The following is a 444,475-nucleotide window of genomic DNA, read 5'->3' on the forward strand; positions in this document are numbered from 1 at the left end:
GATGCGCAGGTGGCGGGCCTGTGCCAGGCCCAGGTCGCTGGCGTTGTCGCCGGCACCATGCACGCTCAGGCGGCCCGTGGTGGTCAGCCCCAGGCGCTTGGCGGCGGTCGGTGTCAGCAGATTGATGGCGCCCGTATCCACCAGGAATCGCGCCGGCTGTCCGTCCACTTCGGCCTCGATGTAGACATGGTTGTTGATCAGGTCGAACGGAATGCGGGTGGTGCCGCTGGCATCCTCGATATAGCTGTCATGGGCCATCATTGGCGGTGCATACACGGTGTCTGTTACCGGGCCATCCACCTGGTAGCGCTGCACCTGTACATCGCTGCGCAGTCGCGGATCAGCACGGCCCCGGGCATCGAGGGTGTCGGTGATGATGCGATGGGGCAGCAACAGGCCTTCGACCGCCCGGTAGTCCTCCAGTGCGGTGGCGGTGGGTGTGCGAGCGGATGCAATGACCACGCGGCCGAGCAGGCCGCTGCCCGTATCGAACCAGAGCTCGATCGGGTCGGCGCCCCTCGGCTTCGTGGCCAGGACGGTATAGCGCCGGCCATCCAGAGCCTCGGTGCGGGGCGCGGCAAAGTGCGTGGTCGGATAGGCGTTGGACCAATAGGCACGGGTCGCCAGCCACGACTGCGTGCGCGCGGTCCGACGTGGCACGGTGCCATCCAGCAGGCCGACCTCGCCGCCATAGTCGCGCCGCCAGGACAGTTGCCCATCAAAGCCCTGCGCGACGGTGAAGTCTCCCAGTTGCGCCTGTTCGGCATAGCGCCCGGCACGCAGGTCCTGGTTGAGCTGCCAGCGCCCGTGCAGGCCGCCCACCGACTGCTCGCCCACCGCCTGCAGACGCTGTACCGACAGCCACTGCTCGCCACCACTGGCTACGCGGGCCTTGGCCAGCACATCGGCAGCATCCACCCCCGCGGCGTGTGCCGGAACCGCCAGCACCCACAGCAGGCCACCTAGCATCCATCGCAAACGCATCGCCTCACCTCCTTCGTTGGGTCAGGAGGTGATGGCAGCGCCCGGACCGGGGATATTCGACCGGGCGTGAAGGATTGGACGTTCAGTTGGACGCGGTGAGGCGGCGGTACTCGCTCGGCGTCTGTCCGGTGGCGCGCTTGAACGCGCTGTTGAAGGTCGACTTGCTGCCGAAGCCGGCGGCAAGGCCGATGTCCAGCACGCTGCGGAGGTCGGACGGATCGGACAGGCACGCCCTCGCGGCAGCGACGCGGAAGCTGTTCACGAACTCGGAGAAGCTCTGGCCCACCCCTTGGTTGAGCGCCTGCGAGACCTGGTTGGGTGACCAGCCGCTGCGCTGGCTGAGGGTCTGAAGATCCAGCCCGGGCGCTTCATGCAGGCGTTCGTCCTGCATCAATGCGGTCAGCGCGCTGGCGATGGCCGCGCATTGTGCTGCGTCGATGCCCGAGCGTTCGTAGCGTGCGTGGGTCGTATCCTCGGCGGACGCGGTCATGTCCACCATGATGGGTGCCGCAGTGCTCGCACGTACGCGCAGCTGCTGGCGTACGACCCGGCACGCCAGCAGGTACATGCCCATGGTGGTCAGCAGGCTGAGCCCGATGCTGGCCAGCAGTGGAGCAGCGTCCGGCGGCCACCGGTTCATTGCGCTGGCAAGCCAGCATCCCGCCATCACGATCGCCAGCCCGCGCAGTCCGCTGCGTTGGATGGCGGCTCCGGGCGGGGCGGGCGGCGCACGCAGCGAGAGCCACAGCGCGGCCAGCAGGTAGGGAGCACCCTGCAGCAGCCAGCCGTGGAAACTGAGCTGGAACAGCACATCGCCCAGCGGTGAGGCCTCGAAAGGCGCGAGTGCGTTCAACAGGGAAATGGCGAACGCGAGGCCAGCCGGCAGCAGATGCGCGAGCGGCAAGGGTGTTGCAGCGGCCTGCGCGGGTGTCAGCAGCGCACGCGCATGGCCATACAGCAGTGGACCGAGCAGATAGACCAGAGGCACTTCGATGACCCGCAGCCAGCGCACGGCGTCGGGCGAGAGCCAGGCCTGGCCACCCAGCAGCACCAATCCGAACAGATTGGCGGCGGCGAAACAGGCGAGGAATGCGGTGAGCAGCGGGTTCCCACGCGATGTGCGACCGACGCTCACGCCGGTGGACAAGGTGGCCAGGCCGAGAATCGCAGCACCCGCGGCCAGCTTCAGCAGATCCGGTGGCGTCATGCGCGCAGTGTTGATGAAGCACGTGGCAACGTCCAGCGCGGGCTGGCGGCGTGCAGGCAACACAGGGGAAGATGGCGCGCCCGGAGGGATTCGAACCCCCGACCAATGGCTTCGGAAGCCACTACTCTATCCGGCTGAGCTACGGGCGCGTTGTAGAACCGCCGCGCCGTCGGCCAGTGCCGGGGCGGGCATCGCAGCGTCATGAGGCGGTGCGGGACGGGCATTCTATCCAGTTTCGCCGAACAAATCTCCCCCCACGGGCAAAGCCGTGCCGGAGGGGCAGGAGTATCCTATCGCCATGGCTGATACCCCCCTCACTTCGCCGCAGTCGCCGGCGACGCCGCGTTGGCGGCATTACTGGAGTCTGATGCGCGCTGATCGCCCGATCGGCACGCTGCTGCTGCTGTGGCCCACCTCGTGGGCGTTGTGGCTGGCCGCGGGCGGCCTGCCGCCGCTGTGGACGCTGTTCGTGTTCACCGCCGGCGTGTGGCTGACCCGCTCGGCCGGTTGCGTCATCAACGACTACGCCGACCGCTGGCTCGACCCGCATGTGGAGCGCACCAAGGCGCGCCCGCTGGCCACCGGTGCGATCAGCGGCCGCGCCGCGCTGGCGCTGTTCGCCGTACTGATGCTGGTGGCGTTCGGCCTGGTGCTGACCCTGAACGGGCTGACCATCGGCCTGAGCTTCATCGGCGTGTTCCTGGCTGCCAGCTATCCGTACCTGAAGCGCTACACCCATCTGCCGCAGGTCTACCTGGGCATGTCGTTCGGCTGGGGCATCCCGATGGCGTTCGCCGCCGTGCAGGGCGAGGTGCCGATGCTGGGCTGGCTGCTGTATGCCGGCAACATCCTGTGGTCCACCGCCTACGACACCTGGTACGCCATGGTCGACCGCGAGGACGACCTGAAGATGGGCTCGCACTCCACCGCGATCCTGTTCGGTGATCTCGACCTGGTCATCCAGGGCGTGCTGTACGCACTGTTCCTGGCCACGATGGCGCTGGTCGGCGTGCGCGGCGGGCTGGGCGGGTACTACCTGGCCGGCGTGGCCGTGGCCACCGCGCTGGTGGTGTACGAGTTCTGGATCTGCCGCAACCGCGAACGCGGCCCGTGCTTCAAGGCGTTCCTGCACAACAACTGGGTGGGTGCCGCGCTGTTTGCCGGCATCGCCGCGGACCTGGCGCTGCGTTGATTGCCCGGGGTCGGATCCCTTTTCCTGTGGGAAAGGGCTCTGACCCTTCTGCCGCGCCGATACCCGGCTCGGGGTCAGAGCCCTCTCCTGTGGAGAGGGATCCGACCCCGCCACCTACGACCAATAGGTGGCTGACAGCCTGCACCCCACCGCCCAGAATCGATCCATCGAACCTGGGAGGGTAGGCGATGGCCTCGACGGCAGCAGTACAGGACGGCTGGATGGCGCGCGCAGCGCTGCGCTCGGCCGCCTGGGCGGAAAAGTGGTTCCCCGACGCGTATGTGTTCGCGGTGCTGGGCGTGGTCATCGTCGCGCTGGCCGCGATGGGTTTCGGCTCGACCCCGCAGGCCACTGCCAGCGCCTTCGGTGACGGCTTCTGGAGCCTGATTCCCTTCACCATGCAGATGGCCTTCGTGGTCATCGGTGGCTACGCCGTGGCGACGGCGCCGGTGGTCGCACGCTTCATCGATTTCCTCGCCCGGGTGCCGCGTACCGGCCGCGGTGCGGTGGTGTACGTGGGCCTGGTCAGCATGCTCGCCTCGCTGCTCAGCTGGGGGTTCTCGCTGGTGTTCGGTGGCCTGCTGGTGCGTGCGCTGGCCCGTCGTACCGAACTGCGCATGGACTACCGCGCCGCCGGTGCTTCGGCGTACCTCGGCCTGGGTGCGGTGTGGGCAATGGGGCTCAGTTCCTCGGCCGCACAGCTGCAGGCCAACCCGGCCAGCATGCCGCCGGGGCTGGTGGAGATCACCGGCGTGCTGCCGTTCACCGAAACCATCTTCCTGTGGCAGTCGATCGCGCTGACCTCGGTGCTGATCCTGGTCTCGCTGCTGATCGCCTGGCTGACGGCACCCGCGGCGGGTAGTGCGCGTACCGCCGAGGAGTTCCCCGGTGCTGCACAGGCCGAGCCGGAACCGCTGCAGCGACGCACGCGCCCGGGCGAATGGCTGGAATACAGCCCGCTGCTGACCGTGCTGCTCTCGCTGCTGGCGTTCGGCTGGCTGTTCAACGAGTTCGCCAACAAGCCGGTGATCACCGCCATCGCCAACCTCAATACCTACAACTTCCTGTTCATCTCGTTGGGCCTGCTGCTGCACTGGCGCCCGCGCAGCTTCCTCAACGCGGTGGCCAAGGCGGTGCCGAGTACCACCGGCGTGCTGATCCAGTTCCCGCTGTACGGCGGCATCGCGATGATCCTCACCCACGCCGCTGGCGGTGACGGGCAGACCCTGGCGCACCGGCTGTCGAGCCTGTTCGTGCACGTGGCCAGCACCGATTCGTTCGCGCTGGTGATGGGCGTCTATTCGGCCGTGCTGGGCTTCTTCGTGCCGTCCGGTGGCGGCAAGTGGATCATCGAGGCGCCGTACGTGATGCAGGCCGCCAACGAACTGAAGGCGCACCTGGGCTGGGCGGTGCAGGTCTACAACGCGGCCGAAGCCCTGCCCAACCTGATCAACCCGTTCTGGATGCTGCCGCTGCTGGGCGTGCTGGGCCTGAAGGCACGCGACATCGTGGGCTTCACCTTCATCCAGCTGCTGGTGCACATCCCGCTGGTGCTGGGCCTGTTGTGGCTGCTGGGCATGACCCTGGCATATGTGCCACCGGTGATGCCGTAGTCCAGTATCCCCGGATCATGCGGCTTCCTACTTTGAAAGCCGCATGGCCAGAACGCGCGCTGCTCAGATTTCATTGGGCTTGTTGCCCAGTGCGGCATCCGCTTCGAACCAGCTTCGCGCAGTATTGCCAACATACTTGGTCAACGCATAGTTGGCCCCTGAGCCGATGACGACTCCGATGCCGAACGGAATGGCTTTTTCCAGCGCCTTGCGGGTAAAGGTGATGCCGATCTTCTTGAAGAGTTCCTTGAGAGCTTGCAACACGGCGCCCTTCAAGTACTGACGGACCATCTTTACGCCAGCATTTGAGGCGATCCGAGTCGACGCTTCGACGCCGAGCTTCTCCAGAGAACCTCCTGCGGCGATGAGAAAAGCCAGGTGCCTGGCGTCTTCGCCATTCACGTCCCATCCATAGGCCTCAGCCAAGCACATGGTCATGTCGACCTGCAGTTTCATGCTGATGCTTGCATCGGCGAGACCACCGCCAACCATTGCCAGGGCCGTACCAATTCCCGGGATGACCCCGGTCAGAGCAGTCGCTCCCCCCGTGGTGGCTGACATCCGGCAATAACGGCTGATGATCTTGTCGGCCACCAACCCTGCAACCTCGTGCTGGCCGCGTGTTGGATCCCGGGAGAGAATCTGGCGCCTGTACTGGGCGACGAGGGCCTTCGCGTCTGCGGGACTGATCGCGATGCTCTCGACCGCTTTGAGGAGGCGAGAGTCACTTGCTTCTGCAACCACGGCGTTCATTTAGACGTTCCTTGTTGATGCTTGGAAAGATGGGCCGTCCATAGCAGCCCGTCCGCAGCCTATCGGCTTCGGGTAGCCATTCTTGAGCGAACGCTCGCGCATTCCGGTGCGCCCTACAGCACTGAATACGTGCTCCTGTCATTACCACATAAGGACATGCCGAACCCGCATGAATCCTTCAGCGGCTTGTGCTGCAAGGGCTTTCGCGCGTTCATTCACGCGCGTACACACAGGTGTAGCCGTCCGCCAACGCGCGATTAACTCTTCGCTGCAGACGATGGCCCCGTCCACCGCATTCCGCGCGTGGCTTTGGAGATCGGACATGGCACAGCAGAACCAGAACCCGAACCAGAAGCAGCAGGGCCAGCAGAACCAGCAGGATCAGCAGCAGGGCCGTGGCCGCGACCAGCAGCAGCAACAGCAGCAGGAACAGCAGCAGCGCAACCAGCGCAATCAGCAGCAAGGTGGGCAGGACGAGGAAGAGTGACGTCGGTACCCACCCTGGGCAACCCCCGAAGCCCCGCCGCGCGCGGGGCTTCGCTTATTCCAGCACGCCGATGCGTTGCAGCACCGGCGCGGCCGACATGTCATTGGGATTGGTGCCGGGCTGATCCTGCGGCACCTCCATGCCCATGCCGCGGTACAGATCGACCCAATGCTGTGCGATCTGCCCGGTCTGCGGATTGCGGAAGTTCATCGGCTGCAGCGCGAACACATGGTGCGCACGGAACGCACGCTCGATGAAGTCGGAACAGTAGTAGCTGTCCTCGTTCAACACATACGACGTGTTGTACGGCTTGCCCAGCATCATGCGCGCGGTGGCGACCGCATCCTTGATCGCCGCCTGCTGCGGTGCCCGCAGGCGATAGACCACGATCTGCCGCTGCTTGGCCCGGGCGTCCTGGCGGAACTCGACCAGCGATTGCCGACGCGATCCCTTCTCGTCCGCATGCAGTACCTCCCAGCCGTTTGGCGCCACAGCGACCAGGGCCACATGATCGAAGCTGGGCGCGCCCTGCTTGCCGGTGGCATCGTCGATGGCCGCACTGAGGCCGCTGCGGCCGGCGGTGACGAACAGCAGATCGCCTTCGTGGACATCGACGGCCATCGCCAGCGCTGGCCACAGGGCGGGCAACAGCAGGCCGATCATGAGCAGGGGGCGACGCATGGAGAGTCTCGGACAGGCGGAGTGCCGGAATTGTAGGGCGCGCGGTAGCATGGGACGACCCAACCGGATTCAGGATGAGCCCATGCGTCGAAACCGTTCCGCTGCCGTGCTGATGCTTGCCTGTGGCGTGGCCCTGGTTGCCTGCACGCCCGAGCCCCAGGTGACGCCCACGGAAGTGGCGCCTGCACATCCCGCGCCGTCGTCCACGGCGGCAGCGGTCCAGCCCGCACCGGTGCCTGCCAGCGGTGAATGCCCCTACTCGCAGTTCGATGCGTTCCTGAAGCACTTCGGCAACGAGATCGCGCTGCAGGAAAAGGCCACCGCCGATCCGCTGCTGGACAGCTACATCGATGCCGAGGCCGAGCCGGAACCGCGCAAGGTGGAAAGCCGCCTGGCGCTGGCCGATGTCGAGTGGCCGGTGATGCCCGATCCCGCCGCGTTGGCCGGGCAGGGCCGCGAGATGCAGGTCAGCACGCTGGCCGATGGGCAACGACAGGTACAGATCCGCACGCCGGACAGCAGCGACCAGCAGACCTACACCTTCGCGCAGTCGCCCTGCTGGACGCTGGTCAAGCGCGAGGATGAGTCGATCTGATGCCTGTCCCGGCACAGGCGCGGCCGGGCGGGGGCTGCTAGGCTCGGAGCCTGATCCAGGCAGGGAGACGCCGATGCAGGCTCGCAGGATGTGCACCATCACCGCCACCATGACTGTCATGCTGGCGATGGCACCCTTCACCGGCGTCCAGGCGCAGTCGCTGCCGGCCGACGATAGCGCCTACTTCGCCAGTGCGGCAGCCGAACAGGCCGCGCGCGGCGAGCTGGGCAAGCGTGTCGAGGCCCTGCAGCAGGCTTCCGCGCTTGCACCTGCGCAACGCTTCCATCAGGCCGAGGCACTGCAGGCGCAGTGCCTGCGCCATCACAGCTATCTGCATCTGCAGGCCGCACGCAACGCCCGTGACCATCGCCCGACGCAGGCGCTGGACCAGGTGATGGGGCTGTGCAGCCGCATCGCCCACACCGGCCGCGCGGCGCTGCGCGAAGCGCCCGCAGACGCGGCGTGGGCAGCACCGTATGCCTTCCTGCGCGCGCGTGCGCTGAAGGACGTCGCAGCACCGGCCAGTACCGCACTGGATGAGGCCGTGGAGGCCCTGGCCGATCCGGCGCTGGACAGTTTCGCACGGCTGCGTGGGCAGATCCTGCGCAGTGCCGAGTACCCGCAGATCGAGCGTGATGGTCGGCACTGGGACACCGGGCACGACAAGCAGGCACTGGCCCAGCAGCGGGACCGCGCGTTGCGGGAAGCGGGCTGGAAGGGTTACTGGCAGGGCCTGCACTCGCGCCGCGAGCCGATGGCCTCGGTGCTTCTGGGCCTGGTGCAGGTGAACGATGCCGCCGCGCGCCTGCAGGGCGATGGTTCTGCACCGGCGCGGGGCTACCAGCGCATGGGCCTGGATGCATCGGCGGTGGATGCTACGCTGCAGGCGATCGAACGCCATGCACGGGACCGTCGCGCCTACCAGGACATGCTGCTGCGCCACGCCGCGCGTTCAGGCATCGATGCGCCGCAGCTCTGGGATACCACGTTGCCCGATGCCGGCTATATGCCGCCGGTACTGACGCTGGCGCAGCTGCGCGACAATGCCGCCGATGCCATGCAGCACCTGGGGCCGGCATACGTCAGTGAGCTGCGTGCGCTGCTCGATCCGGCCAACCGGCGCATGGATCTGGCCACCGAACGTGGTGACCGCAGCCAGGACGCGTTCTCGGTAAGCGCTCCCGGCGTGCCGGCAATGCTGTTCGTTGGCGTGCGCCGTGGTGATCTGGAAAGCGATGTCGAGATCGCCCATGAAGCCGGTCATGCCATGCACGGTGAGTGGATGCAGCGCGGCCATGCCTCGCCGCTGCAGCGCAATGGCAGCCAGTGGCTGACCGAGGCCTTTGCCATCTACAACGAACTGCGCTTCCGCGACCAGCTGTACCAGCAGGCAGAGGACCCGCGGGCCAAGGCCTATTACCTGAAGTCACTGCTGGACGATATGGTGCTGCAGCTGTTCACGTCTTCCGAAGAGGCGCAGCTGGAGCAGTCGATCTACGAGGGCGTGGCGGACAACACGCTGGGTACCGCCGATGACCTGGACGCGTTGACCGGCCGGGTGCTGGCGCGCTTCGGTCAGGACCCGGAGCGCTATCCGCAGCTGTGCAACGGCTGGATCGGCAAGCGCCTGATGTATGACGACCCCAACTATCTGGTGAACTACCTCTATGCAGGGCTGCTGGCCGTGCAGCTGTTCGTGCAGGATCAACGCGACCCGGCAGGGTTCCGTGAACGCTATCTCGCGGTGCTGGGTGAAGGCTTTGATCGTGCGCCGACCGAGCAGGTGGCGCAGTTGCTGGGGCACGCGCCCGACTGGCCGGCGCTGGTTGATGCTGATCTGCAGGTGTTCAACCAGGCGGTCGCGCAGCTGCAGGCGCTGCATGCGCGGATCGAGGCAGGGCAGGGCACGTGAAGATGCTGCGCAGGACGACGTGCACCCGGGTCACGGCATGGCTGTTGATGCTGTTGTGCCTGTTGCCGATGAGGGTGATGGCCGGTGCTGCGGTCCCTGCGCTGGATGACCCGGTGGTGGACGCCGCCAACGCACTTTCGGCGGATACCCGCGACATACTGCGCACGCAGGCCTTCAAGTTGCAGGCGCGCACCGGCGCGCAGCTGCAGGTGCTGGTGGTCGACCATGCTGGCGAAGAGGGCATCGAGGCCTACGCACAGCGGGTGTTCGACCAGTGGCAGCTGGGCCGGGAAGGCGTTGACGATGGCGTGCTGCTGCTCGTGGCCGTGCAGGACCGCCGTGTACGCATCCAGACCGGTTACGGTCTGGAGGGCGCGATTCCAGATGCCTATGCCGCCCGTATCATCGACAAGGCGATCGTGCCGCGTTTCCGCGATGGCGACCTTGACCAGGGCCTGCTGGATGGAACGAAGGTCGTGGTCGCGCTGATCGATGGCGAGGACCTGCCGGCCTGGGAAGCGCCATCGATGCGCAACGTGTTGCCGGCCGATTGGCGCAGCGCGGATTCCGTGGTTGCAATGACGCTGCTGGCCGGCTTCCTTGCGGGTCTGTGGCGCTCACCGCCCTCGGCGCCCGCGGCCAGGATGCCGGACGACCTCGCACGCAGGCATCGCGAGCGCCAGCGTGGAGCGCCACGCGAGGTCACCACGCCGCAGGCGCGCCCGAAGCGATTGCCGGCCTGGGGTCGCCCGCTGCTGGTGACGGCTGTGGTAGCCGCGGGTCTGCTGTCGGCGGCTATGTGGGCGCCACGCCAGGCATTGGCAGCGGTCTGCATCGTATTGGCGTTGTGCGTACCGGTGGCGAGCCTGCTTGGCTGGTGCTGGCGCCGCAGCCGAGGTGTGCGCGTGGTGCTGCTCGGCATGCTCGGGGTCAGTTCGGGGTTCTTGGTGGTGATGATGCTGCGTGGCCAGTTGCCGCCCAGTCTGGCCCTGCACACGTTGCTGGACCTGGCGGCAGGCATCGTAGCCATGCTGCTGTTCTTCCTCGTGCAGGCGTGCCGCGCGCGCTGGCACAAGGACCGCAGCAGCTTCGGGGTGAGGTTCGCAGTGCTCTTGCTGCTGACCGCTGGCTACGTGCTCTTCGCACTGCTGGCCATTGATCGCGCCGACCCGGTGGCACGCCTTGCCGCGACGATCGGGTGGAGTGCCGGCACGGTCGTGCTGTACTTCGCCTGGATTTTCACCATGCTGCCCGGTGAGAAGGCACGCGGCAGCCGCAGATCATCCGTCGGCCACCGCAGTGCGTCCAGCTCCCCGTCATCAAGTTCGTCTGCGAGCAGCTCCAGCAGCTGGTCCGGAGGCGGCGGCCGCAGCGGCGGAGGTGGTGCGTCGGGCAGCTGGTAGTTCAGGCTGCCTGTACCCGCCAGCCGAGCACAACGTCCTCCACGACACCGGGGCCAGCCACGTCGCCCACCTGCAGCAACAGCCCCTGCGCATTGGGCAGGTCCTTCTGCTCGGGAAACCACCGTCGATCGGCCGCGACCACGATCAGCAGGCCCTCGTCGTCGCCCATCGGTGCGAACTGCGGCGAAGCCGGGCTGATCGGCTGCAGGCCGAAACGTTGGTTGGACAGTTCGCGTACGGCCTCGACATCGCGGCTGGGCAGGCCGACTTCGCTCAGGCAGGTCAGCTCGCTGCCATGGAACACGCCTTCGCGAGCGCTGGCCGGCAGGCGGCGGCGGCCGATCAGTTCAAGGATCAGGCCGTCCGGGCCGGTGAAGTACACCGACTGCGACTGCCAGCTGCTCTCCAGCGCGAAGTAGTCCAGCCCCGCCGGATTGCGCTGCAGCGGCGTGCGCTCACGCAACCACGTCATTGCCTCGCTGAAGCGGTTGTCCGGCACGTTGAAGGCCAGATGCACGCCACCCACCGGACGCCCCGCCGCAGGCTGAAGTTCGAGGGTGCTCCAGCCGATGTGCACATGGTTGCCGACCACGCGCTGCTGCAGCACATCGTGGAAATATGTGGCCACGGAAGCGACGTCGGATACCGGCAGAGTGAGGTGCAGCAGGCGCATGATCGATTCTCCGTGGACGCGCCCACTGTAGCGCCGGGCCATGCCCGGCGGCCACTAGCGCAGCGAATGGTTGAAGAACCGTATTGCCGCGTCCGCTGCCTGCGCGTGGGTCTGCGCCTTCGGCACCGATGTGCTGCACAGGTCCTGCAGCCGCTGTTGTCCGGCCGGGGTGCATGCGGCGAGGAAATCGTAATGGCCGACACCGGGCAGCACCTGCAGTGCAGCGCCCGCAATCACCGCACGCGCAGCCTCGCCATTGGTCTGTGGTGGCGCGACCGTGTCCGCCTGGCCCAGCACGATCGACACCGGCTGTTTCAGTGAGGAGAGCTGCTCGGGCGCAAAGGCCTGCACGATTGCCGGCGCCAGCAGGAACACCGCGCGCACGCCGGGAATGGCGCGTGCGTCGTTGGCGTGGGACATCCATGGCGACAGCTCGGGCGACGCCGCAGCGGCAACGCGCGCCTCCATCGTGTGCGTTGCCGCCTCCTGTTGGGGCCGGCAGACGCCGTCATCCGGATGTGCGGTGCAGAAGTCCCGCAATCGCTGCAGGTCCGGTCGCGCACCGGCTGCCAGCAGCGCGGTGTAGCCACCGGCCGAGAAGCCGGCGACCCCCAGGCGCTCAGGATCGACATGCGGGCCCAGCACCGGATCAGCTTGCACGGCCGCCAGTGCGGCACGCAGGTCATCGGCGCGCAACCAGGTCAGAAGGCTGCCGGGCAGGGTCATGGTGTCAACGCCGTTGTTGCCTGGATGATCCACCGCAATCACCAGATACCCGGCCCGCGCCAGTGCCGTGCCCAGCCAACCCATCATGCGCGCGCTGCCGCCGTTGCCATGCGAGAGCAGCAGGGTCGGCAGGCGATCACCCGCGACCGGCGCATCCTTGGCCGACCGGCCGGCGTCGAACAGCGGCGCGTCGGGAGGACCGATGGTCAGCGCGTTTTCGCGGCTGCCGGCCTGTGCCGGATACCAGGCCGTGTAGCGCAGCGCGTCGCGGTGCCCTGCGTCGCGCACGGCGGCGCTGGCCAGCGTCGTCGTGCCGTGGCGCTCGCCGGCGACGCCGCTTTCGCGGGCGGCGCCGACGCTCGCGAACGCCAGCAGCATTCCTCCCAGCACAGCAGCGGTCATGCGCATCTTCAACTCCTTGTCAGTGGGGACGTTCTTCCACCGGCAGCCAGATCTCCACGCCGCCGTTGCCGCTATGCTCATCGAAACGCAGGTCGTAGCGTTCCAGATCGGGTGCATCGGCCAGGCTGAGGCCGGAGCCGGGCAGGTAGTGATCCAGCAACCAGAACCAGGTAGAGCGGATGGCCGAGATGTGTCCGCCGTGCCAAGCCACCAGGTAGCGGCGCGCCGGGATGTCCACGCGTCGCCAGTGCGCAGGCACGCTCGGCACCGCGCTTGCCGGTAGTGCCGCAATGTAGTCGAAGCCACCATCGTCATCACTGTTGCAGCACACGCCGAAGCTGACCGGTGCCGGCGTCGGCCACTCGCGGTTGAGCTGGGCCCATTGGCCCGGAATCGCGCCGCTGCTGTCGCGGGTATGCCGCATGCCGACGCCTGCCACCTGGAACGCGGGCGTATCGAGCAGCCGGGGGGCTTCAATGCAGGCTGACGGGGCCTCGTCCAGGCGGATCGCCTGCACCAGCGTCAGCCCATCGGTGCCCTGTTCGCGTACCCGTTCCGGTGTCTGCCCGAACTGTTCGCTGAAGGCACGGGTAAAGGCAGCATGGGTGGTGTAGCCGGCCCCCAGCGCCACCTGCAGGATGTCGCCCGCGCCGTTGGCCAACCGCTGCGCGGCAGCGGTCAGGCGGCGCCCGCGCAGGTAGCGCACCACCGAGGTGCCGGTGCGGGCCTGGAACAGGCGTGACAGATGAAACGGCGACAGGCCGGCCGCAGCGGCGATGTCGGCCAGCGCCAATGGCTGGTCCGCATGGGTTTCGATGTACCACAACGCCTTGCCTGCCGCGCTCATCCTGCCGTTCCCCGCATCCAATGCCGGCACAGTAGCGGATCGGCAGGCACGGCGTTTAGCAGTTCTTGCGCTGCCGGGGCTTTGCGTCTGCCTGCGTACCGGCAACAATGCGCGCTTCATGGACGTGATGGGGGGCAGGGAGATGCGATCGACGACGGGGGATGCCAGGCCAGCGGAGCCCGGCCGATGATCGAGATGATCGAAATGCTGCTTGCCCTCTGGGTACTTCCCAGTCTGTTGACCCTGGCGCTGATGCTGCTGATGTTGTTCGGCGCGCCACGGTGGCGCGGCAACCCCTGGGTGTACCGTGTCGGCTTCGCGTTGCTGGGCGGGTTTCTGACACCGACGTTGTTGGGGGCCGGTCACGGTGGGTTGCCGTGCGCGACTATCGGCGGGCTGGTGATGATACTGACGCAGCTGCAATGGATCGGCGATCTGCAGGTCGACTTCATGGGGATCGGGATTCGCAACAGGGGCATCTGGATCATGTCCACCCCCGCCTTGGTGGTGTTCGCTGCCATGATGTTCGTTCCGCTGCGAACGGCACGGCCGGCCCGTTTCGGCTTTGGCGACGACGCCAACGGCTAGCCGCTGTGTGCGGAGATGGGGCGTGGGTCTGCATTGCCACCCATGCATGGTGTGGATCTACGGATGAGCCCTGGCAGGGGCCAACCTTGGTTGGCGCATCAAGCTGTCGTACTGACGTCATGCCTCCTTCACACATCGCGCCGAGACTGCGCGCCTTGTCCAGGCCTGTTGTGTGCGCACAGGTGCTGGCCCTGTCGCGTCCTCCCGGAGCCCTGCCGTGCATCGTTCGAAGCTTTCGCGTTCCATCCTCCTTGCCCTTTCCATGGCCAGCGCAGGAGGCGCGATCGCAACGGAGGCCGATGCGGTCGATGCCGCCGGCGGCAGCCGCGCCGCGCCCACCCAGCTCGACGCGATGCTGGTCACCGGTACCCGCGCGTCCAACCGCACCCAGTTCGAAACGCTGGCGCCGGTGGATGTGTTCAGCAAGGAAGACATCAGGTCCGTCGAATCCACCGACCTGAAGGACGTGCTGGCCCAGCTGGTGCCGTCGTTCGTGGTGCAGCGCCTGCCGATGGCGGACGGCCAGGTGTTCGTGCGTCCGGCGACGCTGCGTGGCCTGTCGCCGGACCAGACCCTGGTGCTGGTCAACGGTCGCCGCTTCCACCGCAGCGCGCTGCTCGGCAACCGTGGTGCACAGGCCGCTGATCTGGCACAGATTCCAACCAGCGCGATCAAGCGCATCGAGGTGCTGCGTGATGGCGCGTCGGCGCAGTACGGCTCGGACGCCATCGCCGGCGTCATCAACATCATCCTGGAGGATGGGCCGGGTAGCGAGATCACCGCCGGCTACTCGCAGTACGCGCAGGGCGACGGTGCTTCGCGCGATTTCAGTGCGCGCACCGGCTGGTCGCTGGGCGACTATGGCAGCCTGGTGCTGTTCGCCGAATCGTCCACCTCCGACGCCACCTCGCGCACCCGCCAGCGCCCCGATGCCATCGCCTTCCAGGCCGCGCATCCGGAGCTGGAGGTGCCCAACCCGGTGCAGCGCTGGGGCCAGCCGGAACTGGAAAGCCGCCGCGTCGGCTTCAACGTAAAGGCCAACGCCAGCGATACGCTGGAGCTCTATGCCTTTGGCCTGTACAGCCACAGCGATGGCGTCAGCGATTTCAACTGGCGCAACCCGGACACCACCACCGGCGCGTACCGCACCACCGCCATCTTCCCGGGCTGGAACCTGCGCTCGCTGTATCCGGTCGGCTTCAGCCCGCAGTACGGCAACGTGCAGAACGACCTGCAGCTGGTCGGTGGCCTGCGCGGCGAGATCACGCCGAAGCTGCGCTGGGATGTCAGCGCCTCGTATGGCCGCAACGCCATCGACTATCGCCTGAAGAACTCGATCAATGCCTCGCTCGGCCCGGCCAGCCCGACCGACTTCGATCTCGGCCGCCTGACCCAGACCGAGAAGAACGCCAACGCCGACTTCAACTACGAATGGGACGTGGCTGCGCTGTCCAAGCCGATCAACGTCGCCTTCGGTGGCGAGTTCCGCCAGGAAACCTACCAGGTGCGCGCCGGTGATCCGGCCTCGTACGCGGTGGGTCCGGGCGCGGCCGGGGGCCTGGAGGCCAACTCCAATGGCGCGCCGGGCTTCTCGGCCAGCCAGGCCGGGCAGTGGAGCCAGCGCAGCAAGGCCGCCTACGTGGACATGGAAGTGCCGCTGGGCGAGCGCTGGAGCATCGGTGCAGCCAGCCGCTATGAGGACTTCTCCAGCTTCGGCAGCACACTGGACGGCAAACTGTCGGCGCGCTTCGCGATCACCCCGGACGTCGCCCTGCGCGGCACCGTGTCCACCGGCTTCCGCGCGCCGACGCCGGCGCAGCTCAACACCACCAGCACCACCCAGGGGTTGGATACGCGCACGCTGCAGATCTTCACCAGCGGCCGCCTGTCGCCGAACGATCCGCTGGCGCAGCTGCTCGGTGCCAGGCCGTTGAAGCCGGAAGAATCGCGTACCGCATCGCTGGGCCTGACCTGGCGCACCGACCTGGGCCTGTCCGGCTCGGTGGATGTCTACCAGATCAAGCTCACCGACCGCTTCAGCCAGTCGGCCAGTTTCGCCATTCCGGCCGGTACGCCCAATCCGCTGGGCTATACCTCGGTGAACTACTTCACCAACGACTTCGACACCACCACCACCGGCGTGGACGTGGTCGGCAATTACCTGCGCGACCTCGGCGCGGGCCGCATGACGCTGACCCTGGCCTACAACTACAACCGCACCCGCGTGGACAACGGCAGCACCTCGGTGGCAACCAACGAGACCCAGCGCGTGCTGTTCGAAGATCGCCTGCCCGAGCACAAGGGCAGCCTGACCGGCAGCTGGGACATCGGTGCCTGGTCGCTGATGGCGCGCATGCGCTACTACGGTGCCTGGACCGATTCCAGCGGCAATGCGGTGGGCGATATCTACCAGCGTTTTGGTGCGATGAGCTTCCTCGACCTGGCCGTCGGCTATCGCATCAACGAACATCACAGCCTGCGCGTGGGTGCCGACAACGTGTTCGACCGCTATCCGAACGAAGCCACCTTCCAGGCCAGTCGCGGCCTGGTCTACTCGCGCAATGCGCCGTACGACACCGACGGTGCCAACCTGTACGCACAGTACCGGCTGAGCTTCTGATGGACCGCAACCGCCGCGTCCTGTTGCGTGCCGGTGCACTGCTGCCGGCTGCAGCTGCGCTGTCTTCACTGCCCGCCATGGCTGCCGCGGGTTACGCTGCGTCCATGCAGATTCCCGCAACGACCGTAGCGCCGGACGCGCTGGCCCGCGATGAAGGCTACTGGGCCGCCGTGGCCAGCCACTTCGACATCACCGATGAAGTGAACCACCTGGAGAACGGCTACTGGGGCGCGATGGGCCGCGAGACGCTGGCCAGCTACCAGCGCCACACCGCCGAGGTGAACCGTGGTAACGCCTGGTACGGCCGTCATGAGTTCCCGGTGCAGTACATGGCGGTGCAGCGGCAGGTGGCCGAACTGCTGGGCGTGGGCGCCGACGAGATCGCACTGACCCGTGGCGCCACCGAAGCGATGCTGGCGCTGATCGGTGGCTACAACCGCCTGCGGCCCGGCGACCAGGTGCTGTACGCCGACATCGACTACGACAGCATGATCGGTGCGATGCGTTGGCTGCAGCAGCGCCGTGGCGTGCAGGTCGAGCGCATCGCGCTGCCGGTGGTGCCCGACCATGCGCAGATCCTGCAGGCCTACGAGGCCGCGTTCGCGCGGCTGCCACGCCTGAAGCTGGTGCTGCTGACCCAGGTCAGCCATCGCCATGGGCTGGTGCTGCCGGTGGCCGAGATCGCCGAGCGTGCACGCGCACGCGGTATCGACGTGATCGTCGATGCGGCGCACGGGTTCGGCCAGATCGACTACGCGGTGCCGCAGCTCAAGGCCGATTTCGTCGGCATCAACCTGCACAAGTGGATCGGCGCACCGGTCGGTGTCGGCGCGATGTACGTGCGCAGGGGCCGCGTTGCGGACCTCGACCCGTACATGGGCGAGACCGACGACGGCCGCGTGGGCAGCCGCGTACACACCGGCACGGTCAACTTCGCCGCTTACCTGGCACTTCCGGAGGCGATTGCCCTGCACCAGCGCATCGGTGCGGACAACAAGCAGGCGCGCCTGCGTTACCTGCGCGAGCGCTGGACGCTGCCGGCGCGGCAGATGGCGCACATCGAAGTGCTGTCTTCGCCGGATCCGGCGTTGGCGAGTGCATTGGCCAGCTTCCGCCTGCGCGGGCGCACCAGCGTGGCTGACAACATCGCGCTGCAGAAGCGCCTGCTGGACGAACATCGCGTGTTCACCACCCATCGCGACGGCTTGGACTCCGGCGCCTGCGTGCGGGTGACGCCGTCGGTGTTCACCCGGCCGCAGCAGATGGATGCGCTGGTGAAGGCGCTCTCCGCCTTGGCCTGACCCTGCTTTGGTGGGTGCCAACCTTGGTTGGCACATTCCAACCGTGCCGGGGAATCTTCCGCCGGCCAGCGGCCGGCGCTACCGATCGGGTGGGTGCCAACCTTGGTTGGCACATTCCAACCGTGCCGGGGAATCTTCCGCCGGCCAGCGGCTGGCACTACCGGTCGGGTGGGTGCCAACTGTTGGTTGGCACATTCCAACCGTGCTGAGGAATCTTCCGCCGGCCAGCGGCCGGCACTATCGGTCGGGTGGGTGCCGACCGTTGGTCGGCACATTCCAACCGTGCTGAGGAATCTTCCGCCGGCCAGCGGCCGGCACTACCGGTCGGGTGGGTGCCGACCGTTGGTCGGCACATCCCATTCCAGGGCTACCGCTCGATCGCCGGCAACGCGTCCGACAACAACAACCGGTCAATCCGTCGCAGCGCACTTTCCAGCTGCCGGCGATCGGCCGCCAGCCCCAGCGACAGCCGCACGCCGTTCTGATGCTGCACCCCCGGCGGGCAGAACGCCGATGAGGGCGCGATCGCCAGCCCCTGCAGCTGTGCGGTACGCACCAGGGTGGCGTCAGTCCATGGCGCTGGTACCCGGCACCAGGCATGCAGGCCTTCGGCGCGCAGCAGCAGCGAAGGCGCCAGCAGGTAGCGCGCCATGCGCATGCGCTCGTGCGCTTCGCTGCGCACCTGCGCCAGCAGCGATTGCGCCGAACCATCCAGCAGCAGCTGGCTGGCCAGCGCCGCCACCAGCGGATGCCCCATCAACCGGGTGGCGCGCAAGGCCGAAGCCATCGCCTCGGCGTGCGCAGCGCTTGGGCACTGCACGAACGCAGTGCGCAGGCCGGGGCTGATCACCTTCGACAGCGTCGCCACGTAGAACACATGGCGCGGTGCCAGCGCCGCCAGCGGTGTCTGTGCATCCTCGGCGAGGTGCCAGTAAGGATCGTCTTCGATCGCCAGCAGGCCTTCCCTCTCCAGAACACGCGCCAGCGCTTCGCGCCGCTGCAGCGGCAGGCTCAGCGCGGTCGGGTTCTGGCAGGTGGGGTTGAGATAGACCAACCGCGCGCCGCTTTCGCGTGCCAGCCGGGCCAGCGCATCGGGGCACATGCCGTGTTCGTCGCTGTCCACCGGCAGCAGCCGCCGGCCCAGTGCGGCGGCGGCCTGCAGCAGGCCCGGATAGACCAGCGCATCGCAGAGGATCGCATCATCGTCGCGGCCCTGGCTGACCAGGATCGCGGCAAGCGCCACCTGCGCGCCTTCGGTCAGCAACAGGCTGGCATCCTCCACCGCGCCCAGCATCGGTTGCAGCCAGCGCGCTGCCGCGTGGCGGTCGGTGGGATTGCCGCCGCCCAGGTGGTAGGTCATCAGGTTCGGCGCGTTGCTGCGCGCAAGCACGGCGGCGGCACCGCGGCGCAGGGTCTCGGCCAGCGCATCGGCATCGGGCACCGGCGGCACGTTCATGCTCAGGTCCACCACCTGGTCGAAGCCGGCCTTGGGTGGTGCGATGAAACTGCCTTGTGGCCCGCGCGCCTCGATCAGGCCGCGCTTGCGCGCTTCGTCGAATGCCCGCGTTACCGTGGTCAGGTCGACGCCGAGCTGCTGCGCCAACGCGCGCTGCGAGGGCAGGCGTTGTCCTGGTGCAAGACCACCGCGACGTACCGTGCGCTCCAGCGAATTGACGATGCGCAGGTAGATCGGCCCGTTGTGCGCGAGCACGTCCTGCACCCATTCGCGGGCTGCGACATCCGGTCGCGGCATGTACGGAGCATGTCGGGGCGTATCGTTGCTTCCAACGGCGGGAGCCTGTCCATAACCATCGGTCGGTTCGGACAGGTGACCGCCGTTATTGCTTGTGGCGGCCACAGCGGCCAGCGTCAGTGGTGTCATTGCGCGTCCTCAGCGCTTGGCCTGCCAGGGGCAGTAGCAGCCCACGGCAAGCAGTCCTTTCGGGCGCACGGTTTCGCCGCGCACCAGTCTGTCCAGCAGTGGTTCGACGAAGCTGTTGGCCGAGTTGCAGACCATGCCGATGCTGTACGGGCCGGCATAGGCGAGGTGGCCCTGCCGGTCCCAGATCGCCACGGCAGGGCTGGCCGGGATGTGTTCGATGCCGTCGATGGTCGGCAGGTTGATCACCTTGTTGCGCAGCGGCTCAGGCAGTTCGCCGTGGGTACCGGGGCGGCGGATCGCATAGAAGTCGATGCCGGCGCGGCGGTACATGCTGATCAGGTAGCTCAGGTGTGCGCCGGTTTCGCGGTTGCAGACGGCACACGCCGGGTCCCAGAAGTGCACCACGCGGATGCGGCCGGTATCGCCGGCCAGATCGGACGGCAGGCGCAGCTGCGAGTCGTCGAAGACGATGGCCTGTTCGGTGAACGTCGACTGCGCGCTGTAGCCGAAGTACTGCCACAGCGCAGCCGCCACGCCGGCCATGAACAGGCAGGCGAGGGCGATCATCGTCGGCAGCAGCCAGCGGCGGCGAGGCGCGGCTGCGCCCATCAGGACGCGTCCCCGCCGAACTTGTGCACGTACTGCTTGCGCATCTCTCGGCAGGAGTCGGCCTGCGCGCGACGCTGGATCTCGCTACGCGACGGATCCTCGCTGCGCTGCACGCATTGCTCGATGGCGTGGCGCTCGGCGGCCTGCACATCCACGGTCTGCGGCTGCAGGCAGACCCAGGCCAGCGCGGCCAGCATCAACACCACAAAGCCACCACAGCCGGCCATTACCAGGTGGAACTTCAGTCTCTCGGCGCGCATCGACGCACGTCCCTTCATCCATACATTGCATACAAAATATCATCTTGTATGGATGAGGCGCCATGCGCCCGGTTCAGACGATGGCGTTGTGCCGGGCCCCGGGGGCCTCAGACAGGATCTCGTTCAGTTTGGCCAGCGCCCCGGCCAGCGCATCCTGGTCAACTGCGCCGCCCAGCGACAGGCGGATGGCGTTGCCCGGTGGCGGTTCCTCCACGCTGAAGGCGTCCGAGCTGGCGATGCCCAGCCCCTGTTCCTGTGCGGCCTGGATCAGCCGGTACTGGTCCAGCCGCGGCGGTAGCGGCAGCCATACGTGCAGGCCGGCCGGGTGCGCCCGCGCGCGGGACGGCAGGTACTGCGCGGCAATCGCCTGGCGCTCGCGCAGCTCCTGCTGGAAGCGCTGCACCATGTCCTGGGCCTGGCCGCTGCGGATCCACTGCGACGCCACCGCCACCATTGACTGGGTCGGCATCAGCGCGATCGCACGCAGGGCGTCCAGCACCGGTTCCATCGGTTCGCCGCCCGGCACCACCAGGTAGGCGGTGCGCAGGCCCGGTGCCAGGCACTTGGACAGGGTGGAGATGTAATACACCGGGCAGCCGGCGTCGCGGTGGGCGGCCAGCGGCGGTGCGGCGTCCCCGGCCAGCAACCAGTAGGGATCGTCTTCGATCACGGTCAGATCGTGGTGCTTGGCAACCGCCAGCAGGGCCTGCCGGCGGTGTGCCGACATCGTCGCCGTGGTCGGGTTCTGGATGGTCGGTACCAGGTACAGCAGGCGCGGGCGGCGTAGCTGGCAGGCCTCTTCCAGCGCGTCGGGCAGCATGCCTTCGGCGTCCATCGCCACTGGCACCACACCCCGCTGCAGCACGCGCGCGGCGGCCAGCAGGCCCGGGTAGGTCAGCTGCTCGGCGGCGATCAGCTCGCCCGGCTGGGTGCGGGCCAGGATCAGTGCGCACAGTGCGGTCTGCGCGCCGGGGCAGATCACCACCTGGTCGGCACCCACCGTGCCCAGCACCGGTGACAGCCACTGCACGGCGGCGGCGCGGTCCTCGCGGGTGCCGGCGCCGACGTGGTAGCTCATCAGTTCGCCCTGGCCCAGCTGCTGGCCCACGTGCTGGAAACCGGCCTCCATGCCCTGTGCGAACGGCGCGCTGCCCAGCAGCGGCGGGATGTTCATGCTCAGGTCCACCGAGGTGCTGCGGTTGCCGGCCGACAGCGCGATGAAGGTGCCGCCGGCGCCCTGCGCATCCAGCAGGCCAGCCTGGCGCAGCTCGGCAAAGGCCCGGGTGACCGTGGTCAGGTCCACGCCCACCTGCTGGGCCAGGTCGCGCTGCGGCGGCAGCCGGTCGCCCGGACGCAGCACGCCGTCATCCACTGCCTCGCGCACCTGCTGGGCGATCTGCAGGTACAGCGGGCCAGCGCCCTCGCGGAAGGGGCGAACCCAGGTGCGATTGGGGTGTTTCAGGCGGCGGCCGGCGGCAGGTGGCGTCATCGGTCAGTTTTCCATACGTGCAGATGCACAAGTCCATACAATCATGTATCTTGTATGGGCTTGATTGGAGTGGATCGCTCTCTTGTAGGCGACCTCGTACCCACAGTGTAGCCGCTCCACGCCCGGGCGCTGCGCGCAGGCGAGCCGGTCAAGCGCGCTTCTTCAACAGGGTTGACCTCCAATGAATATCTGCTGGAACCGCATCCGCCTGGCGCTGGTCGCCCTGGCCTGCGTCGGCCTGTCGGGCTGTGACTGGGTGCTGCTGGATTCGAAGGGCATGGTCGGGCTCGCCCAGCGCGACCTGATCCTGATCTGCATCGGCCTGATGCTGATCGTGGTGATACCGGCCATCGTGCTGACCTTCGTATTCGCCTGGCGCTTCCGCGCCGGCAACACCAAGGCGAAATACACGCCGGACTGGTCGCATTCCACCAAGGTGGAGATCGTGGTCTGGGGCGTGCCGCTGCTGATCATTGCCGGCCTGGCCGTGATCGTGTGGAAGTCGACCCACGAACTGGACCCGTACAAGCCGCTGGACGTGGCCGGTGAGCCGCTGCACGTGGACGTGATCGCCACCGACTGGAAATGGGTGTTCGTATACCCGGACCTGGGCATCGCCACGGTCAACCAGCTCAACTTCCCGGCCAACCGCCCGCTGGCGTTCAACATCACCTCCAACTCGACGATGAATACCTTCTTCATCCCGCAGCTGGGTGGGCAGATCTACGCGATGGCCGGCATGCGCACGCAGCTGCACCTGATCGCCAACGAGCCCGGCCAGTTCCGTGGCATGTCCGGCAACTACAGCGGGCATGGCTTCTCGAACATGAAGTTCATTGCCACCGCCAGCAGCAACGAGGAGTTCGAGCGCTGGGTGGCCGAGGTACGCAGCGCACCACAGGCGCTGGACTTCAACCAGTTCAAGGCGCTGGCCGCACCGTCGAAGAACGCGCCGGTGCAGCACTTCTCCAGCGTCGAACCGCTGCTGTTCAAGAAGGTCATCGACCAGTTCATCGGCGTCGGTGAGAACACCGCTGCTGCGTCCCCGGCGGGTGCTGCCGGTGGTGCCCAGGTTTCCCAGGAGTAACGAACATGTTGGGTAAATTGACGTGGGAGGCCGTGCCGCTGCACGAGCCGATCGTCGTGGTCACGCTGGCGGCCATGGTGCTGGGTGGCCTCGCGCTGCTTGGCGCGGTGACGTACTTCAAGCTATGGGGCGTGCTCTGGCGCGACTGGTTCACCACCGTGGACCACAAGAAGATCGGCATCATGTACGTGGTAGTGGCGCTGGTCATGCTGGTGCGTGGCTTCGCCGACGCGCTGATGATGCGCGCGCAGTTGGCCGCGGCCGGGCCAGGCAGTGATGGCTTCCTGCCACCGGAGCACTACGACCAGATCTTCACCGCGCATGGCGTGATCATGATCTTCTTCGTGGCCACCCCGTTCGTGGTCGGCCTGATGAACATCATCGTGCCGCTGCAGATCGGCGCACGCGACATGGCGTTCCCGTTCCTCAACGCCTTCAGCTTCTGGATCTTCGTGGTTGGCGCTGCGCTGATGATGATCTCGCTGGGCGTTGGCGAATTCGCCATGACCGGCTGGGTCGCCTATCCGCCGCTGTCGGGCATCGAGTTCAGTCCGGGCGTAGGCGTGGACTACTACATCTGGGCGTTGCAGGCCTCGGGCATCGGCACATTGCTGACCGGCGTCAACCTGTTCATCACCATCCTGCGCATGCGTGCGCCGGGCATGACCCTGATGAAGATGCCGGTGTTCACCTGGACGGTGCTGGTCACCAGCGTGATCATCATCGCCGCCTTCCCGATCCTGACCGTGGCGCTGGGTGCGCTCACCCTGGACCGCTACCTGGACTTCAACTTCTACACCAACACGTTGGGTGGCAACCCGATGATGTACGTGAACCTGGTGTGGGCCTGGGGCCACCCGGAGGTGTACATCCTGGTGCTGCCGGCGTTCGGCATCTTCTCTGAAGTCACCGCCACGTTCGCGCGCAAGAAGCTGTTCGGCTACAAGTCGATGGTGGGCGCCACGCTGGCGATCGGCATCCTGTCGTTCATCGTCTGGCTGCACCACTTCTTCACCATGGGCTCGGGTGCCAGCGTCAATGCCTTCTTCGGCATCATGACGATGATCATCGCCATCCCCACCGGCGTGAAGATCTTTACCTGGCTGTTCACCATGTACGGCGGCCGCGTCGAGTTCAGCGTACCGATGCTGTGGACCATCGCCTTCCTGGTCACCTTCACCATCGGTGGCATGACCGGCGTGCTGCTGGCCATCCCGGGCGCGGACTTCCTGCTGCACAACAGCCTGTTCCTGGTCGCCCACTTCCATAACACCATCATCGGCGGCGCGCTGTTCGGCTACCTGGCCGGCTTCGCCTACTGGTTCCCGAAGGTGTTCGGCTTCACCCTCAACGAGCGCCTGGGCAAGTGGTCGTTCGCCTGCTGGGTGATCGGCTTCTACCTGGCCTTCATGCCGCTGTACATGCTGGGCTTCATGGGCATGACCCGCCGCATGAACCAGTACGACAACCCGGCGTGGACGCCGTACCTGATCGCCGCCTTCATCGGTGCACTGTTCGTGTTCGCGGGCATCATCCTGATGCTGGTGCAGATCTACGTGAGCGTGCGCGACCGCAAGCGCAACCTGGACCTGACCGGCGACCCGTGGAACGCACGCACGCTGGAATGGGCCACGCCGTCGCCGCCGCCGTTCTACAACTTCGCCGTGGTGCCCAAGGCCGATGAGCTGGATGCCTTCCACGAAGCGAAGAAGCGCGGCCTGCCGCCGCCGCCGAAGACGTACGCCCCGATCCACATGCCGAAGAACACCGGCGTGCCGCTGATCCTCAACATCTGGATCCTGGTGCTGTGCTTCGCCCTGGTCTGGCACATCTGGTGGATGGCCGCAGCCAGCTTCATCGCGATGATCGTGACCCTGATCGTGCGGTCCTACGACGAGGACGTGGATTACTACGTCAGTTCCGAAGAGGTGGCGCGCACCGAAGCGGCCAACCTTGCCAAGCTGAAGGAGGTACGCGCATGAACCTGTTGACCCGCCCGGAGCTGGCCAGCGACACGCAGGCGCACGAGGACCACCGCGAGCACGACCATGGCCACGAACAGGGCGGCATGAAGGTGTTCGGCATGTGGGTGTACCTCATGTCCGACCTGGTGCTGTTCGGTTCCCTGTTCGCCTCGTACGCGGTGCTCAGCACCGCCTACGCCGGCGGCCCCACCGGCAAGGAGCTGTTCTCGCTGCCGTTCGTGATGGCCGAGACCTTCCTGCTGCTGGTCTCCAGCATCACCTACGGCCAGGCCGTGCTGGCCATGCATCGCCACGATGCCTCGGCGGTGCTGCGCTGGCTGGGCGTGACTTTCGTGCTCGGTGCCTCGTTCATCGGCATGGAGATCTACGAGTTCTCGCACCTGATCCACGAAGGCGCGGGCCCGAGCACCAGTGCCTACCTGTCGGCGTTCTTCGCGCTGGTCGCCACCCACGGCCTGCACGTGGCCAGCGGCCTGATCTGGATGGCGGTGGTCATGCACCAGGTCTACCGCCGTGGCCTGACCCCGACCAACATCACCCGCGTGTCGTGCCTGAGCCTGTTCTGGCACTTCCTGGACCTGGTGTGGATCTGCGTCTTCACCTTCGTCTACCTGATCGGAGCCTTCTGACATGGCCCACGTCGAAACCTCGCGCGCCGGCAATGCGCACGGCTCCACCAAGTCCTACCTGATCGGCTTCGTGCTGTGCGCGCTGCTGACCGTGGTGCCGTTCGCACTGGTGATGAATCCGGTGCTGTCGCGGCCGCTCACGCTGTTCCTGCTGGTCGGCTTCGCAGTGGCGCAGATCCTGGTGCAGCTGGTCTATTTCCTGCACATGGACCGCAAGTCCGAAGGTGGCTGGAACCTGGCCAGCTTCGTGTTCACCCTGGTGATCCTGTTCATCGTCGTCGCGTTGTCGGTCTGGATCATCTGGAGCATGCACTACCACATGATGATCAACTGAGCTGGCGAACCGTGAAAGGCATTGCGTTCCCCCATCGTGGCCTGCGCCTGGCCGCAGGCCTGCTGCTCGGCCTGCTGGCCGGCTGCAGCGCGCAGTCGCGCATGGACTTCTATGCGAAGGACATCGCCTGCGAAGAACTTGGCCAGCAGTGGTCGATGCCCGACAGCCGCGGCACCGTGCGCGGCCCGAAGGACCTGCAGGGGCAGGTGACCTACCTGTTCTTCGGTTTCACCAGCTGCCCGGACGTGTGCCCGACCACGATGGTCGAGCTGAGCCAAGTCAAGCACCTGATGGGCAAGGATGCCGATCAGCTGCAGGTCGTGTTCGTCAGCGTCGACCCGGCCCGCGACACGCCCGAGGTCGCGCGCACCTATGTGGAAGCGTTCGATCCCAAGGCAATCGCGCTGGTTGGCAACGATGCGCAGCTGGCCGCGATGGCCAGCGATTTCAAGGCGTTCTACCAGAAAGAGCCCGGCCAGGTACCGGATACCTACACCATGAGCCACATTGCCGGTGGCTACGTGTTCGACCGCCAGGGCCGCCTGCGCCTGTTCGCGCCGTACGGCATGCCGGTGGAAAAGCTGTTCTCGGACGTGCAGCGCCTGCTGCTCGAGCCCGGCCATCCGGCCGCCGGCAACGACGCACTGGCCAGCTGCCACCTCAAGCACAGCGGCACACTGGCCGCGCGGTAACGCCGGTGGGTGCCAACCTTGGTTGGCACGTCCGAATCTGCTCCTGGTAGATGCCAACCTTGGTTGGCACAGCTGTAGAGCCGAGCCCATGCTCGGCGCCGCGCGCACCGCGCCTGCGGTACCCCATAGACAGCAGCCGAGCATCGGCTCGGCTCTACACGCGCGCGGCCCCGGTGGGTGCCGACCGTTGGTCGGCACACCCCCACACCAATCCCCGGCCGGCCAGGAGAGCCAGCCGGCCGGGGCACCGCTCAACGCCTTACTTGGTCTCTTCCCACTGCACCACGTCCGGCTCGGTGGCGCGGATACCGGCGGTGGACAGCAGCCTGGTGGTCGCATCCAGTGCCGCGTTCACCGACGGGTACTCCACGATGGCCTGGCCCGAAGCCTTCGACACCTTCACCACGGTGCCACCGGTGGCCGTAGCCGCGCGCTGGGCCGATGCTGCATCGGTGAAGAACACCTTGACCCGCGAGGTCGCCACCACCGGCGCTCCGTCACGGGAGACCGCCGCCGCGAACTTGCCGGCACCGGCATCAGCAGGCGCCGCCGCGGCGCCATCCAGCGAACGCTTGGTACGCGAGCTGGTGGTCGCCGCCGCCTGCGGGGTGATCGTGAACTGGCCGCCGCTGGCCTGCTTTACCGTTGCCGAGGGCGACAGCTGGAAACGCGTGCCGCCCACATCGAACGAGCGGCCGGTAGCGGACGCCTTCAGTTCCTGCGCATCCACGGTCGACAGGGTCCTGGCCGGAGGGGTCTGCCCCGAGCTCTGTGCCCAGGCAGGGAAGGTCATCGCCGCGAAGGCGAGCGTGCTCAACAGAATGGTGGTCTTCATCATCAGTGCCCCAGAACGCGGATCTTGAAGAATTCGAGGTTGCCACGCGATGCAGCGGTCGCGGCCTGCCCCATGTCGGTCACTTCCAGCGTCCAGGTGCCCGTGGCGTTCTCATCCAGGAAGGCATTGCTGGACAGCAGGTCCCAGCTGGTGAAGTTGCTCTGCGCGCCACCCGTGCCCGAACCGATCGCGGTGAACGCCGGTTGCACCACGCTGCGGGTACCGCTGGGTGACACCAGCACGAACTGCAGCTGGCGCGTGTTGCGGTGGTTGACCCGGAAGCCCAGCTGCACGCTTTCGATGTTGCGCGCGCCGTTGGCCAACTGGAAGGTCAGGCGTGCAGCGGCGGCCGAGGTGTTGCCGATGGCCACGGTACGCGTGGTGTTGCGCCAGCCGCTGTCGACCAGCGCACCGAGCGACTGGAAGTTCTCGGCCACCTGCACCGCGCGTGCAGCGTTGACCACGCCGAAGCCATACCAGTTGCTGTAGGCACGGCCGGCAGCATTCACCGTCCAGCCTGGCACCAGCGTGCGCCCGTCGGCCAGCGTCACCGCCGGCTGGTTCGGGTGGTTGCGGGTGGCGGTGGTGGCCAGGATGTACTTCACATCGCGATAGGACAGGTTCGGATTGGCTTCCAGCACCAGTGCCGCCACGCCCGAGACCATCGGCGCTGACGCCGAGGTGCCGTTCATCTTGGCGGTGTAGTTGCAGGTGCTGTCGATGGCCGACAGGTTGCTGTCCAGCGTGTTCTGGCGGTTGGTGTTCTTGTTGCTGCCCTGCGCGCACCCGGTCACGTCGGTGGTGACGATGGCCGGGTCGTAGGCGCGTGCCACCAGGCCGGGGGCGTACTGGGCCTGCAGGCCGTATTCGCCGCCGAAGGCCGACACCCACAGCGCCGAGCCGGTGGAGGAATACGACGAGCGCACGCCATCGGCACGCACCGCGCCTACCGTGATCACGTTGAAAAGGTTGTTGCGCGGATCACGGCCAGCCGGCACGCAGCCGGTGTTGCGGTTCTTGGTGTCGGTGGTGCAGACATCCTGGGTCTGGCTGATCGAGGCATTGTTGAAGTTGTTGCCCGCCGACTTCACGTAGATGCCGCCGCGGCCACCGCGCGTACCCGACAGTGCCTGCTCATACGAACGAATCGTGTTTTCGCTGTACGCCAGCGGCAGGTTCGGATTGCCCGGGCCGGCGCCCCAGCTGTTGTTGAAGACCTGCACGTCGGCCGATTCCGCGCCGTCCCACCAGGCGTACTCGATGTTGCTCTGCTGGTTGCCCAGGGCTGAGCGCGAAATCGGATTGAAGCCCTTCAGCGTCGCCGCCGGCGCCACACCACGTACGCCCAGGTTGTTGGCGCCCACCGCGCCAGCAATGCCGCCGACCATGGTGCCGTGGTTGTCGACATCCGGGTTGGTCGGGGTGGGGTTGTTCGAGCCGTTGATGAAGTTCTTGCCGGCCACCGCGGCCACGTTGGCGGCCAGGTCCGGGTGCGCGATCTGCAGGCCATCGTCGACGATGGCGATGGTGACGCCCTGGCCGCGGATGCCGTTGCGGAACAGGCCATCCACGTTCAGGTCGTTGCCGGCCACCGGCAGGGTGTCAGCCGGGACCGTCTGCCCGGTGTTGAGCAGGTGCCACTGGATACCCGCCAGCGGATCGGCCTGTTGGGCCTGGGCGGTGACGGCCAGGCTGCCCAGCACCAGGGCAGTGGCAAGGGCCAGGCGCGCAGAGCGCGGTGGCGCGGAGCGTTGCGTGTGTCGCTTCATACACGAATCCTTCTGTTGTGAATCGGCATGGCAGGACGGCGGGGCGGAACTGCCCCATCGCAACGAGCCAAACGCGACACAACGGAGAACCCCCTACCTCTTCACATCCGCAATGTACGAATATGCAAATTGCGTCACAAACACTTAGTACGTCAGGTTATGACAGGGCGCGCGAATGCCTTCACGCCATCTTCGCGCGCTTGCTTCGGGTGCGGGAAACTCGGGTAACCACATGCAGGTGAAGACACATGAAGAAGGAACGCCAGCGTGCACGTGCGCGCGCAGACCAGACCCCGCTCTCGGTTGCCGCCATCCGCAAGGTGGTGCTGTCGATGTACCACCGTCGCCATGATTACTGGACCGATGCGGATATCGCCGAGCTGCTGCCGGCGCTCGCCACATTCAATATCACCACGATCAAACAGTTGCGCTTGATGATGAAGCGGCACCGACGCGCGCTGCTGCAGGAGGAAAGAGTGAAGATGCGTAGGGCGCAGACACTGCACCTGCTGGCTGAGGATGGTCCCTGTGGCATCGATGTACACGCCAATACCAGCTACTACGCCATCGGCGGCCTGGTCCGCACCAGCATGGAACACGAATTCGGCTTCGAGACGATGCTGCCCTTCCACGCGGTGCGCGAGGACGAACCCGCGTAGTGCGGTGCCTGCCCGGTGGGTGTGGCAGCGCCGCCGGGGCGTCATCGCGCGCCCTCACATCGCGCTGTGCTACTACAGCCCGTGCACCCTTCCGCACGGAGCACGATGATGGTCAATCCGCTCGCCCAGGCCCATCGCGGCCTCGGCACCACGCTGTTCAGCCTGTTGAACCCGATACCCTTCGGCTTCTTCGTCGGTGCACTGATCTTCGACGCGATCTATCTCAACAGCGCCGAGGTGATGTGGGGCAAGGCCGCCGCTTGGCTGATCACGTTCGGCCTGCTGATCGCCATCGTGCCGCGCCTGATCAACCTGTTCGCGGTCTGGCGCCGCAACGGCACGGCCACCCGCATCGACCGCATCGACTTCTTCCTCAACCTGGTCGCGGTGGTGCTGGCCATCTGGAACGCCTTCGTGCACAGCCGCGATGCGTATGCCGTTGCTGTGCCGGGCACGATCCTGTCGGCGCTGACCGTGGCCCTGATCGCCCTGGGCCTGATCCTGTTGTCATTGCAGCCGCCGGTGCTGCAGGGAGGTCGTCATGGCTAAGCACATCCTGCCCACCGTGGCCGCGCTGGCACTGGCCGTCACCGTGTCGGCCTGCGCCGGCAAGGCCGAATACCATCCGGCCGACCAGTCGGGACCGCAGCCGCCACTGCCCAAGCCGGCCAACTTCCTGATGCCGCCGATGCAGGTGCCCAAGGGTGTGGGCTGGGCCGACGGCCAGGCCCCCACGGTGGCCGAAGGCCTGAAGATCGAGCGCATCGCCGCCAACCTGCAGCACCCGCGCCGGCTGCTGACCCTGCCCAACGGCGATGTACTGGTGGTGGAAGGCAATGGCCCCGGCGAAGAGCCGGTCACCACACCCAAGCAGTGGATCGCCGGCAAGGTGAAGGCGCGCTCGGGCAAGGCCGGCAAGGGCGGCAATCGCGTCACGCTGCTGCGCCGCTCGCCGGGCACCAACACCTGGACCCAGCACGTCTACATCGAGGGCCTGCATTCGCCATTCGGCATCCAGCTGATCGGTGACACGCTGTATGTGGCCAACACCGGCAACATCATGCAGTACCACTACGTGCCCGGCGAAACCCGCATGTCCGACAAGGGCCGCGAGTTCACCGACCTGCCCAGCACCATCAACCACCACTGGACCAAGGAACTGCTGGCCAGCCGCGATGGCAGCAAGCTGTACGTGGGCGTCGGCTCCAACAGCAACATTACTGAAAATGGCCTGGCCGTCGAATACCGCCGCGCGGTCGTGCTGGAGGTGGACGTAGCCACCCGTGGCAGCCGCATCTTCGCGTCGGGCATCCGCAACCCGACCGGGCTGGACTGGGAGCCGAGCACTGGCCAGCTGTGGGCCGTGGCCAACGAGCGTGATGAGATCGGTGCCGACCTGGTGCCGGATTACCTCACCTCGGTGAAGGAAGATGGCTTCTACGGCTGGCCCTACAGCTACTACGGCCAGCACGTGGACGAGCGCGTGCAGCCGCAGCGGCCGGACCTGGTGGCCAAGGCGATCGTGCCGGACTACGCCATCGGCTCGCACGTGGCACCGCTGGGCCTGCTGTTCTACACCGGCCAGGCACTGCCGGCGCAGTACCACGGCGGCGCCTTCATCGGCGAGCACGGCAGCTGGGACCGCTCGCCACTGAGTGGCTACGAAGTGGTCTACGTACCGTTCAAGGACGGCAAGCCGACCGGGCGGCCGCAGACCGTGGTCAGCGGCTTCACCTCGAAGGACGAGAAGACCCTGATGGGTGCGCCGGTGGGCATGGCGATGGACGCCGAGGGTGCGCTGCTGGTGGCCGACGACGTGGGCGACGTGGTGTGGCGGGTGTCGGCGAAATAGCTGTGTAGCGTCGAGCCACGCTCGACTGCTGTGGATCCGGCCTTTGTAGAGCCGAGCCCATGCTCGGCTTACGCGCGCAGCGCGCGGGTTTCCGTGCACCGAGCGAACAGCAGCCGAGCATGGGCTCGGCTCTACAGTTCGGCGGTACTGCTGCGGAACCCGCTGAACACCGATTCGGCGGCAAATCCCACGCCGCCCAGCAGCACGCCGAAGTACACCACCGTGGCCACCACGAAGCCGTAGCCGGCTGCCACCGCCGCACCATCGCGCTGGATGAAGCCAATCGCAAACGACATCAGCGCCAGCGCCGGCAGCGTGTTGCTGAAGGGAATCGGCCCGGCCGGCGCCATCAGCAGCAGGGTCGCGAACACCAGCATCAGGTTGTTCAGGCGCATCATCTTCTTCGAGCGCACCATCACCGCCAGCCGCATCGGCCGCGACAGCCGCTCCATGCGGTGCACCCATTTCAGCGCACGGCCCAGGTTGGCCTTCAGCTTTTCGGTGGCGATCCCGCGGCGCGCCAGCTTCTGCGGCACCCACAGCGGGCGGTTGCGCACCCGGCTCAGGCCGATCAGCAGGATCGAGGCGCCAAACACCGTGCTCAGCCCGGGAATCGACACCGGAATGATGAAGATGGCCGAGAGCAGGATCACGACCAGCAGCAGGCCCTCATCGCCCAGCGCGCTGAGCAGGGTGCCGACGCTCACCTGGTCGCCGGGCAGCTCGTCGATCATCTGCTCGATCTGCTGGGCCAGGGGGGCGCTGTCGTTGGTTTCGGGGGCACGGTAGGTCATGCGTCGCAAGGTTCTCCAGGGAAGGGCGGTCAGCGGGCCGTCCTGCGGTGGGGGACGCACAGGCTCCTGCAGTATCCCGGCCAACGTGGGCAAAGAGGTGAACCGGGCATGAGGGGGTAAACTGGCGTGCCCCGCACGAGTTGAACGCAATGGACATGGGCCGCAGGCAATCGACCATCGAACTGGTCGCCATCGACATGGATGGCACGCTGCTGGACCCGTCGCACCAGCTCACCCCCCGCGCCAGGAAGGCCATCGCGCAGGCGCGGGCGCTGGGCGTGCACATCGTGCTGACCAGTGGCCGCCCGGTTCCGGGCCTGGCGCCGTACCTGCACGAGCTCGGCATCACCGGCAACGACGACTACTGCATCGCCTGCAATGGCGGCCTGGTGCAGCGCATCGGCACGCGCGAAACCGTGGTCGAGTACCCGCTCAGCTTCGACGACTTCCTGTTCTGCGAGCAGGTCGCCCGCGACCTGGGCGTGCACTTCCAGGCGCTGGACAGCCAGCGCATGTACACGCCCAACCAGGACATCAGCTACTACACCGTGGCCGACTCGCATCTTTCGCGGATGCCGCTGTCGTATCGCCGCGTGGAAGACATGGACCCGTCGATGTCCTTCATCAAGCTGATGATGATCGACGAACCCGAGGTGCTGGACGCTGCCATCGCGCGCCTGCCCAGCGCGCTGACCGAGCGCTTCGCGGTATTGAAGAGCGCGCCGTTCTTCCTGGAAGTGTTCGACCACCGCGCCGGCAAGGGGCCGAGCCTGCAGAAGTTGGCCGAGCACCTGGGCATCGACCGCGCCAACGTGATGGCCATCGGCGACCAGGAGAACGACCTCACCATGCTGCAGTACGCCGGTACCAGCGTGGCCATGGGCAATGCCATCGATGCGGTGAAGGCGGTGGCGCGGTTTGAGACCAGCAGCAATGCCGATGAAGGCGTGGCGCGCGCGATCGAGCGTTTCGTCCTGCAGTAACCGCGCGTCTCTATGCTCTGGTAGCTGCCAACCTTGGTTGGCACACACAATCGGCAAGCGCCGACCAAGGTCGGCCTCTACCAGGCCCCATTCGCCCCGGTAGGTGCCAACCTTGGTTGGCACACGCAGGCGGCCAGCGCCGACCTGGGTCTATACCCACGTATAGCCCACCCATCCCCACCGCCATCGGCGCTGTACCACCGCGCAATGGCGTATGCGGCAGCGCGATGCAAGAATTTCGCACGTCGAAATCACGCCATCGAATCCTGCGGCAGATGATCGTCTTCCTCTGCTGACCGGCGCGCACCGCGCCGTCGCTCTCTCAACGCAATCGCACCGCCAGCCAGGGCGCCGACACCGGCGCTGCAACGCGCTGGGCGTGCGCCTGCGCGGCTCTCTCCCTGCACCCTGGATCTACTGCCATGAACACCCCACCCACGACGCGCCTCGCCCTGGCCATCATCGCGGCCATCACCGCACCTGCGTACGCTGCAGAAACGCAGGACGCCGCGCTCGACACGCCCACCACGCTCAACGCCCTGCAGGTCATCGCCACGCCGCGCGGCGCGGCCGTGGCACCGACCCAGGTGGTCGGTCCCAACCGCTACATCATCAAGGCCGAGGACCTCGACGCGATGGTCACCGGCAACAATGGCCTGGCCATGCTGAAGCAGGTGCCGGGCGCGAGCTATACCGCCACCGATGGGCTGGGCCTGGATATCTCCGCCACCAGCCTGTTCGTGCGCGGCTTCCGCATGAACGAAATGGGCATCACCTTCGAAGGCGTGCCGCTGAATGACAACGGCTTCCTCTCGCTTACCGGCACCAGCGTGGTGAACGTGGGCGTGCCCGATGGCATCGGCGCGATCACGGTCAGCCCCGGTGGCGCACCGGTCAGCGTGTTCTCCAGCAGCGTCAACGGCGGCAGCTTGGAATACCGCCTGCGCGACCTGCAGGACACGCCCAGCCTGCGCGTGAAGCAGGGCGTGGGCAGCAACAGCACGCTGGTCACCACCGTATCCGGGCAGAGCGGCCAGCTCGGCGAGCATGGCCCGAAAGTGCTGGTCGACCTGCAGCGCGTGTCCGCCGACAAGTACCAGGGCGAGGGCACGCAGAACTTCCTGCGCGGCGACCTGAAGCTGCAGCAGGACGTCGCCTGGGGCGATGTCACCGTGTTCCTGTCCGACAGCAAGGCCAAGGTCTGGGGTTACAACAACATTTCCTTCGACATGATCCGCAAGCTGGGCTGGAAGGCCGACATCTTCTACCCGGACTACGCCTGGGCGTATTACGTGGCCTCGCCGGAGAACGCAGACAAATCCTGCGGCGCCTATACCTGTGGTGAACTGTCCGGGCTTATTCCCTACGACACCGGCCAGAGCACGCGTGACCGCGTGTCCTCGATCAACCACCGCTTCCAGATCAGTCCGGCGCTGAGCGGCAACGTGCAGCTGTACAACGCCAACAGCCACACCCAGGCCACGCTGACCGACCCGAACGTGCCGTCGCCCAACGGCGCGCCGTTCTCCGAACAGGTGCAGACCCCGCGCCTCAACCGGCTGGGCGGCATGCTCAACCTGCAGTTCGAGACCGGCGCGCACACCGTCACCGCCGGCTTCTGGCAGGAGAAGAGCAAGGCCGCCGCCAAGACCGAGTGGTACCAGCAGCCGCTGCTGGGCGAGGGTCCGCCGCTGAAGGCCACCGGCCCGTTCGATGTGTACGGCCCCGCGTTCAAGACCGACAACGCATCGAGCTGGGTGACCCGCTCGCGCCAGTTCTACCTGCAGGACGACATCGTGCTGAACGACACGCTGAAGCTGGGTGTCGGCTTCAAGGCCGTGGACTTCCGCACCCGCGGTGGCGGCCTCGGTGATGCCAAGGACCGGCCGGTGAACGGCACGCTGCGCGCGAAGAGCAACTTCCTGCCGCATTTCTCGCTGTTCTGGAGCCCGACCGAATCCACCGATGCCTTCATCGACCTGGCCAATACCATGAACGGCTACCGCGTGGCCCAGCGCGGCAACATCGGCTACACCGCCTCGGCGTGGACCATCACCGGCCAGGAGGAGTTCGATCGCGTGGCCGGCACGCTGCGCCCGGAGAAGAACTGGAACCTCACCGTGGGCGCATCGCATCGCTTCGACCGGCTGACGATCACCGGCGACGTGTTCTACAACGACATCCGCAACCGACTGCTGTCGGCCGCCATCGGCACCCAGTTCGCACAGATCAACACCGTGCGGCTGATGCCGAAGATGCACGTGATCGGCGCCGACCTCGGCATCACCGCCGACCTGACTGACCACCTGCAGTTCTATCAGGGCGTGGCCGTGGCCCGTTCGTACTACGACAGCGATTTCGTGGTGGGCGACACGGTGTACCCGATCAAGGGCAACGCGCAGCCGGGCTACCCCCAGATCTCGCTGGTCAGCGACCTGTCCGCCCACTTCGGTGACTGGCGCTTCGGTGCCACCAGCACCTCTTACCTGCGCCAACCTTTCACCTACGAGAACGACATCCGCGTGCCGACGTTCTGGCAGGTCAACACCTATGCCGCCTACCGCTTCGGTGCCGACAGCGCCGTGCCCGGCTTGGAGCTGCGGCTGGACGTGAGCAACCTGTTCAACCGCCACAACATCGGCACCGCCACCATTGCCGGCTCGTCGTTCTCGGGGGATTACCAGACCCTGCAGCGCAGCGCGCCACGGCAGCTGATGTTCAGTACCTCGATGGCGTTCTGAGGCGATGAGGGTGGGGTCAGAGCCCTCTGCTGCGCAAAGGGATCCGACCCCGCAGCCACCCCGTGATCGGCGTCAGACCCCTTTGCGCAGCAAAGGGCTCTGATCCCCAAAACCCGCCTAGAAACCCGCCTTGCGCAAACAACAGGGGTTTTCTGGCGGCGACGCAAGGTTCCCACAATGTTGCTGGGTCATCCTGTTGGCATGGCACAGCACAACCCGCGAACCCCGTTGTTCGGCATCCGGGGCCCAGGACGGCCCCGGCAGGCTCTGTCCGTGGCGCCGGCGATCGATCTGCAGGGCGAGTACCAGTTCTGGCAGGTCTACGAACGCGTGGTCCGCCCGCTGCCCGGCGGTGGGCTGCGCCGGGCCTGGCTGGTGTGCCAGAAGGTGTACCGGGACCGCCTGCGGTTCCCGCATGACACCCGTGAAGCCGCGCTGGCGCGTGTGCTTTTCGGCAGCAACAGCACGCCCGAGCGCGCAGCCGAACTGCAGGACCTCTTCGGCCTTGTCAGCCGCCGCATGGCGTCCGTTGCCGTCCGGCGACAGGCGCCCATCCTGGGAAAGTGAATCACTGGCCAGGAATCGACACGCGTTGATGGCTTTCTCTTGGTCCGCCTGCTTTTGGCCTATTCTGGGGCGGGCTGGTAAGGACGGGAAACGATGGAAATCAGACGATCTGCACGCCTTGTGATCGTTGCTGAGGATGCGGTGTTGCTGTTCCGGTATCACGATGAACACCACGCTCCCTTCTGGGCTACACCGGGCGGGGAGCTTCTGCCCGGGGAGGGATATGCGGACGCCGCACGGCGTGAGCTCAGGGAGGAGACCGGATTGGATCTGCCGATAGGCGTGCGGCTGGAAAAGCGCGATGCCATCTACGCGGTCGCCCGATCAACGCCCGCGCGATGGCTGGAAGAATATTTTCTGGTCCGCAGCCCCAACCAGCCCGACATCCAGCGTGACGGGTGGACGGAGGAGGAAAATGCCACGATCAGGGCGTGGAAATGGTGGCGCGTAGAAGAGATGAGAGAACAGCCTGCTTCCCTGTTCAAGCCGGAATGGCTGCCGGATCTTTTTGAACGTGTGCCCGCATGACGCGGCCTGATTCTGCCCGCTGCGATTACGTGCTCGCCTTCCCCCGGTCCAGCTGCCGGTAGCCAATGGCCTCGGCCAGATGCGCCGTCTGGATCGTTTCGCAACCCGCCAGATCGGCAATCGTGCGCGCCACCCGCAGAATCCGGTGCATCGCCCGCGCCGACAGCTGCAGGCGCTCGATGGCCTGTTCCAGCATGTCCTGATCTGCCTCGCTCAGTCGGGTACAGGCCCGCAGTGCCGCCGGCGGCAGATGCGCGTTGAGCCCGCCACGCACCTGCTGCTTGGCATGGGCGGCTTCCACCCGTGCACGTACCGCCGCACTGGGCTCCCCCAGCGGCGTGCTCTCCCGCAACTCCACTGCGTCCATACGGGCCACACTGATATGCAGGTCGATACGGTCCAGCAACGGGCCGGACACGCGCGCACGGTAGCGGTTGATGCGCTCATCACTGCACAGGCAGCGGTTGCTGCGGTCGCCAGCCCAGCCGCAGGGGCAGGGATTCATCGCCGCCACCAGCTGGAATCGCGCTGGATACTGCACGCTGCGTGCCGCGCGGGCGATGCGGATGTGGCCGGATTCCAGCGGCTCTCGCAGGGTCTCCAACGCACTGCGGTTCCACTCCGGAAGCTCATCCAGGAACAGCACGCCGTGATGGGCCAGCGAGATTTCGCCAGGGCAGGGCGGATTGCCGCCACCCACCAGCGCCGCCGCGCTCGCACTGTGGTGCGGTGCCCGGAAGGGCCGCTGCCGCCATCGTCTTGGGTCCAGCCCTTCGCCACTCACCGAGGCAATCGCGGCCATCTGCAACGCCTCGGCTTCCTCGGTATCCGGCAACAGGCTGGGCAGGCGCGAAGCCAAGAGCGTCTTGCCGCAGCCAGGGCTGCCGATCAGCAGAAGGTGATGACCCCCCGCTGCGGCAACCTCCAACGCGCGCCGTGCATGCGCCTGCCCCCGCACGTCGGCCAGATCGGGCAGGGGCAACGGTGTCGTGTCCACGCGCTCCACGGGCGGCAGCAGGCGCGGATTGCCCAGACCGGCACAGCACTCCAGTAGCGTGCGCGCCACGCGCACATCCGCGTGCTCGGCCAGCGCCGCCTCGGCGGCATTGCCGGGCGGCACCACCAGGATGCGGCCGGCATCAGCCGCCGCAATCGCAGCAGGCAGCGCTCCGGCCACCGGCCGCAGTTCGCCGGTCAGCCCCAGCTCGCCCAGGAACTCGTATTGCAGCAGCGACTGCGGATCGACCTGGCCACTCGCGGCAAGAATGCCCAGCGCGATGGCCAGGTCGTAGCGCCCACCTTCCTTGGGCAGGTCGGCAGGCGCGAGGTTGAGCGTGATGCGCCGCTGCGGAAAGTCGAAGCGTGCACAGAGCAGCGCGGCACGCACGCGCTCGCGCGATTCGCGCACGCTGGTCTCGGCCAGGCCGACAATCTGGGTGGCAGGCAGGCCGCCAGAGAGGTGCACTTCCACCCGCACCAGCGGGGCATCGACCCCGGCGCGGGCACGGCTGTGGACCAGCGCCAGGCTCATGTGTGGATTCCTGCAGAAAGACGCCTGATGGTGCGGCAGGTAATCTGCGTGGGACTATCGGGGTTTGCCGGCAATGCGTCTCGGGGTATTTCTGCCTGCAAAGGGCGCAGCGTGCGCATCGAGGGCAAATGATCTGTGCAGCGCGGCTCTGGGATGGCGGTCTCGCAGGTCTTGCGTCAGACAAGGGGTACTACAGGGCAGTGAAGGAAAGGAGCGAGCTGAAATGCAGTGCATTCGAGTACTGATGGCCCTCTCGCTCGCCATGGGCCTGCCGGGGTGCCGGGATGAGGTGGAGAGTTCAACGTATCCCATTGGCCAGACGGGAGAGACGTGCACCGCCTACAAGGGCTTCGAGCGCCAGCCGCCTGAAGTAGTTGTGGCCGAGCTTGCCAAGCGAGGGTTGGATAGCAGCCGTTTGGTGCATAGGACAGTCTGCGGCCCGATCACAAGTTGGGACATTCTCCCCGCAGGGGCGTCGATCGATCGGATACCTCCGCCAGACGCATATGTAAGCGTCCACCTGCTGGAAGACGGCTCGGTTTCCGTCAGTACAGACCGCCCCTGACGTTGGCGCCGCCCTTGATGACCGAGCGGCGGGGGAACAGACAAAAGTACGGATGGGCTCGCAGGCGGGGCGAGTGGCACCCAGGTGGGCTGGAAGGGTGACAACGATACGACCCTGCGTGCTGAGAGCGGCACCAGGACAGCGGCGGAGTAGACATTGAGTTTTCCACATGTCAGGAGTACCCGGGAAATGTACAGATTCAAGGCCGAAGTCGTTTCCATAGAGGAAGATGACTACTGCATCGTAGTTGGCTTGGCCGACAGCTCGACGAATCCGTCTCGTTACGTGGTATTGCAGAACGCGAAGGCGTATGACGACCAGGACGAAGAGTTGGGCATGGCGCACGCCCATATCGAGGTCGGTGGAGGTCTTGAGCCTTGCTATGGCGGTCTGGTGCATATCTCTCTGCGGCGCATGGAGCTTGAGCTGTCTCTCTCCGAAAGTGCACAGAGGAAGCTTGGGATCACTGGTGGGATTGCAGTGACACTGAAAACGTTGGAAAACGGCAGCAAGCTGGAGGCCGCGTTGCGGAAAATCTGTGTTGCGGAGGGTATTCCGCTTGATCTGAACTCGTCTGGACGGGATTGAGTTCATGCTGTGCCGCACTGCCTGCGAGAGGCGGGCTGAGCGGGGACAAGAGGCAGCAGGTCCGGACAGGCGAATGTGTTCTGGCTCATTTTCAAAGCCGGGGGAGTGGCATGAAAGCTGACGAATTTGTATCCGCTATCCAGCGCTATGTGCTTGAATCATCCGTGGGTAGTACGATCTCGAACCTGGCGTATCCACCGGGCCGTCGGGTGGCCCCAGACCTGTTGGCACGGTCCGAATGGTTCAACAGCTTGTCCGCTGTAGAAGCCGACATGTTGCGAGCCGTTGCCGGTGAAGCTGCCCGTTCGGCGGTCTTCGGGTTTCTGGCGGTGCTTGATGGCACCCGTGTCATCGATTCAGAGAAAGGCACCTTCGAGCTTCACCATGTGGGTCGCGAGAAGCGCCTGGTGAATCCGTCTGGCATCGATCTACACGACCTGCTCGAATAGGTGCGGGATGCGCGCGCAGCACTGACATGGAGCGTGGGACTGATGAAACTGAACTTCGTGGCGGACTGCGACTGGGAGTCGCATGTTGGCAGGATAAAAAGTCATTACGTAGAGCGCTCCGCCACATTCGAGTCCAGGAGCTACGGGAACGAAGTGGCTTCTGTGGCATTGCTTTTCGTGTGTCGAGATCCCGAGCTGGATTTCAAGCGAAGAGTGCAGTTTCGACGAAAGAAGGCGGAGTTCTATACCGATGTGATGCTTGACCTGCCGACCATCGTTCCGCTCTCGATGAAGGAGAAAATGCGGTATGTCTCCCGCGAATTGCTTGAGCAGTTGGCGGAGCAACTGGGCAGGGTGAAGTTCAAGGACTTCGACCATGCAAGGTTTCTGATGGATCTGAAGGTATGGCTGGAGGACATCGATAGCCGTTACAACGGCCAATCGTCGGGTGCATGGCACTATGCCTCGGGCGAGGCGTCCTAGTCGCTCCGGAAGTCACCGATGCTCACTTGCTGGTCAATTTTCTCAACGGAATGAGGGATCCATTGCAGCGCTATCTTTGTGATCTGGATGTAACAGGCAATCTTTCGGCGGGCCGCGATGTCGAGCAGCTGCTCTCCGATCGATATGAGTTGGATCAGCGTGTGATTCGCTTTGTCTCCATTGAGCAGGCCAATCTGAACGCCTGGAGGGTTCGTCTTTGCGAAGTATTTGACAATGGAGCGCCTGGCTTCATCGATGTGTACGAGTTCGAGGCGGTGGATCCTGATCATCCCTTTGGTACCGAGTGGACGTTTGATTCGGTTGACGGCGCCTTGAGGTTCGCGCGGGACGTGCTGAGGACCAATCAGGGGCGCTATGTGAACCAAGGACTGATTCAAGACGAGTACAAGGACCGCTATCGTCCGGAATGGTGATACGCCTCTGGAACGAGTGGGCTATCCGAGTCAAGAATGCTCTGTGATCATTCTTTCAGATGGATGGACGAAGTTGTCATGAAGACACGCAGACTCATCTTGATTGCGCTGGGTATGTTGCCTGCAGCAGCAGGCTTCCCCGCAGGGAATCCACGCGTGGACTTTGTATCGAAAGCCTTCCGCGATGGAAGTTTCATCCCGCATGTCTACAGCGAGAGGGATTTCCTGCGCCGCTATGGTGATGGCGAGTTGGTCGTGGATGCCACAGGACTGATGCGGCGTAGATACCTGGATCCCACTACCCGATTGGAGGTGCTGATCACCTCCAACCCTGACGTGGCTCCGCAGTTCCGAACCATTGATGAGATCCGCGTTTCATCGATCAGCGCGGCGCAACCCACTGCAGGTAGAACCGAGAGCCTGCGCGGCGTGAAGCTGAAAGGCGTTGCGATGGGTGATCCGGCGTCCGAGGCCATCGGCACAGCACGCAGATATGGCCAGCGGAAGACAGAGCAGGCAACGCTGGGGGGCTTCGATGTCGAGCGCACCTGTGGGTTCTCGGAAGGTGGATCGAGCATTTGCTTCTACGTTCGGGATGGGAAAGTGGTTGCGATGGCGCTGGGGTTTGGTCCCTGACCAGTTGCTGTGCCGCATGCGGTGCAGGCACAGCGCAACCGTGAGCGTCAGCCTACGAGGGCACTTCAGCGCTGAGGTAATTGGTGGGAGCGGCCTGGCGGTCGGCTGGCGCCCCAAGCAGACACCGCTGCTCATCCAGCACCAACCCATTGAAGCACCCAAACCGTGCCTCAACCCACGAAGGCCCCGCGCTTTCCACCAGCAACCGCCCCTGGCTCTGGTGCAGATCCAGCCAACGCTCGAAGCTGATACGCAGACGCTCGATGTCCGGCGCGCGCCACCGTGCATCGGCAGGCATGCGGATCAGCACGCGCGAGGGCGCGTTCTCCACGTCCATCACCAGCACGCCCTTGCAGCGGATCTCGAAGGATGTCGCCCCGGCATGGCGCGCGTGCAGTTCAAAGCCCTCGTGGGCCTTCGCGGTCACGAAGCCGCGCGCATCACTGTGCAGCAGGCGGTAATCGGCCGGCTGCAGCTTTTGGTAGGCCCACACCTGATCGCCCGCAGGCTCGGGCCAATCCACCCACATCGCGCCGATCACCGCGATGCACATCACCGCAGCGGCCAGGCCGAGCTTCTTCATTCGTCACCCCACACACAGGCAGAAAGGTCCGCGCGATAAGCGCGCTCAGTCCTTGGGTCGCATCCGCTCGTGAATGAAGGCGGTCAGCGCCAGATCGGCCATCACCAGCCCCTCCATCACCCGGTCGCCCACGTACTGCTCTGGCCCGCCGTTCTGGCGCGTGCGCTCGGCCGCCAGCAGGATCTCCTGCACGATGCGCTGGCCGGTGAGTGCGCAGTCGGCGTCGGACAACGCCATCTGCCGGCCACGCAGGTGATGGCGCTCAGGCCACGGCTGGCCATCGGCCGCAGCGCCCGCGCCGATGGCGCGCAGGATGGCGATGAGGCTGTTGGGGTCCGGGGCCGGAGCGGCCGAGGGCGCTTGCTGGATCGGGCGCGGGGGAGGGGAGTGCGGCGTGGTCATGGCGGGCTCCGTGCATGCAGGCGGACGCCGCCACCGATAAAGGTGGCGGGCAGAGCGTGGCTCGAAAACCGGATGTTGGGAACCGGCGGGTACAAGACCCCCACGCCCCGCCCGCCATAGCCGGCAGACGGATTGCCAGCCGGCACCACGCGCGGTGGTGCCGGCTGGCAAGCGCAAACTACTTCCCAACAAAACGGGCTTTCGAGTCCCGACCACCGATGCACGGTGGCGCAGTAACGATTACCTGCTGTTGTTCGGAATGCCAACGGGTGGGGGGCAATGCCGCCAAAACCCGAGACGCTTTTGGCATTGTCGCATAGCACCGGAAGCGGCGAGAGCCTTGGCGTGCTTGGCGCAGCGGGACTTCTGGAACGGAGTCGTCAGAACCTTCCGTCAGAGATGTAGGGCGCGGCAAATGCGACAGCATTGGTCCGACGGTCGCTGATGGATGCCGCGTATTTCGCCTCCATGCGTGAGTGACTTTCTGCCTATTGACCCCGTGGGGCGTCACGCAGAATCTGACTACTGCTGTAGTCACCAGGAACTGTCCTGCCCGCAGCAGGAAGGTTCTGCGGCGTTTGAACGGACTCCACCCACTGGCGCAGGCCGCTACAAGGATCACTGTACGTGTTACGCCGCAATCGACTTCTTCTGTCTGCGGGTCTGCTCCCGCTTCCGTGGTTCCTGTTCTGGACCAGCGTTGCTGCCCTGTTCGCGCCGGGCTACAACCCGCTTGCGCAGCACGCCAGCGAGCTGCTGCAGGCGCCCACGCTTGCAAGCATCTGCGGCAGGATCGCCGCCCTCGGCTCCGGCGTGGGCTTCGTGGCGTTTGCCATCGGGATATGGCGGGAGTCCGGCCGGCGGATTGCCGTAGGCGCAATCTGCTGGGCGATCTTTGGCATCTCCATGCTGACCAACGGGCTCTGGCCCATGGGCCATCCGATGCACGGCTTCTACACCATCGGTATCGCCAACATCATTGCACCGGCGATGTCGCACATCGAACTGAGCGCGTGGTCGGCCAACCGAAGGGCGTACGCCGTGACCGCTGTGGTGAGCATCGCGGGGATTGTCTATCTCTGGTTGAACGTGGTGGGGGCGGATCCGGAGGGATTCAGGGGGCTGACACAGCGCCTGTTCTCGTCGATCAACTCGCTGTGGCCGTTCCTGGTTGCGCTGTACCTGCTGCGCAGGGATTCAAGCGCGCTGAAGGCGCAGGCTGCGCATTGATGGGGGCGCGCGACAGGAACATAGAGGGCCGAACAAGGACTTCTCGATTCTCCGGCCCCAGCTCAAGGTGATCTTCTCGGGATTCATGCCAGTGTGCTCGCTGTTCAAGCCGTGGGTGCTCTTCAACCATCTGTTCCTTGATGCTGGCACCACGGGTGGCAAGAGGGGAAAGGTCGTGCGCGCCTTCTGCTATAAGTAGCGCAACCGCGCCCAGAGAAGGCTCTTGCGATTGATGCCCGCTCTTCGCTGAATGCAAACGTGCCGGCGCCAGACAACGCGACCCGGAATGCTAGAGGCCGCTCTCGATCCGAAGCGGACGTTCGTCCCCTTCAGCCCTACGCGACACCTGCCAGTCCAGTGATTCGTCTACCTGAGGTTCTTGGTTCTCAATGATCGATCTGCCTTGTCCATCGTGTGGCTTCCTGACCCTGGAAGACGTCTACGGGTCCCATGCCATATGTCCGATCTGCAACTGGGAGGATGACGGAGTGCAACTTGCCAACCCCACATCCACCGGCGGAGCCAACGGCGAGTCTCTGGCGCAAGCGCAGCAGAATGCTCTTTCCAGTTTCCCCCTTGGCGTCGAGGTCGCAAGCGGCTTTCGCCGCGGATCTGGCTGGCGCCCTTTGTCCAGCACGGAGATCGGGCACTACGAAGCTCTAAGGGGCGGCAATCACTGGCACAGCAAGAGTGTCTCGTACGAGAAGGAGGCTTACTGGTCGATGCTGGGCGTTCTTTCGATCTGAAGCACTTCGCGGCTCAACTCATGGCGTTCGCGAATGTCCACCACTGGCCGAGAGCGGACATTGGCTCGCGCAGGGTATTTCCTGTGGATCACTGACCAGCCAGCGACCCGTAGCGGACATGGCCCAAATGTCTTGAACGTGGATTTGGCGGGGCGTCTGATCCTATGCCTGGATCTGGCCATGCGCCGGCTTGATGGCCGAACCCAGCCACCCTAGGATCGCGCTGTATCAGGGGAAAGTACGCCACATGGTGCTTTGTGGGCAGGTCGTATGACCGGATCCAAGGGTCCATCCATCAGGGAGTCAGGTCCCATGAGAAACATGACAGTGCTCCTACTCGTGCTTGCGATTGCCAGCGCAGCTGCAGTCGCGGCGGATCGCCCTTCGGCACAGGCCGTGCTCAATCGCGTTGCCAACGAAGGGGGGCGCAAGGTGCTTTGGGACCTGTGGCAGCACGAGCGGGAGTTTGGGCAGGTCACCGCTGGCATCGAGTCAGGCGATCCTGCATGGCTTGAGGTTGCGGCTGCGCTAAAGCCGTTTTCAGATGCGGGCGCCTCGCTATCCATCAATTACGCGGTAGCCCGTGCATTGCCCAAAACGCCAGAGCGGGTCTTGGCATTGACCACCGAGGGATTCAAGGTCGAGGACATCTGCACATCGCCGTTCATCGAGCCAGATCCGGGAGTCGCGGAGGCGTATGAACGACGTACGCTTGCGGCACTTTCACGACTGAAGGGCACATCGGTTGCGTCCGTTGCGGCAGAATGCGCGGCGCAGGTCCGCCTTCCGGATGGGGCTTGATGATTTTTACGGCTGGGCTTTTTGGACATGTTCAAGTAGGGACCGGCCAGCCCTCCGTTTGAGCCCAAGCCGATTCCCCCGGTTCGGCCTATTCCGAAGCTGCTGTCGTCCGGTTCCGGCCGGAATCTGGCATCAACGAGGCCTACGCATTGGAATACGTTCCGAAAAGGACAGCTGGATTCCCATGGCAGCATTCGATCATTCCCTGGTAACCCTCCGATTCTTCGGGGATGACCTCCTACCCGAAGAAGTCAGTGCCTTGCTCGGGGCGACCCCGACCGCATCGCATCACAAGGGCCAGGAACTCAGAGGCAGCCGATCAGGCACCGTGCGTATCGCCAGGACTGGAAGCTGGCAACTTGATGCGGAGCGTCGTGAGCCTGAAGATCTGGACGCTCAGATCTTCGAGATCCTCGATCAACTCACCGGCGATCTCGCCGTATGGCAGGCTCTGGCACGCTTCCGGCCTGATCTGTTCTGTGGCCTTTTCATGTGCAGCAGCAACGGTGGTGTCTCGCTTTCGCCTCGCGCGCTGCTCGCCTTGGGTGAGCGCGGCATTGAGCTCGGGCTGGACATCTATGAAGCCGATGAAGAAGTGCGCAACGCCCAGCGCCAGCAGGCCATCAGTTGATGATCTCCCCACTCCCCGAAGCAACAAACGCCTTCAACTGCCGAACGAACTCCGCGTCGTAGGCTTCCCACTCCGTAACCTCCCCAACCACCCGCAACGGCTGCGCACTCCGATACGATCGCGTCGGGTTGCCGGGAAACTTCTTGTTGGTCACGTTCGGATCGTCCTCGAACGGCCCGGTCGGCTCCACCACATACACGCGCGGTCGCCCTTCACCGCGAGCCATCTCCGCAGCCAACCCGGCGCCCTTGGCAATCGTGGTGAAGTAGATGTGGTTCATCACCACGCTGTCGCGATAGTTGGAGCGGAAGCCCGCGCTCAGCAAGTCGCCCACGGCCAGGTCAGCGCGGGTGCCGTGATAGAACGGCCCAGCCACCTGGTCGCAGGTGTCATGCGAAACGGGTGTCCAGTCGGTGTCCTGTGCCATTGCTGCTGCCCCTCTCTGTGCTGCCGGATCGACAGGCCGGCGAGTCTAGGGCGCCCGGTGGGCCTTGCTGCAAGGCCCCATCCGGGAAATAATCTGTAAACGGGAGGCGCAGTGCGCCTCCTTTTTTCATTCTGCGGCGCCGCGCCCTTCCAGCTCGCGCACGGCGGTTTCCAGCGCGTCCAGCTTCTGGCGGGTCTTCAGCAGCACGGCGCGCTGCACTTCGAACTCCTCGCGGGTGACCAGGTCGAGCTTGGCCAAGCCGGCCTGCAGCGCGCTCCTGAAGGTGGCCTGCAGTTCCTCTCGCGATTCGCGCAGGCCCGGCGGCACCAGGTCGCTGAGGCGACGGGCGAGGTCATCGATTTGATTCAGGTCGATCATGGGGTGCTCCGTGGGGTGGGCCCGTGCATCCGGCGCGGGCAGGCCATTCGGGCACAAGGATACTGCCGGCACCCACTGCCCGGACAGGCCGCAGCGGCTTCGCACGGGCCGCGTTCAGGCGCTATCCTCCACGCCGGAAGACAGGAGATAGACGATGAAGATGGTCATGGCGGTGATCAAGCCGTTCAAGCTCGACGACGTGCGCGAAGCGCTGGCCGAGCGTGGGGTCACCGGGATCACGGTGACGGAAGTGAAGGGCTTTGGTCGCCAGAAGGGCCACACCGAGCTGTACCGTGGCGCGGAGTATGTGGTCGATTTCCTGCCGAAGGTGAAGCTGGAAGTGGCGGTGACCGATGACCAGGTGGAGGCGGTGGTTGAGGCCATCGTGAAGGCCGCCGGCACCGGCAAGATTGGGGACGGCAAGGTGTTCGTGTACGACCTGGGCAGCGTGGTGCGTATCCGTACCGGCGAGTTGGACGCGGACGCGTTGTAACCCGCTCGGCGGGATGTTGTAGGAGCCGAGCCCATGCTCGGCTGCATTTCGCGCGATGCAGGAACAGCAGCCGAGCGCGGGCTCGGCTCTACAAAGAGCGGTAAAGCGGTCGAGCGAGCTCGACCCCTACCGCCGCTTGGCCCACTTGTAGAACCGCTTCCAGCCCTGGCGCACGGCGGCGACCCAGCCCGGGTCGGCCACCAGTGCGGCCTGCGCGGCGCTCGGCGCCTGGCCGGTCACGCGCTGGCGGATCTTCAGCAGGTTCTTCATGTCGCTGCGGCGCATCTGCCGGCTCAGCGGGCCGCGGCGCAGCCAGCGGGGTACGCGCCAGGCGGAGGTGAAATCCAGCAGGACCGGCACGCCGCCACTGACCACCACGTTGGTGCCATGCAGGTCGTTGTGGGTGATGCCGGCGGCGTGCAGGCGGCTGAGCGCGTGCTGCAGCTGCTCGAACACTTCATTGCCCACGGCCTGCGCGGTGCTCAAGGTCTGGCCGGGAATGAACTCCATGCCGAGTGCCAGGCCGCCCAGGGTGCCGAGCAGCGCGGGGGCATGCTTCCAGCCGCCGAGGCGCTGCAGCATGCGTGCTTCACGGCGCACCATCAGCCGCGCGATCAGCGAAACGGGAGTGCCGCGGTAGCGGGAGTAGTCCTTGATGACCGCCTCGCGCCCGTCCAGGCAGGTGCGGTAGACGTCGGGGGCCAGGAAACGTTCGCCGCGCTTGAGCAGCAGCGGGGAGGCGGCATCATTGCCGCAGGAGGAGGGGGGAAGAGCAGGAAGATGCATGTCGGGGTCTCGGACGACCCGGTGGGTGGCGCAAAGCGTCAAGCGAACCGGTGTTACAGGGAGTTACTAAGTTTTCGTTAATTTTAGTACTCGCCAGTTCGCTATTCCACGATTTGTCGGAGAAATGTCGGGGTCGTGGCTGGAACAGTTCGTCACGCAGAATCGGACAATTCCGTCTCACTTATAAGGATTGCCCCGCTGGATCAATGAGTTGGGCGCGCTTCCAGCCCATTCATCGGCGGCGCGCTGAACGCCACGCACGTCCAGCTTGACCCCGGCGCGCGCCCTGCCGACCATAAGCTGTTAACCCGCGACATCGGCGGCCGCCCCCGTCCGGCACGTCCCCGTCCCCTGCCGCGTTCCGAACCGGTGCTGGCCGCCTGGCCGTGCATCGCCCCGTTTCCCGTTCCGGCCGCGGCTGGAGGAAAGTGCTTTGATCATCAAAATCGTCATTGCAGCGCTGTTCGTGGCCTGCGTGCTGTACATCCACTTCCGTGGCAAGGTCCGCGCGCGCTGGTCGCGCCAGCTGCTGGACCACTCCAGTTTCATGGCCCCGATCAACGTGGTCATGTACATGTTCTCGAAGGTGCCGACCACGCCGTTCCTGGACCCGGGCAAAGAGTTCCCGCAGCTGGAGCCGCTGCGCCAGAACTGGCAGATGATCCGCGACGAGGCGCTGGCGCTGCGCGACGCGCAGAAGATCGCTGCCTCCAGCACGTTCAACGATGCCGGCTTCAATTCGTTCTTCCGTCGTGGCTGGAAGCGCTTCTACCTGAAGTGGTACGGCCCGTCGCACCCGTCGGCGAAGACGCTGTGCCCGAAGACCACGGCGCTGATCGAGTCGATCCCGGACGTGCGTGCGGCGATGTTCGCGCAGCTGCCACCGGGCAGTGAGCTGCGCCCGCACCGCGACCCGTTCGCTGGCTCGCTGCGCCTGCACCTGGGCCTGAGCACGCCCAACGACGATGCCTGCTACATCGAAGTGGACGGCATCAAGAAGAGCTGGCGCGACGGCGAGTGGATGATGTTCGACGAGACCTACATCCACCATGCGCACAACGAGACGCAGCAGGACCGGGTGATCCTGTTCTGCGACATCGCCCGCCCGCTGCGCTTCGGCCTGCCGGGCCTGTTCAACCGCGCGGTGGCGGCCACGCTGCTGGCCGGTGGTGCATCGCCGAACCTGCCGGGTGACCCGACCGGTGGCGTCAACAAGGCGTTCGGCAGTGTCTACAAGGTGCGCCTGAAGGCCAAGGCGCTGCGCGAGCGCAGCGTGGTGGCCTACCAGCTGATCAAGTGGGGCCTGGTGGTGGCGGTGATTGCGGGCATCTGGGCGCTTTGACTGTAGAGCCGAGCCCATGCTCGGCTGGGTTTACCGCAACCTGTCCGAAGAGCAGCCGAGCGTGGGCTCGGCTCTACAGAAAGCAGAAAACCCGCGCTGTCGCCAGCGCGGGTTTTTGTTTGGATCAACCCTTCAATGCCGCCTGCACGAACGGCGGGGTCACCAGCACGCCGGTGTGCAGCGCGGCGGTGTAGTACAGGGTGTTGAAGGTCTTGGCGGCCGAGTCGGCCTGGCGGAAGTCGAAGCTGCTGTCGCCCTTGCGCGCCATGGTCACGCTCCACCAGCCGGTGGGGTAGCACGGCTGCGGGAACGGCAGGGTCTTGAACGAACCGAAGCCGGCCTTGCCCATCTCGGTGCGCATTTCGTTGATCAGGTCCAGCTGCATCAGCGGCGATTCGGACTGCTGCACCAGGATGCCGTCGTCCTTCAGGGCCTTGAAGCAGCTCTCGTAGAAGGCCTTGTTGAACAGGCCTTCGCCGGGGCCGACCGGGTCGGTCGAATCGACGATCACCACGTCCACGCTGCCGGCCGGGCAGTTGGCCATGTAGGCCACGCCGTCGTCGAACAGCAGCTCGGCGCGGGCGTCGTCGTTGGAGTCGCACAGTTCCGGGAAGTGCTTGCGCGCCATCACGGTGACCTGCTCGTCGATGTCGCACTGGGTCACGCTCTCCACGCCCTTGTGCTTGAGCACTTCGCGCAGGGTGCCGCAGTCGCCGCCACCGATGATCACCACGCGCTTGGGTGCGGCATGGGTGAACAGCACCGGGTGGCTGATCATCTCGTGGTAGAAGAAGTTGTCCTTGCTGGTCAGCATGATGGCCCCGTCGATGGTCATCAGGTTGCCCCAGTCGGTGGTCTGGAAGATCTCGATCTTCTGGAACGGCGACTGCACCTCGTCCAGCTTGCCGGTGATGCGGTAGCCGATGGCCGAGCCGGTGCGCTCGAAGTGTTCGATGTACCAGTTGTTGCTGTCAGTCATTGGAAAACAGTCCTGTTCGGAGGGGTGGAGCCGGGCTGGCGGGCGGGGCCGCGTGGCACAGATGCCACATCCGGACGGATCGGCCCGTTCAGGTTGGAACCTGTCACGGGCGCGGGCGCGCATGATAACGAACCTGTGGGCATATAGGCGTTATCATGCCCCCCCTTTTATTGCCAACAAGGCCGACTGAAATGACCGATTGGTCCCTCGACCAAGCCCGCAAGACCTACTCGATCCCGCATTGGGCGGACGGTTACTTCGACGTGGATCAGGCCGGGCACATGGTGGTGAGACCGACCGGGGCGGACGGCCCGGTGGTATCGCTGCCCAAGGTGGTGGACGCTGCGCGCGCGGCCGGTGCCAAGCTGCCGCTGCTGGTGCGCTTCCCGGACATCCTCGGCCAGCGCCTGGGCAAGCTGCAGGCGGCCTTCGCCCAGGCCCAGCAGGACTGGGAGTACAGCGGCGGTTACACCGCCGTGTACCCGATCAAGGTCAACCAGACCCGCGGCGTGGCCGGCACCCTGGCCAGCCACCACGGCGAAGGCTTCGGCCTGGAAGCGGGCAGCAAGCCCGAGCTGATGGCCGTGCTGGCGCTGTCCCGCCCGGGTGGCCTGATCGTCTGCAACGGGTACAAGGACCGCGAGTACATCCGCCTGGCCCTGATCGGCCGCAAGCTGGGCCTGCAGACCTTCATCGTCATCGAGAAGCCGTCCGAGCTGAAGCTGGTGCTGGAAGAGTCCAGAGCGCTGGACGTGAAGCCGGGCCTGGGCGTGCGCATGCGCCTGGCCTCGCTGGGCGCCGGCAAGTGGCAGAACAGCGGTGGCGACAAGGCCAAGTTCGGCCTGTCGCCGCGCCAGCTGCTGGACCTGTGGAAGTCGCTGCGTGACACCGAGTACGCCGACTGCCTGAACCTGCTGCACTTCCACATGGGCTCGCAGATCTCCAACGTGCGCGACATCGCCAACGGCATGCGCGAAGCCACCCGCTACTTCGTGGAGCTGTCGCGCCTGGGCGCGAAGATCACCCACGTCGACGTGGGTGGTGGCCTGGGCGTGGATTACGAAGGTACCCGTTCGCGCAGCTTCTGCTCGATCAACTACGGCCTGCATTCCTACGCCAGCAACATCGTGCAGCCGCTGGCCAATGCCTGCGAAGAGTTCGGCCTGACCCCGCCGCGCATCGTCACCGAGTGCGGCCGCGCAATGACCGCGCACCACGCGGTGCTGATCGCCAACGTGTCGGAAGTGGAAGAGGCACAGGAAGGCCGCGTGCCGGACCAGCACGACGACGAGCCGGCAGCGATCCGCCACCTGCGCGAGATCCACGACGAACTGGACGTGCGCCCGGCGGTGGAACTGTTCCAGGAAGCGCAGCATTTCCATGCCGAAGGCCTGGCCAGCTACGCGCTGGGCCAGATCGATCTGCCGCAGCGTGCGCGCATCGACGACCTGTTCTACGCCATCGCCCACGGCGTGCGCGCGCGCCTGAGCTACGACGAGAAGAGCCATCGCCCGGTGCTGGACGAACTGAACGAGCGCCTGGTCGACAAGTACTTCGTCAACTTCAGCGTGTTCGAATCGATCCCGGACGTGTGGGCGATCGACCAGGTGTTCCCGATCGTGCCGATCGAGCGCCTGGATGAAACCCCGGACCGCCGCGGCATCATCGCCGACATGACCTGCGACTCGGACGGCATGGTGGAAACCTATGTCGAGAACGAGAGCCTGGACAGCTCGCTGCCGCTGCACAAGATGAGGCCGGGCGAGAGCTATCGCATCGGCTTCTTCATGGTCGGCGCCTACCAGGAAATCCTGGGCGACATCCACAACCTGTTCGGCGATACCGACGCGGTGGAAGTGCTGGCCGATGCCGATGGCTATGCCATCACCCAGCAGCGCCGCGGCGACACCACCGACGTGATGCTGGACTACGTGGGTTACCGCCTGGACGAACTGCGTGCGACCTATGCGCAGCGCGTGGCTGCAGCGCAGCTGTCGCCGGAACGCGCACAGGAACTGTCGGACGCGCTGGAAGCCGGCCTGACCGGTTACACCTACCTGTCCGACGAACCGCTGGTGTGATGGACGGCGCCGGGTTTGCCCGGCGCCACCGTTGCCGATGAGCGCGCGCGCGATCTTCCACCTGTTCCTGCATGCCGCCGTGCCAGCGTTGCTGGCATGGCTGTTCTGGCGCAAGCGCTTTGCCTCGGCGTGGCTGCTGATGCTGCTGGGCTGGATCATCGACCTGGACCATCTGCTGGCCGACCCGATCTATGCACCGAACCGCTGCAGCATCGGGTTCCACCCGCTGCACACCGCACCGGCCATCGCAGTCTATGCCGGGCTGTGCGTGCCGAAGAAAACGCGGTTGTTCGGTATCGGTCTGATCATCCACATCGTGCTGGACGCGATTGATTGCTGGTGGATGCATCATCGTTGATTTGCAGCGAACACCTGCTCTGGTAGATGCCGACCTTGGTCGGCGCTCTTCGCGCTGCCTGTAGAGCCGAGCCCACGCTCGGCTGCGTTTCGCACTGCCCCGAGCCGAGCATGGGCTCGGCTCTACAACGGCGCATCCAGGTCGATCTATTGCTTGACGATGCCTGGCAACCACAACGTCGCGCGCAGGCCCGGCTGCGCATTTTCCAACGCCACGCGCCCGCCATAACTGGCGGCGATATCGCCGACAATCGCCAACCCCAGCCCGCTGCTGCCTTCGCGCTCGTCCAGCCGCACACCACGCTGGGTGACCCGTTCCAGCGCGTCTGCGGCCAGGCCGGGGCCATCGTCGCGCACTTCGATGCGTAGCTGCCCTTCGCTGGTTTCCGCTTCGACAGTGACCTGCTGTTGCGCCCAGCGCCCGGCGTTGTCCAGCAGGTTGCCCAGCATCTCCTCCAGATCCGCACTGGCGCCGGCGAACTGCAGCGCCGGATCGATGCCTGCCGCCGTGAACGTGATGCCACGTTCGCCATGCACGCGTGCCATCAGCCGGCACATCGCCTGTGCGACGGCCGCCACGTCGGTGCGCTGGCGATGGTCGGCAGCCAGTCCTGCAGCCAGGTAACGGTCGACACTGGCCTGCATGCGCGCACTCTGCTCGCGCACGGTGGCACGCCAATGCGTGCCGTCGCTGTCAGCTTCGGTGGCCAATACGCTCAGTGGAGTCTTCAGCGCGTGCGCCAGATCCTGTGCACTGGTGCGCGCACGCGCGACCATGCGTTGCTGGTGGTCCAGCAGCGCGTTGAGTTCCTCACCCAGCGGTGCGACCTCCGCGCCCAGTCCCTGTGTGTCGATGCGCTGCGCATCGCCGCGACGTACCCGTTCCAGCTGCGCACCGAGGCGATGCAGCGGGCGCAGGCCGAAGTGCACCTGGCTGGCCAGCACCGCCAGCCACGCCGCGACCAGCACGCCCAGTGCGATGGCGGTGCGCTTGCGGAACGCGGCAACATCGGCATCCAGCGCGCTGCGGTCGGTGGCGACCACGGCCACGAACGGTTCGCTGGCGCGTGGCAGGCGCACCTGCTGCACGCGTGCACGCAGGAATTGTTGCAGCGGCCCGGGCAGATTGCGCGTGGCCGGCCCGGCGGCCTTCGCCGGCAGGGTTTCATCCCACAGCGAGCGCGACTGCAGCAGCACGCGGCCATCGGCACCGGCGATCTGCCAATAGGCACCGGAAAACACGCGCTGGAAGCGCGCATCATTGGGTTCCTGGCGCAGGCGCAACTGCCCGTCCGGGTCCACTTCGGCCTGTGACAGCAGGGTCAGCATGTCCTGCTGCAGTTCGTGGTCGAGGCGGTCGCGCGCGCTGCGCTTGAACAGCTCGCCCAGCAGAGCGCTGGCCAGCAGCGAGACCAGCAGCAGCCCGACGCCGCCGGCCAGCAGCAGGCGCCGCCGCAGCGACGGTTGCCGGTTCATGGCTCGGCCAGCCGCCAGCCCTGGCCGCGCACGGTCTGGATCAGGTCGATGCCGAGCTTGCGGCGCACGCGTCCGAGCAGCACGTCCAGTGCGTTGGAGTCCGGGTCGTGGCCGCCGTCGAACACCTGTTCGCCCAGCCGGTCGCGGCTGATCACCTGTCCGCTGTGGTGGATGAAGTAGCTGAGCAGGCGGAATTCCTGCGGACTCAGTGGCAGCGCCTGTCCATCCAGCTCGAAGCGGCCGGCATTGACGTCCAGCTGCAGCGGGCCGCAGTGCAGGCGCGGGCTGGCGTGGCCATGGCTGCGGCGGATCAGGGCGCGCAGGCGCAGCACCAGCTCATCGGCCTGGAAGGGTTTGGTGAGGTAATCGTCGGCACCGGCATCGAAGCCGGCCAGCTTGTCGTGCCAGCGCCCGCGCGCGGTCAGCACCAGCACCGGAAAGCTGCGGCCGTTGCCGCGCCAGCGCTCGATCACGCTCAGCCCGTCCAGCCCGGGCAGGCCGAGGTCGACGATGGCGGCCTGGAGGTCTTCGATCTGCCCGATTTCTTCGGCCTCGCGACCGTCGGCGACCACCGCCACCACATAGCCGGCCTGTTCCAGCAGGGGCACCAGGCGCTGTGCCAGTGCGGCATCGTCTTCGGCCAACAGGATGCGCATCAGTCGTCGAGCTCCGTCTTCAGCAGCTTTCCGCTGCGCGCATCATAGTCCAGCTCCACCACCACGCCGTCGCCGCGCAGGATCTCCACTTCGTAGACGCCGTCGTCCAGCTCCACTTCCAGCAGCTGGCCGGGGTAGCGCTTGAGCGCATCGCGCACCACGCTCTCCAGCGGCACGTAGCGGCCCTGCTGCACGGCGCGACGCGCGACCTGCTGCGCCGGGTCCTGCAGGGGCGCGGCGGCGGTCGGGGCGTTGGCCAGGGCCAGCAGCAGGGGCAGGGTGGCGAGCATGCGGGTAACGAAAGAGAGAGGGGTACAGGCGCGAGTGTGGCGGGGATGACTAACAGCCGGCTAACAGCCACGGCTAAGGCGCTGTTAACCGGGCCATGCATCGTGGCGTTGCCGGGATGGTCCGGCCACGAACAGGAGAACCCCCATGTTGAAGTCGCTCACCCTCGCCACTGTTGCCCTGCTTGCCGTCGCGCCGGCCGTACAGGCCGCGCCGCTGGGCATGGCCCAGGTTGAACAGACCCTGCGCAAGGCCGGCTACACCCAGATCCACGAGATCGAACGCGATGATGGCCTGTGGGAGGCTGACGTGAGCCGCGCCGATGGCCGCTTCAGCGAGGTCTACGTGGACCCGAAGACCGGCGAGATCTTCGATGAGCACAGCGGCCGCGCGCTGCTGACTACCGAGCAGGTGCTGGCACGGGCGCAGTCGCATGGCCTGCGCGAGATCCATTCGCTGGAACGCGATGGTGCTACCTGGTCGCTGGAAGCCCGCAATGCCCGCAACCAGAAGGTAGAGGTGCGCCTGAGCGGCTATGACGGCCGCATCCTGCACAGCGAGCGCGATGGCTGGCTGGATTGACGTTGGCCTCTGTAGAGCCGAGCCCATGCTCGGCTTTGCGGCCAACCGTAGCCGAGCATGGGCTCGACTCTACAGGGGCTGGCTTACCAGCCGTACGGCGGCGGGTAATCCCAGCCCGGCCCGCGGCCGTAGTAGCCGCCATACGGGCCGAAGAAGCCCGGGCCCTTGCCCTCACTCACGTGGATGTTGAGGTTGACCCCGTGGGTCTTGCCTTCATCGGTGGTGTAGTTCTTGCTCAGGTTCAGCGTGGCCGCGTTGTAGTGGCTGTTGCCGCCGTTCTTCGAATAGCCGATGCCGGTGGTGAAGCTGCCGGACACCTTGACCTTGTCGTCGGTCACGTCGGCGATCTTCGCATCGTCGTGCACGCGCGGGCCGCTCTTGTCACCGTAATAGGTGCCGGGCGGGTCCTGCTGCAGGGCCGGGTCGTTGAGGTAGCGCATCGGCGCCTGCGGCAGCGTCAAGTCCAGGCCGGCAGCCTGCGGCGCAGTGGCGCCAGCGGCGGACTGGGCCAGCACGGTTCCCGGCAGGGCCAGGCACAGCAGCAGGGTCAGGGGGCGGATCATGACGGCGCTCCAGCGGACAGGTGGCCACGCAACACGCGGCGGTACAGGCCGACGCTAGCAGGGGTTGCTTGAATGATGCCTGTCGGCGCCCGCTTGCGGTAGAGCCAGGTCATGCCTGGCTGCACGCTACAACCGTTCGAACCCGAACAGCGATTCCAGCGCATGCCTGCGCCGCTCGATCCGGGCCCGCAGCAGCTGGGCGCCGATCATCGAATAAGTGATGCCGTTGCCGCCGTAGGCCATGGCGAAATGGACCCGCGGTCCCCACTGCGCGTGCGGGCCGAAGAAGGGCAGGCCGTCGGCGGTTTCGGCGAAGGTGCCGGCCCAGGAAAAGGCGGGTATCGGATCCAGTCGCGGGAACCAGTGCCGCAGCTGCTTCATCAGCTTGCCGGCCTTGCCATCAACGCGCCGGTCGCGCCGGGCGGGGATATCGATGGCGTCGTCCAGCCCACCCACCAGCAGGCGGCGGTCGCCGGTGGCGCGCAGGTACAGGTACGGGCGGGCGCTTTCCCACACCATCGTGTTGCGCAGCCTGCCGAGCACGTCCGCTTCGATGGGATCGGTGATGAAGGCATAGCTGCTGCGGTTGCGCGCAACCCGCTGTTCCAGCCACGTCTGGTTGGCATAGCCCATGGCCAGGACCACGTGGCGGGCACGGACCGTGGCGCCGGCCTCGGTCATCGCGGTTACGCCCTGCGCGCCAGGCTTGAGCGTGTGCAGCACGGTGCGGTCGTGCACATGGCCGCCGCGGCGGCGCACTCGTTTGAGCAGGCCGTAGGTGAGACAGTAGGGATCGACCCGCGCCGCCTGGCGGGTCAGCAGGGCGCCGCCGGCATCCACGTCGAAACGCTCGCGAAGCGCTTCGCGGTCCAGCCAGCGGGCATCCAGGCCGATGCTGCGCCGCGCCTCACCTTCGGCCATCAGGCGCGGCACGTCGCGATGGCGGCTGGCCAGGTACAGGCTGTCCATGCGCTGGAAATCCACGTCCTTCAACCCGCGTGCCACTTCGCCCAGTGCCGGGATTGCCTCCGCGCAGGCCCGGTACGCCCGTGCTGCGGCGTCTTGCCCGTAGCGTTCGGCCAGTTCGAGCAGATGGGTATCGATCTCGTACTGCAGCAGCGCGGTGCTGGCCGCCGTGCTGCCCCAGCCGATGTCACGCTGCTCGATCACGGCCACGTCATGGCCATGGTGGGACAGCTCGTCGGCAATCAGCGCGCCGGTGATGCCGCCACCGACCACCAGCACATCGCAGCGCAGATCCTTCTCCAGCGGGGGGAACGCCTGGATCAGTCCGTTGCGTACGGCCCACCACGGGTAACCGCTTTTCAGGTCCATGCGTGCGTGGGGCTCAGGCTGTGGGTTTGCCGGTATGTGGCGTCTGGATCAGTTCGGACAGATCGAAGCCCTGCAGGCGGGCCGCCGCCAGATAATGGTCCTGCACGGTCGCGTCCAGGCGCGGCTCGCGCGCCAGCAGCCACAGGTACTTGCGATCCGGGCTGCCGACCAGCGACACGCTGTAGTCCGGGGCGATCTGGATCACCCAGTAGTCGCCCTTGGCGAACGGCAGCCAGCGCAGGCCCTTGGGCAGGAAGCTGACCTCCAGCCGCGCGCTGTCGTTGTCGACAGCGCAGGCCTCGCCGGTGGCCTCTTCGATCTCGCCGTCCATGCGGCAGCGGTTGGTGACGCCGACGTTGCCGTTGTCGAGCAGGGTGTAGTGCGCCGATACGTCGGTGCAGCCTTCCGGCTCGTGGCGCATCGGCAGGCGTGCGATCTCGTACCAGGTGCCCAGGTAGCGCGGCAGCTTGAGGTCGGCGACGGTTTTCAGCGGCGGGTGCTCGGTCATCGGCGGTCGTGGCAGGGGTGGGCCTCCACGATGCCGATGGCCTTGCCATGGGCGGGTGAAGCCGGGGCGATGGCCGTGTCCAGAACGTTCCGTCGCCCCGGCGGAGCGCCCGTTGTCACCGGCCTGGGGGTATCCTGCCGCCAGCGCCGTGTTTTCCTGATCCAACCGAGGTGGAGGTGCCGATGTACCAGGTGATCCTGTTGAAGAGTGAATCCGCGTTCGCGCGCGAACAGTGGCCGCAGGTCGACGAACTGGTCGACTACGAAGGTGTGAGTTACAGCCTGCGCGCCGGCCCGCGCCAGCCGCTGCCGACCGACCACGACTGGCACCCGGTGGCGGTGTACGCGCCCGATGAGATCACCGAGGAAGAGTTCCAGGACTGGTATGCGCTGCAGCAGCCGACGGTGGAAGAGCTTCGGCTGAAGTACTGATGCGCGACGCTGGCGGGGCCGCCCATCCGGCCTTGACCGGCTCTGCCGTATAGTCGCGCGCAGGCGCGGTGGTCCGCGCGAACCGGTGTGGCTGCGTGTCTTCTTTCCTGCGATCGATCCGTGCACGGGGGCCCTGGTGGGTCCTGCTGCTGTGCACCGCCTTCCTGCTGTCCGCGCCGGTGCTGGCGCAGGATGAGGACCCCACGCCGAAGCAGCAGCTGGCGGATATCGATTCCAGCCTGAAGGATGTGGAGCGCAAGCGTGGCGATGCAGAAGCCACCGAGACGCTGGCGATGCTGTCCGAGAATGCCTCGCAGGCACGGCGCGATGCCGAGGCGCTGGAAAAGGCGCTGCAGCCGCAGCTGGACCGACTCAACGAACAGCTGGCGCAGCTGGGAACGCCGGCAGAAGGGGCCGCTGAGCCGCCGGAGCTGGCGGCGCAACGGCGCACCCTCACCAAGCAGCGTGACGGCCTGGCCGCTTCGGTGGTGCAGGCCAAGGCCAGTGCCGTGCGTGCGCAGCAGCTGGCGGCGGACATCGAGCAGCAGCGAACCGCGCAACGCACGGAAGAACTGGGCCAGAAGGTGGCCTCGCCGTTGTCGCCCGCGCTGTGGAGCAAGGTGGCCGAGCGTCTGCCGATCGATATCGCGCGGGTTGTGCCATTGGCCGGGCAGGGCCGCGATGCGCTGGTCGCCGGTATCCGCGCCCATGGCTGGGGCACGCCGTTGCTGGGCCTGCTGGCCGCGCTGGTGATGATGTTCCCGTTGCGGCTGTGGCTGCGCAGGCTGGGACGCCGCTTTGCTGCGTCCGAGCGTGCGCCCGATGGTCGCCTGCGCCGGTCCGGCCTGGCCATGTGGCTGCTGCTGGTGGGCACGCTGCTGCCCGGTTACGCCGTGGTGGTGCTGATGGCGGCGCTGGATGCCATCGATGCGATCGCGCCGCGCCTGCAGGTGGTGGCCGACGGCCTGGAGACCGCAACGTTCCGCGCGGCCTTCATCGCCGCACTCAGCGCCTGCCTGCTGGTGCCCAAGCGCCCGTCATGGCGGCTGTTGAACCTGGACGACACCGCCGCGCTGAAGCTGCGCAAATACGCCTGGGGCGCGGCGGCGCTGGCCTGGCTGAGCACGGTGCTGGTGGCCCTGGACCAGGCCACGCGCACCAGCGACGTCACCACGGTGGCGCTGGACGGACTGATTGCGCTGACTTACCTCGGCCTGATCATGGCCATGCTGGTGACCCTGGCGCGCCTGCATCGCCGGCAGACCGCCGAGGCCGAGGCCAAGCTGGAAGCGCAGGCCGATGGCGTGGGTGCAGCCACGCCGGTGCGCCGCAGCAGCTGGCTGGTACTGGCCCGGGTAGCGGGCAACATCGCGGTGGTGGCCGCCATCATTGCCACATTGCTGGGCTACCTGAATTTCGCCAAGTTCGTGAACCAGCAATTGATCGGCGGCAGCATCGTGGTGTTGGCCGCGACGTTGCTGTTCAAGTTCGTCGATGACCTGAGCACGTGGATGCTCAACGCCGACAGCAAGGTCGGCCAGACCATCCTGCTCAGCACCGGCCTGAGCGTATCGCGGCTGGAACAGGCGGGCGTGCTGCTGTCGGCAGCGCTGCGTACCATCGTCGTACTGATCGCGCTGCTGGCGCTGGTGGCACCGTTCGGCAACATCGGCGCGGTGGTGGAGCGCTTCACTTCACTGTTCACGACCGGATTCGATATCGGTGGCACCAAGCTGGCACCGGCGGGGATCGTGTTGGCGGTACTGGCGCTGCTGGCCGGCCTGGCGATCACCCAGCTGGTGCAGCGCTGGCTGACCGACACCTACCTGCCCAAGACCGAGCTGGACCTGGGCGCGCGCAATTCAGTGAGTACCGTTGCCCGATACGTGGGCATCATCATCGCGGTGATCTGGGCGCTGTCGGCGATGGGGCTGCAGCTGAGCAAGCTGGCCCTGCTGGTCAGCGCACTGTCGGTGGGTATTGGCTTCGGCCTGCAGGTGATCACCCAGAACTTCGTCTCCGGCCTGATCCTGCTTGCCGAGCGCCCGGTGAAGATCGGCGACTGGGTGAAGCTGGGTGACCAGGAGGGCGACATCCGCCGCATCAGCCTGCGATCGACCGAGATCCAGGTGGGCGACAAGTCGACGCTGATCGTGCCCAACTCCGAGCTGGTCACCAAGACCGTGCGCAACATGACGATGGGCAACAACCAGGGCCGCATCCAGATCCAGTTCGCGGTGCCGCCCAGCACTGATGTCGGCAACCTGCGGCAGGCGCTGCTGGATGCGTACACCGCGCACACCAACGTGCTGAAGCAGCCGGCGCCGACGGTCTACATCGACAGCATTGCCGGTGGCCAGATCACCATCAACAGTTTCGCGTACGTGGCCAGCCCGCGACAGGTGTATGCAACCCGCAGCGATCTGTACTTCAGCCTGCTGCAGATCCTGGCCGAGCGGAACATTCCGCTGTCGACCCCGACCGACATCCACATCATCCGCGACCCGCAGGAGTAGGGGTTGTTTTGCAGGGCTGCGCCCTGCACCCCCAGTAGTGCCGGCCGCTGGCCGGCAACTTCAACAGCAACAGCTGATTTCCTGCGGGATGGCGGGGTGGGTCCGGTTGCGGGAGACGCCGTAAACCCCCAGGCCGGCCCAGCCGCTGGCGGCTGTGCGTTCGGGCGCTTGCGAAGCAGTGCTTCGCAAGCAAAGCGCCCTCACCCATGGGGGCTTGGCCGCGGCATCCATGCCGCGGACACTCCTGCGACCGGACCCACCCCGCCTTCGACAGTTTCCCGCGATCTGTCGGAAATGCTCTTGGGGTCAGATCCGCTTTCCGGAGGAAAACGGATCTGACCCCATCTTGATTTTCGATATCTGACAGAGTGTGTCGACCAAGGTCGACACCGCCCCGCCAAACCACGGATTGCACGCTGTTGCCGTTGCTTCTGAGGTTGCCGGCCAGCGGCCGGCACTACCACGGGTGCAGGGCGCAGCCCTGCAAAGAACCCTATCCCCGTGGTCGGCTGCGCGAGGGCACCAGTGCGAACGTATCCACCGCCAGCTTCTCGGCATGGTTCAACCACGCGCGGATCTCCAGATCATCCACTTCGTGGTCCAGCCCGAACGACACGTTGATCTTGCCGTCGGCATCGGGCTGCACCCACTGCTGGGCCAGCACCACCTTGCGCTGCGAGGACACCGCCTCGATCCAGAAACCGCGATCCGGGCGCGTGCTCGCCACCAGCTGCAGCATGTACTGGCCGGCACGGGTGCGGCGGCCCTTCTGGGTGATCATGTGCGCCTGGCGCACGCTCGGGCGCGGGCCCTGGAATGCGTCCAGCGGTGCATCGACCGCGATGCCGCCGCGCAGGTCATTGTCGCGGTACAGCTTGATGCCGTTGTCGCGGTTGACGAGCAGGGCACACCAGTCGCCGTCGGCCGAGCCGTCCTCGAACGCGGTGCAGCGATCAACATAGGCCAGCGTGTTGTCCGTATCCGCGTCATCGAACTGGCGCGAGGTGTTCTCCAGGTAGACCGACTTCAGCCCCCAGTCCTTGTCGTACTCCAGCAGCACCGGTGGCTGCACGTGCTGCAGGCCGACCACCACTTGGTCATCGCCATCGATCTTCAGTTCGCGGGTCGGTTCGCCCAGCCACAGTGAGCGGGCGAAGGCCAGGTACTGCGGGTAGTCGCGGCCACCATCGCGCCGGGCCGCCACGCTGGCGCTGGGTGCGCGTTGGCTGTCGATCAACGAGCGGCCAAAGCCCATCGTCTTCAGGTTCGGGTCCAGCAGGCTGAGCAGGGTCGCACCCGAATCCAGGGTGGTGCCGGCGTCGGCGCTGAGCTGCTGCGGGGCAATGCCATCGCCCAGGAACAGCAGCAGGTTCTCGCGCTTCTGCCGGGTCAGGATGTGGGTCAGATCGTTGGGCATCGCCAGGTGGTCGGAGGCGATCACGATCAGCGTGTCCTTGCCGTACGGGCTGGCCTGGATGCGCTGCACCAGCTGCGAGATCAGCCGGTCGCTGCACTTGAGCGCGTTGAGCATGTTGATGTTGCCGTACTGGCTCTGGTAGCGCTCGCCCTTGCACGATACCGGCAGGTGGCCCGCCGGGTGGTGGGTGTCCATGGTCAACGTGGTCAGCATGAACGGTGAACCGGCACGCGAGAGCTGCTCGAAGCGCTGGTAGGCGGTATCCAGCAGCACGTCGTCGTGCACGCCCCAGGCCGAGTAGTGGATGCGGCCGATCTTCTTCTGCTGCTTGAACCACGCCAGGTCATGCACTTCGTCGAAGCCATGGCTGGCCAGGAACTGGCCCTTGCCGGCGAACTGGCCGTTGGCACCGCCCAGGTAATGGTTGGTGTAGCCCTGCTGCTTCAGGTAGTCGCCCAGGCACACCGCCTTGGGCAGGAAGCTGCCCATGCGGTCCATGCTGTTTTCATCGCCCTGCGAGGTGGTCAGCGGCACGCCGCACATCGACGACACCAGGCCGGCGATGGTCCAGCCGCTGCCTTCGGCCGAGGCCAGCCCACGCACGTCCAGCGACTCGGACGCCAGGCGGTTGAGGTTGGGCATCAGGCCGGGAAACACGGCCTCGTCCAGATAGGTGCGTTCCAGGCTTTCGCCGTAGATCCAGACGATGTTGCGCGGGCGCTGCAGCGGCTGCGTCGGCACCTGGTACTCAGGGGCGATGCGGGCGAAGTCGACCGGGCGCAGCTGCTGGTACAGGCGCTGGCCGTCACGGGCCAGCGGGCTGATCATGATCGTGGCCACCCACACGGCCGCGAAACCGGCGAACAACGCGCCACCGTGGCCGGGCCGGCGCCAGCGCTTCACCCGTGTGGCGAACAGTGGCAGCAGCGAGACCAGCGCCAACACGATGAAGCCGGCGATGTAGCCCTTGAAGTCGGAGACACCGGCACCTTCCATGTCGGCGCCGAGGTGGTACAGGGTGGCGGCATTGAGCCCATCACCGGACAGCTTGTCGATCAGCCACCACGCGCTGAGCATGAGCAGCAGCAGCGAGAACGCGCCGGCCTTCCACCACACCCACTTGTCGGACGCGAGGAACAACCAGCACAACAGCAACAACGACAGCAGCAGTATCCAGAGCATAGGCAGCTTCGGCAGTGACGGGGTGGTGGTGATGGACGTCGTACCGACGCGTGTCCATCCGACCGACGCTGCCGCAAGCACATGCATGTGACAGGCCGATGACCCGATAGTGCATGCACGAACCTGACTGAAATGTTTGTTGAAATGACGCGCGCGTAATCGCGCTCAGAAGGTAAAACGAGCGTGAAAGGGGTAGCTGGATTGCATTAAAAACTGCATGAATACGGGCGTTTTCGTCGATGCGCTAGCGATGCCCGCGTTCTTCGCGTGCCCGCGCACGACGGTCGAACAGCAATGCACTGGTTACGATGCCCAGGCCGAGCACCACGCCGATGAACAACAGGATCAGGGCGATGAGCGGGTAACCGAACAGGTGCCAGCCGGTGTCGATCCTCATCATCATCGCGGCGGCCATGATCAATGCGGCGCTGATGATGCCGGCCGCCACGCGGTTGGCGATCTTCTGCAGGTTCTCCATCAGCCGCGATTCTTCCAGGCCGGTGACCTTCATCTGCAGGCGGTTCTCGGCCAGCAGCGCCATGATGTCCGACAGCTTGCGCGGCCCATCACGCAGCAGCTGCTGCAGCTCCATCGCCTCGCTGGCGATGTTGGCTGCAGACAGCGACTTCTTCAGGCGCGCACGCATCACGTGCTGCAGCTGGCGCTCGACGATGCGGCGCGTGTCCAGCTCTGGCGCCAGCAGCCGGCACACGGTTTCCAGGTTGAGCAGGGCCTTGCCGAGCAGGCTCAGTTCCGGCGGCGTGCGCAGGCCGCAGGCGGTGGCGATGCGCACCATGTCCAGCACCACGCGGCCTTCGGAGAAGCTGCCACTGGCCGCATAGCGCGCGATCAGCTGACCGGTTTCGCGCAGGTAGCGCTCTTCGTCGAAGGCCTCCAGCCGCGTGCTGATACTGATCAGGTCATCGGCCACTTCCTCGCCACGGCCGTCGACCGCCGCGAACAGGATCTTCAGCAGACGCTCGCGCAGGCGCGGCGGCATGTGCGCGACCATGCCCAGGTCGAAGATCGCCAGCCGGCCGTCGGGCATCACCCGCAGGTTGCCCGGGTGCGGGTCTGCATGGATCTCGCCATGCACGAAGATCTGGTCCAGGTAGCCGCGGATCAGCGCCGCCGCCAATGGGTCCATGTCCTGCTCGGTGCGGCGTACGCCGGAGATCGCATCCACGCGCACGCCGGTGGCAAGCTCCATCGTCAGCACGCGCTGGCTGCTGTAGTCCCAGATCGGCTGCGGCACCCACAACCGGCGGAACGGCCGCAGGTGCCGTCCGAAGCGCGCCAGGTTCTCGGCCTCGGCGTGGTAATCCAGCTCCTGCATCAGGGTCTTGGCGAACTCGTTGAGCCAGTCGCGCAGGCGCACGCGGCGTCCGACCTGGGTCAGGTGATCGGCGGCCAGCGCGAAGCTGCGCAGTGCCTCCAGGTCCGAGCGCAGCTGTGCGGCCACTTCGGGCTTCTGCACTTTCACCGCCACCTGGCGGCCATCGTGCAGCACCGCGCGATGTACCTGCGCGATCGAAGCACAGCCCAACGGCTCGGGATCGAACGAGGCAAACAGCTTGTTCACCCCTACGCCCAGTTCCTGCTCGATGATCGCGTGGATGCGCTCGACCGGGATCGGCGCCACCTTCTCCTGCATGCGCTCCAGCGCCGTGGCGAACTCCACCGGCACCATGTCCGGCCGCGTGGACAGCATCTGGCCCAGCTTGACGAAGGTCGGCCCCAACGCTTCCAGGTCGCTGACGAACTGTTCCGGATTGCCGTCGGCGGGCACGTCGGCCTGGTTGCTTGCCGCATCCAGGTTCATGCCCGAGAACACGCCCGAATGGCGGTAGCGCATCAGCAGGCGCAGGATCTGGCTGCGCCGGCTCATGCCTTTGACCAGCGGGGGATTGCCATTGGCGGCGGACGGATTGCTCAAGCGGGACTCCCATGCGACGAAGACAGGTAGCGCCGGCTGCGGGCCGGCAATGTCCGGATTCCGCAGTGTCGCCGGGGGGCGGTGGGCATGCGGTGAACCCGGTGTCTTCCGCAGTCCACACCGGATCGGTCAGAATCCGCCTATTCCCTTTCTTGGACGCCCCATGGCCGGTGCCAGCCTGTTCGCCCTGCTCGACGATATCGCCACCCTGCTCGACGATGTCTCGGTGCTGACCAAGGTCGCCGCGAAGAAGACCGCCGGCGTGCTCGGTGACGATCTGGCGCTGAACGCGCAGCAGGTCACCGGGGTCAACGCCAACCGCGAACTGCCGGTGGTGTGGGCGGTGGCCAAGGGCTCGCTGGTCAACAAGGTGATCCTGGTGCCGGCGGCCCTGGCGATCAGTGCGCTGGAAGCCTGGCTGCACAGCCGCGGCTGGAACGTGCCCCTGATCGTGCCGCTGATGATGATCGGTGGTGCCTTCCTGTGCTTCGAGGGCGTGGAGAAGCTGGCGCACCGCTTCCTGCATTCGGCCGACGACGATGCCGAGCGCCAGACCGAACGCCGCAAGGCGCTGGCCGACGCGCAGGTGGACATGGTCGCGTGGGAGAAGGACAAGGTGAAGGGTGCGATCCGCACCGACTTCATCCTTTCGGCCGAGATCATCGTACTGACCCTGGGCGTGGTCGCCACCGCATCGTTCACCAACCAGCTGGTCACGCTGGCCGTGGTTGCACTGGCGATGACGGTCTTCGTCTATGGGCTGGTGGCGGGCATCGTCAAGCTGGATGACGTGGGCCTGTACCTGTCGCGCAAGGGTGGGGCTGTTGCCGCCTTCGGTCGCGGCCTGGTCGCGTCGGCACCGTGGCTGATGAAGTTCCTGTCGGTGGCCGGCACCATTGCCATGTTCCTGGTCGGCGGCGGCATCCTGGTGCACAACGTGCCGGCGCTGCACCACGCAGTACAGGCGCTGGGCGGCGAGGGCCAGTGGGGCTGGCTGGTCAGCGCGGCGGGCAACATGGTGGTGGGCATCATCGCCGGCGCCATCGTGCTGGCGGCGGTGACCGGGTTCCAGAAGCTGCGCGGCAAGTAAGCACGTAGACCCTCGGGGTCAGATCCCTTTTCCCAACGGAAAAGGGATCTGACCCCCATCCACGGTCAGCCTGCCTGCACGCGGTTCTTGCCCTGCCGCTTGGCGGCATACAGCGCGTCGTCCGCGCGCCGCAGCAGGGTTTCGGTGTCGTCGCCGGGTTGCCATTGCGCCAGCCCGGCACTGAAATGCACCGGTACGCGCCGGTCCTGCACGGTCAGCACGCGATGCGCCAGTGAACGCTGAAGGCGCTGCACCGTGGCCATGCTGTCGGCGCCCTGGGTTTCCGGCAGCACCAGTACGAACTCGTCGCCGCCCAGCCGCGCGATGCCATCGGTGGCGCGCAGCAGCAGCTTGCAGACGGCCACCAGGTGCTGCAGCAGTGCATCGCCACCGGCATGACCATGTGCATCGTTGGTCTGGTGGAAATCATCCAGATCGATCACCGCCACGCCCAGCGGCGAGTTGTTGCGTGCGGCACGGGCCAGCTCGCGTTGCAGCAGTTCGTCCAGGCCGCGGCGGTTCAGCGCCTGGGTCAGTGGATCGATGCGTGCCAGGTCACCGGCCGCGCGCAGTTCCTGCTCCAGCTCGGCGATGCGCTGCTCGGCACGCTCCACTTCCTGCCGTGCGTTGGCCAGGTGATCGCGCGCCTGCGCGGCCTGCTGCTGCACCTTGCCGGTGTCGCGCATCACGTCCTGTAGCAGCTGGTTGAGGTCGGCGATGCTGCGCGCCTCGCGCAGCTGCAGTGCGTAGCTGCCGATGCGATCGTGGTACTCGCCGGTGCTGGTGGCCATGCCATCCATGCGCTCGATGAACTCGCCCATCAGCCCGCGCATCGCCGCCTTCGAATCGTCGATGCCCTGGCGCAGCAGGCCCTGCTTGTAGATCACTTCGCGCAGTTCGGCGCGGGTGCGCTCGACCGCCTCAGCTTCCAACGGCCCGTCCAGCAGCTGGCGCACCGCGGCGATCTGGCCCTGCAGCCAGCTGCGGTCATCCAGCAGCTCGCTCACGTTCTCCAGCAGCAGCGCGAACAGCTCCAGCAGCAGCGCCTGCTGCTCCTGCCAGCTCTCGGCACGCACGCCGACCTGGTGGCCAAGTTCGCGCACGCCCTGCTCGATCGGTTCCAGCGCCGTGCCTGGCTGCCACTGGCGCAGGTGCATGGCCAGTGCCTGCGCCTGTTCGCGCAGGTCCGGGTCGTGCTGCAGCAGCGCCACCACCGCGCCGCCCAGCAGCAGCCGCAGCTGCTCGGACAGGCGCAGGCTTTCGGGTTGCCCATCCGGCGAATGCTGTTCGATGGTGCGGATGTACTTGTCGATCAACTGCCGCATCGCGCGCCCGTAGCGCGGCCAATCGGCGCTGGCCTGCGCCGACTGCAGGCGGTCGCCCATGTCGCCCAGCTCGCCGGGCAGGGTGGCCATGCCGTTGGCGAACGCGGCCAGCAGCGGTTCCGGCGCGTCGGCGCCTGCGAACAGCTGCTGCAGCGCCACGCCACCGCCGCCCTGCAGCACCACGCGGTCGCCCAGCCCATCGTCCACCACCGCGCGCACGCGTGCCGGCGGCCCAAGGGCGGTACCGGGGGCAGGGCGGTGGTCGGGCTGGTCCGTCATGGAGCGAATCCTGGGGGCTGGCAGGGACTGGTTCCAGCATATCGGCGCGGCCGCCGACGGCTTGAACGGCTAGGATGGGCGACAGGATGCCGCAGTGGAGGTGGTGATGCGCGTGATGTTGCTGGGGGCGACCGGCCTGGTCGGTGGGCTGACCCTGCCCCGGCTGCTGGACGACCCGCGCTGCAGCGCCGTGATCGCCCCGACCCGTCGCCCGTTGGGCGCAGCCCACGGGAAGCTGGAGAACCCGGTACTGGCCTTCGATGCGCTGCCCGCCGCCGCCGGGTGGGCGGGCGTGGACGCGGTCATCTGCGCGCTCGGCAGCACCATTGCCCAGGCTGGCAGCCGCGAGGCCTTCCATCGCATCGACCATGATTACCCGCTGGCGTTCGCCCGTCTGGCGCAGGCGAAGGGTGCGCAGACCTATGTGCTGAATTCCGCAGCCGGTGCCGATCCGCGGTCGTCGATCTTCTACAGCCGGGTGAAGGGTGAATTGGAGCGCGATCTGCGCGCGCTGGGCTTCACCTCGTTGACCCTGGTCCGCCCAGGGTTGATCGGCGGCGAGCGCAACGAGGTGCGGCGCGGTGAGCGTCTCGCGCTGAAGGTGCTGGGCGTGCTGGGGCCGGTACTGCCGCGGGCGTGGCGGATCAACCCGGCGAGCGAGATCGCCAAGGCGCTGGTCGAGGCCGCGCTGGCCCCGCAACCGGGTGAGCACGTGGTGGCATCGAGCGCACTGGCCGGCTGATGTCGCGTGCGCTGCGCCTGACCCAGCTCCAACAGCTGCTGCGCCGCCATCGGCGGCCGGTGGCCGGCCAGGTGCTGGCCGACGCGCTGGGAGTGAGCCTGCGCACGCTGTACCGCGATATCGAAACCCTGCGCGAGCAGGGCGCCGACCTGCGCGGCGAGGCCGGCGTCGGCTACCAGCTGACGCCGAGCGATACCCTGCCGCCGATGACCCTGCCACCGGCCGAGATCGACGCGCTGGTGCTGGGCCTGCGCTGGGTTGCGGCCCGTACCGAACCCGCGTTGGCCGAAGCCGCACGCGATGCCCTGGCGCGCATCGCCCATGTGTTGCCCGCAGCGCGGCGCGAGGCCCTGCGTGACAGTGGCCTGCGGGTGGGCCCTTCGCGTGCGGCGGCCAAGGTTCCCCCAGCTCGTCTGCAGGCCGTGCGAGAGGCTGTCGGTTCACAGCAGCGCCTGAAGTTCGGCTACGAGGACGCGCACGGCCAGCGCAGCGAGCGCATCGTCTGGCCGTTCGCGCTGGGCTACTTCGATGAGGTGCCGATGCTGGCGGCGTGGTGTGAGCGCCGCGAGGATTTTCGCCATTTCCGCCTGGATCGCATCCGCCAGGTGCGCGTGCTGGAGGAGCACTACCTCGTACCACGCGCCACGCTGCTGCGGCGCTGGCAGAAGGCGCAGGGCATCGCGCCGGACTGGCTGGACCGTTCGTAGCGTCGGGCCTGCTCGACTGCTGCTGCGTTCTGCTTCCTGCCTCTGGGGGAGGGCGGCCTTCGCACTTTGCTCCTGGTAGGGGGCGAGCTTGCTCGACCGCCTTTGATCTTCGCGAACAGCAGTCGAGCAAGCTCGACCTCTACCAGGGCAGTGGCAACGGCATCGAGCAAGCTCGGCCTCTACCAGGGCAGGAGCGACGGCAGTAGAGCACGCTCGCCGCTACTGACAGAATCTGTCAGCAGGGCCGTACCACCATGATCGCTCCCAACAACGGAGCTTCCCCATGTTCACGCCCAGCACCCTGCTGCAGTACGTGCGCGACGTCGCCACCAGCGCCACCTTCTACAGCGGCATCCTCGGCAAACCGCCGGTCGAGCAGTCGCCTGGCTTCGCCCTGTTCCTGCTCGGCGATGGCGCCGCACTCGGCCTGTGGCAACGCGATGACGTGCAACCGCCGGTGTCTGCGCAGGCAGGCGCCGCCGAACTGGCGATGGTGGTCGCAAACCCCGAGGCCGTGCAGCAGATGCACGATGCGTGGCGTGGGCTCGGCGTGCAGATCCTGCAGTCGCCGGTGACGCTGGAGTTCGGCCACACCTTCGTCGGTGCCGACCCTGATGGCCACCGGCTGCGTGTGTACAGCCGCGCCGAAGGCATGGTCGCGCGCGATTGATCGCCCGCATTGTGTAGATCCACGCCATGCGTGGATGCCGGAAAAAAAACGCCGGGCAATGCCCGGCGTTCTCTCCAAGTCATGTGCCAACCAACGGTTGGCACCTACCTGTCAGGTGGCCGATCAGCTGGCCAGTGCCAGGTCGTCCATCATCGCGCGCAGGAAGCGGGCGGCTTCACCGCCCGTGGCTGCGCGGTGGTCGAAGGTGACCGACAGCGGGATCACCTTGTGCGCTTCCACGCCGCCCATCACCGGGGTCATCTGGTGGCGGGCTCGGCCGGCACCGACGATGGCCACGCACGGCGGCACCACGACCGGGGTCGCGTAGCGGCCGGCGAACATGCCGAAGTTGGACAGCGAGATGGTGTAGCCACTCAGTTCCGACGCCGCGATCGAACGCGATTCCACCTGCTCGCGCAGGCGGTTGACGCCTTCGCGGATGCCGCGTGCGTCGAGCATGTCGGCGTTGCGCAGGGCCGGCACGAACAGGCCGTCGTCGGTGTCCACGGCGATGCCGATGTCCACCTGCGCGTGCAGGGTACGGGTCAGCGCTTCACCGTCGAACCAGGCGTTCATCGCCGGCACCTTCTGCGCGGCGACCACGATCGAACGCACCAGGCGGGCGGTGACGTCGTTGCCCGGCAGCCAGGCATGGATGTCGGCGTCGTCGTTCAGCGTGGTCGGCACGACCTTGCTGTGCGCATCGGCCATCACGCGGGCCATGTTGCGGCGCACGCCCTTCAGCGGTTCCGGCTGGCCCTTGGCGACCACGCCCGGCGGCTGGGTACGCATCGGCTTGCCGGCGGCGGACAGCGGGGTGCGGGCTTCGCTCTGCACCGGGGCAGACACCTGCGCCGGGGCCGGCGCGGCATAGGCAGCAGCGGCAACCGGTGCCGGAGCAGCGCCGAGCTTGGCGCTGCCGTTGGCGGCAGCCTGCTTGACGTCGGCCATGGTCACCGCGCCATCGGTGCCGGTAGCGGCCACGCGGCTCAGGTCCACGCCCAGCTTGCGCGCCATCGCACGCACGGCCGGCACGGCCTTGACGCCACCGACGGCCAGCGCCTGTTCGGCATGCACGGCATTGGAGCTCTGCATCGCGCCGACCACGGTACCGGCGTCATCGCGCTCGGCCGCGGCGGGCTTGGCCTCCTCGGCGGCAACTGGAGCGGCCGCAGCCGGCAGCGGCGGCGGGGTCGGTGCGGCCGCCGGTGCAGCGTGGCCATGGCTGTGGCCGGTGTCCTGGCCATCGGCTCGCTGCGGCAGGTTCGGGTCCAGTTCGAAGCTGGCCAGCACCGAGCCGGTCGGGATGATGTCGCCGGCGCCGCCGGACAGCTTCAACACCTTGCCGGAGAACGGCGAGGGCACTTCCACCACGGCCTTGGCGGTCTCCATCGACACCAGCGGCTCGTCCAGCTTGATCACATCGCCTTCCTTGACGAACCACTCGACGATGGTCGCGTCCGGCAGGCCTTCGCCCAGGTCGGGCAGGTTGAAGTTCTTGGTCTGGCTCATTTGCAGTTCTCTTCCAGCAGTTCCAGTTCGCGGGCCGGCAGCCAGCCCGTCGCGCCATTGGCGCGCTCGGACCACCACCACCCGCCGTGTTCGTGATGAAGCTTCACCATCTCGCCGCTTTCCACATCCAGCTCGCGGGCGTCGTAGTCGCACAGCGCTTCGGCGCGACCCTCGTCCAGCAGCTGCAACCAGGCGATGGGCGCCCATCCAGCGCGCCCATCGTTGGTGCGTACCCAGGCAAACGCCGGCCATTCCTCGTCACGGACACCTACTTCGACGATCTGGCCGGTGCGGAACCGGAGCGGGTTGGGATACTGGCTGCGGTAAGCCCCCAGAAGGCGGGCCCGCATGTCAGCCGGCCGCCACCGCGCGCTTGGCCGCAGCCACGATCCGCTCAACGCTCGGCAGGTACTTCATTTCCAGGCGGAACAGCGGAATGTGGGTGTCGTAGCCAGTGACGCGCTCGACCGGTGCCAGCAGGTCGTAGATCGATTCCTCGGCCAGGCGCGCGGCGATCTCGGCGCCGAAGCCCGCGGTCTTCGGGGCCTCCTGCACGATCACGCAGCGGCCGGTCTTGGCCACCGATTCGGCGATGGTGGCGAAGTCCAGCGGACGCAGCGTGGCCACGTCGATGACTTCGGCACTGATGCCTTCGCCGGCCAGCTTGTCCGCCGCTTCCAGCGCTTCCTTCACCTGCGCGCCCCAGGTCACCAGGGTCACGTCGGTGCCGTCGCGCAGCACGAAGCAGACGTCCAGCGGCAAGGCTTCGCCGTCGTTGACGACCACTTCCTTGTACTGGCGGTAGATGCGCTTGGGCTCCATGTAGATCACCGGATCCGGCTCGCGGATCGCGGCCAGCAGCAGGCCATAGGCACGCTGCGGCGACGACGGCAGCACCACGCGCAGGCCCGGCACGTTGGTGAAGATCGCCTCGTTGGCTTCGCTGTGGTGTTCCGGCGCGCGGATGCCACCGCCCCACGGCACGCGCAGCACCATCGGGCAGTGCAGGCGGCCACGCGTGCGGTAACGCAGGCGTGCCGCGTGGCAGACGATATGGTCGACCATCGGGTACATGAAGCCGTCGAACTGGGCTTCGGCCACCGGCTTCATGCCCTGTGCGGCCAGGCCGATGGTCAGGCCGGCGATGGTGGTTTCGTCCAGCGGGGTATCGAGGATGCGGTCCGAGCCGAAGCGCTGCTGCAGCCCGGCGGTGGCGCGGAACACGCCGCCGTTGACGCCCACGTCCTCGCCCAGCACCAGCACCGACGGGTCGTGTTCCAGCTCCCAGGCCAGCGCCTGGGTGATGGCTTCGATGAGGGTGATCGGGGTGGTGGTCATGCTCTCTTCTCCGCGCGCGACCGCAGCGCTGTCGGCGGCGTTGGTGTGCGCGCCGGGCGCGCCGTTCTTGATCTCATCCATGGCGCTTCTCCAGGGCGATCGCCTGGGCACGCTGGGCCAGCAGGTCCGGCGGCGGATCGGCATACAGGAAGTCGAACATCGCCTCGACCGGCTGCACCGGCGTGTTGAGGTACAGGTTCACTTCCTCGTCCACGCGCTTGCCGCACTCGGCGACCCAGGCGCTTTCCTCATCCTCGCTCCACACACCGGCGTTGATCAGGTACTTGCGCAGGCGCAGCATCGGTTCGCGCTGCCAGGCGTCCTTCACTTCAGCATCGTCGCGGTAGCGGCGCGCGTCATCGGCGGTGGTGTGGTCGGACAGGCGGTAAGTCATCAGTTCCAGCACGGTGCCACCGTCGCCGGCCAGCGCACGTTCGCGCGCCTGCTCCATGGCAGCCAGCACCGCGATCAGGTCGTTGCCGTCCACCTGCAGGCAGTGCAGGCCGCCAGCCAGGCCCTTCTGCGCCAGCGTTTCGGCACCGGTCTGGGCCGAACGCGGGACCGAGATGGCCCAGCCGTTGTTGACGATGCACAGGATCAGCGGGAGCTTGTAGGCGCCGGCCGAATTCAGTGCCGCGTAGAAGTCGGTCTTGGAGCTGCCGCCGTCGCCGCACACCGCCACGGCGATCTGCGGTTCCTTGTTGAGCTTGAACTTCAGCGCGGCGCCTGCGGCATGCAGGCACTGGGTGGAGATCGGCACGCAGAACGGGAAGTCCTTGGCCGCGTTGCCGCCGTAATCGTTGCCGCGTTCGTCGCCGCCCCAGTACATCAGCACGTCGTGCGGGCGCACGCCACGCATGAACATCGCGCCATACTCGCGGTACGAAGGCGCGAACACGTCGTCCTTCTGCATCGCCGCGCCGATACCCACGTGCGCGGCTTCGTGGCCCAGGCAGGCGGCATAGGTGCCCAGCTTGCCGGTGCGCTGCAGTGCAATGGATTTGCTGTCGAACGTACGTACGAACAGCATCTGCTTGAACAGCGGTACCAGGACCTTGGGGTCGCGCAGCGACGCGGGCAGGTCATCGCGGACGAGTTTGCCGTCCGTATCCAGGTACTGCAGGTATTCGATCTTGAATTCAGCGGCAACCGTCATTGCGTACTGCACCTTCGACAGAGAAGTTACAAATGATATGAATCGCCATGTTAAGGAACGCGTACGGAATAGCCTTCCTGCGCCGCAACACGGCAACGCCCTGTTTTACCCCTGCCGGCGGGTGGGGGGCCAATAACAACAACGTATTCAGTCGTTGCTGCAAAGCATCAGAATACGCCTCTGGCTGACTGCTGGCGCAACGACCCGATCGGTTCCACGCGCAGGCCCCGCATCGGCCAATGCTCCACGGGGCACCGCACGCCCCGGTATGGACCCGGCGGCTGCCAGCGCGGCGGCAACGCGCTACCCTTGCCGCCCCCGATCTGGTCCCGCCCATGTCCGTCGACAACAACCAACGCGATCTCGAAGCCGGCATCCACACCGACCTGCAGGGACGCCTGACCTACGGCGGCTACCTGCGGCTGGACCAGCTGCTCAGCGCGCAGCAGCCGCTGTCCAACCCGCCGCACCACGATGAGATGCTCTTCATCATCCAGCACCAGACCTCGGAGCTGTGGCTGAAGCTGCTCGGCCACGAACTGCGTGCGGCGATCGGCTTCCTGCAGCGCGATGAAGTCTGGCAGTGCCGCAAGGTGCTGGCGCGCAGCAAGCAGGTGCTGCGCCAGCTCACCGAGCAGTGGTCGGTGCTGGAAACGCTGACCCCGTCCGAATACATGGGTTTCCGCGACGTGCTGGGCCCGTCTTCGGGCTTCCAGTCGCTGCAGTACCGCTACATCGAGTTCCTGCTGGGCAACAAGAACGCGCAGATGCTGCAGGTGTTCGAGCACGACCCGGCCGGGCAGGCGCAGCTGCGCATCGTGCTGGAGGCGCCGAGCCTGTACGAGGAATTCCTGAAGTACCTGGCCCGCTTCGGCCATGCCGTGCCGGCGGTGTACGAATCCCACGACTGGACCCAGCCGCACGTGGCTGACGACGCGCTGCAGCCGGTCTTCGAGCGCATCTACCAGGACACCGACCGCTACTGGCGCGAGTACGCGCTGTGCGAGGACCTGGTGGACCTGGAGACCGCCTTCCAGCTGTGGCGATTCCGACACATGCGCACGGTGATGCGCGTGATCGGCTTCAAGCGCGGCACCGGCGGCTCGTCCGGCGTGGGCTTCCTGGCCAAGGCGCTGGAGCTGACCTTCTTCCCCGAACTGTTCCAGGTGCGCACCAGCCTGCAGGCGGCACCCCCGGCAGAACTGGGCTGACCCCCATTCAGCTTGGACCCCGGCCATTGGCTGGATCGTTTCAGATGCAAGTTCAGCGAGCAGGCTGGCACCTGCCTCAAACGGCGTGTATTTGACGTGAACGGCAGAAGTCGGTGATCCTCGCGCGTTGCTCCAACTGCACAGCGGACGTGCTCGTCATCCACCGAACCAGGAAATCCGCATGAGCGTAAACGCCACTGCGAACACCCCAGAGCCGGCGCTGCCGGACTTCAAGACCACGCTGGGCCACCCGCGCCCGTTGTGGATGCTGTTCATGACCGAGTTCTGGGAGCGCTTTGCGTTCTACGGCATCCGCTGGGCGTTGGTGCTGTACATCGTCGCCCAGTTCTACAACGGCAGCGCTGCCGGTGAAGGCGACGCCAGCCGCATCTATGGCGCCTACCTGGCCCTGGTATACGCCGCGGCGATCTTCGGTGGCTACGTGGCCGACCGGGTACTGGGCTACCAGCGCTCGATCCTGACCGGCGCGATCATCATGGCCGCCGGCCTGTTCATGATCTCGCTGCCGCAGGAGCACATCTTCAAGCTTGGCCTGGCCACGATCATCGTAGGCAACGGCCTGTTCAAGCCCAACATCTCGACCATGGTCGGCAAGCTGTACGGCCTGAAGGACGAGCGCCGCGACTCCGGCTTCACCATCTTCTACATGGGCATCAACATCGGCGCGATGATCGCCCCGGTGCTGACCGAGTACCTGGCCCGCAAGGTGTTCGGTACCGACGCGATGCCGTCCTACAAGGTCGTGTTCATTGCCTCGGGCGTGGGCATGCTGATCTCGCTGGTGTGGTTCTACATCGGTCGCGCCGGCCTGAAGGGCATCGGTGCACCGCCGGCCGGCGCTGAAGGCTTTGGCCGCATCATCATGGTGCTTGCCGGTGCCGTGGTCGCCATCCCGGTGGCGTACTTCCTGCTGGCTACCGGTGCCACCGCGCTGGCCTGGATCCTGGGCGCGATGTTCACCGCGCTGGCCATCCTGCTGCTGGTCGAGGGCGTCCGCGAAGGCAAGGTGCAGCGCGACCGCGTGATCGCCATGCTGATCATCTTCGCCTTCAACGTGATGTTCTGGATGTTCTTCGAACAGGCCGGCAGCTCGTTCACCTTCCTGGCCGAGAACATCGTCAACCGCCAGTTCGGTGACTGGACCTTCCCGACCGCGTGGTTCCAGTCGGTCAACTCGGTGGCGATCATCACCCTGGCACCGGTCATCGCCTGGATCTGGGTGGCCATGGGCCGCGCCAATCCGTCCATCCCGCGCAAGTTCGGCCTGGGCCTGCTGTTCAACGGCGCCGCCTTCGCGCTGCTGATGTTCGCCCTGTCGCAGATGGTCGTTGACGGCAAGATCCCGTTCTGGACCCTGTTCATGGTCTACGTCATCCAGTCGGTGGGTGAGCTGTGCCTGTCGCCGATCGGCCTGTCGATGGTGACCAAGCTGGCCCCGGTGCGCCTGGTCGGCTTCGGCATGGGTGGCTGGTTCCTGTCCACCGGCATCGGCAACAACCTGTCGGGCATCTTCGCCGGCGTGGTCAGTGGTGAAGGCGGCATGACGGTCGAGTCGGCCCTGAAGGGGTATACCTTCGGGTTCTGGGCCCTGATCGGCTCCGGCGTGGTGCTGTTCCTGATCGCCCCGCTGATCAACAAGCTGATGCACGGCGTCAAGTAATGATGAGAGGGTAGAAGGCATGCGAAGCAAGCTCGGTGGTGCAATGGTGGTGGTCTGTGCGGCGCTGATCGGCGCCTGTTCGCAACCGCAACCGCCTGCCGCCGCCGAGCCCACGCAGCCCCTGGATACCCGACCCACCGAGCCACCGGTTGCTGACCCCAGCGAACCGGTGGCCTCGGGCAACACCCCGGTGGCGGCGGACATCGCCGCCATCGCCGGGCTCGGCGCGCAGTTCGACCCGGCCCGCAACCCCGCCGACGACCTGGCCACCGCCAAGGTGGAAGCCCAGCGTGGCAAGAAGCGGATCCTGCTGGAGGTCGGCAACGCCGCCTGTGAGCGCTGCCGGGCGCTGGACGACGTGGTGGAAGGCAACGGCGACCTGCGTCGCTTCCGCGATGCCCACTACGTGTGGGTGAAGGTCAACGCCAGCGACGAGCAGCCCAACACCGCCTTCTTCGCCCAGTACCCGGTGATGGCGCGCGACTACCCGTACCTGCTCGTGCTCGATGCAGATGGCGGCCTGCTGGTATCGCAGGCCACCGGCGAGCTGCGCAGGGGCGAGGCGTTCCAGCCTGCGCGGGTGAGTGCCTTCCTCAAGCAGTGGGCGCCTGACAAACCGGAATAGGGTAGTGCCGGCCGCTGGCCGGCATGCTCTGGTGGGTGCCGACCGCTGACCGCCCACCCCGGTGGGTGCCGACCGTTGGTCGGCACTGAGGCGCATCCACGCCTGGCGCGGATCTACTGCGCGCACCGTCACACTCTCTGAATCGGCGTCTCAACTTCACCGTGAGCACGCCGTTACCGGCAAGGACCTCAGTCGACATCCCGTCGATGCAACCTTCCGGAACGCCCATGCACAGCGACCACGCCGAACGATTGCCCGAACCCGCCAGCGACCTGGCCGAGGGTGGGGCAGGCGAGGGCGTGACCCTGCCGCCGCAGGAAGCGCTGCTGGATGACGCCGGTACCGGCGAGGACAGCGTCGACCTGGCGCCGCCACGCCATCGCCTGCCGCAGATCGCGCTGCCGGACAACGTGGTGCTGAAGGGGGCGGTGCAGAAGCTGGTCGAGCAGAAGTCCCGGCTTGATGCGCTGGCCGCCGAAGGCCAGCTGGCCGGGCTGCTGCCGCCCGAATGGCAGGGCCACGGCGCGCGCGCGATCGAGCTGTCCACCTTCATCCAGGGCGTGCTGCCCTTCCTGCAGACTGGCGAGCGTGGCGAGACCGCCCCCGCGCGACTGCCGGTGCGCCATGTGTTGGGTGACGACAGCCGCTGGGGCCTGGACGATGTGGCCGAACCGAAATCACTGGCGTGGTATCTGGCCAGTGACGAGCGCGCCACGGCCGGCAGCAAGGACGTCGCCGAGGCATATCTGGTGGGCGCACTGGGCCTGGCGTGGATGCAGGAAGGTCGCAGCCGCCCCGGCTTCCTGCGCGCGATGGGCCAGGACAGCCTGGCCGCGCGGGTGACCATGCTCGGCTATCCGCCGGCCAACGAACTGGCGCTGTACAGCGTCACTGCGCACGGCCAGCCGCAGATCTGGTGCGTGCACGGGCGCCGCCGCATGCGCCCGCTGGTGGCGCCGTGGTTGAGCGTGCCGCTGCTGACCGCCTACGGCGTGCCGGCGCCGGTTGCGTGGCCGTCCAGCTTCCCGCCGGTGGAAGCGGTGGCCGAGCTGCTGGCGACCGCCCGCCTGGGGCGCGCGCTGCCGGAAGTGGACCTGGCCAAGGCCGTGGCGAAGATCGCCGAGGACGCTGCCTCGGACGCCTGGCAGCCGGTCAGCCTGCTGCAGCTCAACACCTGGTCACCGCGCTGGCACTTCTTCCTGGGCACCTTCGTCGGCCTGCCGTCGTTGCTGCTGGTGGCGGCGGCGCTGGCGCTTCCGGGGGCGGTCGAAGCAGCGACGGTGGCCGCCTCGCTGGGCTTCGCCGGCGGCGCCATCGCAGCACTGGCCGTGCCGTGGATCCACGCACGCCGCAAGCACCTCAGCTGAAAAAAGGGGACGGAGGGGATTAAGCCGCAATCAGCACAGGCGTGCCTGATGCGACTTAATCCCCTCCGTCCCCTTTTCTTTCAGACGCCTTCGCCCATCCGCTCCAGGCCTTCGCCGGCCAGGCGAAGGATCAGCTTCTCCAGCACCTGCTCTTCTTCTTCGCTCAGCACCGACATCAGCTTGCGGGTGATCTCGATCACCATCGGCGCGATGGTCTCGTACACCTCGAAACCGGCGGCCGACAGCGCCAGCACCGAGCGGCGGCGATCGTCGCCGTGGGTCTCGCGCTTGATGAAGCCGCGCTCCAGCAGGCGGGCCACGGCGCGGCTGACCGCCACCTTGTCCATCGCCGTGCGGTCGGAGACCTCGCTGGCCGAGGAGCCCGGGTACAGCGCCAGGATGGTGATCACCCGCCACTCGGGGATCGCCAGACCGTAACGATCGCCGTACAGCTTGGCGATGTTGCCGCTGACCCGGTTGGACAGCACGCTCAGCCGGTACGGCAGGAACTGTTCCAGGTCGAGCAGGACGTGCGAGGCACGCAGGCGGGTCGAAACGGGATCGGCGGGGCTCATGTTGCGGTGCACCTTGCTGGTGGTTTCAAGTGTAACTATAAGGGGTGGGTCCAGACCCTGCATTCTCGCCGGGTCCCTACCTGCCCGCACCTGGTTTGTACCGATGCGGTACCGATTCGGAGCCACGCCATGAATACCGCAGTCCCGACCGCCTCGCATCCCAACCCCGGCATGCAGGTCACCACCTTCGAGAACCCGATGGGCATCGACGGCTTCGAGTTCGTCGAATTCGCCGCCCCGGCCGGCCGTGGCCAGGAGCTGCACGAGTACTTCCGGAAGATGGGCTTCAGCGCGGTGCTCAAGCACAAGCAGCGTCCGATTACCGTCTATCGCCAGGGCGACGTCAACTTCCTGGTCAACGAAGACCCCGATTCGTTCGCCGCCGACTTCGCCGAAAAGCATGGCCCCTGCGCCTGTGGCTTTGCCATCCGCTTCAAGAAGCCGGGCCAGGAGGTCTACCAGACCGCGCTGGGCAACGGCGCCGAAGCCATCGCCTTCAAGCCGGACAGCAAGGCGGTCAGCGCGCCGGTCATCAAGGGCATCGGCGACTGCATGCTGTACCTGGTCGACCGCTATGGCAGCGCCGGCAGCATCTACGACGGCGACTACGAGCCGATCGCAGGGGCCGACCTGCACCCGTTCGGCTTCGGCCTGACCTTCATCGACCACCTGACCCACAACCTGTACTTCGGCAACATGCAGCAGTGGTCGGACTACTACGAGCGCCTGTTCAACTTCCGCGAGATCCGCTACTTCGACATCAAGGGCCTGAAGACCGGCCTGGTGTCCAAGGCGATGACCGCACCGGACGGCATCGTGCGCATCCCGCTGAACGAATCGTCCGACCCGAAGAGCCAGATCAACGAGTACCTGGACGCGTACAAGGGCGAGGGCATCCAGCACATCGCCTGCTTCACCGAGAACATCTACGAGACCGTCGAAGCGATGCGCGCGCAGGGCGTGGATTTCCTCGACACGCCGGAAACCTATTTCGACGTGATCGACCAGCGCGTGCCGAACCACGGTGAAGACGTGGCGCGCCTGGCCAGGAACAAGATCCTGATCGACGCCGATCCGGAAACCCACCAGCGCAAGCTGCTGCAGATCTTCACCCAGAACTGCATTGGCCCGATCTTCTTCGAGATCATCCAGCGCAAGGGCAACGAAGGCTTCGGCGAAGGCAACTTCACCGCGCTGTTTGAAAGCATCGAGCGCGACCAGATCCGCCGCGGCGTGCTGTAAGGTCCGCAGGCAATGTCGGCGTCCCGCCGGCATTGCCTGTCCGAATGGTAGTGCCGGCCGCTGGCCGGCAATCTCTGGAGTTCCCATGTCCCCCGCCATCACCGCCCGCGGCTACCAGTCCGGCTTCGGCAACGAATTCGCCACCGAGGCCGTCGCCGGCGCGCTGCCGGTCGGGCAGAACTCACCGCAGAAGGTGGCCCACGGCCTGTACGCCGAACAGCTGACCGGCACCGCCTTCACCGCGCCGCGCGGCAGCAATCGCCGCAGCTGGCTGTACCGGATCCGCCCGGCGGTGACCCATGGCGAGTTCACTCCGTTCGCGCAGTCGCAGCTGCAGTGTGATTTCGGCGCACAGCCGGCTTCACCGAACCAGCTGCGCTGGAGCCCGCTGCCGTTGCCGGAGCTGCCGACCGACTTTGTCGAAGGCCTGTACACGATGGGTGGCAACGGCTCGCCCGACGCGCATGCCGGCGTGGGCATCCACCTTTACGCTGCCAACCGCGACATGGTCGGCCGCTACTTCTACGACGCCGACGGTGAACTGCTGATCGTGCCTCAGCTGGGCGCACTGCGCCTGCTGACCGAGCTGGGCGTGATCGAGATCGAGCCGCAGCAGATCGCGGTGATCCCGCGCGGCGTGCGGTTCCGCGTGGAACTTCCCGATGGCCCGAGCCGCGGCTACATCTGCGAGAACTACGGCGCGCTGCTGAAGCTGCCCGACCTTGGCCCGATCGGTTCCAACGGCCTGGCCAACCCGCGTGACTTCGAGACCCCGCACGCGGCGTTCGAGGATGTCGATGGCGATTTCGAACTGATCGCCAAGTTCGAGGGCCGCCTGTGGCGCGCGCCGATCGACCATTCGCCGCTGGACGTGGTGGCCTGGCACGGCAATTACGCGCCGTACCGCTACGACCTGCGTCGCTTCAACGCCATCGGTTCGATCAGCTACGACCATCCGGACCCGTCGATCTTCCTGGTGCTGCATTCGCCCAGCGACACGCCCGGCACCAGCAACATGGACTTCGCGATCTTCCCGCCGCGCTGGCTGGTGGCGCAGAACACGTTCCGCCCGCCGTGGTTCCACCGCAACATCGCCAGCGAGTTCATGGGCCTGGTGCATGGCGCCTACGACGCCAAGGCCGAAGGCTTCGTGCCGGGTGGCGCATCGCTGCACAACTGCATGAGCGGTCATGGCCCGGATGCGCCGACCTTCGACAAGGCCTCCAATGCCGATCTGTCCAAGGCCGATGTGATCAAGGACACGATGGCCTTCATGTTCGAGACCCGCGCGGTGATCCGCCCGACCGCGCAGGCGCTGGCCGCCGGCCATCGCCAGGGCGATTACCAGCAGTGCTGGAACGGCCTGCGCAACAACTACCGCTGACCCGAAAAAGGGGACGGAGGGGATTAAGCCGCAATCAGCACACGTGTGCCTGAAACGACTTAATCCCCTCCGTCCCCTTTTTCTTCAGGCGGCCTCGGTGAACGCGTCGCAATGCTCCAGCGGCAGCGCTTCCAGCAGGCGTTGCCGCACACGCTGGCAATAACCCTCCGAGGTCAGCCCGGGCAGCATCTGCATCGCCGAGTGCAGCACCTGCAGTACTTCACTTTCGGCGCGCGCCTGCTGCAGGTCGCGGAACAGCGCCGCCGCCTGCGGGTGGCGCTGCATTTCCAGGATGCCCAGTACATAGATGCGCGCGGCCACCAGCGAGCGGCGGCGCTCGCTGCCGGTTGCGGGTGCAGCCGGTGCCGCAGCCGGCGTGGCGGGTGCCGGTGCTGCCGCGTCTGCGGGTGGTGGCGGTGCGGCTGTGGCGCCGGTACCGGTGCTCAGGTAGCCGGCCTGCACCAGCTGGATGACCATGTCGGGCGCGTCCTGGCCGAGCAGGCCGGTCAGGTCGGCGATGCTGCGCTGGCCGTCGCACAGGATCAGCAGCCGGCGCTGGCGCATGTCCAGCGGCGCGCGATGGGCCTGCAGCGCGGTTCGGGCGAGTTCGGTCTTGCGCGGTTGCATGGAAGGGACAGCCAAGTCGGTGCACGCCGAGCCTGAACGAAGGCGATGAAACCGCGATGACAATGCAGCGCCTGCACACGGGATGGGCTAGCGTGCAGCCATCTTCGTGCCAGGGAACCGCACCGATGAAGCACCTTCCGCTTGCTGGTCTGTTGCTCCTTTCGCTCACCGCCTGCAGTGCTGGCCCCGACAAGCAGGGGGCGGCCGGCAGTGGCAGCGACACCCCGGCCGAAACCGCCTCGGCGACCGGGCCCGCGCAGTCGGCGGATCCCGACCTGGCCGCCCGCCCGGCCAACGACCTCCGCAAGGACAGTCCAGCGCGCCTGGACGGCTTCGGCGGCGTCACGCTGGGCGCCGGCATCGCCGAGGTCCGCAGCGGCTTCGGCACGCCGCTGCAAGGACTGGGCACCGACGCCAATGGCAAGCCCCTGCCGGCCGACGACAGCAACGACGGCTGCTACTTCCTGCGTCCGCAGGGCGCCGAAGACCCTCGCCTGATGATCGAGGCACGCAAGCTGGTGCGCTATGACGTGCGCAGTGCGGCGATCGTCGCTCCGGGCGGCGGCAAGGTCGGCATGACCCTGGGCGAGCTGCAGGTGCTGTACCCAGAGCGCGCGGACGTCGGTCCTGACAAGTACGACGAGAAAGCGCAGCACCTGCGCGTGCGGCCGGCGCAGGAAGGCGGGGCGGTCATCGACTTCGCGCTCGGCGCCGATGGTCGGGTCAGCGCCTGGCGCGTCGGCCAGACCCCGCAGGTCGATTACGCCGAAGGCTGTGGCTGATCCTTGATCCACCGCCCAGCCATGCGCTCGGGCCAAGCGTAGAATCGCGCCACCACTGCTGGGGAGTGCTCGATGATCGCCATTGCCATTGCCTGGTTCCTGCTCGGCCTGCTGTTGCTGGCGCTGGGCGGGGATTCCATCGTCAAGGCCGTGTCCGGCCTGGCCCAGCGCTTCGGGGCCAGCCCGTTCACTGCCGGGCTGCTGCTGCTCGGGGTGACCACCTCGTTGCCGGAACTGGCGGTCAATGCGCGCGCGCTGGCGGTCGGCCAACCGGAGCTGGCACTGGGCAATGCCGTGGGCAGCAGCATCGTCAACCTGGGCTTCACCTTGGCGGTGGCAGCCATCGCCGCGCCCCTGTTGCTGCGCGCGCGCCTGCAGACGGTGCTGTGGTGGTCGCTGCTGGTGGCCGGCGTGCTGCTGGTCCTGTTCGGGCTGGATGGTCGCCTGGCGCGCTGGGAAGGCGGCGTGCTGGTGGCAGGCTTCATCGTCATGCAGGTGCTGCTGCTGCGCCGCGGCCGCGTTGAGCGTGCCGAGGTGCAGGCGGCCATCGCCGAGTCCGCCCTGAGCCGCACCAGCCTGCCGTTGAACGTGCTGCGGGTGCTGATCGCAGCGCTGACGCTGTACTGGGGCGCGCGCCTGGTCGTGGGCGCCGCCGCTGACTTCGGTGCCGCGCTGGGCTGGACACCGCTGCTGGTCGGCCTGCTGCCGGTGGCGATCGGCACCGCACTGCCGGAGGTGGCAACCGCAATTGCTGCCGCGCGTCGCGGCCACGGCGACATGGTGCTTGGCCACGTGCTGGGCTCCAGCGTGGTCAACCTGCTGCTGGTGATCGGGGCGATGGCGGTATTGCAGCCGTTGGCGTTGCCGGCCTCGTTCGTGCGCCTGGAACTGCCGGCACTGCTGGCGTTCGCCCTGGTGCTGTACCCGATGCTGCGTGGCGATCTGAAGATCAGCCGCAGTGAAGGCGGAATCCTGCTGGTCGCGTTCGCCGGCTGGTTCGTGCTGGAGCTGCTGCTGGTCGGCGCGGCATGAGGTAGTTCCGGCCGCTGGCCGGCAACCTCACTGCCTCTGACGGAACCCTTGCCACTGCCGGCCAGCGGCCGGCTCTACCGGTTCTGCGTGGCTTCCTCTTCCCGCGCCGGTTCCGGCGGCGGAAGCTGTTCCTCGGCAGCCGGCTCGTTGCCCGGCAGGCTGGGACGGGTTTCCATCAGCAGCGACAGCGCCGCCTTGGCCATCATGTGGGCGCTGATCGGCGCGGTGATGAACAGGAATACGGTGATCAGCAGCTCGCGCGGCTGCGGGTCCTGGCCCAGGAAGATGTGGTAGCAGACCGAGCACACCAGCACGCAGCCCACGCCCAGCGTGCTGGCCTTGGTCGGCGCGTGCAGGCGCTTGAAGAACGTGGACAGCTTCACCAGCCCCAGTGCGCCGACCAGGATGAAGAAGCAGCCGAACAGCAGCAGGATCGACAGGCCGATCTGGATCGCGGTGATCATTCGACGATGTCCCGGCGCAGCACGAACTTGCTCAGCACCACGGTGCTGCCGAAGCCGAGCATGGCGATGACCAGTGCGGCTTCGAAGTAGATCGCGGAGTTGAGGTACATGCCGAACAGCATCAGCTCGGCAATGGCGGTCACCGACAACGTGTCCAGTGCGAGGATGCGGTCGGGCACGGTCGGTCCGCGCAGCAGGCGCCAGGTGGCCAGCAGCATGGCCAGGCCGACCACGTGCATGCACACCACCAGCGTGGTCTGGATGATCTGGAATCCAGTCATGGGAAGATCTCCATCAACGGCGCCTCGTAGCGGCGCTTGATCGTATCGATCAGGTCCTGTGGGTCCTCCAGGTGCAGCACGTGCACCAGCAGGAACTTGCGGTCGTCGCTGAGCGCGGCCGAGACCGTGCCCGGGGTCAGCGTGATCATGCTGGTCAGCGCCGCGATGCCGTGGATGTTGGCGATGTCCAGCGGCAGCCAGATGAAACCGGGGTGAATCTTCTTCTCCGGGCCCAGCACCTGCAGGGCCACGCGGATGTTGGACATCAGGATGTCCCACAGGGTCACGCATACCAGCTTGGGCAGCGGCCGCAACGTGCCGATGCGCGCGAACTCGCGGTCCAGGCGTGCGGCGAACAGCGGCACCACCACGCCCAGCACCAGCCCCAGCACGATCTGGCCGAGGGTGAAGCTGTCGGACATCAGCAGCCAGAATGCCACCACCATGATGCTGAGCATCGGCGAGGGAATCAGGCGACGGAACAGGGAGCGCTGGGCGGTCATGGCTGGCGGATCTCCGGTGCGGTCGCGCGCAGCTGCTGCACGTACTCGCTGGGTTGCAGCAGCTGTGCGGCGGTGGCGTCGGTGTAGCGCATCAACGGTGCAGCGGCCAGCGTCATCCCGATGCCGTAGGCCAGCAACAGGCAGGCGGCGTAGAGCTCCACCCGGCGCAGAGGAGCCTTGCGCGGCTTCGGCGCCTCGGGATCGACAGGCGGCACGCGCCAGAACAGGCGGATGCCGCCGCGGGTCAGGCCCATGATCACCAGCAGGCTGCTGACCAGCACCGCGGTCCAGACCGGAGCGGTGTACTGCGCCGGCATGCCGGCCAGCAGTGCGGCCTTGGCCAGGAAACCGGACAGCGGCGGCAGGCCGGCCACCGACACCGCGCCGATCAGGAACAGCACGGCGGGTGTCTCCTTGCCCGGCATCGGCGCGACCACTTCCTTGCGGTCGCTGGCACCGCCGCGACGACGGCGGATCAGGTCGGCGATCAGGAACAGCGCGGCGGCGACGAAGCTGCTGTGCGGCAGGTAGTACAGGCCGGCCGACAGCACCTGCGGTGTGCCGACCGAGAAGGCGATGAACAGCGTGGCTGCCGACACGATCACCAGGTAGGAGATCAGCACGCGCAGGCGGGTCGCGGCGAGGGCGCCCAGGCCGCCCAGCACCAGCGTCGCCACACCGGCCCACAGCAGCCAGTCACGGCCGTAGCCGGCCATCGCGCCGGCATCGTCGCCGAACCACAGCATCTGGATGCGCAGCACCGAGTACAGGCCGACCTTGGTCATGATCGCGAACAGCGCAGCCACCGCCGCCGGTGCGCGTGAATAGGCTTCCGGCAGCCACAGGTACAGCGGCATCAGGGCGGCCTTGGCGCAGAACACCAGCAGCAACAGGCCCATCGTCGCCTTCACCAGGGTCAGCTGCGCCGGCGGTACCTCGGCGATGCGCTGCGACAGCTCGGCCATGTTCAGCGAACCCAGCGTGGCGTACAGCAGGCCCAGCGCGATCAGGAACAGGGTCGAGGCGGTGACGTTGAACACCACGTAGTGCAGGCCGATGCGCATGCGCAGGCCACGGCCACCACTGAGCAGCAGGCCGTAGGAGGCGATCAGCATCACCTCGAAGAACACGAACAGGTTGAAGATGTCGCCGGTCAGGAACGCACCGTTGAGGCCGACCAGCTGGAACTGGAACAGCGCATGGAAGTGCGGTGCGCGGCGGTCCCAGCCCGAGCAGGCGTGCAGCAGGCAGGGAATGGCCAGCAGCAGGGTGGTCAGCAGCATCCACGCCGAAAGCCGGTCGGCCACCAGCGCGATGCCCAGCCGCGACGGCCAGTCGCCCAGCAGGTAGACGCTGATCTCACCACTGGCGGTGGTGGCAAACAGCAGGCCCACCGCCAGTGCCAGCGCCGACAGCGCGGTCCAGGCCACCGCGCGCTGCACCCTGGGGCCATAGCGGCGGTGTTCGACGAACAGCGACAGTGCCGCACCCAGCAGCGGAATCAGGATCGGCAGGATCACCAGGTGGTTCATGCGCGGTCCCCGCCCTGCCGTGGTGGTACGCGCTCATCCTGCAGGTCGTCATCCGGCTCGTGGGCGTCCACATGGTCGCTGTGGTTGTCGCTGCGGCTGCGCATGGCCAGCACGATGCTCACCGCGGTCATCGCGAAGGCGATCACGATCGCGGTCAACACCAGCGCCTGCGGCAGCGGGTCGGTGTAGTTGCCCAGGTGGCTGTCCACGCCGTCCTGCAGTACCGGCGCCTTGCCCAGCACCACGCGGCCACCGGCGAAGATCAGCAGGTTGGTCGCATAGGACAGGAAGGTCATGCCGAGGATCACATCGAAGCTGCGCGCACGCAGCAGCAGGTAGATGCCGATGGCGGTCAGCACGCCGATCGCGGTAGCCAGGGCCAGTTCCATCAATGCATCTCCCCGGTGCGTGCCGAGCGGCGTTGCAGGTCGATCTCACCCTTGCGGGCGGTACGGGTACGCGATGGCTTGATCGTGCCCATCATCGACAGCATCAGCATGGCACCGCCGAACACCACCAGATAGACGCCGATGTCAAAACCAATCGCACTGGCCAGCGGCACGTCGCCGATCAGCGGCAGGTGCAGGTCGAGGTGGCCGCTGGTCAGGAACGGCACGCCGAACAGCATCGACGCGCTGCCGCTGAGCAGGGCGATCAGCAGGCCCATGCCGATGCAGCGGATGTAGTCGAAGCCGAAGCGCGACTCCACCGACGCGGTGCCCTGGATCACGTACTGGATCAGCAGCGGCACCGCCAGCACCAGGCCGGCGATGAAGCCGCCACCCGGCGCGTTGTGGCCGCGCAGGAACAGGAAGATCGACACGGTCAGGGTCAGCGGGAACATGATCTGGGCCAGGTCGGCCGGCACCGGCAGCTTGATCGGCGGGCCGGGCATGATCTGCTCCGGCGCCATCCGCGTGCGCCGCAGCAGGGCATGCACCACCAGCGCGGCGATGCCGAACACGGTGATCTCGCCGAAGGTATCGAAGCCGCGGAAGTCGACCAGGATCACGTTGACCACGTTCTGGCCATAGGCCTCGGGCAGGGCACGGGCGAGCAGCTCGCCGGCCATGGTGTTCGGCGGCAGGGTCATCGCGGAATAGGCCAAGGCGCCAAGTCCGGCACCGGCGATGATCGCGATCACCGCGTCACGGCGCTTGCGCCAGCGCGGCCGCTCCGGCCCGGACTGCGCAGGCAGGTAGTTCATGCCCAGCAGCATCAGCACCAGGGTCACCATCTCCACCAGCAGCTGGGTCAGGGCCAGGTCCGGCGCGGACAGGAACACGAAGGTCAGCGCCACCATCAGGCCGACGCCGCCGACCAGCAGCACCGCCAGCAGGCGCTGCTTGTAGATACGCAGGGTAGCCACCGCGCAGGCCATCATCACCAGCCACAGCGCCCAGCCCAGCAGCGGGATCGGCTGTGGCCTGGTCCAGTTCGGCGAGGCGGGGTTGGCCACGAACGGCGCGGCGGCGGCCACGATCGCCACCAGCACCAGGCCCAGCAGCATGCGCTGAAGGCTGCCGTTGGCGATGCCGTTGGTCAGGCGCATGGCCAGTGCGGAGATCGCGTCCAGCTGCGCATGGAACACATTGCGGCCAGTGCTGACGTTGGTCACGGCGTGCAGGTTGATCAGCTTGCGCAGGCCGAAGTACAGCGCCACGCCGCCGATCACGCCGATCGCGCTCATCGCCAGCGGCAGGTTGAAGCCGTGCCATACCGCCAGGCTGTACTCGGGCATGGCGTCGCCGAGGATCGAGGCGGCAGCGGCGTGCAGCACCGGCGCTACGGTCAGTGCCGGTGCCACGCCCACCGCCACGCAGATCACCACCAGCAGTTCCACCGGCACCTTCATCCAGCGCGGCGGTTCGTGGGGCACGCGGTCCAGGTCGTGCGGGCCGGGGCCGAAGAAGGTGTCGTGCACGAAGCGCAGGCTGTACGCCACCCCGAATACGCCCGCCAGCAACGCTGCGATCGACACCGCCGTGCGCATGATTCCCGGGCCGCCGGCCGTGATCGCTTCGGCGAACAGCATTTCCTTGGACAGGAAGCCATTGAGCAGGGGGATGCCAGCCATCGCCAGCGAGGCGATGATCGCCAGCGCGCTGGTGAACGGCATCAGCCTGCGCAGGCCTCCCAGCTTGCGCATGTCTCGGGTACCGGTCTCGTGGTCGATGATGCCGGCGGCCATGAACAGCGAGGCCTTGAAGGTGGCGTGGTTGAGGATGTGGAACACGCCGGCCACCACCGCCATCGGCGTGGACAGGCCGAACAGCAGGGTGATCAGGCCCAGGTGGGAAATGGTCGAGTACGCCAGCAGGCCCTTCAGGTCATGCTGGAAGATCGCATTCCAGGCGCCGATCAGCAGGGTCAGTGCGCCGATGCCGCTGACCGTGTAGAAGAACAGGTCGCTGCCGGCCAGTGCCGGATGCAGGCGCGCCAGCAGGAACACGCCGGCCTTCACCATGGTGGCCGAGTGCAGGTAGGCCGAGACCGGGGTCGGCGCCGCCATCGCGTGCGGCAGCCAGAAGTGGAACGGGAACTGCGCGCTCTTGGTGAAGATGCCGGCCAGTACCAGGAACAGGGCGTAGGGGTACAGCGCGCTGGCGCGGATCTGCTCGCCAGCGGCCAGCACCACGTCCAGGTCGAAGCTGCCGACGATGCGGCCGATCAGCAGCACGCCACCGAGCAGGGCCAGGCCACCGCCACCGGTGATCACCAGCGCCATGCGTGCGCCTTCGCGGGCGTCCTGGCGGTGCGACCAGAAGCCGATCAGCAGGAACGAACTGATGCTGGTCATTTCCCAGAAGATCATCAGCAACAGCAGGTTGCCCGACAGCACCATGCCCAGCATGGCGCCCATGAACAGCAGCAGGTAGCAGTAGAAGCGGTGCGCGTTGTCCTGCTGGCTCAGGTAGTAGCGCGCATACAGCACCACCAGCGCGCCGATGCCGAGCACCAGCCCGGCGAACATCCAGGCCAGCCCGTCCAGTCGCAGGGTGAAGTCCAGCCCGAGCTGCGGCAGCCAGGGCACCAGGGTGCGGACCACCTGGCCATCGAGCACCGACGGGGTCAGCCAGCCGAGGATGGCCAGCCCGCCCAACGGCGCCAGCGCCGCCAGCCAGGCAGCAGTCGAGCGCGAACTACGGGGGAAGGCCGCAACAGCCGCTGCCATCAGGAACGGCAGGGCCAGCAGCAGGGGCAGGCTGGGGAGCATGCAGGGAATCCATGATTCACGAGCAGGTCAGGGAGGATAACAGGCTGCGAAATGTCGCCGAAACCCATCGAACAGCGATCAATTGCATGTAACGTTCGCTGATTCATTTTTTCTGCGATGCAACATCACATTCCTGCATCCCTTCCCTGGCTGCCCTCGGGGGACACCCTACGCCCACGCAGGGAGACCGCAGGCCCTGTCGCACAGGGGCTGCCGTCGACGGGCGGGCAATGGGGAGCGGATCACCGGCGCAGGCTGGCAGGGCTCCCGTGGACTACGGGTGACGGAATCCGCCCGTTCAGGAAACGACGGCCGCTGTCGGCCGCCGCCAGGTCAGTAGCGCCAGTCCAGCTTGCGGTAGAACTTGGCCATCACCCAGGCCGGGCCGATCAGCAGGTAGGTCAGGTCGGTCAGGAAGCTGGGCTTGCGGCCCTCGAATTTGTGGCCGACGAACTGCGCGATCCAGGCCACCACGAACACGCCCACCGCCAGCCAGCGCAGGGCCTGCAGGCCGATCTCGGCCTCCAGCAGCCGGCACAGGCAGCCGAACACGAAGAACTGGATGAGCATGCCGATGCCCAGCGGGCGCGACAGCTTGTTGTAGAAGCACCACGCGCTGAACATCGCCAACGCCGACCAGATGCCGTACTGGAACCAGGTGATCAGCGGCGGCAGGCACCACAGCAGGGCCACCACCGACCACAGGATCGCCGGGACCGCCACCACGTGGATGCGCTGGTTGATCACATTGCGGTGGTCGTCGGAGTAGCTGGCGAAATAGCGGTCGATCGGCCGCGCAAGCTGGGTGGATGTCTGCATGCTGCGTCGCTTCCTCGGGCAACGGTAGTGCCGGCCGCTGGCCGGCACTCCAGAGCATAGCCGAGTTCGCGAGGTTGCCGGCCAGCGGCCGGCACTACCGCGATCAGAGCGCCCCCCGCCTTTCCGGCCGGGGGGACGCGGGGGGATCAGTCGACGCTGATCCCGGCCAGGCGCTGCAGCGCCTCGGCGTACTTGGCGCGGGTGCGCTCGATGATCTCGGCCGGGATGCTCGGGCCCGGGGCGGTCTTGCCCCAGTCCAGCGTCTCCAGGTAATCGCGCACGAACTGCTTGTCGTAGCTCGGCGGGCTGGTGCCCACTTCGTATTCGTCGGCCGGCCAGTAACGGGAGGAATCCGGCGTCAGCATCTCGTCCATGATGTACAGGCGGCCATCGGCGTCGGTACCGAACTCGAACTTGGTATCGGCCAGGATGATGCCGCGCTCGCGGGCGTAATCGGCCGCGAACTTGTAGATGCGCAGGGTGGCGTCGCGCACGCGCTCGGCCAGTTCCGCACCGACCTGCTTCACCATCGCATCGAAATCGATGTTCTCGTCATGGTCGCCGACGGCGGCCTTGGTCGAGGGGGTGAAGATCGGCTCCGGCAGCTGCTCGGCCTGGCGCAGGCCGTCGGGCAGGTCGATGCCGCTGACCTTGCCGGTGCGCTGGTAGTCCTTCCAGCCGCTGCCGATCAGGTAGCCGCGGGCGATCGCTTCCACCGGCACCGGCTTCAGCTTGCGGGTGACCACCGCACGCTTGGCGTACAGGGCTGGGTCCACGCCTTCGGGCAGCACGCTGGCCACGTCGATGCCGGTCAGGTGGTTGGGCATCAGGTGCGCGGTCTTGGCGAACCAGAAGTTGGAGACCTGGCAGAGCATCTCGCCCTTGCCCGGAATCGGGTCAGGCAGGACCACGTCGAACGCCGACAGGCGATCGGTGGCGACCATCAGCAGGTACTCGCCCGGCGGGGTTCCGGCTGGCAGCCGCTCGCGCGGGATATCGAACACATCACGCACCTTGCCGCGATGGCGCAAGGGCAGGCCGGGGAGATCGGATTGCAACAGCGTGGTTGGCACGGGCACTCCTGGGGCGTTGTCGATACGGCTGCTGCCCAACGGACCCGGCGGGCCCGCTGACCAGCGGGCGGCCTAGTGTAAAGCGGTCCGGGCCCGCTGTGACGTAAAATGAGCGTCCATTTCGTCGGTCGACCCCGGAGCGCCATGCGCTGGTACGGAAAACTGCTCGGATTCATCGCCGGCGCCCTGCTGTTCCGGCCCAATCCGCTGTTCGGCGCGGTGGTCGGCCTGTTGATCGGCCACGCCTTCGATTCGGACTGGTTCCGCCTGAACAAGGAGAACCCGTACCGGGAGCTGGGGCTGACCTCCGAGGCCACCGATGCCGAGGTCGAGCGCGCCTACCGCAAGCTGATCTCGCAGTACCACCCCGACAAGCTGGGCGGTGCCGCCCCCGAGCTGCAGCAGCAGGCCGAGCAGAAGTCGCGGCGGATCAATGCCGCCTACGACCGCATCAAGACCCTGCGCAAGCGCTGATTCCAGAGTCCCGCCTGCGGGCGGGAGAACCTTTTCCCCGTTCCGAAGGCCCCGGCCATGTCCAACTGCCTCATCGCCCCCTCCATCCTGTCCGCCAACTTCGCCCGCCTCGGCGAGGAAGTCGACAACGTCCTCGCCGCTGGCGCGGACTGGGTCCACTTCGACGTGATGGACAACCACTACGTGCCGAACCTGACCATCGGCCCGATGGTCTGCCAGGCGCTGCGCAAGCATGGCGTCACCGCGCCGATCGACGTGCACCTGATGGTCGAGCCGGTGGATCGCATCATCCCGGACTTCGCCGAGGCCGGTGCCACCTACATCAGCTTCCACCCGGAGGCGAGCCGCCACGTGCACCGCACCCTCCAGCTGATCCGCTCGCTGGGCTGCAAGCCGGGCATCGTGCTCAATCCGGCCACTCCGGTGGACATCCTCGACTGGGTGCTGGATGACCTGGACCTGGTGCTGCTGATGTCGGTCAACCCGGGCTTCGGCGGCCAGGCCTTCATCCCCTCGGCGCTGGACAAGCTGCGCGTGGTGCGCAAGATGATCGATGCCAGCGGCAAGGACATCCGCCTGGAGATCGATGGCGGCGTGAAGGCCGACAACATCGGCGAGATCGCCGCTGCCGGCGCCGACACCTTCGTCGCCGGTTCGGCCATCTTCAACGCCAGGACCAGCTACCAGGATGTGATCGCGCAGATGCGCGCCAACGTCGCTGCGGCACGCTGACAAAAAGGGGACGGAGGCGATTAAGCTCGCCTGATCCCCTCCGTCCCCTTTTCCGCCCATGGCACTGTTGAACATCCGCCCGGCCACCGTCGCCGATGCGGGACTGATCCTGCATTTCATCCGCGAGCTGGCCATCTACGAGAAGGCCGAGCATTCGGTGCAGACCGATGAGATCGGCATCGCCGAGAGCCTGTTTGGTCCCGATGCCACGGCACGCGCACTGATCTGCGAAGCCGACGGCGAGGCCATCGGCTATGCGGTGTATTTCTACAACTATTCCACCTGGCTGGGCCGCAAGGGCATCTACCTGGAAGACCTCTACGTCAGCCAGGAAAAGCGCGGTGCGGGCGCCGGCAAGGCACTGCTGAAGTACATCGCGCGCCAGGCCGTGGCCGAGGGCTGCGGCCGTTTCGAATGGTCGGTGCTGGACTGGAACACCCCGGCCATCGAGTTCTACACCGCTGCCGGTGCCAAACCGCAGGACGAGTGGACCGTGTACCGGTTGCAGGGCCAGGCGCTGCACGATTTCGCCAACGGGTGAGATGACGTGCATCCACGCTTGGCGTGGATCTACTGCTGGGCAAATAAAAAAAGCCACGCCAATCACTGGCGTGGCCTCGCTGCATGCGTGGGAGGCTGATCCTGCCTCCATCCATCGTCCCTGCTATGGCCTTCCATTCTCCAGCAACTGAATGACACCTGCGTGACATTCACCGCGGGCAAACAGCGCATTGCTAGCCTGTGCCACCCCCTCCTGGAAGTACCGCATGACCACCCCGCGCTGGCGCCTGATCCTCAATGGCAAATCCGCAGGCAACGAGGAACTGCGCGAGGCTGTCGGCCATTGGCGCGGGCAGGGCGTGCAGCTGGACGTGCGGGTGACCTGGGAGGACGGTGACGCCGAACGCTACGTGGCCGAGGCCATCGATCATGGCGTGGACGTGATCGTTGCCGCCGGTGGCGATGGCACGCTCAGCGCGGTGGCCGAAACCCTGGCGCATCGTGAGGAAGCGGCGGATGCGCTGCCCTCGCTGGCGCTGATCCCGATGGGGACCGCCAACGATTTCGCCACGGCTGCGGGTATTCCGACCGAGCCTGAGGGCGCGTTTGCGTTGATCGGACAAACCACGCCGCGTGCCATCGATCTGCTGCGCGTGGATGCCGATGGCACGCCCTGGTGGTGCGCCAACCTCGCCAGCGGTGGCTTCGGCACGCAGGTGACGGTGGAGACCGATGCCGGCCTGAAGAAGATGCTGGGCGGGCTGGCCTATGTGATCACCGGCATCGCCAAGCTGGGCCGCATCGAGCCGATCACCGCGCGGCTGTCCGGCCCGGATTTCGCGTGGGAAGGCGACTTCATCGCCCTGGGCATCGGCAATGGCCGGCAGGCCGGCGGTGGCCAGCAGTTGTGCCCGCAGGCCGTGATCGACGATGGGCTGCTGGATGTCACCGTGCTTCCGGAACTGGAAGGTGAGGTCACCGCCACGCTCGGCCAGATGCTGAAGTCGGGCACCCAGGCGGCGCTCGAACAGCTGGCCACGCGCGCGCGGCTGCCGTGGCTGCAGGTGGAGTCCGAGCGCCCGTTGACCCTCAACCTGGACGGCGAACCGGTGCAGGCCCGCCAGTTCCGCATCGCGTGCGTGCCGGGCAGGGTGCGGATGCACCTGCCGACCGGATGCCCGTTGCTGGCTGGGTAGGGGGTAGAGTCGACTGTTGGCCGACTGCTTTTCGTTCCGACGGCGTAAAACCCCGCGCTACGCGCGCAAGTCGACCAACAGTCGACTCTACCGGTCCGCGCCACCGGTCCCCGCGGCCGGCTCGGCCGTCCGGTGGTTCAGTTTCACAGGGTTCCCCTCCCGCCCCGGCTGCGATACAGTCAGGGGGTGTCCAGCCTGACGACCCCGCATACCCTTTCTTCCGCACGCCGTTGGTGGCGATGGTGGCCCGTTGCCGTCGTCCGCCCCCATAACGCTGTGTCCCGGAAGGAAAGTCGTCTTGAACTCGCACGCTCAGTTTCAGCAGCAGGCCGCTGAAGGCCACACCCATATTCCCGTCGTCCGTGAAGTGCTGTCCGACCTGGACACGCCGCTTTCGGTCTATCTGAAGCTCGCCGACGGCCCCAATACCTACCTGTTTGAATCCGTCGAAGGCGGCGAGCGCTTTGGTCGTTACTCGATCATCGGCCTGCCGGCGCGTCGCGTGTACGCCTTCCATGGCCACACGCTGACCGTGCGCGAAGACGGCCAGGTGGTGGACACCCGCGAAGTGGCCGACCCGTTCGCCGAGGTCGAGGCGCTGCGCAGCGCCCACTCGGTGCCGAAGCTGGAAGGCCTGCCGGGCTTCACCGGTGGCCTGGTCGGCTGGTTCGGTTTCGAGTGCATCGGCTACATCGAGCCGCGCCTGGCCCCGCCGGCCGGCCGCGATGAGCTGGGCACGCCGGACATCCTGCTGCTGGACTCCAACGAGCTGGCGGTGTTCGACAATCTCAAGGGCCGGCTGTACCTGATCGTGCACGCCGACCCGCGCGTCGAGGGCGCCTTCGAGCAGGCCCAGGCGCGCCTGGATGCACTGACTGCCAAGCTGCGTGCACCGGGCGCCGGCTATCCGGCGCCGCTCAACAGCGACGTGCTGGACGAGTCCGACTTCGTCTCCGGTTTCACCCGCGAAGGGTTCGTCGATGCGGTCCAGCGCAGCAAGGAATACATCCGCGCCGGTGACATCTTCCAGGTGGTGCTCAGCCAGCGCCTGAGCGTGCCGTTCAAGGCGCGCCCGGTGGATGTGTACCGCGCGCTGCGTGCACTGAACCCGTCGCCGTACATGTACTTCCTGGATGTCGGCGACCTGCAGGTGGTCGGTTCATCGCCGGAAATCCTGGTACGCCTTCAGGATGGCGAAGTCACCGTGCGCCCGATCGCCGGCACCCGCCCGCGTGGCGCCACGCCCGAGCTGGACCTGGCGCTGGAAGCCGAGCTGCTGGCAGATCCGAAGGAACGCGCCGAGCATCTGATGCTGATCGACCTCGGCCGCAACGATGCCGGCCGCGTCTCGAAGGCAGGTACCGTGGAGGTGGGCGAGCAGTTCGTGATCGAACGCTACAGCCACGTGATGCACATCGTCAGCGAAGTGACCGGGCAGCTGCAGCCGGGCCTGAGCTATGCCGACGTGCTGCGTGCCACCTTCCCGGCTGGCACGGTCAGCGGCGCGCCGAAGATCCGCGCGCTGGAAGTGATCCGCGAGCTGGAACCGATCAAGCGCAATGTCTACGCCGGCAGCATCGGCTACATCGGCTGGCATGGCGATGCCGATACCGCGATCGCGATCCGCACCGCGGTGATCAAGGATGGCCGCCTGTACGTGCAGGCCGGTGCCGGCATCGTCTACGACTCGGACCCGGACAAGGAATGGGACGAGACGATGAACAAGGGCCGCGCGCTGTTCCGCGCCGTCGCCCAGGCCGCCAAGGGCCTGTGATCCTCCCCGTGCCGTGGCCTGCGCCGCGGCACCTTCCGCTGTTCCCATTCAAGACAAGGAGTACCGCATGAAGCTGCTGAGCGCATTGCTGTGGTCGTCACTGCTGGCCACGATGGCCCCGTCTGCGTGGGCGCAGGCCAACACGATTCCCTCGCAGCCGCACCTGCTGGTGAAGGGGCAGGGCAGCCGCACGGTGATGCCGGACCGGTTCGGCCTGCAGTTGAACATCGAAGAGACCGACATGGACGCCGACGCCGCGCGCCGCCGCGTGCAGGACAACGTTGCCCGCGTGCTGGCACTGTTCAAGCAGCACAAGGCGGTGGAGGGCAGCGTGCGTGCGGACAACCTGCGGATCGGCCCGGCCACGCGCTATGAGCAGAACCGGCAGGTCTTCATCGGTACCCGCGTATCGCGCCAGCTGCGTGCCAGCTTCGCCAGCGTGAAGGCGATGCAGGATGTGCTGGGGGCGTTGAAGGCCAACGAGAACGTACAGGTGAGCAGCCTGGCGCCGACCTATTCGGGCGAAGTGGCGCTGCGCCGCGAACTCAAGGGCGAGGCAGCGGCCCAGACCCGCGAGTCCGCGCTGGGCCTGGCCAAGGCCTATGGAACAAGAGTGCGTGGCCTGTACAGCATCTCCGATGTGGCGCCGGACTTCGCCTACGGCATCCGGGCCGGGCAATGGCCGCAGCAGGGCGAGGACGGCGGGGACCTCGACAGGATCTCGGTGACCGGCAGCTACGCGCCCGCCTCCGCGCCCGCGCCCGCGCCCGCTGAGCCCGAATCCATTGAAGCCGGCCCCATCACCTACACCGAAAACGTGTACGCCATTTTCCTCATAAGCGACGGAACCTGACCATGTTGTGGATGATCGACAACTACGACAGCTTCACCTACAACCTCGTGCAGTACCTGCAGACGCTGGGCGCCGAGGTGAAGGTGGTGCGCAACGATGCGATGAGCGTGGACGAGATCGCCGCGCAGAAGCCCGAGCGCATCGTCATCTCGCCCGGCCCGTGCACGCCCAACGAAGCAGGCGTGTCGCTGGAGCTGATCCAGCGCCTGGGCCCGACCACGCCGATCCTCGGCGTCTGCCTGGGCCACCAGGGCATCGGCCAGGTCTACGGCGGCACGGTCATCCGTGCCGGCAACATCATGCACGGCAAGACCTCGCCGATCCGCCATGAAGGCAAGGGCGTGTTCGCCGGCCTGCCGGACCGCTACCAGGCCACCCGCTACCACTCGCTGGTGGTGGACAAGAACAGCCTGCCCGATGTGCTGGAAGTGACCGCCTGGACCGAGAACGACGACGGCTCGATCGAAGAAATCATGGGCCTGCGCCACCGCCAGTTCCCGGTGGAAGGCGTGCAGTTCCATCCCGAATCCATCCTCACCGAACACGGCCACGCCCTGCTGCGCAATTTCCTGCAGCGTCCGGCGGCCTGATCCAAGGAGCATTCCCATGAGCTTCTCCCCCCAGGAAGCCCTGCATCGCACCATCGAACACCGCGAAATCTTTTTCGACGAAATGGTCGACCTGATGCGGCAGATCATGCGCGGCGACGTCTCGCCGATGATGACCGCGGCGATCCTGACCGGGCTGCGCGTGAAGAAGGAGACCGTGGACGAAATCGCCGCGGCGGCCGCCGTGATGCGTGAATTCGCCCGGCCAGTGCCGGTGGCCGATACCTCCAACCTGGTTGATATCGTCGGTACCGGTGGCGATGGCTCGCACACCTTCAACATCTCCACCTGCTCGATGTTCGTCGCGGCCGCCGCCGGCGCGCGCGTGGCCAAGCATGGCAACCGCAGCGTGTCTTCCAAGTCCGGCAGTGCCGACGCGCTGGAAGCGCTGGGCGCGGTGATCGAACTGCAGCCGGATCAGGTGGCCGCCGCCATCGAGCAGACCGGCATCGGTTTCATGTTCGCGCCGATCCACCATCCTTCGATGAAGGTCGTTGCGCCGGTACGCCGCGAGATGGGCGTGCGCACCATCTTCAACATCCTCGGCCCGCTGACCAATCCGGCCAGCGCGCCGTCGGTGCTGATGGGCGTGTTCCATCCCGATCTGGTGGGCATCCAGGCCCGCGTGCTGCGCGAGCTGGGCACCGAGCGCGCCATGGTGGTCTGGGGCCGCGACAACATGGACGAGATCTCGCTGGGTGCCGGCACGCTGGTGGGCGAACTGCGCGACGGCAAGGTGCGCGAGTACGAGATCCACCCGGAGGACTTCGGCATCGCCATGTCGGCCAGCCGCAACCTGCGCGTGGACAGCCCGGAGCAGTCCATCCAGATGCTGCGCGCGGTACTGGACAATGAGCCCGGCCCGGCGCTGGACATCGTTGCGTTGAATGCCGGCGCCGCGCTGTACGTTGCCGGCGTGGCCAGCGACATCGGCGACGGCCTGGCCCGCGCCCGTGCCGCCATCGCCAACGGCAGTGCCCGCCAGCGCCTGCAGCAGTATGTTGAGACCACCCGTGCGCTGGTTGCCTGAGCGCGCGGTTCAGCCTGACCCCGTCGATGGCCGATAATGGCCGTCCTCACCGCCCCCGCACCGAACCGAAGACGATGAGCGACATCCTGCAGACGATCCTGGCCCGCAAGGCCGAAGAAGTGGCCCAGCGCCGCGCCCAGCGCCCGCTCGAGGCGCTGCAGGCCGCCGTGGCCGGCGCCCCGCCGGTACGTGGCTTTGTGCGCGCCTTGCAGGCGGCGGTGGCCAACGGCGATCCAGCGGTGATCGCCGAGGTGAAGAAGGCCAGCCCGTCCAAGGGCGTCATCCGCCCGGACTTCCGCCCGGCCGACATCGCCGTCAGCTACGAGTTCGGCGGCGCCAGCTGCCTGTCGGTGCTGACCGACGTGGACTTCTTCCAGGGCGCCGACGCCTACCTGCAGCAGGCGCGCGAGGCGTGCACGCTGCCGGTGCTGCGCAAGGACTTCGTCATCGACGCCTACCAGGTGTACGAGGCACGCGTGCTGGGCGCCGACTGCATCCTGCTGATCGTCGCCGCGCTGGACGACACCCAGCTGGCCACGCTGTCCGAACTGGCGCTGTCGCTGGGCATGGACGTGCTGGTGGAAGTGCACGACATCGACGAGCTGGAGCGTGCGCTGCAGGTGCCGGCGCCGATGATCGGCATCAACAACCGCAACCTGCGCACGTTCGAAGTGTCGCTGCAGACCACGCTGGACATGCAGAACGCGGTGCCGCGTGACCGCCTGCTGGTCACCGAGAGCGGCATCCTTGGCCCGCAGGACGTGGCGCTGATGCGTGACGCCGGCATCCATGCCTTCCTCGTCGGCGAAGCCTTCATGCGCGTGGAAGAGCCGGGCGAGGGCCTGCGTCAGCTATTCTTCGCGGCATGACAACGCACTATCCAACGCCGCGCGAGGATGCGCCGCTGGTGGTCTTCGACTTCGACCACACCCTGTACGACGGCGATTCGGGCACCCACCTGTTCGCCTCGCTGATCAAGCGCAACCCGCTGCGCATGCTGGCGGCGCTGCTGGTCACGCCGATCGCCGGGCCGATGGTGGCGATGCTGCCGACCCGTCGCGCGGGCATCTCGGTCTATGTGTGGATCGGCAGCTTCGGCCTGCACCGTGCGCGTGACTTCAACAAGGTGATCGACGCCTATGTGCTGCGCAACCAGGCGCAGATGCGCGCCAAGCTGCTGCCGCAGGCGCTGGAGGTGTTCGCCGCGCACCGCGCCAAGGGTGACCGCGTGGTGGTTGCCACAGGTGCGCCGCCGGAGCTGGCGCGCGCGATCCTGGCTTTCGTGGCCCACCAGGACGTACCGGTGATCGGCACCGAGGTCGGCCCACGGCTGGGCGGCGTCGGCCCGACCCGCCACTGCCACAATGAAGAGAAGATGCGCATGCTGCGCGAGCGCGGCTACGGCGACATCGATATCGCCTATTCCGACAGCACCGCCGACCTGCCGCTGCTGCTGGCAGCCAAGGCGCCGGTAGTGGTGAACCCGAAGCCGGGCCGGGTGGCGTTCTTCCGCCGCGTGCTGCCGGCGGGCACCCGCATCCTCAACTGGGGTTGCGTGGACCGGGGCGGCGACAAGGCCTGATCCCGCCGCACGGTGATGGATCTGCCGGCCAGCGGCCGGCACTACCCCTCTCCGTCGCGGTTGTGCCGGCGCTTCTCTGTCCCGGTAGTGCCGGCCGCTGGCCGGCAAACGCTCAGCGGTACAGGTGCCCGTACACCGCGTGGCCAATCTGGAACAGGCTGATCCCCAGCACCAGCACGCCGACGGCCACCAGCACCCAGCGCTCCTTCACCCGCTTGACCAGGATGGCGGCTACCGGCGCGGCCATCATGCCGCCGATCAGCAGGCCGGCGACGATCTGCAGGTGCTGCACCCCCATCGACAGCAGGAAGGTCGCCGACACCGTCAGCGTGACCACGAACTCCGCCGCATTGACCGTGCCGATCGTGGTGCGCGCCTGGCCACCCCGGGCGAGCAGGGTGGACGTGGCGATCGGCCCCCAGCCGCCGCCACCGCTGGCGTCGAGCAGGCCCGCGAAGAAGCCCAGCACCGGTACCCGGCGGATCTCGCCCTTGGGCATCCAGCGTCCGGCCGCGCGGGCGAGGATGATGATCGCCAGCACCAGCAGGTACAGGTAGATCAGTGGCCGGATGATCTCGCCCGGGATCTGCGTGAGCACGTACGCGCCCACGGCACCGCCCACCGCGCCAGGCAGGGCCAGGCGCAGGAACAGGCGCTTATCGACATTTCCGGCTGCGAGGTGCGACACACCCGAGGCGCCAGTGGTGAACACTTCAGCGGTGTGGATGCTGGCGCTGACCTGCGCCGGGGGCAGGCCCATGCTCAGCATCACCGACGAAGACACCAGGCCGAACGCCATGCCCAGCGCGCCGTCGACCAGCTGTGCGCCCAGGCCGATGAGGATGAACCACCAGAATTCGCTGCTCAGTTCCATGCCCCGAGCCTAGCGCGCGAAGGAGTGCGGACCAAGGTCCGCACCCACCGGGTGCTCAACGGTCAACGGGTGCCGTACAGCACCACGGTCTTGCCACGGGCATGCAGCAGGCCGTCGGTCTGCAGCTTCTTCAGCACGCGGCCGGCCATTTCCCGCGAGCAGCCGACCAGGCGTGCCAGCTCCTGGCGGGAGACGCGCAGCTGGCTGCCCTGCGGATGGCTCATCGCCTCCGGTTCCTGCGCCAGGTCGTGCAGGGTGCGCACGATCCGGTCGGTAACGTCCAGGAATGCCAGGCGGCTGGCCTTGCGGCTGGTGTCGAGCAGGCGCTTGGAGATCTGCTGGCCCAGCGCGTACAGCAGGCGCGGGGCGTCGGCCGACAGCGGGCCGAGGAACAGCTGATGCAGGCGCTCGTAGCTGATTTCAGCCAGCTCGCAGGCGGTACGGGTCCGCAGGATCACCTCGCGGCGGTCCGATTCGACGAACAGGCCCATCTCGCCGACGAACTCGCCGGCACCGAAGTAGCCCAGCACAAGCTCGCGATCGTCATCTTCCTCGGCCATGATCGAAACCGAGCCGCTGATGACGTAATACAGGGTTCCCGCCGGGTCACCGGGTCGGAAGACGTCGGTACGGGTGGGATATCGCCGCCTGTGGCTGTGCGCCAGGAAACGATCGATTGTGGCGATATCCAGGGCCAGTGGACTGCTAGCTAGGCGCACGGTTGACACGATAGGGGCGCTCCCTCTGCGCATGAACGGATTCACGGGGTCGATAGCGGAGCTTAACCAGCGCAATTGTTAAGGGCAAACAGTGTGCCAGAACTCTTGCGTCTTCACGTTCCCCCCGGGGGCAGTTTGCCCCATAATTCCCCCTTTCCCTTCTTACACAGGAATCGACCGCCGTGGTCAAGCCGTTGCCTCGCCTGAGGCTGCAGGGTTTCAACAACCTCACCAAGGCGCTGAGCTTCAACATCTATGACGTGTGTTACGCGCGCACCGAAGAGGAGCGTCAGCGTTACATTGAATACATCGATGAAGAGTACAACGCCGACAGGCTGACTCAAATCTTGACCGATGTCGCCGAGATCATCGGCGCCAACATCCTGAACGTGGCCCGCCAGGACTACGACCCGCAGGGTGCCTCGGTGACCATCCTGATCTCCGAAGAGCCGGTGATCGACAAGAAGCAGGCCGGCAAGGAACTGATTCCCGACGCCGTGGTCGCGCACATGGACAAGAGCCACATCACTGTCCATACCTACCCGGAAACCCATCCGCAGGAAGGCATCGCGACGTTCCGCGCGGACATCGACGTGGCCACCTGTGGCGTCATTTCGCCGCTGAAGGCCCTGAACTACCTGATCGAGAGCCTGGAATCGGACATCGTGATCATGGACTACCGTGTCCGTGGCTTCACCCGCGATGTGAAGGGCAAGAAGCATTACATCGATCACAAGATCAACTCGATCCAGAACTTCCTGGCCAAGAACATCAAGTCGCGTTACGAGATGTTCGACGTCAACGTCTACCAGGAAAACATCTTCCACACGAAGATGCACCTGAAGGACTTCGACCTGGACCAGTACCTGTTCGAGGAAAAGGCCAAGAACCTGTCGTTCAAGGAACGCATGAAGATCGAAGCGCTGCTCAAGCGCGAGATCGAAGAGCTGTTCCACGGCCGGAACCTGTCCGAGTAAGCCCCATGTGCGATGCCCGCAGGCATCGCCGCCCAGGCGGGACGACCCGCCCCGTGGAACCAGTGCCTCGCACGCGTTACGGTTCCACGGTGATGTACCGACCCACGGCCCGGTGTGAAAACACCGGGCCGTTTTGTTTTTCCCAAAAAGGTAAGGAGCCCCCACCCATGCCCTGGATCTATCTGCTGCTGGCCGGCCTGTTCGAGATCGGTTTCGCCCTCGGAATGAAGTACTCCGAAGGCTTCAGCAAACCCCTGCCCACCGTTGCCACGGTGGTGTCCGCCCTGATCAGCCTGTACCTGATGAGCCAGGCGATGAAGAGCATCCCGGTCGGCACCGCCTACGCGATCTGGACCGGCATCGGCGCCATGGGCGTGGCGGTGCTGGGCATCTATCTGTTCAACGACAGTGCGTCGCCGGCCCGCTTGGCCTGCGTGGGCCTGATCGTAGCCGGTGTGATCGGCCTGAAGCTGGTCTCGCCCAACTGATTGATGGCCCGACCAACGGTCGGGCCCCACCGTCGCCCCCGCACCTCCTGGTAGGCCCGCACCGTTGGTGCGGGCGACCCTTCAAATGCGGTAGGCGATGGTCTTCATCACCCTGGAAGCCAGCGCCATCGCGCCCGGGATCGGGAACGGCAGGCGGCGTGCGCCGGCCTGTTCGGCGTGCTCCGCATGGCGGGCCTCGTCTTCCTTCATCACCTGGATGACCGCGCGGCTGCGCAGATCGCCGGCCGGCAGGTCGACCAGGTGCTCGTCCAGATGGGCTTCCACCTGGCGCTCGGTTTCAACCACGAAGCCCAGGTTCCAGCCGTCGCCGCGCAGACCCGCCAGGGTGCCGATGGTGTAGCTGCCGGCGTACCACAGCGGATTGAACAGGCTCGGGCGGCTGTCCAGTTCATCCAGCCGGGTCGCGCACCAGGCCAGGTGATCGGTCTCTTCCTGGGCCGCTTCCAGCAGGTGTTCACGGGTGGCCGGGTCGCGGGCCACGGCCGCCTGGCCGAAGTACAGGCCCTGTGCGCAGACCTCGCCGACATGGTTGATCCGCATCAGCCCCGCGGCGTGGCGGCGCTCGGCGCGGCCCATGCCCGGCTCGCCGGTGCCTGCGGCCGGGTAGGGGCGGGCCGCCGGAGGGTTGCCGAACACCGTGTCCAGGGCGCGCTGCGCCTCGGTCAGCAGGTGGTCCAGCGGGGTGGTCTGGCGGAGCACGGTCATGGCGGCACGCGGTGGGGCGGGAGACCCGCCGATTCTCGCCCGCCCCCGCTCCCCTGCCAACCCGGGGCAGGGCCAGCTTGCACCGAGGGCGTGACCTGCGTACAATCCCGCCTCTTGCGCTTCACCTTTCACAACGCGTGGCAGAGTTCCGGCGAGTCCTTCGCCGCAATGAGCCCGACCTAACCTAGAGTTCTTCATGAGCACTTTCACTGCCAAGAACGAGACCGTCCAGCGCGACTGGTACCTCGTCGACGCCGAGGGCAAGACCCTGGGCCGTCTCGCCACCGAGCTGGCCCGCCGTCTGCGCGGCAAGCACAAGCCGGTCTACACCCCCCACGTTGATACCGGCGACTACCTGGTCGTCATCAATGCAGAAAAGATTGCCGTCACCGGCAAGAAGCTGCAGGACAAGATGTATCACCGTTTCACCGGCTACATCGGCAACCTGAAGACCGAATCCCTGGCCCAGGCGCTGGAGCGCCACCCGGAGCGCGTGATCGAGATCGCCGTGAAGGGCATGCTGCCGAAGGGCCCGCTGGGTCGCCAGATGTACCGCAAGCTCAAGGTCTACGCCGGCACTGAGCATCCGCACGCCGCACAGCAGCCGCAGGTTCTGGATATCTAATCATGGCTATCACTCAAAACTACGGCACTGGCCGCCGCAAGTCCTCCACCGCTCGCGTGTTCCTGCGCAAGGGTTCGGGCAACATCACCGTCAATGGTCGTCCGCTGGACGAGTTCTTCGGTCGTGAGACCGCGCGCATGATCGTGCGCCAGCCGCTCGAGCTGACCAAGAACACCGAAAGCTTCGACATCCTGGTCACCGCCGCTGGCGGCGGCACCACCGGCCAGGCCGGTGCGATCCGCCTGGGCATCGCCCGTGCGCTGGTCGAGTACGACGAAACCCTGAAGTCCGAGCTGCGCAAGGCCGGCTTCATGACCCGTGACGCCCGTGAAGTCGAGCGTAAGAAGGTCGGTCTGCACAAGGCCCGCCGCGCCACCCAGTTCTCCAAGCGCTGATTTACCGCGCCTGGTTGGGCTCCTGCGGGAGCCCGCTGGTTGGAAAAGCAAAAGCCCGGCTTCGGCCGGGCTTTTGTTGTTTTGGAGTCAGGCATTTCGTGGTTGCCGGCCAGCGGCCGGCACTACCCGGGGTTTCGCATCTCGGAAGGGGTGGGGTCAGAGCCTTTTCCTTTGGAAAAGGATCCGACCCCGGGCCTCTCTCTGGAGAAGAGCCCCCTTGATGTTCAAGGGGGCGCGCCGACAGGCGCGGGGATAAGGTGGGATGCGCGACCAAATTAAAAACAAAAGGCCAGATCTTTCGATCTGGCCTTTTGTTTTTAATTTGGCTGCCCCGGATGGATTCGAACCACCGAATGCCTGAGTCAGAGTCAGGTGCCTTACCGCTTGGCGACGGGGCAAAACGTGCAACTATTTTCTCACTTTTCACACTGAAAAACAACTTGATTTTCAGTGTGGTGGCTATGGGTGGACTCGAACCACCGACCCCAGCATTATGAGTGCTGTGCTCTAACCGGCTGAGCTACATAGCCTTGGTGAGCCCGCTATTCTGCGGATGTGTATCGACCCTGTCAACACTTTTGTGTCGTGCTTGTGGGCCGACAGAGGGCATGGGATAGTCCCGACCAGTAGATTTTCTTAGGAGTCCGCATCGTGATCGATCCGGACGGCTATCGACCGAACGTCGGCATCGTGCTGATGCGGCAGGACGGCCAGGTGTTCTGGGCACGACGCGTGCGCCGGGATGGCTGGCAGTTCCCGCAGGGTGGCATGAACACCGACGAGACGCCTGTCGAGGCCATGTATCGTGAACTGCAGGAAGAGACCGGCCTGCTGCCTGAGCATGTGGAAGTGCTCGGGGCCACGCCCGGCTGGCTGCGCTACAAGCTGCCGGCGCGGGCCATCCGCCGCAACGAGCGGCAGGTCTGCATCGGCCAGAAACAGGTCTGGTTCCTGCTGCGCCTGACCGGCGACGAATCCCACGTGACGCTGGACCACACCGACTCGCCCGAGTTCGACCACTGGCGCTGGGTCGACTTCTGGTACCCGGTAGAGCACGTGGTGATGTTCAAACGCGGCGTCTATGCGCGTGCCCTGCGACACCTGGCGCCACTGGCGCGTGGCGTGGCCGGGCAGGGCGTCACCGCCATGCCCAAGAGCGCCGCCGAGGCCTGGATGCCGGGCCACACCGCCGGGCACGATCGCCCGCGCAAGCGCCCGCGGACCCGAGGGTACTGGCCGAAGAAGGTCACGGGCGACGGCCCGGCCAGCTGACCGGCTGAACGGTATCGAGAATGGTTCAGGTCTCTGATTGACAACCATTCTCGTTTCCATTGGAATAGCCACCAGGCCGCTTGTGGCCTGTCAGCCCGGTTCCCGCCTGTGTACGTCTGCATCTGCAACGGAGTCACCGACCACCAGATCCGCGAAGCCGCCAGCCATGGCGTCAGCACGGTGGCCGAACTGACCATGCGTACCGGTTGTGGTGCCACCTGCGGTTCCTGCCTGGACATGGCCGGCGACCTGCTGGCCAAGGCACGTGCGACCCACGATCTGCCGCTGCCGGTATTGGGCCTGGCGCAGGTCGCCTGATCGCCTGATCGCCTGATCGCCTTTTCGCGGCGCGTTGACGCCGCGCTTTCGCATCCTTCACCTTCGGCCGCGCAGGCCAATGCGCACGATTCGCGTTCCTTCACGAGCGCACGCGAGGCGTTAAAGTGCCTGCGTTTTCAGCGTGCAGGAGCACCCCCATGAAGGGCGACACCAAGGTCATCGAATTCCTCAACAAGGTCCTCTACAACGAGCTGACCGCGATCAACCAGTACTTCCTGCACGCCAAGATGCTGAAGAACTGGGGCATCAAGGAACTGGCCGAACACGAGTACAAGGAATCGATCGACGAGATGAAGCATGCCGACATGCTCGCCGACCGCATCCTGTTCCTTGAAGGCCTGCCGAATTTCCAGGCGTTGGGCAAGCTGCGCATCGGCGAGAACCCGACCGAGATCCTGCAGTGCGACCTGTCGCTGGAACGCGATGGCGTGGTCACCCTGCGCGAGGCCGTGGCCTATTCCGATTCGGTTGGCGACTACGTCAGCCGCCAGCTGTTCGTGAAGATCCTCGATTCGGAAGAGGAGCACATCGACTGGCTGGAAACCCAGCTGGACCTGATCGAGCGTATCGGCGAGCCGAAGTACCTGCTGAGCAAGCTGGAAGAGTGAGTCAGCCGCCCTGGCCGGCGCGGTGCTGTGCCAGGTAGCCCGTCAGTGCAACACGCGCCCGGGCGAATTCCGCAACCAGCAGCGCCACCGCCACCGCGGGGCGCTGCAGGCTGCCACTACGGGCTTCGTGCTCGATCCGCTGCGCGATCGCCGACAGCGACAATGCGCCGACGTTTGCACTCGATGACTTCAGGCTGTGCGCTGTGGCCTGCAAGCGCAGCTCATCGCCGTTCTGCGCGGCCAGCTGCAACTGCTGCACCATCACCGGCGCATCTTCAAGAAAGACCATGACGATCTGGGTGGCAGCGTCGCCGATCACGGTGTGCAGTTCATCCAGCACGTCGCGGTCGATCACCGGTTTCGGCGCGGCTTGGCTTGTCGTCTCCTGTAGAGCCGAGCCATGCTCGGCTGATGGTGTGGGAGTGCCACTGGCCGTCAGCCGAGCATGGCTCGGCTCTACAGACGGCTCCACAGAAAGTTGTCCAGGTGATGCAGCTTTGCCGCCACCCCAACGCAGCAGCAGCGCATGCAGCGTGGCGCGCGCGATCGGCTTGGACAGGTAATCGTCCATGCCCGCCTGCAGGCAGCGCTCGCGGTCACCGGCCATGGCGTTGGCGGTCATGGCGATGATCGGCAGGCGGGCGCGCCCGGTCTCCACTTCTTCGGCGCGCCAGCGGCGCGTGGCGGCGTAGCCGTCCAGCACCGGCATCTGGCAATCCATCAACACGATGTCCACGCCGCCTTCGCGGAGGGCGGCCAGCGCCTGCTCGCCATCGGCGGCGTTGCGCACTTCGCACTGGAACACGCGCAGCAGTTGTTCGGCGACCATCCGGTTGACCGTATTGTCCTCCACCAGCAGCACACGCAGATGCAACGGCGGCAGCGTGGCAGCCGGTTGCTCGTTGTCCGCGCTGGCCAGCAGCGCAGCGGGGCGGGCGGGGGCGACCGGTGCAGCCAGCAGTGCATGCAGGGCCGCATCGTCGAAGTGCGGGGGCAGCTGGCGCTGGCGCTGGCGTTGTGGAAGTGCGCCCTCCTGCAGCCACAGCACCTGCAGCGCATCGTCGTCACCACGTTCACTCAGCGCCAGCTGCAGCGTGGCCTCACCGTTGCGGCGTGCGCGGGCATCGACCAGCAGCCATGCCGGTGCCGGTTGTCCGGGCCGCGCGGGAGCGCGCAGGCGCTCGACCACGGCATCCAGCTGTGCCAGCACCTGCACCTGCAGCCCATGGTGGGCGGCGATGCGCTCGATACGTGCCTGCAGCGTTGCATCGGCACTGAACAGCAGCAGCGGTGCCGGTGCGCGCGCCATCGCCGGCAGGTCGCCAGCGACCTTCAGCAGCGGGATCTCGAACCAGAAGGTTGCGCCCTGGCCCGGCGTGGAGTGCACGCCGATGTGCCCGTGCATCAGGTCGATGATGCGCTTGCAGATGGCCAGGCCCAGGCCGGTGCCGCCATAGATGCGGGTGGTGGATGCGTCGGCCTGGCTGAAGGACTGGAACAGGCGTGCCTGCAGCGCGTCGTCGATGCCGATGCCGGTATCGATGATCTCGAAGCGCAGCTGGTGCTGCGCGGCACTTTCACCCAGACGCAGCACGCGCAGCTGCACCTGGCCGCGGGCGGTGAACTTGATGGCGTTGGCCAGCAGGTTGCTCAGCACCTGGCGCAGGCGCACCGGGTCGCCGCGCACCGGCAGGCGCACCGATGGATCCAGTTGCAGGCCCAGGGCCAGGCCCTTGGCGTCGGCGGCCCGCTGCATCAGCTGTACCACGCCATCGAGCAGGTCGCGCAGGTTGAAGCTGGTGATCTCCAGTTCCAGCGCCTGCGCTTCCAGCCGGGAGTAGTCGAGGATGTCGTCGACGATGCGCAGCAGCTGTTGCGAACTGGCCGAGGCGGTGGCCAGCATCTGCCGCTGGTCTTCGCCCAGCGGCCCGCGTGCGATCAGCTCCAGCATCGGCAGGATGCCGTTGAGCGGGGTGCGGATCTCGTGGCTCATCGTGGCCAGGAACTCGCCCTTGGCCAGCACGGCCGCCTCGGCGGCCTGCTTGGCCTGCAGCAGCTGTTGCTCCAGCTGGCCCTGGCGTTCGGTGGTATGGCGAAGCTGGTCGCGTTCGGCGGCCAGCGCACTGTGCGTGCGCTGCAGCTGGGCCAGCGCATGGTTGCGCGCGCGCAGGCGCAGGCCCAACAGCAGCAGCGCGATGGCGGCCGCAGCAAGGGCAACCAGCAGCACGCCCCACAGCGGCACGTCAGAGCACCGCGTTGTGGAAGTCGAAGTTCAGGTCGCTGCCGGCCGACTGCACCATGTTGCCCTGGATGTAGTCGACGCCGCCTACCCACATCGCCGCTGCAGCCTGCGGATCCTCGATCTGCTGGCCGATGATCTGCAGTCCGGCGGCATGGGCCTGTTCGATCGTCTTGCGCAGCGCCTCGCGCGTGGCCGGATTGGAATGGCTGCTGGAGAAGCGCGCAGCCATGCGCACGAACGACAGCGGCAGCTGGGTCAGCAGTGCATCGGCCTCGCCGCTGGGTTCGAACTGGCTCAGGCAGAAGCGCACCCCTGCGCTGGCCATGCGCTGGCAGAACTGCTGCAGCGGCACGGTGTGGATCAGTGCGTCGGGCAGGCGCACGTCGATCACCAGCGCACTGCCAGGCAGGTCACGCTGCTGCAGTGATTCCAGCAGCCAGTCGGCGAAGGCATCGCGCTGCAGGGTGCGCAGCGACTGCGAGACGAACAGGCTCAGCGGCTGCGTTGCGTGCCGGTACAGATCCAGCAGGCCCAGTGCGTGGTCCATCACCTGCTGGTCGAGGTCGGCGATGCGCCCGGCGGCTTCCGCGGCGGGGATCACCTGGCCGGCCGCCAGCACCGTGCCATCGGCCTGGCGCAGGCGCAGCAGCAACTGGTATTGCGCGGTGTTGCCGCCTGCCACGGCGACGATCGGCTGGTAGGCCAGTTCCAGCTGGCCCTCCAGCAGCGCCAGGTGTTCCTGTTCGGTGACCGCCTGGCGATGCACATGGCCTGCCACGCCGGCGCTGAGCAGGCGCGCCTGCAGGGTGGTGCGCTCAACCGCTTCCAGCGCACTGCTGGCATCCTCGAAGCCCGGCGACAGCGGCGCATAACCGACCACGCCGCGCAGATGCACGGATTCGTCGTCGCGGATCACGAAGGCGCGGGCCGACAGCTGCTCGCGCAGGCTCGCGGCGATGCCTTCGAGGGCGTCCTCGTCGGCGTTGCGGGCCAGCAGCAGGAAGCTGTTGTCGTTCAGCCGCGCCAGCAGGTGCGGATGGCCGGCTTCGGCCAGGCGCTGCCCGGCCTGCACCATCAGCCGTTCAAACGCGGCATAGCCATAGCGTTCGCGCAGGCCCAGCGCACTGGCCACTTCGATGAAGAACACGCCGCCCCGGTCGCGGTGGGCGAGTGCGGTGTTGAGCTGCTGCAGCACATGGTGGCGCGTCGGCAGGCCGGTTTCCGGATTGCTGGTGGCCGGTGCGCCGGTGGCGCCCGGCAGGGTCGCGGCCTGGGCACGCGCGCGGCGGATGCGGTTGGCCACCGCTGCGATCAGGTGGCGCGGCCGGATCGGCTTGCTCAGGTAGTCGTCGGCGCCGCTGTCGAGCACTTCGAACTGGCGCTCTGGATCCGGATCGCCGCTGAGGAACACGATCGGCAGCAGCTGCAGGCCGGGCTGCTGGCGGATCAGCGCGGTCAGGCGCATGCCGTCCAGCCCGGGCAGGTGCAGATCCATCAGGATCAGGTCGGGGCGGTGCTCCTTGATCGCCTGCAGCGCGGCATCGGCATCGCTGTGCACGATCGCCTGCATGCCGGCGCCGTGCAGCACGCTCTGCGCGAACAGCGCCTGGGCGCGATCGTCTTCAACGATCAGCACGCGGTAGGGCGAGTCCGAGGGCGGCGGGGCCAGATCGTTGTTGCCGGCTTCGGCCAGTGCGATCGGGCCGGGCAGCGGCGGCGGTGCGCTGTTGACCGGCGCCGGGGCATCGGTCGCGATGGGCGGCGGGGTCGCAGCCGTCGGTGCGGCCACAGCGGGGCCTGCCGCCTCGGGCGCCCAGCGCTGCCAATGATCGGCCGGAGGGGTTTCAGCGCGTCCCGGGCGGGCGCCCGCGGGGGATTCGTTTGCGGCCATCGGTGCTCCTGGTGTTCGCGTCCATTATGCGACAAGCCGGGTGCTCAACCGGTACTGCTGTGCCCCGGCGGTGCTGCCGATGCACCGCGCGCCAGCCAGCGCACGCCCTTCCACAGCGCGCGCCAGACCAGCCACACCAGCAGCGCGCCGGCCAGGCTGCAGGCCAGCACCACCACCAGCGCGATCCACGGGTGTGCCAGGGCCAGCGCCAGGCCACCGACTACCACGGTGTCCTCGGCGGCGGAGGCGACCCAGTTGCTGGCCGGTTCCGGCGAGGTATTGAGCAGCGCGCGGGTACCGGCCTTCAGGCCGTGGCTGGCGAGGGCGACGCCGGCACCGGCGGCGAGTGCGCCGGCGCCGAGCTGACCGTCCGGCGACAGGGTAGCCGCTGCGAGGAACGCGCCGGCCGGCACGCGTGCGAGCGTCTGCACCAGGTCCCAGACCGAGTCCACGCCGGGAATCTTGTCGGCGAAGAACTCGGCGATGGCCAGCGCCGCCGACGTGCCCAGCACCCACCAGGATTCGGTGGCCTGCAGAGCGGGCGGCAGGTCGACCCAGCCGAGCAGGCCGGCAAGGCCGACGCCGAACACGGTGAGGTAGACGCGGATGCCGGCCAGCCAGGCCAGCAGGATGCCGATCACGAACAGGTGGGCTTCGGTCATGGCGATGCTCCGGCGACGGAACTGTGCAGGGGACCACACTATCGACGATGGCATGCCTGAACGCCACAGACCGTGGCCGGCCACGGCGCAGGAAACCCACCCGTCCTGTCATACACTAGCCCGTCGTTTGCCACAGGGGCCGTACCGGTGTCGCCCTCGCGATACCCCGGAAACCACCCATGACCAACCGTCCTCCCATGCGCGTGCAGGTACGCCTGCCCGGCGCGCCGCAACCGCCGGCCGACCGTCGCCGCCTGCTGGTGATCGGCGGCATCTGGCTGCTCAGCCTGGTGCTGGCGGTGCTGGGTGGCTGCTGGATGGCCACGCCACGCGATGCCCAGGGCCAGCGCCTGCAGGCTGCCGAGAAGCGCGCCGAGACGCTGCAGGCGCAGCTGACCGAGCTGCGCCAGAAGCAGGCCACGCTGGAAGCCTCCGACCGCATCAGCCGCGCCGCCAATAACGAGGTGCAGTCCTCGCTGGCCGAGCGCGATGAGGAAATCGCCGGCCTGCGCGCCGACGTTGCCTTCTATGAGCGCCTGGTGGGTTCGACCAGCCAGCGCAAGGGCCTGAACACCCATTCGATCGAGTTCAGCCCGGAAGCGGCCGGCACTTGGCAGTACACCGCCGTGCTGACCCAGAACCTCAACCGCGGCGCCATCAGCCAGGGGCAGATGCGCTTCACCGTGGAAGGCGTGAAGAACGGCAAGCTGGCCACGATCAGCTGGGATGATCTGCACCAGCGCAGCAAGGTGCCGGGACAGGATTACTCGTTCCGGTACTTCCAGCAGCTCACCGGCAGCGTGATGCTGCCGGCTGACTTCACCCCGCAACGCGTGCGGGTGACATTGGGGAGTGGTACGGGGGGTACCACCCAGGTATTCGACTGGAAACAAGCCGGTGCGCCGGCCAGCAAAGGGGAGTAGGCAGATGTTCGGAAGCAGCAAATCCAACCGTGAAGGCCAGCTGGTGGTGGATGCCCTGATCGGCAACCAGGTGGTGATCCGCGGTGATGTGGAATTCAGTGGTGGCCTGTATGTGGAAGGTCGCATCCACGGCAAGGTGATCGCCACCGAAGGCGCCAGCGGCGCGACCCTGACGGTCGCCGAGCATGGCGTGATCGAGGGTGAGATCCGGGCCCAGGTGGTGGTCATCAGCGGCCGTCTGGACGGCGATGTACACGCCACCGAGAAGGTCGAGCTGACCCCCAGCGCACGGGTCAATGGCAACGTCCATTACCAGGTGGTGGAGATGAATGCGGGCGCCCAGCTGAACGGCCGCCTGATCCATGCCAGCGCCCCGATGGCGGCCCTGCCGGCGCCGGAAGGCGATGAGGCCAATGGCGGCAAGGGCGACACCGCCGCACGCCGCAAGCTGGCCGAGGCGATGGCTTGAAAGCCATCCCCGGCACCCCCATGCTGGCACCATGAGCACGCTAGTCTCCCTGCCCGGCGCCACCCCGGTTGCCGCGCCCGATTACCAATCGCTGGAGCGCCCGCTGAACTTCACCGAGTCGGCGGCCGCCAAGGTCAAATCCCTGATCCAGGAAGAGGGCAACCCCGACCTGGCCCTGCGTGTGTACATCGAGGGCGGCGGCTGTTCGGGCTTCCAGTATGGGTTCGAGTTCGACGAGAACCGTGCCGAGGATGACCTGGCGGTACAGACCAGCGGGGTGACCCTGCTGGTCGACCCGCTGAGCCTGCAGTACCTGATGGGCGCCGAGGTGGACTACACCGAGAGCCTGACCGGTGCCCAGTTCGTGATCCGCAACCCGAACGCAAAGACCACCTGCGGCTGCGGCAGCAGCTTCAGCATGTAAAAGGCCTGTGGCCGGAATGTGCCAACCAGGGTTGGCACCTGCCAGAGCGGGTAGATCCACGCCATGCGTGGATGATCCTTCCTGCATCCACAACGGCAGATTGCGCACAGCGCCGACCTTGCCACCCGCATCGATTGGCGGCACGCTTGCAGGATGCCCAATACTCCTTCGCCGCTTTCCGGTTTCGCCTTCGTGGGTGAACCGCTGGAGCGCGCCGATGCCCTGCGCGAAGATGCCGATGCACTGGCGCGCCTGTGGCCGGGCGCGCGCATTCTCGTGCTCGATCAGGACGGCAGCGCCTTCACCGGCGATGACGATCAGCCACTGGCGCTGACCGGCGCCGACATCGGCGGCGGCCCGGGTGCCGCGATCTTCCTCGGCCTGCGCGGAGAGCAGGCGTGGTTCTCGGTTGAAGCCACCAACGTCACCATCAGCGCACCACGCCGGCTTGATCTGCGCCAGGCCGCGCTGCTGTGGTCGATGGCCGATGCGACCGCCTTCAGCTATGCCCGCGGCATGTCGTACTGGCACTCGCGCACCCGCTTCTGCGGCGTGTGCGGCGGCGCCGTGGCGTTTGCCCGTGGTGGCTTCGTCGGCCGCTGCGGGCAGTGTTCCACCGAACACTACCCGCGTGTCGACCCGGCGGTGATCGTCGCCGTGGAAAACCAGGGCCGGCTGCTGCTGGGCCGGCAGTCGAACTGGGCCCCGCGTCGCTACTCGGTGCTGGCCGGCTTCGTCGAACCCGGCGAGACCTTCGAGCAGACCGTGGTGCGCGAAGTCCATGAAGAGAGCAAGGTGCGGGTGACGGCCTGCCAGTACCTCGGTTCGCAGCCCTGGCCGTTCCCGGGTGCGCTGATGGTTGGCTTCCGCGCACAGGCGCAGGATGACCTGCCGACCGTGGACGGTGAGCTGGAAGACGCGCGCTGGTTCAGTGCCGACGAGGTCGGCGCGGCACTGGCGCGCGACGTGGAGGACGATGGCCAGGGTATCCGCCTGTCGCCGCCGATCTCGATTTCGCGCGGCCTGATCGAGCATTGGTACCGGCAGCAGAAGGGCTGAGCCGGGCCGGCTGGGGCGATTGCATTGCCGCCACCTGAACACGGCCCGGGTTACAGTGCGGGTCATCGCGGAGGGCGCCGCTGCGACAGGTAAGGTAGCGGCGCCGAGCGTTCTGTTTCGTAGGGAGACCTGCCATGTTCACCACTCTGGCCGCCGTGCTGGTGGCACTGGCCCTGGGCCATGTTGCTCCGGCCGCTGCTGCCTCGCTGCGCCGTTTCGACGGTTTCCGGCGTTGGCTGGGCTGGCTGGATGCGCGTGGTGGCAAGGCCTGGCAGGGACCGGCCGGCGTTGCCTTGGCACTGCTGCCGCCGCTGTTGCTGATGGTGCTGCTGGCGTGGCTGTTGCGCGGGGTGCTGTTCGGCCTGCCGTCGCTGCTGCTGGGCGTGGCGGTGCTGGCCTGGTGCTGGGGCCCGCGTGACCTGGACCGCGATATCGAGGCCATTATCGATGCCGATGATGCGGCGACGCGGCAGGCTGCAGTGCGCAACCTGCAGTCGGCCGGCGGCAGCCTGCGCGAGGACATTCCGTCACTGGTCGAGGCGACGGTGCTCAACGCACTGCGGCGCTGGTTCGCGGTGCTGTTCTGGTTCCTGTTGCTGGGCCCGGCTGGCGCGCTCGGGTACCGGCTGCTGGCGCTGATGGCGGAGAGCCCGATGCGCGCACGCGTGCCGGTGGAGCCGCTGGCGCTGGCGCAGCGCCTGCTGGGCTGGATCGAGTGGCCGGTGGCGCAGCTGATGGCCTTCTCGATGGCGCTGGTGGGCAATTTCGATACGGCGTGGAAGGCCTGGCGCCAGGCCCATGGCGAACGCCTGGCCGGCAACATCGGGTTCCTTGGCGCGGTGGCGCGGGCCAGCGTCAACGCCGAGCTGCGTGAGGATGCGCACGATTACACCGAGGCAGGGTTGCTGCCGGTGTGGCAGCGGTTGCCGGACCTGCGTGATGCGATGAGCTTGGTGTGGCGGATGCTGCTGCTGTGGCTGGCGGTCCTGGCATTGCTGGTGATTGCAGGCTGGGTGACGTAGTTGTTTTGCAGGGCTTGCAGCCCTGCACCTGCAGAGGCCAAAGCCAATGCCAGAGCCAAAGCGGCTCTGGATTGCTGAGGGTTGGGCGGGGCGGTGTGGGGCTGCAGGACACGCCGTAAACCCGTCCCTGGGGGCTCGATGGCGCCATCCATGGCGCCAACGGTCCTGCTGCCCCACACCGCCCCACCCCCGACAGTTTCCCGGTGACGGTGGGTCAACCGCGACTGCCGGTGGGTGTCGACCTTGGTCGACATGGTCGATCCACGCCATGCGTGGATACAGAGCGAAGCGATCCGCTTCCGCTTTTGATCTTCTCTTTCTTTTCCGTGGTGGACGCACACGGAAACTGTCCGTGGTCGGGCGGGATGGGTTTGCGGGGGTGTCCGCGGCATGGATGCCGCGGCCAAGCCTCCACGGACGGATTCACGGCGTCCCCCGCAAACCCATCCTGCCCGGCCAACCCCAAGGCTTCTGCCTTCAAACGCCGCCCACCACGAGGGGCTGCGGCCGTTGGCTGGAAACCTAGATCGGTGCCAGTGCGGTGAACGGCGCCCACGGCAGGTTGCGCAGCAGCGCATACCCGGGCAGCACCCAGAGCCAGAACGTTGGATTGGCCAGTACCCGCATGAGCGGGTCGAGCACGCGCGGCCGGATGCCGGCGACGTTCAGCAGCATCAGCAGCAGGAACGGCAGGCTGATGACCAGCAGCGGGTTCATCGCCATCGCGCCGGGCAGGTCGAAATGTACCAGTGAATACAGGCAGCGGGTGCTGCCACAGCCCGGGCAGTACAGGCCGGTCAGCGCGTACAGCGGGCAGCTCGGCAAAGGATTGCCGGAGACATACGGATTGACATTGCGCAGCACCACCGCGGCACCGGCGGCCAGGCCGGTGGCGGCCAGCAGCGGTGCCCAGCGGGCGAATCGGGAGCGGGCGGGAAGTGCGGACATTGCAGCAACGGATCCGGCGCGGGCGCCGGATCCGTCCACGCGGATCAGTAGCCGCTGTTGTTCATCGCACCCATGCCGCCGACAGCGACGATCAGGATGCCGTACAGCACGCCGACCACGACGGCGGCGATGGCCGACCAGATCGCCCACTTCTTGGCCTTGGCGGCGGAGTCCTGGGCACCGGCGATGTCGCCAGCGGCCAGCTTGCCGTTGACCTGCGCGGCGTAGACGATCGACACGATGCCGGCCGGCAGGCAGCAGAACAGGGTGCTCAGGATGGCCCAGACCAGATTGTTCGGGACCTGCGGAGTGGCGGTGTTCATGGGTTCAAGCTCCTTGATGGGTGGTGGTGGTGAATCATTGGTCGGAAAGAGCGCCCAGTACGGCCAAGCCGCCGAACAGCCCGAACCACAACAGCAACAGGACCGGCAGGGCCACGGCCGAAGCCACCGCCCACCAGCCCGCCTTGCGCGACGCACTGTAGGCCCCCGGCAGGTCGCCGGCGGCGCGGCGGCCATCGACCTGGGAGGCATAGACGATCGACACCACGCCCAACGGCAGGCAGCAGAACAGCGTCGTCAGGATCGCCCAGACCAGATGGTTGGGGATGTAGACCGGACGGCTGAGCGGTGGCGGTTGATTCAAAGCAAGACTCCATTCCTTGGTGGCCGGCCATGATGAAACGGCCGAACCTCCCCCCTGTGGGTGCGTAATCTACCTCAACCCGCGCTGCATGTATGCGGTTACAGTCAGATACTGGCCGGTATGGCCCTTGATCTGACGCATCTGACGGACCTCTGCGATGCATCGGAGGGCGAGGATGGGGGGCTTGTCGCTGGGACGGTCTACCCGTGTCCGTGCGGTCGATCAGGCGTGATCACCACGCAGGGCCCGCACCTGGGCCTCCAGCACCGGGGCGCTGGTGGCGTGGCCATCCACGGCCGGTGCCGCCACCACCTCGACCGTGGCGCGGAAACGACGCGGCACCCGCATGCGGCCAAGGCGGCTGTCGCGGCGGCTCCACATGCTCGACCACATGCCGCGCAGCGCCATCGGCACCACCGGCACCGGCCGCCGCTCGAGGATCTTCTCGACGCCGGACTTGAACGGCGCCATCTGCCCGTCGCGGGTCAGCGCGCCCTCGGGGAAGATGCAGACCAGTTCGCCTTCGGCCAGCGCCGCGTCGATCTCATCGAACGCACGCTGCATCAGCGCCGGGTCTTCGCGCGCCCCGGCAATCGGGATCGCCTTGGCGGTCCGGAAGATCCAGCGCATCACCGGGATGTTGAAGATCCTGTAGTACATGACGAAGCGCACCGGGCGCGGGATGGTCGCCGACAGGATCAGCGCGTCCATGTAGCTGACGTGGTTGCAGACCAGCAGTGCGGCGCCTTCGTCCGGCACGTTGGCCTCGATGCCGTGCGGGCGCAGCCGGTACAGGGTGCGCACCATCAGCCAGCTGAGGAAGCGCATCAGGAATTCGGGGACGATGGTGAAGATGTAGATCGCCACCAGCGCGTTGGCGATGGCCAGCGCCAGGAACTGCTGCGGAATGGTCCAGTGCAGCAGCTTGTGGGCGGCCAGCGACAGCAGCGCCGCAGCGACGATGAAGCCCGAGTTCTGGATGTTCAGTGCGGCGAACACGCGCGACATCTGCGCCTTCGGCGTGCGGCTCTGGATCAGTGCGAACAGCGGCACCACGAAGATGCCGGTGAACAGGCCGATGCCGATCAGGTCGATGACGATGCGGATGCTGCCGGGCTGCTGCAGGAACGGCCCGATGGTCAGCCCGTGCACTGTCGCTTCGCCGCTGCGGGCGAAGTACAGGTCGAGCAGGAACGCGGTCATGCCGAACGCGCCCAGCGGTACCAGGCCGATTTCCACCGTACGTGCTGACAGCTTCTCGCACAGCAGCGAGCCGACGCCGGTGCCCACCGAGAACAGGGCCAGCGCGAAGATGTACAGGGTCGGCTGGCCGCCCAGGTTGGTCACCGCATAGGCCGGCAACTGCGAGGTCAGCACGGTGCCGACGAACCAGAACCAGGACACGCCCAGGATCGAGTTGCGTACGGCTTTCTGCTGGCGCGCCATGCGCAGCACCGCCAGCGATTCCGGCAACGGGTTCCAGTTGATCTTCAGATTCGGGTCGCCGGCATCGACCTTGGGAATCAGGCGGGCGGCGATGTTGCCGCAGATCGCCAGGGCGATGATCGCGCACGCGGCCACCACCGTGCCGTGACTGCCAGCCACGGTGAACACCAGGCCGCCGACGATCATGCCGGAGAGGATCGACATCGAGGTGCCCATCTCGACCAGGCCGTTGCCGCCGGTCAGCTCTTCTGGCCTGAGCACCGACGGCAGCACTGAGTACTTCACCGGGCCGAACAGGGTGGACTGCATGCCGGTGCAGAACAGCGCGACCAGCAGCACCGGCAGGCTCTGGGTGAGGAAGCCGGTGGCCGCCAGCGACATGATCACGATCTCCATGGTGGTGGTGATCACGATCAGTCGCGATTTTTCCAGTTTGTCGGCGATCTGCCCGGCCAGCGCCGAGAACAGGAAATATGGCAGGATGAAGATGGCCGGTGCCAGGGTGGCGTACAACCCCAGTTCTTCCTCCGGCACAGCCATGAACAGCAACATGCTGATGATCGCCTGCCGGTACACGTTGTCGTTGAACGCACCGAGCGCCTGGACCACGAAGAACGGCAGGAAACGGCGCTGGCGCAGCAGGGCGAACTGGTTGTGACCGGACATGGAACCTCCTTGACCGGCGCAGCCTAGCATTCCTTCCCCTCTGCTGTGGGTGCGGACCTGTGGGTGCGGACCGTTGGTCCGCACACCTGCCAGCACTCTCAGACGATATCGTCGACCACGCCGCCATCCACGCGCAGCGCCGCACCCGAGGTTGCCGATGCCTGCGGCGAGGCCAGGTACACCACCATGTTGGCCACTTCCTCGACCGTGGCGGTGCGCTGGATCACCGAGGACGGCCGGTGCGCCATCACGAACTCACGGCCGATCTGCTCCAGCGGCTTGCCGCTGCGCTGGCGTTCATCCTCGAACATCGCCGCAAAACCATCGGAGAGGGTCGGGCCGGGCAGCACCGCGTTGACGGTGACGCCACTGCCGGCCACGCGCTTGGCCAAGCCGCGCGACAACGACAGCTGCGCGGTCTTGCTGACCCCGTAATGGATCATGTCGGCGGGAATGTTGCGCGCTGATTCGGAGGAAATGAACAGCACGCGGCCCCAGCCGGCATCGACCATTGCCGGTAGCAGCGCACGCGACAGGCGCACGCCGGACATCACGTTGGTCTGCCAGTAGCGCTCCCAGGTCGCGTCATCGGTCTCGAAGAAGTCCTGTGGGCCGAAGATGCCGGCGTTGTTGACCAGGATGTCGACCTTGGGCAGGCCGGCCAACAGTGTTTCGACACCGGCTGCATCAGAGAGATCGGCGGCGAGGCCGAGCACGTCGGCTCCCGGTACGGTGGCGAGCAGGTGCCGGCGGGCGCGCTCGACGCTGTCGGTGCTGCGGCCATTGAGAATGACACGCGCACCAGCGCTGGCCAGTCCTTGGGCGATGGCCCGGCCGATGCCGGCGGTGGAGGCGGTGACCAGCGCGGTGCGGCCACTGAGCTCGATTTTCATGGCGATAGTCCGGAGCGGGGGGAATTGCCCAGTATCCGCGCGGCCGCGTGATCGAACCGCAGCGCCACGCGCAACGCGCCGTTGCACACGGCGCAATTGACCCATGCCACGCGTGGGTGGGATCTCCGATCAGCGATGAGGAGTCAGGTCAGGCTGGTCACCGCTTCATTGGCCGCTGCCCGCACCTTCGGCAGCATTCGCAGTACCAGCGCCATCTGCGTGCGGATCAGCTGCAGTTTCGGCGGCATCGCCTCGTCGATCTGCTCCAGCTCGGCGGCCACCGCGCGGTCGGCGTCGTTGTCATCGTCGGCGACCGGTTGCCGTGCGGTCAGCGCCGAGGCCAGTTGCTGCAGTGCCTTGCGCACGCGCTCGCCGGCCGCCAATGCAAGCGGGTCGCCCGCATAGCTGTCCACCTGGTCGCGATGCGCGCCCAGCGCCGACAGGTGTCCCAGCAGTGTGTTGGACAGCGCCAAGAAGTGGAAGCCGGCATCCAGATTGCGGCGCACATGGCCGGGCTCACGCAGCATGTTCGACAGTGCGGTGGACAGCGCGGCATCGGCGTTGTGCATGTCGCGCCGCGCGATGCGGTAGGCCAGGTCGTCGCGCATGCCGCTGCGGTACTGGCCCAGCACCGAATCCAGGTAGCGAGCCGCAGTGTCCAGCACGCGTGCCAGGACGAGATGCAGCTGCCGGCCCTGCCAGTCGGGCAGGACCAGGAACGCGGCCGCCGCTGCGATCGCGCAACCCAGCACCGTATCGACCATGCGCGGCACGATCAGCACGAAGCCGTCGCCGATCAGGTTGAAGCAGGTCAGCGCCATCACCGTGATCGCCGCCGACGCCACCAGGTAGCGGTCGGTGCGGGTGAAGAAGAACAGAAGTGCAGAGAGCAAGGCGATCAGCAGCTGCACGTGCAGCTGCGGGAACAGCTGCAGCAGCGCCCAGGTCAGCACCAGTCCGGCCAGGGTGCCGACGATGCGCTGGGCCAGGCGTTGGCGGGTGGCGCCGAAGTTGGGCCGGCACACGAACACGATGGTCAGCAGTACCCACGAACCGTTCTGCGCATTGAACAGGCGGATCGCTGCAAAGCCGGCAATCAGCGCCAGCGCCATGCGCAGCCCATGCCGGAACAGCACCGAGCCGGGCGTAAGCTGCTGGCGGATGCGCACACCCATCTCGCGCAGGGTGTGTGGGTTGCTGTCGCGCAGGCGGGTATCGACGTTGTCCAGGCTGGCTTCAGAGCGCTCGGCATCCAGCAGGCGCCGTTCGATGCTGCGCAGGTTGTGCACCAGCAGGTCCAGCGAGCCCAGCAGGCGCTGCCATTGCGGCCGCTGCTGGTCGCGCAGGTAGGCCAGCGCATCGGCCAGGTCGCGCCCGGCCTGCTGGTTGCCTTCGCCGTACACGAACGGACGGCGCAGCCGGATTGCCTCGCCCAGGCGGGCACAGGCCTGTCCCTGCAGGTCAAGCAGGCGCTGGCAGCGGTACAGCACGTCGCTGTGGAAGAACGCGTCCACCAGCGCGCCGTACGGGTAATGCGAGGAACTGGCGCGCTCGTGGAAATCCTGCGCCATGTAGTACAGGCGCAGGTAAAGGCCGGAGTTCACGCCGGGTCGGCCGGAGCGGCCGAAGCGGGCCAGGATCGCGGTCTTGGCCTCGTTCAGCGCGCCGACCACGCGGCGGTTCTGTTCGGCCAGGTCGAGCTGGCGACGTTGCAGGTCGGCTTCGCGCACCGGCTCGAACAGCGCGGCCTTCAGCTGCAGGTAGCGGCCCAGCTCAACGTACAGTCGCGCCACCCGCTCGCGGACCGGCCGGTTGGCGAACAGCGCGGTCCACAGGATCGACAGCAGGCCGTACCAGACCGCACCGGCCAGCAGGTGGCTGACCGCTTCCAGCGCACTGTGCAGGTCGCTGGCACCGTGCTGTTCCAGGCCGATCATGGTGTAGATCGCCAGCGTCACCGTGGCCTGGGCAATGGACGCATAGCGCTCGCCGAGCGCGCCGAGCAGGGTCAGGCCGAAGGTGGACAGCGCCAGCGCGCCGATGAAGATCCACGGCCACGGGAACAGCCAGATCACCGATGCTGCGGCAATGCAGAAGCACAGCAGCGACAGCGCCACCGCCTTGGTCCGGCCCCACCAGTTGTCATCGGTTTCGGCGATGGCACTGGCGATGATGCCGAGGAACACGCCGGGCAAGGCGGTCAGCGCATCCAGCTGCCAGCACACCGCCAGCGCCGCGGTCAGGGCGATGAACACCCGCAGGCCGTAACTGGCCTTCTCGTGGGCCCACAGGCGGCTGAGGCGGGATTGTCGGGCGGACATGCAGGCTCGGTGGAAGGGTCTCCGACCATTATTGCGGGTGTGGGGTGAAATATGGAGTGCGGACCAACGGTCCGCACCCACGGTAGTGGTAGTGCCGGCCGCTGGCCGGCAGATTTGCGGTACGGAGAAAGCCGGCCAGCGGCCGGCTCTACCCATAGATCCACGCCGCGCGTGGATGGGCCCTTCTACGCCCGCTGCGCGCGCTTGAGCAGCTTGGCTTCGCGCCTGCGTGCGCGGCGTGCGCGCCAACGCTCGGCCAGGCACGAGAAGATCACGTACAGCGCCGGCGTGCTGAGAAGGGTCAGGCTCTGCGAGAACAGCAGGCCGCCGATCATCGCGATGCCCAGCGGGCGGCGCAGCTCGGACCCTTCACCCAGGCCGATCGCCAGCGGCACGGCGGCCAGGATCGCGACCATCGTGGTCATCATGATCGGGCGGAAGCGCACGATGCTGGCCTCGCGTGCGGCATCGCGCGGCGCCAGCCCATGCTCGCGCTGCGCCACCAGGGCGAAGTCGATCATCATGATCGCGTTCTTCTTGACGATGCCGATCAGCAGAACCAGCGCGATCATCGAGATCACCGACAGTTCGGTGTTGGTGCCGAACAACGCCAGCAGCGCACCGACGCCCGCCGCCGGCAGCGTGGACAGGATGGTGACCGGGTGGATCAGGCTCTCGTAGAGCATGCCCAGCACCAGGTAGACGGTCAGGATCGCGGCAAACACCAGGATCAGCATGTCGCTGGGATCTGAATTGAAGCCGAAGCCCGCATCGTCGGCCAGGCGGATGTCGCCAGGCATGCGCATGCCGGCGACGGTGGCATCGATGATCGCCTTGGCCTCACCCATGCTCACGTTCGGAGCCAGGTTGTAGCTGAGGTCCATCGTCGTGTACTGGTTCTCGTGGGTGATCTGCGAGGGGGCCAGGCCGGGCATCTGCGTGGCCACCGCGGTGATCGGCACCATGTCGCCGTTGCGCGCACGCACGTACACCTCATCCAGCGCCGCCGGGGTGGCGGTCTGCGAGGGCAGGGCGTTGACCACCACGCTGTACTGGTTGATGTCCGAATAGATGGTGGAGATCTGGCGCTGGCCGAACGCACCGTACAGCGCGCCGTCGATGGCGCCGACCGTGATGCCCAGGCGCGCGGCCTTGGCGCGGTCGATCTGGATGTTCTGGCGCAGTCCGGCATTGTCCACGTCGGTGCCGACGTCACGCAGCTTCGGGTTCTTCTTCAGTTCCGCCTGCAGCTTGGGCAGCCATTCCTGCAAAGCAGCCAGGTCGTTGCCCTGCAGGGAAATGCGGTACTGCGCGCCCTGGCTGGAACCGCCGCCATCGTTGCTGGGCAGGTCCTGGATCGCGCGCAGGCGCAACTGCAGGTCGGGGTAGCGATCGGCCTTGGCACTGAGTCGCGCCAACGCATGTGCGGTGGTTTCGCGGCGACCGTCGCTGCGTGACTTCAGCTCGATGTTGAACTGTGCACTGGAGCCCTGACGGCCGCTGCCGAGGCGCACACCCACGGTTTTCACTGCCGGGTCGGCCATCAGCATGTCGGTGATGCGACGCTGGCGGGCGACCATGTCCTCGAAGGAAACGGTGGCGCTGGAATTGGCGCGGCCCCAGATCAGGCCGGTGTCCTGCGGCGGGAACGCGCCCTTCTTCACCGCCCCGAACAGGAAGATGGTGGCGCCGATCAGGATCAGCGGCGTCAGCGACAGCAGCAGCGCGTGGCGCAGCGAGAAGTCCAGGAACACGGTGTAGATGCGCAGCATGCGCTCGTGGCCGGCATCCAGCCAGCGTCCGAAGCGCGACGGCGGCGCGCTGTGGTCATGGGCGCTGAGGAAGCGGCTGCACAGCGCCGGGGTCAACGTCAGCGAAACGATCATCGAGACCACGATGGCCGCCACCAGGGTGACGGTGAACTCGCGGAAGAACGCGCCCATCATGCCGCTGGCGAACAGCAGCGGGATGAACACCGCGACCAGCGAGGCGGTGATCGAGACGATGGTGAAGCCGATCTCGCGCGCACCGGTCAGCGCCGCCTGCATGCGCGGCATGCCCTCATCGAGGTGGCGCATGATGTTCTCGATCACCACGATCGCATCGTCCACGACGAAGCCGATCGCGATCACCAGCGCCAGCAGGCTCAGGTTGTTCAGGGTGAAGCCCATCACGTACATCACCAACGCGGCACCGGCCAGCGACAGCGGTACGGTCACTGCGGCGATCAGCGTCGGTGCCAGCCGGCGCAGGAACAGCGCCATGGTCAGCACCACCATCGCCAGGCTGATCAGCAACGTGATCTGCACTTCATGCAGCGACGAGCGGATGGTCGGCGTACGGTCGAAGTACGGCGTCATCGTGGTGCCTGGCTGCAGGTAGTCGCGCAGGGTCGGGATCTGCGCCTTGACCCGGTCCACGGTCTCCACGATGTTGGCGCCGGCACGGGTGAACACGTACATCACCACCGCCGGTTTGTGGTCGAACCACGCGGCCTGGTAGGCATCCTGCTGGCCGTCGTAGACGTTGGCGATGTCCTTCAGGCGGATCACCCGGCCATCGCCCTGGGTCTTGACCACCAGATCGGCGAAGTCGGCCGCACGCGCCACCGAATCGTTGGCGATGATCGCGGTGGTGGTGTTGCCGTCGCTGAGGAAGCCGGTGGGCGAGGTCACGTTGGCCGCGCGCACCGCATTGCGCAGGTCATCGGCGGTCAGGCCCAGCGCGTTCATCAGGCGCAGGTTGACGTCCACGCGCACCGCTGGCGTCGACGCGCCGGCGATGTCGACCGAGGCGACGCCACTGATCTGGCGGATGCGCTGCGCCAGCAGCGAATCGGCGACGTTGTACAGCTCATCGGCCGACTGCGTCTGCGAGGTCAACGCGATGGCGATCACCGGGTCATCGTTCGGGTTCGCCTTCTGGTACATCGGCGAGCCCATGCCCGAGGGCAGGTCGGCCTGCGCCGAGTTGATCGCGGTCTGTACGTCCAGCGCGGCCGAATCGATGTTGTGGCCGCTCTGGAAGATCATGAACACCAGCGAGCTGCCTTCCGAGCTCGACGAGCGCATGCGGTCGATGCCCGGCAGCTGGCCGAGATGGCGTTCCAGCGGCGCGGTAACCGTGGAGGCCATGGTCGCCGCATCGGCGCCGGACTGGCTGGCATGCACGAAGATCACCGGGATCTCGATGTTCGGCAGTGCCGATACGCCCAGGCGCAGGTAGCAGATCAGGCCGACCATGAACAGGCCGATGGCCAGCAGCGCGGTGCCGATCGGGCGGCGGATGAAGGGGCCGGACAGGTTCATCGCGCGGCCCCCCGCAGCAGCGGGGCGTGGATCATGCCTGCGGCTCCTGCAGCGACCCGTCGCGCAACGCACGCTGCTCGCGGCGGCGGGCAAGCCACTCGGAGAAGCGCTCCATGTACAGGTAGATCACCGGCGTGGTGTACAGCGTGACCAGCTGCGACAGCAGCAGGCCGCCGACGATGGCGATGCCCAGCGGGCGGCGCAGCTCCGAGCCGATCCCGGTGCCCAGGGCCAGCGGCAGCGCGCCCAGCATGGCCGCGGCGGTGGTCATCATGATCGGGCGGAAGCGCAGCAGGCAGGCACGGCGGATTGCTTCGTGCGCGTTGGCACCGGCGCGGCGGGCCTCGATCGCGAAGTCCACCATCATGATGCCGTTCTTCTTGACGATGCCGATCAGCAGCACGATGCCGACGATGCCATCCACCGACAGGCTCAGGCCGCACAGCATCAGCGCCAGCAGCGCGCCGACACCGGCCGGCGGCAGCGTGGAGATGATCGTGATCGGGTGGATGTAGCTCTCGTACAGCACGCCCAGCACGATGTAGATCACCACCAGCGAGGCCAGCAGCAGCCACACCACGTCCGTCTGGCTGCCAGTGAACTCGGCGGCCTTGCCGATGAACTCGGCATGCAGGTGGGTGGGCATGTCCAGGCTGTCCTTGGTCTCCTGGATTGCACGCACCGCTTCGGACAGCGAATAGCCCGGCGCCACGTTGAACGAGACCGTCACCGCCGGCAGCTGCTGCTGGTGGCTGACCACCAGTGGCGCGCTGCTCACCTTGCCTTCGGCCAGCGCCGACAGCGGGATGATGTTGCCGGCGCCGACGGTGATGCCGGTGTTCTGCGCGCCGATGCCGGTGGCGGTCGACGAGTTGGACGAGGTGACCTGGCCGAAGCTGGTGGCGTTGGTGCCGGTCAGCGCGCCGGCGCCATTGGAGGCCACCGCCAGCTGCTCCATCAACGCGGTGCTGGTGCGGAACTCCGGCGCCACTTCCAGCACCACGCGATACTGGTTGAGCTCGGTGAAGATGGTGGAGATCTGGCGCTGGCCGAACGCATCGTAGAGCGTGTCGTCGATGGTCTGCATCGGCACGCCCAGCACGCTGGCCTTGTCGCGGTCGATGTTCAGCTCCAGGGCGCGGCCCTGGTTGGACAGGTTGTTGTCCACGTCAGCCAGTTCCGGGCGCTTGCGCAGCGCTTCGGTCAGGCGCGTGGCCTGGGTCGCCACCGTTGCCGAATCGACGTCCGACAGCGAGTACTGGTACTCGGTGGCGGCCACGCGGGTATCCAGGGTCACGTCCTGCACCGGCTTCAGGTACAGCGCCACGCCCGGGATTCCGGCCACCGCCTTCTGCAGGCGCGGCAGGATCTGCTCCAGGCCATCGCGCTGGCTGCGCTCCTTCAGCACGATCGACAGCTGGCCCTGGTTGAGCGTGGGGTTCATGCTGCCGGCACCGATGAACGCCGACACGCCGGTCACATCCGGGTCGTGGCGCAGTGCTTCGGCGACCTGCTTGGTGCGCTGTTCCATCTGCGGGAAGGCGATGTTCTGGTCGGCCTGCACCACGCCGGTGATCAGGCCGGTGTCCTGTTCGGGCAGCAGGCCCTTGGGAATCAGCACATACAGCAGCACGGTCAGCACCAGTGCACCACCGGCCACGGCCAGGGTCAGGCGCTGGTGGCCCAGCACCCAGTCCAGGCTGTGCTCGTACAGGCCGACGGTGCGTGTCCACAGGTTCTGCTTGCCGGCCGCTGCCGCGCGCTCATGCGCGTCTTCGCCCTCGGGCAGGGCGTCGGGCTTGAGCAGGTAGGCACACATCATCGGGGTGAGCGTCAGCGAGATCAGCATCGACAGCACCACCGCGATGCTCAGCACCCACGCGAACTCGTGGAACAGGCGTCCGGTGACGCCGGGCATCAGCAGCAGCGGCAGGAACACCGCCACCAGCGAGACGGTCAGCGACAGCACGGTGAAGCCGATCTGGCGCGCGCCGATCTCGGCCGCTTCCTTGCCACTCTTGCCCTGCTCGATGTAGCGCACGATGTTCTCGATCATCACGATCGCATCGTCGACCACGAAGCCGGTGGCCACCACCAGCGCCATCAGCGAGAGGTTGTCCAGCGACATGCCGGCGAACGCCATCACCGCGAAGGTGCCGGCCAGCGACAACGGCACTGCCACCGACGGGATGATCGTGGCCCACAACCGGCGCAGGAACACGAAGATCACCGCCACCACCAGGCCGATGGTGAGGATCAGGGTGAACTGCACTTCATGCACCGAGGCGCGGATGGTCTCGGTACGGTCGTTGAAGATCTCCAGGTGCACGTCGGCCGGCAGCACGCCCTGCAGCTGCGGCAGGATCGCGCGGATGCGCTCGACGGTCTGCACGATGTTGGCACCAGGCTGGCGCCGGACTTCCAGCAGCACCGCCGGCTTTCCATCGGCCCAGGCGGCCAGCTGGTCGTTCTCCACGCCATCGATCACCTCGGCCACGTCCGACAGCCGCACCGGGCGGCCGTTCTTGTAGCTGATGATGGTGTCGCGGTACTCGGCGGCGCTGGCCAGCTGGTCGTTGGTGCCGATGCTGTAGGACTGCGTCTTGCCGTTCAACGAGCCCTTGGGCGCATTGACGTTGGCCTGGGTCAGTGCGCTGCGCAGCTGCTCCAGGGTCAGGCCCATGTTCGACAACTGCGCCGGATTGACCTGGATGCGCACGGCAGGGCGCACGTTGCCGGCGATCGACACCAGTCCCACGCCCTGCACCTGCGACAGGCGCTGGGCCAGGATCGAGTCGGCGTAATTGTTGACGTCGCGCAGCGGGCGCGTGTCGGAGGTCAGCTTCAGGGTGACGATGGCCGCGTCGGCCGGATTCACCCGGTTGTAGACCGGCTGGTAGGGAAGCGACGAGGGCAGGGTGGCCTGGCGGATCGCCGCCTGCACGTCCTGCGCGGCGATGTCGATGTCGCGGTCCATCGAGAACTGCAGGATGATCGTCGACAACCCGGCCGACGAGTCGGAGGTCATCAGCTCCAACCCGGAAATCTGCCCGAACTGGCGCTCCAGCGGGGTAGTGACCAGCGAAGCCATGGTGGTGGCGTTGGCACCGGGGTACTGGGTGGTGACCACCAGGCTGGGCGCATCGATTTCCGGCAGCGCCGACACCGGCAGCTTGCGGTAACCGAGGATGCCCAGCAGCAACAGGCCCGCCATCAACAGCGAGGTGGCGATCGGGCGGCGGATGAAGATCGTCGAAAAGCCCACGGACTGATCCTTGCTGGCACTTCAATGTCGGCGCCGGCGGGTATGCCGGCGCGAGGGAGATCAGTGGCCTGCGCTCAGCGCGGGCCACCACCGCGACGGCCACCGCCGCCTGCGTTCTTCTGCTCGGCCGCCTTCAGTTCGGCCTCGGTCGGTGCGGCCGGGGTCTCGCCCGGCTTCAGCGCGGTGACCTTGCTGCCCGGCTTCAGGCGGAACTGGCCTTCACTGACCACCCGCTCGCCGCCCTTCAGGCCTTCGGCGATCTGCACCTGGCTGTCGCCCACTTCCACGCCGCTGCGCACCGTCTGCATCTTTACCGTGTTGTCGCCCTGCACGATGTAGACGTACTCGCCATCCGGGCCACGCAGCACCGCCTGGGTGGGGATGACCACACCACCGGCGATCGTGCGCAGCTGCATGCGCACGTTGACGAACTGGCCCGGCCACAGGCCGTTGTCGGTGTTGTCGAAAATCGCACGCGCCTTGAACGTGCCGCTGTCGGCACTGATCAGGTTGTCGACCACGTCGAGCTTGCCGTCGCCGGACAACACATGCGAATCGGCACGGTCCAGCGCGGCCACCGGCACCGTGCCGGCGGCCTGCGCCTGGCGCACGTCGCCGAGCTGGCGCTCGGGCAGGTTGAACAGCACGTGGATCGGATGGATCTGGGTCAGCGTGACCAGCGCGGTGCCGGCGTTGACCACGTTGCCCGCGTCGACCGCGCGGATGCCGGCGATGCCGGAGATCGGTGCGGTGACCTTGGTGTACTGCAGCTGCACCTGCGCCGAACGCATGCTGGCCTCGTTGGCGGCCACGGCGCTTTCGTACTGTGCCACTTGGTTACGCTGTGTATCCAGATCGGTCTTGGCGACGTACTGGCGATACTCAGGCGCGTTCGAGCGCTGGAAGTTGGAGCGCGCAGTGGCCAACAGGGCTTCGTTCTGGCGCTTGGCTGCGGCGGCCTGGTCATAGCTGGCCTGGGCCGTGCGCGGATCGATCACCGCCAGCACGTCACCCTGCTTCACTTCCTGGCCTTCGCGGAAATTCAGGCTCATCAGCTGGCCGCCGACCTGCGGGCTGACGGTAACGGTGTTCATCGCAGTCACCGTGCCCAGCGCGCTGGCATACACCGGCACGTCCTGGCGCGTGGCCTCCACCACGGTCACCGGTACTGGACCGGCATTCGGATCCTCGCCGCCCTGGCGCGCCCCCGCAGCTGCACCACCGGCCTTGTCCTTGCCCCCGCCCATGACGCGCAGGCCGACCACGGCCAGCACCAGCACTGCCACGACCAGCAGCACGATCTTCCAAACACGTGACATTACGAGGACTCCGAGAGGGCTGGACCAGGCGGGACGCCGGGGCAATGCGCAAAGCATACCTGTGCCACATCACGTTTCCTGCATGACGGATGGGACGGGCGCTAAGACCGGATCGAGCGCCGGAGGTTCCCGTGGCGGCGGTGTTGCCCTACATTCAGCTGGAACCCTTCTGCTGTGGAGATTGCGATGCGCCGTTCGCTGCTGCTGTCCGCCCTGCTGCTGGCCCTGCCGGCCCTTGCCCACGCCCAGGACGGGCAGCGCCCGGAAGTGACCGCCGCCGCGCAGCGGCTGCAGGCCAAGGTGGTCGAATGGCGCCGCGATTTCCACCAGCATCCGGAGTTGTCCAACCGCGAGGCGCGCACCTCGGCCGAGGTCGCCAAGCGCCTGCGTGCGATGGGCCTGAAGCCGAAGACCGGCATCGCCCACCACGGCGTGGTTGCGATCATCGAGGGCGGCAAGCCGGGGCCGAAGATCGCCCTGCGCGCCGACATGGACGCGCTGCCGGTGACCGAGCAGACCGGCCTGCCGTTCGCCTCCAAGGCCACTGACCAGTACCGCGGGCAGACCGTGGGCGTGATGCATGCCTGTGGCCATGACGCGCACACCGCGACCCTGCTCGGCGTGGCCGAAGCACTGGTGTCGATGAAGAAGGACCTGCCGGGCCAGGTGATGCTGATCTTCCAGCCGGCCGAGGAGGGCGCACCGCCGCCGGAAGAGGGTGGTGCGGCACTCATGCTGAAGGAAGGCCTGTTCGCCGATTTCAAGCCGGAAGCGGTGTTCGGCCTGCATGTGTTCTCCAGCGTGCAGGTGGGTCAGATCGCGGTGCGCGGTGGCCCGTTGATGGCGGCCTCGGACCGGTTCGGGATCAAGGTGATCGGCCGCCAGACGCATGGTTCGGCGCCGTGGAACGGGGTTGATCCGATCGTCGCCACCGCCGACCTGGTGGGCACCGCGCAGACCATCGTCAGCCGCCGCGCCAACCTGTCCAAGCAGCCGGCAGTGCTGACCTTCGGCGCGATCAACGGCGGCATCCGCTACAACATCATTCCCGATGAAGTGGAGATGGTCGGCACCATCCGCACCTTCGACGAAGGCATGCGCCAGCAGATCTTCGCCGACCTGCGCAACGTGGCCGAGCACACCGCCGCCGCGCATGGTGCCAAGGCGGTGACCGAGATCTACGAAGCCGATGGCAACCCGGCCACGGTGAACAACCCGGCACTGACCGCGAAGATGCTGCCGAGCCTGCAGGCGGTGGTGGGCAAGGACAACGTATACGAGCCACCGCTGCAGATGGGTGCGGAAGATTTCTCGCTGTACGCGAAGGAAGTGCCGGGCATGTTCTTCTTCGTCGGCTCCACCAGCGCGGGCATCGACCCGGCAACGGCGCCGGCCAACCATTCGCCGAAGTTCCTGCTGGATGAGAAGGCGCTGGATGTCGGGTTCCGCGCGCTGCTGCAGGTGAGCCTGGATTACCTGCACGGTGCCGGCACCCCGGCGGAGTGAGGGTTTCCGCAGGGCTTGCAGCCCTGCACCCGCTTGGATCAACGGCAACGTCAACGTCAACAGCGGGCATTCCGTGGGATGGCGGGGTGGGTCCGGTTGAGGGGGACGCCGTAAACCCGTCCCTGGGGGCTTGGCCGCGGCATCCATGCCGCGGACACCCCCTCAACCGGACCCACCCCGCCTTCGACAGTTTCCCGCGGCTGTTGGTGCCCGCTGCTGTTGGTGGGTGCCGACCGTTGGTCGGCACGGCGGACGTCATGAACGTCTGAAGGATCGGATTCTGATTTTGATTTTCCTGATCTTTCCCGTGGTGGCGCGGGAAATTGTCCGTGGCCGGGAGGGTGGGTTGGCTGGGGGCGTGAGCCGCATGGATGCGGCGACCGAGCCTCCATGGATGGATTCACGGCGTCCCCCGGCCAACCCACCCTCCCGGCCAGCTCCTGTATCCGGCAACACAACCACCACGGAGGGGCTCCGCCGTTGGCCAGCCCGGCCGAAGGCCCGCCGTCCGCGCGATACAATGGCGCCCATGAACACCCCACAGGATTCCAGCCTCGGTCGCGAGGTCAGTTACCCGTCGCAGTACGATCCCGGCCTGCTGTTCCCCATCCCCCGCATCGGCGCCCGCGCCGAGATCGGCCTCGATGACGCCGCGCTGCCGTTCGTTGGCCACGACCGCTGGCATGCCTTCGAGCTGAGCTGGCTCGACGCGCGTGGCAAGCCGCAGGTCGCCGTCGCCACCGTGCAGGTGCCGTGCACCTCACCGCGGTTGATCGAATCGAAGTCGTTCAAGCTGTACCTGAACTCCCTCAACAGCACCCGTATCGACAGCGCCGAGGCACTTCGTGGGCGCCTGGTGGCTGACCTGTCGGCCTGCGCCGGTGCGCCGGTGGAGGTCGAGTTCGGCCTGCCGGGCCTGCGCGAGACGCCACTCGGTGAATCCATCGACGGCCTGGATGTGGAGATCGACTGCTACGGCCCGCCGCAGGCAGACTTCCTCGCCGCTGATACCGGCGAGGTGGTGGAGGAAACCCTGGTCTCGGCGCTGCTGAAGTCCAACTGCCCGGTTACCGGCCAGCCGGACTGGGCCACGGTCAGCCTGCGCTACCGCGGGCCGAAGATCGACCGCGCCGGCCTGCTGCGTTACCTGGTCAGCTACCGCGAGCACGCCGAGTTCCACGAGCAGTGTGTTGAACGGATCTTCAGCGAGGTGTCTGCGCGCTGCCAGCCGCAGTGGCTGGAAGTGGAGGCCCGCTACACCCGTCGTGGCGGCCTGGATATCAACCCCTGGCGTGCCAGCCCGGGCATCGCCGCCCCGGCTGCGACCTACCGCGAACTGCGGCAGTAACCGCCACAGGCGGTTGCCCGTTGCGCCGGGCCATGCCCGGCGAGCGCCGGCCAGCGGCCGGCACTACCATGATTCGCAGGTGGTTACGGGTAGAGCCGGCCGCTGGCCGGCAATCGGCCAAGGCCGGATCCCCCTGGCACAGCCGGCCAGCGGCCGGCACTACCGGGCGTCCATTCCCCCGATTGTTCAGCCGCCCCGGGGGGCGGCTTCACATCTGCACCATCCCCATTTAACAACCTCCATGGCACCGTGCGAATCACGTAGTCATGCAGACGGGAGTTGTGGATGAGTACCGAGAAGAAAGCCGATTTCTCCGGCGTCAGTGGCAGTGTCGACAGTACCGCCGAGCAGGTGCCGAAGGCGGACTTCTCCGGCGTCAGCGCTTCGGTGGACAGCACCGCAGACGTTGTCAGCGGCGGCACCTATACCGTGCAGAAGGGTGACTCGCTGTCGAAGATCGCCAAGCAGCATCTGGGCGACGCCAATGCCTGGAAAAAGATCTTCGAAGCCAACCGCGATGTGCTTGATGACCCGGACAAGATCTTCCCGGGCCAGACCCTGAAACTGCCGCCGAAGTAAGCCGGCCATCGAACGCCGTCCGACAATCCCTGGGAGGAACCCCGAATGATCAAGACCACCCCGCTACAGACCGCCCTGATCGCCGCCCTGCTGGGCAGCGTTGCCCTGGTCGGTTGCAAGAAGAAGGAAGAGTCGACCGACAGCAACGCCGCTCCGGCAGCGACCGCCCCGGCCGAACCCGCAGCTCCCGCGCCGATGACCGGCGCACCGCCGCCGATGGCCGAAGCCGCTGCGGTCAACGTCTCGTCGGTCACCGTCGGCAAGACCGCCGCCGCCGACAAGTCGGTTGCGACGACGGCTTTGTTCGCACCGAAGGATGACATCATCGTCTCGGTCAAGACCGACGGCGCTGCCAACAACGTCACCGTTGGCGCCAAGCTGACCTATCAGGACGGCCAGGTAGCCGGCGAACAGAACGCCACCCTGAACACCAGTGGTGCGGAAACCACCAACGTCACGTTCAAGAATGCAAAGGGCTGGCCGGCCGGCAAGTACCGCGCCGAGGTCACCGTCGATGGCAAGGCGGCCGGAACGCCGCAGGAGTTCGAGGTCAAGTAAGTCCTGCCGACTCTCTCCCGGCAGGGCTCACGATGGACGCAGCCGCGAGGCTGCGTCCTTTTTTGTTGGGCGATGGCTGGCTTCATCCACGCATGGCGTGGATCTGCTGATGCTGTGGGGGGCTTCATCCTGGCGCGGATGGATCACAGCGTTGCCGCCGTGCAGTACCGCCGCGTATGGCACAGCTTTGCCCCGCGCGGCTGAAAACGCGACAATGCAGGGGTTTCCCCGCCGCGCGCCCACCCTGACGGCGACGGGGGAAAGCGTGGGGCCCGGCCCCGCGCGCGACACGGTTGCACGTGGCCCGGCGCTGGCGCCGGCCTTCCCCTGAGCACTGCTACAGAGTCCAAGTCCCCCATGTCCAAGATCCTCTACACGCTGACCGACGAAGCACCGTTCCTGGCCACCCAGTCGCTGCTGCCGATCGTCGGCGCCTACACCGCCACCGCAGGCATCGTGGTGGAAACCCGTGACATCTCGCTGTCCGGCCGCATCCTGTCGCTGTTCCCTGAACTGCTCAGCGACGCGCAGAAGGTCAGCGACGACCTGGCCGAGCTGGGCCAGCTGGCGACCACCCCGGACGCCAACATCATCAAGCTGCCGAACATCTCCGCCTCGGTGCCGCAGCTGAAGGCGGCCATCAAGGAACTGCAGGACCAGGGCTATCCGCTGCCGGATTACCCGGAAACCCCGGCCGACGACCAGCAGCGCGACTACAAGGCGCGCTACGACAAGGTCAAGGGCAGTGCGGTGAACCCGGTGCTGCGCGAAGGCAACTCCGACCGCCGTGCACCGCTGTCGGTGAAGAACTACGCGCGCAAGCATCCGCACCGCATGGGCGCCTGGGCGTCGGATTCGAAGTCGCACGTCGCGCACATGGCCGCCGGTGACTTCTACGGCAGCGAGAAGTCGGCCACCCTGGCCAACGCCGGTTCGCTGAAGATCACCTTCCACGGCAAGGACGGCAGCGCCGTCGTGCTGAAGGAAAAGACCGCAGTGAAGGCGGGCGAGATCGTCGATGCCGCCGTCATGAGCCGCAAGGCACTGGCCGCGTTCATCGGCGAGCAGATTGCCGATGCCAAGGCCCAGGGCGTGCTGTTCTCGCTGCACCTGAAGGCGACCATGATGAAGGTCTCCGACCCGATCATGTTCGGCGTGGCGGTGAACGAGTTCTACAAGGACGTACTGACCAAGCACGCCGACGTGCTGAAGCAGGCCGGTTTCGATGCCAACAACGGCATTGGTGACCTGGCTGCGCGCCTGCCGTCGCTGCCTGAAGCCACCCGCGCCGCGATCGAGGCCGACCTGGCCGCCGAGTACGCGCAGCGCCCGGGCGTGGCCATGGTCAATTCGGACAAGGGCATCACCAACCTGCACGTGCCGAGCGACGTGATCGTCGACGCCTCGATGCCGGCGATGATCCGCGACTCGGGCAAGATGTGGAATGCCGAAGGCAAGCTGCAGGACACCAAGGCGGTCATTCCGGACCGCTGCTACGCCGGCGTGTACCAGGCCGTCATCGACGACTGCAAGGCGCACGGTGCCTTCGACCCGGCCACCATGGGCTCGGTGCCGAACGTCGGCCTGATGGCGCAGAAGGCCGAGGAGTACGGCTCGCACGACAAGACCTTCCAGATCGCCGCCGATGGCGTGGTCAAGGTCACCGATGATGCCGGCGCCGTGGTGTTCGAGCACGCCGTGGAAGCTGGTGACATCTGGCGCATGTGCCAGACCAAGGACGCGCCGATCCAGGACTGGGTCAAGCTGGCCGTCGAGCGCGCCCGCCTGAGCAGCACCCCGGCCGTGTTCTGGCTGGACGCCGCCCGCGCCCACGACGCGCAGGTCATCGCCAAGGTCGAGCAGTACCTGAAGGACCACGACACCACCGGCCTGGATATCCGCATCCTGCCGCCGGTGGAAGCCACCGCGTTCTCGCTGGACCGCATCCGCAAGGGCGAGGACACCATCTCGGTGACCGGCAACGTGCTGCGTGACTACCTGACCGACCTGTTCCCGATCATGGAACTGGGCACCAGCGCCAAGATGCTGTCGATCGTGCCGCTGATGGCCGGTGGCGGCCTGTTCGAGACCGGTGCCGGTGGTTCGGCCCCGAAGCACGTGCAGCAGTTCGTTGAAGAGGACTACCTGCGTTGGGATTCGCTGGGTGAGTTCCTGGCCTTGGCCGCGTCGCTGGAACACCTGGGCAACCGCTACGACAACGCCGCTGCCCGTGTGCTGGCCAAGGCGCTGGACGAAGCCAACGGCCAGTTCCTGGACAACGACAAGTCGCCATCGCGCAAGCTGGGTGGCATCGACAACCGTGGCAGCCACTTCTACATCGCGCTGTACTGGGCCCAGGCCCTGGCCGCGCAGGACGAGGACGCCGCCCTGAAGGCGCGCTTCGCCCCGCTGGCCAAGACGCTGACCGACAACGAGCAGAAGATCGTCGAAGAGCTGATCGCAGTGCAGGGCAAGGCCGTGGACATCGGCGGCTACTACCGCCCGGACGTGGCCAAGGCCAGCAAGGCGATGCGCCCGAGCGCGACCTTCAACGCCGCGCTGGAACAGCTGCGCGGCTGATCCACTGCCGTTCGGCCGTGACACCGGAACCCGCGCTTCGGCGCGGGTTTCTTTTTATGGCGCTGGGGTCAGATTCCTTTTGCAAGCAAAAGGGATCTGACCCCATTCGACCCGTGTCCAGAACCGTGACATCCGTCGGTCGTCGGAATGCCGTCAACGGGGCATGAAACTTGCCCGCGATGGCGGTCGCAGAATGGATCGGCGCGGTTTCGCAGTCGCCTTGAATCTGAGCAATCGATCACGACGGCCGCCGCTGGCGATGCCCTAGCCTTGGCGACGCGAGGCCACCGGGGAGGTGGCCGCACGGGGAACACGGATGGCACGCGTGCTGGTAGTGGGAACCGATATCCAGGGCGAGCAGGCCCTGCTGCAACGGCTGCGCCTGGCCTCGGCGCTGCCGGATGGCCAGGTCCGCCGCAGCCAGGATCTGGACGATTGTGATCTGCTGGTCATCCGCGATACCCCGGCGCTGCGCAACGCCGCCCAGCGCATGCGACAGCAACGTCCGCGCCTGCAGTGCTGGATCGAGGACATCGGCGGCCAGCTGCGTGATGGCGACGGGCATCAGGACGTGCTTGATGACGGTGCCATCGGTCGCGCGTTGCGTCGCATGCAGTTGGCACCGGAGCCCCTGGTCATGCAGACACCTGCGCCGATCCGCCTGGCAGATGGCGCGCACGCCATCACCCGTCTGCTGCGCGAGCGGCTGCCGCTGCGACAGGGCCAGGCACTGCTGGGTGATGCAGGCGAGCCTCTGCTGCTGATGGATCTGGAGCACGATCAGGCCGTGCTGTTGCAGGAGCCGGCTGCGGCGCTGGTGGAGCGGCTGGCCGATGCCTTTGAGCGCCTGCAGCTGGACGCGCTGACACCGGCGCGCCTGCAGGCCCTGGCCGGCGAGCGGCCACGCCAGCCGCTGCGGCCACTGCTGTGGCAATGGGCGCAACGCAGCCGCCATTGGCAGGCGCTGGACGAGCGCCTGCGCGGCGCCTCGGTGAAGCTGCTGCGCTGGCCGGACTTCCGCGTACTGGGCCATGACCACGATGGCTTCCGCCTGTGCTCGCTGCTGCTCAAGCGTGCGTGTACGGTTGAGGAATGCACGATGCTGCTCGAACTGCCGGCGGCGGCCGTTCGCGATTTCATCCATGCCGCCTATCTGTGTGGCTACGCGCAGCTGCAGGCCGCCCCGGCGACGCTGATGATGGCGGCAGGTGGCACCCGCACCGACAACGGACTGCTCGCCCGCCTGTGGCGGCACCTGCGCGGGAGCGAGCGCAATGCGTGAGCACAAGGTGGTCGTGCTGGGCGGCATGGGCAGCGGCAAGTCGACGCTGGTACGCAGCATCGCGGCTGGCGCGGTGGTCGACACGGATGTGGCCAACAGTGATCGCCTCGGCGCCGACAAGGCCTCCACCACCGTGGCGCTGGACTATGCAGACATCGACCTGCCCAACGGCGAACGCCTGCGTCTCTACGGCACACCCGGCCAGCAGCGTTTCGATTTCCTGTGGCCGATCCTGCTGCAGGGCGCGCGTGGCGCGGTGCTGCTGCTGGATGCGCGCCGCGCCGGCCTGGCCAGCGAGCTGGAAGGCTATCTGCAGGTGCTGCAGCCGTTCGCATCATCCTTGGCACTGGTCGTGGCGGTCACCCACCTGGACCAGGCACCGCAGGCCGCACTGGATGACTGGGCCATCCGTGCCTGCCTTGACGACCAGCCGCTGCCGCTGCTGGCCGTGGATGCCCGTGACCGAGGACAGGGACTGCTGCTGATGGATGTACTGATGAGCGAAATGGAAGCGCACGCACTGGTGGCTGCACATGGCTGACGGGCAGCTGGCGGTACTGCCCGACGCCGGTCAGCGTGAGCGCCTGCAGCCCCTGCTGCAGGACCTGCAGCAGCGGGTCGAAGGCGTGCGCACGGTCGTGCTGGCCAGCGTCGATGGCTTTGCCCTGGTCAGCGCCGGCGCCGAAGGGCGCGGCGAACGGCTGGCGGCGATGACCAGCGCGATGCTGGCGCTGGCTGCGGCGGTCGGGCGCGAACTGGTGCTGGGCGATCTGCAGACACTGATGCTGGAAGCGGCGGGCGGAAAGGTGCTGATGCTGGCGATCCAGGCCGAAGGGCGCGCACCGTTGCTGCTGATGGCGGCCTGCGACCAGCGCAGCGTGATCGGCCAGGTGCTGTGGCAGAGCAGGGAATGTGGCCAGGCGATCCTGGCCGAACTCGGCGGATCGTGAGCCCGGCCGCAGGGGAACAAGGGGCTCGGACCAACATCGACAAGGGGTGCGACGTGGCTGGATTGAATGATTCGTTGAACGCACTGATGGGCATCGACGGCGCGCAGGCAGTGGCGCTGGTCGATTACGAAAGTGGCATGCTGCTGGGCGAAGCCGGTGCCGGCATGGACATGGAAGTGGCCGCCGCCGGCAATACCGAAGTGATCCGCGCGAAGATGAAGACCGCCGCATCGCTGAACCTCAACGACAGCATCGAGGACATCCTGATCTCGCTGGGCAAGGCGTACCACATCATGCGCCCGGTGGCGAAGAAGAAGGGCCTGTTCTTCTACATCGTGCTGGACCGTACCAAGTCCAACCTGGCATTGGCCCGGCGCAAGGTGCAGGACGTGGAGGCCGAACTGGCGATCTGAGCGGCCGCCTCCGTAGCGCCGGACCATGCTCGGCTGCTTCCAGCCGAAGCAGCCGAGCACGTTCGGCGCTGCCTTCAGGCTGCTGGAAGCAGCAGTGCAGAGACGAACGAGAGAGCCTTGCTGTCGCGTGCGGCGAAGTACCTGGGCGCATGATCTGGCAGCCACACTTCGTTGAAGTGGCGGCGGAAGTCCTCGTAGAACTCGTTGGGATACAGCTTGGCCTGCACCGTGCGGCCGTCCGGGTAGGCGTGGTCATACGTGGGCAGCGCATCGGTGTCGACGCCACGATGATCCCTCAGCCATTTGCAGAACAGTCGGCCTTCGGAGATGTCCGGCACCAGCGCCTGCGGGAGCGTATAGCCCGCCTGCTCCAGCGGTGCGATCAGGTTCAACGTCAGCTCGTTGAGCATCGAGAAATGGGTGTACGGCACCTTGGCACGGTTCTGCATGTAGCGGTCGATGTGCACGGGCAGCAACGCATTGGCGCGACCCTGCTGCCATTCCACCACCCACTGCGAGACCTTCACTGCGAACCTGCGCGACAGCCACTGGCCGAGGTGGATGGCGAGGTACGGGTGGATCCAGGTGCCCTGCATGGCCGGGTTCCCACCGGATACCACGTGGATCAGCTCATTCTCGGACAGCTTCGTCTGCGCCATGAGCTCCTGCAGGAACTCCTCCGTCGATTTCAGTGCCCGGTAGTCGGACCAGCGCTTGCCGACGGACTGGCACAGGGCGGTCGCGCTGATGTAGCCGTCGCGGGCGCGCTGCGGGATGACGTTGCCTTCCTCCACGCGCGGAATAAAGGTCATTTGCTGCATGCGTCACCTCGTGCCGTTGTTGGGCCTGAAAGGGTAGGCAGCAGGGAGGCATCAGGTCTGTAGGAATCGTTGCGTTTGTCGCGGCATGCAGTGGCCCTACACAAGCCACCCCACGCCAGCGTATGGTGAGGCAGGTCCTCCCGGGTGAGCCCTGCATGTCCGAGCCTGACACCGTTGCCGACTTGGCGTCGCGCATCGCCGGCGCCATTCACGCCGGCTTCGAGCAGTATCACGCCCGCTTTGCGGCGATCACCGCCCGTGCGCGGCAGCGTTTCGAGCAGCGCGACTGGGTGGGCGCGCGCCGGGATGCAGTCGAGCGCATCGCGTTGTACGACCTGTGCATTGCCGAACAGATGGATGCGCTGCGGCGTCTCGCCGGCGAAGCGATCGGGGAACGCGCGCTGTGGCTGCAGGTGCATGCGCGCTATAGCGCACTGCTGCGGGGGCTGATCGACGCCGAGCTGTACAAGACCTTCTACAACACGCTGTCGCGGCGCTTGTTCTCCACCCGTGGCGTGGACCCGGCGCTGGAGTTCATCGCCTTCGATGTCGAGCCGTCCGATGCGATCACCCACCCGGTCGCACGGCATACCTATGCGGTCTCGCCGACGCGGCCGGTGGAGGCTCTCCAGCGCGTGCTGGCCGATTACCGCTTCGACATTCCGTATGCGCACCAGCTGCGCTGCGCGGCGGCCATCGCTGTGCGCCTGCAGGATGATCTGGCCCACTGGGGTGATACGCCGGTGCGCAGCATCGAGCTGCTCGACACCGTGTTCTACCGGGAACGCCGCGCCTACCTGGTGGGTCGCGTGTTCGGCGAACACCGCTTCTCACCGTGCGTGATCGCCCTGGTCAACGATGGGCAGGGCCTGCGTGCAGATGCGGTGCTGACCCGGCGTCGCGATGTCGCCCATCTGTTCGGCGTGTCGCGCAGCTATTTCCAGGCCGACCTTGCCACGGTGGGCGATGCGGTGGTGTTCCTGCGCAGCCTGTTGCCGGGCAAGCCCATCGATGAGATCTATACGGTGCTGGGCCGCGCCAAGCAGGGCAAGACCGAGCGCTACCGCACCTTCTTCCGCCACTTCAACGAACATCCGCAGGAGCGGCTGGTGCATGCCGAAGGCACGCCGGGCATGGTCATGGCGGTGTTCACCCTGCCCAGCTATCCGCTGGTGTTCAAGCTGATCCGCGACCGCTTCGCGTGGCCGAAGTCGATGTCGCGGCAGCAGGTGGAAGAGAAGTATGCGCTGGTGTTCAACCTCGACCGTGTCGGTCGCCTGCTTGATGCGCAGCCGTACCGCCATCTGCGTTTCCCGCGCGACCGCTTCGCACCGGCCTTGCTGCAGGAGCTGCTTGCGCAGTGCGCGCAGAGCGTGCGCGTCGATGGCGATCAGGTGGAAGTCGCACTGTGCTACGTGCAGCGTCGCTTCCGTCCATTGAACCTGTACCTGCGCGAGCAGGGCGGCGATGCGGTGCGTGCGGCGGTACTCGACTACGCGCAGGCGATCACCGACATGGCGCGCAACAACATCTTCCCCGGCGACATGCTGCCGAAGAACTTCGGCGTATCGCGGCATGGCCGGGCAGTCTTCTACGACTATGACGAGCTGTGCCTGGTCAGCGACTGCGTCTTCCGCGCCTGGCCGCAGCCGCGCACGCCGGAGGAAGCCATGGCCGACGAACCCTGGTTCCACGTCGGGCCACGCGACGTGTTTCCAGAGCGCTTCGGCCCGTTCATGGGCCTGCCGGCGGGCGAGCTGGCGGCGGTGCGCGAACATTACCGGCACCTGTTTGATCCCGCGTGGTGGCAGGGCCTGCAGGCGCGCTTCGCCAGCGGTGATTATCCGGATACCCCGCCCTATGCGGCGGTCCATCGCCTGGCCTGAACGGCGTGGCGTGGACTGCCTGCCGGTCCCGCTCGGACTGCGGTACGCTCGGGGTTCACCTCATCACCATGGATCCGGCAATGATGCGTTCCCCCCTGTTCCTTGCGCTGGCCCTGGCGTTCGCCGCCGGTGCTCCCCTGCTGCCGGCCGATGCCGTGGCCCAGAACGCGCGCGCCGTGCGCGCCACTGCCGAGATGAGCATGGTGCTGTCGGGCAGTATCGACGTGGCGGCCGATGGTTCGGTCAGCACGCTGGTCCTGGACCAGCGTGCCATGCTCGCACCCGGCATCGTGTCGTTCGTGGAAGGCGCCATCCGCGGTTGGCAGTTCGAACCGACGCTGCGTGATGGCACGCCGGTGGCCGTCCACGCGCCGCTGCGCGTACGCCTGCGTGGCAAGCAGCAGGAAGACGGCAACTACCAGATCAGCATGACCAGCGTCGACTTCAGTGAATATGATCCGAAGGCTACCGATTCGATCACCCAGAAGCGCATGCCGCCGCCGCGCTACCCCGAAGAGGCCTTCCGCAATGGCGGGCAGGGTGACGTACTGCTGCTGGTCAAGGTCGCACGCGACGGCACCGTGGCCGATGTCATTGCCGAGCAGGTGAACATGACCGTGGTCGCACCGGAACGGACCATGGCCAGGATGCGCGACATCTTCGCCAAGGCCAGTATCAGTGCGGCCCGCAAGTGGACCTTCTCGCCGCCGACCACCGGCGAGGACAGCACGCGGGATTCATGGACCGTGCGCGTGCCGGTCACTTTCGCCCTGAACAACAGCGACAACGGCCAGCCGGAACGCTACGGCCGCTGGCGTGCCTTCATCCCCGGCCCGCGCCAGGCCGCACCCTGGCGCACGCCGGATGGCGCCGGACAGGCGGGAAGTGATCTGCTGCCGGCCGGCGGCGTGTACATGGTCGATGGCACCCAGCGCGGCCTGCGCCTGCTGACGCCGCTGGCGCAGCGCTGAGCCCGGTGCGATGGAGCGGTCGGCCAGGCCGGCCGCTTTTCAGTCCGCGTACGGGTAGACCACCACGCGGTTGCGGCCCTGTTCCTTGGCCATGTACAGGGCCTTGTCGGCCAGCCGCAGCGCCTGCTCGGCATCGACATGGAAGCTGGGGAAGTGGGCCACGCCCAGCGACACGGTGATGGTGCCGACCGGCTCGAACGGATGATCGGCGATGTGCTGGCGCAGGCGCTCGCCGGCCTGGCGCGCCGAGTCGGTACTGATGCCCGGCAGCAGCAGCAGGAATTCCTCGCCACCGGCACGGCAGAGGATGTCGCTGTCGCGCGAGTAGCGGCGCATCTGGTCGGCGATATGGACGATGGCGGCGTCACCGACGTCATGGCCGTGGCTGTCGTTGATCGATTTGAAGCGATCGATGTCCAGCGCCAGGATCGCGAACGGAATGCCCTGCACCTGCAGCGCATCCAGCGCCTGCTGCAGGCCGCGGCGATTGAGCAGGCCGGTCAGCGGATCGGTACGGTTGGCGCGGTTGAGTGTGCCAATGCGGTCCTGCAGGGCGTTGAAGCTGTGCAGGACCGCCTGCTTGAGCTGGGCAACCTCGAAGTACCATGCGCGGATGCCGCTGACGTGGTTGATCGCGCTGCCGGTGTCCTCGCCACCCTGCACGTTGCGCGCCAGCTGCCACAGCGGCATCGAGATGCGCCGGGCGAACCACCAGGTGATCAGCAGTGACAGCAGGCCGAGCGGGATCGCGTTCCAGATCACCGCGGTCATCAACCGTGACAACGGCTGCAATGTGGCCTCGGTCGGCCGCTGGGCGATGATGCCCCAACCAGTGGCCGGTACCGGCGCGTAACCGGCCAGCATCGACACGCCCAGGTTGTTACGGACCTGCTGCGCGCCGCGCTCACCGCGCACCACCGCCTTCACCGCCGGGTTGCCGACCACGTAGTCGCCGACCCGCTTGCCGTCGGCGTGGTACAGCAGGCGGCCATGGCGGTCGACCACGTACAGGTAGGAGCCGTCGCGGTAGTAGTGCTTGCCCAGCAGCGTATGCAGCGCGCTGCGCTGGCGCAGGTACAGGGTGCCGCTGACGTAGCCGCGATAGTGGCCCTGGCGGTCGAAGATCGGGTGCGACAGCGAGACCAGCAGCTTGCCTGTGGTCGACTGGTACGGGTCGCTGATCATCGGCTGGCGTGCAGCCAATGCGGCATTGTTGCCGACGCTGTGCAGGACCTCGCCCTGCAGCTGCAGGGTCTGCGGCGAGGTGGCGATCACCAGGCCGTCGGCGTCCACCACCAGCGAGGAATTGAAGCTGTTGGTCTGCAGCTGCAGGCGGCTGGCCTCGTCCTGCGCCTGTGCCGGATCGAGGTCACTCTGGCCGAGCCGGGTGGCGGCGTAGGCCAGCTCCTGCTGCGCGGCCAACAGGAAGTTCTGGGTGGTCTCGGCCAGCTTGGTGGCATAGACGCGGTTGGCTTCCAGGGTATTGCCGACAAGCTGGTCGCGCTGCACGCGGTAGCTGGCCAGCAGGGTATTGGCCAGGGCGATGATGGCGCTGAGCAGGGCCAGGGCGAGGATCAGCTTGCCCAGGTTGAGGCGGGGAGACAGCGTTCGCATGCGTCGACGGATCCGGCAGGAGGCTGGACCCGACCGGTTCTCCGGAAGGGGCGACAGCGGAATCGGTGGCCACGCCCGCAGGGCCGGGCAGGGTATCGGGCGGATTATCGCCAAAAGTCGGCGGCGGCAAAGTGAAGTGGGTCGCCCTGCAGGCAAAAAAAAACCTGCCGCAGCGAGCTCGGTGCCAGGACGCGTGGGCGCAGGGTCAGTCTGGCTGGTCAAGGAAATCTACAACTATTCGCATGGTACCTGCCCCCGGGAACTGAAAGCATGGTGCGTTTGGAGGATGCACGTTCATGCGATTTCTGCTGCAGAGCTTGAGGGTTCTTCCTTGCGCAACCCATCGAGGCCACTTTGTCGAATCCCATCTTTCGCGGGTTCGCATGCACCTGAATGCCGGTGACCATGCTTCGGCCGAGGCCGTGATGGCGGGGGTGCCGGCTGAGACCCATGAGCACCTTGTCTGGCGCTTGTCGGTGGAACGTCGGGTTGGTCGATGGATCAAGATGTGGACGCAGGCGTTGCCACAGTCCTCTCACCCTCTACTGGTTTCTGCATATGCGGAAATCAACAAGGCATGGTCAGTCCGCGGTGAGAGCTACGCAGCGGATATCCCGATGTTGCGGCGACGCAGATACCCCGGGATCATGATGCAGGCATATCGGAAGCTCTCGGACATCGTGGCCCAGGAGCCTGGCAATGCAATGGCGTTGGCTGGCCTGATTCACTGTGACGTCGTGGTCGGCACCGGTGACGGAAACAGGGATGACTGGCTCAATGCGGCGATGGCGGCCGAGCCGTTCCATTGCCCTTCGATCGTGCAGTATGCGAGAGGGACATGGCAGCGCTGGGGAGGCGAGCCGGATGATCACTTTCGATTTGCCGATTGGGTGGTTGAGAACGCGCCCGCTGGCAGCTGCTCGCACATCGTGGCTGCACAAGCGCTGCTGGATGATGCCCTGACCGTGGCGGACGGCTTCAGCTCAATGCGAGGAATCTCCCGCCATCTCGGAAACGAGACAACCGCTGCGTGGCTACGCCGCGCAATACTGAAATGGGCCGGTGCCACGCCGGAAACCCTGGAGTGTCGTCTGCGGGACATTGCATCCCTTCATGGCGACAGCTATCACGGGATCTGCATGGAGACATTTGCATTTGCGGCGTATCTCGCGGGTGCCAAAGATGAGGCCCGCCAGCTGCTGATCGCATTGAGGGGGCGATTGCAGGCTGATGTATGGGAGATGCTGTTGCCGTCCATTCCCGGCTGGCTGGCTGCCGTTGGCCTCAGGCATCGGGCGGCGCACCTGGCGCATGATCGCATCTGTCGTGATCTGGAGTTGGACCCGCGGCAGATCTGCCGATAGCTCCATGGTGCCCACGGACGGGGACGCTGGTTCCAATGAAGAGGCCCCGCATCGCGGGGCCTCTTCTGGTTCCATCTATGCCGTGGATCAGCGCTTCATCGAACCGAAGAACTCGTCGTTGGACTTGGTGTTCTTCATCTTGTCCAGCAGGAACTCCATCGCGGCCATTTCATCCATCGGATGCAGCAGCTTGCGCAGGATCCAGATCTTCTGCAGCAGTTCCGGCTCGATCAGCAGGTCCTCGCGGCGGGTGCCGGAGCGGTTGATGTCGATGGCCGGGAACACGCGCTTTTCAGCGATACGGCGGCTCAGGTGCACTTCGCTGTTGCCGGTGCCCTTGAACTCTTCGTAGATCACCTCGTCCATCTTCGAGCCGGTGTCGACCAGCGCGGTGGCGATGATGGTCAGGCTGCCGCCTTCCTCCACGTTGCGCGCGGCACCGAAGAAGCGCTTCGGGCGGTGCAGGGCGTTGGCGTCCACACCACCGGTCAGCACCTTGCCCGAGCTCGGCACCACGTTGTTGTAGGCGCGGGCCAGACGGGTGATCGAGTCGAGCAGGATCACCACGTCCTTCTTGTGCTCGACCAGGCGCTTGGCGCGCTCGATGACCATTTCGGCCACCTGCACGTGGCGCGCGGCCGGCTCGTCGAAGGTCGAGCTGATGACCTCGCCGCGCACGGTGCGCTGCATTTCGGTCACTTCTTCCGGGCGTTCGTCGATCAGCAGCACGATCAGGTGCACGTCCGGATGGTTGGTGGTGATGGCAGTGGCGACCTGCTGCATCATCATCGTCTTGCCGGCCTTCGGCTGGGACACGATGAGCGAGCGCTGGCCCTTGCCCTGCGGCGCCATCAGATCGAGGATGCGGCCGGTAATGTCTTCCGACGAACCGTTGCCACGCTCCAGGGTGAAGCGGCGGCGCGGGAACAGCGCGGTCAGGTTCTCGAACAGCACCTTGTTCTTCGACGCTTCGATCGGCTCACCGTTGATGGTGTCGACGATGTTCAGCGCGAAGTAGCGCTCGCCGTCCTTCGGGAAGCGGATGCGGCCGGAGATGTGGTCGCCGGTGCGCAGGTTGAAGCGGCGGATCTGGCTGGGCGAGATGTAGGTGTCGTCCGGGCCGGCCAGGTAGCTGGCTTCGGCCGCGCGCAGGAAGCCGAAGCCGTCCGGCAGGATTTCCAGCACGCCATCGGCGGCAACGCCGTCGCCGTGGCGGGTCAGCACCTTCAGCAGGGCGAAGATCACGTCCTGCTTGCGGGCACGGGCCACGCCTTCGGAGATCTGCAGCTGCTCGGCGATCTCCAGCAGCTTCTGTGCCGGCATGCGCTTGAGGTCGCTCAGCGAGTAGACCGGGAAGCCCTCGGGCACGTTGGCGTGCGGGCGCGGCACGAAGGGCTGCTGCTCGCCGCCGTCCTGCGGCATGCCGTCATCGCGGCCACCGCGGTTGCGGTCGCGGTCGCGACGGTTGCGGAAACGGTCGCGGCGATTGCCCTGGCCCTGCTGGCCGTTCTGGTTGTAGGGGTTGTTGTTCTGACCCTGGCCCTGGTGCTGCCCACCGCCCTGGTGGTTCTGCTGGCGCTGTCCGGATTCGCGGCCTTCGCCACCCTCACCGCCGCCGGAGGCGGGGGCTTCAGTGGCAGGCGCGCTCGGCGCGGGGGCGGCTGCAGCCGGTGCCGGCGCTTCGGGCGCGGCTGCCAGCGGCAGGGTCGGTTGCGCCGGAGCGGCGCTGGTTTCGGCGGCTGCCGGGGCGGCGGCCTTGCTCACGCGGGGCTTGCGCACGCGCTTTTCGGCGGGCGCATCGGCGCTGCCGGTTTCGGAAGTGTTATCGGACAAGAGCGTTATTCCTCGCTTGAAGGTGCGAGCGCCCGGCTGGGGCGGCGAACGTTGGGAATGGGTCTGGAAGAAACTGCGTCCAGAGGGTGCGGCACGCGAGCGCGGCCGGATATGCCGACACTATCATCGGCCTGCGGCGGCATGCAAGGGTCGCCGGGAACAGCATTCATAATGGACGCGGGGCGCCCGCCGGCAGCCGCGGGCAGCGGCTGCCGGGAACAGCAGGATCAGGCCAGGGCCTTGTCCAGCAGGCCGGCCAGCTGAGCCTTGCCCACCGCACCGATCTGCTCGCCGACCTTCTCGCCGTCCTTGAACACGACCAGGTACGGAATCGAACGCACGTGGTACTTGGCGGCCAGTGCGCGGTTGTGGTCGACGTTGACCTTGGCGATCTTGGCGCGGCCCTGGTAGGCATCGGCCAGTTCGTCCAGCGCCGGGGCGATCATCTTGCAGGGGCCACACCACTCGGCCCAGAAATCGACCAGCACCGGTTCCTTGGAATTCAGCACTGCGCTATCGAAGTCGGCGTCGCCGACATGTACAACCTTGTCGCTCATCTTGGTTTCTCGTCTTGGATTGCACCCGGCCATGCCGGAGGTGGGTGAACTGGGCCATGCCCGGTGGCGCGACCCTCGTCGTTGCCTCGCGGCGCACTGCCGCGGTGCGTTCGGCGGGATGCCTGGACGCTCACGGCCGGCAGTGTACCCCTATCGCAGGGCAGGGACAGGCGCCGGTTGGAACCCAGCGTATCGTGATCGCTTCGATGGCCGGTATGTGTCGGATTTCACTGTCTTCCTGTACATGGGGCTGGCAGTGGGCGACACCAGCGAACCCGGGCAGGCCGTTCAAGTCCGGTGTGGCTGGGTGAAGGTGGCGTCTCTGGACGCCATGAGACGCCGCATTCCGGTTTGCCTGCCCGAGTGCGGTAAACTGGGGCATTGTGCGGCGCGCGGACCGGTGGTCCCAGCCTGCCAACCCGCCGCAGGGGCCGCAGTTTGCGACGGTGCCCCTAGACGATGAAGTGCCAGCCGCCCCACGGGCCGGCGGCCATACCAAGACGGACTCATGAGCGACAAACCGCTGACCGATTTGACCTTCTCCTCCTTCGAGCTGCATCCGGCCCTGCAGGCCGGCCTTGAAGGAGCCGGATTCACCCGCTGCACCCCGATCCAGGCGCTGACCCTGCCGGTCGCGCTGCCCGGCGGTGATGTTGCCGGCCAGGCCCAGACCGGCACCGGCAAGACCCTGGCCTTCCTGGTCGCTGTCGTGAACCGCCTGCTGACCCGCCCGGCGCTGGCCGACCGCAAGCCGGAGGATCCGCGTGCGCTGATCCTTGCCCCGACCCGCGAACTGGCCATCCAGATCCACAAGGATGCGGTGAAGTTCGGTTCCGACCTGGGCCTGCGTTTCGCGCTGGTCTACGGTGGCGTGGATTACGACAAGCAGCGTGAGCTGCTGCAGCAGGGCGTGGACGTGATCATCGCCACCCCGGGCCGCCTGATCGACTACGTCAAGCAGCACAAGGTGGTTTCGCTGCATGCCTGCGAGATCTGCGTGCTGGACGAAGCCGATCGCATGTTCGATCTGGGCTTCATCAAGGACATCCGCTTCCTGCTGCGCCGCATGCCGGAACGCACCATCCGCCAGACCCTGCTGTTCAGTGCCACCCTCAGCCATCGCGTGCTGGAGCTGGCCTACGAGCACATGAACGAGCCGCAGAAGCTGGTGGTCGAAGCCGAGACCATCACCGCTGCGCGCGTGCGCCAGCGCATCTATTTCCCGGCCGACGACGAGAAGATCCCGCTGCTGCTGGGCCTGCTGTCGCGCAGTGAAGGCGCGCGCACCATGGTGTTCGTCAATACCAAGGTGTTCGTCGAGCGCGTCGCCCGCTCGCTGGAAAAGGCCGGCTACCGCGTCGGCGTGCTGTCCGGCGACGTGCCGCAGAAGAAGCGTGAGAGCCTGCTCAACCGCTTCCAGAAGGGCCAGCTGGAAATCCTGGTGGCCACCGACGTGGCCGCGCGTGGCCTGCACATCGACGGCATCAAGTACGTCTACAACTACGACCTGCCGTTCGACGCCGAAGACTACGTGCACCGCATCGGTCGTACCGCGCGCCTGGGCGAAGAGGGTGATGCGATCAGCTTCGCCTGCGAACGCTACGCGATGGGCCTGCCGGACATCGAGGCCTACATCGAGCAGAAGATCCCGTCCGAGCCGGTCACCAAGGAACTGTTGACGCCGCTGCCGCGCCCGGAACGCCCGGCCCCGGCTGCTGGCGAGGAAGGTGAGGAGAACGAGAGCGTCGGCCAGATCTTCCGTGAAGCGCGCGAAGCCCGCGCCGCTGAAGAAGAGCGCCGTGGTGGTGGTCGCAGTGGGGGCCGCTCCGGCGGTGGCCGTGGCGAGCGTCGCGACGGTGAGCGCAGCGGCGAGCGCCGTTCGCGTGGCCCGCGCAAGCCGCGCGTGGAAGGCGAGCAGGTTGCAGCTGCCCCGGCCGAAGGTGCTGAAGCCGCTGTCGCCCAGGCTCCGCGTCCGCCGCGCCCGCCCCGCGCCGAGGGCGCGCCGGAAGGTGCCGTGGATGGCGAGCGCAAGCCGCGCAAGCGCCGTCGTCGTCGCCACGGCCGTCCGGTCGAGGGTGGCGAGGGCGTGCAGGCCAACGCCGGCAACGGCGCCAGCCCGGTGACCCCGGTGCAGGTGGTGGCCAAGCCGGTGCGCACGGCGGCCGACAGCGGCGATTCGTTCCTGACCCGCATCGGCCGCAAGATCCGCCGGATGCTGTCGGGCAGCTGATCGGCGCTGCCGATCAGCGGGTAGCCCCCGACCGCTGGTCGGGTGGCTTTGAACGGTAGTGCCGGCCGCTGGCCGGCAACCCACATGGCTGCCGGCCAGCGGCCGGCACTACCGATCGGCGCCACCGTCTCCACGAGGTCGCGCCGCTCCTGCATAATCGGGGCATGAGTGTCCTGCGCTTCGACAATGTCAGCAAACAGTACGCCGGTGGCCACGAGGCGCTGATCGATGTCAGCTTCGAGGTCGCGCCGGGCGAGATGCTGTTCGTCACCGGCCATTCCGGTGCGGGCAAGAGCACTTTGCTCAAGTTGATCCACCTCGACGAGCGGCCCAGCCGCGGCGCGGTGGTGTTCGACGAGCGCAACCTGCTGAAGGTGCGCGGCGGCGACGTGCCCCGCCACCGACGCGCGGTGGGCGCGGTCTACCAGGACCACCGGCTGCTGATGGACCGCTCGATCGCCGAGAACGTGGCGCTGCCGCTGATCCTGCGCGGCACCCGCCGTGGCGACATCAGTAAGCGCGTGCGCTCGGTGCTGGAGCGGATGGGCCTGGGCCATCGCGAGAAGGCGCTGCCCTCGCAGCTGTCGGCCGGCGAGCAGCAGCGCGTGGGCATCGCCCGCGCCATCGTCGGCGAGCCCAAGCTGCTGGTGGCCGATGAGCCGACCGGCAACCTCGACCCGACCCTGGCGGCAGAGATCATGGCCCTGTTCGCCGAGCTGCCCTCGCGCGGCACCAGCGTGCTGGTGGTCAGCCACGACCTGCCGCTGCTGCGCCGCATGCGCAAGCGCGTGCTGATCCTGGACCATGGCCGGCTGGTGGATGACATCTCGCCGCAGGACCTGGCGGAGTAACCGATGGCGAAGAACGAAAACAGCGAAGTCGCCGCCCCCTCGCGCGTGGGCGTCTGGTTCCAGCACCACGTGCACAGCGTGGTGTTCAGCCTGGGCCGCGCCTGCCGCAAGCCATGGGCGACCCTGCTGACGGTGATGGTCATGGCGCTGGCGCTGGCGCTGCCGCTGGGCCTGTCGATCGCGCTGGACAACCTCAAGCAGTTCGCCGGCAGCGTGCAGCAGTCGCGCGACATCAACGTGTTCCTGAAGGGCAACGTCGATGCACCCGGCGCGCTGCGCCTGGCCGGCCAGCTGCGCGACCGCGACGACGTGGCCGAAGTGAACGTGCGCACGCCCGAGCAGGGCCTGCAGGAACTGCGCGATGCCGGCCTGGGTGAGGCGATCGACGCACTCAACGACAATCCGCTGCCTTCGCTGCTGGTGATCACTCCCGGCCAGGGCAAGGACGACGCACGCCTGGCGCGCGCGCTGGAAAGCCTGCCCGAGGCCGATCTGGTGCAGCACGATGCGCTGTGGCGCCAGCGCCTGGATGCCTGGCTTGCCTTCGGTGCGCGGCTGGTGCAGGTGCTGTCGGTCCTGCTCGGCGCAGGTGCCGCGCTGGTGGTCGGCAACACGGTGCGCCTGGACATCCAGGCCCGCCGCGAAGAGATCGGCGTGCTGCAGCTGCTCGGCGCCAGCGATGGCTTCATCCGCCGCCCGTTCCTGTACCTGGGCGCGTGGTACGGCCTGGGCGCCGGCGCGGTGGCGCTGGCCCTGATCGGCGCTGCGGGTGCCGCCCTGCGCATGCCGCTGGCCGAACTCTCGCGCAGCTACGGCAGCCCGTTCGTACTGCACGGCCTGGACCTGCTGCACGGCGGCCTGGTCCTGCTCGGCACGCTGCTGCTGGGTTGGCTGGGCGCCTGGCTGGTCACCGGCCACTTCCTCCGCCAGACCCGCCCGACCGACACCTGAGACCGGCATGCAACCGCAAGCGCTGAAACACCTTGAAGGGCCCGCGACGCGGGTGATGGTGGTCGATGGCTCGAAGCTGGTGCGCAAGCTGATCGCCGACGTCCTGCAGCGTGACCTGCCGGGCGTGGAGGTGATCGGCTGCGACAGCATCGAGGACGCACAGCAGGCGCTGGCACAGGGGCCGGTGGACCTGGTGACGACCTCGCTGACCCTGCGCGATGGCGACGGCTTGGCGCTGGCGCGGATGGTGCGCGAAGCGGCCGGCCAGGCCTATGTGCCGGTGATCGTGGTCTCCGGCGATGCCCAGCAGCACCTGGAGCAGCGCCGCTTCACCGAGTACGTCACCGACTATTTCGACAAATCGCTCGGCCATGAAGCACTGGCGACCTTCATCCGCGGCTACGTGCAGCCCCAGACCATCCCCGGTGCCACCATCCTCTATATCGAGGACAGCCGCGTGGTGGCCGAGGCCACCAAGCGCATGCTGGAACGCCAGCAGTTGAACGTGCTGCACGTGGTCAGCGCCGAAGAAGCGTTCACCCTGCTCACCGCCGAGTCGCTGGGCCGCAGTCGCCACCGCATCGACCTGGTGCTGACCGACGTCACCCTGAAGGGCGAACTGAGCGGTCGCGACGTGGTGCAGCGCGTGCGCGTGGATTTCGGCTACGGCAAGCGCCGCCTGCCGGTGCTGGTGATGACCGGCGATGGCAACCCGCACAACCAGACCGGGCTGCTGCAGTCCGGTGCCAACGACCTGGTGCTCAAGCCGATCGAAGAACGGCTGCTGGTCACCAAGGTGCTGTTCCAGCTGAGGCTGGCCCGATTGAACGATGGACCTCTGTTGCGATGATGGATGAAGTAGCCGACACCCCGACGATCCAGCTGGAACCGAGCTGGAAGCAGCATGTCGGCGATTACCTGTTGCAGCCGCAGATGCGCGAGCTGTCCAGCTTCCTGCGCCAGCGCAAGGCCAGTGGCGCGGCGGTGTTCCCGCCCGGCCCGCAGATCTTCGCCGCGTTCGACGCCACGCCGTTCGAGCAGGTGAAGGTGGTGATCCTCGGGCAGGACCCGTACCACGGTCGCGGCCAGGCACATGGCCTGAGTTTCTCGGTGCCGCCGGGCGTGCCGGTGCCGCCGTCGCTGCTGAACATCTACAAGGAGATCGAGGGCGATCTCGGTATCCCGCGTCCGGACCACGGCTGCCTGATTCCGTGGGCGCAGCGTGGCGTGCTGCTGCTCAATGCGGTACTGACGGTGGAAGAGGGCAAGGCCGGTGCGCACCAGGGTCGTGGCTGGGAAGGCTTCACCGACCACGTGGTGGATGTGCTCAACCGCGAGCGCGAAGGGCTGGTGTTCATGCTCTGGGGCGCCTATGCGCAGCAGAAGGGCAAGGTGATCGACACCCGCCGCCATCGCGTGCTGAAGTCGCCGCATCCATCGCCGCTTTCGGCCCATCGGGGCTTCCTCGGCTGTCGTCATTTCTCGATGGCCAACGAGTACCTGCAGCGCCGCGGCCAGGCCCCGATCGACTGGTCGCTGCCGCCGCGCTCGGCACTCTGAGGGCCGGCGGGCCGCTGGGCCTGAACACCGGGCAACGTTCCCGGGCCTGAATGGGCCTTCAGAACGGCCCGTTCAGCTCCGCTTGACCGGAATCGGCCGCTTTACGGCAGGTAATTGCTTGAATTCCAAGGGATTGTGAATCCCGAAAAGCATGCTCGCCACTGTCATCAAATCGCGCTACGGTAGGGCTCTGTTTGGGACCAGTGTTGCATCAATGGGATGCTGGAACTTTTTCCTCCTTTAGCAGTCCAAATCCCGGACTGCTAAGATGGGTGCCTATGAGCCAGAACACCTCTACTGCCCTTGTGGCAAACAATCTCCCGATTCCCAGTGCGCTCGGTTCGCTGGACGCCTACATCGGTGCCGTGCACCAGATCCCGGTGCTGTCGGTCGATGACGAACAGGACCTGGCCCGTCGCTTCCGCGACGGCAACGATCTGGACGCTGCCCGCGAGCTGGTGCATTCGCACCTGCGCTTCGTGGTGCACGTGGCCCGCGGCTACAACGGCTACGGCCTCGCCCTGGGCGACCTGATCCAGGAAGGCAACATCGGCCTGATGAAGGCGGTCAAGCGCTTCGACCCAGACATGGGCGTGCGCCTGGTCTCCTTCGCGGTGCACTGGATCCGTGCCGAGATGCACGAGTTCATCCTGAAGAACTGGCGCATCGTGAAGGTCGCCACCACCAAGGCGCAGCGCAAGCTGTTCTTCAACCTGCGCAAGTCGAAGACGCGCCTGGGCTGGATGAACGCGGCGGAAGTGAGCGCGGTGGCCAAGGACCTGAACGTGTCCGAGCGCGAGGTCATGGAAATGGAGTCGCGCCTGTCGGGTCGCGATATCGGGTTCGATGCGCCGACCGACGAGGACAACGAGCACGCGCCGCCGTCGCCGGCCGCGTTCCTGGTCGCCGACGACGAAGACCCGTCGATGGCCTACGAACGTGCCGACAGCGAAGACAACCAGATGCAGTTGCTGCGCGAAGGCCTGGCGGAACTGGATGCGCGTTCGCGCGACATCATCCGCCGCCGCTGGCTGGACGCGGACAGCAAGGTGACGCTGCAGGAACTGGCCGACGAGTACGGCGTGTCGGCCGAGCGCATCCGCCAGGTTGAAGCGAACGCGCTGAAGAAGATGAAGGCGCTGTTCACCGCGTAAGCGGGGCGGCGTTGGAATGAAGAAAGGCCCGGCATTGCCGGGCCTTTTTGTTTTTTGCGGCGTTCTCATCCACGCCACGCGTGGATGCCCTGATGCCGCACCCGCCTCACCCCTCGCGTGCGATCGCGCGCCAGCCAATGTCGTTGCGGTGGAACGCGTTGGCCCAGCTCACCTTGGCCACGCCGGCGTAGGCATTGGCCTGCGCGTCGCGCACGCTGTCGCCCAGTGCGGCCACGCACAGCACGCGACCGCCCGCACTGACCACGTGGCCCTGAGCATCCAATGCCGTACCGGCATGGAACACCTTGGCACTGGCCGGCACGTCGTCCAGGCCGGAAATCACGTCGCCGGTGATCGGCGCTTCCGGGTACGGCCTGGCCGCCAGCACCACGCCCAGCGACGGGCGCGCGTCCCACTGCGCTTCGACCTCATCCAGGCGGCCATCGATGGCCGCTTCCACCAGCTCGACCAGGTCCGACTGCAGGCGCAGCATCACTGGCTGGGTTTCCGGGTCGCCAAAGCGCACGTTGAATTCGATCACCTTCGGTGCGCCGCTGGCATCGATCATCAGGCCGGCGTAGAGGAAACCGGTGAACGGGATGCCGTCGGCGATCATGCCCTGCACGGTGGGGTTCACCACCTCGCGCATCACCCGTGCATGCACCTCCGGCGTCACCACCGGGGCCGGCGAATAGGCGCCCATGCCGCCGGTATTCGGGCCGGTGTCGCCGTCGCCGACGCGCTTGTGGTCCTGCGAGGTGGCCATCGGCAGCGCATGCACGCCGTCCACCATCGAAATGAAGCTGGCTTCCTCACCGTCGAGGAATTCCTCGATGACCACGCGCGCACCGGCATCGCCAAACGCGTTGCCGGACAGCATGTCACGCACCGCGTCCTCGGCCTCGGTCAGGCTCATCGCCACGATCACGCCCTTGCCGGCGGCCAGGCCATCGGCCTTGACCACGATCGGTGCGCCCTTCTCGCGCACATACGCCAGCGCGGCGTCCACGTCGCTGTGCACGGCGTAGTACGCGGTGGGGATGTTGTGGCGCGCCAGGAAGTCCTTGGCGTAGGCCTTGCTGCCTTCCAGCTGCGCGGCGGCGGCGGTTGGCCCGAAGATGCGCAGGCCGGCGGCGCGGAAGCGGTCGACCACGCCGGCCACCAGCGGTACTTCCGGGCCGACCACGGTCAGCGCTACGCCTTCGGCCTGGGCCAACGCCAGCAGGCCGTCGATATCGGTCACCTTGACTGCCACGTTGCGGCACGTGTCTTCGCTGGCGGTACCGGCGTTGCCGGGCGCCACGATCACTTCGGTGACACGGGAGGACTGGGCCAGCTTCCATGCCAGGGCGTGTTCGCGGCCGCCAGAGCCGATGACGAGGATCTTCATGGGACAGGGTTCTCGGGTACGGAAGAGAAAAGCCGGGCAGGGCCCGGCTTGGTGATGCGGATCAGTGGCGGAAGTGGCGCACGCCGGTGAACACCATGGCCAGGCCATGTTCGTCGGCGGCGGCGATCACTTCGGCATCGCGCATCGAACCGCCCGGCTGGATGACCGCCTTGATGCCGGCGGCTGCAGCGGCATCGATGCCATCGCGGAACGGGAAGAAAGCGTCGGAGGCCATCACCGAGCCCTCGACCACCAGGTTCGCATCGGCGGCCTTGATGCCGGCGATGCGGGCCGAGTACACGCGGCTCATCTGGCCGGCACCGACACCGATGGTGCGGTTGTCCTTGGCATAGACGATCGCGTTGGACTTCACGAACTTGGCGACCTTCCAGGCAAACAGCAGGTCGGTGAACTGCTTGTCGGTCGGCGCCAGCCTGCTGACCACCTTCAGTTCGTCGCGGGTCATGCCGCGGTTGTCCGAGGACTGCAGCAGCAGGCCCGAGCCGACGCGCTTGCTGTCGAAGTTGTTCAGGCCGTCGCCGTGCGGGATGCGCAGTACGCGCACGTTGGCCTTCTTCTGCGCGTACTCCAGCGCGGCCGGCTCGTAGTCCGGGGCGATCAGCACTTCGACGAACTGGCGGTCGAGGATCACCTTGGCGGTGGCGGCATCCAGCGGCTTGTTGAAGGCGATGATGCCGCCGAAGGCGCTGGTCGGGTCGGTGGCGTAGGCCAGCTCGTAGGCATCGCCGTTGCCGGCACCGACGGCCACGCCGCACGGGTTGGCGTGCTTGACGATGACGCAGGCCGGCGCATCGAACTGGCGCACGCATTCCCACGCCGCATCGGCGTCGGCCAGGTTGTTGTAGCTCAGCTCCTTGCCCTGCAGCTGCTGGAAGGTGGCCAGCGTGCCCGGCACCGGGTACAGGTCGCGGTAGAACGCGCCGCTCTGGTGCGGGTTCTCGCCATAGCGCAGGTCCATCACCTTCACGAAGGTGGAGTTCATCTGCGCCGGGTACTCGGCACGGGCCGGCACGGCGGCGTCAGTGGCGGTGACCGCCGACAGGTAGTTGCTGATCGCCGCATCGTACTGGGCGACGCGGTTGAACGCGGCCACCGAGAATGCGAAGCGGGTGGCCGCCGTCAGCTGGCCGTTGTTGGCCTCCAGCGAGGCCAGCAGCTCGGCGTACTGCGACGGATCGGTGGCCACCGCCACGCGGGCGAAGTTCTTGGCCGCCGAGCGCAGCATGGCCGGGCCGCCGATGTCGATGTTCTCGACCGCGTCGGCCAGGGTGCAGTCGGCCTGGGCGGTGACCGATTCGAACGGGTACAGGTTCAGCACCAGCAGGTCGATGGCACCGATACCGTGCTCGGCCATCACTGCGTCATCTAGGCCGGAGCGGCCCAGCAGGCCGCCGTGCACCATCGGGTGCAGGGTCTTGACCCGGCCGTCCATCATTTCCGGGAAGCCGGTGACCTCGGCCACGTCCTTCACGGCCAGGCCCGCATCGCGGATCGCCTTGGCGGTGCCGCCGGTGGACAACAGCTCCACGCCGCGTGCCGCCAGCGCAGTGGCCAGCTCGACCAGGCCGGTCTTGTCGGAAACGGAGAGGAGGGCCCGGCGGACGGGCAACAGATCAGCAGTCATGGGACAGAATCGGCAGCGGAGCGGGGCCGATATTGTAGGCGGTGGGGGCCGGTGGCGGGCGCCGGCGGGGAAAATCGACCCGCACCCACGGCCTGTGGCCGCCTTCAGCACAGCCTGGCCGGGGGCGGTCCGCAAGCAATTCGATGGGGCGCGCTGCTCCAATCGGGTAGGCTGTGCCGGAACTGCCAAGGATCAGCGGGTTCGGATCGTGTCGATCTATGCATTGAAAGGACGTTTTCAGGACCTGTTGCGTCCGGCCGTACGCGGTCTGTACCGCATGGGGATCACCGCCAATGCGGTGACCGTGACCGCGGCCGCGGTCTCGCTGCTGGTCGCTGCCGCCGTCTGGTGCTGCGCGCCGGCCCAGCCCCTGCTGTACCTGCTGCTGCCGCTGTGGATGCTGCTGCGCATGGCGCTCAACGCCGTGGACGGCATGTTGGCCCGCGAGTTCGGCCAGCAGTCGCGGCTGGGCGCCTATCTGAACGAGCTGTGCGATGTGATCGCCGACGCGGCGCTGTACCTGAGCCTGCTCAGCGTGCCGGGCGTGCGCCCGGAAGTGCTGTGGCTGCTGGCCTGGACGGCGGCGCTGAGCGAGTACGCCGGGGTGCTGGGGCTGATGGTCGGTGCCAGCCGCCGCTATGACGGCCCGATGGGCAAGAGTGACCGCGCCTTCGTCGTCGGCGTGCTGGGTCTGCTGCTGGCGTCTGAGTGGGTTGGCGCGATGACGGTCACTGGCGTGGCTGCGGCCATGGCGGTGCTGTGCATGCTGACCATGATCAACCGCGTCCGTCGCGGACTGCGGGAAACGGCGGTTTCGTCGAATTAATCAAGCAGATACAAAAAGACAATCAGGAGATTGCATGCGTCAGGCGCAGGAACGGGAATTCCACAGCTTCGACCAGGTACCGCTGTTCTACCGGTACTGGGCGGGCACCACCGCAACCCCGGCCACCCGGGCCATCGTGCTGCTGCACCGCGGCCACGAGCACTCCGGGCGCGTCACCCACCTGGTCGATGAGCTGGACCTGCCCGACACCGCCTTCTTCGCCTGGGATGCGCGCGGCAATGGCCGTTCGCCGGGTGCGCGTGGCGATGCACCGGGCTTCCCGGCGCTGGTGCGCGACCTGGACAGCTTCATCGCCCACATCGGCGCCGAGCACGGCATTGCGGTGGAAGACATCGTGGTGATCGCGCAGAGCGTAGGGGCGGTGGTCGCCGCGACCTGGGTGCACGATTACGCGCCACGCCTGCGTGCGCTGGTGATGGCTTCACCGGCGTTCAAGGTGAAGCTGTACGTGCCGTTCGCGCGGCCGGGCCTGGCCTTGATGCAGAAGCTGCGCGGCAACTTCTTCGTCAACAGCTACGTCAAGCCGCAGTGGCTGACCCATGACCCGGCGCGGGTGGAAAGCTACCGTACCGATCCGCTGATCACCCGGCCGATCTCGGTGCGCGTGCTGCTGGGCCTGTACGAAGCGGCCGACCGCATCGTGGCCGATGCGCAGGCGATCAGCGTGCCGGTGCAGCTGCTGGTGTCCGGCTCGGATTTCGTGGTGCACCGTGGCCCGCAGGATCGCTTCTATGAGCGCCTGTCCAGCCCGATCAAGGAGCGGGTGCACCTGCCGGGCTTCTTCCACGACACGCTGGGCGAGCGCGATCGGGCACCGGCACTGGCGCGCATCCGCAGCTTCATCCAGGCGCGTTTCGCCGAACCGTTGCGCGAGCTGTCACGGCGCGACGCGCACCGCCATGGGCCGACCTTCGAAGAGTCGGAGATCCTGGCCTGGCCACCGGAACGCAACAGCCTGGCCGACCTGCGCTGGCGCGTTGTACGTGGCGGCCTGCGCTTCGGCGGCACGCTGTCCGAAGGCATCGCGCTGGGCCTGCAGACCGGTTTCGATTCCGGTAGCACGCTGGACTACATCTACCGGAATGAGGCGCGCGGCAAGGGCCCATTGGGGCGGATGGTCGACCGCAACTACCTGGATGCGATCGGCTGGCGTGGCATCCGCGTGCGTGGCCAGCACCTGCAGGAACTGCTGCGCGACGCCGCACAGCGCCTGCGCGGGCAGGGCACGCCGGTGCGGGTGCTGGACGTGGCCGCCGGCCATGGCCGCTATGTGCTGGAAGCACTGGGCCAGGGCGAGCAGCGCGCCGACCGCATCGTGCTGCGCGACTTCAGCGATCTGAACGTGACCCAGGGCCAGGCGTTGATCCAGCGCCTGGGCGCGGCCGACATCGCGCGCTTCGAGCAGGGTGATGCGTTCGACCCGGCACAGCTGGCCAAGGTCGATCCAGCGCCGACGCTGGCGGTAGTCTCGGGCCTGTACGAACTGTTCCCCGACAACGACGCCGTGCTGCGCTCGCTGCAGGGCATTGCCGCAGCGGTGCCAGTGGGTGGCTACCTGGCCTATACCGGCCAGCCCTGGCACCCGCAGCTGGAATTCATTGCCCGTGCCTTGACCAGCCACCGCGGTGGCGCGGCGTGGGTGATGCGCCGCCGTACCCAGCAGGAGATGGACGAACTGGTGCGCCTGGCCGGGTTCGAGAAGGTGGCGCAGCGTATCGACGACTTCGGCATCTTCACCGTATCGCTGGCGCGCCGGACCGCGTGATGGCGACGCTCGCCGCATCCCCACTGGCCGCAGAGGGGCGCCCCTGGCGGCGCGCCCTGTTGTGGCTGGCCCTGCTGGGTCCGTTCTTCTTCGCCAGTTATGGCTTCGCCAACTGGATGGCCGGCCGCCACGCCACCCTGCCGGTGATGGCGTTCGGCTGGGAGACCCGCATCCCGTTCGTGCCATGGACGATCGTGCCGTACTGGTCGATCGACCTGTTCTACGCGGTCTCGTTCTTCCTGTGCCGGCAACGGCTGGAGCTGGACCGGCACGCATTGCGGCTGTTGAGCGCACAGCTGATCGCCGTGAGCTGCTTCCTGCTGTGGCCGCTGCGCTTCAGCTTCGAGCGTCCGCAGATCGGCGGTGTGTTCGGCTGGCTGTTCGATGTGCTGCTGGGCTTCGACAAGCCGTTCAACCAGGCACCGTCGCTGCACATCGTGTTGCTGATCGTGCTGTGGGTGAAGTTCGCACAGTACCTGCACGGGGTGTGGCGCTGGGTGCTGCATGTGTGGGCGCTGCTGATCGGCGTCTCGGTGCTGACCACGTTCCAGCATCACTTCATCGATATCCCGACCGGCCTGCTGGCCGGCTGGTTGTGCGTGTGGCTGTGGCCGGAGCAGGGCACGCCCCCGCTGCGTGCATGGCGCACGGCACGTGATGCCAAGCGCTGGCGCCTGGCAGGGGTGTACCTGCTGGGGGCCGCTGTACTGCTGGTGCCGGTGGTGCTTCTGCGTGGCGCCGCGTTGTGGCTGCTGTGGCCGGTGGTGTCGCTGCTGCTGGTGGCGCTGGCCTATGCCGGGCTGGGTACCGCGGTGTTCCAGAAGCGCGCCGATGGTCGCCTGACAATGGCGGCACGCTGGCTGCTGGCGCCGTACCTGGGCGCAGCCTGGGTCAATTCGCGGCTGTGGACGCGGCGTGCGCCGCATCCGGTGCCGGTGATGGATGACGTGTGGCTGGGACGCATTCCCTGTGCTGCGTTGCCAACACCGCTGGTCGGCGTGGTCGATGCCTGTGCTGAACTGTCCTGCCGCGCGCCGGGCGCGGCGTATGCCAGCGTGCCGATGCTGGACCTGGTGGTGCCCACGCCGGAACAGCTGCGCGAGGCGGCCGATGCCATCGAGCGTCTGCGCGTGCAGGGGCCGCTGCTGGTGTGCTGCGCGCTGGGCTATTCGCGCAGCGCCGCCAGCGTCGCCACCTGGCTGCTGCGCAGTGGTCGTGCCGCCGATGCGAACGCGGCAGTGGCGATCGTTCGGGCTGCACGCCCCGGCATCGTGCTGCACGCGGCGCATCTGCATGCCATCACTGCTGCGGCAGGAGCGCGCGCATGAGCACGGTTCCTGATCTGGTGACCATGCAGCTGCTGCTGCGCCAGGGGCGTTGGCCGGCGCTGCTGTCGCTGGGGATGTTGCTGGTGGCACTGCTGCTGCTCGGCACCGAGCCGGGGCTGGCGATGATCGCTGCCGGCCTGTTGCTGCTCAGTGTTGCCGCGGGCATCGCACAGGCCTACCACGCGTGGCGGGTGGGGCTGGATGCCAGCCTGCTGCAGCTGCTGCGCGATGAAGGACTGGAGGGCGAAGCCGCCGCACGCCGCATCGATCAGCTGCTGGACGACAGTGGCCTGCGCCGCGCGTCGCCCGATGCGCCACTGCGTGGCTGGGATGCGCGCTGGTCCGGCATGCGCCGCCTGCTGCTGCGCCAGTACCTGCTGACCGCAGTGCAGTTCGCACTGCTGGTGCTGGCCGTGGTGTGGCCGCAGACGTGAATGGGAGTGACCGATGTTTGCCGAACTGATTGCCCGCGCCTGCAGTGGCGCGATCCATGTGGTGACCGGCGCACGCGCGCTGTGGATCGGTTGCGCGCCGTCCAGCGAGCGCCGCGTGTACTACGGCAACCACGCCAGCCATGGTGACTTCGTGCTGATCTGGTCATCGATGCCACCGGCACTGCGGCGCCAGGTGCGCCCGGTGGCCGCGGCCGAGTACTGGCAGCGTGATGGCCTGCGTCGCTACCTGATCGATGCGGTGTTCAACGGTGTTCTGGTCGAGCGCGAGGCCGGCCATCGCCAGCAGGACCCGTTGCAGGTACTGCGCGATGCGGTGGACGAAGACTGCTCGCTGATCCTGTTCCCGGAAGGCACGCGCAATATCGGCGATGAACCGCTGTTGCCGTTCAAGAGCGGCATCTACCACCTGGCGCGGCAACGGCCGGAGCTGGAGTTCGTGCCGGTATGGATCGACAACCTGAAGCGGGTGATGCCGAAGGGGCGGTTCCTGCCGTTGCCGCTGCTGTGCACGGCCACCTTCGGCACGCCGCTGCGGCTGCAGGCCGACGAGGACAAGGCCGCATTCCTGGCCCGCAGCCGGCAGGCGCTGCTGGACCTGGCGCCGAATGGAGGTCGTGCATGAGTTTCGTGCTGGATGTATCTGGCGATCTGGCAACGCAGAGTGTCGGCCAGCAGACCGGCCTGCTGTTTGCCGGCGTCGGCGCGGTGCTGGTGCTGGCCACGCTGGTGGCCGAGACCCTGCGCTGGCGCCAGCGCGGTCAGCCCAGCGCGGTGATCGCCAACCTGGTGTCGCGTATCCGTGCATGGTGGGTGATGGCGATCGTGGTCGGGCTGGCGCTGTTCTTCGGCCGCGCCGGGGTGATCGTGCTGTTCGCGATCATTTCGTTGTTCGCGCTGCGCGAGTTCATCACCCTGGCGCCGACCCGTTCAGGCGACTACTACGCGCTGCTGGCTGCGTTCTACATCGTGCTGCCGTGGCAGTACTACCTGGTGTGGATCGACTGGTACGGCATGTACACGCTGCTGATCCCGGTCTATGCGTTCCTGTTCCTGCCGATCCTGTCGACCATCGGTGGCGATACCACGCACTACCTGGAGCGCACCGCGAAGGTGCAGTGGGGGTTGATGATCTGCGTGTTCTGCATCTCGCACGTGCCGCTGCTGCTGAACCTGCACGTGCCCGGTCACGACCCCTCGCGCAACGTGCTGCTGTTCGCCTTCCTGGTGATCGTGGTGCAGTCCTCGGACGTGTTGCAGTACATCTGGGGCAAGCTGCTGGGCCGGCACCTGATCGCGCCGAAGCTGTCGCCGTCGAAGACGGTGGAGGGCTTCGTGGGTGGCGTGCTGAGCGCCAGCGCGCTTGGGGCGGCGCTGTGGTGGATCACCCCGTTCACGCCGCTGCAGGCGTTCGGCCTGTCGCTGCTGATCAACCTGATGGGATTCTGGGGCGGCCTGGTGATGTCGGCGATCAAGCGCGACCGTGGGATCAAGGACTGGGGCCACATGATCGAGGGCCATGGCGGCATGCTCGACCGGCTCGATTCGGTGTGCTTCGCCGCGCCGGTGTTCTTCCATGTGGTGCGGTACTACTGGAAGGCGGGCGGCGGCGGGTGATCCCGCCGGGGCTGCATCCACGCATGGCGTGGATCTACCGGTAGTGCCGGCCGCTGGCCGGCAACTGCGACATCCTGCCATCGTTCATGGGGTTGCCGGCGAGCGGCCGGCACTACCCGCGCGCGCTCAGGCGCTGATGCCGTATTCCTTCAGTTTCTTGCGCAGGGTGGCGCGGTGGATGCCCAGCATCGCGGCGGCGCGGCTCTGGTTGCCTTCGCAGTGGTTGAGCACTTCCACGAACAGCGGGATTTCCATCTCGCGCAGCACGATCTCGTAGACATCGTCCGCGTCGCAGCCATCAAGATCACGCAGGTAGCGGCGCACGGACTGGGCGACGTGTTCACGCAGCGGTGGCCGGGGAGCGCCACGACTGTTGTCAGGACGAGAGAGGACAGCGTTCAAGGGGGTTCCCGATTCGGTTGGCCCGTGCGCGCGGAGCGCGCGGCCGGACGAGGTGGTGGCGGCCAGTCTAGCGCGAGCGTGCCCGACCTGCCACGGCTGGTCGCCTCTACCCTGGTCAGAGGAAGTCGAAGGTGAATGCGACGGTGGACGCGGCGGGCTCCTGCACGCGGAACGCGATGCGCGCACTCTGGCCCGGTTCCAGCACGGTCGTGGCCGGGCTTTCGCCAAGGTATTGCGCGGGCGTGAACACGCCGCTGCCGATCACCCGGCCATCGGCATCGGACAGTGACAGGCGCAGGTCCGGCCAGGCCTGTGCCCAGCGCGCATCGTTGCGGATGCTGGCCTGCACCTGCAGCACACCGGCCTGGCCGGGCAGGGGGCGGATCTCGCGGCTGGTCATGGTGAACGCGGTCGGCTCGTGCCAGGCCGGCAGGCTGCAGCGCAGCACGCCGCACAGTGCGCCCAGCCAGGTGCGGTTGCCGGCGTCGGCGGCCAGTCGCGCACGATCGGCCAGCACGCTCTGCAGTACCAGCAGCAGTGCCAGCCCGGCGACCAGCACCCAGTGCCAGCGCGGCGTCGGCAGCGCGCGCGGCCGCGAAGTGCCCAGGAAGCTCGGCGCATCGCCGGCCACCGCCTGCGCGGCCGGGACGGCAAGGACGGGTTCGATCACGGGCGCTTCGTCGAGGATGACGGTGTCATCGAGCTGTCGCGTCTCCGCCATCGGCGGCAGCGCCGCGTCGACCGGGTCCCCGGACTTCGCGGCAGGGATGTCATGCGCCGACGGGTCGGGCGTGCGCGCGTCGGTCGCAGGTGCGGCCTCGCCTTCCGACGCGGGGCGCAGGAAGGTGGCCAAAGGGCGGCGCGGCGGGTTCGGCTCGGACATGCTCAGGGCGCGGGCTCGGATCCAGCGGTCATTCAATCACGATCAGGCGCGGCGCGTGCCGGTGATGCGCATCCAGTCGCCATCCTGGGTGGCCTGCAGATCGTCGAACCACGCGGCATAACGCTGCAGCAGTTCGCCTTCCTGGCCCTGCAGGATGCCCGACAGGGCGATGCGACCGCCGGCGGCGACGCGTGCGGCCAGCAGCTCGGCCAGCGCATCCAGCGCCGAGGCAAGGATGTTGGCGACCACGATCGGGTAGGTGGCGACCGGTTCGTCCTGCGGCAGGTACACCTGCATGCGGGCCTGCTCGCCATTGCGCTCGGCATTGTCGGCGGTGGCGACCAGCGCCTGCGGGTCGTTGTCCACGCCGATCGCTTCGGCGGCGCCCAGCTTCAGCGCGGCCAGCGCGAGGATGCCCGAGCCGCAGCCGAAGTCGAGCACGCGCTGGCCCTGCAGCTGGCCGTCCACGGCCAGCTGGTCCAGCCAGCGCAGGCACAGGGCGGTGGTCGGATGGGTGCCCGAGCCGAAGGCCAGGCCCGGGTCCAGCCGCACCACGGCGGCATCGGCGGCCTGTGCAGCGTCCGGCAGTTCATGGTTCCACGGCACGATCCAGGTGCGGCTGCCGAAATCCATCGGCTGGAACTGGTCCAGCCATGCGCGCTCCCAGTCTTCGTCTTCGACGGCGCGGAAGCTGCCATTGCTCCAGTCCAGTTCCGGGTCGAAGGATTCCAGGGCGGCCAGCAGCAGCAGCGCATTGCTGTCGGCGGGGAACAGCGCGCTCAGCACCAGGGTGTCCCACAGCGGCGTTTCCCCCACGCCGGGTTCGAGGATGGCCTGTTCGTTGCTGGTGTCGGCTTCGGCATCAAGCAGGGTCACGGCCAGTGCGCCGACGTCCTCCAGCGCATTTTCATAGCGGGGCTGGGTGGCTTCGGTGCAGCGCAGGGTCAGTTCCAGGAACGGCATGGCGGTGGGGACAGTCGCGGGAAAGGGGGCAATGCTAGACCATCGGGGCGTCTCCGTATTGCCTGAGATGCCGCTTTGAGATGAATGGGGGCAGTTCAGACAGGCCTGCCGGGCCTTGCTAAACTCGGCGCTTTCCTGTGTGCCGTGAACGCTCACCACCGCCGATGGCCTTCGCTCCGACCCTGAAAACCTGGTTGCTCGTGCTGCCGGCGGTGGCCGTGCTGGGCGTGGCCGGGTATCGGGCCAGCGGCCATGCCGCGGGCGTGGCGTCGACGTCGGCGTCGCCGGACCTGCCGCTGGTCATGGCCAGCCGTGACGGCGGAGCGCCGCTGCCGGTGGTGCCGGAAGCATTGGCGCGGCGGCTGGCGGCTTTCGAGCGCGGCAACACGCTGCCGTCGGGCCTGCCGCTGGACCTGCGCGCCGACATCGAAGACGCCAGCGACCTGTATGCCTACGCCCAGCGCCTGCGCGCACAGGCCGACAACGGCAATCACGAGGCGCGCTGGATGCTCAGCCGCGTCTATGACTATTGCGCGCAGTACGCACTGGATCCGGGTGGCTACCGCCTGGACAACAACGTACTGAGCGGGTTGGGCCTGACTGCGGCGCCGGCGATGATCGAGGCACGCGAGCGGGTGGCACAGCGGTGTGGCGGTTTCGTGCCGGGCGACAAGCTGGGCGCGGCGCTGGTGCTGGCCGAACGCCGCAAGGCGGCCGCGCAGGGCAACCTGGCCGCGGAAGCGTCGCTGTTCGCCGAGGGCGAGCCCTTGCATGACAGTGCCGAGTACCGCCGCGACCTGGTCGAGCGCGTGCGCACCTCGCGCGACCCCGAGGCCTACATGGCCATCGCGCCAGCCATGGGCGTGCGTGCGGCCGGTGACCGCGCGCTTGACGGGCTGGTGGCGGGCGAGCAGCTCAGTGAACTTGCATGGCGGCTTGCGGCCTGTGAACTCGGCCTGGCCTGTGGAGCGGACAGCGTGCTGGTCAACAATTTTTGTGCGAACGGAGGGATCTGTTCGCAGGATGGAGCGCAGGATTTCCGGGATTTCGTGTATGACGCTGCGGTATCGCGGCAAGGTGCTGGGAAAATGAAGGAATGGATCAAGCGATTGGTTGGAAAGAGGGACGGGCGATGAATTACCGTCGATTCCTGCATGGGGCCAAGTTCTGGTTCTGGGTGGCGCTGTTCGTGGCCTACTCGGCTGGGGCGGTTGGCCTGCTGATGATCGATACCTACGAGGACCGCTACCGGCATCTGTCGAAGGTGGAGCTGACCACGGTGAAGGCGCAGGAAGACGTGCGCCGCGCCGGTGCCAGCCAGGTCGCTGCGGTCTACCGCGCGCAGAGTGGCATGCCATTCGCTTCACTGCCGGCCGGCAGCACCTTCCAGGTGGTGTGGCCCGATGGTTCCACCGAAACCATGGTGATCGTCGATCCGACCTCGCCCAATGGCGTGCGGCCGCTGGCCCATTCGCAGATTCCGGCCGACGTGGCCGACAAGCGCTGACGTGCTCGCTGTGGAGCCGAGCCCATGCTCGGCTGTGCTTGGCGGCAAGCCGAGCATGGGCCCGGCTCTACAGGAACAGAAAAGGGCGGGGAGATCCCCGCCCTTTTCATGTCCAGCACCTGGCGCCGATCAGGTCAATGCAATCGGCTTGTTCTTGCGCTCGGCCAGGCGCTTTTCCAGGTAGTGGATGTTCTGGCCACCGGCCTGGAAGCCCTTGTCACGCATGATCCGCTGCTGCAGGGCGATGTTGGTCTTGATGCCATCGACCACCATTTCGCTCAGTGCCACCCGCATGCGGGCAATGGCGGTTTCGCGGTCCGGGCCGTGCACGATCAGCTTGCCGATCATCGAGTCGTAGTTCGACGGCACGCGGTAGCCACTGTAGATGTGGGTGTCCACGCGCACGCCGGGGCCACCCGGCGGATGGAAGCCGGTGATGGTGCCCGGGCTCGGCACGAAGGTTTCGGCGTCTTCGGCGTTGATGCGGCACTCGATGGCATGGCCGGTCAGCACCACGTCGCTCTGCTTGATCGACAGCTTCTGGCCGGCGGCGATCTTCAGCTGCTCGGCCACCAGGTCGATGCCGGTGACCATTTCGGTGACCGGATGCTCCACCTGGATGCGGGTGTTCATCTCGATGAAGTAGAAGCGGCCGTCCTCGTACAGGAACTCGAACGTGCCCGCGCCGCGGTAGCCGATGCGGATGCAGGCTTCCACGCAGACCTTGCCGATCTGCTCGCGCTGCTCGGCGGTGATGCCCGGCGCCGGTGCCTCTTCCACCACCTTCTGGTGGCGGCGCTGCATCGAGCAGTCGCGCTCACCGAGGTGGATGGCATTGCCCTGTCCATCGGCCAGCACCTGGATTTCCACGTGGCGCGGATTCTCCAGGAACTTCTCCATGTAGACCTCGCCATTGCCGAACGCGGCCTTGGCCTCGCTCTTGGTGGTTTCGATCGAGGTCTTCAGCGACGCTTCGGCGTGCACCACGCGCATGCCGCGACCACCGCCACCGCCGGCCGCCTTGATGATGACCGGATAACCGATCTCGCGGGCGATCTTGGTGTTGGCGACGATGTCCTCGCCGAGCGGGCCGCCCGAGCCGGGCACGCACGGTACGCCCGCGGCCTTCATCGCGCGGATGGCTTCGACCTTGTCACCCATCATGCGGATGGTGTCGGCCTTGGGGCCGATGAAGATGAAGCCGGATTCTTCCACGCGTTCGGCGAAGTCGGCGTTCTCCGACAGGAAGCCGTAGCCCGGGTGGATGGCCTGGGCATCGGTGACTTCCGCCGCCGCGATCAGGGCCGGGATGTTGAGGTAGCTCTGCGGCGACGGCGCCGGACCGATGCAGACCGACTCGTCGGCCATGGCCACGTGCTTGAGGTTGCGGTCGACCGTGGAGTGCACGGCCACCGTGCGGATGCCGAGGGTATGGCACGCGCGCAGGATGCGCAGCGCGATCTCCCCTCGGTTGGCGATGACGACTTTGTCGAGCATGGCGCGCCCCTCAGCCGATCACGAACAGCGGCTGGTCGAATTCCACCGGCTGGCCGTTCTCGCCGAGGATGGCAACGATGGTGCCGGAGGTGTCGGCTTCGATCGGGTTGAACATCTTCATCGCTTCGATGATGGCCAGGGTTTCGCCTTCCTTGACCTGCTGGCCCACGGTGACGAAGGCCGGCTTGTCCGGGGCGGACGAGGCGTAGAAGGTGCCGACCATCGGCGAGCGCAGCACGTGGCCTTCCGGCAGTGCCGGGCCCGGCTTGGCGCTGCCGCCGGTGGAGGCTTCGGTCGGCGACTGCATCGGCATCGCCTGCGGCGCCGGGGCGGCCGGAGCGGCATACACCGGCGCGGCGACCGGGGCGGCATAGCCGGCCACCGGGGCGCGCGACAGGCGCACCGACTCTTCGCCTTCCTTGATTTCGATTTCAGCCAGGTTCGACTCTTCCAGCAGGTCGATCAGCTTCTTGATTTTGCGGAGATCCATGGTGGCCTCTTTGCTCGTGATGTCAGTGTGGTGGAGAGTGCGGTTGCACTCGGTTCAAAGCAGTTCGTAGAACTCGCGCAGCTGCCGCGTACGGTCGCGCGTCTGGGTGATCAGGCATTGCATCTTCGCGGGGTTGCGCGAGGTGCCGTCTGCATTGAAGGCATACACCGCCTCGCAATCTGCATCGCGCAAGGTGATCCAGATGCGCTGGGCCTTCACCAGCTGCTGTTCGGCCGCCGCGCAGCGGCTGCAGCTGCCATCGGTTGCCTGCGCCTTCAGTTCGCCACGCGCCTGCGCGTAGACGGCGTTCAATGCGCTGTCGGCATCATCCAGGCGATCGGAATCGCACATGTCGCGCTCGTAGCCGCCGCTTGCCTGTGCGCAGTCGATGCCCGCGGCCGCGCGCTCGGCAGCGACACTGGCGCCGCACAGACCGGCCCACAGCAGGATGCCGGCAAGCACACGCGGCGGCATCTTCACGCGCTGGCCGCCTGCACGCGCAGCAGCGCCGCGTCCATCGCGTAGCGGTAGCTGTCTGCACCGAAACCGCATACCACGCCCACTGCCTTGTCACTGAAGTAGCTGTGCTGGCGGAACGGCTCACGGGTATGCGGGTTGGACAGGTGGATCTCGATGAACGGCACCGCCACCGCCGCCAGCGCATCGCGCAGGGCGACCGAGGTGTGGGTGAAGGCGGCGGGGTTGATCAGGATGAAAGCGGTTCCGTCGCTGCGCGCAGCCTGCACGCGGTCCACCAGCACATGCTCGGCGTTGGACTGCAGGCGTTCCACGGTGTGTCCGGCGGCCGATGCCTGGGCAGCCAGGGCCTGGTCGATGTCGGCCAGCGTGGTGTGGCCGTAGACCTCCGGCTCGCGGGTGCCGAGCAGGTTGAGGTTGGGGCCGTGCAGGACCAGCAGCTTCGCCATGGGATCCGGAAGACGGGAAAGGGCGGCAGTCTGGCGGAACCGGCGGATGCTGTCCAGTTCGGCGAAGTTTGCAGCGTTTCAATCGTATGTTTGAAATCTGCCGGAGCGCTTGCGGCCGTATGGCGGGCGCTGGATCAAGGCGCGCTGAACGTGGTGCTGGACGGGGATGCGCGCACGTAGGCCGACGATGCCGGCATCCACGCCATGCGGGGAGACGGGGTCCGGTGGGCAGCACACTGCGCCTCCACATGGAGCTGTCCGGCACCCGGCCGCTCAGATCTCCAGCGGCACCGTCGGCACCACGTTCGGGAACACCTCTTCCAGCGGTTCCGGCTGCCCGGGCTTCGGCGCCGGCCAGTTGTAGGCATTGACCGGCTGCGCGCGGTTCACCCACAACGCGTAATGCAGATGGTCAGCGCGGCCATCGCCGGTATTGGGGTGGATCAGGATGGTCAGGCCCAGGCTGTTGAGCTGCAGCCAGGGCACCAGCACCGGCAGCAGGTCGTTGGTGAAGCCGAAATAGAACGACGGGGTGACGTGCGGCCCGCGTGGCTCAAGGTTCCAGTTGCCCAGCTCCACAGGGAAGCGCTCGGCGGCCCAGCGCCGCAGCAGCGCGGCCTTCTCGAAGCTGTCCTCGTCGAAGTAGATGTGGGCGTGGTAGCTCTTGATGGCGGTGTAGGCACGTGGCCGGGTGGGCAGCGTGGCCTCGCCGGGGCGCACGCTGGCCGGCCGCGGGGTAGGCTCGCTGGCCGTGGCCTGGCCCCATGGGCTGCGGCCCTCGGGCGCCGGCGGAACGATGGCGCGGAAGCCGGGTCGCCCGGGTTCGGTGGTGTTCACGGCGTTGTCGCTGCGCGCGGCTGCGGTGGCAGCCGACGCGCTGGCCAGGCCGCCAGCGGCCAGCCCGGCCGACGCGATCAGGCGACGGCGCGCGGGTGAAAGCAGGTCGGCCCAATGGGCGTCATCGTCGCCGGCGTCGATCAGGGTCTGCGGGTCCGGGTGCATCTGGGGCTCCGTGGGGCACTGTGTGGCAGGCAAGCACGCTCGGGCAGCGTGCACGGTGGTGTCCAATAAGCAGCCGGCATCACCTCATGCACGCTGGTCCACGCCGTGATTGAGTGCCGCCGCAGCGTGGGCTAGGGTGCAGGTCCGCCGCCCGGGAACCCGCCATGACCCCGCTTGATGCCGACACCCAGCGCAAGCGCGCGCGTTTCCGCCAGCTGCATGCGCGAGGTTGTTTCGTGCTGCCCAATCCGTGGGACGTGGGCAGCGCCCGCTACCTGCAGCGGCAGGGCTTCCAGGCACTGGCCACGACCAGTGCCGGCTGCGCCTGGAGTGAAGGGCGGCCGGATGGGGCGGTTTCGCTGCAGGCCACACTGGAACATCTGCGGCTGATGGCGGCCGCGACACCGCTGCCGTTGAACGCCGATTTCGGTGATGGCTTCGGCGCCACGCCACAGGCAGTGGGCGAGGCGGTGGCGGCGGCCATCGACACCGGTATCGCGGCGCTGTCGATTGAGGACGCCAGCGGCGTGGCCGATGCGCCGCTGCGGCCGATCGGGCAGGCGGTCGAGCGACTGTGTGCGGCACGTGCGGCCATCGACCGCGCGGGGGGCGATGTGCTGCTGGTCGCGCGGGCCGAGAATTTCTTCGTTGGCGTGCCGGATCTGCAGGACACCCTGCAGCGCCTGCGCGCCTATGCCGAGGCCGGCGCCGATGTGCTGTATGCACCGGGCATCAGCACGCCCGAACAGATCAGCGCGGTGGTTGCCGCTGCAGGGGCGAAGCCGGTGAACCTGCTGGTCGGTGGACCGACACCGCTGAGCCTGCAGGACATCGCGGCACTCGGCGTGCGACGGGTCAGCCTGGGCGGTGCGCTGGCGCGAGCTGCGTGGGGTGGGCTGATGCAGGCCATCGAGCCGATCTTGCAGGACGGCCGCTTCGATGGCCTGCAGCAGGCGGCTTCGGGCGCGGCGTTGAACGCGCTGTTCCGCTGACACACGCCCAGGCCTGCAATGGATCCAGCCCGGGCGTGGATGGACGCGCGCCTGCGACTACAGCGCTTCCATCCCGCCCCTGGGCAGCGTCACGCCCGGCTCCAGCGCCGGCAGCAGTTGCCGCAGCAGTGCCGGGTTGTCCAGCATCGCCGCGCCGTCCAGATAGCGCCATTGCGTTGTACCGACGCGTCGCACGGCAACCATGAATGACGTGCTGCGCATCGGCGCTTCGCGCACGCGCAGCAGTGACTGGCGCGGTACGAAGCAGACTTCCTCGTCACCGGCCGCATAGGTGCGGCCCGGCACGCCTGCCTCGTCGCTGATGATGCTGACGCCGGCCCTGCGCAGCGCCTTCACGGTGTCGCGGGTCGCCCGCGCATAGGCCTCGTCGCCACCGGCCAGCTGCTTCAGGCTGGGATGGGTACGCGCGATGATCAGCTCGGTATCGCCACGGGCGAAGGCGCCCATCATCGCCTGCACCTCATTGCGCAATGCGGCCGAGTCTTCCGGACTGAGTTCACCGGCCAGCGCGGGCGTAACGTCCATTGCCATCGGCAGGGCCAGCAGAAGGGCAAGCAGATACCGGTGCATCGTCGGGCAGCTCAGTGGGAACCGCCGCACTATACGGTGGATGCGGAAACAGCGTCCCACGCATGGCGCTGGTATCCCGGGCGACACTACTTACTATTGGTAGTTAGTGAACTCCGGACATGCCCCATGCACACCCTCATCGTTACCGCCCACCCTGAACCCGGCGCGTTGACCCATGCCATCGCCAGGCGCATCGGCGAAGCCATCACCGCGTCGGATGCCGCCAACAGCGTGACCCACGCCGATCTGATGGCTGAAGGCTTCGATCCGCGCTTCAACATGCAGGACCAGGCGCTGTTCCGTGGCACCGGCGCGACTCCGGCTGACGTCGCCGCCGAGCAGGCGCGGCTGCAGGCTGCCGACACGCTGGTACTGGTCTATCCCCTGTACTGGTGGTCCTTCCCCGCGCTGCTGAAGGGCTGGATCGATCGTGTGTTCACCCAGGGCTGGGCCTACCAGGACGGCGCCGATGGCAAGGTGCAGAAAAAGCTGCAGCGGTTGGGCGTGCATCTGGTCGGCATCGGCGGGGCTGGCGCGGACATGATCGAACGGCGCGGCTACGGTGCGGCGATGAAGACCCAGATCGACATGGGCATCTTCGACTACTGCGGCGCGCGCGTGCTGTCGTCCGACCTGCTGCTGGACGCCGATTCCGGTGCAGCCGAAGCGCATCTGCAGACCGCGCTGGCGATCGGCCGTAAAATCGGTGCTCCGATGCGCTGACCGCCGTGCTCCACCGATGCCTGCCAACGCCGCTCCCACGCGCCGCCGATTGACCCGCGAGCAACGCGCCCGCCAGTTGCTGGACGTGGCCTGGGCGCTGGTCGGCGACGAAGGCACCGACGCATTGACGCTGGGGCGGCTGGCCGAGGCGGCCGGTGTGACCAAACCGGTGGCCTATGATCACTTCGTGACCCGCAACGGGCTGCTGGCCGCGCTCTACGATGACTATGACGGGCGGCAGACGGTGGTCTTCCACGAGCGTATCGGCCGTGCCAGGGCGCAGCTGGCCGATCGTGCAGCGGCCATCGCCTCCGGCTACATCGACTGCGTCCTCAGCCAGGGCAGTGAAGTGCAGGGCATCCTCGCTGCGCTGGTGGGCGCGCCGGAACTCCATGAAGTGCGTCGGCGCTACCAGCAGGACTTCATCGACAACTGCGACACCTGGCTGGGCCCGTTTGCGGCCGATGGCACGGTCCCCCTGGCCGGACGCTGGGCGATTCTCGGTGCGGCCGAAGCCCTGTCCGAAGCCGTGGCGGCAGGCGCGCTGGACAAGGTCGGCGCCGAGGCCGAGCTGCAGCGCTTGATCGTGGCGACGGTCAAGCGACGCTGATCCGCTCAGGCGTCGGCGGTGGTGTCGTCCAGCGCCGCAAACCCGGCGGCCAGCCGCTCGCGCACAAGGGCATCGCGTGCGTCGCGGATTTCAGCGCCCAGCACCACGGTGATCAGGCGTACCGGCAGGTTCCGCCCGGGCACAGCCCGGCAGGCAGTGGCGGCCAGGCAGAAGCCTGCGGCCTGGGTGTAGCCGGTCTTCAATCCATCCACGCCGTCTTCGCCAAGCAGTGCGTTCTGGTTGCTGCGGCTGAAGCGGCCATGCGCGAACGTGCGCTGCGCGGTGATTGCCAGGATCTGCGGATGGTCATTCAGCAGGCAGGCGGCGAGTACCGCCATGTCGCGCGCGCTGGAGGCATGGTGCGGGGTGGTGATGCCGGACACGCTGGCGAACCGCGTGCTGCGCAGGCCAAGCTGGCGCGCGTGCCAGTTCATGCGGCCCAGGAACGCAGGCTGTGATCCGTCCAGATGGCGTGCGATGGCCAGCGCCGCATCATTGCCGGAGACGATCATCAACCCTTCCAGCAGGCGCGCCAGCGTGACCGTTTCGCCGGGCACCAGGCCCATGCGTGTTTCATCATCGGCTACGGCAAGCACATCCTCGGCGGCGATGGTGACCGCCTGGTCCCACGTGCCACCGTTCTCTTCGACGCATCCGTAAGCGGCGTAGGCGGTCATCAGCTTGGTCAGCGAGGCCGGTTGCCGCGCGATGTCCGCGTTGTGCTGGTGGACCACCGCGAAGGTTGCCGCGTCCAGGGTGATGGACGAGACTGGCAGGTGGGCAGGCGCAGGAGCAGGCATGGTGGCGGTGATGACAGCGACAGCCAGCAAGGATAGTCCGCAGCGGCTGCATGAAGCCGTACTGCCAAAGCCCTGCGGCGCCCACCGCAACGCCCGGTTGCGCCCGGGCTGCAGTGGAGGCAGCCTGCGCACATGCAGTCGCATATCCGCATCGACGGTCGTGTCTTCGCCTACGTCTTCCCCTGTGCGTGGGAGGACTACGCGAAGATCGGCTTTTCACGCGATCCGCTCGGGCGCATCAGCGCATTGCACCGGCGCTGGTTCGAGTTCTTCGACCTTGATGCCGGTACGCTGGTGGAAGCGGAGAGCGAGCGCGATGCGCGTGATCTGGAGCTGCAGCTGCGTTCGCCGTTCAAGGCGCACCGCGCGCCGGCGCCGATGACGGTCCAGGACAAGGCCGGAGGTCGCACCGAATGGGTGCGTGGTGCCAACCAGGCGTTGTCGCTCGCGGTTGATGCGTTGGGCGCACAGGGCTATCGCTGTTTCCAGCTCAAGGCTTGGCTGCAGGCCGCCCAGCGCCTGCGCATGGACCGGCTGCACGACTGGGCGGCGGTGCAGCTACCGGAAGAGGATGGCCTGCGCATGCCCGGTGGCCCCGGCGAGCGCGTGCTGCGTGACACCCTCGACGGTTGCCGGGCGCTGGATATCGACCCAATGCCATGGCTGCCTGAACACGTCCAGCGTTGGTATGCAGGTTGAGCCGTGTTCAACGGCCACGCGGTTGCTGAACCGGCGCGGCCGGTTGCGGCGCACCCGTGGGGGAGCCGGTGGACGGGCAGGCCAGCTGCCGGGCCAGTTCGGCGTTGGCCACGTGGCCCTGCAGGAACAACAGGCTGCCGTAGATGTTCATGAGCGTCCCTCCACTTGAGTGGATTGCACGATACGGGCAGCATGGACGCGGAAAAAGCGACATTTCCGCAAGCATGCCTTGAGAGGAATTCAAGCCTGATGTCCCGTCCGCCCCTTCACGCCCTGCAGGGCTTCGTGGCCGCCGCGCGGCTGGGCAACCTGTCACGCGCAGCGGCGTCGATGAGCCTGACCGTCAGTGCGCTCAGCCATCAGATGCGCCAGCTGGAAGAGCGGCTGGGGCAGCCACTGCTGGTCCGCCAGCCACGCGGCGTCACCCTCACCCTGGAAGGGCAGCGCCTGCTCGACCAGGTCGGCCCGCATCTGGATGCGATCAACGAGGCCTTCCAGCCCTATGCCGCACGCGCCGAGCACGTGCTGACGATCAGCGCGGTACCGTCGATGGCGTCGGCGTGGCTGGTGCCGCGCTTGGGGCACTTCGTTGCCGAGCATCCACAGATCGAGATCAACCTGCAGTCGAGTGAACGCCTGATTGACTTCGAGCGACAGCGCCAGTTCGACGCCGCGCTGCGGCTGGGCAGCGGGCAGTGGCCGGGCCTGGTGGTGGAGCCGCTGTTCGACGAGTGGCTGCTGCCGATGGCCAGCCCGGCGCTGATCGAACGCATGGGAGGGATCGACCGCGTGCCGCTGAACCAGTGGCCGCTGCTGGGGGATCCCGATGGCGCGTGGGGCGCCTGGTTCGCGCTGAGTGGGCAGAACCCGCCGCCGCGCTTCGTGGCGGTGCTGGATGATTCGGAGGCGCATCACCGTGCGGCGCTGGACGGGGTGGGCGTAGCGCTGGGACGGGTGACGCGGGCGCGCCTGCTGCTGGATTCGGGCCAACTGGTGGCGCTGTCCAGCCTGCGACTGAAAACCGCCTGGCCGCATTGGCTGGTCTACCCGCAGCGCTCGGCCCGCCATCGCGGCTTCCTGGCCTTCCGCGACTGGCTGCACGCTCAGGCGGCCGAGCACGTCCGGCACATGGCAGACGCGCATTTATAGCGTCGAGCCATGCTCGACTGCGTGTGTCCGGCAGTCACCGTACCAACGTAACCGCCTGCCCGGCACGGGCGAAGGCTTCGCCCAGCAACGAGCCTGCCTTGATCGCCTCCACTTCCTCGAACAGCGCCTGCAATGCATCGGCCGGGCGCGAGGCCGGCGCCGCGACCGCCTGCTGGATCACGGTGAAACGGTCGGCCAGCACGCGGTGGCCGGGATGCGCCTGCGCCCAGGCGGCCAGCGGCTGGCGCACGCCGGCGGCGGCATCCAGGCGCTGCAGATCGAACAGGGTGATGGCAGCGGCCGACGTCTCGGCCCGCTCGATCATGGCGTGGCGCAGTTCGCGGCTGAGGAACAGGTCGTAGGCGGCGCCACGACCGACCGCGATGCGCAGACCATCGCGGTCCAGGTCGGCCACCTGCTGCGCAGGGCTGTCCTCGCGCACCAGGTAGGTGCCTTCGATCTCCACATAGGGGGCGCTGAAGGCGATGCGGTCGGCGCGCGCCGGATCGATGGCCAGGAAGGCCAGGTCCCAGGCATCCTTGCTGGCTGCAGCGACCACCGCGGCCGCAACGTCGTGGCAGGTGAAGCGTGCCTGCACGCCCATGCGCTGCGCCAATGCCGTGGCCAGTTCCAGTGACGGCCCGCGCGGTGATCGCGCGTCCCCCTGCGCCAGTACTGGATTGCCCAGGTTGATGGCCACGCGCAGGAAGCCCAGCGGTGCCAGCGCACCACGATGATCGGCCAGGGACATGCAGGACTCCGCGGGGAAAGGGCGGTCCAGCATGCCAGTACGGACCTGCAAGGCAGTGTCAGCATCCGGTTATCCTGCGGACATGAACCCCATCCTGCACGTCGAGATACCGGTCACTGACCTGGGCCGGGCCATCACGTTCTACCAGCACTGGCTGCAGGTGGCGGTGGACGAACCGATCCTGCTGCACGACTGCAGGATGGCCTACCTGCCGTTTGCCGATGAGGCCACCGGTGCCAGCATGGCGCTGGTGCGGGGGGCCGACTATCTGCCCTCCGTCCACGGTGCGCGCATCTACATCGGGGTTGATGACCTGGATGCCAGCCTCGAGCGTGCGCTGCAGGCCGGGGCCGAGCTGCGCTTCGGCCCGGCCGATGCCGGTGACTGGCGCGTGGCCGAGATCGCCGACAGCGAAGGCAATCGCATTGCGCTGCAGGCGCGCGTGGTTCTGTAGGGCCGAGCCCATGCTCGGCGGCTGTTGACCCAGCCGCCAACGCTCATCCGAGCATCGGCCCGGCTCTACACCGTGGCCGAGCGTGAGCGCTGCAGCCAGTCGTTGATCGCCGGGTCCAGCCGTGGGTCGTCCGGCAGCTGCATGCCGAAGCGCTGCTGCAACACCTCGCGCACGTCGCCCACATCGCGCAGCGGACGCTTGTCCGGTGCCTGGCCGGGACGGTACTCGGTGTAGTTGCCACTGCCGATGGTGCGTCGCCAGTCCGGCCCGGTCAGGGATGCGCGCAGCTGGCCGGGGAAACTGGAATCGGGATGGGTGCACACGTACCAGTTGCCCACGACGTTGTCGATCGGTGCCGGCGCGTGCAGGTCGAAGCGATACATTGCCCGCCAGCCATCGCCGGACTCGGCGGACAGCACGAAATCCCCCTCGCCGGGCAGGCGCTGCAACAGGAAGCGCTCGTGGGGCGTGGCCTGCGGCTGCGGATCATGCAGCCGCAGCGGCACGGTCGGGGTCAGGCTGCCGAAACCGGCATCCACCAGCCAGTCATCGCCGTCCACCTGCACGCGCAGCAGCAGGTGGGTGCGTGCGGTCAGTTCGCCGTCCTGGGCGGCCAGCAGCACGCGCGCGCTCAACGGCTGTGCATCGAAGCCCAGCGCCTGCAGCAGTGCCAGCAGGCCGCCGTTGAGTTCGAAGCAGTAGCCGCCACGACGGTCGTCGAGCAGCTTGCGCTGCACGCTGTCCAGGTCGATCGGTACTGCATCGCGCAGCAGGCAGCTGAGGGTTTCGAACGGAAGCAGTGCGTTGTGGCGCTGCTGCAGCAGGGTCAGGCCCGCCAGCGTCAGCGGTGGCGGTGCATCCAGCTGCAGGCGTTGCAGGTAGCGGGGGACATCGAGCGTCGTCATGCGCGCGCCGGGCGGGGGAGGGAGATCTACTGTGCTCTCCCAACCGGGGTTGAGGTCAAGCATTGCGCGGGTGTCATCCCCCCGTCGCCTGTGCCGGGTACAAAGGCCGCGTCCGCCAGCAATCGGTGGGAGTGAACCAGGAGCGCCCTAAAGTTGCGCCATTTCCCGCCGATACAGGTGCGTCCTTCCGCCTGGAGCCTGTCATGTCGGCCGTCGTCCCCCACCTCCGGTCCCTGCGCATGCGGCTTGCCGCACTGCGCTCGGCGTCCCCCGGCCTGCTGCTGTGGCTGCAGCCGCATCGGCTCAGTGTGGCCAGCAAGCTCAAGGCGACCCTGTGGGTCTGTGGGCTGGGCCTGATCGCGATCGCCGCCGTCTACGCCTGGACCGGCCATGCCAGCACGCAGGCGGCGCGCAGCCAGGCCAGCTACCAGCACGGCAGCGATCTGGCCGCGAGCGTGGCCACGCGGGTGGCCGAGGCGCGTCGTCTGCAGACCCAGTATGCACGTACTTTCGACGATGCCGACCGCGCGCAGCTGCTGGCGACGCAGAAGGCGCTCCAGGCCGATCTTCAGGCGCTGCGCGCGATGCCGATGGATCCCGGCCGGCGCGAGGCGCTGCAGGCACTGACCGAAGCCGCCGGCGCGTTCTCGCAGGGTGTGGCCGCCCTGTTCGAACGCGTCGATGAGATGGGTCGTGGCGATGCCGGCCTCGCCGCGCAATTGCAGCAGGCCGCCGACGCCCTGCAGGCGCAGGTGGATGCGTTGCAGCGGCCTTCGTTGGCGTTGTCCCTGCAGAAGATGCGCCGCCAGGAGGCACTGCTGCTGCTCGATGGCGACTCCACCCATGCCGACCGTGCGAGCGAAGAAAAGCTGCCGTTCGATCTCGCACTGGTGGGCCTGCCGACCGATGCGCAGGATGCCCTTCGTAACGGCATGGAGGCCTATCAGGCCGCATTGCTGGGCTATACCGCCGCCCGCGTGGGCCTGGATGTAGAGGCGCAATCGCTGCTGGATACCGCCGCCGGCGTGGCGCCGGCGCTGGCCGTCTTCCAGCAGGCCCAGGTGGCGGCGCTGGCCAAGGCACAGGCGCGCCAGCAGGCCGGCGCACGCACCATGAGCGTGCTGTTCGCGGTGACCCTGCTGCTGGTCGCCGGTGTGTTGATCACCAGCCTGGTGCTGGTGCTGCGTGCGGTGCGCCAGCCGATCCAGGACACCCTGCGTTTCGCCAGCGACATCGCCGACGACCGACTCGACACCACCCTGCGCGTCTACAACGCCAACGATGAAATCGGCCAGCTGGCGCAGCGCCTGGTCGACATGCAGCAGCGCCTGCGCGCGCGCATCGAGACCGAGCGTGCCGTGGCGCGCGGCAACACCCGTGTGCGGCAGGCATTGGACAGTGCGCAGACCGGGCTGATGGTGATCGATGCCGAGGGCCAGGTGGCCTACGTCAATCCGGCACTGCTGCAGCAACTCGAGCGCGAGGCCGAAGATCTGGTGGGCAGCGATGCCGTGGGCCTGCATCCGGCGCTGGCCAGCCTGGCCGGCGCGCGCCAGCGCGAGGAGCGCGAGATCGGCCATGCCGGCGTGCGCTACCAGCTGATTGCCAACCCCATCATCGACGAAGGGCAGTTCCTCGGCGTAGCGGTGGAATGGCGCAGTCGTGCGCTGGAGACGCTGCTGGAAACCGAGGTCGCTGCCCTGGTCGATGCTGCAGCACGCGGCGACCTGCATGGCCGTATCGTGCTGGAGGGCAAGCAGGGCTTCGTGCGCACCTTGTCGACCAGCATCAATCGCCTGCTGGCCACCTTTGAAACCAACCTCGGTGACCTGCAGGCACTGCTGGCTGCGCTGGCCCGCGGCGACCTCAGCGTGCGCATGGAGGGGGACCTGCAGGGCGTGTTCGCGCGCATGCGCGACGATGCCAATGCCACCGTCGCGCAGCTGGGCCGCATCGTCACCCGCATCCAGCAGGCCACCTCCAGCCTGGATACCGGCGTTGGCGAGATCGTCGCCGGCCATCACGATCTGTCGCGGCGCACCGAGCAGCAGGCCGCCAACCTGGAAGAGACCGCGGCGTCGATGCAGGAGCTGACCGATACCGTCGGCCGCAACGCCGATGCCGCAGGCCGCGCCGATGCCCTGGTGCAGGGCGCAGCGGCGGTGGCCCAGCGGGGTGGCGAGGCGGTCGGCCAGGTGGTCGCGACCATGCATGGCATCAGCGAAGCCTCGCGACGGATCGGCGACATCACCCAGTTGATCGACGGCATCGCCTTCCAGACCAACATCCTTGCCCTCAATGCGGCGGTGGAAGCGGCGCGTGCCGGCGAGCAGGGCCGCAGCTTCGCCGTGGTGGCCGCCGAAGTGCGCCTGCTGGCGCAGCGCAGTGCCGAGGCGGCCAAGCAGATCAAGGGGCTGATCGAGGATTCGGTGGCGCGTGTCGGCCAGGGCAACCAGCAGGCCGCGCAGGCCGGCACCACGATGGGCGAGATCGTCGGCAGCGTGCAGCAGCTGGCCGAGCTGCTGGCAGGTATCCGCAGTGCGTCGCAGGACCAGCATGCGGGCATCGCACAGGTGAACCAGACCATCGTGCAGATGGAAGCCAGCACCCAGCGCAACGCCAGCCTGGTGGAAGAGGCGGGGGCCTCGACTGCGCAGATGCAGGCGCAGGTGCGTGCCTTGGCAGAAGCCGTGGGCGCGTTCCGCTTGCAGTCGATGCCGCAGGCGCGCGCGGCGGCCTAGTCAGCCGAGCGTGGGCTCGGCGCTACATCGGCTGCACGAACACTGTAGAGCCGAGCCCATGCTCGGCTCACACCAGCGTTCGGCGGCAGGAATCAATACACGTCGCGGCGGTAGCGCCCGTTTTCCAGCAGCGTTTCCACCGCTTCATCACCCAGCGCGGTTCGCAGCACCTGGTCCACGCCTTCGGCCATGCCCTGCAACGACCCACAGACATGGACCACCGCACCACGGTGCATCCAGTCGCGCAGCGCATCGACGGCCGCACGCAGGCGATCCTGCACGTAACCACCCTCGCCATCGCGCGAGAACGCCAGGTCCACCCGCGTGAGATGGCCATTGGCCTGCCAGGCTTCGATCTCGTCGGCGAACAGGAAGTCGTGTGCGCGCTGGCGTTCACCGAACAGCAGCCAGTGCCCGCGCTCGCCTGCGTGGGCAGCTTCGCGCAACAGGCTGCGCAGCCCGGCGATGCCGGTGCCGTTGCCGATCAGCACCATCGGCGCGCCGCTGACGCGATGGAAACCGGGGTTGCGATGCACGCGGGCGACGATGCCGGCACCGATCGGTGCATGCAACGACAGCCAGCCCGAGCCCAACCCGGCGCGACCGGAGGCGTCATGCACCAGCCGCACCACCAGCTCGACCACGCCATCATCCGTGCAGGACGCGATCGAATACTCGCGGCTGGGCAGCAGCGGCAGCCCGGCCAGCCACAGGCAGGCATCCTGCACCGCCAGCGCGGCATCGGCCTCGGGCAGCTCGCGTTCACTGGCCAGCGCCAGCAGCGTGCGCGGATGGCCATCGACCAGCAGGGGCTGCAGCGGATCCAGACCGTGTCCCTTCAGCACGGCACCGGCATGCCGCGCGTTGTGGCGGGGTGCGATGTGCAGGATGTCACCCGCCTGCCACTGCACGTCGGCCGGTGCGGCAAGACGGATACGCCAGATGGCTCCGCCGACGCTGCCCGGGTTGAGGTGGTCGCGGCCGAGCAGGCGCCACTCATGCATCTGCGTAGCCGCAGGCAGCACGCTGTCATCGGTGACGATGCCGGTGAGCGTACCCAGCTGCTGCTGCCATTGGCGCAATGCCGGCACCGAAGCGGCATCGACATCGATGCGCTCGAACAGCGGGCGCGCGCCGTTGCCGATCAGCCAGCCATCGAACTGGCGGCCGAAGCCGCAGTAATGCGGGTACTGGCGGTCGCCCAGCGCGAGCAGGCCGAACTGCAGGCGCGACAGGTCCAGGCGTTGTGCGAGCAGCAGCCGCGCCGCGCGGCGCGTGGCATCCGGTGGCTCGCCGTCGCCGAACGTGCTCAGCACGAGCAGCGCCTGGGAGGTGGCCTGCAGCGTCGCGGCATCGACGCGGGCCAGCGACTGCACCTGCACCGCATGACCGGACGCCTGCAGCTGCGCGGCCGCACGCCACGCCAGTTGTTCGCCCAGTCCGCTCTGGCTGGCATGCACCACCAGCCACGGCGGACCACGGCCATCGGTGGTCGTGGCCGGCAGCGCGCGGCGCAGCCCTCGCGCTGCACGTTGGCTGCGGCGGCGGTCCAGGTACAGCATCCAGCCGGTGATGAAGAACAGGCTCATGCCCAGGCTGCTGAGCATCACCACCACGCGCCCGGGCACACCGAAGTAGCTGCCCGAATGCAGCGCGAACACGCTGGTGGCCAGCTGTCCGCCCGCGCCCTGGCGTGCGTACGGGCGGGCATCGAGCACCGCGCCGCTGGCCGGATCGAGCTGCAGCAGGTCATGCGCACGGTCGTGGTGGCCGCCGCGCTGCGACGGATCACCGGCCATCACCCGCACGTTCAGCGCCTGCCCCGGCTTCTCCGGCAGGCGCAGGTCGATGAAGCCGGTGCGCACGCCGGGTAGCGCGTACAGCGTGGCCTCGATGCGATGGACGTCCAGTGCCGCGTCGGCGGCAACCGTGTGCTTTGCCGCCGGCGCCACACCGAGCAGCGTGTTGGCCGCGTTGCGGTACCAGTCGAACGACCACCACAGGCCGGTCAGCGCACTCATCAGGTAGATCAGCAGCACCCAGGTGCCGACCACCGAGTGCAGGCTCCACAGGAAGCCTCGGCCGCTGCGCGTCCACTCCACCGCCAGCCAGCTGCGCCAGTGCCACCAGCGTCGTGGCCAGCGCAGGTAGAGACCGGACAGGGTGAAGAACAGCAGCGCGATTGCACAGCTGCCGGTGATCCACTTGCCGCGCTCACCGGCAGCGAGGTGGCGATGCAGGTCCTCGACGACGTCGAAGAATGCCTGCCCGCGCAGGGCGCTGAAGCGCTCGCCGCTGTACGGATCGAAGTACACCCAGTGTTCCTTGCCGCCGGCAAAGCGCGCGACCGACGGCCGCTGTCCGGTGGCATCCACGCGCAGGCGTTGCAGGGGGCGCTCGCTGCCAGCCTGCAGCAACGGCACCAGTTCGCTGAGTGCAAGGGGATGCTGGCCGTCCGCATGGTGCTCGGCGATCTCAGCGAAGCCAGGATTGGCCGCGCGCAGCAGCTCGTCCTCGAAGGACAGCATGGCGCCGCTGAGGCCCATCAGGGCCAGGACGGCACCGGCGGTAATGCCCAGCAGCCAATGCAGTTGGAACAGGACGTTCTTGAACATCGAAGGAGAGGGGCCCGGGAGGCTGCCGCCCGCATCCTGCGCAACAGCAAATGAGAATTAGTCGCGGAATTCTCCGCGGCGCCCCGGCTGCGGTCAAGCAGGGGTTGCCGGCCGGGCTGCGCCCGGCACCCGCGGTAGTGCCGGCCGCTGGCCGGCAACCTCAGAAGCAACAGCCGAAGCAACAGCGGGTTTCCTGTGAGGAAGCGGGGCGGGGCCGGTTGCGGGGGACGGCGCAAGTACGTCCCTGTAGCCTTGGCCGCGGCATCCATGCCGCGGACACCCCCTCAACCGGACCCACCCCGCCTTCGACAGTTTCCTGCGATCTGTCGGAACGACGTTCTGCTTTGGGGGGTGCCGACCGTTGGTCGGCACGGGGTCTGATTCCGTTCTGAATATCGATATCTGACAGATGTGTCGACCAAGGTCGACACCTACCAACAGCCGCCGGAATCTGTCGAAGGTGGGGCGGTGTGGCTGTGCAGGACCGTTGGCGCCATGGATGGCGCCATCGAGCCCCCACGGACGGGTTTACGGCGTGTCCTGCACGGCCACAGCGCCCCGCCATCCCACGGAAAGCCCGCTTTGGCTGTTGCCGTTGCATTGAGCAGGGTGCAGGGCTGCAAGCCCTGCAAAAACACCCTCACTTCACCCAGCCGTCGATCTCGCCGTGGGCGAACGGCCCCAGCTTTGCCTTCACCCGCCGCCCCTGTGCATCGAACAGCACGCTGTAGGGCAGCAGGCCCTGCGTATTGCCCAGCTGCACGCTGGCATCGCGTGGCCCCGGCGTCTCGACCACGATCGGGTAGTCCACCGGCACCCGCAGCAGGAAAGCGCGCACGTCGTCCGGGGCATCCAGCGCAATGCCCAGCACCTGCACACCGTTGTCGCCCTGGGCTTCGGCGAAGCGGGCCAGTTCGGGCATCTCTTCCACGCAGGGCGCACACCAGCTGGCCCAGACATTGATCAGCAGCGGCCGGCCGGCGAAGCGGGCGCGCAGGTCCAGCGGTTGTTCCGCCAGGTCCGGCAGGATCAGCGCCGGCAAGGGATCACCCACCTGCAGGGCAGGCTTCACGGCCGTCGCTGTGGAAGCCGTCGTTGGCGCGGCCGGTGCAGACGGGCCGGGTGAGAATCGATGCCCGGCCCACAGGCCGAGGCCGGCGGCCAGCACCGCTGTCCACAGCAGCGCTGGCCGTTGCCACTTCATCGTGCGGTGCGCAGCAGCGCTTCCTCGACCACCGCCTGGGTCAACAGGGTCGGCAGCACGGTCGGCGGCGCACCCGGGCCGTACACCACGTACAGCGGCACGCCCACGGCCTTGTGCTCTTCAAGGAACGTGGTGATCTGCGGGTCGACGTTGGTGTAGTCACCGCGCATGTACACCGCGTTGGTGCGCTTGAGCAGTTCCTTGAACTCCGGCCGCGACAGCACGGCACGTTCATTGGCCTTGCAGCTCACGCACCAGTCGGCAGTCATGTTGACGAACACCACGCGGTTGTCCGCACGCAGGCGGTCCAGCAACTGCGGCGAATACTCGACCACGTTCTCGCTGGCGGCCTGTGCGGTCCGCGCCGGTGGTGCCAGCTGGGTCACGCCCCAGGCAGGAACCAGCGCGCCGATCGCCAGCAGCACGCCGAGCAGGGTCACCGCACGCGAGCCGGTCCAGCGATTGCGCTCGAACAGCCACAGGCCGAAGGCGAACAGCAGCAGGCCACCCAGCACCAGTGCCATGCCGTCCACGCCGCGCTGTTTGCCCAGCACCCACAGCAGCCACAGTGCGGTGGCATACATCGGGAAGGCCAGCACGTGCTTGAGCGTTTCCATCCACGGGCCGGGCTTGGGCAGGCGGCGTGCCAGCGCCGGCACGAAGCCGATCAGCAGGAACGGCAGCGCCAGGCCCAGGCCGAGGAACAGGAATACGGTCATCGCCTTCAGCGGCGGGGCAATGAAGGCATAGGCGATCGCCCCGCCCATGAACGGGCCGACGCAGGCGCTGCCGACCAGGCAGGCCAGCGCACCGGTGAAGAAATCGCCGGCCGGCCCGCTGCGGCTGGCCAGCGACTGGCCGAGGTTGCCGATGCCACCGCCGAGGGTAAACACGCCGGACAGGCTCAGGCCCACCGCGAACATGATGTAGGCCAGCGCCGCCACCACGCCCGGGTGCTGCAGCTGGAAGCCGATGCCGACGGCGTTGCCGATCGCGCGCAGGCCCACCATCAGCGCGCCGATCACCGCGAACGCGACCAGCACGCCCAGCGTGTACCAGAGGGCATGGCTGCGTGCCCGCTCAGGGCTTTCGCCACTCTGCGCCAGGCTCAGCACCTTCAGCGACAGGATCGGCAGCACGCAGGGCATCAGGTTCAGCACCAGGCCACCGGCCAGCGCCAGCAGCAGCACCCACACGAACGAACGGTCCGGGTTCGGGGTTGTCGCCGGTGGGCGCGTGCGCAGTGCGTTGCCATCGCGCGCGTCGGCGGCGAACTCATTGCGCGCACCCTCACTGCCGCTGGCGGCGGGAGTGGCAATGCCGTCGTTGGGGACGGTCGGCAGCAGGCGCAACGGTGCGCCGTTGGCGGATTCACGTGGCACGCCGGCGGCGGGCAGCGGGCTGATCACCTCGTTGCGCGCTGGCGCCTGGTCAATGCTGGCGGACAGCTTGCCAGCGGGAATCGACAGCTTCACCCGGCGGGTCATCGGCGGGTAGCAGATGCCATCGGTCTGGCAGCCCTGGAAGGTCACCACCAGGGTGCTGTCGACGGCATCAGTGACAGTGCGGCGCAGCGGCAGCGGCACTTCCACCTGGTTGAAGTAGACCGAGACATCGCCGAAGTGCTCGTCGCGATGCGATTGCGCGGCTGGCCAGCGCGGCTTGCCGGCCAGCACGCCGGCGCTGCCTTCCAGCTTCAGCGAGGTGCGGTCGCGATACAGGTAATAGCCGGGCGCTGGGCTGAAGCGCAGCAGCAGGGTGTTGCCGTCACTGGCGATGGCATCGAAGCCGAACGCCTGTTCCGACGGCAGCGGCAGGGCCTGGCTGTTGTTGGCCGCGCCCGGCAGGCGCAGGCCACCGCTGTTGCCGGCACCGGCCAGCGGGTTGTTGAACGGGCTGGCCGCACCGGCACGCGCGGCAGGCACCGCCGCCGCCGCACCGGCGCCCGGCAGGGTGACCTGCACCACGCGCTTCTGCGGCGGGTAGCAGACACCGGCATCGGCGCAGCCCTGGTAACGCACTTCCAGGCTGATGGTGCCGGCAGCCTCGGACGGCGTGCCGGGCAGGGTGGCCTGCAGGCGCTCGCGATAGGTCTCGACTTCGCCGAAGAAATCGTCGTGGTGCTTGTCGCCCTTGGGCATCTGCAGCGCGCCGGCATTGAAGGCCGGGTCGGCCTTGACGCTGGTGCGGTGGCGATATAGGTAATAGCCCGGTGCGATCTTGAACTGCAGTTGCACCTGGCCCCGTTCGGGGGCACTGGCGGTCAGCGCGAACGCCTGGTCCACCGGCAGCAGGTCCTTCTCATCCAGCGCGAAGGCCGGCAGCGAGAGCCACAACAGGGCGCACAAGGCGGCGCCGCGCGCAAACAGAGTCTTCAATCAGTGTCCTCCCGGGTCTGTGCCCGGATCCAGTCCAGATACGCCGGCAGGCCGGCCCGGGTTTCGACCGCGATGCACTCCGGGAGTTCATACGGATGCAGTGCGACGATCCGGGCAATTGCGTCATCGACGCGGCTCGCGGTGGTTTTCACCAGCAGCTGCAGTTCGGCGTCGGTGGTCACCTCGCCCTGCCAGCGGTAGGTCGACTGCGCGCCATCGAGGCGGGTCACGCATGCCGCCAGGCGCTCGCCGACCAGCGCGTGCGCGATGCGCTCGGCACTGGCCCGGTCCGGGCAGGTGGTCAACAGCAGCAGGACGGGATCGACGGTCGACATGACCGCCGAGTATAGGGCCGCCGCCGGGTCAGGGCCCGGCGGCGGCAGTGGACCGCTGCGTTGCGCGGTCAGTTGGCCAGCTGGCAGGTGGCCGGCTTGGCCGAGGTGAACAGGGCCGGGGTTGCCCACTCGGGGTGGTCGATGAACGGGTTGCGGTTGCCCTGGAAGCTGTAGATCACGTCATTGCGCGCACGCTCGGCATCATCCGGCGGATCGGACAGGTGCCAGTCGATCAGCGTGGACAGCAGGCCCATGTAGGCCGGCGAACTGCTGGTCTTGACGATTTTGCTGCGGTCGTCGGTCAGCTCCAGGTCCGGCTCGGACTGGCCGGTGGCCGCATCCTTGCCGCCCTCGTAACGGATCGCCATGTACATCACCGCACGCGCCATGTCGCCCTTGCGCTTGCCCCACACCTCGAAGGTGCCGGTGTTGCCGTCCGGCGTGCGCACCCAGTTGGAGTTGCCCGGATAGCCGCCGCTGCCGCCGCCCTGCCCGTTGTTGGCCTCGGTGGCGCGCTCGCCGCAGTTGGCGTCGCACTTGCCGAACGGCTTGTTGCCACGGTCGGCGTTCCACTGCGCGTCGGTCAGGTACAGCATGTGGGTGTCGGTATACGGCGCGTACGGCAGGCCCTTGTCACCGGTGGTGGTGGCAAAGCCCAGCGAGTTCGGCCAGGTGTGCTCGCGGTTGTACTTCAGGCCACTGCCACTGCCGGCGCGATCGGTCACCTTGGCGTAGCTGTGGTTGCGATATGCATCAAGGATCCTGCCGGAATTGTTCGGATCCTCGTCGGCGATTTCCAGAATGGTCCAGGTACTGGTGCCCGAGCCGCTGTAAGGGTAGGCGGTGTGGCCCTTGATGGTGGCATGCAGCGAGCAGCGCAGCTGGCCGGGGCTGCTGGTGTTGACCTTGGAGTAGTAGCCGGCCGGCACGCCCGGGTTGCCCGGGTCCGGATTGCCGCCGGTGCTGGCCACGGTGAAGGCGATGCGGCTGTCGGCGGCCGGGTGCGCGCCCTGCAGGTCGGTGATGCGCGCGGCGCGGATGTCGAAGCGGCAGGCCTCACCGGCCACCAGCGCAGTGTTGGTGGACAGCTTCACGCTGCGGCCGCTGGCCGGGAAGGTCAACGGCACGCTGCCGGAGGTGCCGCAGCTCAGGGCGAAGGCGCCACTGGCCAGGTTCACCGTCTCGCTGAACACCACTTCCAGGTCGGCGGCGGCCGGGAAGGTGCTGCTGCCCTGCGCCGGGGTGGTGGTGGAGACCGACGGCGGTGTGTTCGGGCCCGGCGTGCCGCCGCCACTGAAGGTCTGGCCGTTGTTGCAGCTGCCGAAGGTCTGCCTGGCCGACTCGGCCCAGGTGAAGTGGGTGTACTGGCTGCCGCTGCCGGTCAGCTGCAGCGAGGTGCCCGCGGCCGTGCTGTTGGTCTCGGCCACCGGGATGTTCTGGCTGGTCATGCCGGCGGCAGGGCCACCGGAGGCGGTGATGGCGCCCTCGTAGCTGAGGAACTGGACCACCTTGCCGCTGGCATCGACCAGGGCGATGCCGTCGTTGGGGCCGTTCTGGATGCCGTTGGTCGGGTAGTTGACCACGGCGATGGTCGCGCTGCCGCAGCCGGCGGCGGTGCCGGCCGGGACCGGGTTGTTGGCGTAGACCGCGGCCGCCGAAGGATTGCTGCCGTTGTAGAGGTAGAGGCGGTAGCCGGACAGGTCCTCGCCGGCGGTGGCGACCACTTCGATGGCTTCGCCGACGTCACCGGCGGCGGTGCTGTCGTCGTAGTGCAGTTCGTTGATGAAAACCTCGGCCTGGGCCGGCGCGGCGGCCAGTGCCAGCAGGCAGGCGGCGGCAAGCGGGGACAGCAATCGCATCGACTACTCCTTGTGATTGGGAATGCCTGACCGAGCCTAAGGCCGATCCAGTGACACTTTGTCGTAAATGAACGTCAGATATCTGACAGTGCGACGCTTGTCACCGAAATTGTCCAAGCCCGACGCCTTGGCCGAGGCGCGCGGGCGGAAAAATTTTTTCATTCCGCCCTTGAAAGGGGGCGGCGGGGCTCCATCTCTGCCCTGCTCCCGACGTTGTCGGGTTTCTTCACGTGCGGTTCTGGCACTCGCCTGGGGTGAGTGCTAACATCGCCGGACTTTTTTAGACCAATCAATCACTTAAGAGGTCTCCTATGAGCATCAAGCCGCTGCACGACCGCGTTGTGGTCAAGCCGATCGAAGCCGACGAAATCTCCGCCGGTGGCATCGTCATCCCCGACTCGGCCAAGGAAAAGTCCACCAAGGGTGAGGTCGTGGCCGTCGGCCCCGGCAAGCCGCTGGACAACGGCAACGTGCGCGCGCCGTCGCTGAAGGTCGGCGACAAGGTCATCTACGGCCAGTACGCCGGCAGCTCGTACAAGAGCGAAGGCGTCGAATACAAGGTCCTGCGCGAAGACGACGTGCTCGCCGTCATCGGCTGAGCCCCGGCGCGACCTGTTTCAACCTGATCCCAAACTCCCAGCCGCCGGGCATCGTCCGGCGCTACCAATGAGGTAAATGCAATGGCTGCCAAGGATATTCGTTTCGGTGAAGACGCCCGTTCGCGCATGGTGCGCGGCGTCAACGTTCTCGCCAATGCCGTCAAGGCCACCCTGGGCCCGAAGGGCCGCAACGTCGTGCTGGAAAAGAGCTTCGGCGCGCCGACCATCACCAAGGACGGCGTCTCCGTCGCCAAGGAGATCGAACTGGCTGACAAGTTCGAGAACATGGGCGCGCAGATGGTGAAGGAAGTTGCTTCGCGCACCAACGACGATGCCGGCGACGGCACCACCACCGCCACCGTGCTGGCCCAGGCCCTGATCCGCGAAGGCGCCAAGGCCGTTGCCGCCGGCATGAACCCGATGGACCTCAAGCGCGGTATCGACAAGGCCGTCTCGGCCGCCGTCGCCGAGCTGAAGAACATCTCCAAGCCGACCGCCGACGACAAGGCGATCGCCCAGGTCGGTACCATCTCGGCCAACTCGGACGAGTCGATCGGCCAGATCATCGCTGACGCGATGAAGGAAGTCGGCAAGGAAGGCGTCATCACCGTTGAAGAAGGCTCGGGCCTGGACAACGAGCTGGACGTGGTCAAGGGCATGCAGTTCGACCGCGGCTACCTGTCGCCGTACTTCATCAACAACCAGCAGTCGCAGACCGCTGACCTGGATGACCCGTTCATCCTGCTGCACGACAAGAAGATCTCCAACGTCCGTGACCTGCTGCCGGTGCTGGAAGGTGTCGCCAAGGCCGGCAAGCCGCTGCTGATCGTGGCCGAGGAAGTCGAAGGCGAAGCGCTGGCCACCCTGGTGGTCAACACCATCCGTGGCATCGTCAAGGTCGTGGCCGTCAAGGCCCCGGGCTTCGGCGACCGTCGCAAGGCGATGCTGGAAGACATGGCCGTGCTGACCGGCGGCACCGTGATCTCCGAAGAAGTCGGCCTGTCGCTGGAGAAGGCCACCATCAAGGACCTGGGCCGCGCCAAGAAGGTGCAGGTCTCCAAGGAGAACACCACCATCATCGACGGCGTCGGCGACAAGGCCAACGTTGATGCACGCGTGGCGCAGATCAAGACCCAGATCCAGGACACCTCCTCGGATTACGACCGCGAGAAGCTGCAGGAACGCGTGGCCAAGCTGGCCGGCGGTGTTGCCGTGATCAAGGTCGGCGCCTCGACCGAAATCGAAATGAAGGAAAAGAAGGATCGCGTCGACGACGCCCTGCACGCGACCCGTGCGGCCGTTGAAGAAGGCGTGGTTCCGGGCGGCGGCGTTGCCCTGGTCCGCGCGATCACCGCGCTGGCCGGCCTGAAGGGCGCCAACGAAGACCAGAACCACGGCATCCAGATCGCCCTGCGCGCGATGGAAGCCCCGCTGCGCGAGATCGTGGCCAACGCCGGTGACGAGCCGTCGGTCATCATCAACAAGGTCAAGGAAGGCACCGGCAGCTTCGGTTACAACGCCGCCACCGGCGAGTTCGGCGACATGCTGCAGTTCGGCATCCTGGACCCGACCAAGGTGACCCGTTCGGCGCTGCAGAACGCCGCCTCGATCGCTGGCCTGATGATCACCACCGAAGCCATGGTTGCCGAAGCTCCGAAGAAGGACGAGCCGGCCATGGGTGGCGCCGGTGGCATGGGCGGCATGGGTGGCATGGGCGGCATGGACTTCTAAGTCCACGTCCCCCGGCGGTCGTTGCCGACCCTGGTCGGCACGCCCTCCCGATGCAAGGAAGAACCCCGCCGCAAGGCGGGGTTTTTCCTTGCCCGGTTGCCGCCGCAGCAGCGCATCGCTACGCTCGGTGGCCATGCCTACCTCCTTCATCGTCGTCGACGACTTCCTTTCTCCTGCCGATGCGCAGGGGCTGCGCCAGGCGGCGCTGGGCCTGACCTATCCGGTGCAGGAGGGTGCATTCCCCGGCCGCAATTCGCAGCAGCGGCTGGAACTGGATGGGCTGTCCGGCGCGGTCTCGCGGCTGGTCAACGAACCGCTGCGGCCGGTCAACCCACTGCAGTCGCACGGCAAGTTCCGCCTTACCCTGGCCGGTGACACCGGCCGCGCCAAGGTGCACGCCGATCACTCGCACTGGTCGGGCATCCTCTACCTGAGTGCACCGGAGCACTGCGAGGGCGGCACCGAGTTCTTCCGCCACCGCCGTACCGGCACCGAGCGCATGGCCCTGGATGCAGCGGAGCTGGCCGCATTGGGCTATGCCAACGGCGGCGACATGCATCGTGACATCATCGAGCGCGACAGCAACGACGACAGCCAGTGGGAAATGACCATGCGCATCCCGATGCGTTTCAACCGGCTGGTGCTGCTGCGGCCCTGGTTCTGGCATACCGCCGGGCCAGCGTTCGGCGACCGCCCGGAGAATGGCCGGCTGGTGTACCTGATGTTCTTCGAGCAGGCGCGCTGAGCGGAGCAGGCATCCACGCGTGAGGTGGATCCACACGCCATGCATGGTTGCTCCCATCCGCACTCCCCGCCCAGGGATCATCGCACCGTCATTCGATGAAGGCCTTCGCCGCGCCGTACTCCCACTGCCATGGCACGCCGATATCACCCAGCACGAACGCCACCAGTGCCGGGAAGGTGGCCTCGGCCCGTACATCGTTGCCCAGGATCACCACGCAGCGTTTGTGCCGCTCGATGCACACCAGGGTGTTGCCGACCGCATCGTCGTGGCCGCCCTTGTAGAAGCCTGCACCCTGGGGGCCACGGAAGGTCACCACGCCCAGGCCCGCGGCCAGATCCCGGTGCTGCTGCGCAACGGGCAGCTCCGGCTGCAGCGTTGGGAACTGGCTGGCGGTGGTGATCGGCAGCTGCGGCCGCACCAGTTCCCTGCGCATTGCCGCAGACAGCCCATCGCCGCGCACATAACCGGCGGCGAAGTGGGCCATGTCGGTGATGGTGGTATCCATCGATCCTGCCGCCCGCACACGGCTGCGTTGATCGTGCGGCTCTGTATTGCCTTCGACGGTCCAGCCATCGGCCAGGTTGCCGGCGAAATCCGCGCGCCACGACATGCTGGTGCGCGCCATGCCGAAGCGATCGAACACGCGCTGCTGCATCAACGCACCCACATCCTCGCCCAGTCGCCCACGTTCGATCACGAACTGCAGCAGGATCAGGCCCTCGCCGGAATAGCCGTAGCGGCTGCCGGGCTCGAAGTGGAACTTCAACCGGCCATCCGGTTCGAGAAAGCCGAAGTTGGCAAAGCCGCTGGCGTGATTCAGCAGCTTTCGGGGCGTGAGCCGGCGCCAGCGTGCATCACTCGCCAGCACGCTGTAGTCGGCGTACTTCTTCGGTTCGGGCGGGTAGTCTGGCAGCGGCACGTCCAGAGCTGTGGCGATGCTGGCATCCAGATCGATCACCCCGTCCTGCGCCAGCTGTGCGACCAGGTGGCCGAAGGCCATCTTGGTGAGCGATGCGGCATACATCACGGTGTCGGTGCGCAGCGGCTCGCCTGCGGCGTTGCGTTCACCGTAGGCGGCCACATGCACCACCTTGCCGTCATCGATCACCGCCAGCGCCATCCCGCGCGCATGGGCCGCCTGCATCAGCCGCCGTGCTTCGGCATCGATGCGAGTGGGCGAGGGCACGGGTGGCGGCGCGGCCAGTACCGCCAGCGGGAGCAGCGTCAGCAACATCAGGGTGGCACGGCACATGCGTGGAACTCCTGGTGGGGCGCACGGTGATGCTACGCCGGGCTGCCGCTGGCGTCATCGCCAGATGTCAGCTGGCCTGCGGTCGGCGCAGGCAGATCCGCGCCGCGCCGGCACCGATGTCCACCTGGCCGCCGCGCATTGCATCGGCACCGAGGATCAGCGCCGGCCGGCCCTCCAGGCCGATCGCCTTGAACACCGGCAGTTCGCTGATGCGGATCTCCATCGACGGGTGCTGCCAGCCGCCGCCGGTCATGCCGGGCAGGGTGTACAGCCAGGTTGCCTGCTTGCCGCCGCCCAGGCCTTCGGTGCCCTTTTCACGCACCCGCACCCGCGCGTCGCTGCCGTCGGTGCGCAGCCCCAGTGCGCGGGCGGCTTCGGCGTTGAGGACGGTCTGTGCGGCACCGGTGTCGACCACGGCGATGGCGTCCACCGCAGGCGCGCCCAGTGCAAGCGTGATGAAGCCGAACTGGCGCAGGCCGCCAGTGCGGCCGGGCAGCGCATTGGGCTGGCAACCCGGTCCTTCCAGGTTCAATCCGCCGGGTGTCCACAGCGCCAGTTGATTGCGGCCGAAGTCCCAACGGGTGTCCCAGCGCCCGGTCAGATCGTTGCCGATCAAGCCGTCGATGGCTGGATCATCATCCTTCGGCAACGATGACAGATCGACGTTCATGGCTTGGGCCTGCAGCTGCCAGCTGCCCAGCTGCCAGGACGTGCTGCGCATGCGCTGCAACCGCGCCGAAGCTGCACTCGCCCCTTGCGCCTGTGATACCTCTGCATCCGCATCCTCCAGGCCATAGCGCCGCACGACGCGGGCATCGACCAGCGTTGCCCCGGCGGCACTGTCGACCACGAAGCGCAGCGGTTCGGCGCGCCCGTCCAGCGAGACGGCCACCGCCGGATGACCGCCCTGCATCCACATCGGCAGGATGTGCGCGGCGGCGTTGGAGGCGAGCGCAGGCAAGGGAGCGGCGAACAGGGGCAACAGGAAGAGGCGCAAGGGAAGACTCCGCAGTGATCGTGGGTGACCATTGGCGCACGGCGGCGTATCGCCGGAATATCGGCGTTGATACCGTCCTGATACACAGGTGCTGGATACTGTCCGAATGAGTACTCCCATCCGTGTCATCGTCGTCGACGACGATGCCAGCATCCGCGACGCCATCGCCGACCACCTGCTGCTGCACGGCTACCAGGTACGCCTGGCGGCGGATGCGGCGGCACTGGACGTGCTGCTGCAGGCCGAACGACCGGACCTGATCATCCTCGACTGGATGATGCCCGGTGAGGATGGGCTGTCGGTCTGCCGCAGGCTGCAGGCGAGGGCGATCCCGATCCTGATGCTGTCGGCGATGGGGGCTGCACCGGACCGCGTGATCGGCCTGGAGATGGGCGCGGACGACTACCTGGCCAAACCCTTTGATCCGCGTGAACTGCTGGCGCGGGTACGCGCACTGCTGCGCCGTCAGGACAAGCTGCGCACGCAGGTGGCCAGCGAACTGCGGTTTGATGGCTGGCGATTGCTGCCCGACCAGCGTCGCCTGTTCGCACCGGACGGTGCCGAGCTGGTGCTGAGTCGTGGCGAGTTTTCCCTGTTGCTGGCGCTGGCCGAACGTCCCGGGCGGGTGCTGGGGCGTGAGCAGCTGCTGCAGTTGAGTCGCGGAGAAGCCAGTGACAGCGTGGACCGTGCCATTGACCTCGCGATCAGCCGCCTGCGCCGCAAGCTCGGGCAGGCCGCGTCCGGGGCAGAAGCCCTCGTGCAGACACTGCGCGGGGAAGGGTATCGCTTCGACGCTGAGGTACAGGTGCTGTGAGCAGCCGGTGGTCGACCACTCGCTGGATCGCGATGCTGGCGCTGGCCAGCCTGCTGCTGGCAACCCTGGCCAGCGTTGCAGTGGTGGGTTGGATGCCCCGGCCCGCGCCGCCACCGATGCGGCTGGACCATGCGATGCAGGTACTGCGTGGGGAACAGGCGCCGGCGTCACTGGGATTGCGCAGGGCGACGCAGGACGCGCCCCCCCAAGGTAGCGCCAGCGACTGGCTCGCGCAGCTGGCGGCCGCGCAGATGGGCATGCCGGCCGAGGATGTACGCCTGGCATGGACGGGGCAGGGCAGGGCGCCCGATGTGCAGGTCATCGAGGGTGGCGCGGTACTGGACGCCTCCGGTCGTGCTGGCGTGCTGAAATCACAGGCCGCGCTGCTGACCGCGATGCAGTGGCCGCCGTTTGAACTGGGGATGCGCCAGGCCGACGGCCGCTGGCGGGTGGTCGGCAGCGACCATAGTGACCTGGCGGCCTGGCGCCGCCAGGTGATGCTCGCCCTGTTGGGCGGTGCGATCCTGCTGGCGCCGTTGGCGGCGTGGGCGTCGATCCGGTTGGGGCGCCCGCTGCGGCGCCTGGCCGAAGCGAGCGCACGCGTCGACCTGCAGGCCGAGTCGCCATTGCCCGACGATGGCCCACGCGAAGTGCAGATGCTGGCCGCCGCGATCAGCACCGGTCGCGAACGCCTGCGGGTCCAGGCACAGGACATGACCCATATGCTGGCGGCAGTGGCGCATGACCTGCGCACGCCCCTGACCGGCCTGCGCCTGCGCGCCGAGTTCGCTCCCGCACCACAGGCCGCCCGGATGGTGGCGGACATCGAACGCATGGACGCGATGATCGAGCAGGTGCTGGACTATGCACGCGGCGAGCTGCAGCCCTTGCAGATGCGCTCGCTGGATCTGGCTGCCCTGCTGCAGGAATGCCTGCAAGGGGCGCTGCTGCGCGGGGTCGACATTTCGCTTCAGTGCCCGGATACGCTGCCGTGGCATGGCGATGCGCTGCTGCTCCGGCGCGCGGTCGACAATCTCATCGACAACGCCGAGCGTTACGCGGGCGCCGTGGAGCTGCATGTCGCCGTGTGGGGACATGGGGTGCAGCTGGATGTGATGGATCGCGGGCCGGGCATCGCCGAAGCTGATCGTGTCCGCCTGCTGCAACCGTTCCAGCGCAGCGAAAGCTCGCGCAGTCGCGCTACCGGTGGGACCGGGCTGGGACTGGCCATGGCCGCCAACGTGGCCAGGCGTCACGCAGGCGAACTGCAGCTGCTGCACCGCGAGGGCGGCGGGCTGATCGCGCGCCTGCTGCTGGGAAAGCTCCCCTGATATCGGCTGTGATTTACAGGTAGCGGCTATCCGGTGATATGATTAGGCGCCTAACCATATCGTGTTCGTGAGATGATCGAAGCCAAGCATCAGGCCCTGCTGGAGGAATCGCAGCGACGCGGCCACGCCAACATCGCGCAACTGCGCCTGTGCTTCCAGCTGCTCTCGTTGTCCTCGTCGATCGATCGCGACTGCGCCGCGCGGCTGGCACCGCATGGGCTCAGCGAGGGCCGCTTCATCGTGCTGTTCCTGCTGCACGGGGCCGGTGGCACGCTGCCGCCGCACCTGCTGGCCGAGCGTGCCGGCGTGACCCGTGCCACCATCAGCGGCCTGCTCGATGGCCTGCAGCGTGAAGGCCTGCTGCAGCGTCGCAGCGATGACGGGGATGGCCGCCGTCTGCAGATCGTATTGACCGCACCGGGAAAGCGCTTGGCCGAGTCGTTGTTCGAGCAGCACACGCAATGGATCAGCGGCCTGTTCGACGACCTGGATGCGGGTGAACAGCAGCAGCTGTCGCAGCTGCTGCACAAGGTCTGGCAGCACACGGACGGCGGGCGGGAATCGGCAGCATGAGCACGCCCGTTCCTGCGCAAAGGCTGCATGCACTCAACAGTGGCAGCGCTGCTGCCACCCATCTGGCCGAATGCCTGGCCGTGGATTTCACCGCGCTGCTGCAGGTGGTGGCGCCTGCCCTTGAGCCGGAATCGCTGCAATGCATGCGCGACGCCTCTGGCAAGGGCATCACCCAGCGCATGGCGCTGGCGGCGCGGTTGCTGCACGAAGCCGGACAGGGGGAGCCTGCGCGCTGGCAGGCGCATGCGTCAGACACGGTGCGTGGCTGGGCCTGCTACCTGATCGGCGGCGACGCCGACGCGGCGCTGCCGGCCAAGCTGCAGGCGATGCGGCCACTGGCTGACGACCCGCACTTCGGCGTGCGCGAATGGGCGTGGCTGGCGCTGCGTGCCGACATTGTTGCCGCACCACTGCAGGCGCTGGAGTACCTGCAACCATGGACGCAGGAAGGATCGCCGTACCTGCGCCGCTTCGCCTGCGAAGCGCTGCGCCCGCGCGGCGTGTGGGCCACACATGTCGCGCTGTTCAAGCGGCAGCCGGAACTTGCAGAGGCGATGCTGGAAGCACTCGCCGACGACCCGGAGCGCTATGTGCAGGACTCGGTCGGCAACTGGCTCAATGATGCCGGCAAGACACAGCCGCAGTGGCTGCGTGCGCTGTGCGCGCGCTGGCAACAGCAGCACCGTGGCGATGCCAATGCCTACATCCGCAAACGCGCCATGCGCTCGCTCCGGTAGTGCCGGCCGCTGGCCGGCAACCCCCCAAACCTTCAAGGAAGAAGCAGCATGTCGCACACCTTCATCGAGCTCTATACCGCCACCCCCGCCTGGACCACGCTCCAGCCCGAGCAGCGGAATGCCTTCTTCGCCCGTATCGGTGCAGGCATGCAGCAGTTCGATCCAGTCCGCATCACACTGCTGGCGATGGGCCGCATTGCCAGGGGCGTACAGCACGGCAGCGATGAGCAGTTCTATGCGGTCTGGCGCTGTGCAAGCCGCGCGGACGCCGATGCGCTGGTGGCCGGCATTGCCGCCACCGGTTGGCATCAGTACTTCGCCACCATCAACGCCGTCGGCGCAGACGATGGGATGGGGCGGCACCTTGCCGACCTGGCCGCCTTGTAGCAGCGTCTCCGGACGCGCATGGCACATGCGCCTGTCACCCGGACGCGGTAAACAGGACATTGCCCATGTCCATCCGCAGGGAAGTTGATCATGCAGAGCACGCTCCAGGTCACGCTGTTCGGCCCGCTTGGCGACAGCCCGGCATTGCAGTTGCCGGGGCGGGAAGGGCCGTCGGTGGCCATCCCGGAGGCGGCCCTGCGGCGGTTGGTCTCCGACCTCTACACCACCCGTTCCCTGCTCAATCCCGAGCAGCTGGACGAGGCCAGGCAGGAGCTGGACTGCGTGCTGGAGCGCTGGGCCGACATCCACGAAGGCCTGCTGCTGGACGTGGAAGTGCATGGCAAATGAGCAGCTTTGCGTGGCTGCTGCCGCGTAGGCAGCGCCGGCGCGCGCCTCGCTGAACCGCACCCCCGGTTGCGGATGAAACATTTTGCACTGCGCAAAAGCTGTGCTATCAATACACCCCATGAACGCAGCCGCCACCCGCTTTTACTGGTATTACTTTCCGAAGCCACTGGCGGAGGAAGGACTGCGCTCACCCTGAAGAAAGCTTCAGACGCATTCCCGAAAGCCGCCAGCGAACCTGGCGGCTTTTTTCATGCCGCCACGCTGGGGACCCCAACGTTCCGGAGATCTCCTGCAATGCCCCCGCACACCGACGACCTGCGCATCCGCACCATCGAACCGCTGACACCGCCTGCCCAGCTGCTGGCGATGCTGCCCTGTGACGATGAAGCCTCCGACACCGTCAGCGCCTCGCGCGCGGCCCTGCACCAGATCCTGCACGGCCGTGACGACCGCCTGGCAGTGGTGGTGGGCCCGTGCTCGATCCACGACCCGAAGGCCGCCATCGAATACGCCCAGCGCCTGAAGCCGCTGCGCGACGCGCTGGCCGGCGAACTGGAAATCGTCATGCGTGTGTACTTCGAGAAGCCGCGCACCACGGTGGGCTGGAAGGGCCTGATCAACGACCCGGACCTGGACGGCAGCTTCAGGATCGACAAGGGCCTGCGCATCGCACGCGGCCTGCTGCGCGACATCAACAAGCTCGGCCTGCCGGCCGGTGTCGAATTCCTCGATGTGATCTCGCCGCAGTACATCGCCGACCTGGTGGCGTGGGGCGCGATCGGCGCGCGTACCACCGAAAGCCAGGTGCATCGTGAGCTGGCCTCGGGGCTGTCGTGCCCGGTCGGCTTCAAGAACGGCACCGATGGCAACGTCAAGATCGCCGCTGACGCGGTGGGTGCGGCGTCCAACCCGCATCACTTCCTGTCGGTCACCAAGCAGGGCGGCACCGCCATCGTGTCGACCACCGGCAATCCGGATTGCCATGTGATCCTGCGCGGCGGCAAGCAGCCGAACTACGACGCCGGCAGCGTCGCCGACGCCTGCCAGGTGCTGGCCAAGGCCAAGCTGCCGACGCGCCTGATGATCGACGCCAGCCACGCCAACAGCCTGAAGAACCCCGAGAACCAGCCGAAGGTGATCGAGGACATTGCTGTTCAGCTGGAAGACGGCGAACAGCGCATCGTTGGCGTGATGATCGAGAGCCATCTGGTCGGTGGCCGCCAGGAACTGGTGGAAGGCCAGCCGCTGGTTTACGGGCAGAGCATCACCGATGGCTGCATCGACTGGGACACCACCGTGACGGTGCTGGAGCGTCTGGCTGCGGCCGTGCGCGCCCGTCGCGACGTGAAGGTGTCCGAAGCAGCCTGATCGAAGCCGCCTGAGTGCGGCACGTGTGTGGATGGCGGCCAGCGCCTGCGGGGGTGCGGCCGCGATCAGGGTCGGTCGGAGTTGGAGGCCGGCCCATCTGCACCGGCGATGCGCCTGGCGCTGCGCATGAGCGACAGCGCCAGGTACATCGCCGGGGTGGTGATACCGCTTCCTGTAGCGTCGAGCCATGCCCGACCTGCGCGCGAAGCGCGTTGGTTTGCTGCAAAGAGCAGTCGAGCATGGCTCGACTTTACGAAGAGGCTCAATGCACTTCGTCGTGGTACACGAACTTCGGCATTTCCCAGCGGTAGTGGATCGCCAGCAGGCGCAACGCGAAGCCGCCGCCGAGGCAGCACAGGATCGCGGTGGCATCGGCCACGCCCCAGTGCAGCAGCAACAGATAGGCCGCGCCGGTCAGCAGCGCGATGATCGCGTACAGCTCCTTCTGGAAGATGAGTGGCACCTCGTTGCAGAGGATGTCGCGCAGCACCCCGCCGAACGCGCCGGTCAGCATGCCGGCGATCAGCACGATCGGCATTGCATGGCCGGCTTCGCGCGCGATCGAGCAGCCGATCAGGGTGAAGGCGATCAGGCCCAGCCCGTCGAGCACCAGGAAGGTGCGGCGGAAGTGATGCATCCAGCGCGCCACCCAGGTGGCGATCAGCGCCGCGCATACGGTGAAGCCCAGGTACTCGGGGTGCTTCACCCAGCCCAGCGGGTAGTGGCCGAGCAGGATGTCGCGCAGTGAACCACCCCCGAGGGCGGTGACGCAGGCGATCATGACCACGCCGAACAGGTCCATGCGGCGGCGGCCGGCGGACAGTGCGCCGGTCATGGCTTCGGCGGAAATGGCGATCAGGTAGATGATGGACAGCAGCATGGGACAGGCTCCGGGCGCGGTGGGGCCGGCCATGCGCGACCACCGCCACTGCCTGCGCAATGACGGGATGACGATGACCGGTGCCGCTCCCGCTGTCCTTTTGCCTGAGAGTTCAGCGGCATGGACCGCGTGCCCCTTCGGCGGATCGCCCCGGGCGTGCCCGGTGACCTCTCTCCAGCTCGGCGAGTCGAATGCATGGTTGGTGGGATTCCAGCCCACCGGCCTGAGCGATCATGGGAGCCTGCGCCTTCGGCGGGCGCCAGCGCGGCGCCTCTCTCCTGCATTCGGGCGCCAGTATATCCGCTGCAGTGCAGCACGGCATAATCCAGGCATGGCCCCGTCCGTCCGCCCGTGGTTCCTGTACCTGCTCGAATGCCGCGATGGCAGCTATTACGCCGGCATCAGCACCGATGTGGAGGCGCGTTTCGCCGCCCACCAGGCCGGCAAGGGCGCGCGCTACACCCGGGCCCGGCCGCCGCTGCGCGTGCTGGCCGTGCGCGAATACCCGGACCGGGCCGCGGCCTCGCGGGCCGAGTGGCAACTCAAGCAGCAGCCCCGCGAACGCAAGCTGGCCTGGCTGCAGGCAACGGATCCTGCGCTTCTGTAGAGCCGAGCCCACGCTCGGCTGTTGTTCCGTCTGCCCGATGCGGGAGCCGAGCATGGGCTCGGCTCTACAGTAGATCCACGTCATGCGTGGATGGGCCGTTCGGCCCATGCGATGATCCGCCCGCGCCCAGAGCCGGAGACCCGGATGTCCACGATTGCCCTGCTGTTCGCGCTTTCCGCAGCAACGAGCCCTGCCGCCGACCCCGCCACGATCGCGGCCATCGAAGCCACCTGCCACGACTACGTCGATGGCCAGCTGGAGGCCGATCCGCAGCGCGTCGCCCGTTCGCTGCACCCGGACCTGGCCAAGCGCGCGGTCCTCGGCGATACACCCGACGAGCGCCTGGGCCTGCGCCGGATGTCGAAGGAAGAGCTGGTCTCGCTGACGAAACAGGGCGCGCTGAAGACCCCGAAGGATCAATGGGATCGCCGCTGCACGGTGCTGGACGTGACCGGCAACGCGGCCTCGGTGCGGCTGGAAACCCCGTGGTTCGTCGACTACTTCCACATGGGGCGTTTCGACCAGCGCTGGGTCATCGTCAACGCACTGTGGTACCCGAAACCGAAGGCGCACTGAGCGATGCGTGCCGCCGGCAACGCATGGATCTCCGTCGTCGTGCTGGTCGCCGGCATCGCGCTGCTGCCTGGCCTGCTGTATCTGCTCGGGCTGGCATTGGTGGACGGTCGGCCGAAGCCGGCCGACCGCGCGCCCAGTGGTGTGGCTGCGTGCAGCGGTGAGCCACGGGCGGGATACCAGCCGATGAACCCCTGGCGCTTCACCGCCCAGTTCTTCGACAAGGACGGGATGAAGAACAAGGTGCCTGAAGTGGAGCGGGAGGCCTTCTGGATTGCCCGGCGCCACCTGTGGCGGCAACCTCGGCGCGGCATGCTGCGCTGGCATCTCAGCAGCACCGCGTTGGCGATCTGGATCACCCGGCATTGGAGTACCGCGCAGATTGCGGACACCGCGAGGAAGGAGGACTTCTGCCGGAAGTAGATCCACGCCATGCGTGGATGGCGCTCCATGTTTGTTGACGGGGTCAGAGCCCTTTCCCGCGGAAAGGGATCCGACCCCTGTTGCGTGCGGCCTTACCGCCTCGGCCGCCGGTCGTCCTGGTCATCACCGAAGATGATGCGCGCGCTGCGCTGGTAGCTCCAGTACGCGACCGCCCAGTTCAGCAGCACCACGATGCGGTTGCGGAAGCCGATCAGGAAGAACACGTGCGCGGCCAGCCAGAACCACCAGGCCAGCACGCCAGAGAGCTGCAGCCGGCCCAGGTGCACGATCGCGGCCATGCGGCCAATGGTGGCGAGGTTGCCGTAGTCGGCGTACTTGAACGGCCCCGGTGCCGCCTTGCCGTGCAGGCGTGCACGGACCACCTCGGCCACGTACTTGCCCATCTGCTTGGCCGCGGGCGCCACGCCGGGAACCGGCTTGCCGTCGGCCTGGCTCAGTGCGGCCAGGTCGCCGGCCACGAACAGCTCCGGGTGATCGGGCAGGGTCAGGTCCGGCTGCACCTGCACGCGGCCGGCGCGGTCCAGCGGCACGTCCAGCGTGCGCGCCAGTGGTGAAGCGGCCACGCCGGCGGCCCAGACCACGGTGCGGGCCGGCACGAACTGCTCACCGAGCTTGAAGCCCTGGCTGTCGATGTCGCTCACCGGGGTACCGGTCAGCACTTCCACGCCCAGCTTTTCCAGCTGGCGGCGCGCCTTCAGCGAAAGTACTTCCGGGAACGAAGACAGCACGCGCGGCCCAGCCTCGACCAGCCGCACCTTGGCGCTGGCCGGATCGATGTGGCGGAATTCGTTGCGCAGCGTGTGGCGCGCGATCTCGGCCAGCGTGCCGGCCAGTTCGACGCCGGTGGGACCACCACCGACGATGGCGAAACTCAGCCACGCCGCCTTCCTGGCCGGGTCCGGTTCGGCCTCGGCGCGTTCGAACGCCAGCAGCAGCTTGCGGCGCAGTGCAATGGCATCGTCCAGCGTTTTCAGGCCAGGGGCATCATCGGCCCACTGGTCGTTGCCGAAGTAGGCGTGGGTAGCGCCGGTGGCCAGCAGCAGGCTGTCGTAGTCCAGCGTGCTGCCATCGGCCATGCCGATCTGCCGTGCCTGCTTGTCGATGGCGACCACTTCGCCGAGGCGGACTTCCACGTTGCGCTGGTGGCCGAGGATGTGGCGCAGCGGTGCGGCGATATCCGGCGCGGACAGGCCGGCGGTGGCCACCTGGTACAGCAGCGGCTGGAACAGGTGATGGTTGCGGCGGTCGACCAGGGTGATGCGTATGCGCTCGCGGGCCAGGGCACGGGTGGCCCAGAGACCGGCAAAACCGCCGCCGACAACGACCAGGTGGGGAACGCGCTCGCGACTCATCGACTCACTCCAGTGGGGGCATTGGGGGAAGCGCCTGGCATCTTCGCACGGCGGCCACCTGTCACGTCAGCGCCTGGGTGGATCGGCGATACTCGGGTTCAGGCAACCGCCCGCGAGGAATCCATGAGCGAACCGGAAAAGCGCATCGCCCTGTTGATCGATGCCGACAATGCGCCGGCCTCGAAGATCGACGAGGTCCTGGCCGAAGTCGCCCGCTATGGCGTGGCCAACGTGCGCCGTGCCTACGGCAACTGGAAGAGCCCGCGGTTGAAGGGCTGGGAAGCGGTGCTGCACGAATACGCGATCCGCCCGATCCAGCAGTTCGCCTACAGCAAGGGCAAGAATGCGTCGGACATGGCGATGGTGATCGATGCCATGGACCTGCTGTACGCGCGCAACCTTGATGGCTTCGCCATCGTGTCGAGCGATGCCGATTTCACCCCGATGGTGATGCGCCTGCTGACCGACGGCGTGAAGGTGTATGGCTTCGGCGAAAAGAAGACGCCGGAACCGTTCGTCAACGCGTGCTCGAAGTTCACCTACCTGGAAGCGCTGGGCCAGACCCACGCCAGCGTGCCGGATGCCGAGCAGGCATCGAGCGAACAGGCATCGAACGAGCCCGTCGCCAATGATGATGCACGCCCGCGCAAGAGCGGGGCGGAGATGCGCAGCGACACCCGGCTGGTGAAGATGCTGCGCCGCGCGGTGTCCTCGGCCGAGGGCGAGGATGGCTGGTCGCACCTGGGGCCGGTCGGCAGCCAGATCGGCAACCAGGCCTCGTTCGATCCGCGCAACTATGGCTACGGCAAACTCAGCGATCTGCTGGCGGCGATCGGCCTGTTCGAGCTGAAGAAGGATGGCAAGTCGTCCTACGTGCGCGCGCTGCCAAAAAAGAACCGGTAGTGCCGGCCGCCGGCCGGCAGCACGCAGGCGCCCGATCCCGCATCCGGCACGCACATCTCCACTCCAATCAGGCGTATCGTTGCCGCTCGCATTGCCAGCAAGGAAAACCCGCATGTTGAAGATCTGGGGCCGCCGCAATTCCAGCAACGTCCGCAAGGTGCTGTGGTGTGCCGAGGAGATCGGCCTGCCGTACGAATCCATCGAAGTCGGCGGCAGCCATGGCGGCACGCAGACGCCGGAGTACCAGGCGATGAATCCCAACGGCCTGGTGCCGGTGATCGAGGACCACGGCCTGCCGCTGTGGGAATCGAACACCATCGTGCGTTACCTGAGCGCGCGCTATGCGCTGGGCACGCTGTACGCCGAGGACCCGATGGAGCGCGCGCAGGCCGAAAAGTGGATGGACTGGAGCACCTCGCGGATGGCGCCGCTGTACAGCGACCTGGTCTGGGGCATCATGCGCACCGCGCCGGCCGACCGTGACGAAGCGCGCATCAGCGCGGCCATCGTCCGTGCCGGTGACTACCTGGCGATGGCCGATGCCACCCTGGCCACGCAGCCATGGCTGTCGGGCGGGACGTTCGCGATGGGCGACATTCCGCTCGGCTCGCTGGTGTACGCCTGGTATGAACTGCCGATCCAGCGCCCGGACCTGCCGCACCTGGCCGAGTGGTATGCGCGCCTGCGTGAGCGACCGGCCTACCAGCGCGGCGTGATGTCGCCGCTGACGTAAGCGAAGGCGTCCGGGGTCAGAGCCCTTTTCTGCGAAAAGGGATCCGACCCCAGGGCATCGGGGTCGGATCCCACCCGACGGGTGGGCTCTGACCCCTCAATAAAGATCCGTTGGATCCACATCCAGCGACCAGCGCACCTTGCGTGCTTCCGGCAGCGCGTACAGCTGCGGAACCAGTTGCGAAAGCACGCCATGCAGCGGCGGCCGCTGCAGGGCAGACAGCAGCAGCTGCGTGCGCTGGTAACCGGCCCGCCGCGGCATCGGCGCCGGCATCGGCCCGTAGGCCTCGACCACGTTCTGTTCGCCCAGCAGGTGCCGGGCTGCCAGCAGGAATGCATTGGCATGCTCCACCTGCTGCGCTTCGGCGCGCATCAGCGCCAGATGCGCGAAGGGCGGGAATCCGGCCGCCTGGCGCTGGTTCAACTCGGCTTGCGCGAACGGATGGTAGCCACCGCTCACCAGGGTTTCCAGCAGCGGGTGCCCGGGGTGATGGGTCTGCAGCCAGACCTCGCCCGGGTCGCGCGCACGTCCCGCGCGACCGGCCACCTGGATCAGCTGCTGCGCCAGTTTTTCGCTGGCGCGGAAGTCGGCCGAGAACAGGCCCTCATCGATACCCACCACCACCACCAGGGTCAGCTTGGGCAGGTCGTGGCCCTTGGCCAGGATCTGCGTGCCGACCAGGATGCCGGGCTGGTCGCCCAGTTTCGCCAGCTGCTGTTCCAGCGCGTCGCGCCGTGAGGTGGTGCCGCGGTCGATGCGCACCACCGGGAAGTCGGCGAAGGCCGCAGTGAGATGTTCTTCCAGGCGTTCGGTACCGATGCCCTGCGGTTGCAGTGCCAGGCTGCCGCAGGCCGGACATGCCAGCGGCGCCGGTTGCCGCGCGCCGCAGTGGTGGCACTGCAGGCGACGACCGCCACCATGCACGGTCATCGGCGCATCGCAGCGCTGGCATGGCGCGGTCCAGCCGCAGTCGTGGCACAGCAGCACCGGTGCGTAGCCGCGGCGGTTCTTGAACACCAGCACCTGCTGGCCACGCTGCAGATGCTCCCCGATGCCGGCCAGCACATCGGCCGAGAGGCCGTCATGCAGCGGGCGCTTGCGTACATCGAGGATGCGCACGCGCGGTGGCCGCGCATCGCCGGCGCGCTGTTTCAGGCGCAGGTGGGTGTAACGCCCGGCGTAGGCGTTGTGCAGGGTTTCCAGCGAGGGCGTGGCACTGCCCAGCAACACCGGAACGCCCAGCGACTTGGCCCGGACCAGGGCGAAATCGCGCGCGTGGTAACGGATGCCGTCCTGCTGCTTGTAGCTGCCGTCGTGTTCCTCGTCGACGATCAGCAGGCCGGCCTGGGGCAGCGGCGTGAACACCGCTGAGCGGGTGCCGACGATGACGCGCGCTTCGCCGCGTGAGGCCGCTGCCCAGACGCGCGCGCGCTCGTTGTCGTTCAACCCCGAGTGCAGCGCATGCACGGCGATGCCGAGGCGGCCACGGAAGCGTGCCAGGGTCTGCGGGGTCAGGCCGATTTCCGGCACCAGCACCAGCGCCTGCCTGCCCTGCGCCAGGCAATGGATGATCGCCTGCAGGTAGACCTCGGTCTTGCCGCTGCCGGTCACGCCATCCAGCAGGAACGGCTGGAAGCCGTCGGCGGCAGTGATCGCGGCCACCGCCTCGGCCTGGTCCGGGTTGAGCGTGGGACCGGGCAGTGGCTGCGCGTGTTGGGGGGCCACGCTCAGCGCAACCCGCTCGGCCAGCCCGCGCTTGGCCAGGCTGCGCGCGGCGGTGCGCCAGTCCTGCATGCGTTCGCCCAGCACGTCCTCATCCACGATGGCTTCGGCCAGCAGCTCGGCCAGTTGCCGTGGACGGCTGCCGGCGCGCAGCTTTTCACGCTGGGCGTGGCCTTCGGTGGTCAGCTGCCAACCCCAGTGGTGTGTGTCGGGCAGGACCTCGCCATGGCGCAGCGGGCCGGGCAGGGCCGTGCTCAGCACCTCGCCCAGTGGCGCATGGGTGTAGCGCGCCAGCCATTGCAGGCTCTGCCACAGCTCCCCCTGCAGCAGCGGCTGCGGGTCGCACCAGGCCAGGGCCTGGCGCAGTCCCTGGCCGTCGTCGGTCTGGCCGTGCCCCACCACCACACCGACCAGCTCCCGGTTGCCGAACGGCACCTTCAGGCGGCAGCCGACCGCGACCGCCGGTGCATCGCCCTCCGGCGACAGGTAGTCGAACAGGCGGGGCAGGGGGACAGGCAGGGCGACCTGCAGGGTCGGAATCGGTGAAAGCATCGGGCCAGTGTAACGGGCCATGCGCGCGCGAACGGCAGCAGCGGGAGCGGCGGGGCGGCGCCCGTTGAATCATAAATGTCACCTAAATATCGGTGTCCATTGGAGATTCAGTCTTATCCACATGTTCTGTGGATAACGTTGTGCGTTAACGGCCATCGGAAACGTAGAAGGCCGATGGCGACGGCCTCACGCTTGGGTTGGTCAAAAAATCGCCACACAACAAAAGACAATAAAATCAATATCTTAAGTGTGAAACAATGCTGAAACAGAGTGAATTCAGCCCGAAGCCACAGTTTTCGCCGGAGGGGGCGTGGTGCTGTGCACAACCTGCAGCACGAAGTGCCTGTGGGCGCAAGTCCTACGGGCGTCGATGGCCTGCCGCTATCATGCCGGCAGACCTTTGGAGTGACCGATGACGGCTGTGCCCGCCCCTGTTTCCTCGACCGCGGCCGGCGCGCTGTCGGCGTTCCTGCGTGGCGTCGAGCGCCGTGCCCTGGTGGTCGCTGAACTGCAGTGCGGCGATGCCGCGCGCGCCGAGCAGACCCTGGTGGCGGTGATGCGCGCCTTTGCCGCAGTGGCCAGCGACCTGCCGATGGCGCAGTGGCCGACCCGCTTCTGGACCCTTCTGGGCCAGCGCCAGGCGCTGCGCGAGCCGGTGGGCGGGCAGTGGCTGCCGCCGTTGGCCGTGCTGGGCGCGATGCCGCCGCTGCCGCGCCTTGCGCTGCTGCTGCGGGTGGGGGGCAGCCTGGACGAGGGCATCGCCATGCGCGTGCTCGACCAGGACGAGGCCGGCTACCAGCACCTGCTGGCCGACGCCTGCCCGCGTGATGCCCACGGCCAGCCGGATGCCTCGGCCTGGCGCCAGTTGGCCGAACAGGTGCAGGCGCGTATCCGTGAGTTGCCGGCCGCGCGCCTGCAGCAGCTGCAGCAACCCGCCGCCGCGACCGCCCACAATGAAGCCCCGACCCCGAGCTGGCGCGCACCGCAGCGCGATGAGCGGGCGGCCGCCAATGGCAAGCGCCGTCGCACGAACGCCAAGCCACGTTGGCGCGGTCCGCTGATCCTGCTGGCGACCGTGGCGATACTGTTGGCCGCAGCGCTGGGCTGGCGCCACTGGCAGGGGCATTCCTTCGGCAGTGATGCACCGCTGCCGGAGGGGGTGGTGGGCGAAGCCGGTCCGGTGACGGTGGAAGCCCTGCCACCCAGCAAGGTCAACGCCACGCCGGATGCGACCACGGCCCAGGCCACGGACGACGCAGCGATGCTGGCCGATCGTGACTACCCGCTGGTTGCCGATGCCGACCTGTACGCGTGGACTGCCGCGGGCGGCCCGCTGCCGGTGGATGAATCGCAATCCAGGCCGAGCCGGCCGGAGCCGGCCAGTGCCACGCTGGAAACCGCTGCTGCCGATGAATAAGTCCGTGTTCGCCAGCCTGCTGCTGGCCCTGCCGTTGTCGCTGTCTGCCGCGCCGCAATCGTTGAACGTGCCGTTGCCGCCACCGACGTCGCCGGCCACGCCGGTGGCTTCGCCAGCACCGTCGACGGCAGCACCCTCTGGCTTCGCCCAGCTCGATGCGCAGCAGCAGCGCCAGCGCCGCGCCGACTACGCCGCCTGGCGCGCGCTGCCGGAAGGAGAGCGCGAGCGCATCCGCCAAGCGGCTGCGCGATTCAATGCGCTGCCTGCGGACCAGCAGCAGCGCCTGCGCCAACAGTTCCGCGACCAGGACCAGGCGTTCCGCGACGGGTGGCGGCTGGGCCCGCAACTGGGCCTGGAATTCCCCAAGCTGCATGGCTTGTTCGGCTTCGTGCCGCCGGAACAGCGCGAGACCGCGCTGGCCGTACTGCGCCAGCTCAGCCCGGCGCAGCTGGCCCAGCTGACTCTGGTCGCGCAGCGCACGCCACCGCAGGAACGCGACGCAGTGCGCAGCGCTTTCCTCGCCGTGCCCGCCGCCGAGCGCGAAAGCTGGCTCAAGCGCCAGGCCGGCCAGTAAAAAAGGGGACGGAGGGGATTAAGTCGCATCCGGCACTAGTGGGCCTGAAACGACTTAATCCCCTCCGTCCCCTTTTTGTGTGGGGCGGCTGAAACCCAGCATTCACGCCATGTCATGGGAATGCACGCGCCGCCCGCGTAAGATGGGCGCCCGCAACCCGGTGCCTGTGCCCTTCGCGCGCAACCGCAGTTCGCGTCAAGCACCTTATGTCTACTGCAACCTCCACGCCGCGCTTCAGCAAGGAAGTCGGCGCCACCGGTCTGCTCGCCCTGCCGCTTGTGCTGGGCCATGTGTCCACCGGTCTGATCTCCTTCGTCGACAACGTGATTGCCGGCCACCACGCCACGGCCACACTGGCCGCCGTCACCATCGGTACGGCGCTGCTGTGGCTGCCGATGCTGATTCCGATCGGTACCCTGATCTCGCTCACCGCCTCGGTGTCGCAGCTGCATGGCGCCGGCCGCGAGCGCGAGATCGGCCCGCTGTTCCGCCAGGCACTGTGGCTGGCCTTGGGGCTGGGCCTGATCATGTTCACCTTCCTCACCGTGGTGCCGCCGCTGCTGCCGTCGTTCGGCATCGCGCCGGACATCGTGCCGGGGGCGACCGCGTTCCTGCATGCGGTGCGCTGGGGCGGACCTGCACTGACCCTGTACTTCTGCATGCGCTATCTCAGTGAAGGCATGCACTGGACGCTGCCGACGATGCTGCTCGGCTTCGGTGGCCTGCTGGTGCTGGCACCGATGGGCTATGTGCTGGCCAACGGCAAGCTCGGCTTCCCGGAAATGGGCGCCGAAGGCCTGGGCATCGCCTCGGCGGTGATGATGTGGCTGCAGGCGATCGCCTTCGCCACCTACCTGTGGTTCACCAGGCGCTTCGCCCATCTGCAGCTGTTCTCGCATTTCGAAGGGCCGCGCTGGAAGGCGATCTGGGACTTGCTGCGCACCGGCCTGCCGATCGGCATCACCGTGCTGATGGAGGGCGGCCTGTTCATCGTCACCGCGCTGCTGATCGGCCGCCTTGGTGCCAACGAAGCCGCTGCGCACCAGATCGCGATCAATGTCGCGCAGCTGTGCTTCATGATCCCGATGGGCGTGGCCGAGGCCACCACCGTGCGCGTCGGCCATGCGGTCGGCCGTGGTGACGGCTTCGGCGTGCGGCGTGCGGCCTGGGCCGGTTACGCGATCATCATGGGCACGCAGACGTTGTCGGCGGCGGTGCTGCTGTTCGGCCACGATGCCATCGTCGGTGTGTACACCAACGACCTGGCAGTGGCCGGCCTGGCCTCGACCCTGCTGCTGTACGCGGCCACCTTCCAGTTCCCGGACGGCATCCAGGTGCTGTCGGCCGGCGCGCTGCGCGGCCTGAAGGACACCCGCGTGCCGATGTTCATCGCCATGTTCGCGTACTGGGGCCTGGGCATGCCGCTCGGCGCCGGGCTCGGCCTGGGGCTGGGCATGGGCCCGCAGGGCATGTGGATCGGCCTGATCGTCGGCTTGACCGCCGCTGCCATCCTGATGGGCTGGCGCCTGCGCCGCAGCAGCCAGCGCATCGGGCAATCCGCGCTGTCCTGATCTTCCCGCCCGCCACGTTCACCCGTGACGGGCGATCCCCTGACTTGTGTCCGATGCTGCATCACGCGGCACCGGCTATGCTGGTACCACGGCAAGAAGCCATCCGGAGCGTTCCATGAATCAACCCGTGCCCCCGCTGCCCCCGGCGCGTCGCAACCCCGTCGCCAGTTTCTTCATCGGGCTGTGGGACGTCATGAACTTCACCCGCCGGTTGATCCTCAACCTGGTGTTCTTCGGCCTGCTGTTCCTGCTGCTGGTGATGTTCGTCATCGCCGCCGGCATGGGTGCCGGTGCCAGCAAGTCGCTGCAGGACCGCACGACGCTCGTGATCGCGCCGGAAGGCCGCCTGGTCGAGCAGTTCAGCGCCGACCCGGTCAGCCGCGCGCTGGCCAAGGCGGTGGGTGACAACGGCGCCGAGGAGATCCAGCTGCGCGATCTGCTGCGGGTGATCGAGTCGGCCAAGGAAGACAAGAAGATCGAGCGCGTGGTGCTGGAGCTGGACAAGCTGCAGCCGTCCGGTTTCGCCTCGCTGCGTGAGGTGGCCGCCGCGCTGCAGGACCTGCGCGCCTCCGGCAAGCAGCTGGTGGCCTACAGCGAGAGCATGGGCCAGTCGCAGTACCTGCTGGCCGCGCAGGCCGACGAGGTCTACCTGGACCCGATGGGTTCGGTCGTGCTCGAAGGCCTCGGCCGCTACCGCCAGTACTTCCGCACCGGCCTGCAGGACAAGCTGGGCGTGGACGTGCACCTGTTCAAGGTGGGCGAGTACAAGTCCGCGGCCGAGCCGTACGTGCTCGACGCGGCGTCGCTGGCCTCCAAGGAAGCCGACCTGTTCTGGATGAACGACGTGTGGCAGCGCTACCTGGGCGACATCGCCAAGGCCCGCCGCCTGGATCCGGCACAGCTGGCCGCCGGCATCGACACCCTGCCGGAAGGCATCGCTGCCGCCGGTGGTGACCTGGCCAAGTTCGCCCTGCAGCAGAAGCTGGTGACCGCGCTGAAGACCCGCGAGGAATTCGAGGATCTGATGATCGAGCGCGGCGTGGCCGACGAGGATGCCGACGGTGGTTTCCGCAACGTTGACTTCGGCCGCTACCTGGCCCTGCTCGACGCGCGCCGCAACCCGGTGGACTCGCGTCCGCAGGTGGCCGTGGTGGTGGCCGCCGGCGAAATCAGTGGCGGTGACCTGCCGGCCGGCCGCATCGGTGGCGAGTCGACCTCGGCGCTGCTGCGTGCCGCGCGCGACGACGACAACGTGAAGTCGGTGGTGCTGCGGGTGGATTCGCCGGGCGGTGAAGTGTTCGCCTCCGAGCAGATCCGTCGTGAAGTGGTAGCCCTGCAGGCCGCTGGCAAGCCGGTCGTGGTGTCGATGGGTGATCTGGCCGCTTCCGGTGGCTACTGGATCAGCATGAACGCCGATCGCATCTATGCCGATCCGTCGACCATCACCGGTTCGATCGGCATCTTCGGCATGGTGCCGAACTTCAGCCGCGCGCTGGACAAGATCGGCGTGCACACCGACGGTGTCGGCACCACCCGCTTCGCCGGCGCCTTCGATGTCACCCGCCCGATGGACCCCGCCGTGGGCCAGGTCATCCAGACGGTGATCAACAAGGGCTACGCGGACTTCACCGGCCGTGTCGCCGACGCCCGCAAGAAGCCGGTCGAGGCCGTGGATGAGGTCGCCCGTGGCCGCGTGTGGAGCGGTGCACAGGCCAAGGAACGCGGCCTGGTCGACGCCTTCGGTGGCCTGAAGGACGCGGTGGCCGATGCGGCCAGCCGCGCCAAGCTGGGCAAGGCCGATGCCTATCGCGTGCGCTACATCGAGAAGGCGGCCACGCCGTTCGCGCAGTTCGTCAGCGGTTTCGCCGGCAGCCGCGCCGGTGCCTGGATGCTGTCCGATTCGGGGATGGCGCGGATGATGCTGGCACGCACGATGCCGGAAGTGGACACTCAGTTGCGCTTCGTCGAGAACGCGGCCCGCGAGAAGGGCAATGGCGCTCCGGTGAAGGCGCTGGCGTACTGCTTCTGCGGATTCTGATCGGCAACGGTACCGAATGAAAACGCCCGGCTCTGGCCGGGCGTTTTCGTTCATGGGGTCGGATTCCTTGGCAGCACAAAGGTCTCTGACCCCACAGGTCATTGCGTCGCGTCGGCTTCGGCCTTGCGCTCACGCGCAGCGGCATCATCGACGGTTTTCTGCACGTCCTTGGCGCGGTCCAGCGGGTCGTTGATCGCACGTGACATCGCTCGTGGCACCGGTGGCTTCTCCGGGTTCGGCGTGGGCGGCCGCTGGCAGGCCGCCAGCAGCAGGCTGGCCAGCAGCGACGTGGACAGGATCAGGATGCGCATGGCGGCTCTCCGCGGTGGGCGTATGGGCAAGTGTCGCATCCCCGGCCGAGCGCTGCCGTGAGCGCGTATCCTTGCGGCATCGAAACACAGCGGGCGCGGCCCCGGAGGACTCATGACCCAGCAACGGTGGCGCCTGGACGGCCAGACGGCCCTGATCACGGGTGCCAGCGCCGGTATTGGCCTGGCCATTGCGCACGAACTGGCTGGCCTCGGCGCCGACCTGATGATCGTCGGCCGCGACATCGACATGCTGGAAACGGCGCGCGACGAACTGCTGGATGTCTATCCGCAGCACCAGGTGCACGCGCTGGCGGCCGATGTCTCCGATGACGAGGACCGTCGGCAGATCCTGGACTGGGTGGAAGATCACAGCGATGGCCTGCACATCCTGGTCAACAATGCCGGTGGCAACGTCACCAAGGCGGCCACGGAATATTCCGAGGACGAATGGCGCAAGATCTTCGAGACCAACCTGTTCTCGGCCTTCGAGCTGTCGCGCTACGCGCATCCGCTGCTGGCCCGGCACGCGTCGTCTTCGATCGTCAATGTCGGCAGCGTGTCCGGGCTGACCCATGTGCGCAGTGGCGTGGTCTATGGCATGACCAAGGCGGCAATGCACCAGATGACCCGCAACCTGGCCGTCGAGTGGGCGGAGGATGGCATCCGGGTCAACGCGGTGGCGCCCTGGTACATCCGCACGCGGCGCACGTCCGGTCCGTTGTCGGACCCGGACTACTACGAGGAAGTGATCAACCGCACGCCGATGCGCCGCATCGGCGAGCCGGAGGAAGTGGCCGCAGCCGTTGGCTTCCTGTGCCTGCCGGCGGCCAGCTATGTCACCGGCGAATGCATCGCGGTGGATGGCGGCTTCCTGCGCTACGGGTTCTGATCTTCCAAAGGGTAGTGCCGGCCGCTGGCCGGCAACTGGAATCACTTGAAGATACTGCGATTGCCGGCCAGCGGCCGGCACTACCGGGTGGCTGTCACCCCGGTACCGGGCAGTTGCTGGCCTCCAGCACGCCCTGCAGCCGTTCGCGTTCCCCACGGGCGTTGTCGCGGTTTTCCGGCGAGGCGAACCGCTCACGGCCACGTGCGTCGCGGAAGCGTTGCTGCCAGCTGCTGCAGCGCTGCGCGTCCGGCAGTTCCTCGCAGCGGTCGCGCACCACTTCGCAGCCGGCGGCATTGACCGGCGTGGCGCCGCCCAGTCCCTGCACGGTCATCAGTTCGCAGCGCCCGGGGGCGGCTTCGTATTCGTGCAGGTAGCCACCGCCCTGGCTGTCGGTGCACTGGAAGATCGGTGGCAGCGGCGGCTTCGGCGGCGCATTGCTGTCCGGCGCGGCATCGGCCTGGCGTGGCAGCGATGCACTGTCGAGTATCAAATCGCCGCCTTCGCGTTCGACCATGCCAGCTTCCATGATCGTGCGTCCTTCCCCGGGGCGACGAGGCGCGGGTGCGGGAACGGACGGCGCAGTGGCCGCGGCCGGTCCGGGCGCGGCCGGCACGGGTGCCGCTGAGGCCGGCGCCGGCGGAGCACTGGCCGGCACCCTCACCACCTGCTGCTTGCTGCCGGCAGGGCAGGGCGTGCGTTGCAGGGTGGGCACATCGCTGCTGCTGGAGGTACAACGGTAGATCACCCCGTCGTCGGCCAACGCGTTGCCGGCGAACAGGCCCAGGGCCAGCCAGATCAGGTTCTTCATGCGCACAGCGTACATGCCCCGGCAGGCATCGCGCTCAGCGTTCGCAGTCCCGCGACAGGCGCGCGTCGATGCCGCGCTGTTCATTGCTGATGGCGGTGCGCTCACTCTGCAGCGCGCTGTTGTAACGGCGGTCCAGTTCCCAGCGGCGGTCACGCAGGCGCGCACAGACGTCCTGCGGCGGCAGCGCATGGCAGCTGTCACGGACCAGCACGCTGCCGGCCGGCACCTGCACGCCGACGCCTACCGCAGGCGGCCGGTAGCCTGTGCCTTCACCGATCGGCGCACCGACCGGCGTGCCGAAGCCCGGGCGTGGACCGGGATGGACCGCGCCGTGGTGCCCGTGCGGGAGCCACACGCTGGTCCACAACGGGACCCAGCGCGGATTGCCCTCGTTGCTGTCGCTGGTGTAGCGGCGACCGTCGTCGCTCACGCACTCGTACAACGGTTGTGGCGGCTGGATGTAGACGTGGCGGACTTCGCGATCGCGCATCACCGGAGCCTCGCTGGGCGCCGCGGGAGGGGCGTTACTGCGCACCACCCGGGGTGCCGGATCGCGCGGGCGCTGCAGGTCACGCACCTCCTGCCGGCCGCTGCTGCAGGGCCTGTCCTGCAGGGCCACGGCGCCATTGCTGGCGACGCAGCGGTAGACGCGCACGTCCTCGGCGGCCGGTGCGGTCCATGGCAGCAGCAGGCACAGGCCCAGGGCGGTGCGCAGCAGGTTCATGGCGGCAGGGTGCGTGATTGTGCGTGGCAGTGCAATCGTCCGCTCAGGAGCGCAGCACGTTGCCGCTGAGCGCGTCGCGGATCGGGGTGGGCTGGGCCAGGCCGCCGGTTTCGCCATCGAGGATGCCATCGAGCAGGCGCAGCAGGCGTGGATCCAGCTCGGCACGGCTGCGTGCCGGTGGTTCACCGGCCAGGTTGGCGCTGGTGGAGACGAGGGGACCCCCCCAGGCGCGGCACAGGGCGGCGACCAGCGGGTGCGCGCTGATGCGCACGGCGATGCCGCTGTGCTCGCCGGTAATCCAGGGCTGGGCGCGCGGACCGGCCGGCAGGATCCAGGTGTTGGCACCCGGCCAGCTGGCCAGCACCGCGCGCTGGCGGGCATCGGGCAACGCCTGCAGGCGCACCCAGCCCTCCAGCTGCGACAATTCGGCGGCGACCAGGATCATGCCCTTCTCGATCGGGCGCTGCTTCAGCCGCAGCACCATGTGCGCCGCCGCCTCATGCGAGGGATCACAGCCCAGGCCCCAGACCGCTTCGGTCGGATAGGCGATCACGCCGCCGGCGCGGAGCGTGGCGACAGCAGAGTCCAGGGTGAGTTCTTTCATGGTGGCGACCGGCCCGACGTGGGCCCCCATTATCCCCCTGCGGCGTGCAGAAGGGGTGGACCCTGGCCCGGTAGTGCCGGCCGCTGGCCGGCATCGGGTGCTTCTGGATGTTGCCGGCCAGCGGCCGGCACTACCCCTTATCCACGCATGGCGTGAATCTACTTCGCGGCTTTCTTGACGGCCTTCTTCGCCGGTGCCTTCTTTGCAGCGGCCTTCTTTACCACGGCCTTCTTCGCCGCCTTCTTGGCAGGCGCCTTCTTGGCTGCGGCCTTCTTCGGCGCCGCTTCCTTCTTCACCGCCGCCTTCTTGGCCGGTGCCTTCTTCGCGGCAGCCTTCTTGGCGCCGAAGCCCTTGCGCACGGGCTTGCCGGTTTCTTCCATCAGCTGCTGCACTTCGGCCAGGGTCAGCGATGCCGGCTCGCGATCCTTGGGGATCTTGCCGTTCATCCTGCCGTCGCTGATGTACGGGCCGAAGCGGCCGTTCAGCACCTGGATGTCGCTGCCCTCGAACTCCTTGATGATCCGGTTGCGCGCGATCTCTTCCTTCTCTTCGATCAGGAACACGGCGCGGGCCAGGTCGATGGTGTACGGGTCGTCTTCCTTCTTCAGCGAGGCATAGGTGCTGCCGCGCTTGGCGAACGGGCCGAAGCGGCCGATGCCGACGCTGACCGGCTCGCCGTTGTCCTCGCCCAGCGCGCGTGGCATCAGGAACAGTTCCAGCGCGTCTTCCAAGGATATGGTGTGCATCGACTGGCCGGGGCGCAGCGAGGCGAATTTCGGCTTCTCCTCGGCGTCCTCGGCGGTGCTGCCGATGGCGGCGTAAGGCCCGAAGCGGCCGAGGCGCACGCTGACCGGCTTGCCGGTCTTCGGGTCGGTGCCGAGCTCGCGCGCGCCACTGGCCTCGGCGCGGTCCACCGATTCCTTCTTGTCTTCCACCAGCTCCTTGAACGGCTCCCAGAAGCGGGCCATCAGCGGGATCCACTCTTCTTCGCCACGCGAGACGGCGTCGAGCTCGTCTTCGAGCTTGGCGGTGAAGTCGTAGTCCACGTACTGGGTGAAGTGGCTGGACAGGAACTTGGACACCGCGCGGCCGACGTCGGACGGGCGGAAGCTGCGGCCTTCCATTTCCACGTACTTGCGGAACAGCAGGGTCTGGATGATCGAGGCGTAGGTCGACGGACGGCCGATGCCGTACTCTTCCAGCGCCTTCACCAGCGCCGCTTCGGTGTAGCGCGGCGGCGGCTGGGTGAAATGCTGCTCGGCCTGGATGCGTTCCAGCGGCACGCGGTCGCCCGGCTTCATCGCCGGCAGCTTGCGGCCTTCGTCCTCGTCTTCGGCGCTCTTGTTGTCCTTGCCTTCCTCGTACACGGCCAGGAAGCCGGGCACCACCACGGTGGTACCGCTGGCACGGAACACGTGCTCGCTGCCAGCGGACAGGTCGACGCTGACGGTATTGAGCGTGGCCGGGATCATCTGGCAGGCGACGGCGCGCTTCCAGATCAGTTCGTACAGGCGGCGCTCGTCGTCGGTCAGGAAGCGCGCCACCTGGGCCGGGGTGCGCAGGGCCGAGGTCGGGCGCACCGCCTCGTGCGCTTCCTGGGCGTTCTTGGACTTGGTCTGGTAGGTGTTCGGCTGGTCCGGCAGCGAGGCGATACCGTAATCACGGGCGATCACGTCGCGGATTTCGGCCAGCGCGTCCTGCGACAGGTTCACCGAGTCGGTACGCATGTACGAGATGAGGCCGACGGTGCCTTCGTCACCGATCGCCACGCCTTCATACAGCTTCTGCGCCACCTGCATGGTCTTGCGGGTGGTGAAACCGAGCTTGCGCGAGGCTTCCTGCTGCAGGGTGGAGGTGGTGAACGGCGGCGCCGGGCGGCGCTTGCGCTCCTTGCTGGCCACGTCGGTGACATGCAGCGAGCCCTGCGCGGCCTGCTGGATGCGCAGGCGGGCGGCTTCGGCGGTGTCGCCGTCGGTGATGGTGAACTGCTCGAATTTCTGCCCGTCCAGCTTGATCAGCTTGGCGTTGAAGTGCTGCGACGGGTGTGCGCACTCGGCGGCGATCGACCAGTACTCGCGGGCGATGAAGGCTTCGATCTCTTCCTCGCGCTCGACGATCATGCGCAGCGCCGGGCTCTGCACGCGGCCGGCGGACAGGCCGCGCTGGACCTTTCGCCACAGCACCGGCGACAGGTTGAAGCCGACCAGGTAGTCCAGCGCGCGGCGCGCCTGCTGGGCATCGACCAGGTCGCTGGCGATCGCGCGCGGCTGGCTGATCGCTTCCTTGATGGCGCGCGGGGTGATCTCGGTGAACACCACGCGCTGCATCGGCTTGTCCTTGACCAGCCCGCGTTCCTTCAGGATCTCGGCGATATGCCAGCTGATCGCTTCACCTTCGCGATCCGGGTCGGTCGCCAGCAGGATGTCGTCGGCGCCCTTGGCGGCCTTGGCGATCGCGTCGACATGTTTTTCGTTCTTGTCGATCACGTCGTAGTGCATGGCGAACCCGTTGTCCGGGTCGACCGCGCCTTCCTTCGGAATCAAGTCACGCACATGCCCATACGAGGCCAGGACGGTGTAGTCCTTGCCGAGGTATTTGTTGATCGTCTTGGCCTTGGCCGGCGATTCGACGATGAGCAGGTGCTTGGGCATGGCAGCAGTGTCTGTGGGGCGAGCCGCAGGGGAGGGGCCGCTAGGGTGGAGCAAACGGCCGCATTAGTGAAGCGGCCACGGACAAATCAATACGCTGAACGCCCGGTAGTGTGCCGGGCGTTCAGGTTTCACCTTATTAGAGGAATCACGCCCGGCCAGCCCCTGTCAAGCAGCCAGACGTGAGGATGGCCGTTCATGAGGCCATCTTGGCGATGAAGCCGACCGCGGCCACCAGCAGCACCAGGCCCGCCAGCACCAGCAGGCCGGTGAGCACCAGGATCACGATGGTGACCGTGCCCAGCTCATGGCGCTGCAGGTGCGGCTGGTCGGTGTAGGCCCAGCGGTCGACCACCAGGGTGTCGCAGATCATGTCGTGCAGGCCCTGCTTGCGCTCGGTGAAGGCGGCCATCAGGAAGCCGATGCCGAGGGTGAAGCTGCTCAGCAGCATGGCCCAGTAGCGGCCGAAGGCGCGGCCCTTGGTCAGGCGATCGCCGTTGCTGCGCACGACCTTGATGCCGACCGCCATCTTGCCCAGCGTGGCGCCACCCTGCGAGGAATGGAACCAGGTGTAGTAGGCAACGCCGATGGCCATGTTGATCAGCGCGCTGGCCACCTGCGCGACGATTTCGATGGAGGTCTCGCCGCTGCCCACCGCGCCCATGCTGGCGCCAAGCACCACGCCGATGATGGCGCCGATGATGCCGCCCGGAATGGCCAGCACGAAATAGTCGATCATGTACGCCGCTACGCGCTTCCAGAAGCCTGCGTAGACCACCTCGCCGCCGATCACCGGCTGCGGGCCACCGGCACCGGAAGCGGCCGGGGCGCTGTAGGGCGAGCTGCTGAGCGCACCCGTGCCAGGCAGCGGTGCAGTGCCGTTGTCGATGGCGGCGTAGTCGCCGCGCAGGTCGAAGCCGCCGCTGGCGGTGGCCGTGCTGGCATCAGCCAGTGTCTGCAGGCCGAGCTCATCGACCACCTGGCGCAGTGCAGCCCACTGGGCCATGCCTTCGCGCCAGACCAGGGTGTCCAGGTTCAGTTCGCCCCGCTGGAAGCGCTGGCGGATTTCCTGGACCGGCAGCGGGCCCTGGCGTTGCTGTCCTTCGGCGTAGTACCACTCGGTCATTGCATGTTCCCTGTTGGATCGTCCTTGGAGGTGCTGCCGTGCGCGTGGCTCAGCCGCGGCACGACGGCGGCAGGTACTTGTCGTCGCTTTCACCGCTGCATTCCCAGCGGCCGCTGTCGCGATCATATTCCAGCCACAGCAGGTCGCCATCGAGGCTCTTGCCGGGCACGGCCAGCGTTGCTTCGATGCCGCAGTGGCCGTTGTTGAAGCGGCCGATGTTCACCGCCGACAGGCCGGCCTGGGTGAAATCACCCGGCGCCGGGAAACCGGCATCGTTGGCACCGGGGCAGCGGCCTTCGTCGTCGGCGAAGTGCTGCACCTGCTGTTTCAGCGGCTGCAGGGCATTGACCGCGGTGGCAACCTTGGCACGCACGGTGTAGTCGTTGTAGGCAGGCAGGGCGATCGCCGCGAGGATGGCCATGACCGGCACCAGCACCAGCAGCAGGCCGCCGCCGATGATCGCGGTCAGGGCGCAGCCGGAGAGCTTCTTTTTCGGCGGCGGCAGCACCCCGGCCGGGGTCTGCGTGGCATAGGGCGTGGACGGTGGCAGCACCGGTGGTTGCGGCGGCGGCGGCGCAACCGGTTCCGGTTCGGGCTCCGGCTCGGGTTCCACGGCCGGTGCGGCGACGTCCAGCGCCGGCACGATCAGGCCCAGCTCATCGACCACGCTGCGCAACGGCTGCCATTGCGGCAGGCCGTCGCGCCAGACCAGGGTGTCCAGGGAGATCTGGTTGTTGCGGAACAACTCGACCAACTGTTCCGCCGGCAGCGGGCCTTGCTGCCGGTTGCCTTCTGCGTGGAACCACTCGCTCACGGGGACGCTCCTGAATGCGCTATGCCCCCAAGTGTACGGTCAGTGCAGGGGTTCTGGCTCGTCCATGAACATCTGCGTCTCCATCCAGGCGTAGGCCGCTTCGGAGCCGGGCTGGTTGAACAGCACCATCAGCACGACCCACTTCAGGTCGTCCAGGTCCAGTTCGTCCTGGTCCAGGGCCATCGCCCGGTCCAGCACCAGCTCGCGCTGGTCGGCGTCGAGGATGCCGTGCTGTTCCAGGTACAGCAGGAAGCCGCGGCATTCCACGTCCAGCTTGTCCAGCTCGGGGCCGTGGTAGATGCGCACGGGGCCATCGACCCGCGCCTGGGCCACGCTCGGCCGCTGCGCGGCCAGGGCATCGAGCCAGTCGAACGCCTTGTTGATCTCGGTGGGGCTGAAACCGGCCTGGATCAGGCCGTTCTGGAGCGAATCGCGGTCACGGATCAGGTCCGCATCTTCGCTGAAATAGTGTTCAAACAGGTACAGCAGTACATCCAGGATGCTCTCTTTCATTGCCCCTCGGCCTGCGTCGCGCGACGCTGTGGAGGTGAAGAAACTAGGGAGTTCGACAGTAGCGGCCGTGTACGCACACCACGATTCCCGCCAGTTCCATGGCCAGCAGCATGGAGGACACCTGTGACGCCGTCAATCCACAACGCGTGATCAGTGAATCCATACCGCTTGGGTTGTGGTCCAGCGCCCGCCACAAGCACTGGTAGTCAGGGTCGTCGGCCCAGCGCGCCGGCAGGAGCGCCGGCGGTGCCTGTTCAGTGGGGGTGGCCAACCGCGATTGCAAGCCCGGCAGCTGCTGGCGAAGGGCGGGGGCGAGCAGTTCCAGGACCTCCTCGGGGCGCTCGACCAGCGCCGCGCCCTCGCGGATCAGGCGATGGCAGCCGGTCGCGCGTGGGTTGAGCACCGACCCGGGCAGGGCACAGACCTCGCGGCCTGCCTCGGCGGCCAGGCGCGCGGTGATCAGCGCGCCCGAGCGCTGCGCGGCCTCGACCACCACGGTGGCCAGCGCCAGTCCGGCCACCAGCCGGTTGCGCGCAGGGAAGTGGCTGGGACGGGCAGCCGTGCCCGGCAGGTACTCGCTGAGCACCACGCCTTCGGCGGCGATCCGCGCCTGCAGCCGCGCGTGGCTGTCCGGATAGGCCCGGTCAGGGCCGGTGCCGATCACTGCCATGGTGCAGCCGCCGGCCTCCAGCGCAGCCTGGTGCGCGGCCGCATCGATGCCTGCGGCCAGGCCGCTGGTCACCGCCAGGCCGGCCTCGACGAAGCAGCCGGCAAAACGCGCGGCCAGTGCACGCCCGCCCGGGGTGGGCGAGCGGCTGCCGACCAGCGCCACCGAAGGGCGCCAGGCCAGGCAGGGATCACCGGCCACGAACAGCGCCAGCGGCGGGTTGGGTACCTCCAGCAGTGATGGCGGAAAGGCCGGATCGGTACACGGCAGCAGGTGATGGTTGTCCTGTTCCAGCCAGCGCCGGGCCGATGTCCAGGCCCGGGTATCGGGGCGTTCCAGGGCGGCGCACTGCTCCGGCGTGCAACCGTGCGCACGCCAGGTCGCAGTGCCTTGCGCGATGGCGGTTTCCGCATCGCCCGCGGCCTGCAGCAGGGCCCGTCGGGACGCCAGTGCGCCTCCCGCCATCAACAGGCGCAGCAGCGCCTCGTATGCATGTGTGGTCATCCCCCACTATCGGCCGCACACAACAAAGGCGCCCTAGGGCGCCTTCGCATGTGGCTGTCAGGTTTTGCCGGAGGTGCCTGCCGGCCCGCGGCCGGCACTCCAGTGGTGGCCGGGGCAGTCCGGCAACCGTTACTTCGCGTCCGGGTGCAGCGCGTTGTAACCCACCTGCACCGGCTTCACGCCCTGCATCACCAGCGCGTAGCTGACGTTGTCGAAGGTGCGGAACACCATCGCATGCGCGGCATATTCATCCGGCAGCGAGACCCGGCCTGCGCCGGTGCTGAGCGAGTCGTCCATGCGCGAGGAGGTCGGGTACTTCATGCGGTGCGCTACATGGCGGCCCGGGCGCCACAGCGAGAACACGGTGCCGTTGTCCACGCCCTGGGCACGGCCGGCCGAAATCGCGATCACGTCGCGTGGGCCACCGGCGGTGAACATGTCGGTGACCGCCAGCACGCGCACGTCCACGCCCTCGACACCCGCAGCGGGTACGTGGGGCACGAACTGCAGGTCGTACGGCCGGGCTTCGACCGGCACCAGGCGGTCGCCGGCGCGCACTTCGCGGCCGCCGACGTTCTTGTCCAGCACCAGCGTGGAGGCCTCGACCTTGCCGCCGGCGATCTGGGTGATGGTGCCGGTGGCGACCTGGGCCAGTTCATAGCCGAGCACGCCACGACGTGCGTTGGGTGCGTTGTAGGCCTTCCACAGGTTGCCGCTGCCCGGGGTGACGTCGCCATTGGCGGTCAGGTCCTCGGTCGGCTTGGGCTGGGCGTAACGCACGGTCGGGCGTACCACGGCCCAGCGCTGGCCCACCTGGGCATCCGCCAGGCGCACGTAGACGGTGTCGCCACCGGACACGCGCAGGCGGCTGTCCTCCAGGCCGACGACGTAGGGCAGCTGCTTGACGCTGTCGACAACGCTCAGCTGCTTCAGGAACGGCTCGACCTGGGCCAGCGGAATGGCGTCGATCGGGGCCTCCTGGCGCGGACCGGCCTGGGACACGGTCACCCGGTCCAGGTAGGCCAGGCTCAGCACGTCACCTGGATAGATCAGGTGCGGGTTGGCGATCTGCGGATTGGCTTGCCAGATCTCCGGCCACAGCCAAGGCTTCTGCAGGAAACGTGCGGCGATATCCCACAACGTATCCCCTTTTCGGACCACATAGGTGTCCGGGTGCCCGCCATTCACTTCCACGGCGGTAGCATAGGCAGCCACGGTCAGCATCGCCGCGGCGACGACCGTACGAAAACGAAGCAACATAGGTGTGAAGCCCTGATTCCCCAACAGGTCCACGCACTATAGTCCAGAAACCGGGGCGCAAGGCAAGCGTTGGAGCTAGAATCTGCGACGTATGCCGGCGTGCCGGCCCCCTACCCGGAAACAGCCATGGCCCTTCTCCCCATTCTCGAGTTCCCCGATCCGCGCCTGCGTACCAAGGCTGCGTTGATCGACGCCGCCGAAGTCACCACGCCGGCCTTCCAGGAACTGATCGACAACATGTTCCTGACCATGTACGACGCCCCGGGCATCGGCCTGGCCGCCACCCAGGTGGACGTGCACAAGCGCTTCATGGTCATCGATGTCAGCGAAGAGAAGAATGAACCGCATGTGTTCATCAACCCGGAAATCGTCGCCAAGGACGGGGGCCGGGTGTACCAGGAGGGCTGCCTGTCGGTCCCGGGCATCTTCGCCGACGTGACCCGCGCTGACACCATCACCGTGAAGTACCTGGACCGCAACGGCCAGGAGCAGCAGCTGGAGGCCGGTGAAGTGCTGGCCACCTGCATCCAGCACGAGATGGACCACCTGGACGGCAAGCTGTTCATCGACTATCTGTCGCCGCTCAAGCGCGAGATGGTCCGCAAGAAGCTGGCCAAGCAGCGCAAGCACGTGGCGTGATCGCCAATCCGGGCCGCCCTCCGGGTGGCCCGTGCCTGCGCGTCGCGCGCGGGCTGTACGGCGCCGGCCGACGGCGCCGTTTTCTTTCCTGCACGAATCCATCCTGCAAGTGGGGTAGCCATGAGGATTGTCTTTGCCGGTACGCCGGAATTCGCGGTGTCGTCGCTGCGCGCCGCGGCGCGCCACCACGAGGTCGTGGCCGTCTATACCCAGCCTGATCGCCCGGCCGGGCGCGGCCGTGGCCTGGCACCGTCGCCGGTCAAGCTCGAAGCCGTGGCCCGTGGCATTCCGGTCTACCAGCCCGAATCGCTGAAGGATGAAGCTGCCCAGCGGCAGCTGCGCGACCTGCAGCCGGACCTGATGGTGGTGGTCGCCTACGGCCTGATCCTGCCCAGGGCGGTACTGGCGATCCCGACCCACGGCTGCTGGAACGTGCATGCCTCGCTGCTGCCGCGCTGGCGCGGTGCCGCGCCGATCCAGCGCGCGATCCAGGCCGGTGACGCAAAGACCGGCGTGTGCCTGATGCAGATGGAAGCCGGCCTGGATACCGGCCCGGTGCTGCTGCACCAGGAGCTGCTGATCGCGGCCACCGATACCGGCGGCCAGCTGCATGACAAGCTGGCCGAACTGGGCGCACAGGTGCTGTCAGACGGCCTGGGCCTGCTGCGTGCCGGCATCAAGCCGATCGCGCGGCCGCAGCCCGAGCAGGGCGTGACCTACGCGCACAAGCTGGACAAGGCCGAAGCCCGCCTGGACTGGGCACAGGACGCCGATGCACTGGCGCGCACCGTGCGCGCCTTCAATCCGTGGCCGATCGCCGAGGCCACGCTGGCCGGCGAGCGCGTGCGCATCCACGGCGCGGTCGCTCTTGACCTGGCCCACGGCCAGGCGCCGGGGGCGGTGCTGGCGGCCAGCCGCGATGGTATCGACATCGCCTGCGGCCAGGGCGCGCTGCGGCTGCGCACGCTGCAGCGCGAAGGCGGCAAGGCGATCACCGCCGCCGACTACCTCAATGCCCGCCGCGACCTGCACGTGGGGGCATAAGCGGTGTCGAAGCAGAATGATTTCTCCGTCGCCAAGGCGGCGCCCGGCGCGGCCACCCGCATGCTGGCCGCACGCGTACTGGCGCAGGTGTTCACCCGTGGCCGCTCGCTGAAGGCGGAACTGGCCTGGGCACTGCCCAAGCTGGCCGACAGTCGTGATCGGGCCTTGCTGGAAGCGCTGTGCTTTGCAGTCCTGCGCCGCCGCAGTACCTACGACGCTGCCTTGCAGTCGTGGATGCAGAAGCCGCTGTCGGCGCGTGATGCCGACCTGCGCACGTTGCTGATGGTGGGCTTCGCGCAGCTGGACGTGCTGGAACTGCCGGCGCATGCGGCCCTGTCGGCCACGGTCGACGCCGCCCGCGCGCTGGGCCGTGAGCGCCAGGCCGGGCTGGTCAACGCGATCCTGCGCCGCGCGCAGCGCGAGGGGTTCCCGGAGCAGCCTGCGCGTGACGCCTTTCCGGCGTGGCTGGCCGATGCCGTCGAGCGCGACTGGCCGTCCCAGGCCCAGGCGATCTTTGCTGCCAGCCTGCAGCCGGCGCCGCTGTGGCTGCGTGCCAACCGCCAGCAGGGGGGGCGTGACAAGGCGCTGGCCACGCTGGCCGAGGCCGGCATTGCTGCCGAAGCCAGCCCGCTCAGCGCCGACGCGCTGCGCCTGGTGGCGCCCATCGCGGTGAACCAGTTGCCGGGGTTCGCCGACGGTGCGCTGTCGGTGCAGGACCTGTCGGCGCAATGTGCGGCGGACGCGCTGGCACCGGCGTCCGGCGCCCGCGTTCTGGACGCCTGCGCGGCACCGGGTGGCAAGTCGGCGCACCTGCTGGAGCGTGACCCGAGCCTGCGCCTGCTGGCGCTGGATATCGATGCGCGTCGCCTGGCGCGTGCCCGCGATACCTACACCCGCACCGGTGTAGGTGAGGGCGCGCAGACCCGGGTGGCCGATGCCAGCGACCCCGCTGCCTGGTGGGATGGCACACCGTTCGACGCCATCCTGCTGGATGCGCCGTGTTCGGCCACCGGCGTGATCCGCCGCCAGCCGGACGTGATGTTCCACCGCCGCGCCGAGGATATCGATGCGCTGGTCGGCGTGCAGGCCCGCCTGCTGGAGGCCTGCTGGTCGATGCTGCGCCCGGGCGGCGTGCTGCTGTACGCCACCTGTTCGATCCTGCGCGCCGAGAACATCGATCAGGTGCGGGCCTTCCTGAAGTGGCATCCGGACGCGGTGGCACAGCCGCTGGATGACAGATTCGGCCTGGACTGCGAGGGGATCGCGCGCCAGCGACTGCCGGGTGACAGCGATGCTGACGGTTTCTTTTACGCGCGTCTGCTAAAAACGGCCTGACCCCCCGCTGACGTTGCGAGTCCCATGCTGAAATCCCGCGCGTCGCGCGAGACGTGGTTGTTCGTGGTGATGGCCCTGCTGGTGCTGGGGGCCGGGCTGGGCCTTCGTGATCCGTGGCCATCGGACGAACCGCGCTTCGCGCTGGTGGCCAAGCAGATGTTCGACAGCGGCCACTGGTTGTTCCCGCACCGCGGGACCGAGCTGTACTCGGACAAGCCGCCGATGCTGATGTGGTGGCAGGCCACGCTGTACAGCCTGGTCGGGCAGTGGCGCGTGGCCTTCCTGCTGCCGTCGCTGCTGGCGGCACTGGGCACGCTGTGGTGCGTGGTCGACCTGGGCCGGCGGCTGTGGACGCGGCGGGTGGGGCTGTATGCCGGCTGGGCGCTGCTGTTCGCGCTGCAGTTCACCTTCCAGGCGAAGAAGGCGCAGATCGATCCCCTGCTGCTGCTGTTCATCACCCTGGCCAACTACGGCCTGCTGCGCCACCTGCTGCTGGGGCCTGCCTGGCGCTGGTGGTGGCTGGGCTGGTTCTTCGCCGGCATCGGCGTGATCACCAAGGGCGTGGGCATGCTGGCGCTGCTGATGATCGTGCCCGCGGCAATCGCCACGGCGCTGCGGTGGCCACGGGTGGGCCTGCACGCGCGCGACGCGCGCTTCTGGCTGGCGCCGCTGGCCTTCCTGCTGGCGGTGTCGTTGTGGCTGGCGCCGATGCTGCTGGCCGGCTTTGCCACCGGCTCGGACGAATATCGCGCCTACATGGACGATATCCTGTTCCAGCAGACGGCGCGGCGCTACACCCATTCCTGGGATCACCACCAGCCCGCCTGGTACTTCCTGGCGACGATGCCGCTGATGTGGATCCCGGCATTCCTGGCCCTGCCCTGGGCGATTCCGGCCTGGCGCCGCCGGCTGCAACGCCGCGACGCGCGCTATCTGCTGCCGCTGGCCTGGTGGCTGATGGTGGTGCTGTTCTTCTCGATTCCCGCCGGCAAGCGCGACGTCTACATCCTGCCGGCGCTGCCGATGTTCTGCCTGGTGCTGGCACCGCTGTTGCCGGGGTTGCTGAAGCGACGCGATGTGCAGGCCGTGGTGGGGCTGTTCACCGGCCTGCTGTCATTGGGCCTGGCCGTGGCTGGCGCGATGGCGGTGCTGGGTGACCCGGCCTTCGAGCTGCGCCTGACCCATAGCCGCGGGCTCGCCCCCGGGGCCGTCGACGCGCTGGCGTGGACGATCCTGGCGATGGGCCTGTGGGGCGGATTGAGCCTGCTGGCCTGTGGCCGTCGCCGGCAGCTTGCGCTGGTGTCGACCCTGGCGGTGGTCTGGGTGCTGTACAGCCTGGTCGGCTACCCGCTGCTGAACGATTCCAGTTCGGCCCGTGGCCTGATGCGCGCGGTCGGTACCCGCCTGGGCCCCGATGCCGAGCTGGGGCTGGTGGCCTGGAAGGAACAGCACCTGCTGCTGGCCGACCGTCCCGCAGCGACCTTCGGTTTCGAGACTGACTGGGACGAGCAGCTGGTGGCGGCCACGCGCTGGCAGCGGCTGGCGCCCGGACGCCGTTGGCTGCTGGTCCACGAGTACGCGATGCTGTCGTGCGTCGACCGCAACCGCTCCGAACTGGCCGGCGTGGCCAACCGGCGGCGCTGGTGGCTGGTGCCGGCAGCGGCGGTGACGGTGCCGTGCGTGGTCACTGCCGAGGAGCGGGAACGTGAACGGCGTTTGCAGGAACATGACTAGCCAGCACGATTTCCGCTTGTCCAGTCTGCCCAAGCGGGTCCAAAGGCAGTAAAACAGCAGGCTGGGACGGGCCGCGTTGGCCCGTCCCATTCTTCCAGCAGATTGCAGCGATACTTCCCGACGTGCCAGCTTCACCGGACAACCTGAACCTCATGGCCGGCGACCCGCTGGGCGTTCCCGTCGGTGGGCGTCACGGGGTTGCACACGGGCTGGCCCAGCTGGGGCTGTTCTGCCTGCCGGCACTGGTGCTGACCGTGCCGATCAACCTGTTGCCGTATGGTCTCCTGCTGCTGCTCAGCACCCTGCTGGCGCCGGAGCTGCTGTGGCGCGCGCGGGGCATGGCCGGCCAGCCGGTGAAAGTGCTGGTCTGGCTGATGCTGGCGGTGCTGGCGCTCGGCGTACTGTCGGTGGTGCTGTTCGAACAGGGCCTGCGTGACGTCGACAACCGTTCGCGATTCGTGGTGATCCCATGGATCGCGCTGTGGATCTGCGCGCTGCGTCCCAGCCTGCGGTGGCTCTGGTACGGCTCGTTGACCGGCCTGCTCGCCACCTTCGTGATGTCGCTGTGGCAGGTGCTGGGCGGCGCCCCGCGCGCGGAGCTGTTCACCAACGCCATCGTGCTGGCCGACATCGTGATGGTGTTGATGGTGCTGCTGGTGTTCTGCCGCCCGTCGCGGCGCTGGTCGCTGGTGATCCTCGGCATGGCCGCCGGCTGCGGCACCATCGTGCTGACCGGCAGCCGCGGTGTGTTCGCCGCCTTGCTGGCGCTGCTGGTGGTGCTGGCGCTGAGCCTGCGCTGGCGTACCGGTGCGGCGCGCCTGTCGGTGCTGGCCGGGATGCTGGCGATCGGTGCGACGCTGCTGCTGTCGGTGCCGGAGCTGCGCCACCAGGTCCGCCTGAGCGAGCTGCACAGCGACGTGCAGCGGATGGAGCTGGGCGACAGTGATTCTTCCGCCGGTGCCCGCGTCGAGCGCCTGCAGGTAGCCTGGCAGACCTTCCTCGATCATCCGCTGGTGGGTGTTGGCATCGGTCATTTCGACAGCGCGATGCAGCGCGTGCCGGTCTGCCGGGAGAACCCGGAAGAGTTGCGCTGCCACCTGGGGCATGCCCACAACGACGTGGCCGAATGGGCGGCGACCCAGGGTGTACCGGGCCTGCTGCTGTTGCTGGCGGTGTATGGCATCCCGCTGTGGTTGTTCGTGCGCCTGCATCGCCGCAGCGGACGGGCGACCTTCCGCGGGCCGGCCGCTGCCGGCGTCATGCTGGTGATCACCTACGCGTTGTGCGGGCTGACCCAGTCGATGTTCGCGCACCAGATGACGGCCAGTTTCTACGTGACCCTGGTCGGCCTGCTGACCGGCCTGTCGATCGTCGAAGGCGCGCGCCACCGGGCGATCACCGGCTCGTGATGCGTCGGCGCGCCGGGCGGGCCCCGGCGATCAGGGGTTCGGCGGGTCGGCCACGGGCTGGCCGTTGCCCAGCATCCACAGCATGATGGTCTTCTGCCGCACGTAGTTGGCGCGCACGTAGGCGTAGACCAGGCCGTGCCAGCCGTCGCGGAAGCCGCCACGGAACACGAAGCCGCGCCAGAACCGCCAGGCCGGCGCCAGTACCAGCTTGCCCAGCGTGGCCCGCTTGCCGCGTGCGAACTCGTGCTCGGCCATCATCCGCGCGTACTTCTCGGTCTTGGCCAGCTGCTGCTGCAGGGAGCGGTACGGGTAATGGACCAGGTCGCCGCGCAAGGTGCCGACGCTGCCGTCGACGCTGGCCGCCTCGTGGATCTCGCGCTTGCCGCGCCAGCCGCCGCGGCGGCGGTCGAACAGGCGCATCACCCGGTCCGGGTAGGCGTTGCCATGGCGCAGGAACCTGCCGAAGTACTCCGACAGGCGCGCGAAGCGATAGCCGGCATGGCCGGCGAAGCCACCGTCGCGGGCCCGTTCGATGGCTGCGCGCAGTTCCGGGCTGATCCGCTCATCGGCGTCCAGGCACAGCACCCAGTCGTGGCTTGCCTGCTCGACGCAGTAGGCCTTCTGGCTACGGAAGCCATCGAACGCGCGCTGCAGCACGCGGGCGCCTGCGGCCTCGGCGATGGCCAGGGTGGCATCGGTGGAGTACGAGTCCACGACGATGATTTCGTCGCAGAAGGCCAGCGAGGCCAGGCAGTCGCCGATGCGGCCGGCCTCGTTGAACGCGATAATGCAGGCCGAGATGCGAGGCCGTTCGATGGGAGCGGTCGTGGAGGACATGATGGCCGGGTACCTGTTGTTTGCGACGGAGCGCTATGCGCTGCCTATTCTCGCCCCGTTGGCGCAGGCCTTGCACGCCTCCGGGCAGGAGGTGGCGGCCTGGTTCGAGGACGGCGCTGCCGCCAGCAGCCTGCCGGGCGTGCCCAACATCGGACTGAAACAGGCCCTGGCGATGCGGCCGCGTGCCGTGTTCAGCGCCGCCAACTGGGTGCCGACCTTCCTGTCCGGCGCCAAGGTACAGCTGTTCCATGGCTTCAACGTGGAGAAGCGCGACAGTGCGCGCGGCCACTTCCGGGTGCGCGGCATGTTCGACCTGTACTGCACGCAGGGGCCGGCCACCACCGCTCCGTTCCGTGAGATCGCCGCCCTGCAGGGCCACTTCGCCGTAGCCGAGACCGGCTGGCCGAAGCTCGACCCGCTGTTCCGCGACGACGGTGGCGAGAGCGCCGCGCTGCGCGCAGCGGCGGGCGGGCGCCCGGTGATCCTGTTCGGTTCGACCTTCACCGAGCGCCTGAGCGCAGCGCCCCACCTGCATGCGCAGATCGCCGCCGATATCGCTGGCGGTGAGCGCTACTGGCTGCTGACCCTGCACCCGAAGTGCCCACCGGAACTGTTCGAGCGCTACCGCGCGCTGGCCGGTGCCCATGCCCGCTTCATCGAGCCGGAGCAGGTGATGGCCGCGCAGCGCGCCGCCGATGTGCTGGTGTCGGACACCTCGTCGATCGTTTCGGAGTTCATCGTCCAGCACAAGCCGGTGGTGACCTTCCGCAACCGCGTGCCCAAGCCGCACATGATCGACTTCGACGACCCGGCGCAGCTGCCGGCGATGCTGCAGCGCGCGCTGCATCCCGACGCCGCGCTGCAGGCGGAGATCGTGCGCTACGCCGACGCCATCCATCCGTACCGCGATGGCCTGTCCAGCGAGCGGGTGATCGCCGCCACCGAGGATTTCCTGTCCGGTGAAATGGGCGTGCTGCGGCGCAAGCCCTTCGGCAGCTGGGTGCGCGACCTGCAGATCCGCAAGGACCTGGGATATTGGGGGCCGCCGCAGCGCTGATGCCTCGCCGACCCCGCTCGCGGTAGTGCCGGCCGCTGGCCGGCAACCTCGGGAATGTCTGCGGTTGCCGGCCAGCGGCCGGCACTACCGGTGTTGCTTACCAGCGCAACTTGCGCCGCGCCAGCGCCGCGGCCAGCTGCTCCATCACGTGTTGCGCCTGTGCCTGCGGCAGGTGGCGCAGGGTCAACGCCACATCACCGTGCGCACCGGCCGTATCCAGCTGCAGGCTGCTGGTGCCGAGCAGCTTGTCCAGCGGTGAACGCTGCAGGCGCAGGCCCTGCACCTTGTCCAGCTCGGCCCAGCGCCACCAGCGCTTCCACCAGCCGCCGCGCACGGCCACGTAATGGGCATCCAGATACCAGCCCATGCGCGCCATCTGCCGATGTGCCACCAGCAGCGCCACCGGCAGCCAGGCCAGCACGATCAGGCCCCATGATCCCCAGCGCCAGTACGCGGCCGCTGCCAGCAACGGCACCAGCAGCAGCGCGCCCAGGCACAGCCGCCACCAGCCACGCTGCGGAATGGACTGCCATTGCGCTGGCGGCCACTGCAGTTGAGGCAACAGGTGCTGCACCAGCTGCTCGCAGCGCATTGCCGGTGCCAGCGGTGCCAGCTCGCGCAGGGCGCGGTCCTCGTCGCGCGAGGGCCCGCCGGCAGCGCTGTCGATGCGCAGCTGGCGCAGGCCGAACCAGCGATGCAGGGTGGTTTCGCGCAGCGTCCAGGCCTGGATGCGGCGACGCGCGACACTGCTGCGTGTGCGGCTGAGCAGGCCGGCCGAGACGGTCAGGCGGCGGTCCTGCTCGCTGAGGGTGAAGCCGTGATAGCGCAGCAGGGTCAGCACCACCGACAGCGCACGCAGCGCCAGCCAGCCCAGCAGCAAGGCTGCGGCCAGCAGCAGGAAGGCGCCGGCCACGCCGGGATGCAGGTGGCTTGCGTAGCCGAAGGCTTCCCGGCCGCCACGCTGGATGGCCGCGTCCATCACCGGCCGCGGCACGGTCTGGAACAGCACGCCGAAGGCGGCGATCGCCAATGCCCAGCCGCGGTTGGACAGCAGGCCCATGCGCACCACGTCCCAGCTCGACAGGCGCAGCAGCACCTGTTCGGTGTCGGCGTCGGTGATCGAGGGGGCGGCCACGACGTCGGCGGCCTGCGGTGCCTGCCCACGCTGGCGCACCAGTCGTTCCAGCGCCAGCGCCTGGTCCAGCTTCAGCACGCGCATTTCGGCTTCCGGACGCACGCCACCGGCCGATTCCAGGCGCAGCTCGGCCACGCCGAACAGGCGGTGCAGCGGGTTCTGCCGCACTTCCACGTTGTGGATGCGGGCGAACGGGATCTCGCGGCGGTTGCGCGCCAGCAGTCCGCTGCGCACGGTGATCGCGTCGCTGCCGATGCGGTAGCGGTAGCTGAGGTACTGCAGCACCGAGACCAGCACCAGCGCGGCAATCGCCGACAGCGGAATCAGCTGCGCCCACATCGGGTCGCGGTCACCGCGCTGGCCGAACACCAGCAGCGCCACCAGCGGCAGGAAGTAGTGGCGCAGCTGCATCAGCAGCACGAACAGCCACGACCACGGGTGCAGGCGATGGTCCTCGCCACCGGCAGGCAGCGATGCGGGCAGGGGCGGCGGCAGGCTCACAGGGCGTCGGCGTCCTGGTCGAGCTGATGGGACAGGGTGTCACGCAGGCGCTCGGCGTCGGCCTCGTCCAGGCCGCTCACGGTCACTGCGCTCATGCGGGTCCCGGCGGTGTGCACGATCAGCGTGGCCAGGCCGGCACGGCGTTCCAGCGGGCCGCGGCGCAGGTCCAGGTGCTGCACGCGCGAAATGGGGATGCGCGTTTCCAGCTGCCACATCAGGTCGCGGCGCAGGCCCAGCCCTTGGGTATCCAGCCGCCAGCGGGTGCGGGTCAAGCGCCGGTGGCCAAGCCACGCGCCGAAGACGATGCCGATCAGCAGCCCAAGGGCGGCCGTCCACAGGCCGCCGGGCAGCTCGAAGAACCACGCGGCCGCGGCCAGCGGCAGGCCCGGCACGAACAGTCCGCCGAAGGCGCCTTCCAGTGCGGCCAGGCGGGCGGCGCGCTGCGGCAGCGACTGCCAGGCATCGGCAGGCGGGGAGGTCAGGGGAACGTCGATCACGCAGGCTCCGTCAGGTGGCAGGGCGGGCGGTGGCGGCAGGGCCGCACCGCGCAGACGGTAGCAGGTCGACCGCGCTACTGGGCAGCCTGGATCAGCGCGTCCACATCCAGCATGTGGCCGGCACGATCGGCCTTGGTGCGCAGGTAGTGTTCGTTCTCGGCAGTGATCTCGCCGGTGACCGGAATGCAGTCCAGCACCTCGATGCCGGCGTTGCGCAGACGCTGTGCCTTGGTCGGGTTGTTGCTGAGCAGGGCCACGCGCGAAATGCCCAGGCCATGCAGCATCGCCACCGCACTGCCGTAGCGGCGCTCGTCGGCACCGAAGCCCAGCTGTGCATCGGCATCGATGGTGTCCAGGCCGTCGTGCTGGTAGCCGTAGGCGCGCATCTTGGCGGCGATGCCGGTGCCGCGGCCTTCCTGGTCCAGGTACAGCAGCACGCCGCCGCCCAGTTCCTTCAGCTTGCGCAGGCCGCGCCGCAGCTGGTCGCCGCAGTCGCACTTGAGTGAGCCGAACAGGTCGCCGGTCAGGCACGAGGAGTGCACGCGTACCGGCACCACCGCCGACAGGTCCGGTTCGCCGACGATGATCGCGACCTGGTCGCGCTGGGCCACGCCGCCGCGGAACACCGCGAAGGTGGTCATGCCGACGTCGCGCAGCGGTACCGGCGAACGGGCGACCAGTTCGTAATCGTGGGCGGCGTGTGCCGCGCCTTCGGCCAGATCGCAAAGCGCCACTTCAGCAGCACCCTCGAAGGTGCGGTCAGCTGCGTCCAGGCGCACGGCCACCATGGCCGGCAGCAGCAGGCCCAGGCGGGCCAGCTCCACCGCGCCGGCATCGAAGGCGTCGCCGGCCGTCCAGTCGTCCGGCATCGGGCCGGGCTCGCGGAGGTAGCCCAGCGAGGGCAGGGCATCGAAGGCAACCCCCGCCAGCGGCAGGCGTGCGCCTGCCGGTGCCTCCACGCCGAGCACGCGGGCGCGGGTGGCGGTCAGGAACAGGTAATGGCGCTCGCGTGCGGCAGCGGCGAAGGCAGCGAAGCTGCTGGCAGTGGCGCTGTCCAGTGCAATCACCGCCAGCCGCTGGCCCTGCCCATCGTGGAGCAGTACCGGGCGACCGGCACGCAGTTCGGCCACCGCGCGTTCGCAGCGGATCGCGGCGGGGTCGCCGAACAGGGAAGAGGCAGCAGGCATGGCGGGACCGGGGGAGGCGGACATCGCAGTCTCTATGGGGGCGCCGGCGTCGTATTCAACGTGGTGCGGCCGCCGGTCGCAGGGGCCGGATGGGCCTGGGCGTGGGGGCCGTCAGTGCGGATGCTCTTCGGTCGCATACGGATCTTCCTCGCCGCTGCCCGGTGGCCGCAGCGTATAGCGCTTGTAGGTCCACTGGTACTGCGACGGGTCGCGGCGGGCGATGCGCTCGATGCCGGCATTGAGCGCGGTGGCGGCCACCTGCGGGTCCGGATCGGCCACGGCCGGGTCGGTCGGCTCGATGTGCAGGGCGAATTCCATGTCCGGCCCGATGCGCTCGCACCAGCCATACAGCACGGTGGCGCCGGTGCGCTCGGCCAGCCGGTTGACCAGGGTCATGGTCAGCGCCTGCACGCCGAAGAACGGCACGAACACGCCATCCCCGGCCTTGGGCTGCTGGTCGGGCAGGATGCCGGTGGCGCCGCCGTCCTTGAGCACCTTGAACAGCTGGCGCACGGCCGGCCCCTCGGCGCGTACCTGCTGCACGTTCTGGCCGCCGCGCACCAGCTGCAGGAAGGCGTCGCTGGCCTCGTCTTCCGGCGGCTTGTAGACGATGGCGATCTGCCCGCGCGAGGCCAGCCACTGGTTCAGCAGCTCCCAGTTGCCGAAGTGCGGTGCGGCCACGATCACGCCCTTGCCGCTGGCCAGGGCCGCGTCGTACAGGGCTTCGCCGTGGCGCTGCTTCAGGTGCAGCCGCAGGTTGTCGGCCGGCTGCCGGCTCCACAAACGCAGGGTCTCGATGGCCTGCAGCGCAGTGGAGCGCAGCAGGTCGCGGTGCAGGCGGTCGCGTGCAGGACCGTCCAGCTCCGGGTAGGCCAGTTCGAGGTTGCGCCGGGTAACGCGGCTCTCACGGGCATTGACACGAACCCACGTCCACGCCAGGGCGTGTGCGAACCCCCGCAGCAGCGGCCAGGGCAGGCGGGCGAACAGGGTGGTGGCGCGGTAGACCAGCCGGGCTTTGCGTTGCGGATTCATCGGCGCCAGTTTAGCCAAGGGCGCTGCTATCGTGGCCGGCCCCGTTCATTGGAAGCCCACGATGCTCGTCCTGATCCAGCGTGTCAGCCAGGCCGCCGTCCATGTCGACGAGGAGGTGGTGGGGCAGATCGGCCCCGGCTTGCTGGCCCTGGTCGGCATGGAACCGGGGGATAGCGAGGCCCAGCTGCGGCGGATGGCCGAACGCCTGCTGGGTTACCGGGTGTTCGCCGACGAGGCCGGGAAGATGAACCGGTCGCTGCGCGACACCGGTGGCGGCCTGCTGCTGGTCAGCCAGTTCACCCTGGCGGCCGATACCCGTTCGGGCATGCGGCCGAGTTTCACCAGCGCCGCACCGCCGGACGAGGCTGAACGCGGGTTCAATCGATTTGTCGACATCTGCCGTGAAAATCATGCGCCAGGGGTGGAAACGGGCCGGTTTGGTGCCCATATGGTCGTCAGCCTGGTCAACGACGGTCCCGTGACCTTCCTTCTCAGGCCCTAGGCCGCCGGGACCACCGCCCGGCAGGCAGGGCCCCGGGCTGGTATAATGCTACGTTCCCTATTTCTCCCTAGCCGGTGGCGCGAGCACTACATGGCCAACGAACGTCCTGCCCAATCCGAAATCAAGCAACTGATCAGCAAGGGCCTGGAACAGGGCTACCTGACCTACGCCGAAGTCAATGACCATCTGCCGGACGACATGGTCGACCCGGAACAGATCGAAGACATCATCGGCATGATCAACGGCATGGGCATCGATGTCCATGAAGTTGCGCCGGATGTGGAAACCCTGCTTCTCAACGACGGCAACACCGGTAACCGCGAAGTCGATGACACCGCGGCCGAAGAAGCTGCCGCCGCGCTGAGCGCGCTCGACACCGAAGGTGGCCGTACCACCGACCCGGTGCGCATGTACATGCGCGAAATGGGCACGGTCGAGCTGCTGACCCGCGAAGGCGAAATCGCCATCGCCAAGCGCATCGAGGAAGGCCTTTCGCAGGTCCAGGCCGCCCTGGGCCAGTTCCCGGTTTCGGTCGAATCGCTGCTGACCGACTACGAGGCCCACAAGGAAGGCAAGAAGCGCCTGGCCGAAGTGATCGTCGGCTTCAACGACCTGGCCGACGAAGAGCCGGCGCCGCCGGCGGTCGCTGCCGATGACAGCAGCGATGCCGACGCAGAAGGCGACGAGGACGAGGACGATGACGTCGAGGGTGGCGAGGAAGAAGCCGCACCGACCGGTCCGGATCCGGAGGAAGTCGCTGCGCGCATGCAGGCGCTGAGCGATGCTTTCAATGCCTTCAAGAAGGCGGCGACCAAGGGCGACAAGAAGAACCTGCCGCGCCTGCGCGAAGAGATGTCGGCGGTGTTCGTCACCCTGAAGCTGCCGCTGCCGCTGACCGACGTGCTGACCAAGCAGCTGCGCGACACCATGGCGTCGATCAAGGCCCATGAGCGACGCGTGCTGAACCTGGCCACCGTCACCGCGCGCATGCCGCGCAAGGACTTCATCCGCTCCTGGGAAGGCAACCAGACCAACCTGGAGTGGGTGGAAGACGCACTGAAGCGCAAGCAGAAGTGGTCGTCGGCCCTGCGCGAAGTGAAGGATCAGATCATCGCCGAACAGCAGGCGACGATCGACATCGAGAAGCTGACCCAGCTGGACCTGGAAGAGCTGAAGGAAATCAGCCGTGCCATGGCCTACGGTGAAGCCAAGGCGCGCAAGGCCAAGAAGGAAATGGTCGAGGCCAACCTGCGCCTGGTGATCTCGATCGCCAAGAAGTACACCAACCGTGGCCTGCAGTTCCTCGACCTGATCCAGGAAGGCAACATCGGCCTGATGAAGGCCGTGGACAAGTTCGAGTACCGCCGCGGTTACAAGTTCTCGACCTACGCCACCTGGTGGATCCGCCAGGCGATCACCCGCTCGATTGCCGACCAGGCGCGCACCATCCGTATTCCGGTGCACATGATCGAGACGATCAACAAGTTGAACCGCATTTCCCGCCAGATGCTCCAGCAGTACGGCCGCGAGGCTACGCCGGAGGAGCTGGCCAAGGAAATGGACATGCCGGAAGACAAGATCCGCAAGGTGATGAAGATCGCCAAGGAGCCGATCTCGATGGAAACCCCGATCGGCGACGACGAGGATTCCCATCTGGGCGACTTCATCGAGGACACCAACGTGGAGTCCCCGATCGAGAACACCACCAACATCAACCTGTCTGAAACCGTGCGCGACGTGCTGGCCGGCCTCACCCCGAGGGAAGCCAAGGTGCTGCGCATGCGCTTCGGCATCGACATGAACACCGACCACACGCTGGAAGAAGTCGGCAAGCAGTTCGACGTGACCCGCGAGCGCATCCGCCAGATCGAAGCGAAGGCGCTGCGCAAGCTGCGTCACCCGAGCCGCTCGGAGCAGCTGCGCAGCTTCCTGGATATCGATTGATTTCCAGCGGCTGGTGAAGCGTTGAGAGAAACCCCGCCTGGTGCGGGGTTTTTCTTTTTTGGGCGTGCTTTCTGTAGAGCCGAGCCATGCTCGGCTGCTGTTCGCGATGACGTATTCGACGGGTCTTCTCAACGGGTGTCGGTTGCTTGCCGCACCTTGTGACGTAACTGGCCTGAGGATTCTTGAGGACTTCGCTGCGATTCGCTGCCGGGGGAAGTGGTCATTCAGCCGAAACCCCAAGTGCCTCAATGAAATGAGTAGCCGCATGTGAGTGATAAGCGCACGCAATGTCGCATTCACCAATTGAAGCCTCTAGCCTTCCTTCCACACAGTCCTCCTCAGGTGCTCAACACACCGTCGTAGGCGGACTGTCTGCCGCAACAGCAGGCAATCCAAGGTCAAACCGCAACTCTCGCCATTCCGGTGAGCCCAAGGGTTTCTGACCGGGTGGCGCGCAGCCATACAAGACCCTGCAAGGGGAAAGCTGCGGGCGGCCCTACGACCGTGTTGAAGCACCCGGTCGCCTCTCTCAACAGGAGGCGGAAGAGGTTCGACGAATCGTAGGAGAGTGAGTATGGGGCTGACGGAGATTGACGGTGGGTGTGGCTGGGGTGGCTCGGGTACGCGTGGTTGCGACTTCCCCCCGTTGTTGGACTGGGACGATGTGCTGCGTGATGAACGCGAGGATCCACTGGGGTTCGCCCGACGAGCGACATTGGCATTGCTGACACAGTCGGGTGCCGGACTGCTTGCTGGCTTCGGCGGCGGCAACCAGATTGGGCTGGAAGAGGCCAGGAGGACGGTGGCGCTGTTCCACGCCCACTTGCGGCGACTGGAGTGGTTCGCGGAAGTGGCGGAGAAGCGATTGGGGCGCGTTGCTGAGACTCTTGATGCTACCGGGTAGCCGATCGAGCGCGGCCTCCACTACACTGTGAGGCTGCGCAGGGCCTATAGCTCAACGGTTAGAGCAGGGGACTCATAATCCCTTGGTTCCAGGTTCGAATCCTGGTGGGCCCACCATCGAATCAGGCACTTAGAATCATCCGCAGCGCCTTCTTCGTCAAGCCGGCGCGACCCGGTGACCGCTCGGTGACCGTTTACGCTCCGCTGCTGTCACAGTTGGCCGCGGGTTGCCCTGCATCTTCGGGCGTCCACTGCAGAGCGCTCCTGCGTGCGCGAATCCAACGCTGGATGTCGCTCTGGTATCAACGGCGGACGGATCTCTCCCGACCCCTCGGCTGGCGCATGAGATCAGCACTGACCCAGCGAGTGCAACTCCAGCCACAACTCTGGAGTGATGGAGCTCGCGACGTCTACTGATTTCAGACATTCGGCTAGTTGCGTGCCCTCCGAACAACCGAGCAGGACACTACTGACGAGCCTGTTTTGCAAGCACCACGCAATGGAAAGCTGGGCGCGAGATACTCCCAGAGCCTTGGAAATTCTCTCGATGCCTTTTGCAGCTTCGACCCATCGCAGGAATTGTGCCTCACCCGCATGATCCCTCAACGTCGTGAAGTCCCGGAAGGACAGTCTCGAGCCAGGCGGGATGCCCTGGTCGTAGCGACCAGCGAGTATGCCCTGCTTCAATGGCGACCAAGTGAGCAACCCCATGCCATATCGATCAATCAGGTCTGGTAGATCTTCCTCCACAGCTCTGGTAGCGACCAGGTTGTACTCAGGCTGCTCGACGGACGGGCCAATCAGATGATTGGAAAGAGCGAAATCATGCGCCTCCGCCACCAGTCCAGCAGGCCACTTCGACGTCCCCCAATGCAGCACCTTGCCCTGCACAATCAACGAGTGCATCGTCCATACGATCTCTCCAACACTCACATTTGCATCTTGTGAATGGCAAAGATAGATATCCAGGTACTCCAAGCCCAGCCGTGTCAGCGCAGCATCACACTCCTCCACCAGGTGCTTGCGGCCCAAACCGCGTTGAGTCGGCTTGAGCTGGTCGTCCGGCTTTGCCCCGTAGAATGCTTTGCTACAGATGGAGTAGGTGTCGCGCTGCCAGCCGGCATCTCTTATCGCACGCCCCAGCTCCGTCTGCGCCCCACCCCAGCCATAATTCTGGGCGGTATCAAACAGATTGATTCCTCTATGGTAAGCCTGCGATAGCAACCTGGCGCCATCCGAATTACTCAGCCGCTGACCAACACTAAGCCAGGTGCCAAGGCTGAGTACAGACACGCTCAAGCCCGTCCTTCCAAGATATCGATATTGCATGAAAGTACCGGTAAAGACGGGGTGGCCATAGGACACCCCGTCACGCAGCAAGATTAGAAGTTGAATATCTCAGGAAAAGCTAGGCGTCTCGCACTTCTGGTCATATCCGCCGCTTTTCTGGTCGAATTTGCAATACCCACCTGTATTCTGCGCATAGGTTTCGAACCCGCCACCAGCGACGGCATCGGTCTCCTGCGGCGTCAGCAGCCGCGCGACCAATTCTTCACCCTGTGACTTCTTGTCGCTTGCATTCATCGCGAACTCCCTTCTGATTGTAGATCAACAATTGACCGCACTTCCCTTGATTTCCGTCGACCGCGGTCGGGATCGACGGGTACAACAGGCATGAGCCTCGGTGAAGCGAGAGAGCAGGATTGCCAAGCAATCACCGCTCAGGTCCAGCACACTGCTTAGATGGCGAAGGTGGGCTGCATGACCTCGTCAGCCTTCAGGCGCTCCTGAATCGCTGCCTCCGGATATCCGTTCTCGATCAGAAAATCAACTACATGTGAGTAGTACTTCTTCAGTCCAGCACAATAGACGCTTGGATTATCGAACTGTCGAGTGCGGCTAAAGCGATTCTCTAGTGCGCCCCCTCCGCATATTCTCACCCACCTGCAGTTGAAACAGTCATCGGGGAGGTTTGCTCGCGCCCGATCAAGTACCACAAGGCCTGGGTCATTGACGAAGCTATAGAGCGACGAACCGAAGATTGAGTAAGAACGCTGCGAGGATCGCCACTCCAATGCGGGAATCAACGAGTCATCGCAACTCACTTCGCCCGTGCTCTGGATCACCACCACATGGGTTCGTTTGTCGAATACGTCCGTGGCCGCGGCGCGTGCAGGCGCATACTCTTGAAAGTAGCGAATTACCTTCGTTACTTCCCTCACATAGATGTCCTGGTGGCTCAGCCACTTATTGAAGAGGCCTATCAGTAGATCTCCGTACTCGTCTGGGGTCTCTCCATCGACGAATGGTTCATCATGACTCCTGTCCGGCAACAGGAACCCCATATGACGGAACTTGAGCTCCTCAACGAAGTGATCAAATGTTTCTTCAATCGGGATGTCGCGTCCAAGCACACTTAGTACGCCGATTGCACTGATCTTTCGCTCGGCCTCCAACTCGTGAAGTCGCCCAACCGTGCGCGCGATCTTCTCATGCGATCCCTTCCCCTTATGGGTTACCCGGAATCTATCGTTGTACTCAGCCGGACCATCAAGACTGATGCCAACGGAAATACTGAACTCTGAAATCAGATCTTCCCACTCGGCCGTAAGGTGATATCCATTTGTCTGTATGCCAAGACTCAACCCGCATATGGGGGTCAACGTCTCACGCAGAGCAGAAACCAGTCCCCTGAAATCGCGAGCCCTCATGAGGGTGGGCTCCCCGCCGTGGAAGACGATATTTACATTCCTGATGCCTAGATCCTCGACGCCACGCTTGATGTAATCAGCGACGGCTGAGAATTTGTCAGGCTTCATGATCGGATCACGGCCCTTGTAGGAATCATCGCCCATGAAGAAGTAGTAACAGTAGCTGCAAGCGAGGTTGCAGCGCTCGGCGATCTTGATGATGACCTGCAGCTCATGTAGCTTCTGAATCGGGGAAGATGTGTCGCTGTTGAGTACGTCGATCATGGTCGCCCCCTTGGCGTGATTCGGGAAAGATGAAACGGCGTGTACAGGGATCTTGGGGGGGATTGGCACGACACGATCGACCGTTTCGCAGAGCTGTCGGAGTAGTCGATGCGCACTGCTCCTCCATTCCGGCAAGCAGAAATCCATGCAGATCGAGCGTCCAACACATGCTCTCTAAAATCAAACCCATCTATTGCCGCGGGTTTTCCCCCAGGCCTCAGAGAGCTGCAGGTCTTCACTTCGGGATCAAGCACAATCACCCCGCCACCGGTAAACAGGCCGTAGTTCCCTTGGCAGTCGTTGCGTGAAACCTCTCGCATCAGTTCGGCGGCAATGCGGAACTGCTGGTCCTTGCTCAAGCCGCTGATCGCTTCGCGAAGCGCGTAGCCATTCTGGGCTAGAAGTTCGATCATGGCGTTCTGCACCGACGATCGCGCACCGAATGCCTCATTGAAGTCGGTGCGTTCATTGAAACGAGACGAGGAGTTATCCTGCAGGGTACTTTTCCAGAACGTGCCCAGAGCAGCTGCTGGATCAGAATCTGTCCGGACGAGGTTGAGGAACGTGTAGACCATCCCGCAGGAGTAGGCGAGTTGATACTTGCCCTCACTGATCAGGTCGTTCAATGGTCGCTTCCTGTACTCTGCCTGGTCGATACATGACTCTGCAGCTGCGCCCACGTCGCGCGTGATCCCTTGCTCCTTGCTCCCAGTCTCCTCCGAAAGAAACAGGCTTGCTGCCATTTCTGCCCCGCCCTCGAGCAGCATCATTCTGCTTTGCTGTGGGAGTGACTCCATCATTTGCACATCTTGATTCCATTGATGAAATGCTTCATGGGCAATGAAGTGAGATAAGTCTTTTGGAAAGCCCTTTGAGGTGTCCAGGCAACCCGCACGAAGGCCAATCAGCAGCAGTCCGGGCAATGAGCTTCCGCTGAAGTGGCAGCCCTGCTGGGTATTGGCGCCCTGCTCAAGCAAGAAGATTACAGAGCTCACGCTGTGCTGCTCAGGTCCGAGGGCACGCCCATAGAACTTCCGGGCCTTGTCCAGCCAATTCTTATACTGGCTCCTGAACACCTGTGGCACGCCTTGATCGGCCAGCATCGTTGGAACGGGTACTGGCCGCCCATCGCTGAAGAATGCGTAGCCTTCGAACACCGTCACTGGAGAGCTTGCTGGGTGCTGTGAGGCTCCTGGATCGATATCGCCACATAGGCGTTCAAACTGCGGATCGTCAGGATTGATCAGAGGCTGTAGGTTGATCATGACAGTGGAGGGCGCCAACCTGATGATCAGCGGATACTTTCTTCCCTCCGGAAGCCGGCTCCTGCTGATATCCAAGGTATAGACGTGTTCGTCCGGGCGGGCGCTCTTCGACGCTTGCCACTCCTGCAGGTTGAGTTTGGGCGTACCCAGCGAGGTCACTCGCAAGGTCGCCTTTGACATGGCTGTGTCAACCTCAAGGCCGGACGCGAGGCAATCACGCTTCCCTGCCCATGCGTTTGCCGTGGGCAGAGCCAACATGAGCAAGGTTGCCAACAGCGCCCATGGCTTTGGAGCTATGGGCACCAGTCGAATGAAAGCTTTGCCGACAGTTACGCGCATATCACCCCGTCCACAGCCACTTCCTTGAATCCTCAGACTCAGCATTGCTCAGCACTCCCGGTGCTTTATCTCGAACCGTTCGTCTGCACTTTGTATTGTCTCCAGCCGATGGGCGATCACCACCCGGGTCATGCTCGACATCTTCACGGCCGCATTGACGCGCCGCTCACACTCGAGGTCCAGATGGCTGGTTGCCTCATCCAGGACCAGCAGACGGGGGCGGCGATATAGCGCTCGAGCGAGGATCACTCGCTGCTTCTGCCCTCCAGACAGGCTGGAACCCATGTCGCCTACCAGAGTTCTGTAGCCCATTGGCATCGCCTCGATATCGTCGCTCACTGCAGCGAGCGTCGCCGCCTCCCTGATGCGCTCATCGGTTGAGTCCTGATCACCAAAACTGATGTTGTCCCCGATCGTTCCGGCGAACAGCTGATCTTCCTGCATGACTGCACCGACCAGGCCTCTGAATCGTCCGTGACCCATATCATCAATTTTCTGTCCTCCAAAGATCACCTCTCCTTCGCTAGGCTTCAGTAGGCCGAGCATGATCTTGGCGAGTGTCGTCTTGCCGCTCCCTGACACTCCAGTGATGGCGATTGAACGACCCGATTCCACTTTAAAACTACAGTTTCTCAACACCCAGGGCTCTCCGTCGGAGTAGCGGAAACTGACATTCTTGAATTCGACACTCGAATCGTCCGGCACGTGGCACGAGTCGACTCCGTCGGCGCTCTCCTGTTCGCTGAGGGCGATATCGGACAACCGTTCCGCGTGCAATCTGAGCATCCTGAAATCCACCCACTTATCCGCCAAAGAAGTAGATCTATGAATAAACATGTCTGCGAAGGCGACAAATGCAACCATCATGCCAACAGAGAACTTCTCATCCATGACCAGAGAAGCAGCTATCCAGATCAGTGCGACTCTGCCCAAGCCAAAGATAAGGCCGTTGATAATTCCGAAAGAAATATTCAGTTGCTGAATTCGGATTCCGCGGTTTATTACCTGAACCGAAGCATTGGCATAGCGTGCGCGTCGCGCATTCTGCTGATTGGCCAGCTTGATCGGAAGAATTCCTCGGATGCTTTCTAGGATTTCGCCCTGCTGGCGTGCCGCATGAACAATCTGATCTTCGTTTGCCCTCCACAACGGAGCAAAGAACACCCATCGAAGCATCGTGTAAAGTAGAAATAGGCCCGCTACCAGCGCCGCCAATCCAGGGCTGTAGAAGGTCATTATCAAAAGAACGACAAGTGACATCAGCCCGTCCAACAGTGAGCCGATGAACTGGACTGTCAGCGTACTTTGGATGATCTGGACTGAGCCAAGTCGCGAGACGATGTCACCCACCTGCCGCTTCTCAAACCAAGCCAAGGGCAGCCGGAGGAGATGCCCAACCATGTTGCTCATCCATTGCGCAGATGTTGTTGCACTGATCCAGCTGAGTAGCCAGGCGCGTAGTGCCGTGATGACAACCTGGAAGACCGCAACAATTGCGAAACCAATCGCCAGCAGCGAAAGAAGATCTCTATCAGCGGATACGATGACCTGATCCATCGTCCACTGGAGATAGAATGGTCCAATGAGAATGAATGCCTCTAGCGCCAGTGCAAGCCCCAGAACTTGGAGGCAAGCCGGCACGAGTCCCTGGATGGTACCTGCCAGTCGCCGAAGTGAAATAGATGGGGATCTGTGCGCTGGACGGAAGTCGGCGCCTGGTATGAGCTCCAAAGCGACACCGGTGAACTGGCTTGACACCTCCAGAAGATCGAGCTTTCGGACACCTCGTGCCGGATCGTGAATTACAGCCGATCGAGGGCCAATCTTGCACAGCACGACGAAATGATTCATGCCCCAATGCAGGATACAGGGCAGCTTCAATCTTGATAGGTTGCCAAGATCGAGCTTCAGCGGGCGCCCCTCCATGCCGAGTGCCGTCGCCAAATGCATCATCTGCCTCAGCGTGACGCCCTTCTGGGACGATCCGAATTTCGCCCGCATTCCCAGCATATCCACATGATGACCGTGATGCCCCGCGACCATGGCTAGACAGGCCAGTCCACATTCAGCGGTCTCTGCCTGCAGAATCAATGGCGTATCGCGACGCCACCCAAAACGGAGTTCGGCCCGGACGTCCGCTCGCGAATGTCGATCGGGGCGCCTCCGCTCTGCCGATGCGGAGCCATCAGCCATTGGAGTTTTCCTCGAACACACGTCTCTGGATGCCAAAAAGCGGCTCAAACAACCATTCGATAAGGCGTCTCCGCTCTATAAGCACATCTGCTTGTAGCGCCATCCCAGGCCGGATCGACTCCTTGATCCCATATGCGGAAACGTACTGCCGGTCCAGCTCTACATCTACTCGATAGAGTGGTCCTTGATCCGCTGGCGGTAGTCGGCCAGTCAAAGCGGAATGTTCCGCTGGCGTCAGTGCGCTTCGGGAGACGATGGATACCCTTCCGTACTGCTGACCAAATTTCTGGTACGGAAATGCCTCATAGCGGAGGATGACGCGATTGCCTGGAGCGATGAATCCAATTGCACGACTAGGAATAAGGAGCTGCGCCTGCAGCTTCGCGTCGCCAGGCAGTATCGTTATCATGGGCTGACCGGCACTCACCATTTGACCGGTCTTAACAAGTAGAGCTGCGACGACACCTCCTTGTCTCGCTCTAAACAGTGTGCCGCGTTGTAGATCGTTTTGGGCCTGCGATTGAGCTACGTCGGCAAGCTCTCGCACGATTTCGTTTCGGCGAGTTGCGTCCTCTAGCGGAAGTTTCGCCAAGGACTCCTGGGCGGCAGCAAGCTGTTGCTGGAGTTCGAGCCCCTGCCGCTGCAGTTCTGCCTTCCGGGAGCGTGCGGCACGTACCACCGCTTGCTGCCGCTGAATCTCAAATGCCGAAATGTATCCACCCTTTCCCAAAGGCTCGATCCGCTCCAAGAGCGCCTGCGAGCCTTCAACTTCCTCAGCCTGCAATGCAACCTGTTCGCCGACTTGGTCCAGCTGTCGTCGTATGAGCGATTCGCGAGCAACCAGCGCCTCTCGCTGATGCCGGGCGACAGAATCCTGGGAAACGAGATCGGCCCTGTAGCGCCCCTCCTTTTCCGCAAGCTGCTCATCAATTGATGCTCGGGTTGCACCAAGTCGAACCGTGTCCTGATCGCTTGAGATCTCCATCAGGACTTCGTCTGCCTGTATGGATTGGCCATCTTCAACATGTAGTCGCGCGACTGTTCCCGGGCTAAGAGCGGTGATATTGATCAGTCCGCTAGCGGGCACCAGTTGACCCGTCACCGTTTCTCGGCGGGTGTATTGGCCTAGGACCAGGAACAGGCCCATAGCAGTCGTTAGCAGAAGGATCAGGCAAAGCCATAGCCAGCGAGAAGGTGGTCCGGCAAGCAGGGTCTCGCCGAGGCCACTATGCTGATCTTCAGGTGAAGCCTCTCTGCGAAAGAGGTTATCTGCCACGGCATACCTCGCGCCATTGATGCACAGTCGCGATGTCGCTCAGCCTCGAAATGAGGCGATGTCCGCAATCGGTTCCAGTGGCTATGCCCCCCCAGCCGGGCATCTGTCGCCATTGGCGTCGGGCCTAGACCAGCCCCGCTGGTCCTTGATCGCAGCGCACGCGAAAACAGGAAATGCCCCCATCGAATTTCTCCGCCACCATCCTTGTATGCAATTTCTTTATGGAAGTATTTGCATGGCGTCAACCCCTTCGGCGTGGAGCGTGGAGCGGGGTGCATCGAAGATGGTGGCAATGCTTTGATCTCACATAGTCACCCTCGGCGTTGCGGTGTACGCAGGTCAGCGCCAAGCAGGCGAAAGGCGACACAATGGTGGGGGTGCGCTTGGATCCCCTGCATCACCAGTTGACTTGGCCGCCTGAATCCAGCCGCTACGAAAACCGAAGTGAGGTTCGGGGGAGTGATGTAGGTGGGGGGATGTATCGGCCCGTCCTGACCAGTGCTGCAATCGGCATGACATGTCAGGGGCTCCCTTCCTTACTGCCATGTGGATTGCGACATGATCAATCGTGGAGACATTGCTCTCTTTCATCGCAATCAGCATCAAATTGTCGGCCTGTTTTCGGGGGCATAACTGAGACCAGTGCAGGCAATCGTGAATGATGGCGGCCCGGCCCTACCAGCGTGTCTTGGGAGTGGCGACATGTAGGATTCTCGGGATGGACGCTCCGTCATGCACGAATCCCGCGAAATGTGGGTAGTGTGAGTGCTGGTGGGCCCACCGCAGGAATGGCACTTGGGTTCCGCCCAGGTGCTCATTTTTGTGCCGCGGGCAGAATTCACGTGGGGCAGGAGCGCGGGGTTGCCAGCGGTCCAGGTGAGCCTGATCGTCAGTGTCACGGATGTCCATGGTCATACCCCTCACCTCTGCTATCACCTCCGAAACAGCGATTGGTCTCTGATGGCCGGTCTGTCTCTGAATGCAATGAAGGATGGCTCAACCACGATGGCAACGATTCACCTGGTCGAAGGGCCCGTCGGTGCGGGCAAATCCACGTTTGTTGCCGAGCTGCGAAGTCTGCACACGGCTGCAGGATTCATTCTGGACGCGTGGTTCGTACGGCTGTACAGCCCGGACCGTCCCGCCGCCAACCTGATGGAATGGTATGCCGCAAGGAAGGCGCGTTGCATGGCGCAGATATGGATCACAGCCTGCGAAGTGCTCGATACGGGTCGCGACGTTGTACTCGAGCTGGGTCTGGTGGAGAGAGCCAGCCGCGAGAGCTTCTACGCGCAGGTCAGGGAGGCGGGCTACGATCTGGCCGTGTATCTCCTGGATGCCCCACGTGACGTTCGTCGTGATCGCGTCCGCCAGCGCAATCGCGAGAAAGGCCCAACGTTTTCCATGGATGTGCCGGATGCCTTCTTTGAGTTGGCGAGCGACCATTGGGAGCCCATGGACCAAACCGAGTGCGAGATCTACGACGTCCAGGTAATCACCTGGAATCCAGGGTCTGCTTCTGGTGGATGAGGGATATCAAGGCTGCCGGGTGCTTCAGGAGCGATGCGATGGCGTGTCATCTGCCCTGCAGCCGCGATTCTGGTTCAAGGAAGGCGACAGCGGCAGCCGCTACGCGACTGCCGCTCATGTGGACGTCCTGCTGCGTGCAACTACTTCGGCATCAACACGGTGTCGATCACGTGGATCACGCCATTGGACTGGCCGACGTCGGCAATGCTGATCCCCGCCTTGCCGCCCTTGGCATCGATGACCCACAGCTTGCCGTCATGCAGTGCGACGGTGAGGGATTCACCTTCAACGGTCTTCAGCGTGGCCTTGCCGCCGTGCTTCCTGGCATCGGCCATCAGCTGCGCTGAACTGTAATTGCCTGGCACCACGTGGTAGGTCAGGATCTTGGTCAGTTGTGCCTTGTTTTCAGGTTTCACCAGCGTATCGACCGTACCTGCGGGCAGCTTGCTGAAGGCTGCATTGGTGGGCGCGAAAACGGTGAAGGGGCCGGCGCCGTTGAGGGTATCGACCAGGCCCGCTGCCTTGACCGCAGCGACCAGGGTCGTGTGGTCCTTGGAGTTGATGGCGTTCTGGACGATGGTCCTGGTGGGATACATCTCTGCTCCGCCGACCATCACGGTACTGGCGGCGAAGCTCATTGAAGTGGCTGAGACCAGTACGGCGAAGCTGACTGTGGCGGCTATCCGCTGAAGGGCTTTCACGGCGCGTTCCTCTATGGGATGCCCGCAAGGCGCGGGCATCCTACATACGCGCTGGCGCGGCCCTTGGATGCAGGCAGATGCATCAGTGCGCGTTGTCGCCTGAAACGTCGCAGCGTTGTAAAAGCCGAGTGAACGACTGCCCCTGCCGGCGGCTACGCAGCACGAACTGCGCGCCGCTCAGCGGCGCGGATGACGGATGTCGGATGGGCAGCCAGAAAGGCGCGCGTTGCTGATGGCCTGGCGGACACCACAGCCACGGCATGAGAGCACGGTTCCACCGGCAACGTGTTCCATCTCATGCTCGTCCCACACGCTCGTCGATCCGCAGGCGGTGCAGGTGGCGACGATCTGCAGTGCGCGGGCCAGGTCGCCCTGCTCCCCAGCCCTGTAGGTGAGATCGGTGATCTGAAAAATGCCGGTATGACTCATGGGAATGCCGGGGGGTGCTTGTTGACGAACGATAGGGCCCACCGGGTATCGGTCGTGTCGGTGCTGTGTTGATGGATGGTTGAAGTGCAGGCTATTCGTCGCTGCGTCGATTGAGCTCTTCAAGCCGTGCGCGGCTGACTGACTGGTGATTGCCGCAGGTTGGGCAACTGAGGGCAGCCGCACCGTCGAGATCGACAAGGCCATGGTTGGGAATGGCCCTGAACTGCCAGGAACACTTGATGCAGGAGCAATCGATTCGGGTGACCTGCAGCAGGGTGCCGTCTGCCCGCGTCACTCCCTCGACGCTGATTACGTAGAACTGTCCGATGTCACGCATGAAGATGAACGAAATCCCTGAATCCGTAGGGCGCCATCATGCTGTTTTGTGGGCCATCTGGGACAAAGGTGGCTTGGTCGAATTCTGAAGAGTTAAGAATTCGAGTGAAGGTGCGGACTCGCAGCGGGACAGGTAATCCAACGCCGCGCGAGTGAGAGTTGGATACGACGACGTGAGCGCCTTCCGCAAGGTGTTCCAGAGCATTGTCGGCATGTCCCCGCCCGCATGCCGGGATCATTTCCGTATCCGGCGGCGTGCACAGGGGGAAGGCCGACGTCGGGGGGCCGTGGTTGACGGGATGGTGTCGATCCATCGCCAGCATGCCGGTGTCACCGCGCGGGGTCGTCGACCACAGGCATGCTGGGCGTGCGGATGTTGATTCCGATCCCGACAGGAGATCGCATGATGCGCAGTGCTTGTGCGTTCTTCGTTCTGGCTGCATCGCAATGCGTTCGGGCATTCGCGTCCGACGCTGGCGAATCACCCAGGTCAAGACGCCGGCGCCGATCATCGATGGCCTGCAGTACAAGCGCGCCTTCAACCTGGCCGGGCCCACACGGCCGAGGGTTACGGTGCCATCGAGTACCTGCATGCACAGGGCAAGGTGATCCACACGCTGGCGCCAGAGGCCGAACTTCGCCGCCAGCGCGTGCACACTCCGAATCGAGGCTTACCCGCGCCGACTGCGCCCGTCGATGCTGTAGCGCCCGGCCCCGGTGCAGGCCAGCAGCAGGAACCCACCGGCCAGCCCCAGATTCTTCAGGAACATGATCTGCTGGGTCTGGTCGGCGAAGTTGTGGTGGAAGATGAAAGCGGTGACCAGGCTGAAGCCCACCAGCACGATCGACACCAGCCGGGTCTGGAAGCCGAGCAGGATGCACAGACCACTGCCGATCTCGAAGGTGACCGTTGGCCACAGCAGGATGCCGGGCACGCCCATGGCTTCCATATAGGCCTGGGTGCCGCTGAGATCGCCGAGCTTGCCCAGCCCGGAGACCAGGAACAGCGCCATCAGCAGGATGCGCGCAAGCAGGTAGGCAAGCGAATGCGATGAGGTGCTCACAGGGATGTCCTCGGGGATGGCCGACGAAGGCGATCGGAGCCCACCCGCAGTGAAGCCCGTGTCTACGCGGGGGCAAGCCGCCTTGACAGGCGCCGCGCGGCAGTAGACCTTTCCAGCATGACGATCGATATTGAATCGCTCAGCCTGCGGGAGCTGGGCGCCTTGGTGGTTGCCGCTGAACAGCGGAAGCAGCTGATTTCCAACCGCCGTCCTGCCAGCGCGGTGCGGCGTATGCTGAAAGCCGCCGCGGCGGAAGCGGGATATACCCTCGAAGAACTCTTTGGCGATGAAGCCATCGAAGCGGGCGCACCCAGCCGGAAACCGGCACGGCGCAGAACCGGCAAAGTGGCCGCCAAATACCGAGACCCGGAATACAAGCGGCTGACCTGGTCCGGCCGCGGGCGCATGCCGCGTTGGCTCGCTTCCAGGATCCAGAAGGGCCACAAGGTCACCGACTTCCTGATTCCCGGGTTGGCGCGACCGACGGCGCGCAAGGGCAGCCCGATCGGCAAGCGCACGGTCTTCAAGAAGGATTGAACCTGCCACGCTGCTACCCTGCCGGGGTCTTTGAACGAAGGAGCACGGGATGGCACACGATGCAGGCAGGACGATCACGCCCACGATGCTGTATACCGCCGCGGCCGCGGCCGTGCTGGTCAGCCTGCTGGCCTGGGCGGTGGAATGGAGCGGGATGGCCTATGTCTGCCCATATTGCCGCGTGCAGCGCACGGTCATCGGCGTGCTGGGCCTGCTGACGCTGTTCGCGCGCCCGGGCGGCATCGTGGTGCCCTGGCTGTCGTACAGCGCGGGCGCCTTCGCGTTCGTGGTGGCGGCGATGCAGCACTTCAACGGTTGGAAGCGCATTTCCGCCGGCGACTTCAGTTTCAACGAACAGTGGTACATCGATCCGTGGCTGCTGTCGGGCTGCGCGATGCTGGTCCTGGTGGCGCAGCTGATGCTGGTGCAGGCCGCCTGCCGGCGCAGGTTGCACTGACAGTGTCGTCGCTGAGGGAGAAGTGCCGGGTATGGCAAGCGCTCTCAATCCTTCAAAGCGGTAGTGACATCGCGTGTGGCGCGCGATGCTCATGAAGTATGCCGTCGCACAGGATCCTCTACATACTGAATCCATCGGGCAACATGGCACGAAAGTTCAGCGTCATGCGTGATCGTGAAGGCGGCATCCGTTGCGACAAAATGGAACCCGGCGCGATGGATTGCGAACCCTTCGTCATCATCGACGAGCTCCCGGTCGAGCAACCGGCGATCAACTATCTTCAGTTCAAGCGCATAGTCGCTCAATCGGTGATCAGCCTGTCTGAGCCCGGCTACCCGACCCATGTGTACGATGACATCCAGAATCCGCAGAGAAGGGATGCGGTCAGCCAGCATCTGGGGCAGCGTTTCGAGACTTACATCTACCTGGCTTCCGGCGCGTACTCGCTTGGCATCGATGTCTGGGCGCCGCAGAAGATCCGCTATGCTGACGGGTCTACCGCTTCCTACAACTACAGCATGATCAACCGTCGCTGGGAGCCCAACGCCCTCCTTTACAAGGACAGGTTCGGTAACTCCATTCCGCTTAGCGTTACACAGTTGAGCGAGGGGCGAGGCGGCGTTACGCATCGCTTCGAATTCCCGAATGGGAATGCCACCGATATGGGAAGCTTCGTCAATGCGCTCAACAACATCGGTGTCCCGGTGACGGGGGCGGGCAATCAGTCTGTCACCTGCACCAGCACGATCAGGCTGACCGAGGTCAAGGTGACCTGCAACCGGAACTGATGAGGAATAGATCGATGCGAGTTTCACCAGGCCTGGGTTCCACGGTCATATTCGGTACTTCCTTTGTGGGAGCACTGCTATGCGGGTTCGTGTTTCCATCCATGTCGGCAGGTTCCCCGGAGCTGACCCCTTGGATGTTCAACGGCCTGCTGGCGTGCGGTGCGGTTGCGCTTTTTAGTGCTCCCTTTGGCTGGCGGGGTTACCTGAACTGGAGATCGCGTCGATTGAAGTAACGCATGGGGCCTGCGTGACTGCTGGCCCCTTGTTGCCTGGGAGGAGGCGCAGCGCTAGGCGTCCTGGAAAACCGCCAGCTGCGCAGCAAACGCACGCTGGTAGGCGGGCCGCTGCATGGCCCGGGCCACATAGGTGGCGACCTGTGGGTACTGGTCGAGCAGGCCGCTGCTCTTCAGGCGCAGCAGCACCGAGACCATCATCAGGTCGCCCACGCTGAATTCGCCGTCCAGCCACGTTGTCCTGGCCAACCACGTCGATAGTTGGGCCAGCCGCGTCCGGACCCGCTCATCGAGCATTGGCAGCCGTTGCGCGTACCAGGGTTGCTCGCGCTCAAGCACCCAGGCCATGGAGCGCTCGACGATGGGGGGCTCCACCGTGTTCAGCGCAGCGAACACCCACATGATCGCGCGCATGCGGGCGTCCGGATCGCGCGGCAGCAGGCCGGGGTGCTGTTCGGCCAGGTGCAGGGCGATGGCGCCGGATTCGAACAGGGTCCGGTCGCCCTCCTGCCACGTGGGAATCTGCCCGAACGGATTCCGTGCCAGGTGCGCGGGCTGCTTCAGCTCGGCGAAGCTGAGCAGTTGTACGTCATAGGCCACGGCCAGTTCCTCCAGCGCCCAGCGCACGCGCATGTCACGGGCCAGGCCCTGGCCGCGGTCGGGGGAGGTGGCGAAGGCGGTGAGGATCGGTGGCATTGGAGCGCTCCTGCAGGCCGATGGGCCTGCCTTTCCTGTTCCGACGAGCGACGGGGCGGGAAATCGACAGCCCTCGATGCGGGCCTTCACCCGGCCCGATGCTGCTCCCGATACTGATCGGGCGTGCACTGCGCGTGCCGCTTGAACATTTCGGCAAACGCGCTGACGCGTGAATAGCCAAGCTCCCCGGCGATGCGGCTGATCGGCTTGCGTGTGCACAGCGCCTCGGTGGCGCGCACGAACTTCACACGCCCACGCCGGCCGCCGAGTGACATGCCCAGTTCACTGCGCGCCATGCGCTCCAGCGTGCGCACGCTCATGTGAGGCCGCTGCGCGATCTCGGCCACGGATTCGGCCGTGCATTTGCCGCCTGCATCGTGCTGATGCAGCGCCGGAAGATTCCGCTGACGGTGCTGGAGTCACTGTTCCTGCAGGCCACGGCGGCGTCGCTGATCCTGCTGCCGGTGCAGCTGCCGGAGTGAACAACCTGACCGCGGTGGGCTGTTTCGGTTTCGCTGCGGTGTGTGCATCGATCCTTGCGCCCCTCAGCTGGATGACCGGTCTTTCGCGCTTGGGCGCGGCGCGCGTTTCGGGATTCTTCAACCTGGTGCCGATCGTGACCGCCGCACTGGCGGTGATGCTGCTGGGTGAGTCACTCAGCGGATGGGGTGCTGGGTGGCAGCCTGCTGGCGGTGTCGGGTGTGGTACTTGCTGAATATGCCGCCAGGCACGGGTGCGGAAGGCCGATGCGGCCCGATATTCCAGCAAGGTCTGCACGAAACGTGCACCTCACGTCGACGTTGTGCGATGCCGTTGCGCTTCAGTCTGGCAACCCCATTCCCCGCCCGCGCAGGAGCCCATCGATGAATACGCCTGGAAAGCCGAGACCCACCTGGAAGCAATGGCACGTGCTGCTGGTGATCCTGGCAATCGCGCTGCTGGTCACTCTGATCATCGTCACCGCACCGTGGTAACGCGTGCAACGCGCTCAGATTCCGTGAAAGCCGACGATGTTTGAAATGACGAAGTCAGCAGGTGTTTCGCATGGTGATGCGTGCATCAATTCGTGCTCACCTGGTTGGCACACGCGATTGCACACAGTGGGGTCGAAGGCAATGCAGATGCACTGCCATTCTCCACTGACTTTCGAGCACACAGGAGCGACGCCATGAGCACCCAGTCCACCATCGAACATCGCCTCAACGACCTGATCGAAATCGCCCGCGATGGCAAGTCGTTCTATGAAGAAGCGGCCACCAAGGTCAAGGATGCCGAGCTGTCGGCACTGTTCACCCGCATCGCTGGCGTCAAGGGCCGCATCGTGGCGGCGTTGAGCGGCTCAGTGGCCGCCAGCGGTGGCAAGCCGGCCGAACATGGCACCGTGGTCGGTTCGATGCAGCAGTTCTACGGCAAGGTTCGAGCCGCTTTCGGTGACACCAACTATGGCTACGTGGCTGAACTTGAAGAATCCGAGGACCGCCTGCTGGGCGCGTTCAAGGATGTGCTGCAGGACAACGAGCTGCCGCCGGCCGTGCGCCAGGAAGTGACCCAGCTGCTTCCGGAAGTGCAGGAGTGCCACAACGTCATGCGTGCGCGAAAGCACGCAATGAAGGCCGCCTGACCGCAGCGGTCGGCCCAATCAGCGGGACTGGCAGCCGGGGCGGTTTACCGCCCCGGCTGTTGCATTTGCGGCCCGCGCCGATGGCCTTTGATCAGGCCGCGTCGTCGTTCAGCATGTAGCCCAGCCCACGCTTGGACTCGATGCTGACACTGGCCGAGCGCAGGGCACGGCGCAGGCGTGATACGTGCGGATCCAACACGGTGGTACCGCCGTCGGCGCCGGCCAGGTGCACGGCAGCACTCAGCACTTCATGGCGGACGATCCGGCCCTGGCGGGCGCAAAGGGCTTCCAGCAGCAGCAGCTGGCTGCGCGGCAGGCTCAGGGGCGCACCGCCTACCAATGCCATGCGGTTGGAAAAATCGAACGTGAAATTGCCGATTCTCAGAATGTGGCCGGCATCAGCGTCGAGGCGCCGGGTAATCGCGCGCAGCCGCGCGGCCAGTTCGTCGAACTCGAACGGCGTGGGCAGGTAGTCATCGGCACCGGCATCCAGGCAAGCGATGCAGTCTGCAGCGTGGTTGTGGCGCCCCAACAGCAGAATGGGCAGCCAGGTACGCAAGCCGCGCACGATCTGCACCAGCTTCAGTGAATCGCCTTCGGGCAGCCAGCGGTCGAGAATGAGGGCGCGGTACTCCACGGCCTGTACCGCGGCCTTGGCCAGTGACCAGGTTGCCACGAGGTCCACCAGCATGTTGCGGCTCTGCAATACGTTGCGAAGCGCCTGTGCAAGTTCGGCGTCGTCCATGGCCACGAGGATGCGCATGCTGCGTCTTTTCCTGATTGCTGGATCCGGCGGGCGTGCAGGCGCACTGCGTAGCGTCCGTCATGGTGGTGAGGTCGCAGCGGGGCCGAGCAATGGTCACGGCTGCAGCACGTGCTGCAGCTGGCTGATCATCCCCCCCCCGGGATGCCTGTCCTGGCATTGGCAGATGCAGGACGCGCAGCGCGGGCAGCGGACGGCTGCCTGCCAAGCGATCTCTACGTCGTATGGAGACCTGCCACGTGGCGGTGCATCACGCTGTGGCAGATGTCGAGGTGGTGGGCGCGCACCACCACCTCAGGCAAGCCGGAGAGGCTTAGCCGTTGCAGCAGTTGCTGTCGGAGCTGCTGCAGCTGTTGCCCAGGTTTTCCTGCTGGTTTTCGATCATCAGGCGCTGCAGATTCAGGACGCGATTCATATCAACTCTCCTTAGTCGTACATGGGATCGGGAGGCATGCGTGCCTCCCACGCGTTACGCAATGAAATGATTCACTGCGCGATTGCACCACGCAATCTCAAAGCCCTGTTGCAGTTGCTGAAGAACCCCGGTCTATACGTGGCGGATGGAAAATGGCATTGCCGATTGGAATGAGTCAAGTCAATTGTGGAATGAGAATCGCCTGCGCAATGTAGCGGCAAGGTACGGTGGCAATCATCGATCTGCAGGGACATTCCGGGCGGCTGCATTGCAGCGATAGCCGGCGGATTTCACGCCGTGCTTACGAATGAAGCAGGCAGGGAATCCGCATTCCGCATTTTGCGATGCCTGCAGGCTGGAGCGCCCGCAATGCATCCATCGCGCATGTGCGAGGCGTTCGCGGATGTGTGCACCGGGCAAATGAGCCGTGGAACCGACCAGGGAGAGACGATGTCAGCGCGTCAACGATCACTGCGTGAAGCACGCCACATGGACAAGGCCGCCTATGTGGGGGGCGACGAGCGGTTCTACGAATTGAGCTACAACCAGTACCGGCCCAGCGAAGATTTCCGCAGTATCGTTGAAGCGGAGATCGAGGCGGCCGGCAGGGCGTGGACGATCCATCGCATCGGAGTCTGGTCGCACCTGGCGACGCATGGCGACCCGGTCGCCGGCAACCTGCCGCCGCAAGGCTGGAAGATCCACGTTTCAGCCACGCAGGAGAACTGCCAGCGGTTGCTGCGCACCGTCACCCGGATGGCCCTGGCCGAGCGCGTGAAGTTCAAGTTCGCCAATGACATGAACACGATGCGCATGATGAGCTCCAAGCGTTGGCCACGCGGTGGCTCGGGCAAGTTCATCACGCTCTATCCGCTGGACCTTGCGGTCTTCACGCGCTTCATCGAGCAGCTGCATGGGGCGCTGAAGGACGAAGATGGCTCGTACATCCTGTCCGATCGACGCTACAAGGACTGCCGCTGCCTGTATTACCGCTATGGCGGCATGCGCCAGGTGTACCGGCTTGATTTCATCGGCCAGAAGGTGCCGATGCTGGTCGCGCCCGACGGCAGCCATGTTCCCGACCTGCGCAATCCCTATTTCGAGGTGCCTGCCTGGGAAACCGACCCGTTCCCCAGCGAGGATGATCCCGGCGAGATGACGTTGAAGGAGGGCCGCTATCAGGTGCAGGCCGCGCTTGGGTTCTCCAACACGGGCGGGGTCTACCTGGCATTGGATCAGGTCACCGGGGAGGAAGTGGTCATCAAGGAGGCGCGGCCGCATGTGGAAATGCACGGGGAAGGGCTCGACGCCACCAGCCGGCTGGCACGCGAACGACGCAATCTGGAACTGCTGGGCCCGGTGGGCGCCTCGCCGCGCTGCCTGGATGCATTCACCGATTGGGAAAACAGCTATCTGGTGGAAGAGCGCCTGGATGCATTCGATCTTCGCGAGCTGATGCTCAAGCACTCGCCGCTGATGAAGGCCCGTCCCAGTGCACGCGATGGTAGTGACTACTACGGGATGTGCGTGACCATCTTCACCGGTCTGCTTCGCGCGGTCGACCGCGCACACAAGGTGGGAGTGGTGATCGGTGACATCTCGCCGTCCAACATCATGGTCGACCGCAGCAACATGCGTGTGCGCCTGATCGATCTGGAGGCCGCGTTCCTGGACGGCAGCGATGAGTGGGATGACATCCACACGCCCGGATTCCGCCGGATCATGAAGGGTCGCAAGCGCGCCAGCTGTTTCAGGGATGACCGCTATGCGACCGCGGTGGTGATGTTCTACTGCCTGTTCCCGCTGATGGCCATGGCCTACATCCGTACCGACCTGTTCCAGAAGGTGCTGCCGGTGATGATGGAGGATATCGGCTGGCAGCACACGCCAGTGGCCGAGGTCATCCAGGCGCTGGTGGACGACCGTATCGGCCTGGAAGAGGCCGCACAGCTGCTGCAGCAGCCGGCGACCCTGCAGGCGCCGTTCTCGTCGCCGCAGCGCCCGTTGCCGACGCCGCGCCAGTGTATCCGGCGGCTGCTCGCGTTCATGGATGCACACAGCCGGCTGCAGCCGGAGCGGACGCTGTTCCCACTTGATCCGTTCTCGCACTCCACCAACACGATGAGCCTTGGTCTGGGGGCGACCGGTGTGATCCACGCCTTCCATGGGGTGGGTCATCAGCCGTCGCCGGCGGTGATGGAGCGCTATGCGCAGGAGCTGCAGGCCCTGGATCGCACATCGCTACCGCCGGGGTTCCTCACCGGCCTTGCCGGCATCGCCTGGTCGGCGCTGCTGCGTGGCGAGGTGGAACTGGCCCGCAGCCTGCTCGACAGCGCTGACGGCAGTGACCTGTTGCATGCGCATCACTCGCTCTATCACGGCATGGCGGGTATCGGAATGGCGCACCTGGCCATGCATCACGCGACCGGCCTGCCCGGGCATCTCGACAGGGCGCTGTCGCTGGCGCGGCGGCTTGCAGACACCGTCCACCACGGAGAGCGGGGTGCCTACTGGCAGGACGAAGGTGGCGTCCGCATCGGCATGGGTTACGGCCAGGCCGGCGTGGCGCTGTTCCTGCTGAGGCTGTCGCAGCTCAGTGGTGATCCGGCATGGCGCGTGCTTGGCGAGCAGGCACTGCGACACGATCTCTCCTACGGCTTCGAGCTGGAGACCGGGGTGACCACCTTCCCCAGCTCACCGGAAGAGGTCAACACCTATGAACCCTATCTGGAGCAGGGGACTGCGGGCATCGCCAAGGTCGCGATCCGTTACGGCCTGTGGCAGGACGTGAATCGGCTGGTGGATGACTTCCATCGCAAGTATTCCGGCTTCTGCGGTCTGTTGTATGGCCTGTCGGGCATGCTGGATGTGTTTGTCGACGCCCATCTCTACTCCGGTGACCCGAGGTACCTGCAGATGGCGGAGCGACCGTACCAGGGCATCGTCGATCTGTATCTGTTCGAGGAGGAGGAGGGAATGGCGGCGGTGCCGGGCGAGAATCTGTTCCGCATTTCCTTCGACCACGGTACCGGCATCGCCGGAGTGATCCGCGCCCTGCATCGGTACGACACGCTGGCGCCGGATGAGTTCTTCCTGGATGCACTCGATGTGCATGGCGCGGTGGTACGGGAAGTGGACGGAGCCGGGGTGGGGCAGGCGGCGGTTGCATGAATGCGCGCCCGCACCCGGCCGGACAGCCACTTCAGCGCGAGCAGACCGCGCAGCGGCACAGTGTGCGCGCCATCCTCGCCAGCTTCGCGATCCTGCTCGGCCCCCTCCGCGGGCGCTACCTTGCGGTGGCCGCCACCACCGCGATGTTCGGCGGACTGGGCGGGCTGCTGCATCCGCTGCTGATCCGCGCGATCTTCGACGAGGCCGCCAGCCGGCAGGATTTCAATCGCTTCCTGCTGCTTACCGGTGCATATCTGCTGCTGTGCCTGGTGACCAACCTGGGCAACTACAGCTGCGCGCTGTGGCAGCAGCGCGTGGATAACCGCATCGTGGAGCGGATCGGGACCTCGTTGCTGACCGCCTACTATGGCCGCAGTTATGACGAGGTGGTGCAGAAGGGGGCTGGCTACTATGTGGCGCGGATCCGCTCGGACGTGAAGGATGGCGTGGTGCCGATGCTGTCGGTCGCACGCACCACCCTGACCCAGGCGGTGACATTCGTCGCCTTGATCGCAGCCCTGCTGATCATCTCCTGGCGTGCGTTCCTGGTGCTGATGGCCATCATTCCCATCGCCACCACGGTCAGCGTGCTGGTTGGCCGACGCATCCGCGAGCTGACCGTGGTGGAGCGTGACCGCGAGGCCGAACTGGTTTCTTTGCTGACCCGGGCCGTGTCTGCCTTCAAGATGGTCTGTACGTTCGGCCTGGGCCCCAGGACGGTGCAGGCCCATGACCGCAGCCTGCGCGAGGTGCTGGATTCGACCTACCAGCGCTTCAGGGTGGTGAGGACCCTGCAGGGTGCGAGCGACCTGACGATGGTGATCTCGGATGTCTGCTCGATCTTCGTCGGCGCACTGTTCGTGTTCCGCCAACAGATGACACTGGGTTCGTTCATCGCCTTCATGAACGCCTTCTGGCGCTCAGCCACGACGCTCATCGGCATCTTCAAGAACATTGCCGAGATGCACAGCCACGGTGTGGTGGTGGTGCGGGTGGCGGAGTTCATGACCGCGCCGGCAGCCGCGGCATCGGCCACGCACATCGAGGGTGGTCTGCTGGCGACGTCGATCGGCTACGGGTACGGCGCCACTCCCGTGTTTTCGGATTTCACCCTGGCCCTTTCACCCGGTGAACGTGCACTGGTGATTGGCGACAATGGCAGCGGCAAGACGACCCTGGCCAACGTCCTGGCCGGGTACTTCCAGCCCGTCGCCGGCCAGCTGCTGCGACCGGCGCGTATCCGCGCCATCACGCTTCCTCTGCAGTTCCCTCCGCTGAAGGTGCGCGACCTCGGCGCCGATCCGGTGCTGCTGGCGCGACTGGGGATGGACGGCGACGGGATCGCCGACAGCCTGCCGGAAACCCTGTCGGCAGGGCAGCAGCAGAAGATCGCCCTGGCGATGGTGCTGGGCGAGGACGCCGACCTCTACATTCTTGATGAGCCGGTCGCCAACCTCGATACGGCCAGCCGCGAGATTGCGATGGACGCGATCTTCGCACGCAGCCATGGCCGCATGCTGGTGATGATCATGCACGGCGCCGAGGCCTACCGCGCCCGATTCGATCACGTACACGAACTTGGCAGGTCCATGTGGCAACCGGCACGGGTCACGCCCGTGCACGTCCGGGGAGAGGCATGACATGAAGTCGATACAGGGTGCAGAAAAGGGTGCGGGCATGCGCAGGCTGGTCTACTGCGCGCAGGTGGCGCTGCACAATACACTGCGGAGCAAGGCCATCACCGCCCTGATGGTGCTGGCCATCGCGGTGGGAATTGGAGCCAGCATGACCACCTTGACCGTGGTCTACCTGCTGTCCGGCGATCCCTTGCCCGGGCGCAGCGGTGACCTCTACTACCCCCAGCTGGATGCCAATCCGAACTCGAAGGGCCGCGAGCCGTACGACGTGCTGGACTATCGCTCGGCCTTCGACCTGTGGTCGTCCGGGCGCGCGGACCAGCAGACACTGGTGGTTGCCAATCCGGTCAAGCTGCGGCCCGATCAGGGCAGCGCGCCACCGGTCATCCGCTCATCGATCTCCACCACCACCGACTTCGCGACGATGTTCGCGGTGCCGCTGGCGCATGGACGCTGGTGGTCGCGCGAGGAGGATGACGCGCGCGCACGTGTGGTGGTGATCTCGTCGGAGCTCAACGAGCAGATGTTCGGTGGGGGCGACAGTGTGGGGCAGACACTGCGGGTCAAGGACACCGCGATGCGCATCGTGGGCGTGCTCGCGCCCTGGCGACCCTCGCCGCTGTTCTACAAGGTGCGGGGCGGCCGCTTCAGCGGCGGCAACACGTCGGGCTTCTTCGCCTCGGCCGATGATCTGTTCATGCCGCTGACATCCAGCCTGGAGATCAATGACGGCGACTTCGTGCCGTTCACCTGCTGGTCCACGCCGGAGGAGCGCGGCCGGCTGCAGACCGCGCCGTGTGTCTGGGTACACCTGTGGGTCAAGCTGGACAGCGCCGCCAAGGTGGCCGCCTATCAGCGGTTCCTGCAGAACTATGCCGCTGAGCAGAAGGCCCTGGGCCGGATCAGCCACGCCGACAACACGCGGCTGCGCTCATTGATGCAGTGGCTCGACTTCAACCAGGTGGTACCCAGCGACGTGAAGCTGCAGGCCATCCTGGCCTTCGCCTTCCTCGGGATCTGCATTGCCAATGTGGTCGGTCTGCTGCTGGCGAAGTTCCTGCGCTACAGCGGCGAGATCGGCTTGCGTCGCGCACTGGGCGCAAGCCGCGCGGCGATCTTCCTGCAGTGCGTGGTCGAGGCCGCGCTGGTAGGGGCACTGGGTGGCACGCTGGGCCTGTTGCTGACCTGGCTCGGCCTGAGCGCGGTGCGCAGCCAGCCGGTGGCCTATGCGGACCTGGCGCGGCTTGATACCACCATGCTGCTGTTCACCCTGGCGCTGTCGGTGCTGGCCAGCCTGCTGGCGAGCCTGATTCCCGCGATCCGTGCCAGTGCGGTCCAGCCCATCGCCCAACTGAAGCTTCTGTAGAGGAACCACCATGCAGATCGGCATCGTACTTTCGGCCCTGCGCCGGCACCGCCTGGCGACCTTCCTCATCGCGATGGAGATCGCATTGGCCTGCGCCGTGCTGTGCAACGCGATCTTCCTGATGATCGAGCGGAACGCTGCAATGCAGCTGGTCAGTGGCCTGGACGAGTCACGGCTGGGGGTGATCCAGCTCGACGGCATCGATGCCGAGCGCGCCAACGATGTCAACGCGCGGGTCGTTGGTGCATTGCGGGGGCTGAGCGGCGTGACGGCGGCCGGGCTGGTCAGTGCCATGCCGTTCGGCAGCCCGGGCATACGCGCCGGCGTCAACCTGGACGAGGACCAGCAGGTGCCCGGCGGTGTTCTGGATTTCTACCTGGCCGATGCCGTGGCCCTGGACGCGCTGCAGTTGCACCTGGTGGGGGGGCGCATGCCCGGTGCGGACGAGTTCGCACCGACCGATGAACTGGTGCCGGCCAATCCCCCGGCGCTGGTCACCCAGGAGCTGGCCCAACGCTACTGGCCCGGCGAAAACGCCGTGGGCAAGAGCCTGTGGGCGATGGACACCCGGCTGCGGGTGATCGGCGTGGTCGAGCACATGGCCGTATCCCGCCCCGGCCGCGGTGAAGCCAAGGGCTCGGACTGGTCGGTGATCGTGCCCGCATCGCAGGGGCCGCGCCTGACCGGCCGCTATCTGGTGCGCGCCGAGGCCGGCGACATGAACCGCGTAATGCGCGATGCGCAGCAGGCAATCCGCCGTGTCGCGCCGGACGTGGTGTTCGATGTCGAGGGCAGCCGGCGGATCTCCGAACTGCGCGAGCGGCATTTCGAAGGTGACCGGGTCATGATGGGGCTGCTGGGCGGTGTCATCATCGCACTGCTGGCTGCCACTGCCCTGGGCATTGTCGGACTGGCCAGTTACTGGGTGGAGCAACGTCGCAAGCAGATCGGCATCCGCCGCGCGCTGGGGGCCACGCGCACCGATGTGATGCGCTATTTCCAGATCGAGAACCTGCTGATTGTCTCCATCGGCATCGCGGCCGGGGCTCTGCTGGCCTACGCGATGAACCTGACCCTGATGCGCTTCTACGAACTGCCGCGCCTGCCACTGCTGTACCTGCCGGTGAGTGCGGTGATCCTGCTGCTGCTGGGCCAGGCGGCGGTACTGCTGCCGGCGCTGCGTGCCGCGGCCATCGCGCCGGTGTCGGCCATCCGTTCGTTGTGAGTCCCGCAGCTGCCTTGGCCGGTCGCTGCTTCCATCTGCAAGCGAGAATTCCCATGCTCAGGATGCAAGGCGTCAGCAAAGTGTTCCAGGTGGGTGAAGTCATGACCCATGCATTGCGCTCCATCGACCTGTCGGTGCAGGAGGGCGATTTCCTCTCGATTACCGGCCCTTCCGGCTCCGGCAAGTCCACACTGCTGAACATCCTCGGTCTGCTCGAGGGCTTTTCCGGCGGCCACTACGCGATCGGTGGCGTGGATGTTGGCGGCATGCGCGACGCGGCGCTCAGCGCGCTGCGCAACGAGAAGATCGGCTTCGTGTTCCAGGCGTTCAACCTGATTCCGGATCTGACCATCCAGGCCAATGTGGAGGTGCCCCTGCGCTACCGTGGCATGGCGGCAGCCGAATGCAGGCAGCGTGTGGTCTCGGCACTGGCCCAGGTCGGACTGGGCAGCCGCATGTCGCACTATCCCGGCGAACTGTCGGGCGGGCAGCAGCAGCGCGTGGCGATCGCCCGCGCCATCGCGGGCACGCCGGCCCTGCTGCTGGCTGACGAGCCGACCGGAAACCTGGACTCGCAGATGTCGCAGGGGGTCATGGAGATTCTGCGTGAGCTCAACCAGGGCGGCATGACCATCATCATGGTGACGCATGACAAGGAGCTGGCGGCGTGCGCGGGTCGCAGCGTCCACATCGTGGATGGGCAGATCGTCGAGGTCACAGCGCAGGCCATGCAGGCGCTGTGCGCCTGAGCTGAAAGAGCGTCACCCGCAAGCAGAAGGGGCGGCCGATCGGCCGCCCCTCCTGTTTTCATCGCATTGCAGGCACAGATCAGAAACGCACGGACCAGCGTGCATTCGCACCATGGTCACGGCTCTCGCTGCCGAACTGGCCGCTGTAGCCCAGCTCCAGCTGCTGGCGCGAGGTGAGCCACGCCGACAGGCCCAGTTCGGCCACCACCGCGTTGTCGGCGATCGGCGCGCCGTTGACCGCGAACGTGGAGCTGCCATTGGCAAACGCAAGGTTGGCGACCTGGCTGCGATCCCCCGAGGCACGACGATAGCCGACGCCCCCGCGCAGGTGCAGCCAGCTGTCCTGCTGGAACGAAGCCTTCAGCCCCTTGTCGAAGCGCACGCCGGCGGTGGCGATCGTGGTTCCGGTGTCGTCCATCTTGCCCTGCAGCGCCGCTGCTCCACCGCGTTCGCTGATGCGCTTGAGGTCCACTTCCACGCGCGCCACCTGCAGGTACGGCTCCAGCCCGGCTTCGGGGCCACCGAAGCGATAACCAGCTTCGATGAAGGCTTGGCGGGTGCGGGCGTCGTAACGCGCGCTCAGGCTGTCACTGAAACCTGCGAAGGCGACTTCACGCGTGCTCTTCACCTCGTGCTTGCTCCACGCCACACCACCGCGCAGGCCGAAGCCGCCCCAGGTGTGGCTGGCATAGGCACCGAAGTGCGTGTTGTCGATCTTCGACTTGGCGCGGCGGTCCTGCTGCTTGACGTCGGTACGGCCGGTACCGGCCAGCACGCCGACCTGCCAGCCGGAGAACTCGCGGTCGATGCCGACCAGCAGGCCGTTGCTGTTGGCCTCGGTGCGGGCGGTGTTGAAGTCACCGTCCAGCCTGCTGTTGCCACCGATGGCCTGCACCCATGCGCCCGTCGCATCACCCACGTCGCTGCCGGGTGCGGCGGCGCCGGCACGGCGTGACAACGCGGCATCGCGCACGTAGCGGCTGCCCTCGACCAGGGCGATGGCCGTGGCCGGATGCAGCTCGCCGCTGAGGCCATCGAGCACGCCACCGACCTGCTGCGGGAACAGCTGGGTCAGCGGCTTGGGCAGGCCCTGGGCGATCGGCAGCAGGTCGGCGGCGGCCGCCACCGCACGCTGGTTGGGCGTGTTGGCAGCCGTGGCCAGCGAAGCGCCACGGGCAACGTCGATGCGCGTGCCATTGGCACCGTAGGCCAGGCTGAACTGCAGGAAGGGCGAGAACGCACTGAAGTCGGTCTTGGCGAACTGGCCGCTGATGCCACCGTCGGCACGCAGGACGTTGAACTGTTCGCCGAGGTAATACACGCCCGGTTCCGGCAGGGCGACCAGGGTGCCGCCGAGGGTGGCGGTGCCGGTCACGTGCAGCTGGTCACTGCGACTACCCGGTGCCAGCTCCGCCGCATACACGCCGGTGGCGCCCTGCACGTAGTTGCCGTTGATGGTCAGCGTGCCGATCGAGTTGCCCGGCGCGATGATGCCGTCCACGCGGGTGTTGCCGAGCGTGCCGACGCCCTTCAGCAGGCCATTGGCGCCGACGGTGGTGGTGCCACCGGCCTGCGTGCCGTTGAAGGACACCACGCCGCCGTTGACTACCAGGTTGCTGTTATCCAGCACGCCGCTGGTGCTGACCGTGCTGACGCCACCGGTGGTGGTCAGGGCGGTGGAGACCAGCCTGCCGTTGAGCAGCAGCCGGCCACCCTGGACCTCGACCGCCGAGGTGAGCGTGTTGGCGCCGTTCAACTCCAGCATGCCGTCCTGCACCACGGCGCCGTTGAAGCTGTTGTTGCCGCTCAGGCGCAGCCAACCGATACCGGATTTGGTCAGCTTGCCGGGGCCGCCGATGTCGTTGGTCCAGTTGTCCCACGCATCGCCTTCCCAGACCTTCAGGCCGCCGGCCCTCTGATTCATCACCACGTTGGTGTCCACGCGCAGCGAGCCATAGCCCTCGATGGCCTTGCGCAGGTCGACCATGCCCCAGCCGTAGATTGCATCGATGCCTGGCGCGCCGAGATCGCGTGCGGTGGTCAGCAGCACGTCGCGGACCTGGGCGTTGTCCAGGTACGGGAAGCGCTCCATCAGCAGGCCGAGGGCGCCGGTGATATGGGGGGCGGCCATCGACGTGCCGGTCTTGGTGCCGTAGACGTAGTTGGTGTTCTCGCTGTCGATGATCAGCCGCACGTAGGCGGAGGTGTTCTCGATGCGGCCCTGGATATCGCCGGAGACGATGGTGCTGACGATATCGGTACCTGGGGCCGAGATGCACCAGTTGGCGGCAACCCCGCAGATGCTGGAACTGCCATCGATCACGTAGTCGGTTTCACCTGCGGCGGCGTCGGGCCGGCGGACATTGGCGACCGCCAGCCAGTACGGTTCCAGTTCGGGCTTCCAGCGCGGCATCGAGGCGGTGATGCCGGCAACCGCACCGCTGCCGTTGCCAGCCGACCACACCTGGATGAGAGTGGAGCCCGGGGCATCGCCGTTGTTGGCGTAGATGCTGCCGTACACGCCGTAGTCGGCACCAATGCTGGCGTACTGCTGGTCCAGCGCGGCGGCGGTCATGTTGCGCGTGGAAATGCCCCAGCTGTGATTGATGGCGCGTACACCCTGCGCCTGGATCTGCGCATACATGTCCAGCGTGGCGGCATCATCCGGATCGGTGCGGTACACCGCGCGCGGACGATAGAACCTGTCTGGGTCCAGGCGCCACTCGTAGTAGGTGTCACCGAACACGCGGGCGGCAGTGAGATCCGCACCAAAGGCCACGCCATGCATGCCGGTGCCATTGCGGTTGGCGCCGATGGTGCCAAGCACATGCGTGCCGTGGTCGGCGTAGCTGAAGCCGTAGGGCTGGCCGGCGGCGATCAGGCGTGCCGCCAGTGAGGCCGGAACGCCGGCGCCCAGTCCGTAGTAGTTGTAGCCGGGCTGTTCGCCGCGGGTCTGCCCGCAGGCGCCGGCCCCTGCGACCACGCCCGGCGTCGCACAGTCGGCACCGATGGTGATGCTGGAGGTATTGCGTCCTGCAAACTCCGGATGCGCCAGTGCGGAGCCCGAGTCGAACAGCGCCAGGCGTACGCCCTTGCCAGTCAGGCCGCGCGCATAGGCGTAGTCCGCGCCCATCGCGCCCAGGCCCCAATCGGCGTTGAATTCATCGCTGCGCCAGCTGGCCGGATCGCCGGGGTTGCCAAGAACGGCGGTGCTGCTGGCGGCGGCTGCAGTGGCCGTGGTTGCAGGTGCGGTGCTGGCAGCGGGCTGCGCCCACGCGGCCTGCAGCTGGCGCTGCTGCTGCCAGGCCTCGAGTGATTCGCTGGCCATGGCTGGCAGTGCGGTGGCCAGCAGCAGCGAGCTGGCGACGGCAAGCGCCAGCGGGCGATGCGACAGGGAGCGGGACGAACGGCCGTACAGCGGGTGATTCATCGGACAACTTCCTTGGTTGACGGACAACAAGGCCGTTAACGCCAAGGCATGGCGATATCCCCCAGTAATGTGAAGGGAATTTTATGAACGTGTTAATGTTTTGTGATCGGTGCATGGTGCGGCTCCAGCGGGCAGGGCACCGTGACCCTTCCTTCCGAGGCTTCGGAACCGCCCATGCGTACCGCATTCCGTAAACCACCGTTGGCGATATTGGGCGGTGCCGATCCTGGCAGCGACGCGTTCGAGCGCGCAGCTGGTGGCCAGGTGCCCAGCGTCATCCCGGAAGGCAGCATGCCGCCGGCCGACTGGCCGGCCACGGTGGTGGTGCCCTGTGGCATGGGGGATGCGCGCAACCTGATCATGGCCCTTGCCGGTGATGCCTGCATCGTCAGCGGTGGGCGCGCCTGCACGATCTCGGAGGTTTGGCTGCACAAGCGGCCGCTGCTGCCGCTTGCAGGGGCAGGTGGCAGGTCCGACGCGCTGCCGGACACCCCGCCGGACGAGCGCGGCAATTCGCCGATCCTGCCGTGGCGCAACAGTAATGAGCTGGCCGGGCGACTGCGTGTCCTGGGAATGCTGCAACACTGAGTCCAGCCGCATCCGCCTTCACCCAACGTCCCGTGTGCAGCGCTAAGGTGGCCCGGCCTGGGCTCACCAGGCTTATCAAGGAGTGATGTCGATGCGTGCTTTCAGGAAAGTGATCGCCGGTGCTGTGTTCGCGTTGGCCTGCAGCGGCTCGGTGGCCGTGGCCGGACCGGTCCAGCCCTGCGATTTTCCCTGCTGGAAGGCCTACCAGGCGTGTGTAGCCGGTGGGGGTGATGCCATGGAATGCCAGTACGAATACGATCGATGCGTCATGGAGCGCTGCGGCGCGGTGTAAGCCCAGCCATGATCGGCTGATGACGGGCCCCGTCCATGACGGGGCTCTTCTGTTTGTGCGCAGGGTCGGGCACTCTCGGCGCATTCTTCCTGGTGGAGTGGAACATGGCCGTCATGCGTGTCGTCGCCAACATCGCCACGTCTGATCCCGCCCGCGCCGCTGCATTCTATGGCGAGCTGCTCGGCATGCCGGTGGTGATGGACCATGGCTGGATCGTCACCCATGGCGGGCAGGGCAGTGCGCTGGCGCAGGTCAGCTTCGCCAGCGAAGGGGGTTCCGGCGCACCGGTGCCGGACCTGTCTATCGAAGTGGACAACCTGCAGGAGGTGCTGGAACGCATGCACGCGGCTGGCATCGCGCTGGACTATGGCCCGGCCGACGAGCCCTGGGGCGTGCGGCGCTTCTTCGTCCGCGACCCGTTCGGCCGGCTGTTGAACATCCTCGCCCACGCCTGAGCGACGGCGGGCGCTTCAGCGACGGGTGCCGCCACGCTTCGGCGCCGGCGACACGCCGACCATGCGCAGGCAATCGGCCACCACCGCCGCAATGAAGGTGTCGGCGTCCTGCGTGGGCGCAGCGATCAGGTCATCGGTGGCGCCATGTACGCCGGCATAGATCAGCGAGGCCGTGATCTGCGGTGCCGGCAGCTGCCACAGGCCTGCACGGGTGCCCGCCTCGAGGATGTCGAGCAGCTGCTGCTGGATGGCGTTGCGCTCGGCATTGCCGCGCTGGTGGTGGTGATGGTTGGCGTAGACGACGTCGTGCAGTGCGTGCGTGCGCACATAGGTCTCGATGTTGGCGCGGATCCAGGCGCACAGTCGCGCCACGCCATCGTGGGCAGGCTGCTGCTGAACGGCATGGTCGACCTCGGCCATGAACTGCAGCGTGTAGCGCTGCGCCAGCGCCTGCAGGATCTCGGTGCGCGAGGCGAAGTAGGTATAGAACGTGCCCTTGGCCACGTCGGCGGCGGCCACGATGTCACTGATGGTGGTCGCTTCCACGCCCTGTGACAGGAACAGCGCCTGCGCGGCGTCCATCAGCTCTTCCTGGCGGGTTTCAGCGGGTTTGGTGCGGGGCCTGGCGACGGCGGGAATCTGCATGGGGCGGGGTCCGGGTGCGACGGTCGCCATTCTAGCTTCCTCCGGCAATGACTGACCGTCGGTCATTGACTGACGGTCAGTCAGCAAATTACGATGCGCGCACGCTCCCTCCCGGCATCCGCACATGCAACGCTTCCGACGGCCGGCCCTGGTGCTGGCGGCCTACCTGGGCACCTTCCTCGCCTCGCTGGACATCAGCATCGTCAACGTCGCGCTGCCGACGCTGCAGCAGGCACTGCACACCGACATGGCCGGGCTGCAGTGGGTGATCAACGCCTATGCCATCGCCCTGTCCGCAGTGATGCTGTCGGCGGGGCCGCTGGGTGACCGCTATGGCCACCGCCGCATGTGGCTGCTCAGCGTGGCGACCTTCACCGTGGGCTCGCTGCTGTGTGCCTGCGCAGGCAGTCTTTCCGCACTGGTGGCGGGGCGGGCGGTGCAGGGGGTGGCCGGCGCCCTGCTGATCCCGAGTGCGATGCCGATCCTCAGCCATGCATTCCCTGATCCGCGCCAGCGTGCACGCGCGATCGGGGGCTGGTCGGCGTTCAGCGCGCTGGCGCTGGTGCTGGGGCCGCTGCTGGGAGGCGAACTGGTGCAGCGCGCAGGTTGGCCCAGCATCTTCCTGATCAACCTGCCGCTGGGCCTGCTTGCACTCGCGCTGGGGGCCTGGGGCATTCCTGAGCGACGGCATCCGCAGCACGCCGCGCTGGACCCGGCCGGGCAGCTGTTCAGCATCGTCGCGCTGGGTGCACTCAGTTACGGCCTGATCGCGATCAGCGAGCACGGCCTGCTGGCACCTTCGACCCTGCTGGCGCTCGGCATCGCAGCATCCGGCCTGGCGCTGTTTGCGTGGGTCGAGCGCCGCGTGGCGCGGCCGCTGCTGCCGCTGGACCTGTTGGCGAAGCCGGGTTTCGGCATGCTCAACCTGGCCTCGTTCGTGCTTGGATTCACCGCTTATGCGAGCCTGTTCTTCCTGTCGCTGTTCTTCCAGCAGGCGCAGGGACATGGGGCTGCGCAGGCCGGTGCGCAGCTGGTACCGCAGTTCGTGCTGATGGCGGTGGTGTCGCTGCTGTTCGGCCGTCTGGCGGCGTGGTTCGGGCTGCATGCCGCGCTGGTGACGGGCTATGCAATGACAGGCATGGCGCTGTGTGCGATTGCCACGTTCGAGCCGACTACAGCGCACGGCCAGGCCAGCGCACTGCTGATGCTGCTCGGCACTGGCATGGGACTGGCGGTACCTGCGACCGGCATGGCGGTGATGTCATGCGTACCGGCCGAGCGTGCCGGCATTGCGTCGGCCACGATGAACGCGCTGCGCCAGGCGGGCATGAGCCTTGGCATCGCGCTGCTGGGCAGCCTGATGGGCCTGCGCGCGGTATGCCAGTTCACTGCGACCGCGCAGGCGGCAGGGCAGCCCGCAGTGGCCGCACAGGCGCGCACGCTGATCCTGCAGCCGTCGTCACTGCTGCCGGGGACGCAGATACTGGCCTGGTACCGCGGCGCGATGGCCAGCGGTTTCGGCTGGGCGATGGCTGTCGCCGGCGTGCTGGCCCTGTTGGCGGCGCTCGCCCTGTACCGCCAGTGCAGGCGCGCCTGAGCACGCTGCGGTCAGCCCTGCTGGCGTTGCGGCCCTTCCTTCGTCGGCGCGGGTTCGGCCGCGTGCTGCCGCTGTTGCCGTGCATTGGCGTGGCGCGCGTGCCCGCCTTCGCGGCCGATCGCTGCCATGTGCTGGCGATTGCGGCTGATCGCCTCGCCGCCCTTGCGGCCTGCCACGCGTGCCTCGGCCGGGCTGAACTCATGTGCATTGCCGGACGCATGCGCGGCGCGTCCACCCTTTGCGGCGATCGCGCGCTGCTTGTCCCGGTCCATCGAAGCGAAGCCACGATGGGAGGTGCCGTGATGCTGGTCAGCCATGTGAAGGCTCCCGGTGCATGGAAGGGGAGCTCATCCTTGCGTGTGCCCGGCTAAGGCAGTGTCCGCACCGGCGGTGCTGCCCTCACGCCACGCCGCACTGGCTTTCACGGCGCAACTACGCCGCTGCGCGATGAGCGCCGCTTGGCTAGGATGGACCGGCATGGCGGATGACCGCCCAGACAGGAAAGGACGCCGTGAACAGATTCGGATGGCTTGTACTGCTGGCCTGCGCTGCACCGGCCCATGCGGACACTGCGCTGCTGAGCGGCAGTTTCGTTCACTTCGGTTACTCGTCCACCGATGAGCAGCTGCCAGCGGCGCAGCTGCCGCTGTTCCTCGACGAACTGCGGGACCTGGGCAACGACACGCTCATCATCGGCCAGACCCGCGCCACCCGTGCCGGCGTGGGCTGCGCCAGCAGCGCGCAGGATTTCGAATGGATCGCCGGCTTCCCGGCCAAGCTGGGCACGGTGCTGGACGCGGCCGCAGCGCGTGGGATGAAGGTCGTGGTCGGCACCACCTACAGTTCGGGCCAGTGTGCGGCATTCTGGCAGGGCTCGAACGCTGCAGCGGTGGCGCAGGACGCAGCGCAGTCGATGGCGCAGCTGGCCCAGCAGTACGCGATGCATCCGGCATTCGCCGGCTGGTACATCACCGATGAGCCCGCGCAGGTACCGGACGAGCGTGCGTCGTTCTATCGTTCAATCGTTTCCACACTGAAAGCGGCGACGCCGTCCAGGCCGGTGATGGTGGCGCCCTATCTGGCATCCTCCAGCGTCGACCCGGCCAGCGTGGCCAGTGCTGCGCTACGGTTCCGCTCTGCCACGGGGGTCGACGTGCAGATCTGGCAGGACGGCATCGGCGCGGCGTCGCACGCGAAACTGTTCCAGTGGGATCGACCGGGCTATTCCACCGAGCAGTACTACCAGGCGTTGTCGGCGCAGCTGGGCGCCAGCGCTGTGTGGGCCGACATCGAGCTGTTCAACCATGGCAGCCCGCTGTTCCTTGATACCGGTAACGGCCTGTCCGGTGCATACCGGTCGGCGTCGGTGCAGCGCATCAACCAGCAGTTGTGGAGCGCGCGTCCGGCTGGCAAGCGCGTTGCCTGGCTCAACCAGTACCACATGTCCGAAGTGGTCGGCCCCGGCCAGGGCTACGGCGAGGCGCCGCGGATGATGAACACCTATCGCGGGTTGTACGGGTTGGGTGCCTCGTACCTCGTCGATCCGGTGCAGACCACCTATCACTACAGCGTGGCGCCGGCGACCAGCTATCCCGACGGCAGCGGCCATGAGCTGTTCGACCGCCGGGTAGGCGACCCGCGCAATCCGATGGACGCGGGCTGGGTAGGCGTGCACGGCAACGTCAGCATCACCATCGACCTGGGCCAGCGCCGACGGGTGGACTGGATCGGCCTGCATACGATGACCCGCCCGGCCTGGGGCATCGTCACGCCGACTTCGGTGGAGGTGATGTGCGCCGAGCCCGGAACTGCCGCCGTAACCATCGGCACGCTGTCGGCACCCTTCACCCAGTCCGGCGTGATGGGCTCGACCGAAGAGGAGTACGTGCTCGGCAATGCAGCCCCCCTGGCTGCGCAATGCCGCACGCTGGAGCTGCGCGTGGCCAACGGCAGCTGGACCTTCCTCAGCGAGATCGAGATGGCTGCAGAGCAGTAACGCCTCAGCGCCGGCGGGCGTCCTGCAGGCGCTGTGCGAAGGGCCGTTGTTCGAGCGCCACCAGTGCTTTGCGCAGCACCTGCTCCAACGACTGCCCCAGATCGGCATCGAGGCTGCGTGCCGCCACTGCGGTGGCCTGCCATTGCGCCTGCAGCACAGGCATCGCGCGCTGCGCGCGCGGGCTCAACTGCAGGATGCGTTCGCGCCCGTCGTCACCATTGGCAGTGTGCAGCCAACCATCGCGCACCATCGCCGCCACGGTCTGGCTGAGCGCCGAATGGCTGAGCCCGCAGGCCAGCGCGAGGTCCTTGATCCGGCAGGGGCCCTGCGCCATCAGCGTGCGCAGCACCGGCGTGTAGCGCGGCCGGTAGTCCAGTTGCAGGTGCCGGTAGGCCTGCTCGACGGCCGGGTCCAGCTGGTCCAGCAGTGCGCGCAGCAGGGTACCCAGCGTGGCGTGTTGGAGATCCATGAGCGGGATGATATATAAGCGCTTATATATCCTCAATGCGGGGTGGATGATGGCGGTCTCCTGGATGCTCGGCGCGCTGCTGGCGACGGCCTGCCCGGCGCAGGATGCGGTGCTGCAGGCGGCCGCCAGCGCCGTGCAGGCGCAGTACCTGGACGAGGCGGAGGCCGCCCGCATCGCCGATGCCCTGCGCAGCTGGTCGGCGCAGCAGCGGTATGCGGACAGCTGTTCGGATCCTGCTGCGTTCAGCGCACGCCTGAACCAGGACCTGGACATGTTCGATGGCCACTTCCACGTTGAGCGCGTGGACGCAGCTGCCGGCCAGGACGACTGGTTGATGGCCTGGCGTGCCGATGCCCGCAGCAATGGTGCCGGTGTGCGCGAGGTGCGGGTGCTGGAAGGCAACATTGGCTACCTGCGGTTGAGTACTTTTTACCCGCTGGATCTGGCGCGGCCGAAGTTCGCTGCGGCCTTCACGCTGCTGGCCGACACCGATGGCCTGGTGCTGGATCTGCGCCAGAACGGGGGAGGCGACGATGCAAGTGCCGACCTGCTGGTGCGCACGCTGCTGGACGCGAAGATCGGCGCGGTGCAGCAGCTGGACCAGCGTGGCCGGCGCACGCCGGTACCGCTGCCGCCTGCCAGCCTGCCTGTGTACCTGAAGCCGCTGGTGGTGCTGATCGACCGGCGTACCGGTTCGGCGGCCGAGTTCGTCGCCTATTCGCTGCAGGCCCTGGGCCGCGCGCGCATTGTCGGCACGCGCAGTGGCGGTGCCGCGCATATGTTTGGTGATCCTGTGCTGCTGCCCGATGGCTATCAGATCAGCATTCCCGACCGGCAACCGATCAATCTGCGCACCGGCGGCAACTGGGAAGGCACCGGCGTGAGGCCTGATGTGGCCGGCGGCGACGATCCGCTGTTCATCGCGCGGCAACTGCTGGCGCCTGCGAAGTCGTCAAGATGAACGCACGATTGCATGGCTGTCCTATCGCAGATGCGCGAATGCATGCCTAGAATCGAAGCATCCCGGTAGTTCCCGGGCGCTTCGAGTGAATGGACTCAATGAAGATTCTGTTGACCGGCAGTTCCGGGCGCATCGGGCGCGCGATCTTCGGTGCGTTGGCGGCCGCCCACGAAGTGGTGGGGCTGGACCGCAGCCCGTTCGCCACCACGCGCATCATTGCCGATGTCACCGATCGCCAGGCGGTCACGCGTGCGGTGCAGGGCGTGGACGCGGTCATCCATACCGCGGCCCTGCATGCTCCGCATGTCGGCCTGGTGCCGGACGCGGTATTCCAGCAGATCAACGTGGAGGCAACCGCGCACCTGCTGCAGGCCGCACGCGAAGCCGGCGCACGGCGTTTCGTGCTGACCAGCACCACCGCGCTGTACGGCCATGCCGTGGTAGCCGGTGGCTGCCGTTGGATCGATGAAGACACCGAGCCGCTGCCGCGCACGATCTACCACCGCACCAAGTTGCAGGCCGAGACCCTGGCTGAAGCTGCCGCCACGCCGGGCTTCAGCGTTCGCGTGCTGCGCATGGGCCGGTGCTTCCCGGAACCGCCCGAGCGCATGGCGATGTTCCGCCTGCATCGCGGCATCGACGCCCGCGATGTGGCCAGCGCACACGCTGCACTGCTGCTCGACGAAGGCGCCCGATTCGCCCGCTATCTCGCCTGCGCACCGACGCCGTTCCGGCGCGAGGACTGCCTGGAACTGGCCACCCACCCGCGCAGCGTGCTGGCCCGTCGCGCGCCGCAGCTGCTGGCCGAGTTCGAACGCCGTGGCTGGCCGCTGCCATTGAGCATCGACCGTGTCTACGACAGTGCCCGCCTGCGCAGTGAGCTGGGCTGGCAACCGTGCTTCGGGCCGGACGACGTGCTGCAGCAGTATGCCGTCGGCAGCATCGAGGTACTGCCGCGCGCGCAGTGGATCAAGGACCGCGTGGCCGAGTGAGGCCATCGCGACGGACGGGTGGCTGACCCGACCCTGAGCAGATTCAGGAATGTGCAGGCCGGTCGCCTCAACCTCGTTGGCGGGCGGCCGCTAACCCGGTGCGCTTCCAGCGCCGGGCCCGCCCGGCGGCCGGTGGCCTGCGCGACGGATCGCGCGCCTGCGCGGTGCCTTCGTGGTGCCGGTCGTCCTGAACTGCCTTGCGGACCCTCCCATGCCTTCTTCCCGTTCCGCCGCTGCCCGCCGCCCGGGCAGCATCGCCCACAAGCTGATGCTGGGCACCGCCGCGATCGCGCTGCTGTGCTTCGGCCTGACCGCGTTCCTGATCTACCGACAGGCCAGCGCCAGCCTTATCAGCGCCTCGCGCCAGACCATGACCAGCGAGGCGACCGCTGAGGCGCGCCAGGTGGCGGCCGATCTGGGCACCGCCTTTGCCAGCAACGATGCCATGGTTGAAGGCGTGCTGGCCCAGCGCGCCCGTGGTGACGTGCCCGACCGCGCCAGCCTGGCGGCGGTGCTGGGCGAGCAGCTGCGCGCCCATCCCGAATGGCTGGGCAAGAGCACCATGTGGGAGCCCGATGCCTTCGACGGCAAGGATGCCGAGTTCGTCAACACCGAGGCGCACGATGCCACCGGCCGCTACATGAGCTACTGGGCCTGGCAGGAGGGCAAGCCGCAGCAGTCGGTGATGACCGATTACACCGAGACCGCCAGCGGTTCCGGTGACTGGTACATGGTGCCCAGCCGCGACAAGCTGCCGAAAGTGAGCGAACCGTATGCCTATGACATCGCCGGGCAGCAGGTGCTGATGAGTACGCTGAGCACGCCGATCATCGAGAACGACAGGTTCCTCGGTGTGTTCACCGTCGACTTCTCGCTGGCAGCGTTGCAGAAGCACCTGGCCACGCTGCAGCCGATGGGGGCCGGCCGCGTCGAACTGCTGTCGCCGAAGGGCGTGGTGCTGGCCTCGGCCAATGCCGCCGAAATCGGCAAGCCTCGCAACGACGCACTGACCCGCAGCATGCTGGCCGAGATCGCCGCCGACCGCCCCTTCGAGGCCTTCAGCCCCGATGCGGCCGGCAACGTGCGCGTGTATGTGCCGCTGCGCGTGGGCGATGCCCCGCAGCGCTTCGCGCTGGGCGTGGTGATGCCGCATGCGGTGATCGTGGCCGAAGCGCGCCAGCTGCTGTGGCTGACCCTGCTGGTCGGCGTGATCGCCGCGCTGACCCTCAGCGCCGGTGTCTACATACTGCTGCGCCGCCTGGCGATCCGCCCGCTGGCCGAAGCGGTGCGCGTGGCCGGTGACGTCGCCGCCGGCAAGCTGGACAGCATCCTGCCTGCGCGCAGCAACGACGAAGTGGGGCGCCTGCTGGACGCGATGCAGGGCATGCGCGGCCAGCTGCAGGCGGTGATGGCTGCGCAGGCCGAAATGGCGCGCCGCCACGATGCCGGTGAACTCAGCTACCGCATGGATGCCGCGGCGTTCCCGGGCGAGTACGGCCGCATGGTGGCCGACAGCAACCAGCTGGTGGCCTCCAGCAACGCGATCACCCATCGCCTGGTTGAAGTGATGCAGCGCTATGCCGTCGGCGACCTCAGCGTGGACATGGAAGCACTGCCGGGCGAGAAGGCGGTGTTCACCGCTGCGATGGCGACCACCAAGCGCAACCTGGCCGCGATCAACGAGCAGATCCAGCAGCTTGCCGCTGCGGCCGCCGCCGGTGACTTCGCCGTGCGCGGTGATGCACTGCGCTTCGACCACGATTTCCGCCGCATGGTGGAGACCCTCAACACCATGATGGAAGTCAGCGACCACAACCTGGCCGCACTGTCGACGCTGCTGCGCGCGATCGCCGGCGGTGACCTCAGTACCCGCATGCAGGGTGACTTCCATGGGGTATTTGCGGTGATGCGCGACGATGCCAACAGCACCGTGCAGCACCTGACCCAGATCGTCGGCCAGATCCAGCAGTCGGCAGCCAGCATCCGCCTGGCCGCCGGTGAGATCGCTGCCGGCAACAGCGACCTGTCGCGCCGTACCGAACAGCAGGCTGCCAACCTGGAAGAAACCGCCGCGTCGATGGAAGAACTGACCTCCACCGTGCGCCAGAACGCCGACCACGCGCTGCAGGCCAACGCGCTGGCCGGTTCCGCGGCGGGCGTGGCCAGCGAAGGCGGCCAGGTGGTCAGCCAGGTGGTGCACACCATGGAGCAGATCGAGGCGTCTTCGCAGCGCATCGCCGAGATCATCTCGGTGATCGATGGCATTGCGTTCCAGACCAACATCCTGGCGTTGAACGCGGCAGTGGAAGCGGCGCGCGCCGGTGAGCAGGGCCGTGGCTTCGCCGTGGTTGCCAGTGAAGTGCGCGCGTTGGCGCAGCGTTCGGCGGGTGCTGCGAAGGAGATCAAGGAGCTGATCGACGCCTCGGTGGCCCAGGTCGGTGCCGGTGCGCAGCTGGTGCACGGCGCGGGGCGCACCATGCAGGACATCGTCGGTCAGGTCGGTCGGGTCAACGAGATCATGGCCGAGATCTCGGCCGCGTCGCGCGAACAATCGGCCGGCATCGAGCAGGTCAACCAGACTGTGGTGCAGATGGACGAAACCACCCAGCAGAACGCCGCGCTGGTGGAGGAAGCCAGTGCCGCCGCGCGCGCGATGGAGGAGCAGGCCGAGCAGCTGGCAGTGGCGGTGTCGCGCTTCCGCCTGCAGGCCGAGCCGGCGGCCGTGGCACGCCGCGCGGCCTGATCGCGCAAATGAAGACGCCCGGCGGGGGCCGGGCGTCGGTTGCGTCCTTGCCGCGCATCCCTGCGCCGGTCTGATGGCTTAGAACATTCCTTCAAACGGGTTCCAGCTGGCGCGACCTTCCACCTTCTCCAGGTAGTAGCTGTAGTTGGTGCTGGAGGCGACCAGCAGATTCATCGCGATGAACAGCATGCGCCCGACGACGTCGGGAAGGAACATGCTGACGATGGCCAGCGCGATGTTGATGCCGATGACCACCAGCGCCTTGCGCCACATGCCCAGGATCAACAGGTAGATCGCACCGAAGAACAACGCGAAGAAGTTCAGGTTGATCTTCAGGCGGTCACCGAACGACAGCGCCTTCCAGGCCTGCTTGAAACCGGGATTCTTGGGCGCGCCATGCTGGCGGAAGAAGTTGAAGCGGAACTGCCACTTCGGGCTGAACTGAGACAGGTCAGTGGTATTCATTTGGGGGAAACATCCCTGTGAGAAAACGTTTTCATGATAAGGCAAGTCCTATTCAGGATCCAAGGGCTGCCGTCAAAAATGTGACGCGTGCCGTGTTCCACGTGCTGCGGCCGGGTGCCGCACCGTCACCCGCCCGCCTTGTTTTTAGGATAGGGTGCGCAGTTCCGCTGCCGCCCCGGTTGGACCCGTGCGGCGGCGGGATGTCCATGGAGGTTGCATGACCACACCTGCTACACCGGAAAACGCACCGGGACCGGTGCTCCTGCCGACACCTGAAGTGGTGCAGGCACAACAACTGCTCGCACGCCAGCAACTGGCGGTGGCGATGGACCGTGCGCGCACGGCCGCCACGCGGGACGCGGCACCGGCCGCGCTGGAAAGCGAGTAACCCGCAATACCGTCGATCGCGCTGGCATGTCGCCAGCGCGATCACGGCGCGTGCCGCCGGTCAGAAGCGCGCGGTCATGCTGAGGAAGTAGCTGCGCCCGGCGACGAAGTAGTCGGTGGAGCCTTCCGCATACAGCTTCTTGTCGGCCAGGTTGCTGACGCCACCGCGCAGGGTCAGCACCTCGTTGAGGTTCCATGCCACGGTCAGGTCATACAGGGTGTAGGCCTTGAGGAAGGTCGTGGCGGTGCCGGTCTGCCTGCCGGTGTACTGCGCCGACAGGCTGCCGGAGAACACCGTATTCGGCGACCAGTCCAGCGACGAGTAGCCGGAGAATTCCGGCGTATCGATCAGGTTGCGGCCGGTGGTCAGGTTCCTGGCTTCCTTCATCCAGGTCGCCGAGGTGCGCCAGCGCCACTGCTCGCCGAAGCGGACGTTGAAGTTGCCTTCCATGCCGCTGGTGCGCGCGCGCTGCACGTTGCTCATGCGCGTCCACCAGATGCCGTTGAAGCGGCCCAGCGGTGCGTATTCGATCTTGTTCCGGAAGTCGGTGTGGAAGTAGGTCACGCCAACATCGATCAGGTCATTGTCGAAGCTGATGCCGATCTCGCGGTTGGTGCTGGTTTCCGGATCCAGGTCCGGGTTGCCGGCCATGTAGCACCCGCCGCGGGTATACCCCAGCGGGATCAGCGAGGTGCAGCCACGGCCGCCGGACTGGGTGGCAGCGGTGGCCGAATTCTCGGTCAGGCTGGGCGCACGGAACCCCTTGGAGACGCCACCGCGGATGGTCCACTGTTCGGCCGGATGCCAGACCAGGTACGCACGCGGGCTGACGTGGCCGCCGAACTTCTCATGGTGGTCCAGGCGCGCGCCCACGGTCAGGGCCAGGGTGCGGTGCAGCTTCAGTTCGTCTTCGACAAACAGCGCCCAGGTATCCACTTCCAGGCTGGAGCCGCTGACGGCGTTGCCGGCGTAGTCGATCGGCGCGCGGCCGATGGTATCGGTGTTGGTCAGTTCCTGGCGCTTCCACTGCCCACCCACGGCAAACTGGTGTTCAACGCCCAGGGTGAACGGCGTGGTCAGGCTGCCTTCGATGATCGTGTCGGTGGCCTCTGAGCGGCCGGTGGCGCCGATGTCGTTCTTGTATTCGGTCCAGTACGCGCTGAGCCTGGAGGTGCCGAAGCTCCACGTGCCATCGTGGTTGAGCGCCAGCGAGCTGCGCTTGAGCTCACTGGCTCCCCAGGCGCCTTCGTCCTGCTTTTCCAGCGACGCATCGATGAAGGCCTGCTGCACGCCATGGCCGGCTTCCAGCGACAGTTCCTGTGCGTCGCTCAGCTTCCACTGCAGCAGCGCATCGACAGTGCGGTCCTTCTCGCCGGCGTAGGCATTGCCGTAGACACCGTGGTTGGACTGGTCCGAATCACGGCGCATGCTGTTGGCACCGATGCGCAGGCCGAAGCGTTCGCCCAGCGGGCCGGAGAAGGTCGCGCCGATCTGCTGGGTATCGCCGCGCTTGCCATCACCGGGACGGGTGTAGCTGTGGGTGGCGCTGCCGTTCCATTCGTCGCCGATGCGCCGGGTGATGATGTTGATCACCCCGCCCATGGCGTCGGAGCCGTACAGCGAGGACATCGGCCCACGCACCACTTCGATGCGTTCGATCTGGTCGGGCGAGATCCAGTTCAGGTCCTGGCGGCCGAGGTCGGGGCGGTAGTTGGTCGCGGCCGAGCTGCCCATGCGCTTGCCGTCCACCAGCACCAGCGTGTAGTTGGACGGCATGCCGCGCAGCTTGATCTTGGACTGTTCGCCGACGGCGCTGAGGCCGCCGGTCACGCCCGGCACGCGGCTGAGCAGGGTGGCCAGGTCGGGAACCGGCTGGCGCTCGATGTCCTCACGGCTGATCACGCTGATGCTGGCCGGGGCATCCTTGATCCATTGCTGGCTGCCCGAGGCGGTGACCACCACGGTATCCAGATCCTTGGTGGAGGCATCGGCGCCGGCCTCTGCAGCGGCCAGGCCTGGCAGGGCCAGCAGGCAGGCGGAGGCCAGGGCAGGGGCCAGGCGGGTGCGCGGCAGGCGCGCGGAACGGGAACGGGACGATGGGGACATGGCGGCTTCCATGGGAGGTGGGGTGACCCGGTGGAAGCAGCAGGCGCAGGCAGACAGCAGGCAGCCACCCTTCCGTGGGTCGTCGGTGCGCGCGGTGTGGACCGGCGCAGCTGGGTGGGTCGCGGCCGTGCGGGAAGACGGTGACCTGCCTGGTTAATGAAATGATAACCGTTCGCGTTTGATACGATCCAGTACCCGGGGCGATGCAATGACATCTGGCCATCCCCCGACGTGATCGCCTGCTATTTGCTGAATGGGGATAAATCCCGGCGTAGGCCTTCGCACCCGGCTTACATCCAGCGCCCTAGACTGGGCCGCATTTTCGATTCCGCCCCGTTGGAGATCGTGTGGGTTCCGGTAGTGACAGACATCGACTGTGCGGCCTGAAGCCGACACAGTCTGGACAAGTGCGGGCGCCGGGAAAGCGCGCCGGGAACCTTGGTGCATGCAGCCCGGCCGGGATGGCCGGCCGTGCCGACGGCGCGGAGTAGGCGGCGATGGGGGTGCAGACCATCCATGCGGAAGCAGAAACGCCCCGGCTCGACGCCGGCTGGGCGCTGCTGCCCGCTGAATCGCCGTTGCAGATGCCCGAACAGACCCTGCGCGAAGGTGCACTGAAGGTCCGGCGGCATCGCACGTCGCCGCGCCTGATCGGCCTGCGCCGGCTGTACATCTTCGGTGGCACGCTCGGCATGACCGCCGTGGCCACGCGGATGATGTGGCGGGTGCTGTCGGCCAATGGCATCAGCGTGCTCGAAGCCTGCCTGCTGGTGCTGTTCGTTGGCCTGTTTGCCTGGATCGCGCTGTCTTTCGCCAGCGCCCTGGCCGGCTTCCTGACCGCCGTGTTCGACCGTGGCTATCGCCTCGGCATCGACCCGGACAAGCCGCTGCCGACCGTGCACAGCCGCACCGCGCTGCTGATGCCGACCTACAACGAAGACCCGCGCCGCCTGCTGGCGGGCCTGCAGGCGATCTACGAGTCGGTGGCGGCCACCGGCCAGCTCGGCCGATTCGATTTCTTCGTGCTCAGCGATACCCGTCGCGAGGACATCGCCGCTGCCGAGGAGCGGGTGTTCGGCGAGCTGCGCGAGCGGGTGCCGGACGGGCAGATCCGCCTGTTCTACCGCCGCCGTGGTGACAACAGCGGGCGCAAGGCCGGCAACATCGCCGACTGGGTCCGTCGCTTCGGCGGTGCCTACCCGCAGATGCTGATCCTCGACGCCGACAGCCTGATGACCGGCGACAGCATCGTGCGCCTGGTGGCCGGCATGGAGCACAACGCCGACGTCGGCCTGATCCAGACCCTGCCGTCGGTGATCGGCGGCCGCACCCTGTTCGCACGCATGCAGCAGTTCGGTGGCCGCGTGTACGGGCCGGTGATCGCCCGTGGCGTGGCCTGGTGGCATGGCGCCGAGAGCAACTACTGGGGCCACAACGCCATCATCCGTACCCGCGCCTTCGCCGACCACGCCGGCCTGCCGGCGCTGCCGGGGCGCAAGCCGTTCGGCGGCCACGTGCTCAGCCATGACTTCGTCGAAGCAGCGTTGATGCGCCGTGGCGGCTGGGCCGCGCACATGGTGCCCTACCTCGGTGGCAGCTATGAAGAGGGCCCGCCGACGCTGACCGATCTGCTGGTACGCGACCGCCGCTGGTGCCAGGGCAACCTGCAGCACGGCAAGGTCGTGGGCAGCCGCGGCCTGCACTGGATCAGCCGCACGCACATGCTGATCGGCATCGGCCACTATTTCACCGCACCGATGTGGGCAATGCTGATGCTGATCGGCATCGCCATCCCGCTGTTCCAGGAGGGCATCGACTTCAATGCCCTGCTGCACCTGTCGCCCAGCGTGTACTGGCGCGCACAGGACGAAGAGCAGGTGGTGCGCCTGTTCGCCGCCACGATGGCGGTACTGCTGCTGCCCAAGGTGCTGGGCTATCTGGCGATGCTGCTGGACCCGGTCGACCGCCGCGGCTGCGGCGGTGCGATCCGTGCCTTCGTGTCGATGCTGGTGGAGACCGTGCTGGCCGCGCTGATGGCGCCGGTGGTGATGTACGTGCAGTCGCGGGGCGTGGCCGAAGTGTTGTCCGGCCGCGATTCCGGCTGGGATGCGCAGCAGCGTGACGACGGCGGCATCTCGTGGCTGGCACTGATCCGCGGCTACGGTGGCCTGGGTGTGTTCGGCGCCTTCATGGGCGTGCTGGCCTGGGCCGTGTCGCCGTCGCTGGCGGCGTGGATGGCGCCGGTGGTGATCGGCATGGTGTTGGCCATTCCGGTGGTGGCGCTGACCTCCTCGCGTGGTCCGGGCGCCTTCCTGCATCGCCTGGGCCTGCTGGACATTCCCGAAGAGAACATCCCGCCACCGGTACTGGTCCGCGCCGCGCAGCTGCGGCGCGAAGCGGCCGAGCAACCGCCGCTGTACTGATTGCCCCACGCCAGCGGCATAATGCGGCTCGAACTTGAAGGAGCCGCATCATGCTGCAAACGGTGGAACAGGAAACCGGCGCCTCGCCGCAGTGGTCGGTGATCTGGCTGCACGGCCTCGGCGCCGATGGCCATGATTTCGCGCCGATCGTGCCGGAGCTGGTGCGGCCGCACTGGCCGGCGCTGCGCTTCGTGTTCCCGCACGCACCGGTGCGGCCGATCACGATCAACAACGGCGTGCCCATGCGCGGCTGGTACGACATCGTCGGCATGGACTTCCGGTCGCGTGCCGACATGGCCGGCGTGCAGGAATCGGTGGTGCAGCTGGACGCGCTGATCGCGCGCGAGATCGAGCGTGGCGTCGCGGCGGAGAAGATCTTCCTGGCCGGCTTCTCGCAGGGTGGTGCGATCATCCTGACTGCTGCGCTGTCGCGCACCGCGCCACTGGCCGGCCTGATCGCCCTGTCCACCTATCTGCCCGAGGCCGACAGTGCCACGCGCGTTGAAGGCGCGGTGCAGGTGCCGGTGTTCATGGCCCATGGCAGTGGCGACCCGGTGATCCCGCAGGCCGTCGCCGCCCACAGCGCACAGGCGCTGCGTACGCTGGGCCTGGACGTGGCGTGGCACAGCTACCCGATGGCCCACCAGGTCTGTGCCGAGGAAATCCAGGCACTGGGTGACTGGCTGCAGGAACGGCTGGGCGCGGCCTGAGCCATGCCCCTGGCCAGCCCATCGCCGTGGATGCCGGAACTGTGCCGCCTGCCGCGGCTGGCGGCGATGCTGGGCCTGGCCGAGCTGGTGGTGGTGGTGCTGGCCCTGGCCCCGGATGGCAGCCGCCACTGGACCGTTGGCGAGCTGCTGTCGGCCAGCGGCTTCGCGCTGTGGCTGGCGCTGGCCGTGACCGCCAGCCTGTGCCTGCTGCGGCAGGCGCTGTCCAGGCTGCCGCAGGTGATGGGGGCGGTCGCTGCCATCGCACTGGCGGCCCTGATCGCGGTCGTCTGCGCCGGCATCGTGCACGCGCTGTACGCGGTGCTGGGTGACAGCTTCGCCAACGGCATCAGCTTCTGGCGCTTCACCCTCGGCAGCGCCGCCACCACCGCGCTGATCACCGCGCTGGCGCTGCGCTACTTCTATGTCAGCGACCGCTGGGCCGCGCAGGTGCAGGCCAATGCACGCGCCCAGGCCGATGCGCTGCAGGCGCGCATCCGCCCGCATTTCCTGTTCAACAGCATGAACCTCATCGCCAGCCTGCTGCATCGGGACCCGGCGGTGGCCGAGCGTGCCGTGCTCGACCTGTCCGATCTGTTCCGTGCTGCGCTCGGTGCAGGCGAGGGCGATTCCACCCTGCGCGACGAATGCGAACTGGCCGAGCGCTACCTGTCGATCGAATCGCTGCGCCTGGGCGAACGCCTGCAGGTGCGCTGGCAGCGTGACGAGCCGCTGCCGTGGGACCTGCCATTGCCAAGGCTGGTACTGCAGCCGCTGGTGGAAAACGCCGTGCTGCATGGCATTTCGCGCCTGCCCGAGGGCGGCACCATCGAGCTGCAGCTGCTGCGCGAGGGCAACGATCTGCAGATCCGCGTGCGCAATCCCGCGCCTGATCCGCAGGCGCCCGGGCTGGCCCTGGCGCGGGGGGCCGGCCATGCCCAGCACAGCATCGGCCATCGGCTGGCCTGGCGCTTTGGCAGTGCCGCGCGGATGACGGCTGGCTGGAGCGAGGGCTACTATGCCTGCCAGGTGACAGTGCCGATCCAGTGAGGGGACGATCGTGAGGGTAGTCATCGCCGATGACGAACCACTGGCGCGTGAGCGCCTGCGCAGCCTGTTGGCCGCACAGGACGGCGTGGACGTGGTGGCCGAGGCCGGCAACGGCGAGCAGGCCCTGCACGCGTGCGCGGAGCTGCAGCCGGACCTGGTCCTGCTGGACATCGCAATGCCTGGGCTGGACGGCCTGGAAGCAGCCCGCCACCTGGCCAGCTTCGAACCGCGGCCGGCGGTGGTGTTCTGCACTGCCTACGATGCGCATGCGCTGTCGGCCTTCGAAGCGGCAGCCATCGATTACCTGATGAAGCCGGTGCGCGCCGAACGCCTGGCAGCGGCGATTGCACGGGCACGCACGTTCCTGGCCGGTCGCGATGGCCAGCCGCAGGCGCACAGCGGGCAGCAGGCACGCAGCGTACTGTGCGCACGCCTGCGCGGCAGCCTGCGGCTGATTCCGCTGGACGACATCCACTACCTGCAGGCCGAAGAGAAGTACGTGGTGGTGCACCACGCGCGCGGCGAGGACCTGATCGAGGAATCGCTGAAGTCGCTGGAGGAAGAGTTCGCCAGCCGCTTCATCCGCATCCATCGCAACTGCCTGGTGGCGCGGCACGAGCTGGTGGAGCTGCGCCGCGGCTCCGGCGGGCAGGTGCAGGCGGTGCTGCGGCATGGGAGGCAGCCGCTGGAAGTCAGCCGCCGCTGTGTGGCGACGCTGAAGCAGGAACTGCGGCATCTGTGAGTGGTCCCGCGCGGCCTGCGGCCGCGACTGCTTACAGATCAACATCAACATCAACATCAAGATCAACAGCAGGTTGGCCGGCTCGTTGTTCTTACGTGCTGGGTCGGGCCGGGGTGGGGTGGCGGGACACGCTGCAAGTACATCCATGTAAGCTCGATGGCGCCATCCATGGCGCCAACGGTCCCGCCGCCCCACCCCGGCCCAACCCTCACATTCGTCCAGCGTCGGACGGCAAAGGCATTGTTGTTATCGGGCGGGGGAAGAGGGGTCAGATCCCTTTTCCTGTGGAAAAGGGATCTGACCCCGGAAGCCGTCGGCTGTTGCCTTTGCTTCTGCACTCTTTTTTTTGATCTTCCGTGGCTGGCGCACACGGAAACTGTCAGGGGCCGGGGCGGTGGGGTCATGCGGGGTGTCCGCGGCATGGGCCCGAGGCATGCCTCGGGCGGGTTGGGCAGGACGCCCAACCCCGGTCTTGCCGTGTGCGCAGGACAGCGCACACGAGCAAGCCGCGGCCAAGCCCCCAGGGATGGGTTCACGGCGTCCCCGCATGACCCCACCGCCCCGGCCAAGCACGGCTTCTGCTTTGATAGCACCAGCCACGAGGGGCTCCGCCGTTGGCCGTATCCGCGCCGAAGGCGCGATAATGACCGGATGGAAACCGTCCGCATCGCCACCCGCAAGAGCCCGCTCGCCCTCTGGCAAAGCGAACACGTCGCCAACCGCCTGCGCCAGGCCCATCCCGGGCTGCATGTGGAACTGGTGCCGATGAGCACCCGCGGTGACGAGGTGCTCGACCGCTCGCTGGCCGCCATCGGTGGCAAGGGCCTGTTCCTGAAGGAGCTGGAGCTGGCCATGCTGCGCGGTGAGGCCGACTGCGCCGTGCACTCGCTGAAGGATGTGCCGATGGAACTGGACGAACCCTTCGCGCTGCCGGCGATGCTGACCCGCCACGATCCAGCCGATGGTTTCGTCTCCAACCTGTACGCCTCGCTGGACGCGCTGCCGATCGGTGCGCGGGTCGGCACCTCATCGCTGCGCCGCCAGGCCCAGCTGCGCGCGCTGCGCCCGGATCTGGAATTGCTGGACCTGCGCGGCAACGTCAACACCCGCCTGGCCAAGCTCGACAATGGTGGTTACGACGCCATCGTGCTGGCCGTGGCCGGCCTGGAGCGCCTGGGCCTGGGCGGGCGCATCGTCGCGCGCCTGCAGCCGCCGCAGTGGCTGCCGGCACCGGCGCAGGGCGCGGTGGCGGTGGAGTGCGACGGTGGCAATACGCGCCTGATGGCGCTGTTCGCCACGCTTGATGACGCCGCTACGCGCGCCTGCGTGGAAGCCGAGCGGGCGATGAACCGCGCGCTGCATGGCAGCTGCCACGTGCCGGTGGCGGCCATCGCGCAGTGGCAGGGCGACGACCTGCACCTGCAGGGCCTGGTCGGCAGTGCCAGCGATGGTCGTGCGGTGCGCGCCGAGGCGGTGGGACCGGCCCGGGATCCGGAGGCGCTGGGCCAGCGCGTGGCGAAGATGCTGCTGGAAGCCGGTGCCGGCGAACTGCTGAACGTCTGAGCTACCGCCGGTAGTGCCGGCCGCTGGCCGGCAACCGCGTGCCCCAGTTGAATGCAGTTGCCGGCCAGCGGCCGGCACTACCGGAAGAAGAACGGGCGCCCTGGGCGCCCGTTCTGCTTACTTGAACTTGTAGACCACGTTCATCGTGGTCAGCGTATCGGTCTTGCGCTTGTCCTCGGCCACGTCACTGTTGTAGCGCGCCTGCCAGCCGGCCTTCAGTGCCAGGTGCTCGTTCATGCTCACCGAGACACCGAAGTCGTTCTGGCCGAAGGTGTTGTACGAACCGGATTCGACCAGCAGCGTGTTGACCAGGTCGGTGTTGTCAGTCAGCGAATACTTCATGTCGAACAGGCCACGGCCGATCAGGCCGGTGCGGGTGCGGTCGTCCTCGGTGCTGTGGGTGCGGCGCACACCGGGGCCGATCTGCGCGTCGAACGAGAAGCGCTCGGTGTTCCACAGGCGGGTGCCGTAACCCAGACCGAACGAGCTCTGGCGGTCGTAGGTGGCGAAGTCGTCGCGTTCCGTACGCACCGTCGCGGTCAGCTGGCGGTGTTCGCCCAGCTGCAGCGCGCTGCCGGCACTGCCGGTGTAGCGGTTGGCGGTGGTGTTGTTGCGGCGGGTGGTGGTGCCGTCGTCGTTGGTTTCGGTCACCTTGGAGCTGGAGCGCAGGCCGAACAGGTCCATGCTGTGCACCCAGTCACCGTCGGTGTAGCGCAGGCGCAGACGGCCGTTGAAGCTCTCGGTGCTGCTGTTGCCGCGTGCCGAGGCAAAGCCGAGCTCGCCGCCGCTGCCGCTCCACGGCGAGGACATCGCCGCCAGTTCGGAGGCATCCTGTGCGTATGCGAGCGGCGCACACAGCAGCAGGGGGATCAGCAGGGACACGCGCAGGGACATCGAGGCTTCTCCGGAACGGTTGACAGCCGGTGATGATACTGGAAGCGTGATGGCGGTCCGAATCGATCCAATGCGCGCTTCAGCGAACGTTGGCGCGGTCGCCTATTCAGGGCAGATCGACGCGCACCTCAGGGTCGTTGAAGCGCGAATAGCGCAGGCGCAGCTGGAAGCTGCGGCCATTGCTGCTGCCGCTGCGTACGATCTGGCGTGGCAGGCCCTGGGCATCCACCCAGTACTCCAGGCGTTCCCCGGGCTTGGCACCGCGCAGCCGGTAGTGCCGGGTCTGCACCCCGTCCAGCGACTGGCTGCCGAGATCTTCGGCCTTCAGTTCGGCGGGCAGGGCATCGGCGGGCAGCGGGTTGCGCCATTGCTCGAGCAGGCCGGGCGGGGTCGGCACCTGGCGGATCGCGCCGTCGGCCTGCAGGAACATGGTGTCGCCGATGATGGTCTGCGGCCCCGCCGGCGTCTCCACCCGGAAACGATCGGGCGCGACGAAGTCCATGCCGCTGCGTACCGGCTGCGGCGCGCCCAGCACCTCCAGTTCGGCGTGGAAGCTGCGCAGGGCCGCGAAACGCTGGCTGGCGCCCAGCACCGCCTGCGTCGGATCGGCGACGGGTACCGGGGGCTCGGCGCCGGCCGGCGCCGGCGCGCGATCACAGGCGGCCAGCAGCAGGCAGGCCAGCAGGGACAGGGCAGGCAACCGGCGCATCGGGCATTCCATGGGGGTGGGGGCGACCACGATAGCCCAAACGTCCCACACAAGACCCGCGACTCGGACATAATCGGGGGTATGGACCGATACGAACGCATCACCGCCCTGCATCGTCTGCTCAAGTCCGCGCGCTATCCGGTGACGGTGGCGACCCTGCAGGACAAGCTCGGTTGTTCCCGCGCCACCGTCTACCGCGACCTGGCCTTCCTGCGCGATGCGCTGATGGCACCGATCGAGGGCGACGGCGAGGCGGGCTTCCGCTACCAGGCTGACGAGAGCGACCGTTTCGAGCTGCCCGGCCTGTGGCTCAGCTCGGAGGAGCTGCATGCCCTGCTGGCCTCGCAGCACCTGCTGGCGCGGACCGGCGGTGGTGTGCTGTCGTCGGTGCTGGCACCGCTGCAGCAACGCATCGAGAGCCTGCTGGCGGCCCAGGCCGGCGTGTCCAGCTGGCCGGTCGACCGCGTGCGGGTGATTCCGCACCGTGGCCGCAAGTTTGACGAAGGCAGCTTCCGCAGCGTCGCATCGGCCGTGCTGGAGCGCCGCCAGCTGGCGTTCGAGTACCGTGCCCGTTCCACCGACGAGCCGACCAAGCGCACCGTCTCGCCGCAGCGCCTGACCCACTATCGCGACAACTGGTACCTGGATGCCTGGGACCATGACCGCGACGCCCTGCGCAGTTTCGCGGTCGACCGCATCCACAAGGCGCGGGTGGTCGACAGCACCGCGCGCGACGTCGCCGACAGCGAGCTGGACGAGCAGCTCGGCGCCAGCTACGGCATCTTCTCTGGCGCGCCGAAGGGCTGGGCGACCATCCTGTTCAGCGCCAAGGCCGCGCGCTGGGTGGCCGACGAGCACTGGCATTCCAAGCAGCAGGGCCGCTTCCTGGCCGACGGCCGCTATGAGCTGAAGGTGCCGTACAGCGTCTCGCGCGAGCTGCTGATGGATGTGCTGCATTACGGCTCGGATGCCGAGATCGTCGAGCCCATGATGCTGCGCGAGCAGGCCAAGGCGTTGCTTGAGCTGGCCCTGAGCAACTACGAAAACTCCTGACACTCCCCCGAGAATTCAATCCCCCATGAAAAAGACCCTGTTGCTGCCCCTGCTCGCCGCTGCGCTGGCCCTGACCGCCTGCGGCAAGTCCGGCGAGCCCTCGCAGAAGCTGGTGGTGGCCGCCACGGCCGTGCCGCATGCCGAGATCCTCGAGGTGGTCAAGCCGATCCTCAAGCAGGAAGGCGTGGACCTGGACGTGCGGGTGTTCAATGACTACGTGCAGCCCAACGACCAGCTGGTGCAGAAGCAGGTGGATGCGAACTACTTCCAGACCGAGCCCTACCTGGATGCCTACAACCGCGACCGCAAGACCGACCTGGTGAAGGTGATCGGCGTGCACATCGAGCCGTTCGGTGCGTACTCGCGCAAGGTCAAGTCGCTGGCCGAGCTGCGCGAAGGCGCCGACGTGGTGATCCCGAACGATCCGAGCAACAACAGCCGCGCGCTGATCCTGCTGCACAAGGCCGGCGTGATCGAGCTGAAGGACCCGACCAACGCACTGGCGACCCAGCGCGACATCATCGCCAATCCGAAGAACCTGAAGTTCCGCGAGCTCGACTCGGCGATGCTGCCGCGCGTGCTGGACCAGGTCGACCTGGCCCTGATCAATACCAACTACGCGCTGGACGCAGGCCTCAACCCGACCCAGGATGCGCTGGCGATCGAGAGCAAGGACTCGCCGTACGTGAATTTCCTGGTCGCGCGCCCGGACAACAAGGACGACGCCCGCGTGCAGAAGCTGGCCAAGGCCCTGACCAGCCCGCAGGTGAAGGCGTTCATCGAGACCAAGTACAAGGGCGCGGTGCTGCCGGCGTTCTGACGCCAGCGCCCATTCGCCTGTAGAGCCGAGCCTATGCTCGGCTCTGCTTTTTGCGGTATCCCGCCAGCAGCAGCCGAGCATGGCTCGGCTCTACAGTGTCACTCCACGTGCCGCAGCAGGGCAGGGCATTGCCGTTTCAATCGACGTGGAAGGCGAGGGTCGCGGCCACCGCCTGCTGCCATCCCGCATACAGTTTCTCGCGCCGGGCCACCTCCATCCGTGGCTCGAAGCGCCGGTCCAGGCCCCATTGCGCGGCGATCTGTTCGCGGCTGTTCCAGAACCCCACTGCCAGGCCGGCCAGATAGGCCGCACCCAGCGCGGTGGTCTCGGTCAGTCGCGGCCGCAGCAGCGGCACACCGAGAATGTCGGCCTGGAAACCGGCCAGGAAGTCGTTGCCGATCGCACCGCCATCAGCGCGCAGCTCGGTCAGCGCGATACCCGCATCGGACTGCATCGCATCGAGTACATCGCGGGTCTGGTAGGCCATCGCTTCCAGCGCGGCGCGCACGAAGTGCGCCTTGCGGGTGCCACGGGTCAGGCCGAACATCGCACCGCGCACATCACTGCGCCAATAGGGCGCGCCGAGGCCGACGAACGCCGGCACCAGGTAGGCGCCGCCACTGTCGGGCACCTGCGCAGCCAGCGCCTGGCTGTCGCTGGCGCGTTCGATCATGCGTAGTCCATCGCGCAGCCACTGCACCACCGAGCCGGCGATGAAGATCGAACCCTCCAGCGCGTACTCCACGCGCCCGTCCAGGCCCCAGGCAATGGTGGTCAGCAGGCCGTTGCGCGACCGCACCGCCTGCGCGCCGGTGTGCATCAACATGAAGCAACCGGTGCCATAGGTGTTCTTGACCATGCCCGGCTGGAAACAAGCCTGGCCGAACAGCGCCGCCTGCTGGTCACCGGCGATGCCGGCGATGGGGATCGGGTGGTCGAAGAAGAACTGCGGCCGGGTGTGTGCGTACACCGCGCTGGAGTCGCGCACCTGCGGCAGCATCGCGCGCGGAATGTCGAGCAGGGCCAGCAGGTCGTCATCCCAGTCCAGCGTGTGGATGTTGAACAGCAGCGTGCGTGCCGCATTGCTGTAGTCAGTCACATGTGCCTGGCCACCGCTGAGGTTCCACACCAGCCAGCTGTCGATGGTGCCGAACAGCAGCTCACCACGTTCGGCGCGCTGCTGCGCACCATCCACGTGGTCGAGGATCCAGCGCACCTTGGTCGCGGAGAAATAGGCGTCGATCAGCAGCCCGGTCCGCTCGCGGATCAGTGCTTCATGCCCGTCGGACTTCAGCCGCTCGCAGATGGCGTGGCTCTGCCGCGATTGCCAGACGATGGCGTTGTGGATCGGCTGGCCGGTGGCACGGTCCCAGACCACGGTGGTTTCGCGCTGGTTGGTGATGCCCAGCGCGGCGATATGGCGTGGGTCGATCTGCCCGCGGCTGAGCAGTTCGGTCAATGTGGCATAGACGCTGGTAAGGATCTCGCGCGGGTCATGCTCGACCCAGCCGGGCTGCGGGAAGATCTGCGCGAACTCGCGCTGCGCGCTGCCGACGATGTCGCCGGCGCGGTCGAACAGGATCGCGCGCGAGCTGGTGGTGCCCTGGTCGATGGCCAGCACGTAGCGGGGCGTCATGCAGCGTCTCCAATGGCGATGGGGAAATCCTAATGCATCGATCGCGTCGCGCGCGGCTGCCCTGGTAGCTGCCAACCTGGGTTGGCACACGTGGCATCACGGGGGTCAGAGCCCTTTCCGTGGGAAAGGGATCCGACCCTCCATCCACGCCTGCAGCCGTGCCACCTGCGCAGCATCCAGGCGCAACCCCAGCTTGCTCCGGCGCCACAGGATATCGTCGGTGTCACACGCCCACTCGCGTTCGCGCAGGAAGTCCACTTCGCGTGCATGCAGGCCACCGCCGAAGTCCTCGCCCAGATCGTGCAGGCCCTGTACACCCTGCAGCAGTTCCGCGCTGCGACTGCCATAGGCCCCGGCCCAGCGTCGCGCGATACCTGCGGGCAACCACGGTGCCAGCGCCAGCAGGCGCGAGCACGCCTGTGCGGCGTCGCCCCAGTCGCTGCCCGGCAGCGGGTCTCCGCGCGCCGTCCAGGCCGGTCCCATCTGTGGCAGGGCAGGGCGCAGCAGGTCCAGTGCCTCCTCGGCCAGCACCCGGTAGGTGGTCAGCTTGCCGCCCAGTACATGCAGCGCCGGTGCCGGGTCCACCTGCACCTGCAGGCGGTAGTCGCGGCTCAGCTGCGCTGCGCGCGGATCCGGGTCGGCCAGCAATGGACGGACACCGGCGAACGCCCAGACCACCTCGTCCGGGGCGATGGGGTCACGCAGGTAGCGATTGGCCGCTTCGCACAGGTAGGTCACCTCGGAAGGCAGCACGCTGCAGCGCGCCGGGTCACCGCGATAGTCGGTATCGGTGGTGCCCACCAGCAGGTGGTCGTGGGCGAAAGGCAGCAGGAACACCACCCGCCCGTCGGGCTGCTGCAGCAGGCAGGCGCTGTCATCGGGCCAGGGCCTGCGCAGCACGATGTGGCTGCCCTGCACCAGACGCAGCGCAGGGTCGCCGCTGCGCGCCTGCATCCGTTCCAGCAGGCCCCCGGCCCACGGGCCCGCCGCATTGACCACGGCGCGGGCATTCACGGGGTGCCGCTGGCCATCGGCGGATTCCAGAACAGCCCGCCACCGGCCCTGCACGGGGTGCAGGTCGATGCAGCGGCTGCGCACCTGCACCTGTGCGCCCCGCTGCGCGGCATCCAGGGCGTTGAGCAGTACCAGCCGCGCGTCATCGACCTGCGCATCGGCGTAGCTGAAGGCCTGCCGCAGCGCCGGGGAGAGCCACTGGCCGAGCGGATCGTGTTGCAGTTCCAGTGCGCGTGACGCGGGGAAGGCGGGGCTGCGCCGGCCCAGATGGTCGTACAGCCACAGCCCCGCGCGCAGCATCCAGCGCGGGCGCAGGTGCGGTTCCCACGGCAGGACGAAGCGCAGCGGATGGACCAGATGGGGCGCCTGCCGGCGCACCACCTCGCGTTCACCCAGCGCCTTGCGCACCAGCCCGAACTCGCCCTGCTCCAGGTAGCGCAGGCCGCCGTGGATCAGCTTGCTGCTGGCGCTGGAGGTGTGCGCGGCCAGGTCATGCTGTTCGCACAGCAGCACGCGCAGGCCGCGGCCGCTGGCGTCACGGGCGATGCCGGCGCCATTGATGCCGCCACCGATCACCAGCAGGTCGACGTCGTCCATCGTGTCTCCGCGTCCTGTGTCTGTAGAGCCGAGCCGCGCCACCCTTGACCGTGGGCGCCATTGAACGTAACGCATCGCAATGCGCGCGGAGCCCGCCGCTCGACTCGGGATAGGGGGCTTGGCTCGACTCTACAAAAAAGCAGCCGAGCATGGGCTCGGCTCTAAACGCGGAACGCGGGTGACGGAAACGACGACGGGCCCCGAAGGGCCCGTCGCGTTGCATCAGTGAAGCAGGTGCTGCCTGGATCAGAAGCGGGCGCCGATGCCGAAGCCGACGGTCCACGGATCCATCTTGGCTTCGCCGATCTTCTCGCCGCCGACCTTGATGTCCGGGCGGGCGCGCATGTAGCGGGCGTCAGCACGGGCGAACCAGGTGGAGTTGATGTTCATGTCGACGCCGACGGTGCCGATCACGCCCTTGGCATCCTTGAAGCGGATGTCGGTGTCAGCGCCGTTGCCCAGCTTCTCGTTGCTGAAGCTCGACTGGTAGTAGCCCACGCCCACGAACGGGCGGAACACGTTGTCAGCCTGGCCGAAGTGGTACTGGCCGCTCAGCGCGACCGGCTGCTGCTCGACCGAACCCAGGCGGGCGTTGTTCGGGCCCTTGAACTTGTTGTCGAACTTGTCGGCAGCGCCCCACAGCTCAACGGCCCAGTTGTCGTTGATGTAGTAGCTGAAGCTGACGGTCGGCGCCGGGCCACCGTCGGTCTTCTTCACGCCGGTGATCGGGTCGTTCTTCGGCTCCAGCAGCGAGATGCCGCCAACAACGGCAAAATGCTTGCCCGAAGCGGTATCGGTGGTGCTGCTGTCCTGGGCGAAAGCGGCCGGCGCGAAGGCGGCGGAGGTCAGCAGGGCGAGACTCAGGATACGGATGGAGCGCATGGGGGTATCTCCTAATGTTTCTTGTTTTGGGCCCCCGGTTGCGGGGCGAGCACACCGTAGTCGCCCCAACATGAATCGAATCCGACGCACGTTAAAAAATAGTTTTCCTTGTTCAGCGACGGGTGCGGAATGCCTTTATTCGTGGCGTTTTCTGCTCTCGCCGACATTCATGCAGTTGGAGAAGATGTGAGCACGGCAACGTTGTGCATTGGCCTGCCAGCGCAGGTGAACGTGGGATGCCGGGTGCTGCTGCTGGGCTCGATGCCAGGCGTGGCATCCCTGCAGGAGCAGCGCTACTACGCGCATCCTCGCAACCGCTTCTGGCCGCTGATGGCCGATATCTGCGGTTTCGACGCGGATCTGCCCTATGCGCAACGGCTGCAGGCGTTGAACGCCGCAGGCATCGGCCTGTGGGATGTGATCGGGCGCTGCGAGCGGCGCGGCAGCCTGGATGCGGACATCGTGCGTGGCACGGAAGTGGCCAATGCACTGCCGGAACTGATCGCCACGTTGCCTGAGCTGACGCTGATCGGCTGCAATGGCGGCGCGTCATTGCAGGCATTCCAGCGCTGGGTGTTGCCGCGGCTGGAGGCCCCGCCGAAGGTGGTCGCGCTGCCGTCGACCAGCCCTGCCAATGCGGCGTGGTCGTTGCCGCGCCTGCGCCAGGCCTGGCAGCCGGTGGCCGACGCGCGGGCGACATGAAGCGGACTTCGCCTGGACAATACGCTACCGACTGGTCGCGCACCCGACCCATGGGCAACAGGCTGTCCCGGCTGCGTGCGTACTGAAAACACCTGTAACGGTTGGCGCTGGACCCCGCTGGCCGCACAATAGACGTTTCCCTACACCAGATTGCCGGAGTTATCCCCATGGCCGAAATCAAGGAAGCACTTGTCCCCGATATCGGTGACTACAGCGATATCCCGGTAATCGAGGTGCTTGTCGCCGTCGGCGACACGGTCAAGAAGGACCAGGGCCTGGTGACGCTGGAAAGCGACAAGGCGACCATGGAAGTGCCGTCCTCGGTGGCGGGCGTGGTCAAGGAGCTCAAGGTCAAAGTGGGCGACAGCCTGTCCGAAGGCAAGGTCGTGGCCCTGATCGAAGTGGCCGAAGGCGAAGCCGAAGCCGCCAAGCCGGCCGCTGCCGCACCGGCACCGGCACCGGCCAAGGCCGCTGCCCCGGCTGCCGCCACCCAGAGCGCGCCGGCCGCAGCTGCGCCGGCCGCTCCGGCTGCCAGCGGTGGTGCGGTTGAAGCCCTGGTGCCGGACATCGGCGACTACGCCGGCATTCCGGTCATCGAAGTGCTGGTCGCCGTGGGCGATACGGTCAAGAAGGACCAGGGCCTGGTCACGCTGGAAAGCGACAAGGCCACCATGGAAGTGCCGTCGTCTGTGGCCGGCGTGGTCAAGGAGATCAAGGTCAAGGTGGGCGACAATCTGTCGCAAGGCGACGTGGTTGCCATCATCGAAGCCGAGGGTGCTGGCGCGCCGGCGCCGACCAAGGCCGCTGCAGCTGCCGCTCCGGCTGCCGCAGAGACCGCCACCAAGGTCGAGCCGGTCGCTGTGCCGGCGCAGCCGGACAAGCTGGCGGCCCGCGAGATCGCCTCGGCCGGTACCCCGTCCAGCCCGCCGGTGCAGTTCAATGCCGATGGCGTGCTGCCGGCCAAGGTGCCGTACGCCACCCCGGCGGTGCGCGTGTTCGCCCGCGAGCTGGGCGTGGACCTGCTGCAGATCAACGGCACCGAGAAGGGTGGCCGCATCACCAAGGGTGACGTACAGAAGTTCGTCAAGGCCGCGCTCAGCGGTGGCGTGCCGGCCGCTGCCGGTGGCGCCGTCGCCGCTGGTGGTGGCCTGAACCTGCTGCCGTGGCCGAAGGTCGACTTCAGCAAGTTCGGCGAGACCGAAGTCCAGCCGCTGTCGCGCATCAAGAAGATCTCCGGTGCGAACCTGGCCCGCAACTGGGCCATGATCCCGCACGTCACCCAGTTCGAGCAGGCCGACATCACCGACCTGGAAGGCCTGCGCGTGGCGTTGAACAAGGAGAACGAGAAGGCCGGCATCAAGCTGACCATGCTCGCCTTCCTGATCAAGGCCAGCGCCGCAGCGCTGAAGAAGTTCCCGGAATTCAACGCCTCGCTCGATGCCAGCGGTGAAAACCTGACCCTGAAGAAGTACTTCCACATCGGTTTCGCCGCCGACACGCCGAACGGTCTGGTCGTGCCGGTCATCCGCGACGTGGACAAGAAGGGCGTGGTGCAGATCGCGCAGGAAACCGGCGAACTGGCCAAGAAGGCACGCGACGGCAAGCTGGGCCCGGCGGACATGAGCGGCGGCTGCTTCTCGATCAGCTCGTTGGGCGGCATCGGCGGCACCGCGTTCACCCCGATCGTCAACGCACCGGAAGTGGCCATCCTCGGCGTCTCCAAGTCGTCCATCCAGCCGGTCTGGAACGGCAAGGAATTCGCACCGAAGCTGATGCTGCCGCTGTCGCTGAGCTACGACCACCGCGTCATCGACGGCGCACTGGCCGCACGCTTCACCACGTACCTGTCGCAGGTACTGGCCGACATGCGCCGCGTGCTGCTGTAAGGCACCGCTTCGCCCCCACCGTGCGGCCGCAGCCCCTGGCGCGGCCGCGTGAACAGATGCAGTGACAGCCCGCCGGCGCCGCCGGGCGGGCACGAGGAAAACCCACCATGGCCACGATTGAAGTCAAGGTTCCCGACATCGGCGATTACAGCGATGTGCCGGTGATCGAAGTGTTGGTCGCCGTCGGCGACACGGTGAAGAAGGACCAGGGTCTGGTAACCCTGGAGTCGGACAAGGCCACCCTGGAAGTGCCGTCCTCGGCCGCTGGTGTGGTCAAGGAAATCAAGGTCAAGCTTGGCGATACCCTGTCCGAAGGCGCCGTGGTCGTGGTGCTGGACACTGAAGGCGCCGCCGAAGCCCCGGCCAAGGCCGCCGCGCCGGCTCCGGCCGCCCCGGCCAGCAAGCCGCCGGTGACCCCGTCGCACCGCGCCCCGGCCGAACCGGCTGCGCCGAAGCCGGCGCTGTCCAGTGGCAAGCCGGCCGATATCGAGTGCGAAATGGTCGTGCTGGGCTCGGGCCCGGGCGGCTACACGGCTGCGTTCCGCGCCGCCGACGTCGGCCTGGATACGGTGCTGGTCGAACGTTACGCCAGCCTCGGCGGCGTCTGCCTTAACGTGGGCTGCATTCCGTCCAAGGCGCTGCTGCACGCCGCAGCGGTCATCGACGAGGTTGCCCACGCCGGTGATTTCGGCGTCGAGTTCGGCAAGCCGACCATCACCCTGGACAAGCTGCGCGCGTACAAGGAAAAGGTCGTCAACCAGCTGACCAAGGGCCTGGCCGGCATGGCCAAGCAGCGCAAGGTCCGCAACGTGCAGGGCGTCGGCAGGTTTGTTTCGGCCAACGAGCTGGAAATCACCGCGGCTGACGGCAGCACCCAGCTGCTGCGCTTCCAGAAATGCATCATCGCCGCCGGTTCGCAGGCGGTGAAGCTGCCGAACTTCCCGTGGGACGACAAGCGCGTGATGGATTCCACCGATGCGCTGGAGCTGGCCGAAGTGCCGGGCTCGCTGCTGGTCGTCGGTGGCGGCATCATCGGCCTGGAAATGGCCACCGTGTACAGCGCGCTGGGCAGCAAGGTCACCGTGGTCGAGTTCATGGACCAGCTGATGCCGGGCGCCGACAAGGACCTGGTCAAGCCGCTGGCCGACCGCCTGAAGAAGCAGGGCATCGACGTGCACCTGAAGACCAAGGCCTCGGGCGTCACCGCCGATGCCAAGGGCATCACCGTGACCTTCGAAGCCGCCGAGGAAGGCCAGGCGCCTGCGCTGGCGCAGGGCACCTTCGACCGCGTGCTGGTGGCCGTGGGCCGCTCGCCGAACGGCAAGAAGATCGATGCCGAGAAGGCCGGCGTGCAGGTCACCGACCGCGGCTTCATCCCGGTCGATCGGCAGATGCGTACCAACGTGCCGCACATCTTTGCCATCGGCGACATCGTCGGCAACCCGATGCTGGCCCACAAGGCCACGCACGAGGGCAAGCTGGCCGCTGAAGTGGCAGCCGGCCACAAGAAGGAGTGGGTCGCCCGCGTGATTCCGTCGGTGGCCTACACCAACCCGGAAATCGCCTGGGTCGGCGTGACCGAGACCGAAGCCAAGGCCAAGGGCCTGAAGGTCGGCGTGGCCAAGTTCCCGTGGGCCGCCAGTGGCCGCGCGATCGGCATCGGTCGCACCGAGGGCTTCACCAAGCTGATCTTCGACGAAGAGACCCACCGCATCATCGGTGGCGCGATCGTCGGCGTGCATGCCGGCGACCTGCTGGCCGAGATCGGCCTGGCGATCGAGATGGGTGCGGAAGCGGAAGACATCGGCCACACCATCCATGCGCATCCGACGCTGAGCGAGTCGGTGGCGATGGCCTCGGAAATCTACGACGGCACGATCACCGATCTGTACATGCCGAAGAAGAAGTAAGGCGTCCGCGCCGTTCCGAACGAAAAGCCCTGGCATCTGCCGGGGCTTTTTTTCTTCGATCAGTGCTGCAGCAAAGGGTGGGGCCGCTGCGCGGGTGGCAGGCATTTCGACAAATGTCCCCCGTCGCCCGCCTGCGGCGGTCGCCTCCTCCTTTACTTTGTCGAAATGCCCGCCACCCGCGCAGCGGCTCGGCTTGCGGATAGTCGAGAGCCACAGCCTGGCCCGCCTGGATGCCTGACACGCGGGGGAAGAGGGGCTTGTGTGCGAAGTAAAGGAGGAGGTGACGGCCGTAGGCCGGCGCCGGGGGACATTCGCACGCAAGCCCCTCTTCCCCCAGCGCTCGACCACGCATGCGTCTACGGCAATTGCCACCCGTGCAGCGGCTCGGCTTGCAGATAGTCGAGAGCCAGTGCCTGGGCCGCCGGGATGCCTGACACGCGGAGGGAGCGGGGGTTGTGTGCGAAGTAAAGGAGGAGGCGTCGGCCGCAGGCCGGCGCCGGGGGACATTCGCACGCAAGCCCCTCTTCCCCCAGCGCTCGACCAGCCTGCTTTTCTGCTCGACGATGCAAAGAAAAAACGCGGCCCCGATGTTCCGGAGGCCGCGCCAGGAGAGAAGATGCCGTGGAAGGGGCAGGGGATCAGAACACGAAGCTGATACCGGCCACCGGGCCCTTGAATTCCTGCTTCAGGCCGACCGTGCCGTCGCTGCCCTTCTTGTCCACGTCCAGCTTGAACCAGTCGTAGCCGGCGAACACACCGAAGTTCTTGGTGAAGCGGTAATCGACGATCGCATTGGCGCGGCTCAGGTCGCCCTTGTAGTCATCGAAACTGCCCCAGCGCGTGTTCAGGTACTGGCCCTGCAGCGTGATCATCCAGCGCTCGGACGGAGTGAAGGTCATGCGCGCACCCACCACCGGTGCCACGCCATCGGCCTTCTCGTTGAGGAACTGGCCTTCATACACCGTGCCCAGGTCCGCGTAGCCCTTGGTGCTGACCTTGGCGTACTCGCCACCGATCTGCAGGCCCAGGTCGAAGGTGTCGGTATCGACGACCGAGTAGTCATAGACCAGGCTGGCCACCTGGTACTTCAGCTCGCCCTTCACGAAGCTGCCGGCCGGCACGCTCTCACCGCCGAAGGAAATGCCCTGGTCAAGCGTCTCGCGACGGTCCTTGTCGTACTTGAAGTAGTTGAACAGCAGGCGCTGACGGTTGCTGATGCGGAACATGCCGTCGATGCGCGGCTCCCATTCCTTGCCACCCAGCTTGAAGTCCTGGTCCAGGGAGATGTCCTGGCCGGCCACGGTGGTGCTGCCACGCAGCGTGTTGTCCGAATCGATGTTCATCGCACCCAGACGGATGGCGAAGCGGTCGTCGCCTTCGGCGGCGTGGGCGGCATTGGCGAACGAGGCGCCGGCAGCGAGCAGGGAAAGGGCGAGCAGGGTGGGTACGGGGCGCATCGAAGAGTCCTTGCAGTGGTTCATCAGAATGAAGACCACTGTGCCGGACGCCGCCGTCCACCATCCGTGAACGTATGGTCCACGGAGTGTGCACGGTTCAGCCCTGTCGCGACGACGCAAAAAGATGGCCCCGGAGACGGGCTTCGGGGCCATCGTGGGACCTGCGGGGCGGAGCGTCGACGAGGTTGCTGCAGGCAGGTCGAAAGATCGGACCGGCGCATCCAGCGAAAGTTCCGCGCCTGCGACCAAAGTTCAATACTGCGGTGCAGCATCACGCGGACGTCATTGTCCCCCGGGTGGCACGCAAAAATGTAACCGTTACCGCAACTTGCGGCTTCCAGGGATGAACAGGCAGCGGTTGTCTCGCAAATTGTCCCATTGCTATAATTTGGCGGCTCGATGAGGCCCCCCTGCTGTAGCCGCCTCAGCCCTCCACTTGCAACCACGCGGGACGTCCTGTGCTGAACTCCGTTGATGCGGGTCGGCGACTGATGCTGCGCGCCGCGGTCTACCCGCTGGCCGCGGTGGCTGTCCTGGCCCTGGCCTTCCTGCTGGTAGGTCCGAAGTATGCCCTCGGCGCGCTGGCGTCCGGTGTGGCCATTTCGGCCGGCGGCTGGGTTGCGGCACGGATGGCTCTGGGCGGTGGTGCGGTGGCCGCAGGATCGGCGATGGCTCGCCTGATCATTGCGATCGTGGCCAAGTGGGTCGTGGTTTTCGGCGTCCTGCTGGTGGGGTTCCTGGTCTTCAAGCTGCCTGCATTGGCGCTGTTGGCCGGTATCGCCGTCGGCTTGATGTTCCAGGTCCTGGCCATGGCCAGGCGTTGACAGAATTCAATTAACTGAAGGTTCCGGACACATGGCGGGCGAGGCTCTAACCCCTACCAGCTACATCCAGCATCACCTGCACAACCTGACCGCACCGGTCGGCAAGGGTGAGGGTATGTTCTGGCATATCCACGTCGATACCTTCCTCACCGCCGTCCTGATGGGCCTGGTGATCGTTGTCGCGTTCTGGCTGGGGACCCGCAAGGCCACCGCCGGCGTGCCGGGCAAGTGGCAGGCCTTCGTCGAGATCTGCCTGGAGTTCGTCGACCGCCAGGCCAAGGACACCTACCACGGCAAGAGCAAGCTGGTCACGCCGATCGCCATCACGATCTTCTTCTGGATCCTGTTGATGAATCTGCTGAAGATGATCCCGGCCGATTTCATCGCCAAGCCGCTGGAATGGGTGGGCGTGCACTACTGGAAGCCGGTGCCGACCGCTGACGTCAATGCCACCCTCGGCATGGCCATCAGCGTGTTCTTCCTGATGCTGTTCTTCGCGCTCAAGTCCAAGGGCCTGGTCGGCTTCGTCAAGGAATTCCTGACGGCGCCGTTCGGCAAGTGGATGATGCCGTTCAACCTGATCCTCAACATCGTCGAGTGGCTGAGCAAGCCGATCTCGCTGGCGATGCGACTGTTCGGCAACATGTTCGGCGGCGAAATCGTGTTCCTGCTGATCTGGGTGCTGGGTGGTGCCGGTTTCTTCGGTGCCATCGCGGGTGGTGTGTTCGGCCTCGGCTGGATGCTGTTCCACCTGCTGGTGATCCCGCTGCAGGCCTTCATCTTCATGATGCTGTCGATCGTGTACCTGAGCCTGTCGGAAGACGCTCACTGAGTTTCAAGCTTCAACGCGTTTCAACCTTCATCCGTTTCATCACCCTTAGCAACTTAAGTTCCTGGAGATAACCATGTACTTCGCCGTCCTGACCAACTTCGCGCAGATTCAGAGCTCCACCGCCCTTGCCGTCGGCATCATGATCGGCCTGGCCGCGCTGGGCGCCGGTCTGGGTCTGGCCATCATGGCTGGTAAGTTCCTGGAGTCGGCCGCGCGCCAGCCGGAACTGATCCCGGTCCTGCAGGTCCGCATGTTCATCACCGCCGGCCTGATCGACGCCGCGTTCATCATCTCGGTTGCCGTTGGCCTGCTGCTGGCCTTCGCCAACCCGCTGTCGGCTGCCTTTGCTGGCGCCGTCACCAAGGCTCTGGCCGGCTGATACAGCGGTTTGAGACGACCGGGTGCTGATGCACCCGGTTTCGGATGAAGGCCGGATGTGCCGCTTCGGCGGCACGTCCACCCCGAAACCAGCGATCGAGCTAACCATGAATATCAATTTCACCCTTCTTGCGCAGGCGCTGGCCTTCGCTGGTCTGATCTGGATCATCGCGACCAAGATCTGGCCGCCGCTGATGAACGCGATCGAAGAGCGCCAGCAGAAGATTGCTGAAGGCCTCGCTGCTGCCGACCGCAGCCAGAAAGATCTGGCCCAGGCGCAGGAGAAGGTCAACGAAGCGCTGAAGGAAGCCCGCACCAAGGCCAACGAGATCATCGATCAGGCCCACGCGCGTGCCAACCAGATCGTTGATGCAGCCCGTAACGAAGCGATCACCGAAGCCACCCGTCAGAAGGAACTGGCCCAGGCTGAAATCGACGCCGCCGCCAACCGTGCCCGTGAAGATCTGCGCAAGCAGGTGTCCGCGCTGGCCGTGACCGGTGCCGAAAAGCTGCTCAAGCGCGAAATCGACGCCAACGCCCACAAGGCGCTGCTCGACGAGCTGGCCTCGGAGATCTAAGGATGAGCCAGGCCCTCACGCTTGCCCGCCCGTACGCCCGCGCCGCGTTCGCGACCGCGCGCGACGAAGGTGCGTTCGCGCCGTGGTCGGACGCCCTGGCGTTCTCCGCCCACGTCGCCGCCGACCCGCGCGTGGCGGCCCTGCTCGCCAACCCGGAGCTGGGTCGTGACGACGCCGTCGCCCTGCTGGCGCCGGTGTCGCACGGCGAGACCTACTCGCGCTTCCTGGCCATCCTGGCCGAATCGCATCGTCTGCCGCTGCTGCCGGAAATCTCCGGCATGTTCGACGCCCTGCGCGCCGAAGCCGAGCACGTGGTCAAGGCCACGGTGACCTCGGCTTCCGAGCTGTCGGCCGGCGAGCTGGACGCGATCAAGGCTGCGCTGCGCAAGCGCTTCAACCGCGAGGTCGACGTGACCACCGCGGTCGATGCTTCGCTGATCGGCGGCGCCGTGATCGACGCCGGCGACGTGGTCATCGATGGTTCGCTGAAGGGCAAGCTGGCCCGTCTGCAGACCGCGCTCGCTAACTGAATTCATTTAACGTCCGGCCCCGCTGCCGGCACTAGGACTTGACGATGGCAACCACGCTCAACCCCTCCGAAATCAGCGAACTGATCAAGAACCGCATCGAGAAGGTCAAGCTGGCCGCGGAATCGCGCAACGAAGGCACCGTGACCAGCGTGTCCGACGGCATCGTGCGCATCTTCGGTCTGGCCGACGTGATGCAGGGCGAAATGATCGAACTGCCGAACAACACCTTCGCCCTGGCCCTGAACCTGGAGCGCGACTCGGTCGGCGCCGTGGTCCTGGGTGACTACGAGCACCTGCGCGAAGGCGACGTCGCCAAGACCACCGGCCGCATCCTGGAAGTGCCGGTCGGCCCGGAACTGCTGGGCCGCGTCGTGAACGCGCTGGGCGAGCCGATCGACGGCAAGGGCCCGCTGGGCACCGACCTGACCGCTCCGGTGGAACGCGTTGCGCCGGGCGTGATCTGGCGCAAGTCGGTCGACCAGCCGGTGCAGACCGGTTACAAGTCGGTCGACTCGATGATCCCGATCGGCCGTGGCCAGCGCGAGCTGATCATCGGTGACCGCCAGACCGGCAAGACCGCCATGGCGATCGATGCGGTGATCAACCAGAAGGGCACCGGCATCAAGTGCGTGTACGTTGCGATCGGCCAGAAGGCGTCGACCATCGCCAACATCGTGCGCAAGCTGGAAGAGAACGGCGCGCTGGCCCACACCATCGTGGTGGCCGCGACCGCTTCCGAATCGGCTGCCATGCAGTACATCAGCGCCTACTCGGGCTGCACCATGGGTGAGTACTTCATGGACCGCGGCGAAGACGCGCTGATCGTGTACGACGATCTGTCCAAGCAGGCCGTTGCCTACCGCCAGATCTCGCTGCTGCTGAAGCGTCCGCCGGGCCGTGAAGCCTACCCGGGTGACGTGTTCTACCTGCACTCCCGTCTGCTCGAGCGCGCTGCCCGCGTGTCCGAGGAATACGTCGAGAAGTTCACCGAAGGCAAGGTCACCGGCAAGACCGGTTCGCTGACCGCGCTGCCGATCATCGAGACCCAGGCCGGCGACGTGTCCGCCTTCGTTCCGACCAACGTGATCTCGATCACCGACGGCCAGATCTTCCTGGAAACCGACCTGTTCAACGCCGGCATCCGCCCGGCCGTGAACGCCGGTATCTCGGTGTCGCGCGTCGGTGGCTCGGCCCAGACCAAGATCATCAAGAAGCTGTCGGGCGGCATCCGCATCTCGCTGGCCCAGTACCGTGAGCTGGCTGCGTTCGCGCAGTTCGCCTCGGACCTGGACGAAGCGACCCGCAAGCAGCTGGAGCGTGGCCAGCGCGTCACCGAGCTGATGAAGCAGAAGCAGTACGCGCCGATGTCGATCGCCAACCAGGCGCTGTCGATCTACGCCGTCAACGAGGGTTACCTCGACGACGTGCCGGTCAACAAGCTGCTGGCGTTCGAAGAAGGCCTGCACGCCCACTTCGCCAACACCCAGGGCGAGCTGATCAGCAAGGTCAACGCCACCGGCGGTTGGGACAACGACATCGAAGGTGCCTTCAAGAAGGGCATCGCCGAGTTCAAGACCACCGGCAGCTGGTAATCGCGGTCCTGTAGAGCGGAGCCGCTGGCTCCGCTGGACCAGATGACAAACGGTTGAACAACGCGGGGCATCAGCCCCGCGCCACGGGAAACAAGAGATGGCAAGCGGACGCGAAATCAAAACCAAGATCAAGAGCGTGCAGAACACCCGCAAGGTGACGCGCGCCCTGGAAATGGTCTCGGCCTCCAAGATCCGCAAGGCGCAGGATCGGATGAAGACCTCGCGTCCGTACGCGCAGGCGATGAAGCAGGTGATCGGTCATCTGGCCCAGGCCAGCACCGACTACCAGCATCCGTTCCTGGTCGAGCGCGAGCAGGTCAAGCGGGTCGGTTTCATCGTGATCTCCTCCGATCGCGGTCTGGCCGGCGGCCTGAACAACAACCTGTTCCGCAAGATGCTGGGCGAAGCCAAGGCATGGCAGGACAAGGGTGCCGAAGTGGACCTGGTGACCATCGGCCAGAAGGCTTCGACCTTCTTCCGCCGCGTGAAGGTCAACATGGTCGGCAGCGTGACCCACATCGGCGACGTGCCGAAGCTGGAATCGCTGATCGGTGTGATCAAGGTCATGCTCGACGCCTTCACCGAAGGCAGGATCGACCGCGTGTACCTGGTCTACAACCGCTTCGTGAACACCATGGTGCAGAAGGCCAGCTTCGATCAGCTGCTGCCGCTGCCGCCGGCTGAGAAGCAGGTCGCTCACCACGACTGGGACTACCTGTACGAACCCGATGCCGCGACCGTGCTCGAGCACGTGATGACGCGTTACATCGAGTCGCTGGTGTACCAGGCACTGCTGGAAAACGTCGCCTCCGAGCATGCGGCACGCATGGTTGCGATGAAGGCAGCGAGCGACAACGCCAACAAGCTGATCGGCACTCTGCAGCTCGTCTACAACAAGGCGCGCCAGGCAGCGATCACCCAGGAAATCTCCGAAATCGTCGGCGGCGCGGCAGCAGTCTGACCGCGTTCGTTCAAAGCACACATTAGAGGATGCAGCAATGAGTCAGGGCAAGATCGTTCAGATCATCGGCGCGGTCGTCGACGTCGAATTCCCGCGTGAATCGGTGCCGAAGGTGTACGACGCACTGAAGGTGGAAAACACCGAGATCACCCTCGAAGTCCAGCAGCAGCTGGGCGACGGCGTGGTGCGTACCATCGCCCTCGGTTCCACCGACGGCCTGAAGCGCAACCTGGTTGCCGTCAACACCGGCCGTGGCATCTCGGTGCCGGTCGGCGCCGGCACCCTGGGCCGCATCATGGACGTGCTTGGCCGTCCGATCGACGAAGCCGGCCCGGTCGCTGCCAGCGACAACTGGGAAATCCACCGCGCTGCGCCGTCGTATGAAGACCAGTCCCCGGCCACCGAGCTGCTGGAAACCGGCATCAAGGTCATCGACCTGATGTGCCCGTTCGCCAAGGGCGGCAAGGTCGGCCTGTTCGGCGGCGCCGGCGTCGGCAAGACCGTCAACATGATGGAACTGATCAACAACATCGCCAAGGCGCACAGCGGTCTGTCCGTGTTCGCCGGCGTGGGTGAGCGTACCCGTGAGGGCAACGACTTCTACCACGAAATGAAGGACTCCAACGTCCTGGACAAGGTGGCGATGGTGTACGGCCAGATGAACGAGCCGCCGGGCAACCGTCTGCGCGTCGCCTTGACCGGCCTGACCATGGCCGAGTACTTCCGCGACGAGAAGGACGAAAACGGCAAGGGTAAGGACGTCCTGCTGTTCGTCGACAACATCTACCGTTACACCCTGGCCGGTACCGAAGTGTCGGCACTGCTGGGCCGCATGCCGTCCGCCGTGGGTTACCAGCCGACCCTGGCCGAGGAAATGGGCGTCCTGCAGGAGCGCATCACCTCGACCAAGAACGGTTCGATCACCTCGATCCAGGCCGTCTACGTTCCCGCGGACGACCTGACCGACCCGTCGCCGGCGACCACCTTCGCCCACCTGGACTCGACCGTGACCCTGTCGCGTTCGATCGCCTCGCTGGGTATCTACCCGGCCGTCGACCCGCTGGACTCCACCAGCCGCCAGATGGATCCGCTGGTCATCGGCCACGAGCACTACGACACCGCCCAGCGCGTCCAGCAGACCCTGCAGAAGTACAAGGAACTGAAGGACATCATCGCCATCCTGGGCATGGACGAACTGTCCGAAGAAGACAAGCAGGCCGTGTCGCGCGCCCGCAAGATCGAGCGCTTCTTCAGCCAGCCGTTCCACGTGGCCGAAGTGTTCACCGGTTCGCCGGGCAAGTACGTGCCGCTGAAGGACACCATCCGTGGCTTCAAGGCCATCGTCGATGGCGAGTACGACCACCTGCCGGAGCAGGCGTTCTACATGGTCGGCGGCATCGAAGAAGCGGTCGAGAAGGCCAAGAAGATGGCCGAGAAGGCCTGATCCGGGACGGGCGGGAGCGATCCTGCCCGACCTGACGCCGGCGCCGGGCAACCGCCCGCGCCGGTGGACCCCCACGGCGGCATTGCGCCGCCGCGAACAGCGAAGAGATTTGCATGAGCACGATCCGTTGCGACATCGTCAGCGCCGAGCAGGAAATCTTCCGTGGCGAAGCGACCCTGGTCGTGGCCACCGGTGAGCTGGGCGAACTGGGCATCGCGCCCAAGCACGCGCCGCTGATCACCCGCCTGAAGCCGGGCAAGGTGGTGGTGACCACGCCGAACGGCGAGCAGCTGGATTTCGCCATTTCCGGCGGCATCCTGGAAGTGCAGCCGCAGGTGGTGACCGTGCTGGCCGACACCGCGATCCGCGCGCAGGACATCGACGAAGCCTCGGTCCGCAAGGCCAAGGAAGAAGCCGAGCGCATCCTGGCCAACCGCGTCGAAGCGATGGAAGTGGCTGAGGCCCAGCAGAAGCTGGCCGAAGCCGTCGTCCAGCTGCAGGCGCTGGAGCGCCTGCGCAAGAATCTCAAGCACTGAGGTTCGCGCGTCATCAAGCACAAGCGCCGGCTAGCTGCCGGCGTTTTTGTTTGTTCGCCACAGGAGCAGGGAATGCAGCACCACTCGACAGCGATTGAAGGCGGCAGCTGGCAGCGGCCGTGGCGCACACCGGCAGGCGTGTTCCTGATTGCGTGGATCGTTCTGTGCCTGCCATGGCTCAGTGGCATCAAGACCATTCCCTTTGATGCCGTGCAGCAGTTCTTCCCGGCGGTCAGTTTCAGTGCCGAGCAGTTGCGTCACCTGCAGGCCCCCTGGTGGAATCCGTATCTCTACGGTGGCTACCCGCAGGTGGCCGATCCGCAGATGATGACGCTGCAGCCGACGATGCTGCTGCCGATGCTGCTGGCGCCGGGCTCCCTGCACCTGTTCACGGTGGTGGTGCTGCTGCATGTGCTGGCAGGCGGCCTGGGTGCACTGCGGTTGAGCCGCGTGCAGGGCATGCCGCCGCCGGCGCAGCTGCTGTTCGCACTCACGCTGATGTTTGGTGGCGTGGCCGCGTCGCGCCTGCAGCACACGCCGATGATCATCAGCTACTGCCTGCTGCCCTGGCTGTGGCTGGGCCTGGAGCAGGTCCGCCGGCGGGGACGGATGCGCGACATCCTGCTGGCCGGTGTGGCCGGCGGGATGTGTGCGCTTCAACTGACCCAGGTCACCTATTTCATCATCCTCGCGTGCGTGATCTACGCCGTGGCTGCTGTCGTGCTGGCACAGGGGCAGCGCATGCGCCTGCTGTGGCAGCTGGGCGTGGTGGCCATTCTCGCCGGTGGTGTCAGTGCGCCGCAGTGGCTGTCCACGCTGGCCTGGCTGGACCAGACCAATCGCAATGGCCTGACGCTGGAAGCCGCGCTGCCGGGTGCCATCCACTGGCAGACACTGGTGACACTGCTGTCGGGCAACGTGTTCTCGCAGGGGCGCGGCGACAGCTGGGCCTTCGGTGATATCAGCGCCGATTACCTCTATGTGGGGGCAGTGCCGCTGGCGCTGTGGCTGCTCTGGGGCGGTGAGGTGCTGCGGCGCAAGCCGGCGGCGACGCGCGTCGCGCTGTGTGCGCTGACGCTGGCGATCATGGTCGCGGTGGGTGGCGCCACGCCGCTGTTCCCCTGGTTGTTCGGCTGGCTTCCGGGGCTGGACCTGTTCCGGCGCCCGTCCGATGCGCTGTTCCTTACCGTGCCTGCGGCGGCGTGGCTGGGTGCCAGTGCCCTGCAGGTTGCCCTGCAGCGGCAGCCATTGCGATTGCATCGGGTGTCCGTGGCGGTCGTCGCAGTGCTGGGCGCGTGCGCTGCGTGGCTGGCGATCGATCATGGTCATCCGCTCGCTTTCGCCTGGCTTGCGGTCAGCGCCGCGCTGGGCGTAGCCGCGGTGTGGGTGCTGCGCCGCCACCAGTCACCTGCGCGCTGGGTGCTGGCGCTGGTGCTGTTGGACCTGCTGCTGTTCAACGTCGGCACCAGGTTCAACGCGGGCAGCGGCACAAAGTCGGTGCTCACCGCCGATCGTGCGGGTCCTGCGCAGCGCGCCTATGCGCTGCTGGCGGCAGAGCGGCATATCGGCATACCCGAGCGCGCGGTGGTCTTCGGCATCGGCGGACTCACCAACGGCGCGGCGGTGCATGCCATTGCGCTGGCAAACGGCTACAACCCGCTGCTGGCAAGCGACTATCTGCAGATGACCGGGATGCCGGGCGAGCCGGTGGATACCTTCCAGCAGAAGGTCCCCACTGCCTGGATGCCAGACACCGCTGCTCCCCTGTACGACCTGCTGGGCGTGCGTTGGCTGCTGGCCCAGGAGCCGTTCCCGGGCTCCAGCGCGCAGGGCGACCAGGTGGAACTTGCGCGGCGTGACAGCGTGCTGCCACGGGTGCTGAATCCGCGGCAGGTGCGCCGCCATGAGGAGCGTCTACCGCCTGCGCCGCTGTTCAACCAGACCGATTTCAACCGGCAGCTATGGCTGCCGGCAGCCGCCAGCAGCCACTGTGCCGAACAGGATGCCGGCGAGGCCACGGTACAGGTGCTGCGCTACCAGCCGGGACGCATCGAGCTGACGGTGGTGGCCGACCATGCAGCATGGGTGGTGATCAACGAAACCACCGGTCGTGGCTGGCAGGCGCAGCTCGAGGATGGCCAGGTACTGCCGCTGCTGCGCGGCAATGGCCTCTTCCATGCGTTGTGCGTGCCGGCCGGGCAGCATCAGGTGCGGTTGCGCTACAGCGCGCTGCAGCTGTGGCGTGAGGGACTGGGAGCGCGCCTGCGCCGTGACGGTGATCGCTGACCGCTGACCGCGATCAGCGGTACACCACATGGCGCATCAACAGGAACGACACGCACGCCAGCCCGCCTTCCACCAGTGGCTTGGCCAGCCAGGTGTACTGCAGGCCCAGCGCGTGGTCGACCAGGCTCACCAGCAACGTGCTTGCCGCAGTCAGCAGCAGCCACAGCCCGAAGAAGCGTGCAAAGCGCTTCCAGCCCAGCTTGTGGGTGCCGGCCTCGGCAAAGGTGTAGCGGCCGTTGAGCCAGAAGCCCAGCAGCATGCCGGCCAGGCGCCCGGCGACGTTGGCCGGTGCGACCGGCATGCCAAGCGCGGTGGCGACCACGAACACCAGCCAATCGACCAGCAGCTGCACGAGCCCGATCACGAGGTAGGCGCTTCCCTGGCGGACAAGGCTCATCGGCATGGTGAAGGAGGAGGGATGCCCATGTTAACGGCGTACGCTCTAGAATCGTCGGCAACGAACCACGGACTGCCGTTCCCATGACCCAAGCCCTGCACGTCATCATCCTCGCCGCCGGCGCCGGCAAGCGCATGAGGTCGGTGCTGCCGAAGGTGCTGCAGCCGATCGCCGGCCAACCGATGCTGGCGCACGTGATCGATGCGGCCCGCGAACTGCAACCGGCGGCCATCCATGTGGTCTACGGCCATGGCGGTGAGGCGGTGCGGCAACAGTTCGCCGACCAGCCCGACCTGCAGTGGGCTGAACAGGCGCAGCAGCTGGGTACGGGCCACGCGGTGGCGCAGGCGATGCCGCAGGTGCCGGATGCCGTGCAGGTGCTGGTGCTGTACGGCGATGTACCGCTGATCCGCGCGCAGACCCTGCGCGATCTGCTGGCGCAGCCGGGGCGGTTGGCGGTGCTGGTCGCCGAGGTTGATGACCCGACCGGTTACGGCCGCGTGCTGCGCGATGCCGAAGGGAAGGTGGGAGCGATCGTCGAGCAGAAGGACGCGACCGACGACCAGCTGCGCGTGCGCACGATCAACACCGGCATCATCGCCGCGGAGTCGACCGCGCTGCGCCGCTGGCTGTCGCAGCTGTCCAACCGCAATGCGCAGGGCGAGTACTACCTGACCGACGTGTTCGCATTTGCCGCGCATGAGTACACCCCGGCCGAAATGGCGCTGGTGGCCGACGCGCAGGAAGCCGAGGGGGCAAACGATCCCTGGCAGCTGTCGCAGCTGGAGCGTGCCTGGCAGCATCGCGCCGTGCGTGCGCTGTGCGCACAGGGTGCACGCGTGCGCGACCCGGCACGACTCGACATCCGTGGCACCGTCACCGTGGGCAGTGACGTGCTGATCGATGTCGATGTCGTTCTCGAAGGCAACATCGTGCTCGGCGACGGCGTTACCATCGGTCCGTTCAACCGCCTGAAGGACGTTACTCTCGGCCCCGGTACCGAAGTACGCGCGCACTGTGATCTGGAGGGTGTGGTCACCGAAGGCGCGGCGCTGGTCGGTCCGTTCGCGCGCCTCCGCCCAGGTACCGTGCTGGCCGATGGCGTGCACGTCGGCAACTTCGTCGAAACCAAGAAGGTCACCCTCGGCGTCGGCAGCAAGGCCAACCACCTCACCTATCTGGGTGATGCGGTGATCGGCAGCAAGGTGAACATCGGTGCCGGCACCATCACCTGCAACTACGACGGCGTGAACAAGTCGACCACCACCATCGGCGACAACGCGTTCATCGGTTCCAACAGTTCGCTGGTGGCGCCGCTGACGATCGGCGAGGGCGCGACCATCGCTGCCGGTTCGGTCATCACCCGCACCGCCCCGGACGGCAAGCTGACACTGGCCCGCGCACGACAGGAAACCATCGATGGCTGGAAGCGCCCGGTCAAGAAGTCCTGAGCCACGTATTCCGCATGCCGACGAGCTCGGCGTGCTGCCGGCAATTGAACAGCGTGCCGGCGAACTGCTGAAGGATCACGAAGCCCATCCGGTATTTGCCGGCCACGGCCTGGATCTGCCGACGCTGCAGGACGGCCTTCAGCGGGGCCAGCTGTGGGTTGTGGATGGCCCCGGCGGCGACATTGCCGGCTACCTGCTGGGCGGCGAGCTGTGTGGCGAGTTCCATGTCCTGCAGATGGATGTGGACCCCGCGCACGCGCGTCGTGGCCATGGCCGTGCATTGCTGCGGCACGCCTTGGCGCAGGCCAGGGCCACCGGCTTTGCTGCAGCGGTGCTGACCACCTTGAGCGATGTGCCATGGAATGCAGCCTTCTATGCCAGCGAAGGGTTCGACGTAGTGCCTGAGGCTGAGTGGAACGACGGCCTGCGCGCCGTCATGGCCGAAGAGGCTGCGCTCGGGTTTCCGATGCACCTGCGGGTGGCGATGCGGCGGGCCTGGTAGGTGCCGGCCCTGGTCGGCACATCCGCGCATGGCGTGGATCTACCCGATCGGCCCGCTCAACCCACCGGCAACAGGATCGACACGCACAACCCGCCATCGCCGCGGTTCTGTAGCGACACGCGGCCACCGTGCGCTTCCACGATCTCGCGCGTCAGTGCCAACCCCAGGCCGGTGCCGTTGCGCTTGGTCGAATAGAACGGCATCAAGGCGTTCTGCAGCACCTGCTCGTTCATGCCCTTGCCGCGATCCAGTACGTCCAGGCGCAGCCATTGCGGCAGCCGCGTGAGTTGCACCTGTACGTCATCGTTGGGCGGATCAGCCTCGGCGCAGGCTTCATGCGCGTTCTTCAGAAGATTCAGCAATGCCTGCCCGAACTGCGCGATGTCGATGCGGCTGCTCAGGTCCTCGTCCGGCTCGCGTTCCATGGTGAACGGGATCTGCTGGCGCAGGCTGGACAGGAACGGCGCCCAGTGCACGGTCTGCAGTTGCGGCTGCGGCAGCTTTGCGAAGCGTGCATAGCCACGGATGAAGCCTTCCAGGTGGCGTGCGCGGTCCTCGATGGTGGTGAAGATCTCCGGCAACCGGTCGAAGCGTTCGCGCTGCACCAGCACGCCACCGGAGTGGGCCAGCGAGGCGATCGGTGCCAGTGAGTTGTTGAGCTCGTGGCTGATCACCCGGATCACCTTCTTCCACGTCTGCACTTCCTGGCGGCGCAGTTCGGCGGTGAGCAGGCGTACCAGCAGCAGGTCGTGCGGACGGCCGTTGAGCTGGAAGGCGCGGCGCGACAGGTGGTAGACCTGTTCGTCATCCTCGTCGCCGTCCTCGCCCTCGGCATGCACCGCGAACAGGCTGTCGCCGCCACGGGCGATGGCATCGCGCAGCTCCACCGGCACCTGTTCCAGCACCTCTTCCAGACGCTGGCCTTCCAGCTTCCAGCCGCCATGCAGCAGCTTGCGCGCAGCCAGGTTGGAGAACACCACGCGGGCGATGCCATCGCCGCCGGAGGCAATCAGCAGCATGGCCACCGGCGTGTTCTGCACCATGGTGTCCAGCAGCAGTTCGCGCTGCACCAGGCCCTGCCGCTGTTCGCGCAGCACATCGCCCAGCTCGCGGTGCGCCTGCACCAGGTCGCCCAGTTCGTCGTTGCCCGGCCAGTACACGCCGAAGTTGTACTCGCCGTCGCGGTAGCTGCTGGTGGTGCCGGACAGTGCGCGCATCAGCGAGCGCACCGGTGCGGTGGCGCGGCGCAGGGTCCACCACATCAACGCCAGCAGGATCACGGCCGACGCCGTGGTCACCACCCAGCCATGGTTCATCCAGTACGCCAGCAGCCACGGCAGCGCAGCGGCCAGCGCCAGCACCGGCAGCAGGCGCAGGAACAGGCGGAAGGTGAACGAGCGCCGTTTCATTCGCGTGGGATGCCGTGGCGGTCCATGCGCCGGTACAGGGCCTGGCGGCTCAGGCCGAGTTCGGCAGCCGCCTGGGCGATGACGCCGTGGTTGCGTGCCAGCACGTCCTCGATGCGCTCGCGGTCGGGATCGTTGCCAGCGCTCGGTGCGGGGCGTGGCGCCGGTGCGGTGCGCGGCAGGTTCAGGTCGGCCACCTCGATGCGGTTGCCGGTCGCCAGCAGTTCGGCACGCTGGATCACGTTGCGCAGTTCGCGCACGTTGCCCGGCCACGGGTGCCGTTGCAGGGCGGCACTGGCGGCACTGGACAGCGGCTTGCCGGCCGTCAGGAAACGCTCGGCCAGTGGCACGATGTCGCCCGCGCGCTCGGCCAACGGCGGTAGTACCAGTTCCACTGTATTGAGGCGGTAATAGAGATCTTCGCGGAACGTGCCGTCGCGGATCATCGCCGGCAGGTCGGCATTGGTCGCGCTGACCACGCGGACTTTGACCTGGCGTTCGCGATTGGAACCCAGGCGCTCGAAGCGGCCGGTTTCCAGCACACGCAACAGCTTCATCTGCCCGCCCAGCGACAGGTTGCCGATCTCATCCAGGAACAGCGTGCCTCCGTCGGCGGCTTCGAACTTGCCCTCGCGTGCCTTGTTGGCGCCGGTGTAGGCGCCGGCCTCGGCGCCGAACAGTTCGGCCTCGATCAGCTCCGACGGCAACGCGCCGCAGTTGACCGTGATGAACGGGCCCTTGGCCACCAGTGAATTGGCCTGGATGATCTGCGCGATCTTCTCCTTGCCGGCACCATTGGGACCGGTGATCAGCACCGGCAGCTCGGAGCGCGCGACCTGGCAGGCCAGGGCGATGACGCGCTCGCTGGCCGGATCGGCGAAGACCGCACCGCACAGGTCGTACTTTTCTTCCAGCGCATTGCGCTGGCGCAGCTCGCGGCTGCGGCGGCGGTCCAGTTCGCGCCGCGCCTCGGACAGCTCCAGCAGGTTGTTGACCGTGGTCAGCAGCTTGCGGTCGTCCCAGGGCTTGGCCAGGTAGTCGGCGGCGCCGGCCTTGACCAGGTCCACCGCGCTGCTCAGGTGGGTCCAGGCCGTCAGCAGGATCACCGGCAGGTCCGGATGGCGTGCGCGGATCTGTGCGAACAGCGCTTCGCCCTCCTCGCCGGAGGTGGTGTCCTCGCTGAAGTTCATGTCCTGGATCACCAGGTCGACCGGCTGCGACTCGAGCAGGGCCAGCCCCTCGGCCGGGCTCTGCGCCTGCAGGGTGTCGATGTCGTGCAGGGAGAACAGCACGTCCAGTGCAGTGCCCACACTGGCGTTGTCGTCGATGATCAGGATCGAAGGCATCAAGCGGTTCTGCAGAAAGGGATGGGCGGCGCCGATGGAGCCGTGTTCGTGTCCATACGCCGGGAGAGCCCGGCGCCACCCATCAAGCATAGCCAAACCCGTAGCCGTCGGGGCGGCGGGCTCAGCGTCGGGGCGGCGGCGGTGGCGGTGCTGGCGGAGGCGGAGCGACCAGCGCCCTGCGCCAGGCAGCGGCGTCCACCGCGACCGTCAGTTCCTGCCTGTCGCGCTGCAGCAGGAGATAGGCCCTGGCGGCGCTTGAACGCCGCAGGGCCTCGGCAAGATGCTCGATCCTGCGTACGGTGGTGTCATCCACCCGCAGGATGCGATCGCCGCTGCGCACGCCGAAGCGGGCTTCCGGGCCGGCGGCTTCCACGCGCACCTGGCCTTCGCTCGAACGCAATGCCAGGCGCGCATCGTCCTGGCGCCACTCCAGTGTCTGCGAGCTGCCACCGCCGGCCAGTGCCGGCAGTGGCAGGAGCATCATCATCAGCATCCAGCGGATACGCATCTCATGCGCCCCGCGTGGCAACCGCAGGCGGTACCGCTGCCGCGCGCCGGGCCGGCCCGAACACCGCGATCTGGCCAAGCACCCACAGCAGCAGTGCGCCCAGCGGCAGGTAGTGCAGCGGCATGCGCGGCAGCTCGTACATGTTCATCAGTGCCAGGTTGATCGCATAGGCGGCCAGCATGCCCAGCACGATGCCCAGCGTGGCCAGCAGGAAGTTCTCGGTCTGGAAGTAGCGCAGGATCTGCCCACGCGTCGCGCCGAGCGCGCGACGGATACCAATCTGCTTGCTGCGCTGCTGCACCCAGAAGCTGGCCAGGCCGATGATGCCCAGTGCGGTGACCACCAGCAGCGAGATGCACACCGTGATCAGCAGCCCGACCATGGCCCTGTCGTTCTTGAAGTAGTCATTGCGCTGCGCCTCATAGGTCAGCTTCTCGCGCACCAGCCGGTTGGGGTCGTTGCGTTCAAGCGCGGCGATCGCGCCCTTGAGTACTTCCTCGCGCCGTTCCGGAGCGGTGCGCAGGACGTACGGGCCCTGGGTGAAATCGGTCCGCACAGGCAGCACCATCGACAGCGTGGTGTTGTTGTTGTAATCGGTGGGCGTGGCCAATGACGCGACAATACCCACCACGTGCAGTGGCTGCTTGCCCATGTAGAACGTCTTGCCCAGTGCGTTCTCGCCGGGGTACAGCCTGTCGGCGAGCGTGCGGCTGATGATCACCGAGGAGGCGGTATTGGTGGAGGCGTTCTTCTGTGCATCCTCGACGTTGCTGTATTCACTGGGCTGGAAGTCGCGGCCGGCGGTCAGCTGCAGTCCAAGCGTGGACAGTCCACCTTCGCCGAACATGTACATGGTGACGAAGGCGGTCGGACGTTCCTGTTCCTGCTTCAGCGAAACGCTGGTATTGGAGGAGTTCGGGCGGAACGGCAGCTGGTTGACCTTCGCGGCGGCGGTGACCCCGGGAACGGCGCGCAGGGCGGACAGGTCCTCCTGGGTGCGGGCCTGGCCATTGGTCTGCTTGCCGATGCCGCTGACCCGGACGAACACCAGCTCGTTCTCGGCCAGGCCGCTGGTCTGGCTGATCCGTTCAACGCGCTGGGTGACCAGGAACAGGGCATTGCAGACGATGGCGCAGGTCAGGGCGACTTCCAGCACGATCAGGGCGGCGGCTGTCTTGTGCCGGCGCAGGGTGCTGAGGATGGGGCGGATATCCATGGGAGGTCCTCGTACTCGTGCTTACTGCGACTTGAGCTGGATGGCCGGGGTAACCTGCATCGCGCGCCAGGCGGGCAGGAAACCAGCGGCGAGGCTGGCGAACAGGGTCAGGCCAATGGCCAGCAGCAGCATGCTGCCGTCCAGGTGGGCCAGGCTCGCGTAGTCCACGGGTTGCTGGCGCACCGCATACAGGCCGAGCAGGGCCAGGCCGATGCCGAGCACGCCGCCGGCAACGCCGATCGCACCGGCTTCAACCAGGCATTGCAGGAAGATCTGCCCACGGCTGGCACCGAGGGCGCGGCGCACGCCGATCTCGCCGCTGCGGCGCAGGAACTTCGCCAGCAGCAGGCCCACCGTGTTGACCAGGCAGACGCCGAGAAAGCCCAATGCCAGCCACATCTGCAGGCGCACGTCGCTGGGCACGGCATTCTTGAACGTCAACCACTCCATCACCGGGCGCAGGCGCACGTTGGTAGGGCGCTCGAAACGGCCCGCTGCGCGCTGCTGGTCCGAGTAGTTGGCCAGGTAGCTGCGGTAGTCCTCGACCTTGGCCGGATCCAGCTCCACCCAGTACTGGATCCAGCTGCAGGGCGCGTTGATCGAGTTGCTGCTGCCATCCGGATTCTCGCCGAAGCAGTTCATGTTGCCGTTGCTGCCGAACTCCAGGTCCATCGCAGTGGAAAACGGCACCAGCAGGTCTTCATCCTTGCCGTAGTTGCCGGTGGTCAGATCGAAGAAGTGGGGTTCGGGATTCCACTTCTTCATCACGCCGATCACCCGCAGTGAATGGCCACTCAGGCGGATCTCGCGACCGGTGCTGTCGGCACCCTGGAACAGCTTGTCGTTGATCGCTTTCGACAGCACCACCACCCGGCTGCGATTGTCATCATCGCTGCTGTTCCAGGCACGCCCGTACTGCATCGGCACGTCGAACATCGGGAAGAAATCGGCCGACGTCCAGCGCGTATCCACCGAGAACGGCTTGAGCGTGCTGAGCTCCGGTTCCACCGTGCCGCCGCCCGCGCTCATCATCGCCTGGCGGATGCCGCGCTTCTCGCGCAGCAGGGTCTCGGCGTCGCGCCGTGTCATCTGTTCCTCAGGCTCCTCACCCGGGGTATAGCCGCCGCGCGGGCGCGGATCGACCTGCACGTAGAACAGCTGGTCGCTCTTGCCGGGAATCGGGTCGCCGGACAGCACGTGGAACACCGTCAGCGTGGTCATCGAGGCACCGATGCCGAGCGCGATGGCGACCACCATCAGTGCGGTCAGGATCTTGTTGCGGCGGAAGCTGCGTACCGCCAATCGGGTGTAGTAGGCGAACATGGGAGTGCCCTCACTCGTTGACGGCAACGATGTGGCGCGGCGGGGTAGCCAGCACCGGTTCGCGCACCAGGTCGGTCACCTGGCCATCGACGATGTGCACGTTGCGCTGCGCGCGCGCGGCCAGTTCCGGGTCGTGGGTGACCATCACGATGGTGGTGCCGGCGGCATTGATCTCCTCCAGCAGTTCCATCACGCCGCGGGCCATCTGCGTATCCAGGTTGCCGGTCGGTTCGTCGGCCAGCAGCAGGCGCGGGCTGCCGGCCAGCGCACGCGCGATCGCCGCACGCTGCTGCTGGCCGCCGGACAGTTCGTTCGGGTAGTGCTTCATGCGTGAGCCCAGGCCGACCTGGGTGAGCGCCTTCTCGATGCGTTCGCGGCGCTCGTTGGCACTCATCTTCCGGTAGCGCAGCGGCACGTCGACGTTGTCGAACAGGTTCAGGTCGGGAATCAGGTTGAAGCCCTGGAAGATGAAGCCGATCTTCTGGTTGCGCAGGCGGCTGCGGGCGTCATCGCCCAGCGTGCTCACGTCCTGGCCGTCAAGCAGGTAGGTGCCGCTGGTGAAGGTTTCCAGCAGGCCGGCGATGTTGAGGAAGGTGGTCTTGCCGGAGCCGGACGGGCCGGTGACCGCGACGAACTCGCCTTCCTTGACCTGCAGTTCCAGCGAGCGCAACGCGTGGGTTTCCACCTGTTCGGTGCGGAAGACCTTGGCGACCGAACGCATTTCGAGCATGTACATGGGGTGTCCTCTCTCCAGGATTCAGGTATCAGGTATCAGTTGACGGAGACGCGTTCGGCGTCCTTGAACAGGTCGCTGCCGGAGACCACGATGCGGTCGCCCGGCTGCACACCCGACTTGATTTCCACTTCGCCCAGGCTGCTGACGCCCAGTTCCACCGGACGCCGCACCGCGGTGCGGCCATCCATCACGTAGGCCACGCCATTGCCCTGTTCGACGAACGGGCCGCGCTCGACCTTCAGCACGTCCTTGCGGGTATCGAGCAGCACGCGCACCGACATCCGCTGGCTCTGGCGCAGGCCTTCCGGCTGCGCGCTGGCGAAGCGCACGCGGGCGTTGACCTCGCCGTTGACCACTTCCGGCGACACCGCGCTGATCTCGCCCGGGAACGGCTTGCCATTGCCGCCGGTCAGCTGCGCCGGCATGCCGATCGCCAGGTCGCGGGCGAAGCTCTCCGGCACCTTGATCTCGACCTCGAACTTGGACAGGTCGACCACGCCCAGCACCGGCGCGTTGGCAGCCAGGTTGGTGGACTGGACCGCCTGCACCTGGCCGACCTGGCCGTCAAACGGTGCGCGCAGGGTCAGTGCGTCGACCTGGCGCTGCACTTCGGCCACCACGGCCTTCTGGCGGTCGGCCAGCAGCCGCTTGTTGCGGGCATCCAGGTCGGCGCCCTGGCTCTGCAGGCGCGCATCGGTGGTGGCGTTGGCCAGGGTGATGTCGGCCTTCTTCAGCGAGTCCTTGGCCTTGGCCAGGTCGATCTGTGGCACCGCACCGCCGTCGTAGCCGCGCTGGAAGCGCTGCAGGTCGCGGTCAGCGGCCTGGCGCTCGATGGTGGCCTGGTCGGTTTCCTTGCGCGACTTGGCGCGGGCCAGGGTGGCGTCCAGCGCGGCACGGCTGGCCTCGGCTTCCAGGCCGGCCAGGGTGGCCTGTTCCTGGGCCAGCTTGCTGCGCAGTTCCGGGCTGTCGATGACCGCCAGTTCCTGGCCCTTCTTCACCACGTCACCGGCGACCACTTTCAGGTCCACGGTGCCGGCCGAGATGGCGTACAGGATCGGGCTATTGGCGGCGATCACCCGGCCGTCGGCGGCGATGTCGCGGACCAGGTCGCCGCGCTTCACTTCGGCGATGCGCACCCGGCTGCTGTCGAAGGAGCGGCTGGCATTGGACCAGGCATGCACGGCCCAGCCGATGCCGGCCAGCAGCACGATGGCGCCCAGCGCCGGCCAGCGGTAGCGCTGCCAGTTGACGCGGGTGGCGCCGGCGGGGGCGGAGGAAACGATCTGGTCCTGTGCGGAAGTGTCGCGGATCATCGGGTGCGTGCCTGACGGTGGTAGCCAGTACCAAGCACGTAGCGTGCCAACTTTATTTCCTTTCAGTTCAACAGGTTGGGCGGGCCGCTGGAGTGTCCGGGTGTCCGCGGACACCTTTCCGGACACTTTCATTAAGCGGACAGGAGGGGGAAGCCGGACACGCGGGCTAGAATGCGCCGATCGTCTTCAAGGAAACGCGTGACATGTGTGGAATCGTGGGTGCAATCGCCGATCGCGACGTGGTGCCGGTGCTGATCGAAGGCCTGAAGCGGCTTGAGTACCGTGGTTACGACTCCTCGGGCATCGCGGTGATCGATCACGCCGAGCGCCCCGAAGTACGTCGTGTCCGCCGCACCGGTCGCGTGTCGGAAATGGCCACGGCGGCCGAGGCCGAAGGGTTCAATGCGGTGCTGGGTATCGGCCACACCCGCTGGGCCACCCACGGCGGCGTCACCGAGGCCAACGCGCATCCGCACATCAGCCACGGCGTGGCGCTGGTGCACAACGGCATCATCGAGAACCACGAAGAGCAGCGCGAGAAGCTGCGCGCGCTGGGCTACACCTTCGAGTCGCAGACCGACACCGAAGTCATCGCGCACCTGATCCATCATCACCTGAAGGGCGGCGATGACCTGCTGGTGGCGCTGCAGCACACGGTGAAGGAGCTGACCGGCGCCTACGCGCTGGCCGTGGTCAGCCGCGCCGAGCCGGAGCGCTTCGTCTGCGCGCGCATGGGCTGCCCGCTGCTGGTGGGCCTGGGCGAGGGCGAGAACTTCGTCGCCTCCGACGTCTCGGCGGTGATCTCGGCCACCCGCAAGGTGATCTTCCTGGAAGAGGGCGACACCGCCGAGATCCGTCGCGATGGCGTGCGCATCTTCGATGAGCATGACCGGCCGGTCGAGCGCGATGTGCACCTGTCCGACGTGTCGCTGGCATCGCTGGAGCTTGGCCCGTACCGCCACTTCATGCAGAAGGAAATCCACGAGCAGCCGCGTGCGCTGGGCGACACCATCGAGGCGGCGATCGACGCCGGTGGTTTCCCGGCCGAGCTGTTCGGCAAGAACGCCGAAGCGGTGCTGTCGGGCATCGAGGGCGTGCAGATCATTGCCTGCGGCACCAGCTACTACGCCGGCCTGACCGCGCGCTACTGGATCGAAGCCATCGCCGGCCTGCCGTGCAGCGTGGAGATTGCCAGCGAGTACCGCTACCGGGCCGCGTATGCCAACCCGAAGCACCTGATCGTCACCATCTCCCAGTCCGGCGAAACGCTGGATACGATGGAGGCGCTGAAGTACGCCAAGGCGCTTGGCCACAAGCACACGCTGTCGATCTGCAACGTGCCGGAAAGCGCGATTCCGCGCGCCAGCGAGCTGGTCTGCTACACCCGCGCGGGCGCGGAGATCGGCGTAGCTTCGACCAAGGCCTTCACCACCCAGCTGGCCGCGCTGTTCCAGTTGACCGTGGTGCTGGGCAAGCTGCATGGCGGCATCGACGCGGCGCAGGAAGCGGATTACCTGGAACAGCTGCGCTTCCTGCCGGGCAGCGTGCAGCACGCGCTGAATCTGGAACCGCAGATCGCGGCGTGGGCCGAACGCTTCGCGCGCAAGTCCAATGCGCTGTTCCTGGGCCGTGGCCTGCATTACCCGATCGCGCTGGAAGGCTCGCTCAAGCTCAAGGAGATTTCCTACATCCACGCCGAGGCCTACCCGGCGGGCGAGCTGAAGCATGGCCCGCTGGCGCTGGTGGACGAGGACATGCCGGTGGTGGTGATCGCCCCCAATGACAGCCTGCTGGAGAAGGTGAAGTCGAACATGCAGGAAGTGCGCGCCCGTGGTGGCGAGCTGTTCGTGTTCGCCGACCAGGACAGCAACTTCAATGAGTCCGAAGGCGTGCACGTGATCCGCACGCCGCGCCATGCCGGCGTGCTCAGCCCGATCGTGCACACCATTCCGGTGCAGCTGCTGGCCTACCACACCGCGCTGGCACGCGGCACCGACGTGGACAAGCCGCGCAACCTGGCCAAGAGCGTGACGGTGGAGTAACACTCCCGGATCCGTCGAATGCTGCATGCGAAAAGGGGCCCGCGTGGCCCCTTTCGTTTGCGTGGTCGGCCATGCCAAGTGGGACAGCCACCGGGTGTTCTGTCCGCCGTCGGCAGCAGGCAATCATTCTTTAATGCGCGGCATCGGCTGTATTCAGCGGCGGTTTCAGCCGCGGTGCCATTCTCTGGATCGTCGGTTGGTTCCCACGACGAACTGTCCTATCGATGCCGGTAGTGACCGATGGTCGCAGTCGTAGAATCGATTTGACCGAGGTCCGGGTTGAGCGGTTGAGCCCACCTCGTTCGCGTTGCAGCACATCGCCTGCCGATCCATTCCACGCGGCGGGCGGGTGCGCCAGACGTGCGCTGAAAGGTCTGTTCCCGGGGAGGGGGCGTATCGGAAGAGCACACTTTTTTGACTTCAGTGACCTGCACCAGGAAACAAGAATGAACGTCCGCGAACTTCTGCAATCCAAGAAAGAAGCTGTCATCACCATCGACGCCGAGGACACCATCGGTGCCGCCGCCCACAAGATGAGCGCGAACAGGATCGCTGCGCTGGTGGTGATGAAGGACGATGCCCCGGTCGGCATCATTTCCGAGAAGGACATCGTGCGTACCCTGGCCGACGACGGCCCGCAGGCCGGCCGCCGGGTGATCTCCAGCCTGCCGTCCACCGGCCTGGAAGGCATTGCGCCGGACGCGACGCTGAAGCAGGCCATGTCGTTGATGACGTACTCGCGGCGCCGTCATCTGATGGTGACCGACGGCAACCAGCTGGTCGGCATCCTCAGCCTGGGCGATATCGTGAAGAACCTGCTGGGCGAGCTGGAACTGGAAAAGGCCGTGCTTCAGGACATCTACATGGCCGCCCACTGAGGGCTGCAGCGCTGGAAGCAGGGAAGCCGGGCATTGCCCGGCTTCTTCGTTCACGGCTTCGGTGATATCAGAACGTGACCTTTACCGAGTCGGCGCTGTAGTTCGCAGGACCGTGATAGACCACTTCGATGTTGTTGCCGTCCGGGTCGAGCACGAAGGCGCCGTAGTAGCCCGGGTGGTAGGGGCGTTCGCCCGGCGCGCCGTTATCGGTGCCGCCGGCGGCGATCGCGGCGGTATGGAAGGCATCGACGGTGGCGCTGTCGCGGGCCTGGAAGGCCAGATGGTGCCGGCCGGTCAGCTGGCCGGCGGCGGCCTCGCTGCTGGCGCTGGAAATGAACAGCTCATCGGCCCAGAAGTAATCATCGCCTTCGCCGGCGATCGGGATGCCGATGGTGTCGAACACCGCCTGGTAGAAGCGGCGGCTGGCCGCCAGGTCACGCACCACCAGCTGGATGTGGTCGATCAGGCGGCCGCGGTGCAGTTCCATCGTTTCCATACGAACCTCGCAAAAAAGGGGACGGAGGGGATTAAGTCGCTTCCGGCCAATAGTGCCAGAAACGACTTAATCCCCTCCGTCCCCTTTTTGTCAGTTGGCGATGATTTCGACCCAGTAGCCGTCCGGGTCCTTGATGAAGGCCAGATTCTTCATGCGGCCGTCGGTCAGGCGTTTCTGGAAGGTCACGCCGAGGTCCTCGAAGCGCTGGCAGGCGGCCTCGATGTCCGGCACCGACACGCAGATGTGGCCGAAGCCGCGCGGGTCGCTGTTGCCGTCGTGGTAGACCGCGCCCTGCTGGGTCTCGGTGCCGTGGTTGTGGGTCAGTTCCAGCACGCCCGGCAGGCCGGCCATCCACAGGCGGCGCTGGCTGTCGTCTTCCGGCACCACTGCGCCGGCCGGCACGTAGGCCAGGAAGTACAGGCTGAACTGGGCGTCCGGGAAGTCGCGCTTGTCGATCAGCTGGTAACCCAGTACGCGGGTGTAGAAGTCCAGCGAGGCGGTGATGTCCTTCACCCGCAGCATGGTGTGGTTGAACACGAAGCCGCTGGTTTCGGCCGGGGCCTGGGCGGCGACGCCGGGGACATCGCGCAGGGCGGGAATGGTCATGGGGGAGGTCCTTCAGACGGGGCCGTTGCCGGCCGGATGGCGCCATTCTACCGGCCCGCACCTGACGGCACCGCGACGTACAATGGCCGGATCGCACCGTTCCGTCCTGATAACGATTGCCCGCCATGTCGCAGCGTGAATGGGTGGCCGCCGCCATCCGCAAGATCGAAGCCGATTTCAACCGTTCCGCCGATACCCATCTGATCCCGCTGGCGCTGCCCGGGTTCGAGGGCATCGACCTGTACCTGAAGGACGAGTCGAGCCATCCCACCGGCAGCCTCAAGCACCGGCTGGCGCGCTCGCTGTTCCTGTACGCGCTGGCCAACGGTTGGTTGCGCGAGGGCCGGCCGGTGATCGAGGCCTCCAGTGGCTCGACCGCCGTGTCCGAAGCCTATTTCGCGCGCCTGCTGGGCCTGCCGTTCATTGCGGTGATCCCGGCCACCACCTCGCCGGAAAAGATCGCGGCGATCGAGTTCCATGGGGGCCGCTGCCACCTGGTCGAGCGCGCCTGCGACCTCAACTGTGATTCGGAAAAGCTGGCCCGCGAAACCGGCGGCCACTTCATGGACCAGTTCACCTATGCCGAGCGGGCGACCGACTGGCGTGCCAACAACAACATCGCCGAATCCATCTTCAAGCAGATGGCCGAAGAGCCCAGCCCGGTTCCGGAATGGATCGTGTGCAGCCCGGGTACCGGCGGTACCGCCGCCACGCTGGGCCGTTATGTCAGCTACCGCCGGCATGACACCCGCATCCTGTGCGCGGACCCGGAAGTGTCGGTGTTCTTCGACGGCTACAAGGCTGCCGTGGCCGGTGAACAGGACTGGCGTGGACTGACCTGCAGCGGTGGCTCGCGCGTGGAAGGCATCGGCCGGCCACGGGTGGAGCCGAGTTTCATCCCGACCAGTGTCGATGCGATGGTGAAGGTGCCCGATGCGCTGAGCCTGGCCGCGATGCGCCATGTCAGCCGCCAGCTCGGCCGCCGTGTCGGTGGCTCCACCGGCACCAACTTCATCGGCGTGCTGCAGGCCGCGCAATGGATGCGTGAGGCGGGCCACCAGGGCAGCATCGTCAGCATCCTGTGCGACAGTGGCGAGCGCTATGCGCAGAGCTATTACGACCCGGCGTGGTATGGGCGGCAGGGGATCGATGTCGACGGCGCCGATGCGCAGCTGGCGGCGGCGGTGGCCGGGCAGGGGTTGCCCGAACTGCCGTGGTGCAGCCTGGAAGCGTTGTAACGCGGCAACGCACGCCCGGCTGTGCATCGGCTGGGTAGCGTCTACTGTTGGTCGACCGCTCCACGTTCAGGTCGCCGGAATCCCGCGCTGCGCGCGAAAGTCGACCCACAGTCGACTCCACCCGGTCGCCGGGGCGTCTCAATACCCCGCTGCGGTGAACGCATCCAGCACCGCATCGCGCAGCGCATCAGGCAACGCCTCGATGTCCATCGCGCGGTCATCCAGGTGCAGGCTGGGGTCCAGGATGCTGGCGCGTCCCTGGGCCAATGCCTGCAGCCACAGCAGCACGCAGATCACGAACTCGCGCTCGTGGCCCAGCTGCAACTGGCTGGCGCCGCGCTCGATCACCTCGAACGGGTACCACTCCTGGGCATCGTTGAACGTGCCGCCCTGCTGCAATACCGCCTGCAGCTGCTCCAAATGGCGGGGGGCGTCGTCGCCGGCATCGCACAGCGCGGCGATCCAGGCCAGTTCTGCCGGGCTGGCGGACAGCGCCAGCGAGCGCGCCGGTGAGATGGATGCCACTGCAGCCAGACCTTCCATGTAGGGCCTCGTTCGGTAAGTACCGCTGCGGACTCCCCCGCAGCCAGAGCTTCGGTGCGCGGCCGTCAGGCCGACGTGAACGCCGGCGCATGCCCCCTTGTCAGCCGCGCCTGTCAGCGCCATATCTGGGAAGCTGCCCGCCCGCCGGGCCCGTTCCCTGGAGATCTGCCGTGACCGTTGCCAACCCCCTGCTCGACTTTTCCGGACTGCCGCGCTTTGACGCGATCCGCCCCGAGCACGTCGCGCCGGCGCTGGATGTGCTGCTGGCCGAGGCCGAAGCTGCCGTCAGCGCAGCCGAGCGGGTGCAGCCGGTGCGTTGGGACACCTTCGTCACCCCGCTGGATGACGCCACCGAGCGCCTGTGGCGTGCCTGGGGCCTGGTCGGCCACCTGCAGGGGGTGGTCAACACCCCGGAACTGCGTGAGGCCTACAACGGCAACCTGCCGCGGGTGACCCGTTTCGCCAGCGCGCTGGGCCAGAACCTGGCGCTGTATCGCCAGTACCAGGCACTGGCCGCCAGCCCGGAGGCCGCGCATTTCAATGAAGCCCAGCGCAAGGTGCTGGACAACACGCTGCGTGACTTCCGCCTGGGCGGTGCCGAGCTGGCACCTGAGGCGCAGCAGCGCTTTGCGGCGATCAAGGAGGAACTGTCGGCGCTGTCGGCGAAGTTCTCGCAGAACGTGCTCGACGCCACCGATGCATGGTCGCTGTACATCGAGGACGAAGCGCGACTGCTGGGCCTGCCGGAAGACGTGAAGGCTGCCGCGCGCGCTGCGGCAGAGAAGGACGGCAGGACCGGCTGGAAACTGACCCTGCAGATGCCGTGCTACCTGCCGGTGCAGACCTGGGCTGAAGACCGCGACCTGCGCGAGATCCTGTACCGTGCCAGCGCGCAGCGTGCATCGGAGTTCGGCGATGACGCGCTGGACAACAGTGGCAACATCGACCGTATCCTTGCCCTGCGCGCCGAACTGGCCGCGTTGCTCGGCTTCGATTCGTACGGCCATTACTCGGTGGCGACCAAGATGGCGCAGGACCCGGCCGAAGTACTGGGTTTCCTGCGTGACCTTGCCGCGCGAGCCAAGCCGTTCGCGGCCAAGGACCGCGCCGAGCTGGAGCAGTTCGCACGCGAGCAGCTGGGCATCGATGCCCTGCAGGCCTGGGACCTGGCGTTCGCCGCCGACCGCCTGAAGCAGGCGCGTTACAGCTATTCCGAGCAGGAAGTGAAGCAGTATTTCACCGAACCGAAGGTACTGGGCGGCCTGTTCTCGGTGATCGAGCAGCTGTATGGCCTGCATGTGCAGGAAGACAGCGCACCGGTGTGGCACGAAGACGTGCGCTTCTTCCGCCTGGTCGATGCGCAGGGCGCGCTGGTCGGCCAGTTCTACCTGGACCTGTACGCACGCGAGGGCAAGCGCGGCGGTGCGTGGATGGACGATTGCCGCAACCGTCGCGTGCGTGGCGACGGCAGCGTGCAGACGCCACTGGTCTACCTGGTGTGCAACTTTGGCCGGGGCGCCAACGGCAGGCCGGCGACCTTCAGCCACAATGAAGTGACCACGCTGTTCCATGAGATGGGCCACGGGCTGCACCAGCTGCTGACCCGCATCGGCGAACTGGGCGTGGCCGGCATCAACGGCGTGGAATGGGACGCGGTGGAGCTGCCCAGCCAGTTCATGGAGAACTTCTGCTGGGAATGGGACCACCTGCAGGGCATGACCGCGCACGTGGACAGTGGCGAGCCGCTGCCGCGCGCGCTGTACGAGCGCATGCTGGCGGCGCGCAATTTCCATAGCGGCATGGCCACGGTGCGCCAGCTGGAGTTCGGCCTGTTCGACATGCTGCTGCACAGCCAGTTCGAACCGGCGCAGGACAGCGTGCTGGCACTGCTGGACCGAGTGCGCGCGGAAGTGGCCGTGAACCACCCGCCGGTCTGGAACCGCTTCCCGCACCAGTTCAGCCACATCTTCGCCGGTGGTTACGCCGCGGGTTACTACAGCTACAAGTGGGCCGAAGTGCTCAGCGCCGATGCCTACGCCGCGTTCGAGGAAGCGCCGCAGGCACTGGCTGAAACCGGTGCACGCTTCCGCGATGAGATCCTGTCGCGTGGTGGCAGCCGCCCGGCGGCGGAGAACTTCAAGGCCTTCCGCGGCCGCGCGCCGCAGATCGACGCGCTGCTGCGGCACTCGGGCATGGCGTAAGCGAAAAAAAGGGGGGACGGAGGGGATTAAGTCGTTTGTGCACAAACGACTTAATCCCCTCCGTCCCCTTTTTCTATTCGGCGTAGATCATCTTCCGGGTCATGCCGCCGTCGACGATGAAGTCCTGGCCGGTGCTGAAGCCGGACAGCGACGACAGCAGGTACACCGCCAGCGCGCCGATGTCCTCGGGGCGGCCGACCCGGCCGACCGGGTGCTGTGCCTGGTCGATGGCGGAGTACTCCGGTGCGTGTCGCCGCGAGGGGGCCTGCCAGGCCGTGGTGCCGATCCAGCCCGGACTGATGCTGTTGACCCGCACCGTTGGGCCGGCACTGATCGCCAGCGCATGGGTGAACGCCACCAGCCCGCCTTTGGCCGCAGCATAGGCCTCGCTGTGCGCTTCGGATTGCCAGGCGCGGGTCGAGGCGATGTTGATGATTGCGCCGGCGGCGCTGGCCGTCAGCGCCGGTAGTGCGTGCTTGCTGCACAGGAAGGCACCGTGCAGCGAGGACAGGCGGCGCTGCCACTCGTCCCAGTCCATGTCCTGCAGCTGCGTGCCATGCGGTCCGGCGATGCCCGCGTTGTTGACCAGCCCGTCGATACGGCTGAAACGCCGCAGGGCCACGGCGATGAAGTCGCGCACGCTGGCTTCGTCGGTGATGTCCAGGCGCTGGAATGCGGCCTCGCCACTACGCTGCCATTCCGCCAGGCACGCCTCGCCGGCCTCCACGTCCAGGTCGCCGATCAGCACGCGTCCGCCGGCACCGAGCACGGCCTGTGCGATGCCACGGCCGATGCCGTTGGCGCCGCCGGTGACCAGCACCACCTTGCCCGACAGCGGCGCGGCCGGCCATGCGGCAATCGGCGGCACCGTGCTCACGTCAGGTCTTCGCCACGCAGGCGGCGATGCCAGCCGTCCACGCCGATGCGGTCCAGGGTCTGGATGTTGCGCTCGACGATCACGTCCGGGTCCGGATAGACATCCACTGCGCGCGCCACGCTGTCTTCGCGCAGCAGGTGCAGGGTGGGGAAGGGCGCGCGATTGGTGTAGTTGCTGGCGTCGTCCGCTGCCACGCCGTCGAACTGGTAGTCCGGGTGGAAGCTGGCCACCTGCAGGATGCCCTGCAGGTCCAGTGCCTCGATCGCGGCGTCGGCGTTGTCGAGGAAATCGTTGTAGTCGAGGAAGTCGGTCAGCACCTGCGGATGCACGATCAGCGTGGTATCGATCTGCTCGGCCGGCGTATCGCGCAACAGCACCAGTTCCTCGGCCAGCTGCTCAACCAGCGCTTCCGGCGTGGTCGCATCACTGAGCACGATGCGGACCTGGTCCTTCACATACACCGCCTTGGCGAACGGGCACAGATTCAGACCGATGACGATGCGCTCCAGCCACAGGCGGGTGGCAGCGATCGGGTCATCGGTGGGCAGGGGGGAATCGGTCATGGCGGGCACGTCGGCTGGCGGGGCCGCCATTGTAGGCGCGTCGCTGGCAACGCGCCGTCGTGCCTGCCGCTGGCAGCGCCGGGGCATGCCCGGCGGATGCCTCAGTCGCGGAAGTTGTTGAACTGCAGCGGCAGCTCGAACTTGCCGGCCTTGAGCACGGCGATGGCGTCCTGCAGGTCGTCGCGCTTCTTGCCCTGCACGCGCAGCTTGTCGCCGTTGATCTGGCTTTCCACCTTCAGCTTGGCATCCTTCAGCGCCGCCGCGATCTTCTTGGCGATCTTCTGCTCGATGCCCTGCTTGACGGTGATCTTCTGCCGGGCCTGGGCCAGGTTGGTCTCGATGTCGCCGAACTCCAGGCTGAGCACGTCGATGCCGCGTGCGGCCAGGCGAGCACGCAGGATGTCGTTCATCTGCTTGAGCTGGAACTCGGTCGGCGCGGTCTGGTTGATGACATCGCCGTCGCGCTCGAACTTTGCGTCCACGCCCTTGAAGTCGAAGCGGGTGGCCAGTTCGCGGTTGGCCTGGTCGATGGCGTTGGTCAGCTCGTGGGTGTCGACTTCGGACACGACGTCGAAGGAAGGCATGGGCGGTGCTCCGCAGGTTTCAGTGGCGATCATTCTATCGCGAGGGCCCGCATGCCCGTCCCCTGTAGAGCCGAGCCCACGCTCGGCGGCTTTGTGAAGAGCAGCCGAGCGTGGGCTCGGCTCTACAGAAAGCGACGACCGGGCGATAATGGGCCATGAACGTGCAACGCTCCCCTTCGCGTGCGGTGGCCTGGATGGTCGCTGCGGTCGCCTGTTTCTCGCTGATGGACGCTGGCATGAAGCAGCTGTCGGCCAGCTATCCGACCCTGGAGGTGACCTTCCTGCGCGGCGCGGCCTCGTTGCCGTTCGTGCTGGTCTGGGTGTTGGCCAGCGCCGGCCCGCGCTCGCTGGTGCCGCGTCGCTGGGGCCTGCACCTGCTGCGTGGCGCGCTGGGCATGGCGATGATCGGCTGCTTCGTGTTCGCCCTGCGCGACCTGCCGCTGTCCACCGCCTACACCATCTATTTCGTCGCCCCGTTGCTGATCGCCGCCTTGTCGGTACCGCTGCTGGGCGAGCGGGTCGGGCCACGGCGCTGGGTCGCCATCGGCATCGGCCTGGTCGGCGTGCTGGTGGTGCTGCGGCCGGGCGTGGACGGTTTCATCTCGGTGCCCGGCCTGATGGTGCTGGCTGCGGCCACCGCCTATGCCGTGGCGGCGATCACGGTCAGCCTGCTGACCCGCACCGATACCTCGCAGTCGATGGTGGTCTGGTTCCTGGTGATCATGGCCATCGGTGCCGGCCTGCTGTCCCTTCCCGGCTGGGTGCCGCTGCAGCTGGCGCATGCGCCGCTGATCGCCGGCATGGGCCTGGCCGGGGCGCTGGGCCAGATCGCCCTGACCAAGGCGTTCCAGCTGGGAGAGGCCTCGATGATCGCGCCCTTGGAATACAGTGGCCTGGTCTGGGTGATCGGTTGGGATCTGGCCTTCTGGGGCCAGCTGCCTGATGGCTATACCTGGGTGGGCGCCGCGATCATCGTGGCTTCGGGGCTGTACCTGCTGCATCGTGAGCGCCTGAACCGGGTGCAGCCACCGAAGCCGCTGGACCATCCCTGAGCCGGTTGGGCCTGGGAATGGGGTCAGAGCCCCTGCGGGGATCCGACCCCGGGGTCGGATCCCCGCAGGGGCTCTGACCCCAGCCAACACGTCGGCGCGGGCGGCTTAGAACCAAAAGGAATAACATTCTGGCCCATGGCGCGGGCGCGCGACCGCCTGCGCTGGTAGGCTGCACGCCCCCTTCCGTCACCCAGCCGGTGAGCCACGCCCGTGATCGAGTTCCAGCGCCTGCACAAATCCTATGCCGTTGCCGGCCGCGAAGTCAGCGCGCTGCAACCGCTGGACCTGACCATCGAGGCCGGTGAGGTATTCGGCATCATCGGCCATTCCGGCGCCGGCAAGTCGACCCTGATCCGCATGATCAACCGCCTGGAAGAACCCAGCGGTGGCCGGCTGCTGATCGGTGGCGAGGATGTCACCGCACTGGACGCGGACGGCCTGCGCACGCTGCGCCGGCGCATCGGCATGATCTTCCAGCACTTCAACCTGCTGTCGTCGCGCACGGTGGCTGGCAATGTCGCCTTCCCGCTGGAGCTGGCCGGCACGCCGCAGGCGGAGATCGACGCGCGCGTGGCCGAGCTGCTGCAGACCGTGGGCCTGGAAGCGCATGCGCAGAAGTATCCGGCGCAGCTGTCCGGCGGCCAGAAGCAGCGTGTCGGCATCGCCCGTGCGCTGGCGACCCGCCCGCAGATCCTGCTGTGCGACGAGGCCACCAGCGCGCTGGATCCGCAGACCACCGCCTCGGTGCTGTCGCTGTTGTCGAAGATCAACCGCGAGCTGGGCCTGACCATCGTGCTGATCACCCACGAGATGGACGTGATCCGCCGTGTCTGCGACCGCGTGGCCGTGCTCGATGCTGGCCAGATGGTCGAGACCGGTCCGGTTACCCGGGTGTTCCTGCATCCGCAGCACCCGACCACGCGGCGGTTCGTCAGCGAATCGGAGCACGTGGACGAAGGGGCGTTGCACCGCGATTTCGACGTGGTGGGCGGGCGCATCGTGCGCCTGACCTTCCTCGGCGGCGACACCTACGAACCCCTGCTGGGCAGCGTCGCGCGCCAGACCGGGGTCGACTACAACATCCTGTCCGGCCGTATCGACCGGATCAAGGACACCCCCTATGGCCAGCTGGTGGTCGCCCTGGTGGGCGGTGACCAGTCCGCCGCGCAGGCTGCCTTCGTGGCTGCCGGCGTGCATGTCGAGGAGCTGCGTCGATGATCATCGCCACTGCCGGCGGTTTCTTCCGTCACCTGGATGCGGGCAAGTGGGCCGACATCGGCCAGGCCACCTTCGACACCCTTCTGATGCTGCTCGGTTCGCTGCCGCTGACCCTGGCCATCGGCCTGCCGCTGGGCGTGCTGCTGTACCTGTTCGGGGCGCCGCAGATGAAGCGCCGGCCGTTTGCCTATGGCGTGCTGGCTCTGGTGGTGAACCTGCTGCGCTCGGTGCCTTTCATCATCCTGATGATCGTGCTGATCCCGGTCACGCTGTTCCTGATGGGTACCTCGCTGGGCGTGCGCGGCGCGATCGTGCCGCTGGTGATCGGCGCGGCGCCGTTCTACGCGCGCCTTGTCGAGACCGCGCTGCGCGAAGTGGATCGTGGCGTGATCGAGGCGACCCAGGCGATGGGCGCCACCACCTGGCAGCTGGTCACCCGGGTGCTGCTGCCGGAAGCACGACCGGGGCTGATCGCCGGGGCGACGGTCACCACCGTGGCCCTGATCGGCTTCACCGCGATGGGCGGTGCGATCGGTTCCGGTGGCCTCGGCGACCTGGCGTTCCGCGATGGTTACCAGCGTTCGCACACCGACGTGGCGCTGGTCACCGTGGTCCTGTTGCTGGTCCTGGTGCAGCTGCTGCAGATGCTCGGCGACCGCCTGGTCGCGCATTACAGCCGCAAGTAACAGAATGCCGGGCGGCAGCCGGCCAGCGGCCGGCTCTACCCGATTGCCGGGAAAAAAACGGTAGTGCCGGCCGCTGGCCGGCAATTCCACGTGCGGTCAACGCGCGTTCGGTACTTCGTAGCCCAGCTTGCCGACCTGTTCCGGATGCTGAGGCACGCGCTTGAGCTTGTCGGTGTTCACGCCGTACTCGTCGCGCAGGCGCTCGGCCAGCTCCTTGTACAGGGCTTTGTCCATGTCCGGCTTGCGCGCGAAGATCCAGGCCATTTCGCGGCCCGGATAACCGATCAGTGCCCATGAATAGTCCGGGGCCACTTCCAGTACCCGCGAATGGGTCGGCACCACGCGATAGAACCAGGTTCGCCAGCCATGGTTGCCGCTGTCCGGATCGACGCTGGCACGTGCGCGAATTTCCTGCAGTGGTTCGCCGAAGCCATCACGGTAGCGGTAGGTGATGGCGACCTTGTGCTCGTCGCGCAGCTCGTACTCGTTGACGCTGGCGACATGCCCGCGTTCGATGAAGTTCGGCACGCGGCCGATCACATACCAGGTGCCCATGAAGCGCTTCAGGTCGATCGGCGCCCCCGGGTCGGCCGCGTCGGTGGCGCTGGCGCGGGGCGACGGCGGCTCACTGGCGGCCATGGCAGGACCTGCCAGGGACAGAGCCAGCAGCACGGCGCAGAACGGGCGGATCGAAGTCATGCGGGAGCGGGCTCCAGTGGGCTTGCACGCGCATGGTCGACTGTGTGCACGCGATCCGTCAATGGTGTCGCATCCTGTGAGAAGGGGCTTGCCCAAGCTGTGTTGCATTGTCTACCGGAGAAGCCCCCATGAACGCTCGTTCCGTCCGTCGCCCTGCAACTGAACGCGTCATCGAACGCGCCGACCCACGCCTGCTGCGCGGCGTGCGGCAACTGGCGCTGGCCGGACTGGCGCTGATCCTGGTCTGGCCGGCGGCACGCGGCAGCAGCGCGTGGCTGGGCTGGCTGCCGATGTGGCTGGTGGGCATGCCGCTCGCCGCCTGGTGGGCGCTGCTGCGCTTTCCGCTGCCGCACCCGTCATGGCGACGGCGGGCGCGGCGTACCGGTGGACAGGCGCGCCGTCGGCCGGCTTCCGCCGCACGCGGCCGGCGCGGTCCGGCGGCCACGGCCTGACCTTCGACACGGGGGAGGCCGCGACATTCCGTGCTAGCGTTCCCCGGCTTATGACTGCCTGGAGCTGCAATGTCACGACTCGCTTCCGCCTGCCTGCTGGCCGGCATGATGACCGCTGCCTCGGTGGGGACCGCCGTGGCCGCTGAAGACACCGATCGCTACGCCTGGCTGGAGGACGTCACCGGCGACAAGCCACTGTCCTGGGTCAAGGAACAGAATGCCAGGTCCGAGGCGCGCCTGGCGCAGACCCCGGCCTTCAAGCAGATGGAGACCAGCATCCGCGAGGTGCTCGACTCCGACGCCAAGATTCCCGGCGTGCAGAAGATCGGTGACTACTACTACAACTTCTGGAAGGACCAGCAGCACGAGCGCGGCCTGTGGCGCCGCACCACCCTGGCCGAGTACCGCAAGGCCTCGCCGCAGTGGGAGACCGTGCTCGACCTGGATGCACTGAACAAGGCCGAGGGCGAGAACTGGGTCTGGCACGGCGCCGACTGCCTGCGCCCGGATTACAGCCGCTGCCTGATCGCGCTGTCGCGCGGCGGCGCCGACGCCGACGTCACCCGTGAGTTCGACCTGGCCAACAAGACCTGGATCAAGGACGGCTTCTTCCGTCCGGAGTCGAAGGGCGGCCTCAACTGGGTCGATCGCGACACCGTGTTCGTCTACACCGACTTCGGTGCCGGCTCGATGACCACCTCCGGCTACCCGCGCGTGGCCAAGCTGTGGAAGCGCGGCACGCCGATGTCCTCGGCCACCGTGGTGTACGAAGGCAAGCCGGAGGACATGTACATCGCGGCGATGCACGATGACACCCCGGGCTTCGAACGCAACCTGGTCAGCCGCACCCTGGCGTTCTACAACAACGAGCTCTACCTGCGTGGCGACGACGGCACGCTGACCAAGATCGACGCGCCGAACTCGGCCGAGAAGGGTTTGCACAAGCAGTGGCTGACCCTGGAACTGCGCGATCCGTGGACCGTGGGCGGCAAGACCTACGCGTCCGGTTCGCTGCTGGCGACGAAGCTGGACGATTTCCTGGCCGGCAAGCGCGACTTCGACGTGCTGTTCACCCCGACCGCGACCACCTCACTGGCCAGTGCCAGCTGGACCAAGAGCCACCTGGTGCTGAACGTGCTGGACGACGTCAAGAACCGCCTGTCGGTGCTGACCCCGGGTGCCGACGGCTGGCAGACCAGCCGCTTCGTCGGCGCCCCGGCCTTCGGCACGCTGGGCGTGGCTGCGGTGGACAGCAATGACAGCGACGCGGTGTGGCTGACCGCCACCGATTACCTGACGCCGACCACGCTGGCCCTGGCCGAGATCGGCCAGGCACCGGAAACGCTGAAGACCATGCCGGCCTTCTTCGATGCCAAGGGCAAGGTGATCGAGCAGCACTTCGCCACCAGCAAGGACGGCACCCGCGTGCCGTATTTCGTGGTGCACGACAGGGCGATGAAGCTCGATGGCTCCAACCCGACCCTGCTGTATGGCTACGGTGGTTTCGAGATCTCGCTGACCCCGAGCTATTCCGGTGGCATGGGTCGCGCCTGGCTGGAGAAGGGCGGCGTGTACGTGGTCGCCAACATCCGCGGCGGCGGCGAGTACGGCCCGCGCTGGCACCAGGCGGCGCTGAAGCAGAACCGTCACAAGGCCTATGAAGACATGGCCGCGGTGGCGCGGGACCTGGTCAAGCGCAAGATCACCAGCGCCAAGCACCTGGGCGTGCAGGGCGGCAGCAACGGTGGCCTGCTGACCGGCAACATGCTGACCCAGTACCCGGAGCTGTTCGGTGCGGTGGTGGTGCAGGTGCCGCTGCTGGACATGAAGCGCTACAGCCACCTGTTGGCCGGCGCCTCGTGGATGGCCGAGTACGGCAACCCGGACACCAGCGACTGGGAATTCATCAAGACCTTCTCGCCGTATCACCTGTTCAACGCGAAGAAGAACTACCCGCCGGTGCTGTTCACGACCTCCACCCGCGATGACCGCGTGCACCCGGGCCACGCCCGCAAGATGGCGGCGAAGATGATCGACGCCGGCAAGGACGTGACCTACTACGAGAACATCGAAGGGGGCCACGGCGGCGCAGCCAACAACGCACAGGCCGCGCATATGTCCGCGCTGGCCTACAGCTTCCTGTGGGAGCGGTTGGGCGGCAAGTAAGCAGAACGGAAAACGCCGCCCCAGGGCGGCGTTTTTCTTTACCGGTAGTGCCGGCCGCTGGCCGGCAACCGCATCATTCAGGCATTCCCGGGTTGCTGGCCAGCGGCCGGCACTGCCGTCAACGTGATCCCTGCCAACGCTTCAACCCGCGTGCGATCCGCGCCACCGCCTCCTGCAACCGCGGTACTTGCTGGGTATACGCCAGCCGCACATGCTGGTTGGCGCGATGGAAGCCGAAATCCAGGCCCGGGGTGAATGCCACGTGCTCGGTTTCCAGGAAGTGCGCGCAGAACGCCTGCGCGTCGTCGGTGAACGCGCTGACATCGGCGTACAGGTAGAACGCGCCCTGCGGCTCGACTTCAATGCGGAAGCCGAGCTCACGCAACGCGGGCAGCAGGAAGTCGCGGCGTTGGCGGAACGCTTCACGGCGCTGTTCGAAGATCGCCATTGATTCCTCGCTGAAGCAGGCGAGCGCGGCGTGCTGGGCGATGCTGGAGGCGCTGATGTACAGGTTCTGCGCCAGCTTTTCCAGGTCCGGTACCGCTGCAGGCGGTGCCACCAGCCAGCCCAGCCGCCAGCCGGTCATGCCGAAGTACTTGGAAAAACTGTTCAGCACGAACGCGCTGTCGTCCACCTGCAGCACGCTGGGCGCATCCAGGCCGTAGGTCAGGCCGTGGTAGATCTCGTCCACCACCAGGTGGCCGCCCCGCGCGTGCAGGGCCTGCGACAGTGCCGCCAGTTCGTCGGCGGACAGCACGGTGCCGGTCGGATTGGCCGGTGAGGCGACCAGCGCGCCGACGCTGTCGTCATTCCAGTGCTGTTCCACCAGCGAAGGGGTCAGCTGGTAGGCGGTGTCCGGGCCGACCGGCACCAGCTGCGCGCCGCCCTCGACGAGGCGCAGGAAGTGGCGGTTGCAGGGGTAGCCGGGGTCGGCCAGCAGCCAGTGGCGGCCGGGGTCGACCAGCAGGCTGCTGGCCAGCAGCAGCGCACCGGACCCACCCGGGGTGACCAGGATGCGTTCGGGATCGACATCCAGCCCATAGTGGCTGCGGTAGAAACCGCTGATCGCCTGGCGCAGCGCCGGCAGGCCGCGCGCGGCGGTGTAGCGGGTGTGGCCGGCGGCCAGTGCGGCCTGGCCGGCACGCACGACGGGTTCGGCGGTAGTGAAGTCCGGTTCGCCGATTTCCAGGTGGATCACATCGTGGCCTGCCTGTTCCAGCGCCTGCGCGCGGGCCAGCAGGGACATCACGTGGAACGGAGCGATTTCATGGCTGCGCCGGCTGTAGCCCGGCGTGTGGGGCGGGGTGCTCATGTGCCCATGGTACGCCGGCCGGCGCAACCCATGACGTTCCGCAGGGTTGCCGCATTGCCGAGATTGGGGTCAGATCCCTTTTCGGGAAAAGGGATCTGACCCCGTCGAAGACCATTGCATTGATGCGCCAGGAGCCTTATCTCATGAAGTCCACCCTCTGCCTGTTGCTCGCCAGCCTGATGACCACGACTGCTACCGCCGCCACGCCGCCCGTTCCGCCGGATGCCGCCAAGCATCCGCATGTGGTCAAGGCGCCGTTCGGCGCGACCCGCAACGATGACTATTACTGGCTGCGCGACGACAAGCGCGAGAACAAGGACATGCTGGCCTACCTGCAGGCCGAGAATGCCTACGCCGACCAGCTGCTGGCACCGCTGAAGCCCCTGGAAGACACCCTGTACAAGGAGATCGTCGGCCGCATCAAGCAGGATGATTCCAGCGTGCCGGCGCGCGAGCGCGGCTACTGGTACTACAGCCGCTTCGAGACCGGCCAGGATTACCCCATCCACGCGCGCCGCAAGGGCAGCATGGAGGCGGCCGAGGAAATCCTGCTGGACGTCAACGCAATGGCCGCCGGCAAGGGCTACTTCAGCGTCGGCTCGATGGAAGTCAGCCAGGACAACCAGCTGCTGGCCTGGGCCGACGATGACGTCGGCCGCCGCCAGTACACGATCCGCTTCAAGGACCTGGCCACCGGCACGGTGCTGCCCGATGTGATCACCGGCAGCTCCGGCGACCTGGTCTGGGCCGACGACAACCGCACCGTGCTGTATGTCGAGAACGATCCGGAAACGCTGCTGACCGTGCGCGTGAAGAAGCACGTGCTGGGCACCCCGGCCAGCGCCGACACCGTCGTCTACGAAGAGAAGGACGACAGCTTCTACATGGGCATCGGCCGCACCCGCGACGATCGCTTCATCACCATCGGCGTGCACAGCACCGTGTCCTCGGAAGAGCGCTACGCGCCGGCCAGCGACCCGACCACCTTCACCGTGCTGGCGCCGCGCCAGCGCGATGTCGAGTACGACGCCGACCACCATGACGGCCGCTGGGTGATCCGCACCAACGACGGTGCGAAGAACTTCAAGCTGGTCACCGCGCCGACCGATGCCACCTCGCGCGCGCAATGGAAGGATTGGATCGCGCACGACGATGCGGTGTTCATCGAAGGCTTCGAACTGTTCGACACCTACACCGCCATCGCCGAACGGTCCGAGGGCCTGGAGCGCATCCGCCTGCTGTTCAAGGACGGGCGCAGCGACTACGTGAAGGCCGACGAGCCGGCCTATTCGATGGGCCTGGGCGACAACACCGAGGCCGATACGCCGTGGCTGCGCTACGTCTACACCTCGATGACCACCCCGACCACCGTGTTCGAGCTGAACACCGCCACCGGCGAGCGTCGCCAGCTGAAGGTGCAGCCGGTGATCGGCTATGACGCCTCGAAGTACGAGACCGACCGCGTCTGGATCACCGCGCGCGATGGCGTGAAGGTGCCGGTGTCGCTGGTCTACCGCAAGGGCTACCAGAAGGACGGCAAGGGCGCGCTGTTCCAGTACGCCTACGGCAGCTACGGCATGTCGATGGATCCGTACTTCAACCAGACCGCGGTCAGCCTGCTTGATCGTGGCGTGGTGTATGCCATCGCCCACATCCGTGGCGGCCAGGAGATGGGACGCGACTGGTACGAGAACGGCAAGCTGCTGCACAAGCAGAACACCTTCAACGACTTCATCGACGTCACCCGTGGCCTGGTAGCACAGGGCTGGGCGGCGAAGGATCGCGTGGCCGCGTCCGGTGGCAGCGCCGGCGGCCTGCTGATGGGCGCGGTGGCCAACCAGGCGCCGCAGGATTACCGGGTGATGGTGGCGCAGGTGCCGTTCGTCGACGTGGTCACCACCATGCTCGACCCGACCATTCCGTTGACCACCAACGAATACGACGAGTGGGGCAACCCGGAGCAGAAGCCGTATTACGACTACATGCTGTCCTACTCGCCCTATGACAACGTGAAGCAGCAGGCGTACCCGGCGCTGTACGTGGGTACCGGCCTGTGGGATTCGCAGGTGCAGTACTGGGAGCCCGCCAAATGGGTGGCCAAGCTGCGTGATGACAACACCGGCCACTACCCGATCCTGTTCCGCACCAACATGGAAGCTGGCCACGGCGGCAAGTCGGGGCGCTTCCAGCGCTACCGTGAACTGTCCGAGTCGTACGCGTTCGTGCTGCAGCAGCTGGGCATCGCCCAGCCGTAACGGCGAAGGGGCGCCGGGCGCTGCCTGGCACCCCGAACCGGTATCCTTGCGGCCATGAGCCAGCCCGAGCCATCTGCACCCCGCGATAGCGCCACGCCGCCGCGCGTGGTGCGTTTCCGCTGGGCATGGTGGCTGCTGGCGTACGTCAGCCTGGGCACCGGCATCGTCGGCATCTTCGTTCCGGGGCTGCCGACCACCGTATTCATCCTGATCTCGGCCTGGGCCGCCTCGCGCGGTTCGGAGCGCCTGCATACCTGGCTGCTGCAGCATCCGCGTTTCGGCCCGGCCATCGCCAACTGGCAGGCACACGGGGCGGTCAGCCGCTACGGCAAGTGGATGGCCACGATCACCATGGCGGTATGCGCCGGCATCATGCTGTGGTGCGTGCCGATCGCCTGGGTGAAGTGGTTCTCGATCGGCAGCATGACCGTGGTCGCAATCTGGCTGTGGACGCGGCCGCTGCCACCACCGCCCGCGGATTGAGCGCCGGCGGCAGTGCCGGCCGCTGGCCGGCCACCCGATTCCCTGCACCAACCGCTCAGCCGCCAATGGCTATACTCGGGGCATGAAGATCCCCCATCGAAACGCCATCCTGATTCCGCTGGCAGCGGCCTCGCTGCTGCTCCTCGCCGCCTGCGGCAACAAGGGCCCGCTGGTACTGCCGCAGAAGCCGGTGCCGGTGGAAGAAACCGTCGAACCCGCTGCCGAGCCCGCCACCGAGGCGACCGCGCCGCAGACCCAGGGCAGCGGCACCCCGGCCACGACCGTGGAGCCGGCCGCACCGGCCACCCAGCCGGCGCCAACGCCCGCGAAGAAGGCGGGCAGCGGGAATGAGTAAGGCCGGTTCCAGGGCCCTGCGTTTCAGCAAGATGCATGGCGCGGGCAATGATTTCGTAGTGATCGACCTGCGTGACGGCACCGCACCGCCCACGCCCGAGCTGGCCGCGCGCCTGGCCGACCGCCACACCGGCGTTGGCTGCGACCAGATCCTGACCATCGAGGCACCGCGTGCGGACGGTTCGGTGGCCTCGTACCGCATCTGGAATGCCGACGGCTCCAATTCCGAGCAGTGCGGCAACGGCGCGCGCTGCATCGCCGCCTGGCTGGTGCGCGAGGGCAGTGCGCAGGGCGGTGCATTCGTCATCGACAGCCCGCTGGCCAGCCATGAAGTGAAGGTGCTGGGCGAAGGGCAGTTTGCGGTGACGATGGGCGTGCCCGCCTTCGAGCCGGCCAACGTGCCGCTGATGGGCTTTGCGCACGCGCGCGAGGAATACCTGCTGCCGCTGCAGGGCGAGAGCGTACGCTTCGCCGCGGTGTCGATGGGCAACCCGCATGCGGTGATCGAAGTGGGCCTGGTCGATGCTGCACCGGTCGAGCGCGTCGGTGCGCTGCTGCAGCAGCATGCGTCGTTCCCGCGCTCGGTGAACGTGGGCTTCGCCCAGGTGATGAGCCCGGCCCACGCCCGCCTGCGCGTGTTCGAGCGCGGTGTCGGCGAGACCCTGGCCTGCGGCAGTGGTGCCTGTGCCGCCGCGGTGACCCTGATGCAGCGCGGTCGCCTGCAGCGCGATGCCCGCATCAGCCTGCCCGGTGGCGACCTGCGCATCCAGTGGCCGGGCGATGGCCAGCCGGTGGTGATGGCGGGCCCGACCGCATTCGTCTTCGAAGGGGAGTGGATCGCATGACCGAAACCGTCGACAAGCTCGGGGCCCATGAAGTCGCTGCCTGGTTGCGGCGTCATCCCGGCTTCCTCAAGCAGTTCCCGGACCTGGCCCTGACCTTGGTGGTGCCGCGTGACGACGGCCCGACCGCGTCGCTGGCCAGCTACCAGCTGGAAGTGCTGCGCGAGAAGAACCGCGAGCTGGCACGACGGTTGGCCGATCTGGGCGCGACCGCCCAGGTCAATGAGCGCCTGGCGGTGCGCACGCACCAGCTGACCCTGGCGCTGATGAAGCAGGACAACGCGGCTGACACCCTGCGCGCGATGGCCGCCTCGCTGCAGGAAGACTTCGCCGGCGACCTGGTGCGGCTGGTGGTGCACACGCCAGTGGCCGGGCTGGAACAGGCCGACTGGCTGCAGGTGATTGCCGCGGATGATCCGCAGCTGGGCCCGTTCCGCGATTGCCTGAACGATGGCGAGCCGATCTGCGGCCGCCTGCAGCCGGAAAAGAATGCCGTGCTGTACGGCGTGCGCAGCGAGGAAGTGCAGACCACCGCGCTGCTGCCGCTACCGGGCGTGGGCCTGATCGCGGTCGGCAGCCACGACCCGAACCGCTTCTACCCGGGCATGGGGACGTTGTTCCTGCGCATGATGGGTGACGCGCTGGTCACTGGCCTGAAGCGCTTCCCGGGCTGAGCAGGTTGCGACGACGATGAGCGCGGTACAGGCCTTCCTGCAGCACCTGCAGGTGGAGCGGCGGATGTCGGCGCATACGCTCGACGCCTACCGCCGCGACCTGGACGCGCTGTCGGCCTGGGCCGAGCCGCGTGGCGTGGCGGTGGAGGCACTGGATGCCGAGGCGGTGCGCCAGTTCGTTGCCGATGAGCACCGGCGTGGCCTGTCGGCCAAGAGCCTGCAGCGGCGCCTGTCGGCCTGCCGAAGCTTCTATGCCTGGCTGCTCAAGCACGGGCGCATCGAGGTCAGCCCGGCAGCGACGCTGAAGGCACCGCGCGCACCGCGCCGCTTGCCACAGGTCCTCGACGCCGATGAGGCGGTGCAGCTGGTCGAGCTGGAGCCGGAGGGTGAGCTCGGCCGCCGTGACCGCGCGTTGCTGGAACTGTTCTATTCCTCTGGCCTGCGCCTGAGCGAAGTCTGCGCGCTGACCTGGCGCGATCTGGATTTCGACAGCGGGTTGGTGAACGTGCTGGGCAAGGGCAACCGCCAGCGCCGGGTGCCGTTCGGTCGGCCGGCGCGCGAAGCGCTGCAGGCGTGGCGCGCGGAAAGTGGCGGCGGCCCGGCCTCGCCGGTGTTCCCCGGCCGCAACGGGCCGATCAGCCAGCGCGCGGTGCAGATCCGCATCCGCCAGCTGGCGCAGCGCCAGGGCCTGTTCAAGCACGTGCACCCGCACATGCTGCGGCACAGTTTCGCCAGCCACATCCTGGAATCGTCCGGCGACCTGCGCGGTGTGCAGGAGCTGCTGGGCCACGCCGACATCGCCACCACGCAGATCTATACCCACCTCGATTTCCAGCACCTGGCCAAGGTCTACGACGCCGCGCATCCGCGCGCGAAGCGTCGACGCAGCAACGACGGCAGCGGAGAAAGCTGAACGTTGCCCCTGCGGCAGCCGGTCGCGGGTGGCTTGAAGGGCGCAGCGCAGTCCCCACCTCTGGTTCTGTCACCCCGGAGGCATCATGGACCCCAGTCAGAACCCCAACGTTTTCCACGCCACCACCATCGTCTGCGTCCGTCGCGGCGAGCACGTGGCCATTGCCGGCGACGGCCAGGTCACGCTGGGCCACACCGTGATGAAGGGCAACGCGCGCAAGGTGCGCCGCCTCGGCCGTGATGGCCAGGTGCTGGCCGGCTTCGCCGGTGCCGCCGCCGATGCCTTCACCTTGTTCGAGCTGTTCGAGGCCAAGCTGGAAAAGCATGGCCAGCTGCAGCGTGCTGCGGTCGAACTGGCCAAGGATTGGCGCACCGAGCGCCGCCTCGGCAAGCTGGAAGCCCTGTTGGCGGTGGCCGACAAGGAAACCTCGCTGATCATCAGCGGCACCGGCGATGTGATCGAGCCGGAGGACGGCATCATCGCCATCGGCTCGGGTGGCTCGTATGCACTGTCGGCCGCACGCGCCTTGATGGCGCACACCGAACTGGATGCGCGCACCATCGCCAGCGAAGCGATCGGCATCGCCGGCGACATCTGCATCTACACCAACCGCAACGTGGTGGTCGAGGAGCTGTGAGGGTAGCGTCGGCCGCTGGCCGGCAACCTCATGATCCCCCGCACGCGTGCCTGGTTGCCGGCCAGCGGCCGGCACTACCGACAAAGAATCCGTGAGCACATCCATGTCGAAGATCGAAGTTTCCTCCGCCACCATGACCCCGCGCGAGATCGTGCAGGAACTGGACCGGCACATCGTCGGCCAGCACGACGCCAAGCGCGCCGTGGCCATCGCCCTGCGCAACCGCTGGCGCCGCATGCAGCTGGTGCCCGAGCTGCGCAATGAAGTGATGCCGAAGAACATCCTGATGATCGGCCCGACCGGCGTCGGCAAGACCGAGATCGCGCGCCGCCTGGCCACGCTGGCCAACGCACCGTTCGTGAAGGTCGAAGCCACCCGCTTCACCGAAGTCGGCTACGTCGGCAAGGACGTCGAGCAGATCATCCGCGACCTGGCCGATACCGCGGTCAAGCTCTATCGCGAACAGGCCAAGGTGCGCGTACGCACCCAGGCCGAAGAGCGTGCCGAAGACCGCATCCTGGATGCGCTGCTGCCGCGCCGCAGCGGTGGCATCGGCTTCGATCCGGAAGTCGCCCGCAACGAGCCGTCGGCGCAGGACAACGAGACCCGCATCAAGTTCCGCAAGATGCTGCGCAACGGTGAGCTGGACGAGCGCGAGATCGAACTCGACTTGGCCGCCAACGTCAGCATGGACATCATGACCCCGCCGGGCATGGAGGAAATGGGCCAGCAGCTGAAGTCGATGTTCGCCAACCTCGGCGGCGGCGCCAAGGCGCACAAGCGCACGCTGACCATCAAGGCCGCGCGCCCGCTGCTGATCGAGGAAGAAGCGGGCAAGCTGGTCAACGAGGACGACATCCGCACCGCCGCGATCGAGGCCTGCGAGCAGCACGGCATCGTCTTCATCGACGAGATCGACAAGGTCGCCAAGCGTGGCGACAACGTGGGTGGTGGTGACGTGTCGCGCGAAGGCGTGCAGCGCGACCTGCTGCCGCTGGTGGAAGGCTCCAACGTGTCCACCAAGTACGGCACGATCAAGACCGACCACATCCTGTTCATCGCGTCGGGCGCGTTCCATCTGGCCAAGCCCAGCGACCTGATTCCGGAGCTGCAGGGCCGCTTCCCGATCCGCGTGGAGCTGGGTGCGCTGAGCAAGAACGATTTCGTGCGCATCCTGACCGAACCGAAGGCCGCGCTGACCAAGCAGTACGAAGCACTGCTGGCCACCGAAGGCGTCAAGGTCAGCTTCGCTGCCGATGCCATTGATCGTCTGGCCGAGATCGCTTTCCAGGTGAACGAACGCCAGGAAAACATCGGCGCGCGTCGCCTGCATACGGTGCTGGAGCGCCTGCTGGATTCGCTCAGCTACGAGGCACCGGACCGCGACGGCGAAACCCTGGCCATCGACAGCGCCTACGTGGACAAGCACCTGGGTGAACTGGTGCAGGACCCGGACCTGAGCCGCTACATCCTGTAATGCCCGGTGGGGTCGGATCCCTCGCCGTGGCGAGGGCGCTGACCCCGCCCACTGCAGCAGAAAAGGCCGCCGCAAGGTGGCCTTTTTCCTGTGCGGTCAGTGCGATTGCCGGGTGCGGTAGTCCCGCAGCACCTGGTCGATCACTGCACTGGTGCGGGCGGCGCTGATGCCGTTCGAGGGCGAGTGCCCGTTGCCGCGCAGTTCGTCGACGAGGGAGGCGATCAACGGCTGCTGGATCGACGACGGGTTCGGGATGTCGAAGGCCTGCACGCCCGCTTCGGTTTCCAGCTCCACCGGAACGTCCTCGAAGGTGGCAAAGCGCAGCTGCCCACGGTCGCCGGTGATCTCGATCTGATCCTGGCGGCGGAACGCGCAGAAGCTCCATTGCGCGATGCCGTGTGTCCCCGTCCCGGTGCGGAAGCACATCGAGACGCTGTCCTCGGCGGCGTAGGCGCCGGTCAACGAGCTGGCCAGGCCACGCACATCGCTCAGCGGCCCCAGCAGATGGTCGAGCAGGTCCAGGGTATGCGAGCCCAGGTCGACGAACAGCCCGCCGCCGGCGATCGCGGGGTTGGTCCGCCAGAAGTCAGGCGATGCGGCATCCACTGAATGCGGCCGGTGCAGGGTGGCGCGCACGGCGCGCACTGTGCCGATCGCGCCGTCGTCCAGCAGCTGCTTCACCTGTGCGAAGCGGGGCAGGGCACGGCGGTAGTAGGCCACGAACACGGGCACGCCGCTGCGGGCGCTGGCCGCGATGATGCGCTGGCACTCGTCGTGGTCCATGGCCATCGGCTTTTCGATGTAGACCGGCTTGCCCGCAGCAATCGCCTGCAATGCGTAGTGCATGTGCGTGGAGGGCGGTGTTGCAACGTAGACCGCGTTCACCTCCGGATCGGCGATGAGTGCATCGGCGTCCGCGTACCAGCGCGGAATCGCGTGGCGGCGTGCATAGTCTTCGGCCAATGCGGCATTGCGGCGCATGACCGCCACTACCCGTGAGCCCGGCGTGTTGGCCAGGGCTGGCCCGCTCTTCTTCTCGGTGACGCTGCCACACCCGATGAAGCCCCACACCACGTTGTCCAGGATCATCGATCTGCCCTTGCAGGGGGGGCCGCAGTGATGGGAGCAGCCTCGTTCACGCCTCGGGCAGCGGCTCGGGGACGGTGCCGGGAACGAACACACCATCCTTCACGTAGGCGGCCAGGGTCATGTCCAGCGCGAGCATGCCATCGCGCTTGAGGTCCATCAGTTCCGGTTCGACCATCGCGCCGTGCAGCACGCCCAGCACGGTGGCGTGCAGCATGCGCGCGGCGATTTTCGGGTCGGCGCCTTCGCGCAGCTGGCCCAGATCGCGGGCGCGGCGCAGGGCACGCTCCATCCGGTCCAGCGCATCGCGGAATCCGGCCTGCTGCATTTCGGTCAGCACCCTGGTGTCCGCCGACGCATCGCTGCGCAGCATGATCTCCATGGTCTTGCGCAGGCGCTCGTCCTCGGACAGCTCGATGAACGAGTGGATCATCACCGCGCGCAGGTCGTGCACCGGGGTGTCGCGCTGGTCGGTGGAGGTGCGCTCCAGTTCCTGCATGAAGGGCAGGTGCACGCGCTCGACGATGGCGGCCAGCACCTCGCTCTTGTTCTTGAAGTGCCAGTAGACCGCGCCACGGGTGTAGCCGGCGCGGGCACCGATCATCTCCAGCGTGGTACGGGCCACGCCGTGTTCATGGAAGCAGGCTTCGGCGGCGTCAAGGATGCCTTCCCGGGTTGCCTGGGTGTCCTCTTTGGTCTTGCGGGCCATGGGTGTGGGTACGAGTGCGGGTGAAACGTGGCTGAATTGTACCGGTTTACAAACAAACAATCATGTATGTATATTTCGCACCCATCATTCCCGTCGTGTGCGTGGCAGGCCGGTCCGGCGCCCACTCCACCCGGGTGGGCGCGATCTGCGGGCTTTCACCGGAAGGGGAACGTCCATCGATATCAGCTCCCTCTGAGATTCCTTCCTCCAAGAGCCTTTCCGTCATGTTGCTGAGCCGAATCCGACCCTTTGCACTGTCGCTGGCAATCGCCGCGACCGTGGCTGCCTGCGGCGGCCAACCCCAGGCCCCCGAGCAGGGCCCGGGTGACGTCACCGTGGTCACGCTGAAGTCCGAGACCGTGGGCCTGACCCGCGAACTGCCGGGCCGTACCAATGCCTTCCTGGTCGCCGAAGTGCGCCCGCAGGTCAATGGCATCGTGGCCAAGCGCCTGTTTACCGAGGGCGGCATGGTCAAGGCCGGCGAGCCGCTGTACCAGCTCGACGATGCCAGCTACCGGGCCCAGGCCAACAACGCCCGCGCCCAGCTGGCCCGCGCCGAAGCCACCGCCAATGCCGCGCGCCTGAGTGCCAAGCGCATCACCGAGCTGGCCAAGGTCGATGCGGTCAGCCAGCAGGACCTGGAGAACGCCGTCGCCGCGCAGAAGCAGGCCGAGGCCGACGTCGGTGCCGCCAGGGCCTCGCTGGATGCGGCCAACGTCACCCTGGGCTACGCCCGCATCACCGCGCCGATCAGCGGCCGCATCGGCAAGTCCAGCGTCACCCAGGGTGCGCTGGTCAGCGCCGGCCAGGCCAACGCACTGGCCACCGTGCAGCAGCTGGACCCGATCTATGTCGACCTGACCCAGTCCTCGGCCGAGCTGCTGCAGCTGCGCCGCGAACTGGCCGCCGGCCGCCTGCAGGACAACCAGACCCTGCCGGTCAGCATCCTGATGGAAGACGGCAGCACCTTCGAGCACAAGGGCACGCTGGAGTTCTCCGAAGTCAGCGTCGATCCGACCACCGGCAGCTTCGGCCTGCGCGTGAAGGTGGACAACCCGGACGGCCTGCTGATGCCGGGCATGTACGTGCGTGCGGTGATCGGCGGCGGCGTGCGCAGCGATGCGGTGCTGGTGCCGATGCAGGGCATCGCCCGCGACCCGAAGGGCGACACCACCGCGATGGTGGTCGGCAAGGACAACAAGGTCGAAGTGCGCCCGGTCAAGGTCAGCCGCACGGTCGGCGACAAGTGGCTGGTCGAGGACGGCCTGAAGGCCGGTGACAAGGTCATCGTCGAAGGCCTGCAGAAGATCGGCCCCGGCATGCCGGTCAAGGCCACCGAGAAGGGCGACGCACCGGCCAAGCCGGCGGCAGCCGCCCAGCCTGCCGCCCCGGCCGGCGACGCGAAGTAAGCGGAGAACCCCATGGCACGCTTTTTCATCGATCGACCCATCTTTGCGTGGGTGATCGCCATCATCATCATGCTCGCCGGCGGCCTGGCGCTGTTCAAGCTGCCGGTCTCGATGTACCCCAACGTCGCACCGCCGGCGGTGGAAATCAGTGCCACCTACCCGGGTGCATCGGCCAAGGTGGTCGAGGACTCGGTGACGCAGATCATCGAGCAGAACATGAAGGGCCTTGATGGCCTGATCTACTTCTCCTCCAACAGCTCGTCCAACGGCCAGGCCACCATCACCCTGACCTTCGAGAGCGGCACCAACCCGGATATCGCCCAGGTGCAGGTGCAGAACAAGCTGCAGCTGGCCATGCCGCTGCTGCCGCAGGAAGTGCAGCGGCAGGGCATCAACGTGGCCAAGTCCAGCTCGGGCTTCCTGAACGTCATCGCGTTCGTGTCCGAGAACGGCAGCATGGACGCCAACGACATCGCCGACTACGTCGGTTCCAATGTCGTCGACCGCCTGAGCCGCGTGCCAGGCGTGGGCAACATCCAGGTGTTCGGTGGCAAGTACGCCATGCGCATCTGGCTGGACCCGAACAAGCTGCATACCTATGGCCTGTCGGTGCCGGAAGTGACCGCCGCGATCAAGGCGCAGAACGCCCAGGTGGCGATCGGCCAGCTCGGCGGTGCGCCGTCGGTGAAGGGCCAGCAGCTCAACGCCACCATCAACGCGCAGTCGCGCCTGCAGACCCCGGAACAGTTCCGAAACATCATCGTGCGCGGTGCGCAGGACGGTGCCGAGCTGCGCCTGGGTGATGTCGCCCGCGTCGAGCTGGGTGCCGAGTCCTACGACTTCGTCACCCGCTACAACGGCCAGCCGGCCAGTGGCCTGGCGGTCACCCTGGCCACCGGCGCCAACGCGCTGGATACCGCGGCCGGTGTGGATGCCGCGCTGGAAGACATGAAGGGCTTCTTCCCGGCCGGCCTGAAGGCCGAGATCCCGTACGACACCACCCCGTTCGTGCGCGTGTCGATCAAGGGCGTGGTGCAGACCCTGATCGAAGCGATCGTGCTGGTGTTCGTGGTGATGTACCTGTTCCTGCAGAACTTCCGCGCCACCCTGATCCCGACCATCGCCGTGCCGGTGGTGCTGCTGGGTACCTTCGGCGTGCTGGCGATGCTGGGCTTCTCGGTGAACATGCTGACCATGTTCGCGATGGTGCTGGCGATCGGCCTGCTGGTGGACGATGCCATCGTGGTGGTGGAGAACGTCGAGCGCATCATGTCCGAGGAAGGGCTGTCGCCGCTCGAAGCGACCCGCAAGTCGATGGGCCAGATCACCGGTGCGCTGGTGGGTATCGGCCTGGTGCTGTCGGCGGTGTTCGTGCCGATGGCCTTCATGAGCGGCTCCACCGGCGTGATCTATCGCCAGTTCTCGGCCACGATTGTCTCTGCGATGGCGTTGTCGGTGCTGGTGGCGATCGTGCTGACCCCGGCACTGTGCGCGACCATGCTCAAGCCGCTGAAGAAGGGTGAGCACCACGTCGCCCACCGTGGCCTGGCCGGTCGCTTCTTCAATGGCTTCAACCGTGGCTTCGACCGCACCAGCGAAAGCTACCAGCGCGGCGTGCGCGGCATCATCCACCGTCCGTGGCGCTTCATGGGCATCGTGGCGGCGCTGTTCGTGCTGATGGGCGTGCTGTTCGTGCGCCTGCCCAGCTCGTTCCTGCCCAATGAAGACCAGGGCGTGCTGATGGCGCTGGTGCAGGCGCCGGTCGGTGCCACCCAGGAACGCACGCTGGAATCGATCGCGGCACTGGAAAACCACTTCCTGCAGAACGAGAAGGATGCGGTGGACTCGGTGTTCTCCGTGCAGGGCTTCAGCTTCGCCGGCATGGGCCAGAACGCGGGCATGGCGTTCGTCAAGCTGAAGGACTGGAGCGAGCGTGACGCCGACAATGGCGTGATGCCGATCACCGGCCGTGCGATGGCGGCCCTGGGCCAGATCAAGGATGCCTTCATCTTCGCCTTCCCGCCGCCGGCCATTCCGGAGCTGGGGACCGCCTCGGGCTACACCTTCTTCCTGAAGGACAACAGCGGCCAGGGCCACGAGGCACTGGTGGCCGCGCGCAACCAGCTGCTCGGCCTGGCCGCAGGCAGCAAGAAGCTGGCCAACGTACGCCCGAACGGCCAGGAAGACACGCCGCAGTTCCGCATCGACATCGACGCGGCCAAGGCGACCTCGCTGGGACTGTCGATCGACCAGATCAACGGCACGCTGGCAGCCGCGTGGGGCAGCTCGTACATCGATGACTTCGTCGATCGTGGCCGCGTCAAGCGTGTGTTCGTGCAGGCCGACCAGGCGTTCCGCATGGTGCCGGAGGACTTCGATCTCTGGTCCGTGAAGAACGACAAGGGTGAGATGGTGCCGTTCAGCGCCTTCGCTACCAAGCACTGGGACTACGGTTCGCCGCGCCTGGAACGCTACAACGGTGTGTCGGCAATGGAAATCCAGGGCGAACCGGCCCCGGGTGTCGCCTCCGGTGATGCCATGGCCGAGATCGAACAGCTGGCCAAGCAGCTGCCGGCGGGTTTCGGCATCGAATGGACGGCGATGTCCTACCAGGAACGCCAGGCCGGCTCGCAGACGCCGCTGCTGTATACGCTGTCGCTGATGATCGTGTTCCTGTGCCTGGCCGCGATGTATGAAAGCTGGAGCGTGCCGACCGCGGTGCTGCTGGCGGCCCCGCTGGGTATCCTCGGCGCGGTGCTGGCCAACACCTTCAAGGGCCTGGAGCGCGACATCTACTTCCAGGTGGCGATGCTGACCACGGTGGGCCTGACCAGCAAGAACGCGATCCTGATCGTCGAGTTCGCCAAGGAAAACCTGGAAAAGGGCGCCAGCCTGATCGAGTCGATCATGCACGCCGTGCGCGACCGCCTGCGCCCGATCGTGATGACCTCGCTGGCCTTCGGCATGGGCGTGGTACCGCTGGCGATCTCCACCGGTGCCGGCTCCGGCGCCAAGCAGGCGATCGGCACCGGCGTGCTCGGCGGCATGATCGTCGGCACCGTGCTCGGCGTGTTCTTCGTGCCGCTGTTCTTCGTGGTGGTGCAGCGCGTGTTCAAGCGCAGATCCACGACGTGACCTGAAACGGTCATGCCGGCCTCAGGCTGGCGTTATCGAAACGGTAGTGCCGGCCGCTGGCCGGCACTGCCTCCTGCCATCCGGCAGTACCGATGGAAGTGATCCCCATGAAAAGTGCATCCCTGTTCCTCTCCATTGCCGCCACGCTCGCGCTGGCCGGCTGCTCCACCCTGGCGCCGAAGAACACCGCCGTCGCTCCGGCGATTCCTGTGCAGTGGCCGGCCGAGGCCGCGCAGGGCGAGGTGGCCGATGTCGCCGCCGTCGGCTGGCGCGATTTCTTCACCGATGCGCGCCTGCAGCAGGTGATCGAGCAGTCGCTGCAGAACAACCGCGACCTGCGCGTGGCCGTGCTCAATGTCGAGCGCGCGCGTGGCCAGTACCGCGTGCAGCGCGCCGATCGCGTGCCCGGCGTGGCCGTGACCGGCCAGATGGACCGCCGTGGTACCGATGCCGGTGTCACCGAGCAGTTCAGCGCGGGCGTGGGTGTGGCCGAGTTCGAGCTGGACCTGTTCGGTCGCGTGCGCAACCTCAGCGAGGCGGCGCTGCAGCAGTACTTCGCCGTGGCTGCCAACCGCCGCAACGCGCAGCTGAGCCTGGTGGCCGAGACCGCCACCGCGTGGCTGACCTATGGGGCTGATGCGCAGCGGCTGAAGATCGCCGATGCCACGCTGAAGACCTACGAGGATTCGCTGCGCCTGGCCGAGGCCCGCCACGAACGCGGCGGCAGTTCGGCGCTGGAGCTGACCCAGACCCGTACCTTGGTCGAGACCGCACGCACCGATGCCGCGCGCCTGCGCGGCCAGCTGGCCCAGGACCGCAACGCACTGGCGCTGCTGGCCGGTGGCCAGCTCGATCCGGCACTGCTGCCGGACAGCATCGAACCGCAGCTGCTGGCGCTGGCCCCGCCGCCGGCCGGCCTGCCCAGCGACGTGCTGCTGCAGCGCCCGGACATCATGGCCGCCGAACACCAGCTGCTGGCCGCCAATGCCAACATCGGTGCGGCACGCGCAGCGTTCTTCCCGAGCATCTCGCTGACCGGCAGCATCGGCAGCGGCTCCAGCGAACTGTCCAACCTGTTCGACAGCGGCACCCGTGTGTGGAGCTTCCTGCCGAAGATCACCCTGCCGATCTTCCAGGGCGGCAAGCTGCGCGCCAACCTGGCCATCGCCAACGCGGATCGTGATATCGCACTGGCGCAGTACGAGAAGTCGATCCAGGTGGGATTCCGCGAAACGGCCGATGCGCTGGCGTTGAATGTCAGCCTGGATGAGCAGGTGAGTTCACAGCAGCGCCTGGTGGAAGCGGCCGAACAGGCCAATCGCCTGTCGCAGGCACGCTACGACGCGGGGCTGGACAGCTTTGTCACCCTGCTTGACGCGCGGCGTACCGCCTACAACGCGCAGCAGACCCAGCTGCAGGCGCAGCTGGCGCAGCAGGCCAACCGCATCACCCTGTACAAGGTGCTGGGCGGCGGCTGGCACGAGCGCGGGTAAGCAATGCTTCTGGTAGGTGCCAACCTTGGTTGGCACGGATGCGTCAGCGCAGGCGGCTGGCCCTGTGCCAACCAAGGTTGGCACCTACCTGGAGATCGAGGGTAGTGCCGGCCGTTGGCCGGCATTGTCATTCGGAGGCCTGCTATACCGCTTCATCGTCGCGCCGCGCCGCATGGCAGGCGCGAACGCGCGCCAGCGCATCGCCGGCTTCGCGCGCCATCTGCTCGTACTCGGCGCGGATCTCTTCCAGGCGCGCTTCATCCAGTTCTTCCAGATCCAACAGTTCGTTGTTGGCTTCGGCCGTCGCCCGGATCAGCTCGTCCAGCTTGATCTGCATCGCGGCAGTATCCGCGTTCTGCGTGTGCTGGATCAGGAACACCATCAGGAAGGTGATGATGGTGGTGCCGGTGTTGATCACCAGCTGCCAGGTGTCGTTGAAACCGAACACCGGGCCACTGATGCCCCAGATCACCACGATCGCTACTGCAGCCAGGAAGGTCCACGGCGAGCCGGTGGCGGCCGCGGCCTTCTTGGCGATCGTATTGAACAGGTTGCGTGCTTTCATCGTCGTCGTCCCACTCAGGTGACGAGGATGATCGGCAGTGGCCCGTGCAGGGGTTGTGCAGCGGCGGTCAGGCGCGCATGCGCTGCAGTCGTGGCGCCTGCAGGCTGCGCACCGGGCTGCTCTGGTAGACGTGCTGCCAGCAACGGTCGACGAACTCACGGGCCTGGGCTTCGCTCAGCCGCGGCATGATCTGCAGGGCGTATTGGGTCTGGAACATCTCGTCACGTTCGGCCTCGCTGGCGCGCGGCTGGGTGATCAGCGAATCACAGGCGAACTTGATCCACGGCACGTACGAGCCGAACGAGTTGTGCGGCAGTGCGCCTTCGGCATGTTGGCGGCGCCAGTGGTCAAGCTCGGCGTCAACGTTGATGACCGGAGGAATGGTGGGGACTTCAGCGTGCATGACAATCCAGTTCGGTTGAGTGGAAAGGGAGTGGGGGTTCATCCGAGTGTGGCGTATATGGCGGTGCATGCCGCGTCAGCGGGATGTGGAGCCTGCGTTGGCATGGCCGATCAACTGCGCATGTTCGACCGCACCGAGGTCTTCGGCCAGAGTGGCCATCGCATTGCACAGGCGTTCGTGGTCGAGCGGGTGGCGGCGGACCAGCTCCAGTTGCATGTGCTGATAGGCAGTCCAGAACGGCGCGCCGCGCCGGTGCAGCGCATATTGCTGCTGCAAGCGTTCGCGGATCGGATCGAGGATCGGGTCTGTCGTAGGGCGTACGGCGTGCGCGCACATGGCTGGCTCCGCCGGGGAAAGGGTGCCCCGGTGAACCCACCGTAGGCGTGTCAGCCGCGTGGGGTGTTACCGCAATGTGTGCGCGTGACCTGGCTGACTGTGCGCGCGGTCACGCCGATGCCCGCAAAGGCCGCCGGCACAAGGGCGCACCGGCGCTGAAGCGTTCATTAAATGTGTTGCAGAGACGAGCGCGCGTGGCTCATTCGCCGATGTCCTCGTTCCAGATGTCGGGATGACGGCTGATGAAATCGCCCAGCAGGTCCACGCATTCCTGGTTGTCCAGGTCGATCACGTTGACGCCGTTTTCGCGCAGCCAGTCGATGCCGCCCTGGAAGGTGCGCGATTCGCCCACCACCACGGTGCCGATGTTGAACTGGCGCACCAGCCCCGAGCAGTACCAGCACGGGGCCAGGGTGGTGACCATGATGGTGTCCTGGTAACGGCGCTGGCGGCCGGCCTTGCGGAAGGCGTCGGTTTCCCCATGCACCGACGGGTCGCCTTCCTGCACGCGGCGGTTGTGGCCGCAGCCGAGCAGGCGGCCGTCGTTGTGGTACAGCGCCGCGCCGATCGGCACGCCGCCCTCGGCCAGGCCCTGGCGGGCTTCGGCGATGGCGGTCTGCAGCAGGGCCTGGTAGTCGGGCGTGGTGATCATGCGGGGCTCCGGTAAGTCGTGGCCCGCCATCATACGGGCAGGGGGTGCCGCTGGCCCCCGGCGGTGCGATAATCGGGGCCATGAGCGAATCCCCCTACAAAGCCGGTACCACCCATTTCGGGTTCCGCGACGTCGCCGCCAAGGACAAGCAGAAGCTGGTCGGCCAGGTGTTCACCTCGGTCGCGCGCAACTACGACCTGATGAACGACCTGATGAGCCTGGGCGTGCACCGGGCGTGGAAGCGCTACTACGTGGCCACCGCGCAGGTGAAGCCGGGCGACCGCGTGCTCGACCTGGCCGGAGGCACCGGCGACATCGCCGCCCTGCTGAAGGAGCGCGTCGGCGCCGAGGGCTCGGTGGTGCTGGGCGACATCAACGCCGGCATGCTGTCGGTCGGCCGTGACCGCCTGACCAACCGCGGCCTCGTGCTCGGCCTGGACTACGTGCAGTGCAACGCCGAAGCCCTGCCGTTCCCGGACAACAGCTTCGATCTGGTCACCATTGCCTTCGGCCTGCGCAACGTGACCGACAAGGACGCTGGCCTGCGCGAGATGTACCGCGTGCTGAAGGTGGGCGGCCAGGCCCGCGTGCTGGAATTCTCCGAAGTCACCGCGGACTGGTTCAAGCCGATCTACGACTTCCACTCGTTCAAGATCCTGCCCAAGCTGGGCAAGCTGTTCGCCAACGATTCGGACAGCTACCAGTACCTGGCCGAGAGCATCCGCAAGCACCCGCCGCAGGACGAACTGAAGGCGATGATGGGGCAGGCCGGCTTCGAGCGCTGCCACTACAAGAACCTGACCGGCGGCATCGTCTCGATCCACTCCGGCTACAAGCTGTAAGCCCGGTGTTCCGTAGTGCCGGCCGCTGGCCGGCATCTGCGCGGCCAATCACTGGGCGACGGGGTTGCCGGCCAGCGGCCGGCACTACCGGTGCTGTGCCCGCCATTACCCCGCACCGCGCAACGCCTGCGCGGCCGGAGGGAGGTACCATTAGGGTTTGATCCCCGTAACGGTCCCGATTCATGCGTAATCCGCTGATGCTCCTTCCGCTGGCCGTGGCCCTGGCCGCCGGCTGCTCCCAGGAGGCGGCCGCGCCCGCCGCCGCCCCGACTGCCGCAAAGGCCCCCGCCGCCCCCGTGAACGCCGAGAACCGCAGCCACGACGAAAGCTCGTACGCCGAGCCGGACAAGGTCGTCATCAAGGACATCGCGCTGGATCTGAAGCTGGACTTCGACCAGAAGCAGATCGGCGGCACCGCCACCTACACCCTGGAATGGAAGCAGAAGGACGCCAGGCAGCTGGTGCTCGACACCCGCGAGCTGACCGTGTCCAAGGTCGAGGCCGTCGCCGCCGATGGCGCGCGCAGCCCGCTGCAGTTCGCGCTGGCCCCGGTCGACAAGGTGTTCGGCAGCAAGCTGACCATCGAGACCCCGGAACAGCCGGCCAAGGTGGAAGTGACCTACCACACCGCACCGACCGCCTCGGGCCTGCAGTGGCTGGCGCCGTCGATGACCGAGGGCAAGAAGCTGCCCTTCATGTTCAGCCAGTCGCAGGCCATCCACGCCCGTTCCTGGGTGCCGCTGCAGGACACCCCGAGCGTGCGTTTCACCTACAGCGCGCACGTGGTCTCGCGCCCGGACGTGATGGTGCTGATGAGTGCCGACAACGATCCGAAGGCCGCGCGTGACGGTGACTACACCTTCAAGATGCCGCAGCCGATTCCGTCCTACCTGCTGGCCATCGCCGCCGGCGACCTGGTGTTCGAGCCGATCTCCGGCCGCTCCGGCGTCTGGGCCGAGCCGACCATGGTCAACAAGGCCGCCAAGGAATTCGAAGACACCGAGAAGATGATCGGTGCCGCCGAGAAGCTCTACGGCGAATACCGCTGGGGCCGCTACGACATGCTGGTGCTGCCGCCGTCGTTCCCGTTCGGCGGCATGGAGAATCCGCGCCTGACCTTCGCCACCCCGACCGTGATCGTCGGTGACAAGTCGCTGGTCTCGCTGGTCGCCCATGAACTGGCGCACAGCTGGTCGGGCAACCTGGTGACCAACGCCAGCTGGAAGGACATCTGGCTCAATGAAGGCTTCACCACCTACGTCCAGGGCCGCATCACCGAAGCCCTGTACGGCAAGGAGATGGCCGAGATGGAGAAGCAGATCGACCAGACCGACCTGCTGGCCGAAGTGAAGGACATGAGCCCGGCCGACCAGGCGCTGGCGCTGCCGCCGCTGAACGAGCGTGACCCCGACGAAGCCCTCAGCCAGGTCGCCTACGTAAAGGGTTCGTGGTTCCTGGAATTCCTGGAGCAGCGCTTCGGCCGCGAGACCTTCGATCCGTTCCTGCGCGGCTGGTTCGATGACCATGCCTTCCAGAGCGCGAACACCGACCAGTTCGTCGCGTACATGAAGAAGAACCTGCTGCCGAAGAATCCCTCGGCAGTGACCGAGGCCGAACTGAAGGCGTGGCTGGACGAGCCGGGCATTCCGGCGTTCGCGGCCAAGGCGCAGTCGCGCAACTTCAGCAGCGTCGATACCGCGCGCATTGCCTTCGCCAGCGCCGGCACCGTGCCGAGCAGCCAGGTCATCGCCGACTGGAGCACGCAGGAATGGGTGCGCTTCATCGACGGCCTGGGTGCGACCCAGCCGCTGGACAAGCTGGCCACGCTGGACAAGGCGTTCCACTTCACCGGCACCCCGAATGGCGAGATCGCCATGCGCTGGTACCCGCTGGCGATCCGCAGCGGCTACGAGCAGGCCAATGAAGGTGCTGCCGCGTTCATCGAGCGCGTCGGCCGTCGCAAGCTGATCCTGCCGATCTACGCCGAACTGGTGAAGACCCCGAAGGGGCTGGAGCTGGCCAAGCAGGCCTTTGAAAAGGCCAAGCCGGGCTACCACCCGATCACCACGGCCTCGGTCCAGGACATGCTGGCCAAGGCTGAAGCCAAGTAACCGGTGGTGCCGGCCGCTGGCCGGCAACCGGTCACTGCTTCACCAGCTACGGCGGGGAAACCCGCCGTTGCTGTATCCGCTTTTCGCTGCCGATAGAATCGGGATGCACTCGCATAGGACCTCCGCCATGAAACGACTGATCCTGCTCACCGCCTGCACCCTGGCCCTGGCCGCCTGCAGCAACCCCGAGGAAGAGCGCAAGGCGCAGGAAGCCGCCGCGGCCGCCGTGCAGGCGCAGAAGGAAGCCAAGGCCGAGGACGTGGCCAAGCAGTACGACATGGCCGTGGCCGCGCAGGACTGGGAACGCGCGCGCCTGCATGGCGCCTCGCTGCTGGACCAGTACAAGGACACCGCCGCCGCCGAGCGCATCGCCGCGGGCTTCGACGAGGTCAAGGCCAAGGGCGATGCCGCGCGCGACCTGCGCCGCATGCAGGCGCTGTGGCAGTACAACCAGATCCCGGTGGGCAACAAGGGCAACCAGGTTTCGGCGCAGATCTACAGCAAGGAACGGGTGGACGTGGATGGCAGCGGCGCCAAGCCGGTGCAGCTGGTGTTCCGCGATCACCCGGAGTGGAAGCGGCACGCTTACCTGGTGCTGCAGGCCGGCGATTTCCGCTGCCCGCAGTGCACGGTGAAGGTGACCGTGGACGATGGCAAGCCGGTGTCGATGGCGGCCTGGCGCCCGAAGACCGATGAAGCCATCGCCCTGTTCATCACCGACCAGAAGGCGTTGTGGAAGCTGGCGCGCAAGGGCAAGTCGATCAGCATCGAGTTCCCGGTCAAGGCTGGCGGCACGCGTACGGCCGTGTTCGAGACCGGCGGTGTCGACGCCAGTCGCATGCCGCAGTGGTGGCAGTGATGATCGCGACGGGCAGCGCAGTGTACGCGTTGTCCGCGATCCGGCACTGGGTCTTCGACATGGATGGCACGCTGACCGTCGCCGTGCATGATTTCGCCGCGATCCGCCGTGCGCTGCAGATCGCGGCCGAGGAGGACATCCTGGACCATATCGCAGCGTTGCCGGATGCGCCGGCGCAGGCCAAGCGTGAGTGGCTGCTGGATCACGAACGTGTGCTGGCCGAGGAGGCGCTGCCGGCGCCGGGTGCGGTGACGCTGCTGCGTGCGCTGGCAGCCGACGGTTGCCGGCTGGGCATCCTGACCCGCAACGATCATGCGCTGGCGAAGCTGACGCTGGACGCGATCGGGGTCGGGGAACTGTTCGATGATGCCGACATCGTCGGCCGTGATGAAGCGGTGCCCAAGCCCTCGCCGGATGGCCTGCAGCAGCACCTGCGGCGCTGGGGCATTGCAGCGAGGGAGGCGGTGATGGTCGGCGACCACGCCTACGACCTGGAGTGCGGCCGCGCCGCGGGCGCCCACACCGTACTGGTCAACCTGCCGGAAAACCCGTGGCCCGGCCGTGCCGACTGGCATTTCGCCGATTGCCGCGCGCTGTTGGCGGCCTGGCAGGCCGCATGACCGTGTAGAGCCGAGCCCACGCTCGGCTGCTCTGCGGTCAGATCGCGCAGGCGCGCGCAAGCCGAGCATGGGCTCGGCTCCACAGAGAGCAGGCAACGTGTCGGTCGGAAGTTCCGGTAGTGCCGGCCGCCGGCCGGCAGTGTCGACCCAGGTCGACACCCACCGAGCGATGCGCGGGCGGTTCGGCTTACGCGCCCAGCGCGTAACCGAACTGCTGCTTGAACTGCTCGTTGAACTCATCGAAGGTGAAGCGCTGGTTCTGCGTGCCCGGGTGCTCGACCTTCAGTGCGCCCATCAGGTTGCCCATGCGGCCGATGGTCAGCCAGTCGTAGCCCTTCTGGATGCCGTAGATCAGGCCGGCGCGGAAGGCGTCGCCACAGCCGGTCGGGTCGACCACGCGGCGCTCGTGCGCCGGCGGGATGTCGTAGCTCTTTTCCGGGGTGTGGATGACCGCGCCCTTCGGGCCGCGGGTGGTGATGTAGGCCTTGACCCGGCTGACGATCTCCTTTTCGTCCCAGCCGGTGCGCTCCTGCAGCAGGTTCGACTCGTAGTCGTTGACCACCACGTAGTCGGCCTGGTCGATGAAGGCGCGCAGCTCCGGGCCGTTGAACAGCGGCATGGCCTGGCCCGGGTCGAAGATGAACGGGATGCCGTCCTCGTGGAATTCCTGCGCGTTCTGGATCATGCCTTCGCGGCCGTCCGGGCCGACCAGGCCCAGGGTCACGCCCGGCACGCCGCGCACATGGTTCTCGTAGGAACGCATCATCGCGCCCGGGTGGAAGGCGGTGATCTGGTTGTTGTCGTGGTCGGTGGTGATGAACGCCTGCGGGGTGAACAGCTCATCGATCACGCGCACGCGCGACAGGTCGATGCCCAGGCCTTCGAAGTACTCGCGGTACGGGCCGAAGTCCGAACCCACGGTGCCCATCGGGATCGGCTGGCCGCCCAGCAGGTGCAGGTTGTAGGCGATGTTGCCGGCGCAGCCGCCGAACTCGCGGCGCATGCGCGGCACCAGGAAGGACACGTTCAGGATGTGCACCTTGTCCGGCAGGATGTGATTCTTGAACTGGTCCGGAAACACCATGATGGTGTCGAAGGCAAGAGAACCACAGATCAGAGCGGACATCGATGTAAGCCTATGCGGTGAATTTTGGGGTGGGCCAGCCCGGTTCAGCGGGCAAGCAAACGGCGCCCTTGGGCGCCCGACGGCGCAAAGGTTACCCGCTGGTGCCGCTCAGGGCCAGAACCGGGTGATGCCCGATCAGGCCGAAAGCCTGTGAAGACGCGGGTTCAGCTAGTTTTTTCCTTGCTCGGCGGCAGGCGGGTTGCTAGGCTTGTCGGCCTCGATTTCTGCCCATTTTTTCGCCATCCCGCGGCGGGCACGACACCCCTCAGGACTCCTTCCTCAGATGTTCAAGAAACTCCGTGGCATGTTCTCCAACGACCTGTCCATCGACCTGGGCACGGCCAACACCCTCATCTACGTGCGCGGGCAGGGGATCGTGCTGAACGAGCCGTCGGTCGTGGCCGTGCGCCAGGACCGTGCCATCGGTGGCACCCGCTCGGTGGCAGCCGTGGGCGCCGAAGCCAAGCAGATGCTGGGCCGTACCCCGGGTCACATCACCACCATCCGCCCGATGAAGGACGGCGTCATCGCCGACTTCACCTACACCGAGGCGATGCTCAAGCACTTCATCAAGAAGGTGCACAAATCGCGCGTGCTGCGCCCGAGCCCGCGCGTGCTGGTCTGCGTGCCGGCCGGCTCGACCCAGGTCGAGCGCCGCGCGATCAAGGAATCGGCCGAGGAAGCCGGTGCCCGTGACGTGTTCCTGATCGAAGAACCGATGGCGGCCGCGATCGGCGCCGGCATGCCGGTCACCGAGGCCCGTGGCTCGATGGTCATCGACATCGGCGGCGGCACCACCGAAGTGGCGGTGATCTCGCTCAACGGCATCGTCTATTCGGCCTCGGTCCGCATCGGCGGCGACCGCTTCGACGAGTCGATCACCAACTACGTGCGCCGCAACCACGGCATGCTGATCGGTGAAGCCACCGCCGAGCGCATCAAGGTCGAGCTGGGCTGCGCCTACCCGCAGGCGGAAGTGATCGAGATGGAAATCTCCGGCCGCAACCTCGCCGAGGGCGTGCCGAAGATGATCAAGATCAGCTCCAACGAGGTGCTCGAGGCCCTGCACGAGCCGCTGTCGGGCATCGTCAGCGCGGTCAAGCTGGCGCTGGAGCAGACCCCGCCGGAACTGTGCGCCGACGTCGCCGAGCGCGGCATCGTGCTGACCGGTGGTGGCGCCCTGCTGCGCGATCTGGACCGCCTGATCTCCGAGGAAACCGGCCTGCACGTGCAGGTGGCCGACGATCCGCTGACCTGCGTGGCCCGCGGTGGCGGCCGTGCGCTGGAGCTGGTGGACATGCACGGCAACGAGTTCTTTGCGCCGGAATAAGCCGTCCCGGCCGTTCCTGCCCGCCGCGCCCTTCCGGGGTGCGGCCCGCCGTGATGGCGGGCCGGCACCGGCGGGGCGCCCGCGTGTTTCCCTTTCGCCTTCTGCCAGTTGAATCGTTGCCGTGCCGCCCTACGCCGGTCCTCCCGTTGCCTCCCGATCCGGTGATGCCGCCAGCCCCCTGCGGTTGCTGGCCTATCTCGCGTTGGCCATCACCCTGATCGTGCTCGATGACCAGGCCGGCTGGCTGGCGCGCCTGCGCGAGCAGGCCAACAGCCTGGTGCAGCCGGTATGGGCGCTGGCCGGCCTGCCCGGCAAGCTCGGCAACCAGGTCAAGGATTCCGCCGCCAGCCATACCCAGCTGGTGACCGAGAATCGCGAACTGCGCAACCAGCTGCTGCTGGCCAACGCGCGCCTGACCCGCCTGCAGACCGCCGCGCTGGACAATGCCCAGCTGCGCGAACTGCTGAACGTGGCCGAGCGCAGCGGCCTGGACGTGCAGCTGGCGCCGATCCTGGACATCGACCTGGACCCGGTGAAGCAGCGCCTGGTGCTCGACGCCGGCACCCGCGAAGGCGTGCACGTCGGCCAGGCGGTGATCGATGCCGGCGGCTTGATGGGGCAGGTGATCAGTGTCACCGGCGGCACTTCCACCGTGCTGCTGCTGACCGACCCCGACCACGCGGTGCCCGTTACCGTGGCCCGCAACGGCGTGCGCCTGATCGTCTACGGCCGCGGCGACACGCTGGAGCTGCGCGACATTCCGCTCAGCGCCGGCGTGGAAGTGGGCGATGAGATCGTTACCTCCGGCCTCGGCGGGCGCTTCCCGGCCGGCTTCCCGGTCGGCACCATCACCGGCCTGCGCCCGGACGACACCCACGCCTTCCTGGTCGGCGAACTGAAGCCGGCGGCCCAGCTCGACCGCGGCCGCGACGTGCTGCTGCTGCGCCCGGGCGCGGCGATCCGCATTCCGCCGGAACTGCGCCTGCAGCTGGAAGAAACCGCCCCCGGGGGGCCGGCCACCGGCGCCAGCGTGCCTGCGGGAGCCGCGCCAGCGGCAACGACGCCGGCTCCGGCCAGCTCCCCGGTAGTGCCGGCCGCTGGCCGGCAACAGCCCTCGTCGCAAACGAGGACTGTTGCCCCCGCATCCTCCCTTACCCCCGCGCCTTCGGCGCGCCCCCCTCAGCCGACTGCACCTTCGGCGCAACCGGCCCGCGCATCCTCCCTTACCCCCGCGCCTTCGGCGCGCCCCCCTCAACAAGAGGGGGGCTCCACCCCAGCCTCCGGCGCTACGGTAGTGCCGGCCGCTGGCCGGCAACCGACCACGCCGGAGGCCCAGCGATGAGCCGCCTGCGCGACAACCCGTGGGTGCTGCCGGCCAGCCTGGTGGTGGCGCTGCTGCTGGGCCTGCTGCCGTTGCCGGCGCTGCTGCAGCCGCTGCGCCCGTACTGGCTGGCGCTGGTGCTGGCGTACTGGGTCATCGAAGCCCCCGAACGCGTCGGCCTGGGCATCGCCTTCGCCAGCGGCGTGGTTGCCGACCTGCTGTACGGCGGCGTGCTGGGCGAACAGGCGCTGCGGCTGGTGATGCTGGCCTTCATCCTGCAGCGCTTCCGCGCCCGCATCCGCTTCTTCCCGATGTCCCAGCAGATGCTGGCCATCGGCGGCCTGCTGTTCAACGACCGCATCGTCAGCGCGCTGGTCCACATCGTGGTGGATGAGCCGACCCTGCCGTGGTCGTACTGGTGGGCACCGCTGCTGGGCATGGGCCTGTGGCCGCTGGTGTTCGTGCTGCTGGACGCGGTGCGCTTCGGCAAGCGCGGGCGCTGAGCCATGATCCCGCGCCGCCAGGTCAAGAACCCGCACGCCGAAGCCGAACAGTTCCGCCGCCGCGCGGCGCTGGGCTTCCTGGGCGTGCTGGTCTGCCTGCTGGGCCTGGGCGGCTGGTACTTCAAGCTGCAGGTGCTGGACCACGACGTCTATGCCACGCGCTCGGAAGCCAACCGCATCAAGCCGCGGCCGGTGGTGCCCGGGCGCGGCATGATCTACGACCGCAATGGCCGCCTGCTGGCCGAGAACGTGCCGGCCTTCCGCCTGGACGTGACCCCGGACAAGGTCAAGGACATGGACGCCACCCTGGAAGGGCTGGCGAAGATCATCAACATCAGCCCGGAAGAGCTGGAAGCGTTCAACAAGTCGCGCAAGGCGCGCCGCAAGTTCCTGCCGGTCACGCTGAAGCTGCGCATGAGCGACGAGGAGATGGCGCGCTTCGCGGTCGACCGCTGGCGCTTCCCCGGCGTCGAGCTGGAGCCCTACCTGACCCGCCGCTACCCCTACGGCGATCTGTTCGCGCACATCATCGGCTACGTTGGCCGCGTTGATGACAAGGATCTGGAGATCCTCGGCGAAGGCAATGCCGCGCTGACCCACATCGGCAAGTCCGGCCTGGAGCGTTACTACGAGCAGCAGCTGCGCGGCAAGGTCGGCTACGAGCAGGTCGAGACCAACGTGCAGGGGCGCGCGATCCGCACCATCGGCCGCGTCGCCGCGCAGTCCGGCGCCGACCTGCGGCTGTCGATCGACGCCGACCTGCAGCGCGCCATGGTGGCCGCCTTCGGCGACCAGGAAGGCTCGGCGGTGGCGATGGACCCGCGCACCGGCGAAGTGCTGGCGATGGTCAGCCTGCCGTCCTACGACCCCAACCTGTTCGTCAACGGCATCTCGCATGCCGACTTCAAGGCGCTGAACGAAAACCCGTCGCGGCCGCAGTTCAACCGCCTGGTGCTCGGTGGCGTCGCCCCCGGTTCCACGCTGAAGCCGCTGATCGGCCTGGCCGGCCTGGATTCGGGCGTTCGACGCCCGGAAGACAAGGTGCTGTCCACCGGCATGTTCTATCTGCCGGGCACTTCCCGCGGCTGGGGTGACGCCCACCGTGGCGGCCATGGCTGGACCGACCTGCGCAAGTCCATCGCCGAATCGGTCAACACCTACTACTACAAGCTGGCGCTGGACCTGGGCATCGAGCGCTTCGACCATTACATGGAGTACTACGGCTTCGGCCAGCCGACCGGCATCGACCTCACCGGCGAGATCGGCGGCATCCTGCCGTCGCCGGCCTACAAGCGGAAGAGCCGCAAGGAAGCCTGGTACCCCGGTGATACGGTCAACATCAGCATCGGCCAGGGTGACTGGAAGGTCACCCCGCTGCAGCTGGCGCGCGGCGTCAGCGGTCTGGCCGATGGCCAGCTGCGCACCCCGCACCTGGTGATCCAGCAGCGCGAGGGTTTCGACAGCGACTGGTCGGCGATGCCGGCTGGCGAGAGCAAGCCGGTCAGCCCCAACCCCGCCAACGTGCAGGCCGTGCGCGAGGGCATGATGGCGACCATGCGGCCCGGCGGCAGCGGCTGGCGCGTGGCGGTGGGTGCGCCGTACGTGATGGCCGGCAAGACCGGTACTGCGCAGGTCATCAGCCGAAAGGGCACGGCGGCGGTGAATCCGAAGAGCCTGCCGATGCACCTGCGCCACCGCGCGCTGTTCGTCGGCTTCGCACCGGTGGAAAACCCGGTGATCGCGATCGCGGTGGCCGTGGAAGGCGGCGGCTATGGTGGTTCGGCGGCCGCGCCGATCGCACGCAAGGTGTTCGACGCCTACCTGCTGGGCAAGATGCCCGAAGGCATGCAGCCACTGGACAGCGAGCGCGGCACCACCGCCATCGGCGCCACCGCGTTCGACAACGATGATGCCGGCGCGCGCCAGGCTGGCGACCTCGCCGCGGCGCAGCTGGGTGAACATCCGGTGCTGGTCGGCGTGCCGGCGCCGGAACCTGTACCCGCACCGCAGCCGGGTACGCCGGCCGCCGCCGCGTTGCCCGCCACGCCACGCCCGACCGTCGCGGAGCCCGTACGATGAGAGTGTTCCTGCGCTGGGCCGGCGACATGCTGCGCCGCTTCTTCAGCACGCTGGACTGGGTGCTGTGCCTGGCCCTGGGGACGCTGATGGTGATCGGCCTGGCCACCCTGAAGAGCGCCGGTGGCGACAGCCTGGTGATGGCCCAGGGCGCGCGCTTCGCCGTGGGCATGGCCGCGCTGTGGGGCATCTCGCGGGTGCCGATCCTGCGCATCCGCTCGGCTACGCCGATGATCTACGCGATCTCGATGATCCCGTTGCTGGCGGTGTTCGTGCTGGGTACCGGCAAGTACGGCCGGCAGTGGCTGGACCTGAAGTTCTTCTACCTGCAGCCGGCCGAGCTGCTGAAGGTCAGCCTGCCGATGATGGTGGCCTGGTACCTGCACAAGATGCCGCTGCCGCCGCGCTTCAACACCGTGCTCGTGGCCCTGGTCATCATCGGCGTGCCCACCGGCCTGGTGATGCTGCAGCCGGACTTCGGTACTGGTGTGCTGATCGCTGCCAGTGGCGTGTTCGTGCTGTTGTTGGCCGGCCTGCCGTGGTGGTGGGTCGGCCTGGGCGTGGGTGGCGTGGCCGCGGTCGCGCCGGTGGCCTGGTTCTGGTTGCTGCGGCCGTACCAGAAGGACCGCATCATGATGTTCCTGGACCCGGAGATGGATGCGCTGGGGGCCGGGTGGAACATCATCCAGTCGAAGATCGCGATCGGTTCCGGCGGCTTCGATGGCAAGGGCTGGGGCGAGGGCTCGCAGTCGCACCTGAACTTCATTCCCGAACAGACCACCGACTTCGCGTTCTCGGTGCTGAGCGAGGAGTTCGGCTGGATCGGCGTGGCCACCGTGCTGGCGCTGTACCTGGTGGTGATCGGGCGCTGCCTGTGGATCGCCAGCCAGTCGCGCGATTCGTATTCGCGCCTGCTGGCCGGCGCCACCGGCCTGGCGTTCTTCGTCTATGTGCTGGTGAACGGCGGGATGATTTCCGGCCTGCTGCCGGTGGTGGGCGTGCCGATGCCGCTGATCAGCTACGGCGGTACCTCGGCGGTGTCACTGCTGGCCGGCTTCGGATTGGTGATGGCGGTGCGCAGTCACAACCCGGTGCACGGCGGCTACGGCTGAGTACGGCGTCGGGGTCAGATCCCTTTTTCCACAGGGAAAAGGGATCTGACCCCACAGCCCGGCTACGGAGATCAGAAGCACCCTGACAGCTTCACGCAAGCGCCCGTTGCTAGCGTGCTGCGCGTGGAATGGAAACGACTGTTTGGCGGCTGCCGTGAGGCAGTGCGCACGATCGATCTGCCGTTGCTGGTCGCATTGCTGATCCTGATGGGCGCGGGCCTGGCGGTGCTGCACAGTGTGTCCGGGCCGGTGGCCGGGCAGGCGGCGCGCTTTGCGGGTGGACTGCTGGCGATGTGGCTGCTGTCACGTGTTTCGCTGCTGCGCCTGCGCGCGTGGACACCAGCGTTGTACGCGCTGTCGATGCTGCCGCTGATGGCGGTGTATGTGATCGGCACCGGCAAATATGGGCAGCGCTGGCTCAACCTCGGCGTGTTCTACCTGCAACCGTCGGAGCTGCTCAAGCTCAGCCTGCCGTTGATGATGGCCTGGTACCTGCACCGGCAACCGCTGCCGCCGTCGCCGCGCACGGTACTGACCGCCGCGGTGCTGATCGGCGCGCCGGCGGTGTTGATCCTGATGCAGCCCAACCTCGGCACCGCCACGCTGGTCACCGCCAGCGGCGTGTTCGCGTTGTTGCTGGCGGGCCTGCACTGGGGCTGGGTGGCGACCGGCGCGGCGGGGCTGGCAGTGGCCGCGCCGCTGGCGTGGTTCGGTCTGCTGCGTCAGTACCAGAAGGATCGTGTGTTGACCTTCCTCGACCCGGCGGCCGACCCCCTGGGCACCGGCTGGAACATCCTGCAGTCACGCATCGCGATCGGCTCCGGGGGATGGCAGGGACGCGGCTGGGGGCAGGGCACCCAGGCCACGCTGGATTTCCTCCCCGAATACACCACCGACTTCGCGTTTTCGGTGCTGGCCGAAGAGTTCGGCTGGATCGGCGTGGCGACGCTGTTCGCGCTGTACCTGTTCGTGGTCGGGCGTTGCCTGTGGATTGCCGTGCACGCGCGCGACACGCATGCACGGTTGCTGGCCGGCAGCCTGGGGCTGGCGTTCTTCGTCTACGTGCTGGTGAACGGCGGAATGATTTCCGGCCTGCTGCCGGTGGTGGGCATTCCGATGCCGCTGATCAGCTACGGCGGGACATCGGCGGTTTCGCTGTTGGCCGGCATCGGGTTGGTGATGGCGGTACGCGGGCACCGGCCCGTGCACGGGGGATAGGGCTTCCAGCCAACGGCGCAGCCCCTCGTGGGTGACGGCGCAAAGCAGTTCATGGGTGGGGCCGGGTAGATGGGCTGCGCAGGGGGCGCTGCAAGTACGTCCATGTAAGCTCGGTCGCCGCATCCATGCGGCTCACGCCCCTGCGCAGCCCATCTACCCGGCCACGGACAGGTTCCGGGCGTGTCCACCCACGGAGAAGAAAAAGAAGATCAACAGCGGATCGCAGCGCTGCGCTTGCTCGCGTAGAGCCGAGCCCATGCTCGGCTTCGTGGGCCGGCCGGAAAGCAGCCGAGCGCGGGCTCGGCTCTACAGAAAGCGACCTGCCAAGCCGCTTTTGCTTTTGATCTTTTCTTTTCTTCGCCGTGGGTGAACGCGCGCGAAAACTGTCAGAGGACGGTCGGGTTGGGTACGCGGGGGTGTCAGCCGCATGGATGCGGCTGCCAAGCCTCCATGGACGGATTCACGGCGTCCCCCGCGTACCCAACCCGACCGGCCCACGCGCGGCTTCTGCTTTACGCGACCACCCAGACACCACCCACGAGGGGCTGCGCCGTTGGCTGGAAACTTCCTGACTGCGCAACGCCCGTTGTGGAAGCGTTCTCACACCGATGCACGACAGCACGCCCGCTGACGAAAGTCCGCAAAAAACGTTAGCTGGTTCACACTTTTACACCGCGTTGATCTTGATCAATGGACTTGTCGTAATCGGCCTGCACAATGGCGGCCCGTTCGGCACGGCGCGCCGTCAATCGTTGCAGCGCGAGGGGGCGTCGGGCGGGAAGCAGTACTGATCCAACGGGTACAGGGAGCGCGGGGTACTGCCACTGGGGAGCGGCAGCCGCGCAGGTACCGACCGGATCCGGTCGCCGGTTGCGTCTGCGGGGATGGGGACGCAACCGGCAACCTCCATCTGAATGGGGAAGGGCGATCACGATGCCTTCACATTTCCCGCTGGTCGCAGGCAAATCGTTGTGATTCATGGTGTTAGGGGTTTTAATTCATCCATGACCTGCTAACCTGCGACGATGATTCGACGCACTCTGGCCTGCATGCTCACCCTCGGCCTGGTCGCCTGCGCGACCCAGCCGAAGTCCCCACCGTCTTCGCCCCAGGCCAGCAGTACGCCGCGCCAGCCCGCCGCCAAGGCCCATGGCCCGGCCGAGGCCGCGCCTGAAGCCACCGCCGCCACCGCGGCGCCGGTCGATCTCACCCCGGTGCCGTTCGAGGTCGCACGGGCCCGCTTCATTGCCGATACCGCCAAGCGCTATGGCCTGAAGCCGGAGCAGATCAGCAGCGTGCTCGACCAGGCGCAGGTGCGCCAGCCGATCATCGCCGCGATGTCGCGCCCGGCCGAACGGGTCAAGCCGTGGAATGAGTACCGGCCGATGTTCATCAGCAAGGCGCGCATCGATGGCGGCCGCGCGTTCCTGGCCGAACACCGCGCCGAACTGGATCGCGTGCAGCAGCGCACCGGCGTGCCGGCCGAAGTGATCGTCGCGATCATCGGTGTGGAAACCAGCTACGGCAGGAATGCTGGCAGCCATCGCGTGCTCGATGCGCTGTACACGCTGGCGTTCTATTACCCGCGCAGCGGCGACCCGGCCAAGCTGGAACGCGAAGTGCGCCGCGAGCTGTTCTTCCGCGATGAGCTGGCCAAGCTGTTCGAGTTGGGCCACGAAGAGAAACTGGATATCACCACGCTCAAGGGCAGTTATGCCGGTGCGATGGGCATGGGCCAGTTCATGCCGTCCAGCTATCTCGACTACGCCGTGGACGGAAACGGTGATGGCCGCCGCGACCTGTTCACCAGCTACGACGACGTGTTCTCGTCCATCGCCAACTACTTCGTGAAGAAGGGCGGCTGGGTGCGTGGCGGGCAGGTGGCCGTGCCGGCCACGCTGGCGCCGGGCCGCGAGGAGTTCAATCCGACCGAATGGATGCCGACCTGGACGATGGCCGACCTGGCGCAGCGCGGCTACCAGCCGGGCGCGCCGGTGCAGCCGGGCGCCACCGCCACGCCGATCACGCTTGAAGGCAGCACCGGCAAGCAGTACTGGCTGGGCTTCCAGAACTACTACGCGATCACCCGCTACAACCTCTCGAAGATGTACGCGATGGCCGTGTTCCAGTTGTCCCAGGCCATCGCCGGACAGGAGCTGCCCCCGGCATGAACATCAGATGGCTGGTCCCAGGCTTGATCGTCCTCGCGCTGGCTGCCTGCAGCAGCGCGCCGAAGAAGCCGGCCACGGCCGGCCATGGTGGCAAGTCCGGCGGCACGCTGGTGCAGGGGCGTGGCTCGCGCCCGGCACACTGCCCGGAAGGGTCACCGTACGCGGCGGCCAAGGAAGACCTGAGCACCCGCGGCAACTACACTGCCGGTGGCCTGTACAAGCCGGGCGTGCGTGACAGCACGCCGGATTACATTCCCAACGTGGCCTGCATTCCCGAGCCGGAAGTGACCGCCGAGGAGCGCTCGGCGATCGGCAACAAGTCGCCGTACGTGGTGCTGGGGAAGTCGTACAAGGTGCTCGACGATACCCACGACTATGTCGAGCGCGGTACCGCGTCGTACTACGGCGCCAAGTTCCATGGCCGCCTGACCTCCAACCGCGAGGTCTACGACATGTACCAGTTCACCGCCGCGCACAAGACGCTGCCGCTGCCCAGCTTCGCCCGCGTGACCAACCTCGACAATGGCGAGTCGGTGATCGTACGCGTCAACGACCGCGGCCCGTTCCACGATGGTCGCGTGGTCGATCTCAGTTATGCCGCCGCCGTGCGCCTGGGCATCACCCAGCGCGGTACCGGCAACGTGGAAGTGCGCGCGCTGCAGCCGGGCGAGAGCAACCTGCTGGCGCAGAAGCCGTCCCGCCGCGAGCGTCGTGCCGCCGAAGCGGCAGCTGCGGTGGCCAGTGCACGCCCGGCAGCGACCGCGCGCGCCACTGCCGACAGCGATATCGATCGCCTGGTCAAGCGCCTGCCGGCCGATGGCATGCCGGCACGCGGCCAGCCGGCCACCACCCAGGGCGTGGCCAGCACCGTGCCGGACGTGGCGGTCAGCAGCCTGCCGCCGAGTGCACCGCTGCGCAGCACCGCACCGGCGCCGGTTGCAGTCGCCAGCGCCGCGCCGCGCGCCGTCGCGCCGGCACCCGTGCGCACCGTCGCCGCCACGCCGGCGGCACCCAGCCTGTCGCAGCAGGTGGTGGGCGCGGTGATGGTGCAGGTCGCCAGCTTCTCCAGTCGCGACAACGCCAACCGTGCGATGGGCCAGCTCAACGCTGCCGGCATCGTCGGCGCGACCATCAGCGACATCGCCGCCGGTGGCCGCACCCTGTTCCGTCTGCGCGTTCCTGCCACCGACCATGCCAGTGCCGCGGAACTTGCCGGCCGCATCGCCGGTCTGGGCCTGGGTTCGCCGCAGATCGTCAAGGATTGATCCGCCCGGGCCGGTGCTGCCGGCCCAGGCTCCCCCGGCCTTACAATGGCCGTTACGTTCCACCCTCCATTCCCGGCCGTCCCCTGGAGCCTGCTGTCCAATGAATTTCCGTTCCGCCGCCACCGCCCTGGCCGCCACCCTGGTGGTGGGCCTGGCTTCCGCCCAAACGCCGCTGCCGACCCCGGCCACGCCGGCGCCTGCCGCCGCCGCTGCCGCCCCGGCCACCGTCGCGACCCCGCCGGCCCCGGCCCCGAGCGTGTCCAAGGCCTGGGTCCTGATGGACTACGCCACCGGCCAGGTGCTGGCCGGCGAGAACATCCACGAGCAGCTGGCCCCGGCCAGCATCACCAAGGTGATGACGTCGTACGTGGTTGCCGCCGAGGTCAAGAACGGCAAGGTCCGTGCAGATGACCAGGTGATGATGAGCGAGCGCGCCTGGCGCGAAGGTGGCGCCGGTACCGACGGCAGCTACAGCGGCTTCCCGGTCAACCAGACCGCACGCCTGGAAGACATGGAAAAGGGCATGGCGATCCAGTCCGGCAATGACGCCGCGATCGCCCTGGCCGAGCATGTGGCCGGCAGCGAAGAGGCCTTTGCGTCGCTGATGAACAGCTACGCCGCCAAGATCGGCATGAAGGACTCGCACTTCGTCAACGCCCACGGCCTGACCGCACAGGGCCACCACAGCACCGCCTACGACCTGGCGCTGCTGGGCCGCGCGATGGTGCGTGATTACCCGGAAACCTACGCGTATAACAAGATCAAGGAATTCCAGGTCGGCAACATCAAGCAGCCGAACCGCAACCTGCTGCTGTGGCGCGATGGCAGCGTGGATGGCATCAAGACCGGCCACACGTCCGAAGCCGGCTACTGCCTGATGAGCTCGGCCCAGCGTGGCGACCAGCGCCTGATCGCCGTAGTGCTGGGTGGTGCGTCGGAGAAGCAGCGTGCCGACGACAGCCTGGCCCTGCTGAACTGGGGCTTCCGCTTCTTCGAGACCCATCGCCTGTACGAGCCGGGCAAGGCCGTGGCCGAGCACAAGGTCTGGAAGGGCACCACCGACAAGGTACAGCTGGGCGTGGCCCAGCCGATGCTGGTGAGCGTGCCGCGCGGCCGCTACAACGATCTGAAGCCGAGCATCGACGTGCCCAAGACCCTGGAAGCACCGTTCACCGCCGGCCAGCAGATCGGCACCGTGAAGGTCACGCTGGATGGCAAGGTCATCGCCGAGGCACCGCTGGTGGCCGTGGCCGCCGTCGAGCAGGCCGGCTTCTTCAAGCGCCTGTGGGACAGCTTCTGGATGTGGTGGGAATCGGAATGATCCACGCCTTTGCGTGGTGAACGAAAAGGTCGGCCAATGCCGGCCTTTTCTGTTTCGGAAGGCCGCTTCCCCCCGCACGCGGGGGGTAGCCGGCCGCTGGCCGGCTCCCCAGCAACTCATCCGGAACTGCCGGCAGCCGGCCAGCGGCCGGCACCACCTGCAGCGCCTGACTTGCAGCGAGCGATGCGGTAACCGGTGTGCCGACCAACGGTCGGCACCTACCCGCTTCACCCTCAGCCCCTCGCCTACAGCGAGCGGCTGATGGTGAAACTGCCGAACACCGGCGATTGGCGCTGGCCGTTGAACTCCCGCGTGCTGTGGTAACGCGCAGCGGCGAACTTCCAGCGTCCGTACATCACGGCCACGCCATAGCCGCCGTAGGCCACCACATGGCGCTTGTCCACGCTGTGACTGTTGCGGAACGTGTTGCCATCCAGCGTGATGTCGCGGATCACCCAGGCCGCGTCCGAGGTCGCGAACAGGTGCCAGGACCAGCCATTGGGACGGCCGCTGCGGGTCGGTGCCGTGTTCTCACCGGCCGGGCGCAACGGCGTGCTGCCGAAGTCGTCCGGCAGCTTCCAGCCGAAGCGCACTTCACCGCCGAGGTTGGCCTTGGTTTCCAGATTGCCGATCGAGCCGCCGTAGTGGCTGATCGCGTCCCAACCCCAGCCGTCTGCATTGATGCTGGCATCACCCGGCCAGCGGCGCATGCGCTCATGGGTCAGCATGAACAGCGGCTCGTTGTGCAGCTGGTTGTCCCAGCCCTTGAATTTCTCGTCGCCCAGCACTTCGTGCACGGCATTCTGCACCTGCTTGCCCTGTGCCCACGGGCCAACTACGCCCAACGTCAGCTGGGTGGTCTGCAGGCGGTCGCCGCTGCGCGCATTGAAACCGAAATTTGCGATCAGTACGCCCGCGTAAGGGCGGTCGTCCTCGATCAGGTCCCTGCGGCTGAAATCGGTCGGGGTGAAGATGCCCTGGCCGATGCTGAAGATCATGTTCTGCTGTTCGAACCTGCCCGGATGCAGGCCTTCCAGGTACTGGTTCACCCAGCGCGCCATGCGCGGAAGGCACGGGTCGTCGGTGTAATCGACCAGATTGGGCGAGACCAGGGTCAACAGCGCACCGTTGGTATAGCCCTGGTCCTGGTGGCGGCCGCCGAACAGGTCGTTGTCGACGCGGAAATTGACCTGCGGCGGGTGATCGCGCATCGCGTCCGGGCCACATTGTTCGGCCGCCTGGGCGGCAAGGGGGAGGGCAGAGGCCAGCAGGCCGGCCAGCCCGAGGGCTGCGACACTATGCATGGATGGAATGCTCATGGGGAAAGGGGCGGTTTTCTGTCGTTTTCTGCAACGCTACGGTACTCGTGCCCGCGCGCCGGAACGAGCACGTTGGGATCACTTGTCTGTTCCGAAAACAACATTGTCCGGCGGACACAATTCGTTACCCGCGCACGCGCCGCAGGCCTGGCGTGAAGGCGACTGCAGGCCGCGCGCACGATGCCCCGGTCAGTGAGGGGCCGAAAGAACCAGTCAGCTGCCGTTGGGCTCTCCGCCCGCGCTTTTGGGCCAGCTGCAACGCAGCAGGCCGCCAGTGCTGTCTTTGACGTTGATGAATACTCTTGGGTTTGTTGCCCTGCGGCCCGATAATGGGGCCATGGAAATCAAGTCCGACAACCCCGACCACGGCTTCCAGTTCCCCGGCCAGTTCGAGCTCAGCGCCATGGGCCCGGCCAACCGCGGCCTGGAGCATGAGCTTCCCCGTCTGCTGCTGGCTGCCGGCATCGATGTGGTGAACGAACGCATCAGCTGGAAGCATTCGTCCAACGGCAAGTACGTGTCCGTGCGCATCGTGTTCAAGGCCGAGAGCCGCGAGCAGTACGACCTGGCGCACCAGGCGCTGCGCGACCACCCGGAAGTGAAGTGGACGCTGTAGCCGACAGCTGCCCGGCCGAAGCCGCCCCGGAAGACCGCGCACCGCGTCCGGCGGTGGTCCGCGACCTCGGCCGCCAGGCGTACGAGCCGGTGTGGCGCGCCATGCAGCGCTTCACCGACCAGCGCAGCGACGCCGACGCCGACGAACTGTGGGTAGTCGAGCACGATCCGGTGTTCACCCTGGGCCAGGCCGGCAAGGATGAGCACGTGCTGGCGCCGGGTGACATCCCCGTGCTGCACGTGGACCGTGGCGGCCAGGTGACCTATCACGGGCCCGGCCAGATCGTGGTCTACCCGCTGTTGCGCCTGCCGCGGCTGGGCATCGGTGTGCGCGACTACGTGTGCCGCATCGAGCAGGCCCTCATCGATACCCTGGCCGAGTGGAACATCGGCGCCGAACGCCGCGAGGGCGCCCCGGGCGTCTACGTCGGTGGCGCCAAGATCGCTGCGCTTGGCATCCGCGTGCGCCGCGGCTGCACCTTCCATGGCCTGGCCTTCAACGTGGCCATGGACCTGGAACCCTTCCACCGCATCAACCCCTGTGGCTATCAGGGGTTGCAGGTGACCTCGGTGGTAGACTTGGGCGGCCCCTCCGGGCTGGATGCCGTCAAGCCGGTGCTGCTGGACCACCTGGCCCGCCAGTTCGGCCTGCTGCTGCAGCACACGCCGGAACTGCCCGATCTTTCTGCGGCCGCCTGACCGCCCCCCGGAACTGCCATGACTGAAACCACCGCCCGTTCCATTCCCCTGCAGATCGTGCAGGGCGACTCTCCGTCCGCCGCGCCGTTGCAGGCCGGGGTCAAGCAGCTGGGCGGTGACAAGATCAACCGTTCGCCGGTGCAGTTCGCCGATGCGCCGGTGCTGCGCAAGCCGTCGTGGATCCGCGTGCGTATTCCCTCGGGCAACGCCGTGCAGAACCTGAAGGCCAAGCTGCGCGAGAACCGCCTGGTGACGGTGTGCGAGGAAGCCAGCTGCCCGAACATCCACGAATGCTTCGGCCATGGCACCGCCACCTTCATGATCCTCGGCGAGGTCTGCACCCGCCGCTGCTCGTTCTGCGACGTGGCCCATGGCCGCCCGAAGCCGCCGGATGCCAACGAACCGGCCAGCCTCGGCCAGACCGTGGCCGACATGGGCCTGAAGTACGTGGTGGTGACCAGCGTCGACCGCGATGACCTGCGTGACGGCGGTGCCCAGCACTTCGTCGACTGCATCACCGCCATCCGCGAAAAGTCGCCGGGTACCCGCATCGAAGTGCTGACCCCGGACTTCCGTGGCAAGGGCCGCATGGAGCGCGCGCTGGAGATCCTGGCGCAGAACCCGCCGGATGTGTTCAACCACAACATCGAGACCGTGCCGGACCTGTACCGCAACGTGCGCCCGGGTGCGGACTACCAGTGGTCGCTGAACCTGCTGAAGAACTTCAAGGCACAGCACCCGGACGTGCCGACCAAGAGCGGCATCATGCTGGGCCTGGGCGAAGACTTCGAACAGATCAAGGCCACGATGCGCGACCTGCGCGCGCACGATGTGGACATGATCACCATCGGCCAGTACCTGCAGCCGACCGCGCATCACCACCCGGTACTGAAGTACTGGACCCCCGAGGACTACAAGGCGCTGGAAGACTACGGCTACGCGCTGGGCTTCAGCCACGTGGCGTCCGGCCCGATGGTGCGCTCGTCGTACCACGCTGACGTGCAGGCCAAGGGCGCCGGCATCTCCTGAGGTGGGTGCGGACCGTTGGTCCGCATACCTCTGCCTGCCGCAGAGCCGAGCCCATGCTCGGCTGCTTGCTGCCGGCCAGCCGAGCATGGGCTCGGCTCTGCATGCATTCACAATTTGCTACACCGGCCCGGCTAGGCTGGTTTTCCACCGAGCGCGGCCGGATGACAAACCCGGCAACTTTCGGCACTGTCGTGGTGTCTGAACACCCTGCAGTCTCCCCCTTGGCAAGGCGCCTTCGAGCACGTCAATGAAATTCAAAGCCCCCGCATTCCTGATGGCCCTGGCGCTGGTCGCGCCGCTGGCGCTGGCGGCCAAGGCCGACTCGCCCGCATTGCCCGCGGCGGCCACCGCCGATCAGGTGACCACCTCCAAGCTGGTGTACGGCCTGTTGTCCGACAGCCGCTACGCCTACCGCCCGCGCGCGCTGGACGAGGCCACCTCCAAGGACGTGTTCAAGCGTTACCTGGAGACCCTGGACGGCGGCAAGCAGTACTTCACCCAGGCCGACGTGGCGCGCTTCGCGCCGTTCGAAGCCAACATCTCTTCGGCCATCCGTGGCGGCGAGCTGGAGCCGGCGTTCCAGGTGTTCGCGGTCTACAAGCAGCGCGTCGGCGAGCGCGTGGCCTATGCGCGCAAGCTGCTCAAGCAGGAGCCGGACTTCACCACCGACGAGCGCTTCGAATACGACCGCAAGAAGGTTCCGTGGGCGGCCAGCAGTGCCGAACTGGATGAGCTGTGGCGCAAGTCGGTGAAGAACGACTGGCTGCGCCTGAAGCTGGCCGGCAAGAAGCCGGACGACATCCGCAAGACGCTGGACAAGCGCTACGCGACGCTGGAGAAGTCGGTCAACGAGCTGAAGGGCGAAGACGTCTTCCAGTTCTTCATGAACGCCTACACCAGCGCTGTCGATCCGCACACCGACTACTTCACCCCGCGCACCGCCGAGAACTTCAACCAGGCGATGTCGCTGTCGCTGGAAGGCATCGGTGCGCAGCTGCAGCGGCAGGACGACATGGTGGTGATCCGCGAGATCATCGCCGGTGGTCCGGCCGCAGTGGACGGCACCCTGAAGCCGGGGGACCGCATCGTCGGCGTTGGCCAGGGCAAGTCCGGCCTGGTCGAGGATGTGATCGGCTGGCGCATCGACGACGTCGTGGCCAAGATCCGCGGTGCCAAGGATACCCAGGTCAAGCTGGAATTCATCCCGGCCGCCGAGGGCGTGGACGGCAAGCACCACACGCTGGTCCTGACCCGCCAGAAGGTGCGCCTGGCCGAACAGGCCGCCAAGGGCGAGACCATGAGCATCCCGGCCGCCAACGGCGAACCGGCGCGCAGGATCGGCGTGATCAAGCTGCCGACCTTCTACCAGGACTTCGAAGGCCGTCGCCGCAATGCCGCTGACTACGCCTCGGCCACCCGTGACGTCGCCAAGCTGCTGGCCGGCTTCAGGAACGACAAGCTGGATGGCGTGGTGCTGGACCTGCGCAACAACGGGGGGGGCTCGCTGGATGAAGCGATCGAACTGACCGGCCTGTTCATTGAACAGGGCCCGGTGGTGCAGGTGCGCGAGTCCGGTGGCCGCGTTACCGTCAACAGCGACCGCAACCAGGGCGTGGCGTGGGATGGCCCGCTGGCGGTGCTGATCAACCGCGGTTCGGCCTCGGCCTCGGAGATCTTCGCCGGTGCCATCCAGGACTACGGCCGTGGCCTGGTGATCGGTGAAACCAGCTTCGGCAAGGGCACCGTGCAGAACATCGTCGACCTCGATCGCTGGCCGAGCGGCGAGACCCAGCGCTTCGGCCAGGTCAAGCTGACCATCGCCCAGTTCTTCCGCATCAGCGGCAGCAGCACCCAGCACAAGGGTGTGGTGCCGGACCTGGCCTTCCCGGCCAGCGTCGATGCCACCGAATTCGGCGAAAGCACCTACGACAACGCCCTGCCGTGGACCCGCATCGCCGCCGTGCCGCACACCCAGTACGGCAACTTCGCGCCGCTGCTGCCGAAGCTGGAGACCCGCCACGACGCGCGCATCGCCACTGACAAGGAATTCCAGTGGTGGAACGAGGACGTGGAGCAGTTCCGCACCGAGGCCGCGAAGAAGTACATCTCGCTCAACGAGGCGACCCGTCGTGCCGAGCGCGAGCGCCAGGACGCCCAGCGCAAGGAGCGCCAGGTGCAGCGCAAGGAACTGGGCCTGGCCCTGGACCCGCTGGCCGACGACAGCAGCGACGATGGCCTGACCGGCAACGAGCGCGACATCGTCAAGGATGCCGCCCGTGAGAAGGCCGCTGAAAAGCGTCCGGACCCGCTGCTGCGCGAGTCGGCCTCGATCCTCGCTGACGCGGTCAATCTGCTGGCCAATGACCGCCCGCTGTCGGCCCAGGTGCTGCCGCAGTCCACCGGCGCGGGGCGCTGGGCGGACTGAGCCGGCCACGGCATGTGACACCTCAGGGGCCGGCATTGCCGGCCCCTCGTCGTAAAAGGGGACGGAGGGAATTAAGTCGTTTGTGGCACAAACGACTTAATTCCCTCCGTCCCTTTTTCGTGCATGAACCGGGAGCAACGTGGGAGGGTATGTCGACCTGCCGCACACGGGGGTGGGACTACCCTTGGTGCTTCCGTTCTCGCAGGAGTACCCATGCGGGCCTCCCGTCTTTCCAGCGCCGCCGTGGCGCTCACCAGCGCCCTGATCCTCTCGGCCTGCGGTGGCCGTGCCGCCGACAGCACCGTGTTGCGCGAGTCCTTCGATTCCGGCGATACCTTCTCGCGCACGGTCGATGGGCGCCCGGGCGAAGCCTGCGAAGCGGCGCGCCGCACGCTGCTCAGCCAGGGCTATGCCATCGCCCGTTCCGACGATGCACAGGTGGAAGGCAACAAGAACTTCCAGCCGCGCGAGGATGACCATGAGCAGCTGGTGCTGCGCATCTCCTGCGCCCCGCGTGGCGGCCAGACGCTGGTGTTCGTCAGCGCAGTGCAGGATCGCTACGCGCTGAAGAAGAGCCCGACCTCGGCCAGTGTCGGTGTGGGAGCGCTGGGTTCGGTATCGCTGCCCTTCGGCAGCAACGACGACTCGCTGGTGAAGGTGGCCAGCAGCACGGTCACCGATGCCGAGTTCTATCGTCGCTTCTTCCAGCGCCTGCAGCAGTACCTGCCGGCCGCGGCGGCCAAGCCGTCGCCATCGCCGGCGGCAGCACCGGAGCCCGCACCCGCACCGGCGGTCACGGACCAGGGCTGAGCGTGCGCGGCAGGTGGCTGATTGCAGCCCTGCTGCTGGCGCCCGCGTGGGTCGTCGCAGCGCCATCCCCGGACTGTACGCAGGGCCTGCTGCAGCGGTTGGGGTGGCGCTTCGAGGATGCCGAGCTGCGTGCACCGCAGGTACACAAGGGCCCGGTGTGTACGCGTTCCTCGCTCGCCGCGGCACAGGCAGCGGGTGACCTGCGCGTACGCTGGCCGGCGGATCTGCCTGCAGGCGAACGACAGGCACTGCTGCAGCAGCTGCTGGAAGACCCTGCCACGGTCTGCGCCTATGCCTTCGAGCTGGGGGCGGCCACGCGGCGCGCGACCTCGGCATTGCAGGGCAATGCCACGTTCCGTTTCTCCGGCCCGCAACTGGGCTGGATCGGCTTTGGTCTGCGCGGCGCGCCGGCACAGGGCTGGCAGCGTACGCGCAGTTTCGGCCGTGGCTTCGTGCCCAGTGCGGGCAACAGCCATGCGCTGCAGGCGTTCTACAGCGGTGCCGTGCGCGCCGAGTGCGGTGTCGGCCGCCAGGTCGCGCAGCTGGCCACCCAGCGCGAGCTGTATGGCGATGCTGCGTTCGATACAGAGTTCGCAGCGGATGAACTGTCGATCGGCACCTTCCTCGCGCTGCACGCCACCGACAGCATCCTGCTTGGCGCGCACGCGGGCGAGTTCTTCGCCGACGGCAAGGCGGTGCGCACCTCGGCGATGGGGCGGCAGGCGCTCGTGGGTGTGCCCGGCTTCATCGAACATGTGTACGACAACGGTACGCTGGATGACCTGAGCAACCAGGCCGAGAACTTCGTGGTCGTCACTGTGGGCGAGGGCGCTGCGCAGGCCCTGGCGCAGCACGGCGGCCTGGCCTGGTACGACCAGCGCAATGCCGAACTCTGGAACCTGGCGCAGGACATCCCGCGCATCGGCCAGCGCTACTTCGAGCGCCTGCTGTTCGAGCGCGATCCGCAGTTGCGCGCACGGCTGGCGCCGCGCTACCACGACACGCTCGCGCGCATGGACCAGCTGCTGGACGATCCGTTCTACCAGCAGTTCGTGATCTATGTGCATCCACGCGGTATACGTCCCATCGGCTACCACGTCGCCCGCCTGCTCGATCGCAACCCGCGAACCCCGTTTTCAATCGACCTGGCGGTGCACAATCTGCATACCACGCTCTACCGGCGTTGGCGCGAGGCGCAGCTGCGCCACTGCGCGGCTACCGGCAGGCCAGGCAGCCTGACCCTAGACCCCAACTGAAGGTGAAACAATGGATATTGCAATGATCGGCCTCGGCCGCATGGGCGCCAACATGGCCCAGCGCCTGCATCGCGGCGGCCACCGCGTGGTCGGCTACGACCCGGGCGAAGGCGCCCGCCAGCGCGCCGCCGAGGCCGGCCTGGAGGTGGTTGATTCGCTGGCCGCCGCCGTGGCCGCGCTGCCGGTGCCGCGCGTGGTGTGGCTGATGGTACCGGCCGGCGAAACCGTCGACCAGACGCTGGGCCAGCTGACCCCGCACCTGGCCGAGGGTGACATCGTCATCGACGGCGGCAACTCCAACTACCAGGACTCGATCCGCCGCGCTAAGGCGCTGGCCGAGGATGATCTGGGCTACGTCGACTGCGGCACCAGCGGTGGCGTGTGGGGCCTGCAGGAAGGCTACAGCCTGATGGTCGGTGGCGAAGCGTCGGTGGTGGAGCAGATCGCACCGTTGCTGCGCACGCTGGCCCCGGCCGAAGATCGTGGCTGGGGGCGCGTCGGCCCGTCCGGTGCCGGCCACTTCACCAAGATGGTCCACAACGGCATCGAGTACGGAATGATGCAGGCCTATGCCGAAGGCTTCGCGCTGATGGAGCGCAAGCAGGAGATGGAACTGGACCTGGCCCAGGTGGCCGAGGTGTGGCGCCACGGCAGCGTGGTGCGTTCGTGGCTGCTGGACCTGAGCACCGAAGCCCTCAAGCGCAATCCTTCGCTGGATGGCATTGCCCCGTACGTGGAGGATTCCGGCGAAGGCCGCTGGACCGTGGCCGAAGCCATCGCGCTGGATGTGCCGGCGCCGGTGATCACGCTGTCGCTGCTGGAACGCCTGCGCTCGCGCGAATCGAATTCGTTCACCGACCGCCTGCTGTCGGCGATGCGCAATGAATTCGGTGGCCACGCCATCAAGAAGTCGTAAGCACTGCGGTGGGGTCAGAGCCCTTCGGCGTTGCCGAAGGGATCCGGCCCCAGGCAGATCGGGGTCGGATCCCTTTCCGCGGGAACGGGCTCTGACCCCATGCAGCCAATCGAGCATGGCTCGACTCTACAGAAGCCTGCTCCGATCGCTTCCACGTTGACGTGTCGATCAAGGTCGACACCTACCGTCGGGCGCGGATAACTGTCGAAGGCGGGGGGGCCGCCATCTCACGGGTAGCCGTTTTTTGCCGTTGCTGTTGAGGTTGCCGGCCAGCGGCCGGCACTACCGCTTGTGCGGGTGCAGGGCGCAGCCCTCCCGATCACCCCAACGCGATCCGCCGCCCTTCGCGCGCGCTGTCCATGCCGGCCTGCAGCAACCGCATCAGCTGCAGCGCCTGCACCGGGCTGACCGTGGCTTCGCCCTCGCCGTGCATCGCCGCCGCGAACTGCGCATACAACCGGCGATAGTCGCCGGGCAGGTTGTCGACGGTGCTGCGTTGCACGTTGTCTTCGGTATCGCAGCGCACCAGCTCGCCATGCCGCGGATCGAGGCCCCAGCCTGGTGCGCCCGGCGCCACGCCGCGGCGCAGCTGCGCCTCCTGCACGTCCAGGCCGTGCTTGATCCAGCTGGCGGCGCTGCCATGCACACTGAAGTGCGGCGTCTGCGCTGCCACCAGGGAACCGGCGTGGACGATCGCCCGATGCCGTGGGTAGTGCAGTATCGCGTGGAAGTAATCGATGCCGCCGCCACCTTCGCGCTGCACGGCCAGGTCGGCATCGATTGCCTCGGGCCAGCCGAACAGCACCAGCATCTGGTCCAGCAGGTGCGGACCGAGGTCGTACCACAGGCCACTGCCGGGCCCGTCCTGTTCGCGCCAGCGGTCGCGCACCTGCGGACGGTAACGGTCGAAGTGCGCGTGGCACTCGGCCACGTCGCCCAAGCTGCCTTCGGCCAGCAGCGACTGCAGGGTGAGGAAGTCGGCATCGAAACGCCGGTTCTGGAACACGGTGGCGATGCGCCCGGCATCGCGTGCCGCAGCCAGCACCGTTTCCGCTTCGGCCACATCCAGCGCGAACGGCTTGTCGACCAGCACATGCTTGCCTGCCGCCAGCGCCGCGATGGCCAGTGGCGCGTGCTGTTCGTTCGGCGTGGCGATCACTACGGCATCCACGGCCGGATCATCGAATACCTGCTGCGGCGTGGCACGCACGTGCACATCGCTGAACGTCCGCAGCAGGGTGTCGCGTTGTGAACTGACGATGCTGTGCAGCGCCAGCCCGGGGCTGTGCTGGATCAGCGGTGCATGGAAGACGCGGCCGGCGAAGCCGTAGCCGATCAGGGCCAGTTGCAGGTCGGGGCGCATGGCAGGGCTCCGGCAGTGGGAAGGGCAGGGTAAACGACGGGGACTGGCAGTCCAAAACTGAACGGTTGCCATTGGAAACGCTTCGATTCACGGCGGCATGACCGCAACGCCACGCCTGCTCTACGGTGGGTTGTCCAGACTGGCAGCACATTCCGAAGGAGTACGACACGATGAGCAATACCACCCGCACGCTGATTGCTTCCGCCCTGACCCTGGGCCTGGCGCTGTCCTCCTCGGCCGCATTCGCCAAGGACCCGGCCGCGAAGAGCCCGCCGACCAGCACCCATCCGACGACCCATGCTGATCGTCACGACTCCAATGAGCCGGTGACCGATACCTGGATCACCACCAAGGTGAAGGCCGATCTGCTGGCCAGCAGCAACGTTCCGGGCACCGAGATCAAGGTGGAAACCGTGAACGGCGTGGTCAGCCTGAGCGGTGCCGTCGCTACGCAGGCGGAGAAGGACAAGGCGGTCAACACCGCCAAGGGCATCAAGGGCGTGACCCGCGTCGATGCCGCCGCGCTTAAGGTCAGCGCCGCTGCCAAGCGCTGAGCATCCACCGCGCGTTGAACAGGGTGGGCGCCCCGAAGGGGGCGCCCACTCGCGTATGGGGCCGGCTGCGGGGGCCCGTTCAGCCTGCCGCGCTTTGGGCTCCAGAGTTGTGACCGCCTGCGCTATATTGCCGGTTCCGCCGCAGCCGGGCTCGTCCCGGGTCCCGCTCCGCGGCCGTGCTGACGAGGAACTATGGCGCTGGTTTTCAGTGACGACATCTGGGACCGCTGGCGGTTGCCGGCCCTGGCGCTGGCGGCTGCCGCGATCATCGTGGTGCCGTGGTTGACCCTGCGCAAACTGCAGCAGGACAGCGAAGAGGCGATGGCCTGGGTCAACCACACCCAGTCCGTTGGTGTGGCGCTGCAACAGCTGCAGGCCGATGTGCGCGACGTCGAATCCGCCGCCCTGACCCTGTCCAAGGGCGTGGATGCGCCCGGCCTGCGCGAGCGGATGGCCAAGGCCAACGAGATCCCCGGGCGCCTGGCCGAACTGGGCCGGATGACGCGTGACAATCCCGATCAGCTGATCCGCATTGGTCGGATCGAATCGATGCTCGAAGGCCGCATGGCGCTTGCCCGCGAGCTGGCCCGGTCCGAACCGAACTCCGACCAGCGTGAGCTGGTGCAGGACCTGAGCACGCGTTATCCGATCCGTGGCCTGGTGGAGGAGCTGCAGGCCAGCGAGCAGAATCTGCTGGCACTGCGCGCCCAGCAGGCCGCGCGCCAGCGCAAGCAGACCGAACTGGTGTCGTGGAGTTCGCTGGCGATCCAGCTGGCCCTGCTCGGCCTGGTGCTGTGGCTGCTGCAGCGGCAGATCGGCCGCCGCCTGCATGCGGAACGGCAATCGCTGCGCTCGGCCGCACGCGCGGCGTCGGTGCTGCAGACCGTGCGCGAACCGATCGTGCTGCTCGACCGCGACCTGCGCGTGCAGCTGCACAACCCGGCGTTCGCCGAACTGTATGACCTGCAGGACGAGCGCGCCGATGGCCTGCTGCTGGAAAACATCGGCGACGGCGCCTGGCGGGATCCGGTGGTGCGCCAGCGCCTGGCCGATGTGCTGTCGCGTGGCCGCGAACTCTGGGACTTCGAGCATGAGCAGCGTACCGCCGATGGCATGGTGCGCTACATGCTGCTCAACGCACGGCGCATGCCGCTGCCCGATACCGATGACGAAGTGGTGCTGCTGACCATCAGCGACGTCACCATGCAGCGCGCAGTGCAGCTGCGCGTGGAAGAGCTGAACCGCCAGCTGGAGGGCAAGGTCGCGCAAGTGTCCGAGGTCAACCGCGAGCTGGAAGCCTTCAGCTACTCGGTTTCGCATGACCTGCGTGCGCCGCTTCGCCACGTGGCCGGATTCTCCGACAAGCTGTCGCGCCACCTCGGCGACGCCGCCGATGACAAGAGCCGGCATTACCTGGAGGTGATCTCCAGTTCGGCCCGGCGCATGGCGGCGCTGATCGACGACCTGCTGGTCTATTCGCGGCTGGGCCGCGCGGCGATGCGCCAGCAGGCGGTGGACATGCAGTCGCTGGTGGCCGATACCCGCGCCATGCTCGATGCCAACCTGCAGGCTGAGGCCGAGAACGGCGGCCATGCGCACCACGTGGAGTGGAGCATCGCGCCGCTGCCGATCGTGGTGGGCGACGAGAACATGATCCGCCAGGTCTGGCTGAACCTGCTCGGCAACGCGGTGAAGTACTCGGGCAACCGCGAGCCGGCGAAGATCCGCGTGGACTACCAGCCGCAGCCCGATGGCGGCCATCAGTTCACGGTCAGCGACAATGGTGCAGGCTTTGACATGGCCTACGCCGGCAAGCTGTTTGGTGTATTCCAGCGCCTGCACAAGGCCAGCGACTACCCGGGGACCGGCATCGGCCTGGCCAGCGTGCGCCGCGTGCTGACCCGCCATGGCGGCCGTATCTGGGCCGAGGCCGAACCGGACGTCGGCGCCACCTTCCACTTCTACCTGCCTCCCGCGATCGACGCGGACAAACAAGGGCCTTCTGCATGACCACTCTGCGCACCATTCTTCTCGCCGAAGACAGCCCGGCGGATGCCGAAATGGCGATCGATGCCCTGGAAGAGGCGCGTCTGGCCAATCCCATCGTGCACGTCGAAGACGGCGTGGAAGTGATGGACTACCTGCTGCGCCGCGGCGCCTTCGCCAATCGCGAGGAAGGCCTGCCGGCGGTGCTGCTGCTGGACATCAAGATGCCGCGCATGGATGGCCTGGAAGTGCTTCGGCAGATCCGCGAGCATGAAGAACTCAAGCGCCTGCCGGTGGTGATCCTGTCGTCCTCGCGCGAGGAAAGCGATCTGGCCCGCAGCTGGGACATGGGCGTGAACGCCTACGTGGTCAAGCCGGTGGACGTGGACCAGTTCTTCGGCGCGGTGCAGACCCTGGGCAAGTTCTGGGCGTTGATCAACCAGGCACCGGAACTCGAGTGAACCCATGCCCCTGACCGGTCCCGCCCTGGGGGCGCTGCGCATCCTGCTGGTGGAAGACTCACCAGAGGATGCCGAGCTGATGTCCGAACAGATGCTCGACGCGGGCCTGGACGCCCGCTTCGAGCGTGTCGAGAGCGAGGCGGAACTGCGCCAGGCACTGGCTGCGTTCCAGCCGGACATCGTGCTGTCCGACCTGAGCATGCCGGGGTTCTCCGGTGATGACGCGCTGCGCATCGTGCGCGAGACCTCGCCGGACGTGCCCTTCATCTTCGTCTCCGGCACGATGGGTGAGGAGAACGCGGTGGCGGCGCTGCAGAAGGGCGCCAATGACTACATCATCAAGCACCTGCCGGCGCGCCTGCCGTCGGCGGTGGCGCGTGCGATCCGCGATGCACGCAGCGCGGTGGAGCGTGCACGGGTGGAAACCGAGCTGATGCGCGCGCAGCGCCTGGAAAGCCTGTCGCTGCTTGCTGCCGGCCTCAGCCATGACCTGCGCAACATCCTGCAGCCATTGCTGATCATGCCGGACCTGCTGAAGGCGCGCACCGAGGATCCGCAGCTGCACCACCTGGCCGATGTCATCGCCGAGTGCGGTCGCCGTGGCCATGAGATGGCCGAATCGATGCTGTCGTTCGTGCGCGGTTCGCGCAAGCCGAGCGAGCGCATCGAGATCGATGGCTTGTTCGATGCGGTTGCACTGCTGTTGCGCAGCAACGTGCCCGATGCCGTGCGCCTGGAACTGCAGGTGCAGGACGAAGGCCTGGTGGTCGATGCCAACTACACCGAGCTGCAGCAGGTGATGTTGAACCTGGCGCTCAACGCGATCCAGGCGATGCCCAACGGCGGTCGCCTGAGCCTGACCGCCAGCCATGCCGGCCAGCGCGATGGCGTGGACTGGATGCGGATCTGCGTGGCCGATGAAGGCATCGGCATGGATGCAGACACGCTGTCGCACCTGTTCAATCCGTTCTTCACCACCAAGGCCGACGGCACCGGCCTGGGCCTGATTTCCTGCAAGCGCATCGTCGAAGGTGCCGGCGGCAGCATCCATGTCAGCAGCCAGCCGGGGCAGGGCACCTGCTTCGAACTGCACTTGCCGATGCACGAAGCCAGCGACGGCAGTGAGCCGATCGAGCAGCTGGTGGCCCTGGGCAGTGGCCAGTCGATCCTGGTGGTCGATGGCGAGGCCACGCGCTTGTCGTTGCTCGGCAATGCGCTGTCAAGCCAGGGATATCAGCTGCAGCTGGCCTCCGATGGCCCGGCGGCGCTGCGCTGGATGCAGCAGGAGGCAATGCCGGCGCTGGTGATTGCCGACGCCGGCTCGAAGTTGTTGCCGGCCAGCCAGCTGCTGGGCGAGATGGCCACGCTGGGCTATCGCGGCCCGGCGCTGGTGCTGGAAGACGCAGCGGTGGAGGTGGCGGCCGATGCATTTCCCGCTGGCGTGCAGGTGCACGTGCTGCGCAAGCCGCTGCAGATGCAGCAGGTGTTCCGCGCGGTGTCCGAAGCGCTGGGCTGATGTCGCGGTAGTGCCGGCCGCTGGCCGGCATCCCTGTGTGGTGGGATCAACGCGGTTGCCGGCCAGCGGCCGGCACTACCGTTCGGTAGGTTCCCAGGGGAAGCGTGGCAGGGCGTCCACTGCCTGTTCCAGCCGCCGCGACCAGTTCTGGTGGATGTCCGCATACAGCGTGGAATCCGCACCCAGCCGCAGCTGCTGGCCGATGCGCAGTTCGCCGTCGCGCAGCAGCGCCAGGTCGATCGGCAGGCCCACCGACAGGTTGGAACGGATGGTGGAGTCCAACGAGACGATCGCCGTGCGTGCGGCATCCTCCAGGCGCGTGGCCGGGCTGAGGATGCGGTCGAGGATCGGCTTGCCGTACTTGGATTCACCGATCTGCAGGTAGGGCGTCTCCGGCGAGGCGGCGATGGCGTTGCCGAGCGGATAGATCATGTACAGCCCGGGGCGCTCGCCGGCGATCTGCCCGCCGAAGATCAGCGTGGCCTGGGTATTGACCCCATCGTGGCCATGTTCGCTGTGGTTGGTGTGCACCTGGCTGTCCACCAGCAGCTGGCCGACGTACTCGGCGGCTTCGAACAGGTGGGGCATGTCGCGCAGGTTGGGCACGCGCCGCTCTGCGGCGTCGCGGCCCAGACGCGACACCAGCAGCTGGGTGGTGGCCAGGTTGCCAGCCGCCATCAGCACGTAGGCTGCCTGGCCGGGATACTCGAACACGTGCAGCTTGCGATGCACGCGCACATCGTCCAGCGAGGCATTGGTCCGGGTGTCGGCAGCGAAGACCAGGCCCTCGTCCACCTCGATTCCAACGCAATAGGTCATGTCGGTGCCCTATCATGTGCATCCCGGATTGTAGGCAGGCCGCCGTGACGACGGCATGTCCACGCCCCCATTGCTGCCACCTGAACCGCATGACGACCGTGCTCCTGAGCCTGGGCAGCAATGTCCAGCCCCGCCGCTACCTCCACGCCGCGGTGGCGGCCCTGCGCGAGCGCTTCGGCGCGCTGCAGGTATCGCCGGCCTACCGTACCGCCGCGGTCGGCTTCGATGGCCCGGCCTTCCTCAACAATGCGGTGGCGATCGAGACCGATCTGCCGCTGCAGGAACTGGACGACTGGCTGCACGCGCTGGAAGACGCGCACGGTCGCGACCGCAGCGGGCCGCGCTTCTCCGACCGGACCCTGGACATCGACGTGGTGTTCTATGGCGACCTGGTGCTGGAAGGCCCGGGGCACCTGCGCATCCCGCGGCCGGAGCTGAAGCACGCGTTCGTGCTGAAGCCGCTGGCCGACATCGCGCCGGGCTTCATCGACCCGGTCAGCGGCCAGAACCTGGCCACGCTGTGGCGCGCGCACCCGCAGTTTGGCGAGGCATTCGAGGTGGTGGATCTGGAGTGACGGGGTCAGATCCCTTTTCCCGCCGGGAAAAGGGATCTGACCCCGTTGTGGACCCCGGCAACCTTTCAGCTGACCGTACGCCCGCCGTCCACGCGCAGGGTGTGGCCGGTGACGAAGCTGGCCTCGGCCACCAGCCAGTACACCGCCTCGGCGATCTCCTCGACGGTGCCGATCCGCGCCAAAGGCGTGCGTGCCAGCAGCGCCTCGCGGGCGAAATCATCCTTGCCCTGTTCCGGCCACAGGATCGCACCCGGCGCTACTGCATTGACCCGCACCTTCGGCGCCAGCTCCAGCGCCAGCGCGCGCGTTGCCATCTCCAGCGCGGCCTTGGCCATGGTGTAGGCGATGTGGTCACGCATCGGGTCGGTGCCGTGCAGGTCGGTGAGGTTGACGATGCAGCCCTGCTGGCGGCGCAGGTAGGGCGCTGCCGCCTGTGACAGCAGCAGCGGCGCGCGTGCATTGACCGCATACAGCGCGTCCATCGCCTCGGCGGTGACCTGGCCGAGCGGGGTGGGGAAGAAGTTGGAGGCGTTGTTGACCAGCGCGTCCAGGCGGCCGAAGTGGGTGACGGCCTGTTCGACCAGATCGGCCAGGGCGTCGGCGTCACGCAGGTCGGCCTGCAGGGCCAGCACGCTGCCCGGGCGCACGTTGTCGAAATCGAACGCAGCCTGCTGCAGCTCGGCGCTGGAGGTGTTGGCGTGCAGCACCACCGACCAGCCACAGGCGTGGAACTGGCGGGCGATGGCCGCACCGATCCGGCGCGCGCTGCCGGTGATCAGGACCACGGGGTGGGTATCGCTCATCGAGGGTCCTCCAAGGCTCGGCTATCCTGTGCACCATTGTCACCGCATTCGAAGACGCCATGCAGCCCACCTTCCCCCTGCCCGAAGCCGATGCCCTGGCCCACAGCGACCAGCTGGCCGCTGCCCTGCGCGCCGAAATCCTTGCGCAGGGCGGGGCAATGCCGTTCTCCCGCTTCATGGAGCTGTGCCTGTACACCCCCGGCTGGGGCTATTACAGCGCCGGCGCCAGCAAATTCGGCGGCAGTGGCGACTTCACCACCGCGCCCGAGCTCGGCAGCCTGTTCGCCGGCAGCGTGGCCAACGCGCTGGCGCCGGTGTTCGCCCAGCTGGGTACGCAGGCGCGGATGCTGGAACTGGGCGGTGGTACCGGCGCCTTCGCCGAAGCGGTGCTGCTGCGCCTGGCCGAGCTGGACGCGCTGCCGTCGCGCTACGCCATCCTCGAACCCAGCGCCGACCTGCGCGAGCGCCAGCAACAGCGCCTGCAGCAGAACCTGCCGGCCGAGCTGGCCGCACGCGTGGACTGGGTCGATCGCCCGTTCGAAGAGGACTGGGAGGGCGTGGTGTTTGCCAACGAAGTGATCGACGCGCTGCCGACGCCGCGCTTCCTGATCCGGGATGGCGAGGTCTACGAGGAAACCGTGGAACTGGACGCCGAAGGCAACTTCATCCGTGGTGCGCAGCCGGCCGACATCCTGCTCAACGGTGCGGTGCGCCACATCGAGCGCTACCTGGAGCGCCCCTTCGCCGAGGGCTACCGTTCCGAGGTGCTGCCGCAGCTGCCGTACTGGTTGCAGGCGGTGGCGGGCGGCCTGCAGCGCGGTGCGATGCTGTTCATCGACTACGGTTACAACCGTGGCGAGTTCTACCAGCACGACCGCGATGAGGGCACCGTACGCGCGTTCTACCGCCACCACGTGCACAACGACGTGCACCGCTGGCCGGGGCTGCAGGACATCACCGCGTCGGTGGATTTCACTGCGATGGCCGAGGCCGGCATGCACGGCGGTTTCGAGCTGGCGGGCTACTGCAGCCAGGCCAGCTTCCTGCTCGGCAACGGCCTGGACCAGGTGCTGTCGCTGGCCGAGGAGCGCACTGATGAGGTCGGCCGCATCCAGCTGCGCGACCAGGTGAAGAAGCTGACCCTGCCGACCGAGATGGGGGAGCGCTTCCAGGCGATCGGCCTGCAGCGCGGCGTCGACTTCGAGCCCGCCTTCGAGCTGGGTGACCTGAGCTGGCGCCTGTGAGCGATGCACTGCCGCTGATCAAGCCGCTGCGGCGGCCGCGGCTGTGGGCCGCACTGTGGTTCAGCGCGGTGCTGCTGGTGATCGTGGTCTGCCTGATCCCACCGCCACCGATTCCGTTGCCGGAAAACGGCGACAAGGGTGAGCACTTCCTCGCCTATTTCATCCTGGCTGGCAGCGCGGTACAGCTGTTCCGGCACGGACGTCCGCTGCTGTGTGTGGGCGTGGGCCTGGTGCTGATGGGGATCGGCATCGAGTTCGCGCAGGGCGCATTGACCGATGACCGCATGGCCGATCCGATGGACGCGCTGGCCAACATGATCGGCGTGCTGGCCGGCCTGGCTACGGCACTGACCCCGCTGCGCGATCTGCTGCTGCGCTGGCGCGGGTAAAGTTCCTGTAGAGCCGACCCATGCTCGGCTTCCTCCCAAAGGCAGCCGAGCATGGGCTCGGCTCTACAGTAGATCCACGCCATGCGTGGATCGATTGCGCCAGGACAGGCTTGGGGTCACTTCCCCAGCGTGACCTCATCCAGCACCCACATCGCCGGGCGCGTGTCGCCGGTGAAGTTGATGCACAGGTCACCGGTGCCCTGGGAGCCCTTCGGCAGCGTCGCACGCAGCGTCACGAAGCCATCGGCATCCGGCGTGGCCGGCAGCGGCACTTCGGCCAGCACCTTGCCGCTGCAGTCGCCGCGACGCACCAGCATCTCGCCATGCGCACGCTTGGCCTTCTCGAAGCGACGCTTGGGCTCGTCGTGGGCCAGCTGGAAGTAGTACGGAATACGCCCCGCGCGGACTTCCACGCTGCCGATGCCGTCCAGCTGTGCCTGTGGCCAGCGCCAGCATGGCTGGAAGATGTCCACGTTGAACACTGCGCGGTTTCCCTCGCGCGGGCCATCGTCTTCCAGGCGCAGCACCAGCCCCTTCTTGCCTACGCAGCTGAGCAGTTCGTCACTGCGGCGGCTGAGCAGCGATTGCGCACTGAAGTCCGCGACCGTCGGCTTCGCCGCCAGCATCTGGCCCTGGTAGAACGCGGCGGCCTGCACCGTGGTCGGCAGCGTACTGGTCAGCGGCTGCCGGTACAGCGGCGACTGCGCCGTCACCGGCTGGCCATCGGTGCTGTAGCGCACTTCATAGCCCAGCGGGTTGGCCAGCGACACGGTCACCGTGTTGGCGGCGCGGTTGTCGGTGTAGTCCACGCCCACTTCGAACGGGGTCTGCGCGTAGGCCAGGCCCCAGGCGCGGTAGCGTTGCAGCTGCGCGGGCAGGCGCGCGAGGAAATCGCGGAAGTCGCGATGTTCCGGCGTGCTCCAGCCGGTCTCGGCCACCGCGGCCAGGCGCGGGAACAGGTTGTGCTGCAGGCGCGCATAGGTGCGCGTGTGTTCGGTGAACATGTTGGCCTGCAGGCCGAGGATGTGCCCGCGCTTGTCAGCGGCCAGCTCGGCCGGCACGGGCTCGAAGTTGTACAGCTTGCCGAGGTTGACCTGGGCCGGGCGGCCCGGCGGTTCGTTCGGCGAGGCCGTCTGCAGGTAATCCAGATAGAGGTAGCCCACGGGCGACATGACCACGTCATGGCCAGCACTGGCCGCGGCCAGGCCACCTTCGGTGCCCTGCCAGGACATCACCGTGGCCTGCGGCGGCAGCCCGCCTTCAAGGATTTCATCCCAGCCGATCAGGCGCCGGTCGTGCTCCTCCAGGAAGGTCTCCAGGCGCTTGATGATGTGGCTCTGCATGGCCATTTCATCCTTGATGCCCAGCGCACGCATGCGCTGCTGGACCTGCCTGGAGGCTTCCCACTGGTCCTTGACCGCCTCGTCGCCGCCGACGTGCACGTACTTGGCCGGGAACAGTTCGATCACTTCCTCCAGTATGTTCTCGAGGAAGGTGACAGTACTGTCTTCCACGTTGAACAGGTTCGGGAACACGCCCCATTCGCTGATCGGCTTCAGCGGGGTATTGATCGAACCCAGTTCCGGGTATGCGGCAATCGCTGCGGTCGCGTGCCCCGGCACATCGATTTCCGGAATCACCTGGATATGCAGCTTCGCGGCATAGGCAATCACTTCGCGGATCTGGTCCTGCGTGTAGAAGCCGCAATACGGATGCTCCTTGCCAGTGACCGGATCGATGCCACCGTCGCCGGCCGGCAGGCGGCAGCTGCCCACTCCGGTCAGCTTCGGATAGCGCTTGATCTCCATGCGCCAACCCTGGTCATCGGTCAGGTGCCAATGGAAGGTGTTGAGCTTGTGCGCGGCCATTGCGTCGAGCACGCGCTTGATCTCGTCCAGGCTCTGGAAATGCCGCGCCGAGTCGAGCATGAAACCGCGCCAGCTGAAGCGTGGCGCGTCCTGGATCTGCACCGCTGGCAGCACGCCGTTGCTGCCGCCGGTGGCGAGCTGGGCGAGGGTGGTTGCGCCGTAGAACAGGCCGGTTTCGTTGCCGGCCTGTACCACTACGCCCTGTGCGGTGCTTTCCAGCGTGTAGCCCTCGCCGCTGTCGCGGAAGGTGGGCACGATCTGGAAGCGGATGCCACCGGTCCTGGCCGCCGCCTTGCCCTTGGCCAGCCCCAGGCGCGGGCCGCCACTGCGCGCCAGCAGGTCGGCGAACTGGCTGGCGACGCGCTGTGCGGCCTCGCCTTCGGCCTGCAGCACGGTATCGGCGCGCACGGTGATGCCGCTGCCCTGGCCAGGCTGCACATTGCTGGGGGCGGGAATCAGCATCAGGCTGCCGGCACGCAGCTGCGGGCCGGGTGCCTCAGCGGCCGGCATGGGGTCGGCGGCAAGTGCCGGCAGTGCCGGCAACAGGGCGAGCAGGCTGCCCAGCAGCACTGCGCTGCGCATCCGGGCGCGGGAAGGCTTGACCATCGGTACGACTCCTTGGAACGGTGCGATGAACGCTATACATGAAAAACGCCGGGCCCGGAATGACCCAGGCCCGGCGTGCGCGCACGACTCGGCGATGTTGCCGCCGCTGGATCAGTACTTGAAGCGGAAGTTGAGGTAGTACTGGCGACCGTTGCTGTAGAACGAGGTCGGGATGGCCGCGGTCTGGTAGTACTTGTAGGTCGGGTTGTTGAGGTTCAGGCCATCCAGGGTGATGCTCAGCCAGTCGGTGGCCTTGTAGCTCAGCGACGCCGACAGCGTGCCGAAGTCATCCTGGTAGTACGGATTGGTGCCCGACAGGCTGATCAGGAACGAGGAACGGCGGGTATAGCTGACGCGGGCGCCAAAGCGCTCGTTCTCGAAGTAGGCACCCACGTTGTAGGTGTTCTTCGAGGTGCCCAGCAGATTGTGCGAGCCGTCCGACCAGGTGTGCGAGGTGGTGCCGTTGGCGTAGGTGTAATTGGCATTGACGCCGAAGTACTCGCCGATCGGCTGTTCGTAGGCCACTTCCACGCCGGTGACCTTGCCGTCGGCATTGATCGGGGTGGAGATCTGGTAGGTCTCAAGCTGGTTGGTCAGTTCGCTGTACAGCTGGCGCGAGACCACGTCGAAGGCGATGTAGTCCTTCAGGTTCATGTGGTACGCGCCCACCGACAGCAGGCCGCGCGGCATGAAGTACCACTCCAGGTTGGCGTCCAGGTTGGTCGACAGGGTCGGCTTGAGGTTCGGATTGCCACCGCCGCCGGTGCGGTTCAGGTCCGAACCGTACGAGGAGGCACCCAGTGCCGAGTAGTCCGGCAGGGTCTGGGTCTGCGAGGCGGCGACGCGCAGCACCAGCGAGTCGTCCAGGTCGAACTTGATGTTGGCGCTGGGCAATACGCGGTTGCGCTTGTTCTGGAAGGCCAGGCGCTCCCACATGCCGAACAGGCTGCTGACATCGGCATCGGCGGCCTTGCTGACGGCGTTGTAGGTGTCGATGTCCTGCTTGATGTTGACGTAGCGCAGGCCGACGTTGCCGCTCCACCAGTCGCCGCGGAAGTTGGCCTGCACGTAGCCGGCGAAGTTCTTTTCCTTCACCTTCCACTCGGCGCCATAGTTGTGGCGACCGGTCGGGCCATCATTGCCGGCCAGCCAGGTGGAGTTGTTGGTCACCGCGTCCTTCAGCGCGCCCGGGGTGAAGTACCAGAGGTTGCGCGGGAAGGTGCCGCCGATGTCACCGGCAAAGCCGCTGGGATAGTTGGCCGTCGCGCCGTTCTTCAGCGCGCTCCAGATGTCACCCGGGGTTGCACCTTCCGGCGACAGCGCTTCGCGCTTGTGGTCGGCGAAACGCAGGCCGAAGTCGATCGAGCTCAGCACGCCGCCATCGTTGAAGTACTGGTTGAAATCGAGCGTGGCCCACTTCTCCTTGTCTTCAGCGGTGACCTGCTGGTTGCCCCAGGTGCCGAAGCTGGTCACGCCGTTGGGCGAGATGTCGCCGCCGACGTTCCAGTCGATCGGCGAGCCATTGCCGTGGGTAGCCCAGCTGGCGCCGCCGCCGTTGGCCAGGGTGACCTCGGCGATGTACTGGCGCGGCGTCTCGCCGGTACCCTTGGTGCTGCCGGCCTGGAACTTGGCGGTCAGGCTGTCGCTGATCTGCCAGTCGGCATCGAAGGTGACATAGCTCGACTTGGCCTTCGACTCGCGGTAGATCATGTCGTACACCGCATAGTCGGTGCCGGGCACGCCCTTGTAGTTGGCGTTGGTCAGCACGCCGTCCTTGACCACATAGCCCGGATCCGGCGCCTGCGACTTGGCGAAGCTGTTGCCGAACATCATGAAGTTGCGGTTGTAGTTGTTCGCCTTCAGCTCGGAGCTGAAACCATTGAGGCCGAGGGTGAGGCTGTCGCTCGGCTTGAACTGCAGCGAGACCAGGCCGCCCTTGCGCTCGCGGGTCTGTTCGAACAGGGTCGAACCCAGCAGGCCCGGAACGTTGACGCCGATCAGGTCCGGATTGGTCTTGGCGACCGGATCGTTTGCGCCGATCTTGAAGAAGCCACCCGGGATTTCCTGCGCTTCACGGCGCAGTTCGCGCTTCTGGCTGAAGCCCTGCACCATCACGCCGAAGGTGCCTTCGTCGTTCTTGTAGTTGAACAGCGCCGAATATTGCGGGTCGTTCGACTTGGCCTGGTCCGAGCGCACCAGGCCGATCGAGCCTTCCGCGGTGAACGGCTTGGAGAATTCCAGTGGCTTGCGGGTGATGATGTTGACGGTACCGGTGGTGCCGCCGTCCTGCAGCTTGGCCTGCGAGGACTTGTTCACTTCCACCGAGCTGACCAGTTCGGACGGCAGCAGCGAGTAGCTGACGCTGCGGCCGACGTTGTTGCCCTGGCTGAGCACGAACCAGTCGGCCGAACCGACGGTGTGGCCGTTGATCAGGGTCTGGGTCAGGCTCGGGCTGGTGCCGCGCAGGCTGACACGGTCGGCTTCGTCGAAACCGCCTTCATCGGCGCTGGACGAGCTGATGTTGACGCCCGGCAGGCGCTGCAGGGTGTCGGCGACGTTGTGCGCCGGCAGCTTGCCCACGTCCTCGGCGGTGACCACTTCCACGCGCGCATTGGCTTCGCGCTTGGTGTCCAGCGATTTTTCCATCGAACCACGGATGCCGGTAACGGTCACGGTGTCCAGGTCGGTGGCGGTCGGGGCAGCCTGCTGCGCGTGCGCACTGAAGGCGATGCAGCTGACGATGGCGGCCGAAAGCAGGGTCTTGCGGGTATTCATGATGTCTCTCCTCATCACTCGATTGGATGCCGGCGGCGGTGTTCGATAACGGTTGCGATGACATGCGCGGGGCGGCGGCGAAGTCCCGTGCGTTGGCGTGCCACGTACTGCGTGCTGCGATTGCGTTGAAGCCTGTTGCGGTGTCAGGCGGCCGACTGCTGCTGCAGGTACCAGCTGGCAGCGCCGACCACGCCCAGCTGGCCGTGTTCGACGACCTTCACCGGGATGCGTGCCAGTGCTTCGCCCATCGGCCCCTTCTGCAGGTAGCGTTCGACGAAGGTGCTGGCGTGCAGGTATTCGCGGATCTGCGGCAGGATGCCGCCGGCCAGGTAGACGCCACCGTGGGCACCATAGAACAGGGCCATGTCGCCGATGGTGCTGCCGAGCAGGCCGCAGAACACATCCAGCGCCTGGCGCGCGTGTGCATCGGTATCGGCCATGGCGGCGGCGGTGACCGCATCGGGGCTGGCCAGCGTCGGTGCCTGCCCCTGCAGCGCGCACACCGCGCGGTACAGGTTCATCAGGCCCGGGCCGGAGATCGCATGTTCGATCGACACGTGGGCGCGGTCGCGCTGCATGTGGCGGACGATGGCCATTTCCAGTTCGGTGCTGGCCGCCAGGGTCGGCTGGCCGGCTTCGGTCGGCAGGACCACCGGACCATGCGCAGTGGGGATCCACAGCGCGGCGCCGAGGCCGGTGCCGGGGCCGACCACCAGGGTCGGGCCACGCGTGCCGGTGTCCGGCCCGCACAGGTGCAGCACGCCGCTGGCGTCCACCTGCGCAGCGGCATAGGCCACCGCTTCGAAGTCGTTGACGATGTAGACCCGCTGCAGGCCGACATCGGCCTCCACCTGGCGCGCCGACAGTGGCCACGGCAGGTTGGCGGTGATCACCGTGCCGTCCTCGCGGGCGTAGCCGGCGCTGGCAACCACGCAGTGCGTGGGGCGTGGGCCTTCGCCCAGGAAGTCGGACAGGATCGCGCTGAGACCGGCGTGGTCGGCGTTGCGGTACTTGCGGTATTCCAGCACCTGCACCGGATGGGCGGCATCGCCGCTGGCCTGGACCCGGGCCACGCGCACATGGGTGCCACCGACGTCGGCGGCCAGGAACGAGGGCGCGACGCGGGACAGGACATGGGCCGGGGCGGGGTGGCTGGCGGTCACGCGGGCTCCTGCTGCAGGTGGGGCCGGCCCCGGGATCGGGAGCGGCGATTGGGCCGGAGTCTGTAACCGCGCTGACAACGATGTCAACGAGTTCGTGACACTTTCGTTGCTGCGCCGCAACGAATGCGCCACGTGGTAAACGTTTACATGGCGTGAATGCGGGATTCACGCGGGAACCGTTGTGCCATGGGGCTCAAGCCGCTCAGCGCATTCAGCGTGATGCACGACGACTGCCTTGCGCAGTGCAACATGAGGCGCAGGGGGCGTCGGACGGAAGTTGACAAACCGCCGTTGTCCATCGAAAGAATGTGACAACGTTGTTCCCAGCCACTCTCCGACGCCGCGTTCTGCGGCTGTCGCCGCAGGAGCCCTCCTGATGTCCGCCGTCCCCGCTGCAAGCGCGCGCCCGAACGTGGCCACCTCCATCGCCATCGTCGGCGTGTTGTTCTTCCTGATCGGCTTCTTCACCTGGCTCAACGGCCCGTTGATCACCTTCGTCAAGCTCGCCTTCGAGCTCAGCGAGGTCGGCGCCTTCCTGGTGCTGATGGTGTTCTACCTGTCCTACTTCTTCCTGGCCCTGCCGGCGTCGTGGATCCTGCGCCGTACCGGCATGAAGAAGGGCCTGAGCCTGAGCCTGCTGGTGATGGCCGGTGGCGCGGCACTGTTCGGCGAATTCGCCACCCAGCGCTGGTACCCCGGCGCACTGGGCGGCCTGTTCGTGATCGGCAGCGGCCTGGCCCTGCTGCAGACGGCCATCAACCCGTACATCTCGATCCTTGGGCCGATCGAAACGGCGGCGCGGCGCATCGCGTTGATGGGCATCTGCAACAAGATCGCCGGCATCCTGGCGCCGATCCTGATCGGCACGGTGGTGCTGCATGGCATTGGCGATCTGGACGTGCAGGTGCAGGCGGCCGATGCCGCGACCAAAGCCGTGCTGCTGAACCAGTTCGCCGCCAAGATCCATGCCCCGTACCTGGCCATGGCGGCGCTGCTGGTGGTGTTGGCGGTGGCGATCCTGTTCTCGCCGCTGCCGGAAATCAAATCGTCCGAAGCCAACGCTACGCCGGTGGCCGCCGGTGCGGTCGAGCGCCGCAGCATCTTCCAGTTCCCGCACCTGTGGCTGGGCGTGCTGTGCCTGTTCGTGTACGTGGGCGTGGAAGTGATGGCCGGTGATGCCATCGGCACCTACGGCCATGGCTTCAACCTGCCGCTGGACGAGACCAAGATGTTCACCGCCTTCACCCTGGGCGCGATGCTGGTCGGTTACGTGGTCGGCCTGCTGGTGATTCCGCGGGTGGTGTCGCAGTCGCGCTACCTGACCATTTCGGCGGTGCTGGGCGTGGTGTTCTGCCTGGGCGCGTGGGCAACGCACGGCTATGTGTCGGTGGCCTTCGTGGCCCTGCTGGGCTTTGCCAACGCCATGATGTGGCCGGCCATCTTCCCGCTGGCCATCCGCGGCCTGGGGCGCTTCACCGAAACCGGTTCGGCCCTGCTGGTGATGGGCATCGCCGGTGGCGCGATCATTCCGCAGCTGTTCGCCCTGCTCAAGCAGCACATCGATTTCCAGCTGACCTTCGTGCTGCTGATGGTGCCCTGCTACCTGTACATCCTGTTCTATTCGGTGGTGGGCCACCGCGTGGGCCTGCCGCAGGACCGGAGCTGATCGGCGATGATGGACGGCAGCCAACCCCAGGAAAAACCGATGCGCAGAGCGACCATCAAGGACGTTGCCGAAAAGGCCAAGGTCTCGCTGAAGACGGTATCGCGGGTGATCAACAACGAGCCCTCGGTGATGCAGGCCACCCGCGCGCGGGTGCTGCGTGCCATCGCCGAGCTCGATTACGAACCCGATCCGTCCGCGCGCAACCTGCGCAGCGGCACCACCTTCGTGATCGGGCTGGTCTACGACAACCCGAACCCGTACCACATCATCGGCGTGCAGAACGGCGTGCTCGCCGCCTGCCGCGAGACCGGGTTCGGCCTGCAGATCCATCCCTGCGATTCCAGTTCGCCGCTGCTGGCCGATGAACTGGCTGACTGGGTGCAGCGTTCGCGCCTGGCCGGGCTGGTGCTGACCGCACCGATGTCCGAGCGCCGCGACCTGATCCAGGCGCTGACCGCGCGTGGCATCAAGCTGGTGCGCATCATTGCGGCCACCGAAGATCCGGCCGACGGTGCCTGCGTGTTCGTCGACGACCGCGAGGCCGCCTACGAGATCACCGAACACCTGATCCAGCTGGGGCACCAGCGCATCGGCTTCCTCTGGGGCGGCAGCTCGCACCGCTCCTCGGGCGAACGCTATGCCGGTTATGAGGCCGCGTTGAAGGACTACGGCATGACCGTGGACAAGCACCTGGTGGTGCAGGGCGACTACACCTTCGACGACGGTTTCCGTGGCGCGCGCCGCCTGCTGGCGCTGCGCGAACCGCCTACCGCCATCTTCGGTTCCAACGACGAAATCGCTGCCGGCGTGCTGGCCGCCGCCAAGTCGGCCGGCATGAACGTGCCCTACGACCTGTCCATTGCCGGTTTCGAGGACAGCCCGTTCTCGCGCCAGTCGTGGCCGCCGCTGACCACCGCCAAGCAGGCCACCGAAGACATCGCCCGCCATGCCGCGCGCCTGCTGATCGCGCAGCTGCGCAGCGACGCCTACGACGATGCGCCGGCACCGCTGCACAACCAGGGCTTCGTGCCGCAGCTGGTGGTGCGCGGTTCGACCGCGCCGATGCGCCCGGCCGGCGCACGCCCCCTTCCTTCCGATCCTGCCTGAGCCTGCCATGTCGCTGTCAGACCCCACCGCTACCCTGATGTTCGCCGAGGCCGCTGAAGCGGCCGACGTGGTCGCGCGCCAGTTCTCGCGCAACCACGCCACCCTGGAAACCCTGGCCGCCAGCCTGCGTGCCGCGCCGCCGCCGTTCGTGGTTACCTGTGCACGCGGCAGCTCCGACCATGCCGCCACCTATGGCAAGTACCTGCTGGAAACCCAGCTGGGGCTGGTGGTCGCGTCGGCCTCGCCATCGGTGGGCTCGGTCTACGCCGCACCATTGCAGCTGCGCGGCGCACTGTTCATCGTCATTTCGCAGTCGGGCAAGAGCCCGGACCTGCTGCGCAACGCCGAGGCGGCCAAGGCCGCCGGCGCGCGCGTGATCGCGCTGGTCAACGTCGAGGATTCACCGCTGGCGCAGTTGGCCGACACGGTCATCCCGCTGCATGCCGGCCCCGAGAAGAGCGTTGCAGCGACCAAGAGCTACCTGGCCTCGCTGGCCGCATTGCTGCAGCTGGCCGCGTACTGGAAGCAGGACAGCAGCCTGCGTGCGGCGCTGGACCTGCTGCCGGACGCGATGCGTGAAGCCTGGCAGTGCGACTGGAGCGCGGTGACCGAGGGCCTGGTCGAGGCCACCAACCTGTTCGTGCTCGGCCGCGGCCTGGGCCTGGGTGCGGCGCAGGAAGCGGCGCTGAAGTTCAAGGAAACCTGCAGCCTGCACGCCGAAGCCTACAGCTCGGCTGAAGTGAAGCACGGCCCGATGGCGCTGGTTGATCGTGGTTTCCCGGTGCTGGCCTTCGCCCAGCCGGACGAAACCGGCGCCGGTACCCGTGCGGTGGTCGATGAGTTCACCGCACGCGGCGCGCAGGTATGGTTGGCCGGTGCTGGCGGCAACCTGCCGGTGGCGGCCGCACCGCATCCGCTGTGCGCACCGCTATTGACCGTGCAGAGCTTCTATCGCGCCATCAATGCGCTGGCGCTGCGCCGTGGCTTCAACCCGGACCTGCCGCCGCATCTGAACAAGGTTACGGAGACGGTGTGATGGTGACGGTGCTGCGCAATGCCCGCATCCTGGCCGGCGATGAGTTCCGCGACGACCTGGCGGTGGTGATCGAGGACGGTCGCATCAGCGCGCTGCTGCCCGACGCAGCACCGCAGCTGGGCCACGCGGCCGAGCAGGTGGACCTGGGGGGCGGCTGGCTGCTGCCCGGCTTCATCGATGTGCAGGTCAATGGCGGCGGCGGCGCGCTGTTCAACAACACGCCGGACGTGGCGGCACTGCGCACCATCGCGCAGGCGCACCGCCGCTTCGGTACCACCGCGATGCTGCCGACGCTGATCAGCGATGACGTGGCGGTGATGCGCGAAGCCATCGGTGCGATGCGCGAGGCCATCACGCAGGGCGTGCCGGGCGTGATCGGCATCCACCTGGAAGGCCCGTACATCGCGCCGGCACGCAAGGGTACGCACGATGCCAGCAAGTTCCGCGTGCCGGATGAAGAAGAGATCGCACTGGCCGCGTCGCTGGACAATGGCGTGACCCTGCTGACGCTGGCGCCGGAGCGCGTGCCGCTGGAGACCATCCGTGCGCTGGTCGAGCGTGGCGTGATCGTCGCTGCTGGGCACACTGCAGGCACCTACGAAGAGATCCGCGCCGGCCTGGATGCCGGCGTGCGCGGCTTCACCCATCTGTACAACGCGATGTCGCCGTTGCAGGGCCGCGAGCCCGGCGCGGTGGGCGCTGCGCTGGAAGACCGCGACAGCTGGATCGGCATCATCGTCGATGGCGTGCATGTGCACCCGGCCAGCCTTCGCGTGGCGTTGGCGGCCAAGCCGCGCGGTCGCCTGCTGCTGGTGACCGATGCGATGCCGCCGGTTGGAGCCGACGATCCCAGCTACGTGCTGTATGGCGAAACCATCACCGCCATCGATGGCGTGGTGCGCAATGCCGCCGGTTCGTTGGCCGGCTCGGCGCTGGACATGGCCACCGCCGTGCGCAATACCGTGCAGCTGCTCGGCCAACCGCTGGCCGAAGCGGCGCGCATGGCGTCGACCTATCCGGCGCAGTTCCTCAACGTCGACGACCGCCTTGGCCACATCGCCGAGGGCTACCAGGCCGACCTGGTGCTGCTGGATGACGCCCTGCAGGTGCGTGGTACCTGGATTGCCGGACAGTACGAGGCCGCCTGATGAACAGTACGCCGCCACGCCGTCTGGGCTCGATCGATGCCCTGCGCGGCATCACCGTGGCGGCGATGCTGCTGGTCAACAATCCGGGCGACTGGAGTGCGGTGTTCGCGCCGCTGCGTCACTCGGAATGGCATGGCTGCACGCCCACCGACCTGGTGTTCCCGTTCTTCCTGTTCCTGGTGGGTATGTCGATGGCCTTCAGCGTGGCACCGCGCGCGCTGGATGCCGCTGCACGGCCAGCATTGGCGCGCGGGGTGCTGGAGCGTGCACTGCGCATCCTGCTCGCCGGCGCGTTGCTGCACCTGTTGATCTGGTGGGCGCTGCATACCCATCACTTCCGCATCTGGGGCGTGCTGCAGCGGATTGCGGTATGCGCAGCGTTGGTGGGTGTTCTGGCGGTGTATGCGCGGCCGCGCGTGCAGGCTGGCGTGCTGGTCACGCTGCTGGTGGGCTACACCGTGCTGCTGCTGGGCATCGGTGATCTGGCGCCATGGACCAACCCGGCCAGCCGCCTGGACACCACGCTGTTCGCACCGTGGATCTACCAGTGGCACGCCGATACCGGACTGGGCCATGACCCGGAAGGATTGCTGAGCACGCTGGGTGCGCTGGCCAGTACCGTGCTCGGCCTGATTGCCGGTGGCCTGCTGCGCAACGGTCGTGCGGCGGCATTGGCTGGCCTGGGTGTGGCAACCGCCGTGCTGGGGCTGCTGCTGGCCATGGTGCTGCCGTTGAACAAGCAGCTGTGGACGCCCAGCTACGCGCTGTGGACCGGGGGCCTTGCCGCGCTGGCACTGTGGCTGGGCCACGTGCTGATCGACCAGAAGGGATGGCCCGCACTGGGCCGGCGCTTCGGGGTCAATGCAATTACCGCCTATCTTGGCGCATCGGTGATGTCGGTGGCGCTGATGGCGACCGGCGCGTGGGGCTGGATCTGGCAGCAACTGGCCGCCGCGATGCCGCACGCGCTCGAGCTGGCGTCGATGCTGCAGGCGCTGGCGTTCGTCGCGCTGTGGTGGGGCGTGGCGTGGTGGCTGGACCGGCGGAAGATCTATCTGAAGATCTGACGGCTCCGGGTCGGATCCCTTTCCGCAGTGACGGCTCCGGGTCGGATCCCTTTCCGCAGGAAAGGGCTCTGACCCAACCCGGGAGGCCGCCTCATCCAGGCATGGGCATGACTCCGCAAAGGTGAACGATTTCAGGCACGTAGAGGTCAGGTGATGCCCGATCAAGTTCGCATCTGAACTGTGATGATCGGCACGCAAATTCACCTGTCGAAACGGTTCACCATGGCGCAGACTGAGCCCGCAGTACCGCATATCCGCAGTTCCTGATCCCCTGTCCAGGAGTGCTGTATGTCCCGTGCCGTCCCGCGCGCCGTGCGTCCGCGCCGCCTCACTGTCTCCGTACTGCAGGCCCTGGCTGTTCCGTCCGTCATGCTGTTGACCGCCAGCGTCGCCTGGGCCGGCTGTGACAGCGCCGCCCCCCTCGCCGGCCAGACGGTCACCTGCGATGCCAACGCGCCGAACCCGCAGACCGTTCCCGTCACCGCCAATGCCGCCGCCGGCATCACCGTCACTGTCGCCAGCACGGCGCAGCTGCAGCAAAGCGGTGGCAGCAGCGCGATTTCGCTTGTCGGGACCGGTGGGCACCTGTTGTCCAACCTGGGCACGATCAGTTCGGTGGGCGGCGTGGCGGTCCAGCTCGGTGGCGGCAGCCGCGTCGAGAACTCGGGCAGCATCAGCACCGGCAACAACACCGCCCTGCAGTTCGTCGGCGCCGGCGACAGCGTGCTGGTCAACCGCGGAACGATCAGCGGGCGCACCGGCGTGCAGTTCGGTGCCGGCAATGATCGCCTGGACATGCAGGCTGGCAGCATCAGCGGCAGTGTGCTGCAGGGCGATGGCAATGATGCGCTGCTGCTGGACAACGGTACGATCGACAGCGTCGACCAGGGCAGTGGCGATGACCAGATGACCGTCACCGGCGGCACCGTCACCGGCGTGGTGGCGCAGGGCAGTGGCCGCGATGATTTCGTCATGAGTGGCGGCACGGTCGGCGCGCTGCAGCAGGGCGACAACATCGATACCTTCCGCATGAGCGGTGGCCGCATCATCGGTGCGTTCGAGGATGGTGACCAGGCGTGGATGACCGCTGGCCGCATCGGCCGGGTCAACATGAAGCTGGACAAGAACCTGTGGGACCAGTCCGGCGGCACCGTGGACGGCAACGTGGTGACCGGCTTCGATACCGACACCATCATCATCTCGGGTACCGCCTACATCGGCGGCAACATCAGCGTCAGCGGCGGCAACGACAGCGTGACCATCACCGACGGCACCGTGCGCGGGCAGGTACTGCTCAGTACTGGCAACGACACCTTCAACTGGAATGGCGGCGGCATCGTCTACGGCGCGATCGACATGGGGCCGGACAACGACGTCGCCAACCTCGGCAACCTCAACCAGGGCAACCTGGGGGCGGTGCCGCTGTTCGACGGTGGCGGTGGCATCGACCAGCTCAACTTCCACAACGTCAAGACTGCCGGCGTGGGCCGCTTCCAGAACTGGGAGACGCTGCGGCTGGCCAACAGCACCGAGCTGACCTTTGATGGCGACCTGGTGCTGGGCGACAGCAGTACCGGCACCGGAACGCTGACGGTGGATGACACCAGCACCGTCTACGCAGGCAGTGGCGGCCATGCAGTCCGTCCGTTCAACAGTGGTGCACTGGTGGAGATGGTCAATGCCGGGCGCATCGACCTGACCGGTACCGGCGCAGGCGACGTGTTCACCGTGCGTGGCAACTACCGTGGTGACGGCGGTGGCCTGTACCTGCGTACCGTGCTGGGCGCGGACAATTCCAGCAGCGACCGCCTGGTGATCGATGGCGGAACCGCCACCGGTACCACCGGCATCGGCGTGCTCAATGCCGGCGGCAGCGGCGCCGCCACGCTGGCCGATGGCATCCTGGTGGTGCAGGCCTTGAATGGTGGCCGCACTGCGCCGGGCGCGTTCTCGCTGTTCGCACCGGTTGCAGCCGGTGCCTACGAGTACTTCCTGTTCAAGGGTGGTGTCAGCGCCGGCACCAGCGAGAACTGGTACCTGCGATCGACGCTGGTGACCGGACCAACGCCGGCACCCAACGGCGGCGGCACTGCCACGCCACCGCCCCTGACGCCGCCGGTCGCACCGCCGCCGGCGATCACCCCGGCACCGCCGCCGCCGCCTGAAGGCGCTACCGATCCGAACCTGACCGCCGGCGAGGCCGCGCCGCCACCGCCGCCACCGGAACCGGCGCCGGTGGCGCCGCCCAGCGACCCGGCGGTGCCGGACGTGCCGGTGGCCGGCGGTGCGTTGCCCGGTACCGGCACCCCACCAACGCCGGGTGCACGCCCGGCCGAAGGCGCGGTGGTGCCGCTGTACCGCGTGGAGACCGCCGCCTACGCCGTGGTGCCACCGCTGCTGCGCGAGACCTCGCTGGCCAGCCTCGGTACCTTCCACGAGCGGCAGGGCGAACAGCGCCTGCTGTACAACCAGGGCATATTCCGCACCGCCTGGGGCCGGTTGGTGGGGCAGAGCAGCGAGATCCACTGGAAGGGTGATGCGCAGCCGGGCTTCGATGGCGATGTGATGGGCCTGCAGGCCGGTCTCGACGTGTGGGCTGCGGCGTCTGACAACCACCGCAACCAGATCGGCGTATTCGTTGGCCGCACCCGCGCGCAGGGCAAGACCACGGGTCTGGCACTGGGCTGGGAGAACGTGCAGGTAGGCCAGAACCGCCTGGATGACAAGCACGTGGGCCTGTACTGGACCTTCACCGACAGCAGTGGGGGTTACATCGACGCCGTGGCGATGCAGAGCCGCTACGACGGCCGCGTGCGTTCCTCGCGTGGGCTCGGCTTCGGCCTGAGCGGCGACGGTACCAGCGTGTCGGTGGAGGCGGGCAAGCCGCTGCTGCACTTCGGGCAGTCCGCATGGTGGCTGGAACCGCAGGTGCAGGTGATCTGGCAGCGCACTTCGCTGGATGACCGTCGCGATGAAGTATCGAGTGTGCGCTTCGACAACGACAACGCCTGGACCGGCCGCATCGGCCTGCGTCTTGCCGGCGATTACCAGCTGGCTGACAACGGCTGGCAGCCGTATTTCAAGCTCAATTACTGGCATGGCCGTTCTGGTGAAGACCGCATCCGTTTCGACAACGACGTGATTGTCAATTCGCAGCGCTCACGCGCGCTGGAAGCCGGCGTGGGTGTGGTCGGGCGTTTCAACCGAACGATCAGCGCCTATGCCGTGGCCGACTACACTCGCGAACTGGGCGGCGACCGCAACGAGAAGCGCCGCGTCATCGAAGGCAACATCGGCCTGCGTGCGGACTGGTAGCGCCCGGTGCAGATGTCCGACCCGCTCTGGCAGGTGCCGACCTTGGTCGGCACGAATCCCACCGGCGCCATGACGCCGCTCTGGCAGGTGCCGACCTTGGTCGGCACGAATCCTGCCGGCGCCATGACGTAGCTCTGGTAGGTGCCGACCTTGGTCGGCACGAATCCCACCGGCGCCATGACGTAGCTCTGGCAGGTGCCGACCTTGGTCGGCACGAATCCCACCGACGCCATGACGCTGCTCTGGTAGGTGCCGATCTTGGTCGGCACGAATCCCGCCGGCGCCATGACGCCGCTCTGGTAGGTGCCGACCTTGGTCGGCACGAATCCCACCGGCGCCATGACACTGCTCTGGTAGGTGCCGACCTTGGTCGGCACGAATCCCACCGGCGCCATGACGCCGCTCTGGTAGGTGCCGACCTTGGTCGGCACGAATCCCACCGGCGCCATGACACTGCTCTGGTAGGTGCCGACCTTGGTCGGCACGAATCCCACCGGCGCCATGACACTGCTCTGGTAGGTGCCGACCTTGGTCGGCACGAATCCCACCGGCGCCATGACCTCCGCGCAGCCGACCATAGGCTCGGCTCTACAACAGCGGTGCGCACGCATCCGGTTCCACCAACGCCCCGGCATGATCGGCCAGCACCACCACCGCATGCAGCAACCCTTCCTCCACCTGTGGCGGACACTGCGCCTGCGCATCATCCATCTCGCGTGCCGACTGCGCCGCCAACAAGATGCCCCCACACGCAGACACCGCCGCCAGGCAGCGCGTCGCCTCGGCCAGGTCCCGGCCGCGCGCCTCGCTGAGTTGCCGTTCGCGCCACGCCTGGCCGTCGGCCGCGTGGCTGTGAGCGATGCCGCGCAGCCGCGCGAAGAATGCGGAGGGCGGCGCCTGTTCGTCGACTTCGGTGAGCGCATCTTCCAACGCTTCGGCTGCGGCGTTGGACAGCTGCAGGCCGGGCAGTGCAGCGCCGAGCAGTGCCTGCAGGCGTGGATAGGTGGGGTAGGGCGTGTTCATGGCGGCAACCTCACGAGGCAAGGCCACCTGCGAAGCGCAAGGTGGCGGGCGGTGCGGGTTGGCGTGCCGGTCAAAATCAAAGCGAAAAAGCCGACGGATCACGAGGATCCCCACGCACCGCCCACCATGGGCAAGCCGGTGCATTGTCGCGATTGCCGTTGATGCGGCAAATCGATCGCTTCGATGTTTGATTCAGGACGCCAATCCCGGTCAGCGCAGGAAGCGCCGACGGGGCCACCTTGGCGCGTTGTGCGCCGCGATGGCATGGGCAAAGTTGCAATGTGGTGACCGCACGCAAGCCGCCTTGCTGCAACCCGCGACCGGGCCGGATACGACAGTTCGCGCGTGGCGCAAGCGATCATGCCCCGGTTATGCTGCGGTCCTGATTCAACGACAAGGAAGCGTCGCATGCAGGTTCGCAAGGGAGTGCGTCGCATCGGCGCGCTGATGCTCGTGTTGCTGGCGACCGTCGCCATGGCCGATACGCCAGGCGCGGTCGAGGTGCCCTCGCCGGAGGCCCAGGCCGAGATCCTCAATCTGCTTGAACGCCAGGCGCTGTATCGCGATCGGGTGGACTGGCCCGCCATCCGCATCCGCCTGCAATCGGCGCAGGGGGATCCCGCGCAACGGCTGGCCGTTCTGCGCGAAGCCATTGCGCTCAGCACCGGCCACCATGGTGCGTGGACCACGACCCAGCGTCAGCGCGAATCCCTCGCGCGTGCGCAGCAGGCCGGTGCCGCCGCCGTGGACCGGGCCAAGGCCGCTGATGCGGTGGATGCGCGCATCGGCTGGGTGGTCATCGAGGGCTATGCCTCCTCGCCAGGCGCGACGCCGCAGGAAAAATTCCGCCAGGACATCCAGCGTGCCGCGCGATGGCAGCAGGTCATCCGCAGCAAGGACGACGGCGCGCGCTGTGGCTGGATCGTCGACCTGCGTGACAACAGCGGTGGCAACATGTGGCCGATGCTGCTGGGCATGGCACCGCTGCTGCGCACCTCGGTAGTGAACAGCGAAGATGTGGGGTCGTTCGAAACCGCACAGGGGCCGGAGCGCTGGACGTTGACCGCGACCGCTGTACAGCGTGCAGGCAAGTCGGTGCTGGACTTTGGCCAGTCCGGCTATGTGCTGCGGCAGCCCGGCGTGCCGGTGGCGGTGCTGTTCGGGCCCCGCACCGCCAGTTCGGGCGAGGCCTCGGTGCTGGCGTGGCGTGGCCGCCCGCAGGCGCGGAGTTTCGGCCAGCCGACCGCGGGCGTCTCCACCGGCAATGTCGTGCACACGCTTGCCGATGGCAGTCGCCTGCTGCTAACCACCAGCGTGATGCGGGATCGCAATGATCGTGGCGATGGCCTGAAGATCGAACCCGACCAGCGCGTCGAGGGTGATGCCGCCACTGTGGCCGCCGCCCAGGCCTGGCTGCTGGCCCAGCCCGCCTGCCAGGGCAACCGGACATGATCCTGATCGGCCAACAGGAACGGGTGCTGATCGTCGGCCCCACCGAAGCGCACCACTGCCTGCGCTGCCAGACGGAAACCGAGTTCGCGCCGCAGCTGCGCTACAAGATGGCGCGCATCGACCTGCTGTTCGGCTTCACCTACCAGCGCCGCTACGAGCTGGCCTGCACCCGGTGCGAGCACGGCTGGGTGCTCGATACCGAGACCATGGACCAGCAGCTGGGCGGGGTGCCGATCCCGTGGCGGCACCGCTTCGGCCTGCCGTTGATGCTGGTAGGGGTCGCCGCGCTGGCGGTGGCCGGTTGGATGTGGCGGAACCTGTATTCCTCCTAGGGAGAGGGCGGGCCGACATAGCCTCAGCAGGCCGTTCCAGCGGGCGCTAGCCTCGGGTGGGCCAAGCAATCCACGCTGGCCTAGCCCATGCGGATCGCTGTTCGGGTCTGCTCTTGGGTTTGCTCTTGTTGAGCGACCTGATGGGCCTGCGAAATCTGCTCGACCTTGGCGAGCGACTGCTCTACAGGTGTATTGACGGCCTCGCTGACCGCAATCGATGCCCGCAGGTGCGCCGGATTGTCGAGCGCTCCCTGCACGACGAACATGCGAGGGCCTGAACCATCGCTGGGAGCGTTGCCCAAGACAACATGATCGACGCGTTCCAGGCCGCTGCGCTTGGCCGTTGCAACCAGGCCGGCCGTCACACGCTCACTGGTTTCATCGAAGCTGCGCCCGTGCCTGGCATCCACGGCCGATACACCGTCGCGAATCTGCCGGTAGAGCGCATGGTCGGGGTGGCCTTCCTTTCTGGGATCCAGGCCTGCCTTGTCCAAGGTTGACTCGATGCTCTCCTGCAATGAGCTCTTGGGAGTGAAGCCTGGGTTGCTCAGAGAGGGCGAGCCCATTTCGGTTGCCTCTTGGAGCAAACGCTCCCCTGGTTTCAATGCGTTTTCTGCGCGCTGCACGGCTTCGGCTTCGCGACGGGCGTATGCTCCGGCTTCCTCGGTGCCGCGAAGGTAATTGACCCCGTCGCGCAGGAGTCCAGGGCCACCACCGACAAGTACGGTTGCTCCCAGGCGCAACTGGTGGATGTCTTTGCGATACTCCGCTATCCGGCGCAGGTCCTCGGCATCTGTGATCCGCGCCTCGGGGGCGTCCAGCACGGACTGCACTGGACCCTTGTCCGTCATACGGTCAATGAAGTGAACCATTCGATGGGAATCACCCAACTGGACCGCAATCGCAGCGGACATGACATGGCCGCTTTTCATCCCAAGCGATCCGAGCGAGGCGATGCGCTGGCCCTGCTCGGCATCGCGCAGGACTCCCAGTTCCTTGGGGAGTGCGTACATCTCAACCTTGCCGTAATGAGGACCGGCCGCACTAACCAGGTCGCCCGCCATCACATGGTTGGTGAAGGGCGCCGCACTGGCCGGCTGGCCTTCAGGCAGGCGATACGCCAGCCCGGCAGCGCCGTAGGGATTGAAGGCGTCGCCAGGGAGGTTGTAGTGGTGGGCAGTGATCTGCGCGAGTGCGCCGCCTAGGGAGTGTCCAGTGACGTACACCGGACCATATCCGTTGTCCTCAGCTTGCTTGATTGCCTGCTTGGTCAGTACGAGCGCATCATCAATCTGTGCGTTGACTCTGGCGCTGACCATCGCTGCGTCGACGCCGCCATCAAGTATGGCCTGGCGATCAAACTCGGTGCCTCGATGGGCGATGATGATCTCGTTGGTCTTGATGTTCCGGTACACAACGCCTTGATAGCCGCTGACTGCGTCACGTCGCCCTAGAACTTCGAAGTCTTCACCATCAACGCGCAGCGATTCCTTATCGCCTGGAGCTGGATGTGACGGTGGGGAGTAGGCTGCATTGGCCAGGGCTGCATTGGTTAGAGGTCTCATGGGACGATTCCTTTCGAAGGAGACGATATCTCTATGGGAAAGTACTTCTGCTTCTCGATATCAGACAATCTGTCGTAGCTATACTGGGACTGCGTTCGCACCCATCCCGGCGTCGAACTCTTTGTTTGCAGGGTCATCTGACTGTCTGCGTACGAAATCGACGTGAGTAGTTTCTTCAGTTCGAGATGGTGGACGGCAACTGATATGAAGCCTTCGCGTCCCTCGGAAATGACTGGGAATGAAGCCCGAATGATGCTGGGTTTCCATTCGCATGGCCCGCGCCCGTAATAGTCAGCGACTGCCATGCCGTCCTCGAACACGGTGCTGCTGAACTCGGTTGCACTGACACGTTGTACTGGGAACTCTACTGACTGCCGTTGGGGGGCGTACTGCACACCCTCGTAGTTGCTGATCGGTGGGAGGCAGCGCGGATCTATCTCGTAGGAGACGAAAACCTTCGGGAGAGCAAGCTCCACAGGTGCATCGTGGACCCGAATCACAATCGGTAGCGCATCCTTGGGTGCAGGATTCTCGCGATAGACCGGGTATGAGCGTTCCTTGTTGCATCCAGAAACGGCCAGTGTGATCAAGGCGATCAACACAACGTGAGTGAGGTGGGGGCAGGGTTTCAGCATGAGCGGTCCATGTCGCTGATCGAGGTACTACGGGGGGGCGCATCTTCAGGGTTACTACGGGGCACGGTTCTCTGCGCGTGAGGATGCCGGCAGGATTGCCCTGAACCTTGATCGGCTGGACAGGAGGGATGGCCGAGGAAGACGGCGCGATGTACCGCGTTACGGGGCACATGCGACAGGTTGCGCCGCTCGTGCTGCCAGCTTCCTTGGCCTCCATCCATGCATGCCTGTGGCGCGAGGCCTTGCGAGGTAGCGTTCATCGGCGTTCCATTGCTCTACGTCATCCGACTATACGACCCGCTCCAGTCGTGCTCAAAGCTGTTGGTCATGCCAGTCTCAACGTCCTTTCAGGATTGAGTGGAGCGGCGCCGGCACACGGTCACAAGCGAATTGGACACATTGACGATTTCGTCAGACTGTCGAAGCAGGTCTTAACAATTCCCCCGTCGAGCGGTTCAGGTGGGGTAGCAGGGTTCGTAGCATCTGCGGCCGGCCGTATCCTGCCCGCCATGCTTTCCTCCCAAAGCCATCAAGACTTCCGGACGGCCCCGAATCTCTATGGCGGGGCCCAGGCCGGAGAGCGCTGGGCGCTTTGGTACATCGGCCACTGACGCCCCGCGAGTCCCTGCCGATGCGCTGCGGTGCTTCACCCCCGGCCTGCTAAAGTTGCAGCCTGCAACCACGTACCGGAACCGACCATGGACCACGACACCCCGTTCGAACCCCTCAACGATCTCGAGGTGCGCCTGCTGCAGGCCCAGGACGGCACGCTGACCGCAGCGCAGTTCCTCGACGGCCTGCTGACCTCGACGGCGTTCGTGCTGCTGGACAAGGCCATTGGTGAGGATGGCGCCTGGGACGAGAGCATCTCGCCGCTGGTGCTGACCAGCGAGAGCGGCGAGCCGATGTTCGCGGTGTTCACCGCGCCCGAGCGCGCCGGCCTGTGGCACGAGCAGCTGCCGCAGTTTGCGCATGCCATGCCGATCGCGGTGCACGCGCTGCTGGCCGGTATCGGCGACGGCGTCGGCCTGGTGCTGAACCCGGGCCTGGACGTGGGCATGGAGATGATTCCCGATGCCGTGGCCCAGCTGAAGCAGCGTGCGGCGGCGATTACCCGTGGGATGGCGCACTGAAGCCAGTGATATAGGGGTGCCGGCCAGCGGCCGGCACTACCCATGGGAGTCGGTGCGCGGCCGCCACGGCGGTTGCGGATCAGCGGGCGGCGGCGATGGCTTTCACCCGCGCCTTGGCCAGCGCTTCGCCGATGGCCGGGCCCTTCAGATGCGTGGTATCCAGATCCCGCGCCTGCACTGACAGCGCCGCTTGGTGCAGGCGCTTGAGCGTTTCGCCCTGGGGGTAGTCGGCGTCCTCGAAGCCGAGCCGGCCGCGCTTGTCGGCCTCGCAGCACAGTGCGATGCGGGCCACGCGTTCCGGCCGGCGCAGCGCATCACAGCGGCCCAGCAGTTCCAGCACGGTGGCATCGCGCAGTTCGTCGATGCGGTGCACGTTCAAGTGCTCGCGACACACCGCTTCGGCCAGCTGCTGGTGTTCGGCGGGAATCTTCAACCGCGCACACAGTGCCTTCAAGGGCTTGATGCCGCGCTGCTCGTGCATGATGTGGCGCGGCCACTCCTCCGGCGGGGTCAGGCCCTTGCCCAGGTCATGGGTAAGCGCGGCAAAGCCGACCAGGTCATCGCCCGGCGCCAGTTTCGCGGCGGTGTCGCTGACCATTTCCTGATGGATGCCGGTATCGACCTCGGGGTGGAACTCAGCACGTTGCGGCACGCCATACAGCGCTTCCAGCTCGGGCAGGATCGGGCCCAGTGCCTGCGCATCGTGCAGCGTGCGCAGGAAGGCGGAGGGCCGTTCACTGACCAGCGCCTTGCGCAGCTCCTGCCAGACGCGCTCGGGCACCAGCGCGTCCAGCTCGCCGCTGGCGGCGACCTCGCGCATCAGCGCCATGGTCTCTTCGGCGACGGTGAAGCCCAGCGGTGCGAAGCGCGCCATGAACCGGGCCGCGCGCAGCACGCGCAATGGATCTTCCACGAACGCGGGGCCGACATGGCGCAGCACGCGTTGCTCGATATCGCGCACACCGCCGTAGGGATCGACCAGCGTGCCGGTGTCTTCGTCGCAGGCAATCGCGTTGATGGTGAAGTCGCGGCGCTGCAGGTCTTCTTCCAGCGTCACTGCCGGGTCGGCATCGACCACGAAGCCGCGGTAGCCACGGCCGGATTTGCGCTCGGTGCGCGCCAGCGCGTATTCCTCAGCGGTTTTCGGGTGCAGGAACACCGGGAAATCGCGGCCGACGGCGGTGAAGCCCTGCGCTTCCATCTGCGCGGGCGTGGCGCCGACCACCACCCAGTCATGGTCGCCGGCAGGTCGCTGTAGCAGGCGGTCACGCACGGCGCCGCCGACAAGATAGATCTTCATGGCTGGAATCATCGCATGCCCGGCGCAGACGCACCGGTAGTGCCGGCCGCTGGCCGGCAACCGCAGTCACCCCGAAGCTGCCGGCCAGCGGCCGGCACTACCGATACAGCGTCCAGCCCGATCCAGGCCAGCAGGCTCATCGTTTCCCTCCCCAGCGAGTGGATGCCGGGGAATGCCGGCCAGCGGCCGGCAGTACTGTGTTGCGATCAATCGCCGCCCTGGTCGGCGTTGGCGGCGCAGCTGAAGCGCTTGCGCTTGTCCACCAGGCGGCCCATCAGGCGATCGCTCAGCGGCAGCGCATCACCATTGAGGCGCCAGTCGTAGATCACGCTGAAGGCCAGCACGCGGGCCACGTACTCGCGGGTTTCCTTGTAGCTGATGGTCTCGATCCACAGGTCCGGATCAAAGCCCGGGCGCTGGCTCTGCCAGCGTGCGGTCGGGGTCGGGCCGGCGTTGTACGCGGCGATGGTCACGTAGGGCAGGCCGTCGTACTTGTTCATCAACTGGCGCAGGTAGGCGGTGCCGATGGCGATGTTGGTGTCCGGGTCGTACAGGCTGTCGGCGCCGCCGTAGCCGGTCAGGCCGATCGACTTGGCCACGCCGGCACCGGTGGCTGGCAGCACCTGCATCAGGCCCATGGCGTTGGCAGGCGAGCGCGCACGCGGGGTGAAGGTGCTCTCGGCGCGGATCTCCGCCGCCACCCAGGCCGGGTCGATTGCGTTGCGTGCCGATTCGCGGCGGATGGTGGCGTCGTGGTGCAGCGGGAAGCGCAGGTCGTACAGGCGCTGCTCCTGCGGCTGCTTGCCGAGCGCGAACACGGCGCGGTCGAACCAGCCGTTGTCCTGCGCCACGCGCACGGCGAAGCGACGCTGGGTGTCATCGAAGCGCGACAGTGCACTGTTCCATTCGGACACGGCCCAGCCAGCGCGATCGATCTGGTACAACGCCATTGCGCGCTGGATGGCCGGGTCGCGCGCGATCACCGCCTGAGCCTGCGCGCTGTCGTTGGGCTGCCACGGGCACAGCGTGTAGCCCTGCTGCAGCTTGTCGGCGGCGAGGAAGCCGTGGAAGGTCGATGCACGCGCGGCCTCGCGGAACAGCGGCTGCGCCTGCTGGGCCTGGCCGGTCTTCTCCAGCATGCGGCCTTCGAAGTAGCGCCAGCGCGGGTCGCTGCGCTGCTTGCTGCCCATCTTGCGGATGGCGGTCAGCGCCGCGGTCCAGTCGCCGCGGGACATCGCTTCGCGCACGCGCCACTCGTGCAGGCGTTCGTCATAGGCCGACTCCGGCACCGCGTTGAGGCGGCGTGCCGAATCGGGCAGGTAGGACGCCACCGTCCACAGCGCGATCTGGTACAGCACCTGGCCCTGCTGGGCGGCACTCAGCCCCAGTGCCTGCGCGTACTGCGGCAGCTGCTGTTCGGTGGCGGCCGGGTCGGCCTTGGCCAGCTTGGCCAGGCCATCGGTGGCGATGCGCCGGCTGCGCTCGTTGCGGGGCCAGTTCAGGGCGCTGGCGTTGGGCTTGTCGACGAAGGCGGCGTAAGTGTTGGCCAGTGCCAGGTCAGTGGCAGGCAGGCCGCGGGCCGCGCTGCGCATCACGGCGGGCTGCTGCGCGTCGGCGGCAGCATCGATCCGTTCCCAGCGCAGGGCGTCGCTCAGGCCGCCTTGTGCCTGCAGCACGGTGAACACCGCATCGCAGCTGTCCGGCAGCGGCTTGCCGTTCTTGCGCCACAGCTCCTGTGCTTCGCTGATCCACTGCGGATCGACCTTGCCGGTCACCTGGCGCGCGGTCAGCTGCGCACAGCGCAGGCCGGCGTTGTCGGTGGGCGCCCAGTTGGCCAGCAGGGTCGGCCAGTCCTGGCGGCGGGCGAGCGAGGGCAGCCACACGCTGCGGAACGTGCTGGCCACGGCCTGGCCCTCATAGCGCTTGAGGAAGGCCTGTGCCTGCGCGGTATCGACGGTGTCGATGTTGCGGCGCAGGTTGGCGTACTCCAGCCAGCCATACGCCGGATGGCGGCTGAGCGCAGCGGCCTGGCCAGGATCGAACTGGCCGCGTTCGGCGGCCGCGATCGCGGCTTTCAACTGCGCGTTCTGGGCATCGAGGGACTGGGCATTGGCGCAGCCGATCAGCAGCGTGGTGGCCAAGGGCAGCAGGGACAGGGCGGTCGAAGAGCGTCGGGTCATGGCATGCAGCATAGCGGGCAGTGGCTGAATTCAGTTTCGCATTGCGTGCACGCAATGCGTGGGCAACGATAGCTGAATGACTCCGCACAGGCCCCTGCCGCAGGCGGGCGCAGGCGTCGTAACGTCGGCCTTGGGCGAACGGCCCGGCTGCAGGGAGCGGCACATGGCGTTCAGTAGCGCAGGAAGAAGCGGCCCGCTGGCGGACATCAATGTCACGCCACTGGTGGATGTGATGCTGGTGCTGTTGATCATCTTCATCGTAACCGCGCCGATCGTGGCCCGGCCGATTCCCGTGCAGTTGCCACAGGCCACCGATCGCACGATCGATCGCCCCGAACCGCCGCCGCCGATCGAGCTGCGACTGGATGCGTCGAACCAGCTGAGCTGGGATGGCCAGCCGATGGCGACCGGCGATCTGCAGGGGCGCCTGCAGGCGCAGGCCGGCGAGCATGCCGGCAACCTGCCGGAGCTGCGCATCGCCACCGATCCGGCGGCCGAGTACGAAGGCATGGCGCGGATATTGGCTGCGGCCGAAGCCACTGGCATGGAGCGCATTGCCTTCGTGCGGTGAGTTTCGTGCGGTGAGTCCGGCAACGGGCGGCCTGCCATCGGCAGGCCGCTCTTCCTGCGAGGGAACGTGGCATGCGATACGGGATACAGCACGCGGCCTCACTGATGGCCGCCCCCAATCTGGCACCGCTGGTGGATGTGTTGCTGGTGTTGCTGGCGCTGGTGATCACCGCGCTGCCGATGGCGCAGGCGACCGGCCTCCTGGCGCTCCAGCAGCGCACCTCGTGCCCACCCTGGCCGGCGTCCTCACCCCAGCCGATCCACCTGCGCATCGACGCGGCGGGGGCGATGTTCTGGAATGTCCAGCCGCTCGACGCTGTCGCGTTGCAGCGGCACCTGGTGCAGGCGCAGCAGATGCCGCAGCAGCATCGCCCCTGGGTGCACCTGGCGACCGCCGACGACACCGACTACGAAGACATGGCACGCGTGCTGCTGGCCGTGAGCCAGCATGGGCTGCGCGTCGACGCGCCCGGTCACTAGCGCCTGCACCGACAAGTCCCCTTGATGAGTTGTGGCGGATCTCGGCGCGCGCTGACGCAGCCGGCATCAAAGTGGAGGGCGGTGAACAGTACCGTCCGGTTCTAAACGGTCCTCATCTGACGTAAATGGCTGTCAATTGCGTCAATTCCGCGTGAAAGAGTGTCGATCATCACGCCGTGATTTTTACCGCTTGTTTACAAAGGAGACGCTGCCGCCATGCAGGGGGGAGCGCGGCAGTCCATGTCCCGACATTCCTTTGGAGAGAGAGCGAATGAAGCACCTGCACCACCGCCCGTTGGCGGTTGCCGTCACGCTGTGCGTGATGGCCTTGGCACCCCTGGGTGCCGCTGCACAATCCACCACCAACCTCGACGCGGTGGAAGTCACCGGTACCCGCATCAAGCGCGCTGAAGTAGAGGGCCAGGTCCCGATCCAGACCCTGACCCGTGGCGACATCGAACGCACCGGCCTGACCTCGATCGGCGAAGTGCTGCAGCAGCTCACCGGTTCCGGCTCTGCGCTCAACGCCAAGTTCAACTCGTCCGGCAACTTCGGTTTCCCGCCCGATGGCAGTGGCGTGGGTGCCGGCTCGGCGCAGGTCGATCTGCGCCACCTGGGTGCCAAGCGCGTGCTGGTGCTGGTCGACGGCATCCGCTGGGTCAATGAATCGTCGGCGTCCGGTGTGGGCTCGGCCACCGACCTCAACACCATTCCGCTGGCCATCGTCGAGCGCATCGAGGTGCTGGAGGACGGTGCTTCGTCGCTGTACGGCTCCGATGCCATCGCCGGCGTGGTCAACATCATCACCCGCCGCGATTTCGATGGTGGGCAGGTGACGCTGAACTACGGCGAGTACAGCAAGGGCGACGGCACGCAGAAGGGCGTGGACCTGGCCTGGGGCAAGAGTGGCGATCGCTTCAGCCTGTTCCTGGGCGCCAGCTGGACCAAGCAGGACCCGGTATTCGCCAAGGATCGCGAGCAGTCGCGCTTCCCCATTCCCGGTACCGGCCTGGCGTTCGGCAGCGGTGGTATTCCGCAGGGCCGTTTCATGTTCACCGACCCGAACACCGGTGCGGTGCAGAACATCGTGCCCAATACCGGCGTGAGCAATCCGCGGTACGACGGCAGTGCCGGCTGCAGCCGCACGGATGACTATCACTGCTTCACCACCGCCGACCGCTTCAACTTCGCCGAATACAACATGGTGCTTACGCCGTCGGAGCGCAAAGGCCTGTTCGGCCAGTTCCGCTTTGACATCACCGACAACGTGCAGTGGTACATCAAGGCGCTGGGCAACCGCCGCGAGTCGACCAACCAGGCCGGCCCCGAGCCGCTGTTCTTCGGCCCCGATGGCGCCACCGGCAATCCGTTGGCCGACAACATCGTGGTCTCGCGCCTGAACCCGTACAACCCGTTCGGCTTCGATCTCGTCTCCGGCGACAACATGAGCCTGATCGGTCGTCGCCCGGTGGAGGGCGGTGCGCGCGTGTTCAAGCAGAAAGTGGACACCACCTACTTCGCCACCGGCCTGGTCGGTGACTTCCATGCCGCCGACCGCAGCTGGTACTGGGACGTCAACGGCATGTACAGCAAGAACAAGGCCGAGCAGACCAACTACGGCAGCTATGACATCTACAAGGTGAACATGGCGCTGGGCGATCCCGCGGTGTGCGCGGCCACGCCTGGCTGCGTGCCGTTGAACATCTTCGGTGGCGCCGGTTCGATCACCCCGGACATGCTGAAGTGGATCCAGCCGGTGGTGCGCGACCGCAGCCAGAACGAACTGAGCCTGTTCACCGCCAACCTGTCCAGCGAGCTGTTCTCGCTGCCGGCCGGTCCGGTGTCCTTCGCCACCGGCTTCGAGTACCGCAAGTACAAGGGCGCCTACCAGCCCGATCCGCTGACGGTGATCGGCCACTACAACGGCGTGCCGTCGCAACCGACCTCCGGTTCCTACGACGTCAACGAGGCCTACCTGGAGTTGAGCGTGCCGATCTTCGCCGACTCCTCGTTCGGCAAGAAGCTGGACCTGAGCCTGGCCGGCCGCTATTCGGACTACTCCACCTTCGGCGGCGAGTTCACGCCCAAGTACGGCCTGCGCTGGCAGGTGACCGATGACTTCGTGCTGCGCACCACGTACGCCGAGGGCTTCCGCGCACCGTCCATCGGTGAGCTGTACGGCTCTGCCGCACGTGCCGACCTGCAGCTGTTCGATCCGTGCTCGGTGGGCCTGGGCGGCACGCCGCCGCGTGGCAGCGCGGCCAACTGTGCTGCACTGGGCGTCCCGGCCGGCTTCCAGCAGGCCAACTCGCAGATCTCGGTGACCACCGGCGGCAACCGCGAGCTGGACCCGGAACGCTCGCGCAGCTTCAGCGCCGGCTTCGTGTGGAGCCCGTGGTTCGGCAACAACGCCTCGTGGTCGGAGCGCTTCGATGTGGAAGTCACTTTCTACCGCCATGCCATCGATGGTGCGATCCAGGCCATCAACGCGCAGACCCAGCTGGACCTGTGCGTGGATACACTGGACCCGATCTACTGCAACGGCATCACCCGTGCCAGCACCGGTGCGGTCAGCAGCTTCAACAACCGCCTGACCAACCTGGGTTCGATCAAGACCGACGGTTGGGACGTGGATCTGTTCTGGACGCTGCCGCAGACCTCCATCGGCCAGTTCAAGCTGGGGTGGAAGAACACCTTCGTCGGCCGTTACGAGGCCACTGGCGCGGCCGGGCAGAAGCAGCCGCAGAAGCCGGGCGTGGAAGTGGCCGACAGCTCGATCCCGGAGTGGACCAGCAATGCCAGCCTCGGCTGGACGATGGATCGCTGGAGCGCCAACTGGACGGTGCGCCACATCTCCGAGCTGACCGAGAACTGCGGCGATGCGGCGGCCTTCCCGGTGTGCAGCAACCAGGCTGCGGGCACCAACACGCTGTCGGCCACCACCTTCCACGACATGCAGGTGGGCTACAAGATCGACTGGATGAAGGGGTTGCAGCTGACCGCCGGCCTGAACAACGTGTTCGACAAGGATCCGCCGATCTGCCTGTCGTGCTCGTTGAACGGCTACGACGCTTCGACCTACGACATCCCGCGTGGCCGTTACTGGTACCTGCGCGCGGACCTGCGCTTCTGATGTGACGGTGGCAGCGCCGGTCAGTTCCGGCGCTGCCTTGCGGGGGCCGAGCCCGCGCTCGGCTGATTCTCTGAGCCGAGCATGGGCTCGGCTCTACAGGTGCGGGGCGTGCGAACCCCGCGTCTGATCAGAACGCCCAGGTGAACGTCAGCGAGCCATTGCGGCCATCGCCGTAGGCACCGTAGCCGTTGATCTGCGACAGGTACTTCTTGTCCAGCAGGTTGTTGAGGTTGGCCTGCACGCTGAACTCCGGCGAGATGCGGTAACGCACGAAGGCGCTGACCAGTGCGTAACCTTCCTGCTCGAAGCGACCCACCACCGGCGCGGCGTAATAGATGCGGTTCTGCCAGTTGGCACCGCCACCGACGGTCAGTGCCTGCAGCGACTGCGGGGTGTAGCTGGTGAACAGCTTCAATGCGGTCTGCGGCAGGTTGGTGTTGATGTCGGCACCGTTGATGTCCTTGGCCACATAGCGCGAAGCACCGAAGGTCGCGTTCCAGCCCGGTGCCAGTTCGCCGTTCACTTCGAATTCGAAGCCACGGCTGACGGTGCCGCGTGCGGCGATCGAGGCGAACTCACCCGGACGGCCGATGATCGGCTCGCTGGTGACCTGGGCGACGTTGTCCTGCTCGATGCGGAACACCGCCAGCGAGGCGTTCAGCCGGTTGTCGAACCAGGCACCCTTGACGCCCACCTCGTAGCTCTTGCCGTCGACCGGGTCGAGATAACGGTCGTTGCGGTCACGTGCGGTCTGCGGCTGGAAGATCTCGGTGTAGCTGGCGTACGCGGAGTAGGTATCGTTGATGTCATACACCAGGCCGGCGTACGGGGTGGTCACCTTGTGTTCGCGGTCGTCGTTCTCGCCTTCGCTCTTCCAGTTGGTGTAGCGCGCACCGAGGATCAGCTTCAGCGGATCAGCCAGCGACAGACGGGTGGCGGCATAGCCGGCCTTCTGGGTGATGGTGCCCTGGCTGGCCAGCGCCAGCGGGTTCCAGTTCGGCTGGGCGATGTTGCCGGTCCAGTCGAGATAGGAGCTGAAGGGATTCCAGCCGGTGCCGGGGCCACCCATCTGGAAGTCACCGTAGTTGGCGAATTCGCGCTTGTTGTAGCTCAGGCCGGCCATGAACTGGTGCTCGCGGCCGAACAGCTGGAACGGGCCGTCGATGTAGCCATCGATGCCATCGACCTTGCGCTCGGTGTTGTAGAAGCCGGCCATCGGCGTGACGCCGGTGCCGGTGGCCTTGTCGAACGCGGTGTAGGACGGATAGAACAGCTTGTCGTCGGCGTTGGTGCGGTCGTGGGTGGCGCCGATCCTGAACTTCCAGCCGTTGCTGAAGGCGTGCTGCAGGGTGGCAAACGCGCGCTTGCTGGTGGTGTCCCAGTAGGTCCAGTCCGGCGACGGATTGAACGAGGTCGGGTAGTTGGTCGGGCTGCCATCGGCGTACCACATCGGGAAGCCGCCCCAGGTCGCACCATTGGCGCGCTTCTGCTGGTAGTCGTAGCCCACGCTCAGCTGGGTGTCCGGGGTCAGGTCGGCATCAATGACGGCGTAGCCCAGCGTCTTGCGCTGGTTGTAGCGGTCCATCTGGCCGTCGGTATCCAGGTAGCTGCCGATCACGCGACCGCGCACGCTGCCGCTGGCGTTGAGCGCGCTGCCCACATCCACCGTGGTGCGGGTGCGGCCCCAGCTGCCGACGTTCACCGACACGCTGCCGGTCAGCTCGGCGCTGTCGGCATGCTTGCGGATCAGGTTCACCGAAGCGGACGGGTTGCCGGCGCCGCTGAGCAGGCCGGTGGCGCCGCGCACCACTTCCACGCGGTCGTACAGCGCCAGATCCAGGCCGGAGTCACCGTAGCTCCAGTTCTGCACCATCTGCGTCGGCAGGCCGTCGAACTGGTAGGCGTCGATGTAGAACCCACGCGCGTAGAACTCGGTGCGCTCGCTGTCGGACTGGGTGCTGGTCACGCCGGTGGTGTTGGCCAGCACGTCGATGATGTCGTCGAGCTTCTGATCTTCGATGCGCTGGTGGCTGATGATGCTGACCGACTGCGGGATCTCGCGCGGTGCCAGGTCGAAGCGGGTACCGGCCGAGGTGCGGCGCACCGAATAGCCTTCGGCGCGTTCGCCCTTGACCATCACCTTGTCCAGCGTGGTCGGGTCGGCGGCGGTGTCGGCGAAGGCGGCCGGGGCCAGGGCGCAGAGTGCAACGAGTACGGCAACGGACAGCCGCTGCGGCTGCGGGATACGGAAGGCGGGACGGGTCATGGGGGTCCTGGACGAGCACGCGCGCTCGGCCGGCATCCAGAAGGCGAGGCGCTACGGGTGGGAAACGGGCGGGCAGGCCGTCCTGGCACCACCGGAAACGAAAGAAATGGTAATACGAACTATTCCTATTTACAAATCATGAGCGAGGTAGGCACTCACGCGGGCCGCGACGCAGCGCATGGGGTTCAGCGCAGCAGCGGCAGCGGATCGCGCGCGCCATCGGCGCCGTAGATGCCCCAGTGCAGGTGGGGCGGCGTGCCCTTGGCATTGCCGCTGTCGCCTACATGCCCGAGCAGGTCGCCGGCCTGGACCACCTGGCCGCGCGCCAGGCCCTCGGCCCAGTCGTCCAGATGGGCGTAGTAGTAACGTTCGCGCCCGGGCCCGATCACCCAGACCTGGCGGCCACCGAGGCCGCGCTCGCTGACGTCCGCGATGACGCCGGCAGTGACGCTGCGCACCGCGGTGCCGCGCTTGGCGAAGATGTCGATGCCGGCGTGGGAGCGGTCACGGCCACGTGGTGCGCCGAAGGTGTCGGCGATCTGGCGTGGCCGCACGCCGTCCACCGGCACCGCCAGTTGCGTGGCCGGCGGCATACGAGAGAGTGTCCACAGCAGCTTCGGCGCAGCGGCCCATGGGCTGTTCCACAGCGCCATCGCGGCAATGAGGGCGATGGCCAGCCACAGGCCGCGCAGCAACCAGCGGCGCAGGCGACGGGCGGGGGAGTGCGGTGTACTCATGGTTTCAAAGTGTAGAGTCGAGCCATGCTCGACTGCTGTTGCGTTGCGATCAGGAGGCAGTCGAGCATGGCTCGACTCTACAGGCCTGGCAGCAGCGGCACTTCGAAACTCCGCTTCAACGTCCCCAGTGCCACCGACGTTCTGAAGCGTTCGATGTTGTCATCGCCGCCGAACAACCGCTCGGTTATGGCCTCGTACTCTTCCATCGACGCCGCCGAAAGCAGCAGCAGGAAATCGCCATCGCCGGTGATCGCGTAGCACTGCTGCACCGCCGGGTCGTCCTGCACGCGGCGCTTGAACGGTGCCACGCGGTCGCGCTGCTCGCTGACCACGCGCACCTCGACGATGATGGTCAGTGGCCGCCCGACCTGGGCCGCGTCGACCACCGCCACGTTGGCGGCGATCACGCCGCCGTCCTGCAGGCGCTTGATGCGGCGCTGCACGGCCGGCGCAGACAGGTGCACGGCCTCGGCGATTTCGCGTTGCGGCAGGGTGTTGTCCCGCTGCAGCAGGTCGAGGATGGCGCGGTCGAAGCTGTCGAGCACGGGGGCGGTGGCCATGGCGAGCAGAAGTTGCACGAACGGGCCGTCAATTGAGCCAAGTGCTCGGCGCCGGCGCAATAGACTTTGCCCATGCAGACCCCACGACTCGCGCCGATGTTGCCGGCGCTGGCGGTGCTTGGCTCGGTCACCTCGCTGGCCATCGGCACCTCCTATGCAAAACACCTGTTCCCGCTGATCGGCGCGCAGGGCACCAGCGCGCTGCGCGTGGGCTTCTCGGCGCTGTTGTTGCTGCTGTTCTGGCGGCCGTGGCGCTGGAAGACCAGCCGCGCGGATGCGATCACCATCCTGCGCTACGGGCTCACCCTGGGCCTGATGAACCTGCTGTTCTACATGGCCCTGCGTACGATTCCCTTCGGCATCGCGGTGGCCATCGAGTTCACCGGGCCGCTGACGGTGGCGATGCTGTCGTCACGACGACCGATCGATTTCCTCTGGGTGGGCTGTGCGGCGGTGGGGTTGCTGTTGCTGCTGCCGATCGGCGGCGGCCCGGCGCTGGATCCGGCCGGCGTGCTGTATGCGATGGGTGCTGCGGCGTGCTGGGGCCTGTACATCGTGTTCGGCAAGCGTGCCGGCCACCTGCACGCCGGGCATTCGGTGTCGCTGGGGCTGCTGGCGGCATCCCTGGTGGTGGTGCCGGTGGGCGTGGTGCATGCCGGTGCCGCGCTGCTCGACCCGAAGATCCTGGCCGCCGGGCTGCTGGTGGCGCTGGTGTCCAGCGCGATCCCGATGTCACTGGAGATGATGGCGCTCAAGCGCCTTCCGAAGGAGACCTTCGGCATCCTGATCAGCATGGAACCGGCGGTGGCCGCGCTGTGGGCGATGCTGCTGCTGCACGAGCACCTGCATGGGCTGCAGTGGCTGGCGATCGGCTGCACGGTGCTGGCCTCGGTGGGCAGCACGATGACCGCGCGGCGATTGAAGGTACCGGCCGCCGCCTGAAAAAGGGGACGGAGGGGATTAAGTCGTTTATGCATAAACGACTTAATCCCCTCCGTCCCCTTTTTGGGGTCAGCGCAGGGCGTCGGCCGGGACGTCGATCTGCATCGCCAGGGCGAGGTGATCGGAGAACGCGGCTGGTACGGCTTCCACGGTACGAGTCTGCAGGCCACTGCTGACCAGGATGTGGTCGATGGCGCGGTCGGGGCGCCAGCTGGGGAAGGTCGGCACGATGCAGCCCGGGGGCTGCAGCCGGGTCTTCTGGTACAGCACCTGCATTTCCGGGCGTTCGGCCAGGCAGTTGAAGTCGCCCATCAGCACCGCGTTGGGGTGGTCGGACAGCAGCTCGGCGATGAAGCCCAGCTGCGACATCCGCGAGCCCGCGCCCAATGACAGATGCGCCACCGCCACCGCCAGGCCATCGGTACCATCGCCGAACTTGGCCAGCAGCACGCCGCGCCCGCCGATGCGGCCGGGCAGGGCATGGTCCTGCACTTCCACCGGTTCCAGCTTGCTCAGCAGGCCATTGGCACTGGATGCCACGCCGCCCATGCGCCGGTTCGGCTGGTGGCTCCAGTAGTTGAAGCCGGCGCGCTGGGCCAGGTAGTGGGTCTGGTTGGTGAAGCCCGAGCGCAGGCTGCCCGGATCGGCCTCCTGCAGGCCGACGATGTCATGGTCGCGCGCCAGGGTGGCGATCGCGTCCAGGCTGCTGCGCTTGCGCCCCGCCGGCAGCGCATGAGACCAGCTGCGGGTCACATAGTCGCTGTAGCGGCGGGTACTTGAGCCGGCCTGGATGTTGGCCGTCAGCAAGCGCAGGGTCCGTGTACGGGGGGAATTCACGGCCGGGAAATGCTTCTCTTGGATCAGTGAGCCTGGGCCGCACCGCGTTCGCGGGCGATCAGGTGGTCGGCGATGCGCAGCATGTCCGGGAAGCTCTTGCCCTTCACCAGGTACTTGCCGTTGACGATGATCGACGGGGTGCCGCTGATCTGGCTGCGCTGGGCGAACTGCTTGGCCGAGTTGGTCTTGGCGTTCACCGCGAAGCTGCCCATGGTGGCGGCGAACTGCTTCGGATCCACGCCATAGGTGGCGTAGAACTTGGCGATGTCTTCCACCGAGTCACGGCCGCGCTCGCCCTTCAGGGTCTTCTGCGAGTGGATGGCGGCGTACAGCGCTTCGTGGGTCTTCTCCTGCACGCCCAGGGTCTGCGCCGCGTAGAAGGCACGGGCGTAGTCATCCCAGGTGCCGCCGAACATGGCCGGCACGTAGACGAAGTTCACGTCGCTGGGCAGGCCGGCCTTCCACGGGCCGACCAGCGGCTGGAATGCGGCGCAGGCCGGGCAGACGTAGCCGAAGATCTCGGTCACTTCGATCTTGCCGGCAGCCGGCTGGAACGGCTGGCCGTTCGGGATCACCTGGTAATCGGCGCCTTCCACCGGGGCCGGGCCGGTCAGCGCGGCAGTGGTCGGGGCCGGCGCCGCGGCGGGGCCGGCTTCGGCCGGGGCTTTTTCGCCTTCGGCGGCAGCCGGAGCGGTGCCTTCGCTGCCCGTGGCCAGCGCAGCGGCCGGTTCGGCGGTGGCCGGGGCGGCTGCCGGTGCGGCCGGGGCCGCGGTGGTGTTGGTGCTGCCGTCATCAGCCTTGCAGGCAGCCAGGATCGGCAGCAGCGCTGCGAGGGCGAGGGCGTAACGGATCTTCATGGAAACGTCTCCAGCATCTAGAAAGGTGGGGGCCGGCGCCAGGCGCCAGCCAGGGGGAAATGATGACATGCGGCGGCGACAGCGCCGTGTCGAGGGTGGGCGTTGGTTCAGCGGCCGCGGGCGGCGCGGGCCTGCGCGATCAGCGCCGAGGCGATGCGCAGCTGGTCGTCGAAGCTGTTGCCCCGCACCAGGTACTGGCCGTTGATGATGATGGCCGGGGTGCCCGGGATCTTGGTGCGCTGGGCGAACGCGCGCGCGGCCTCGACCTTCTTCTGCACGGCATCGCCGCGCAGGGCCTGGAGGTAGCGGTCCGGGGTCACGCCGTAGGCCTTGTAGAACGTGGCGAGCTCATCGGCCGAGACGTTCTGCATCGGCAGCGATCCCTGCTCGTGCAGGGCCTTGAACACGGCAGCGTGGCTGCGCTTGGCCACGCCGACTTCGTCGGCGGCGTAGTAGGCCAGTGCCCAGGCATCCCAGGCGCCACCGAAGGCCGCCGGCACCGGGGTGAAACGCACGTCGGCCGGCAGCTTGGCCGCCCAGGCTTCCAGCTGCGGTTCGAAATGGGCGCAGTGCGGGCAGGTATAGCCGAAGACCTCGACCACTTCGATCTTGCCGGCCAGCGGCTGGAACGGGCCTGGCTGGGCGATGCGCTCGTAGTCTTTGCCCTCGACCAGCGGGGCATTGGCGGGGGTGGCGGCGCAGGCTGCCAGCGGCAGCAGCACCAGCACGGACAACAGCAGGCGGGAAATCAACCTCATCGACACGCATCTCCGTTGAAAAAAGCAACGCCGGCGCGGTCGCCGGCGTGAAGGAAACATACCGCAGCCGTGGGCCGGCGTCGCGGCCCGGGCCGACCAGTGGTGGTCAGGGGGCGGCAGCCGGTTGCGTCGGCGTGGCCGCAGCGGCTACATCGTCGGCCTTGTTGTGCAGGCCCTGCAGGTAGCTCGACAGCGCCTGCACCTCCTGCTCGCTGAGCTTCTGCGCGACCGTGGCCATGATCTGGAAGTGCGCCTTGTCGGTCTCGTTGGTCTGGCCGGCCTGGTACTCCTGCAGGCGGCGCGCGACATAGCTGGCGTGCTGCCCACCGAGGTGCGGATAGGCCGGGCCGGGATTGCCGGCACCGCTGGGGCCGTGGCAGGCCATGCAGGCCGGCAGGCCGCGCTTGGCATCGCCGCCGCGGTACAGCTGCTGGCCGATCTCGTAGAACTTCATGCCCTTGTAGGGGCCATCGGTCACTGCCGTGTCATCGGCGATGCCGGCGTTGGCCTTCTGCGTGGCGAAGTAGGCGCCGATATCGCGCATGTCCTGCGGGGTGAGGTTCTGCACGAACGGCACCATCGCCACCGCCGCGCCGGAACTGCGCTGGCCGTTGGCGATCAGGGCCATCTGCTGGGCCACGTAGCGCTCGCTCTGGCCGGCAATGGACGGGTACATCTCCACCGTGGAGTTGCCGTCGGCACCATGGCAGGCCGCGCAGGCCGTCGCCTTGGTCTGGCCGGCCTTGGCATCGCCCCAGTGGGTCTTGCTGAAGTCCACCTCCAGCGAGGCGGTATTGATCGGCCCGTTGTCGGGCAGCGGGGTCAGCGTGGTCTGCGCGAACGCAGCAGCGGCAACGACTACAGCAGTGGCAAGGGCGGATACGGCAAGAACGCGAGCGTGGCGCATGCTGAAGCTCCGTATGGACCGGGCCGGACGGTGGCCGCCGGCATCGCCCGGATTATCAACGGCGTTTCCGCGCACGGTCAACGCAGCAGTGCAGCAAAATGGCCGCAGCGGCCGCCGGCACGGGCGCGCGGCGCCGCAACATGCGATCCTAGGCACATGTCATTGCTCATCGAACGCGCCCGTTACCACCTTTCGGCCCACAACGTGCGGCAGCTGCCGCCCGACGAAGGGGCTGAAGTGGCCTTCGCCGGCCGCTCCAACGCCGGCAAGTCCAGTGCGCTCAACGCGCTGACCCGCCAGAACGCCCTGGCCCGTGTCTCCAAGACCCCCGGCCGCACCCAGCAGCTGGTGTTCTTCCAGGTCACCCCGGAAGCGCATCTGGTCGACCTGCCCGGTTACGGCTACGCCAAGGTACCGCTGGACCTGCAGGCGCACTGGCAGGCCTTCATTGACAAGTATTTCCGCACCCGCGAGGCCCTCAAGGGCCTGGTGGTGGTGATGGACATCCGCCACCCCCTGAAGGACTACGACCGGCAGATGCTGTCCTATGCCGTGCAGCGTGGCCTGCCGGCGCACGCGTTGCTGACCAAGGCCGACAAGCTCAGCCGCAGCCAGCAGATGCAGTCCCTGCAGAAGGTGCGCAAGAAGCTGCAATCGGCTTACGGTGACAGCGTCAGCGTGCAGGTGTTCTCCGGCGAAGACCGTACCGGCGTGGACGAAGCCCGCGGCGTGATCGGCGGCTGGCTGGGGCTGGAATAAGGCATTTACGGTCGCCCGGCTGGCAGCCGGGCGCTACCGGGCAGCCGGGCGCTACCCGATCGGGTGGGTGCCGACCTTGGTCGGCACACCCTCACAACGGCGAATACTCCGCCGGCACCCACGCATAGGCCTGGCCCTCGCCACGCACATGGCCCAGGCCCGGGAACGGCAGGTGCGCACCGGCCACCCACCAACCGTTGGCGGTGGCCTGCTGCAGCAGCCCGCGACGGCTGGCGATGGCCGCCTTGCGGTCCGAATCGGCCTCGAATGCCGCTTCCGGGTGCGCGAACTGCACCGCATGGAAGTGCAGCACATCACCCCACACCAGCAGTGACTGGCCCTGGCTGTCGAACCGGTAGGAGACATGGCCGGGGGTATGGCCGTGGGTGTCCATCGCCACCGCGCCACCGGGCAGGGCATCGCCGGGGCTGAACGTGCGCAGGTGGCCGCTGGCCTGGTAGGGCGCGACCGCATTGCGTGCCAGCGGGAAGGCGAAGCGCACGCCCTTCGGCGCCGTGGCCTCGCTGGCCGGGCTGAGCCAGTAATCGGCATCGGCCTTGGACAACCACACCGTGGCATTCGGGTAGGCCGGCTTGCCCTGCGCGTCGAGCACGCCGCACAGATGGTCCGGGTGGGCGTGGGTCAGCAGCACCTCGTCCACCTCGGCCGGGTCCACGCCGGAGGCGCGCAGGTTGCCCAGCACCTGGCCCAGGCCGGGGCCGAAGCACTGCGCGGTGCCGGTATCGACCAGGGTCAGGTGGTTGCCCTGGCGCACCAGGAAGGCGTTGATCGCGGTCTGCAGGCCCTTCTTGTCTTCCGGTACGTAGCGGCCTTCCAACAGGCGGCTGACCAGTGTCGGCGGCACGTCGACCACTTCCTGCCGGCCCAGCGCGACCACGCCGTCGAACAGGGCGGTGACCTGCAGCGCACCAACGCGCTGGTGGTAGACGCCGGGCACCTGCTGGGTGGGAGCGGGCGAGGTGGCTTCGGCCAGTGCAGCCAGCGGCAGGGACGACAGGGCCAGCAGCAGGGCGCCGCGCAGCGGCAGGGGACGCAGGATCATGGCGGTTCTCGGTGGATGACGGGCGGTTCCGTTGTGCCCAGCGTGCCGTGGCCGGCGTGTGCACGGCGCTCAAACCACTGCGCGGAATGCTCAGGGAAGGGGGGGCTGCAGGGCTGCGCCCTGCACCCGCAGAGGCAACGGCAACGGCCGAAGCAACAGCAACAGCGACAGCGGGCTATCTGGGATGGCGGGGTGGGTCCGGTTGCGGGAGTGTCCGCGGCATGGATGCCGCGGCCAAGCCCCCATGGAAGGGTTTACGGCGTCTCCCGCAACCGGACCCACCCCGCCTTCGACAGTTTTCCGCGATCTGTCAGCTCGCGGGGTCAGATCCGTTTTCCGCAGGAAAACGGATCTGACCCCACAGTTTCATTCGATATCTGACAGATGTGTCGACCAAGGTCGACACCTACCAACAGCCGCGAAGATCTGTCAGAGGTGGGGCGGTGTGGGTGGGCAGGACCGTTGGCGCCATGGATGGCGCCATCGAGCCCCCATGGATGGGTTTACGGCGTGTCCTGCCCACCCACATCGCCCCGCCCTCCCACGGATAGCCGCTGTTGCTGTTGCTGTCGCTTCGGCCGTTGCCCTGGCTCGTAGCGGGTGCAGGGCGCAGCCCTGCCGAACCCCCTCAAATATCTGTGGGAGCCAGCCCGTACTGCTCGGCGAAGCGCTTGCTGAAACTGGCCGCAGACCGGTAGCCCGCGCGCGCGGCCACGGTCTTCAACGGCAGGTCGGTGGTGTAGAGCAGCTGCATGCCATGTGCCAGCCGGGCCTCGGTGAGCAGCTGGCGCAGGCTGGTGTCCTCGGCCGCCAGGCGACGGCGCAGGGTCGCGCCGCTCAGCGCGAACTGTTCTTCCACATCGCGTGATTGCCAGTCGCGTGCTGGTTCGGCGGCGATGCGGTCGCGGATCTGTTCGCCCAGGCTCGGCGCCTGCGGCAGCAGCAGGTTGCCGTGGCCCTGTCGGCACAGGGTCAGCACCAGCGAGGCCAGGGCCAGCCGCGCGTCGCTGTAACGGCCGTCCTGCAGCGATTGCCGCCACTGGCGCAGCACCGCGCCATGGTCGATCAACGGCAGTCGCGCCATCGCCTGGCCGGGGGCGGGAAGCTCTTCATTCCAGAGCGTACGCGCCGCCGCCAGCACTTCGGTGCAGAGCGGCACGATGGCACTGAGGTAGCGGCCGCTGCAGGGATCGGGGGTGTTGACCACGTCGATGCGGCACCGCTGGGTCAGCAGCAGGATGTCGCCGGGAACGAACGTCAGCGACTGGTGTGCGGTACGTACCTGCTTGCGGCCTTCCAGCAGGATCGCGAACTGCGGTTGCGGAACCTCCACCGAGCTGGCGCCATGCTCGCGGCGTGCGCTGATGCAGGCATAGCCCTCGGCGCGCCCGCAGCCGGCCAGGCTGGCCATCTCGGCCAGCAACGCAGTGGCCGCTGGCAGCATGCCGGTCATGACACCTGGGCACCGAACAGGCGACCGACGCCGGCCGCCGCAGCCATCGCCAGCGCGCCCCAGAACATCACCCGGACCGCGCCGCGTACAGGCGGTGCGCCCCCGGCCTGGGCCGCCACCGCGCCGGTCAGGCACAGGCCGAGCAGGGTGCTGGCCGTGGTCATCAACGCAACCTTGTCGGTCGGCGCGAGCAGGGCGGTCAGCACCGGCAGCGCCGCACCGCAGGTGAACGCACCGGCCGAGGCCAGCGCCGCCTGCAGCGGGCGCGCGCGCAGGGTGTCAGTGATGCCCAGCTCATCGCGGGCGTGGGCACCCAGTGCATCGTGGGCGGTAAGCTGTTCGGCCACCTGCCGGGCCAATGCAGGCTCCAGGCCGCGGTGGCGGTAGATCGCGGCCAGCTCCTCCAGTTCGCTGTGCGGGTCTTCGCGCAGCTCGCGCTTTTCCATTGCCAGGTCGGCCGCTTCGGTGTCGGCCTGGGTCTGCACCGACACATACTCGCCGGCGGCCATCGACATCGCGCCGGCCACGGTGCCGGCCACGCCGGTGGCAAGGATAGTGGTGGCGGAGGCGCCGCTGGCCGCCACGCCGACCACCAGGCCGGCCACCGAGACGATGCCATCGTTGGCCCCCAGCACGGCGGCACGCAACCAGCCGACGCGCTCGGAGCGGTGCAGTTCGGGGTGTCGCGAATGACGGTTCATGACGCCGAGTGTACGAGGGTCAAGAGGGCGTCGGTAGGATGCTGAAACCCGTCACCGTCGCATGACGCAACGGGGTGCCACGCTATAGTGCGCCCTTGCGATGGAAGGCCGCGAGCCCCACATCCCCCGCCACCGTCCAGCGAGCCTTCCCCTTGTCGAGCCCCAGCCACGTCGCCGATACCCCCATTACCGACCGCTCGCAGCTGGTGGAGGTGATCGCCTCCGGCGAGAAGCCCCGCGCGCAGTGGCGCATCGGCACCGAGCACGAGAAGTTCGGGTTCCGCCTGGATGACCTGCGCCCGCCGACCTTCGAGGGCGAGCGCGGCATCGAAGCGTTGCTCAACGGCCTGGTCCGCTTCGGCTGGGAGCCGGTGCAGGAAAACGGCAACACGATCGCGCTGCTACGCGACGGTGCCTCGGTGACGCTGGAACCGGCTGGACAGCTGGAACTGTCCGGCGCGGCGCTGGAGACCATCCACCAGACCTGCGTGGAGACCGGCACCCACCTCAACGAAGTGGCACAGGTGGCCGGCGAACTGCAGCTGGGTTTCCTCGGCATGGGCTTCCAGCCGAAGTGGAAGCGCGATGAAATGCCCTGGATGCCGAAGGGGCGCTACAAGATCATGCGCTCGTACATGCCCAAGGTCGGTTCGCTGGGCCTGGACATGATGACCCGCACCTGCACGGTGCAGGTGAACCTGGACTACGCCACCGAAGCGGACATGGTGAAGAAGTTCCGCGTGTCGCTGGCGCTGCAGCCGATCGCCACCGCGCTGTTCGCCGATTCGCCGTTCACCGAAGGCAAGCCGAACGGCTACCTGAGCTACCGCTCGCATATCTGGACCGACACCGACGCCGACCGCACCGGCATGCTCGACTTCGTGTTCGAGGATGGTTTTGGTTACGAGCGCTATGTCGACTACCTGCTCGACGTGCCGATGTATTTCTCCTACCGCGATGGCATCTACCACGACGCCAGCGGGCAGAGCTTCCGCGATTTCATGCAGGCCAGGCTGCCGGTGCTGCCGGGTGCGCTGCCGACGCTGCGCGACTGGTCGGACCACATGACCACCGCGTTCCCGGAAGTGCGCCTGAAGAAGTACCTGGAAATGCGCGGTGCCGATGGTGGCCCGTGGAGCCGCCTGTGTGCGCTGCCGGCATTCTGGGTGGGCCTGTTGTATGACGACACCGCACTGGATGCCGCCTGGGACCTGGTACGCGATTTCACCCTGGCCGAGCGCCATGCACTGCGCGACGGCGTGCCGAAGCATGCGATGAACCTGCCGTTCCGCAATGGCACGGTGCGCGACCTGGCCCGCGAAGCGGTGAAGATTTCCGTCGAAGGCCTCAGGCGCCGTGCGGCGCGCAATGCCGACGGCCAGGACGAGAGCAAGTTCCTGGACGTGCTGCAGGAGATCGTCGAATCCGGCCTGACCCCGGCCGAGCGCAAGCTGGCGCTGTTCCATGGCCGCTGGCACGGCGACGTCGATCCGGTGTTCCGCGAGTTCGCGTACTGAGTGGATTGCGGTAGTGTCGGCCGCTGGCCGGCAGATGTATGGGGTTGCCGGCCAGCGGCCGGCACTACCAGAAGAAAAACCCCGGCATTGCCGGGGTTTTTCTTTTTCGCATCTGCCCTGGATCAGGCGGCGTTCTGCATCGTCGCCATGTCGATCACGAAGCGGTAGCGCACATCGTTCTTCGCCATGCGTTCCCAGGCTTCGTTGACGTTCTTGATGTCGATGATCTCGACGTCGCTGACGATGCCGTGCTCGGCACAGAAGTCCATCATTTCCTGGGTTTCGGCCATGCCGCCGATTGCCGAGCCGGTCAGGTGCTTGCGGCCGAAGATCACGCTGCCGCCGGTCAGCGGCGGATCCAGTTCGGTCAGCACGCCGACCAGGCACATGGTGGCCTCGCGCTTGAGCAGGCCCATGTACGGGTTGGTGTCATGGCCGACCGGGATGGTGTTGAGCAGGAAGTCGAAGCTGCCGGCGTGCGCCTTCATCTGCGCGGCATCGCGCGAGACCAGTACCTCATCGGCGCCCAGGCGCTTGGCATCGGCACCCTTTTCCGGCGTGGTGGTGATCATCACGACGTGCGCGCCCAGTGCCTTGGCGAACTTCACGCCCATGTGGCCGAGGCCACCGAGACCGATCACGCCCACCTTCTGCCCCGGGCCGACCTTCCAGTGGCGCAGCGGCGACCAGGTGGTGATGCCGGCGCACAACAGCGGGGCGGCCGCCTTCAGGTCGAGGGTGTCGGACACCTTCACCACGAAGCGCTGCTCGACCACCACGTGGTCGGAATAGCCGCCGTAGGTCGGCGCGCCGGTTTCGCGTTCACGGCCGTTGTAGGTCCAGGTCGCGCCTTCGGCGCAATATTGCTCCAGATCGTGCTCACAGGCGTCGCAGTGGCGGCACGAGTCGACCATGCAGCCGACGCCGGCGTGGTCGCCAACCTTGAAGCGGGTGACGTTGCTGCCGACTTCGGTCACCCGGCCGATGATCTCGTGGCCCGGCACCATCGGGTAGATCGAGCCACCCCAGTCATCGCGGGCCTGGTGCAGGTCGGAATGGCAGATGCCGCTGTAGAGGATCTCGATGCGCACGTCGTCCGGGCCGACCGCGCGGCGTTCGAACTCGTACGGGACCAGCGGGTCGGTATGGGAATGGGCGGCGTAACCACGGGCGAGGGACATGGGGAATCCTTGGCAGGGTTTATCGAAAGGCGTTTTACAATACGCCCCGCAACCAGCAGCAAGAAGCGCGGATATCGGCATGATTCATCAAGTGAAACTGCACAATCGTGGCCACTGACAACCTCTCCCACCTGGCCGCGTTCGCCGCGGTCGCCCGCCACCGCAGCTTCCGCCGTGCCGGCGCCGAGCTGGCGCTGTCGACCTCGGCGGTGAGCTACGCGATCCGCGCGCTGGAGGAACGGTTGGGGGTGGGCCTGTTCCATCGCACCACCCGCAGCGTGGCCCTGACCGAGGCCGGGCAGCGCCTGCTGGAGCGCCTGCAGCCGGCGTTGGGGCAGGTGCACGACGCACTGGAAGAAATGAACCACTTCCGCGCAGCCCCGGCCGGCCTGCTGCGCATCAACGCCACCCGCGCGGCGGTACCGACCCAGTTGGGGCCGAGGCTGGCGCGCTTCCTGCACGCCCATCCCGACGTGCGGGTGGAGCTGACCGAAAATGACGGCCTGGTCGACATCGTCGCCGAGGGCTACGACGCCGGCGTGCGCCTGCATGAGTTCGTGCCGGAGGACATGGTGGCGGTGCCGATGGGGCCGCCGCTGCGCGGGCTGATCGTCGGCTCGCCGGACTACCTGCGGCGTCGGCCGGCACCGCAGCATCCGCGCGACCTGGCCGCGCACGAATGCATCCGCTTCCGCTTCGCCAGTGGGCACCTGTACAAGTGGCAGTTCGAGCGCGATGGGCAGGCGCTGGAGATCGACGTGCCCGGGCGGTTGACCCTGTGCGAGCAGGGCACGATCGTGCGCGCCGTTCTGGATGGCATCGGCCTGGCGTACGTGCTGGAAGACACGGCAAGGCCGTACATCGAATCGGGGCAGATGGTGGCGGTGCTGGAAGACTGGAGCGAGCCGTTTGCCGGCTTCGCGCTGTACTACCCGAAGCAGCGGCAGATGCCGGGCGCGTTGCGTGCGTTCGTGGATATGTTGCGCGAGTGAGTTGCGATGGATGACGTGGTGCCGACCAACGGTCGGCACCCACCGGGGCAGGCCATTGCCAACCAACGGTCGGCACCTGCCGGGGCAGGGCGTTGCCGATCAACGAATCGACATCGGCCGGTAGATCCACGCCATGCGTGGATGGCACCACGCTACGGCCCTTGCAACACCGGCGCCAACAACGCCACGCACTCACGCAGATG

414 protein-coding genes, 4 tRNA genes, 2 pseudogenes and 2 riboswitches (2 of these 422 only partly in view) are annotated in these 444,475 nt (G+C 66.9%); of the genes and pseudogenes, 238 read left to right on the top strand and 182 right to left on the bottom strand.

Going from position 1 to position 444,475, the window contains the following annotated elements; genetic code table 11:
* From ACUVWL_RS18700 to ACUVWL_RS18710, 3 genes are all read right to left on the bottom strand, one after another.
* Positions 1-984, bottom strand: the 5' portion of a protein-coding gene (locus tag ACUVWL_RS18700) for an aspartyl protease family protein (RefSeq protein WP_445978655.1). It extends 894 nt beyond the left edge of the window; 984 of the gene's 1,878 nt are visible here — the first part of the coding sequence; the start codon lies at positions 982-984; its stop codon lies off the left edge, out of view.
* An 82-nt stretch (positions 985-1,066) separates the two neighbouring features.
* Entirely contained in the window at positions 1,067-2,191 is a 1,125-nt protein-coding gene (locus tag ACUVWL_RS18705; protein ID WP_069117967.1) for a helix-turn-helix domain-containing protein, read from the bottom strand.
* A gap of 72 nt (positions 2,192-2,263) precedes the next feature.
* Positions 2,264-2,340: transfer RNA gene (locus tag ACUVWL_RS18710), tRNA-Arg, on the bottom strand.
* Positions 2,341-2,489: 149 nt separating this feature from the next.
* On the opposite strand from ACUVWL_RS18710, the gene ubiA reads away from it, so the two are divergent.
* Together ubiA and ACUVWL_RS18720 are read left to right on the top strand one after the other, a co-directional pair.
* Positions 2,490-3,383 carry a 4-hydroxybenzoate octaprenyltransferase gene (ubiA, locus tag ACUVWL_RS18715; RefSeq protein ID WP_445978656.1) on the top strand — a complete coding sequence of 298 codons (894 nt, stop codon included), beginning with the start codon at positions 2,490-2,492 and terminating at the stop codon, positions 3,381-3,383.
* A gap of 188 nt (positions 3,384-3,571) precedes the next feature.
* Positions 3,572-4,996, top strand: a complete 1,425-nt coding sequence (locus tag ACUVWL_RS18720; RefSeq protein WP_014038818.1) for a short-chain fatty acid transporter — start codon at positions 3,572-3,574, stop codon at positions 4,994-4,996.
* 63 nt (positions 4,997-5,059) lie between these two features.
* On the opposite strand, the gene ACUVWL_RS18725 is transcribed toward ACUVWL_RS18720, so the two are convergent.
* Entirely contained in the window at positions 5,060-5,749 is a 690-nt protein-coding gene (locus ACUVWL_RS18725) for an EcsC family protein (RefSeq protein ID WP_032958748.1), read from the bottom strand.
* 322 nt (positions 5,750-6,071) lie between these two features.
* Here ACUVWL_RS18725 and ACUVWL_RS18730 point away from each other — a divergent pair, with 322 nt between their 5' ends.
* On the top strand, positions 6,072-6,236 hold the full coding sequence (locus ACUVWL_RS18730) for a hypothetical protein (RefSeq protein WP_005414774.1): 165 nt from the start codon (positions 6,072-6,074) through the stop codon (positions 6,234-6,236).
* A 54-nt stretch (positions 6,237-6,290) separates the two neighbouring features.
* On the opposite strand, the gene ACUVWL_RS18735 is transcribed toward ACUVWL_RS18730, so the two are convergent.
* Complete coding sequence (locus ACUVWL_RS18735) at positions 6,291-6,917, bottom strand: YiiX/YebB-like N1pC/P60 family cysteine hydrolase (RefSeq protein ID WP_445978657.1); 627 nt, start codon at positions 6,915-6,917, stop codon at positions 6,291-6,293.
* A gap of 82 nt (positions 6,918-6,999) precedes the next feature.
* Here ACUVWL_RS18735 and ACUVWL_RS18740 point away from each other — a divergent pair, with 82 nt between their 5' ends.
* The 3 genes from ACUVWL_RS18740 (at position 7,000) to ACUVWL_RS18750 (ending at position 10,827) form a co-directional block, all read left to right on the top strand.
* Positions 7,000-7,512 carry a hypothetical protein gene (locus tag ACUVWL_RS18740; RefSeq protein WP_032958753.1) on the top strand — a complete coding sequence of 171 codons (513 nt, stop codon included), beginning with the start codon at positions 7,000-7,002 and terminating at the stop codon, positions 7,510-7,512.
* A gap of 73 nt (positions 7,513-7,585) precedes the next feature.
* On the top strand, positions 7,586-9,424 hold the full coding sequence (locus tag ACUVWL_RS18745) for a M3 family metallopeptidase (protein ID WP_445978658.1): 1,839 nt from the start codon (positions 7,586-7,588) through the stop codon (positions 9,422-9,424).
* A gap of 2 nt (positions 9,425-9,426) precedes the next feature.
* Positions 9,427-10,827 carry a TPM domain-containing protein gene (locus tag ACUVWL_RS18750; RefSeq protein WP_111205646.1) on the top strand — a complete coding sequence of 467 codons (1,401 nt, stop codon included), beginning with the start codon at positions 9,427-9,429 and terminating at the stop codon, positions 10,825-10,827.
* A 1-nt stretch (position 10,828) separates the two neighbouring features.
* Here ACUVWL_RS18750 and ACUVWL_RS18755 read toward each other — a convergent pair whose 3' ends face one another.
* From ACUVWL_RS18755 to ACUVWL_RS18765, 3 genes are read right to left on the bottom strand one after another with little or no spacing between them, the layout of a single operon-like run.
* On the bottom strand, positions 10,829-11,500 hold the full coding sequence (locus ACUVWL_RS18755) for a VOC family protein (RefSeq protein WP_197556612.1): 672 nt from the start codon (positions 11,498-11,500) through the stop codon (positions 10,829-10,831).
* 54 nt (positions 11,501-11,554) lie between these two features.
* Positions 11,555-12,634 carry an alpha/beta hydrolase family protein gene (locus tag ACUVWL_RS18760; RefSeq protein ID WP_014648740.1) on the bottom strand — a complete coding sequence of 360 codons (1,080 nt, stop codon included), beginning with the start codon at positions 12,632-12,634 and terminating at the stop codon, positions 11,555-11,557.
* Between the two features lie 13 nt (positions 12,635-12,647).
* Positions 12,648-13,475, bottom strand: coding sequence for an AraC family transcriptional regulator (locus ACUVWL_RS18765; protein WP_126411468.1), 828 nt, complete (start codon positions 13,473-13,475; stop codon positions 12,648-12,650).
* A 186-nt stretch (positions 13,476-13,661) separates the two neighbouring features.
* On the opposite strand from ACUVWL_RS18765, the gene ACUVWL_RS18770 reads away from it, so the two are divergent.
* The 3 genes from ACUVWL_RS18770 (at position 13,662) to ACUVWL_RS18780 (ending at position 17,984) form a co-directional block, all read left to right on the top strand.
* Positions 13,662-14,063 (top strand): hypothetical protein, encoded by a 402-nt coding sequence (locus ACUVWL_RS18770; RefSeq protein ID WP_014648738.1) that lies wholly within the window; start codon positions 13,662-13,664, stop codon positions 14,061-14,063.
* Between the two features lie 217 nt (positions 14,064-14,280).
* Complete coding sequence (locus tag ACUVWL_RS18775; protein ID WP_445978659.1) at positions 14,281-16,683, top strand: TonB-dependent receptor plug domain-containing protein; 2,403 nt, start codon at positions 14,281-14,283, stop codon at positions 16,681-16,683.
* Positions 16,683-17,984 carry an aminotransferase class V-fold PLP-dependent enzyme gene (locus ACUVWL_RS18780; protein WP_075076238.1) on the top strand — a complete coding sequence of 434 codons (1,302 nt, stop codon included), beginning with the start codon at positions 16,683-16,685 and terminating at the stop codon, positions 17,982-17,984. Before ACUVWL_RS18775 ends, ACUVWL_RS18780 begins: the two co-directional genes overlap by 1 nt.
* 367 nt (positions 17,985-18,351) lie before the next feature.
* Here the strand turns inward: ACUVWL_RS18780 and ACUVWL_RS18785 are convergent, their stop codons facing one another.
* The 4 genes from ACUVWL_RS18785 to ACUVWL_RS18800 are packed head-to-tail and all read right to left on the bottom strand — an operon-like array spanning position 18,352 to position 22,224.
* Positions 18,352-19,866 (bottom strand): aminotransferase-like domain-containing protein, encoded by a 1,515-nt coding sequence (locus ACUVWL_RS18785; RefSeq protein WP_445978660.1) that lies wholly within the window; start codon positions 19,864-19,866, stop codon positions 18,352-18,354.
* Between the two features lie 9 nt (positions 19,867-19,875).
* Positions 19,876-20,475, bottom strand: coding sequence for a DUF6436 domain-containing protein (locus ACUVWL_RS18790; protein ID WP_032958773.1), 600 nt, complete (start codon positions 20,473-20,475; stop codon positions 19,876-19,878).
* Positions 20,475-20,753, bottom strand: coding sequence for a hypothetical protein (locus tag ACUVWL_RS18795; RefSeq protein ID WP_169411283.1), 279 nt, complete (start codon positions 20,751-20,753; stop codon positions 20,475-20,477). The genes ACUVWL_RS18790 and ACUVWL_RS18795 overlap by 1 nt, the downstream gene beginning before the upstream one ends.
* Positions 20,754-20,808: 55 nt before the next feature.
* Positions 20,809-22,224, bottom strand: coding sequence for an aminotransferase-like domain-containing protein (locus tag ACUVWL_RS18800; RefSeq protein WP_445978661.1), 1,416 nt, complete (start codon positions 22,222-22,224; stop codon positions 20,809-20,811).
* Between the two features lie 181 nt (positions 22,225-22,405).
* On the opposite strand from ACUVWL_RS18800, the gene cyoA reads away from it, so the two are divergent.
* Genes cyoA through ACUVWL_RS18825 form a run of 5 tightly spaced genes read left to right on the top strand, consistent with a single transcriptional unit; the run spans position 22,406 to position 26,951 of the window.
* A complete protein-coding gene (gene cyoA / locus ACUVWL_RS18805) occupies positions 22,406-23,311 on the top strand; it encodes a ubiquinol oxidase subunit II (protein WP_014648731.1) in 906 nt (301 codons plus the stop codon).
* A gap of 5 nt (positions 23,312-23,316) precedes the next feature.
* Entirely contained in the window at positions 23,317-25,293 is a 1,977-nt protein-coding gene (gene cyoB / locus ACUVWL_RS18810) for a cytochrome o ubiquinol oxidase subunit I (protein ID WP_032958781.1), read from the top strand.
* A complete protein-coding gene (cyoC, locus tag ACUVWL_RS18815) occupies positions 25,290-25,925 on the top strand; it encodes a cytochrome o ubiquinol oxidase subunit III (RefSeq protein ID WP_080355823.1) in 636 nt (211 codons plus the stop codon). Before cyoB ends, cyoC begins: the two co-directional genes overlap by 4 nt.
* 1 nt (position 25,926) lies before the next feature.
* Entirely contained in the window at positions 25,927-26,259 is a 333-nt protein-coding gene (cyoD, locus tag ACUVWL_RS18820) for a cytochrome o ubiquinol oxidase subunit IV (protein WP_006399830.1), read from the top strand.
* 11 nt (positions 26,260-26,270) lie between these two features.
* Entirely contained in the window at positions 26,271-26,951 is a 681-nt protein-coding gene (locus tag ACUVWL_RS18825) for an SCO family protein (protein WP_049441993.1), read from the top strand.
* 259 nt (positions 26,952-27,210) lie between these two features.
* Here the strand turns inward: ACUVWL_RS18825 and ACUVWL_RS18830 are convergent, their stop codons facing one another.
* Positions 27,211-27,789: a hypothetical protein gene (locus tag ACUVWL_RS18830; protein WP_014648726.1), complete on the bottom strand. Its 579-nt coding sequence runs from the start codon at positions 27,787-27,789 to the stop codon at positions 27,211-27,213.
* Positions 27,789-29,555: a S8 family serine peptidase gene (locus tag ACUVWL_RS18835; protein WP_014648725.1), complete on the bottom strand. Its 1,767-nt coding sequence runs from the start codon at positions 29,553-29,555 to the stop codon at positions 27,789-27,791. Before ACUVWL_RS18835 ends, ACUVWL_RS18830 begins: the two co-directional genes overlap by 1 nt.
* A gap of 248 nt (positions 29,556-29,803) precedes the next feature.
* Here ACUVWL_RS18835 and ACUVWL_RS18840 point away from each other — a divergent pair, with 248 nt between their 5' ends.
* The 3 genes from ACUVWL_RS18840 to ACUVWL_RS18850 all read left to right on the top strand — a co-directional run bounded on the left by ACUVWL_RS18840 (position 29,804) and on the right by ACUVWL_RS18850 (position 32,066).
* Positions 29,804-30,214, top strand: coding sequence for a hypothetical protein (locus ACUVWL_RS18840; protein ID WP_197605319.1), 411 nt, complete (start codon positions 29,804-29,806; stop codon positions 30,212-30,214).
* 108 nt (positions 30,215-30,322) lie between these two features.
* Positions 30,323-30,763, top strand: a complete 441-nt coding sequence (locus ACUVWL_RS18845; RefSeq protein WP_041863928.1) for a DUF2231 domain-containing protein — start codon at positions 30,323-30,325, stop codon at positions 30,761-30,763.
* On the top strand, positions 30,756-32,066 hold the full coding sequence (locus ACUVWL_RS18850) for a PQQ-dependent sugar dehydrogenase (protein WP_445978662.1): 1,311 nt from the start codon (positions 30,756-30,758) through the stop codon (positions 32,064-32,066). Before ACUVWL_RS18845 ends, ACUVWL_RS18850 begins: the two co-directional genes overlap by 8 nt.
* A 131-nt stretch (positions 32,067-32,197) precedes the next feature.
* Here ACUVWL_RS18850 and ACUVWL_RS18855 read toward each other — a convergent pair whose 3' ends face one another.
* Positions 32,198-32,860 carry an exopolysaccharide biosynthesis protein gene (locus tag ACUVWL_RS18855; RefSeq protein WP_241887302.1) on the bottom strand — a complete coding sequence of 221 codons (663 nt, stop codon included), beginning with the start codon at positions 32,858-32,860 and terminating at the stop codon, positions 32,198-32,200.
* A gap of 149 nt (positions 32,861-33,009) precedes the next feature.
* Here ACUVWL_RS18855 and yidA point away from each other — a divergent pair, with 149 nt between their 5' ends.
* The 4 genes from yidA (at position 33,010) to ACUVWL_RS18875 (ending at position 37,679) form a co-directional block, all read left to right on the top strand.
* Entirely contained in the window at positions 33,010-33,843 is an 834-nt protein-coding gene (gene yidA, locus ACUVWL_RS18860; RefSeq protein ID WP_142235086.1) for a sugar-phosphatase, read from the top strand.
* Between the two features lie 422 nt (positions 33,844-34,265).
* Positions 34,266-36,584, top strand: a complete 2,319-nt coding sequence (locus ACUVWL_RS18865; RefSeq protein ID WP_445978663.1) for a TonB-dependent receptor — start codon at positions 34,266-34,268, stop codon at positions 36,582-36,584.
* Positions 36,585-36,761: 177 nt separating this feature from the next.
* Entirely contained in the window at positions 36,762-37,151 is a 390-nt protein-coding gene (locus ACUVWL_RS18870; RefSeq protein ID WP_041863926.1) for a hypothetical protein, read from the top strand.
* Positions 37,152-37,244: 93 nt separating this feature from the next.
* The gene (locus ACUVWL_RS18875) at positions 37,245-37,679 is read left to right on the top strand and encodes an NUDIX hydrolase (RefSeq protein WP_049408006.1); all 435 of its coding nucleotides are present in this window, start codon (positions 37,245-37,247) and stop codon (positions 37,677-37,679) included.
* 25 nt (positions 37,680-37,704) lie between these two features.
* Here the strand turns inward: ACUVWL_RS18875 and ACUVWL_RS18880 are convergent, their stop codons facing one another.
* Complete coding sequence (locus tag ACUVWL_RS18880; protein ID WP_445978664.1) at positions 37,705-39,210, bottom strand: YifB family Mg chelatase-like AAA ATPase; 1,506 nt, start codon at positions 39,208-39,210, stop codon at positions 37,705-37,707.
* 754 nt (positions 39,211-39,964) lie between these two features.
* Here ACUVWL_RS18880 and ACUVWL_RS18885 point away from each other — a divergent pair.
* The 5 genes from ACUVWL_RS18885 (at position 39,965) to ACUVWL_RS18905 (ending at position 42,365) form a co-directional block, all read left to right on the top strand.
* The gene (locus ACUVWL_RS18885) at positions 39,965-40,363 is read left to right on the top strand and encodes an Imm10 family immunity protein (protein ID WP_101766221.1); all 399 of its coding nucleotides are present in this window, start codon (positions 39,965-39,967) and stop codon (positions 40,361-40,363) included.
* Positions 40,364-40,473: 110 nt separating this feature from the next.
* Positions 40,474-40,812: a hypothetical protein gene (locus ACUVWL_RS18890; protein WP_134709220.1), complete on the top strand. Its 339-nt coding sequence runs from the start codon at positions 40,474-40,476 to the stop codon at positions 40,810-40,812.
* Positions 40,813-40,854: 42 nt separating this feature from the next.
* The gene (locus ACUVWL_RS18895; protein ID WP_049441965.1) at positions 40,855-41,295 is read left to right on the top strand and encodes a hypothetical protein; all 441 of its coding nucleotides are present in this window, start codon (positions 40,855-40,857) and stop codon (positions 41,293-41,295) included.
* 26 nt (positions 41,296-41,321) lie between these two features.
* Positions 41,322-41,729, top strand: a complete 408-nt coding sequence (locus ACUVWL_RS18900) for a hypothetical protein (protein WP_136191751.1) — start codon at positions 41,322-41,324, stop codon at positions 41,727-41,729.
* A 78-nt stretch (positions 41,730-41,807) separates the two neighbouring features.
* Positions 41,808-42,365 (top strand): hypothetical protein, encoded by a 558-nt coding sequence (locus ACUVWL_RS18905; protein ID WP_136191752.1) that lies wholly within the window; start codon positions 41,808-41,810, stop codon positions 42,363-42,365.
* 52 nt (positions 42,366-42,417) lie between these two features.
* On the opposite strand, the gene ACUVWL_RS18910 is transcribed toward ACUVWL_RS18905, so the two are convergent.
* Both ACUVWL_RS18910 and ACUVWL_RS18915 read right to left on the bottom strand, forming a co-directional pair.
* Positions 42,418-42,948, bottom strand: a complete 531-nt coding sequence (locus ACUVWL_RS18910; RefSeq protein WP_134971904.1) for a cold-shock protein — start codon at positions 42,946-42,948, stop codon at positions 42,418-42,420.
* Positions 42,949-42,993: 45 nt separating this feature from the next.
* Positions 42,994-43,350 (bottom strand): hypothetical protein, encoded by a 357-nt coding sequence (locus tag ACUVWL_RS18915; protein WP_049441958.1) that lies wholly within the window; start codon positions 43,348-43,350, stop codon positions 42,994-42,996.
* A 627-nt stretch (positions 43,351-43,977) separates the two neighbouring features.
* Here ACUVWL_RS18915 and ACUVWL_RS18920 point away from each other — a divergent pair.
* The 4 genes from ACUVWL_RS18920 to ACUVWL_RS18935 all read left to right on the top strand — a co-directional run bounded on the left by ACUVWL_RS18920 (position 43,978) and on the right by ACUVWL_RS18935 (position 46,758).
* The gene (locus ACUVWL_RS18920) at positions 43,978-44,580 is read left to right on the top strand and encodes a DUF998 domain-containing protein (protein ID WP_126411454.1); all 603 of its coding nucleotides are present in this window, start codon (positions 43,978-43,980) and stop codon (positions 44,578-44,580) included.
* Between the two features lie 389 nt (positions 44,581-44,969).
* On the top strand, positions 44,970-45,326 hold the full coding sequence (locus tag ACUVWL_RS18925; RefSeq protein WP_032958808.1) for a CPCC family cysteine-rich protein: 357 nt from the start codon (positions 44,970-44,972) through the stop codon (positions 45,324-45,326).
* A gap of 312 nt (positions 45,327-45,638) precedes the next feature.
* Positions 45,639-46,127 carry a hypothetical protein gene (locus ACUVWL_RS18930; protein ID WP_445978665.1) on the top strand — a complete coding sequence of 163 codons (489 nt, stop codon included), beginning with the start codon at positions 45,639-45,641 and terminating at the stop codon, positions 46,125-46,127.
* A gap of 184 nt (positions 46,128-46,311) precedes the next feature.
* The gene (locus ACUVWL_RS18935; RefSeq protein ID WP_241887322.1) at positions 46,312-46,758 is read left to right on the top strand and encodes a DUF4279 domain-containing protein; all 447 of its coding nucleotides are present in this window, start codon (positions 46,312-46,314) and stop codon (positions 46,756-46,758) included.
* Here the strand turns inward: ACUVWL_RS18935 and arr are convergent.
* Complete coding sequence (gene arr, locus ACUVWL_RS18940; RefSeq protein WP_014648712.1) at positions 46,751-47,185, bottom strand: NAD(+)--rifampin ADP-ribosyltransferase; 435 nt, start codon at positions 47,183-47,185, stop codon at positions 46,751-46,753. The two genes, ACUVWL_RS18935 and arr, sit on opposite strands and share 8 nt — an antisense overlap.
* Before the next feature lie 126 nt (positions 47,186-47,311).
* Positions 47,312-47,563 carry a ubiquinone biosynthesis accessory factor UbiK gene (ubiK, locus tag ACUVWL_RS18945; protein ID WP_169411303.1) on the bottom strand — a complete coding sequence of 84 codons (252 nt, stop codon included), beginning with the start codon at positions 47,561-47,563 and terminating at the stop codon, positions 47,312-47,314.
* 154 nt (positions 47,564-47,717) lie between these two features.
* Here ubiK and ACUVWL_RS18950 point away from each other — a divergent pair, with 154 nt between their 5' ends.
* Positions 47,718-48,056, top strand: a complete 339-nt coding sequence (locus tag ACUVWL_RS18950) for a P-II family nitrogen regulator (RefSeq protein ID WP_005411374.1) — start codon at positions 47,718-47,720, stop codon at positions 48,054-48,056.
* Between the two features lie 126 nt (positions 48,057-48,182).
* Here the strand turns inward: ACUVWL_RS18950 and ACUVWL_RS18955 are convergent, their stop codons facing one another.
* Positions 48,183-48,842 (bottom strand): RIO1 family regulatory kinase/ATPase domain-containing protein, encoded by a 660-nt coding sequence (locus ACUVWL_RS18955; RefSeq protein WP_049406658.1) that lies wholly within the window; start codon positions 48,840-48,842, stop codon positions 48,183-48,185.
* Between the two features lie 436 nt (positions 48,843-49,278).
* Between ACUVWL_RS18955 and ACUVWL_RS18960 the strand changes: the two genes are divergently transcribed.
* Positions 49,279-50,184 carry an aspartyl/asparaginyl beta-hydroxylase domain-containing protein gene (locus ACUVWL_RS18960; RefSeq protein WP_032954620.1) on the top strand — a complete coding sequence of 302 codons (906 nt, stop codon included), beginning with the start codon at positions 49,279-49,281 and terminating at the stop codon, positions 50,182-50,184.
* Positions 50,185-50,308: 124 nt separating this feature from the next.
* On the opposite strand, the gene speE is transcribed toward ACUVWL_RS18960, so the two are convergent.
* Positions 50,309-51,163: a polyamine aminopropyltransferase gene (gene speE / locus ACUVWL_RS18965; protein ID WP_008268330.1), complete on the bottom strand. Its 855-nt coding sequence runs from the start codon at positions 51,161-51,163 to the stop codon at positions 50,309-50,311.
* A 191-nt stretch (positions 51,164-51,354) separates the two neighbouring features.
* Here speE and speA point away from each other — a divergent pair, with 191 nt between their 5' ends.
* Both speA and ACUVWL_RS18975 read left to right on the top strand, forming a co-directional pair.
* The gene (speA, locus tag ACUVWL_RS18970) at positions 51,355-53,244 is read left to right on the top strand and encodes an arginine decarboxylase (protein WP_445978666.1); all 1,890 of its coding nucleotides are present in this window, start codon (positions 51,355-51,357) and stop codon (positions 53,242-53,244) included.
* A 37-nt stretch (positions 53,245-53,281) separates the two neighbouring features.
* A complete protein-coding gene (locus tag ACUVWL_RS18975) occupies positions 53,282-53,602 on the top strand; it encodes a DUF6122 family protein (RefSeq protein WP_005411369.1) in 321 nt (106 codons plus the stop codon).
* A 146-nt stretch (positions 53,603-53,748) separates the two neighbouring features.
* Here ACUVWL_RS18975 and ACUVWL_RS18980 read toward each other — a convergent pair whose 3' ends face one another.
* From ACUVWL_RS18980 to ACUVWL_RS18990, 3 genes are read right to left on the bottom strand one after another with little or no spacing between them, the layout of a single operon-like run.
* Positions 53,749-55,077: a sensor histidine kinase gene (locus ACUVWL_RS18980; RefSeq protein ID WP_227863690.1), complete on the bottom strand. Its 1,329-nt coding sequence runs from the start codon at positions 55,075-55,077 to the stop codon at positions 53,749-53,751.
* Positions 55,074-55,733: a response regulator transcription factor gene (locus ACUVWL_RS18985; protein ID WP_049441948.1), complete on the bottom strand. Its 660-nt coding sequence runs from the start codon at positions 55,731-55,733 to the stop codon at positions 55,074-55,076. The genes ACUVWL_RS18980 and ACUVWL_RS18985 overlap by 4 nt, the downstream gene beginning before the upstream one ends.
* Positions 55,733-56,023, bottom strand: coding sequence for a PepSY domain-containing protein (locus ACUVWL_RS18990; RefSeq protein ID WP_049403791.1), 291 nt, complete (start codon positions 56,021-56,023; stop codon positions 55,733-55,735). The genes ACUVWL_RS18985 and ACUVWL_RS18990 overlap by 1 nt, the downstream gene beginning before the upstream one ends.
* Positions 56,024-56,168: 145 nt before the next feature.
* Here ACUVWL_RS18990 and ACUVWL_RS18995 point away from each other — a divergent pair, with 145 nt between their 5' ends.
* Positions 56,169-56,603: a PepSY domain-containing protein gene (locus ACUVWL_RS18995; protein ID WP_065178854.1), complete on the top strand. Its 435-nt coding sequence runs from the start codon at positions 56,169-56,171 to the stop codon at positions 56,601-56,603.
* Between the two features lie 83 nt (positions 56,604-56,686).
* Here the strand turns inward: ACUVWL_RS18995 and ACUVWL_RS19000 are convergent, their stop codons facing one another.
* From ACUVWL_RS19000 to ACUVWL_RS19010, 3 genes are all read right to left on the bottom strand, one after another.
* Positions 56,687-57,166 (bottom strand): hypothetical protein, encoded by a 480-nt coding sequence (locus ACUVWL_RS19000; RefSeq protein ID WP_014038776.1) that lies wholly within the window; start codon positions 57,164-57,166, stop codon positions 56,687-56,689.
* A gap of 126 nt (positions 57,167-57,292) precedes the next feature.
* Positions 57,293-58,501 (bottom strand): NAD(P)/FAD-dependent oxidoreductase, encoded by a 1,209-nt coding sequence (locus tag ACUVWL_RS19005; RefSeq protein WP_197605372.1) that lies wholly within the window; start codon positions 58,499-58,501, stop codon positions 57,293-57,295.
* A gap of 13 nt (positions 58,502-58,514) precedes the next feature.
* The gene (locus tag ACUVWL_RS19010) at positions 58,515-59,009 is read right to left on the bottom strand and encodes a lipocalin family protein (protein WP_032958822.1); all 495 of its coding nucleotides are present in this window, start codon (positions 59,007-59,009) and stop codon (positions 58,515-58,517) included.
* 182 nt (positions 59,010-59,191) lie between these two features.
* Here ACUVWL_RS19010 and ACUVWL_RS19015 point away from each other — a divergent pair, with 182 nt between their 5' ends.
* Together ACUVWL_RS19015 and ACUVWL_RS19020 are read left to right on the top strand one after the other, a co-directional pair.
* Positions 59,192-59,440, top strand: a complete 249-nt coding sequence (locus ACUVWL_RS19015) for a hypothetical protein (RefSeq protein WP_014648700.1) — start codon at positions 59,192-59,194, stop codon at positions 59,438-59,440.
* Between the two features lie 95 nt (positions 59,441-59,535).
* A complete protein-coding gene (locus ACUVWL_RS19020) occupies positions 59,536-61,956 on the top strand; it encodes a DUF3772 domain-containing protein (RefSeq protein WP_288496598.1) in 2,421 nt (806 codons plus the stop codon).
* Positions 61,957-62,449: 493 nt separating this feature from the next.
* Here the strand turns inward: ACUVWL_RS19020 and ACUVWL_RS19025 are convergent, their stop codons facing one another.
* Together ACUVWL_RS19025 and ACUVWL_RS19030 are read right to left on the bottom strand one after the other, a co-directional pair.
* Complete coding sequence (locus ACUVWL_RS19025) at positions 62,450-64,555, bottom strand: phosphoglycerol transferase I (protein WP_445978667.1); 2,106 nt, start codon at positions 64,553-64,555, stop codon at positions 62,450-62,452.
* Between the two features lie 244 nt (positions 64,556-64,799).
* Positions 64,800-66,449 (bottom strand): annotated as a pseudogene (locus ACUVWL_RS19030) (ABC1 kinase family protein); the annotation flags it as partial.
* Between the two features lie 205 nt (positions 66,450-66,654).
* Between ACUVWL_RS19030 and ACUVWL_RS19035 the strand changes: the two are divergent.
* The gene (locus ACUVWL_RS19035) at positions 66,655-67,581 is read left to right on the top strand and encodes a DUF808 domain-containing protein (RefSeq protein WP_014648696.1); all 927 of its coding nucleotides are present in this window, start codon (positions 66,655-66,657) and stop codon (positions 67,579-67,581) included.
* Between the two features lie 65 nt (positions 67,582-67,646).
* On the opposite strand, the gene ACUVWL_RS19040 is transcribed toward ACUVWL_RS19035, so the two are convergent.
* Complete coding sequence (locus tag ACUVWL_RS19040; protein WP_014648695.1) at positions 67,647-69,185, bottom strand: GGDEF domain-containing protein; 1,539 nt, start codon at positions 69,183-69,185, stop codon at positions 67,647-67,649.
* Positions 69,186-69,291: 106 nt separating this feature from the next.
* Between ACUVWL_RS19040 and ACUVWL_RS19045 the strand changes: the two genes are divergently transcribed.
* The 3 genes from ACUVWL_RS19045 to ACUVWL_RS19055 all read left to right on the top strand — a co-directional run bounded on the left by ACUVWL_RS19045 (position 69,292) and on the right by ACUVWL_RS19055 (position 71,304).
* On the top strand, positions 69,292-69,927 hold the full coding sequence (locus ACUVWL_RS19045; protein ID WP_172617726.1) for an NAD-dependent dehydratase: 636 nt from the start codon (positions 69,292-69,294) through the stop codon (positions 69,925-69,927).
* Positions 69,927-70,634: a helix-turn-helix transcriptional regulator gene (locus ACUVWL_RS19050; RefSeq protein WP_014648693.1), complete on the top strand. Its 708-nt coding sequence runs from the start codon at positions 69,927-69,929 to the stop codon at positions 70,632-70,634. Before ACUVWL_RS19045 ends, ACUVWL_RS19050 begins: the two co-directional genes overlap by 1 nt.
* A gap of 283 nt (positions 70,635-70,917) precedes the next feature.
* Entirely contained in the window at positions 70,918-71,304 is a 387-nt protein-coding gene (locus ACUVWL_RS19055; RefSeq protein ID WP_014648692.1) for a VOC family protein, read from the top strand.
* A 123-nt stretch (positions 71,305-71,427) separates the two neighbouring features.
* Here the strand turns inward: ACUVWL_RS19055 and ACUVWL_RS19060 are convergent, their stop codons facing one another.
* The 4 genes from ACUVWL_RS19060 to pdhA are packed head-to-tail and all read right to left on the bottom strand — an operon-like array spanning position 71,428 to position 75,310.
* Positions 71,428-72,816 carry a dihydrolipoamide acetyltransferase family protein gene (locus tag ACUVWL_RS19060; protein WP_046432903.1) on the bottom strand — a complete coding sequence of 463 codons (1,389 nt, stop codon included), beginning with the start codon at positions 72,814-72,816 and terminating at the stop codon, positions 71,428-71,430.
* Positions 72,813-73,166, bottom strand: coding sequence for an SH3 domain-containing protein (locus ACUVWL_RS19065; RefSeq protein ID WP_012512332.1), 354 nt, complete (start codon positions 73,164-73,166; stop codon positions 72,813-72,815). The genes ACUVWL_RS19060 and ACUVWL_RS19065 overlap by 4 nt, the downstream gene beginning before the upstream one ends.
* 1 nt (position 73,167) lies before the next feature.
* On the bottom strand, positions 73,168-74,235 hold the full coding sequence (locus ACUVWL_RS19070) for an alpha-ketoacid dehydrogenase subunit beta (protein ID WP_005414714.1): 1,068 nt from the start codon (positions 74,233-74,235) through the stop codon (positions 73,168-73,170).
* Entirely contained in the window at positions 74,228-75,310 is a 1,083-nt protein-coding gene (gene pdhA / locus ACUVWL_RS19075) for a pyruvate dehydrogenase (acetyl-transferring) E1 component subunit alpha (RefSeq protein ID WP_014648690.1), read from the bottom strand. The genes ACUVWL_RS19070 and pdhA overlap by 8 nt, the downstream gene beginning before the upstream one ends.
* 335 nt (positions 75,311-75,645) lie before the next feature.
* Here pdhA and ACUVWL_RS19080 point away from each other — a divergent pair, with 335 nt between their 5' ends.
* From ACUVWL_RS19080 to ACUVWL_RS19095, 4 genes are all read left to right on the top strand, one after another.
* A complete protein-coding gene (locus ACUVWL_RS19080; RefSeq protein WP_014648689.1) occupies positions 75,646-76,521 on the top strand; it encodes a tryptophan 2,3-dioxygenase in 876 nt (291 codons plus the stop codon).
* Positions 76,522-76,702: 181 nt separating this feature from the next.
* Positions 76,703-78,202: a peptide MFS transporter gene (locus ACUVWL_RS19085; RefSeq protein ID WP_014648688.1), complete on the top strand. Its 1,500-nt coding sequence runs from the start codon at positions 76,703-76,705 to the stop codon at positions 78,200-78,202.
* Between the two features lie 19 nt (positions 78,203-78,221).
* Positions 78,222-78,827, top strand: coding sequence for a thioredoxin family protein (locus ACUVWL_RS19090; protein WP_014648687.1), 606 nt, complete (start codon positions 78,222-78,224; stop codon positions 78,825-78,827).
* Between the two features lie 227 nt (positions 78,828-79,054).
* A complete protein-coding gene (locus ACUVWL_RS19095; protein ID WP_014648686.1) occupies positions 79,055-80,194 on the top strand; it encodes a hypothetical protein in 1,140 nt (379 codons plus the stop codon).
* 80 nt (positions 80,195-80,274) lie between these two features.
* Here the strand turns inward: ACUVWL_RS19095 and ACUVWL_RS19100 are convergent, their stop codons facing one another.
* Positions 80,275-80,769, bottom strand: coding sequence for a MarR family winged helix-turn-helix transcriptional regulator (locus ACUVWL_RS19100; protein ID WP_014648685.1), 495 nt, complete (start codon positions 80,767-80,769; stop codon positions 80,275-80,277).
* 129 nt (positions 80,770-80,898) lie between these two features.
* On the opposite strand from ACUVWL_RS19100, the gene hppD reads away from it, so the two are divergent.
* Positions 80,899-82,011 (top strand): 4-hydroxyphenylpyruvate dioxygenase, encoded by a 1,113-nt coding sequence (gene hppD, locus ACUVWL_RS19105; RefSeq protein ID WP_014648684.1) that lies wholly within the window; start codon positions 80,899-80,901, stop codon positions 82,009-82,011.
* Between the two features lie 85 nt (positions 82,012-82,096).
* Entirely contained in the window at positions 82,097-83,395 is a 1,299-nt protein-coding gene (gene hmgA, locus ACUVWL_RS19110; protein WP_014648683.1) for a homogentisate 1,2-dioxygenase, read from the top strand.
* An 84-nt stretch (positions 83,396-83,479) separates the two neighbouring features.
* Here hmgA and ACUVWL_RS19115 read toward each other — a convergent pair whose 3' ends face one another.
* The gene (locus ACUVWL_RS19115) at positions 83,480-84,022 is read right to left on the bottom strand and encodes a hypothetical protein (RefSeq protein ID WP_262224436.1); all 543 of its coding nucleotides are present in this window, start codon (positions 84,020-84,022) and stop codon (positions 83,480-83,482) included.
* Between the two features lie 125 nt (positions 84,023-84,147).
* On the opposite strand from ACUVWL_RS19115, the gene ACUVWL_RS19120 reads away from it, so the two are divergent.
* The gene (locus ACUVWL_RS19120) at positions 84,148-84,804 is read left to right on the top strand and encodes a hypothetical protein (RefSeq protein ID WP_046432891.1); all 657 of its coding nucleotides are present in this window, start codon (positions 84,148-84,150) and stop codon (positions 84,802-84,804) included.
* 72 nt (positions 84,805-84,876) lie between these two features.
* The gene (locus tag ACUVWL_RS19125; RefSeq protein WP_014648680.1) at positions 84,877-85,836 is read left to right on the top strand and encodes a sodium:calcium antiporter; all 960 of its coding nucleotides are present in this window, start codon (positions 84,877-84,879) and stop codon (positions 85,834-85,836) included.
* A 74-nt stretch (positions 85,837-85,910) separates the two neighbouring features.
* On the opposite strand, the gene ACUVWL_RS19130 is transcribed toward ACUVWL_RS19125, so the two are convergent.
* The 8 genes from ACUVWL_RS19130 to ACUVWL_RS19165 all read right to left on the bottom strand — a co-directional run bounded on the left by ACUVWL_RS19130 (position 85,911) and on the right by ACUVWL_RS19165 (position 93,725).
* Positions 85,911-86,300 carry a Na+/H+ antiporter subunit G gene (locus ACUVWL_RS19130; RefSeq protein ID WP_014648679.1) on the bottom strand — a complete coding sequence of 130 codons (390 nt, stop codon included), beginning with the start codon at positions 86,298-86,300 and terminating at the stop codon, positions 85,911-85,913.
* Entirely contained in the window at positions 86,297-86,581 is a 285-nt protein-coding gene (locus tag ACUVWL_RS19135; protein ID WP_006399171.1) for a K+/H+ antiporter subunit F, read from the bottom strand. Before ACUVWL_RS19135 ends, ACUVWL_RS19130 begins: the two co-directional genes overlap by 4 nt.
* Positions 86,578-87,084 (bottom strand): Na+/H+ antiporter subunit E, encoded by a 507-nt coding sequence (locus tag ACUVWL_RS19140; protein WP_032957141.1) that lies wholly within the window; start codon positions 87,082-87,084, stop codon positions 86,578-86,580. The genes ACUVWL_RS19135 and ACUVWL_RS19140 overlap by 4 nt, the downstream gene beginning before the upstream one ends.
* A complete protein-coding gene (locus ACUVWL_RS19145) occupies positions 87,081-88,616 on the bottom strand; it encodes a monovalent cation/H+ antiporter subunit D (RefSeq protein WP_049440036.1) in 1,536 nt (511 codons plus the stop codon). The genes ACUVWL_RS19140 and ACUVWL_RS19145 overlap by 4 nt, the downstream gene beginning before the upstream one ends.
* Positions 88,613-89,005, bottom strand: coding sequence for a Na+/H+ antiporter subunit C (locus tag ACUVWL_RS19150; protein WP_134809381.1), 393 nt, complete (start codon positions 89,003-89,005; stop codon positions 88,613-88,615). Before ACUVWL_RS19150 ends, ACUVWL_RS19145 begins: the two co-directional genes overlap by 4 nt.
* Positions 89,005-91,833 (bottom strand): monovalent cation/H+ antiporter subunit A, encoded by a 2,829-nt coding sequence (locus tag ACUVWL_RS19155; RefSeq protein WP_014648675.1) that lies wholly within the window; start codon positions 91,831-91,833, stop codon positions 89,005-89,007. Before ACUVWL_RS19155 ends, ACUVWL_RS19150 begins: the two co-directional genes overlap by 1 nt.
* Positions 91,834-92,166: 333 nt before the next feature.
* On the bottom strand, positions 92,167-92,652 hold the full coding sequence (locus ACUVWL_RS19160) for an Mpo1 family 2-hydroxy fatty acid dioxygenase (protein WP_445978668.1): 486 nt from the start codon (positions 92,650-92,652) through the stop codon (positions 92,167-92,169).
* Positions 92,653-92,798: 146 nt separating this feature from the next.
* Positions 92,799-93,725, bottom strand: a complete 927-nt coding sequence (locus ACUVWL_RS19165) for a phosphoribosylaminoimidazolesuccinocarboxamide synthase (RefSeq protein ID WP_014648673.1) — start codon at positions 93,723-93,725, stop codon at positions 92,799-92,801.
* A 144-nt stretch (positions 93,726-93,869) separates the two neighbouring features.
* On the opposite strand from ACUVWL_RS19165, the gene ACUVWL_RS19170 reads away from it, so the two are divergent.
* The 10 genes from ACUVWL_RS19170 to ACUVWL_RS19215 all read left to right on the top strand — a co-directional run bounded on the left by ACUVWL_RS19170 (position 93,870) and on the right by ACUVWL_RS19215 (position 102,475).
* A complete protein-coding gene (locus ACUVWL_RS19170) occupies positions 93,870-94,199 on the top strand; it encodes a J domain-containing protein (RefSeq protein ID WP_005411327.1) in 330 nt (109 codons plus the stop codon).
* Positions 94,200-94,256: 57 nt separating this feature from the next.
* The gene (gene rpe, locus ACUVWL_RS19175; RefSeq protein ID WP_169411336.1) at positions 94,257-94,931 is read left to right on the top strand and encodes a ribulose-phosphate 3-epimerase; all 675 of its coding nucleotides are present in this window, start codon (positions 94,257-94,259) and stop codon (positions 94,929-94,931) included.
* A 58-nt stretch (positions 94,932-94,989) separates the two neighbouring features.
* Positions 94,990-95,472 (top strand): GNAT family N-acetyltransferase, encoded by a 483-nt coding sequence (locus ACUVWL_RS19180; RefSeq protein ID WP_046432872.1) that lies wholly within the window; start codon positions 94,990-94,992, stop codon positions 95,470-95,472.
* A 226-nt stretch (positions 95,473-95,698) separates the two neighbouring features.
* Positions 95,699-96,628 carry a lipid kinase YegS gene (gene yegS / locus ACUVWL_RS19185; protein ID WP_075076640.1) on the top strand — a complete coding sequence of 310 codons (930 nt, stop codon included), beginning with the start codon at positions 95,699-95,701 and terminating at the stop codon, positions 96,626-96,628.
* A 298-nt stretch (positions 96,629-96,926) separates the two neighbouring features.
* Positions 96,927-98,402, top strand: coding sequence for an anthranilate synthase component I (gene trpE, locus ACUVWL_RS19190; protein WP_014648670.1), 1,476 nt, complete (start codon positions 96,927-96,929; stop codon positions 98,400-98,402).
* Between the two features lie 67 nt (positions 98,403-98,469).
* Positions 98,470-99,255, top strand: a complete 786-nt coding sequence (locus ACUVWL_RS19195) for an SIMPL domain-containing protein (protein ID WP_262087813.1) — start codon at positions 98,470-98,472, stop codon at positions 99,253-99,255.
* 2 nt (positions 99,256-99,257) lie between these two features.
* Entirely contained in the window at positions 99,258-99,845 is a 588-nt protein-coding gene (locus tag ACUVWL_RS19200; RefSeq protein WP_014038739.1) for an anthranilate synthase component II, read from the top strand.
* Between the two features lie 16 nt (positions 99,846-99,861).
* Positions 99,862-100,893, top strand: coding sequence for an anthranilate phosphoribosyltransferase (trpD, locus tag ACUVWL_RS19205; protein ID WP_111205885.1), 1,032 nt, complete (start codon positions 99,862-99,864; stop codon positions 100,891-100,893).
* A gap of 74 nt (positions 100,894-100,967) precedes the next feature.
* On the top strand, positions 100,968-101,762 hold the full coding sequence (gene trpC, locus ACUVWL_RS19210) for an indole-3-glycerol phosphate synthase TrpC (protein ID WP_032960709.1): 795 nt from the start codon (positions 100,968-100,970) through the stop codon (positions 101,760-101,762).
* Entirely contained in the window at positions 101,759-102,475 is a 717-nt protein-coding gene (locus ACUVWL_RS19215; RefSeq protein WP_005419826.1) for a haloacid dehalogenase-like hydrolase, read from the top strand. Before trpC ends, ACUVWL_RS19215 begins: the two co-directional genes overlap by 4 nt.
* Positions 102,476-102,587: 112 nt before the next feature.
* Here the strand turns inward: ACUVWL_RS19215 and ACUVWL_RS19220 are convergent, their stop codons facing one another.
* Complete coding sequence (locus tag ACUVWL_RS19220; RefSeq protein WP_010482650.1) at positions 102,588-103,349, bottom strand: sulfite exporter TauE/SafE family protein; 762 nt, start codon at positions 103,347-103,349, stop codon at positions 102,588-102,590.
* A 62-nt stretch (positions 103,350-103,411) separates the two neighbouring features.
* Complete coding sequence (gene crp / locus ACUVWL_RS19225; protein WP_010482649.1) at positions 103,412-104,101, bottom strand: cAMP-activated global transcriptional regulator CRP; 690 nt, start codon at positions 104,099-104,101, stop codon at positions 103,412-103,414.
* Positions 104,102-104,250: 149 nt separating this feature from the next.
* Here crp and speD point away from each other — a divergent pair, with 149 nt between their 5' ends.
* Positions 104,251-105,045, top strand: coding sequence for an adenosylmethionine decarboxylase (gene speD, locus ACUVWL_RS19230; protein WP_014648662.1), 795 nt, complete (start codon positions 104,251-104,253; stop codon positions 105,043-105,045).
* A 167-nt stretch (positions 105,046-105,212) separates the two neighbouring features.
* The gene (locus ACUVWL_RS19235) at positions 105,213-105,533 is read left to right on the top strand and encodes a DMT family transporter (RefSeq protein WP_005419816.1); all 321 of its coding nucleotides are present in this window, start codon (positions 105,213-105,215) and stop codon (positions 105,531-105,533) included.
* Between the two features lie 81 nt (positions 105,534-105,614).
* On the opposite strand, the gene coq7 is transcribed toward ACUVWL_RS19235, so the two are convergent.
* Positions 105,615-106,259: a 2-polyprenyl-3-methyl-6-methoxy-1,4-benzoquinone monooxygenase gene (gene coq7 / locus ACUVWL_RS19240; protein ID WP_049440046.1), complete on the bottom strand. Its 645-nt coding sequence runs from the start codon at positions 106,257-106,259 to the stop codon at positions 105,615-105,617.
* Between the two features lie 196 nt (positions 106,260-106,455).
* On the opposite strand from coq7, the gene rplM reads away from it, so the two are divergent.
* Together rplM and rpsI are read left to right on the top strand one after the other, a co-directional pair.
* Positions 106,456-106,884 (top strand): 50S ribosomal protein L13, encoded by a 429-nt coding sequence (gene rplM / locus ACUVWL_RS19245; RefSeq protein WP_005414692.1) that lies wholly within the window; start codon positions 106,456-106,458, stop codon positions 106,882-106,884.
* A 2-nt stretch (positions 106,885-106,886) separates the two neighbouring features.
* Entirely contained in the window at positions 106,887-107,279 is a 393-nt protein-coding gene (gene rpsI / locus ACUVWL_RS19250) for a 30S ribosomal protein S9 (RefSeq protein WP_005411311.1), read from the top strand.
* A gap of 323 nt (positions 107,280-107,602) precedes the next feature.
* On the opposite strand, the gene ACUVWL_RS19255 is transcribed toward rpsI, so the two are convergent.
* Together ACUVWL_RS19255 and ACUVWL_RS19260 are read right to left on the bottom strand one after the other, a co-directional pair.
* Positions 107,603-107,677 (bottom strand) — tRNA-Gln (locus ACUVWL_RS19255).
* Between the two features lie 55 nt (positions 107,678-107,732).
* Positions 107,733-107,809: transfer RNA gene (locus ACUVWL_RS19260), tRNA-Met, on the bottom strand.
* 121 nt (positions 107,810-107,930) lie between these two features.
* Here ACUVWL_RS19260 and ACUVWL_RS19265 point away from each other — a divergent pair.
* From ACUVWL_RS19265 to bfr, 3 genes are all read left to right on the top strand, one after another.
* Entirely contained in the window at positions 107,931-108,551 is a 621-nt protein-coding gene (locus ACUVWL_RS19265; protein WP_014648660.1) for an RNA pyrophosphohydrolase, read from the top strand.
* A 108-nt stretch (positions 108,552-108,659) separates the two neighbouring features.
* Positions 108,660-108,869: a (2Fe-2S)-binding protein gene (locus ACUVWL_RS19270; protein ID WP_005411309.1), complete on the top strand. Its 210-nt coding sequence runs from the start codon at positions 108,660-108,662 to the stop codon at positions 108,867-108,869.
* Positions 108,870-109,027: 158 nt separating this feature from the next.
* Positions 109,028-109,498, top strand: coding sequence for a bacterioferritin (gene bfr, locus ACUVWL_RS19275; RefSeq protein ID WP_005419804.1), 471 nt, complete (start codon positions 109,028-109,030; stop codon positions 109,496-109,498).
* 1 nt (position 109,499) lies between these two features.
* On the opposite strand, the gene ACUVWL_RS19280 is transcribed toward bfr, so the two are convergent.
* The 3 genes from ACUVWL_RS19280 to ACUVWL_RS19290 are packed head-to-tail and all read right to left on the bottom strand — an operon-like array spanning position 109,500 to position 114,293.
* Positions 109,500-111,740 carry an ATP-binding protein gene (locus ACUVWL_RS19280; protein ID WP_197562002.1) on the bottom strand — a complete coding sequence of 747 codons (2,241 nt, stop codon included), beginning with the start codon at positions 111,738-111,740 and terminating at the stop codon, positions 109,500-109,502.
* 1 nt (position 111,741) lies between these two features.
* Complete coding sequence (locus ACUVWL_RS19285; RefSeq protein ID WP_329890650.1) at positions 111,742-113,631, bottom strand: EAL domain-containing protein; 1,890 nt, start codon at positions 113,629-113,631, stop codon at positions 111,742-111,744.
* Between the two features lie 44 nt (positions 113,632-113,675).
* A complete protein-coding gene (locus ACUVWL_RS19290; RefSeq protein ID WP_014648657.1) occupies positions 113,676-114,293 on the bottom strand; it encodes a DUF4126 domain-containing protein in 618 nt (205 codons plus the stop codon).
* Between the two features lie 179 nt (positions 114,294-114,472).
* On the opposite strand from ACUVWL_RS19290, the gene ACUVWL_RS19295 reads away from it, so the two are divergent.
* The 5 genes from ACUVWL_RS19295 (at position 114,473) to ampE (ending at position 118,190) form a co-directional block, all read left to right on the top strand.
* Positions 114,473-115,216, top strand: a complete 744-nt coding sequence (locus ACUVWL_RS19295) for a DUF6776 family protein (RefSeq protein WP_032956752.1) — start codon at positions 114,473-114,475, stop codon at positions 115,214-115,216.
* A 4-nt stretch (positions 115,217-115,220) separates the two neighbouring features.
* Positions 115,221-115,685 carry a bactofilin family protein gene (locus ACUVWL_RS19300; RefSeq protein ID WP_032956754.1) on the top strand — a complete coding sequence of 155 codons (465 nt, stop codon included), beginning with the start codon at positions 115,221-115,223 and terminating at the stop codon, positions 115,683-115,685.
* 31 nt (positions 115,686-115,716) lie between these two features.
* The gene (gene erpA, locus ACUVWL_RS19305) at positions 115,717-116,109 is read left to right on the top strand and encodes an iron-sulfur cluster insertion protein ErpA (RefSeq protein WP_005419789.1); all 393 of its coding nucleotides are present in this window, start codon (positions 115,717-115,719) and stop codon (positions 116,107-116,109) included.
* A 153-nt stretch (positions 116,110-116,262) separates the two neighbouring features.
* Positions 116,263-117,168, top strand: coding sequence for an NAD(+) diphosphatase (gene nudC, locus ACUVWL_RS19310; protein WP_014648655.1), 906 nt, complete (start codon positions 116,263-116,265; stop codon positions 117,166-117,168).
* A 134-nt stretch (positions 117,169-117,302) separates the two neighbouring features.
* Positions 117,303-118,190: a regulatory signaling modulator protein AmpE gene (gene ampE / locus ACUVWL_RS19315; RefSeq protein WP_014648654.1), complete on the top strand. Its 888-nt coding sequence runs from the start codon at positions 117,303-117,305 to the stop codon at positions 118,188-118,190.
* 522 nt (positions 118,191-118,712) lie between these two features.
* On the opposite strand, the gene ACUVWL_RS19320 is transcribed toward ampE, so the two are convergent.
* From ACUVWL_RS19320 to ACUVWL_RS19360, 9 genes are all read right to left on the bottom strand, one after another.
* The gene (locus ACUVWL_RS19320) at positions 118,713-119,138 is read right to left on the bottom strand and encodes a DUF2752 domain-containing protein (protein ID WP_445978669.1); all 426 of its coding nucleotides are present in this window, start codon (positions 119,136-119,138) and stop codon (positions 118,713-118,715) included.
* Positions 119,139-119,182: 44 nt separating this feature from the next.
* Positions 119,183-119,461: a CD225/dispanin family protein gene (locus ACUVWL_RS19325; protein ID WP_014648653.1), complete on the bottom strand. Its 279-nt coding sequence runs from the start codon at positions 119,459-119,461 to the stop codon at positions 119,183-119,185.
* A gap of 34 nt (positions 119,462-119,495) precedes the next feature.
* Complete coding sequence (locus ACUVWL_RS19330) at positions 119,496-119,783, bottom strand: CD225/dispanin family protein (RefSeq protein WP_005419784.1); 288 nt, start codon at positions 119,781-119,783, stop codon at positions 119,496-119,498.
* Between the two features lie 222 nt (positions 119,784-120,005).
* Positions 120,006-121,895: an MFS transporter gene (locus tag ACUVWL_RS19335; protein WP_046432845.1), complete on the bottom strand. Its 1,890-nt coding sequence runs from the start codon at positions 121,893-121,895 to the stop codon at positions 120,006-120,008.
* Between the two features lie 98 nt (positions 121,896-121,993).
* The gene (locus tag ACUVWL_RS19340; RefSeq protein WP_049440057.1) at positions 121,994-122,788 is read right to left on the bottom strand and encodes an SDR family NAD(P)-dependent oxidoreductase; all 795 of its coding nucleotides are present in this window, start codon (positions 122,786-122,788) and stop codon (positions 121,994-121,996) included.
* A gap of 143 nt (positions 122,789-122,931) precedes the next feature.
* Entirely contained in the window at positions 122,932-125,109 is a 2,178-nt protein-coding gene (yccS, locus tag ACUVWL_RS19345) for a YccS family putative transporter (RefSeq protein WP_164077917.1), read from the bottom strand.
* A gap of 185 nt (positions 125,110-125,294) precedes the next feature.
* Entirely contained in the window at positions 125,295-128,417 is a 3,123-nt protein-coding gene (locus ACUVWL_RS19350) for an efflux RND transporter permease subunit (RefSeq protein WP_142235103.1), read from the bottom strand.
* Between the two features lie 31 nt (positions 128,418-128,448).
* Positions 128,449-131,682 (bottom strand): efflux RND transporter permease subunit, encoded by a 3,234-nt coding sequence (locus ACUVWL_RS19355; protein WP_046432840.1) that lies wholly within the window; start codon positions 131,680-131,682, stop codon positions 128,449-128,451.
* 74 nt (positions 131,683-131,756) lie between these two features.
* Positions 131,757-133,001, bottom strand: coding sequence for an efflux RND transporter periplasmic adaptor subunit (locus tag ACUVWL_RS19360; protein WP_014648647.1), 1,245 nt, complete (start codon positions 132,999-133,001; stop codon positions 131,757-131,759).
* A 186-nt stretch (positions 133,002-133,187) separates the two neighbouring features.
* Here ACUVWL_RS19360 and ACUVWL_RS19365 point away from each other — a divergent pair, with 186 nt between their 5' ends.
* The 9 genes from ACUVWL_RS19365 to ACUVWL_RS19405 all read left to right on the top strand — a co-directional run bounded on the left by ACUVWL_RS19365 (position 133,188) and on the right by ACUVWL_RS19405 (position 142,217).
* The gene (locus ACUVWL_RS19365; RefSeq protein ID WP_046432850.1) at positions 133,188-134,507 is read left to right on the top strand and encodes a M20 family metallopeptidase; all 1,320 of its coding nucleotides are present in this window, start codon (positions 133,188-133,190) and stop codon (positions 134,505-134,507) included.
* Between the two features lie 529 nt (positions 134,508-135,036).
* On the top strand, positions 135,037-135,855 hold the full coding sequence (queF, locus tag ACUVWL_RS19370; protein WP_049420832.1) for an NADPH-dependent 7-cyano-7-deazaguanine reductase QueF: 819 nt from the start codon (positions 135,037-135,039) through the stop codon (positions 135,853-135,855).
* A gap of 285 nt (positions 135,856-136,140) precedes the next feature.
* Positions 136,141-136,434: a LysM peptidoglycan-binding domain-containing protein gene (locus ACUVWL_RS19375; protein WP_005419771.1), complete on the top strand. Its 294-nt coding sequence runs from the start codon at positions 136,141-136,143 to the stop codon at positions 136,432-136,434.
* Between the two features lie 45 nt (positions 136,435-136,479).
* Positions 136,480-136,992, top strand: a complete 513-nt coding sequence (locus ACUVWL_RS19380) for a hypothetical protein (protein WP_014648644.1) — start codon at positions 136,480-136,482, stop codon at positions 136,990-136,992.
* A gap of 357 nt (positions 136,993-137,349) precedes the next feature.
* Positions 137,350-139,572, top strand: a complete 2,223-nt coding sequence (locus tag ACUVWL_RS19385; protein ID WP_046432822.1) for an NADP-dependent isocitrate dehydrogenase — start codon at positions 137,350-137,352, stop codon at positions 139,570-139,572.
* A 316-nt stretch (positions 139,573-139,888) separates the two neighbouring features.
* Positions 139,889-140,854: a hypothetical protein gene (locus tag ACUVWL_RS19390; protein WP_014648642.1), complete on the top strand. Its 966-nt coding sequence runs from the start codon at positions 139,889-139,891 to the stop codon at positions 140,852-140,854.
* Positions 140,847-141,395 (top strand): GTP-binding protein, encoded by a 549-nt coding sequence (locus ACUVWL_RS19395; RefSeq protein WP_014648641.1) that lies wholly within the window; start codon positions 140,847-140,849, stop codon positions 141,393-141,395. The genes ACUVWL_RS19390 and ACUVWL_RS19395 overlap by 8 nt, the downstream gene beginning before the upstream one ends.
* Positions 141,388-141,804 carry a roadblock/LC7 domain-containing protein gene (locus ACUVWL_RS19400; RefSeq protein WP_014648640.1) on the top strand — a complete coding sequence of 139 codons (417 nt, stop codon included), beginning with the start codon at positions 141,388-141,390 and terminating at the stop codon, positions 141,802-141,804. Before ACUVWL_RS19395 ends, ACUVWL_RS19400 begins: the two co-directional genes overlap by 8 nt.
* Positions 141,805-141,857: 53 nt before the next feature.
* Positions 141,858-142,217 (top strand): hypothetical protein, encoded by a 360-nt coding sequence (locus ACUVWL_RS19405; RefSeq protein ID WP_014648639.1) that lies wholly within the window; start codon positions 141,858-141,860, stop codon positions 142,215-142,217.
* Between the two features lie 74 nt (positions 142,218-142,291).
* On the opposite strand, the gene ACUVWL_RS19410 is transcribed toward ACUVWL_RS19405, so the two are convergent.
* A complete protein-coding gene (locus tag ACUVWL_RS19410; RefSeq protein WP_014648638.1) occupies positions 142,292-143,038 on the bottom strand; it encodes a KilA-N domain-containing protein in 747 nt (248 codons plus the stop codon).
* Positions 143,039-143,193: 155 nt separating this feature from the next.
* Between ACUVWL_RS19410 and aceK the strand changes: the two genes are divergently transcribed.
* Both aceK and ACUVWL_RS19420 read left to right on the top strand, forming a co-directional pair.
* On the top strand, positions 143,194-144,924 hold the full coding sequence (aceK, locus tag ACUVWL_RS19415; RefSeq protein WP_049439331.1) for a bifunctional isocitrate dehydrogenase kinase/phosphatase: 1,731 nt from the start codon (positions 143,194-143,196) through the stop codon (positions 144,922-144,924).
* Between the two features lie 80 nt (positions 144,925-145,004).
* Positions 145,005-145,895 carry an energy transducer TonB gene (locus ACUVWL_RS19420; protein WP_049439329.1) on the top strand — a complete coding sequence of 297 codons (891 nt, stop codon included), beginning with the start codon at positions 145,005-145,007 and terminating at the stop codon, positions 145,893-145,895.
* 39 nt (positions 145,896-145,934) lie between these two features.
* On the opposite strand, the gene ACUVWL_RS19425 is transcribed toward ACUVWL_RS19420, so the two are convergent.
* Positions 145,935-147,509, bottom strand: a complete 1,575-nt coding sequence (locus ACUVWL_RS19425) for a sensor domain-containing diguanylate cyclase (RefSeq protein WP_445978670.1) — start codon at positions 147,507-147,509, stop codon at positions 145,935-145,937.
* Between the two features lie 296 nt (positions 147,510-147,805).
* On the opposite strand from ACUVWL_RS19425, the gene ACUVWL_RS19430 reads away from it, so the two are divergent.
* The gene (locus ACUVWL_RS19430; protein WP_445978671.1) at positions 147,806-148,873 is read left to right on the top strand and encodes a hypothetical protein; all 1,068 of its coding nucleotides are present in this window, start codon (positions 147,806-147,808) and stop codon (positions 148,871-148,873) included.
* Between the two features lie 87 nt (positions 148,874-148,960).
* On the opposite strand, the gene rho is transcribed toward ACUVWL_RS19430, so the two are convergent.
* Together rho and trxA are read right to left on the bottom strand one after the other, a co-directional pair.
* The gene (gene rho, locus ACUVWL_RS19435) at positions 148,961-150,706 is read right to left on the bottom strand and encodes a transcription termination factor Rho (RefSeq protein WP_046429862.1); all 1,746 of its coding nucleotides are present in this window, start codon (positions 150,704-150,706) and stop codon (positions 148,961-148,963) included.
* 227 nt (positions 150,707-150,933) lie between these two features.
* A complete protein-coding gene (gene trxA / locus ACUVWL_RS19440; RefSeq protein WP_005411275.1) occupies positions 150,934-151,263 on the bottom strand; it encodes a thioredoxin in 330 nt (109 codons plus the stop codon).
* Positions 151,264-151,771: 508 nt separating this feature from the next.
* On the opposite strand from trxA, the gene rhlB reads away from it, so the two are divergent.
* The 6 genes from rhlB to rpoH all read left to right on the top strand — a co-directional run bounded on the left by rhlB (position 151,772) and on the right by rpoH (position 158,009).
* Entirely contained in the window at positions 151,772-153,493 is a 1,722-nt protein-coding gene (gene rhlB / locus ACUVWL_RS19445; RefSeq protein WP_049439326.1) for an ATP-dependent RNA helicase RhlB, read from the top strand.
* A 164-nt stretch (positions 153,494-153,657) separates the two neighbouring features.
* The gene (ftsE, locus tag ACUVWL_RS19450; protein WP_014648630.1) at positions 153,658-154,344 is read left to right on the top strand and encodes a cell division ATP-binding protein FtsE; all 687 of its coding nucleotides are present in this window, start codon (positions 153,658-153,660) and stop codon (positions 154,342-154,344) included.
* A gap of 3 nt (positions 154,345-154,347) precedes the next feature.
* Complete coding sequence (gene ftsX / locus ACUVWL_RS19455) at positions 154,348-155,295, top strand: permease-like cell division protein FtsX (protein WP_046429859.1); 948 nt, start codon at positions 154,348-154,350, stop codon at positions 155,293-155,295.
* A 7-nt stretch (positions 155,296-155,302) separates the two neighbouring features.
* A complete protein-coding gene (locus ACUVWL_RS19460; protein ID WP_019660837.1) occupies positions 155,303-156,145 on the top strand; it encodes a response regulator in 843 nt (280 codons plus the stop codon).
* Positions 156,142-156,855 carry a uracil-DNA glycosylase gene (gene ung, locus ACUVWL_RS19465; protein ID WP_445978672.1) on the top strand — a complete coding sequence of 238 codons (714 nt, stop codon included), beginning with the start codon at positions 156,142-156,144 and terminating at the stop codon, positions 156,853-156,855. The genes ACUVWL_RS19460 and ung overlap by 4 nt, the downstream gene beginning before the upstream one ends.
* A gap of 278 nt (positions 156,856-157,133) precedes the next feature.
* Positions 157,134-158,009 (top strand): RNA polymerase sigma factor RpoH, encoded by an 876-nt coding sequence (rpoH, locus tag ACUVWL_RS19470; protein ID WP_053494565.1) that lies wholly within the window; start codon positions 157,134-157,136, stop codon positions 158,007-158,009.
* Between the two features lie 106 nt (positions 158,010-158,115).
* On the opposite strand, the gene purD is transcribed toward rpoH, so the two are convergent.
* A complete protein-coding gene (gene purD, locus ACUVWL_RS19475; RefSeq protein ID WP_014648625.1) occupies positions 158,116-159,399 on the bottom strand; it encodes a phosphoribosylamine--glycine ligase in 1,284 nt (427 codons plus the stop codon).
* A 61-nt stretch (positions 159,400-159,460) separates the two neighbouring features.
* Positions 159,461-161,044: a bifunctional phosphoribosylaminoimidazolecarboxamide formyltransferase/IMP cyclohydrolase gene (gene purH / locus ACUVWL_RS19480; RefSeq protein ID WP_014648624.1), complete on the bottom strand. Its 1,584-nt coding sequence runs from the start codon at positions 161,042-161,044 to the stop codon at positions 159,461-159,463.
* A gap of 208 nt (positions 161,045-161,252) precedes the next feature.
* Between purH and ACUVWL_RS19485 the strand changes: the two genes are divergently transcribed.
* The 6 genes from ACUVWL_RS19485 to ACUVWL_RS19510 are packed head-to-tail and all read left to right on the top strand — an operon-like array spanning position 161,253 to position 167,053.
* Positions 161,253-161,870, top strand: coding sequence for a CDP-alcohol phosphatidyltransferase family protein (locus ACUVWL_RS19485; protein WP_014648623.1), 618 nt, complete (start codon positions 161,253-161,255; stop codon positions 161,868-161,870).
* Positions 161,871-161,904: 34 nt separating this feature from the next.
* Positions 161,905-163,656 carry a bifunctional alpha/beta hydrolase/class I SAM-dependent methyltransferase gene (locus ACUVWL_RS19490; protein ID WP_049439322.1) on the top strand — a complete coding sequence of 584 codons (1,752 nt, stop codon included), beginning with the start codon at positions 161,905-161,907 and terminating at the stop codon, positions 163,654-163,656.
* Between the two features lie 23 nt (positions 163,657-163,679).
* A complete protein-coding gene (locus tag ACUVWL_RS19495; RefSeq protein WP_445979176.1) occupies positions 163,680-164,984 on the top strand; it encodes a phosphatase PAP2/dual specificity phosphatase family protein in 1,305 nt (434 codons plus the stop codon).
* Complete coding sequence (locus ACUVWL_RS19500; protein ID WP_445978673.1) at positions 164,981-165,418, top strand: hypothetical protein; 438 nt, start codon at positions 164,981-164,983, stop codon at positions 165,416-165,418. The genes ACUVWL_RS19495 and ACUVWL_RS19500 overlap by 4 nt, the downstream gene beginning before the upstream one ends.
* A gap of 13 nt (positions 165,419-165,431) precedes the next feature.
* Positions 165,432-166,061, top strand: a complete 630-nt coding sequence (locus ACUVWL_RS19505) for a lysophospholipid acyltransferase family protein (RefSeq protein WP_014648619.1) — start codon at positions 165,432-165,434, stop codon at positions 166,059-166,061.
* Complete coding sequence (locus tag ACUVWL_RS19510; protein ID WP_014648618.1) at positions 166,058-167,053, top strand: phosphatidate cytidylyltransferase; 996 nt, start codon at positions 166,058-166,060, stop codon at positions 167,051-167,053. Before ACUVWL_RS19505 ends, ACUVWL_RS19510 begins: the two co-directional genes overlap by 4 nt.
* A 126-nt stretch (positions 167,054-167,179) precedes the next feature.
* Here ACUVWL_RS19510 and fis read toward each other — a convergent pair whose 3' ends face one another.
* The 3 genes from fis to prmA form a co-directional block, all read right to left on the bottom strand.
* Entirely contained in the window at positions 167,180-167,455 is a 276-nt protein-coding gene (gene fis, locus ACUVWL_RS19515; protein ID WP_005419706.1) for a DNA-binding transcriptional regulator Fis, read from the bottom strand.
* 115 nt (positions 167,456-167,570) lie between these two features.
* Positions 167,571-168,338, bottom strand: coding sequence for a DUF3426 domain-containing protein (locus tag ACUVWL_RS19520; protein WP_445978674.1), 768 nt, complete (start codon positions 168,336-168,338; stop codon positions 167,571-167,573).
* 42 nt (positions 168,339-168,380) lie between these two features.
* On the bottom strand, positions 168,381-169,301 hold the full coding sequence (gene prmA, locus ACUVWL_RS19525) for a 50S ribosomal protein L11 methyltransferase (RefSeq protein WP_014648616.1): 921 nt from the start codon (positions 169,299-169,301) through the stop codon (positions 168,381-168,383).
* A gap of 164 nt (positions 169,302-169,465) precedes the next feature.
* Here prmA and ACUVWL_RS19530 point away from each other — a divergent pair, with 164 nt between their 5' ends.
* Together ACUVWL_RS19530 and ACUVWL_RS19535 are read left to right on the top strand one after the other, a co-directional pair.
* Positions 169,466-170,437: a hypothetical protein gene (locus ACUVWL_RS19530; RefSeq protein ID WP_049439317.1), complete on the top strand. Its 972-nt coding sequence runs from the start codon at positions 169,466-169,468 to the stop codon at positions 170,435-170,437.
* The gene (locus ACUVWL_RS19535; RefSeq protein ID WP_032959077.1) at positions 170,434-170,808 is read left to right on the top strand and encodes a hypothetical protein; all 375 of its coding nucleotides are present in this window, start codon (positions 170,434-170,436) and stop codon (positions 170,806-170,808) included. The genes ACUVWL_RS19530 and ACUVWL_RS19535 overlap by 4 nt, the downstream gene beginning before the upstream one ends.
* Positions 170,809-170,937: 129 nt before the next feature.
* Here ACUVWL_RS19535 and accC read toward each other — a convergent pair whose 3' ends face one another.
* From accC to ACUVWL_RS19560, 5 genes are all read right to left on the bottom strand, one after another.
* Positions 170,938-172,305, bottom strand: a complete 1,368-nt coding sequence (accC, locus tag ACUVWL_RS19540; RefSeq protein WP_014648613.1) for an acetyl-CoA carboxylase biotin carboxylase subunit — start codon at positions 172,303-172,305, stop codon at positions 170,938-170,940.
* Between the two features lie 10 nt (positions 172,306-172,315).
* Positions 172,316-172,795 carry an acetyl-CoA carboxylase biotin carboxyl carrier protein gene (gene accB / locus ACUVWL_RS19545; protein WP_005419696.1) on the bottom strand — a complete coding sequence of 160 codons (480 nt, stop codon included), beginning with the start codon at positions 172,793-172,795 and terminating at the stop codon, positions 172,316-172,318.
* 54 nt (positions 172,796-172,849) lie between these two features.
* Positions 172,850-173,275 carry a lysozyme inhibitor LprI family protein gene (locus tag ACUVWL_RS19550; RefSeq protein ID WP_032959079.1) on the bottom strand — a complete coding sequence of 142 codons (426 nt, stop codon included), beginning with the start codon at positions 173,273-173,275 and terminating at the stop codon, positions 172,850-172,852.
* Positions 173,272-173,721: a type II 3-dehydroquinate dehydratase gene (gene aroQ / locus ACUVWL_RS19555; RefSeq protein WP_032959080.1), complete on the bottom strand. Its 450-nt coding sequence runs from the start codon at positions 173,719-173,721 to the stop codon at positions 173,272-173,274. Before aroQ ends, ACUVWL_RS19550 begins: the two co-directional genes overlap by 4 nt.
* A 273-nt stretch (positions 173,722-173,994) precedes the next feature.
* Entirely contained in the window at positions 173,995-174,723 is a 729-nt protein-coding gene (locus ACUVWL_RS19560) for a DOPA 4,5-dioxygenase family protein (RefSeq protein WP_014648610.1), read from the bottom strand.
* 164 nt (positions 174,724-174,887) lie between these two features.
* Here ACUVWL_RS19560 and ACUVWL_RS19565 point away from each other — a divergent pair, with 164 nt between their 5' ends.
* Positions 174,888-175,715 (top strand): isocitrate lyase/PEP mutase family protein, encoded by an 828-nt coding sequence (locus ACUVWL_RS19565; RefSeq protein WP_032959081.1) that lies wholly within the window; start codon positions 174,888-174,890, stop codon positions 175,713-175,715.
* A gap of 57 nt (positions 175,716-175,772) precedes the next feature.
* On the opposite strand, the gene ACUVWL_RS19570 is transcribed toward ACUVWL_RS19565, so the two are convergent.
* Positions 175,773-176,306, bottom strand: a complete 534-nt coding sequence (locus ACUVWL_RS19570) for a hypothetical protein (protein WP_134809360.1) — start codon at positions 176,304-176,306, stop codon at positions 175,773-175,775.
* Between the two features lie 126 nt (positions 176,307-176,432).
* On the opposite strand from ACUVWL_RS19570, the gene ACUVWL_RS19575 reads away from it, so the two are divergent.
* Together ACUVWL_RS19575 and ACUVWL_RS19580 are read left to right on the top strand one after the other, a co-directional pair.
* Positions 176,433-177,029: an NAD(P)H-dependent oxidoreductase gene (locus tag ACUVWL_RS19575; RefSeq protein WP_049407909.1), complete on the top strand. Its 597-nt coding sequence runs from the start codon at positions 176,433-176,435 to the stop codon at positions 177,027-177,029.
* 16 nt (positions 177,030-177,045) lie between these two features.
* A complete protein-coding gene (locus ACUVWL_RS19580; protein ID WP_049439310.1) occupies positions 177,046-177,639 on the top strand; it encodes a TetR/AcrR family transcriptional regulator in 594 nt (197 codons plus the stop codon).
* 5 nt (positions 177,640-177,644) lie between these two features.
* On the opposite strand, the gene ACUVWL_RS19585 is transcribed toward ACUVWL_RS19580, so the two are convergent.
* On the bottom strand, positions 177,645-178,439 hold the full coding sequence (locus ACUVWL_RS19585) for a D-alanyl-D-alanine carboxypeptidase family protein (RefSeq protein WP_445979177.1): 795 nt from the start codon (positions 178,437-178,439) through the stop codon (positions 177,645-177,647).
* A gap of 132 nt (positions 178,440-178,571) precedes the next feature.
* Here ACUVWL_RS19585 and ACUVWL_RS19590 point away from each other — a divergent pair, with 132 nt between their 5' ends.
* Positions 178,572-179,138: a GIY-YIG nuclease family protein gene (locus tag ACUVWL_RS19590; RefSeq protein WP_049439308.1), complete on the top strand. Its 567-nt coding sequence runs from the start codon at positions 178,572-178,574 to the stop codon at positions 179,136-179,138.
* A gap of 7 nt (positions 179,139-179,145) precedes the next feature.
* Here the strand turns inward: ACUVWL_RS19590 and ACUVWL_RS19595 are convergent, their stop codons facing one another.
* Entirely contained in the window at positions 179,146-179,289 is a 144-nt protein-coding gene (locus ACUVWL_RS19595) for a hypothetical protein (RefSeq protein WP_169411611.1), read from the bottom strand.
* A 98-nt stretch (positions 179,290-179,387) separates the two neighbouring features.
* Here ACUVWL_RS19595 and ACUVWL_RS19600 point away from each other — a divergent pair, with 98 nt between their 5' ends.
* Positions 179,388-180,287 (top strand): LysR substrate-binding domain-containing protein, encoded by a 900-nt coding sequence (locus ACUVWL_RS19600; RefSeq protein ID WP_032959086.1) that lies wholly within the window; start codon positions 179,388-179,390, stop codon positions 180,285-180,287.
* Positions 180,288-180,321: 34 nt separating this feature from the next.
* Here the strand turns inward: ACUVWL_RS19600 and ACUVWL_RS19605 are convergent, their stop codons facing one another.
* The gene (locus tag ACUVWL_RS19605; RefSeq protein ID WP_445978675.1) at positions 180,322-181,038 is read right to left on the bottom strand and encodes a transporter substrate-binding domain-containing protein; all 717 of its coding nucleotides are present in this window, start codon (positions 181,036-181,038) and stop codon (positions 180,322-180,324) included.
* Positions 181,039-181,120: 82 nt separating this feature from the next.
* On the opposite strand from ACUVWL_RS19605, the gene ACUVWL_RS19610 reads away from it, so the two are divergent.
* The gene (locus tag ACUVWL_RS19610; RefSeq protein ID WP_014648601.1) at positions 181,121-181,492 is read left to right on the top strand and encodes a VOC family protein; all 372 of its coding nucleotides are present in this window, start codon (positions 181,121-181,123) and stop codon (positions 181,490-181,492) included.
* A gap of 65 nt (positions 181,493-181,557) precedes the next feature.
* On the opposite strand, the gene ACUVWL_RS19615 is transcribed toward ACUVWL_RS19610, so the two are convergent.
* Positions 181,558-182,397: an arylamine N-acetyltransferase family protein gene (locus tag ACUVWL_RS19615; protein ID WP_049439306.1), complete on the bottom strand. Its 840-nt coding sequence runs from the start codon at positions 182,395-182,397 to the stop codon at positions 181,558-181,560.
* A 203-nt stretch (positions 182,398-182,600) separates the two neighbouring features.
* On the opposite strand from ACUVWL_RS19615, the gene ACUVWL_RS19620 reads away from it, so the two are divergent.
* Complete coding sequence (locus ACUVWL_RS19620) at positions 182,601-185,138, top strand: methyl-accepting chemotaxis protein (protein ID WP_445978676.1); 2,538 nt, start codon at positions 182,601-182,603, stop codon at positions 185,136-185,138.
* 92 nt (positions 185,139-185,230) lie between these two features.
* Here the strand turns inward: ACUVWL_RS19620 and ACUVWL_RS19625 are convergent, their stop codons facing one another.
* The 5 genes from ACUVWL_RS19625 to ACUVWL_RS19645 form a co-directional block, all read right to left on the bottom strand.
* The gene (locus ACUVWL_RS19625) at positions 185,231-187,753 is read right to left on the bottom strand and encodes a PepSY domain-containing protein (protein WP_445978677.1); all 2,523 of its coding nucleotides are present in this window, start codon (positions 187,751-187,753) and stop codon (positions 185,231-185,233) included.
* 640 nt (positions 187,754-188,393) lie between these two features.
* Complete coding sequence (locus ACUVWL_RS19630) at positions 188,394-188,957, bottom strand: TlpA family protein disulfide reductase (RefSeq protein WP_134809363.1); 564 nt, start codon at positions 188,955-188,957, stop codon at positions 188,394-188,396.
* Complete coding sequence (locus ACUVWL_RS19635) at positions 188,954-191,335, bottom strand: protein-disulfide reductase DsbD domain-containing protein (protein WP_445978678.1); 2,382 nt, start codon at positions 191,333-191,335, stop codon at positions 188,954-188,956. Before ACUVWL_RS19635 ends, ACUVWL_RS19630 begins: the two co-directional genes overlap by 4 nt.
* On the bottom strand, positions 191,332-191,670 hold the full coding sequence (gene cutA, locus ACUVWL_RS19640) for a divalent-cation tolerance protein CutA (RefSeq protein WP_014648595.1): 339 nt from the start codon (positions 191,668-191,670) through the stop codon (positions 191,332-191,334). The genes ACUVWL_RS19635 and cutA overlap by 4 nt, the downstream gene beginning before the upstream one ends.
* Positions 191,671-191,738: 68 nt before the next feature.
* Positions 191,739-193,529: an endonuclease gene (locus ACUVWL_RS19645; RefSeq protein ID WP_169411503.1), complete on the bottom strand. Its 1,791-nt coding sequence runs from the start codon at positions 193,527-193,529 to the stop codon at positions 191,739-191,741.
* A gap of 311 nt (positions 193,530-193,840) precedes the next feature.
* On the opposite strand from ACUVWL_RS19645, the gene ACUVWL_RS19650 reads away from it, so the two are divergent.
* The 3 genes from ACUVWL_RS19650 (at position 193,841) to ACUVWL_RS19660 (ending at position 196,604) form a co-directional block, all read left to right on the top strand.
* Positions 193,841-194,128 (top strand): co-chaperone GroES, encoded by a 288-nt coding sequence (locus ACUVWL_RS19650; protein WP_005411227.1) that lies wholly within the window; start codon positions 193,841-193,843, stop codon positions 194,126-194,128.
* 81 nt (positions 194,129-194,209) lie between these two features.
* On the top strand, positions 194,210-195,859 hold the full coding sequence (groL, locus tag ACUVWL_RS19655) for a chaperonin GroEL (RefSeq protein ID WP_005411226.1): 1,650 nt from the start codon (positions 194,210-194,212) through the stop codon (positions 195,857-195,859).
* A gap of 133 nt (positions 195,860-195,992) precedes the next feature.
* Positions 195,993-196,604, top strand: a complete 612-nt coding sequence (locus ACUVWL_RS19660) for a DUF6445 family protein (protein ID WP_032958237.1) — start codon at positions 195,993-195,995, stop codon at positions 196,602-196,604.
* 88 nt (positions 196,605-196,692) lie between these two features.
* Here ACUVWL_RS19660 and ACUVWL_RS19665 read toward each other — a convergent pair whose 3' ends face one another.
* Positions 196,693-197,856, bottom strand: coding sequence for a serine hydrolase (locus ACUVWL_RS19665; protein ID WP_197604918.1), 1,164 nt, complete (start codon positions 197,854-197,856; stop codon positions 196,693-196,695).
* A 67-nt stretch (positions 197,857-197,923) separates the two neighbouring features.
* Positions 197,924-198,853 carry a pepsin/retropepsin-like aspartic protease family protein gene (locus ACUVWL_RS19670; protein WP_014648591.1) on the bottom strand — a complete coding sequence of 310 codons (930 nt, stop codon included), beginning with the start codon at positions 198,851-198,853 and terminating at the stop codon, positions 197,924-197,926.
* 106 nt (positions 198,854-198,959) lie between these two features.
* Here ACUVWL_RS19670 and ACUVWL_RS19675 point away from each other — a divergent pair, with 106 nt between their 5' ends.
* The 7 genes from ACUVWL_RS19675 (at position 198,960) to ACUVWL_RS19705 (ending at position 204,411) form a co-directional block, all read left to right on the top strand.
* Positions 198,960-199,667 (top strand): response regulator transcription factor, encoded by a 708-nt coding sequence (locus ACUVWL_RS19675; protein ID WP_014648590.1) that lies wholly within the window; start codon positions 198,960-198,962, stop codon positions 199,665-199,667.
* A gap of 32 nt (positions 199,668-199,699) precedes the next feature.
* Positions 199,700-200,998, top strand: coding sequence for a sensor histidine kinase (locus tag ACUVWL_RS19680; protein ID WP_014648589.1), 1,299 nt, complete (start codon positions 199,700-199,702; stop codon positions 200,996-200,998).
* 72 nt (positions 200,999-201,070) lie between these two features.
* Entirely contained in the window at positions 201,071-201,571 is a 501-nt protein-coding gene (locus ACUVWL_RS19685) for a MarR family transcriptional regulator (RefSeq protein WP_164077600.1), read from the top strand.
* On the top strand, positions 201,568-202,308 hold the full coding sequence (locus ACUVWL_RS19690; protein ID WP_164077601.1) for a DNA alkylation repair protein: 741 nt from the start codon (positions 201,568-201,570) through the stop codon (positions 202,306-202,308). Before ACUVWL_RS19685 ends, ACUVWL_RS19690 begins: the two co-directional genes overlap by 4 nt.
* Before the next feature lie 48 nt (positions 202,309-202,356).
* Positions 202,357-202,695: a DUF6616 family protein gene (locus ACUVWL_RS19695; protein ID WP_049439285.1), complete on the top strand. Its 339-nt coding sequence runs from the start codon at positions 202,357-202,359 to the stop codon at positions 202,693-202,695.
* Between the two features lie 90 nt (positions 202,696-202,785).
* Positions 202,786-203,043 carry a hypothetical protein gene (locus ACUVWL_RS19700; protein ID WP_401729242.1) on the top strand — a complete coding sequence of 86 codons (258 nt, stop codon included), beginning with the start codon at positions 202,786-202,788 and terminating at the stop codon, positions 203,041-203,043.
* A gap of 294 nt (positions 203,044-203,337) precedes the next feature.
* Positions 203,338-204,411, top strand: coding sequence for a 3-deoxy-7-phosphoheptulonate synthase (locus ACUVWL_RS19705; RefSeq protein WP_014038657.1), 1,074 nt, complete (start codon positions 203,338-203,340; stop codon positions 204,409-204,411).
* Between the two features lie 262 nt (positions 204,412-204,673).
* On the opposite strand, the gene ACUVWL_RS19710 is transcribed toward ACUVWL_RS19705, so the two are convergent.
* Positions 204,674-205,291, bottom strand: a complete 618-nt coding sequence (locus ACUVWL_RS19710) for a trimeric intracellular cation channel family protein (RefSeq protein WP_005411215.1) — start codon at positions 205,289-205,291, stop codon at positions 204,674-204,676.
* Between the two features lie 82 nt (positions 205,292-205,373).
* Positions 205,374-205,479: riboswitch (glycine riboswitch) on the bottom strand.
* 13 nt (positions 205,480-205,492) lie between these two features.
* A riboswitch (glycine riboswitch) is annotated at positions 205,493-205,582 on the bottom strand.
* A gap of 40 nt (positions 205,583-205,622) precedes the next feature.
* Between ACUVWL_RS19710 and ACUVWL_RS19715 the strand changes: the two genes are divergently transcribed.
* From ACUVWL_RS19715 to ACUVWL_RS19725, 3 genes are all read left to right on the top strand, one after another.
* Positions 205,623-205,898 carry a GIY-YIG nuclease family protein gene (locus ACUVWL_RS19715; protein ID WP_032958252.1) on the top strand — a complete coding sequence of 92 codons (276 nt, stop codon included), beginning with the start codon at positions 205,623-205,625 and terminating at the stop codon, positions 205,896-205,898.
* A gap of 144 nt (positions 205,899-206,042) precedes the next feature.
* Positions 206,043-206,474: a nuclear transport factor 2 family protein gene (locus ACUVWL_RS19720; RefSeq protein WP_049408669.1), complete on the top strand. Its 432-nt coding sequence runs from the start codon at positions 206,043-206,045 to the stop codon at positions 206,472-206,474.
* A gap of 3 nt (positions 206,475-206,477) precedes the next feature.
* The gene (locus ACUVWL_RS19725) at positions 206,478-206,894 is read left to right on the top strand and encodes a hypothetical protein (protein WP_049408667.1); all 417 of its coding nucleotides are present in this window, start codon (positions 206,478-206,480) and stop codon (positions 206,892-206,894) included.
* 92 nt (positions 206,895-206,986) lie between these two features.
* Here ACUVWL_RS19725 and ACUVWL_RS19730 read toward each other — a convergent pair whose 3' ends face one another.
* The gene (locus ACUVWL_RS19730) at positions 206,987-208,267 is read right to left on the bottom strand and encodes an NAD(P)/FAD-dependent oxidoreductase (RefSeq protein WP_100450677.1); all 1,281 of its coding nucleotides are present in this window, start codon (positions 208,265-208,267) and stop codon (positions 206,987-206,989) included.
* Between the two features lie 123 nt (positions 208,268-208,390).
* Between ACUVWL_RS19730 and ACUVWL_RS19735 the strand changes: the two genes are divergently transcribed.
* The gene (locus ACUVWL_RS19735; protein WP_014648580.1) at positions 208,391-209,170 is read left to right on the top strand and encodes an NYN domain-containing protein; all 780 of its coding nucleotides are present in this window, start codon (positions 208,391-208,393) and stop codon (positions 209,168-209,170) included.
* 112 nt (positions 209,171-209,282) lie between these two features.
* Positions 209,283-209,903 (top strand): glutathione S-transferase family protein, encoded by a 621-nt coding sequence (locus ACUVWL_RS19740; RefSeq protein ID WP_014648579.1) that lies wholly within the window; start codon positions 209,283-209,285, stop codon positions 209,901-209,903.
* Positions 209,904-209,999: 96 nt separating this feature from the next.
* On the opposite strand, the gene ACUVWL_RS19745 is transcribed toward ACUVWL_RS19740, so the two are convergent.
* Positions 210,000-212,177: a primosomal protein N' gene (locus ACUVWL_RS19745; RefSeq protein WP_134809352.1), complete on the bottom strand. Its 2,178-nt coding sequence runs from the start codon at positions 212,175-212,177 to the stop codon at positions 210,000-210,002.
* Between the two features lie 412 nt (positions 212,178-212,589).
* On the opposite strand from ACUVWL_RS19745, the gene ACUVWL_RS19750 reads away from it, so the two are divergent.
* The 4 genes from ACUVWL_RS19750 (at position 212,590) to sppA (ending at position 217,777) form a co-directional block, all read left to right on the top strand.
* On the top strand, positions 212,590-213,594 hold the full coding sequence (locus tag ACUVWL_RS19750; RefSeq protein WP_014648577.1) for a hypothetical protein: 1,005 nt from the start codon (positions 212,590-212,592) through the stop codon (positions 213,592-213,594).
* Positions 213,587-214,168 carry a DUF3106 domain-containing protein gene (locus ACUVWL_RS19755; RefSeq protein WP_445978679.1) on the top strand — a complete coding sequence of 194 codons (582 nt, stop codon included), beginning with the start codon at positions 213,587-213,589 and terminating at the stop codon, positions 214,166-214,168. Before ACUVWL_RS19750 ends, ACUVWL_RS19755 begins: the two co-directional genes overlap by 8 nt.
* 206 nt (positions 214,169-214,374) lie before the next feature.
* Positions 214,375-215,739 carry an MATE family efflux transporter gene (locus ACUVWL_RS19760; protein WP_046432753.1) on the top strand — a complete coding sequence of 455 codons (1,365 nt, stop codon included), beginning with the start codon at positions 214,375-214,377 and terminating at the stop codon, positions 215,737-215,739.
* Between the two features lie 115 nt (positions 215,740-215,854).
* Positions 215,855-217,777: a signal peptide peptidase SppA gene (gene sppA / locus ACUVWL_RS19765; protein ID WP_445978680.1), complete on the top strand. Its 1,923-nt coding sequence runs from the start codon at positions 215,855-215,857 to the stop codon at positions 217,775-217,777.
* A 98-nt stretch (positions 217,778-217,875) separates the two neighbouring features.
* Here the strand turns inward: sppA and ACUVWL_RS19770 are convergent, their stop codons facing one another.
* A complete protein-coding gene (locus tag ACUVWL_RS19770; RefSeq protein WP_134809345.1) occupies positions 217,876-218,088 on the bottom strand; it encodes a hypothetical protein in 213 nt (70 codons plus the stop codon).
* 112 nt (positions 218,089-218,200) lie between these two features.
* Between ACUVWL_RS19770 and ACUVWL_RS19775 the strand changes: the two genes are divergently transcribed.
* On the top strand, positions 218,201-218,977 hold the full coding sequence (locus ACUVWL_RS19775) for an SDR family oxidoreductase (protein WP_014038643.1): 777 nt from the start codon (positions 218,201-218,203) through the stop codon (positions 218,975-218,977).
* A 94-nt stretch (positions 218,978-219,071) separates the two neighbouring features.
* Here ACUVWL_RS19775 and ACUVWL_RS19780 read toward each other — a convergent pair whose 3' ends face one another.
* From ACUVWL_RS19780 to ACUVWL_RS19820, 9 genes are all read right to left on the bottom strand, one after another.
* Positions 219,072-219,785 carry a hypothetical protein gene (locus ACUVWL_RS19780; protein ID WP_041864295.1) on the bottom strand — a complete coding sequence of 238 codons (714 nt, stop codon included), beginning with the start codon at positions 219,783-219,785 and terminating at the stop codon, positions 219,072-219,074.
* Positions 219,786-219,819: 34 nt separating this feature from the next.
* Entirely contained in the window at positions 219,820-220,509 is a 690-nt protein-coding gene (locus ACUVWL_RS19785) for a DUF4124 domain-containing protein (RefSeq protein ID WP_445978681.1), read from the bottom strand.
* A gap of 43 nt (positions 220,510-220,552) precedes the next feature.
* A complete protein-coding gene (locus tag ACUVWL_RS19790) occupies positions 220,553-221,143 on the bottom strand; it encodes a Sua5/YciO/YrdC/YwlC family protein (protein ID WP_445978682.1) in 591 nt (196 codons plus the stop codon).
* Between the two features lie 128 nt (positions 221,144-221,271).
* Complete coding sequence (locus ACUVWL_RS19795; RefSeq protein WP_126411408.1) at positions 221,272-223,764, bottom strand: DNA topoisomerase I; 2,493 nt, start codon at positions 223,762-223,764, stop codon at positions 221,272-221,274.
* Positions 223,765-223,957: 193 nt separating this feature from the next.
* Entirely contained in the window at positions 223,958-224,887 is a 930-nt protein-coding gene (locus ACUVWL_RS19800) for an RDD family protein (protein WP_014648568.1), read from the bottom strand.
* A gap of 49 nt (positions 224,888-224,936) precedes the next feature.
* On the bottom strand, positions 224,937-225,701 hold the full coding sequence (locus ACUVWL_RS19805) for a pilin (RefSeq protein ID WP_014648567.1): 765 nt from the start codon (positions 225,699-225,701) through the stop codon (positions 224,937-224,939).
* A 39-nt stretch (positions 225,702-225,740) separates the two neighbouring features.
* A complete protein-coding gene (locus ACUVWL_RS19810; protein WP_005419622.1) occupies positions 225,741-226,214 on the bottom strand; it encodes a DUF494 family protein in 474 nt (157 codons plus the stop codon).
* Positions 226,215-226,257: 43 nt separating this feature from the next.
* Complete coding sequence (dprA, locus tag ACUVWL_RS19815) at positions 226,258-227,385, bottom strand: DNA-processing protein DprA (protein ID WP_014648566.1); 1,128 nt, start codon at positions 227,383-227,385, stop codon at positions 226,258-226,260.
* Between the two features lie 129 nt (positions 227,386-227,514).
* Positions 227,515-228,645 carry a LysM peptidoglycan-binding domain-containing protein gene (locus ACUVWL_RS19820; RefSeq protein ID WP_032958270.1) on the bottom strand — a complete coding sequence of 377 codons (1,131 nt, stop codon included), beginning with the start codon at positions 228,643-228,645 and terminating at the stop codon, positions 227,515-227,517.
* Positions 228,646-228,771: 126 nt separating this feature from the next.
* On the opposite strand from ACUVWL_RS19820, the gene def reads away from it, so the two are divergent.
* From def to ACUVWL_RS19845, 5 genes are all read left to right on the top strand, one after another.
* Positions 228,772-229,284: a peptide deformylase gene (gene def / locus ACUVWL_RS19825; protein ID WP_014648564.1), complete on the top strand. Its 513-nt coding sequence runs from the start codon at positions 228,772-228,774 to the stop codon at positions 229,282-229,284.
* 120 nt (positions 229,285-229,404) lie between these two features.
* Positions 229,405-230,328 (top strand): methionyl-tRNA formyltransferase, encoded by a 924-nt coding sequence (fmt, locus tag ACUVWL_RS19830; RefSeq protein ID WP_111206759.1) that lies wholly within the window; start codon positions 229,405-229,407, stop codon positions 230,326-230,328.
* 3 nt (positions 230,329-230,331) lie between these two features.
* A complete protein-coding gene (gene rsmB / locus ACUVWL_RS19835) occupies positions 230,332-231,663 on the top strand; it encodes a 16S rRNA (cytosine(967)-C(5))-methyltransferase RsmB (protein ID WP_111206758.1) in 1,332 nt (443 codons plus the stop codon).
* Between the two features lie 24 nt (positions 231,664-231,687).
* Positions 231,688-233,397, top strand: coding sequence for an ArnT family glycosyltransferase (locus ACUVWL_RS19840; protein ID WP_111206757.1), 1,710 nt, complete (start codon positions 231,688-231,690; stop codon positions 233,395-233,397).
* Positions 233,398-233,549: 152 nt separating this feature from the next.
* A complete protein-coding gene (locus tag ACUVWL_RS19845) occupies positions 233,550-234,806 on the top strand; it encodes an O-antigen ligase family protein (RefSeq protein WP_014648560.1) in 1,257 nt (418 codons plus the stop codon).
* 30 nt (positions 234,807-234,836) lie between these two features.
* On the opposite strand, the gene ACUVWL_RS19850 is transcribed toward ACUVWL_RS19845, so the two are convergent.
* Positions 234,837-235,643 (bottom strand): glycosyltransferase family 2 protein, encoded by an 807-nt coding sequence (locus ACUVWL_RS19850; protein ID WP_014648559.1) that lies wholly within the window; start codon positions 235,641-235,643, stop codon positions 234,837-234,839.
* On the opposite strand from ACUVWL_RS19850, the gene ACUVWL_RS19855 reads away from it, so the two are divergent.
* Entirely contained in the window at positions 235,642-236,700 is a 1,059-nt protein-coding gene (locus ACUVWL_RS19855; RefSeq protein ID WP_346601340.1) for a CDP-glycerol glycerophosphotransferase family protein, read from the top strand. The genes ACUVWL_RS19850 and ACUVWL_RS19855 overlap by 2 nt on opposite strands.
* A gap of 97 nt (positions 236,701-236,797) precedes the next feature.
* On the opposite strand, the gene ACUVWL_RS19860 is transcribed toward ACUVWL_RS19855, so the two are convergent.
* From ACUVWL_RS19860 to ACUVWL_RS19875, 4 genes are all read right to left on the bottom strand, one after another.
* Entirely contained in the window at positions 236,798-238,336 is a 1,539-nt protein-coding gene (locus ACUVWL_RS19860) for a PH domain-containing protein (protein ID WP_414611766.1), read from the bottom strand.
* Positions 238,333-238,833, bottom strand: coding sequence for a PH domain-containing protein (locus tag ACUVWL_RS19865; protein WP_014648556.1), 501 nt, complete (start codon positions 238,831-238,833; stop codon positions 238,333-238,335). The genes ACUVWL_RS19860 and ACUVWL_RS19865 overlap by 4 nt, the downstream gene beginning before the upstream one ends.
* A gap of 74 nt (positions 238,834-238,907) precedes the next feature.
* Positions 238,908-240,044, bottom strand: coding sequence for a GTP cyclohydrolase II RibA (ribA, locus tag ACUVWL_RS19870; protein WP_041863895.1), 1,137 nt, complete (start codon positions 240,042-240,044; stop codon positions 238,908-238,910).
* Positions 240,045-240,131: 87 nt separating this feature from the next.
* Positions 240,132-241,052 (bottom strand): lauroyl acyltransferase, encoded by a 921-nt coding sequence (locus ACUVWL_RS19875; RefSeq protein WP_049439254.1) that lies wholly within the window; start codon positions 241,050-241,052, stop codon positions 240,132-240,134.
* 61 nt (positions 241,053-241,113) lie between these two features.
* On the opposite strand from ACUVWL_RS19875, the gene dtd reads away from it, so the two are divergent.
* The 3 genes from dtd to ACUVWL_RS19890 all read left to right on the top strand — a co-directional run bounded on the left by dtd (position 241,114) and on the right by ACUVWL_RS19890 (position 244,518).
* The gene (dtd, locus tag ACUVWL_RS19880; RefSeq protein ID WP_014648553.1) at positions 241,114-241,554 is read left to right on the top strand and encodes a D-aminoacyl-tRNA deacylase; all 441 of its coding nucleotides are present in this window, start codon (positions 241,114-241,116) and stop codon (positions 241,552-241,554) included.
* 90 nt (positions 241,555-241,644) lie between these two features.
* Entirely contained in the window at positions 241,645-243,498 is a 1,854-nt protein-coding gene (rpoD, locus tag ACUVWL_RS19885) for an RNA polymerase sigma factor RpoD (protein ID WP_014648552.1), read from the top strand.
* Between the two features lie 944 nt (positions 243,499-244,442).
* Positions 244,443-244,518, top strand: a tRNA-Ile gene (locus ACUVWL_RS19890).
* Positions 244,519-244,749: 231 nt separating this feature from the next.
* Here the strand turns inward: ACUVWL_RS19890 and ACUVWL_RS19895 are convergent.
* The 7 genes from ACUVWL_RS19895 to ACUVWL_RS19925 all read right to left on the bottom strand — a co-directional run bounded on the left by ACUVWL_RS19895 (position 244,750) and on the right by ACUVWL_RS19925 (position 253,112).
* A complete protein-coding gene (locus ACUVWL_RS19895; RefSeq protein ID WP_158490976.1) occupies positions 244,750-245,694 on the bottom strand; it encodes an aldo/keto reductase family protein in 945 nt (314 codons plus the stop codon).
* 105 nt (positions 245,695-245,799) lie between these two features.
* Positions 245,800-245,985: a hypothetical protein gene (locus ACUVWL_RS19900; RefSeq protein ID WP_049404788.1), complete on the bottom strand. Its 186-nt coding sequence runs from the start codon at positions 245,983-245,985 to the stop codon at positions 245,800-245,802.
* Positions 245,986-246,140: 155 nt separating this feature from the next.
* Complete coding sequence (locus tag ACUVWL_RS19905) at positions 246,141-247,376, bottom strand: radical SAM protein (protein ID WP_445391944.1); 1,236 nt, start codon at positions 247,374-247,376, stop codon at positions 246,141-246,143.
* Entirely contained in the window at positions 247,373-248,821 is a 1,449-nt protein-coding gene (locus ACUVWL_RS19910) for a hypothetical protein (protein ID WP_445978683.1), read from the bottom strand. Before ACUVWL_RS19910 ends, ACUVWL_RS19905 begins: the two co-directional genes overlap by 4 nt.
* 207 nt (positions 248,822-249,028) lie before the next feature.
* Positions 249,029-251,173, bottom strand: a complete 2,145-nt coding sequence (locus ACUVWL_RS19915) for a peptidase domain-containing ABC transporter (protein ID WP_445978684.1) — start codon at positions 251,171-251,173, stop codon at positions 249,029-249,031.
* The gene (locus ACUVWL_RS19920) at positions 251,166-252,449 is read right to left on the bottom strand and encodes an HlyD family efflux transporter periplasmic adaptor subunit (RefSeq protein ID WP_080354603.1); all 1,284 of its coding nucleotides are present in this window, start codon (positions 252,447-252,449) and stop codon (positions 251,166-251,168) included. The genes ACUVWL_RS19915 and ACUVWL_RS19920 overlap by 8 nt, the downstream gene beginning before the upstream one ends.
* A gap of 339 nt (positions 252,450-252,788) precedes the next feature.
* Positions 252,789-253,112, bottom strand: a complete 324-nt coding sequence (locus ACUVWL_RS19925) for a hypothetical protein (RefSeq protein WP_080354480.1) — start codon at positions 253,110-253,112, stop codon at positions 252,789-252,791.
* Positions 253,113-253,244: 132 nt separating this feature from the next.
* On the opposite strand from ACUVWL_RS19925, the gene ACUVWL_RS19930 reads away from it, so the two are divergent.
* Positions 253,245-253,979, top strand: a complete 735-nt coding sequence (locus ACUVWL_RS19930) for an AAA family ATPase (RefSeq protein ID WP_230374577.1) — start codon at positions 253,245-253,247, stop codon at positions 253,977-253,979.
* Between the two features lie 140 nt (positions 253,980-254,119).
* On the opposite strand, the gene ACUVWL_RS19935 is transcribed toward ACUVWL_RS19930, so the two are convergent.
* From ACUVWL_RS19935 to ACUVWL_RS19950, 4 genes are all read right to left on the bottom strand, one after another.
* A complete protein-coding gene (locus ACUVWL_RS19935; protein ID WP_032958323.1) occupies positions 254,120-254,680 on the bottom strand; it encodes a fasciclin domain-containing protein in 561 nt (186 codons plus the stop codon).
* 177 nt (positions 254,681-254,857) lie between these two features.
* Positions 254,858-255,109, bottom strand: a complete 252-nt coding sequence (locus tag ACUVWL_RS19940; protein ID WP_164109741.1) for a hypothetical protein — start codon at positions 255,107-255,109, stop codon at positions 254,858-254,860.
* Positions 255,110-255,200: 91 nt separating this feature from the next.
* A complete protein-coding gene (locus tag ACUVWL_RS19945; RefSeq protein WP_014648541.1) occupies positions 255,201-255,446 on the bottom strand; it encodes a hypothetical protein in 246 nt (81 codons plus the stop codon).
* 670 nt (positions 255,447-256,116) lie between these two features.
* Positions 256,117-256,509: a DoxX family protein gene (locus ACUVWL_RS19950; RefSeq protein ID WP_445978685.1), complete on the bottom strand. Its 393-nt coding sequence runs from the start codon at positions 256,507-256,509 to the stop codon at positions 256,117-256,119.
* Between the two features lie 117 nt (positions 256,510-256,626).
* Here ACUVWL_RS19950 and ACUVWL_RS19955 point away from each other — a divergent pair, with 117 nt between their 5' ends.
* The 3 genes from ACUVWL_RS19955 (at position 256,627) to ACUVWL_RS19965 (ending at position 258,291) form a co-directional block, all read left to right on the top strand.
* Entirely contained in the window at positions 256,627-257,046 is a 420-nt protein-coding gene (locus tag ACUVWL_RS19955) for an H-NS histone family protein (protein WP_041863852.1), read from the top strand.
* Between the two features lie 49 nt (positions 257,047-257,095).
* A complete protein-coding gene (locus tag ACUVWL_RS19960; protein WP_014648538.1) occupies positions 257,096-257,503 on the top strand; it encodes a hypothetical protein in 408 nt (135 codons plus the stop codon).
* A 164-nt stretch (positions 257,504-257,667) separates the two neighbouring features.
* Entirely contained in the window at positions 257,668-258,291 is a 624-nt protein-coding gene (locus ACUVWL_RS19965; RefSeq protein WP_445978686.1) for a hypothetical protein, read from the top strand.
* A gap of 287 nt (positions 258,292-258,578) precedes the next feature.
* On the opposite strand, the gene ACUVWL_RS19970 is transcribed toward ACUVWL_RS19965, so the two are convergent.
* The gene (locus ACUVWL_RS19970; RefSeq protein ID WP_445978687.1) at positions 258,579-259,220 is read right to left on the bottom strand and encodes a glutathione S-transferase family protein; all 642 of its coding nucleotides are present in this window, start codon (positions 259,218-259,220) and stop codon (positions 258,579-258,581) included.
* 86 nt (positions 259,221-259,306) lie between these two features.
* Positions 259,307-259,576, bottom strand: a pseudogene (locus tag ACUVWL_RS19975) (helix-turn-helix domain-containing protein); the annotation flags it as partial.
* Positions 259,577-259,698: 122 nt separating this feature from the next.
* Between ACUVWL_RS19975 and ACUVWL_RS19980 the strand changes: the two are divergent.
* Positions 259,699-259,935: an EamA family transporter gene (locus ACUVWL_RS19980; RefSeq protein ID WP_227864594.1), complete on the top strand. Its 237-nt coding sequence runs from the start codon at positions 259,699-259,701 to the stop codon at positions 259,933-259,935.
* Between the two features lie 453 nt (positions 259,936-260,388).
* A complete protein-coding gene (locus ACUVWL_RS19985; protein ID WP_014648535.1) occupies positions 260,389-260,841 on the top strand; it encodes a PA2169 family four-helix-bundle protein in 453 nt (150 codons plus the stop codon).
* A gap of 91 nt (positions 260,842-260,932) precedes the next feature.
* Here the strand turns inward: ACUVWL_RS19985 and ACUVWL_RS19990 are convergent, their stop codons facing one another.
* Entirely contained in the window at positions 260,933-261,604 is a 672-nt protein-coding gene (locus tag ACUVWL_RS19990) for a response regulator transcription factor (protein ID WP_032958333.1), read from the bottom strand.
* Positions 261,605-261,917: 313 nt separating this feature from the next.
* Positions 261,918-262,019 (bottom strand): class III lanthipeptide, encoded by a 102-nt coding sequence (locus ACUVWL_RS19995; protein WP_014038605.1) that lies wholly within the window; start codon positions 262,017-262,019, stop codon positions 261,918-261,920.
* Positions 262,020-262,469: 450 nt separating this feature from the next.
* On the opposite strand from ACUVWL_RS19995, the gene lanKC reads away from it, so the two are divergent.
* The 5 genes from lanKC to ACUVWL_RS20020 are packed head-to-tail and all read left to right on the top strand — an operon-like array spanning position 262,470 to position 270,167.
* Positions 262,470-265,190 (top strand): class III lanthionine synthetase LanKC, encoded by a 2,721-nt coding sequence (gene lanKC / locus ACUVWL_RS20000; protein WP_445978688.1) that lies wholly within the window; start codon positions 262,470-262,472, stop codon positions 265,188-265,190.
* Complete coding sequence (locus tag ACUVWL_RS20005) at positions 265,187-266,830, top strand: ABC transporter transmembrane domain-containing protein (RefSeq protein WP_014648531.1); 1,644 nt, start codon at positions 265,187-265,189, stop codon at positions 266,828-266,830. The genes lanKC and ACUVWL_RS20005 overlap by 4 nt, the downstream gene beginning before the upstream one ends.
* Position 266,831: 1 nt before the next feature.
* Entirely contained in the window at positions 266,832-268,193 is a 1,362-nt protein-coding gene (locus ACUVWL_RS20010; protein ID WP_425604375.1) for an ABC transporter permease, read from the top strand.
* A 10-nt stretch (positions 268,194-268,203) separates the two neighbouring features.
* The gene (locus ACUVWL_RS20015; protein WP_032958343.1) at positions 268,204-269,418 is read left to right on the top strand and encodes an FtsX-like permease family protein; all 1,215 of its coding nucleotides are present in this window, start codon (positions 268,204-268,206) and stop codon (positions 269,416-269,418) included.
* A gap of 53 nt (positions 269,419-269,471) precedes the next feature.
* The gene (locus ACUVWL_RS20020; RefSeq protein WP_032958346.1) at positions 269,472-270,167 is read left to right on the top strand and encodes an ABC transporter ATP-binding protein; all 696 of its coding nucleotides are present in this window, start codon (positions 269,472-269,474) and stop codon (positions 270,165-270,167) included.
* A gap of 79 nt (positions 270,168-270,246) precedes the next feature.
* Here the strand turns inward: ACUVWL_RS20020 and ACUVWL_RS20025 are convergent, their stop codons facing one another.
* Positions 270,247-273,597: an autotransporter domain-containing protein gene (locus ACUVWL_RS20025; protein ID WP_445978689.1), complete on the bottom strand. Its 3,351-nt coding sequence runs from the start codon at positions 273,595-273,597 to the stop codon at positions 270,247-270,249.
* Between the two features lie 174 nt (positions 273,598-273,771).
* Between ACUVWL_RS20025 and ACUVWL_RS20030 the strand changes: the two genes are divergently transcribed.
* The 3 genes from ACUVWL_RS20030 (at position 273,772) to ACUVWL_RS20040 (ending at position 274,932) form a co-directional block, all read left to right on the top strand.
* Positions 273,772-274,185 (top strand): SLOG cluster 4 domain-containing protein, encoded by a 414-nt coding sequence (locus ACUVWL_RS20030; RefSeq protein WP_445978690.1) that lies wholly within the window; start codon positions 273,772-273,774, stop codon positions 274,183-274,185.
* Between the two features lie 91 nt (positions 274,186-274,276).
* On the top strand, positions 274,277-274,477 hold the full coding sequence (locus tag ACUVWL_RS20035; protein WP_445979178.1) for a hypothetical protein: 201 nt from the start codon (positions 274,277-274,279) through the stop codon (positions 274,475-274,477).
* A 104-nt stretch (positions 274,478-274,581) separates the two neighbouring features.
* The gene (locus tag ACUVWL_RS20040) at positions 274,582-274,932 is read left to right on the top strand and encodes a VOC family protein (protein ID WP_032958352.1); all 351 of its coding nucleotides are present in this window, start codon (positions 274,582-274,584) and stop codon (positions 274,930-274,932) included.
* A 15-nt stretch (positions 274,933-274,947) separates the two neighbouring features.
* Here the strand turns inward: ACUVWL_RS20040 and ACUVWL_RS20045 are convergent, their stop codons facing one another.
* Complete coding sequence (locus ACUVWL_RS20045; RefSeq protein ID WP_046432686.1) at positions 274,948-275,577, bottom strand: TetR/AcrR family transcriptional regulator; 630 nt, start codon at positions 275,575-275,577, stop codon at positions 274,948-274,950.
* A gap of 124 nt (positions 275,578-275,701) precedes the next feature.
* Between ACUVWL_RS20045 and ACUVWL_RS20050 the strand changes: the two genes are divergently transcribed.
* On the top strand, positions 275,702-277,174 hold the full coding sequence (locus tag ACUVWL_RS20050; RefSeq protein ID WP_445978691.1) for an MFS transporter: 1,473 nt from the start codon (positions 275,702-275,704) through the stop codon (positions 277,172-277,174).
* 11 nt (positions 277,175-277,185) lie between these two features.
* On the opposite strand, the gene ACUVWL_RS20055 is transcribed toward ACUVWL_RS20050, so the two are convergent.
* Positions 277,186-277,491, bottom strand: a complete 306-nt coding sequence (locus ACUVWL_RS20055) for a KGG domain-containing protein (RefSeq protein WP_046432675.1) — start codon at positions 277,489-277,491, stop codon at positions 277,186-277,188.
* Positions 277,492-277,685: 194 nt separating this feature from the next.
* Here ACUVWL_RS20055 and ACUVWL_RS20060 point away from each other — a divergent pair, with 194 nt between their 5' ends.
* On the top strand, positions 277,686-279,170 hold the full coding sequence (locus ACUVWL_RS20060) for a DUF4434 domain-containing protein (protein WP_445978692.1): 1,485 nt from the start codon (positions 277,686-277,688) through the stop codon (positions 279,168-279,170).
* A 4-nt stretch (positions 279,171-279,174) separates the two neighbouring features.
* On the opposite strand, the gene ACUVWL_RS20065 is transcribed toward ACUVWL_RS20060, so the two are convergent.
* Positions 279,175-279,639 (bottom strand): MarR family winged helix-turn-helix transcriptional regulator, encoded by a 465-nt coding sequence (locus tag ACUVWL_RS20065; protein WP_014648520.1) that lies wholly within the window; start codon positions 279,637-279,639, stop codon positions 279,175-279,177.
* 49 nt (positions 279,640-279,688) lie between these two features.
* Between ACUVWL_RS20065 and ACUVWL_RS20070 the strand changes: the two genes are divergently transcribed.
* From ACUVWL_RS20070 to ACUVWL_RS20080, 3 genes are all read left to right on the top strand, one after another.
* The gene (locus ACUVWL_RS20070) at positions 279,689-280,600 is read left to right on the top strand and encodes a S41 family peptidase (protein WP_049439338.1); all 912 of its coding nucleotides are present in this window, start codon (positions 279,689-279,691) and stop codon (positions 280,598-280,600) included.
* A gap of 98 nt (positions 280,601-280,698) precedes the next feature.
* On the top strand, positions 280,699-281,592 hold the full coding sequence (locus ACUVWL_RS20075; RefSeq protein ID WP_014648518.1) for an NAD-dependent epimerase/dehydratase family protein: 894 nt from the start codon (positions 280,699-280,701) through the stop codon (positions 281,590-281,592).
* 211 nt (positions 281,593-281,803) lie between these two features.
* Complete coding sequence (locus ACUVWL_RS20080; RefSeq protein WP_445978693.1) at positions 281,804-284,335, top strand: methyl-accepting chemotaxis protein; 2,532 nt, start codon at positions 281,804-281,806, stop codon at positions 284,333-284,335.
* A gap of 78 nt (positions 284,336-284,413) precedes the next feature.
* Here the strand turns inward: ACUVWL_RS20080 and ACUVWL_RS20085 are convergent, their stop codons facing one another.
* Positions 284,414-284,800, bottom strand: coding sequence for a DUF2628 domain-containing protein (locus ACUVWL_RS20085; RefSeq protein WP_014648516.1), 387 nt, complete (start codon positions 284,798-284,800; stop codon positions 284,414-284,416).
* 217 nt (positions 284,801-285,017) lie between these two features.
* On the opposite strand from ACUVWL_RS20085, the gene ACUVWL_RS20090 reads away from it, so the two are divergent.
* Positions 285,018-285,188, top strand: coding sequence for a hypothetical protein (locus ACUVWL_RS20090; RefSeq protein WP_005419553.1), 171 nt, complete (start codon positions 285,018-285,020; stop codon positions 285,186-285,188).
* Between the two features lie 60 nt (positions 285,189-285,248).
* On the opposite strand, the gene ACUVWL_RS20095 is transcribed toward ACUVWL_RS20090, so the two are convergent.
* Positions 285,249-287,294 (bottom strand): TonB-dependent receptor domain-containing protein, encoded by a 2,046-nt coding sequence (locus ACUVWL_RS20095; RefSeq protein ID WP_445978694.1) that lies wholly within the window; start codon positions 287,292-287,294, stop codon positions 285,249-285,251.
* A 497-nt stretch (positions 287,295-287,791) separates the two neighbouring features.
* Here ACUVWL_RS20095 and mdoH point away from each other — a divergent pair, with 497 nt between their 5' ends.
* The 5 genes from mdoH (at position 287,792) to hemC (ending at position 293,779) form a co-directional block, all read left to right on the top strand.
* The gene (gene mdoH, locus ACUVWL_RS20100; RefSeq protein ID WP_041863849.1) at positions 287,792-289,717 is read left to right on the top strand and encodes a glucans biosynthesis glucosyltransferase MdoH; all 1,926 of its coding nucleotides are present in this window, start codon (positions 287,792-287,794) and stop codon (positions 289,715-289,717) included.
* Positions 289,718-289,767: 50 nt separating this feature from the next.
* Positions 289,768-290,427 carry an alpha/beta hydrolase gene (locus ACUVWL_RS20105; protein ID WP_014648513.1) on the top strand — a complete coding sequence of 220 codons (660 nt, stop codon included), beginning with the start codon at positions 289,768-289,770 and terminating at the stop codon, positions 290,425-290,427.
* Positions 290,428-290,430: 3 nt separating this feature from the next.
* On the top strand, positions 290,431-291,474 hold the full coding sequence (locus tag ACUVWL_RS20110) for a sensor histidine kinase (RefSeq protein WP_414615637.1): 1,044 nt from the start codon (positions 290,431-290,433) through the stop codon (positions 291,472-291,474).
* A 10-nt stretch (positions 291,475-291,484) separates the two neighbouring features.
* Entirely contained in the window at positions 291,485-292,216 is a 732-nt protein-coding gene (locus ACUVWL_RS20115; protein WP_014648511.1) for a LytR/AlgR family response regulator transcription factor, read from the top strand.
* 651 nt (positions 292,217-292,867) lie between these two features.
* Positions 292,868-293,779 (top strand): hydroxymethylbilane synthase, encoded by a 912-nt coding sequence (gene hemC, locus ACUVWL_RS20120; protein WP_014648510.1) that lies wholly within the window; start codon positions 292,868-292,870, stop codon positions 293,777-293,779.
* A 117-nt stretch (positions 293,780-293,896) separates the two neighbouring features.
* Here hemC and ACUVWL_RS20125 read toward each other — a convergent pair whose 3' ends face one another.
* Both ACUVWL_RS20125 and ACUVWL_RS20130 read right to left on the bottom strand, forming a co-directional pair.
* Positions 293,897-294,673 (bottom strand): DUF481 domain-containing protein, encoded by a 777-nt coding sequence (locus ACUVWL_RS20125; RefSeq protein WP_032961276.1) that lies wholly within the window; start codon positions 294,671-294,673, stop codon positions 293,897-293,899.
* Between the two features lie 106 nt (positions 294,674-294,779).
* Complete coding sequence (locus ACUVWL_RS20130; RefSeq protein ID WP_288496763.1) at positions 294,780-295,382, bottom strand: hypothetical protein; 603 nt, start codon at positions 295,380-295,382, stop codon at positions 294,780-294,782.
* 81 nt (positions 295,383-295,463) lie between these two features.
* On the opposite strand from ACUVWL_RS20130, the gene ACUVWL_RS20135 reads away from it, so the two are divergent.
* Together ACUVWL_RS20135 and ACUVWL_RS20140 are read left to right on the top strand one after the other, a co-directional pair.
* Complete coding sequence (locus tag ACUVWL_RS20135) at positions 295,464-296,435, top strand: helix-turn-helix transcriptional regulator (protein ID WP_014648507.1); 972 nt, start codon at positions 295,464-295,466, stop codon at positions 296,433-296,435.
* 25 nt (positions 296,436-296,460) lie between these two features.
* Positions 296,461-297,255: a MetQ/NlpA family ABC transporter substrate-binding protein gene (locus tag ACUVWL_RS20140; RefSeq protein WP_014648506.1), complete on the top strand. Its 795-nt coding sequence runs from the start codon at positions 296,461-296,463 to the stop codon at positions 297,253-297,255.
* Positions 297,256-297,391: 136 nt separating this feature from the next.
* Here ACUVWL_RS20140 and glpK read toward each other — a convergent pair whose 3' ends face one another.
* From glpK to ACUVWL_RS20155, 3 genes are all read right to left on the bottom strand, one after another.
* A complete protein-coding gene (gene glpK / locus ACUVWL_RS20145; protein ID WP_046432650.1) occupies positions 297,392-298,891 on the bottom strand; it encodes a glycerol kinase GlpK in 1,500 nt (499 codons plus the stop codon).
* Positions 298,892-298,996: 105 nt separating this feature from the next.
* Positions 298,997-300,502, bottom strand: a complete 1,506-nt coding sequence (glpD, locus tag ACUVWL_RS20150; RefSeq protein ID WP_445978695.1) for a glycerol-3-phosphate dehydrogenase — start codon at positions 300,500-300,502, stop codon at positions 298,997-298,999.
* A gap of 246 nt (positions 300,503-300,748) precedes the next feature.
* Positions 300,749-301,384, bottom strand: coding sequence for an OmpW/AlkL family protein (locus ACUVWL_RS20155; protein ID WP_014648503.1), 636 nt, complete (start codon positions 301,382-301,384; stop codon positions 300,749-300,751).
* 186 nt (positions 301,385-301,570) lie between these two features.
* Here ACUVWL_RS20155 and ACUVWL_RS20160 point away from each other — a divergent pair, with 186 nt between their 5' ends.
* From ACUVWL_RS20160 to lpdA, 3 genes are all read left to right on the top strand, one after another.
* Positions 301,571-302,086: a DNA-deoxyinosine glycosylase gene (locus ACUVWL_RS20160; protein WP_445978696.1), complete on the top strand. Its 516-nt coding sequence runs from the start codon at positions 301,571-301,573 to the stop codon at positions 302,084-302,086.
* Between the two features lie 167 nt (positions 302,087-302,253).
* Entirely contained in the window at positions 302,254-303,972 is a 1,719-nt protein-coding gene (gene aceF, locus ACUVWL_RS20165; RefSeq protein WP_445978697.1) for a dihydrolipoyllysine-residue acetyltransferase, read from the top strand.
* A gap of 107 nt (positions 303,973-304,079) precedes the next feature.
* The gene (lpdA, locus tag ACUVWL_RS20170) at positions 304,080-305,882 is read left to right on the top strand and encodes a dihydrolipoyl dehydrogenase (RefSeq protein WP_049405902.1); all 1,803 of its coding nucleotides are present in this window, start codon (positions 304,080-304,082) and stop codon (positions 305,880-305,882) included.
* 638 nt (positions 305,883-306,520) lie between these two features.
* Here the strand turns inward: lpdA and ACUVWL_RS20175 are convergent.
* Complete coding sequence (locus ACUVWL_RS20175; protein WP_046432636.1) at positions 306,521-307,339, bottom strand: hypothetical protein; 819 nt, start codon at positions 307,337-307,339, stop codon at positions 306,521-306,523.
* A 458-nt stretch (positions 307,340-307,797) separates the two neighbouring features.
* Between ACUVWL_RS20175 and ACUVWL_RS20180 the strand changes: the two genes are divergently transcribed.
* From ACUVWL_RS20180 to ACUVWL_RS20225, 10 genes are all read left to right on the top strand, one after another.
* A complete protein-coding gene (locus tag ACUVWL_RS20180) occupies positions 307,798-308,163 on the top strand; it encodes a hypothetical protein (protein ID WP_014648497.1) in 366 nt (121 codons plus the stop codon).
* A 31-nt stretch (positions 308,164-308,194) separates the two neighbouring features.
* Positions 308,195-308,995: a F0F1 ATP synthase subunit A gene (atpB, locus tag ACUVWL_RS20185; RefSeq protein WP_014038569.1), complete on the top strand. Its 801-nt coding sequence runs from the start codon at positions 308,195-308,197 to the stop codon at positions 308,993-308,995.
* 73 nt (positions 308,996-309,068) lie between these two features.
* Entirely contained in the window at positions 309,069-309,374 is a 306-nt protein-coding gene (gene atpE, locus ACUVWL_RS20190; protein ID WP_005411133.1) for a F0F1 ATP synthase subunit C, read from the top strand.
* 106 nt (positions 309,375-309,480) lie between these two features.
* A complete protein-coding gene (locus ACUVWL_RS20195; protein WP_005419512.1) occupies positions 309,481-309,951 on the top strand; it encodes a F0F1 ATP synthase subunit B in 471 nt (156 codons plus the stop codon).
* A 2-nt stretch (positions 309,952-309,953) separates the two neighbouring features.
* Positions 309,954-310,481, top strand: coding sequence for a F0F1 ATP synthase subunit delta (locus ACUVWL_RS20200; RefSeq protein ID WP_014648495.1), 528 nt, complete (start codon positions 309,954-309,956; stop codon positions 310,479-310,481).
* Between the two features lie 44 nt (positions 310,482-310,525).
* The gene (gene atpA / locus ACUVWL_RS20205) at positions 310,526-312,073 is read left to right on the top strand and encodes a F0F1 ATP synthase subunit alpha (RefSeq protein ID WP_005419511.1); all 1,548 of its coding nucleotides are present in this window, start codon (positions 310,526-310,528) and stop codon (positions 312,071-312,073) included.
* 97 nt (positions 312,074-312,170) lie between these two features.
* A complete protein-coding gene (gene atpG, locus ACUVWL_RS20210; protein ID WP_014648494.1) occupies positions 312,171-313,034 on the top strand; it encodes a F0F1 ATP synthase subunit gamma in 864 nt (287 codons plus the stop codon).
* Between the two features lie 37 nt (positions 313,035-313,071).
* Positions 313,072-314,478, top strand: coding sequence for a F0F1 ATP synthase subunit beta (atpD, locus tag ACUVWL_RS20215; protein WP_005419510.1), 1,407 nt, complete (start codon positions 313,072-313,074; stop codon positions 314,476-314,478).
* A 113-nt stretch (positions 314,479-314,591) separates the two neighbouring features.
* Positions 314,592-315,014: a F0F1 ATP synthase subunit epsilon gene (locus tag ACUVWL_RS20220; protein WP_445978698.1), complete on the top strand. Its 423-nt coding sequence runs from the start codon at positions 314,592-314,594 to the stop codon at positions 315,012-315,014.
* 72 nt (positions 315,015-315,086) lie between these two features.
* The gene (locus ACUVWL_RS20225) at positions 315,087-317,300 is read left to right on the top strand and encodes a hypothetical protein (RefSeq protein WP_049440009.1); all 2,214 of its coding nucleotides are present in this window, start codon (positions 315,087-315,089) and stop codon (positions 317,298-317,300) included.
* Between the two features lie 13 nt (positions 317,301-317,313).
* Here ACUVWL_RS20225 and ACUVWL_RS20230 read toward each other — a convergent pair whose 3' ends face one another.
* Positions 317,314-317,697, bottom strand: coding sequence for a GtrA family protein (locus ACUVWL_RS20230; RefSeq protein ID WP_049440007.1), 384 nt, complete (start codon positions 317,695-317,697; stop codon positions 317,314-317,316).
* A gap of 83 nt (positions 317,698-317,780) precedes the next feature.
* On the opposite strand from ACUVWL_RS20230, the gene glmU reads away from it, so the two are divergent.
* Positions 317,781-319,148, top strand: coding sequence for a bifunctional UDP-N-acetylglucosamine diphosphorylase/glucosamine-1-phosphate N-acetyltransferase GlmU (gene glmU, locus ACUVWL_RS20235; RefSeq protein ID WP_014648491.1), 1,368 nt, complete (start codon positions 317,781-317,783; stop codon positions 319,146-319,148).
* The gene (locus tag ACUVWL_RS20240) at positions 319,117-319,650 is read left to right on the top strand and encodes a GNAT family N-acetyltransferase (RefSeq protein WP_049440005.1); all 534 of its coding nucleotides are present in this window, start codon (positions 319,117-319,119) and stop codon (positions 319,648-319,650) included. The genes glmU and ACUVWL_RS20240 overlap by 32 nt, the downstream gene beginning before the upstream one ends.
* A 56-nt stretch (positions 319,651-319,706) precedes the next feature.
* On the opposite strand, the gene ACUVWL_RS20245 is transcribed toward ACUVWL_RS20240, so the two are convergent.
* The 7 genes from ACUVWL_RS20245 to ACUVWL_RS20275 form a co-directional block, all read right to left on the bottom strand.
* Positions 319,707-321,059 carry a sensor histidine kinase gene (locus ACUVWL_RS20245; protein ID WP_014648489.1) on the bottom strand — a complete coding sequence of 451 codons (1,353 nt, stop codon included), beginning with the start codon at positions 321,057-321,059 and terminating at the stop codon, positions 319,707-319,709.
* On the bottom strand, positions 321,056-322,402 hold the full coding sequence (locus ACUVWL_RS20250) for a sigma-54-dependent transcriptional regulator (RefSeq protein ID WP_014648488.1): 1,347 nt from the start codon (positions 322,400-322,402) through the stop codon (positions 321,056-321,058). Before ACUVWL_RS20250 ends, ACUVWL_RS20245 begins: the two co-directional genes overlap by 4 nt.
* A 121-nt stretch (positions 322,403-322,523) precedes the next feature.
* Positions 322,524-322,895 (bottom strand): PDZ domain-containing protein, encoded by a 372-nt coding sequence (locus tag ACUVWL_RS20255; protein WP_014648487.1) that lies wholly within the window; start codon positions 322,893-322,895, stop codon positions 322,524-322,526.
* Between the two features lie 16 nt (positions 322,896-322,911).
* Positions 322,912-324,126 carry an ABC transporter permease gene (locus tag ACUVWL_RS20260; RefSeq protein WP_014648486.1) on the bottom strand — a complete coding sequence of 405 codons (1,215 nt, stop codon included), beginning with the start codon at positions 324,124-324,126 and terminating at the stop codon, positions 322,912-322,914.
* A 21-nt stretch (positions 324,127-324,147) separates the two neighbouring features.
* Positions 324,148-325,449, bottom strand: a complete 1,302-nt coding sequence (locus ACUVWL_RS20265) for an ABC transporter permease (protein WP_014648485.1) — start codon at positions 325,447-325,449, stop codon at positions 324,148-324,150.
* A 10-nt stretch (positions 325,450-325,459) separates the two neighbouring features.
* Positions 325,460-326,185: an ABC transporter ATP-binding protein gene (locus ACUVWL_RS20270; protein ID WP_014648484.1), complete on the bottom strand. Its 726-nt coding sequence runs from the start codon at positions 326,183-326,185 to the stop codon at positions 325,460-325,462.
* A gap of 35 nt (positions 326,186-326,220) precedes the next feature.
* Positions 326,221-327,498 (bottom strand): efflux RND transporter periplasmic adaptor subunit, encoded by a 1,278-nt coding sequence (locus ACUVWL_RS20275; RefSeq protein ID WP_032961233.1) that lies wholly within the window; start codon positions 327,496-327,498, stop codon positions 326,221-326,223.
* 203 nt (positions 327,499-327,701) lie between these two features.
* Here ACUVWL_RS20275 and glmS point away from each other — a divergent pair, with 203 nt between their 5' ends.
* Together glmS and ACUVWL_RS20285 are read left to right on the top strand one after the other, a co-directional pair.
* The gene (gene glmS / locus ACUVWL_RS20280) at positions 327,702-329,540 is read left to right on the top strand and encodes a glutamine--fructose-6-phosphate transaminase (isomerizing) (protein ID WP_445978699.1); all 1,839 of its coding nucleotides are present in this window, start codon (positions 327,702-327,704) and stop codon (positions 329,538-329,540) included.
* Positions 329,541-329,986: 446 nt separating this feature from the next.
* On the top strand, positions 329,987-330,418 hold the full coding sequence (locus ACUVWL_RS20285; RefSeq protein WP_014648481.1) for a CBS domain-containing protein: 432 nt from the start codon (positions 329,987-329,989) through the stop codon (positions 330,416-330,418).
* Between the two features lie 67 nt (positions 330,419-330,485).
* Here ACUVWL_RS20285 and ACUVWL_RS20290 read toward each other — a convergent pair whose 3' ends face one another.
* Both ACUVWL_RS20290 and gloA read right to left on the bottom strand, forming a co-directional pair.
* Positions 330,486-330,914 (bottom strand): VOC family protein, encoded by a 429-nt coding sequence (locus ACUVWL_RS20290; protein ID WP_049404183.1) that lies wholly within the window; start codon positions 330,912-330,914, stop codon positions 330,486-330,488.
* Positions 330,915-331,004: 90 nt separating this feature from the next.
* On the bottom strand, positions 331,005-331,520 hold the full coding sequence (gloA, locus tag ACUVWL_RS20295; protein WP_111206406.1) for a lactoylglutathione lyase: 516 nt from the start codon (positions 331,518-331,520) through the stop codon (positions 331,005-331,007).
* Between the two features lie 125 nt (positions 331,521-331,645).
* Here gloA and ACUVWL_RS20300 point away from each other — a divergent pair, with 125 nt between their 5' ends.
* Positions 331,646-332,758, top strand: a complete 1,113-nt coding sequence (locus tag ACUVWL_RS20300) for a PLP-dependent cysteine synthase family protein (protein ID WP_014038552.1) — start codon at positions 331,646-331,648, stop codon at positions 332,756-332,758.
* A 138-nt stretch (positions 332,759-332,896) separates the two neighbouring features.
* On the opposite strand, the gene ACUVWL_RS20305 is transcribed toward ACUVWL_RS20300, so the two are convergent.
* Entirely contained in the window at positions 332,897-333,301 is a 405-nt protein-coding gene (locus ACUVWL_RS20305; protein ID WP_014648478.1) for a hypothetical protein, read from the bottom strand.
* Positions 333,302-333,471: 170 nt separating this feature from the next.
* Between ACUVWL_RS20305 and ACUVWL_RS20310 the strand changes: the two genes are divergently transcribed.
* Positions 333,472-335,502, top strand: a complete 2,031-nt coding sequence (locus ACUVWL_RS20310; RefSeq protein ID WP_049440000.1) for a M3 family metallopeptidase — start codon at positions 333,472-333,474, stop codon at positions 335,500-335,502.
* A gap of 73 nt (positions 335,503-335,575) precedes the next feature.
* On the opposite strand, the gene ACUVWL_RS20315 is transcribed toward ACUVWL_RS20310, so the two are convergent.
* The 3 genes from ACUVWL_RS20315 to ACUVWL_RS20325 all read right to left on the bottom strand — a co-directional run bounded on the left by ACUVWL_RS20315 (position 335,576) and on the right by ACUVWL_RS20325 (position 337,526).
* A complete protein-coding gene (locus ACUVWL_RS20315; protein ID WP_032961223.1) occupies positions 335,576-336,379 on the bottom strand; it encodes an SDR family oxidoreductase in 804 nt (267 codons plus the stop codon).
* Complete coding sequence (locus tag ACUVWL_RS20320; RefSeq protein WP_049406028.1) at positions 336,376-336,942, bottom strand: DUF1415 domain-containing protein; 567 nt, start codon at positions 336,940-336,942, stop codon at positions 336,376-336,378. Before ACUVWL_RS20320 ends, ACUVWL_RS20315 begins: the two co-directional genes overlap by 4 nt.
* A 101-nt stretch (positions 336,943-337,043) precedes the next feature.
* Positions 337,044-337,526: a YajQ family cyclic di-GMP-binding protein gene (locus ACUVWL_RS20325; RefSeq protein ID WP_006471121.1), complete on the bottom strand. Its 483-nt coding sequence runs from the start codon at positions 337,524-337,526 to the stop codon at positions 337,044-337,046.
* Between the two features lie 155 nt (positions 337,527-337,681).
* Here ACUVWL_RS20325 and ACUVWL_RS20330 point away from each other — a divergent pair, with 155 nt between their 5' ends.
* From ACUVWL_RS20330 to ACUVWL_RS20340, 3 genes are all read left to right on the top strand, one after another.
* Positions 337,682-338,578 (top strand): DMT family transporter, encoded by an 897-nt coding sequence (locus ACUVWL_RS20330; protein ID WP_014648474.1) that lies wholly within the window; start codon positions 337,682-337,684, stop codon positions 338,576-338,578.
* A 210-nt stretch (positions 338,579-338,788) separates the two neighbouring features.
* Positions 338,789-339,796, top strand: coding sequence for a methionine ABC transporter ATP-binding protein (locus tag ACUVWL_RS20335; protein ID WP_014648473.1), 1,008 nt, complete (start codon positions 338,789-338,791; stop codon positions 339,794-339,796).
* Positions 339,793-340,482, top strand: a complete 690-nt coding sequence (locus ACUVWL_RS20340; protein WP_014648472.1) for a methionine ABC transporter permease — start codon at positions 339,793-339,795, stop codon at positions 340,480-340,482. Before ACUVWL_RS20335 ends, ACUVWL_RS20340 begins: the two co-directional genes overlap by 4 nt.
* Positions 340,483-340,578: 96 nt before the next feature.
* Here the strand turns inward: ACUVWL_RS20340 and ACUVWL_RS20345 are convergent, their stop codons facing one another.
* Entirely contained in the window at positions 340,579-341,181 is a 603-nt protein-coding gene (locus tag ACUVWL_RS20345) for a lipocalin family protein (protein ID WP_014648471.1), read from the bottom strand.
* A 128-nt stretch (positions 341,182-341,309) separates the two neighbouring features.
* On the opposite strand from ACUVWL_RS20345, the gene ACUVWL_RS20350 reads away from it, so the two are divergent.
* Positions 341,310-341,633, top strand: a complete 324-nt coding sequence (locus ACUVWL_RS20350; RefSeq protein WP_346601753.1) for a hypothetical protein — start codon at positions 341,310-341,312, stop codon at positions 341,631-341,633.
* Between the two features lie 69 nt (positions 341,634-341,702).
* Complete coding sequence (locus tag ACUVWL_RS20355; protein WP_126411375.1) at positions 341,703-343,799, top strand: prolyl oligopeptidase family serine peptidase; 2,097 nt, start codon at positions 341,703-341,705, stop codon at positions 343,797-343,799.
* A 118-nt stretch (positions 343,800-343,917) separates the two neighbouring features.
* Here the strand turns inward: ACUVWL_RS20355 and ACUVWL_RS20360 are convergent, their stop codons facing one another.
* On the bottom strand, positions 343,918-345,111 hold the full coding sequence (locus ACUVWL_RS20360; protein ID WP_049406038.1) for a pyridoxal phosphate-dependent aminotransferase: 1,194 nt from the start codon (positions 345,109-345,111) through the stop codon (positions 343,918-343,920).
* A 143-nt stretch (positions 345,112-345,254) separates the two neighbouring features.
* On the opposite strand from ACUVWL_RS20360, the gene ACUVWL_RS20365 reads away from it, so the two are divergent.
* From ACUVWL_RS20365 to hslU, 8 genes are all read left to right on the top strand, one after another.
* Complete coding sequence (locus ACUVWL_RS20365) at positions 345,255-347,366, top strand: S9 family peptidase (protein ID WP_049406041.1); 2,112 nt, start codon at positions 345,255-345,257, stop codon at positions 347,364-347,366.
* A gap of 54 nt (positions 347,367-347,420) precedes the next feature.
* Positions 347,421-347,849: a YbaN family protein gene (locus tag ACUVWL_RS20370; RefSeq protein WP_014648466.1), complete on the top strand. Its 429-nt coding sequence runs from the start codon at positions 347,421-347,423 to the stop codon at positions 347,847-347,849.
* A gap of 82 nt (positions 347,850-347,931) precedes the next feature.
* Complete coding sequence (gene lptM / locus ACUVWL_RS20375; RefSeq protein WP_014648465.1) at positions 347,932-348,204, top strand: LPS translocon maturation chaperone LptM; 273 nt, start codon at positions 347,932-347,934, stop codon at positions 348,202-348,204.
* Positions 348,197-349,048: a diaminopimelate epimerase gene (dapF, locus tag ACUVWL_RS20380; protein WP_049439987.1), complete on the top strand. Its 852-nt coding sequence runs from the start codon at positions 348,197-348,199 to the stop codon at positions 349,046-349,048. The genes lptM and dapF overlap by 8 nt, the downstream gene beginning before the upstream one ends.
* The gene (locus ACUVWL_RS20385) at positions 349,045-349,719 is read left to right on the top strand and encodes a DUF484 family protein (protein ID WP_014648463.1); all 675 of its coding nucleotides are present in this window, start codon (positions 349,045-349,047) and stop codon (positions 349,717-349,719) included. The genes dapF and ACUVWL_RS20385 overlap by 4 nt, the downstream gene beginning before the upstream one ends.
* Before the next feature lie 16 nt (positions 349,720-349,735).
* Positions 349,736-350,632, top strand: a complete 897-nt coding sequence (gene xerC / locus ACUVWL_RS20390; protein ID WP_069117843.1) for a tyrosine recombinase XerC — start codon at positions 349,736-349,738, stop codon at positions 350,630-350,632.
* Positions 350,633-350,717: 85 nt separating this feature from the next.
* A complete protein-coding gene (gene hslV, locus ACUVWL_RS20395) occupies positions 350,718-351,269 on the top strand; it encodes an ATP-dependent protease subunit HslV (RefSeq protein WP_005411093.1) in 552 nt (183 codons plus the stop codon).
* 103 nt (positions 351,270-351,372) lie between these two features.
* A complete protein-coding gene (gene hslU, locus ACUVWL_RS20400; RefSeq protein ID WP_445978700.1) occupies positions 351,373-352,746 on the top strand; it encodes an ATP-dependent protease ATPase subunit HslU in 1,374 nt (457 codons plus the stop codon).
* A 96-nt stretch (positions 352,747-352,842) separates the two neighbouring features.
* On the opposite strand, the gene ACUVWL_RS20405 is transcribed toward hslU, so the two are convergent.
* Both ACUVWL_RS20405 and smeT read right to left on the bottom strand, forming a co-directional pair.
* On the bottom strand, positions 352,843-353,835 hold the full coding sequence (locus ACUVWL_RS20405) for a Gfo/Idh/MocA family protein (protein WP_014648460.1): 993 nt from the start codon (positions 353,833-353,835) through the stop codon (positions 352,843-352,845).
* Between the two features lie 46 nt (positions 353,836-353,881).
* The gene (gene smeT / locus ACUVWL_RS20410) at positions 353,882-354,541 is read right to left on the bottom strand and encodes an efflux transporter SmeDEF transcriptional repressor SmeT (RefSeq protein ID WP_032961200.1); all 660 of its coding nucleotides are present in this window, start codon (positions 354,539-354,541) and stop codon (positions 353,882-353,884) included.
* Between the two features lie 224 nt (positions 354,542-354,765).
* On the opposite strand from smeT, the gene smeD reads away from it, so the two are divergent.
* The 3 genes from smeD to smeF all read left to right on the top strand — a co-directional run bounded on the left by smeD (position 354,766) and on the right by smeF (position 360,578).
* The gene (gene smeD, locus ACUVWL_RS20415; protein ID WP_049439978.1) at positions 354,766-355,950 is read left to right on the top strand and encodes a multidrug efflux RND transporter periplasmic adaptor subunit SmeD; all 1,185 of its coding nucleotides are present in this window, start codon (positions 354,766-354,768) and stop codon (positions 355,948-355,950) included.
* Positions 355,951-355,962: 12 nt separating this feature from the next.
* Entirely contained in the window at positions 355,963-359,085 is a 3,123-nt protein-coding gene (gene smeE / locus ACUVWL_RS20420; protein ID WP_014648457.1) for a multidrug efflux RND transporter permease subunit SmeE, read from the top strand.
* 92 nt (positions 359,086-359,177) lie between these two features.
* On the top strand, positions 359,178-360,578 hold the full coding sequence (gene smeF / locus ACUVWL_RS20425) for a multidrug efflux RND transporter outer membrane subunit SmeF (RefSeq protein WP_445978701.1): 1,401 nt from the start codon (positions 359,178-359,180) through the stop codon (positions 360,576-360,578).
* A gap of 142 nt (positions 360,579-360,720) precedes the next feature.
* Here the strand turns inward: smeF and ACUVWL_RS20430 are convergent, their stop codons facing one another.
* From ACUVWL_RS20430 to ACUVWL_RS20445, 4 genes are all read right to left on the bottom strand, one after another.
* Positions 360,721-361,143 (bottom strand): low affinity iron permease family protein, encoded by a 423-nt coding sequence (locus tag ACUVWL_RS20430; protein WP_032961193.1) that lies wholly within the window; start codon positions 361,141-361,143, stop codon positions 360,721-360,723.
* Positions 361,144-361,210: 67 nt separating this feature from the next.
* A complete protein-coding gene (locus ACUVWL_RS20435; protein WP_005411085.1) occupies positions 361,211-361,546 on the bottom strand; it encodes a hypothetical protein in 336 nt (111 codons plus the stop codon).
* 75 nt (positions 361,547-361,621) lie between these two features.
* Positions 361,622-361,882, bottom strand: coding sequence for a hypothetical protein (locus ACUVWL_RS20440; RefSeq protein WP_014648454.1), 261 nt, complete (start codon positions 361,880-361,882; stop codon positions 361,622-361,624).
* Positions 361,883-362,081: 199 nt separating this feature from the next.
* Positions 362,082-362,534, bottom strand: coding sequence for a nucleoside deaminase (locus tag ACUVWL_RS20445; RefSeq protein ID WP_005419409.1), 453 nt, complete (start codon positions 362,532-362,534; stop codon positions 362,082-362,084).
* Positions 362,535-362,614: 80 nt separating this feature from the next.
* On the opposite strand from ACUVWL_RS20445, the gene ubiE reads away from it, so the two are divergent.
* The 4 genes from ubiE to ACUVWL_RS20465 all read left to right on the top strand — a co-directional run bounded on the left by ubiE (position 362,615) and on the right by ACUVWL_RS20465 (position 366,966).
* On the top strand, positions 362,615-363,376 hold the full coding sequence (gene ubiE, locus ACUVWL_RS20450) for a bifunctional demethylmenaquinone methyltransferase/2-methoxy-6-polyprenyl-1,4-benzoquinol methylase UbiE (RefSeq protein ID WP_005411082.1): 762 nt from the start codon (positions 362,615-362,617) through the stop codon (positions 363,374-363,376).
* Between the two features lie 182 nt (positions 363,377-363,558).
* The gene (locus ACUVWL_RS20455) at positions 363,559-365,487 is read left to right on the top strand and encodes a M1 family metallopeptidase (RefSeq protein WP_100450631.1); all 1,929 of its coding nucleotides are present in this window, start codon (positions 363,559-363,561) and stop codon (positions 365,485-365,487) included.
* A 127-nt stretch (positions 365,488-365,614) separates the two neighbouring features.
* Positions 365,615-366,346 carry a hypothetical protein gene (locus tag ACUVWL_RS20460; protein ID WP_008265071.1) on the top strand — a complete coding sequence of 244 codons (732 nt, stop codon included), beginning with the start codon at positions 365,615-365,617 and terminating at the stop codon, positions 366,344-366,346.
* On the top strand, positions 366,346-366,966 hold the full coding sequence (locus ACUVWL_RS20465; protein WP_346601746.1) for an HAD family hydrolase: 621 nt from the start codon (positions 366,346-366,348) through the stop codon (positions 366,964-366,966). Before ACUVWL_RS20460 ends, ACUVWL_RS20465 begins: the two co-directional genes overlap by 1 nt.
* A gap of 187 nt (positions 366,967-367,153) precedes the next feature.
* Here the strand turns inward: ACUVWL_RS20465 and ACUVWL_RS20470 are convergent, their stop codons facing one another.
* Positions 367,154-368,092, bottom strand: a complete 939-nt coding sequence (locus ACUVWL_RS20470; RefSeq protein WP_005411078.1) for a carbohydrate kinase family protein — start codon at positions 368,090-368,092, stop codon at positions 367,154-367,156.
* Positions 368,093-368,375: 283 nt separating this feature from the next.
* Here ACUVWL_RS20470 and ACUVWL_RS20475 point away from each other — a divergent pair, with 283 nt between their 5' ends.
* The 6 genes from ACUVWL_RS20475 (at position 368,376) to rodA (ACUVWL_RS20500) (ending at position 375,652) form a co-directional block, all read left to right on the top strand.
* Entirely contained in the window at positions 368,376-369,422 is a 1,047-nt protein-coding gene (locus ACUVWL_RS20475; RefSeq protein ID WP_005419402.1) for a rod shape-determining protein, read from the top strand.
* 121 nt (positions 369,423-369,543) lie between these two features.
* On the top strand, positions 369,544-370,764 hold the full coding sequence (gene mreC / locus ACUVWL_RS20480) for a rod shape-determining protein MreC (protein WP_180886867.1): 1,221 nt from the start codon (positions 369,544-369,546) through the stop codon (positions 370,762-370,764).
* A complete protein-coding gene (gene mreD, locus ACUVWL_RS20485) occupies positions 370,761-371,246 on the top strand; it encodes a rod shape-determining protein MreD (RefSeq protein ID WP_005419400.1) in 486 nt (161 codons plus the stop codon). The genes mreC and mreD overlap by 4 nt, the downstream gene beginning before the upstream one ends.
* A gap of 3 nt (positions 371,247-371,249) precedes the next feature.
* Entirely contained in the window at positions 371,250-373,325 is a 2,076-nt protein-coding gene (mrdA, locus tag ACUVWL_RS20490) for a penicillin-binding protein 2 (RefSeq protein ID WP_346601745.1), read from the top strand.
* Entirely contained in the window at positions 373,322-374,434 is a 1,113-nt protein-coding gene (rodA, locus tag ACUVWL_RS20495; RefSeq protein WP_014648447.1) for a rod shape-determining protein RodA, read from the top strand. The genes mrdA and rodA (ACUVWL_RS20495) overlap by 4 nt, the downstream gene beginning before the upstream one ends.
* A gap of 123 nt (positions 374,435-374,557) precedes the next feature.
* Positions 374,558-375,652, top strand: a complete 1,095-nt coding sequence (gene rodA, locus ACUVWL_RS20500) for a rod shape-determining protein RodA (protein WP_049406772.1) — start codon at positions 374,558-374,560, stop codon at positions 375,650-375,652.
* Positions 375,653-376,311: 659 nt separating this feature from the next.
* Here the strand turns inward: rodA (ACUVWL_RS20500) and ACUVWL_RS20505 are convergent.
* Positions 376,312-376,632 carry a hypothetical protein gene (locus tag ACUVWL_RS20505; protein WP_445978702.1) on the bottom strand — a complete coding sequence of 107 codons (321 nt, stop codon included), beginning with the start codon at positions 376,630-376,632 and terminating at the stop codon, positions 376,312-376,314.
* A 45-nt stretch (positions 376,633-376,677) separates the two neighbouring features.
* Here ACUVWL_RS20505 and mltB point away from each other — a divergent pair, with 45 nt between their 5' ends.
* The 3 genes from mltB to ACUVWL_RS20520 all read left to right on the top strand — a co-directional run bounded on the left by mltB (position 376,678) and on the right by ACUVWL_RS20520 (position 380,409).
* Positions 376,678-377,823 (top strand): lytic murein transglycosylase B, encoded by a 1,146-nt coding sequence (gene mltB, locus ACUVWL_RS20510; protein ID WP_032957863.1) that lies wholly within the window; start codon positions 376,678-376,680, stop codon positions 377,821-377,823.
* Positions 377,820-379,088 carry a septal ring lytic transglycosylase RlpA family protein gene (locus tag ACUVWL_RS20515; protein WP_069117853.1) on the top strand — a complete coding sequence of 423 codons (1,269 nt, stop codon included), beginning with the start codon at positions 377,820-377,822 and terminating at the stop codon, positions 379,086-379,088. Before mltB ends, ACUVWL_RS20515 begins: the two co-directional genes overlap by 4 nt.
* Before the next feature lie 100 nt (positions 379,089-379,188).
* Positions 379,189-380,409 (top strand): D-alanyl-D-alanine carboxypeptidase family protein, encoded by a 1,221-nt coding sequence (locus tag ACUVWL_RS20520; RefSeq protein ID WP_014648443.1) that lies wholly within the window; start codon positions 379,189-379,191, stop codon positions 380,407-380,409.
* A 245-nt stretch (positions 380,410-380,654) separates the two neighbouring features.
* Here the strand turns inward: ACUVWL_RS20520 and ACUVWL_RS20525 are convergent, their stop codons facing one another.
* Entirely contained in the window at positions 380,655-381,713 is a 1,059-nt protein-coding gene (locus tag ACUVWL_RS20525; RefSeq protein ID WP_227864087.1) for a lipid A deacylase LpxR family protein, read from the bottom strand.
* Positions 381,714-382,065: 352 nt separating this feature from the next.
* Here ACUVWL_RS20525 and ACUVWL_RS20530 point away from each other — a divergent pair, with 352 nt between their 5' ends.
* The 7 genes from ACUVWL_RS20530 (at position 382,066) to gnd (ending at position 389,478) form a co-directional block, all read left to right on the top strand.
* Positions 382,066-382,344 carry a YbeD family protein gene (locus ACUVWL_RS20530; RefSeq protein ID WP_005411067.1) on the top strand — a complete coding sequence of 93 codons (279 nt, stop codon included), beginning with the start codon at positions 382,066-382,068 and terminating at the stop codon, positions 382,342-382,344.
* Positions 382,332-383,042, top strand: a complete 711-nt coding sequence (lipB, locus tag ACUVWL_RS20535) for a lipoyl(octanoyl) transferase LipB (RefSeq protein ID WP_014648440.1) — start codon at positions 382,332-382,334, stop codon at positions 383,040-383,042. The genes ACUVWL_RS20530 and lipB overlap by 13 nt, the downstream gene beginning before the upstream one ends.
* 18 nt (positions 383,043-383,060) lie before the next feature.
* Complete coding sequence (gene lipA, locus ACUVWL_RS20540; RefSeq protein WP_032960206.1) at positions 383,061-384,071, top strand: lipoyl synthase; 1,011 nt, start codon at positions 383,061-383,063, stop codon at positions 384,069-384,071.
* A gap of 247 nt (positions 384,072-384,318) precedes the next feature.
* On the top strand, positions 384,319-386,496 hold the full coding sequence (locus ACUVWL_RS20545; protein WP_142235160.1) for a carboxy terminal-processing peptidase: 2,178 nt from the start codon (positions 384,319-384,321) through the stop codon (positions 386,494-386,496).
* Positions 386,497-386,709: 213 nt separating this feature from the next.
* Entirely contained in the window at positions 386,710-387,306 is a 597-nt protein-coding gene (locus tag ACUVWL_RS20550; protein ID WP_134809306.1) for a DUF2242 domain-containing protein, read from the top strand.
* Between the two features lie 2 nt (positions 387,307-387,308).
* Complete coding sequence (locus ACUVWL_RS20555; RefSeq protein WP_445978703.1) at positions 387,309-388,562, top strand: hypothetical protein; 1,254 nt, start codon at positions 387,309-387,311, stop codon at positions 388,560-388,562.
* Positions 388,563-388,572: 10 nt separating this feature from the next.
* Entirely contained in the window at positions 388,573-389,478 is a 906-nt protein-coding gene (gene gnd / locus ACUVWL_RS20560) for a phosphogluconate dehydrogenase (NAD(+)-dependent, decarboxylating) (RefSeq protein WP_014648435.1), read from the top strand.
* 319 nt (positions 389,479-389,797) lie between these two features.
* Here gnd and ACUVWL_RS20565 read toward each other — a convergent pair whose 3' ends face one another.
* Positions 389,798-390,841 carry an oxidoreductase gene (locus ACUVWL_RS20565; protein WP_197606161.1) on the bottom strand — a complete coding sequence of 348 codons (1,044 nt, stop codon included), beginning with the start codon at positions 390,839-390,841 and terminating at the stop codon, positions 389,798-389,800.
* A 170-nt stretch (positions 390,842-391,011) separates the two neighbouring features.
* On the opposite strand from ACUVWL_RS20565, the gene ACUVWL_RS20570 reads away from it, so the two are divergent.
* The 4 genes from ACUVWL_RS20570 to ACUVWL_RS20585 all read left to right on the top strand — a co-directional run bounded on the left by ACUVWL_RS20570 (position 391,012) and on the right by ACUVWL_RS20585 (position 395,358).
* The gene (locus tag ACUVWL_RS20570; protein WP_014648433.1) at positions 391,012-391,395 is read left to right on the top strand and encodes a BON domain-containing protein; all 384 of its coding nucleotides are present in this window, start codon (positions 391,012-391,014) and stop codon (positions 391,393-391,395) included.
* Positions 391,396-391,587: 192 nt separating this feature from the next.
* Positions 391,588-393,405, top strand: coding sequence for a sensor histidine kinase (locus ACUVWL_RS20575; RefSeq protein WP_197606163.1), 1,818 nt, complete (start codon positions 391,588-391,590; stop codon positions 393,403-393,405).
* Positions 393,402-393,842 carry a response regulator gene (locus ACUVWL_RS20580; RefSeq protein ID WP_005411057.1) on the top strand — a complete coding sequence of 147 codons (441 nt, stop codon included), beginning with the start codon at positions 393,402-393,404 and terminating at the stop codon, positions 393,840-393,842. Before ACUVWL_RS20575 ends, ACUVWL_RS20580 begins: the two co-directional genes overlap by 4 nt.
* Positions 393,843-393,846: 4 nt before the next feature.
* On the top strand, positions 393,847-395,358 hold the full coding sequence (locus tag ACUVWL_RS20585; RefSeq protein ID WP_046432552.1) for an ATP-binding response regulator: 1,512 nt from the start codon (positions 393,847-393,849) through the stop codon (positions 395,356-395,358).
* 75 nt (positions 395,359-395,433) lie between these two features.
* On the opposite strand, the gene ACUVWL_RS20590 is transcribed toward ACUVWL_RS20585, so the two are convergent.
* Positions 395,434-396,177, bottom strand: a complete 744-nt coding sequence (locus tag ACUVWL_RS20590) for a 20S proteasome subunit A/B (protein WP_197621863.1) — start codon at positions 396,175-396,177, stop codon at positions 395,434-395,436.
* Positions 396,178-396,266: 89 nt separating this feature from the next.
* Here ACUVWL_RS20590 and folK point away from each other — a divergent pair, with 89 nt between their 5' ends.
* Entirely contained in the window at positions 396,267-396,752 is a 486-nt protein-coding gene (folK, locus tag ACUVWL_RS20595) for a 2-amino-4-hydroxy-6-hydroxymethyldihydropteridine diphosphokinase (protein ID WP_227864084.1), read from the top strand.
* A gap of 65 nt (positions 396,753-396,817) precedes the next feature.
* Here the strand turns inward: folK and ACUVWL_RS20600 are convergent, their stop codons facing one another.
* Positions 396,818-397,555, bottom strand: coding sequence for a pteridine reductase (locus ACUVWL_RS20600; protein WP_014648427.1), 738 nt, complete (start codon positions 397,553-397,555; stop codon positions 396,818-396,820).
* Positions 397,556-397,614: 59 nt separating this feature from the next.
* Here ACUVWL_RS20600 and ACUVWL_RS20605 point away from each other — a divergent pair, with 59 nt between their 5' ends.
* Entirely contained in the window at positions 397,615-398,799 is a 1,185-nt protein-coding gene (locus tag ACUVWL_RS20605) for a class I SAM-dependent methyltransferase (protein ID WP_014648426.1), read from the top strand.
* A complete protein-coding gene (locus ACUVWL_RS20610) occupies positions 398,796-399,188 on the top strand; it encodes a membrane protein (protein WP_049439957.1) in 393 nt (130 codons plus the stop codon). The genes ACUVWL_RS20605 and ACUVWL_RS20610 overlap by 4 nt, the downstream gene beginning before the upstream one ends.
* A 116-nt stretch (positions 399,189-399,304) precedes the next feature.
* On the opposite strand, the gene ACUVWL_RS20615 is transcribed toward ACUVWL_RS20610, so the two are convergent.
* The 3 genes from ACUVWL_RS20615 to ACUVWL_RS20625 form a co-directional block, all read right to left on the bottom strand.
* Complete coding sequence (locus tag ACUVWL_RS20615) at positions 399,305-401,662, bottom strand: beta-N-acetylhexosaminidase (protein ID WP_445978704.1); 2,358 nt, start codon at positions 401,660-401,662, stop codon at positions 399,305-399,307.
* 111 nt (positions 401,663-401,773) lie between these two features.
* A complete protein-coding gene (locus ACUVWL_RS20620; RefSeq protein ID WP_032960229.1) occupies positions 401,774-404,437 on the bottom strand; it encodes a TonB-dependent receptor in 2,664 nt (887 codons plus the stop codon).
* A 143-nt stretch (positions 404,438-404,580) separates the two neighbouring features.
* Positions 404,581-405,600 carry a glucokinase family protein gene (locus tag ACUVWL_RS20625; protein WP_049439954.1) on the bottom strand — a complete coding sequence of 340 codons (1,020 nt, stop codon included), beginning with the start codon at positions 405,598-405,600 and terminating at the stop codon, positions 404,581-404,583.
* 376 nt (positions 405,601-405,976) lie between these two features.
* Here ACUVWL_RS20625 and ACUVWL_RS20630 point away from each other — a divergent pair, with 376 nt between their 5' ends.
* The 6 genes from ACUVWL_RS20630 to ACUVWL_RS20655 all read left to right on the top strand — a co-directional run bounded on the left by ACUVWL_RS20630 (position 405,977) and on the right by ACUVWL_RS20655 (position 414,939).
* Entirely contained in the window at positions 405,977-407,266 is a 1,290-nt protein-coding gene (locus ACUVWL_RS20630; protein ID WP_445978705.1) for a sugar MFS transporter, read from the top strand.
* 39 nt (positions 407,267-407,305) lie between these two features.
* Positions 407,306-408,373, top strand: a complete 1,068-nt coding sequence (locus tag ACUVWL_RS20635) for a LacI family DNA-binding transcriptional regulator (RefSeq protein ID WP_005411045.1) — start codon at positions 407,306-407,308, stop codon at positions 408,371-408,373.
* A 7-nt stretch (positions 408,374-408,380) separates the two neighbouring features.
* A complete protein-coding gene (locus ACUVWL_RS20640; RefSeq protein ID WP_049439950.1) occupies positions 408,381-409,409 on the top strand; it encodes an SIS domain-containing protein in 1,029 nt (342 codons plus the stop codon).
* The gene (nagA, locus tag ACUVWL_RS20645) at positions 409,409-410,557 is read left to right on the top strand and encodes an N-acetylglucosamine-6-phosphate deacetylase (RefSeq protein ID WP_049439947.1); all 1,149 of its coding nucleotides are present in this window, start codon (positions 409,409-409,411) and stop codon (positions 410,555-410,557) included. Before ACUVWL_RS20640 ends, nagA begins: the two co-directional genes overlap by 1 nt.
* Positions 410,557-411,624: an acyltransferase family protein gene (locus tag ACUVWL_RS20650; protein ID WP_445978706.1), complete on the top strand. Its 1,068-nt coding sequence runs from the start codon at positions 410,557-410,559 to the stop codon at positions 411,622-411,624. The genes nagA and ACUVWL_RS20650 overlap by 1 nt, the downstream gene beginning before the upstream one ends.
* Before the next feature lie 288 nt (positions 411,625-411,912).
* Entirely contained in the window at positions 411,913-414,939 is a 3,027-nt protein-coding gene (locus ACUVWL_RS20655; RefSeq protein ID WP_445978707.1) for an autotransporter family protein, read from the top strand.
* Here ACUVWL_RS20655 and ACUVWL_RS20660 read toward each other — a convergent pair.
* The gene (locus ACUVWL_RS20660; RefSeq protein WP_445978708.1) at positions 414,858-415,496 is read right to left on the bottom strand and encodes a hypothetical protein; all 639 of its coding nucleotides are present in this window, start codon (positions 415,494-415,496) and stop codon (positions 414,858-414,860) included. The genes ACUVWL_RS20655 and ACUVWL_RS20660 overlap by 82 nt on opposite strands.
* A gap of 31 nt (positions 415,497-415,527) precedes the next feature.
* The gene (locus ACUVWL_RS20665; RefSeq protein ID WP_445978709.1) at positions 415,528-415,962 is read right to left on the bottom strand and encodes a hypothetical protein; all 435 of its coding nucleotides are present in this window, start codon (positions 415,960-415,962) and stop codon (positions 415,528-415,530) included.
* A gap of 408 nt (positions 415,963-416,370) precedes the next feature.
* Between ACUVWL_RS20665 and ACUVWL_RS20670 the strand changes: the two genes are divergently transcribed.
* A complete protein-coding gene (locus ACUVWL_RS20670; RefSeq protein ID WP_445978710.1) occupies positions 416,371-417,414 on the top strand; it encodes a S41 family peptidase in 1,044 nt (347 codons plus the stop codon).
* Positions 417,411-417,746, top strand: a complete 336-nt coding sequence (locus ACUVWL_RS20675) for a hypothetical protein (protein WP_049440307.1) — start codon at positions 417,411-417,413, stop codon at positions 417,744-417,746. The genes ACUVWL_RS20670 and ACUVWL_RS20675 overlap by 4 nt, the downstream gene beginning before the upstream one ends.
* Positions 417,747-417,826: 80 nt before the next feature.
* On the opposite strand, the gene ACUVWL_RS20680 is transcribed toward ACUVWL_RS20675, so the two are convergent.
* Together ACUVWL_RS20680 and ACUVWL_RS20685 are read right to left on the bottom strand one after the other, a co-directional pair.
* Positions 417,827-419,311: an XVIPCD domain-containing protein gene (locus ACUVWL_RS20680; protein ID WP_445978711.1), complete on the bottom strand. Its 1,485-nt coding sequence runs from the start codon at positions 419,309-419,311 to the stop codon at positions 417,827-417,829.
* The gene (locus tag ACUVWL_RS20685) at positions 419,308-419,946 is read right to left on the bottom strand and encodes a hypothetical protein (protein WP_241887109.1); all 639 of its coding nucleotides are present in this window, start codon (positions 419,944-419,946) and stop codon (positions 419,308-419,310) included. Before ACUVWL_RS20685 ends, ACUVWL_RS20680 begins: the two co-directional genes overlap by 4 nt.
* A 698-nt stretch (positions 419,947-420,644) precedes the next feature.
* Here ACUVWL_RS20685 and ACUVWL_RS20690 point away from each other — a divergent pair.
* Positions 420,645-421,079, top strand: coding sequence for an SseB family protein (locus tag ACUVWL_RS20690; RefSeq protein WP_005419309.1), 435 nt, complete (start codon positions 420,645-420,647; stop codon positions 421,077-421,079).
* 79 nt (positions 421,080-421,158) lie between these two features.
* Here the strand turns inward: ACUVWL_RS20690 and ACUVWL_RS20695 are convergent, their stop codons facing one another.
* Positions 421,159-422,379, bottom strand: a complete 1,221-nt coding sequence (locus ACUVWL_RS20695; RefSeq protein ID WP_053495110.1) for a multifunctional CCA addition/repair protein — start codon at positions 422,377-422,379, stop codon at positions 421,159-421,161.
* A 206-nt stretch (positions 422,380-422,585) separates the two neighbouring features.
* Positions 422,586-424,571 (bottom strand): transglycosylase SLT domain-containing protein, encoded by a 1,986-nt coding sequence (locus tag ACUVWL_RS20700; protein WP_445978712.1) that lies wholly within the window; start codon positions 424,569-424,571, stop codon positions 422,586-422,588.
* Positions 424,572-424,722: 151 nt separating this feature from the next.
* Here ACUVWL_RS20700 and ACUVWL_RS20705 point away from each other — a divergent pair, with 151 nt between their 5' ends.
* From ACUVWL_RS20705 to ACUVWL_RS20715, 3 genes are all read left to right on the top strand, one after another.
* Positions 424,723-425,130 (top strand): ExbD/TolR family protein, encoded by a 408-nt coding sequence (locus ACUVWL_RS20705; RefSeq protein ID WP_445978713.1) that lies wholly within the window; start codon positions 424,723-424,725, stop codon positions 425,128-425,130.
* A 104-nt stretch (positions 425,131-425,234) separates the two neighbouring features.
* A complete protein-coding gene (locus ACUVWL_RS20710; RefSeq protein WP_445978714.1) occupies positions 425,235-425,609 on the top strand; it encodes a biopolymer transporter ExbD in 375 nt (124 codons plus the stop codon).
* Positions 425,610-425,880: 271 nt separating this feature from the next.
* Positions 425,881-428,742 (top strand): TonB-dependent receptor plug domain-containing protein, encoded by a 2,862-nt coding sequence (locus ACUVWL_RS20715; protein WP_032957323.1) that lies wholly within the window; start codon positions 425,881-425,883, stop codon positions 428,740-428,742.
* A 127-nt stretch (positions 428,743-428,869) separates the two neighbouring features.
* Here ACUVWL_RS20715 and fhuE read toward each other — a convergent pair whose 3' ends face one another.
* The 3 genes from fhuE to ACUVWL_RS20730 all read right to left on the bottom strand — a co-directional run bounded on the left by fhuE (position 428,870) and on the right by ACUVWL_RS20730 (position 432,305).
* Complete coding sequence (fhuE, locus tag ACUVWL_RS20720) at positions 428,870-431,008, bottom strand: ferric-rhodotorulic acid/ferric-coprogen receptor FhuE (protein ID WP_445978715.1); 2,139 nt, start codon at positions 431,006-431,008, stop codon at positions 428,870-428,872.
* A gap of 185 nt (positions 431,009-431,193) precedes the next feature.
* Positions 431,194-431,745, bottom strand: coding sequence for a M23 family metallopeptidase (locus tag ACUVWL_RS20725; protein ID WP_445978716.1), 552 nt, complete (start codon positions 431,743-431,745; stop codon positions 431,194-431,196).
* 77 nt (positions 431,746-431,822) lie between these two features.
* The gene (locus tag ACUVWL_RS20730; RefSeq protein ID WP_445978717.1) at positions 431,823-432,305 is read right to left on the bottom strand and encodes an Lrp/AsnC family transcriptional regulator; all 483 of its coding nucleotides are present in this window, start codon (positions 432,303-432,305) and stop codon (positions 431,823-431,825) included.
* 72 nt (positions 432,306-432,377) lie between these two features.
* Between ACUVWL_RS20730 and ACUVWL_RS20735 the strand changes: the two genes are divergently transcribed.
* Positions 432,378-433,247 carry an EamA family transporter gene (locus ACUVWL_RS20735; RefSeq protein ID WP_069117881.1) on the top strand — a complete coding sequence of 290 codons (870 nt, stop codon included), beginning with the start codon at positions 432,378-432,380 and terminating at the stop codon, positions 433,245-433,247.
* Positions 433,248-433,316: 69 nt separating this feature from the next.
* Here the strand turns inward: ACUVWL_RS20735 and ACUVWL_RS20740 are convergent, their stop codons facing one another.
* The 4 genes from ACUVWL_RS20740 to ACUVWL_RS20755 all read right to left on the bottom strand — a co-directional run bounded on the left by ACUVWL_RS20740 (position 433,317) and on the right by ACUVWL_RS20755 (position 436,606).
* Positions 433,317-434,054 carry an endonuclease/exonuclease/phosphatase family protein gene (locus ACUVWL_RS20740; RefSeq protein ID WP_021202520.1) on the bottom strand — a complete coding sequence of 246 codons (738 nt, stop codon included), beginning with the start codon at positions 434,052-434,054 and terminating at the stop codon, positions 433,317-433,319.
* A gap of 53 nt (positions 434,055-434,107) precedes the next feature.
* The gene (locus tag ACUVWL_RS20745) at positions 434,108-434,941 is read right to left on the bottom strand and encodes a thiol:disulfide interchange protein DsbA/DsbL (RefSeq protein ID WP_445978718.1); all 834 of its coding nucleotides are present in this window, start codon (positions 434,939-434,941) and stop codon (positions 434,108-434,110) included.
* A gap of 107 nt (positions 434,942-435,048) precedes the next feature.
* Positions 435,049-435,699, bottom strand: a complete 651-nt coding sequence (locus tag ACUVWL_RS20750; protein WP_032960695.1) for a thiol:disulfide interchange protein DsbA/DsbL — start codon at positions 435,697-435,699, stop codon at positions 435,049-435,051.
* 106 nt (positions 435,700-435,805) lie between these two features.
* On the bottom strand, positions 435,806-436,606 hold the full coding sequence (locus ACUVWL_RS20755) for a c-type cytochrome (RefSeq protein WP_014648400.1): 801 nt from the start codon (positions 436,604-436,606) through the stop codon (positions 435,806-435,808).
* 156 nt (positions 436,607-436,762) lie between these two features.
* On the opposite strand from ACUVWL_RS20755, the gene yihA reads away from it, so the two are divergent.
* Positions 436,763-437,365 carry a ribosome biogenesis GTP-binding protein YihA/YsxC gene (gene yihA / locus ACUVWL_RS20760; protein ID WP_445978719.1) on the top strand — a complete coding sequence of 201 codons (603 nt, stop codon included), beginning with the start codon at positions 436,763-436,765 and terminating at the stop codon, positions 437,363-437,365.
* Between the two features lie 91 nt (positions 437,366-437,456).
* Here yihA and ACUVWL_RS20765 read toward each other — a convergent pair whose 3' ends face one another.
* The 3 genes from ACUVWL_RS20765 to ACUVWL_RS20775 form a co-directional block, all read right to left on the bottom strand.
* Positions 437,457-438,428 (bottom strand): MBL fold metallo-hydrolase, encoded by a 972-nt coding sequence (locus tag ACUVWL_RS20765; RefSeq protein WP_046432495.1) that lies wholly within the window; start codon positions 438,426-438,428, stop codon positions 437,457-437,459.
* Between the two features lie 628 nt (positions 438,429-439,056).
* Positions 439,057-439,881, bottom strand: a complete 825-nt coding sequence (locus ACUVWL_RS20770; RefSeq protein WP_445391908.1) for a helix-turn-helix transcriptional regulator — start codon at positions 439,879-439,881, stop codon at positions 439,057-439,059.
* On the bottom strand, positions 439,878-440,582 hold the full coding sequence (locus ACUVWL_RS20775; RefSeq protein WP_014648397.1) for a VIT1/CCC1 transporter family protein: 705 nt from the start codon (positions 440,580-440,582) through the stop codon (positions 439,878-439,880). Before ACUVWL_RS20775 ends, ACUVWL_RS20770 begins: the two co-directional genes overlap by 4 nt.
* Positions 440,583-440,734: 152 nt before the next feature.
* Here ACUVWL_RS20775 and ACUVWL_RS20780 point away from each other — a divergent pair, with 152 nt between their 5' ends.
* Positions 440,735-442,099 carry a glutamate--cysteine ligase gene (locus ACUVWL_RS20780; RefSeq protein ID WP_014648396.1) on the top strand — a complete coding sequence of 455 codons (1,365 nt, stop codon included), beginning with the start codon at positions 440,735-440,737 and terminating at the stop codon, positions 442,097-442,099.
* Positions 442,100-442,221: 122 nt separating this feature from the next.
* Here the strand turns inward: ACUVWL_RS20780 and ACUVWL_RS20785 are convergent, their stop codons facing one another.
* Complete coding sequence (locus ACUVWL_RS20785) at positions 442,222-443,280, bottom strand: NAD(P)-dependent alcohol dehydrogenase (protein ID WP_014648395.1); 1,059 nt, start codon at positions 443,278-443,280, stop codon at positions 442,222-442,224.
* A 107-nt stretch (positions 443,281-443,387) separates the two neighbouring features.
* On the opposite strand from ACUVWL_RS20785, the gene ACUVWL_RS20790 reads away from it, so the two are divergent.
* The gene (locus tag ACUVWL_RS20790; protein WP_014648394.1) at positions 443,388-444,272 is read left to right on the top strand and encodes a LysR family transcriptional regulator; all 885 of its coding nucleotides are present in this window, start codon (positions 443,388-443,390) and stop codon (positions 444,270-444,272) included.
* 152 nt (positions 444,273-444,424) lie between these two features.
* On the opposite strand, the gene ACUVWL_RS20795 is transcribed toward ACUVWL_RS20790, so the two are convergent.
* On the bottom strand, positions 444,425-444,475 hold the 3' portion of the coding sequence (locus ACUVWL_RS20795) for a TetR family transcriptional regulator (protein ID WP_164077726.1). 612 nt of this gene lie beyond the right edge of the window; only the last 51 of its 663 coding nucleotides appear in the window; the start codon falls outside the window, past its right edge — the gene reads right to left on this strand; the stop codon is at positions 444,425-444,427.

Source organism: Stenotrophomonas muris (assembly GCF_052751275.1).

Excerpts from the sequence above, each read along its gene's own strand:
- ACUVWL_RS19705 (WP_014038657.1), top strand. The coding sequence starts at position 203,338 with ATGCCCCCGCACACCGACGACCTGCGCATCCGCACCATCGAACCGCTG.
- fhuE (WP_445978715.1), bottom strand. The coding sequence starts at position 431,008 with ATGACCCGTCCCGCCTTCCGTATCCCGCAGCCGCAGCGGCTGTCCGTT.
- ACUVWL_RS18830 (WP_014648726.1), bottom strand. The coding sequence starts at position 27,789 with ATGATGAAGACCACCATTCTGTTGAGCACGCTCGCCTTCGCGGCGATG.
- ACUVWL_RS18935 (WP_241887322.1), top strand. The coding sequence starts at position 46,312 with ATGGCAGCATTCGATCATTCCCTGGTAACCCTCCGATTCTTCGGGGAT.
- ACUVWL_RS19235 (WP_005419816.1), top strand. The coding sequence starts at position 105,213 with ATGCCCTGGATCTATCTGCTGCTGGCCGGCCTGTTCGAGATCGGTTTC.
- aceK (WP_049439331.1), top strand. The coding sequence starts at position 143,194 with ATGTCCGAGCCTGACACCGTTGCCGACTTGGCGTCGCGCATCGCCGGC.
- ACUVWL_RS19095 (WP_014648686.1), top strand. The coding sequence starts at position 79,055 with ATGCACAGCGACCACGCCGAACGATTGCCCGAACCCGCCAGCGACCTG.
- ACUVWL_RS20755 (WP_014648400.1), bottom strand. The coding sequence starts at position 436,606 with ATGCGCCACGCTCGCGTTCTTGCCGTATCCGCCCTTGCCACTGCTGTA.
- mrdA (WP_346601745.1), top strand. The coding sequence starts at position 371,250 with ATGATCCCGCGCCGCCAGGTCAAGAACCCGCACGCCGAAGCCGAACAG.
- ACUVWL_RS19940 (WP_164109741.1), bottom strand. The coding sequence starts at position 255,109 with ATGAGTCATACCGGCATTTTTCAGATCACCGATCTCACCTACAGGGCT.
- ACUVWL_RS19385 (WP_046432822.1), top strand. The coding sequence starts at position 137,350 with ATGTCCAAGATCCTCTACACGCTGACCGACGAAGCACCGTTCCTGGCC.
- smeT (WP_032961200.1), bottom strand. The coding sequence starts at position 354,541 with ATGGCCCGCAAGACCAAAGAGGACACCCAGGCAACCCGGGAAGGCATC.
- ACUVWL_RS19170 (WP_005411327.1), top strand. The coding sequence starts at position 93,870 with ATGCGCTGGTACGGAAAACTGCTCGGATTCATCGCCGGCGCCCTGCTG.
- ACUVWL_RS19795 (WP_126411408.1), bottom strand. The coding sequence starts at position 223,764 with ATGCCCAAGCACCTGCTCATCGTCGAATCGCCGGCCAAGGCCAAGACG.
- nudC (WP_014648655.1), top strand. The coding sequence starts at position 116,263 with ATGCCCAATACTCCTTCGCCGCTTTCCGGTTTCGCCTTCGTGGGTGAA.
- ACUVWL_RS20605 (WP_014648426.1), top strand. The coding sequence starts at position 397,615 with ATGCAGCCCACCTTCCCCCTGCCCGAAGCCGATGCCCTGGCCCACAGC.
- ACUVWL_RS20655 (WP_445978707.1), top strand. The coding sequence starts at position 411,913 with ATGTCCCGTGCCGTCCCGCGCGCCGTGCGTCCGCGCCGCCTCACTGTC.
- ACUVWL_RS20075 (WP_014648518.1), top strand. The coding sequence starts at position 280,699 with ATGAAGATTCTGTTGACCGGCAGTTCCGGGCGCATCGGGCGCGCGATC.
- ACUVWL_RS19460 (WP_019660837.1), top strand. The coding sequence starts at position 155,303 with ATGCAACCGCAAGCGCTGAAACACCTTGAAGGGCCCGCGACGCGGGTG.
- ACUVWL_RS20445 (WP_005419409.1), bottom strand. The coding sequence starts at position 362,534 with ATGATCACCACGCCCGACTACCAGGCCCTGCTGCAGACCGCCATCGCC.
- ACUVWL_RS20680 (WP_445978711.1), bottom strand. The coding sequence starts at position 419,311 with ATGAGACCTCTAACCAATGCAGCCCTGGCCAATGCAGCCTACTCCCCA.
- ACUVWL_RS19650 (WP_005411227.1), top strand. The coding sequence starts at position 193,841 with ATGAGCATCAAGCCGCTGCACGACCGCGTTGTGGTCAAGCCGATCGAA.
- hslV (WP_005411093.1), top strand. The coding sequence starts at position 350,718 with ATGGACCCCAGTCAGAACCCCAACGTTTTCCACGCCACCACCATCGTC.
- ACUVWL_RS20325 (WP_006471121.1), bottom strand. The coding sequence starts at position 337,526 with ATGCCTTCCTTCGACGTCGTGTCCGAAGTCGACACCCACGAGCTGACC.
- hemC (WP_014648510.1), top strand. The coding sequence starts at position 292,868 with ATGGAAACCGTCCGCATCGCCACCCGCAAGAGCCCGCTCGCCCTCTGG.
- ACUVWL_RS19140 (WP_032957141.1), bottom strand. The coding sequence starts at position 87,084 with ATGACCGCCCAGCGCTCCCTGTTCCGTCGCCTGATTCCCTCGCCGATG.
- ACUVWL_RS20320 (WP_049406028.1), bottom strand. The coding sequence starts at position 336,942 with ATGACCGATTCCCCCCTGCCCACCGATGACCCGATCGCTGCCACCCGC.
- ACUVWL_RS19630 (WP_134809363.1), bottom strand. The coding sequence starts at position 188,957 with ATGAAGTGGCAACGGCCAGCGCTGCTGTGGACAGCGGTGCTGGCCGCC.
- fmt (WP_111206759.1), top strand. The coding sequence starts at position 229,405 with ATGAGGATTGTCTTTGCCGGTACGCCGGAATTCGCGGTGTCGTCGCTG.
- rpe (WP_169411336.1), top strand. The coding sequence starts at position 94,257 with ATGTCCAACTGCCTCATCGCCCCCTCCATCCTGTCCGCCAACTTCGCC.
- ACUVWL_RS19085 (WP_014648688.1), top strand. The coding sequence starts at position 76,703 with ATGAGCGTAAACGCCACTGCGAACACCCCAGAGCCGGCGCTGCCGGAC.
- ACUVWL_RS19645 (WP_169411503.1), bottom strand. The coding sequence starts at position 193,529 with ATGCGATTGCTGTCCCCGCTTGCCGCCGCCTGCCTGCTGGCACTGGCC.
- purH (WP_014648624.1), bottom strand. The coding sequence starts at position 161,044 with ATGACTGCTGATCTGTTGCCCGTCCGCCGGGCCCTCCTCTCCGTTTCC.
- ACUVWL_RS18880 (WP_445978664.1), bottom strand. The coding sequence starts at position 39,210 with ATGAGCCTGGCGCTGGTCCACAGCCGTGCCCGCGCCGGGGTCGATGCC.
- ftsE (WP_014648630.1), top strand. The coding sequence starts at position 153,658 with ATGAGTGTCCTGCGCTTCGACAATGTCAGCAAACAGTACGCCGGTGGC.
- ACUVWL_RS19195 (WP_262087813.1), top strand. The coding sequence starts at position 98,470 with ATGAAGCTGCTGAGCGCATTGCTGTGGTCGTCACTGCTGGCCACGATG.
- ACUVWL_RS19700 (WP_401729242.1), top strand. The coding sequence starts at position 202,786 with ATGCAGAGCACGCTCCAGGTCACGCTGTTCGGCCCGCTTGGCGACAGC.
- ACUVWL_RS18770 (WP_014648738.1), top strand. The coding sequence starts at position 13,662 with ATGATCGAGATGATCGAAATGCTGCTTGCCCTCTGGGTACTTCCCAGT.
- ACUVWL_RS19695 (WP_049439285.1), top strand. The coding sequence starts at position 202,357 with ATGTCGCACACCTTCATCGAGCTCTATACCGCCACCCCCGCCTGGACC.
- ACUVWL_RS20580 (WP_005411057.1), top strand. The coding sequence starts at position 393,402 with ATGACCACTCTGCGCACCATTCTTCTCGCCGAAGACAGCCCGGCGGAT.
- atpB (WP_014038569.1), top strand. The coding sequence starts at position 308,195 with ATGGCGGGCGAGGCTCTAACCCCTACCAGCTACATCCAGCATCACCTG.
- ACUVWL_RS20080 (WP_445978693.1), top strand. The coding sequence starts at position 281,804 with ATGCCTTCTTCCCGTTCCGCCGCTGCCCGCCGCCCGGGCAGCATCGCC.
- ACUVWL_RS20305 (WP_014648478.1), bottom strand. The coding sequence starts at position 333,301 with ATGGAAGGTCTGGCTGCAGTGGCATCCATCTCACCGGCGCGCTCGCTG.
- ACUVWL_RS20070 (WP_049439338.1), top strand. The coding sequence starts at position 279,689 with ATGGCGGTCTCCTGGATGCTCGGCGCGCTGCTGGCGACGGCCTGCCCG.
- ACUVWL_RS19520 (WP_445978674.1), bottom strand. The coding sequence starts at position 168,338 with ATGTCCGAGCCGAACCCGCCGCGCCGCCCTTTGGCCACCTTCCTGCGC.
- ACUVWL_RS19060 (WP_046432903.1), bottom strand. The coding sequence starts at position 72,816 with ATGAGCCAGACCAAGAACTTCAACCTGCCCGACCTGGGCGAAGGCCTG.
- ACUVWL_RS20045 (WP_046432686.1), bottom strand. The coding sequence starts at position 275,577 with ATGCAGATTCCCGCCGTCGCCAGGCCCCGCACCAAACCCGCTGAAACC.
- ACUVWL_RS20695 (WP_053495110.1), bottom strand. The coding sequence starts at position 422,379 with ATGAAGATCTATCTTGTCGGCGGCGCCGTGCGTGACCGCCTGCTACAG.
- ACUVWL_RS19680 (WP_014648589.1), top strand. The coding sequence starts at position 199,700 with ATGCTGGCGCTGGCCAGCCTGCTGCTGGCAACCCTGGCCAGCGTTGCA.
- ACUVWL_RS18905 (WP_136191752.1), top strand. The coding sequence starts at position 41,808 with ATGAAGACACGCAGACTCATCTTGATTGCGCTGGGTATGTTGCCTGCA.
- ACUVWL_RS20200 (WP_014648495.1), top strand. The coding sequence starts at position 309,954 with ATGAGCCAGGCCCTCACGCTTGCCCGCCCGTACGCCCGCGCCGCGTTC.
- cyoC (WP_080355823.1), top strand. The coding sequence starts at position 25,290 with ATGAACCTGTTGACCCGCCCGGAGCTGGCCAGCGACACGCAGGCGCAC.
- ACUVWL_RS19955 (WP_041863852.1), top strand. The coding sequence starts at position 256,627 with ATGACGATCGATATTGAATCGCTCAGCCTGCGGGAGCTGGGCGCCTTG.
- ACUVWL_RS19585 (WP_445979177.1), bottom strand. The coding sequence starts at position 178,439 with ATGCCTGCTCCTGCGCCTGCCCACCTGCCAGTCTCGTCCATCACCCTG.
- ACUVWL_RS18875 (WP_049408006.1), top strand. The coding sequence starts at position 37,245 with ATGGAAATCAGACGATCTGCACGCCTTGTGATCGTTGCTGAGGATGCG.
- ACUVWL_RS20465 (WP_346601746.1), top strand. The coding sequence starts at position 366,346 with ATGATCGCGACGGGCAGCGCAGTGTACGCGTTGTCCGCGATCCGGCAC.
- ACUVWL_RS19025 (WP_445978667.1), bottom strand. The coding sequence starts at position 64,555 with ATGCTCTGGATACTGCTGCTGTCGTTGTTGCTGTTGTGCTGGTTGTTC.
- ACUVWL_RS18845 (WP_041863928.1), top strand. The coding sequence starts at position 30,323 with ATGGTCAATCCGCTCGCCCAGGCCCATCGCGGCCTCGGCACCACGCTG.
- ACUVWL_RS20240 (WP_049440005.1), top strand. The coding sequence starts at position 319,117 with ATGGCTGGAAGCGCCCGGTCAAGAAGTCCTGAGCCACGTATTCCGCAT.
- queF (WP_049420832.1), top strand. The coding sequence starts at position 135,037 with ATGAACACCCCACAGGATTCCAGCCTCGGTCGCGAGGTCAGTTACCCG.
- ACUVWL_RS20515 (WP_069117853.1), top strand. The coding sequence starts at position 377,820 with ATGAACATCAGATGGCTGGTCCCAGGCTTGATCGTCCTCGCGCTGGCT.
- ACUVWL_RS19960 (WP_014648538.1), top strand. The coding sequence starts at position 257,096 with ATGGCACACGATGCAGGCAGGACGATCACGCCCACGATGCTGTATACC.
- ACUVWL_RS18870 (WP_041863926.1), top strand. The coding sequence starts at position 36,762 with ATGTTGCTGGGTCATCCTGTTGGCATGGCACAGCACAACCCGCGAACC.
- ACUVWL_RS19425 (WP_445978670.1), bottom strand. The coding sequence starts at position 147,509 with ATGCGAACGCTGTCTCCCCGCCTCAACCTGGGCAAGCTGATCCTCGCC.
- bfr (WP_005419804.1), top strand. The coding sequence starts at position 109,028 with ATGAAGGGCGACACCAAGGTCATCGAATTCCTCAACAAGGTCCTCTAC.
- ACUVWL_RS20405 (WP_014648460.1), bottom strand. The coding sequence starts at position 353,835 with ATGATCCTGGACAACGTGGTGTGGGGCTTCATCGGGTGTGGCAGCGTC.
- ACUVWL_RS20665 (WP_445978709.1), bottom strand. The coding sequence starts at position 415,962 with ATGAACACGCCCTACCCCACCTATCCACGCCTGCAGGCACTGCTCGGC.
- ACUVWL_RS19710 (WP_005411215.1), bottom strand. The coding sequence starts at position 205,291 with ATGCTGCTGTCCATCATCTACCTGATCGCCATTTCCGCCGAAGCCATG.
- ACUVWL_RS20105 (WP_014648513.1), top strand. The coding sequence starts at position 289,768 with ATGCTGCAAACGGTGGAACAGGAAACCGGCGCCTCGCCGCAGTGGTCG.
- ACUVWL_RS20475 (WP_005419402.1), top strand. The coding sequence starts at position 368,376 with ATGTTCAAGAAACTCCGTGGCATGTTCTCCAACGACCTGTCCATCGAC.
- ACUVWL_RS20550 (WP_134809306.1), top strand. The coding sequence starts at position 386,710 with ATGCGGGCCTCCCGTCTTTCCAGCGCCGCCGTGGCGCTCACCAGCGCC.
- ACUVWL_RS20735 (WP_069117881.1), top strand. The coding sequence starts at position 432,378 with ATGCAGACCCCACGACTCGCGCCGATGTTGCCGGCGCTGGCGGTGCTT.
- ACUVWL_RS19905 (WP_445391944.1), bottom strand. The coding sequence starts at position 247,376 with ATGATCGACGTACTCAACAGCGACACATCTTCCCCGATTCAGAAGCTA.
- ACUVWL_RS20585 (WP_046432552.1), top strand. The coding sequence starts at position 393,847 with ATGCCCCTGACCGGTCCCGCCCTGGGGGCGCTGCGCATCCTGCTGGTG.
- ACUVWL_RS19800 (WP_014648568.1), bottom strand. The coding sequence starts at position 224,887 with ATGACCGAGTGGTACTACGCCGAAGGACAGCAACGCCAGGGCCCGCTG.
- ACUVWL_RS20435 (WP_005411085.1), bottom strand. The coding sequence starts at position 361,546 with ATGCACGCTGAAGTCCCCACCATTCCTCCGGTCATCAACGTTGACGCC.
- ACUVWL_RS19065 (WP_012512332.1), bottom strand. The coding sequence starts at position 73,166 with ATGCGGGCCCGCCTTCTGGGGGCTTACCGCAGCCAGTATCCCAACCCG.
- hslU (WP_445978700.1), top strand. The coding sequence starts at position 351,373 with ATGTCGAAGATCGAAGTTTCCTCCGCCACCATGACCCCGCGCGAGATC.
- ACUVWL_RS20725 (WP_445978716.1), bottom strand. The coding sequence starts at position 431,745 with ATGAGTACACCGCACTCCCCCGCCCGTCGCCTGCGCCGCTGGTTGCTG.
- ACUVWL_RS20140 (WP_014648506.1), top strand. The coding sequence starts at position 296,461 with ATGAAAAAGACCCTGTTGCTGCCCCTGCTCGCCGCTGCGCTGGCCCTG.
- ACUVWL_RS19755 (WP_445978679.1), top strand. The coding sequence starts at position 213,587 with ATGAATAAGTCCGTGTTCGCCAGCCTGCTGCTGGCCCTGCCGTTGTCG.
- ACUVWL_RS18765 (WP_126411468.1), bottom strand. The coding sequence starts at position 13,475 with ATGAGCGCGGCAGGCAAGGCGTTGTGGTACATCGAAACCCATGCGGAC.
- ACUVWL_RS19560 (WP_014648610.1), bottom strand. The coding sequence starts at position 174,723 with ATGCACCCGGACCCGCAGACCCTGATCGACGCCGGCGACGATGACGCC.
- ACUVWL_RS19615 (WP_049439306.1), bottom strand. The coding sequence starts at position 182,397 with ATGACGACGCTCGATGTCCCCCGCTACCTGCAACGCCTGCAGCTGGAT.
- ACUVWL_RS19080 (WP_014648689.1), top strand. The coding sequence starts at position 75,646 with ATGTCCGTCGACAACAACCAACGCGATCTCGAAGCCGGCATCCACACC.
- ACUVWL_RS20730 (WP_445978717.1), bottom strand. The coding sequence starts at position 432,305 with ATGGCCACCGCCCCCGTGCTCGACAGCTTCGACCGCGCCATCCTCGAC.
- ACUVWL_RS20615 (WP_445978704.1), bottom strand. The coding sequence starts at position 401,662 with ATGGTCAAGCCTTCCCGCGCCCGGATGCGCAGCGCAGTGCTGCTGGGC.
- ACUVWL_RS18750 (WP_111205646.1), top strand. The coding sequence starts at position 9,427 with ATGCTGCGCAGGACGACGTGCACCCGGGTCACGGCATGGCTGTTGATG.
- ACUVWL_RS18890 (WP_134709220.1), top strand. The coding sequence starts at position 40,474 with ATGAAAGCTGACGAATTTGTATCCGCTATCCAGCGCTATGTGCTTGAA.
- ACUVWL_RS20785 (WP_014648395.1), bottom strand. The coding sequence starts at position 443,280 with ATGTCCCTCGCCCGTGGTTACGCCGCCCATTCCCATACCGACCCGCTG.
- ACUVWL_RS19770 (WP_134809345.1), bottom strand. The coding sequence starts at position 218,088 with ATGCGCATCCTGATCCTGTCCACGTCGCTGCTGGCCAGCCTGCTGCTG.
- ACUVWL_RS19610 (WP_014648601.1), top strand. The coding sequence starts at position 181,121 with ATGAACCCCATCCTGCACGTCGAGATACCGGTCACTGACCTGGGCCGG.
- ACUVWL_RS19285 (WP_329890650.1), bottom strand. The coding sequence starts at position 113,631 with ATGGCCGCAAACGAATCCCCCGCGGGCGCCCGCCCGGGACGCGCTGAA.
- ACUVWL_RS20745 (WP_445978718.1), bottom strand. The coding sequence starts at position 434,941 with ATGAAGATCCGTTACGCCCTCGCCCTCGCAGCGCTGCTGCCGATCCTG.
- ACUVWL_RS19875 (WP_049439254.1), bottom strand. The coding sequence starts at position 241,052 with ATGAATCCGCAACGCAAAGCCCGGCTGGTCTACCGCGCCACCACCCTG.
- ACUVWL_RS20260 (WP_014648486.1), bottom strand. The coding sequence starts at position 324,126 with ATGGATATCCGCCCCATCCTCAGCACCCTGCGCCGGCACAAGACAGCC.
- ACUVWL_RS18735 (WP_445978657.1), bottom strand. The coding sequence starts at position 6,917 with ATGCGTCGCCCCCTGCTCATGATCGGCCTGCTGTTGCCCGCCCTGTGG.
- ACUVWL_RS20050 (WP_445978691.1), top strand. The coding sequence starts at position 275,702 with ATGCAACGCTTCCGACGGCCGGCCCTGGTGCTGGCGGCCTACCTGGGC.
- ACUVWL_RS19125 (WP_014648680.1), top strand. The coding sequence starts at position 84,877 with ATGATCGCCATTGCCATTGCCTGGTTCCTGCTCGGCCTGCTGTTGCTG.
- ubiE (WP_005411082.1), top strand. The coding sequence starts at position 362,615 with ATGAGCGAATCCCCCTACAAAGCCGGTACCACCCATTTCGGGTTCCGC.
- groL (WP_005411226.1), top strand. The coding sequence starts at position 194,210 with ATGGCTGCCAAGGATATTCGTTTCGGTGAAGACGCCCGTTCGCGCATG.
- ACUVWL_RS19760 (WP_046432753.1), top strand. The coding sequence starts at position 214,375 with ATGTCTACTGCAACCTCCACGCCGCGCTTCAGCAAGGAAGTCGGCGCC.
- dapF (WP_049439987.1), top strand. The coding sequence starts at position 348,197 with ATGAGTAAGGCCGGTTCCAGGGCCCTGCGTTTCAGCAAGATGCATGGC.
- ACUVWL_RS20360 (WP_049406038.1), bottom strand. The coding sequence starts at position 345,111 with ATGAGCACCCCGCCCCACACGCCGGGCTACAGCCGGCGCAGCCATGAA.
- ACUVWL_RS19735 (WP_014648580.1), top strand. The coding sequence starts at position 208,391 with ATGAGCGAACCGGAAAAGCGCATCGCCCTGTTGATCGATGCCGACAAT.
- ACUVWL_RS18740 (WP_032958753.1), top strand. The coding sequence starts at position 7,000 with ATGCGTCGAAACCGTTCCGCTGCCGTGCTGATGCTTGCCTGTGGCGTG.
- ACUVWL_RS20370 (WP_014648466.1), top strand. The coding sequence starts at position 347,421 with ATGAGCCAGCCCGAGCCATCTGCACCCCGCGATAGCGCCACGCCGCCG.
- ACUVWL_RS18975 (WP_005411369.1), top strand. The coding sequence starts at position 53,282 with ATGAGCGCGCGCGCGATCTTCCACCTGTTCCTGCATGCCGCCGTGCCA.
- ACUVWL_RS18990 (WP_049403791.1), bottom strand. The coding sequence starts at position 56,023 with ATGCTCGCCACCCTGCCCCTGCTGCTGGCCCTGGCCAACGCCCCGACC.
- ACUVWL_RS19510 (WP_014648618.1), top strand. The coding sequence starts at position 166,058 with ATGAGTTTCGTGCTGGATGTATCTGGCGATCTGGCAACGCAGAGTGTC.
- ACUVWL_RS19410 (WP_014648638.1), bottom strand. The coding sequence starts at position 143,038 with ATGCAGCAAATGACCTTTATTCCGCGCGTGGAGGAAGGCAACGTCATC.
- ACUVWL_RS19750 (WP_014648577.1), top strand. The coding sequence starts at position 212,590 with ATGACGGCTGTGCCCGCCCCTGTTTCCTCGACCGCGGCCGGCGCGCTG.
- ACUVWL_RS20220 (WP_445978698.1), top strand. The coding sequence starts at position 314,592 with ATGAGCACGATCCGTTGCGACATCGTCAGCGCCGAGCAGGAAATCTTC.
- sppA (WP_445978680.1), top strand. The coding sequence starts at position 215,855 with ATGAATCAACCCGTGCCCCCGCTGCCCCCGGCGCGTCGCAACCCCGTC.
- lptM (WP_014648465.1), top strand. The coding sequence starts at position 347,932 with ATGAAGATCCCCCATCGAAACGCCATCCTGATTCCGCTGGCAGCGGCC.
- ACUVWL_RS19850 (WP_014648559.1), bottom strand. The coding sequence starts at position 235,643 with ATGTCCTCCACGACCGCTCCCATCGAACGGCCTCGCATCTCGGCCTGC.
- trxA (WP_005411275.1), bottom strand. The coding sequence starts at position 151,263 with ATGAGCGACAAGGTTGTACATGTCGGCGACGCCGACTTCGATAGCGCA.
- ung (WP_445978672.1), top strand. The coding sequence starts at position 156,142 with ATGATGGATGAAGTAGCCGACACCCCGACGATCCAGCTGGAACCGAGC.
- ACUVWL_RS19375 (WP_005419771.1), top strand. The coding sequence starts at position 136,141 with ATGAGTACCGAGAAGAAAGCCGATTTCTCCGGCGTCAGTGGCAGTGTC.
- ACUVWL_RS19965 (WP_445978686.1), top strand. The coding sequence starts at position 257,668 with ATGCGTGATCGTGAAGGCGGCATCCGTTGCGACAAAATGGAACCCGGC.
- ACUVWL_RS20385 (WP_014648463.1), top strand. The coding sequence starts at position 349,045 with ATGACCGAAACCGTCGACAAGCTCGGGGCCCATGAAGTCGCTGCCTGG.
- ACUVWL_RS19775 (WP_014038643.1), top strand. The coding sequence starts at position 218,201 with ATGACCCAGCAACGGTGGCGCCTGGACGGCCAGACGGCCCTGATCACG.
- ACUVWL_RS18840 (WP_197605319.1), top strand. The coding sequence starts at position 29,804 with ATGAAGAAGGAACGCCAGCGTGCACGTGCGCGCGCAGACCAGACCCCG.
- ACUVWL_RS19100 (WP_014648685.1), bottom strand. The coding sequence starts at position 80,769 with ATGAGCCCCGCCGATCCCGTTTCGACCCGCCTGCGTGCCTCGCACGTC.
- ACUVWL_RS20470 (WP_005411078.1), bottom strand. The coding sequence starts at position 368,092 with ATGTCCGCTCTGATCTGTGGTTCTCTTGCCTTCGACACCATCATGGTG.
- hmgA (WP_014648683.1), top strand. The coding sequence starts at position 82,097 with ATGTCCCCCGCCATCACCGCCCGCGGCTACCAGTCCGGCTTCGGCAAC.
- rplM (WP_005414692.1), top strand. The coding sequence starts at position 106,456 with ATGAGCACTTTCACTGCCAAGAACGAGACCGTCCAGCGCGACTGGTAC.
- ACUVWL_RS20630 (WP_445978705.1), top strand. The coding sequence starts at position 405,977 with ATGTCCGCCGTCCCCGCTGCAAGCGCGCGCCCGAACGTGGCCACCTCC.
- yidA (WP_142235086.1), top strand. The coding sequence starts at position 33,010 with ATGGACATGGGCCGCAGGCAATCGACCATCGAACTGGTCGCCATCGAC.
- ACUVWL_RS19820 (WP_032958270.1), bottom strand. The coding sequence starts at position 228,645 with ATGTTGCTTCGTTTTCGTACGGTCGTCGCCGCGGCGATGCTGACCGTG.
- ACUVWL_RS20125 (WP_032961276.1), bottom strand. The coding sequence starts at position 294,673 with ATGTCCCTGCGCGTGTCCCTGCTGATCCCCCTGCTGCTGTGTGCGCCG.
- ACUVWL_RS19150 (WP_134809381.1), bottom strand. The coding sequence starts at position 89,005 with ATGGAACTGGCCCTGGCTACCGCGATCGGCGTGCTGACCGCCATCGGC.
- ACUVWL_RS19360 (WP_014648647.1), bottom strand. The coding sequence starts at position 133,001 with ATGTCACGTGTTTGGAAGATCGTGCTGCTGGTCGTGGCAGTGCTGGTG.
- ACUVWL_RS19200 (WP_014038739.1), top strand. The coding sequence starts at position 99,258 with ATGTTGTGGATGATCGACAACTACGACAGCTTCACCTACAACCTCGTG.
- smeF (WP_445978701.1), top strand. The coding sequence starts at position 359,178 with ATGGAAGTGATCCCCATGAAAAGTGCATCCCTGTTCCTCTCCATTGCC.
- ACUVWL_RS20350 (WP_346601753.1), top strand. The coding sequence starts at position 341,310 with ATGAACGCTCGTTCCGTCCGTCGCCCTGCAACTGAACGCGTCATCGAA.
- ACUVWL_RS19300 (WP_032956754.1), top strand. The coding sequence starts at position 115,221 with ATGTTCGGAAGCAGCAAATCCAACCGTGAAGGCCAGCTGGTGGTGGAT.
- ACUVWL_RS18850 (WP_445978662.1), top strand. The coding sequence starts at position 30,756 with ATGGCTAAGCACATCCTGCCCACCGTGGCCGCGCTGGCACTGGCCGTC.
- ACUVWL_RS18705 (WP_069117967.1), bottom strand. The coding sequence starts at position 2,191 with ATGACGCCACCGGATCTGCTGAAGCTGGCCGCGGGTGCTGCGATTCTC.
- yegS (WP_075076640.1), top strand. The coding sequence starts at position 95,699 with ATGACCACCCCGCGCTGGCGCCTGATCCTCAATGGCAAATCCGCAGGC.
- ACUVWL_RS20155 (WP_014648503.1), bottom strand. The coding sequence starts at position 301,384 with ATGCGCTCCATCCGTATCCTGAGTCTCGCCCTGCTGACCTCCGCCGCC.
- rpoH (WP_053494565.1), top strand. The coding sequence starts at position 157,134 with ATGAGCCAGAACACCTCTACTGCCCTTGTGGCAAACAATCTCCCGATT.
- atpG (WP_014648494.1), top strand. The coding sequence starts at position 312,171 with ATGGCAAGCGGACGCGAAATCAAAACCAAGATCAAGAGCGTGCAGAAC.
- ACUVWL_RS20005 (WP_014648531.1), top strand. The coding sequence starts at position 265,187 with ATGAATGCGCGCCCGCACCCGGCCGGACAGCCACTTCAGCGCGAGCAG.
- ACUVWL_RS19945 (WP_014648541.1), bottom strand. The coding sequence starts at position 255,446 with ATGCGTGACATCGGACAGTTCTACGTAATCAGCGTCGAGGGAGTGACG.
- ACUVWL_RS19000 (WP_014038776.1), bottom strand. The coding sequence starts at position 57,166 with ATGATCCGCCCCCTGACCCTGCTGCTGTGCCTGGCCCTGCCGGGAACC.
- ACUVWL_RS20230 (WP_049440007.1), bottom strand. The coding sequence starts at position 317,697 with ATGAGCCTTGTCCGCCAGGGAAGCGCCTACCTCGTGATCGGGCTCGTG.
- ACUVWL_RS20705 (WP_445978713.1), top strand. The coding sequence starts at position 424,723 with ATGGCGTTCAGTAGCGCAGGAAGAAGCGGCCCGCTGGCGGACATCAAT.
- ACUVWL_RS20020 (WP_032958346.1), top strand. The coding sequence starts at position 269,472 with ATGCTCAGGATGCAAGGCGTCAGCAAAGTGTTCCAGGTGGGTGAAGTC.
- ACUVWL_RS20195 (WP_005419512.1), top strand. The coding sequence starts at position 309,481 with ATGAATATCAATTTCACCCTTCTTGCGCAGGCGCTGGCCTTCGCTGGT.
- ACUVWL_RS19395 (WP_014648641.1), top strand. The coding sequence starts at position 140,847 with ATGCGTGAGCACAAGGTGGTCGTGCTGGGCGGCATGGGCAGCGGCAAG.
- ubiA (WP_445978656.1), top strand. The coding sequence starts at position 2,490 with ATGGCTGATACCCCCCTCACTTCGCCGCAGTCGCCGGCGACGCCGCGT.
- ribA (WP_041863895.1), bottom strand. The coding sequence starts at position 240,044 with ATGTCCGCCTCCCCCGGTCCCGCCATGCCTGCTGCCTCTTCCCTGTTC.
- ACUVWL_RS19220 (WP_010482650.1), bottom strand. The coding sequence starts at position 103,349 with ATGGAACTGAGCAGCGAATTCTGGTGGTTCATCCTCATCGGCCTGGGC.
- ACUVWL_RS19290 (WP_014648657.1), bottom strand. The coding sequence starts at position 114,293 with ATGACCGAAGCCCACCTGTTCGTGATCGGCATCCTGCTGGCCTGGCTG.
- ACUVWL_RS20365 (WP_049406041.1), top strand. The coding sequence starts at position 345,255 with ATGAAGTCCACCCTCTGCCTGTTGCTCGCCAGCCTGATGACCACGACT.
- ACUVWL_RS20590 (WP_197621863.1), bottom strand. The coding sequence starts at position 396,177 with ATGACCTATTGCGTTGGAATCGAGGTGGACGAGGGCCTGGTCTTCGCT.
- rpsI (WP_005411311.1), top strand. The coding sequence starts at position 106,887 with ATGGCTATCACTCAAAACTACGGCACTGGCCGCCGCAAGTCCTCCACC.
- ACUVWL_RS20770 (WP_445391908.1), bottom strand. The coding sequence starts at position 439,881 with ATGACCGGCATGCTGCCAGCGGCCACTGCGTTGCTGGCCGAGATGGCC.
- ACUVWL_RS19605 (WP_445978675.1), bottom strand. The coding sequence starts at position 181,038 with ATGTCCCTGGCCGATCATCGTGGTGCGCTGGCACCGCTGGGCTTCCTG.
- ACUVWL_RS20340 (WP_014648472.1), top strand. The coding sequence starts at position 339,793 with ATGATCATCGCCACTGCCGGCGGTTTCTTCCGTCACCTGGATGCGGGC.
- ACUVWL_RS20255 (WP_014648487.1), bottom strand. The coding sequence starts at position 322,895 with ATGCTGATGATGATGCTCCTGCCACTGCCGGCACTGGCCGGCGGTGGC.
- mltB (WP_032957863.1), top strand. The coding sequence starts at position 376,678 with ATGATTCGACGCACTCTGGCCTGCATGCTCACCCTCGGCCTGGTCGCC.
- ACUVWL_RS20545 (WP_142235160.1), top strand. The coding sequence starts at position 384,319 with ATGAAATTCAAAGCCCCCGCATTCCTGATGGCCCTGGCGCTGGTCGCG.
- ACUVWL_RS19685 (WP_164077600.1), top strand. The coding sequence starts at position 201,071 with ATGATCGAAGCCAAGCATCAGGCCCTGCTGGAGGAATCGCAGCGACGC.
- trpD (WP_111205885.1), top strand. The coding sequence starts at position 99,862 with ATGAGCTTCTCCCCCCAGGAAGCCCTGCATCGCACCATCGAACACCGC.
- ACUVWL_RS20065 (WP_014648520.1), bottom strand. The coding sequence starts at position 279,639 with ATGGATCTCCAACACGCCACGCTGGGTACCCTGCTGCGCGCACTGCTG.
- ACUVWL_RS19625 (WP_445978677.1), bottom strand. The coding sequence starts at position 187,753 with ATGTTCAAGAACGTCCTGTTCCAACTGCATTGGCTGCTGGGCATTACC.
- ACUVWL_RS19845 (WP_014648560.1), top strand. The coding sequence starts at position 233,550 with ATGGCCGGCGACCCGCTGGGCGTTCCCGTCGGTGGGCGTCACGGGGTT.
- mreD (WP_005419400.1), top strand. The coding sequence starts at position 370,761 with ATGAGCCGCCTGCGCGACAACCCGTGGGTGCTGCCGGCCAGCCTGGTG.
- ACUVWL_RS19505 (WP_014648619.1), top strand. The coding sequence starts at position 165,432 with ATGTTTGCCGAACTGATTGCCCGCGCCTGCAGTGGCGCGATCCATGTG.
- ACUVWL_RS20690 (WP_005419309.1), top strand. The coding sequence starts at position 420,645 with ATGGACCACGACACCCCGTTCGAACCCCTCAACGATCTCGAGGTGCGC.
- ACUVWL_RS19900 (WP_049404788.1), bottom strand. The coding sequence starts at position 245,985 with ATGAATGCAAGCGACAAGAAGTCACAGGGTGAAGAATTGGTCGCGCGG.
- ACUVWL_RS19730 (WP_100450677.1), bottom strand. The coding sequence starts at position 208,267 with ATGAGTCGCGAGCGCGTTCCCCACCTGGTCGTTGTCGGCGGCGGTTTT.
- crp (WP_010482649.1), bottom strand. The coding sequence starts at position 104,101 with ATGCGCAGAGGGAGCGCCCCTATCGTGTCAACCGTGCGCCTAGCTAGC.
- ACUVWL_RS19005 (WP_197605372.1), bottom strand. The coding sequence starts at position 58,501 with ATGGACCTGAAAAGCGGTTACCCGTGGTGGGCCGTACGCAACGGACTG.
- ACUVWL_RS19420 (WP_049439329.1), top strand. The coding sequence starts at position 145,005 with ATGATGCGTTCCCCCCTGTTCCTTGCGCTGGCCCTGGCGTTCGCCGCC.
- ACUVWL_RS19145 (WP_049440036.1), bottom strand. The coding sequence starts at position 88,616 with ATGAACCACCTGGTGATCCTGCCGATCCTGATTCCGCTGCTGGGTGCG.
- yccS (WP_164077917.1), bottom strand. The coding sequence starts at position 125,109 with ATGTCCGCCCGACAATCCCGCCTCAGCCGCCTGTGGGCCCACGAGAAG.
- ACUVWL_RS18885 (WP_101766221.1), top strand. The coding sequence starts at position 39,965 with ATGTACAGATTCAAGGCCGAAGTCGTTTCCATAGAGGAAGATGACTAC.
- ACUVWL_RS18785 (WP_445978660.1), bottom strand. The coding sequence starts at position 19,866 with ATGACACCACTGACGCTGGCCGCTGTGGCCGCCACAAGCAATAACGGC.
- yihA (WP_445978719.1), top strand. The coding sequence starts at position 436,763 with ATGTCATTGCTCATCGAACGCGCCCGTTACCACCTTTCGGCCCACAAC.
- ACUVWL_RS19090 (WP_014648687.1), top strand. The coding sequence starts at position 78,222 with ATGCGAAGCAAGCTCGGTGGTGCAATGGTGGTGGTCTGTGCGGCGCTG.
- ACUVWL_RS19740 (WP_014648579.1), top strand. The coding sequence starts at position 209,283 with ATGTTGAAGATCTGGGGCCGCCGCAATTCCAGCAACGTCCGCAAGGTG.
- ACUVWL_RS20575 (WP_197606163.1), top strand. The coding sequence starts at position 391,588 with ATGGCGCTGGTTTTCAGTGACGACATCTGGGACCGCTGGCGGTTGCCG.
- ACUVWL_RS20525 (WP_227864087.1), bottom strand. The coding sequence starts at position 381,713 with ATGCATAGTGTCGCAGCCCTCGGGCTGGCCGGCCTGCTGGCCTCTGCC.
- ACUVWL_RS19015 (WP_014648700.1), top strand. The coding sequence starts at position 59,192 with ATGTACCAGGTGATCCTGTTGAAGAGTGAATCCGCGTTCGCGCGCGAA.
- ACUVWL_RS20505 (WP_445978702.1), bottom strand. The coding sequence starts at position 376,632 with ATGAATCACAACGATTTGCCTGCGACCAGCGGGAAATGTGAAGGCATC.
- ACUVWL_RS18980 (WP_227863690.1), bottom strand. The coding sequence starts at position 55,077 with ATGAACCGGCAACCGTCGCTGCGGCGGCGCCTGCTGCTGGCCGGCGGC.
- ACUVWL_RS19985 (WP_014648535.1), top strand. The coding sequence starts at position 260,389 with ATGAGCACCCAGTCCACCATCGAACATCGCCTCAACGACCTGATCGAA.
- ACUVWL_RS18925 (WP_032958808.1), top strand. The coding sequence starts at position 44,970 with ATGATCGATCTGCCTTGTCCATCGTGTGGCTTCCTGACCCTGGAAGAC.
- lpdA (WP_049405902.1), top strand. The coding sequence starts at position 304,080 with ATGGCCACGATTGAAGTCAAGGTTCCCGACATCGGCGATTACAGCGAT.
- ACUVWL_RS19620 (WP_445978676.1), top strand. The coding sequence starts at position 182,601 with ATGTCGGCCGTCGTCCCCCACCTCCGGTCCCTGCGCATGCGGCTTGCC.
- ACUVWL_RS20270 (WP_014648484.1), bottom strand. The coding sequence starts at position 326,185 with ATGTACATGCTCGAAATGCGTTCGGTCGCCAAGGTCTTCCGCACCGAA.
- ACUVWL_RS20710 (WP_445978714.1), top strand. The coding sequence starts at position 425,235 with ATGGCCGCCCCCAATCTGGCACCGCTGGTGGATGTGTTGCTGGTGTTG.
- atpA (WP_005419511.1), top strand. The coding sequence starts at position 310,526 with ATGGCAACCACGCTCAACCCCTCCGAAATCAGCGAACTGATCAAGAAC.
- xerC (WP_069117843.1), top strand. The coding sequence starts at position 349,736 with ATGAGCGCGGTACAGGCCTTCCTGCAGCACCTGCAGGTGGAGCGGCGG.
- ACUVWL_RS19855 (WP_346601340.1), top strand. The coding sequence starts at position 235,642 with ATGATGGCCGGGTACCTGTTGTTTGCGACGGAGCGCTATGCGCTGCCT.
- ACUVWL_RS19350 (WP_142235103.1), bottom strand. The coding sequence starts at position 128,417 with ATGAACCTGTCCGGCCCCTTCATCCGCCGCCCGATCGGCACCGCGCTG.
- purD (WP_014648625.1), bottom strand. The coding sequence starts at position 159,399 with ATGAAGATCCTCGTCATCGGCTCTGGCGGCCGCGAACACGCCCTGGCA.
- ACUVWL_RS19400 (WP_014648640.1), top strand. The coding sequence starts at position 141,388 with ATGGCTGACGGGCAGCTGGCGGTACTGCCCGACGCCGGTCAGCGTGAG.
- ACUVWL_RS20440 (WP_014648454.1), bottom strand. The coding sequence starts at position 361,882 with ATGTGCGCGCACGCCGTACGCCCTACGACAGACCCGATCCTCGATCCG.
- cyoA (WP_014648731.1), top strand. The coding sequence starts at position 22,406 with ATGAATATCTGCTGGAACCGCATCCGCCTGGCGCTGGTCGCCCTGGCC.
- nagA (WP_049439947.1), top strand. The coding sequence starts at position 409,409 with ATGGTGACGGTGCTGCGCAATGCCCGCATCCTGGCCGGCGATGAGTTC.
- gloA (WP_111206406.1), bottom strand. The coding sequence starts at position 331,520 with ATGACCATTCCCGCCCTGCGCGATGTCCCCGGCGTCGCCGCCCAGGCC.
- glmU (WP_014648491.1), top strand. The coding sequence starts at position 317,781 with ATGACCCAAGCCCTGCACGTCATCATCCTCGCCGCCGGCGCCGGCAAG.
- ACUVWL_RS20040 (WP_032958352.1), top strand. The coding sequence starts at position 274,582 with ATGGCCGTCATGCGTGTCGTCGCCAACATCGCCACGTCTGATCCCGCC.
- lipA (WP_032960206.1), top strand. The coding sequence starts at position 383,061 with ATGACTGAAACCACCGCCCGTTCCATTCCCCTGCAGATCGTGCAGGGC.
- ACUVWL_RS20620 (WP_032960229.1), bottom strand. The coding sequence starts at position 404,437 with ATGAATACCCGCAAGACCCTGCTTTCGGCCGCCATCGTCAGCTGCATC.
- ACUVWL_RS19970 (WP_445978687.1), bottom strand. The coding sequence starts at position 259,220 with ATGCCACCGATCCTCACCGCCTTCGCCACCTCCCCCGACCGCGGCCAG.
- ACUVWL_RS19120 (WP_046432891.1), top strand. The coding sequence starts at position 84,148 with ATGAAGCACCTTCCGCTTGCTGGTCTGTTGCTCCTTTCGCTCACCGCC.
- ACUVWL_RS20765 (WP_046432495.1), bottom strand. The coding sequence starts at position 438,428 with ATGATCCTGCGTCCCCTGCCGCTGCGCGGCGCCCTGCTGCTGGCCCTG.
- ACUVWL_RS19840 (WP_111206757.1), top strand. The coding sequence starts at position 231,688 with ATGCTGAAATCCCGCGCGTCGCGCGAGACGTGGTTGTTCGTGGTGATG.
- ACUVWL_RS18930 (WP_445978665.1), top strand. The coding sequence starts at position 45,639 with ATGAGAAACATGACAGTGCTCCTACTCGTGCTTGCGATTGCCAGCGCA.
- ACUVWL_RS18950 (WP_005411374.1), top strand. The coding sequence starts at position 47,718 with ATGAAGATGGTCATGGCGGTGATCAAGCCGTTCAAGCTCGACGACGTG.
- ACUVWL_RS20670 (WP_445978710.1), top strand. The coding sequence starts at position 416,371 with ATGCAGGTTCGCAAGGGAGTGCGTCGCATCGGCGCGCTGATGCTCGTG.
- ACUVWL_RS20130 (WP_288496763.1), bottom strand. The coding sequence starts at position 295,382 with ATGCGCCGGTTGCCTGCCCTGTCCCTGCTGGCCTGCCTGCTGCTGGCC.
- ACUVWL_RS18910 (WP_134971904.1), bottom strand. The coding sequence starts at position 42,948 with ATGAAGAAGCTCGGCCTGGCCGCTGCGGTGATGTGCATCGCGGTGATC.
- glpD (WP_445978695.1), bottom strand. The coding sequence starts at position 300,502 with ATGGACGACGTCGACCTGCTGGTGATCGGTGGCGGCATCAATGGCGCC.
- ACUVWL_RS20275 (WP_032961233.1), bottom strand. The coding sequence starts at position 327,498 with ATGATCCGCGACACTTCCGCACAGGACCAGATCGTTTCCTCCGCCCCC.
- ACUVWL_RS20015 (WP_032958343.1), top strand. The coding sequence starts at position 268,204 with ATGCAGATCGGCATCGTACTTTCGGCCCTGCGCCGGCACCGCCTGGCG.
- ACUVWL_RS18985 (WP_049441948.1), bottom strand. The coding sequence starts at position 55,733 with ATGCGCATCCTGTTGGCCGAAGACGATGCCGCACTGGCACAGCGCCTG.
- ACUVWL_RS20640 (WP_049439950.1), top strand. The coding sequence starts at position 408,381 with ATGTCGCTGTCAGACCCCACCGCTACCCTGATGTTCGCCGAGGCCGCT.
- ACUVWL_RS19580 (WP_049439310.1), top strand. The coding sequence starts at position 177,046 with ATGCCTGCCAACGCCGCTCCCACGCGCCGCCGATTGACCCGCGAGCAA.
- ACUVWL_RS19320 (WP_445978669.1), bottom strand. The coding sequence starts at position 119,138 with ATGTCCGCACTTCCCGCCCGCTCCCGATTCGCCCGCTGGGCACCGCTG.
- erpA (WP_005419789.1), top strand. The coding sequence starts at position 115,717 with ATGAGCACGCTAGTCTCCCTGCCCGGCGCCACCCCGGTTGCCGCGCCC.
- ACUVWL_RS20570 (WP_014648433.1), top strand. The coding sequence starts at position 391,012 with ATGAGCAATACCACCCGCACGCTGATTGCTTCCGCCCTGACCCTGGGC.
- ACUVWL_RS18755 (WP_197556612.1), bottom strand. The coding sequence starts at position 11,500 with ATGCGCCTGCTGCACCTCACTCTGCCGGTATCCGACGTCGCTTCCGTG.
- ACUVWL_RS19500 (WP_445978673.1), top strand. The coding sequence starts at position 164,981 with ATGAGCACGGTTCCTGATCTGGTGACCATGCAGCTGCTGCTGCGCCAG.
- smeD (WP_049439978.1), top strand. The coding sequence starts at position 354,766 with ATGTTGCTGAGCCGAATCCGACCCTTTGCACTGTCGCTGGCAATCGCC.
- ACUVWL_RS20460 (WP_008265071.1), top strand. The coding sequence starts at position 365,615 with ATGAAACGACTGATCCTGCTCACCGCCTGCACCCTGGCCCTGGCCGCC.
- ACUVWL_RS18895 (WP_049441965.1), top strand. The coding sequence starts at position 40,855 with ATGAAACTGAACTTCGTGGCGGACTGCGACTGGGAGTCGCATGTTGGC.
- smeE (WP_014648457.1), top strand. The coding sequence starts at position 355,963 with ATGGCACGCTTTTTCATCGATCGACCCATCTTTGCGTGGGTGATCGCC.
- accC (WP_014648613.1), bottom strand. The coding sequence starts at position 172,305 with ATGCTCGACAAAGTCGTCATCGCCAACCGAGGGGAGATCGCGCTGCGC.
- glpK (WP_046432650.1), bottom strand. The coding sequence starts at position 298,891 with ATGACGCCCCGCTACGTGCTGGCCATCGACCAGGGCACCACCAGCTCG.
- glmS (WP_445978699.1), top strand. The coding sequence starts at position 327,702 with ATGTGTGGAATCGTGGGTGCAATCGCCGATCGCGACGTGGTGCCGGTG.
- atpD (WP_005419510.1), top strand. The coding sequence starts at position 313,072 with ATGAGTCAGGGCAAGATCGTTCAGATCATCGGCGCGGTCGTCGACGTC.
- ACUVWL_RS19490 (WP_049439322.1), top strand. The coding sequence starts at position 161,905 with ATGCGTCAGGCGCAGGAACGGGAATTCCACAGCTTCGACCAGGTACCG.
- ACUVWL_RS19040 (WP_014648695.1), bottom strand. The coding sequence starts at position 69,185 with ATGACGGACCAGCCCGACCACCGCCCTGCCCCCGGTACCGCCCTTGGG.
- folK (WP_227864084.1), top strand. The coding sequence starts at position 396,267 with ATGACGACCGTGCTCCTGAGCCTGGGCAGCAATGTCCAGCCCCGCCGC.
- ACUVWL_RS19665 (WP_197604918.1), bottom strand. The coding sequence starts at position 197,856 with ATGTGCCGTGCCACCCTGATGTTGCTGACGCTGCTCCCGCTGGCGGTA.
- ACUVWL_RS19780 (WP_041864295.1), bottom strand. The coding sequence starts at position 219,785 with ATGAAGAACCTGATCTGGCTGGCCCTGGGCCTGTTCGCCGGCAACGCG.
- ACUVWL_RS20030 (WP_445978690.1), top strand. The coding sequence starts at position 273,772 with ATGCGTACCGCATTCCGTAAACCACCGTTGGCGATATTGGGCGGTGCC.
- ACUVWL_RS20430 (WP_032961193.1), bottom strand. The coding sequence starts at position 361,143 with ATGAAAGCACGCAACCTGTTCAATACGATCGCCAAGAAGGCCGCGGCC.
- speE (WP_008268330.1), bottom strand. The coding sequence starts at position 51,163 with ATGACTGACAGCAACAACTGGTACATCGAACACTTCGAGCGCACCGGC.
- ACUVWL_RS19380 (WP_014648644.1), top strand. The coding sequence starts at position 136,480 with ATGATCAAGACCACCCCGCTACAGACCGCCCTGATCGCCGCCCTGCTG.
- ACUVWL_RS18780 (WP_075076238.1), top strand. The coding sequence starts at position 16,683 with ATGGACCGCAACCGCCGCGTCCTGTTGCGTGCCGGTGCACTGCTGCCG.
- ACUVWL_RS18795 (WP_169411283.1), bottom strand. The coding sequence starts at position 20,753 with ATGAAGGGACGTGCGTCGATGCGCGCCGAGAGACTGAAGTTCCACCTG.
- ACUVWL_RS20750 (WP_032960695.1), bottom strand. The coding sequence starts at position 435,699 with ATGAGGTTGATTTCCCGCCTGCTGTTGTCCGTGCTGGTGCTGCTGCCG.
- ACUVWL_RS19115 (WP_262224436.1), bottom strand. The coding sequence starts at position 84,022 with ATGCAACCGCGCAAGACCGAACTCGCCCGAACCGCGCTGCAGGCCCAT.
- ACUVWL_RS19745 (WP_134809352.1), bottom strand. The coding sequence starts at position 212,177 with ATGCTTTCACCGATTCCGACCCTGCAGGTCGCCCTGCCTGTCCCCCTG.
- ACUVWL_RS19910 (WP_445978683.1), bottom strand. The coding sequence starts at position 248,821 with ATGTCAAAGGCGACCTTGCGAGTGACCTCGCTGGGTACGCCCAAACTC.
- ACUVWL_RS19070 (WP_005414714.1), bottom strand. The coding sequence starts at position 74,235 with ATGGATGAGATCAAGAACGGCGCGCCCGGCGCGCACACCAACGCCGCC.
- ACUVWL_RS18855 (WP_241887302.1), bottom strand. The coding sequence starts at position 32,860 with ATGACCTACCGTGCCCCCGAAACCAACGACAGCGCCCCCCTGGCCCAG.
- speA (WP_445978666.1), top strand. The coding sequence starts at position 51,355 with ATGACCGATTGGTCCCTCGACCAAGCCCGCAAGACCTACTCGATCCCG.
- ACUVWL_RS20330 (WP_014648474.1), top strand. The coding sequence starts at position 337,682 with ATGAACGTGCAACGCTCCCCTTCGCGTGCGGTGGCCTGGATGGTCGCT.
- ACUVWL_RS19995 (WP_014038605.1), bottom strand. The coding sequence starts at position 262,019 with ATGAATCGCGTCCTGAATCTGCAGCGCCTGATGATCGAAAACCAGCAG.
- ACUVWL_RS19180 (WP_046432872.1), top strand. The coding sequence starts at position 94,990 with ATGGCACTGTTGAACATCCGCCCGGCCACCGTCGCCGATGCGGGACTG.
- trpC (WP_032960709.1), top strand. The coding sequence starts at position 100,968 with ATGAGCGACATCCTGCAGACGATCCTGGCCCGCAAGGCCGAAGAAGTG.
- ACUVWL_RS19570 (WP_134809360.1), bottom strand. The coding sequence starts at position 176,306 with ATGCACCGGTATCTGCTTGCCCTTCTGCTGGCCCTGCCGATGGCAATG.
- cutA (WP_014648595.1), bottom strand. The coding sequence starts at position 191,670 with ATGTCGACCGTCGATCCCGTCCTGCTGCTGTTGACCACCTGCCCGGAC.
- ACUVWL_RS18800 (WP_445978661.1), bottom strand. The coding sequence starts at position 22,224 with ATGACGCCACCTGCCGCCGGCCGCCGCCTGAAACACCCCAATCGCACC.
- ubiK (WP_169411303.1), bottom strand. The coding sequence starts at position 47,563 with ATGATCGACCTGAATCAAATCGATGACCTCGCCCGTCGCCTCAGCGAC.
- hppD (WP_014648684.1), top strand. The coding sequence starts at position 80,899 with ATGAATACCGCAGTCCCGACCGCCTCGCATCCCAACCCCGGCATGCAG.
- ACUVWL_RS20110 (WP_414615637.1), top strand. The coding sequence starts at position 290,431 with ATGCCCCTGGCCAGCCCATCGCCGTGGATGCCGGAACTGTGCCGCCTG.
- ACUVWL_RS19035 (WP_014648696.1), top strand. The coding sequence starts at position 66,655 with ATGGCCGGTGCCAGCCTGTTCGCCCTGCTCGACGATATCGCCACCCTG.
- prmA (WP_014648616.1), bottom strand. The coding sequence starts at position 169,301 with ATGCCGTTCCTGGAACTGACCCTGCGCTGCACCGAAGCCACCCAGCCC.
- ACUVWL_RS19160 (WP_445978668.1), bottom strand. The coding sequence starts at position 92,652 with ATGCAGACATCCACCCAGCTTGCGCGGCCGATCGACCGCTATTTCGCC.
- ACUVWL_RS19600 (WP_032959086.1), top strand. The coding sequence starts at position 179,388 with ATGTCCCGTCCGCCCCTTCACGCCCTGCAGGGCTTCGTGGCCGCCGCG.
- ACUVWL_RS20090 (WP_005419553.1), top strand. The coding sequence starts at position 285,018 with ATGACCACACCTGCTACACCGGAAAACGCACCGGGACCGGTGCTCCTG.
- ACUVWL_RS19055 (WP_014648692.1), top strand. The coding sequence starts at position 70,918 with ATGTTCACGCCCAGCACCCTGCTGCAGTACGTGCGCGACGTCGCCACC.
- ACUVWL_RS20600 (WP_014648427.1), bottom strand. The coding sequence starts at position 397,555 with ATGAGCGATACCCACCCCGTGGTCCTGATCACCGGCAGCGCGCGCCGG.
- ACUVWL_RS18835 (WP_014648725.1), bottom strand. The coding sequence starts at position 29,555 with ATGAAGCGACACACGCAACGCTCCGCGCCACCGCGCTCTGCGCGCCTG.
- ACUVWL_RS19135 (WP_006399171.1), bottom strand. The coding sequence starts at position 86,581 with ATGACTGGATTCCAGATCATCCAGACCACGCTGGTGGTGTGCATGCAC.
- ACUVWL_RS18915 (WP_049441958.1), bottom strand. The coding sequence starts at position 43,350 with ATGACCACGCCGCACTCCCCTCCCCCGCGCCCGATCCAGCAAGCGCCC.
- ACUVWL_RS20010 (WP_425604375.1), top strand. The coding sequence starts at position 266,832 with ATGAAGTCGATACAGGGTGCAGAAAAGGGTGCGGGCATGCGCAGGCTG.
- ACUVWL_RS19715 (WP_032958252.1), top strand. The coding sequence starts at position 205,623 with ATGGCCCCGTCCGTCCGCCCGTGGTTCCTGTACCTGCTCGAATGCCGC.
- aceF (WP_445978697.1), top strand. The coding sequence starts at position 302,254 with ATGGCCGAAATCAAGGAAGCACTTGTCCCCGATATCGGTGACTACAGC.
- ACUVWL_RS19990 (WP_032958333.1), bottom strand. The coding sequence starts at position 261,604 with ATGCGCATCCTCGTGGCCATGGACGACGCCGAACTTGCACAGGCGCTT.
- ACUVWL_RS20135 (WP_014648507.1), top strand. The coding sequence starts at position 295,464 with ATGGACCGATACGAACGCATCACCGCCCTGCATCGTCTGCTCAAGTCC.
- ACUVWL_RS20300 (WP_014038552.1), top strand. The coding sequence starts at position 331,646 with ATGTCGCAGCGTGAATGGGTGGCCGCCGCCATCCGCAAGATCGAAGCC.
- ACUVWL_RS20095 (WP_445978694.1), bottom strand. The coding sequence starts at position 287,294 with ATGTCCCCATCGTCCCGTTCCCGTTCCGCGCGCCTGCCGCGCACCCGC.
- ACUVWL_RS20035 (WP_445979178.1), top strand. The coding sequence starts at position 274,277 with ATGCGTGCTTTCAGGAAAGTGATCGCCGGTGCTGTGTTCGCGTTGGCC.
- ACUVWL_RS20085 (WP_014648516.1), bottom strand. The coding sequence starts at position 284,800 with ATGAATACCACTGACCTGTCTCAGTTCAGCCCGAAGTGGCAGTTCCGC.
- ACUVWL_RS18790 (WP_032958773.1), bottom strand. The coding sequence starts at position 20,475 with ATGGGCGCAGCCGCGCCTCGCCGCCGCTGGCTGCTGCCGACGATGATC.
- ACUVWL_RS20650 (WP_445978706.1), top strand. The coding sequence starts at position 410,557 with ATGAACAGTACGCCGCCACGCCGTCTGGGCTCGATCGATGCCCTGCGC.
- rodA (WP_014648447.1), top strand. The coding sequence starts at position 373,322 with ATGAGAGTGTTCCTGCGCTGGGCCGGCGACATGCTGCGCCGCTTCTTC.
- ACUVWL_RS19325 (WP_014648653.1), bottom strand. The coding sequence starts at position 119,461 with ATGAACACCGCCACTCCGCAGGTCCCGAACAATCTGGTCTGGGCCATC.
- ACUVWL_RS20660 (WP_445978708.1), bottom strand. The coding sequence starts at position 415,496 with ATGGCGCCGGTGGGATTCGTGCCGACCAAGGTCGGCACCTACCAGAGC.
- accB (WP_005419696.1), bottom strand. The coding sequence starts at position 172,795 with ATGGATCTCCGCAAAATCAAGAAGCTGATCGACCTGCTGGAAGAGTCG.
- ACUVWL_RS19720 (WP_049408669.1), top strand. The coding sequence starts at position 206,043 with ATGTCCACGATTGCCCTGCTGTTCGCGCTTTCCGCAGCAACGAGCCCT.
- ampE (WP_014648654.1), top strand. The coding sequence starts at position 117,303 with ATGTTCACCACTCTGGCCGCCGTGCTGGTGGCACTGGCCCTGGGCCAT.
- ACUVWL_RS19725 (WP_049408667.1), top strand. The coding sequence starts at position 206,478 with ATGCGTGCCGCCGGCAACGCATGGATCTCCGTCGTCGTGCTGGTCGCC.
- ACUVWL_RS19595 (WP_169411611.1), bottom strand. The coding sequence starts at position 179,289 with ATGAACATCTACGGCAGCCTGTTGTTCCTGCAGGGCCACGTGGCCAAC.
- ACUVWL_RS20775 (WP_014648397.1), bottom strand. The coding sequence starts at position 440,582 with ATGAACCGTCATTCGCGACACCCCGAACTGCACCGCTCCGAGCGCGTC.
- ACUVWL_RS19530 (WP_049439317.1), top strand. The coding sequence starts at position 169,466 with ATGGCCTTCGCTCCGACCCTGAAAACCTGGTTGCTCGTGCTGCCGGCG.
- ACUVWL_RS19155 (WP_014648675.1), bottom strand. The coding sequence starts at position 91,833 with ATGCTCCCCAGCCTGCCCCTGCTGCTGGCCCTGCCGTTCCTGATGGCA.
- ACUVWL_RS20355 (WP_126411375.1), top strand. The coding sequence starts at position 341,703 with ATGTCACGACTCGCTTCCGCCTGCCTGCTGGCCGGCATGATGACCGCT.
- ftsX (WP_046429859.1), top strand. The coding sequence starts at position 154,348 with ATGGCGAAGAACGAAAACAGCGAAGTCGCCGCCCCCTCGCGCGTGGGC.
- ACUVWL_RS20245 (WP_014648489.1), bottom strand. The coding sequence starts at position 321,059 with ATGAAACGGCGCTCGTTCACCTTCCGCCTGTTCCTGCGCCTGCTGCCG.
- ACUVWL_RS20025 (WP_445978689.1), bottom strand. The coding sequence starts at position 273,597 with ATGAATCACCCGCTGTACGGCCGTTCGTCCCGCTCCCTGTCGCATCGC.
- ACUVWL_RS20685 (WP_241887109.1), bottom strand. The coding sequence starts at position 419,946 with ATGCTGAAACCCTGCCCCCACCTCACTCACGTTGTGTTGATCGCCTTG.
- coq7 (WP_049440046.1), bottom strand. The coding sequence starts at position 106,259 with ATGACCGTGCTCCGCCAGACCACCCCGCTGGACCACCTGCTGACCGAG.
- pdhA (WP_014648690.1), bottom strand. The coding sequence starts at position 75,310 with ATGACGGTTGCCGCTGAATTCAAGATCGAATACCTGCAGTACCTGGAT.
- ACUVWL_RS19130 (WP_014648679.1), bottom strand. The coding sequence starts at position 86,300 with ATGATCACCGCGATCCAGATCGGCCTGTCGATCCTGCTGCTGTTCGGC.
- ACUVWL_RS19215 (WP_005419826.1), top strand. The coding sequence starts at position 101,759 with ATGACAACGCACTATCCAACGCCGCGCGAGGATGCGCCGCTGGTGGTC.
- ACUVWL_RS18865 (WP_445978663.1), top strand. The coding sequence starts at position 34,266 with ATGAACACCCCACCCACGACGCGCCTCGCCCTGGCCATCATCGCGGCC.
- lanKC (WP_445978688.1), top strand. The coding sequence starts at position 262,470 with ATGTCAGCGCGTCAACGATCACTGCGTGAAGCACGCCACATGGACAAG.
- ACUVWL_RS20250 (WP_014648488.1), bottom strand. The coding sequence starts at position 322,402 with ATGCCTTCGATCCTGATCATCGACGACAACGCCAGTGTGGGCACTGCA.
- ACUVWL_RS19675 (WP_014648590.1), top strand. The coding sequence starts at position 198,960 with ATGAGTACTCCCATCCGTGTCATCGTCGTCGACGACGATGCCAGCATC.
- ACUVWL_RS19790 (WP_445978682.1), bottom strand. The coding sequence starts at position 221,143 with ATGGGGGCCCACGTCGGGCCGGTCGCCACCATGAAAGAACTCACCCTG.
- ACUVWL_RS20055 (WP_046432675.1), bottom strand. The coding sequence starts at position 277,491 with ATGGCTGACCAGCATCACGGCACCTCCCATCGTGGCTTCGCTTCGATG.
- ACUVWL_RS19810 (WP_005419622.1), bottom strand. The coding sequence starts at position 226,214 with ATGAAAGAGAGCATCCTGGATGTACTGCTGTACCTGTTTGAACACTAT.
- ACUVWL_RS20290 (WP_049404183.1), bottom strand. The coding sequence starts at position 330,914 with ATGGAAACGATGGAACTGCACCGCGGCCGCCTGATCGACCACATCCAG.
- ACUVWL_RS18720 (WP_014038818.1), top strand. The coding sequence starts at position 3,572 with ATGGCCTCGACGGCAGCAGTACAGGACGGCTGGATGGCGCGCGCAGCG.
- ACUVWL_RS19335 (WP_046432845.1), bottom strand. The coding sequence starts at position 121,895 with ATGTCCGGTCACAACCAGTTCGCCCTGCTGCGCCAGCGCCGTTTCCTG.
- ACUVWL_RS20635 (WP_005411045.1), top strand. The coding sequence starts at position 407,306 with ATGCGCAGAGCGACCATCAAGGACGTTGCCGAAAAGGCCAAGGTCTCG.
- ACUVWL_RS19575 (WP_049407909.1), top strand. The coding sequence starts at position 176,433 with ATGCACACCCTCATCGTTACCGCCCACCCTGAACCCGGCGCGTTGACC.
- ACUVWL_RS20225 (WP_049440009.1), top strand. The coding sequence starts at position 315,087 with ATGCAGCACCACTCGACAGCGATTGAAGGCGGCAGCTGGCAGCGGCCG.
- arr (WP_014648712.1), bottom strand. The coding sequence starts at position 47,185 with ATGGCACAGGACACCGACTGGACACCCGTTTCGCATGACACCTGCGAC.
- dprA (WP_014648566.1), bottom strand. The coding sequence starts at position 227,385 with ATGACCACACATGCATACGAGGCGCTGCTGCGCCTGTTGATGGCGGGA.
- ACUVWL_RS20285 (WP_014648481.1), top strand. The coding sequence starts at position 329,987 with ATGAACGTCCGCGAACTTCTGCAATCCAAGAAAGAAGCTGTCATCACC.
- mdoH (WP_041863849.1), top strand. The coding sequence starts at position 287,792 with ATGGGGGTGCAGACCATCCATGCGGAAGCAGAAACGCCCCGGCTCGAC.
- ACUVWL_RS18725 (WP_032958748.1), bottom strand. The coding sequence starts at position 5,749 with ATGAACGCCGTGGTTGCAGAAGCAAGTGACTCTCGCCTCCTCAAAGCG.
- ACUVWL_RS19045 (WP_172617726.1), top strand. The coding sequence starts at position 69,292 with ATGCGCGTGATGTTGCTGGGGGCGACCGGCCTGGTCGGTGGGCTGACC.
- ACUVWL_RS18730 (WP_005414774.1), top strand. The coding sequence starts at position 6,072 with ATGGCACAGCAGAACCAGAACCCGAACCAGAAGCAGCAGGGCCAGCAG.
- ACUVWL_RS20455 (WP_100450631.1), top strand. The coding sequence starts at position 363,559 with ATGCGTAATCCGCTGATGCTCCTTCCGCTGGCCGTGGCCCTGGCCGCC.
- atpE (WP_005411133.1), top strand. The coding sequence starts at position 309,069 with ATGTACTTCGCCGTCCTGACCAACTTCGCGCAGATTCAGAGCTCCACC.
- ACUVWL_RS19915 (WP_445978684.1), bottom strand. The coding sequence starts at position 251,173 with ATGGCTGATGGCTCCGCATCGGCAGAGCGGAGGCGCCCCGATCGACAT.
- ACUVWL_RS20565 (WP_197606161.1), bottom strand. The coding sequence starts at position 390,841 with ATGCGCCCCGACCTGCAACTGGCCCTGATCGGCTACGGCTTCGCCGGC.
- ACUVWL_RS18955 (WP_049406658.1), bottom strand. The coding sequence starts at position 48,842 with ATGCATCTTCCTGCTCTTCCCCCCTCCTCCTGCGGCAATGATGCCGCC.
- aroQ (WP_032959080.1), bottom strand. The coding sequence starts at position 173,721 with ATGGCGAAGCTGCTGGTCCTGCACGGCCCCAACCTCAACCTGCTCGGC.
- ACUVWL_RS19785 (WP_445978681.1), bottom strand. The coding sequence starts at position 220,509 with ATGAACCTGCTGCGCACCGCCCTGGGCCTGTGCCTGCTGCTGCCATGG.
- ACUVWL_RS20175 (WP_046432636.1), bottom strand. The coding sequence starts at position 307,339 with ATGCGCCCCGTACCCACCCTGCTCGCCCTTTCCCTGCTCGCTGCCGGC.
- ACUVWL_RS20715 (WP_032957323.1), top strand. The coding sequence starts at position 425,881 with ATGAAGCACCTGCACCACCGCCCGTTGGCGGTTGCCGTCACGCTGTGC.
- cyoB (WP_032958781.1), top strand. The coding sequence starts at position 23,317 with ATGTTGGGTAAATTGACGTGGGAGGCCGTGCCGCTGCACGAGCCGATC.
- ACUVWL_RS20265 (WP_014648485.1), bottom strand. The coding sequence starts at position 325,449 with ATGTTCGCCTACTACACCCGATTGGCGGTACGCAGCTTCCGCCGCAAC.
- ACUVWL_RS19365 (WP_046432850.1), top strand. The coding sequence starts at position 133,188 with ATGCGCCGTTCGCTGCTGCTGTCCGCCCTGCTGCTGGCCCTGCCGGCC.
- ACUVWL_RS18760 (WP_014648740.1), bottom strand. The coding sequence starts at position 12,634 with ATGCGCATGACCGCTGCTGTGCTGGGAGGAATGCTGCTGGCGTTCGCG.
- ACUVWL_RS20520 (WP_014648443.1), top strand. The coding sequence starts at position 379,189 with ATGAATTTCCGTTCCGCCGCCACCGCCCTGGCCGCCACCCTGGTGGTG.
- ACUVWL_RS20530 (WP_005411067.1), top strand. The coding sequence starts at position 382,066 with ATGGAAATCAAGTCCGACAACCCCGACCACGGCTTCCAGTTCCCCGGC.
- ACUVWL_RS19050 (WP_014648693.1), top strand. The coding sequence starts at position 69,927 with ATGTCGCGTGCGCTGCGCCTGACCCAGCTCCAACAGCTGCTGCGCCGC.
- ACUVWL_RS20675 (WP_049440307.1), top strand. The coding sequence starts at position 417,411 with ATGATCCTGATCGGCCAACAGGAACGGGTGCTGATCGTCGGCCCCACC.
- ACUVWL_RS19690 (WP_164077601.1), top strand. The coding sequence starts at position 201,568 with ATGAGCACGCCCGTTCCTGCGCAAAGGCTGCATGCACTCAACAGTGGC.
- dtd (WP_014648553.1), top strand. The coding sequence starts at position 241,114 with ATGCTCGTCCTGATCCAGCGTGTCAGCCAGGCCGCCGTCCATGTCGAC.
- cyoD (WP_006399830.1), top strand. The coding sequence starts at position 25,927 with ATGGCCCACGTCGAAACCTCGCGCGCCGGCAATGCGCACGGCTCCACC.
- rpoD (WP_014648552.1), top strand. The coding sequence starts at position 241,645 with ATGGCCAACGAACGTCCTGCCCAATCCGAAATCAAGCAACTGATCAGC.
- ACUVWL_RS19340 (WP_049440057.1), bottom strand. The coding sequence starts at position 122,788 with ATGAAAATCGAGCTCAGTGGCCGCACCGCGCTGGTCACCGCCTCCACC.
- rhlB (WP_049439326.1), top strand. The coding sequence starts at position 151,772 with ATGAGCGACAAACCGCTGACCGATTTGACCTTCTCCTCCTTCGAGCTG.
- ACUVWL_RS20700 (WP_445978712.1), bottom strand. The coding sequence starts at position 424,571 with ATGCTGCATGCCATGACCCGACGCTCTTCGACCGCCCTGTCCCTGCTG.
- gnd (WP_014648435.1), top strand. The coding sequence starts at position 388,573 with ATGGATATTGCAATGATCGGCCTCGGCCGCATGGGCGCCAACATGGCC.
- ACUVWL_RS19535 (WP_032959077.1), top strand. The coding sequence starts at position 170,434 with ATGAATTACCGTCGATTCCTGCATGGGGCCAAGTTCTGGTTCTGGGTG.
- ACUVWL_RS18995 (WP_065178854.1), top strand. The coding sequence starts at position 56,169 with ATGTTGAAGTCGCTCACCCTCGCCACTGTTGCCCTGCTTGCCGTCGCG.
- ACUVWL_RS19565 (WP_032959081.1), top strand. The coding sequence starts at position 174,888 with ATGACCCCGCTTGATGCCGACACCCAGCGCAAGCGCGCGCGTTTCCGC.
- ACUVWL_RS19390 (WP_014648642.1), top strand. The coding sequence starts at position 139,889 with ATGGCACGCGTGCTGGTAGTGGGAACCGATATCCAGGGCGAGCAGGCC.
- ACUVWL_RS19590 (WP_049439308.1), top strand. The coding sequence starts at position 178,572 with ATGCAGTCGCATATCCGCATCGACGGTCGTGTCTTCGCCTACGTCTTC.
- ACUVWL_RS20345 (WP_014648471.1), bottom strand. The coding sequence starts at position 341,181 with ATGACTTCGATCCGCCCGTTCTGCGCCGTGCTGCTGGCTCTGTCCCTG.
- ACUVWL_RS19295 (WP_032956752.1), top strand. The coding sequence starts at position 114,473 with ATGACCAACCGTCCTCCCATGCGCGTGCAGGTACGCCTGCCCGGCGCG.
- ACUVWL_RS19430 (WP_445978671.1), top strand. The coding sequence starts at position 147,806 with ATGCGATTTCTGCTGCAGAGCTTGAGGGTTCTTCCTTGCGCAACCCAT.
- def (WP_014648564.1), top strand. The coding sequence starts at position 228,772 with ATGGCCCTTCTCCCCATTCTCGAGTTCCCCGATCCGCGCCTGCGTACC.
- ACUVWL_RS19010 (WP_032958822.1), bottom strand. The coding sequence starts at position 59,009 with ATGACCGAGCACCCGCCGCTGAAAACCGTCGCCGACCTCAAGCTGCCG.
- ACUVWL_RS18745 (WP_445978658.1), top strand. The coding sequence starts at position 7,586 with ATGCAGGCTCGCAGGATGTGCACCATCACCGCCACCATGACTGTCATG.
- ACUVWL_RS19660 (WP_032958237.1), top strand. The coding sequence starts at position 195,993 with ATGCCTACCTCCTTCATCGTCGTCGACGACTTCCTTTCTCCTGCCGAT.